The organism is Eubacterium sp. AB3007 (genome assembly GCF_000688015.1).
Taxonomy (GTDB): domain Bacteria; phylum Bacillota; class Clostridia; order Peptostreptococcales; family Anaerovoracaceae; genus Aminicella.
Genome location: NZ_JIAD01000001.1, coordinates 402,523 through 863,895, shown reverse-complemented (window position 1 = coordinate 863,895; position 461,373 = coordinate 402,523). Strand labels below are relative to the sequence as shown.

Here is a 461,373-nt window from a genome sequence, read left to right as displayed (position 1 = left end):
AGGCCGCCGCCAAGGTCTCTATTCTGGCCATGACCATCAATCTGGGGGCCTGTCTGGTTTTCTGGCTGATGTCTCTCAGCCCGGGCATGTGGGGAGAGTTCTATGCAAGCGGTTCTCAGTCGGTGAACGACGCGCTGAACAACACCATCGGCGGTAGCTGGTATGTGGTACTGGGAAGCAGCACGGCCATGGTCTGTGCGGCCATTACCAACTCTTTCATCAACCACACTGTCGCTAGCCACATGACCTCTGACGGATTTGGCGCTTTTGCGGCCAGATCCTATGTCTCCACCGCCATCGGGCAGTTCGTGGACAATTTCGTGTTTGCGATCATCGTGTCCCTGAATTTCTTCGGGTGGACCTGGACGCAGGTGATCATGTGCTCCCTGACAGGGGCGATCATGGAACTACTGTGCGAGGTGATCTTCAGCCCCGTTGGATATAGAGTCAGCAAGGACTGGGAGCGCGAGAAGGTGGGAGAACAGTACATCAGGCACAGAGCGGAAGCAAAGGCTTTGTGCAGAGAGGTCGCATAAGATGCTCGTGCTGATCACAGGCACATCCGGAGGCATCGGAAGAGCGGCGGCAGAGTTTTTTCTGGCGAAAGGGCATCTGGTGCATGGGATGGATATTGCAGACAGCGACCTCAGACACGAGGGTTACGTGCACCACATCGCAGATGTGACGGATCCGGACACTTGGCCGGTGCTTGCCCCAGAGGTGCTGGTGAACTGCGCTGGGGTGCAGAATTCCGGGAATGACATCGAGGTAAACCTGAAGGGAGTTATTCAGGTAACAGAGCGGTATGCGCTGGAGAACGACAGGATCCGGTCGGTGGTAAACGTAGGCTCTGCCAGTGCCCACACTGGCTCCGAGTTTCCGGAGTACGCAGCCAGCAAGGGTGGAATTGCTACCTATACGCGGAACGTGGCGATTCGGTTGGCGCCCCGGGCGATCTGCAACAGTGTGGATCCCGGTGGTGTGATGACTGAACTCAACCGGCATGTCATGGACGATCCTGCGCTTTGGGAACAGATCATGGAACTGACGCCTCTTAAGCGCTGGGCGAGCCCGGAGGAGATCGCTGAGTGGATCTGGTTTGTGGCAGTGCGGAACCGTTTCATGACAGGGCAGAACCTGCTGATCGATGGCGGGGAAGCCGGGGATTTTCATTTCGTTTGGTGAGACTGATCCTTGACAGGAAGGAGAATAAGATGTTCAGAGAATTGAGACGGAAGAAACAGGCATTGCCGGAAGAGGCGTGTATCGAGCTCCTGAAGAACGAGCGTCGTGGCGCTCTGGCGGTCCACGGGGAGGAAGGCTACCCTTATGTGGTGCCGGTGAACTTCTATTACGATGAGGAGGACGGCAAACTGTATTTCCATGGGGCCAAGGCTGGTCATCGTTTGGATGCCATCAGGGAAAACAACAAAATCAGTTTCACCACCTGGGACAAGGGCTATATAGAGGAAGGCGACTGGGCGTACTACGTGAAGAGCGTGGTCATCCGTGGCCGGGCAGAACTGGTGGAGGATGAAAAGATCCAAAGAGCTCAGCTGTATAAACTGGGCATGAAGTACTATCCCACAGAGGAGATGGTTTTGGATACCATTCGCAGTTCCGGGAACCGGGCAGTGATGCTGGTCGTGACCATTGATCATATGAGTGGAAAACTGGTGCATGAGGAATAACAGGGGGCCAATATATATGAGCTGCTGCAGCGGCTCTTTTTTACGTAGTCTTTACATTTCCATCCAATAGGATTTGACATTTCTGTGGCATACTATAGTTGGAGGAAACGAGAATGATCTACTGTGTAGAAGATGACAACAGCATACGGGATCTGATGATCTACGCGCTGAACGCAGCGGATATGGAGGCAGAGGGTTTTCCGGAAGGTGGCACATTCTGGATGGCAATGAAGCAAGAACTTCCGGATCTGATCATCCTGGATATCATGCTTCCGGGGGAGGACGGAATCTCCATCCTGAAAAGACTGAAGGCCTCTCCTGTCACGGTGAGTATCCCTGTGATCCTTGCTACAGCGAGAGGTACAGAGTACGACAAGGTGGTAGGATTGGATCTGGGAGCGGATGATTATCTCACAAAGCCCTTTGGGATGATGGAGATGATCGCCAGGATCAAGGCAGTCCTTCGCCGAAGCAGGAGGACCGGCAACAGAACTGTGCTGCAGGCAGGGCCGGTGGTGATAGATACCGGCCGGCATACAGTAAGTGTGCATGGGCGTCATGTTGCACTGACACTGAAGGAATACGATCTGCTCCACATGCTGATCAGAGATCCGGAGCGGGTTTTTTCCAGAGAGCAGATCATGCAGTCCGTATGGGGAGAGGACTTTCTGGGGGAGACCCGGACAGTAGACGTGCATATCGGAACTCTGCGTACCAAGCTTGGAGAGGCTGGCAGCATGATCAAGACGGTGCGCGGTGTCGGATACAAGATGGAGAATGCCTATGAGTGACCGCATATTCCGATCGATCATGGCTGTAGCGATGATCGTGCTCATGGCGTCACTGGTGTTCATTCTGCTGGCCATGACCGATTACTTCTTTGGCAACCAAAGCAAACAGCTGCGGATCGAGTTGGATCTGGCTGCCCGGGGAGTGGAACTCAGCGGAGTCAAATACTTCGAAAGGCTGGATGTGAAGGACTATCGCATCACCTTGATTTCCCGGGATGGGACAGTACTCTATGATAACGAGGCGGAGACCGCCGTCATGGAAAACCACCTGGCTCGTCAGGAGGTGAAGGATGCTCTGGAGAAGGGATATGGAGAGAGTAGCCGGTATTCCAGCACTCTGGCCATGAAACAGCGCTATGTAGCCAGGAGACTGCAGGATGGCTCTGTGCTTCGCCTTTCCTGTGCCCAGCCCACGATGTGGGCATTGCTTCTGGGATTCGCCCAGCCGATCTGCTTTGTGATCCTGTTGGCCCTGATCCTGTCCCTGTTGCTTGCTTTGCGCCTCTCGGGCCGCATTGGAAAGAGCATCAACCTCATCGACCCAGACCATCCTGAGGCATACATTGGGAAGGAAGAATATAAAGAAATCGAGCCGCTTCTGCGGAGGATGGACGCGCAGCAGGTGCAGATCCGCCATGACCAGGAGGAACTGCAGAAGACAGCGCAACTGCGGCAGGAGTTTACCGCCAACGTTTCCCATGAATTGAAGACACCCCTCCATGCCATCTCTGGCTATGCGGAGATCCTGGAGGCGGGGCTGGTCCGGGACGAGGACGTACGTCCCTTTGCCGGAAAGATTCGGGAGGAATCCCTGCGATTGACCAGACTGGTAGAAGATATCATGGACGTGACGGAATTGGATGAAGGCGCGGAGAACATGAGCTGGGAGAGCGTGGATCTCTACAGGGTCGCGGAGAATGTGATCGACTCACTGCAGAGCCAGGCAGAGGGGGCCGGGGTGGCGCTGCTTCTGAAGGGGTCGTCGGTGCGGATTTTCGGGATCCCGCAGGTGCTCCACAGCATGCTGTACAACCTCTGCGACAATGCCATCAAGTACAACCGACGGGGTGGCAGAGTGGAAGTCACTGTGACGGGGGACGACACAGAAGTCCTTCTGCAGGTGAGGGATACGGGCATCGGTATTCCGGCGCAGGAACGTGACGCGATCTTTGAAAGGTTCTATCGTGTGGACAAGAGCCATTCCAAATCGGTGGGAGGAACTGGTCTGGGTCTGGCGATTGTCAAACACGGGGCGATGATCCACCACGCCAGGGTGGAAGTGGATTCGGCACCGGGGGAAGGGACGGACTTCCGACTCCGGTTTGCGAAATAGAATTGAAAGGATATTGTTATGGAAACGTCAAACTACATCTCATTGTTAGGCGGTGTCGCCATGTTTCTCTTTGGCATGTCGGTGATGGGCGATTCGCTTAAGAAAGTAGCCGGCAGCAAAATGGAGATGATCCTGTATAAGCTATCCGGGAACACCATCAAGGGAATTCTGCTTGGGACAGGGGTCACGGCAGTGATCCAGTCCTCCTCGGCAACATCGGTCATGGTAGTTGGCTTTGTCAACTCTGGAATGATGAAAGTGAAGCAGGCCATCGGTGTCGTGCTCGGTGCCATCCTGGGTACCAGTATCACCGGTTGGATCCTGTGTCTCAACAGCCTTGGCGGTGCCAGTGCCAGCATTGCCAAATATCTCAGCACGGAGATCCTGACCGGGGTTGTAGCTCTTTTCGGCATCATTCTCTGGATGTTCGCCAAAAAACAGTCCCATAAGAACATTGGAGGGATCATGCTGGGATTCGCAGTGCTGATGTATGGCATGAGCATGATGTCCGGCTCTATCGAACCCTTACGAGAGGACGAAAGATTTATCCACTTGTTGATGAATTTCTCCAACCCTGTTCTGGGGGTCCTTGCAGGCCTTGCTATCACGGCAGTGATCCAGAGTGCCAGTGCAGCCGTTGGTATATTACAGGCACTGGCCATGACAGGGGCCATTGAGTTCGAAGTCGCGTTTCCAATAATAATGGGAATCGGTATCGGCGCTTCCGTGCCGGTGATGCTCAGTGCGCTGGGGGCCAGCACCAACGGTAAGCGAACAGCCTTTGTATACCTGGTCATTGACATTTTGGGAGCGGTGATCTGCGGCATCCTGTTCTATACCGCAAACGCCATCATCGGGTTCACTTTCATGGACATGACCATGACGATGGTGCTGGTGGCGCTGACCAATTCTCTGTATCGACTGGCCGTAGTGATCCTGCTCACCCCGTGCATCGGCATGCTGGAGAAGATCGTCTGCAGGCTCTTCCCTGAAGGAGAGGAAGCTGCCGCCGAGCAGGCAGACATGGACCGACTGGAATCTCGTTTTCTGGACCATCCGGCGCTGGCAATCGAGCAGAGTCGAGAGGTGATCTCTTCGATGGCGCACAAAGCACTGGAGAGTGTGGAAGGTGCGATCCACGTGAGGCGTGCCTACAACAGAGAGCAGGTGCAGAGGGTATTTGAACTGGAGAGCAAGTTGGACCGCTACGAGGATAAGCTGGGGGCCTACCTGTTCAAGATCACTTCAAATGAATTGGCAGGTGCTCAGACCCGGGAGGTCAACGAGTATCTGCGTGTGTTATCCGATTTTGAGAGGATCTCGGATCATGCAAGAAACGTGGGCGAGGTGGCCGAGGAGATCGAACAGAAGAAACTGCACTTCTCTGAATCGGCGGAGAAGGAGCTGCGAATGCTTGAGTCGGCAGTGAACGAGATCACCCAGATCACTATCCGGGCGTTTGTTGAAAAAGATCTGGAGCTGGCACTTCATGTGGAACCGTTGGAGCAGGTCATCGATGACCTCTGCGACGAAGTGAAGGCGCGTCACATTGAGAGAGTGGGAAGGCAAGCGTGTACCCTGGATAATGGATTTGTGTTCAACGACCTTCTGACGGACTACGAGCGTATCTCCGATCACTGTAGTAACGTGGCCGAAGGTGTGCTGGACTCCAAGGAAGAAGAACTGTTGTCCCACGAATACCATAAGCAGATCAAGGATAAGCAGAGTACAGCATTTCGGGGGATGCTCGAAGAGTATAGAGAGCGATTTGCCGTATAATGTGTCAAAAAGAACCGTCCCCATTGACACATTTTTTGGAAAATCCCATTGACAAAGTCGGCGGAACGTGTTTTAATAACAATCAATGTACATACTCATTAAATGCGATGACGGAGATATGCCGTGACAGACGCTTACAGAGAGCCGGCGGGTGGTGCGAGCCGGTAACGGAGGTCACAACAGGCAGTCTGCCTCCCGAGCAGGTCCTGCGAACGCCGTGCGGCAAGTAGTGGTACCCGGCTGGCCCCGTGACAGGCTATGGGCTTAGAGGAGCCCGAGAGATGCTTCTCCCGGTATAGGATCGAGGAGAGGAATCAGGGTGGTACCGCGGAATGAATTTCGTCCCTGAAACTGCTATGCGTGGTTTCAGGGTTTTTTTATACCCCGATGAAACCAGAAAGGAAAAGGAGTTGAAGAAATGATGAGGAACATTTTTCTCAGTGATGTCACGATGAAACAGCCCGTGGATGCAGGTGGATTTCCCTTGTCCTTCCGGGAGAAGCTGGAACTGGCCAAGCAGCTGGACAGGGTAGGTGTACAGGTGATCGAGACGACCCCGATCGTAAATCGCCGCACAGACAGTCTTCTGGTGAAATCGCTGGCCACCGCCATCCGTGACAGCGTGCTGGCATTGCCTTTGTCCCTCACCGAGGAGGATACAGTAGAGACGACCTGGAGTGCCCTTAAGGGAGCCGTCAAGCCAAGGCTGCAGGTGGCGGTACCGGTGAGCACCGTTCAGATGGAATATATATGTCGGATGAAACCTGCGGCAGTCATTGAGAAGATCAGTTCCCTGGTGCGGGAAGCAAAAGCCGTTTGCAGCGAGGTGGAGTTTGTGGCAGAGGATGCCGGACGGAGTGAGCCTGAGTTCCTGAAGCAGGCCGTGGACACCGCTGTGGAAGCAGGCGTTGACATCGTCACTCTGTGCGATACGGCCGGGAATCTGCTGCCGGAGGAATTCCATACTACTATCAAGGCAGCCAGAGCGGCATTGCCGGAGCAGGTACGACTGGGCGTTATGATCTCCAACGAGCTGTCTCTGGCACACGCTTGTGCCGTCTCCGCCATTCTGGCCGGCGCTGACGAGGTGAAGACCGCAGCCTGTGGTGATTTCACCGCGCTGCTGGAGGATCTGGTATCCATCCTGAAGGTGCGAGGAAGCGAGTACGGGGTAGCCTGCGATGTGAAGGACACCGAGCTGCGCAGGACCGTAGGACAGATCCGTCGCATGTGCGAGACAGAGAGAGGGACAGGGTCCACGTACGATTCTGAGATCCACGATGATTCCGGTGCCGTCCTCACCATCCACGATGACATGACTGCGGTCATGAAGGTAGTGGCGGAAATCGGCTACGACCTGAGTGAAGAAGATTCCGTCAAGGTGTACGAGGCTTTCACCAGAATTGCTTCCAAGAAGGACTCTGTTGGCATCAAAGAACTGGATGCCATCGTGGCCTCTGCGGCGCTGCAGGTTCCACCAACTTATAAGGTCCAGAGCTATGTGATCAACTCTGGTAACAAGATCATGGCTACCAGCCACATGCGCGTAGAGAAAGATGGACAGATCCTCGATGGTCTGGCAGCAGGAGACGGTCCTGTGGACGCATCCTTCCTGGCCATCGAGAAGATCGTAGGTTGCCATTACGAGCTGGACGATTTCCAGATCCAGGCGGTCACAGAGGGGAGAGAGGCCATGGGAGAGACCGTGGTTCGACTCCGGAGTGCCAACGGCAAAGTCTATTCCGGGAGGGGGATCTCCACCGATATCATCGGATCCTCTATCCGCGCTTATATCAGTGCGGTGAACAAAATCGTCTATGAGGAGGGTAGAGAATGAAACTTTCTTTTTCAACAAGGGGCTGGCCAGAATTGAGCTGGTCGGAGATAATAAACGATGCAGCGATCATGGGGTTCGATGGCGTGGAGATCTACCACGTTTCTGAAGCACAGGATCTGACAGACCGTGGAGGTCCCTTCCATACCTATGCGGTACAGTCCACCTATAGAGAATTGCGGGAGAAGGGGCTGACCATCGCCTGCTTTGACAGCTCCATAGACATCGCCTGTGCAGGGGAGGCAGACATGGAGGTTTTGCGCGCACAGATGCGTCTGGCGGCAGATCTCCGTGCTCCCTATGTGGCAGTGTGGGCGTCTGGGGAAGACGCGGAAAGCGCTGAGGGGACGCTGGCCGCACTGATTCCACTGGCAGAGGAACTGGGGGTCACCGTCCTGATCAAGACCTGCGGCATGTACGCTTCCACAGAACGGCTGCGTGATCTGTTGGACAGATTTGCCTGCGATCAGATCGCTGTTCTCTGGGATGTCCACCATCCCTATCGTGACTGCGGGGAGAGTCCCGCACAGACCATCACCAATCTGGGCGCTTACGTCAAACACGTACACATGCGGGATAGTTTTGGGCCGGATGCGTTCGAACTGATCGGAGAGGGCGACTTCCCGGTGGGAGAGGTTATGGATGCGCTGGAAAGCGTGGACTATGCAGGCTTTGTGTCGCTGGAATGGAAGCCTCAGTGGCTCCCTGAACTGACGGACAGAGAGATCATCCTGCCGCATTTTGTCAACTTTATGCAGCAGTTCCGGCGGTCCCGTTCCAGACAGAATGGCCTGTACTACAATCACGATGGTACAGGGAGATATATATGGAAGAAGGACGAACTGATCGATCTGACCTTCCCCCAGGTGCTGGACGCCCTGGCCAGGGAGTTCCCGGATCAGTACTGCTTCAAATATACGACGTTGAATTATACTAGGACGTATGAACAGTTCCGGGAGGACGTGGACCGGTTCGCCAGAGCGCTGGTGTCCATGGGAGTACGCCCCGGCTACAAAGTCACCGTGTGGTGCACCAACATACCGGCCTGGTACATCGCTTTCTGGGCTTGCTGCCGTATCGGTGCCGTGCTGGTGACCATGAACACTTCCTACAAGATCCACGAGGCGGAGTATCTGCTTCGGCAGTCCGATACCCACACCCTGATCATGATCGACCGGGTGCTGGATAGTGACTACGCGCAGATCATCAACGAGCTCTGCCCGGAGATCGCAGGGAGCAAACCGGGAGCACCGCTGCACTGCAAGCGTCTGCCCTTCCTGCGCAACGTGATCACCTGTGGGTTCCGGCAGGATGGCTGCCTGACCTTTGAGGAGACTATGGAAAGGGCGGAGATGGTTCCCAAGGAGGAAACCGCCAGACTGGCCGCTCAGGTACAGCCGGACGATGTCTGTAACATGCAGTACACCTCTGGCACCACCGGGTTCCCCAAGGGTGTCATGCTCACCCATTACAACGTGGTGAACAACGGCAAGTGCATCGGGGACAGAATGGGACTGTCCACGGCAGACAGGATGATGATCCAGGTGCCGATGTTCCACTGCTTCGGTATGGTGCTCTCCATGACCAGCTCCGTCACTCATGGGGCGACCATGTGTCCCATGCCCTACTTCTCGGCCAAGTCATCCTTGGCCTGCATCAACCAGGAGAAGATCACCTGCTTCAATGGCGTGCCTACCATGTTCATCGCCATGTTCAACCATCCGAACTACCGGAAAACGGACTTTTCCTATATGCGTACAGGCATCATGGCTGGAGCGGGATGCCCGCCAGAGCTGATGAAACGGGCGGCACAGCCGGATGAGATGAACATGACCGGCATCGTCAGTGTTTACGGACAGACAGAGACCGCTCCTGGCAACACCATGTCAGCCTGGACAGACCCGCTGGACGTACGGACAGAAACCGTGGGCTACGACTTTCCTCATGTACGCTGCAAGATCATCGATCCGGAAACAGGGGAGGAGGTCCCTGCCGGCGTAAACGGAGAATTCTGTGCCAAGGGCTACAACCAGATGAAGGGTTACTACAAGATGCCTGAAGCGACAAGAGAGACCATTGATGCGGATGGATGGCTCCATTCCGGAGACCTGGCTTGTAAGGACGAGAACGGCAACTACAGGATTACCGGTCGTCTGAAGGATATGATCATCCGTGGTGGCGAGAATCTTTACCCAAAGGAGATCGAGGAGTTTATCTACACACATCCTTCTGTTCAAGATGTACAGGTAATCGGTGTGCCTGATAAGAAATACGGAGAAGAGGCCATGGCCTGCATCATTCTGAAAGAAGGAGAATCTGTTGTAGAGAAAGAAATGCACGATTTCATTGCCGGAAGGCTTGCAAGACACAAAGTTCCGCGGTATATTAAATTCGTGGACTCTTTTCCGATGAATGCGGCGGGGAAGGTCCTGAAGTACAAGATGCGTGAGGACGCAGCGAAAGAACTGGGACTAGAGATCTGACGATAGGAGACAAGCAGAATGTCTGATAACAACAAGAAGAAAATCGTGACAATGGACGGCAATGAGGCAGCTGCCCATGTTGCATATGACTTTACAGAAATCGCGGCGATCTATCCGATCACACCTTCTTCCCCCATGGCGGAGCACACAGATGTGTGGTCCGCCCTGGGACGGAAGAACATGTTCGGACAGACAGTGACCCTGCAGGAGATGCAGAGTGAAGCGGGTGCCATCGGGGCGGTGCACGGTGCACTGCAGTCGGGAGCTCTTGCCACCACCTACACATCCAGTCAGGGATTGATGCTGATGATCCCTGTGCTTCACCGGATCGCAGGCGAGCGCCTGCCTGCGGTGATGCATGTAGCCGCCCGTACAGTGGGGACCCACGGCATGAGCATTTTTGGGGACCACAGTGATGTGATGGATTGCCGTGCCTGCGGGTTCACCATGTTCTCCACAGGCACCGTGCAGGAGGTCATGGATCTGGCGGCGGTGGCACACCTCACTGCCATCGAGAGCCACATTCCGTTCATGCATTTCTTCGACGGATTCCGCACCAGTCACGAACTTGCTACGGTGGAGGAGATCGATCGCAGCGCGCTGGTGAACATGATCGACAAAGCCAGCCTGGATGAGTTCAAGAGGAAGGCTCTGAACCCGGAGCATCCCGTGCTCCGCAATACTGTACAGAACCCGGATGTGTATTTCCAGATCCGGGAATCCAATAATCTGGCCTACGACAGGGTGCCGGAGATCGTAGAGAAATATCTGGACAAGATCAGTGCCCTGACAGGACGGGAATACAAGTTGTTCAATTACTATGGCCATCCGGAAGCGACCGATATCGTCATCGCCATGGGTTCCGTCAGTGGTGTCGCACAGTTGGCGGTGGATCATCTGAACAGCCAGGGGCAGAAGGTAGGCTTTGTGCAGGTACACCTGTACCGGCCTTTCTCTGCAGAGAAGCTGATGGAAGCCATCCCCGAGACAGTCGAGCGCATCGCTGTGCTGGACCGCACCAAGGAGATGGGTGCTGCCGGAGAGCCTCTGTATCAGGATGTTTGCACAGCCATGGTGAAGACCGGACGGCACTTCCGGGTGATCGGCGGCCGCTATGGCCTGTCTTCCAAGGATACTGATCCAGATCAGATCCTGGCCGTGTTCCGAAATCTGGCCAGTGAACATCCGGTGGATGGATTCACCATTGGAATCATTGACGATGTGACCCATCTGTCTCTGGAGGCACCACACGTGTCCGGCGTATCCGGCGGCAAGAACTTCCGCTGTAAGTTCTGGGGCCTGGGAGGCGATGGGACCGTAGGAGCCAACAAGAACACTGTGCACATCCTGGCGGAGTCCGCGGGGATGTATGCGCAGGCGTATTTTGAGTACGATGCCAAGAAATCCTTTGGTGTCACCAAGTCTCACCTTCGTTTCTCCAGAGAGCCGGTACGGGGCAGTTATTATGTCAAGCGGGCGGAATTCGTGGCCTGTCATAACCAGAGCTACCTGCGTCAGTATGATATGGTAAGTGAGCTCAAGGAAAACGGGATCTTTCTCCTGAACTGCCAGTGGAAGCCGGAGGAACTGGATGCCCATCTTCCTAATGATGTCAAGCGGTATCTGGCGCGGAAACACATTCGGTTCTACACCATCGATGCCACCGAGATCGCTATGAGGCTGGGACTGGGCAGCCATACCAACACGGTGCTCCAGGCGGCATTCTTTGCGGTGACCGGCCTAATCCCTGCAGAAGAGGCGCTGGAACGCATGAAAGAAGCGGCGAGGAAAACCTATTTTGCCAAGGGCGATGAGGTGGTGAACCGGAACATCGCAGCGATCGATGCCGGCGCAAAAGAAATCACAAAGGTAGAGGTGCCGGAGGCCTGGGCTGAACTGCCAGACACTCCCAACGTGGCGGTAGAGATTCTCAACGAAGCCCTGAATGAACCGGTGGAGGGAGCACCTGGAAGTGAGCTCCCGAATGTCGTACGGAAGATCCTGTACCCGGTGAATGCCCAGAAGGGGGATGACCTGCCGGTCAGTTCCTTTAAGGGATACCACCATGGGAACATTGATATGGGTCTGACCGCTTTTGAAAAACGAGGGATTGCCATCACCGTTCCCAAGTGGGATGCTGCCAAGTGTGTCCAGTGCAACCGCTGCTCCCTGGTATGCCCCCATGCGGCTCTTCGTCCATATCTGCTGAACGATGAGGAGAAGGCCATGGCTCCGGAAGGGATCGAGACGATCCCGGCCAATGGGGCGGCTAAGGGTCTCCATTATACATTGTCCGTTTCGCACTTCGACTGCACCAGTTGTGGAAGTTGCGTAGAGTGCTGTCCTACCAAGGTGCTGGAGATGGTACCTGTGGAGTTGACTCCGGAGAACCGGGAGCGTTGGGATTACCTGTTGAAGACCTCCGATAAAGGAGATCTGTTCAAGCGGTGGTCTGTTAAGGGAAGCCAGTTCAAACAGCCATTGGTGGAGTTCAGTGCGGCCTGTGCGGGGTGTGGAGAGACCCCCTACGCCAAGCTTATGACCCAGCTTTTCGGCGAGCGAGTGTACTGGGCTAACGGCACCGGATGTTCCCAGGCATGGGGCGCATCTATGCCGGGAATTCCCTATACCACCAACGGCCGGGGGTTCGGCCCGGCTTGGACCAACTCCTTGTTCGAGAACAACGCAGAACTCTGCCTTGGAATGTTCTTGTCGGTCAGACAGCAGAGAGAAGCCGTTCGCAGCAAGGTTGAGGCATTGAGCCGGAACGCAGAGGGCGCTTTGCAGTCTGCCTGCGAGATGTATCTGGCATCCTACGACGATTTTGATGCTTCCAGAAAGACAGCAGACGTGCTCTGTGAACTGCTGGAGCATGCGGATACGGAAGAGGCCAGGGAGATCCTGAAGCATCGGGATCAGCTGGCCAAGAAAACGTTCTGGATGTATGGCGGAGATGGCTGGGCCTATGATATCGGCTTCGGCGGATTGGCCCATGTGATCGCAAGCGGAGAGAACGTGAACGTGTTCGTAATCGATACTGAGGTCTACTCCAATACCGGCGGCCAAAGCAGCAAGGCCACGCCTATCGGTGCGGTGGCCCAGTTCGCTGCCAGTGGCAAGCGCAGCAAGAAAATGGATCTGGGTGGGATCATGATGAGCTACGGCAATGTTTATGTCGCTCAGGTGGCCATGGGGGCGGATAACAATCAGCTGATCAAGGCCCTGAAGGAAGCAGAGGAATACGATGGCCCCAGTGTGATTGTCGCTTATACCCCCTGCACCTCTCACGGGATCCGGTGCGGCATGAACAAAGTCCAGGAAGAGATGAAACGTGCCGTGGAATCCGGTTACTGGCTCCTGTACCGTTATGATCCCCGTAAGGAGCATCCGTTCCAGCTGGACAGCAAGGCACCGGCCATGCCTTACGAGGAGTTCCTGGACGGAGAGACCAGATACAGCGCTCTGAAGCGTACCTTCCCGGAGAACGCAAAGGAACTGTTCGCCCAGGGCAGCGAGGATGCTGAGAAGCGCTATGCCTATTATAAGCATATGGAAGAGACCAGATAGTTATTAACCATATGCAAAAAATATCATATATGCTATAATATATGTATTTTAAATAACACCTTTATGGTGTTATTTTTTTATTGTGGGAGGAAAACGATGGAACTGAGAACTCTACAATACTTTGTGACCGTGGCGGAGGAACTGAACATCACACGTGCTGCGGAAAAACTTCATATGAGTCAACCACCCCTCAGCGCACAGATCAAGAAGCTGGAGGAAGAACTTGAAACAACACTGTTTCTTCGGGGAAGGAGGCAGCTCACTCTTACAGATGCCGGGCAACTCATGTACAGGCGTGCGAAGGAGATCCTTCGTCTCGCGGACCAGACAATGGAAGAGATCTATGCCATGGGGCAGGGAATGCGAGGCACCATCGCCATCGGCCTGGTGGAAGGAATGGCTCCTGACATAGCGGCAGAGTGGTTCGCCAGGTTCATGAAGCAGTATCCCAATGTGCGATTTCGGATCCTGGACGGGAGCACCGATGATCTGCTGGAGAAACTGCGGGGTGGGCTCATCAGTCTGGCGGTGATCACTGCTCCCTGTGACAACTCTCTGTTACACAGCTTTCCGGTAGGGGAGGAGAAGATGGCGGTGCTGATGAACCGGACACATTCCCTGGCTGGAAAGGAAGGGGAAATCGAGATCGCTGATCTGGTGGGGGAAAAACTCATCGTGCCCAGCCGAAGCGCATTGATCGAGACGATCCGTCGGTGGTTTCGGGCAGAGGGAGCAGAACCAGAGATCGTCTGTGAGATGGACAGCTATCTGGATGCGGCAGCGTTGGCCGGCAGGAACGTGGGGGTCAGCCTCTATCCCAGGACAGCCTATATCCCCAACAATTCCCTGGTTTTCCGGGAGATCGCAGGGGAGGACAGGAAGATGGAGTATCTGTTCGTCTGGCGGAAGGGGCACCAGTTGCCCACCGCAGAAGAGCGGTTCATAGACTTTGTGAGAGCGTGCGTGACCGATTCCGACACGCAGGAGAAAGAGTAAGGAGGACAGAGCATGACAAGAGCAATCGTAGGGGCCTGTTGGGGTGACGAAGGAAAAGGAAAGATCACGGATGTACTGGCGGCGGATTCCGATATCGTGGTGCGTTATCAGGGTGGGAGCAACGCCGGCCACACCATCCGAAACAAATACGGCAAGTTTGCGCTTCACATGCTTCCGTCGGGGGTGTTCTACCAGCATATCACCAACGTACTGGGGAACGGAGTGGCGTTGAACATCCCCTTTCTGGTGAAGGAATTGAAGGCACTGGAGACAAGCGGTGTGCCGACACCGAGACTTCTCGTATCCGACAGGGCCCAGGTGGTGATGCCTTATCACATCCTGTTCGATGAGTACGAGGAGGAGCGACTGGGTGGTCATTCCTTCGGCTCCACCAAGTCGGGGATCGCCCCGATGTATTCCGACAAGTATGCTAAGATCGGGATTCAGGTACAGGAGCTTTTTGACGAGGCGCATCTGACAGAGAAGGTGGAGAACATCTGTGCCCAGAAAAACGTGTTGCTTGAGCATCTGTACGAGAAGCCGCTCCTGGTGTCTTCGGAGATCCTGGAAACCTGCAGGCAGTACCGGGAGATGGTCCGGCCTTACGTTGCTCACACCGCTGACTATCTGCATCAGGCTGTGAAGGAGGGGAAGGAGATCCTTCTGGAGGGGCAACTGGGCGCGCTTAAGGATACGGACCACGGAATTTACCCGATGGTTACCAGTTCCTCCACGCTGGCAGGATTTGGCGCAGTAGGAGCCGGTATCCCGCCCTATGAGATCAGTGATGTGGTGGCAGTGGTGAAGGCCTACTCCAGCGCTGTGGGAGCAGGCCCCTTTGTATCAGAGCTCTTTGGCGAAGAGGCGGAGCGGCTACGGGAGCACGGTGGTGATGGAGGTGAATATGGGGCGACCACAGGACGTCCCAGGCGAGTTGGATGGTTCGATGCGGTGGCCAGTCGTTACGGCTGTAGGATCCAGGGAGCCAAAGAGGCTGTGCTCACCGTGGTGGATGCCCTGGGCTATCTAGAGGAGATCGGCATCTGCGTAGGCTACGAACTGGATGGAAAGAAGATCGATTACTTCCCGGATACCGTCAGCTGCTATCGGGCAAAACCGATCGTGAAGTATATGCCCGGATGGCGTTGTGATATTCAGGGAATCCGTCACTTCCATGAGCTGCCGAAAGAGGCCAGAGATTATATCGATGAGGTGGAGCGCCTGATCGGCTGTCCGGTGACTATGATCTCCAACGGGCCTGGACGGGAAGACATGATATACAGGTCGGAGCACAGATAATAAAGAAGGGAGCATCATATGGCAGAGAACAGGATTCTGATCATTGATTTTGGTGGACAGTATGACCAGCTCATCGCCCGCCGGGTGCGGGAGTGCAGTGTGTACTCGGAAATCTGGGATTACAGTGATGTGGATATGGCACGCATTGCAGGGTTTGCCCCCAAAGGGATCATCTTTACGGGTGGTCCCCAGAGCGCGTATCGATCAGAGGCGCCTTCTGTGGATGATGGTCTCTTTGGGCTGGGGATCCCAATACTGGGGATCTGCTACGGAGCCCAGTATATGGCGCATCGGCTGGGAGGACACATCTCCTCAGCACCTACCAGCGAATACGGGCGGACTGAGGTTCGCGTCACGGACAGGTCTGGCGTTCTGCAGCCAGCGGAGGAGGTGAATATTTGCTGGATGAGCCATACAGATTACATCAGCCAGCCACCGGATGGATTTCGGATAACAGCTCTGACAGAGCATTGCCCGGTGGCAGCGATGGAGGATCAGAAGAGGGGATTCTACGCTCTACAGTTCCACCCGGAGGTGAATCATACAGTGCACGGAGCAGACTTCATCCGGCGCTTTGTGTTGGACATCTGTGACTGTGAACAGGATTGGAAGATGGATTCCTTTGGGGACCGGAAGATTCGGGAGATTCGGGAAAAGGTGGGGGAGGGAAAGGTGCTTCTGGCTTTGTCCGGGGGCGTGGATTCCTCCGTGGTAGCAGCGCTGCTTGCAAAAGCTATCGGACCGCAGCTCACTTGTGTTTTCGTGGACCACGGTCTGCTTCGGAAGGACGAAGCAGCGCAGGTTGCGTCCGTGTTCGGAGAGCAAGGAGACTTCGATATCCGGTTTCGGAAGATCGATGTGGCGCAGCGATTCTACGGTAAGCTGGCCGGCGTAACAGAGCCCGAGAAGAAGCGGAAGATCATCGGCGAGGAATTCATCCGTGTGTTTGAGGAAACCGCAAAGGAGATCGGGAAGGTGGACTATCTGGCCCAGGGAACCATCTATCCGGACATCATAGAGAGTGGCCGTGGCAAATCAGCGGTGATCAAGTCGCACCACAACGTGGGAGGACTTCCGGATCACGTGGATTTTCGTGAGATCATCGAACCACTGCGGATGCTGTTCAAGGACGAGGTGCGGCAGCTCGGCAGAGAACTGGGGCTGCCGGATTCTCTGGTGAACCGGCAGCCCTTCCCAGGCCCCGGGCTTGGGATCCGGATCATCGGCGAGGTGACGGAGGAGAAGGTACATATGGTGCAGGAGGCAGATGCCATTTTCCGAGAGGAAGTGGCCAAGGCGGGGCTGGCCGGTTCTATCAGTCAATACTATGCTGCCCTCACCAACATACGGACGGTAGGGGTCATGGGCGACTTTCGGACCTACGATTACGCTGTGGCGCTCCGGGCCGTGGAAACCTCCGATTTCATGACTGCTGAAGCCTCCCGTATTCCCTGGGAGATATTGGAACGAGTCATGAACAGGATCGTAGGAGAGGTGGATCACGTTAACCGGGTGTTCTACGACCTGACCAGCAAACCGCCGGGAACGGTGGAGATGGAATAGTTGTAACAGGAAGGAGGGTGTGATGGAGAAGAAATATGTTTTCGTGACAGGTGGTGTCGTGTCGGGGCTTGGAAAAGGGATCACGGCTGCTTCACTGGGAAGACTCCTGAAAGCCAGGGGACTAAAGGTGACAGCGCAGAAATTGGATCCTTACATCAATGTGGACCCGGGAACCATGAGCCCATTCCAGCACGGTGAGGTGTACGTCACTGAGGATGGAGCGGAGACAGATTTGGATCTGGGGCATTATGAGCGGTTCATCGACGAAGACCTGAATAAATACTCCAACCTGACTTCCGGCAGAGTCTACTGGAACGTGCTGAACAAGGAGAGGAGGGGCGAGTACCTGGGATCCACTGTGCAGGTCATTCCGCATATTACCAATGAGATCAAGGAGTTCATCTACGGCGTAGGTAAACGGTCTGACGCGGATGTGATCATCACCGAGATCGGAGGCACCATCGGCGATATCGAGTCGCAGCCATTTCTGGAAGCGGTGCGGCAGGTCTCTCTGGAGGTTGGGAGGGGGAACAGCCTGTTTATCCATGTGACCCTCGTACCATTTCTTAGCGGTTCCAATGAACACAAGACGAAACCCACTCAGCATTCCGTGAAGGAACTACAGGGCATGGGGATCAATCCTGACATCATCGTGCTGCGATGCGACAATCCTCTGGAGGAAGAGGTCTTTCGGAAGATCTCTCTCTTCTGCAATGTCAGAGAAGATTGTGTTATCGAGAACCGCACGTTGCCAAACCTGTACGAAGCACCACTGATGCTTGAGAAGAAAGGTTTCTCCGGTGTGGTCTGCAGAGAGCTGGGGATCGACGCCCCCTTGCCGGATCTTGCGGCTTGGGCGGCGATGACAAAAAAGATCCGGGACTGCAGTGGTCATGTCCGGATCGGGTTGGTGGGGAAGTACACAGGGCTCCATGACGCCTATCTGTCAGTGATCGAAGCCTTACATCACGCCGGGAGCCGTCATGGCGTACATATTGATCTGAAGTGGATCGACTCAGAAGGACTGAGACCGAAGAATCTGGAGTTGGAGCTTGGCAATGTGGATGGCATTCTGGTCCCCGGCGGTTTCGGAGACCGGGGCGTGGAAGGCATGATCCTGGCAGCGGGATACGCAAGAGAAAAGGGGATCCCGTACCTTGGTCTCTGCTTGGGCATGCAGGTGGCGGTCATCGAGTTTGCCCGTAGCCAGGCGGGACTGACGGATGCGGGTTCCGGTGAGTTTGATGAGCGGTGCCCCCACAAGGTCATCGATTTCATCCCGGGACAAAGCCAGGATATCGACAAAGGCGGTACCCTCAGGTTGGGGGCATACCCATGTATCCTTCAGGAGGGGACCAGAATAGCGGCGTGCTACGGGTGTACAAGGATCAGCGAACGTCACAGGCATCGCTACGAGTTTAATAATGCTTACAGGGAGACCCTGCGACAGGCAGGATTGGTTCTCAGCGGTCGATCTCCGGATGATCGCCTCATCGAGACGGTGGAGATCGAGAAGCACCCCTTCTATGTAGGTGTCCAGTTCCACCCGGAATTCAAGAGTCGGCCTGACCGGCCCCATCCGCTGTTCGATGGGTTCATTGGCGCGGCTTTGGGATTATGAGATCGCCGTTGTATCTCTGCAGGTTTTCTGTTGCCTCATTAGGTCCACAAAGTCCATCAGATACATCAGGTCAATCAGATACATCAGGTCAATCAGATCCATCAAACCCGTTGGCTTTCCGTCATATACATGTTAATAGCGATTTGACGGAAAAAAAGCACGATCATTCGAAGAAAAACGATGAAGGATTTACGTTGATCTGTAAAAAAATACTATTTTTTTAAAATCCTGGAGCACAAAGTCGGTCAATATCGTAAGAATATCTTAATCCGACAGGTAGTGAAGCAGAAAAAACCATCCAGAAGGGCATTTGTGACATGTCGGATTCCGTTGCATCGAACTGAACAGTCATTCTGACGGAATCCGGCCAAAGAAGAAAAAGAGTAGCTGGCTTAAAACGGACAGAGAATCGACTACTCAGTACTGAACTGCCAGCGGATTTTATGCAAAATAGAAATACTGGTACGCAAGGGCTTTATGATTAAGCCGATGCGTACCAGTATATGCACGTCAACTCCTATTTGGTTTCGCTGTTGTGCGGGTTAGGTATGTATCCATTTGCTTCGCAAATGGGGTTAGATCTGCGCCGTAGGCCGCGAGCCAATCACGCTTCGCTGATGCTCGCGTTCTTGGGCGTCCCTGGCGGGGGACCTACCATCCATTTGCTTCGCAAATGGGGTTAGGTCTGCGCCGTAGGCCGCGAGCCAATCACGCTTCGCTGATGCTCGCGTTCTTGGGCGTCCCTGGCGGGGGACCTACCATCCATTTGCTTCGCAAATGGGGTTAGGTCTGCGCCGTAGGCCGCGAGCCAATCACGCTTCGCTGACGCTCGCGTTCTTGGGCGTCCCTGGCGGGGGACCTACCATCCATTTGCTTCGCAAATGGGGTTAGGTCTCCCTATACAATACCCTGCAGCATCATTGCCTTGGCAACTCTCTCGAATCCAGCGATGTTGGCGCCCTTCACCAGGTCATAGCCCAGGCCGTACTTCTCACAAGCTTCAGCAGCCAGCTTGTGGATGTTGACCATGATGCTTTCGAGCTGTGCGTAGACATCATCCTCGGACCAGATCAGGTGCTCAGCGTTCTGTGCCATCTCCAGGCAGGAGCAGGCAACGCCGCCAGCGTTAGCAGCTTTGGCAGGTCCAACGACTACGCCGTTCTCCTGCAGGTACTCAACAGCCTCGTTAGTGGTCGGCATGTTAGCGCCTTCGCAGTAGAACTTGGCACCGTTCTCAACGATGTGCTTGGCATCTTCCATACCAACCTCGTTCTGAGTAGCACACGGAATATACAGGTCAGCCTTTACTTCCCAAGGCTTCTTGCCGGCTACGAACTTGGATTCCGGGAACTTGTCAGCATAAGGTGCGACGATGTTCTTTCCGGAAGCTCTCAGCTCCAGCATGTAATCTTCCTTCTCGCCCTTGACGCCATCCTCGTCCAGGATATATCCATCCGGTCCGGAGATCGCGATGACCTTAGCGCCAAGCTGGTTCAGCTTCTGAACGGTTCCCCATGCAACGTTACCGAATCCGGAAACGACACAGGTCTTGCCTGCCAGCTCCTCACCGCAGTGTTTCAGCATCTCTCTTGCGAAGAAGACGATACCATAGCCGGTAGCTTCAGTTCTTCCGGCCAGTCCACCGTTGTCGGTGCCCTTACCGGTCAGAGTACCGGTGTAGCAGTTCGCCAGTTTCTTGTACTGACCGAACATGTAACCGATCTCTCTTCCGCCAACGCCCAGGTCTCCAGCCGGTACGTCAGTGTCAGGACCGATGTGTCTAAACAGCTCGGACATGAATGCCTGGCAGAATCTCATGACTTCTGCATCGGACTTACCGTTCGGATCAAAGTCAGCACCTCCCTTGCCGCCGCCGATGGGCAGTCCGGTCAGGGAGTTCTTGAAGATCTGCTCAAAACCAAGGAACTTCAGGATTCCGGGATAGACGTTCGGTGCGAACCGGAGGCCGCCCTTGTAGGGACCCAGTGCGCTGTTGAACTCGAATCTGTATCCGGTGTTGACCTGAACCTTACCGTTGTCGTCAACCCAGGGTACTCTGAACTGGATGCCTCTCTCAGGCTCAACCAGTCTCTCGACCAGTCCTGCTTCCACATACTCAGGATGTGCTTCCAGAACCGGCTCGATGGACAGCAGAACCTCTTCAACTGTCTGCAGGAACTCTGGCTCATGCGGATACTTCGCCTTGGTAGCATCAATGTACTTCTGTACTAAATTTCCCATTTCGATCTCCTCTTTTCTCTTAAAATTTAGTTTCAAAATGTTGATACAATTACCACAATTCAAATATAACACTTTGGCTTTTTTTCGTCAATATATTCAGATTATGAAATTCCTTAATGGTTGCTATTACATTCTATTTGTAGTATACTGAAACAAGCGGTTTTGTGCCCCAGCAACAGGGGGAGGAGGTGGGACCGATGGACAACTATATGGACAAGGACCTTCAGTTGGAACAGTCCTACGGCAAGATCCTGGAATTGCTCGAGGAGAAGCAATACTTCCGTGCCCGAGATGAACTTCTGAAGTACAACGAGGCAGACATCGCGGAGATGTTGGAGGATGTGAAGGATGACGCGGATATGGATATGACGGTCATCCTCTTTCGCTTGCTCCCGAAAGCGATCTCGGCAGAGGTGTTCTCCTACCTGCCTTCTGATGACCAGGTGGACATCATCAGTGCCATCACGGAGAAGGAGATCACATTCATAATCCAGGAACTGGATTTCGATGACAAGATCGACATCCTGGAGGAACTGCCTGCCAACGTGGTAGACATGATCCTGGAGAAGACACCTAAGAACGAACGGCGTCAGATCAACGCTTTTCTGAATTATCCGGAGGATACGGCAGGAAGCCTGATGACTCCGGAATACGTCAGCCTCAAGAAAGACTGGACCGTGGGGCGCGCGTTGGAGCATATCAAGGAAGTAGGTATGGACGCAGAGACCATCTACACCTGTTACGTGCGAGACAGCGGTCGCAAGCTCCTGGGTATCGTGTCCCTGAGCACCATGGTGATCTCAGACAATGAGACCAGGATCAAGGACATCATGCATACGGACTACATCTACGAGCAGGTGGACGACGATCAGGAAGAGGTCTCCGAGGACTTCAAGAAATACGGCTATCTGGCCATCCCTGTGGTGGACAAGGAGCACAGACTGGTGGGTATCATCACCGTCGACGATATTCTGGATGTCATGGAGGATGAGGCCACAGAGGATATCGAGCGTATGAACGGTGTCATCGATTTTGATTCCTCCGATAAGGAATATCTGGATATTTCCGTTTTCCAGCATGCTATCAACCGGCTTCCGTGGCTGTTGATACTGATGGTAGCCTACTATTTTACAGGGCAGATCGTCAGCGGGTTCGAGGCATCTTTGTCCAAGGTCATTGAGCTGGTGGCCTTCATGCCTATGCTGATGGGTACCGGCGGAAACACCGGCTCTCAGGCGGCAACGCTGATCATTCGTGGTCTGGCTACCGGTGAGGTCGACACAGACGACGCATTGAAGATCCTCTGGAAAGAGCTTCGGATCGGGGTCGTGATTGGCATCGTACTCAGTGGCTTCAACTATCTGCGGATCTATTTCATTGACGGCATCCACGATACAGGCATCGCTATGACGGTCTGTGTCTCCATGATATTTATCGTTATTTTTGCAAAGATTCTGGGCAGTATGGTGCCACTCATCGTCAAGAAGATCCATCTGGATCCGGCACTGATCGCCAATCCTGCGATCTCCTCTGTGTCTGATGCGGTGGCGCTGAGCATCTATTTCGCTATGGCCATGGCGTTTCTGCCATTGTAGGAGGCCATGGACCAGATCAGGGAGATTGATAATGGAAGAAATAACGAGAGAATTCGTACAGAGCAAGATACAGAAGAGAAGCCCGTACATCCACAAGGGAAACTGTGGGAGAGTACTTATCGTGGCCGGTGGGGCCGGCATGACGGGGGCTGCTGTACTGGCTGCACGGGCAGCATTGCGATCCGGCAGCGGACTCGTTTATGTGTGCACGCCCAAGAGTAATTTTCCGGTGGTCCAGATACTGGCACCGGAAGCTATCTGTGTGGATTGGTCCAAAGTCAGCAGCCGATTCGCTTCTTTGGAGGAGGACTGGTCCTATGATGCCATCGCTTTCGGCCCCGGTATGGGAACAGGGGGGGCCACCCGGCGTATGCTGAAGGAGATCCTCCTGAGTTACGATGGACCTTTGGTGTTGGATGCGGATGGACTGAATACGTTAGCCGGAGACAACGATCTGGCAGGCTTTGTGCAGGGATTCAACGGACGTGTAGTGCTGACGCCTCACGTAGGGGAAGCCAGGCGCCTTTTGGCAGCGCTTGGAGATGAGGAGACAGCCAGCAGGGAGGATATGGTCCGGGTGCTGTCAGAGGGATATGGAGCTATCGCTGTGATGAAGGGAGCGCAGACTTTGGTTGCGCAGTCACAGGAAGAGACCGGAATCTGGAGAAATACCACCGGAAACCCTGGAATGGCGACGGCAGGCAGCGGAGACGTGCTTACCGGTGTGATCGCATCACTGGCAGGGCAGGGGCTTTCCCTGTGGGATGCAGCGAGAGCAGGTGTTTGGCTGCATGGAGCGGCAGGAGATCTGGCCGCAGATGACAAGGGCGAATACGGAATGATCGCGGGTGATATCGTAGATCATCTTCCGTACGCAATAAAGAGGCTTTTTTAGTCACGGAAGTGGCAGCAGAAACAGGGAGAAAGCAATGGAAAGAGAGAATCTAAGCTACTACGAGGAACTGGCCGGAAAGGCCAGGGTGGACATCATCAAGGCTGTCTATCATGCGGGGTCTGGTCATCCGGGAGGATCGTTGTCCTGCGCAGACATTTTGACGGCGCTGTATTTCGGGGAGATGAATATTGACCCTGAGCAGCCGGACATGCCTGGGCGGGATAGATTCGTGCTGTCCAAGGGGCACGCAGTTCCGGCGCAGTATGCGGTGCTGGCGGAGAGAGGGTATTACGACGTGGAGGACATGATGAGTTTGCGTAAGCTGGGAAGTCCCTTCCAGGGACACGGCAATATGCACAAAGTCCCGGGCATCGAGATGTCAACAGGATCCCTGGGACAGGGTGTGTCTGTGGCTGTAGGAATGGCGCTTGCTGACAAGCTGGACGGCACCGGCGCCAGAGTATACGCATTGCTGGGCGATGGAGAGATCCAGGAGGGTCTGGTCTGGGAAGCTGCCATGGCTGCCAGCCACTACGGGCTCAGTGATCTGACGGCTATCGTGGACTGGAACGGATTGCAGATCGACGGAAGCAACGACGATGTCATGACCGTTCGTCCCATCGACGAGAAGTTCCGCGCCTTTGGGTGGGACGTTCAGGTCATCGACGGTCATAACTTTAGACAGATCTTCGATGCTCTCGACAAAGCAAGAGAGACGGACAGACCTTCCTGTATCATCGCGAAGACCGTGAAGGGAAAGGGAGTTTCCTTCATGGAAGGAGAAGCAGGGTGGCATGGCAAGGCACCGAGTGAAGAACAGGCCAGGCAGGCAGTAGAAGAGCTGGGAGGTGAATGGTAATGGCAGAGAAGATCGCAACAAGAGCAGCGTACGGAGAGTTCCTGGCAGAAGAAGGCGCCAGAAACCCGAATCTCGTCGTCATGGATGCCGATCTCTCCGGCTCCACTAAGACCAAGGACTTTCAGAAGGTGTTCCCGGATCGCTTCTTCAACGCAGGGATCGCCGAGCAGGATCTGATGGGGATCGCGACAGGCCTTGCGCTTTCCGGCAAGACCGTCTGTGCCTCTACGTTCGCAATGTTTGCTTCCGGAAGAGCCTTTGAGATTATCCGCAATTCCATCGGCTATACCGGTGCCAATGTCAAGGTCTGTGCGACGCATGCGGGAATCACAGTAGGAGAGGATGGTGCCAGCCATCAGACCTTTGAGGATATTGCGTTGATGCGGACCATTCCAGGCATGACCGTAGTTTCTCCGTGCGATGCAGTGAGTGCGAAGATTCTACTGAAACAGGTGGTGGACATGCAGGGCCCCTGTTATGTCCGGCTGGGCAGAGCGGCGGTTCCCGTATTCTACGAAGGGACAGAAGACCTGAAACTGGGAAAAGGCTACGAGCTGCGTACCGGCAACGATGCCGCCATCATCGCCAATGGCATCATGGTGCCTGCCGCCATGGAGGCAGCGGAGACGCTTGCGGCAGAGGGTGTAGATGTGCGTGTCATCGACTTGCACACCATCAAACCGCTGGATGAGGAGATCATTCTGAAGGCTGCTGAGGAGACTGGAGCCTTGGTAACGGCAGAGGAGCATTCAGTGGTGGGCGGTCTTGGCAGCGCAGTGGCAGAACTCACTAGCCAGAAATGTCCGGTGAAGATCGTCATGGTTGGCCAGAAAGATACCTTCGGAGAGTCCGGCAAACCGGATGAGCTCAGGGAGAAATACGGTATGACAGCAGCGGATATCGTGGCTGCAGTCAGGAAGGTGATCAAATAGAAATGGTAGCCGGCCCCTGCATCCTCGGGTGCGGGGGCGCCGTTTTCTTCACGAAAAAATCACAAAGCAAAGACACGGAATCTACCGGTCAAGTGTTCACAAACGAACCAAAAAGTGATATAATCGAAAGAACTATTGTAAAAATTAAAAGATCAAAGGGGTTTGGCATTTTATGATCAAGTTCACCAATGTCACCAAGATGTATGGCAAAAACGTTGGCCTGGAAAATGTCAGCGTTGACATAGAGGATGGAGGTTTTGTTTTTCTCGTAGGTCCCAGTGGAGCAGGAAAGTCCACCTTCATCAAACTCATATTGAAGGAAATCGACGCCGATCAGGGAACTATCCAAGTCGGCGATTTTACGGTGACTGGACTTCCCAGTCGGAAGATCCCGCAGCTTCGCCGAAAGATCGGCATGGTGTTTCAGGATTTCCGTCTCCTTCAGAGGAAGACGGTGTTTGAGAACGTGGCGTTTGCCATGGAAATCATGCACAAGTCCAGGCGGCAGATCCGGCAGAGGGTGCCGCAGGTGCTGGAGCTTGTCGGGATCGGTGATAAGGGGAAACGGTATCCCCAGGAGCTCTCTGCGGGTGAACAGCAGAGAGTAGCGATCGCAAGAGCGATCATCAACAACCCAAAGGTCCTGATCTGCGATGAGCCTACTGGGAACCTGGATCCGGATACGGCCATGGGGATCATGGGGCTGCTGGAGCAGATCAACATGACAGGGACTACCATCGTGATGGTTACCCATGCCAGAGATATAGTCAACCAGATGAACAAGCGTATCATCGCCATCGAGAGTGGACACATCGTTCGGGATGGATACGGCAAGTATGGCTACCCGGATATCAGTGCAGCGAGCGGAGAGGAGGGCATCTATGAGTAGGATCTTCTACAACATCAAGCAGGCCATCCTCCAGATCTTCCGCAATAAGGGTATGTCCGTGGCGGCAGTCTTCGCCATTACGGCGATGATGCTTATCCTGGGAATGTTCTTTATCATCGCGGTGAACGTGAACCTGTTCACGGAGATGATCAAGCAGGATTACGACACGGTGGAAGTCTATCTGTTGGACAGTACAGATGAGAAGAGTGCCCAGACCATCATGGATACGCTGGAGCACATCAACGGTGTCAGCAGTGTGGAATACCGTACCAGAGATGAGGCACTGGCCATCCTGAAACAACGCTGGGGAGAGAGTGGATACCTGCTGGACTCCCTTGGGAAAAACCCGCTTCCCAACTCCATCCTCATCAAGGTCGATAACCTGGGGGCTGCCAATACGGTTAATGACGCGGCAGTGAAACTGGAGGGTGTGGAGAGCACCAAGTACTACAAGGAAACCGTGGACAAACTGACCAAGGTGACGAGCTTCATGTCTGTCACCTCGGTGATCATCATGATCTTCCTGATCGTGGTCTCCGTGGTCGTGGTGTCCAATACCATCAAACTCACAGTAATGAACCGTGCCAAAGAAATCTCCATTATGAAGTACGTGGGGGCGACCAACTGGTTCATCCGAGGACCCTTCCTGGTGGAAGGGATCATCCTTGGAGCTATCGCTTCGGCGGTCTCAGCGGGGATTGTGTATCTTGCCTATAGCCGGGTGGTGGAGGCTATCGGAGAGAAGGTCATGACCATCATATCTTCGCCACTTGTGCCTGCAGGATATCTGTTCACCAATCTGGTGATCATCTTTTTGGCCATCGGTGTAGGGATCGGGGCGACGGGGAGCATCATCTCCATGAGGAAGTTCCTTGACACCTAATCGCCGATTAGACCCATCGGTACGAACACAGAAAGGAGGGAGAATCCAATGAGAAGACAATTATTGATCGTTCTGCTCATCAGCGCATTGGTCGCGGGGCTGACTCCCTGTTCCTTTGGCGCAAGCACCTTGGAAAAAAACAAAAAGAAACTCGAGAAAGTCGAGGAACAGCAGGACGCTGTCTCGCAGGAACTGGAAGGGTACCGCGAGAAGATCGCTGACAGTGAGAAGAGACTCTCCAAACTGGAGGTGTCCATCAAGGATAAGGAAGCACAGATTAAGAAGACAGAGGATGAACTGGGCAGGACCAAGAAAAACATAGAGGAGAGACAGGACGGACTGAACAACCGTCTCCGCACCATGTATAAGAACGGTTCCATCGGTTATCTGGATGTGATCCTGGGATCCAACAATATCGAGGAACTGGTGACCAATGTGGATCTGGTACAGAAGGTATTCACCAATGACCAGAATATCCTGACCAACCTGAAATCCCAGAAGGCTGAGATCCAGAAGAAGGAGCAGGTCTTCACAAAACAGAAAAAAGATCTGGCTGCAGACCGTAGAAAAGAGCGGGGCGTCAAGGAAGAACTGGACAGCACCAAGGATAAACTGGACAAGAAACTCGCAGCCCTCGAGAAGGAAGAGAACGATCTGAGAGAGAAGATCGCGGAGGAAGCTGCCAAGAACGGAGAGGTCATCTACGAGGGGGACAAGTGGGATTTCCCGCTGAAGAGTTCCTATACACTGACTTCCCACTATGGGGAATCCAGAAGTTACGAGAGTCACCCGGGGGTTGACCTTGCGGTTCCCACAGGTACACCGGTATACGCTGCGCAGAGCGGGCTTGTGACCACCGCATCCGTTTATGGAGGTTACGGAAACTGTGTCATGATCTACCATGGAAACGGACTGACATCTGTTTACGGACATAATTCGGTGTTGAAGGTCAGCAAGGGACAGTATGTCAAGCGAGGCACACTAGTGGCGCTGGCCGGATCGACCGGATGGAGTACCGGTTCACATCTGCACTTCGAGGTACGTAACAGTTCCGGCAGCCCCATCAGTCCGGGACCCTATATTGGAGTGAGTTAGAGATAAGATAATGATGAGATTGGAACCGAAAATAATAGAATTGCTTGCACAGAGAGGAATCACTTCGGAGGAGGATCTGGAGGAGTTCCTCTCTTCGCGTCCCCAGAAGACCCATGACCCGTTCCTGCTTTACAATATGAGGGAAGGGGTGGACCTTGTTATGGACGCCATTCGGTCGGGAGACAAGATCTGCATCTACGGAGATTACGATGTAGATGGGATCACCTCCACAGTGATCATGATGGAAGTGCTGTCTCACCTGATCGACCGTGACCGCCTCATGTACTATATCCCATCCAGATTTGAGGAAGGATACGGACTCCACTGCAGTTCCATCGACAGGATCCGGGAAGCAGGGGCAAACACCATTATTACAGTAGACTGTGGGAGTGTCTCTGTGAAAGAGGTCGACTACATTAAGTCTCTGGGGATGAAGGTATTGGTGACAGACCATCATACGGTGGGTGACCAGGTCGCCGATTGCCTGGTCATCAATCCCAAGCAGCCACAGGATACGTATCCCTGTGAACATATCGCAGGCTGTGGGGTAGCCTTCAAGCTGGCACAGGCACTGGTGGCAGAAAACAGTCTGCCCACATCGGTGACCGCCGGACTTCTTGATATGCTGGCCATCGGAACGGTGGCCGACCTGGTACCGCTTGTGGGGGAGAACAGGACCTTCGTCAAATACGGCCTGCGAACTGTCAACGTGGGAAGAAGGGAGAGCCTGTTGCAGTTGATCAACGCGATCTCCCTTCATCCCGGAAAGATCACTGCGGAGAACATCTCTTTTGGGATCGGCCCTCACATTAACGCAGTAGGAAGGATGCAGCACGCGCGGGAAGCAGTGGAACTGTTTCTGACTCACGATCCGGCGGTACGACAGGAGAAGATCCAGCTCCTGATCCGTTGCAACGACCAGCGGAAGCAAGTCCAGGAGGACATCTTTCAGCGATGCATGAGGATGGCAGAGGACGAGTACAGCGAGGATCATTTTCTACTCCTGGTGCCGGAGAATGGGCACGAGGGTGTAGCCGGGAATGTGGCAGGCAAGCTGAAAGAGGCGCTGTATAAGCCGGTGGTGGTGTTTACCAGAGAGGGGGGCGGTATCATCAAGGGATCCGGCAGAAGCATCGATGGGATCAACATCTACGATGAACTGGCAAAGAACAAAGCTTTGTTCCAGGCCTTTGGCGGGCATGCGGCCGCCTGTGGAATTACCATGAGGGAAGAGGATCTGCCGGCACTGCGACAAGCGCTCCGGCGACAGATGGAAATGCTTCTGGAGAAAGATCCGGAGATCTTCGTGGAGAAGAAGAGGGCGGATCTGTCTCTGCGTCCACAGGACATCAGCATGAACATGGCACAACAGCTGGAACTGCTGGAACCCTGTGGCATGGGTAACGAGAAGCCCCTGACCATGGTGACGGGACACGCCCGCTGGCCGCGGAGGATCGGTAAGAATGGCCAGTTCCTTCGATTTCAGATCGCACTGGAGAACGGGAATTCGCTGCCGGCAGTCGCCTTCCGGAATGCGGATGAGATCGAGGAGTTCGCCGATGGAGAGGCCTGTCACTTTCTGGGAAATCTATCGGTCAATGTGTGGAACGGCAGGAGCAGCCTGCAGTTCGTAGCGGAAGAGGCGATAGGATGATACATATCAAAAAAAAGAATTTCATACTGCTGCTCGTGGTTGCCGTGGTGACCACGGTCCTCGCCATGACAGGCGGTTTCCTGCTCTTCTGCAAGGTGCAGAACGTGGGCCTGATCGAGGGGAGCAAGTACAAGCAGATGGTAGAGATCAACAATAAGTATGCCAAGCTTTACGCGATGCAATATAAGATCAATCACGAAGGACTGAAAAAGGTCTCCGAGGAAACGGAGATGGATGCGGTCTACAAAGGGCTGGTGGGCAGCCTGAAGGATCCATACTCCGAGTACTTCACGGCCAGAGAAGCCCAGGAGTTTGACAACTATGTCAACGCGTCTTTCTATGGAATCGGTGTGATGATCGCCGAGGAAGGGGGAGAGGTTCAGATCACCCAGGTGCAGGAAGATGGACCGGCGGATCTGGCTGGGCTTAAGGCAGGCGATGTGATCACCGCCGTCGAAGGCAAACATTACGACACTACCAAGGAAGTAAAGAAAGCTGTGTCCGGGAAATCCGGAACGAAGGTAAAGGTCACCTATCGGCGGAAAGGGAAGGAGAAGACCGTGTCCGTCACCAGAGGAATCGTCAGCGGAATCACCTGCAATGGACTCATGCTGAAGGGGAACATCGCCTACATCAGGATCGACACCTTTGGAGAGAAGACCGGAAAGGAATTCCAGGAGGCCGTCGACAAGCTGAAGAAGGAAGATCCCAAGGGGCTGATCATCGACCTTCGGAACAATCGGGGCGGCTATATGGATCAGGGACTGAAGGTGGCTGACATCCTGCTTCCGGAGTGCACCATCGCCTTCACCAAGGATCGAAACGGCAAGCGCACCAACTATAACTCCGAGGAAGGGGCGCTGCAACTGCCCTGCGTGCTCCTGGTGAACGAAAACACCGCCAGCGCTTCCGAGCTTTTGGCTGCCGCTGTAAAGGACAACGATGCCGGACAGCTGGTGGGGACCACCACTTACGGAAAAGGCGTGGTTCAATCTGAGTATAAGTACAAGGACGGTTCCGCCCTGAAGCTCACCACCGCAGAGTATTTCTCGCCGAAAGGGCACAGGATCAACGGAAAGGGGGTCAAGCCTGATGTCGAGGTCGACTTCCCGGAAGATGCCACCGAGGATCCACAGCTGAAAAAGGCCATGTCTCTCGTTGACGCTCATAGAAAATAGTGATATACTTTAGTGGATGAAAGAGGGAGGCGAAGGTTATGGCATATGATTCCAAGTATCAGAGAGAGGATATTGACGAACTGTTCCAGGCTGTCCTGACCCTGAAGGATGTAGAGGATTGCTACCGTTTCTTCGAGGATATCTGCACGGTGAACGAGATCTATGCGATCGCGCAGAGATTGCAGGTGGCGAAATTACTTTCTCAGAAGAAAACCTATAACGAGATCGAGAAGATCACGGGCGCCTCTACCGCCACCATCAGCAGAATCAACAAGTGCCTGGTGTATGGTGCCGATGGATACAAGCGTGTGCTCGACAGACTGGCTGAGAAGGAGTGAATAGAACGAGGCTGCTGCAGAGATGCGGCAGCCTTTCTTGCTTAAGGAGGATCACGATGGACGTGATTTACATTTACGATGGTGAGTTTGCTACCGGGGATGCCGGTTTTCCCATGATCCGCATGGCGGCAGCCAGGCACTGCCTGGAGCTATCCAGACCTTTTGATCAGGTCGCCGCCAGGATCATTCGGGATGAGAAGGGGAAACCGTACTTTCAGGATGTACCCCTCGAGTTTTCCCTGACCCACAGCGGCAGTCTGTGGATGTGCATGTTTTCCGATGCTCCCTGCGGATTGGATCTGCAGGAGGTGAAACCTTGCGACTGCCAGAAGATCGCGAAGCGTTTCTTTCACGAGGACGAGGCGCAGGCGGTGCGTGACGGTGGTGAGGAGGCATTCTTCAGGATATGGGTCCGCAAGGAAGCCTACTGCAAGATGACTGGAGAAGGGCTGTTCGGTGAGGATATGCCCTCCGTTCTTGCGGACAACGGTATCTGGAAGGGGCGTTCCTATGTGTTTACCGAGATCGATATCTCTGAGGAGATGATGTGTGCTGTGTGTACTGGGGAAGCCCCGGATATTCAGCTGAGGGTATTGGGATGAAAAGTGTGATGGAGGCGGCTGCCGCCAAACTGGCAGCCCGCAATATGACGGTCGAAGAGCTCCGCCGGCACCTTCTGGCCAAGGGCTATCTGGAAGGAGAGGTGGAGGAGGTCCTGCGCCAGTTCCGGGAGGACGGCTATCTGGACGATGCCCGGTACTGCAGGATGTATTTTGAATATGCTCACGCCAGGCACAAAGCCAGGAACAGGATCTTTGCGGAGCTGCGCCAGAAAGGAGTAGACAGTCAGGTGATGGAATTCGCCTACGAGGATTACCTGGCGGAAAAAGGTGTGGAGGTCAGCGAAACCGAAATGGCCAGGCAAGAGGCAGAGAAGATCCTGCGTGCGGCAGGTCTGACCATGGAGGATGAGATCCCGGAGAAGATCCGTGGCCGTGTAGCCAGGAAACTGCACAGCTATGGATACGGGAGCGGTTTGATTTATGAGATTCTGGGAGAGATGAAGTAATGGATTTGACATTGTTAGCAGGCCCGATCATCGGGGCGATCATCGGATACTTTACGAACTACATTGCGGTGAAGATGCTGTTCCGACCTTTCGAGCCAAAGTATATATTTGGTTGCAGGATTCCTTTCACCCCTGGGATGATCCCAGGGAGCCGAAATCGGATCGCGGAATCTATCGGGAGCGCAGTGGGGGACAACCTGTTGACGGAGGATGCCATGGAAACGAACCTCCTGTCCCCGGAAATCAAGGATAAGATCCGCCGCAAGGTGGAGAACACCATCCAGAAGGAGCAAGGAGACCAGCGCCAGGTCCGCGAGGTCATCACCCGCTATCTGATGGAGGATGAGACCCTGGATACCATGCTGGAGCGGGGTGGGGACCTGGCCTCTTCCTATATCACAGAACGTATCACAGAGATGAACCTTGGAGCGGTCGTCGCTTCCCAGGTGCGGAAGGCGATCCACGAGAAACAGGAGCAGTCCTTCTGGGCCAAGTTTATTACCGAGGATGCCATCAACTCCATGGTGGGCAACATCGAGAGACGTGTCAACCAGGGGGTCCGGGAACAGGGCAGTGCCATCATCCAGGTGAAGATTCACCAGGAATTAGACCAGTTCCAGTATAGGACCATGGGGGAACTGTTCACCCTGCTTCAGGAGACCTGTGAGGATCCCGGTGAAATGGTGGTGAACGCCTACGAGGTAGTGATTCGAAAGCGACTGTCTGCGATCCTGCGTACCGTCGATGTCTCCAAGGTCGTCCGGGAGAAACTGGGGGCCATGGATCCAAGAGAACTGGAACGACTGGTCCTGAAGGTGGCCCGGAAGGAGCTGGGAGCCATCGTCAATCTGGGTGCGCTGATCGGCTTTGTGCTGGGATGCCTGAACACACTGATCAATATGTTGGGATAAGCGTTTTCGCCACCTGCTCTTCGATGAGCCGGTGGCCTTTTTCGTTAGGGTGCATACCATCGGCACAAAGCAATTCCCGGTAATCATCCTGTTCCAGGAAAGCGCTTCGGACATCGATGAGCGGGATGTGTTGATCTGCGGCCACCTCGGTCAGGACCTGGCTGTAATTGTCGTGCCAGGTGCCGATGTTGTCCAGGTCACGGTCAAGGAACTCGTAGATGCTTTCCCAGTCCAGATCTCTGGAGACCCATTGGAAGAATCTGGACGAATCCAGAGGAGGCAGTGTCATCAGCACCGGTGTACTGCCTGCCTGGCGTACTGTTTGGATCATGGATGTAATGACGGAGCGAAACCTGTCCAGGCTGACCGTCGCCTTGTGGAGGGCGAAGGGGTTCTCAGAGATCTCCTGCCAGTTCAGGTCGCAGTCGTTCCCTCCGTACTCCAGGAGTGTGTAGTCCGCATCACAGAGCTCCGCGAGATGTCTGTCCAGTGTCTGCTTTCCCCTCAGGCTACTGAAGCCCATGCGTGAGTAATTGCGCAGGTGGATCCCCCGCTTGCGCATCCTTTCTACAAAACTATCCCGGCTGATGGTATAGCGGGATTTTCTTTCGTTGTAGATGATTCCTCTGGCAATAGAATCTCCGAAAACTGTAATATTCATCATCGCAACCTCCTGTAGAGATATAAATTATTCCGTAATATGATATTGAAAATTATATTACGAGGTTTGACGAATGTCAATAAGTAATTGCAATTCTTTTTAGTTGGGTGTATACTTGTCGGGTGGGAGGATATATGAAATCTATGAATAGTATTGATAATCTGAAAGAGAAACTGCAGACGTGCCGGCCGCAGGACTGGTCTGCGATCCCGGATATCGACCTCTACATGGATCAGGTGATCTGCTATATGACCAGACAGCACATCGGGCTGGATCTGGATGACGAGGAGACCCTCACCTCCGCTATGATCAACAACTACATCAAGAGTGGTCTGCTGCCCCGTGCCAACGGAAAGAAATACGACCGCAGGCACATCGGTTATCTAACCGCCATCTGCCTCTTGAAGCAGGTTCTTACGGTGGGAGAGACCGGTACTTTGCTTGCACAGCAGATGGCGCATCAGGATGTGGAGGAATTCTACAGGAACTACACCAGCGTGCTGGACGAGGAGTACAGCAAGGTGGCAGAAGAACTTGCGGGAGAACATACCAGTGAGGAACTGACACAGCAGGCCCTCAGGCTGGCGGTGTCCGGTTACGCACAGACACTGGCCTGCAAGACCATTCTGCGAGAACTCACAGCAGAGAAGGAGGCGCAGGATGGATAAGAAGGAACTGCTTCTGGTGCCAGGAATCGCCTTTGGAAACCACTTGGAGGTAGCCGTTATGGACTACCCCAGAGGGCGGGAAGATGGCACGACCAGGCGTCGCTGCAAGGTCACCCTGGAATATGGTCGGACAGATGTCGACCAGCTGAAAGCACAGGGACATGACTTGTTAGAATCGGCCATGGCTTATTACCGCGATTATCTTTACCAGCTTGTAAAGGTCAATATCTCCAGCGACTGGACCTGTGTGGGCGGGCTGGAGGAGACCATGGCGATCGTACAGGAGCATTTGAAGAAGTATTACTGAAGAACAGGAAAGGAAGTAGAGATGGCAAAAGTAGATATTTTTTCTGGTTTTCTGGGTGCAGGCAAGACAACACTGATCAAGAAACTCATCGAGGAAGCCTACGGGGATGAGAAGATCGTTCTCATCGAGAACGAGTTTGGCGAGATCGGCGTAGACGGTGGATTCCTGAAGGACACCGGCGTCGAGATCAACGAGATGGATGCAGGATGTATCTGCTGTAGTCTGGTCGGGGATTTTGGCCGGGCGCTGAACCAGGTGATCGAGCAGTACGAGCCGGACAGGATCCTCATAGAACCCTCCGGCGTGGGCAAACTCAGCGACGTGATCATCGCTGTCCAGGATTTGCAGAATGACCGGATCCAGTTGAATGGTTTCACCACCGTGGTAGATGCCAAGAAGTGCAAGATGTACATGAAGAACTTTGGAGAATTCTTCAACAATCAGATCGAGCACGCCAGTTCCATCATCCTCAGCCATACTGACGGTATCGCCCAGGAGAAACTGGACAAGTGTGTGGCGCTGCTGCGGGAGCACAATCAGCAGGCCTCTATCGTGACCACCCCCTGGGATCAGCTGACCGGTGCCCAGATTCTGGAGATCATGGAGCAGAAGAAGACCTTGTCGGCAGAACTTGATCATCTGCGGGAGGAAGCCTATGCGGAAGAGGCGGCTCATGCAGCAGAGCATGAGCACGAGCACCATCACGACCATGAGCATGAGCATGACCACCATCACGACCATGACCATGAGCATGATGACCACGAACACCATGACCATGATCACGAAGAGCACGGTCATCATCACCATCATCACGATGGACATCACCACGCAGATGAAGTGTTTGAGGATTTTGGCTGTGAGACCGCGCACAAGTACACCAAAGAACAGATCACGGCAGCCCTTACGGGTCTTTCCAACATCGCGGAAGTGGGCCAGGTACTGCGTGCCAAGGGCATCGTAGAAAACCTGGATGGTGGATGGATCCACTTTGATTACGTACCAGGCGAACCGGAAGTGCGCGAGGGCGCTGCGGCGACCACCGGCATGATCTGCGTGATCGGTGCAGGCATTGACAAGGAACGAATTCAGGAACTGTTCGATCTTGCATAAGAAGGAGACACATTATGGAAATACCAGTATATCTGTTCACCGGCTTTCTGGAGTCCGGGAAAACAAAATTCATTCAGGAGGCGTTGGAGGGCCCGGATTTCAACGCCGGGGAGAGAACGCTGCTGTTGCTTTGTGAAGAAGGGGAAGAGGAGTACGAGCCAGAAAAGTTCTTTGGGAAGAATGTGTTTATCGAGACAGTGGATGAAGAGGAAGATCTTACCACAGAGTTGATGATCAGTCTGCAGAAGAAACACAAGGTAGAAAGAGTCATCGTGGAGTATAACGGCATGTGGGAGTTGGACAATTTCTACCGCTATATGCCGGACGAGTGGTTGACCTATCAGGAGATGATGTTCGCTGATGCCACCACGATCCTTACCTACAACGAGAACATGCGCCAGCTAGTATATGACAAACTGAAGAGCGCGGAACTTGTGGTGTTCAACCGCTGTGACCGGCAGGTGCTGGAGGGTGTGTTCAAGGAAGGTCTATCCACCAAGATGCGCCTTCATAAGCTTGTCCGCGCGGCTAACCGAAAGAGCCAGATCCTGTATGAGTACGGACCGGATGATGTGGAGATGGATGCTATCCCTGATCCGCTCCCCTTTGACATCAACGCGCCGATCATCACCGTGAAGGACGATGATTACGCAGAGTGGTACCGGGATATCAACGAGGGTCAGGATAAGTACGAGGGGAAGAGGATCCATATTCGGGGCAGGCTTGTTAATGGCGGAGATATCCCGATGGATCATTTTGTGTTCGGTCGTCACGTGATGACCTGCTGCGTGGAGGATATCCAGTTCGCCGGTCTGGTGGCTCGGTGGACAGAAGAGGCAGCTGCCTTCGAAAACGGCCAGTGGGTGGAGATTTACGCTGATATCAAGGTAGAGGAGGATCCGGTCTACGCAGAGGAAGGGCCAGGCCCGGTGCTGTACTGCACCGCCGTGAACCCCTGTGAGCCGGCGGTTCCGGAGGTGGCGACATTCTGATGAAACTACTGAATAGACGATTATCTGCTATTATCCTTGTCACCGCACTTCTCATAGGGAGTGTGGCGGCAGGCTTTGTACTTACAAGCGGGGAGGCGTACGCAGCCTCCGGAAAACGAAACGCTGCTATGAGCCTCCTGTCGAAAAACGGGGCGTTCTTTGACTTCCGCAAGGAGGCGGGGCAGAAACTATATGGTTATGACACCCTGCAGGGAGCGTGTGCTGCCGAGGGATTCGGATATCTGACGCTGTATGACCGGAACGTAGAGAAGTGCCGGATCGTGAAGGTGGCGCTTGATTCTCTGGCTGTCACAAAGGTGTCCGCGCCGCTGCCTGTCTATCACGCCAACAACCTGACCTTCAACACCAGAAAGCACCTGGTGGTAGCTACCTGCTGCAGAGTCAAGGACAAGCGGGCAGTCCTGGTGGATCCGAACACCCTGAAAGTAGTGGGGAAGAAGGACATCAAGCTGACCCGGAAGGTCAAACATCTGCCGAAGAAAGAACGAAAGAAATACAAGGGTTTCACGGCGATCGCCTATAACGAGAAGCATGACTGCTATATCGGCAGGCTGCGGGGCAGTGGCAATGCCATACTCTTTGATGGTGACCTGAAACCGGTGCGGTATTTCAAACTGAAGGGGAAACGAAACTCCATGATGAACCAGGGAATGGACAGCGTGGGTGACCGGGTGTACGATGTGCGGAGTTTCAAGGGAAAGCACAAATACAGTGTGGTGACCATCCACACGCTGAACGGGAAATATGTTGGGCAGATCCGGTTTCCCTTTGGGAAGGCTCCCGGCAATGAACTACAGTGCCTCTTCCATGATGGAGGGCAGTTCTATGCGGGGTTCTACCTGACCACCAGTCAGAAGCACGACACGAAAGCGCACCACGTGAAACGGAACAACAAACTGTATCGGGTTCACAACGTGACAGGATGAGAAAGGGCACTGCGCATCGTGACAACATAAAACTGCGCGTTTAACGGCGCGCAGTTGTTCGTCTTTCCTAACCCAATGAAGGATCTCAAATATCTGTCTTACCCACTTGTGAACTAATAAAACCCAGCACTTCTTCTCTTGGGATTTCCAGAGCCGCTGCAAGTTCTCCGAACAACAGGTCTTCCGCGCGTTTCATGTACTTCCGGTCGATCTGGCCAAGATGCCTGTTCTGTTTACTCGCTTCCAAACTCTTATGATGTAGTGACTTGGTCAGGCCGATCAATGCCTCCATATCGTGGGTATCGATCACTGCCTGGTAGTGCTTGGATAATTGCTGGATGCTGTTGCTCTTGTAGATGTCAGCGGCTACGGCAGGGATTCTGTCGATCAGATGCAGTGCTTCCTCTCTCGACATGACTGTTCTCATGTATACCCTGTTACCGTCTACGGGCGCGTAGATCGTCCCGTTCTTGTACAGCGGTCGCAAAACATAATACAGGTCATCATCTTCAACAAAGTCAACTTGCGATATCGCCTCAACCCTGCAGACTCCCGTTCCATCGTAGATGATCAGGTCGTCTACCTTGTACATTATGTCACCTAACTCCTTTCTGTCTAAATCCTACTGCTCCGAAATTAATTATATCACAATACCCTGAAAAAAGAAAGATGAATTGCAAGAATATTATAACAATTTCATTCGTTTCAGGAACATTTGTTATACAGAAAGCGAAGAAACTCTCTTGACAGTATAGTTGATATATCCTTTATTATGTAGGCAGGACAAGAAGGAGTTGTTACAATGAAGCTTAGATTCAGGACCAAGTTATCGTATGGGATAGGAGGGATTGCAGACAATGCCATGTATACCATGGCGGGGACATTCCTGCTTTTTTTTCTGACCTCCGTAGCCGGGATCCGTCCGGCAGCAGCGGGCACCATTGTAGCCGTCGGATCGATCTGGGAGGTGCTCTGTGGTCCGGTGACCGGATTTCTGTCGGACACGACACAGTCGCGGTATGGAAAGCGCAAGCCATTTCTGCTGATCGCGGCGTTTCCGGTAGCCGTTGCCACCAGTCTGCTTTTCACCGCCATCGGGGCTTCCTATGGACTGCGCCTTGTGTATTACCTGGTAATGACGCTGTTATTCTGGCAGGCCTTTGCCACTTTCTTTGTGCCTTACATGACATGGGGATCCGACCTGACGGAGGATTACCACGAGAGGACCGTGCTCCGTTCTTATGCTTATGTGTTCAATCAGGTGGGAATGGCGCTTGGGATGGTGCTCCCTACGGCATTTGTGGACCTGATGATGGAGATGGGGAAATCCAAGGAAGTTTCCTGGACCATGACAGGCGTGTTCGTGGGGGTCTGCAGTGCGGCAGCCCTGCTAATCTGCGCCCTGACCATTCACGAAACAGATGATCCCACTTTCCAGCGGACCAAAGACAGCGGGCCACACTTCAGCTTGCATCAGATCACAGACATGTTCCGTGAATACGGGGAGATCATCCGGCTGCGCCCCATCCAGTTCATCATCGGTGCCAGCCTGCTTTACCTGATCGCCAATACGCTGTTCTCCTCAGACAGGATCTACTTCTTTACATATAACCTGGGACTATCGGCAGGCCAGATATCACTCCTGATGTTGTTGATCACGGTGGCGGGCATTGCCTTGGCACCGGTGGTCGCCTTTCTCTGTGGATTTAGCGACAAGAAATTGGTGCTTATGGCCGGAGTGGGGGGCACTGGTGTATTGCTTTGTGCAGGGCGGTTCCTGGCACCGGAGACCTTTGGGGCGAACTGTGTGATTTGCATCATATACACCATAGGAAACACCTGCTACTGGCAGCTGATGCCCTCTATGATCTACGATGTCTGCGAGGCGGAGGAACTAGCTTCCGGCACAAAGCATTCCGGCCAGGTGATCTCTCTGCAGGCGTTGTCAGAATCCCTGTCTACCGCGGTGGCCTCTCAGATACTTGGGATCATCCTGCAGGTAGCAGGGTTTAGTGAGGGGGCGGCTGCCCAGTCTGCCACATCTCTTACATGGATCAGCCACTGCTATACGCTGCTCCCGGGGATCTGCATGGTGTTGGTCGCGGTGATCATATTCTTCCACCCGATCAACAAAGCCAGTTTTGGCCGAATCCTGGATGCACTGGAACGAAGGAAATGCGGGGAGTCTGTGGATCTTGGCGAGTTTCAGGATGTGTACGGGAAGACCTTTGTGGAGCGGCGCTGATCAACGCACTCGGATACTTACCTTCACAAGATAATTGTAATAGCCTGGTACGGAGAAATCGTCCAGGATCACATCCTCATAGAAAGAATCATCTAGCCAGAGGTGGTTCTTTTTTGCATAGTCCAGGAGAAGGTGACAAAGCTCGCAGATGTTTTCATATCCCTTGTTGTCGTAGACGGCAATATAGCTGCCGCCACTGTCCACGATGGGTTCGGTGCCGGCAGTGGGGGCGACTTCATTGGGGTCAACCAGTGTGTAGAACTTGCTGTAATGGTAGCTGTCCTCGGTGACGCTGTCTACCGGGATAATGGCGCCAATAGCTTTTTGCTCGGTAAGACCAATCTCCCGACAGAAGCGGAAGTGCTTCGCCACGGCCGTTTGTATGCTTCGGGCGTCGTCTTCACCGCTATAGTCGGTGGTGATCAGATATTCGTCGCGAAGCTGTTCAAACACCACCTTGCGAAGGGGAGCATGGATGCCTTCTTCGGTAACCTTGCGCTTGTAGTCGATGTATTCCAGGGTGTGCTCCAGTTTCTTCATCCTGTTTTCCAGTTCTGCCTTCTGGCGGTCCAGCAGGGCCAGGAACCTCTCCGGGGTCGGGGTCTTCAGGTGCTCTCGGATCTCTTTCAGGGGGACGTCAAGTTCTCGGAGCATCAGCAATACCTCGAACGTCTCGATCTGTGTGAAGGCATAATAACGATAACCGTTCTCGGCCCGGTATTCCGGTTGAAAAACGCCGTTCTTGTCGTAGAACTGAAGGGTCTGTTTGCTGACATCGAACAGTGCGCCGAACTCGCCGATAGTGAAATAGTCTTTTTTCTTTTCCATGGTGGTACCTCCGAATCTATATAGTAAGTATATACTGGCTGAGGGTAGTTGCCAAGGGCTTTCGATCATAAGCTTTATTTTCGCTCTTTGGGAAGCTGTCTGCAGGAAATAGAATCTGGCGTATGATACCGGAATATGGTACAATGGAGTTGGATATGATGCGCCTTGTGGCGCTTATCACACTGCATGAGGAGAGACGAACTTGAAGTATTATCAGATCGATATAGAAACAACAGAAGCGGGGATCGAGGCTATCGTGGCCAAGCTGATGGCCGCCGGCATTGAGAACACAGTCGTGGCCGATCCCAAGGATGTGGCAGAACTGATGGAGAAGAAGGAGTCCTATGCCTGGGATTATGTAGACGATGAAGTGGCTGCGCGCATGGAGGAAGCGCCTGTGGTGACCGTATATGCCTATGAGGAGGCAGAGCGGATCGCGGCGGAGGAGGCTGTCGCCACGTTGAAGGAAGAGGCGGCTGCGGGGATCTTTGGCAACGGTGTCGACCTGGGGCCCCTGGAGCCTGTGGTTACGGAGCACGATGACAGTGAGTGGCAGGACAAGTGGAAGGAATATTTCAAGCCCTTCCGTGTGTCCAGGCACATCATCATCAAACCCAGCTGGGAGGAGGTCGAGGCCGGACCACAGGACAGTGTCCTGGAGATTGATCCGGGAATGGCCTTCGGTACAGGTACCCACGAGACTACCTCCATGTGTATTGAGATGATGGAGGATTACCAGAAAGTCGGGGACCGGGTGCTGGACGCAGGCTGTGGCTCTGGCATACTGAGTATTGCTGCCGCCTTTCTGGGCGCGGGGCAGGTACTTGGGGTGGACATCGATCATGATGCTGTAGGCGTCGCTCGGGAGAACATCCGGTTGAACCACGTAGAGGATGTAGCCAGCGCGGATTACGGAGATGTAACGGAGGGAATCGACTACCAGGCGGATCTGGTGGTGGCCAACCTGATGGCAGAACTGCTTTGTCTGGTCACACCGGGGATCTACCGCCATCTGGAACCAGGAGGTACCTATATCTCCTCCGGTATTCTTCTGGAGAAGGAAGAGATGGTCGCCACCGCCATCCGGGAAGCTGGATTCGACCTCTGCGAGATCCGCCGCAAGGGTGAATGGTGCTGCATCGCTGCCAGAAAACCAGAGGGAGCGCAGGCATGAGGATCGCGTTTCACACCTTGGGATGCAAGGTGAATCAATACGAGACAGAAGCTCTGAGGGAGCAGTTTTCTGCAGCTGGCTACCAGTTGGCAGCAGAGGATGAAAGGGCCGATGTGTACGTCATCAACACCTGTACAGTGACTAATCTGGCGGATCGTAAGTCCCGTCAGTTCATAAGACAGGCCCGCAGACGAAACCCGGATGCAGTGATCGCTGTCACCGGCTGCTACGCTCAGACCAAACCGGAGGAGGTGGCAGCTCTGGAAGGTGTGCAGGTCATCTGCGGTACCAGTGAGAAGAGCCGGCTGCTGCATGAGATCGAGCAGGTGCTTGCAGACCGAGAGGTGATCGGCCGTACACATATGGTGGTGGATGACTACGAGGATCTGACGCGATACGAGGACATGGGGCAGATCGTAGCCATGGAATCTCGCAGTCGGGCATTTATCAAGATCCAGGAAGGCTGCGACCGGTTCTGTGCCTATTGCGTCATTCCTTTTGCAAGAGGCAAGGTCAGAAGCCGTGAGGAAGAAGACATCGTCCGGGAATTCCAGGGGCTGTTGGATGCGGGGTTCAAGGAGATCGTACTGACCGGGATCAACACGGCGCTCTACGGACGTGAGAAGGACGGGAAGGGGCAGGAGGGAGACTCTATGGAGCATCTCCTCGCCAGGCTGAACGCGCTTCCCGGGGATTTCAGGATCCGGTTGAGTTCTCTGGAACCCACCGTGGTAGATCAGGCATACGTACGACGGCTTCTGCGGTTCGACAAGCTTTGTCACCACCTGCATCTATCTGTTCAGAGTGGATCGGATCGGATTCTGGCGGCCATGAACCGACGCTATGATAGGGCCGAGTATCTGAAGATCGTGGAGGCACTGCGGGAGGCAGACGAACACTACGGAGTCACCACGGACATCATCGTGGGATTCCCGGGAGAGACGGAAGAGGACTTCCAAGACAGTCTGGACATGATTCGCCAGGCATCCTTCTCCAGAGTCCACGCCTTTCGCTATTCCATGCGGGACGGTACCAGGGCAGCGCGGATGAAGGAGCAGGTCTCCGGTGACCGCAAGTCCCAGCGGGTGACCGCACTGATGGAGGCAGCGGAGGCACAGGCCGAAGCCTTCTGCCGGGCGAGTGCAGGGGAGATCCGCCGGGTGCTTGTGGAGGCTTTCGATGAGGACGGAATGGCCACCGGATACACCGACAACTACCTGAAGGTCTACCTGCCCGGAGAGGAAATGGTGTTCAATGAGTTTTACGAGGTAAGACTTTTGGAGAAATACAAGGACGGCATGCTGGGGGAGCTGGCAGCCGGGAAAGGAGTAAGCATGGCAGATTGTATCTTTTGTAAGATAGGTGCACATGAGATCCCGTCAAACGCGGTATATGAGGACGACAAGATCCTGGCTTTCCATGACCTGGAACCCCAGGCACCGGTCCATGTCCTTGTGATCCCGAAGAAACACATCGGATCTCTGGATGAGGTGACCGAGGAAGATGGCGAACTGATGGCGCACATCATGTTCAAGATCCACGAGATCGCTGCAGAACTTGGTTTGGAAAACGGTTATCGCGTTGTCATCAACAATGGTGAAGACGCTTTCCAGACGGTCAAGCATCTGCACTTCCATATTCTTGGAAAGCGGAAACTGACCTGGCCACCGGGCTGATGTAGACAGACACGGGGGACTGCTTGATGCGGTCCCCTTTTCTACGTTCATCTTGCAATCAGTCGTTTTCTAGTGTACAATATTGCAGTACAATTGAGATATGGAAGATGGGGTGTGGAGAAGAATGAAAGAGAAACTGAACAACTGGAAATTTCTGCTGATCCTGATCGCGGTTGGGATCATAGTGGTGCTGATGTTGTTTGCTTTCCTGGTGGACAAGAGGGAGGCGAAGCTGAGTCTTTCTTCGGACGTTGTCACTCTGACTATCGGGAAAACCTGGGAGGTGCCGGTGGAAGTCGAGGGGAATCAGACAATGCCGGAGCTTTCCTTCTCATCTGAGAATGCGGCCATCGCCAGCGTGGATGAGTCCGGAACAGTCACGGCGCTTCGCGAAGGGGAGACCAAGGTCATCTGCGCAACGGAAGGTGGTCAGAAACTGACCGTCAAGGTCAGCGTAGGAGCAGGAAAGACAGACGGCGAGGTGATCTACCTGACGTATGAGAATGGACCAAGCCGGGATGTAACACCGGCTATACTGGATCTTCTGGAGAAATATGAGGCCAAGGCAACTTTCTTCCCGCTGGGACAGGAGGCAGAGGCATACCAGGATCCCATTGCGCGTGCAGCGGAGGAGGGCCACACGATAGGTGTATACACTTACTCCGATGCATACAGCAAGATCTATGAGAGCGTAGATTCCTACGAGAAGGATTTTGTGCAGACGGAAGAGATCCTGAAGGAGATCACGGGGCAGAAGCCGGAATACTGGCGCTTTCCTGGAGGCTCCATCAACGAGAAACTCAGTGATAAGGACAGAGAGAGCATCCTGAAAAAACTGCATAGGAGAGGCTTCGTGTGCGTGGATTGGAACTGCTATGTGGACGATCTGTCGGCCGAAGAGCATGATGCGAAGACCATGGAGAAAACCGGGATCCGAACCATTGATCAGGTGCTTTCCATGGGACAGACGCCTGTGGTGAGACTCAGCGACAGCGCAAGCGATACGGAAATGATCAAGGTCACCAAAAGACTCCTGAAGCGTTACAAGAAGAAAGGCTATGAATTCAGGGCGCTTTCCTCCTATGAAGGGGAAGATATCACCGTCAGTGAAAAATAGTGCTTGCCTATTGAATGAAAAGATAGTATAATTAGTCTGTTATAGGCTGACAGGCCGTTTACGGCTTAATATTAACAAGTCAGGAGGTGAATCGGAATATGGCACAGGTAATCGTCAGAGAGAACGAGAGCTTGGACAGCGCTCTGAAGAGATTCAAGAGATCATGCGCAAGAGACGGCGTCATGGCTGAAGTCAGAAAGAGAGAGCATTACGAGAAGCCAAGCGTTAAGAGAAAGAAAAAGTCTGAAGCCGCACGCAAAAAGGCTAAGAAATACTAGTCTTTTAGGCCAATTTCATGGAATCGAGGTGAGATGAATGGGCTTAAAAGAAGAATTAATGAACGACTTCAAGCAGTCAATGAAAGCTCACGATGAGGTTGCGAAGAACACGATCAGTCTGGCCCGTGCTGCCATCAAGCAGTACGAGGTAGACAAGAGGGAAGAACTGGATGATGAGGGAATCCTGGTCATCCTGAAGAAGCAGGTCAAGATGAGGAAAGATGCCCTCGCTGATTTTGAGAAAGCCGGAAGGTCCGACCTGGTAGAAGCTTATAACAACGAGATCCGTGTTCTCGAGAAGTACATCCCTGAGCAGATGTCCAAGGAGCAGATCCTGGAGATCGTGAAGGAGACTGCAGAGTCTCTCGGCATCGAGAAGGACCGCAAGAGCATGGGGAAACTCATGGGGCCGGTCATGGGCAAGGTGAAAGGCCTCGCCGATGGAAGCGATGTGAGAGATGTCGTCATGAATTTTCTTTCGGGAGAATAATAGCGGGAGAAGCCACCGGTACGGTGGCTTCTTTTTTCGAGGAGGAGAGTGCGATGCGAAATGAACAGGCAGAGCCTGGCACAAAGCGATCTCTGCTATGTCCGCCGCGGGGGAGAAGGTGCCCCTGGCCACGGAGCCTGGCCGCTTCGGTCATTGGTCTCATCGGAGTACTGGCGGTGAACTTTGCCGCGCTGGTCCTCTCCCTGAAAGTTGGGGCTTTGTTGGGGCTTCAGCCAGGTATGCCGGTGCGTCGTCCGGGGACTGGTGCGCTGTTGCTGTTGACAGAAGGGATGGTCTGTCCGGTGATCGAAGAGATCCTTTTCCGAGGCCTTTGGTTCGGCGGACTGCGTCGCCGCTTTGGTTTCTGGGGATCTGCCCTGTTTCCCAGTCTGGCCTTTGGACTGATTCACGGCCCGGTGACAGCAATGGCTGCCTTTCTGTCGGGCATGCTGCTTTGTGACCTCTATGAGAGGACGGGCAGGCTGATCATGCCCATCGTTGTTCATGTAGCCAACAACCTGCTGGTGCTTTGGCTGCCGGTATCAAGCAAGGGGCTGACAGAGCCCGGAATGCTTCCTCTGGCTGCCCTGGCCCTTCTGGTGACCGCTCTTGTGGTCTATACTTTACATCATATTACGGAGGGATTCTATTGTCTGAACGATTGATCAGAAAGATAAGGATCGATGATTCTGTGGACATGAAGGAAATGTTCGGGAATCTGGATCATAACATAGAGCGGGTGAGAGAGGTGACCGGCACCGAGATCATCCAGCGAGAGGACAATCTCATCCTCATGGAAGGGGAGGTGGATCGTGCCGAGACCATCCTGATGGAGCTTATCAAGGTGGTGTCTTCCGGTGAGAAGATCACCGAGCAGAAGCTGAACTACATCATCTCTCTGGCAGAGGAGGGAGTCTCCTATGCAGAGCAGAATATGAGCAAGGATGTGATCTGTTTCACGACCAGGGGCAAACCGATCCGTCCTAAGACACTGGGGCAGAAACACTATGTGGATGCCATCCGAGAGAAGGATGTGGTGTTCGGTATTGGCCCTGCAGGCACGGGCAAGACTTATATCGCTGTAGCCATGGCCATCAACGCCTTCAAAAACAAGGAGGTTCAGAAGATCGTTCTGGCCCGTCCAGCGGTGGAAGCAGGCGAAAGCCTGGGATTCCTGCCAGGTGATCTGCAGGAGAAGGTAGACCCCTACCTTCGGCCCCTGTATGACGGACTTTATGATATTCTCGGCCGTGAGAATGCCATGCGTCTGAAGGAGAAGGAAGCCATTGAGGTAGTCCCTCTGGCATATATGCGCGGCCGGACCCTGGATGATGCCTTCATCATTCTGGACGAGGCTCAGAATACCACGCAGGAGCAGATGAAAATGTTCCTGACACGTATGGGATTCGGATCCAAGGTGGTGGTCACCGGAGATGTGACACAGATCGACCTTCCCAAGGGAAAGAAGAGTGGGCTTTTGGAGGCGCAGAAGATCCTGAAGAACGTAAAAGGCATCGAGTTTTGCGAGCTGAAGGATGTGGACGTGGTGCGACACGAGATGGTCAAGCGCATTATCCGCGCTTACGATAATTACTATCGCAGAGAGAAGGGAAGAGATAGACGATGAAGCTGTACTATGATGAGGAGAGGCTTCCTGTTACTCCGGAGACCTTGCAGGTCATGGGGAAGGCCGCGGACGGCTGTGTGACCAGGGAAGGGATGGAGGAAACGAAGTTTGCCGTGAGTGTAAGCTTTGTGTCCCTGGAGGAGATCCACCAACTGAACCGCGACTACCGTAGTGTAGACCGCCCTACGGATGTTTTGTCCTTCCCTCAGTACGGGGACCTGGACGAGATCCGGGAGGAGGTCGCATGGTGTGACGAGGAGGCTCCCCTGGAGCTGGGAGATGTGGTCATCTGCCTGGACAAAGCACGGGAGCAGGCGGCTGAATACGGCCACAGCCAGGAAAGAGAGTTGATCTATCTTTTCGTTCACAGCGTGCTCCATCTGCTGGGTTACGACCATATGGAAGAGGAAGAGAAGAGGAGCATGCGCCGCCGGGAGGAGGAGATCATGTCCTGGCTGGGCATTGGGAGAGAATAGATGGATAACAGAGATTTATACAGACTGGCCTTGCGCGCCATGGAGCATGCTTATGCTCCGTATTCCCACTATCAGGTTGGCGCCGCGTTGCTGTCGGAGGATGGCCGGGTGTTCACCGGTGTGAATGTTGAGAACGCCTCCTACGGTGCCACCATCTGCGCGGAGCGCACGGCCTGCGTGAAGGCGGTGTCTGAAGGGGCCCGGTCTTTCACAAAGCTTGCCGTGGTCTGTTCGCAGGGGCGAGCGACCATGTGCGGCATCTGCCGGCAGTTCCTGTCAGAATTTGGCGTAGACCTCACGGTGATCACCGGTGAGGATGAGGAGCACCTGACGGAGACAAAGCTATCTGCGCTGCTGCCAGAGGATTTTCAGTTGAAGAAGTAAGAGGGATAGAATGAAATCAGGATTCATCGGCATCGTGGGCCGGCCCAACGTGGGCAAATCAACACTATTGAACAACATAATGGGGGAGAAGATCGCTATCACATCGGACAAGCCCCAGACCACCCGAAACAGCATCCGCGGAATCTATACCAGAGAGGATGCTCCGGAGAAGGAGGGTGTCCAGATGGTGTTCATCGACACTCCGGGGATCCACAAAGGGCGCAACAAGCTGGGTGTGGCTATGACGGACATGGCCATGAACACGCTTAAGGAAGTGGATATGATCCTGTTTCTCGTGGACGGCCCCATCGACAAGGGGCCAGGAGACAGGTTTATCGCCGAAGCGCTGCAGAAAATCGACACCCCGAAGATCCTGGTGATCAACAAGATGGACACCATGGCGCCGGAGGACTATCTGAAGATCTATCAGCCCTATGAGGAGATGGGGATCTTCAACGACATCTTCGGCACTTCCGCGCTACAGGGCACCAACGTGCCGGAACTGCTGGCGAGGATCGAGGAGAGCCTGGAGGAAGGCCCCATGTACTTTCCGGCGGATATGATCACCGACTACCCGGAGCGATTTCTGGTCAGTGAGGTGATCCGGGAGAAAATGCTCCACTACCTGAACGAGGAGGTGCCCCATGGGGTCGCCGTGGAAATTGAGTCCTACAAGGAAACACCAAAACTCACCCGTATCGGTGCGGTGATCTACTGCGAGCGCAAGTCCCACAAGGGCATCATCATCGGCAAGCAGGGCAAGAAACTCAAGGGGATCGGCAAGGCAGCCCGTCTGGAGCTGGAAGCGCTGCTTGGCACCAAGGTATTCCTGGAACTTTTCGTGAAGGTCAAAGAAAACTGGCGGGATTCCGATTTTGATCTGGCCAACTTCGGGTATAAAGAATAGTGTGTCAAAAAGAACCGTCCCCTTTGACACCCTTTGACACACTGGAGGGAGACATATGCATATCAATACGGAGGGCATTATCTTCCGCCAGACGAAGACCGCTGACGGCCGGAAGATGCTGCTTTTGTTCACAAGGAAATATGGGAAGATCAGCGTAGGTACCAGTCTGGACGGCCGAGGAAAAAAGAAATCCTCTCTGGCGTTGCGCCCGTTTACCTACGGGGAATACCAGATCTTTCAGGGGCGGAATTACTACAACCTGGACAGAGCGGAGACCAGAAAGAGCTGGTACGCCCTTGGGGAGGATCTGGACAAATACATGGCAGCGGCTTTTGTACTGGAACTGACAGAGAAGGTAGTACCGGAGGAAACACCTCAGCCGGCGCTGTTTCAACTTCTCATCGATTATTTGGGAGAGTTATCTGAACGGAAGAAAAGCTACCTGACGTTGGTGCTGGCTTATGAGGTCAGAATGCTGAAAATCCTGGGGTTGTTTCCTTCCATGGATGCCTGTGCCTGTTGCGGAAGCGAAGAAGGGTTAGGAGGGTTCAGTGTTTCGGATGGTGGGATGCTTTGTGCTGATTGTGTTGAAAAAAAGAAACGCGATGAGGAAGATGCGTTGATTTATCATGCAAATTTTGATATAGTAGAAGTAATTAATTACTTTGCCGCAAATCCACTGACCGCATTTCGGAAGCTGGCGCTGGAGGAGAAGGTGGCGAGAGAATTGCAGGGCATCCTGCGCGCCTACCTGGATTGGCATCTCGACGTGGGGGATCTGAAGAGCGAGTCTGTGTTTGCCGGTGGATATTGATCGTATTGTTTCTTCGGAAACGAAGGGAGTCTGTAACCAAGGAGGGATAATATGGAAATCACATTGGAAAAGATCGAACTGGTCAAGGATCGTACAGGTGTAACCTACAAGGAAGCGAAGGATGCACTGGAAGCTGCCGAGGGCAACGTGGTCGATGCGATCATCGCTATTGAGGACTCGGTAGATTCACAGACTTCCTCCAAGAAGATCGGTGCCAAGGGAGAGGCGCTGGTGGATAAGATCAAGGACGTGATCCGGAAGGGCAATGTGTCCAGGATCCAGGTAACCAAGGACGATGAACTCATCCTGAACATTCCGCTGAGTGCAGGTATCGTAGGCGCAGTGGTTGGTCCCTGGGTCATGTTGCTGGGCGTTGTCGCCTCCTTCGGATTCAAATGCCAGGTATCTGTAGTGAAAGATAACGGAGATGTCATCGATATCACCGATAAGGCTGGTAACCTGTATGAGGATGCCAGAGTCAAGGGCGGTGAAGTGGCAGACAAGCTGAAGGAAAAGGCACCTGGCGTCTACGAGTCTTTCGTGGAGAAGGGTGGCGAGGCAGTCAACAAAGCCAAGGACGCAGCCAAGGATGCGGCGGAGAAGATCAAGTCCAAGAATTCTGCTGAGGATCTTTATGACAAGGCGGCAGATATGGTTGACGACGCACTTGATGCTGCAGAAAAAGTGGCAGACAAAGCCATGGACAAGGTCGAGGAAATCAAAGAAGACGTGAAAGAGGCCATCGAGAAAGAAGAAAAATAATAATCAAGGAAAGTTGGTAGACAGTTAATGAGCAAGGAAGACAATAAGACAGTTACAATGGAAAAGATCGTAGCACTGGCGAAGGGCAGAGGGTTTATCTATCCGGGTTCGGAGATCTATGGTGGCCTGGCCAATACCTGGGACTACGGTCCGCTTGGCGTGGAATTCAAGAACAACGTGAAGAAAGCCTGGTGGAAGAAGTTTGTACAGGAGAACAAGTATAACGTGGGATTGGATGCAGCGATCCTGATGAATCCCAGAACATGGGAAGCATCGGGACATGTCGGTGGTTTCTCTGACCCGCTGATCGACTGCAAGCACTGCCATTCCCGTTTCAGAGCGGATCAGCTGATCGAGGGTCACATGAAAGAATCCGGCGGTGAAGAGGTCGTGGTAGATGGATGGACCAACGAGCAGATGGAATCCTATATTGCAGAGAACGGTGTCAAGTGCCCGGACTGCGGCAAGAGCGATTTCACCTCGATCCGCCAGTTCAACCTGATGTTCAAGACCTTCCAGGGCGTCACAGAAGATTCAAAGGCGCAGATCTACCTGCGGCCTGAGACCGCTCAGGGGATCTTTGTGAACTTCAAGAATGTAGCCAGGACCAGCCGCAAGAAGATCCCCTTCGGGATCTGCCAGATCGGCAAGTCCTTCCGTAACGAGATCACGCCGGGGAACTTCACCTTCCGAACCCGTGAATTTGAACAGATGGAATGCGAGTTCTTCTGCAAGCCGGGAACGGATCTGGAGTGGTTCAAGTACTGGAAGGATTACTGTGAAAACTTCCTGCGTTCACTGGGCATGAACATGGAGCATGTGCGCCTGCGGGATCACGATCCTGAGGAGCTGTCCCACTACAGCAACGCCACAACAGATATCGAGTATCTGTTCCCCTTTGGATGGGGCGAACTGTGGGGCATCGCCGATAGAACTGATTTTGACCTGCGCAAGCACTCCGAGTTCTCCGGTGAAGAGCTCACATTCACAGAGGGCGAAGGCAAGGAGAAGGAGACTTACATCCCGTATTGCATCGAACCGTCCCTGGGCGCTGACAGAGTTGCCCTTGCGTTCCTGATCGATGCTTACGAGGAGGAGACAGTGGTGGATGCCAAGGGCAAGGAAGACACCCGTGTCATCATGCACTTCCATCCTGCATTGGCCCCCTTCAAAGCTGCTGTCCTTCCGCTTGCGAAGAAACTGGCGGACAAGGCTGAGCCCATCTATGAGGAACTGGCAAAATACTTTAATGTTGATTACGATGTGACCGGATCAATTGGAAAGAGATACAGAAGAGAAGATGAGATAGGAACTCCTTTCTGCATCTGTGTGGATTTCGACACAGAAACCGACGGATGCGTCACGATCCGCGACCGGGACACCATGGAACAGGTGCGTATACCGGTCGGAGAAGTCAGATCATATATTGAGGAACGCCTTGCGTTCTAGAAAGACTACTATTTTTAGGAGAGTGATGTAACTATGGAGAAACAATTTGTCTACTCGTTCAACGAGGGATCCAAGGATATGAGAGATATCCTTGGCGGAAAGGGTGCCAATCTTGCGGAGATGACCAAGATCGGTCTGCCTGTACCATTCGGGTTTACTGTCAGCACCGAAGCGTGCAAGAAGTACTACGAAGACGGTGGTAAGATCGATCAGGGGATCATTGACGAGATACTTACCAAGCTGGACGAACTGGAAAACGTGATGGGAAAGAAGCTGGGCGATCCGCAGGATCCTCTGCTGGTTTCCGTCCGTTCCGGTGCTCCCATCTCCATGCCGGGTATGATGGACACCGTTCTGAACCTGGGGTTGAACGATGAGACAGTTGTCGCACTGGGCAAGTTGACAGAGAACGAAAGATTCGCGTACGACAGCTACAGGAGATTCCTGCAGATGTTCGGAGATGTCGTTATGGAAGTTCCCATGAAACGCTTCAACGAAATCTTCGACGGCAAGAAGGCCGAGGTCGGAGCCGTTTATGACGTTGATCTGACCACCGAGGATCTGAAATCCATCATCGAGGGCTACAAGGCTCTGTATGTTGAGGTTCTGGGACATGCGTTCCCGCAGGATCCTAAGGAGCAGTTGATGGAGGCTGTGAAGGCCGTATTCCGCTCCTGGGGCAATGACAGAGCGATCCTATACAGAAAGCTCAACGAGATCTCTGACGATCTGGGAACAGCTGTCAACGTCCAGTCAATGGTATTTGGAAACAAGGGCAATGATTCCGGTACAGGTGTTGCCTTCACCAGAAACCCGGCCACTGGCGAGAAGAAACTATATGGTGAGTTCCTGGTCAATGCGCAGGGAGAGGACGTGGTAGCCGGAATCCGCACCCCTAAGAAGATCGACCAGATGGCCGATTCCTTCGCAGATGCTTACGCAGAGTTTGAGAAGATCGCGAACCTGCTGGAGCAGCACTATCACGACATGCAGGACATGGAGTTCACCGTGGAGAACGGCAAGCTGTTCATGCTCCAGACCAGAAACGGAAAGAGAACCGCTGAGGCTGCAGTGAACATTGCTGTGGATATGGTAAACGAGGGCCTGATCGACAAGAAGACCGCGCTCCTGCGTATTGAGCCGGAGTTCGTGGAGCACCTGCTGCATCCCCGCTTCGATGCTGACGAGGAGGCTGCGGCAACCGCTATCGCCAAGGGCCTGAACGCTTCTCCGGGAGCAGGCTGTGGTCGAATCTGCTTCTCTGCAGACGAGGCTGCGGAAGTAGCTGCCAGTGGCGAGAAGGCAGTTCTGGTTCGTACGGAGACTTCGCCGGAGGATCTGGCGGGTATGGTTGCTGCTCAGGGAATCCTGACTCAGCACGGTGGGGCCACCTCTCATGCGGCTGTCGTAGCCCGCGGTATGGGAAAATGCTGCGTGACAGGCTGTGCGGCACTGGATATCGATGAGGAAGCCAAGACGCTGACCATCGGGGACAAGGTCTTCACAGACAAGGATTACATCTCCATCGATGGAAGCACCGGTGAGGTGTTCGAGGGAATGCTGAAGCTGGTACCGGTAGAGATCAGTGGAAACTTCAACACCATTATGAAATGGGCGGACGAGATCCGTACCCTGAAGATCCGTACCAACGCAGATACTCCGAGAGACGCCCAGCAGGCCGTGGAATTCGGCGCAGAGGGAATCGGACTTTGTCGTACAGAGCACATGTTTTTCGACGAGGAGAGGATCCCTGCTATCCGCGAGATGATCGTAGCGGAGGATGAGGAAGCGAGACGTAAGGCACTGGCCAAGTTGCTCCCGTTCCAGAAGAGCGATTTCAAGGGCATGTACAAAGCAATGGGCGAGCGGCCGATGACCGTCCGTCTGCTGGATCCCCCGCTCCATGAGTTCCTCCCCAAGACTCCGGAGGATATGGAACAGCTGTCCAAGTCCAGCGGAATCGCACCGGAGCGCCTGGAAGTGCTGGCAGAGAATCTGAAGGAAGTCAACCCCATGCTGGGACACAGAGGATGCCGTCTGGCCATCACCTATCCAGAGATCGCTGAGATGCAGGTAGAGGCTATTCTGACAGCTGCCATCGAGGTCTGCGAGGAGGAAGGCATCGAGATCGTACCAGAGATCATGATTCCACTGGTCTGCTCCAGAAACGAGCTCCTGAATGTAAAGGAGACTGTGGACAAGACCGCCGAGAGAGTGATGGAAGAGAAGGGTCGCAGGATCACCTACATGGTAGGTACCATGATCGAGATTCCAAGAGCGGCGTTGCGTGCAGACGATATTGCCAAGGCGGCGGAGTTCTTCTCCTTCGGTACCAATGACCTGACTCAGATGACTTTCGGTTTCTCCAGAGACGATACGACCAACATCATCAAGGACTACATCGATCGCGGGATCTGGGATGCAAATCCGTTCCAGACACTGGATCAGAGCGGCGTCGGGCACCTGATCGAGACCGCCGTTACTCTGGGCAAGAAGTCCCGTCCTGGCATCAAGCTGGGTATCTGCGGCGAGCACGGCGGAGACCCGAGATCTATCGAGTTCTGCCACAAGGCAGGCCTGCAGTATGTTTCCTGCTCCCCGTTCCGTGTGCCGGTGGCCAGACTGGCAGCGGCACAGGCTGTGATCAAGGAAGAACAGGCATAAGACAGAATAATAGGAAGGGCCGCTTGCTTCACAAGCGGTCTTTCTTTTGCGAACGAGGAGGCTTTGTGCATGAAATACCTGAATATATTATTGCTGTTTCTTCCCGTCACCATAGCCGGAAATATGATGGGAATGTCTGACCCACTGTTGTTCGTGTGCAGCGCTTTGGCGATCATCCCTCTGGCGGGAATCATGGGGAAGAGTACGGATGTGATCTCTTTCTATGCGGGCCAGAAGATCGGAGGTCTTCTGAATGCCACCTTTGGCAACGCAACGGAGTTGATCATCGCTTTTGTCGCCATGAAAGCCGGTATGTTTGACGTGGTGAAGGCTTCACTGGCAGGCTCGGTCATCGGCAACATTCTGTTGGTGCTGGGGATGTCCATGTTGGCTGGAGGGGTCCGATTCAAGACCCAGCGCTTCAACAAGGCGTCCATCAATATCACCTCCAGTATGCTGTTATTCGCTGTGCTGGGACTGTCGATCCCGGCGATCTTTACCCACACCATGCCAGATGCGAGCCTGACGACCCGATTCGAGGGGCTCAGTGTTATCGTGGCGGTGCTGATGCTCCTGATCTACGTCATGCAGTTCGTGTTTTCTTTTGTGACCCACAGCGACCTCTATGAAGAGACCCTCGAAACGGAAGAGGAGGAGAAACCAGCCATGAGACTGTCGGGAGCGATCGGGCTTCTGGTGATGGCTACCATATGTATCGCCGTCCTGTCAGAGATCTTTGTGGGAACGGTGGAACCAATGGCAGAGAGTGCGGGTCTGTCGGCTACTTTCGTGGGGATCATCCTGGTTCCCATCATCGGCAACGCGGCGGAACATTCCACCGCCATCATTATGGCCATGAAGAACAAGATGAATGCAGCGGTGGAGATTGCGCTGGGTTCCAGTCTCCAGATTATACTGTTCGTGGTTCCGGTGCTGATCCTGCTGAGCCTCTGTTTCCAGCCAATGAGCATCGTGTTCACGCCCTTTGAACTGGTAGCGGTCACTGCTTCTGTCCTCATCGCCAATCGGGTCGCAGCAGATGGGGAATCCAACTGGCTGGAAGGATTACAGTTGGTGGCTACTTATGTTCTCATCGGCACGGCGTTTTTCTTTGTGTAGGCACGATTTGATGATTGGAAAATGTGTCATTGATTAGAACGGAGTTTGCTGATATACTATATCCGTAGGATTGTGTGAATTATCAGTTAATTGAAGTATTGACGAATGGAGGAAGAATATGGCAAGGAAAGTTGGTTTCCCGGCAATCAGGAATTTTGGAAACGACCCCAGGGACTTTATCCCGGATCTTTTTCGGTTCATGGATCGCTATGACTGCGAGTTTTATCTGGAGAAGGGATATGGGGAACGCCTGGGCTATACAGAGGAAGATTACAAGGCGGCCTCCGACAAGGTTCGCTTTGTGAGTCGAGAAGAAGCGTTTGACCAGGAAATCGTCATGATCCTGAAGAATCCAGAGCCGGAAGACCTGGAGATGCTGAGAGATGGCTGTGTGTATTTCTCCATGCTTCACTACGCGACCAGACCCAAGGTCTGTGAGGTGTTGACCCGGAAGAACATCCGGGCCCTTGCCATGGATCATATCGTGGACGACAAGGGGCTTCGGATCTTTGTGGACTACTTCGGAACCGCATTCAACGCATGCAATGCCGGGGTCAATGCCCTGAAAGCAACCTATGACAAGTTCTTCAGCACAGACAGACCGCCGATCAAGGCCCTTGTTATGGGAGTTGGAGGAGTAGGGCAGAACGCTATCCGTTCGCTGGAGATCCTCAGCGACAGAGAGTTCCTGGGGAAGGAAGCCTCGGGGATCCTTCCCATTATCTGTACCAGAACCATCACCGGACATCCGGAGGTATTCCGGGACATTATCAAGGAGTGTTATCTGGTAGTGGATGCCACGCAGCGTAAGGATGAGACACAGTACGTTATGACCAACGAACAGATCGGACTGCTGCCAGAGGAGGCGGTGATAGTAGATATCTGTGCGGACCGGTATGATTTCCTCGTAGATCCACCGCTTGTAAAGGGAATGGAAGGTACCCTTACCGGTAACAACGAGCACTTCCTCATCGGCACAGATGATCCAAGGTATGACGAGATCCCACCGGTGGTGAGCACAAAGCATCGCCGCGTAACGGTCAGTTCCAACGCCTGGCCGGGTATGGACGTGGAGAGGTCCTGTCAGGTATACTACGAACTGATGAAGAACTATGTAGGGTTGATCTTGGAGAAGGGCTATGATAACTTCCACGAGGACAGCGACAGCCTGTTCGAAAGAGGGTTGTGGAGATCAACACTTACACATTTCCGTGCATCTTCCAGATAGAATGTGCAATTCTTTCCTGTCATAATATAAGCGGGAAGTCTGGGCGTTTGTCAGAAGACGGGAGGATGTAAGTTGGAAGTTTTCTATAAAGTAATCAGCCTGTTGGGAGGGCTGGCCCTGTTTCTCTACGGAATGAGGATCATGGGCGATGGACTGAAGAGCAACTCAGGCGGTGCCATGAAAGCCGTACTGACTAAGATCACAAACAAGCCGGCCATGGGGTTTCTTCTTGGGATGCTGGTGACATGCATGATCCAGAGTTCGACCGCCACCATCGTATTGGCGGTGGGGCTGGTCGGTGCGGGGTTCATCACCTTTCGGCAGTCCATCGGGATCGTGCTGGGGGCAAACGTAGGAACCGCCATAACCGCACAGATCATCAGATTGATGGATGTGGATGCGGATTCAGGCAGCCTGTTGTTCCTGTTTAAGTCGGATAATCTGGCACCCATGGCACTGATTCTGGGCATCGTGATGATCATGTTTGTGAAGACCAAGGCCTCGACCTCCATCGGAACGGTGTGTATGGGGTTCGGTATCCTGTTCGTCGGTTTGATGAACATGAGTGCCGCCGTGTCCGAGTTTGGGGATGCCATGAGCAACCTGCTGATGTCCTTTGAGGATAACTATGTGCTGGGATTCCTGTCCGGTGTGTTGGTGACAGGTATCATCCAGAGTTCTTCGGCGGTGGTAGGTATCCTGCAGTCCATCGCCAGTTCTGTCGGAGTTACCTTCTGCGGTGTATTCGCCATCATCATCGGTGTCAACATCGGGGACTGTATCACCACCTACCTGGTCTGCAGGATCGGTGCCAAACCTGAACAGATCAAGACCTGTCTGGTACATATTATCTACAATGTGTTTGCGGCAGCGCTGATCATCGCGGCCATCGCCATCGGTCGGTTCACAGGGCTCATCAGCGATGACCTGTGGAACATGACCATGAACTCCGGTGGTGTCGCCAATATCCACGGATTGTTCCGTCTGATTCCGGCGATCCTGTTGCTGCCTTGTGCAGGACTGTTTGCGAGGATCGCAGAGGCCATCGTGAAGGATACCCCGGTAGACGAGGAGGACTCCGCCATCGAGGAGGCTCTGAGCAAGTTGGATATGCATCTGATCACCAACCCTGGGCTGGCTCTTGGAGAGACCGAGATGCTCGTCGACACTATGGCAGAAGTGGCGCTGCACAACTACCAGGCAGCTATCCAGCAACTCTTCGATTTCGAAGAGAAGCGAGAGGACAGGATCAAGCAACGAGAGGATATGCTGGATCGAATGGCAGATGCGGCCAGCCAGTACATTATTGCCATCTCGCCATATATCACCCTGGATAGGGATCACAATACCTCCAGTTTCCTGCTGAAGGCGGTGGTCAGTTTTGAACGTGCGGGTGATCTGGCGATCAACATTATAGAGACACTGCGGGATTTGCGGGATTCTGGAGTACATTTCTCTGAAGATGCCGCGCGTGAACTGAAGGTGGCTCTTCAGTCTGTCGGCGAAGTACTCCAGATCGCAGCGGAAGCATGCAACCAGAACAGTGTGGAACTGGCCCGGAAGATCGAACCGCTGGAGGAGGTAAACGATGAACTGATCGAGTACCTCCACAGCAATCATGTCAAGCGTATGCTGGCCAACCGGTGCAACGCGTATGTGGGACTGTTCTATCAGAATATCCTGTTGAATCTGGAGCGTGTATCCGATCAGTGTTCCGATCTGGGGGTGGCACTGCTGGCACGGTACGACGATTCCATCCGCGGCGATGAGCATAAGTACATCCATAATCTGCATCACTCTAACACCGTCCAGTTCACCAGTGATTTTGAGGCTTACCACAGCAAGTACTTCGGGATGCTGGACCAGGATGGAGAGAATGCATAGCGGCATATGTATAACGGTATATCAGGAGGCGTTCTTCGCCTCCTTTTTCTTTTCACCGTTCAGTATCGACTGGATCTCATAATAGCCCCATAGGAAGTAAGCGGGAGTATTCAGGTATAGATGGATGTATTGCATGGTCATCATGAACAACTCGTAAGTGAAGCCGGTGTAGGGGAGGGGCCCATCGGTTTCTTCCTCTATATCCAGATCATTGTGGGTGATCTGCGGTCCCAGATTAGTGTACAGCTGCGCTATGCCAGGGTCGATCCGGAGCATCGTCTGGATGCAGGAACGGGCTGCCCGCAGGTTGCCCTCTCTGAAATACAGAACGGATAAGGGTAGAAAACTCAAGGAATCTTCCGTCTCTGCTCCCGCACAGAGGGTCTCGGCCTTCTCGGTTTCCCCCAGAAGGGCGTAGAGGGTCAGCAGGAGGCCTCGTACGTCCAGAGGCGTATCCGCTGCACAAAGCCATAATAGCTCCTCGGCTTCTACGATGGCTCTGCGAAAGATTCCCATGTCATACAGCAGCCAGCAATAGCTGAACCTCAGGCGGACATAGGGCTGTGTTTCAGGGATTTCCCAGTAATGGCCGAAGTGTTTCTGCGCCATATACCCGTGCTCTTCCATCCACAGATCGCCCCTGGCAATCAACGCCTCGTATCTTCGCAGGAGCTTTGCATCATCCTCTGCGGATAGTCCGGCGATGATCCGTTCGGCATCCAGGTTGTTAGGATCCAGATGCCGTGCCCGTTTGGCAAACCAAAGAGCATCCTGCAGGTTCTCCTCGTTCTCTGCCATCTCCAAAAGGGTTTCCGGAGATTCGATTTTCTTCATCTGTGTCATCTGTCTTCTGGTCATCATTGTTTCCTCCTGTTCTCATGACCTTTCGACACCCCTGTTGTCAGTATAGCACAACTTGCGTAAGGGGATATTACGTCTATTTGACGACTGGGTTAAGCCGTCAGACTATTTCCATAAGGGACGGGAAAATTGTTGGAAATTCAACAGTTTTAGGGAGAGACAGGGAGGATTGTGAAGAAATCTTCACAAAGAAGAAGTGGTGACAAAACCAATGAAAAAGGCCATCTCAAATGAGATGGCCTTTGCTGAAGGTGCAGATCTCTACACCGGATAGGCTTTGTTCTTGGCGTCGAAGGTGTCCAGATCGATCTTGTTCTTACGGGCGTTTCTCTTCTTGAAGAAGTCCATGGCTACCTGTGGGAAGAGGGCGTAGGTCAGGACATCCTCATCCTGCTGCTTGTAATCGCCTAGCTCTTTCTCCAGTTTGTCCAGTTCCGGTTCCAGGAGATCGGCCGGACGGCAGGTGATGATATCGTCCTTGTTGATCTTCTGTTCGATGAGCTCCTGGTTCATGGGCATCGGAGTGCTTCCGTACTTGCCCATGAGGATGTCCTTGGTCTCCTTGGAGAGGACCTTGTAGCGTTCCCCCATGAGGACGTTCAGCACCGCTTGGGTGCCCACGATCTGGGAGGAGGGGGTGACCAGGGGTGGCATACCCAGGTCGTTCCTTACGTTCGGGATTTCCCGCAGCACGTCCATGTACTTGTCCTCTGCCTTCTGTTCTTTCAACTGAGAGACCAGGTTGGAGAGCATGCCTCCGGGAACCTGGTAGATCAGGGTCTTGATGTCGGTTCCCAGCGCCTTTGTGCTCATCAGGCCGCTTTCCAGCGCTTTCTCTCGAACAACGCGGAAGTGGTCGGCGATCTGTTCCAGTTTTCGCTGGTCAAGACCGGTGTCGTATTCTGTTCCAGCGAAGGTCTCTACCATGACCTCGGTGGAGGGCTGGCTGGTGCCGCCCGAGAACGGAGAGATAGCGCAGTCGATGATGTCGCATCCCTCCTGGATGGCCACATAGTAGGTGATGGGCGCAACGCCGCTGGTGCAATGGCTGTGCAACTGAATGGGAATGTCGATATTGTCCTTCAGGGCACGGATCATTCTCCGGGCCGCTTCCGGGATCATCAGTCCCGCCATGTCCTTGATGCAAATGGAGTCCGCCCCCATCTCCTGAATCTTTTTGGCCAGGGATACCCAGTATTCCGGGGTATAAGGTTCGCCGATGGTGTAGGACATGGCTACCTGGGCATGGGCACCGTATTTCTTGGTGGCTTCCACAGCGGTGCGGACGTTCCGGGTGTCATTCAGCGCATCGAAGATGCGGATCCGGTCGATACCGTTTTCGATGGATTTCTTGACGAACATATCCACAACATCATCGGAATAGTGTCGGTACCCCAGAATGTTCTGTCCACGCAGGAGCATCTGCAGCTGGGTGTTTGGCATAGCCTTACGGATGGTACGAAGGCGCTCCCAGGGATCCTCGTCCAGGAAGCGGATGCAGGAGTCGAAGGTGGCTCCGCCCCAGCACTCTACGGCCTCGTAGCCCACGCTATCCATGGTCTCGAGGATTGGCAGCATATCTTCGATTGGCATTCTGGTGGCGATCAATGACTGCTGCCCGTCACGGATCACCGTTTCCATAATTCTAACTCGTTTACTCATATAGTATCTCCTTCACTCAAATCTCGCCGTAGGTTGCAGCCAAGCCCGCTGCACTTCGCTTGCGTCCTTGGGCAACCCTGACGTTGGACCTACCAGCCATTTTCTGCGAAAATGGGGTTAGGTCTCAAACCCCGAATATTGCCATGAACACACCGGCTGCGACAGCCGTTCCGATCACGCCGGCTACGTTGGGGCCCATGGCGTGCATCAGCAGGAAGTTGGTCGGATCAGCTTCGGCGCCCACCTTCTGGGAGACGCGGGCTGCCATCGGAACGGCGGAAACGCCGGCAGAACCGATGAGCGGATTGACCTTGCCACCTGTCAGCTTGCACATGAGTTTTCCGAACAGGACGCCTGCTGCGGTACCGAAGGCGAAGGCGAGCAGTCCCAAGACCACGATCTTGATGGTGGTCAGCTTGAGGAAGGCTTCCGCACTGGTGGTAGCCCCGATGGAGGTGCCCAGCATGATGACGACGATGTACATCATGGCGTTGGAGGCGGTCTCCTGCAACTGGCGAACCACGCCGCTCTCACGGAAGAGATTACCCAGCATCAGCATACCGATCAACGGTGCGGTGGAAGGAAGCACGCAGCATACCACGATGCTTACCACGATAGGGAAGAGGATCCTCTCTCTCTTGGAGACCGGACGGAGTTGTTCCATCTTGATCTTCCGTTCCTTCTCCGTCGTCAGGGCTCTCATGATGGGTGGTTGGATGATGGGAACCAGCGACATGTAAGAGTAAGCAGCGACAGCGATAGGGCCGAGCAGGTCTGTCTGGTGTAGCTTGGTGGCCAGAAAGATGGAAGTCGGTCCATCCGCGCCACCGATGATGCCTATGGCCGCCGCAGCAGCTTCATCAAATCCCATGAGCATAGCCATGAAGAAGGCGGCGAACACGCCGAACTGGGCAGCCGCCCCCAGCAGGAAGCTCTTGGGGTTTGCGATCAGGGGACCGAAGTCCGTCAGTGCCCCCACGCCCATGAAGATCAGGGAGGGGAGGATCGCCCACTCGTCTAACTGGTAGAAGAAGTGGAGAAGTCCGCCCTCCTGCATGATGGGCGGGTACAGGTTGACCAGCATCATGCCGAAGGAGATCGGCAAAAGCAATAACGGCTCATATTCTTTGACGATGGCCAGGTACATGAGACCAAGTGCCACCGCCACCATCACCAGATTTCCCCAGGTCAGACTGAAGAAGGCTGTCTGATGGATCAGATTAACGATTGTCTCACTCATAACTACCTGCCTATCTCATATACGCAATGGCCTGACCGGATTCTACGGCCTCGCCCTCCGATACCGCGATGGAATCCAGTACACCATCTTCCGGTGCGACGACGGGGATCTCCATCTTCATGGCTTCCAGAATCGCGATCTGATCTCCGGAGGAAAGGGTATCGCCTTCCTTGGCAACGATTTTCCAGACCTTTCCTGCCGTTCCGCAGGTGACCGGTTTTCCTGTGCCTGCCGGCGCAGCCTTGGGGGCTGGGGTAGAGGCCGCTGCCTGCACCGGTGCAACCTGTGCGGCCGGAGCAGCAGTGCTCTCGCCCTTCTTCTCGATTTCGACTTCGTATTCGATTCCATTTACTCGGACTGTGTATACTTCCATGTTGCTCTCCTTATATTTCTTACTACATATGCATCATCATCTACGTTCTCGCCTTCTGCGGCCTTGCTGGCCCTGATGGCGGCCATGATCACAGCCACAAGCTGTGCGTCGTCCTCTCTGGCAGAAAGTTCTGCTACAGGGGCGGGGGTCTCTACAACCGATTGTCCTGCGGCTTTCACGCCTCCCGTCAATACCCCAAGAAGCCAGATGAAGATGGATATGATAATCAGGATCAGGAATACTGTACCCATACCCAGTATGGTGTCGATTCCCGCGATCTTACATATTTCTCCTATACTCATATGTCACCTCTATCTGCTGTTCACGAAGGTCTCAAAGGCGCCAGCCAGATACTTTCTGGTTTCCTCAGGCTGGATGACTTTGTCGACCAATCCGGATCTGGCAAGCGCGATCGCGCTTGAGTAGGTATCCCTGTACTCAGCGACCTTCTCCTCGCTGTACTCGCCGTAGATCATCTCAGTGGCTTGTTCCGGGTTGATGATGCCTACGTTGGCACCATGCCACATAAACACGTAGTCCGCACCTGTGCCCTTGCTGTTCAGCATGCTGTACGCACTGCCGAATACGTTGCCGGTGATCAGGTTGATCCTGGGGACATCGGTGGTACAGAGGGCCTTCACCATGCGGCTGGCGGCACCGGCCAGATATTTCTCGTTCTCGGTGGTAGTGTGATACCCCTCGGTGTCGATCACCGTCAGAATGGGGATGTTAAACTTGCCTGCGATTTCGATGAGGGCAGCAGCTTTGTCACAGCCCACAGAGGACATACGCTTCTCACCGTTCACCTCGTTGGTGGCGACCACACCGATGGTACTGCCGTTGATGCGGATGAATCCGCACACCATGTCCGGTCCCTTGTCAGGCTGACACTCCAGGAAGTAGTGGTCATCTGCGATCTCTTTCAGGATCTTCCGCGCATCACCGCTACCGGCGGTGAGCCCTGCACAAAGCCGATTAGGGTCATCGGTGATCTGCTCGTTTCGCAGAGGGGAGTATTCCGTGCTGGGTGGCAGAATGTCGATGAGGTGGCGGATGTTCTTCACGATATCCGTCCACTCATACCGACCGTCATCGAAAGCGGAGATGTAATCACCGTCTGCAATGACGTTCTCCAACAAGCGCTCTGGGTTCACGAAGATGTTGCCATGTTCCTTCTCGATGAAAATGAAGTCTGCCATGATCGCGGATACGGACATGCCGCCGCCGCATCGGCCGACCACGCTGATGATCTGAGGGATCTTGCCGGAGGCCTTGGCTTGCATCGCGTAGAGTTTGGAAAACTCGTTCATTCCGTCCAATCCTTCTTCGATGCGGAAGCCCTGACAGTCCAACAGACCGATGATGGGCGCCTGAGATTTCAGGGCGTGCTCGTAGAGACGCCGGATCTTCTTGCCGTGAACCTCACCAAAGGTACCGCCCATGACTTCGCTATCCTGTGAATAGATGTAGACCAGAACACCGAGGATCGTACCATATCCGGTAATGACGCCGTCGGATTCTTCAACGGTACCCGGCTGGTAGAAGTTGGTGTGACGGGCGGCAGCGTGCTCACCGATTTCCATGAAACTTCCCTTGTCCAGGATATCAAGGATCCGCTTGTAGGCTGTGGTTCTCTTACCAATGTTTTTGATTTCCATCAAATCCTCCTTTATGATGTATTCTGTCTTGTTCTCTTCTTCTCTAATGACAGTTGTCGTGGTATTACTCGCCACTTACATAGATTATAGACCTATTCCTTATATTATTCAATCGAATAATTGTTATTGCAGATATTAGGATTTGTAATTTTGGCTATGATGGAAAAAAAAATCCACCGCAATGATTGCGGTGGTTTGGAGTGGTGGTCTGTGCGAGGCTCGAACTCACGACAACCTGGTTGTGACCCAGGTGCTCTCCCAGCTGAGCTAACAGACCCTACCTAAATACTATAGCACATGGGGACGATAGAAGCAAGCATTTTTTGCTCACTGGGAGAAAAATATCAAGCAAATGCGCTGGAAAGGGAACGCGTCCTATGTTAAACTGAACAAAAAGCCAATATCAGCAAGATAAGAAGTGAAGAAACAGGAGGATAGATATGAGTTTATTGGAACTGATGAGAACCAGAAGGAGCATCCGGGAGTTTACAGAGGAACCGATCCCAGAGGAGGTCCTGTTCAAGATAATGGAAGCGGGGGTACTGGCCCCCACCAGCAAGAGCAGAATGCCGTGGGAGATTCGGGTGATCCAGGACCAGTCTCTGTTAAAGACGCTGGCCAAGGCTAAGTGGCACGGGGCCAGGCCGCTGGAGAACTGTACCGCCGCTGTGGCAGTGGTAGCGGACAGCAGTGTGTCCGACGTCTGGATCGAGGACTGCTCTATTGCGATGACCTATATGCACCTCATGGCAGCTACGCAGGGATTGGGGAGTTGTTGGGTGCAGCTTCGCCTGCGCAAAGATGCAGATGGTGGCGATGCCGAGCAAAATGCGCTGGCTGCGCTGGGTTACGATGATCCCTGGCGCCTGGTTGGAATCCTGGCATTGGGGATACCCGGAGAGGAGAAGCCTGGCTATGGAGAGGATGATATCCGAAAGAGGATGGAAAAGAAGATAATTCGATGAATCATATGTTGCATTTCTCTCTTTTTGTGGTATCATAGATACGTGGTTAGGTCCATCTAACCAGGAAGGGGGAGACTGGATATGATATCTACGATTATTATTCTTTGTGCAGCGGCGCTGATCCTGTTTGCATTGTATAGAACGATCCAGAAGTTCAGAGGAAGGGCCAGATCCAGTTGCTGCGGAACGGCGGAGGTGGTGACGGCGAAGAAGGTGGAGGACATGGACGCGTCCCATTACCCGTATAGATACAAGTTGGGTATCGAGGGAATGCACTGCAGCAACTGTGCCAAGTCCGTCGAGAACGTATTGAACAGTATGGACGGCGTGTGGGCCAGGGTGAACTTGGGACGTGGCCAGGCAGAGGTGCTATCCAAGGCCGTTCGAGACGAAGAGGCATTTCTGAAGGAAATGAAAAAGACGTCCTATCGGGTCGTGAGTTTTGAGCAAGCAAACTGATTGTTGATATATATTCAAGATAATGCTATAATTATTCCATTGTGGAGCCTGCCTGCGGGTGAGGCTCCATCGTAATTTCATGGAAAAGCGAGGAGAACAGTATGTGTGGAATCGTAGGATATATTGGAAATAATCAGGCGGCACCGGTGCTTCTTAATGGACTGGCCAAGCTGGAGTACAGAGGGTATGACTCAGCAGGGCTGGCTGTGCGGGACGGTGACAAGCCGGCGGAGGTGGTGAAAGCCACTGGCAAGCTGATCAACCTGTCGGAGATGACTGATGATGGAAAGGCTGTGCCGGGCACCTGCGGCATCGGGCACACCAGGTGGGCGACCCACGGGGTTCCCAGCAGGGTCAATGCCCATCCGCATGTCAGTGGGAACTGCCAGGGCTCTGGTTCCGGTGCAGTGGAGTCGGAGGTCGTGGGAGTGCACAACGGGATCATCGAGAACTATCAGGAATTGACAGAGAAACTACTGCGTCACGGATACAGGTTCTACAGCGAGACCGACACAGAGGTGGTGGTGAAGCTGGTGGATTACTACTACAAAAAATACAAGGTGGGGCCCATCGATGCCATTGCCAAGACTATGGTGCGTGTCCGCGGTTCCTATGCACTGGCGCTCATGTTCAAGGACTATCCGGGAGAGATCTATGTTGCCCGCAAGGACAGCCCCATGATCATAGGGGTCAACGGAGAGGAGAGCTTTGTGGCATCGGACGTGCCTGCGGTGCTCAACTACACCCGAAGCGTTTACTATATTGGCAACCTTGAGATGGGGCGGCTCTCCGCAGGGGAGGCCACCTTCTACGACCTGAATGGAGATGTGATCGAGAAGGAACTGACGGAAATCAAGTGGGATGCGGCAGCGGCGGAGAAGGGTGGCTACGAACACTTCATGATGAAGGAGATCCACGAGCAGCCAAAGGCTATCCGGGATACCATCGCCTCGGTGGTGAAAGACGGGGCCCTGGATCTGGGGAGCATCGGACTTACGGAGGAGGAGATCCGTGCGTTCTCTCAGATTTACATCGTGGCCTGTGGGTCGGCTTATCACGTGGGGATGGCCATGCAGTATGTGCTGGAAGATCTGGTACAGATCCCGGTACGGGTGGAACTGGCCTCTGAGTTTCGCTACCGGCACATGAGGCTGGATCCCAGCGGCTTGGTGATCGTCATCAGCCAGTCCGGCGAAACCGCGGATTCTCTGGCAGCGCTGCGCATGTCCAGGGAGCATGGCCTGATGACGTTGGGCATCGTCAACGTGGTGGGGAGCAGCATCGCCAGGGAGGCGGACAAAGTCTTTTATACCCTGGCTGGACCGGAAATCTCCGTAGCCACCACAAAGGCGTACTCTGCCCAGTTGGTGGCGGGGTATCTGCTGGCCATGGAGTTCGGGAAGGTGCGCGGAACCATAGAAGCAGAGGAACTGAAGGAGATGCTCCGGGAGTTGTCGGAGATTCCGGAGAAGATTGAGCGGATTCTGGAGGAAAAGGAGAGAATCCAGTGGTTCGCATCCAAGCTGGCCAACGACAAGGATGTATTCTTCATCGGTAGAGGATTGGACTACGCCATAAGTCTGGAAGGAAGCCTGAAGATGAAGGAGATCTCTTATGTACACAGTGAAGCCTATGCGGCGGGAGAATTAAAGCATGGTACCATCAGCCTTATCGAGAATGGTACCCTTGTCATCGGGGTATTGACCCAGAACGAACTGTTCGAGAAGACCGTTTCCAATATGGTGGAATGTCAGAGCCGCGGGGCGTATCTGATGGGACTTACTAATTACGGCAATTACAGTGTGGAGGAGACTGCTGATTTCACCGTCTATATTCCCAAGACGGATCAGCATTTTGCACCTTCACTGGCGGTGATCCCACTCCAGCTGCTTGGGTATTACCTGAGTGTAGCCCGGGGTTTGGATGTGGACAAGCCCAGAAACCTTGCCAAGAGTGTGACAGTGGAATGATCGAACGTTTTTTTAAACAAAGGGTTGACAAATCGCCTGGACTGTACTATTGTATTATTAACATAATACAATAGTACAGGAGGGGAGCGTATGGCATGGCAATTTGAAAGCGGTCTGCCGATCTATCGGCAACTGGTAGACAGGATCCGCATGATGATCGCCGGTGGTGAATTCAAGCCAGGGGACAGAATCCCGGCAGTGCGGGAACTGGCATTGGAAGCAGGAGTGAACCCCAACACGATGCAGAAGGCGTTGGCCCAGCTTGAGAAGGATGGCCTGATCTTCTCGCAACGTACAGCCGGCCGTTTTGTCACCCAGGATGGGGAGACATTGCGGGCACTGAGACAGGAACTGGGAAAGGGGTATATCTCTACTATGTTTGAGAATCTTCGGAAGCTGGGACTCAGCGACCAGGAGATCCTGAAGGCGGTGCGGGAGCATGCGGAAGAGAGAGGAGGTGTAGGATGAGCACATTTGAACTGAAACAACTGACCAAGGTGTACGGGGCATTTCCGGCACTGAATAACATAAGCCTGAAGCTGGAGAAAGGTCGTATCGTAGGCTTGCTCGGCCCCAACGGCAGCGGCAAGACCACCATGATCAAGCTGGCCAACGGGCTGCTGCAACCGACTAGCGGGGAGATCCTCGTCGATGGACAGCGACCGGGACCAGCCACCAAAGGAAAGGTGGCGTATCTTCCAGATCGGGATTTCCTCCCCGCGCACATGAGCATCCGCCAGGTGATCGATTTCTACCAGGATTTCTACGGCGATTTTCGGAGGGACCGGGCGGAGCAGATGCTTTCAAACCTGGGGCTTTTTCCTGAGGATCGGATCCGCAAGCTTTCCAAGGGGAACAGGGAGAAGGTGGAACTGATCATGACCATGAGCCGGAATGCCCAGGTCTATCTGTTGGATGAGCCCATTGCCGGGGTGGATCCGGCGACCAGGGATTATATCCTTCATACCATCATTTCCAACTATTCCGAGGAATCGCTGATGGTGATCTCGACCCATCTCATCGCAGATGTGGAGCCGGTGCTGGACGAGATCGTGTTTCTGCGGCAAGGCCAGATCGCGCTTCATGCAGGGGCCGATGATCTGAGAGAACGCACCGGACAGAGCATTGATCAGGCATTTCGGGAGGTGTTCCGTTTTCAGGGAGGTGATGGCTATGTTAGGTAAGCTGCTGAAATACGAGATGAAAGCCATGGGGAGGATCGTGCTCCCGTTTTACGCAGCGTTGATCGGCGTCGCGATCCTGTTTTCCATCTCTCTGGCAATCAATGGATTCGAATTTGACGGGGCCTTATCGGCGATCATGAACACGATCCTGGTCGTAGCGCTGGTGTGCCTGTTCATCGCCAGTGGTGTAGTCTGTCTGGTCCTGATCATCCAGCGTTACTACAGGAACCTGCTGGGAGATGAGGGATATCTGATGTTCTCCCTCCCGGTGAAGACCAGCGAACATATCGCCTGCAAGACCATCTCTGCTATGATATGGAGTACGCTGGGAGTCCTGGCAGGATTGATCGCCGTCTTTGTCCTTCTTCTAGGGGCAGTGGGGCCGGCAGAGGTGATGGAGACGATCACTCATGCCCTTAAGGAATATATGGCCATCGGCATTGGTCACGCAGTGTTGTTTCCTGTAGAGATCCTCGTGCTTATCCTTCTCAATGAGGCGGCGCAATGCGCGCAGATCTTCTCAGCCATCTCCATCGGGCATCTTTGGTCGGAGCACCGGATCCTGGGAGCCATCCTGGCATACATCGGGATCAGCACTGTCAGCAGTGTCCTCGTGACGATCATAGGTCTGGTTCTTCCCTGGGCAGACATTGAACTGTGGATCGAGCGTATGATGAGCGAACTGGGCAGCGCCCACCTGGTGATCTGGGGACTGAACCTGATCAACCTCGCTATCACAGCGATTTTCAGTGCGATCAGTTGGTACATGCTGGATCGGCGACTGAACCTTCAGTAAATAGTGACTGCTCAATAAGTCCCCGCCGGACTTTTTGAGCGAAGATCACTGTGTGATCTTCGCTGCAGCGTTGATTTCATCAACGCTGGCAGTCACTACTTGATGCTTGTGCTCAGCGATTCGGCCGTTTCCGAATCGCTGAGATGCAAGGTTTTTCAATAATTGGTCATAAACCTTGCATCTCGGCAACCGAAAAGGCTTTGCTGAAATTGGAATACAAGCCTTTTCGGTTGCCGAGCACGCATTAATTACCGCTGGTAAAGCCTGTGGAATAGTGTTATAATATGCTTTGCGGCTGATCGCTGCAAAGTATTTACTTTTTTGATTGGAGATGATAGATGTGACACTGATGGAAAGAGTCCCCCATTGCAATGGATGCGGGGCCTGTGCGGTGGTCTGCAAAGAGCATTGTATCAAGATGCAGAGAGCGGAAGACGGGATGATGCGTCCTGTGGTGAATGAGAACGGCTGCAACAAGTGCAACAACTGTGTTCTATACTGTCCGCTGTATAATCCGGTGGAACTACCTGCCTTCGACAACTATTACGAGTACGAGGATGATTTTTACTATAGGAACATGCCTCAGGTGTACCGAGAGACCATGCGAAAGTCCAAGGCAGGCAGTGTGGAGTTCGCAGGTACCCTCTGTCAGATCGCGGGACTGAAGTCCCTGCAAGGAGACCGAATCCGGGAGACAGAGCACATTCTGCCCCTGCACTGTGACCCGGATGATCCCAAGCGTCCTGCGTGCGCGGTCTGTGAGTTTGTGAAACGATAGAACACCAAGCTTTGTGAAAGGAAGGTCCATATGGAAGAGGTGAGAGAAGCCAAGAAAGCGCTTAGGCGGAAGGTCCGCACTATCAACGAGTCACTGACAGGCGGCTACAAGCAGTGGGCCAGTGAACGGATCTGCAGCAAGGTGACGAGCTTGCCAGCCTATCAGGAAGCAGACACTGTGTTCTGCTTTGTGGGGATGGACCCCGAGCCGGACACGCGGGGCATCATTGAGGATGCGCTGACTCATGGTAAGAGGGTATGCGTGCCGCTCTGCATCGATGACCACACCATGGTGGCCAAGGAGATCCAGGATTATGACCAGGATTTGAAGGAAGGGTGGTACGGAATTCTGGAGCCGGCGGCTGAGTTGCCTGAAGTGTCTCGGGAGGAGATCGGCTTCGGGGTGATCCCATGCGTGACCTGCGATCTGGCGGGCAACCGGCTGGGGCACGGAAAGGGCTACTACGACAGATATCTGGAAGGAGTGGAGTTCCCTCAAGCCATGATTTGTTTCCTGAAAGTAACGGTGCCGGAGGGGGAGATTCCGGTGGGACCGTATGACTTGCCGGTGGAGACGGTGATCACGGATGCTTGACAATTTTCTGATCTGCCTGCAGGCAGTGGTGCCCATGTTTATCCTGCTGGCGATCGGTGTTCTGATCCGCCGCAGTCGCATCATCGATGACGCATCCCTGAAGAAGTGCAACAGGATGGTATTTCTGGCCTGTTTCCCTACGATTATTTTTGAAAACCTTTACGGGGCGAAGTTCGGGGATGCATGGAATACCAAGTTGGTGTTATTCGCTCTGGTGGTATTGGCATTGATCATCGCCTTCACGATCCCTCTGGTGATGCAGGTTGAGAAGGAACCGGCCAGCCGGGGAGCCATGATCCAGGCTATCTATCGGAGCAACTTTGTCATCATGGGGCTTCCCATCGTGGCGAATATCTACGGCCGGGGAAATCTGGCGATGACGGCAATGCTCATCGCCATCATCGTACCGTCTTACAACGTGCTGGCGGTGGTGATCCTGGAGACATTTCGAAAGGGACGGATTAACAAAGCCCATATCCTGAAAGGGATCGTGACCAACCCCCTGATCCTGGGCGCGCTTGTGGGACTGCTGTTCGTTATCAACCAGTGGAAGTTGCCGCAGCCTGTAGAAAGTGTCATCGGGGATCTGTCTTCGGCCGCAACCACCATGTCTCTGTTGATCTTGGGAGCATCCTTTAGTTTCCGAAGTGTACAGAAAGGGTGGAGGGATCTGGTCGTCTGCGTACTGGGTCGGTTGGTACTTGTGCCAGGATTGTTTCTGCCGGTGGCGGCACTGGCGGGATTTCGGGACATGGCGTTCCTGTCACTGCTTGCCATGCTGGCCGCTCCTACGGCCATCTCGTCCTACACCATGGCAGAGAGCATGGACAGTGACGGCGAACTGGCAGGCAATTGTGTTATCTTTACTTCGGCCTTCTCCTGCGTGACCCTGGTGGGGTGGCTGTTTGTGTTCAAGAGTTTCGGGGTATTTTGATATTGTTACCAAATGGCGTGTTGCGCCAATAAGAAAGATAGGAATCATAAGGAGGTCAATTATGCCAGATTGTAATCGTGACTGCAACTCCTGTGGTAAGGACTGCAGCGAAAGAGAAGGGGGAATCCCCAAGACACCGTTGAATGCTGATTCACATGTCGGGAAGGTCATCGGCGTCGTCAGCGGAAAGGGAGGCGTCGGCAAGTCCTCTGTCACCTCTATGCTGGCGGTGGCAGCGGCCAGGCAAGGGAAGAAAGTCGCTGTACTGGATGCGGACATCACCGGTCCTTCTATTCCCAAGACCTTTGGGATCAAGAACCATGCCATGGGGAACGGCGAGGTGATCATGCCGGAACTGACCAAGGGAGGCATCAAGGCTATGTCTGTCAACCTGCTTTTGGAGAACGAGACTGAACCGGTGGTTTGGAGAGGACCTATTCTGTCCAACGTGGTACAGCAGTTCTGGGGAGATGTAGTCTGGGGCGATATCGACGTGATGTTCGTAGACATGCCGCCGGGAACCGGTGATGTGGCGCTGACAGTCTATCAGTCCCTGCCCATTGACGGTATCATCATTGTCACTTCTCCGCAGGATCTGGTTTCCATGATCGTCGAGAAAGCAGTAAATATGGCAGAGATGATGAATGTGCCTGTACTGGGGATCGTAGAAAATATGTCCTACTTCCAGTGTCCTGACTGTGGAAACAAGCATTACATTTTCGGAGAGAGCAATCTGGATGAGGTAGCCTCGGCCCGTGGCATCCAGTTGATTACCAGACTGCCCATGGATCCGGCGCTGGCCAGAGCCTGTGACGAAGGTACCATCGAAGACTATGCCAGCGAAGGCATGGAGACCATGGCGAAGGCGCTTCTGTAATGTGTCAGAGGGTGTGTCAAAGGGGACGGTTCTTTTTGACACACTTTAAAGAACGCACAAGAAGAGGGACCCGCAAGGGTCCCTCTTCTTGTGCATTTTGTTTCGGATTGTGTCAAAAAGAACCGTCCCTTCTGACACACCCTCTTATTTGTTCAGCCGGAGCACCTTGGTATAGTGGTGCCACGGAGTATTGAAGTAGGCAGTAGGCGCGATAGAGATCTCTCTGCCAGAGCTGTCTCCAGACTTCCCATCGTAGTTGTCATGAGCACCGGCGTTCAGATACTGCCCAAAACTGTTTTTCTTACCGGTGAAGATCTCAACGTGTGCGCTGGGGTTGATCAGGATATCTCCGCGCTTAAGCTTGGAGGTACTGAGCTTACCCATGTCTTTCCAGCCGTTTTTCTTCAGTGTGTTATAGAGCGTGGTACATCCGCCGCTGGACCTGCAGTACTTCAGCATGGCCGGATCGCCCAACCCGTGGGCCACAGCGGCCGCCACAAAGGAAGCACAGTCATAGTCCTTGGATACCTTGCTGCCATGACAGAAGTAACAGAAGCGATCTAGTCTGCCCCGGGAGGTGTTCATAGAGTAACCAAACCGGTTATCCCTGGCAATCTTCTCTGCCCACACGACCACAGCCTCTGCGTTTCCGGTAACGTTCAAGGTGACCTTGGCTTTGGCTGCTTTGGTATCTGCGAAGTGGCCGCCGGAAGCGGTGATTTTCACAGTGCCGCAGCCCACTGCCTTGACCACACCGTTGCTGGTAACAGTGGCGATGTTCTTGTTGGAGGACTTCCACTTGATGGTACGGTTGGCACCATTAGCAGCCGTTGCTATCAGTGTCATCGTGGCGCCGGATTTCAGGCTTCGTTTCGATGCCCCGGCAATGGTGACCTTGGTGGGGTACATCCTGATTACGTTTACGCGGAAGGATCTTTTCAGGCCATTATGGGCTGTAGCAGTAATGTTGACTGAGCCGATCTTTTTTGCCTGGATCACACCGGCACTGGTGACCGCAGCAATACTGCTGTTGCTCGAGGATAGCGACACAAAGCTGTTTGCCGGGTTGTTAGAAACAACGGAAATGGCTCCGTTGGATCGTTCCGGCACATTGGATGTGAGCGTACGTAGAGTGATGGCCGTCGCGTTGTTATCACCTGCATAGGTGGTGACGCGGGCCAGGTTTCCCCGTACAGTACCATTGTAGGGGATCACCGTAAAGACAACGGGCTTGTTGTTCTTGGCCAGTACCACGGCCTGATGTCCACTGACCCTGGTCAGTTCATGAGCTTGCTGCTTCCAAACATAAGAGGTAGAAGTCTTTTTCTTCTTGACGGTTTTCTCCTTACCATTTACCTTTACCTTGGTTTTGATGGTTTTGGTCTTCACCACCTTGACCTTGGTGTTCCAGGTGCCGTATACGATATAGGTGGTGGCTTTGCCGGAAGGAGACCAGGTCAACTGCACCCGACGGTAATGGCGACGTTTCTTCTTGGCGGGAACTGCCTTCTGTGAGACTTCTGTGTTCACGTAAAGATTAAGAACGCCAGGTTTGGGGACAGTTTTTCTGGCTTTGGATTTCTTGGATGTTTGTTTGGACGTGCTGGATGCAGCACCATAAGACGCCTCGCTGATCGTGGGTACAAAACATATCACGAAGGCGAACGCGAGGATGATGGCAAAGAGTCTCTTTGCTAAATGATGATTACTGTAAACCATTGGATTTCCCTATTCGACGATTGGCAGGTACCCCCTGACAAGCGAGCCGGAATCGTCAGCAATGACAGTAGTAACTTTCCGGAGGAGCAGGGCATCTGAATCAGGATGCCCTGTGCTTCCGATGTAGTAAATCTCTGTCGATCAGCCAATGATCATCTGCCCAATTCCGATGCAAGAATGTGTACAACTTCTGTGAAGTTATAATCGTTTCCCCTGTTCCCAGGCATCGGAGCGAAAACTACGTCACAGTCTTCGGCAGATCATCTGTTCAACGGGTGGTCTATCAACCTCCATAGACTACAGTATGTGATTAGGTAGAGATAATTATACCATAGAAGTCAATAGTGTGGTATAATATATTTTGTGAAAATACATTTTTTTCTTGCCTAATTAGAGAAATTGGTTTACAGTAGAGGACATATGGTAATTATTGCAGCTACCAAGAACAAAAACAAGATACGGGAAATGGAAGCCATCACTTCTCGGTTAGGGATGCACATCGTGCCCCGGGATGAGGCCGGTGTTCCGGAGGTGGAGATCGTAGAGGACGGTACCACCTTCGAGGAAAACTCCCTGAAGAAAGCGATGGAGATCATGAGGCTGTCCGGAGAGGCAGCGATTGCCGACGACTCGGGTTTGGAGGTGGACTATCTGGACGGAGCGCCGGGTGTATGGTCTGCCAGGTTTGCCGGAGAAGACAGTGACGACGAAACCAACAATCAGAAACTCCTAAGACTGATGGATGGTGTTCCAGAAGAGCAGCGGACGGCCAGGTTCGTCTGCGTGATCACCCTGGTCTACCCGGATGGAACGAGTGTCGTTGCAAGGGGAGAGTGTCACGGGCGTATTCTGACCGTGCCACAGGGCGAGAACGGGTTCGGATATGACCCGTTGTTCGTTGCGGATGGAATGGACAAGAGTTTTGCGGAGATCTCGCAGGGAGAGAAGAATCGGATCAGTCACCGCGCCCTTGCACTGAACAAGTTGGATAGCATACTGAAAGGAAATCGATGACACTGGACTATATTAAGGAAAGATTCAGGACGATGCTTCTGTTGGCGATCAAGCAATTTGGAGATCCTTACTACCAGGGGTTTGCCGCACAGATCGCCTTCTACATCATGCTCTCTGTGGTGCCCACGATCGTACTTCTGTCCCAGGTGCTGGGATTTATGGGGATCACCAGCTTGAGTTTTCTGAACGAGCTGATCGACCGGTACATCACGCCTTCGATGGGCGCTACTATCAAGGCGCTGCTTGCCAACGGATCATCGCTGAGTAACAACATCATCATGATCGTTACTGCGATCTGGGCTGCCTCCAGAGCGCAGTTTTCCATGATGCGAATTGCCAACTACACTTATTCGGTGGGGCGTACTACCGGGAATTTCTTTACAGAAAGGCTCCGGTCCCTGCGAACGATGTTCCTCATGATCTTCACCTTGGTGTTCGTCATTGTGATCATTGTGTACGGAAAGGATCTGCTGGTGTTGTTCGCAGGTAAGATGATCGAGTCCTATCGAATCGTGGAAGTGTGGGAGGATCTGAAGTGGCTGATCGCCATGGGGATGTACTTTCTTCTTGTGCTCTCCATGAACTACATCCTTCCGGAGACGAAGATCAACGTCGGAGCCATCATCCCCGGAAGCGTTTTCAGTGCCATTGGTCTGGTAGTGGTGACCATGGTATATTCTACTTACACCAGGTATATCGTTAGTTTCAACGTGATCTACGGCTCACTTTCATCCATTGCAGCTCTCATGTTCTGGTTTTACTTCATGGCGTGGGTGTTGGTGTTGGGTGTGCTTCTGAACCGGGTGGTCAGAGATTCAAAGGGAGAACAACATGAGTGATTACAGAGAAGAGATCGGGAGTGTGCTCTACGATTATGGAAGCGGTCTTTATGTCAACCTCACCAATCGCTGTCCGTGCAGGTGTGATTTCTGTATCCGGAATATGACGGAGGGTTTGGGTACGGCGGATTCTCTTTGGCTGAAAAGGGAACCTACCGTGGATGAGGTTCTGGAGATGTTGGGAGACTGGGATCTTTCAGCGTACGATGAACTTGTATTCTGCGGGTACGGTGAGCCCACAGAGCGGTTGGAAGACCTGCTGGCCATCGCAGCCTATGTAAAGGCCCATACCCATCTGAAGGTTCGGATCAACACCAATGGTCTTGCCGATCTGATCAACGGAAAGGAGACTGCCCCTATGCTGGAGGGGGTAATCGATGCGGTGTCTGTCAGTCTGAATCAGTCTGACGCCCAAAAGTATACAGAGCTTTGTCATCCAACCTTCGGCCCGGATGCCTATAATGCGATGCTTCAGTTTACCAAGGACGTCAAAGCTTACGTTCCCTCGGTGGCCATGTCGGTGGTTGGAGTGATCCCCCGGGCAGATATCGAGAAATGTGCGCAGATGGCACACCGGATCGGAGTGACATTCAGAGTGAGATAGGAGATTATTAATGAAGAGAGTACTGATTATCATCAATCCTAATGCGGGAAGAAAACATGCTAACGCATACTTTGTCAGGATCGCGGATGTTTTCTGCAGAGCGGGCTATGAGGTGGTAGTCGCCACCACAGCACAGCGAGGAGACGGCACTGTCTTTGCCAGAGAGCGTGGCGGAGAGTTCGATTTGGTGGCCTGTATCGGTGGAGATGGCACCTTCAATGAGGTGGTGGAAGGTGTGCTGGAGGCCAATCTGAATATTCCGATCGGCTATATTCCCTCCGGGACTACCAATGATTTCGCTTCCAGCATCGGTATTCCCAAGCGTCTGGTAGAGGCAGCGAAGGATATCGTGGGTGGGGAACCTCTCGATCTGGATATCGGTAGTTTCAACAATCGTTACTTTTCCTATGTGGCTTCCTTCGGGGCATTCACCTCGACATCTTACAGCGTCCCTCAGGATCTGAAGAATCTCCTGGGCCATACCGCCTATATATTAGAAGGAATAAAGGACATTCCATCCATAAAACCTCTGGATCTGACCATACGGGATGTCCAGAATGACAGGATCTACGATGAAAAGTATCTGTTCGGAGCGGTCTGCAACTCCACCTCTATGGGCGGGGTACTCACCCTGAAGGAAGAACTGGTGGACATGAACGATGGAAAATTCGAGGTGCTCCTCATCCGGGCTCCCAGGAACCCCATCGAGCTTGCGCAGATCACCATGGCGCTTACCATGGGAAAGGTGGACTCCTGTCCCATGATGGACTTTTTCAGCAGCAGTGAGGTTGAAGTACAGGCGACGGAGAACATCCCATGGACCCTTGACGGGGAGTACCAGCCTGGTGCAGATCACATCCTCATCAGGAATAACCGAGGTGCAATCCGGCTCATGGTGGCCAAGGGGAACCGCCATTTGCTAGCGAACACAAGACGAGATCGTTGAGTGTATGCGTGAGGCGTAATAAAAATTCAAATCTGAATATTTATTTCTTAAGGAATGTTAAGAATTGAAAAAGCGCATAAGGGTTGAAATTTAAACAAATATGCGCTTTTTTGATTGTGTGGTTTCTGTGAAGAAAAGCGTTTTTTGTTGACTTTGGTGTGTATATAGTATAATATAAATCAGAGAACATTTGGTTAGGTGATCTTTGCGTGAGGGGATGCGGATCACCGTACTGAACAAGGAGAATGTGCATGAGAAAACACCTCGTGAATAAGAAGGGACTGACGCCGAGGAGGCTGTTGCTGATCATGGGCGTTGAGTTGATTGCGCTCGCAGTAGTCCTGTCCTTTGTGATCGGCACCTACACGGCTGCCGATTTCTACGAGATCAGCGTTGGAGGGAAGACCGTAGCCTCTGTGAAGACGGAGGGGAAGGTGAGCAAGACCAGGAAACTCGTTGAGAAGGCTTTTCAGGAAGAGAATGCCAAAAACGTGAAGGTTTCAGTAGATCCGGCCATTCAGTCCAAGAAGGTCTACTACGGAAAACTGGACAAGAAGCCGGCGGTCTCCTCTGCTAAGGAGGCAGCAGAGACTATCCTGGGGAAGGACGGGGAGGAATCCCTGGTCAAGGTGACCACCAACCAGACCGTCAAGCGGAAGAAGGCGGTCAAGTACAAGAAGGTGGTCAAGAAGTCCAAGGAAGCAGCTCTGAACACTGTTGGTGTCGCCCAGAAGGGAGAGAAGGGCACAGAACAGCTTACCGTAGAAGCGACCTCCGTCAACGGTGAGATCGTTGAGTCGGAAGTTGTCGACAGACAGGTAGTGGAGAAACCTGTGGATGAGGTCACCGTCCAGGGAACCAAGGTGGAAGATGGTGCCAAGGGTGACACTAATACGCATCTGGGAGCGACATATAGTAAGGAAGCAGGGCAGCAGGTAGCAGACTACGCCCTGAAGTGGGTAGGCAATCCCTACAAGTGGGGTGGAGTGAGCCTGACCAACGGTGCGGATTGTTCCGGTTTTGTGCTGGCAGTGTATGATCACTTTGGCATTGGACTTCCCCATGACGCGGGAGCGGATCGAGCCTACGGAGTGGATGTCTCTCTGGACGAGGCGCAGCCGGGCGATCTGATCTGCTATTACGGACACATCGGCATTTACATCGGAGATAACAAGCTGGTCCACGCGATGGACGAGTCCCACGGGATCACCGTGTCTACCATCGGGTACAACGGCAAGAGGATTATGACGGTTCGTCGAATACTGGGATAGAAATGATGAAGAGAGCTTCGGCTCTCTTTTTTTTTGCTGGGCTGGGGGGGTTGATACGCAGTTTATGGCAAAATCACCTAGGCTTATGGCAGAGCCATAAGCATAGGTGATTTTGCCATAAGCGGTGTATGAAAAAAGCCGCCGCATCGCTGCGACGGCCTCCGCTTCATCTCTGTTGAGATGCTATCTGGTTATTTGATCACTCTTACGCGGACTGCGCCTTCGATGGCCGGTGCATCTGCAACATCGTCGCTGGTGGAAACCAGTACGTAACCGTAGTCGCCTTTGGAGCCACCGGCTACGCCGCTTACAGTAACGCCGATGTTCTTCACGACAGCGTCTACCGGATTCTCAACGCCCTTGGTCAGGACAGCGATTCTGGTGTCACCCTTGCGTGCACCCAGGCTGGCTGCCGGGAAGTTGACCGAGTTGGTGACGTTTCCGTTCTCGATGTAGTCCATGATCTCGTTCACTGCGATGGTGGCACAATTGTCTTCTGCTTCCGCGGTGGATGCACCCAGGTGTGGCAGGATCACGACGCCATCCTTGCCAACGAGACCATCGGTACCAAAGTCGGTGATGTACTCACTGATCTTGCCGCTCTCCAGTGCTGCCAACAGGTCAGCCTCGTTGACCAGCTTGTCACGGGAGAAGTTCAGAACCACGGCGCCGTCCTTCATCTGGTCGAATACCTCAGCGTTGATCATGCCATTGGTAGCCGGGGAAGCCGGAACGTGGATGGTCACATAGTCTGCGTCCGCCAGCATATCCTTAGGATCTCCGACGACCTTGACGCAAGAGCAAAGGTTGTGCGCGTTCTTCGGGGTGAAGAAGGGGTCATAGCCAACTACGTCCATGCCCAGAGCGGCAGCGGAATTGGACACCATGACACCGATGGCGCCCAGGCCATAAACCGCCAGAGTCTTGCCTTGGATCTCCTTGCCGGCAAACTGTTTCTTTCCTTTTTCGACAGCCTTGCCTACATCGGTGGTCAGGGTCTTTGCCCAGGCCAGTGCGGCAGGAATGTTTCTGGCGGAGAGGAAGAGGCCAGCGATGACCAGTTCCTTGACGGCGTTGGCGTTGGCACCCGGAGTGTTGAAAACGACGATGCCTTGGTCAGCGCACTTGTCAAGCGGAATGTTATTGACACCGGCACCTGCTCTGCCGATAGCATACAGGGACTCGGAAAAGTCCATCTCATGCATATCCTGACTTCTGACCAGAATTCCGTTTGCTGCAGCCAGATCATCAGATACCTGATAGTTGTCTGTGAGGTGAGCAAGACCAACCGGAGAGATCTTGTTCAATGTTGCGATGTTGTACATGATAATCAACCTCCATTCAGTATAGAAACTGTATATTCTTTCGTAAATTATATCACGCAAAATCTTTACTTTCAATACATTGGGTGATATAATAAACTAAAAGATTTGGTATGGACAATATTTTTATTTCTTATACCTAAATCTCAACGAATAATTTGTTTCAATATGTTCAATATTAGTGTAATAGGGGGACAGTATTATGAGCAATAAGTACGACAGAGTGTTTAACTTCTCTGCAGGTCCGTCCGTGCTTCCGCTGGAAGTTCTCGAGAACGTTCAGAAGGATCTTCTGAACTACAAGGGGACCGGACAGTCCGTTATGGAGATGAGCCACCGTTCCGCAGAGTATCAGAAGATCATCGATGAGGCAGAAGCTGATCTGAGAACCTTGCTGAACATTCCGGATGACTACAGCGTACTTTTCCTTCAGGGTGGCGGTACACTGCAGTTCTCGATGGTTCCGATCAATCTCCTCAGAAACTCCAAGAAGGCTGACTACATCGTGACCGGTCAGTGGGCCAAGAAGGCATATAAGGAAGCCTGCAAGTTCGGCGACATCCGTTGCGTTGCCAGTTCTGAAGACAAGACCTTCTCTTACATCCCGAAGGTGAGTAAGGAAGACTTCAGAGAGGATGCAGACTATGTCTACATCTGCTACAACAACACCATCTATGGATCCAAGTTCCCGTACATTCCTGACACAGGAGATATCCCTCTCGTTGCGGATATGTCCTCCTGTATCCTGAGCGAGGAGATCGATTGGTCCAAGTTCGCATGCGTATGGGCTGGCGCTCAGAAGAACGTGGCTCCCGCCGGCGTGACCATCGTAATCATCCGTAAGGACCTGATCGGCCATGCTCCGGAGGGAACACCGGTCTATCTTGACTACAAGATCCACGATGAGAAGGGCTCCATGTACAACACCCCGCCTTGCTTCTCCATCTATGTAGCAGGTGAAGTGTTCAAGTATCTGCTTGCCAACGGTGGTGTCAAGGCCATGCACGAGAAGGACATCCGCAAGGCACAGAAGCTGTACGATGCCATCGATGAGAGCAGCCTGTTCAAGGGCACCGTTGAGAAGGAAGACAGATCTCTCATGAACGTCACCTTTGTCACCGGAGATCCCGATCTCGACAAGGAATTCATCGCGCTGGCCAAGGAGAACGGCCTGATCAATCTGAAGGGACATCGTTCTGTTGGCGGCCTGAGAGCCAGCATCTACAATGCTATGCCTGAAGAGGGCGTAGACGCGCTGATTGACCTGATGAAGAAATTCGAAGCAGAGAAAAAATAACACCAAGGCGCAGACCTTACAGGGGCACAGAGGTGCCCCTGTTTTCTTTTTTCGACGCTGTTGAAATCTCACGATGGATATACTATAATAATATGTTAGATAGTTGAATGGAAAGGAGCGGGCAGCCATTGTATTCTGCACGTATTGAAAGGTTAATCACGATCCTGGTCATCGTGGCTTTGTGCATCGTCATCACGCCAGCACAGTATGTGTCTGGCATCGAGATCCCGGATGCGGCCAGAGCCGGGAAGGAGGCAGGGCCCCAGTTGTTTGCGCGGTCCGCCATCGTCTACTGCGAGAACACGGGAGAGGTGGTGTATTCCAAGGAATCCCGGATCAAGCATCCTCCCTACAGCCTGGCCAAACTGGTCACCGCCATGGTGGTGATTCAAACCACGCCCCTGGACAAGGAAGTGAAAGTCTCGGAGAACGCTGCGTCTCAGACCGGGAAACTTATAGGCCTCAAGAAAGGGGAGAAGATCACGGTGGAGCAACTCCTCTACGGAATGCTTATGGGAGGCGGCAACGATGCGTCTTACGCATTGTCGGAATGTGTCTCCGGCAAGAAGTCCGGTAAGTTCGTCAAGAAGATGAACAAGATGGCAAAGAACCTGGGGTGCGAGCACACCCATTTCAGCGATCCCGCCGGATACAAGTCGGAGGAGACCTATACGACTGCCCGGGATTTTCTGCGAATCCTGAGGGTGGCTCTGACCGATGAGACAATCGAGAAGATCACAGGCACAAAGCAATACGAGATCCCCCGTACCAACAAGAACGGGAGCCGGACACTGACCTCTACTGTTCCGCTTCTGAATGACCCGAAGGCTTACGTCTATGCGGGTATGGATGGATTACACGATCAGGAGCACGCCAGCACGGCTGTGGGGACCCGGAAGGATGGGCTGCGCCTGTTCATCGTCCTTTTGGCAGACAAGGAGCTGCAGAGAGAGGCCGACATCCGTACTCTGGAGGAGTACGCAGAGAAGAATGTACAGGGTATACAGGTCGTTCGTAAGGGCAAGGCGATGGGAAAGGTGAGGATCCGCCACGGAGCCAAGACCAGCCTGTCAGCGTATACGGCCAGAGATGGCTATGCCTATTTGCCGGCAGAGGGATCAGAAGAGCTGATCCGCCACAACCTTAAAATGAAAGAAGTCACCGCTCCGGTGAAAGAAGGAGACGTGCTTGGGTATTACGAGATCTGCATCGGAGATAAGGTCAGCAACCGCGTACCCCTTGTTGCGAAGGAGGCCGTGAAGGTGGGTTGGTTCCCCTCCTATATTGGGATCTCCAACAAGACCACCATCGTCATAATGGTGATCCTGGGTGTTTTGCTGCTGCTTGTTCTCTGGATATTGGTCATGCGTGCCCGGCTGAAGCGCCAGCGCGCCCGCAAGCGGAGAGAGATGATCCGAGAGAAAGCCAGACTGGAGTATCTGGAGGAGGAAGACCACCGGAAAAGAGACTGGAACTTCGGTCGGAAATAGAAAGTGAAAACAATGTTCGATATCAAAGAAAACCTCAAAAAACTCCCGGATTCCCCGGGAGTTTATATGCATAAGGACAGACTGGGACAGGTCATCTATGTGGGGAAGGCGATTTCTCTGCGGAATCGGGTGCGCCAATACTTTCAGACGTCCTATCAGACCAACCCCAAGATCCGGGCGCTGGTGGGGAGCATTGCGGAGTTTGAGTACATCACATGCTCCAGTGAGATGGAAGCCCTGATTCTGGAATGCAATCTCATCAAGAAGTATATGCCTAAGTACAACGTGCTACTGCGGGATGACAAGACCTACCCCTACATTGTGGTCACCACTTCGGAGGAGTACCCCAGGGTTGTGAAGACCAGGCTGCTGAAAAAGGATGGGAACCGGTACTTCGGTCCTTACAGTGATGCAGGGGCGGTGAATGAGATCGTGGATCTGTTCGGGAGCATCTATGCGCTGAAACGCTGCCGGAAGACGAGTTTCCCGGAAGGGTTTCGGCCCTGTCTTCATTATTTTATCGGCGAGTGCCAGGGGATGTGCATTGGAGAGGTGGACAAAGCCCGCTACCGAGAGACCATCGAGGAGATTCTGCAGTACCTGTCCGGCAAGGCAAGGCCGCTCCTGGACAGGCTGAAGGACAGGATGCAGAAGGCGTCGGAGGCCATGGCCTACGAGGAGGCCGCCAAGTGGAGGGATGCCATCAAGGCACTGGAGGCTTTGTCGGAGACGCAGCGTGTGACCATGATCGGGAAGAAGGACATGGACATCGTGCTGCCCTTGCGGACGACCAGCGGGGACCAGATGGTACTCTTCCCGGTGAGGGATGGCAAGTTGAGCGGGCGGGAGACGTTTCCCATCCAGGCGGAGGAGAGCGATCAGACCGAGGATCTGGTGGCGGCCTTCATCAAGCAGTATTACAGCCAGTGGGCCACCGTGCCCCGGGAGATCCTGGTGGACAGGGATCTCCCGGAGCAGGAGCTTTTGGAGGAGTTTCTCAGCAAGGAGGGACACCGGGTTCACATTCACATGCCGCAGAAAGGCGACAAGAAGGCGCTGCTTGACCTGACCAGACAGGATGTGGCGGAGATGACCAAGTCTCTTGCGGAAAGGGCAGAGACCCGTCGGGAACGCCAGCAGGCGGTGCTCAGGGAAATGAACGGACTGTTGTCTATGGTGGGATGCCCCCGTGCTCCCGGACAGGAGAATAGCCCGGTGCGGGTGGAATCCTACGATATCTCCAATACCAACGGAGTGGATTCCGTGGGCGCCATGGTGGTGTTCAGCGGACTGAACAAGGTAAAGAAAGACTACCGGCGATTCCGGATCCGGACCATCGAGGGCGCAGACGATTACGGCAGCCTTCAGGAGGTGCTGTACCGTCGGTACAAACATGCGCTAGCCGGGGATCCGGGCTTTTCTACGTTGCCGGATATCATTATGATGGACGGGGGCCTGGGCCAGGTCCACGCCGCAAAAAAGATTCTGGATGCCATGCGCCTTCCGATTCCCGTGGTGGGGATGGCCAAGGACGATGCTCATCGCACCAGGGCCATCGTGTTTGATGATGGACGGGAGTTGCCTTTGGCGGATCACCAGGTGCTGTTCAGCTATGCGGGGACGATCCAGGAGGAAGTCCATCGATACGCCATTGACTACCACCACAAGTTGCACGGGAAGAATGCCATCCACTCCGTGCTGGATGAGATCCCGGGCGTGGGGCCCAAGCGGCGGAACGAACTCCTGTATCACTTCAAGTCTGTAGAAGGTGTGAAAGCAGCTACGATGGAGGAACTCATGGAGCTTCCCTCGGTCACCAGGCAGGTCGCGGAAAACATCCGGGAGTATTTTAAGTAACCATTGATTATTCCAAAAAGTAATGGTATAGTAGGAGTGTGTCAAAAGGGACGGTTCTTTTTGACACATTATAAAAACAGGAGGAGAACATAATGGCTGATAATAAGTATGAGGAAGTGGAGGTCGTGACTCTGGAGTTTGATGACGATACGACCATGGAGTGCGAGATTCTTGGAATCTTCGACTACAATAACGAGGACTATATCGCATTGATCCCGCATGACGACTCCGACGATGTCTATATCTACGGGTACGAGGAGTATGAGGACGGAAGTTACGAGATCTTGGATATCGTAAACGAGGAATTGTTCGAGAAGGTGGCAAAGGAATTCGATAAGATCATGGCAGAACAGGAAGACTCGGATCAATCGAATCAAAATGTTAACAATAATGTAACTGTTAATGTTAATGTTAATGTGGGTAAATAATATCATAAAAATGAACGACACACCGTAACAACAGTGTGCCGTTCATTTTTTGTATCGTGATGTTTATGTGTCAAAGAGAAACGTCCCCTTTGACACATTTTTATTTCAGGGCACGGCGTAGGAAAGCGATCCCGAGGAAGGGGAACAGGATGGATCCGCAGAGTTTGTAGGTGGCGAATCCGGACTTAAAAAAACTGCTGATCACGACCGCGGTGCAGATGAACAGGAAGATCGCGATCCAGAATTCTTTCTTATATCTCATTTGTCGTACTCCTTTTTTCTGAAATCGAAATATAGTATACCACAGCATTATGCTTTGTGCAAAAAAAACTTATGTTTTCTTGAAATTTCTGCTTGCATTCTTCGGAGAAATGTGTATAATAGTATATGTTGCTGAAAGGCAAGCGGTCTTGGCGGAATTGGCAGACGCGCACGGTTCAGGTCCGTGTGGATTAACATCCATGGGGGTTCGACTCCCTTAGACCGCACCATATAGACGGGTTCTTCGGAATCCGTCTTTTGTTGTTTTTCCGGAAAAGCCATTTTCAAGTTATGGGATTCGTGGTATAATAATTCAGAATACATGTTATTCTGATACTTTATGTAAAACGGAGTGGAAATATGGAAAAGATCATGTCAGTAGATGACTTTTATTATGGGCTGGACAAAATGTTTGCACAGCATGATAATGAGAAAACAGAGAAGTACATGCTGGATGCACTGGAGCAGGCCAAGGGCGATGTGAACATGTCGCTGATCATTGCTATCAGCAACGAACTGGGGGGGTTCTACAGGGCTAAGGGCGATGTGGAGAAGGCTAAGCTCCTCAACGACAGTGTGTTGGCGGCACTGAAGGAGATCGGACAGGAAAACAGCATGAACTACGCGGTTGCGTTGATCAATGCGGGTAATGCCCACAACTCTGCCAGAGAGTATGACAAGGCGCTTCCTATGTACAAGCAGGCAGAGGCCTTGCTGGAGGCTCTGGGACAGGGTCGAGACTATCAGATGGCAGCTCTCTGCAACAACATGAGTGCTGCGTATAGAGAGAGGGAGGATTTTGAGGAAGCGGAGAAGATGGCACGCAAGTCCATCATCATCATTTCTTCCATTCAGGGTAAGCGTCTTGAGCTTGCTACCAGCCTGATCAATCTGGGCGAGGTGCAGACCAGACTAAAGAAATTCGACGAAGCGGAGGAGACGCTGAAGACAGCGGTAGCGATCTATGAGGTCGAGGCTGGCGGTGTGGACATCCATTACGCGGCGGCCATGGCTGCGCTGGGAGCACTGTATTACTACCGCAGAGACTTCGATGCTTCCATCGAGGCATATCAGAAGACACTGAAGTTGATCGAGCGTGATTTCGGTCATACCCCATACTACGAAATGATCCAGAAGAACCTGAAGCAGGTCGAGGAGGAGAGACCTAACTGACACCATTTGCCATGGCAACCTGCGGTGAGGAGGATTTATGAAAGGAATGGAATTAGCCAGAGGCTACTACGAGGAATGTGCCCGTGACCAGATCGCTGCCACGTTCCCTCAGTATGCCGGGCGCATCGCTGTCGGACTGGTGGGTGAAGGCTCAGAGTGCTACGGGTACGATGACAGTTACTCTCAAGACCATGATTTTGGCCCGGGGTTTTGTCTGTGGCTGGACGCGGACACCGCCAAGGCCATCGGCCGCGACCTTCAGAGGCTGTATGATCAGCTCCCGAAGGAGTTCCGGGGATACACTCGCAACGAGACCCCGGAAGGAAAGGGACGTGTGGGCGTGTTCCGCATCGATTACTTCTATCAGAGATACACCAACTGCCCAGGAGCACCGGAGGACAACCTAGCGTGGATGAACGTGCCCGAGAGGTTCCTGTCCATCGCCACCAACGGGCAGGTGTTCAGTGACCCGCAGGGGGCGTTTACAGCCATCAGAAATAAGTTGTTGGGGTTTTACCCCCAGGACGTGCTCCGGAAGAAACTAGCGGCCCGCGCGGCTGTCATGGGACAGGCTGGGCAGTATAATTACCCTCGTTGCATTCAGAGAGGGGACAGGGGAGCCGCCTTCCTTGCTCTCCACGATTTTGTAGAAGCGGGGTTGTCGGCTTTGTACCTGCTGAACCGGAAATACATGCCCTTCTACAAGTGGGCGTTTCGTGGGACAGAACAGCTCGCTACGCTTGGAGCATCAGTCGAGTCCCTGAAGAAGATCGTCGATCCATCTGTCCAGGCCTCCCCTCAGGAGGTGCAGCAACACATCGAGTCGATTTGTGTGGAGGTGGCGGGGGAGCTTAACCGACAGGGCTTTTCCAGCGTGAGTGACACCTTCCTGTCGTCCCACTGCGGGCAGATCATGGCGGGGATCACAGACCCGAGGCTCAGAGGCCTTCATGTAATGGCAGACTGTGACTAGAATGGCGGGAGGAAACTATGAGCATTGTCAGGAATAATACGCCGAAAGATACACTGATCAACGCGATCGTCGACTTGGAATGGAATATGTTCCAGGAGACGCAGAACATCGGTGGTAGAGCTGGATGTCAGGATGACCGTGAGACGTTCTATATCATGCGTTACAGTCAGTTTTCTGTGCTGAACGAGGATACGCTCCAGAGTTACAGAAACGACCTGGAGAGCGCGCGTCAGAGTGGCCGGAATCTGATCACCGAGAAATACGGTTATATGATGGAGTTCACGTCTCCGGAATATTATAAGGAGAAGCTGGAGGGAGTACTGCCGGCTTTGTCTGCGGGGAAGGCGGAGCTGATCGCGCAGATTGTCTCGCTTCAGCTCGCCTACCACAAAGCCTTCGCTGAGAAATACCCCCGCATGGCAGGCGCGGGGCGACCGGAGCAGGACTCCTACGATACCTCTGTACGGACATACAGCATCGGTGAACTGAAGACCTACTCCGAGAAGACATTACAGTTGTTTCTACGAGACGTATGGGGAAACCAGCACATGATCCTGGATATCCAGGAGACCATGGCCGGATTCTACGGATACAACAGCCTGCAGGCCGCGGAGGATGCGCTGGCACGCCGGGGATAGGGCACAGTTTGACATTCATAGATGAGAGGGGGACCATTCTCAGAATGGTCCTTTCTGTAGGAGGACATCGTGAAGGAAAGGAAAAAAGATTACTATTCGATCGGCGACGTGAGCAAAATCTGTAATGTGTCCCGGAAAGCGATGCGGTTTTATGACGAAATCGGGCTGATCAAGCCAGATAAGGTGGGGTCGAACAACTACCGCTACTATTCCAGGGAGGCGCTCCTAAACCTGACTATCCTGAAGTACTACAAGCAGATGGGTTTCAAACTGGAGGAGATGCGTGCGCTGATGGATACGGAGGAGTACCAGGTGATTGAACACGGGTTCCTGGAGAAGATCGGAGAGCTTCGTGAGGAGGCGACGGCGATCCAAGACAAACTGACGTCTGTCAGCGACTGGTACGATCTTCTGCTGGAGGCGCAGACCGTCATCCTAAACAATGCCACCGAGGTTTCGATCAAGTACATCGAGCCGGAGGAGTATGGGTGTATGGAACAGGCGTATAACGCAGATTCCAAAGAGGCCTGCATCAACCTGGATTGGACGGAGCATCTGGACGAGATCAACTGCGAGATCGCTGGCGCGGTGATGATCGTATTCCCTTCATACAAGGAGCGTATGCAGGACACCTGCGAGACCATGCGGATCATGCAGAAGATGATTCGACCGGGCCGAAAGAGTCAGACAATAAGGATGGGGGGGGGAATGTTCCTCTCCTGCTACCACATCGGGCCACACACCACACTGAATCGCACCTATGAGAAGATGATCGACTGGGCGGCGGAGCACAACTATAAGCTGGGTGAAGAGGCCTGGGAAAGATATGTGACGGATTACTGGACCACCAAGAATGAGGAGATGTTCGTGACGGAGATCCGGCTGCAGGTATTCAGATAAGAAAACTAACAAGCAACGAAAAAGCTGCCCATGGTGGGCAGCTTTTGTTTACAATCGTTTGGCTTTAGATGTAGCTGTTGATGACATCGATCATGTCCTGATCAGACTGATAGTACACGACCAGATTGCCGTTATCGTCCATCTCCAGTCTGCTCTCGCCAACAAGGCCATTGGAGCAGGCGGTCTGCAGAGCTTCTTCCATGCCCTTATCCTTGAATGCTTTGAAATTACCGTAGTCCTTTCTGAGTGCATCCTGTACATCGGCACGGCTATATTCCTTGCCGTCAGTGAAGAGCTTCAGAATTGCCATGTTCAGTGGTAACATTGCCATGATTACGCCTCCCTTGTAGCCTTATCCTGAGAAATAGCGAGAATAACGATTCCGATTACCATGACGACAGCGCCAACCCAGCCCTGCCAAGGAATCGCATAACCGTCCCATCCGAAGATCAGTCCGAGTACGATGTAGCACCAGAACGGTCCCCAGAAAGCATACGCGCCGTTACAGCCCATACCCAGAGCAGCACCGCACATGGAAGCTCCCTTGTACCAGAACTTGAAGGAGAAGGATGCGAACATGCCTGCGATGAAGAACATCCAGATGGAGGAGCCATCGGTCAGGCAGGAGAACAGGGTGGAATAGCCACGGCCTGCACCGTTGCCTCCCAGAGCATACATGATCGGAATCAGGATGATGCCGTTGGAAAGTCCGGAGGTCACCTGGCGGATGATGATGGCTACCTCGTAGTCGGCGATGCAGCATGCATAGCCACCTACCGCACCTTCGATACCCCAGCCCAGGGCAGCCAACAAACCTGCGATCATGCCAAGTACTGTCTCGCCATCGAAGTTCAGTCCACCAGTCATGGAGGTGGAGCCGATCAGTACGGCTGCGCAGAAGCAGATGACGATACCGAGGATCATGCCACCGGAGAGTTTCTGCTTGTAGAGGAATCTTCCGATGATAGCACCGATGGCTGCGTTCAGAGCTGCCAGAGGAACCATGATGGAACCTGCAGTCTGCAGTCCCAGTGCGTAGCAGGTGGATGCGAAGGGGCCGCCGATGAGGGCTGCCACGATCAGGATCTTACCTGGCTTGGTCTGTAGCGTGCGCTTGAAGTCACCCAGTCTGCCGATGAATCCACCGTAGATCAGAGACCAGATGGCGGAGCAGATATCGTTGGTGCCTGCGCCCAGCGCTGACAGTCCGTAAGTAATTGTGAATGCTGTCAGTCCAGCGCCCAGTCCGGAACCGCCGTAAAGCCCTTCCCATACACCAGAGGACATGCCGCCCGTCATGAAGGACGTATATCCACCGTAGAGGAATCCTGAGAAGATAGCGATCATGATGCCCTTCTTACGATAGGCCTTGTCACGCGCTTCTTTTGCAGCGATCACGTTTGCGGGTGCGTTTGCTAAGTTGTTCATAAATCTTTCACCTCACATAAACCTTAAGTAGTATTGAAAATAGCTAACGAGGACGCGCAAAACACGCCTTCCTCATATATTTCATTTATTTTACCCTAAGGAAGTGTTGCAGGTCAATATCTTTTTTTTATATGCGATTAAAAAATTGTAAATTTATGAAATATTATGTTGAGAAATCGTTGGAATTCCAATGGATAGATCGTGTCTGCGAGAGGGTATATAAATATTTTATTAGTTATTTTGAAATTTCGTCCAAGTATTCCCCTAAGGGGAAGGTTTGGGGATCGTGAAAGGGTTTTTCAGGAGCACAAAGCTTTGTGCAAAAGAGAGGCGGGAGCACGTTGGAGCACCTTGTAAATTAGAAAATCGGCAATTTTCTGAATTTTCTATGACTCGGTTATAACAATTTTCAGATTTGAATAATATTTTGTTGACATTCCCCTTAGGGAAAACTATAAAATATATATATCTATAAATAGATTAACTATGCACTGAATTAGACTTTGCAGAAAGGAGCGGTTACTATGAGCAGATACTATGGTCAAGAGGCTATCGGGCTTATCGAGACGATTGGTATGGTCCCTGCGCTGGATGCCTGTGACAAGATGTTGAAGGCAGCTGACGTTGAGCTGATCTCGTACGAGAACATTGGATCTACGCTGGTAACGATCATCGTCAAGGGTGATGTTGCTGCCTGTAAGGCTTCTGTTGCAGCTGGCGCAAAAGCGGCGGCTGCCATCGGAACTCTAACAGCGCAGAATGTCATGCCTCGTCCGATTCCGGACATCGGCGACATCGTTTCCTGCCATGACGTTGATTGTTATTAATTGATCAGGAAGGATTGAGAATTATGGGAAATTCAAGACAGGCATTAGGACTAATTGAAACCTTTGGATTGGTTTTTATGCTGGAAGCAGCGGATGCCATGGTGAAGGCTGCTGAGGTCGAGGTGGTTGGCTACGAGAACACCGCATCTGGATATATTTCCATTCTTACCAGAGGGGACGTGGCTGCCTGTAAGTCCGCCGTTGAGGCTGGCATCAAAGCCGTCGAGGCGATCGGAGCAGAGGTTTACAGCTCCTGTGTCATCGCGACACCGCATCCGGACATCCAGAAGATTATCGAGAGATACACGTTAGACAAGTTATTACCGTATTAATAGAATAACTGGAGGGAGTGAAGGGAATGAATTTCATAGATAATGATTTACTCTCCGTCCAGGAAGCACGTATTCTGGCAGAAGACGCACATGAGGTACAGGCTGAGCTGGCCTCCTTCTCTCAGGAGAAGCTGGATACCATTGTTGAGGCTATGGTGGACGCGGTCTATCCGCACATCGATGGGCTGGCGGTGATGTCCAGTGACGAGACCGGGTATGGATACTGGAAAGACAAGTATGCCAAGAACAGATTCGTATGCGACTACCTGAGGAAGAACCTGCGCGGTATGCGTTGTGTAGGTGTGATCGGTGAAGATCAGAAGAGGGGACTGATGGATGTGGGCGTGCCCGTTGGGGTGATTGCCGCTCTGGTGCCCGCGACAAGTCCGGTCTCTACCACTATTTATAACGCGATGATCGCCATCAAGGCCGGTAATCCGATCGTCTTTTCTCCGCATCCTGCGGCGAGAGCGACCATCGGAAAGGCGCTGGATATCATGATCGACGCAGCCGTCGAGGCGGGTCTGCCGGAGGGAGCGCTCGCTTACCTCAACACAGTTGCGGAAAGCGGCACGGTAGAACTGATGAATCACAGGGATGTGTCCCTGATCATGATCACCGGAGTTCCCGGCATGCTGGACAAGGCCTATGAGGCCAGGAAACCTCTGATCTACGGAGGGGCTGGTAACGGTCCGGCATTCATCGAGCGCACGGCAGATATACCCCAGGCAGTCAGAGACATCGTCAGCAGCAAGACCTTCGACAACGGTCTCTTGCCGGCGGCGGAACAGTCCATCGTCGTGGATGGACCTATCGCTGACCAGGTCAGAGCGGAGTTTCGCGCCAATCATGCTTACTTCATGACAAGCGAGGAATCCAAGGCACTTGCGAAGAACATCTTCAATCCTGATGGCTCTGTGAATACAGCCTTGGTGGGAGTCACAGCGGGAACGTTGGCCAGGCGGGCCGGGTTCACCATCCCGGAAGGGACGGTGCTCCTCGTCTCGGAGGAGAAGTTCGCCTCCCAGGAGAATCCATACACCAGAGACAAGCTTGCACCGGTGGTGGCATTCTTTGTGGAAGACGATTGGAAGAACGCCTGTGAGAAGTGCATCGAGCTCCTGATCACAGAGAACCATGGACACACCATGGTCATCCATTCGATGGATGGAGACGTTATTCGTCAGTTTGCATTGCGGAAGCCGGTTGCGAGAGTGTTAGTCAACACCTCGGCAACATTTGGCAGCATGGGAGCATCTACCAACCTGTTCCCGGCCATGACCCTTGGTAGCGGAGCATCCGGCCACGGGATCACAACGGACAACGTATCGCCAATGAATCTGATCTATGTACGCAAAGTCGGGTTCGGAGTGCGTGACATAGATACGCTGGACCGTGAGATCTTTGGAAGGCCTCAGCTCGGTGACAAGCCGGCTATGGAAATGCAGGATCGCCAGACGGCCAAGCAGTTAGAAACATTGCAGGCTATCCTCAGCAGTGCCCTGGAAGGGGAAAACAACTGAGGAACCAAAATTTATTCGGGCGCGAGCCCGAAGGGAAAGAGAGGTAACCCATTGGACATTCGTGATTTTTCAAACAAATTAGCGGAAGCTACCAAGGACATGTCTCCAGAAGAGCGTAACGCGCTGAAGTCAATGTTCGAAAACGTTACAAAGGAAATGGAAGCCAAGGGATCTGCACCTGCTCCTGTTGCAAGCGCAGCACCTGGCACCGACGTACCTGATGGTCCCACACCCAGGATCAAGGCTCTGAAGGACAACTACAGAAAACAGGTACCGTCTATCTCCATGCACCGTGCCAAGATCTTCACAGAAGTCACCAGGGCAAATCCGGGCATGCCAAAGCAGGAGCTGAGAGCGATGGCATTCCGTAAATGCTGCGAGACAGCACCACTGATCATCCAGGATCACGAGCTGATCGTTGGTAATCCGACAGGCGGCCCGCGTGTGGGATCTTTCTCACCTGACCTGGCATGGAAATGGCTGAGAGATGAGCTGGATACCATCGGCGAGAGACCGCAGGATCCGTTCTACATCTCTGAAGAAGATAAGAAATACTGCCGAGAGGTTCTGTTCCCCTTCTGGGAAGGCAAATCTGTCGAGGAGTTCTGCGAGGACCAGTACAAGGAATGCGGCGGCTGGGAACTGTCCGGCGAATCCTACGTATCTGATTGCTCCTATCACGCCATGAGTGGAGGTGGAGACTCCAACCCGGGCTATGACGTCATCCTCATGAAGAAAGGCATGAAGGACATTCAGGATGAGGCAAAGGCACATCTGGCAGAGTTGGATTATGCCAATCCGGATGATCTGGACAAAATCTACTTCTACAAGGGCGTCATCGAGACTACAGAAGGCGTTATGTGCTATTCCCAGAGACTGTCTGACTACGCTGCACAGAAAGCAGCTGCAGAAACAGATCCTGTCAGAAAGGCAGAGCTGATGCAGATCTCCGCAAATTGCGCAAGAGTTCCAAAATATAAGCCGGAGACCTTCTGGGAGGCAATTCAGTCAGTTTGGACAATTGAGGCCCTGCTGCCGGTAGAGGAGAACCAGACCGGTATGTCCATCGGCCGTGTGGACCAGTACATGTATCCATTCTACAAGGCTGACATCGAGTCTGGAAGAATGAACAACTATCAGGCATTTGAACTAGCAAGCTGCATGCTCATCAAGATGTCTGAGATGATGTGGGTCACCAGTGAGGGACAGTCCAAGTTCTTCGCAGGTTATCAGCCCTTCGTCAATATGTGCGTAGGCGGTTTGACAAGAGACGGCAGAGATGCCACGAATGACCTGACCTACCTGCTGATGGACGCTGTCAGACACACCAAGATCTATCAGCCGTCCCTGGCTTGCCGTATCAACAACAAGTCTCCTCAGAAGTATATGGAGAAGATCGTAGATGTAGTCAGAGCCGGAATGGGATTCCCCGCTTGCCACTTCGACGATACACACATCAAGATGATGCTGGCTAAGGGTATCTCCATCGAGGATGCCAGAGACTACTGCCTGATGGGATGTGTAGAGCCGCAGAAGGCAGGAAGACTGTACCAGTGGACATCCACATCCTACACCCAGTGGCCGATCTGCATTGAGCTGGTGCTGAACCACGGTGTTCCTCTCTGGTATGGCAAGCAGGTCACACCGGATCTGGGTCCTTTGGATCAGTACAAGACCTACGAAGAGTTCGACAACGCGGTCAAGGCTACTATCAAGTATGTCACCAAGTGGACTGCTGTCATGACCGTCATCTCCCAGAGAGTGCATAGAGATCTGGCACCTAAGCCGCTGATGTCCATCATGTTCGAAGGCTGCATGGAGAAGGGCAAGGGCGTTGAAGCCGGCGGAGCAATGTACAACTTTGGTCCTGGCGTCGTATGGTCCGGACTGGCTACCTATGCTGACTCCATGGCGGCTATCAAGAAACTGGTATTTGACGATAAGAAATACACACTGGAACAGCTGAATGAGGGTCTGAAAGCTGACTTCGTAGGTTACGAGCAGATGAGAGCTGACTGCCTGGCTGCTCCGAAGTACGGCAACGATGACGACTATGCGGATTACATCTGCGCAGACCTCATCAACTTCACCGAGATGGAGCACAGAAAATACAAGACACTGTACTCGATCATGTCCCACGGCACTCTGTCCATCTCCAACAACACTCCGTTTGGTCAGTTGACAGGCGCATCTGCTAACGGACGTAAGGCATGGACACCGCTGTCCGACGGTATCTCCCCGACACAGGGTGCAGACTACAAGGGACCGACCGCTATCATCAAGTCCGTATCCAAGATGTCCAACGACAACATGAACATCGGCCTGGTACACAACTTCAAGTTGATGCCTGGTATCCTGGATACACCGGAAGGCGAGCAGGGTCTGATCACGCTGCTGAGAACTGCCTGCATGTTTGGTAACGGTGAGATGCAGTTCAACTACGTCAACAACGAGGATATGCTGGCTGCTCAGAAGGATCCTGACAGCTATCGTGACCTGGTGGTACGTGTTGCTGGATACAGTGCATTCTTCACTGAACTGTGCAAGGATGTACAGGATGAGATCATCAGCAGAACCATGCTGACCAAGTTCTAAACAAGGAAATCAGAGTAGACAGGAGTTCATCAACATGAGCAGCAAGAACGGGGATAAGCTTGAGCGTAAAGCGACCATATTCAATATACAAAAGTATAATATGCATGACGGCCCTGGCGTGAGAACGCTGGTCTTCCTGAAAGGTTGCCCCTTGCGCTGCAGGTGGTGCGCGAACCCTGAAGGACTGTTCCGGAAGTTTCAGGTAATGTTCAAGAAGGACGCCTGTGTTGGATGCGGGGCATGCGTTCCAGTATGCCCTCAGGGCATCCACAAGGTTGGCCCGGAGGGACACACCGTGGATCGTGAGAAGGACTGTATCGGCTGCAGAGAGTGCGAGAAGGCCTGCCTCTACAAGGCGCTGGATATCGCCGGTGAGGTGAAGACCATCTCGGAGATCATGGACGTCGTCATGGAAGACAAGATGTTCTATGATGTCTCTGGAGGTGGAATGACCCTTGGGGGAGGGGAATGTACCTCCCAGCCAGAAGCGTGTCTTGCTTTGTTGCAGGCGGCCAAGCAGAATGGCGTCAACACCGCTATCGAGACCTGCGGCTACACCAAGCACGAGACCATGATGAAACTTGCGGACTACGTCGATCTCTTCCTGTTTGACATCAAGCACTTTGACTCCGATCGTCACAGTGAGCACACCGGAGTCAGAAACGAGCTGATCCTTCAGAACCTGTCCGAGCTCCTGAAGAAACGGTACAATGTGAAGATACGGATGCCGCTTCTGAAAGGTCTCAACGACAGCGAAGAGGAAATCGTCAACACCATGGAATTCCTTCTTCCTTTCAAGGAAATGAAGAATTTCAAAGGGATCGACTTGCTCCCCTATCATAAGATGGGAGTAAACAAGTACGGCCAGCTGGATATGGAGTATCAGATCGAAGGCGATCCAAGCCTCTCCGAGGAGGATCTGGACCGCATCGAGAGTTACATCAAACCATATGATTTGCCGGTCGCAGTCATCAGACACTAAAGAAGAGGTTGTACAATGGGAGTACTTGACAACAGAAACAAGCCTGATCTGCAGCGCGTGATCGAGGAATCGGTACCGGGCAAGCAGGTCACCATAGCGCATGTGATTGCCGCTCCCATGACAGACATCTACGAACGTCTCGGGATCGATGAGGCGGGGGCTATCGGCATCCTGACTCTTTCGCCCTACGAGACCGCGATCATTGCAGCTGATATCGCAACCAAGGCTGCAAATGTCGAGATCGGGTTTCTCGACAGATTCACCGGATCTGTGGTTATCTCCGGCGATGTACAGAGCGTGGAGACAGCGCTGAATGCAGTGACGACGACGCTTTGTGATCTGCTGGGTTTCACCACCGTGGAGGTGACAAAGACCTGATGAGCAGAAAGGTAATGGTAATCGGGATCGGAAAATCCGGAAAGACCGCGCTTGTCGATGCGATCAATCAGGTAGAGAGAAAACCGAGAAAAACACAGGATATGATCTTTGGTAAGTACACCATCGATGTTCCAGGGTCTTACCTGGAGAACCCGTGGATGTACAAGCACCTCATATCCGCGGCACAAAACAATGCCGGGCATGTCCTGATCCTGGTGGATCAGAGCAATCCGGTGGAGAAATACTCCCCGGGATTTGCACGCGTATTCCGTTGCCCCGTCACAGGGGTGATCACCAAGTGTGATCAGCATCCGGAAAACGAGGAGACATGCCGGAAACAGTTAATGTCTATAGGAGTTAATGAACCAATTTTCAAGGTCAGCGTCGAAACCGGCGAGGGCATTGAAGAACTGAGGGAATACGTGCTGAAAGACATAATTGAAAGGTCGTAATAGAATGAAATTTATTACAGAAGATGATCTTCGCGACATCTACAGAAAAGACCCCTTTACAAGCTATGAAATCCAGCCGGGCGCCAGACTGACTCCGGGTGCCAGACAATTCCTGCAGGACAGACAGATCAACGTATTTGCAGATGGAACACCGATGCACGTAGGCGATGGTGTCATCGCAGGGAGGGCTCCGGGAATTGGATCTTCCGGACCCGGCAAGCCTGACCTGCTGAAGACGAAGCGCCTGGAGGCGTGCCTGCGGTCAGGCAAGGCATTGTTCCTGCTTACCGCATCGGAGCTTCTGGATCACGACATCTGTTTGGCTCAGGAAGTCCTTCAACTGGGAAAACGTTTCGAAGAGATCAAACCCATGGCATTGGAGAACAAACAGTTCGAACCGATCCCATGCAAGGGTTGCTCAGGAATCAACGGAGACAATTTCTCATGCGATATTGGTGAGTGCTTTGACATTACAGAATTCCACATGCAGACGGAGAAGGGCAAACAGATCCTTCTGTTGCACCGGTTGCGTTGTCAGCTATATGAAGTACAGGTGACTGTCATGGAAGTTCAATGCACCAACAAGGCAGTGACAGAGCGGTTGAATCAACTGATCAACTGTATTTCACAGCTGATATGCAAAGCATTTGGAGGAGGACAATGTCAGAGGCAAGATTAAATTTTCAATACTGCGATGAACTGGTGGCCGAGTTCGAGGAGGTGTGTGAACACCCGATCAAGAGCAAGAAAAAAGAACCAGTTTATTACACCGGGGTCGATCTTGGAACAGCATGCGTCGTTGTGGCGGTGCTGGACGAGGATATGTCACCGGTTGCAGGATGTTATAAGTACGCCGATGTCGTGAGAGATGGAATGGTAGTGGATTACGTCGGAGCGGTCCAGATCGTGCGGGAAATGAAGCAGGAACTGGAACAAAAGCTGGGCGTGGAAGAACTGATCTATGCAGCTGCCGCAATCCCACCGGGCACAGAATCGGTGGATTCCGGTGCTGTAGAGAATGTGTGCCGTGGGGCTGGCTTTACCGTCAGCGCCATGACGGACGAGGCAACCGCTGCCAACGAAGTCCTGGGCATCAAGAACGGTGCGGTCGTGGATATTGGTGGAGGAACCACAGGCATTGCCATCATAGAGGATGGCAAGGTTGTCTATGTGGACGACGAAGCCACCGGAGGAACTCACTTCTCGCTGGTACTGGCGGGATCCTACAAGATGAGTTTTGCGGAAGCGGAACTTTTCAAGAGGAACCCGGAGAACCACAAGGAGATCCTGCCGGTACTCAAGCCGGTCATCGAGAAGGTGGCCTCCATCATCAACGAAAAGATCGCAGGTTACAATGTGGAGGAGATCTCTCTGGTAGGCGGTACCGCCTGCCTGACGGGAATCGAAACGATCATTGAGAAGAGGACTGGAATTTATACGCACAAACCAAAAAATCCAATGTTTGTAACACCGCTTGGTATCGCGCTGAGCTGCAAACAGGAAGAGTATTACGGAAGATGGTAGAAAGGAGGCGGGCATGGAATTCAGAATCATCAAAAATCCAACACAGGGTGCTATCGATATCCTGATGAACCGCAAAGGCTCGCCCAGGTCACAGAAACCGGAACTCTTCGATGCTGTCGGACTTGTCCAAGGCAAGTTGATCGAGATGGTCGTCGCGGCGGATATCGCCGAGAAGTCCAACGGGGTTCAGGTCGAGGACATCCGGGGATCCTGCCCGCAGAATATGATCATGCTGGCGATCTTCGGTGACACGGCAGCAGTAGAGGACGCACTCAGAGCTATCAAGCAGGATGCAGAGGGGAGCAGCGTTTATGCTAACGGCTAAACTAATTGATAATATCTGGGCGACCAGAAAAACCGGACTCCTGAACGGATACAAGCTGATGCTGGTGGAAGTCATCGGCGGAGGCTCCAACGAGGGAGAACGGCTGGTAGCCATAGATACCATAAGCGCCGGTATCGGAGACAGAGTCCTGGTGACGCTGGGATCTTCCGCCAGACGGATGGTGGAAGACGACACCATACCGGTAGATGCCGCCATTGTCGGCATCATTGATGAAGATTGTGAGTTTTAGAAGTCTGGGAGGTAAAACATGGCGCTTCTGGATCAAATCAAAAGTGCAGGCATTATCGGAGCCGGCGGAGCCGGATTCCCGACACATGCCAAACTGACATCAAAGGCAGATTACATGCTGATGAATGGAGCCGAATGTGAACCACTGCTTAGGGTAGACCAGCAGCTGATGGCTATGTATCCCGAGGAGATCATCAAGGGATTTGAGATGGCCGCCAGACTGGTGGAAGCCAAACAGGCGATCATCGGTATCAAAGGAAAGCATGGCAAGGTCATTGAGATCCTGAGAAATACCATCGAGAAACTCGGACTATCCGACTATGTATCCGTTGGGATCCTGCCGGATATCTATCCTGCCGGAGACGAGCAGGTACTGGTATACGAGTTGACGGGACGGATCGTTCCGGAAACGGGAATCCCAATCATGTGTGGCTGTGTTGTTATCAACACAGAAACAGCACTGAACATCTACAAGGCATCCAAGGATCAGCCGGTGACAGAGACATATGTCACTCTGGCAGGAGACATTCCAAGGCGAGTAACCCTTAAGGTACCCGTGGGAACGCCGGTCCTGGAAGTTCTCAGAAAGTCGGGGATCGAAGATTTCTCGGGGTACGGGATTGTAGACGGCGGACCGATGATGGGACCGCTCCTTGCCGACATCAACGGAAACGTGCTCAAGAAAAACAAGGGCTATGTCATCCTGAAGAAGAGCCATCCGCTGATTGCAAAAAAAGAAGTCACCGCTCCGCAGGCGAAGAGGGTGAATCACGCCACCTGTGAGCAGTGTCGTATGTGTACGGATCTTTGTCCGAGAGCACTCATCGGTCATGGTACATCTCCGCACAAAGCCATGCGCTTCATGCTGTATGGTGGAGATGACATGGAAGGGAAGACACTGGGCCAGCTCTGCTGCCAGTGCAACCTGTGTGAGTACTTCTCCTGCCCGGTCAATCTTAAACCAAAGATGGCCAACATGGCACTGAAGGACGAAACCATGAAAGCCGGTGTCCGCTTCCAGAGAGAAGAGGGCAAGGAATATAAGGCTGACAAGAACAGAGCGAGTCGTCTGGTTCCCAGCCATCGGCTGATCGCACGGCTGGGATTGTCCAGGTTCGATGCACCGGCACCGATGACGGACGAGACCGTTGAGCCATCCGAAGTACGCATCATGCTGTCACAGCATGTGGGTGCACCGGCTCAGCCTGTGGTACAGGTTGGTGATCAGGTCACTGTGGGCCAGATGATCGGTAAAATTCCGGAAGATGCTCTGGGAGCCGCCGTGCACGCCAGCATCAACGGACAAGTCGTTGAAGTCACAGATAAGTACATAGCTATTAGGAGGTAGCAGGATGTCGAGAGCGATAGGAATGGTCGAATTCACGAGCATTGCAAGAGGCATATATGTAGCTGACCAGATGGTAAAGATCTCGGAAGTTGAGATCGTCACCTCCGTCAGTACATGCCCGGGCAAGTACATCACCATCGTAACTGGTGACGTTGCGGCGGTACAGTCCTCCGTAGCTTTGGGTGAAGATATGGCTGAAGAGTATTTCGTCGATTCGATAGTCATACCGAACGTAACGGACTCCGTATTCCCGGCGATCACGGGAGCTACGATGCCAGACAGGTTGGAGGCGGTAGGGATCATTGAGTCCTTCTCGCTGGCCTCCTGTATCATCGCAGCCGATGAGATCCTCAAGGCAGCTGAGCTGGAGCCCATCGAGCTCAGGCTGGGGAACGGATTGGGCGGCAAGTCCTACTTCACCTTTACCGGCGAAGTCGGTGCTGTCCAGACCGGAATCAGAACAGGTGAAGCAATTGCAGCGGAAAAGGGGTTATTGGTCAACTCAGAGTACATCCCATCCCCTTCCGATCGATTGATAGAATCACTATTATAAGACGAAAGGAGTGAAAGTTAATGAAAACGTTGATTACTGAGAAGTGTATCAGAGAAATCGTTGAAAAGGGCGAGAAAGTCCTTTGCATCGATGACAATACACTGATCACGCCGGCAGCGAAGGACATCATTCGCGAGAACGGTATCGAGGTAACAACAGGATGCGCAGCAGCAGCTTGTGCTCCGGCACCAGCAACGCCTGCACCGCAGGCAGCACCTGCTCCGGCAGCTGGCGGCGAACTGAACAGCGACATGATCTATCAGGTCCTGAAGGGCCTGGCAGACAGGGGCATGCTGGACAGTTTTGTGAGCAGTCTGACAGGGGCAGCTGCAAGTACACCGTATGTCAAGGAATGTGACAACGGCTTCAAGATCGCCAGAGGAAGCGGCATCAAGATGGAAGTCCTCGACACAGGTGTCCAGGCTGATTACGGCAAGGTACAGTATCAGGAACTGATCGGCGCAGATGATGGTTCGTCCATGAACGCCGGGTTCATGACTGTAGATCATTGCACCTTCGACTGGGATGTAGAACCACAGGAGATCTATTACGTTGTCGAAGGAAACATGACCGTCACAGTGGAAGGCAGACCGCACACCGCATACCCGGGTGACTGCCTGTTCATCCAGAAGGGATCCAAGGTCGTATTCAGCAGCGGAGATACATTCTGTAAGGTATTCTACTGCACATATTAATAATCAGAACGAGTACTGATGAAATCTGAAAAGGAGCATTCATTATGAAAGCAATTGGAATGATTGAAACAAGAGGACTGGTTCCTGCCATCGAGAGTGCCGATGCTATGCTGAAGGCAGCCGAGGTTACTCTGATCGAGAGACGCTTCGTCAAGGGCGGACTCGTTACGATCATCATCGCAGGAGATGTTGCGGCTTGTAAGGCATCCGTAGATGCAGCAGCTTCCGCAGTTCAGAGAATGGGTTGCGAGATCATCTCGACACACGTTATTCCTAGACCGCATTCGACATTGAGCGGACTTATCGTCAACAGGATCCCTGAGGATGGCGAAGAGATCCACCCCGATGACGATGAGGAGTCTCACATATCTAGCCATAGGAAATTAAAGAATTTTGACGGCGATGACGACGAGGATGGAGGGCCGACAGAACCCTTTCGCAGACAACCGAAAGCAGACCCTGTAGAGGAAGTGCCTGTTGCAGAAGAGCCTCAGGAAAAAGCAAAGGAAATAGTAGAAACTCCAGAAACGCCAGCCGAAGACGTCAAAGAAACTATTGATTCTATCGAGATCCCGGAGAATCTGACAAGAGAATTCCTGGATCAGATCGTAAAGGAGAAGGGCCCCGGCGTCGTAAAGGAGATCCTTTCTAAGAAGAGAGTCGTTGATTTGAGAGCACTCGCACGCGAATACAACGGTGAATTCCCAATCGCAGGAAGAGAGATCACGCACGCCAACAAGAACAGTCTCATTGAGCAGTTCGAGGAATTCTTCAAGAAGTAAAACCCATAGCTAACAAGGAGGTACTGCATAATGGAGAACATGGATTATGATCTTCGTTCCATACAGGAAGTAAGAGACCTGGCCAGACTGGGCCAGATCGCTACAGAACAGATCGCAACCTATACACATGAACAGATCGACAAGATCATCCAGAACATGGTGAAGGTTGCTGAGGAGCACGCTTATGAGCTGGCTCAGATGGCAGTTGAGGAGACCGGGTTCGGTAAAGTCGCAGACAAGACCTACAAGAACCACTTCGCATCCACCGTTCTGTACAACTATATCAAAGACATGAACACGACTGGCGTTCTCCGTGAGGACACCGTCAACAAAACAATCGAGATCGCTGAGCCGGTCGGTCTGCTGATGGGAATCGTTCCCTCCACCAACCCGACTTCCACAGCCATCTTCAAGTCCATCATAGCTGTAAAGGCTAGAAACGCCATCGTCTTCTCGCCGCATCCTTCCGCCAAGAAGTGCACCATGAAAGCTGCACAGCTGATGAAGGAAGCTGCAGAGGCAGCAGGCGCTCCGGCAAACACCATCGGTTGCATCACCATGCCCAGCATGCCGGCAACCGACGAGCTGATGCATCATCCTAACGTAAAGATGATCATCGCTACCGGTGGTCCGGGAATGGTCAAGGCGGCATACAGTGCTGGTAAGCCGGCACTGGGTGTAGGCGCAGGAAACTCTCCGGCATACATCGAGAAGACCGCTGACGTTTCCAAGGCAGTGGCAAACATTCTGGCATCCAAGAACTTCGACTATGGTACCATCTGCGCATCCGAGCAGTCCGTCATCGTCGAGGAATGCAACAGAGATCAGGTTATCGCTGAGTTCAAGAAGCAGGGTGGCTACTTCATGAGCGAGGAAGAGACCGCCAAGGTCTGCAAGCTCCTGTTCAAGCCGGGCACCACTTCCATGAGCGCTAAGTTCGTTGGAAGATCCCCGCTGGTTATCGCCAATGCAGCTGGCATCAGCGTTCCTGACAACACCAGAGTCCTGATCGGACCTCAGGGCGGCGTAGGTAAAGAATATCCGCTGTCCTTCGAGAAGCTGACTTCTGTACTCGCTTTCTACTGTGTCAAGGATTGGCACGAGGCATGCGACCTGAGCAAGAAGCTTCTGCAGAACGGTATCGGCCACACCATGAGCATCCATACCAATGACAGAAACATGGTCATGGAATTCTCCGCCAAGCCGGCTTCCAGAATCCTGGTCAATACCGGCGGCAGCATGGGCGGCGTAGGTGCCAGCACAGGACTTGCTCCTTCCTTCACACTGGGTTGCGGAACCTGGGGCGGAAGCTCGGTCTCCGAGAACGTATCCCCGATGCATCTGATCAACGTGAAGAGAGTGGCTTACGGCATCATCGATGCGACACGTCTGGCAGAGCTGGATCCGACCTTCAACCATCCTGAGATCGGTGGAGGAGCACCGGCACCGGCCGCAGCACCCGCTCCGGCTTACATCGGTTACAGCCCGACCTGCGGAGCATGCGCACCGTTCACACCAGTAGGCATCGAGAATGCTCCGTCCCCGCAGCAGCTGCAGGGTGCTTATGAAAGCGCAGCTCCGGTAGCACCGGCTCCGGCCGCAGCTCCGGCAGTGGACGACAAGCCCATCGACACCGCACAGCTGAACGCGATGATCGACTCCATGGTAAAGGCTCTGAAAGGAGAGTAAACGATGGCTAACTACGAAGAACTGATCATGCAGCTTGTACAGGCAGCCAAGGCCAGTGCAGCAACGGGAGCATCCTGCGGATCGGAGGGTCTGACAGATATCCCGGTAGGCGTATCCAACCGCCACCTGCACCTTTCCCAGGCTGATCTGGAAACGCTGTTCGGCGCTGGCTATGAGCTAACAAACATCAAGGATCTTGGACAGCCGGGACAGTTCGCCTGCAAGGAGACCCTGACCGTGGTAGGCCCCAAGGGCGCTATCGAGAAGGTCAGAGTATTGGGTCCGGTCAGAAAGCAGACACAGGTAGAGATCCTATCTGCAGACGGATTCAAACTGGGTGTGAAGGCACCCGTGAGGCAGTCCGGTGACCTGGCTGGTTCTCCGGGCGTGACACTGGTAGGGCCTAAGGGCAGCGTGGTTCTGAAGGAAGGAACCATCGTGGCACTGCGGCACATCCACATGTCTCTGGCAGATGCAGCCAGATTCGGTGTCAAGGACGGCGACATCGTCTCCATGGAATTCGGCGGTGAGCGTGGTGGAATCATGAATAACGTGCTCATCAGAGCCAATGACTCCAGCGCCCTGGAATGCCATGTAGATACAGAGGAAGCCAATGCCTTTGGCATCAGCTCAAAATCTCATTTCAAGCTAATAAAATAGTTGAAAATTTACAGAATTTAGTATATAATCTTTACAAGAATATTTAGGAGGATTTAAAATGGCTAAGTATGATGCATTAGGAATGATCGAAACCAAGGGACTCATCGGATCCATCGAGGCAGCAGATGCTATGGTTAAGGCAGCCAACGTTTACCTGATCGGCAGACAGTTCGTCGGCGGCGGACTGGTAACCGTTATGGTAAGAGGAGACGTAGGCGCTGTCAAGGCTGCTACTGATGCTGGTGCTGCAGCTGCTCAGAGAGTTGGCGAGCTCCTGTCCGTTCACGTAATCCCGAGACCGCACGTTGAGGTCGAGAGCATTCTGCCTTCCCCAGAGAAATAAACCGACAGGCAAGAGTAGAAGTTAATTCAAGCCATTAGCTTATGTGTGGGTGGGAGGTTCCTGCCCACACATGTTTTTTTGAAGGTGATCATATGAGTAAGAAGATTCTGGTTCTGACGGGGAGTCCCCGGCAGGGCGGCAATACAGACATTTTGGCAGAGGCTTTCATCGAGGGTGCCCAGAGAGCCGGCAACCAGGTTTTCCGCTTTGACGCGGGCCGTAAGAACGTCTCAGGGTGTGTTGCATGTGAGACATGCTTCAGCTCCGGGCATCCATGTTCCTATGTGGATGATTTTGAGGAGTACGCGGGTTACCTGAAGGAAGCCGATGTGCTGGCGATCTTCTCGCCGGTCTACTGGTTCTCCTTCCCGGCCCAGCTGAAGGCCACCATCGATAAGATGTACTGCTTCTACAACGGCGCGCAGCCCATCGGCCCCAAGGAGTGCTTCCTGGTCATGGTCGCGGGGGGACCGGATACTTCGATCTTCGACGCAGCCGTTGCCAATTACAACAAGATCGCAGACCTTCTGGCTCTGGACAACAAGGGGCATATCGTCGTTCCAGGCATCCATGATGCGGGCGCAGTGAAGAACACGCCTGCGGTAGATGGAATGAAACGCCTCGGGGAGGCCATCTAGAAAGTATCAGAAAAGGACGATCGTTTTCCATGTGGAAGCACGATCGTCCTTTTTGATGGCAGAAACGGGGGTCTATAGCGGCTTACCGTCCAGCACCGCTTCCACCAGCCCTTCCTGCCCGTCGTAGACCAGCTTGAGTGAGAAGAACTCCTGGCTGCTTTCCATGAGATCCAGGAAGATCTTATCTCCCTCCCAGATGTACAGGTCGCGCAGCTTCTCCTTCTCTACCCAGATCAACTCTCCTTCGTCGCAGTCCTGCAAGGTTCCACTGAACCCAGCAGCCCCATAGAGAAACATGTATTCCGTCAGTCCATCCCCGGAGAGAAAGGTGACGATCCCACGCAGCCGGTAGTCGGTCAACTCGCATCCCGTTTCCTCGCGAAACTCCCGGAGCATGCAGTCCTCCGGGCTCTCATCCGGCTCGAACTTCCCGCCGATGCCGATCCATTTGTCCTTGTTGATGTCGTGTTCTTTCTTGGTGCGGTGGAGCATCAGGTATTTCCCGTCCTGTTCCAGATAGCACAGCGTTGTGAGTATAGCCATAATGTGACTCCTTTCGGCTACCAGTATACTACACGGACGCTTGCCTGTGCAAGAGCGGGAGGATTTCCTTCTTGCCATAACATCCCGGACAGTGTATAATGTTAGAGGTTACTAATTAGAAGCGTTTAATTATAATTAACCTATCTTAACTAAATACTAAAAAGGAGACTGAACGAGATGAAGTACTTAGACAAAGCCGTGTTTGCCGCAGGAGGCGCATTGTTCGTGACCGCTGGAGTCGCTGCCCTGACCAGCAAGTGTGCCAAGAAGATCTACACAGACTGTACCGCTCTGGTACTGCGCGGCAGAGACAAGGTGATGGAGACACAGGCAACCCTGAAAGAAAACTGTCAGGATATCTACGAGGATGCTCAGATCATCAACGAGGAAAAGGCAGCGGAAACTGCAGCGGAGAAGCTGGAAGAGGCGAAGGCCATGGTAGAGGCAGCTGCGGCAGAAGAGAGGGCGAAGAAATGAGGCTAACGGTATTGCACGAGTCCATGCGTCGCATCAGGTACAGGATCCCGGTCACGCGGATGTCCATGGTGGATGCGGACGTACTGGAGTGCTATCTGGGGGCGCTGGGCTTTGTGCGAGAGGCCAGAGTCGACGAGAGGACGCGGTGTGCCACCGTGTTCTTTCGCGAGACAGGGCACAAAGCCGATCTGGCAAAGGCCATGGAAGCGTTCACCTTCGGGGATGCGCGTCTGCGGGAGATGGTACCGGAGAACTCGGGAAGGGCCATGAACCGCAGGTATGAACAACAGTTGGTGATGAAGGCGGCGGGGAAGGTCGTGAGAGACACGTTGTTTCCTTTCCGCTGGAAGCTCCTCTGGAACGCGTACAAGAGTATGAAGTTCCTGCGCATGGGGCTTCGATCTCTATGTCATGGTCATCTGAAGGTTGAGGTCCTGGATGCTGCCGCCATTACAGCATCCATGCTCCGTCGCGATTATTCCACGGCAGGGTCAGTCATGTTCCTGCTTGAGGTCGGAGGACTTCTGGAGGAATGGACACACCGAAAGTCAGTGGCGGACCTTGCCCGGAACATGAGCCTGAAGATCGACAAGGTCTGGAAGGTGCTTCCGGAGGACTCCTCCCAGGGTGGTGCCGAGCAGCGCGTGTTGGTGGGTGTTAACGAGGTGAGGGAAGGCGACCGGATCCTGGTGCACACCGCCGGGATCATTCCTCTGGACGGACGAGTCGTGAAGGGAGAGTGCGCGGTGAACCAGGCCTCTATGACAGGAGAATCTATTCCCGTGGTGAAACGTCCCGGCGGCTATGTCTATGCCGGCACCGTGGTGGAAGAGGGCGAATGTATGATCGAAGTCACCCAGTCGGCCGGCAGCGGCAAGTACGACCAGGTGGTGAAGATGATCGAGGAGTCGGAGAAGCTGAAGTCCCAAACGGAGGAAAGGGCCTTTCATCTGGCGGACAGCCTGGTTCCCTGGTCCCTGGCTGGGACGGTGGTTACCTGGCTACTGACCAGAAATGTTACCAGAGCCATGGCGTTTCTGATGGTGGACTTCTCCTGCGCGCTTAAGCTGTCTATGCCCCTGTCGGTACTGTCCGCATTGCGGGAGGCTGGGAACCAGGACATCACCGTCAAAGGAGGGAAATACCTGGAAGCCATCGCTGAGGCAGATACCATCGTATTCGACAAGACCGGCACACTGACGCACGCCGTGCCCTCCGTAGCAGAGATCATCACTTTCGATGGGGCGGAGGAGCAGGAATGCCTGCGTATCGCTGCCTGTCTGGAAGAGCACTATCCGCATTCTGTAGCCAACGCTGTGGTAAACGAAGCTCTGGACCGGGGCATAACCCACGAGGAGATGCATTCTAATGTCAACTACGTGGTCGCCCACGGGATCGCCAGTACCATCGATGGGAAGAAGGCTATCATCGGCAGCTATCACTTTGTGTTCGAAGACGAGAAGACCGTGGTGCCCAGGGGAGAGAGGAGCAGGTTGAAAGCACTACCGGCGGAGTACAGCCATCTTTATCTGGCGGTCGGTGGAAGGCTGAAGGCGGTCCTCTGCATCTTTGATCCGCTTCGCGAGGAAGCGGCAGTGGTGATCGATCAACTTCACGGGTTGGGGATCAGCAAGGTCTGCATGATGACCGGAGATAACGAGCGCACAGCGGCGGCCATCGCGGAGAAGCTTCAGTTGGATGAGTATCGCGCGGAGGTGCTCCCGGGAGACAAAGCAGCGTTCGTCAAAGAAGAACGCACTGCGGGACGTAAGGTCATCATGATCGGTGACGGGGTCAACGATGCTCCCGCCTTGTCGGAAGCAGATGTTGGGATCGCCATCAGCGATGGTGCCGCCATCGCCCGTGAGATCTCGGACGTTACCATCGCTTCAGGAAGCCTGGAGCAGGTAGTGGTGCTTCGGCGTCTTGCGGAGGCTCTCATGGATCGGATCAACGGCAATTACAGGTTCATCATTTCCTTCAACGGGATCCTGATCCTGCTGGGGACCCTGGGGGTGCTGCAGCCGGCCAGTTCCGCGCTCCTCCATAATGGATCGACGGTGGTCACCGGTCTGGCCAGCATGACCGATCTGCTTCCGTCACCTGTGGAGAGGAAAAGGTCCTGAGGATCATCCGTACGTACGGCATTGCAATCCTTGCGAGAGTATGGTAGACTATTCGGCGAGTGGAGGTATACGATGGAAACAAGAGACTGCATTTTAGGAAGAAGAAGCATCCGTAAGTTTACCGACCAGGTCGTCGTCCGGGAGGAGATCGAGAAGTGTGTGGAGCTGGCCTCCTACACGCCGTCCTGGAAAAATACCCAGGTGACCCGATATATCACCGTGGCAGACCAGGGGCTGAAGGAACAGATTGCGGACAACTGCGTACTTGGTTTTGAGAGCAACGGAAAGATCATTCGCCACTGTCCGGTCCTGATGGTCATGACTTATAAGCACGGGATCTCAGGCTATGAGCGGAACGGAGAACCCACCACCAGCAAGGGGGACAAGTGGGAGGTGTTTGACGCCGGTATGGCGGCACAGACCTTCTGTCTGGCTGCCCACGACATGGGGCTGGGTACCGTCGTTATGGGCATCTTTGATGAGCAGAAGCTGGCAGAAACAGTGCATGTGCCAGAAGGGCAGGTTCCGGCGGCATTGATCGCAGTAGGCCATCCGGCAATCGAGCCCCAGGCACCCAAGCGTAAGAGCGTAGAGGAACTGCTCACCTGGAAGTAGAGAGTCCAGAATCTATCGAACGAGACAGTCCCCCGGACAGGGGGCTGTTTTTCACATGTCAATCATCAAGGAGTATCTGAATGAAGAGAATCGCCCTTCTTCTCCCCATCCTCTCCGGTACCTGCTGGGGGTCAGCGGGGGTGTTTGTCCGTGTCCTGTATGAGGCGGGGTTTGACAATATCACTATCACCTTTTCCAGACTGGTCATCACAGCGCTGCTGCTCATGCTGACGTTGCTGGTCTACGACAGGGGTCTTTTCCGGATCAGGGCAGGGGATCTGCCTTTTCTGGCTATCTGTGGCATCTCCGGGTATGTGTTCATGAATATCTGCTACAACGTAGCCATCAATCTTCTGAGCATGTCCCTGGCATCGATCCTGCTCTGTACAGCACCTGTGTTCGTGATTATCCTGGGCTCGATCCTCTTCCATGAGAAGATCACCCGCATCCGGGTGCTCTGCATGCTGGGAGCGCTGGTGGGGTGTTTCCTCCTCAGCGGCATTTTGGATACAGGAGGTCTGAAATGGAGTGTTTATGGCCTCCTCATGGGCGTAGGGGCCTCCCTGAGTAATGCGGCCTATGTGCTGTCTTCCAACGAACTGGCGGACAAGCGGAAGGTGCATCCACTGACCGTGACTTTCTACACCTGCTCACTGGCTGTGCTCCTGATGATCCCGCTGGCAGATCACCATATGATCCTGCAGTTCGTTGCAGATCGCCCCGGGACAGGGGTGATGTTTATGGTCGCCCATGCGGTGGTGGTCTCGCTGCTCCCTAACCTGTCATATACCGTTTCCATGAAGTATGCGGATGCGGGGGTGGTCTCCATACTGGCCAGTGGTGCAGAGCCTACATCCGCACTGCTGTTCGGGCTTTTTCTGTATGCGGAGATCCCCACCGTGCCTGGGGTTATCGGCATGATCATCGTGGTGGTGTCTATCATCGTCCTGACCAGGTCAGATAGTGATTGCGCTTAGCGTTATTATATGTTACTCTGATAAAAACAGATGAAAATGGACAGGGGGGCAGTAATGGATCTGAAGGAGTTGGTCGATGCATTACACGACTATTACGAGGAGTCGATTTTTGTGACAGATGGGGAAGGCAACATCCTGTTCGCCAACAAGGTCGCAGGCCGTCGTCTTGGAATGCCCTGTGAGGAGCTTCCGGGCAGAAATGTGAAAGACCTGCTAGAGGAAGGCGTCTATGAGAGATCCACTGTAATGGAAGCGATCCGCACCAAAAAACCATTTGTCGGTGCGTTGGGAGGCAACGTGGATATGAAGGTCTATTCCAACAGTGTGCCTATCCTGGACGAAATGGGAAACGTCACCATGGTAGTGACCAGCAATATGACTGCCAAGCGCAATCTGGAGTGGGAACGGATCATCAACGAGGACCGCATAGAGAACACCCGTCTGAAGAGAGAACTGGACTACCATCGTTTACAGGACCAGCGAGTGCTTGTAGCGAACAGTCCTGTCATGAAGAACATCATGACCACCATCGAGGCCATCGCTCCTACTGAGTATAGTGTTGTCATCCTTGGAGAGAGCGGTACCGGCAAGGATATGATCGCCCAGATGATTCATGAAAAATCGGATAGGGCTGAGAACGGGTATATCAGCATCAACTGTGCCGCCATGCCGGAATCTCTGCTGGAGAGCGAACTGTTCGGATACGAGGGTGGTGCGTTTACCGGCGCCATTAAGGGCGGGAAGATCGGGCTCCTGGAGGCGGCCTCAGGCGGAACGCTGTTCCTGGATGAGATTGGGGAGATGTCACTCGCCCTCCAATCCAAGCTCTTGCGTGTTCTCGAGAACAAAGAGATCCGTCGGGTTGGCGGCCTGGAAAACATTCCCGTGGATGTACGGGTGATCTGTGCCACCAACAGCGATCTGGAGGAACTGATCAGAAAGAAGACTTTCCGGGAGGATTTGTATTACCGGCTCAGTGTGTTTACGGTCAAACTCCCTCCGCTGAAAGAGCGAAGGGAAGATATCATCCCCATTGCGGAGATGTTCCTTCAGGAGTTGAATAACAAGTATGGCACCAGCAAGGTGCTGGCGGACCTGACGGTGCATACCATGCAAGAATACAGTTGGCCGGGAAACATCAGGGAACTACGGAATGTTGTGGAGAGGATCTATGTGGTCAGTCCCGGCAATGAATTGTTATTCACGCCAATTCCTACAGCGGAGTATGGCGAATTTGATGCTACAGGGAGACCCCAGGGACTGCAGATCCGGGAGTTCGGCAGTCTGAAAGATTTCATACGATACGCAGAAGCAGAATACATCAAGAAAATCATGAAAGAGTGCGGGGGTTCAGTGAACAAGACTGCTGCCAAGCTGGGTATCCACCGAAGCGTGCTTTACAGAAAACTACATAAATAAATATTTCGCGGAATTATTGGAAAAGCGACATGTCTTTATAATGCATCGTATGATGATGTGAATTAAAGACATGTCGCTTTTTTACAACTTTTCGATTTCGGGCCACCACTTGTGTAATGTTGAAAAATGAACGATTAATTTATTTGGCATGGGAATTGCAAAGATTAAATGTAACATTTAGAAAGGAGTGTATTGAAGCAGTTTATTGAAGGAGAATGTACTATGTTAAGAAGAAAGGAAAAGTGGTGAGGAACCACACAGTGTGATTATGACCAAGAAACAGTCATTGAACGATTTTGGAAAAGCCGGATGGGGGACAATCCTCTATTGTCTGCTCATGTTCTATTTCTATGTTGGGATGATCAACGACGGCACGAATGTATTGGCACCAACTGCTGCAGCTAACATTGGGGTGGAACCTGGTACAGTGATCCAGACCAATGGATACGCTGGAATGCTGGCTGTCCTGGGATTTATCCTGGTAGGACAGATCAACCGAAGGATCGGTCCAAGATACACCTCGGGTATCTTTACCATCATCAGCGGTATCGCTTACGTTATCTGCGGTAATGCAACATCTATAGCTGTGTATTTTGTGGCTATGACTATCTGTGCAACCGGTATGATGTCTGCTGGTTATGTGGCCGGCGGCACTCTGGTAGCTACCTGGTTCCCGAAGAAGAAGGGAATCGTTATGGGATATACCACCATGGGGCACAATCTGGCTTCAGCTTCCTATGTAGCTCTGCTCACCGGGCTGGTTGCCGCCTTTGGAAGTATCAACACCGCATCTATTCCAATTGGCGTGGCTTGTGTGATTCTGGGTGTTGTGGGTCTGATTTCCATGAGAGACACTCCTCAGGAGAGGGGCATGAATCCGGACAATGTCTCCAACGAAGTCTATGAAGCGGAATACCATACCAAGCATGACGATGGTGGTTGGACTACCGCTAAACTTCTGAAGACCAAGGAAACCTGGCTGGTTGCACTTTACACAGGTCTCTTCCAGATCTGTTCCGTCGGTGTCATGCAGCAGCTTGTTACCCGCAATATCCGTGACTTCGGTATGTCTCAGGCTGGAGCACTGACTCTGATGACCGTGGTCGCTCTGGTTGGCGTGTTCGGGTCCTGGCTCATCGGCCTCATTGATACCAAGATCGGCACCAAGAGAACCATGCAGGGATTCGGACTCTGGTATGCGGCGGCACTGGTGATCAACGTACTGGCTGGTGGACAGGTAGGGCCTCTGTTCTATCTCTCCATCTTTATGATTGGCATGGGAATCGGCGGTTCGGCCAATTTCACCACCTCGCTGCCCACCTCCGTGTTTGGACGTCAGGGATTTGACAAAGTTAATTCCGTGGTCTTCCCGATCCAGGGATTCGTCACGGCATGGTGCTTTGTTGTCAACGGTATCGTAACCAACGCCATCGGCAATCTGAGTGTCGCTTACATGATCTTCGCAGGTGGCGCAGTGCTTGTCTCCGTCCTCGTCTCCTTCCTGAACGAGTATAAGTTCAACAAGGACCATGCGGCAGAGCACAAATCAGCATAATCAATCGTATTTAAAGATCTCATATTATCTACATGTAAGGAGGTACAATCATGATCAAGAGAACCTATGAAGAGCTGGAGCCTTATTTTCCGCCAGGGCATTTTGGAGTGACTTGTAAGCGGTATCACGGAAAGGATGAGACCGGAGCAGAGAAGTTCTGGATCGGAATCTCCGAGTTTGAGCCAGCTGGCGGTGCTGACTGGGCATACGAAGACAATCCGCTGGAGAAGGTGTATTTCGTTCTGGAAGGCGAGATGACAGTGACAGACAAGGATGGCAAAGAGTACGTGATCCACGCAGGTGAGAGCATCAGTTTTCCGCCCAACGAGGGACGTGGTCTGGTGAACGCCTCGGACAAGCCGGCGAAAATGCTGGTGATCATCAACTACCCTGAAGCATAGGAAAATGGAGGATTAACAATGGTAAACGTCGAAAAAAGCTTTGTGAACAACATGTTTTCCGTTGAGGGCAAGGTGGCTCTGGTCACCGGTGCTACCGGTGCGCTGGGTTGCGTTCTGTCCAAAGCATATGGATACGCTGGCGCTAAGGTCTTCATGACCGGGCGAAACGCAGAGAAGCTACAGAAACTGCAGGACGAGTTCGAAGCTGAAGGAATCGACTGTGCATACTTCGTAGCTGACCCACAGAAGGAAGAGGACGTAAAGGCTCTGATCGCTGCATGTGTAGAGAAGTACGGCGAGGTAAACATCCTGGCTATCTGCCATGGCTACAACAAGCCGGCTAACATCCTGGATCAGTCCGTTGAGGATTGGCAGTTCATCATGGATGCTGACTGCAAGTCCGTATACATCGTCTGCAAGTATGTTGCAGAGCAGATGGTCGAGCAGGGGAAGGGCGGCAAGATGGTCGTCGTGACCTCTCAGAGATCCAAGCGCGGCATGGCCGGATACACCGGATACTGCACCTCCAAGGGCGGCGCAGACCTGATGGTCTCCTCCATGGCCTGTGACCTGACAGCTAAGTACGGCATCAACGTCAACTCCATCTGCCCGACGGTGTTCCGCAGCGAGCTCACTGAGTGGATGTTCGATCCTGATTCTGAGGTCTACAAGAACTTCCTGAAGAGAGAGCCTATCGGCAGACTGGCTGAGCCCTACGATTTTGTTGGATTCGCTCTGTTCCTGTCCTCTGAGGCAAGTGATTTCATGACCGGCGGTAACTACGACTGTTCCGGCGGCTACCTGACCTGCTAAGTTGACCTAACCCCATTTGCGCAGCAAAACTTTTAAATTGTAAAGGAGAAATTATTATGAGCAAAGTGTATATCGATCTGGCACATCCCTTTGGTGGTGAGATTCCAAGATGGCCATACTTCGACAAACCGGAAATCGACAACGCACATACCATGGCTAAGGGCGGCGTTCTGACCCAGAGAATTAACTGCACCATGCATACTGGAACCCACTGTGACGCCCCAAGACACGTCATGGAGTATGAGTTTGATGGCAGACGTGCTCGTTATACCCATGAGATGCCTGTTGATGCTTACACCGGACAGGCTGTCGTTCTGAAGATCGACATCGAGCCCTGGGGACTGATCACAGACGAGCATCTGGAGGCTGCCTGCAAGGCTTGTGGTGTTGACCCGGCTGAGCTGGAGGGCAAGATCGTGTGCCTGAACACTGGCATGCACAGACTTTTCGACGATTCCAAGGCTTACTATCACTATGCTTGTGGAACAGGCGTTGAGGCTGGTAAGTGGTTTGTAAAGCACGGCGTGAAGTGCGTGGCTATGGACTCTCAGGCTCTGGATCATCCTCTGCACACCGCTATGGGTAACAACGGAATGACCAGAATGAACCTGCTGGGCGCTACCGGCAAGCCGCTGACCGAGGAGTACACAGAGCTGTTTGGCGAAGAAGCTTATGCCAAGTTCGACAAGTTCAAGTACATCGAGATGTTTGGACAGGAGAAGTACGACGAGCTGTATGGTGATCTGGAAGAGATCGGCGTATGGGGCACATGGGAGCCTTGCCACAAGGAGATGCTGGGCCACGGTATCGTAGGTGTAGAGAACCTGGGTGGTGACCTGGACAAGATCATCCCGGGCAGATGGTTCGAGTTCCTGTGCTTCCCTCTGAGATGGTACATGGGAGACGGTTCCATGGCAAGATGCGTTGCTCTGATCGACGAGGAAGACATCGATAAGACCGTTGCCGACAGAACCTACAAGTATGGCGGCACAGGATTCGAAAGCGATGAGCATTCTCCGCTGGAGTACATGCAGAAACTGTTTGCGCGGAACAAGTAAAAAAGGCTTTTGCCGAAAACAATGAAATATTAGTCTGGTTTTAATGTTGCGTTGTTACACTGTAGCAAAAGATATCCGTGAGGTTCAGAAAGGAGGCTGTGATGAAACAGTTTATGAAAAGAAAACTTCTGGGCGGCATGGTGGCAACTATCGCTGCAGTGTTGATAATGTCCTTGTGCATGAGTGGAACTGCGTATGCAGCTGCACCGTCCATCGATGAAGTGGAACTCAAAGGTAAGAAAAAGGTCGAGGTTGACTTCCACGGAGACGTAGAATATAAAAACGTAAAGGTCATCGTAAAGAATCCTGGTGGCAAGAAATACAAGGCTAAGATCGTTAAGAAGGATGACGATGACATCACCTTTGTTCTCCGTAAACACAAGGCAGGCAAGACCTACCGATTCACCATCAAGGGCGTACGGCAGCAGAATACCACCAAGTACGGCAAGGTGAAGGGATCTGTCACCATCCCAAAGAAGAACGGTTACATTGGTAAGAAGGCAGCACTTGCCATCGCCCTCAAGGATGCCGGCCTGAAGAAGGCACAGGTGAGGGATACCCATGTGGAACTGGACTGGGAGAAAGGTGTCCGGGTCTATGAGGTGGAATTTGAAAGTGGAAAATACGAGTATGAGTATGATATACGCGCCACCGATGGAAAGATCCTATCAAAAAATAAAGAACTGGATTAGATATCATAGTTTGCAGAGCAGACCGAATGGTCTGCTCTTTTTTTCTTTGGGAATACGGGCTGTATTTCTTTGTAGAATGGTGGTAGAATAAGTGGCAAAGAGAGGTGTCAGAATATGAGTACCGGGGAAAGGAGCATCGTCATGAAACAAGGCAACACAGTTATCTGTACGAAGCTTGGGGATATTACGAGAGACCTTGGGGTGGATGCCATCGTCAACGCTGCCAACCGTTCACTGCTGGGGGGTGGTGGTGTGGATGGCGCGATCCACCGGGCCGCCGGAAGCCAGCTGCTGGAGGAGTGCCGCACACTGCATGGCTGTGAGACTGGAGAAGCCAAGATCACAGGAGCCTACAGATTGCCCTGTGGCGCAGTGATCCATACGGTGGGGCCCATCTGGCGCGGAGGCGGGCAGGGAGAGCCGGCACTTTTGGCCAACTGCTATCGGAATTCTCTGCGGGTCGCGATGGAGAATGGGATCCGCACAGTGGCATTCCCTTCTATTTCAACGGGGATATACGCCTATCCAGTGGAGCAGGCGGCAGAGATAGCAGTGCGCACGGTAATCGGCTTTGTGCAGGAGAATCCACAGGCGCTGGATGAGGTGATGTGGGTGCTCTTTGATACGCACACCAAGTCCGCTTACGACAAAGCCCTTGCGGCTGAGGAAGGTCATTAGGAAGGGGAGGACATGGATCGATTGCAGGGAAACGAGCGGATCAGAGCACTGATCCGGGAAGGAATCGAACATAACAATGAGGTGATGCTGGAGTCGCTTACACAGGTACTGCAGGAACGGATCGCAGAGAAAGGGCGATGCGTGCTCCCGGTGGAACTTACCGGGGAGAACGATCTGAAGGAAAGTGTGATCCCTATGATTACCGACGAAGAAGGGAGCACGTATATCCCAGTCTTTACAAGCGAGGAGGAATGCAGGAGAGGGGAAGAAACCGGCATGGAGACGATCTCTCTGGAGAGAGTCATCAAGTACACCCTGGCCAGTCCGGAAGTAAACGGAATGGTGATCGACGCATGGGGTCATTCCTGCCAAATGGACAAGCCCTTGCTCTGGCATATCATCGAGAGCAGCGAAGGAGAGCAGGTCGATTATGAGTGGAAGAACTCCATGATCGACAAAGCTATCCACTTCGCCACCGAGTGCCATGCGGGCCAGTTGCGGAAAGGCACGCAGATCCCCTATATCACACATCCCATGGAAGTAATGGGCATTCTCAGCCGAATGCGGGCGGATCCGGATCTTGTGATCGCGGGCCTCCTTCACGATGTGAAGGAGGATGCAGGTGTGACGGAGTATGAACTGGTCAGCGAGTTTGGGTTTGACGTGGCACACCTGGTGATGGCTCACAGCGAGGATAAATCAAAGAGCTGGGAGGAGCGCAAGTCGCGGGCGATCGCGTCTCTGCAGCAGGCCGATTTCCGCACAAAGCTTTTGGTCATGGCGGACAAAGTCTCCAACCTGCGGAGCATGATGTACGACTTTCAATATGAGGGCGCTTCTTTCTGGGACAAGTTCAATGCTCCAAGGGAGCAGCAATCCTGGTATTACAGTGGTGCAGTAAACGCCCTGGCGGAGTTCCGGGATTACGATGAGAGCCGGCCGGTATACTGGGAGATGGTGGATCTTTTCAAGGATCTGTTCGTTAGTTTTTACTATGATGCAGCCAGCAAGCGGATCTTCCAGATGGCTGCCCATGGAGAGGCCTATGTTCTGGATAGCAGCAGCAGTGACTACTACCTTTGGGAGGAGGAGATCCCACAGGGGAGCATCCTCATTGACCGCTACCAGGCGGAGGAGATAGAAGACAGTTGGCGTACCATGTCAGAAACCGGTGGTACCGATAAGTTATCCTGAAAAAAGGGGATGTCTCATATTGAGACATCCCCTTGTGTCTGTCACAGGTGTTCAATGGTAGCCGATGGCCGTTGCTATGACCAGAAGGATGCAGGCAAGGATCGCCCACAGAATCCACAGCTTCCACATGAATTTGAACCATTTCCCGTAAGGGACGTGGCAGATGGCCAGTGCGGCCATGATCTCGCCGCTGGTGGGAGAGATGACATTGGTGAATGCGTCTCCATACTGGAAAGCCAGCACAGCGGTCTGTCTGGTTACCCCCAGAACGTCTGACAGCGGTGCCATGAACGGCATGGTGATCGCTGCCTGCCCGGAACCAGAGGGGACCAGGAAGTTCAGGATGTCCTGCATGACGAACATTCCGACCGCGGCAACGGAGGAGTGCAGTCCACCCAGTGCCTTGCCCATACTGTTGACGATGGTGTCCATGATCTGCGCGTCCGAGAGGATGTTAGTCGCTGCATAACACAGCCCAATGATCAGGCCGGCCCATAGCAGATCCTTGGCACCTTCCACAAAAGCATCTGCCGTCTTCCCAGGTGATAGGCGGCCGATGAGTGCGCAGAGGATGCCCACGATCAGGAAAACCCCTGACATCTCGTCGATATAGAAGCCCAGTTTGATGACAGAGAACGCAGCAAAGACAAATCCCCCGAAGAAGATGGCCAGAATGAGGCCCTGACTCTTCGTCATCCTGGTAATACTTTCTGGATTGAAATCCATCTCCGCCCGATACTTTTTGTCTACTTCAAAATTATAGGCCTGGCTGGGGTCCTTTCTGATCCGGTGGGCATACAGCATCATGTAGATAATGGTCGCTATTACCAGAACTGCCCAACTAACAACACGGAATCCAATACCTGAGAACATGGGGAGTCCGGAGATCGTCTGTGCGACACCGACGGAGAACGCTTGTGTCATGCCGCCTGCATACCCTACAGCAGAGGCGCAGAACAGGAGCGCAACGGATAAAATGGAATCAAATCCACAGGCCATGCAGACCATATACATCAGTGGAAGAAAGGCCAGGTATTCTTCGCAACAGGCTGCTGTGGCAGAGATCAGAGAAAAGATGATCAGGCAGATGGGGACGAGGATGATCTCCTTGCCTGCCGTTGCTTTGATCATGTTGCTGATCCCTGCATGTAGAGCACCGGTGGCTTCCACTATCTTGAACACGCCACCAAGGATCAGAAGAAAGAAAATAATATAGGCGGCATCCTGCAGGCCCTTGGTGAAGGATACGAGAACATCGAAGGGGGCAATCGGCTTGTTATCCACATGGTGATAGGAACCCTGTACGATCCCTTCGTACTCGGTACCTTCGATCGGTACCCGGTCGAACTGTCCGGCCGGTACGACATAGGTGGCGATGGCGGCCAGGATAATGATGAAGGCCAGGATGATCATTGGATTGATGGTTTTGACCTCGTGCATCTCCTGAAGCGCAGCGCCTTCTTTTGGTTTCTTGAATATAGGCATAAACTCCTCCTGCCATGTAAGTAAAAAATTGACTTAATGGGAGTATTATAGCATTGGGTGTATTTTTATGCAATAACCGGGTAAAAATACAGATATACCTGGCCGGTGGTGTGATAGGACCGATTTTCAATTTCATATAATGGGGAAGTGAACAGCAGAAAACATCTTTTTGTTGAAAGAGGTATAATTTGCATATATAATGATTATATATGAATTGAAATAATTTACGTCAGATTCGCTTGTAGGGAATGAAAGGGATCATCATGCCGAATAGATCAAGAAGACTACTACCTGTGTTGGTCATGATCACAATGATCGTGACAGCCTTTTTCGTCGTGTTACCGGAGGAGGTAACTGCCGCCTCTGGATTGCCGAAAGTGGCTTCTTTGAGAGCCAATGTCAGGCAGACGGCCGTGACCATTTCATGGAAAAAACTGAATAAAAAACAACTGAAAAAGGTCAAAGGGATCGCAATCTACAGGAACGGTTCTTTCATAAGAAATGTTGGTAAGAAGACAGGCTCGTATACAGATACTGGTCTCAAGGCCGGAACCAGTTATTCTTATTCAGTAAAGACTTATAAGAAAACAAAGAAAAAAGAATGGTTCAATAAGAAGACTCAGAAGTGGCAGAAGAAAAAGCCTGCAAAAGGATTCAGAGGAAAGTCCAGAAAAATAATTAAATACAGCGCTGCAGCGAACGTTTATATCACAACGACCAAAGGTGGAACGCAGTCGCCTGTCAATAAGCCCGAAAAACAACATACTACCATAGATAGAAAACAGCAGACGATCAATTATTATGGCGACAAAACCCTCAAGGTTGGACAGAAGTATAAACTAGGGGCCAGCGCTTCCAGCGGTCTTCCACTTACATATATTTCGGAGGATCCTGGTATTGCCAGCGTAGACAGCACAGGCCTTGTGACTGCCAATGGATATGGGACAACCAGTATACATGTCAGACAAGAGGGCAACGCTGCTTACTCTCCGGCAGAAAGGATTGCTACGATCAGAGTGGACTCGGCGAGAGTGACCATTCGGTTTGATGGGAATGGAGGCACAGGGTCCATGACTGACCAGACGCTTTCCCATGGATCTGGTACGCTTGATGCAAACCAGTTTACACGTGATGGCTTTTCCTTTAAGGGGTGGAGCCAGGATTCGAATTCTTCTTCTCCAAGCTATTTTGATAAGGGGGCCTTTGCGCTGTACGAAGCGACAAGTACAACTGTTACACTCTATGCGGTTTGGGAAAAAGAGGCTGAAGATATAGTTATCAGAGATCCGTTTGCGGTTAACTATGAGTATAAAAACGGAAATGTCTGCATCATCGATTCTGGGATGGGAGAGGTCGCCGTTCCTATGGTTATTCCTCCACATGTTGCCAATATTACCTGGAAAAAGAGCAATGCAGGATTGGCTGTTGGTCTGGATACTGTTTCCTTTACAACGGCTGATAGGGGGAGAAGACTTACCCTTAAAGCAGAGAAGGCTCTGAGTAACAAAGGCACATTGGGGCAGGTCAAATTTACTGGCACACTTGAAATGGAACCTGGATATAAGTACTATGATGAAAGTAAAATGACACAATCATTTATTGTGACTAACACAGTATATCCGATGATGGGGTCGGTCAGTGCCCCGGTATATGACTACGAAGTGTTCAACAGAGGCGTTGCTGATGATTCCTCCAGATCATTGAGTGTGTTCAGTGAGCTGCCTCCGAACGCCACAGTCAATATCGATATCGCAAGATGGAACGGGGATCGCGATAACGTTGGTCTGAGAGTCAATTCTGACTTTGATCTGAAGACACCGGAAGCAGACTGCAATAGTATTCTATTGATGGAAAAGCATTGGGGGAAAATCTTTCTGATTCAGGCCGGGAAATTCAAACTTCATTCTGACCGTTATGATAAAGATATATGGTTCAACCTTTCCGGCAAAGGCGATTATATGCTTGGCTATCATAATCATCTGAAGGATGTAGCCGCGCAATGCAAGGACAGCAACGAAATAATGATCGTCAGAAACTGCATAAAATACATATATACTCACTATTACTACAGTAGATCCGGCAATTATTATGACAATGGCTGCGGTGACTGTGGAGCGGCTGCCACCTTCATGGAGCGCGTGCTGAGATACAGTGGAATTGAGGCATATGTACGAGGCGCAAAAGAAGTAAGTGGTCAGCCTAATGAACATGTCAATAACGCGGTCATTCTCAGCGATGGCTCGAAGTATGTGGCGGATGGGACTCCCAGCGACCATGTCTATACAGAAGAAGAAGCTGAGTACTGGCTTCAGGATGAACCAGGCGAAACATTGCAGGATGCCAGAAACGGCTGCCGCATATGCAGGTGGGAGGCTTATAATGCTCGTTATGGCGATAGTCTGGAGTTCTATTGATGACTCTGTCTTTTGATTCAGTTTACCATCAAGGGATTGATCAAAACGAGCCCCTCGGAAGGGCGGGATGAACCGACTTTCCGAGGGGCTCAACGTATGCGCGGTGAATCTCCACGCCTGTTTAGTGAGCATTCAAAAAAGCCACAAGAGACGGGATATACCCATCTCCTGTGGCTTATGGTGGAGCATAGGGGGATCGAACCCCTGACCTCCAGATTGCGAACCTGGCGCTCTCCCAGCTGAGCTAATGCCCCAAAACACTGGCTCATTATACCACTTTGCTTACAAAAAAGCAAGTGCTTTATGACGAAAATCGCTGAGTTGTGGAGTCGGCAACCCACATCTATGGCAGTGGGGGATATCTGGCGCTCATTATAAATATTCGCCGCGTCCATACCGTGTTTCTTTTGCACACTATTGAAATGGATATTTCACGCTGTCAAGGTCCATATTATCCACTCGGTGAGACACTCTGTCAATTCGTGATCATAATACGGTTGATTTGCCCCCCCGTATGAACCCTGTGAGTTCCGTTCAGCATTTTTGCATTCTATCTTTCCTTTGCTTTGCTTTGAACGCTCCCACCACTTAATACACTGACGCGTATTTGAAGTGGGGGATTCCTGCTTCATCGAGAACTGCAGGTTCCCTTGGGAACTCCGTCTTACACTCTCTCCACAGGCGTTACTTCCCGTGCGACCCACGGTACGATATTTCGTCCCAGAGGCTCTATGCCGCCAGGATCTCCTTCCCTTTCTTCAGTATATTGATCGCTGCATTCACATCTCTGTCATGCAGCGCTCCACACACCGGGCACTTCCATCTCCTGACCGAAAGATCCTTGACCCCCGTGTTTCTCTTTCCACAGCACGAACATTGCTGGCTTGACGGGAATGTCCGCGGTACATTCACCAGTACCCCGCCATGATCTGCCAGCTTGTATTCCAGCATCCGGTAGAACTCCCCCCACGACGCGTCTCCGATGGACCTGGCGAGCCTGTGGTTTTTCATCATCCCTTTTACATTCAGATCCTCTACGCAGACGACTTGGTTCTCGTTCGCCAGCCGACAGGTCTCCTTATGCAAATAGTCTCTTCTGATGTCTGCTACCTTCTCCTGTTCTCTCGCAAGTTTCTTCCTTGCCTTCTCCCGGTTCTTCGATCCTCTCTTCTTTCTCGACAGCTTCTTCGCAAGTCTTGCGATCTTCTTCTCGTGCTTCTTCTGTGTCCTTGGGTTCGGAACGCTCTTCCCGGATGAATCAGTATACAGGACCGTCAGCCCAGCATCCAGCCCCGTTTCTCCTCCTTTGTTCGGAAGCACTTCTGCCTCCTCCTCTACCTGCAGCGTGATGTAATACCTCCCGCTGGCTGTCATGGATACCGTGGCCGACAGGATCCTTCCGTCAAAGACTCTAGTATTTCGGATCTTAACTTCTCCCGCTTTCGGTACCCGGATCCGGTCTCCTCCGATCCGGATGCTGCCATTTACATTCATCGTTCGGTAACTCTGAGCATGCCGTTTGCTTTTGAACTTCGGATACCCTCCTCGCTTCTGAAAGAAGTTCTCATATGCTTGTTCCAGGTGTCTCAGGGCTTGCTGCAGCGCGATGCTGTCAGCTTCTTTCAGCCATGGTGCCTCCTTTTTCAGGTGATGGGACAGATCTCTGCTTTCTTCTGTGTATTTCAGCGTGTCATGACACTCCTCCCAAAGCGTTTTCTTCTGTTCAAGATAGTAGTTATATACAAAACGACAGGCCCCAAAGGTCCGTGCGAAGAACGCCTGCTGTTTCCGGTCTGGATATGCGCGATACCGGTATCCTCTGATACGCTTCATGATACACCTCCGAACGTATGTTCTTATTGTATCATATGTCATCCTTTTATGCAATATCGAAACAAGAAGTTCCTGGCATTTTACTCAGAAATGGCTCTCCTGCAGAGCGACACTCGAGGGTATAGCCGTATAGCATTCTTTGGCCCATACCGAACGATTCATCCCTCCACTTGCAGAAGTGGGGGTTTTCTCGTTAAGCTTTGAGATAAAAAAATGACAGAGATTCCTGTTTTTCTCGGGAATTTGCAACCACTCATGCGCTCCTTTCTGGGATACAGGTGCATCAGGGGGCTGAAAAAACATACACTTTTATGTATGGCTTGGAAAAGTGGGTATTTCATCACTAAATCGCGCAAAATATCCATGACGCCCTCACGCGCCATCTACGACCCGTCCATGCGCACCCACGACCCATCCACGACCCACATCCGCAACTGCACAGGAAGAAAAACATCCGGAAATGGAGGAGAATATGGCGCAGAAACGCGAATTGTGGTAGAATTACTCTGTATTAAATTTAGGAGGGAAACGATGACAAGAAGGAAAACGATCCGAGGAAGATATATTGGAGTTTTGGTGATGCTTGTAGCGATGTTGCTTATGACAGCCTGCAGCGGTGTTGCATACACCAGAGAAGGGGCCGTTACCCTAAGGGATGGGGAGAACAGCAGTCATCCTGTGCAGATCGCGGAGATCCACAAGGCCAAAAAGTCCACCACTGTATATATTCGAGGGACTTCTGGCTTTAGCGTATGCGATTATAAAATGGGAAAGCACGGGTATGCTTGGAAGATCCATATCGGGCTCGACATGGTGGATGCGTCCGGAAACAGAGTGGAGGCCGACGATGTTAACCCCTACATGACCGGAAAGGGTAGTGGCAACGCAGTGAGCTTCAAGTTCAAAGGGAAGAATGAGTATACCGCTTTGCGGATTTATTTGGACGGGTATCAGGAGGAAGGTGTTGAAGTGCCCATTGATGAGCTGGAACTGCCGGACGAACTGAAAATGTCCAAGATTGTGGGCAAGTTGGAATAGGGGTACCTATGAGAATAAACGTAACATGAAGGCTAAGACTATAACAAAGGAGTAACAAGATGGTGAACCAAGTCTATCCGAAACTGGAAGTCAACCTGAGCTATTTGAGAGAAAACGCCCAGAACGTGATCAGTCGCTGTGCGGAGAAGGGGATCGATGTAGCAGGTGTCGTGAAGGGCACCACAGGATTTCCCCGCTGTGCGGAACAGTTCGTTGCAGCGGGTGCCAAGTGGATCGCCAGCTCCCGGCTGGAGCAGATCGAGGATCTGATCAATGCGGGAATCACACTGCCGACATTGATGCTCCGCGTGTCTATGCTCAGCGAGGTGCCTGAGGTGATCCGGCTTTGTGATTGGAGTCTGCAGAGTGAGATGACCGTAATCCAGGCACTGAATGAAGAAGCCGGAAAGCAAGGGAAGACCCATCACATCATCCTGATGGCGGACATGGGTGATCTGCGGGAAGGCTTCTGGGACAAGGACGAGATGATCCGCGCTGCGATGACCATCGACAAGGAAATGGAGTACATCGATCTGGCGGGCATTGGTACCAATGTTGGGTGCTACGGCTCGATTCTCCCTACCGTGGAGAAACTGGAGGAACTGGTGGCATTGGCAGAGCGTATGGAAGAAGCGCTGGGAAGGAAACTGGACTACATCTCTGGCGGCGCTACCAGCACGGTCATGCGGGTGCTGGATGGCAATGTGCCGGAGCGGATCAACCACCTGCGCATCGGTGAGGCGATCCTGTTGTCGGTGGATCTGCCTCTCTATTATGGTTATGACATGCCTTACATGCACCGGGATGTCTACACACTGAAGGCAGAGGTGCTGGAGGTGAAGGACAAGCCCAGCCACCCGGTGGGAGAGATCGGTGTAGACGCGTTTGGTCAGAAGCAGGTATATGAGGATCGTGGAATCCGAAAGCGTGCATTGCTGGGCTTCGGCAAAGTGGACTACGGCAGCATCGAGGAGATCTTCCCGAGAGACAAGGGGGTCGAGGTTTTGGGTGCGTCCAGTGACCATACCATCCTGGACGTGGAAGATGCAGAGAGGGAGTACAAGCCAGGTGATGTCATCGCTTTCGACATCAACTACGCCTCTCTGGTATATGTAACCAATTGCCGGAATGTGAATGTAGAGTTTATCGACTAATGAAATACGTGCTGCTTTTCTGGGGCCTGATGGCGATCGCCTATTACGTGGCCACGAAAACAAAAAAATATTACGACGGAACAGCATTGGCAGAAAAACTTTTGGTGGCCGTGGTGGTGGTCCTGGTGTTTATCATGGGGATGCGCATGGGATCGGATCAGCAAGTCGTCGACAGTATCGGAGATATCGGAGTGCTCTCTGTGCTCATAAGCGTTGTCTTGTGGGTCGGAACATTTTTGGCCATCTGGATCACCCGAAAGGTGATCCGCATGGACCGGTACGGCCAACGGCTGAATGCTACGCCAGTCATGGAAGTGGCAGGCGACGAGATATCGGAAACGGCGGAATCGCCGGCAGAGGGATCGACCGATCTCATGACGGTCCTGATCCTGGCAGGGACGCTGGTGGGTGTTCTCATCGGTTGCTTCTATATCCGTACGCATTTTACCGTAGCAGAACTGGACCTGTTCGACGGGATATCCTCCGATGCAATGATGGGAGTGCTCTGTCTGCTGGTACTGGTGATCGGCTATGGGGTTGGATTGGAAGGAAAGATATTCCGTGAGTTTCGGAAAGCAGGATTGGGAATCCTGCTTTTTCCGGCAGTGATCATCGCGGCTACAGGTATTCTGGCCCTTGGGATGGGGCTGGCGCTCCCTCAGATCACGGTGAGGGAGTCTCTGGCTATCAGCTTCGGGTATGGCTGGTACAGCTTTGCACCGGGGATCATCACGGCGGCGGGGCACAGCGTGGCGGGTGCCATCTCCTTTCTTCACAACGTGATCAGGGAACTGGTAGGGATCGTCATCATGCCTATGGTGGCCAGGAAGATCGGATACATCGAGTGTGTCAGCGTACCGGGGATCGCCTGCATGGATGTGGGACTTCCCATCATAGTGAAATCCACACGCACCGAGATGATCGTCTACGCGTTTGCGGTAGGCCTTGTGGAGGAGCTGGTGACCACGGTGGTGATCCCCATGGTGATCGCCTGACCGTCAAGGCTTTGTGTAAAAGAAAGGACATACATGAGAAAATTCAAAGGCAGTGCGGGCTACGTAGCCTCTGACGAACTGAAGAACGCTGTGAATGTGGCCATGGCGCTGGAGAAACCGCTGCTGATCAAGGGAGAGCCGGGCACCGGAAAGACCATGCTTGCACAGTCTATTGCGCAGTCGCTGGATATGCCACTGATAGTCTGGGGAATCAAGTCCACTACCAAGGCCCAGGAGGGGCTTTATGTGTATGATACCGTCCAGCGCCTCTATGACAGTCAGTTCGGAGAGGGCGACGTGTCGGATATCAAGCGTTACATCAAGCTAGGAAAACTGGGCGAGGCGTTCACTTCGCAGGAGCAGGTGGTGCTCCTCATCGATGAGATCGACAAAGCCGATCTGGAATTCCCTAACGATCTTCTGTGGGAACTTGACCGGATGGAGTTCTACATCAATGAGACCAGAGAGACGATCCGCACCATTCACCGGCCGGTGGTGATCATCACTTCCAATGCGGAGAAGGAACTGCCGGATGCGTTCTTGCGCCGGTGCATTTTCCACTATATCGAGTTCCCCAGCGAGGACAAGATGCGGGAGATCATCCGGGTGCATTACGGAGATGTGGACAAGAAACTTGTCAAGAACGCTATGAAAGCCTTCTACGATATACGGGAGATGCGGGACATTCAGAAAAAGCCCAGCACCTCGGAACTTCTGGACTGGATTCAGGCGCTGCAGATCGCCGGTTGTGACGCGAGCAGCATCGCTGAGGAGGTGCCGTACATCGGTGTGCTTCTAAAAAAGAACCAGGATATCGACACTGTGAGCGCGGACCGGCGTTACAGGAGATAGCCATGTTTATCAATTTCTTCCATATGCTTAGGCTGCATGGGTTGGACGTGTCGTTGGACGAATGGCTGACGTTGATGGAAGCCTTGGACCAGGGCATGGCAGAGAACTCACTGATGGAGTTTTACTATCTCTGCCGGAATATCCTGATCAAGTCTGAGACGGAATACGACAAATTCGATCAGGCATTTGCAGCTTTCTTTCAGGGGATCGAGTCGGTGGATGACATCCCGGAAGAACTTTGGAACTGGCTGTCGGAAGGGGAGCGGGAGCGTCTTCTCGAGGATATGCCGGACTGGGCGAAGGCATACGATCTGGATACGCTTCGCCAGATGTTCCGGGAGCGTCTGGCAGAACAGACAGAGAAGCACGATGGCGGCAACTACTGGGTGGGTACGGGAGGAACCTCGCCCTTTGGCCACGGTGGATACAACCCGGCAGGTGTACGGGTTGGCGGATACAGCCGGCATCAGAGCGCGATTCAGGTGGCAGGGGAGAGGAACTTTCGTGATTTCCGGCAGGACAACGAGCTGGACACCCGTCAATTCCAGATGGCGTTTCGAAAGCTTCGTCAGTTCTCCACCCGCGTGGATACGGCGAAAACAGAGCTGGACATCGACCAGACCATCGATGCGACCTGTGAGAACGCAGGGATGTTGAAACTGGTCTACGAGAAGCCCCGGAAGAACACGGTGAAGCTCCTCCTTCTGATGGATTCTGACGGATCCATGAGAAGTTACAGCAAGCTCTGCAGCCAACTGTTTCAGGCGGTGCATCAGAGCACCCATCTGAAGGATCTGAAGTCTTACTATTTTCACAACTGCATCTATGACTTTCTCTATACAGATCCTTATATCGTAGACGGTCGGTGGATTGAGACCAACTGGGTGTTCCAGAACCTGGACGCTGACTACAAGGTCATCATCGTGGGAGATGCGGCCATGTCCCACTACGAGTTGATGGCAAGAGGCGGGAACCTCAACTGGTATGCGTGGAATCAGGATCCGGGTATCCAGTGGCTGGAGCGGTTTGCACGTCACTACCGGAAGGTGATCTGGCTGAATCCGATCAAGGAAGCACGCTGGGACAGGGCATGGGGATCTTACACCATCGCCATGATCCGAAACGTGTTTCCCATGTACGAGTTGACACTGAACGGTATCGATCAGGGGATCCAGAAGCTTCTGTCTAACTGAAAGGAAATGCCATGAAAAAGAAAAAAGGACTTCTTCTTCTCCTTCTCATAAGCCTTGCACTCACTATGTCGGCCTGCTTGTTCCATGGGGCAGTGAGTACCCCGGACAGCGACCCGGGCAATAAAACGGCAGTGGAGGATACGACCTCTTCCGAGGTCACAGAGGAGGGGGCGTACACCACCAAAGACGAGGTGGCGATATATATCCATACGTACCACAAGCTTCCCCACAACTACATCACTCAGAACGAGGCGATGGATCGGGGCTGGAAACGATCGGAGTGTCCCGCAGACTACGGTTTCATGATCGGTGGCCGAAGGTTTGGTAACCGGGAGGGGCACCTGCCAAAGAACCGGTATTATGAATGTGATGTGGATTACGATGGCCACGCCAGAGGCGTCAAGCGCCTGGTCTACACAGAGAATGGAATCGTCTACTATACAGGCGATCACTATAACAGTTTTGAACAGCTTTACTGAGGAGAGTGACAAATGGAAGAGATACTGATCATCAGGGAAGAGGATTTCTGGGAGAAGGAAGAAGCTCTGCAGCACATCGCGGAGGCGCTGTTCTTTCCGGCAGATTACGGAATGAACCTTGACGCTCTGTATGACTGTCTTTGTGATCTGGGTGAGGACACAAATCTCGCTCTGGTGCCGGCTGAGCCTACCGAAGACTGGTTCGAAGATCTCATGGATACAGTTGTGGATGCGTCCACAGAAAACGAACATATACACCTGTTTCAGAAGTGGGACCGCGACTGATGAACAAAGCCAACCGTTTGTTGGTAACAGATTTCAAAAGGGCTGTCTCAGACGGTATATATCGCCGTTTGAGACAGCCCTTTGGTTTGGCATTACTTGCCCTTCTTGTCCTTCAGAAGGGGCTTGATCAGCTTGTAGTACTCGCTGGAACGCTGATTGTCCTGGCTCGGGAACTCTCGCATCAGGGCGTTGTTGATGCCCTGTTTGGTCTTGTATTTGAGGATGATGGCCGCGATCTTGCGGGCCACCTCCTGGTCGTGGATCACGTCAAATACCTGGTGCTGGAGCTGATTCTTCAGTTCCTCAGCGCGTCGGCCGCTGAGATCCTGCACCAACTCCACCGAAACACTGCGCTCCTTCCAGAAACGGCAGACACTGCCGAAACCCTTATCCTGGCTTACAATATAGAAGTACTGCCGGTGGCCGAGGCCCTTGCAGATCAGATAACCAAGCCAGGTGGAGAGTTGGAAGTCCAGTGCGTTTCGGCTGCCTACACCCACGTCCACGAAATGGAAGTGTGCCTTGGCGGCGCTGATGCGGTCGTGCATCTTGAATGTCAGGGTGTTGGCGTTTTCACTGTAGAACAGGTAGACCGTATCCTCTGCGGTCAGTTCCTCGATTCCTTCCAGGCCGGCGCCCTTGGTGTTCTCATAGTCGATCAGATATGTGCTCATAGAATTATTACCTCATAAGAATAGAAAGTGGGCGCCCGGCGTTCTGCGGGCGCCCTACAATATGCTCGTGTCAGCTGAAATAACGGAATACGCCTTTCACCTTGCCCTGGATGCTCACATCACGGACGATGATAGGGCTCATGGTGTCATTCTCCGGCTGAAGGCGTATATGATCCTTCTCTCTGTAGAAGGTCTTCACCGTGGCCTCGCTCTCAAATCCGTCGATCATGGCCACCACGATGTCACCGTTGCTGGCGGTGTTCTGCTGCTCAACCAGGATCAGATCTCCGTCCATGATGCCAACGTTGATCATGGATTCTCCCTTGACCCGGAGCATGAAGCAGTTGCCGGCGGCATACTGAGCGGGAATAGGGAAGGTGCCCTCCAGATTCTCCTCGGCGGTGATGGGGGAGCCTGCGGCTACACGACCCACCAGGGGAACATCCACGATATCCTCCCGCTCTGCCGGGGGAAGCGAGGCATCCGCGGTCTCCGGCTCATCTCCCTCCTGAGGTACCAGCATCAGCGCCCGTGGTTTGGCCGGGTCCTTCTTCAGATACCCGTCTCGGACCAGATTGGCAATGGCCTTGTGAGCGGTGGAGGTGGACTTGATGTCCAGAGCGTTGCAGATCTCCCGGACAGTAGGGGGATAGCCCTTGGTCTTGATTTCGGATTTCATAAAAGCAAGGATCTTCTGTTCTCTTTCCTTGGTGGATTTCATGATTACCTCCCAAATGTTCTGTCTTCACATCTGTTGCGGCCTCTGACATCCCCTGAACCGCAACAAAACAGGTGCTTCTTACACGGTCTGATTATATCATATCAGAAACGGAAAGTAAACACCTGTTCGGAAAAATATCGTATATTTAGAGGGTCTGCGAGATCAAGCCTTTTCGCTACCTTTGTCCAGGAAGATAGCGACCAGGACACAGAGCAGCAGAAGGAACTGATAATACAGGAACGGCATGATGGCAACGCTGGTGATCCCCGCCAGGCTGGCAGCGATCAGGAGCTGCGCACCATAGGGGATCAGTCCCTGGAATACACAGGAGAAGGTGTCCATCAGAGAAGCGGTCCGCTTGGGTTCGATTCCAAATTCCTCCGCGATGTCCTTGGCGATAGGCGCAGACATAACGATGGCTACGGTGTTGTTGGCGGTGGCGATGTCCATCAGACCAGTCAGCAGGCCGATGCCCAGCATACCGCCCTTGCGGCTGTTAAAGGCTTTCTTGATGGTCTGCAGGATGAACTCAAACCCGCCGTATTCCTTCATGAGGGCGCCCATGGAGGCCACCAGGATGGTGACGATCATGGTCTCGAACATGCCGCTGGTACCTGCGCCCATTGCACTGAAGGCAGAAGGCACGGTAAGAGTACCGGTGGCCAGCCCTGCGATGAAGCTGAGAATGGTGCCGCAACCAAGTACGATGAACACGTTGATGCCGCACAGGGAGGCAATGAGTACCGCGAAGTAGGGCAGTGCCTGGATCACGTTGTAGTCAAAGTGTTCGATGGCAGCCGGTTCTGCGGACAAAGCCTTCACGATCAGGATCCCCAGGGTGATGGCGGCAGCAGGCAGGGCGATCTTGAAGTTCACCCGGAACTTGTCCTTCATCTCACAGCCCTGGGTCTTGGTGGCAGCGATGGTGGTGTCGGAAATAAAAGAAAGATTATCCCCGAACATAGCGCCGCCGACCACTGTGGCCACGCAGAAGGGCAGGTTCAGATGGGCGCTGCTCGCCACGGCAGCCGCGATCGGGACCAGTACCGAGATGGTGCCCACGCTGGTTCCCATGGCCATGGAGATCAGGCAGGCGATGAGGAACAGGCAGGGGATGGCGAAGTTCGCCGGAATGACGTCCAGAAGCATGTAGGCGGTAGAATCCGCACCACCGGATGCCTTGGCGACACCGCTGAACATGCCGGCCATCAGGAAGATGAACAGCATGATGGTGATGTTGTCGTCGCCGATGCCCTTGGCGCAGGCGTGGATCTTCTGATCAAAACTGAGCTCTCTGTTCTGCAGAAAGGCCACGATCAGGGCGATCACGAAGGATACCACGACACTCATGATGTAGAATCCCATCATCTTGTTACCATCATCATCCATCTGCGGGCTGATGTATTCGTAATAAATGCCGCTGCCCAGATACAGGATCAAAAAGATAAGGATCGGGAGCAGGGCCTTGGCTCTTGGTGTTTTGTTCATAGCAACTCCTCCATAATACAAAAATGCTATCGATAATTATAGCACAGAAACAACGCCAAGAGCAAGAGGATAAAGGGAAAGTTGGATTTACAAAAGAAAAAGGAAATGCTATACTGATAAACGGTATCATGACTGTTGAGAGGTGAGTATGGATTTACTGATTGCTTTTTTGTTATTTTTGGCGGTAATGATCGCCGCCATCCTCAAGGGCTTCACTATGACCATCGCGCTCCTGGTAGGTCTTGTGGGGTTTACGCTGGTAGGTATGCGCCGCGGATACTCACTGAAGGAGCTGTGTCGGATGGGCTCGGTAGGGGCGAAGGACTCCATCATCGTCATCGAGGTCATGGCGATCATCGGCCTTATCACCGCCGTCTGGCGTGTGTCCGGCACCATCACCATCTTCATATATTATGGTATCAAGTTCATCACGCCGTCCCTGTTTCTTCTGATCGCCTTTCTGTTGAGCTGTCTGCTCAGTTACGCCATCGGCACCTCCTTCGGTGTGGCCGGTACAGTAGGCGTCATCTTCATGGCGCTTGCCCGAAGCGGGGGCGTGGATCCGATCCTGACTGCAGGGGTGCTGATGTCAGGAGTGTACTTTGGGGACCGGGGTTCTCCGATCTCCTCCAGTGCCAATATGGTGGCAGGGATCACCGGCACCAGGATCTTTGATAACGTGAAGATCATGATGAAGACAGGGCTGGTTCCACTGCTCCTCTGTACCGTGGTCTATGCCATTCTGTCATTTAGCCATCCCATCAGCCATGTGGATCCGGAACTGGTGAGGACGTTTGAGGAGACCTTCCATCTCTCTCTGTGGGCGTTTCTGCCGGCAGTGATGCTGCTCATCCTTCCTTTGTTCCATGTAGACGTCATGATCTGCATGGGGCTGAGCGTGGTCAGCGGGATCGGGGTGGCGGTCCTTGTCCAGAAGATGCCTCTCATGGAAGTGCTGAAGGTCTGCCTGATGGGGTATCATCCCACTTCGGCGGGACTGGCAGCCATTCTGGCCGGGGGCGGTCTGATCTCTATGGTGGAGATCATCATCATCCTTCTGATCTCTTGCACCTACTCGGGGATCTTCAATGGAACGGGGATGCTGCTCTCTTTGCAGAACAGATTGGACAAAGCCTGCAGCCGCATAGGCAGATTCGCTGTCATGGTGATCATCAGCCTGGTGTCCGCAGCCATGTTCTGCAACCAGACCATCGCCACACTGATGTGCAACGATCTGATGGAAAGATCCTACGAGAAAGACGGAGGGAGCAAGGAGGAGTTGGCCATAGATATGGAGAACTCGGTGATCCTCATTGCATGCTTTGTGCCCTGGGCCATCGGATGCACGGTGCCGCTGTCTTTCTTCAACGTGGATGCACGGTGCATGGTCTTTGCTTTCTTTATGTATGTTACGCCGATCTGGTATCTGTTTGCCAAGAGGAGATGGTACCCGGACGGCAAGAAAAAAACGCTGCCAGCGTAATGTTGGCAGCGTTTTGCTATTTCCTGATGTAAAGCTTGGTGTAAGTCGTGTCGATGGCTTCTGCAGTAGCACTGGCATAGGATTCCTTGTGCTTGTCGAAGAACTTGTTGTCCTCCCGGTCGTTGATATAACCATACATGATCAGCACAGAGGGCATGTTGGAATACTTGTTCTCCGGGTAATCCTCCTTGGGACTCTGGTCGGTGCCCCGATGCACGCCGTTGTTGAAGGAGATCCCCTCCTGCTGAAGTGCCTTCAGGATCCGCTTGCCGAGCTTGCGATCCCGCTTGCGGTTCTCTGTAGAAATATATGCGTCAAAGCCCTGACCGTTCGGCCCCTTGCTTCTGTGGAGGGAGACCATGATCCCGGCGCTGACCTCGTTGGCGAGTCGGGCACGTTCCTTTCCGGAAAGGGAAGTGTCCCTGGTCCTGGACATCACGACCTTGTAGCCTCTGTTCTCCAACTCCTGCCGGACCAGAAGTCCAAGTGCCAGCGTGTCGTACTTCTCCGCGCGGCGCTTGTGGGTGTACCCGGCATCGTAGCCGCCGTGCCCCGGATCCAGGAAGATGATTCCCTTCACGTCCTCACTGGTGGGGTAGAGGTCGGCTGCCAGGGTGTCCGTCATGAAGAACTGCTGGATGCAGGTGGCGACACCGAACACGAGCAGGCACAAAACAAATAAAAGAATGCCCACACGCGTGGTGACACGCCGAATCATACGCTGTTTTCGCTTGCGTCTGCGGATGATGTCGGCAATTTGGGCATCGCTTAACTCAGTTGTGTATTCTCTTGCACGCATCTCTAACTCCGATTCCTGGCGATCCCTCGCCAAATACCCCTCATGAAGTCGGAAGACCCGACCGATCCCTCTCAGGCTGACCTTAAATATTCCCCTGATTATAGTCAACCTATGTTAATTATATCTTAGAATCGGCGCCGCGTCAATCGTTTAATGCGTGCCTGGAAGGGGAGTTCAATATGAAAACAGGTCCCTGTTGAAAGGGACCTGCAGGATTCCGTTATTCCTCTTCGTAATCGTTGGTGAGCTTTGCTTTGTCCAAGATGTAGAAGGCAAGCCCCAGCACGATACCGACGATGGTGGCCAGGCACATACCCTTCAGTTCTACATTGCCGATCTTGATGAAGGCGCCGGAGAGGCCGGTGATAAAGACCACAGAGGTCAGGGCCAGGTTCCGTGGCCGGGAGTAGTCGATCCTGGAGTCCACCATCAGGCGTATGCCGGAGGCAGCGATCATACCGTAAAGCAGGAAGCTGACGCCGCCCATGACAGGTGCGGGGATGGTCTGGATCAGTCCGGATGCCTTGCCGATGAAGGACAGGAAGATGGAGAACACAGCTGCGCCACCGATGACCCATACGGAATAGACCTTGGTGATGGCCATGACGCCGATGTTCTCGCCGTAGGTCGTTGTCGGAACGGATCCACATAGCCCGGAGAGGGTGGTGGAAATGCCGTCGGACAGCAGGGTGCGGTGAAGTCCCGGATCCTTCAGGAGGTCGCGTCCCACGATCTCCGAGGTGACCACCTGGTGCCCGATGTGTTCACTGATGACCACCAGTGAAGCCGGTACGATGATCAGGATCGCATCCAGACTGAACTTGGGGGCGCAGAAGTTGGGAAGCGCGAACAGAGATGCTTCGGTGACCTTGCTGAAGTCCACGATGCCCATGAACAGTGCAACCACATAGCCCACGATGATGGCGATCAGGATGGCGATGGCGGCAGCAAAACCTCTGAACAGAATCTGTCCTAACACGGCCATGACCAGGGTGATCAGGAAGACGATGACGAACTTGGGGTCGATCTTGGTGTAGGTGTCGCTCAGGACGATCCCGCCGTTCTGGGCGGCACTGCCAGCCAGTTCCAGGCCGATCAGCGCTACGATCGGTCCCATGGCGGCGGGGGGCAGGAGCAGATCGATCCACTCAATACCCACAAAGTATATCAGGACCGCCACTGCGCTGAAGATCAGGCCGGTAATCACAAATCCGCCCAGAGCGTATTCATACCCCATCTTGTCAATGACAAGGAGGGCTGGCGCGATGAATGCGAAACTGGACCCCAGGTAGGCAGGGGAGGTCCCCTTGGTGACCAGGATGAAGATCAGCGTGCCGATGCCGTTCATCAGAAGAGCAATGGAAGGGCTGATCCCCAGGATGTAGGGCACCAGTACCGAGGCGCTGAACATAGCGAAGGTGTGCTGGATGCTGAGAGGGATCCCTTTTCCGAGGGGTACCTTCTCGTTGACCTGAATGATTCTGGAATTACTCATGACTATCTCCTTCAGTACTTATACATTATGATGATTGTTTTGATTGCATTCTTTAGTATTATACTACAAAGCCGAAAAATCGCAATGAGAAATCTATTATTCCGGTCTGTAGTTTCTTAAATTTAGATTAAAATATATAAAATCCCTTTTTTTTCAAAAAGTTTTATGCTATAGTAGGCATAAGGTATTGATTATTTGATACGATTTGCACTTTGGCTGAACTATGAACTACAGGGGATTTTTTAAAGGAGTTTTTAGTATGAGAAGAGGAAGTGTGCTTACAATCGTAGTTTTTTTGTGCTTTTCTTTAGCCGCTATGCCGATTTTTGCAGCGACCGGCACCACCAAGCCTGCACCGACTGTTGTCAAGAAAGTCGGGAAGGTCAAGAAAGTCAGAGTCGCGGCCAAGTCTTATAATTATATCAAGCTGTCCTGGAAACTTAAGAAGAACGCGACAGGCTATCAGGTCTATCGTTCTGCAGGCAACCAGAATGGGTTCAAGTTGGTGAAGACCATCACCAAGAGAAACAAACACACCTGGAAAAACAAGAAACTTAAGGACAACGCTGTCTACTATTATAAGGTGAAGGCCATCAACTCGGCCAAGTTCTCCGCGGTCGTTTCTGCGAGGACAGACAAGGCGACATTTGAGGAATCGAAGCCTACCGTGAACGTGTCCACCTACAGAGATGGGACCATTATCAGCTGGTCCAGACTGAAGGATGTGGACGGCTACCGGGTGTACAGAGCCTACGAGAACGGGAAATACACCAACATCAAGCAGGTGAACGCAAACACCACTACATACTTTGATAACACGGCTGCATCTGGTCGCAAGTGTTACTACAAGGTACGGGGATACAAGGGGCTGATCTTCAAGGATTTCACCGCCTATTCCACTCGTGAGAGCATTACGACGATCCCCAGAGTATTTCTGGCGTGCGGGCACGGGACCGATATCGTCGGACACTGGGATTCAGGTTGCACCTACAAGAACATGTCAGAGGCGGGCCTGATGCTCCCTATCACCAAGTCCTTCGTCAACTACATGCGGAAATCCGGTGTCTATGTTTACACGGATGCCGACGCCAATAATAACAAGAACATGATCGCTTGTGTCCGTGAGGCAAACAAGCATAAGATCAGCGCGTACATCAGTGTGCACTGTGATTATAAGAAGGCGCCGACAGGTACGCTGCCTTTGTACAAGACCGCCAAAGACAAGGTGCTGGCTACCAAGCTGAACGAAGGCGTACGCTCTCAGGTCAGCATTGCGACCAGAGGACTCAGCAAGAGATCTGATCTCTATGAGTTGAACATGCCTAAGACGACAGCCTGCATCTTCGAGACAGGCAGCATCAAACACGACAATCTCATTTTCCGTCAGAAATACAACCTCTACGGAAGAGGTCTTGCGATGGGACTTTGCAATTACCTGGGTGTTCCCTTCGCCGGATGATTCGATAGCAGAATAGGAGAGCCACAGAAGGCTGCTGCAGAGATGCGGCAGCCTTTTTTCTGAATTGCCTGTGGAGATCATGGCAGACCTGTGAAATAATGTCGACTTGCGGTAGAAAAAAAAATAAGATGATGGTAGAATAAGAAGAACGCTTGGAGGGTATATAATGACAAAGAAAGCATTGATCGCCATGAGTGGCGGGGTGGATTCCAGTGTAGCCGCCTATATCATACGAGAACAGGGCTACGAATGTATGGGGGCGACCATGCGGCTCTTTGATAACGAGGATGCCGGGCTCACCACAGAGAAATCCTGCTGCAGTCTGGACGACAGTCAGGATGCCTGGAGAGTCGCCAGAGACCTGGGGTTTCCCCACTACACGCTGAACTTCAAGGACGTTTTTCGCCGCTGTGTCATCGACCGTTTCGTCCGGGCCTACGAACATGGGGACACACCCAATCCCTGCATCGACTGCAACCGGTTTCTGAAGTTCCAGGCCCTCTACGAACGGGGTCAGGCGCTGGGCTGTCAGTACATCGTCACGGGGCATTATGCCCGGATCGAAGAGGTGGAGGGCCGCTACCGGCTGAAGAAGGCGCTGGATCCCGCCAAGGATCAGAGCTATGTGCTGTACACTCTCACCCAGGCGCAGTTGGCGCACACCCTGTTTCCTCTGGGAGGTCTGCAGAAGTCCGAGGTCAGAAAGATCGCAGAAGAACAGGGTTTTGTGAACGCACAGAAGAAGGAAAGTCAGGACATATGCTTTGTGCCGGATGGGAAATACGCAGAGGCGATCCGCCGTTTCACGGGGAAGGAATACCCTTGCGGACCTTTTGTGGACCGGGAGGGACATGTCCTGGGAGAACACAAGGGCATCATATGCTACACCATCGGTCAGCGGAAGGGATTGGGGCTGGCGCTGCCGGCGCCGGCCTACGTACTGGAGAAGGACGTTGCCGGAAACAGGGTGATCCTGGGTCCCAACGAGGCTCTCTTTGGCAGGGATGTCGTCGCAGGGGATGTGAACTGGATCGCCTGGGACGAGCCGCCGAAGGAATTCCGGGCCTGTGCCCGGATCCGCTACAACCAGAAGGAACAGCCGGCCACGGTATGGCCTACGGAAGAGGGGTTCCGACTACAGTTCGACGAACCGCAGCGGGCGGTGACACCGGGGCAGGCAGTGGTGCTATACGATGGAGAGGACGTGCTGGGAGGCGGCACGATCATATAGGAGTAAAGGGATGAAGAGACTGGCAATCGGGATCCTCGCCCATGTGGATGCAGGTAAGACGACCCTGTCGGAGGCCATGCTGTATCATACAGGTGAGATCAGGCGGATGGGGAGGGTGGACCACGGGGATGCCTTTCTGGACACAGATCAGATTGAGAAGAGCAGAGGGATCACCATCTTTTCCAAGCAGGCCATGCTGGAGTTTCCAGATATGTCAGTGGCGCTGCTGGATACCCCGGGGCACGTGGACTTCTCTGCGGAGATGGAGCGTACGCTGTCCGTGCTGGATTACGCGGTGCTTGTGATCAGCGCCAGCGACGGGGTGCAGAGCCATACAGAGACGCTTTGGAAGCTGCTGCGAAGGTATCAGATCCCGACGTTTCTGTTCGTAAATAAGATGGATCTGGCTATCCATAAGCGAGGGGAGATCCTGAAGAGGATCGAGGCCAGGCTTCCCGGCGGATTCTGCGATTTCGGTGAAACTGATGAAGAATCCTTCTGGGAAGCAGTGAGCCTGCACAGTGAGAGGTTGACTGAACAGCTGCTGGAACGGGGACATCTTTCTGACGAGGACATCGCAGGTGCGGTAGCTGCCCGAGAGGTGGTGCCGGTGTACTTCGGTGCGGCGTTGAAGGATCAGGGCGTTGAGGCTCTTCTGGAGGGGCTGCGGAGATACACAAAGCCTTGCTCCCAGATGCAGGCGTTCGGCGCCAGGGTGTTCAAGATCTCCCGGGATGACCGTGGAGAACGTTTGGTGTTCGTGAAACTCACAGGGGGAACACTGGCAGTGAAAGACGAGATTGGGGAAGAGAAGATCAACCAGATCCGGATCTATTCCGGATTGAAATACAAGACGGTCGAGGAGGCAGAGGCCGGTATGGTCTGCGCGCTCACCGGGCTGACCGCCGTGTCCTGCGGGGACGGGCTGGGTGCAGAGGTGGATGCACCTCCTGAGGTGCTCGAGCCGTACATGACCTACCGTGTGCTTCTTCCGGAGGAGATCGCAGCACACCGGGCGCTGGAGAATTTCCGTCAGCTTTCCGAGGAAGATCCCAAGCTCCATGTCCGTTGGAACGAGGCAGGAGGCTGTATCGAACTGCAGCTGATGGGAAGAGTCCAGCTGGAGATCCTGAGCCGTATCGTGCAGGAACGGTTCGGGTATTCGGTAGCCTTTGGGGAGGGGCGGATCCTGTATAAGGAGACGCTGGATCCTGCGGCTGGAACGGTGGAAGGGATCGGTCATTTTGAACCGCTGAAGCATTATGCGGAGGTGCACCTGCTCCTCACGCCGGGAGAACGGGATTCGGGTCTGGTGTTCTCCACCTGTGTCAGCGAAGACGATCTGGACCGGAACTGGCAGCGACTGATCCTGACCCACCTGGAAGAACGGGAGCACCCAGGTGTTTTGACCGGGGCGCCTATTACAGATATGAAGATTACGCTGGCATCCGGCCGGGCCCACAAGAAACATACCGAAGGCGGAGATTTCCGCCAGGCCACCTATAGAGCGATCCGGTGCGGTCTCATGCGAGGGCAGAATATTCTACTGGAACCCTGGTTCGCTTTCCGGATCGAGGTTCCCTCGGAGCAGGTGGGCCGGGTGATGGCGGATGTCCAGAAAATGAAGGGAACTTTCCAGACTCCGGAGACATTGGGGGAATCCACGTTGCTACTTGGACGGGCACCGGCATCAGAACTGATGGATTACCCGGTTGAGATCGCGTCCTTTACGGGAGGGCGTGGACACATCTCTTTCCAGATGGATGGCTATGACCGCTGTCACAACGAAGAAGAAGTACTGGCAGAAACCGGCTATGATCCTCAGCGGGATATCGAAAACCCGGCGGACTCTGTGTTCTGTGATCACGGAAGTGGAGATCTGGTGAGCTGGAAAGAGATTGAGGAATACATGCATCTGCCCCTTGCGCTTTCAGAGCGGGGCGAATACGATCCTTCTGAGGATTCCAGCCTGAAGAATCGAGCCACCCGTTACGTGGAGGAGATGGTCAGTGATGCAGAGCTCATGAAAATCTTCGAAAGGACCTATGGCCCTGTGCGATCCGGCTTGGAGTCGGGCAGGAAGAAGCGGACCAATCCGGGCCGGCAAGGCTTTGTTCCACCGAGAGACTGGACCGCTCCCAGGCGAAAGAACGCCCCTAAGAGCGGCCGGACTTTTGTACTCATCGACGGATACAATCTGATTCACGCATGGGAAGAGCTGGACGACCTGTCCCAGAGGGATTTTGGGGCAGCCCGGGATAAACTGGTGGACATCCTGTGCAACTATCGGGGGTTCACAGAGTACGAGGTGATCGTAGTGTTCGACGCCTATAAGGTCAAAGGCGGTGTGGGCTCTCAGGAGCGGATCCGAAACGTGGACGTGGTCTACACCCGGGAGGCAGAGACGGCGGACATGTACATAGAAAAGGTGACCCACGAGATCGCCAGGAAGCACGATGTGCGGGTGGTGACCTCCGATGGACTGGAGCAGTTGATCATCCTGGGACACGGGGCGCTGAGAATCTCCTCAAGGGAGTTCATAGAAGAAGTCCACCGCATCGAGGACGCGATCCGAGAATGTGTCAAAAGGGACGGTTCTTTTTGACACATTTTGACACACAGTGATAGGAGGAAGACTTATGCAAACAGACAACACATGGCAGAAATACACAGAAGAACAGGTTGAGGCCTGCAACGCATTCTGTGCGGGCTATATCGATTTCCTGTCGAAGGGGAAGACCGAGCGGGAGTGCGTGCGGCTGATCAAGGCAGATATCGAGGCGGCCGGCTATCGTCCGCTGACAGAGTACATCGATACAGGGAGAAAACTTGTGCCTGGTGACAAGGTCTATGCCGTCAATATGCACAAAGCCCTGGTCATGTTCCACATCGGCCAGGACCCGATGGAACAAGGTATGAACATTCTGGGGGCCCACATAGATTCGCCGAGAATGGATGTGAAACAGAATCCACTCTATGAGGATGGTGGATTCGCGATGCTGGATACTCATTACTATGGAGGCATCAAGAAATACCAGTGGGTGGCGCTGCCTCTTGCTCTACACGGAGTGGTCATCACCAAAGAAGGCAAGACTATCGACATCTGTATCGGGGAAGACCCGTCAGATCCCGTGTTCTTCGTATCAGACCTGCTGATCCATCTGGCGCAGGAGCAGATGGCCAAGAAGGCGACAGAGGTGATCACCGGCGAGGCGCTGGACATCATCGTGGGCAACCGGCCCCTGAAGGTGGAGAAGAAAGACGAGAAGGATAAGACAGAAGAGAAGAAAGATCCGGTGAAGCAGGCAGTGCTGGAGATCCTGAAGAGAGATCACGGCGTGGAAGAGGAAGACTTTGTGTCTGCGGAGCTGGAGGTGGTGCCGGCGGGTCCGGCCAGAGAGGCGGGACTGGATCGGAGCATGATCCTCTCCTACGGGCAGGATGATCGCGTCTGTGCCTATACCTCCTACCAGGCCATGCTGGAGGTTCCGGAAGTGAAGAGGACCGCCTGCTGCATCCTGGTAGACAAGGAAGAGATCGGCAGTGTGGGGGCAACCGGCATGGAGTCTCGGTTCTTTGAAAACACAGTGGCAGAGGTACTGTCGCTGACAGGGGAATACAGTGAGCTTCGGCTGAAGCGTTGCCTGGCCAACTGCACCATGCTCAGCTCAGACGTGAGCAGTGCCTTTGATCCGACCTACGCCGCCAGCTTCGACAAGAAAAACGTAGCTATGCTGGGGAACGGTATGGTGTTCAACAAGTTTACGGGAGCACGTGGGAAGAGCGGTTCCAACGATGCTAACGCCGAGTATCTGGCACACCTGCGCCGGATCTTTGCGGAAGAGGATGTGAATTTCCAGACGGCAGAGCTGGGCCGGGTGGATCTGGGAGGAGGCGGCACCATCGCCTACATTCTGGCGCTGTATGGTATGAACGTCATCGACAGCGGCGTGGCAGTGCTGAATATGCATGCCCCCTGGGAAGCCACCAGCAAAGCAGACGTCTATGAGACCAAGCGGGGCTATGTCGCCTTCCTGAACAGGGCGGAGAGGATCGGGTTATGATACAGGAGATCGCCCCCAAAGTTCTGGATAATACTTACCGTCCCATGCATCCAGAGGCAGAGGACCCTGTGCTCTGCTATGACGGGGAAGCTGTGGCAGTCCGCAGAGACGGGATGGAGCATCTGACATTTCCGATGCGGAGAGAGTTTTCGGCGTCAGATACGCATTTTCGCTATCTGTTCTCCATCGATGAGGACCACTACTACCTGTATGATGGAGAGAAGCCAGAAGGAATGCCCCAGGAGCTGGTCAGGATGCTTCGGCAGAGAGAAGACAGGGACAAGTGCATGGCGGCAGCTACCGGATTCCATCTCTATAGCTGGTACCGGGATCACAAGTTCTGCGGTCGTTGCGGCGCGCCGCTGGTCCACGATGAGAGAATGCGTATGCTCCGGTGTCCTTCCTGCGGGATGGAGCACTATCCGGTGATTGCGCCAGCCATCATCGTTGCAGTCTATGATAGAGACCGGCTGCTTCTGACCAAGTACACCGGACGTGCATACAAACTTTACGCACTGATCGCCGGGTTCACAGAGATCGGGGAGACCCCTGAAGAAACAGTGAAACGAGAGGTGCTGGAAGAAGTAGGATTGACGGTGGATCATATCCGCTACTGGGGCAGCCAGCCCTGGGGTGTGGATCAGAACCTGCTTCTGGGCTACACTGCTCAGCTGGCCGGGCCGGACCGGGTGCGCATCGACGAGGAAGAACTGGCTGTGGCAGAATGGTTCCGCCGTGAAGAAATACCCATTGGAGATGACTACATCAGTCTCACCAGAGCCATGGTGGAGTCGTTCAAGAAAGGAGAATTCTGATGTATGATGTTTTGATCGTAGGCGCAGGACCGGCGGGAATGTCGGCCGCAATCTACGTACAGAGAGCAGGCAAGTCCTCCATCGTTCTGGATGAGAAAGGATACGGAGGACAGATCGTTAATACGAGAGAGGTGGAGAACTATCCGGGCGTGAAGAGCGTATCCGGCCCTGAGTTCGCCCGGGGGTTGTTCGAACAGGCATCCTCGCTGGGCGCCACCATCAGAGTGGAGAAGGTGACAGGGATCCAGCCCCAGGAGGACGGGACTTTCGATGTGATCAGCGGATCTGAGACCAGAAACGTGAAGGCGGTGATCCTGGCTACTGGTGTCAAGAATCGCAAGATGAACGTGGATGGAGAAACACGGCTGACCGGATCCGGGGTGTCCTTCTGCGCCACCTGTGACGGAAACTTCTTCCGAGGTCAGCAGGTAGCCGTGGTGGGCGGCGGCGATACCGCTCTGGAGGATGCAGAGACGCTGGCTGGCCTCTGCGAGAAAGTGTACCTGGTCCATCGCAGAGATCAGTTCCGCGGCAGCGCCACCACAGTAGAGCGTCTGAAGAAGATGGAGAACGTAGAGTTCGTGTTGTCGACGCTGCCGGTGCGCATCGAAGGGGAATCCGTGGTTGAAGGACTGCGGGTGCAGAACCAGGTGACCGGTGCTTACACAGTGCTCCCGGTCAGCGGTGTATTCGTTGCGGTGGGGCAGGACCCCGACAACAAAGCCTTCGCGGCGCTTCTGGACCTGGACAAAGCCGGCTACATCGTGGGCAGTGAGGATTGCAGGACTTCCAAGCCGGGAATCTTTGTGGCAGGCGACTGCCGCACCAAGAAGGTACGTCAGCTCACCACCGCGGCAGCAGATGGCGCGGTAGCAGCACTGGCCGCAGTGGAGTACGTCAACGAACACCAATAAGGAAAAAGATATACCATCCGTGGCCGGAGTATGATATAATGAATCTGCTAGGTATTGAAAAGTAATGGAGAGAGACTATGGAACCAAAATATAAGCGAGTTCTCCTGAAAATCAGTGGAGAGGCATTGGCAGGAGAAAGCGGCAGAGGAATCGCTGAGGAGATGACCAACAACGTAGCCGAGCAGATCAAGAAACTTGTAGATCTGGGCGTTGAGGTGGCGGTCGTTGTCGGGGGAGGCAACTTCTGGAGAGGAAGAAGCAGCCAGGATATGAACCGGGAGACGGCAGACTACATCGGCATGCTGGCCACGGTCATGAATTCTCTGGCTCTGCAGGATGCGCTGCTGGCTCATGATGTACCGGCGAGAGTGCAGACCTCCATCGAGATGAGGGAGATCGCAGAACCGTACATCTGGAGAAGGGCCCTGAAGGAACTCAGCAGAGGGGAAGTAGTCATATTCGGAGGAGGCATCGGGGAACCTCATTTCTCCACCGATACGGCGGCTGCACTCAGAGCGGTGAACATCGCGGCAGACATGATCCTGCTTGCGAAGAACATCGACGCGGTGTACTCTGATGATCCCAAGACCAACCCGGACGCTGTCCGGTACGAGCAGCTTACCACCAAGGAGGTGGTAGAGAAGGAACTGAAGGTCATGGATCTGACGGCAGCTACCATCTGTATGGAGAACAACATGACGATACAGGTGTTTGGCCTGGCCGAGGAAGACAGCATGTTGCGTGCTGTCTGTGGAGAGAAGATTGGAACTTTGATCAAATAGCAAATTGCAGGAGGTAACACAATGAGCCATTCCACCAAAAGCATCGACGAGAGAATCGACAGGACCAAGGCAGTCCTGAAAGAGAATCTGAATACAGTCAGAGCCGGCAGAGCCAATCCGGCGCTCCTGGATAAGGTCATGGTCGACTACTACGGGACACCGACCCCGCTGAAGAACCTGACCAATATTTCCGTTCCTGATCCGCGTCAGCTGCTGATCACCCCCTTCGATCCCAAATCTCTGGGAGATATCGAGAGAGCCATCAATGCAGCGAACGTGGGGATCACACCCAGCAATGACGGGAAGAACATCCGTCTGGTCATCCCTCAGCTGACAGAGGAGAGACGTAAGGAACTTACCAAGTCCACCAAGAAGATGGGAGAGGAGGCCAAGGTGGCCGTCCGGAACCTCAGAAGAGAGGCGAATGACAGTCTGAAGAAACAGCAGAAGGCGGGCGAGATCACCGAGGATGACCTGAAGGAAGACCTGGACGAGATCCAGAAGAAGGTCGACCAGGCAGTCAAGGACATCGATGAGATGATCGCAGATAAGGATAAGGAGATCATGGAAGTTTAACGCACATCAGAACAAAACCTGCAGGACGGGTTTTGTTCTTGCGTATGGAGAGAAAATGCTGGATTTAGACAGAATGCCCACACATGTAGCCATCATAATGGATGGAAATGGCAGATGGGCCAAACAACACGGCGTCCCAAGGCTGGCCGGTCACAACGCCGGCATGGAGGCCATGAAAGAGATCGTCAGGCGTGCTTCGGATCTTGGGATCAGGTATCTGACGGTATACGCCTTTTCTACAGAGAACTGGAAGCGAAGCCAGGAGGAAGTCTCCGGGATATTCAAGCTCCTGGTGAAGTTCGTCAAGCTGGATCTGGACGAACTGGACGAGAAAAACGTCAAGGTCATGACCCTGGGAGACTACAGTGTGATCCCTTCGGCCGCCCGCAAGAGCCTGGAGAAAACATTGGCCCAGACGGCAAACAACACCGGACTGCAGTTTAACATTGCGATCAACTATGGAGGACGTGACGAGATCACAAGGGCGGTGAACCGCATCGCAGAAGAGATACGTACAGGCAGCCTGGAAGGGGAGATCGATGAGGAGACCATAAGTCGTTATCTGTATACCGGAGACGAGTGTGGGAATGTGCCGGATCCGGATCTGATCATCCGCACCAGCGGAGAAGAACGGCTTTCCAACTTCTTGCTATGGCAGTGCGCTTACTCTGAGTTTGTGTTTACAGATAAGCTCTGGCCAGACTTCACACCGGAGGTGTTCGAGGAGATGATCCAAATCTATCAGAATCGTGACAGGCGATATGGAGGGAGAAAGTAACATGAAGACAAGAATCATATCCGGGATCTGTATGGTCCCCCTTCTGGCAGTGGTGTATTTCGGCGGCTATCTGCTTGCGGCGCTCTGCATATTGATCGGGTTCATGGGAGTGAAGGAGTTCTACAACGGCTTCAATGCCATGAAAGTGCAACCTTCCTTTCCAGTGGCAGTGGGCTCGCTGTTTCTGCTTTACCTGATCCATGGACTGTGGCCGGGAGAACCGGTCTTGCTGGCGGGCTGGCTGGTACTTTCCGTGATGGCAGGGTCCCTGGTGATGTTCGACGTAGAGCATCACACCCCCATGGATGCCATGGCCACCATCGTCGGCATCGTATATATCATCTTCTTCTCGTACCACGTGGTGTTGGTGGACGGTACCGGAGAATACCGGATCATGATCTGGCTGGTACTGCTTTGTGCGTTCGGATCAGATATATTCGCCTATTTCTCAGGCGTGTTCCTGGGAAAGCACAAGATGTGTCCGCACCTGAGTCCCAAGAAGACCTGGGAGGGTGCTGTGGGCGGCGTGCTTGGAAGCGCCCTGGTCTGCGGATTGTTCGGATACTTTCTCTGCCCGCAGTACCTGGTCCACTGTATCATCATCGGGGTCATCGGTTCTCCGATCTCCATGTGCGGTGACCTGACCGCCTCCGCCTACAAGCGGAAGATGGGGATCAAGGACTACGGGAACCTCATTCCGGGACACGGCGGGATCATGGATCGGTTTGACAGTGTTCTGTTCACCGGACCGTTTGTTTACTACTATATCGCTATCGTGATGCAGCATTTTCAGCTGGGATAGACAGGAAGCAACATGAAGAAGATTACTATTCTGGGAAGCACCGGTTCCATTGGAACGCAGGCGCTTTCCGTCATTAGAGACAACCCTGCACGGTTTGTGGCCGTAGGAATGACCTGTGGCCGTAATATTGAGCTTTTCCGGCAGCAGCTGGCAGAGTTTCGGCCCCGTTATGCGGCGTGTCTTCGGAAGGAAGACTGCGAACGGCTGGCCTGGGAGTTCCCCGGGGTGGCTTTCTTCTATGGGGAAGAGGGAATCGATCACGTTGCCACAGAGGACTGTGATGTGCTACTGAATTCCCTGATGGGTATGCGTGGACTGGTGCCAACCTACAAGGCTATCCGTGCCGGGCATGACATCGCCCTAGCCAACAAGGAGACCCTGGTGGCCGGCGGCAGTGTGGTCATGAAGGCCGTCCGGGAGGAGGGCGTGCAAATGCTCCCCGTGGATTCCGAACACAGCGCGATCTTCCAGTGTCTCATGGGGAACCAGGGTAAGAAGATCCGAAGGATCCTGCTCACCGCGTCCGGTGGGCCTTTCCGGGGCTGGTCCAGGAAACAGCTGGAGAGCGTGACCCCGGAGATGGCGCTGAAACACCCCAATTGGAGCATGGGGCAGAAGATCACTATCGACTCTGCCACCATGATGAACAAAGGATTGGAGATGATCGAGGCCAGATGGCTGTTCGATGTAGATATCGATGATATTCAGGTACTGGTACATCCCCAGAGCGTGATGCACTCCGGGGTGGAGTTCTGCGATTCGTCGATTCTTGCCCAGCTGGGCGTTCCGGATATGCGTGTTCCCATCGAGGTGGCGCTGGCGTATCCGGACAGGCTGGAGACTGGTTATGAGAGTCTGGACTTCTTTGGAAAGGCAGCAAGTCTCACCTTCCAGAAACCCGACATGGATGTGTTTCGGTGTATGGGTCTGGCAATCGAGGCCTCCAGAGAAGGAGGCAGCTATCCAGTGGTCATGAACGCGGCCAATGAGATCCTGGTGCAGGCCTTTTTGGACAAGCGGATCGGGTTTACCCAGATCGCGGAGGGAATCCGTCAGATGATGGAGTCCCACGACAAGGTGGAGGATCCGGATCTTGAGACCATCGTTGCCATCGACCGAGAGACCAGAGAAAAGACAGAGAGGATATTGCTATGAAGACAGCGATACTTGCGATCCTGTTGTTTGCCTTGATGATCTTTCCCCACGAGCTGGGGCATTTTCTTGCGGCGAGATTGCTGGGAGTCAGAGTCAACGAGTTTGCCTTTGGGATGGGTCCGGCAATCTGGAAAAAACAAGGCCGGGAGACACTGTATTCCATTAGGATCCTTCCCATCGGCGGTTACAATGCCCTGGAGGGGGAGGATGGCGACTCAGAGGATGACCGTGCATTCTGCAACAAGCCATGGTGGGCGCGCATCATCATTCTGGTGTCCGGTGCGGCAATGAACGTGCTCATCGCGTATCTGGCACTGACGGTGATGTTGGGGATCCTGGGGTTCGCCAGTCTTCAGGTGCAGGAGGTGGTGCCGGAAAGTCCGGCAGCCATCGCCGGGATGCAGCCGGGAGATACCATCGTGGCCATCGATGGACAGCGTACTCGTGATGTGGACGATGTGGCAGAGGTCATCGTCAGGGGGAAGCCCATGACCGTGACCGTTGAACGGGAGGGGAAGAATCAAGACCTTACCGTGACTCCCGAAAAACAAGACCAAGGTTACAAGATCGGTATCACCTGGGGAAGAGAAAGAAGTGTTCTGAAGTCACTTGGCTACGGTGCCATCGCCACGAAGAATCTGGGCGGGATGATGATCGATGCATTCCATCAGTTGTTTACCGGCGGAGTGAAGGCGGACGATGTAGCAGGTCCTGTGGGGATGGTGTCGCTGGTGCATCAGACAGAGTCCAGGGGATTAACCTCCTTCCTGATGCTGCTGGCACTCATCAGCTGGAACCTGGCCATTCTAAACCTGCTTCCGTTTCCAGCCCTGGATGGAGGTCGCATCGTATTCGTCATCATACGGCAGATCACAGGAGAAAAGATCACAGACCGGCAAGAGGCTATGGTGCATGCAGCGGGAATGATTCTGTTGCTGCTTCTGGTGGTGCTGGTCACCTGGAATGACATCAGCAGGCTGCTGCAATGATCAATCCGGGCAGCGTAGCAAGAGGAGTAAGACGATGAGTAAACAGGTAATGATCAGAGATATTCCCATCGGCGGTGGGGCACCGGTGGCAATCCAGTCCATGACCAATGCGGATTCCAGAGACGAGAAAGGGATCACCGAACAGATCGCCAGGCTGCAGGATGCCGGGTGTGATATCGTCCGGCTGGCGGTACCGGATCAGGAAGGTCTGGAGGTGTTCCGCCGCGTGCGGCAGCATACAGATATGCCCATGGTGGCAGACATTCATTTTGATTATCGCCTGGCCATCGGCGCTATGGAAGCCGGTGCGGACAAGATACGTATCAACCCTGGCAACATCGGCTCCGATGAGCGTGTATGTGCTGTGGTCGATGCGGCAAGAGAACGGCAGATCCCCATCCGCGTCGGTGTCAATTCCGGTTCTCTTGAGAAGGATATCCTGGAGAAAAACGGTGGTGTCACTGCGGAGGGACTGGCAGAGAGTGCCCTTCGGAATGTAAGACGCATCGAGGATATGGGCTACGACAATCTGGTGATCTCCATCAAGTCATCAGATGTGGCCATGACCTATCAGGCGCACAGGCTGGCCGCCCAGAACACAGAGCATCCCTTTCATATCGGGATCACGGAAGCCGGTACAGTCCGCCGGGGGAAACTGAAATCCGCTGCAGGGCTGGGCGCATTGCTGCTGGCTGGCATCGGCGATACCATTCGTGTGTCCCTGACCGCAGATCCGGTAGAGGAGATCTATGCGGCCAGAGAGATTCTGGAAGTGATCGGAATGAGAGAACCCAGGTACGATCTGGTGTCCTGTCCCACCTGCGGGCGCACACGGATCGATCTCGCGGCTCTGGCAGAAGATGTGGATCGGCGGCTTGCTGCTATGACCGACCTTCCACCAGGACTGAAGGTCGCAGTCATGGGATGCGTGGTAAACGGCCCCGGCGAGGGAGCATCTGCTGACTTCGGCTGCTGCGGCGGCGACGGCAAGGGGATGATCATCGCCAGAGGGGAAGTCATCAAGACAGTGAAGGAAGAGGATCTTGCAGAAGAGCTGATCCGGACGATTAGAAACGCATGAACAAAGTATTTGTTGACAATATAGATTGGAAGAGAGTCGGAAAAGGACCGGATGATCTTCAGTGTGAGATCCTGGATGCGATCCTTAGCGAGCATACCGGACTCCTGGAACTGAAGGTCAGCCTGGATTTTGTGTTGCCGCAAGAGGCAGAGGAGCAGATCGCGGACAGGATCTCTGTGGAAATCCCCGGCGTCAGCCGCGTGCGTATGCATTTCGTTAGAGAGGATTTGGCCATAGAGGAAACGATTGCAGTGGCTCTGGAAACAGAACGGGTGCTGCGACGCCACAACGGCTACTACTTTGGCCGGATCGATCCCGGGAAGGTCGTCGTAGAAGGGGAGCAGGTCACCATCTTCACAGTGGGGCAGACCATGAGTGAGACTCTGAACCATAGTGCGGCCAGGTTTGTGGACGAGGGGCTATCCGGACTCCTTAAGCGGCCTATCCGTGTCATGTTCCGCAATGACGCGGAGCAGTATGATCTGGTCGAGAAGGAGCTGGAGAACCGGATCATCGCTGAACAGGCGGCGGCACCCAAGCCTGCAGCGGGAGATGCTCCGAAGCCCAGGTCAAGCGCACCTGCCGGGAAACCGGTGGGCACACCCAAGCGAAACAGGCGGCGACGGGGCGGTCTGGGGAACAAGGTGACCGGGAACTCGGTGCCCTTGGCTTCGTTGTCCCCGGAAAGCGGTGATGTGGTGGTTGAGGGGATGATCTTCCACCGAGAGGAGAAACCGATCCGAGACGATCGGCTGGTGGTCTCTCTTGTCATTACGGACAAAGCCACCTCCGCTCGGCTCAAGTTCTTCATCGAGAATGAAAAATGGGCGGAGATCGGAGATACATATAAGGAAGGTACTTATGTGGCTGCAGAGGGCACCACAGAACTGAATCGATTTGACAACCTACTGGATGTGATGATTCGTAACATCGAGGTGCGACAGGCACCCCGGCGGGAAGATCACTACCAGGGAATACACAGGGTGGAACTGCATGCCCACACCATCATGAGCGACATGGATGGAATGAACGATCCGGCACAGATGGTGAACACAGCGGCAGACTGGGGACAGCCGGCGGTTGCCATCACGGACCACGGTGTCGTTCAGAGTTTTCCGGACGCATTCGGAGCGGGGCAGAAGCGCGGCATCAAGGTCATCCTTGGCATGGAAGGATATGTGTTCGAAGACAGGGACCGCATCCAGGAGGACGGAAGCATCGACTACAAGGGAACCCGAAAGGATCCGGTCAAGACCAATCACATCATCCTTCTGGCGGCCAGCCAGGAGGGGTTGAAGAACCTGTACAAGCTGGTCTCCATCTCGCATCTCCACTATTTCTATCGCAGGCCCAGACTTCCCAAGTCGGTGATCCGACAGTACCGGGAGGGGATCATCATCGGATCGGCCTGTGAAGCTGGCGAGGTATACAGGGCAGTACGGGAGAATCGGCCGCAAGAGGAAATCGATGAGATCGCCTCCTTCTATGACTATCTGGAGATCCAGCCGTTGATCAACAACCGGTTCATGATCGAGAATGAGCGGTACCCGGAGGTAAACTCCTGGGACGACCTGCGGGAACTTAACCGCAGGATCATTGCTCTGGCAGACCGGTTGGGGAAACCGGTGGTGGCTACCACAGACGCCCATTATAACGAGCCGGAGTCCGCGATCTTCCGCAACATCATCATGATGGGAAAGGGGTTCAAGGACGCGGAAAACGGAGAAGGCCTCTATCTGCGTACCACCGAGGAAATGATGGAGGAGTTCGCCTATCTAGGAGAGGAAGACGCCTACCGGGTGGTAGTGGAAAATCCCAACAAGATTGCGGACATGATCGACGATGTCAGGCCGGTTCCCAAGGAGAAGTGTCCTCCCAAGATCGAAGGGGCCGAGGAGACGCTGCGAGTCACCTGTATGGAAAGGGCACATGAGATCTACGGGGATCCTTTGCCGGAGATCATACAGACAAGGCTGGATACAGAGCTGAATGCGATCATCAGCAATGGCTACGCGGTGATGTACGTGTCGGCCCAGATGCTGGTGCGCAAGTCCAATGAGGATGGGTACCTGGTGGGATCGCGAGGTTCCGTGGGATCCTCCTTTGCGGCCACCATGGCAGGGATCACGGAGGTAAACCCCCTGGATCCGCATTATATCTGTCCCAACTGCAAGCACCTGGAGTGGGGGGATATGAACCTCTATGACTGCGGCATCGATATGCCGGAGAAGGCGTGTCCCCATTGCGGCACCATGATGCACCGGGATGGGTTCACCATTCCCTTTGCCACCTTCCTGGGTTTCGAGGGGAACAAGGAACCGGATATCGACCTGAACTTTGCGGGTGAGTATCAGGCCAGAGCCCATAAGTATGTGGGGGTCATCTTCGGCGAGAAGAACGTTTACAAGGCAGGTACCGTGTCCGCAATTCAGGAGAAAACGGCGAAAGGCTTTGTGCGGAAATTCGCCGAGGAGACAGGACGGAGCATCAACGAGTTCGAACTGAAGCGGCTGGCCATCGGATGCACCGGTGTCAAACGGACAACGGGCCAGCATCCGGGGGGCATCGTCATCGTACCGGACGACAGGGAGATATACGAGTTCTGTCCCATCCAGCGCCCGGCTAACGATACATCTTCGGACATTATCACCACCCATTTCGACTATCACAAGATCGACTCCAACCTGCTGAAACTGGATATCCTGGGGCACAACATCCCCTCCATGATCCGTCATCTGCAGGACATGACCGGGGTGGATCCCATGGAACTGGATCTGTCGGATCGGACGGTACTGTCCATATTCAATGGTACAGAGGCACTGAAGATCCAGGATCCGGACTACCAGTTCACCCATGGAAGCTACGGGATTCCGGAGTTTGGAACATCCTTTGTGCGGGGGATGTTGGACGATGTCAAACCGGACAAGTTCGCTGATCTGGTGCGTATGTCAGGCTTCTCTCACGGGACAGCCGTATGGCTTGGAAATGCTCAGGACTACATCCGGGAGGGCGTGGCCACCATGCGCGAGGTCATCTCCACCCGTGATGATATCATGAACTATCTGATCTTGAAGGGTCTGGAGAACGAGAAGGCTTTCCAGATCATGGAGGATGTCCGAAAGAAGAATCGAGTCCTGAAGGAAGAGGACAAAGAACTCATGCGGGAGCATGACGTACCCCAATGGTACATCGACTCCTGCGGGAAGATCGAGTACATGTTCCCCCGGGCGCATGCGGTGGCTTACGTGATGATGTCTTTTCGTCTGGCCTGGTACAAAGTCTACTACCCGGCGGAATTTTATGCGGCGACCTTCACCAATGCGGCGGATGATTTCGATGTGGCTACCATCCTGGCCGGCTCTGCGGCCATACTCAGCAAACTGGAGGAATACAGTCATCTGGAGAAGAACGAGCGTAAGAAGAAAGAAGGACAGATCACGGTGTTGGAACTTGTATATGAGATGTACGCCCGTGGATTCACCTTCCGGGATGCCGAGCTGGGTCTGTCGGATGCACTGAGATTCAAGGTGGTCGATGGACAGCTCGTGCTGCCCTATGTGGCTTTTCCTGGAGTGGGAGCATCCGCGGCAGAAGCACTGGCAGATGCCTATGCGGAGAAACCCTTTGGGACCGTGGAGGAAGCCAGGAACCGTTCCAAGGTATCCAAGTCTGTGATCGAGACATTGCGGGAGCACGGTGTGTTCGACGGCATGCCAGAGACCGATCAGTTGACCTTTGCGATCTGAAGCCAGATCTGAGGCTGGCGCCCAAAGGTTTTCCTTGACAGTTTGCCGGATATATGGTAAAGTAATCTATGGAATCGTTAATACAAGGTGCAGAAGAGTGGGCAAACCCCACTCTTTCAGTTTTGTATGGAGGCAGAATGGCAAAGACACAGAAGAACAACATCCGTGATCTGGTCGGCAGAATCCTCACATCTTTCCTGGAGGAGCACGGACTGGAGCTCTATCATACAGAGTTCCGGAAGGAAGGCAAGGACTGGTACCTGCGCGTGTTTATCGACAGGACGGACGAAGAGTATGTAAGTACAGATGACTGTGAGGCGGTCTCTCGATTCCTCTCAGAGGAACTGGACCGGGAGGATCCGATCCAGCAGAACTACTATCTGGAAGTCAGTTCGCCGGGCATGGACAGACCGCTCCTGACGCAGGAGCATTTTGATCGGTATGCCGGCGAGATCGTAGACCTGAAGCTCTACAAGGCCAGAGACGGGCAGAAGGAGTTCCAGGGTAAGCTGATCGGACGGACGGATGGTGTGATCACCATCGAGACAGAGGATGGGCAGACAGTTGCATGCGGAGAGGACGAGACCGCAGGGGTTCGTCTTGCAGTGATTTTTTAGGGGAGGTAATAGCCAGATGAATAAAGAGTTTATCGAAGCGCTCAATGAACTCGAAAAAGAAAAAAGAATCTCCAAAGATCTTCTTCTTGACACCATTGAGAACGCGCTGGTATCCGCGTACAGGAAGAACTACGGGACATCGCAGAATGTTCGTGTAGTCATCAATCCGGACACAGGGGATGTCGCCGTTCTGATGCGGAAGGATATCGTGGAGGAAGTGGAAGACGAGATGACACAGATGTCCCTGGATGAAGCCATGGAGATCGATCCCCGTTATGAGATCGGGGATGCCATCGAATTCGCGGTGGAGCCGAGAGATTTCGGCCGGATCGCTGCTACCACAGCCAAACAGGTGGTGGTGCAGAGACTGAGAGAGACCGAGCGAAAGATGATCTACGACGAGTACGTGGACAGACAGGGGGAGATCGTCACCGGTGTGGTACAGAGAAGAAGCAACAACACTCTCTTCGTCAACATCGGCAGAACGGAGGGGATTCTCTCCGCCGGTGAGCAGGTTCCGGGCGAGCATTTCCGTGTTGGGGACAGACTGAAGGTATATATCATGGACGTGAAGGAAGCCACCAAGGGTCCGCAGGTCTTTCTCTCCAGATCCCATCCGGGACTGGTGGAGAGACTGTTTGAACTGGAAGTACCAGAGATCCAGGACGGGATCGTGGAGATCCGCGGTGTGTCCAGAGAGGCTGGTTCCAGAACCAAGATGGCCGTATGGTCCAACGATGAGAACGTGGATCCGGTGGGAGCATGCGTCGGTTCCAGAGGTGCCCGCGTACAGAATGTGGTGGACGAGCTCAGCGGAGAGAAGATCGATATCATTTTCTGGAGCGATGATCCTGAGGAACTGATTTGCAACGTACTAAGCCCTTCCGATGTGGAAGACGTGGTGATCGAGGATGAGGAAGCCCGTATTGCCACCGCCATCGTGCCGGATGATCAGCTGTCGCTGGCCATCGGAAAGCAGGGACAGAACGTACGCCTGGCGGCCAGAGTCAGTGGCTGGAAGATCGACATCAAGAGTCATACGCAGTACTACTCCGAGTATGAGGAGGATGAGATCATGGACGTGCCGGAGGAAATCACCGAGGAACCGGAGGAGGCTGTAGGTGAGCCGGAGGAAGAATAACGGAAAACCGCCGATGCGTCGGTGCATCGGGTGCATGGAATCAAAACCAAAACAAGAGATGATTCGCATCGCCTGGTTCCAGGAGAAGCTGTCTGTTGACCGGACCGGCAAGGCGAACGGGAGAGGCGTGTATCTCTGCGATGACCGTGCCTGTATCGAACAGGCGCGCCGGAAGAAGGCTTTGTCCAGAAGCTTCCGGACCAACTTCAGCGCGGAGGAGACGGATCCGATCTTTGAGGAGTTGTTGCATGATAAGTGATAAGCTGTTTGGATATCTGGGCTTTGCAGCGAAGGCCCGCAAGCTGAGCGCCGGATATAATACATGTCTTATGCTTGTAGAGAAGAGAAAGGTCAGACTTCTGATCATCGCGGAGGACACCGCCGAAGGATCGATCGAGAAGATGACACGGAAATGTGAGGCGGGGCAAGTCGACTATCGCATTTTCGGGACACGAGAGGAACTTTCCAGGATCACAGGACGGCAGGGGAACAACATCTTCGCTGTCACAGATGCAGGCTTTGCCCGAGTGATCCGTAGCGAGATAGACAAGATACAAGCGGAAGGAGAGGTGTTTAATGACAAAAAAGGTATATGAACTTGCGAAAGAGATGGGGATCGCGAGTAAGGACCTGATCGCAAAGGCCGCTGAAAATGGGATCGAACTGAAGAGCCATATGAGCAATGTCACGGCAGACGTGGAAGCAAAGCTCAGGGGAAACGGGGAGAAGAAAGCGACCACCAAGACGACGGCTACCGGCAAGAAGATTCCGGTAGGTAAGCCGATCGTGGATGAGGCTTTTCTCGCCAACAAGAAGAAACCTCCGGTGGGTAAGCCCGTAGTCGATGAGGCGATGCTTGCCAGGCGCCAGAAGGAGAGGACCGAGGACGATGCGGAGAGAACGGTCACAAAGCAGGCTCCTGCTGACAAGCCCGTAGAGAAGGCATCTGCTACGAAAGCCGAACCGAAGAAAACGGAGCGTACGCCAGTAGAGAAACCTGCCTCCAAGGCCATCGAAAAGACTGACGCGAAGCCGACACCAAAGAAAGAAGAAAAGAAACCGCAGATGGAAGAGAAGAAGCCTGCTGTGAAGACCCATACGGAGACCGGTGCAGGGAAGAAAGAAGACAGGAAGCCTGCCGGCTCCCGTATCAAGAGAGCCGGTGCCGATGCACCGCGTCCTCAGGGCCCGCGGATCATTCGGAAGGCCGGAGAGATCGACAATACGCGCAAGAACAGCACCACAGGCAAGAATGCTGACGACAAGCGGAGCAGGACCAGTTCCAGAAACGAGCACAGAAACGAGCGCCGCAGTGGCGGACGTCCCTCTGCTGGAACCAATGCGCAGAACAAGAGCGGCGGCAGAAGAAAGCCGGCGGTCAACGAGAACAGAGGCAGCAACCGCGTGCCGAAGGCAGCGCCTGCCGGAGGAACCTCCGGTGGCAAGAACCGTTCCGAGAGACGTGGAAACAACAACCACAGACATGATGACAGGAACAAGTTCGCCAAGTTCGATCGCAAGTCGCTGGAGAAGAAGGAACGCAAGAAGTACAACAAGCCGAAGGACGTAGAGCCGGAGATCGAAGAAGAAGTACTGCCAGAGGGCACCATCAAGATCAACGTTCCGATCACGGTGGCTGGTTTCTGTGAGCAGGCAGAGGTCTCTACCTCCAAGGTCATCATGACCCTGATGAAGCTGGGCGTTATGGCCAACATCAACCAGAACATCGACGAGGACACACTGATGGTCCTGGCCGAGGAACTGGGACTGGAGGTCGTGATCGGCAAGGTAGAGGAAGAGATCATCGAGGAAGGGATCGAGCATTTCGAGGACAGAGAGAAGGATCTGAAGGACAGATCCCCGATCATCACTGTCATGGGCCACGTTGACCACGGTAAGACATCTCTGTTGGATGCTATCCGCAACACCAACGTAACCTCTTCTGAGTCCGGAGGAATCACGCAGCACATCGGTGCATCCGAGGTCAGCATCAACGGACAGAAGATCGTCTTCCTGGACACTCCGGGACACGAGGCCTTCACCGCCATGCGTGCCAGAGGTGCCCACATTACAGATATCGCCGTACTGGTTGTCGCTGCCGATGACAGCGTCAAGCCGCAGACCATCGAATCCATCAGCCATGCCAAGGCAGCCGGCGTGCCGATCATCGTCGCCATCAACAAGATGGACAAGCCCGGAGCCAATCCGGATATGGTCAAGAAAGATCTGGCCGATCAGGGTGTCCTGGTGGAGGACTGGGGCGGAGACGTCATCAGTGTTCCCGTATCTGCCAAGACCGGCGAGGGAATCACCAACCTGCTGGAGATGATTCTGCTGCAGGCAGAGATGATGGAATTGAAGGCAAACCCCAACCGGCTTGCCCACGGTTCTGTGATCGAGGCCAGACTGGACAAAGCCAAGGGGCCTGTGGCCTCCCTGTTGATCCTGAACGGTACTCTGCAGGCTGGCCAAAGCATCGTTGCCGGTACATGTTCCGGAAGAATCCGTCGCATGACAGACGACAAGGGTAACGTGCTGAAGAAAGCCGGTCCGGCCACAGCGGTAGAAATCCTGGGACTGACAGACGTTCCTCAGGCGGGTGATGAGTTCGACGCCGTCAGGGACGATAAGACGGCCAGAGAGATCGCCGAAAACAGAAAAGAAAAGCTCCGCGAAGAGGTCCTGGCCAAGAATTCCAGCATGACCCTGGATAAGCTCTTCAGCCAGATCCAGGAGGGAGAGACCAAGGAACTGAACCTGGTCATCAAGGCCGATGTACAGGGCTCTGTTGGCGCCATGATTTCCTCTCTGGAGAAACTGAACAACGACGAGGTCAAGGTGAATGTGGTCCACTCCGGCGTAGGTACCGTATCCGAATCCGATATCATGCTGGCAGAGACTTCCGATGCCGTCATCATCGGGTTCAATGTCAGACCGTCCACCGCGATCGCGTCCATGGCAGAGCAGCACGGTGTGGAACTGCGTCTGTACCGTGTCATCTACGATGTGATCAATGATGTGGAAGCCGCCATGAAGGGCATGCTTGATCCGGAATTCAAGGAAGAAGTTCTCGGAAAGGCAGAGGTCAGAAATACCTTCAAGGTGCCGGGCGTGGGTATCGTTGCCGGTGCCTACATCACCGAGGGCAAGGTGGCCAGAAACAAGGAGATCCGTCTGGTCAGAGACGGGATCGTTGTCCACGAGGGCAAGATCTCATCCCTGAAGCGCTTCAAGGACGATGCCAAAGAAGTCAACCAGGGCTACGAGTGTGGTATCGGCATCGAGGATTATAACGATATCAAGGAAGGTGACATCATCGAGTGCTTCACCATGGTGGAAATCGAACGTAATTAGAAAGGAAGCCAATGGGAAAAGGATATAGACAGGGGCGTCTGGGAGAGGAGATCAAGAAGATCCTGAGCCAGATGCTCCTCAAGGAACTCAAGGATCCTCGCCTGGAAGGCATGATCAGCATCACGGATGTGGATGTGACGGGGGACAACAGCTATGCCACCTGTTACATCACCATCCTGGATCTCGCCGGTGACGAGGACAGGAAAGCACAGAAGGAGAAGGACGTACTGGAAGGATTGAAGAGCGCAGAAGGAAAGATCCGCCACAAGATCGGAAGGGAGATCAAGCTGCGCCACGTGCCAGAGCTGCTGTTCAAGATCGATCGATCTATGGAATACGGCAGACATATGGACGAAGTATTGAAAGGTCTGAATATTCATGACGAAGAAGAATGATAATTTTCAGACAGTCGCCGGAGTCCTGAAAGAGGCCTCCAGCGTGTTGCTCTATCCCCATATAAGTCCGGACGGGGATGCCATTGGCTCAACTGTAGCGATGGCAAGGGTCCTCAGACAGCTCGGCAAGACCTGCTATGTGGTGACAGAGGACGAGATTCCGGAGAACCTGCAGTTTCTGGACCATGGATACACGATGCCCATCGGAGAGGTCTCAGATGTCCCGACGGTGTCCATGTGCATCGACTGTGGTGAGGACGGAAGGTATCCAAAGCGGGCAAATTGGTTCCACCAGGCCCCCATCAGTATCTGTGTGGACCATCATCCCACTACAGAGCCGGTGTTTGACTACAACATCATCGATCCTTCTGCCGCTGCTGCGGCAGAGCTGATCTACCATCTTATCCGCGCACTGGATCACCCCATCGATCGGGAGACGGCAGAGGCACTGTATACAGGGATCAACACGGATACCGGCAGGTTCCAGTACTCCAATACGACAGCCCAGACCCACAGGATCGCTGCGGATCTGATCGACTGTGGTGTGGATGTGAATCGCATGAACGTAGAACTCTATGAGTCGCAGCGTCCTGAGAGAATGCGCATAGAAGCACAGGTCATGAACAACATGAAACTGTCTGCAGATGGGAAGTTCGCAATGGCGTATGTGACACGGGCCATGATGGAGGAGAACGATGTGCGTTCGGGCGATACGGATGCAGTGGTGGCCAATTTGCGCAGCATCCGCGGTGTGGAAGTTGCCGCATTCTTCAAGGAAAAAGCCGATGATGAGATCAAACTCAGTCTTCGGGCGAAAGGAAACTGCGATGTGGCAGCCATCGCAATGGCCTTCGGGGGCGGAGGGCACAGGAAAGCTTCTGGAGCCACTCTTACTATGAGTCTCCAGGAGGCGATAGATGCGGTAACCGAGAAGGTACTTAAGAGTATTGCAGATGAGGAATAACCAGAAAACAGAAATCACTACGGCCTCCCGTGACCAATGGCTGCGGGAGCATGGCGGTATCATCAACGTAAACAAGCCTGCGGGTCTCACCTCCCACGATGTGGTAGGGAGGTTACGCAGGCTCCTGTCCGTCAGGAAGGTGGGACACACAGGAACCTTGGATCCAATGGCGACGGGCGTGCTCCCTATCTGCGTAGGGAGGGCTACCCGCATCATGGAGTATCTGGATATGGATCGCAAGACCTATCGGTGTACAATGCGGCTGGGGCGGACGTACGACACCCAAGACGTGACCGGCACGGTGCTCAGTGAGGCAGAGGAATCCCGAATCGACCTGATCAGAGAAGAGGACGTCAGAAAGGCCTTTTCGGTTTTTCAGGGGGTGATCTGGCAACTGCCTCCCATGTATTCTGCCCGTAAGGTGGATGGGCGCAAGCTTTACGAGTATGCGCGCAATGGACAGGGGGACCAGATCCTGGAGAAAGTAAAACCCAGGCAGATCTATATCTGGGATCTGACGATCGATGATTTGTCTCTGGGGAAGGGCTATGACAGCGAGATCGTCTTCTCGGTAACATGCTCCAAGGGAACCTATATCCGCACTATCTGTCAGGAAGCAGGGGAGAGGCTTGGAGTCGGTGGAGCCATGGCCAGTCTGGTGAGAAACGGCACAGGCGGCTTTGTGCTGGAAGAAGCAGTGGATCTTGCGCAACTGGAGGAGATGTCACCGGAAGAGATCTGTGCCATCATGAAGGCCCCTGAGGAGGCACTGACCGCCTTCGGAAGGGTGCATTTGAGCGGACCTTTGGATATCCGGCGGATCACGACCGGGCTACCGGTGTGGACAAAGCATATTCAGATCGTTGAGGAGCCGGCATTCAAGACAGAAGTGTTCCCGCTTCCCATCAGAGAGGAGTTTCGGCGGACATATCTGGCGTATGCGGTACCAGAGGATGTATTCCTGGGTATCGTCACCATGGATGAGGACGGCGAAAACATACGGGCAGATAAGATATTTGCGGACGGGACGGGGCTCCTGGCCGGAAGAGAAGGAGATAGAAAGTGAGAGTTTTTGCGAATCTTGAGGACATAACAGGCATCGAACCAACAGCAGTTGCGCTTGGGAATTTCGACGGAGTACACCTTGGCCATCAGAAACTGATCAGCGAGATGGTGGAGCACGCACGGGAGCACGGGCTGAAAGCTGCTGTGTTCACCTTCTCCAACCATCCGAAGGACCTGCTCCCAAAGACCAGAAAGGTCAAGTGCATCCTGTATAAGAACGAGAAAGCGGAGATCATCGAGTCCCTGGGGGTGGACTACATGTTCGAGGTGCCTTTCACCAAGGCAATCATGAACATGGATCCGGTGGCATTCATAGAGAAGATCCTGCTGACCAGGTTCAACATGAAAGCGGCTTTCTGTGGTTTCAACTACCGGTTCGGTTACGAAGCGGCAGGTAATCCGGATGTGCTGCGGAACATCGGAATGGATCGAGGTTTTGACGTGTTTGAGCTTCCTCCTTTCAAGATCAATGACAACGTAGTCAGCTCCTCGCTGATCCGGACACTGATTGCTTCCGGGCAGGTGGAGAAGTGCATGACTTACATGGGACGCCACTATGAGATCGGCGGAGAGGTGGTGGTTGGAAACCGCCTGGGCCGCAAACTTGGGTTTCCTACTTCCAATCTGGTAATCGACACCAATATGGTGACACCGCCCAACGGCGTGTACGTGACGTACGTGACCTATGATGGCAAGCGCTATCCGAGCGTCACAAACGTCGGGAACAAGCCGACCATCGGCAAGTACAACAAGAACGTCGAGACTCACATCTTCAACTTTGACAAAGAACTCTATGGGAAGAATATTATCGTCGAGTTCCTAAAGAAGACCCGGGACGAGGTGAAGTTCGATGATGTCCAGGAACTGGCCGATCAGATCGTGCGGGACTGCAAGGAGGCAAAGGCATTCCATGAGGCGCTGGCCGCAGAAAAGGAGTAACTACCAAAAAGAAATTATAATTTTGATAAAATGCCCCTTGACATTGCGGTTGGAGTTTGGTAATATAAGTCTTGCAGTGATTAATTCAACTGTGTGTGGCGGTGTAGCTTAGTTGGCTAGAGCGTCCGGTTCATACCCGGAAGGTCGGTGGTTCGACTCCACTCGCCGCTACCATATGTGGGCGCTTAGCTCAGCTGGGAGAGCATCTGCCTTACAAGCAGGGGGTCACAGGTTCGAGCCCTGTAGCGCCCACCACATATGGCCAAGTAGTTCAGTTGGTTAGAATGCCAGCCTGTCACGCTGGAGGTCACGGGTTCGAGCCCCGTCTTGGTCGCCAATTTTTTAAAAAACTCGGACCATTTCCCTTTACAAGGGTAAGGGGAAGTGGTAAAATATCAACACATGGTGGGTATAGTCAAGGGGTTTAAGACACAGGATTGTGATTCCTGCATGCGTGGGTTCGAATCCCACTACCCACCCCATTACGTTGGGGTATCGCCAAGTGGTAAGGCAATGGATTCTGATTCCATCATGCGCAGGTTCGAATCCTGCTACCCTAGCCAATTAACTGAGATGTGACTTCGGTCGCATCTCAGTATTCACGAAAGTGGCGACATAGCCAAGTGGTAAGGCAGAGGTCTGCAAAACCTTTATTCCCCGGTTCAAATCCGGGTGTCGCCTCCAGTAAACCGTTGGGATCATAGGGTTCCAGCGGTTTTTCTTAATTCGACAGGAGGGATATAATGGATCAGAACGAGAAGCGTTTCTTTGAGATACTCGATGAGCTGAACATCAGGGAGTACGAGGTGCACGAGCATGTGGCGTTGTTCTCGGCGAAACAGGAGGAAGCGCAGGACTGCATGTTCCCGGGACTCAACGTGAAGAATCTGTTGATGAAGGACAAGAAGACAGGGCGCTACTATATGATCATTCTGGATGATATGCGCCGGATGGAGGCCAAACACTTCAAGGAGGTAACGGGGTGGACCAAGACCCGGTTCGCAAACGAGGAGGAGATGTGGGACCTGCTGAAGCTGAAGCCTGGTTCCGTGACACCCTATGCGCTCTTCAACGACGTGGACAAGCAGATCACCGTGGTGCTCGGTAATGAGATCGTGACGGCAGGGGAAGACACCAATATCAACTTCCATCCTTGCCGAAACACGGCCACCATCAGCATCCGCAAGAAGGACGTGATGCGGATCCTGGCGTATCTGGGGAACGAGATCATTTTAGAAGAGGAGACAGAGGAATAAGGACAATTCGCCCGCTGCTGGTACGGCGGGTTTTATATTGGTAAAAATGTGATATAATCATCTTGTGAGCACGTTGTTATAAACCGATATTGAGCTGATCAAATAAAAAACTCGCCGAAGCGAGTGATCCACACACTGTGGAGTCCGCAAAGCGGACGATTTGAATAAATTTTTATTTGAACTGGGGGTAATTTTGAATGGTAATTAGGCGGATGAACCGGTTCGATGTGTGGAGGCGGCGTTTGAGAGTGGTGCGATTCTGATTAGGGCGTCAAATGTGTGTTACTCAGAAAAAACAGGATATTTGTATTATTATACAGAAAAATGGTTGGCTGGAAGACCTGTCGACTGGCGCCTGTGGATGGTGAGTGCGGATTTACAGCGTTTTATCCACGTAGGGCTTTGTGGATGACGCACATGGAGGTTAGAACAGGGCGAAGTGGGAGGATATGAAGCGGTGAAGGAAGGAAATTGCGACGGAATGTGGAAAAATGTCCCTTACAGAAGGCGGCGGGGGTAATATTTGTTTCTGATTTTTGTGGTATGAAAATAGATGACTATACAAAATGGATAAAATGGCTGAATTGCAGTTGTTTTATCCAGAATGATAGAAGAGCTAGCTGCACCAATGCAGAGTTGGTGGGGAAATTGGGGCGATCTACAACGTTTTATCCACCGAGGGATTGAGGCTCTGTAGAATCTTGAATAAGTAGTAAACCGCTCGGGGGTACCATTCACATCATGTGGGTTGATCAGTTTTCTCTTTGGCGTATTATAGTATCTCTCCGTCGGAGCAGTATCGTAAGGACATTCGTACTTGATCTTCCGGCCCTGTGCTTTGGTAGAATGGACACCTTCTGGCGGGCCTCCTTCCAGGCAGTAGTCCGTACCCTGTCCAAGGCTTCCCCCTCAGGGCTACATACAACGGGTCAATGCTGCTGTCTTCTTCTGGATAGAACTCGCTGTTACAGGCGTTGGTCCATTTGGTCCCATCCTCAGAAGCGCCTGCTGCAGGCGCGTAACACGTCAAGCGTCTGAAAAACACCTTGTCGATAGTTTGGCAATCTGCTACAATGTTCATGAAGGAGAGTGGCCTCCGTTTTCGTAGTCGTTTGGCGGCGCATGGATGGGGACCGGGTTTTCGAGAGGACCTGATTATGATTGATTATGACATCAGAGTAAGAGTTGCGACGACGCAGATGGAGCCGGTTTGGTATAATGCCCATGAAACCATCACAAAGATGATCCAGATGATCCGTGAGGCAGCTTCTAACGGAGCGCAGCTGGTTGCTTTTGGAGAGTGTATGATCCCGGGGTACATGTATCATGTCTGGACGGAGAGGATGTGGGACGGCCATTCCAAATACGATCTCCTCCTCATGCAGAATTCCCTTGAGCTGGATGGGCCGGAGATGCGTCGTCTGATGCAGGCCGCAAAAGATAACAGCATTTATGTCGTCACCGGGTATATTGAACGCGATGGCGGCAGTCGTTACATGAGCGAAGTGGTGATTAGCGATGAAGGCAGGATTCTGATGAATCGCCGAAAGCTGAAGCCGACAGATGCGGAACGGTGTGTCTGTGGAGATGGAACAGGCGCGGATCTGAAGGTCGTGAAGACGCCCTTAGGCATTATAGGTACCACAGAGTGTTGGGAACATGTGCAGCCGCTGATCACGTACGCAATGAGTTCTATGCATGAGCAGATTCACATTGCAGCCTGGCCGGGGAATCGTTTCAATTCTCTGTATTACCTTACCCAGGCGTATGGAAATGTGATCGATTTTTCCAGGGTATACGCCATGCAGACGCAGACCTTTGTACTGATGGCCATGCCTCTGGTGGGGCAGGATTGTCTGGACTATTTCTGCGGCAACGATCCTGATAAACTGAAGGTCATGAGTAAAGGAGGAGGGTTGGCACAGATCATCAGCCCTTCGGGAGATTTCCTTTGCCAGTGGTTGCCAGATGATCAGGACGGCATTGTTTACGCCGACATTGACCTGAATGAGATTCTTCAGGCGAAGGCCATGGTCGATCCGGTTGGACAATACTCCAGACCAGATATCTTCTGTCTTCACATCAACAAAGGTGATAACCCCCATACAGTAGTTACCGGAAATCCTTCCGCTGATCTGGCTGTAGAGAGAGCAAATCACGCATTTGAAAACGACAATGGAAATCCTGTGGAGCGTGAGGGGCAGGTAGGGCAGAGCGATCTGCTGAAGGTATCCCCTGGTCAGTGGAACCATAAATAATACCAGCCTGTGGGGAACTGCATTCCTGATAAAACAAGCTGCAGTATAAAACAAGCTGCAGTGAACAACACCAAAAACGGAAGGGAGCCTTCCGTTTTTTTCGTGGTACGCCCGGCGAACGCGCATTCCTTGTGTGCAGGCCTTTGCATGAGACTGCCTACGCTGCTTTGTTTAAGGGGAGACGTATCTTCTCGCTGTTAAGCACCTTTGTGGTAGCATCAAGCGCCAGGCTGCAGATCACGGTGTAGATCATGCCGTATACGAAGGACCAGACATCGTGGAATACAGGGATGGACAGGGCCACAACAGAGCTGTCGATTATTCCAACCAGAAGGCCAAAGGACAGATTTGGCTTTTTTTGTTTGACGGCGACTATGATGAAGTCTGTACCGCCTGTGGAGGATCCTTCGTTGAACAGAAGGGAGTAGCCGATGCCTGAGGTGATGCCGGCCAGTACTGATGCTATAAGGCGGCTTCCATAAAATACCGGGAAGTAGCAGATCACATAGTCGATCATAAAAGAGCAGATCAGCATGGTCTTGATCGATATCAGAAAGAACTTCTTTCCGAGCATGCGGTATGTGAACAATATGATGGGTATGTTGATCAGGATCGTCGCGAGTCCGATCGGAAGGTCGAAGAATGGTACGTCGGAGGATTCATTTTCCTGATAAGGCGAAGTATACAAAGCACATTATCGCGGTGACGTTGTTCTCGGCAGTTTACTGGCTGTCGGTGACGGCGTTTACGGTTATAGAGAGCAAGGCTACAGCGTATCCGGGAAATGTGTTCATGGTTGCAGGGTTGCTCTTCGGGCTGCTCGTCATTCTCTACGACTTCACATTAAGGCGCAGGATCACATTCAGGAATATCGTTATCAACAAGCCGAGGATAGCGGTGTACACGGCGGTGGCGGTATCAGGCTTTGTGTTTATACAGCAGGATACATGGTATACCCAGAGCTATATCAACTCCGTTCCCGTTGTTGCGCATAACACCCATAAGATAGAGTATAACGACGATACAGGAGTTTACACCATTACCAAGTCCACCGACGATTTCAAGATCTTCATCTGACGGATATCCATATCGGCGGAAGTCTGTACTCCTACCGCAAGGACCTGAAAGCGCTGAAGGCCTGCTTTGCGGAAATCGAGCATACACATCCCGACCTGGTCGTGGTGACAGGGGATCTGTGTTTTCCGCTCGGTATCATGTCAATGTCGTTGAACAACACCGCACCTGTGGGACAGTTTGCGGCATTTATGCGTAACACAGGTATTCCGTGGGCCTTCACCTACGGCAACCACGACCCAGAATCGCTGGCTTCCGGCAATAAGAGGGAACTGGACGAGATCTACAAGTCGCTGTCGTTCAAAACATCCGCCAATCTGCTCTACCCTTACATCCAGCCAGATATTATGGGCAGAAATAATCAGCTTATCGAGATACGTAATTCTGACGGCAGCGACAAGGTGAAATACTTCTACGGAGAAAACCCCGGCGATCACGGCGGCATCACCAATGATCTTGTGTGCTGTTCCGACTACCCCAGCAAAATGTTTGACAGAGCCCTGCAATGCCGGGCATTGAAAAGGAAACGAAACAGCGTGGTGCGGAACTGAAAACCATACACGCAGACAATTCGTGGGAGTCTGAGCAGATACCGCTGGAGTCAATTGATCCGACGAATTGATGGGCAGAGGGGGAATCCTGTGGTCTGCTGAGAATGATTAAAGGAGTGTCCGGTCAGATTCGAGATCTGATGGGACACTCCTTTGTCAGTGATGGCTATTTCTCAAGTTTCGCTTCCAGTTCAGCGACTCTGGCTTCTAGTTCGGCTACTCTCTCTTCTGCGGATTTCTCCGGCAGCATGCTCCCGGTCTCCATGGCCCGGATGTGCCAGGAGAAGGCCTCAGAGAGGATGTGCGGGGTCTGTAACTTGCTTTCCTTGCAGGCTCTCTGGAAGTAATCCATCAGCATAGGCTTGTAGTCCGGATGGGCACAGTTCTCGATGATGGCCATGGCCCGCTGCTTGGGGGTCAGGCCGCGGAGATCTGCGTAGCCCTGCTCGGTGACCACCACCTGTACATCGTGCTCCGTGTGATCCACATGGGAGCAGAAGGGGACGACAGAACTGATCTTGCCACCCTTGGCGGTGGACACGGTGGAGAAGATGGTGATCCCGCCGTTTCTGGAGAAGTCACCGGAACCGCCGATTCCGTTCATCATGCCGCTGCCGTTGACATGGGTGGAGTTGACGTTTCCATAGATGTCGAACTCCAGGGCGGTGTTCATGGAGATCACGCCCAGGCGGCGAATGACCTCCGGGTTGTTGCTGATGTCCTCCGGACGGAAGATCAGCTTACCCTTGTACAGGTCGCATTCCTTGTCGAACTTCTCCTTCATCTCAGGAGAAGGGGTGATGGCGGTGGTGGAGGCGCAGACGGCCTTGCCGGACTTGACCAGCTCCAGCATGGAGTCCTGAACGACCTCTGTGTAGCAGGTCAGATCGTGGAAATCGGAGTCCAGCAGTCCGTAGAGGACGGCATTGGCCACGCTTCCGACGCCGGACTGGATGGGGAGCAGGGTGTCTGTGAGGCGGCCTGCTTCCACCTCGCCTTCCAGGAACCGGATGATGTTGTTCGCGATCTTCTGCGAGTTCTCGTCAGGGGCGGACAGAGGACGGAGCTTGTCCTGGATGTCCGTGATGACGATGGCACAGATCTTGTCCCAGCCGCATTCCATGTAGGGTTTGCCGATGAGATCGGCGGGGTTGGTGATGCCGATTGGCTTGCGGTGCGGCGGGTTGTCCAGCACGATGCAGTCGTGCATGCCTTCCAGACCCATGGGCTGCAGCGTGTTCAGTTCCACGATGACCTTCTTGGCGTTCTTGATGAATACCGGGGTATTTCCAACGGAGGTAGTGGGAACGATGGAGCCGTCCTCGTTGATCGCAAGTGCTTCCACGATGGCGATGTCGATGTCCGGCATGATCCCGTAATTGACATACTGAGCGGACTGAGACAGATGCATGTCCACGTAATCGCAGGTGCCGTTGTTGACAGCGGTGCGGAAGGCTTTGTCTGTCATGTAGGGCATGCGGTAGCGGAGCACGCCGGCTTCTGTGAGCTCGGTGTCGATCTCCGGACCGAGCGAGGCGCCGGAATAGATGTCGACCTTCAGTGTCTCGCCGTTTCTGCCGCGCTCTGCCAGTGCGTGGGGGACGGCCTTGGGGTAGCCGGAGGCGGTGAAGCCGCTGACGCCCAGCACCATGTTGTCCTCGATCATGGCGGCGGCGTCTTCCGCGCTCATGATCAGATCATATCCTCTGTCACTTCTGAGTCTTTCTTTGACTTTTGCATCCACTTGCATGATGATTCCTCCTATCAATAGCGTTCTTGATCGTAATTCAATTCCATGATAACACCAATGCAGGAAGGGAACAACATGATTTTTTGTATAAAAAAAAGTAGCTGTATACCGAATGAATCTCGAAGAGATCCCTTGTACAACAGCCACCATAGATATGTCATGTAATGACGATGTCATTACCCCAATGGTGTCGTGTCTGGTTCGATTTCCTGTTCTTCCAATACGCGCTCGTATTCGGCAAAAATCGCTTCTTTGATTCGGTTACGTGTCTCTGATGTGAGCGGGTGGGCGATATCTCTGAAATCTCCCTCTCCCATTTTGCGACTAGGCATCGCAATAAACGGGCCACTCTGACCTTCGATTATTTTGATATCGTGTACCACGAACTCATCATCAAAAGTAACTGAAACAATTGCTTTCATCTTGCCTTCGGAAGTGACTTTACGAACCCTTACGTCTGTAATGTTCATAGCAGCCCACCTTTCTGGCCATATTCTGTTTTGTCTATTATACACAATCGGAACCCATTGTGCAAGGAAAATCGATATCTTTTTTGACTAAATGTTTAAAAAGATGATCGAAATCGGAACGAATAATGTTTATTCGTACCGGATTTTGAAATTATAAAATAAAAATCGCAATTTGTAAAGCATTTTATGAAAGGTTATGGTATACTAAAGTGTCATGAGAATGAGGGGTAATGTTATATGATGGATTTAAAGAAATATAAGAACGTACATTGCATTGGTATCGGAGGCATCGGTCTCTCTGGAATCGCGGAGATCCTGCTGTCCAGGGGATACCGCGTGACAGGCTCAGACATGAAAGCTTCGGATATCACTGAGAAGCTGGAGCGCATGGGCGCGACGGTCTATATTGGGCACAAAGCCTCCAACGTGGAGGAAGCGGAACTGATCATCTATTCCGCCGCCATCGCAGAGGAGAACCCGGAGATCATCCGGGCGAGGGAGAAGGGGATTCCCCTCGCTTCCAGGGCGCAGGTGCTGGGAGAACTCATGGAGGAGTACGGGGCCGGCATTGCCATCAGCGGCACGCACGGCAAGACCACGACCACATCCATGGTCTCTCTGGTACTGGATGCTGCGGAACTGGATCCTACCATCCTGGTAGGCGGCAATCTGGCAGAGATCGGCGGCAACGCCAGGATCGGCGGTTCGGATTACTTTGTGACTGAAGCCTGTGAATACAGAGACAGTTTCCTGGAACTCAGACCGGATATCGAGGTCATCCTGAACATCGACTCCGATCATCTGGACTATTTCAAGGATCTCGACCATATCGTACAGTCTTTCCGCAGATTTGCGGAGGACGTGCACGAAGGAGGGAAGATCATCGCCTACGATTCCAACCCCTTTGTCAGCGAAGTCATTCGCGGCAGGGATAACGTCATCACCTATGGCTACAACCAATCCTGTACCTATCAGATAAGCGGGATCCGATTCGAGACAGACGGCATGCCTTCCTTTGATGTCCTTTACAGGGAGGCAGGTTCTCAGGAAGAGCCGAAGAATCTGGGGCACGTCAAACTGAATGTTCCGGGAGAGCACAACGTTCTGAATGCGGCGGCGGCCTTTGCCTGCTGTCACGTGCTGGGGGTAGAGGCAGAGCTAATCTGCAGGGAACTCAGCAAGTATAGCGGAACACAGCGGCGATTCGATACGGTAGGCGTCACGGATAACCACGTGAAGATCGTGGACGATTACGCCCATCATCCAACGGAGATCAAGGCTACCCTGTCAGCTGCCCAGAAGCTGCCCCACGAGACGCTGTGGTGCGTGTTCCAGCCCCATACCTACACTCGGACACTGGCGCTGTTTGATGAGTTTGCGGAGGCCTTTGAACAGGCAGATGTGCTCATTCTGGCAGATATCTACGCAGCCAGAGAGAAGGATATATACAACATCAATTCGGAGAAGCTGGCAGAGAAGATCCGCGCAGCCCATCCGCAGAAACCGGTCTACTATATGGGTGATTTCCGGGAGATCGCAGAGTTTGTCAATCGAGAAGCCGGAGATGGAGATCTGGTCATCACCATGGGTGCGGGTGACGTGTTCAAGGTTGGCAGGATGATCCTCGGACAGGAATAGATCATCGACACGCAAGGCATCGCTCTATAACATGGAGGTAGCTATGAGAAACGGAGTTTTTACAGATTATAAGGTGTTTGCCGGAAACTCGCACAGAGAACTGGCTGAGGAGATCACATCGATCATGGGCAAGCAGCTTGGGAAAGCCACTGTTAACAAGTTCAGCGACGGAGAAGTTTCTGTGAATATCTGGGAATCGGTCAGAGGCGTCGACGTATACATCATTCAGTCGACCTGTGAGCCGGTCAATGACAACCTGATGGAACTCTTGATTATGATCGATGCCGTGAAACGCGCTTCGGCAGGCAGGATCAATGCGGTCATTCCTTACTACGGATACGCCAGGCAGGACAGAAAGGCCAAGGCAAGAGATGCCATCACAGCCAAACTGGTCGCTAATCTGCTGATGGCGGCAGGTGCAGACAGAGTTCTGACGATGGATCTCCATGCCAATCAGATCCAGGGATTCTTCGATATCCCAGTGGATCATCTGATCGGTATGCCTATCATCGCCCACTATTTCATGAAAAAGAACATGGAAGACGTGGTGATCGTTTCTCCGGATCACGGAAGTGTTCCGAGGGCCAGAAACATGGCAGAATACTTCAACTGTCCCATCGCCATCGTGGATAAGCGTCGACCGGAGCCAAACAAGAGCGAGATCATGAACATCATCGGAGATATTGAAGGAAAGAACTGTATCATCCTGGATGACATGATTGACACAGCCGGGACCATCACCAACGCCGCCAACGCCATCAAGGATCTGGGTGCGAAGGCCGTCTATGCAGGCGCCACCCACGCGGTTCTCTCGGGACCTGCTGTAGAGAGGATCGAGAAGTCTGCTATTGAGGAGCTGGTCCTGCTTAACACCATTCCTCTCCCGGAGGAGAAGAAACTCGATAAGTTTACTACCTTGTCCGTAGCTCCGCTGTTTGCGGAGGCGATGACGAGAGTCTTCACCAACGGATCTGTAAGCAAGTTATTTGAGTAAGCAAAGGAATATGAGCAATCTATTTATCATCGTCGGCCTGGGTAACCCAGGCCGTAAATATGAGAATACAAGACACAACCTGGGGTTTATCACCATCGATCAGCTGGCGGAGGATCTGGACATACGGGTTAGCCGCCTGAAATTCAAGTCCCTGCTTGGGGAGGGGCGGATCGGCACCCGGAAGGTACTTCTGGTGAAGCCCCAGACCTATATGAACCTGTCCGGCGATGCGGTGCGGCAGATCATGGATTTCTACAAGGTGCCAGTCGAGAATCTTCTGGTGATCTATGACGATTTTGATCTGGAGGTTGGGGCTATCCGCATGCGGAAGTTTGGATCCGCCGGTACACACAACGGCATGCGGGATATCGTTCGGAAACTCAATTCCGATCGCTTTCCCAGGATTCGTATCGGCATGGGCACAGGCAACAAGGAAGAGCTGATCAGTTTTGTCACAGGCGGATTCCAGAAATCCGAGGTGCCGATTCTGGAGCAGGCGGTGCGCACGGCGGTGGATGCGACGAAATGCTTTGTGACAGACGGCCCAGACAAGGCCATGAATCTTTACAACACCAAGAAGAAACGCAAACAAAAGAAGGAGAAAGACCAGGAGACTCCAGCCTCTGAAGCGGCAGCGCAGAGGGAAGAGTCTTCGGGGGATGATCATAGAGAGTGATGAAAAAAGGGGTGACAGGGATCTCGGGTGTATCGGAGAGCAGGAGCGCTTTCCAGATCGCCGAGATCATCGAACAACAGAAAGGAAAGAGTCTGATCATCGTGCCGAACGAGCCGCGGGCAAGGAGGCTGGCGGATGATCTCTCTTTTTTTACTGGGAGGACTATTCATGTGATCCCGGAGGATGACCAGGTGTTCCTGCGCTACGAGGCCAGGAACCGGGACCAGATGCTCCGAAGGATCAGCGCCATGAAAGCTCTGGCATCAGAGGAGGACTGCATCGTGGTGGCGCCGGTCACCTCCGCCGTCAAGAGGACCGTTCCCTATGCGGTCTTTGCCGGGAAAGAGATACACATCCGGCTGGGGGAAGAGCACTTCCTTTTGGATATCCGAAACACCTTGGTAGAACTGGGATACGAACGGGTCCCTATGGTAGAGGCGAAGGGGGAGTTCAGCATCCGGGGAGGCATCGTGGATATCTTTGTGCCGGATATGGACGAACCCTGCCGGATCGAGTTCTTTGACACAGAGGTGGATTCCATCCGTACCTTCCACCTGGATACGCAGCGATCCCTCCATGCGCTGAAAGAGATCGTCATCGGTCCGGCGGGCCAGATGCCTCTGGATGACCGGCTCTTCGAAGAGGCGGCGAAACGGATCCGCAAGGCATACACTGCCCAGGCCACCAGGCTCCTGAAGAAGGACGCAGACCCGGAGGTGGTGCATACGCTGGAGGCGCGGCGCGACGAGCTGTGTGAGTACATCGAGAACAAAGCAAACCTCCAGATCCTGGAGAACTACATTCAATATTTTTACGATAAACCAGACCACCTATGGAACTACCTGGGGCAAGGGACAGTCTACGTGGATGATCCCGCCAGAGTCATGGAGACGCTGGAAGCGCGCGCCAAGGAAATGAACGACGATTTCCAGGTGATGCTTGAGCGGGGGGAGCTGATCCCTCAGGATCACGAGAGGATCCCCGGTCGGGAGGACCTGCAGAAGGCCTATGCGCACAGACCACTGGTGTTGCTTTCGCCATTTCCGAGGCAGATCAAGGGGATTGAAAAGTACGACGATCTTCTGAGTGTCCGTAGTTCACAGATGATGAGTTTCCGTGGTCACATGGAGCTGCTGGAACAGGAACTCACCGCCTATATAAACAAAGGATATGACATTACCCTGACCGTGAGCAGCCAGGAGCGGAAGAGTAACCTGGTAGAGTTTGTGGACCGGATGAGAGGCCTCTCCCATGTGACCTTCCGATTTGGAAGCCTGAGCCAGGGGTTCGTGTTCCAGGACAGGAAACTCTGCTATATCAGTGATAACGATATTTTCTCTGAGAAGAAGACGCGTCGCAAGAAGGTACAGAAAAGCAACCTGGGTCAGACCATCGACAGTTTTACGGATCTGAAGACCGGAGACTACGTGGTGCATGAGAGCTACGGGATCGGCCGGTTCGAGGGGATCCAGCGGCCTGATGTCAAGGGCATCACCAGCGACTACCTGAAGATCCGGTATGCCGGAAGTGACGTGCTCTATGTACCGGTAGAGAAGTTCGCCGTTGTCCAGAAATACATCGGGGCAGACGGAACGATTCCAAAACTGAATCGGCTGTCCGGTTCAGAGTGGAAGGCTACCAAGGCCAAGGCCCGACGCGCCATCGCAGATATGACAGAGGAGCTGGTGGCCTTGTATGCAGCCAGAGAGGCAGAACCCGGCTACGCCTTTGGAGAGGATACTGTCTGGCAGAAGGATTTTGAGGACAGTTTCCCTTATGAGGAGACAGGAGATCAGCTGCGTTGCATAGAGGAAATCAAGGCGGATATGGAAAAACCCCGCCCCATGGACAGACTCCTGTGTGGGGACGTGGGGTTCGGAAAGACGGAGGTGGCGGCCAGAGCCATCTTCAAGTGCATTTCAGAAGGAAGGCAGGCGGCGATCCTGGTGCCGACCACGGTGCTGGCCAATCAGCATTTCTATACCCTACGGGATCGGTTCAGCGATTTCCCCTTCCATGTGGAGATGCTGTCTCGCTTTCGGACGGGGAAACAGGAGAAGGAGATCATTGAAGGACTGGCCAGCGGCGAGGTGGATCTGATCATAGGGACACATCGAATCCTGTCGAAGGATGTGGTGTTCAAGGATCTTGGGTTGCTGGTGATCGATGAAGAGCATCGGTTCGGTGTCAAGCACAAGGAAGCCATCAAGCAGCTCCGAAAGAGCGTGGATGTGCTGACGCTGTCAGCAACCCCCATCCCCAGAACGCTGAATATGTCTCTGACAGGGATCAAGGACATGAGTCTGATCGAGGAACCTCCAGAGGAGCGGTATCCGGTGCAAACCTACGTGATGGAAGAGGATGATCGAGTCATCCGTGAGGCCATCAGCCGGGAATTGGACCGGGACGGACAGTGCTTTGTGATCTACAATCGAGTCAACGGCATAAGCAAAGTAGCAGAGCATATCCGGCAGCTGGTGCCGGAAGCCAGGGTGGCGACGGGACACGGAAGAATGAGCGAGCAGGCGTTGGAAGACGTGATGCTGAGTTTTGTGGATCACGAGATCGACGTACTGGTGGCGACCACCATAGTGGAGTCGGGCATCGATATTCCCAACGCCAACACCCTCATCGTCGTAGATGCGGATCGTTACGGCCTGGCACAGCTCTACCAGATCCGCGGCCGGGTGGGACGTTCCAACCGGATCGCTTATGCCTACCTGATGTACAGGCGGGAGAAAGTCTTGTCTGAGGTGGCAGAGAAACGACTCCGGGCCATTCGAGAGTTTACGGAGTTTGGATCGGGGTTCAAGGTGGCCATGCGGGATCTGGAGATCAGGGGCGCCGGCAATCTTCTGGGAGGAGAGCAGTCCGGGCATATTATGGACATCGGCTACGAGCTCTACTGCAAACTTGTAGATGAGGCGGTCAGACGTCTGAAAGGAGAGCTGCCGCCCATGGATCCGGAGGAGGAGAAGCCTGACATCTCCATTGAGCTGAAGGTCAGAGCTGGCATCCCCGATTACTATATAGAGAACGAATCGCAGAAGCTTTCCATGTATCGCAAGATCTCACGGATCCGTCGGGAAGCGGATGCAGAGGAGGTGTTGGACGAGCTCATCGACAGGTTCGGAGACATCCCCAAGGAAACCGAAGATCTGATCCGCATTTCGCAGATCCGGGCATTGGCAGAGGATCTGGGAGTGTTAAGGATCTATGAGCAGGGAAACCGCATCCTGTTCACATTTGGAGAGAACAACGGCCTGACGCCGCTGGCTGTAGTAAAGCTGGGCGATGCTTTCGGCGGACGGGCGTTTTTCCACGGCGGTGTGGAACCTTTCATCAGGATTCCATTGATCCCAAGGCAGAGGATCACTGATTCACTTAAGATGCTCAGCATAATGGAGGAAGCACATGTTATTTCAGAGAATCACCATTCTTGACGAGAACCTGGATCTGCAGGAGAACATGTTCGTAGGAACAAAAGATGACCGTATTGAGTATATTGGAAACACTATGCCGACGAATGCGGCGGACTACGGCGAAGGCTATGATGGGCGGGGCAGATTGCTCATGCCCGGGTTCTACAACGCCCATGCTCACTCGCCCATGGCACTGATGCGTGGGTATGGAGAGAACCTCTCCCTTGATGCGTGGCTTAACACCAGGATCTTTCCTTTTGAAGATAAACTGGATGGGAACGCAGTCTACTGGGGAACCATGCTTTGTCTGGCGGAGTCCCTGCGCAGCGGAATCGTATCCAGTTCGGACATGTATTACTTTGTGACAGATATGGCACGGGCCGTGAAAGTCAGCGGTGCCAAGGCCAATATCTCCCGGTCCATCGTAAGTTTCGACGATACACCCTTCGAGCAGATGCCATCAGTCCTGGAGATGAACCATGCCCTGCGCGCGATTCACGGGCAGGCGGATGGCAGGATCCTGCTGGATGCCAGCCTTCATGCGGAGTACACCAACACGGAGCGCGTGACCCGGGAAGTGGCCGCATGGGCGAAGGAGAATGGCCTGCGCATGCATATCCATGTTTCTGAAACAAAGAAAGAACATCAGGAATGCCAGGGACGCCACCAGGGACGGACACCGGTGCAGTATCTTTCGGACTGTGGTGTGTTCGATGTGCCGTCCATCGCAGCGCATTGCGTATGGATCGAGGGAGAAGACTACGACATCCTGAGGGAGAAGGGCGTTACGGTGGCAACCAATCCCTGCTCCAACATGAAACTGGCCAGTGGTATGGCCAACACTCCGGAGATTCTGCGGCGGGGGATCCGCCTGGCCATCGGGACGGACAGCGTTGCCTCCAACAACAGCCTGAACTTTCCGGAGGAGATGAAGATCATGGCTCTTGCCGGGAAGGTCATGTCGGCAGACCCTACGGTGATCACCCCAAAGGAAGTACTCTATGCGGCCACCAGAGCAGGTGCGCTAGCCCAGGGCAGAGAGGACTGCGGTCTTATGAAACAGGGCTACAAAGCCGACCTGATCGCACTGGATATCAGCGGAATCAATATGCATCCGATCCACTCTATGGCGACCAATCTGGTCTATTCGACAGATGTCAGTAATGTGGTGATGACCATGGTGGACGGAAAGGTCCTTTACAAAGACGGGGATTATGTTACAATCGATAAAGAACGCGTCATCGCGGAAACAGAGAAGGCAACGGCGGGGATCCTCGCCAGGCTTTGACGATAGAGGGGGGAGTGCATGCAGGTAGAGAAGGGGAGAACATTTCTGAAGGGGACGGCCATTCTGGCCGGCGCCGGCGTACTCATGAAGGTGCTGGGAGCGGTGTTCCGCATACCGCTGACCAATTGGCTTGGTGCCCAGGGCATGAGTTATTACGGAATCGCCTATGCCATCTACGGGCTGCTGGTGGTGATCGGTACCGCCGGTGTCCCAGTGGCGGTATCCAAGATGGTCTCTGAGAACATCGCGCAGGAGCGGTATCGCAATGTGGATCAGGTGTTCAAGGCGGCGCTGATGATTATGACGATCATTGGAGGCGTCAGTTTTGTGGTCTGCTTCTTCGGAGCGGACTATATCGCTGTGCTCTGCAAGATTCCAAAGGCATCGCTGGCCATCCGGGCCATGGCGCCTGCCTTGTTCCTGGTGCCTTTCTTCTCGGCATTCCGGGGATATTTCAACGGGCATCAGAACATGGCGCCTACGGCGTTCTCCGAGATCGTGGAACAGTTGGTACGCTGCGGGACCGGACTGGTCCTCGCCTATACCTTCTTCAAAGCAGGGGATCTGGTAAAGGCAGCAGCCGGGGCTTCCGGTGGAGCCTCCGCAGGGGCAGTAGGCGGTCTTCTGGTGATCTTCCTGATCTTCCTTGCCAACCGCAAGGTTTTCCGGCGACAGGCGGAAGAACACGATCAGACAACGGAGGATCTTCGCACACTGGCGAAGAAACTTCTGTGGATCGCCGTTCCTATCGTGATCGGCTGTGAGATAATGCCCATCATGACGCTCATAGACACGGGCATCATCACCAGAGTACTCCAGAACACCGGGTGGACACCGGAGGAGTCGGAGTACATGTACGGCCTGTTTAGCGGATTTTGCAACGCCCTCATCGCCTTTCCACAGATCTTTACCCAAGCGGTGGCTGTCAGCATCGTACCGGCGGTGTCTTCCCGCTATAAGGTGAAGGATATGCAGGGGGTCCATGATACCATCCGGCTTGGGTACCGGACAACGATGATCATGGCCTTTCCGTGCGCCTTTGGGATCTTTGTCATCGCGACACCGATCCTCAGACTGCTCTATTTCAACCAGTGGGAGTCCTGTGCGGATGCTACGCCGACCTTGATGGTCATGGCCATCAGCATCATCTTTCTGGCTACTATGCAGACGTCGACCAGTGTCCTGCAGTCAGTGGGGAAGCAATATATCCCGGTGAGGAATCTGGCCATCGGCTGTATCGGCAAGGTTGTTGTTACCTATATTCTGGTTGGAATCCACAGCATCAACATCATGGGAGCGGCATTTGGCACCATGTTTGCCTATTCCTTCGCCATGCTGCTGAATGCTTATTGTGTCAAGAAATACACAGGACTAACCTACAGTTTTACCATGACTTACCTGCGTCCAGGTATTGCCGCGGCTGGCATGGCTGTGGTGACCTGGCTGGTCTACCACGGTCTGTTCACTGTTCTGTCTGCGCATCACGGCCAGGTGGGAGCCAATATGCTGGCGACCGTGATCGCTATCCTGGCAGCGATGGTGGTCTATGTGATACTGATCTTCGCGGTGAAAGCGATCCACTATGATGAATTGGATCAGCTCCCCGGAGGAGGAATGCTGAAGAAGGTAATAGGAAAAGTATGGAAGCACTGAAGAACGACATAATGATCGATGAGACACTTTATGAGGCGGCTCCGGACGAGATCGAGGCCACCAGGCGCCTGTTTCAGATCGTTCGGATCCTGAGAAGGCTTTGTCCATGGGACAGCGTACAGACCCATGACTCGTTGCGTATCTGCATGCTGGAGGAAGCATACGAAGCGGTGGATGCGGTGATCAACCAGGATATGGATAACTATCGGGAGGAACTTGGAGATGTGATGCTGCAGGTGGTCCTGAATGGGATCATCGCTGAGGAGTCCGGCAGTTTCAATCTGACTCAGGTGATCAACGATGAGTGCGAGAAGATGATCCGTCGGCACCCGCATATTTTCGGGGACGCAGCCCACAAAGATATTGACAAAATCCTTGAAAAATGGGAAAATATAAAAGGCAATGAACACGGAGAATCCAGTGTTTCTCAGCGGCTTGCCTCCGTGCCGAAGGCGCTTCCGGCGCTGATGCGTGCAGGCAAGGTGCTGACCAAGGTGCAACGTGCGGATCTGGTTCCGGAGAATTTCATGGAGGCCGAATGCGGAGCCTATGAACCGAGGGAACAGGTCGCTGCGAGGTTGTGTATCGTTTCCTCAGGTCTTAAGCAGTCCCTGCAGCAGGGAAGGGATGATCTGGAGGAAATCATAGGTGAACTGCTTTTTCTGGTTGCAGATGCCGCCAGGCTTGCAGGGATCGATCCGGAGGCTGCTCTGAACGCCAGAACCCAGAGGTATGTAGACCACTTCACAGAGTTGGAGCAGACAGGGAGAGATAACAAGTAATTGACCATAGGGAGGTTGAAGATGAACAAGGCTGAACTAGTAGCAATCGTAGCAGAGAAATCCAATCTTACCAAGAGAAGTGCAGAGGTGGCGGTGAACGCTTTCCTCTCAACGATCGAGGAATCTCTTGTAAAGGGGGAGAAGGTACAGCTCATCGGATTTGGGACGTTTGAGACCAGGGATCGGAAGGAACGGCAGGGGCGTAACCCGCGTAAGCCGGAGGAAACCATTCGGATCCCCGCATCCAAAGCGCCAGTTTTCAAGGCAGGCAAGCCGCTTAAGGATGCAGTGAATAAGTAAGCAGGCAGTAGGGACGGCTCCGGTCGTCCCTGTGGTTTTTGTGCGCGGGCTGCAGTGCGGCGACGCGTGCGAGGGGAGGCAATGGATTGAGAATCGACAAGTATCTGAAGAACGCCAGGATCATCAAACGACGGACGGTAGCCAAGGATGCCTGTGATCAGGGACGGGTGAGCGTGAATGACAAGCCGGCGAAGGCCGGGTCTGACGTAGAGCCGGGAGATGTGATCCACGTGGAGTTTGGGAATGGCTCCATCACCGTAAAGGTGCTCATGACCGCTGAGTCAGTCCGAAAGGAAAACGCGGCGGATATGTATGAGGTGTTGGAGTAGTCCATATCCGGACAGGAAATGGAAAAGTTCACCATACGATCACTTGACATCGCCTGAAAACAAGGCTAATATGGAATCGTATAACGGTCAGGAGGTTATAATAATGAGGAAATATATCGCTGAATTTATAGGAACATTTGTATTGGTCGCCTTTGGCTGTGGCTCTGCTGTGGCAGCCAATTCGATCTTTATCAGTATGGGGTCGCCACTGCCCATCGCGTTTACGACACTGTTGATCGCATTCGCATTCGGACTGACTATCGTAGCAATGGCTTACTCCATTGGAAACATTTCCGGATGCCACATCAACCCGGCAGTCAGTCTCGGTATGCTGATCACGGGACGCATGGAAGTGAAGGACTTTGTCGGCTACCTGGTGGGACAGTTCCTGGGCGCTGTGGCCGCGGCTTTGTTCCTGATGGTGGTCTTCGACGGAAGAGACGCCCTTGGGGCCAACGGGTACGGTTCATCGAGTGCTGTGGGCATCAGCATGATGGGAGCCATCGGACTGGAAATCGTCATGACTTTCGTGTTCGTTCTGGTGGTGCTGGGTGTGACCGCCAAGAAGGAATACGCACCAGTGGCAGGACTGGTCATCGGACTGTCGCTGACGTTGATCCATATCTTTGGAATCCCCTTCACAGGGACTTCGGTCAACCCGGCCAGATCCTTCGGTCCGGCTGTCGTTTCCGGAGGAGACGCTCTGGTGCAGCTGCCGGTGTTCATCATCGCGCCGCTGATCGGAGGAGCGCTTGCGGCTGTCGTGTTCCGGCTTCTGTTTACAGAGGAAGAGGGAGATACCGCAGAGCACTCCATCATCGATGGACTCACTGCGAAGTTCACGGCAGGCGTGAAAGCAACCGAGGAACTGCTTGACGATGCGGGAGACGAGTTCGAGGAGACCTATGACTCTATGGTCAGCGACGAGACAGGGCTGGAAGGCGTTTCCAAGGTGCTGGACGAGGCAGGCGACGAGTTTGAAGAGACATTTGAGTCCATGCGCCAGGAACGTTCAGAGAGAGTTGAGGAAGAGACGGGAGAGGTATCGGCGGCGGAGATTCCTGCCGAGGAAGCACCTGTGGAAGAAGAGGCTGTGGCGGAAGAATCTGTGGAAGCGGACTCGGAGGAAGTGGAATCTGAGGAAGAACCCGGCGAGGAGGATACCGAGGAAGCGTCGGAGATCTCCGATGGAAAAGAATTCGATGAGACGTATGAGCTCATGAAGGAGAATCGCAACAAGAAGAAATCCGAGAAGGTGCATGAGGAAACTCCTGTCGAGGAGCCAGAGACACCGGCGGAGGAGGCTTCTGCTGAAGAAGCGGAGGCACCTGCTGAGGAAGCGGAGGCATCTGCTGAGGAAGCGGAGGCATCTGCTGAGGAAGAGGTTTCTGCGGAAGAACCGGAGACACCTGCAGAAGAGGAAACTCCCCTGAAGGAGGAACCGGCAGAAGAAGAGGCTCAAGAAGAATCCTCTGAAGATTCCACTGATGAGAATCCGGAAGGAAACTCCGATGAGCCTGCTGCAGAGGATGTAGAAGAGGAAGAATCTGCTGAGGAAGAGAAAGAAGCAGCGGAGGAAGAGCCTGCGGAATCCGTAGAGGAGCCTGAGGAGGAGGAAAAGACTGAGAAGAAACAGCCCGCCAGCCACCGCAGCAAGAAACGCAAGAAAAAGAATCCAAAGCACCAGAAATAACTTACCGGTTGACAGGTACCATTCTGTGACATATAATGAATGGAGTTTAATATTTCGGACAGTGACGGAACCAGTAGTCCTGTGTAACAACCTTACAGCGAGGGTGCAGATGGTGAGAGGCACCCGGTGAAGCAGAGTACGAATATCACTCCCGAGTCCGACACTTTAATGAGAGGCCCCTTGATAGAGGAAGGCAACTAGGGTGGTACCGCGGTTTGAGAAGATCGTCCCTAATCGGCATGCGCCGGCTAGGGACTTTTTATGTTCTGGCCCGGCCAATACAGTATTACAATCTGGAGGTTTATTGAATGTTTGAGAAGTTATCCGACAAGCCTGTAGCAGAAGTACAGAACGAGCAGGTAGAGAGGTGGAATCAGGAGGATCTCCTGGGCCGCTGCGTCAAGGCGAGAGAGGGACACCCGCAGTTCGTGTTCTTCGAAGGACCACCGACTGCCAACGGCAAACCGGGCATCCACCACATGATGGCCAGGACACTGAAGGATTCCATCAACCGCTACAAGACCATGAAAGGATTCCAGGTCAAGCGCAAGGGTGGCTGGGATACTCACGGGTTGCCGGTAGAGATCGAAGTAGAGAAGCAGCTTGGCTTCGATGGTAAGCAGGATATCGAGGCTTATGGTATCAAGGAATTTAACGAGAAATGCAGAGAATCTGTGTTCACCTACACCGACATGTGGAAGGACATGAGTGACCGCATGGCGTACATGGCAGACATGGATAATCCCTATATCACACTGGACAATGACTACATCGAGTCTGTCTGGTGGATCATCAACAAGTTCTTCAAGGAAGGCATGATCTACGAGGGTCATAAGATCCTGCCGTACTGCCCCCGTTGCGGAACCGGTCTGGCTTCTCACGAGGTGGCACAGGGCTACAAGGACGTGAAGGTCAACACCCTGGTGGTCAAGTTCAAGCTCACCGGCAAGGAGAACGAGTACTTCCTGGCCTGGACCACCACCCCCTGGACACTGCTGTCCAACACCGTGGTCACCGTCGGCCCGGAGTTTGATTACGTTCGCGTCCAGATGAAGGAAGGCGACGAGGCCGGCAACATCTTCTATGTGGCCAAGGCGCTGGCAGACAAAGTCCTGGGCGAGGGCACGTATGAGATCCTGTCCGAGATGAAGGGCAAGGACATGGAGTACATGGAGTACGAGCAGCTGATGCCCATCGTGAAGGCGGACAAGAAGGCCTTCTACGTCACCTGTATGGACTATGTCTCTATCGAGGATGGTACCGGTATCGTTCATACCGCTCCGGCCTTCGGTGAGGACGACTACCAATGCGGCCGTAAGTACGACCTGCCCATGCTGCAGCCGGTAGACGAGAAGGGATGCTTCACAGAGGGGCCCTGGCAGGGACACTTTGTTATGGAAGAGGGCCTGGACGTGGAGATCATCAAGTACCTGGCCAAGGATAACAAGATCTTCAAGAGAGAGAAGATCTCCCATAACTATCCGCACTGCTGGCGCTGTGATACACCGCTGGTCTACTATGCAAGTCCGTCCTGGTACATCGAGATGAGCAAGCTGAAGGATCAGCTGGTGGCCAACAACAACACTGTCAACTGGTTCCCGCCCTTCGTCGGCGAGAAGCGTTTCGGCAATTGGCTGGCCGAGGTGAAAGACTGGGCCATCTCCCGTTCTCGTTACTGGGGTACACCGATCCCGGTGTGGAAGTGCGAATGCGGCCATCTGGAGTCTGTGGGCTCCCGTCAGGAACTGGTGGACAAGGCCATCGAGGAGATCGACACATCCATCGAGCTGCACCGCCCGTACGTAGACGATGTACACCTGAAGTGCCCGGTGTGCGGCAAGCCCATGACCAGAATTGAGGAGGTTATGGACTGCTGGTTCGACTCCGGTTCCATGCCTTTCGCTCAGTGGCACTGGCCCTTTGAGCACAAAGACGATTTCGACGAGCTCTTCCCGGCAGATTTCATCTGTGAAGGAATCGACCAGACCAGAGGCTGGTTCTACTCCCTGATGGCCATTTCTACCTTTGTGGCCGGAAAAGCACCATATAAAAACGTGCTGGTCAACGACCTGATCCTGGACAAGGACGGAAAGAAAATGTCCAAGCACGTTGGCAACACCGTCAACCCCTTCGATATGCTGGATAAGTACGGCGCAGACGCCACCAGATGGTACCTGCTGAGCGTATCACCGGCCTGGTCGCCTACCAAATTCGATGAGGACGGCCTGAAGGACGTGGTGAGTAAGTTCTTCGGAACCCTGAAGAACGTGTACAGCTTCTTCGTGCTGTACGCCAATATGGACGAGATCGATGCTGCCAACCTGGACGTACGCTACGAGGATCGTCCGGAACTGGATCGCTGGATCCTCTCCAAGTACAACCGTACCGTCAAGGAGGTCACCGAGTACATGGACTCCTTCGATCATATGAAGACCGTCAGAGCGATCTCCGACTTTGTGACCGAGGATCTGTCCAACTGGTACATCCGTCGTGCCCGCCGTCGTTTCTACAGCGAAGGCATGACCGCGGACAAGAAGAGCGTCTACGCCACTACCTATGAGATTCTGGAGGGGATCTCCCGCCTGATCGCACCGGTGGCGCCATTCCTCTCTGATGAGATGTACCGCAAGCTCACCGGTGAATACACGGTTCACGTGGCTGATTATCCGGTCAGCAACGAAGCCCTGATCGATGAGACTGTCGAGAAGAGAATGGATCTCGTGAGAACGCTCTGCAACCTGGGACGCGGCATCCGCGAGAAGGAGAGCCTGAAGGTCCGCCAGCCGCTGGCAGAGATCCTGGTGGACGGCAGTTATGAAGCGCTGATCGGCGACATGACACCGCTGATCATGGAAGAATTGAACGTGAAGAACGTAAAATTCGCAAAGGAACTGGACACCTACATGAACTTCTCGCTGAAGCCGAATTTCAAGGTAGCGGGTCCAGTGCTGGGCAAGAACATCAAGGCTTTTGGCGGTGCTCTGGCCAAGGAAGATGCCAAGGAATTCATCGGCAGGCTTGAGTCTGAAGAAGGCGCTGTTCTGGAACTGAATGGAGAGGACATAAAGATCACGCCTGATATGGTGGATGTACGCATCGATGCCAAGGAAGGGTTTGCTGTGGCCATGGAGAACAATGTATTCGCCATCCTGGACACCACCCTCAACGAGGATCTGGTAGACGAAGGCCTGGCACGTGAGATCATCTCCAAGATTCAGCAGATGCGTAAGCAGATGCAGCTTGAGATGATGGACAACATCACCATCTCTCTCGGCGCAGACGAGGACGTGCAGAAGGCAGTGGAGAAGCACGCCGACTACATCAAGTCTGAGACGCTGGCACTGTCCATCGAGAAAGCCGAGGATCTCAAGACTGTGAACATCAACGGACACAAGACCGGTCTTGGTATTAAAAAAATGTGTTAGCAGGAAGGTTCATTTTAAGAGATTTACAGCCTGGGTATTTGCCCGGGCTGTTATAATAAGAAAAGGAGGACAGAATGATCAAACTACGGGATCTGACATTGGAGGAACTGAAACAATATATGATCGAGCTGGGTCAGCCCCCGTTCAGAGCAAAACAGATCTATGACTGGTTATATAAAGGTGTAACGGAGTTTTCGGCGATGGGAAACATTCCGATCGATCTGCGAGAGAAACTGGCTGAAACTTGCCAGATCGATCCTCTGCAGGTGCTCCGGGAGCAGAAGTCCAATGTGGATGGTACCCGAAAGTTTCTGTTTGGCCTCCCTGATGGGAATGCAGTGGAAAGCGTGTACATGGAATATAAATACGGGGCCAGTGTATGCGTCTCCTCGCAGGCAGGCTGCCGGATGGGATGCGCGTTCTGTGCTTCCGGAATCGATGGGCTGGTCAGGAACCTGACCGCTGGAGAGATGCTTTCGCAGGTACTTGACATCCAAAGGGAGACCGGAAAGCCTATCAGCCATGTGGTGGTGATGGGGACCGGAGAACCCTTTGATAACTATGAGCAGCTGGTGAAGTTCATCCGCCTGTTGCATGCTCCTGAAGGATATGGCATGAGCATGAGGAATATTACCGTATCCACCTGCGGTCTTGTTCCCTGTATCCGCCGTTTTGGAAAGGATCTGCCTCAGGTGAACCTGGCGATTTCTCTACATGCTCCCACCAATGCGCTGCGTTCGGAACTCATGCCCATCAACCGAAAGTACGGACTGTCCATGCTCCTTCCGGCAGTGAGGGACTATGCGCAGGAGACTGGACGACGGGTCACCTTTGAATATGCTCTGATCCACGGAGTGAATGACACCGTGGAAGTGATCGGACAGTTGATCCAATTGATCCGGGGTATGCTCTGTCATGTGAACCTGATTCCACTGAACGAGGTGAACGAGACTGGATTTGGGACCGTGGGACGAGCGAAAGCCCGGGAAATCGCCACACGCCTTGAGGATGCCGGTATCCCTTGTACTGTTAGAAGGCAGCTGGGGGCGGATATCGATGGTGCGTGCGGGCAGCTGCGACTTGCTGCCCGGAAGTCATTGTAAGGAGGTTTATTATGAGGAAATTATCACTTGCGGGACAGATATTTATTGCACTGGCACTGGCAATCATAGTGGGGCTATTCATTCAGGACTATGCAGAATTCGCTAACACTTACATCAAACCCTTTGGTACGATCTTTCTTAACCTGATCAAATTTATTGTCGGGCCCATCGTTTTGTTCTCTATCATGGCAGGGGTGGTCTCCATGAAGGATATCCGGAAGGTGGGCGCCATTGGTGGAACGACCGTTCTCTATTATATGTGCACTACGGCGTTCGCCACAGCAATCGGACTTTTTATTGCAAATTTGTTCAAGGGATTCTTTCCGGTGCTCTCCACATCAGATCTGACATATGAGGCAGCGGAGAAAACATCTTTCATGGATACAATCGTCAATATTTTTCCGGCAAACTTTCTGGCGCCTATCTATGAAGCAAACATGCTCCAGGTAATCGTTATGGCACTTGTGCTGGGTTTTGCCGTCAGTTTGGTAGGAGATAGCGCGGAACGTCTCTCCGATGGTGTCAACCGGCTGAACGAACTTTTCATGAAAGCCATGGAGATGATTCTGAAGCTTTCGCCGTTCGGCGTGTTCTGCCTGCTTTGTCCGGTGGTAGCCGAGAGCGGCACAGTGATTATCGGCTCCCTGGCTATGGTGCTGGCTGCAGCCTACATTGCTTATGTGTCCCATGCGGTGATCGTTTATTCCTTGGCGGTAGGCACGATGGGGAAAATGAGCCCCGTACGGTTTTTCAAAGACATGATCCCGGCGATCCTGTTCGCTTTTTCCAGTGCATCCTCCGTGGGGACACTGCCTATCAACATGGAGTGTACAGAGAAGATGGGAGCGCCTAAAGAAGTCTCCTCTTTCGTGCTTCCTCTGGGGGCAACCATCAATATGGATGGAACCGCTATTTATCAGGGGATCTGTGCGGTATTCATTGCATCCTGCTATGACATCCATCTGACTTTTGCCCAGATGCTGACCATCGTCCTCACGGCGACGCTGGCCTCTATCGGAACAGCGGGTGTTCCGGGAGCCGGTATGGTCATGCTGGCACTGGTGCTCCAGTCCGTAGGCCTTCCGGTGGAAGGAATCGCTCTGGTGGCAGGTGTGGACCGCATATTTGACATGGGGCGTACCACAGTCAATATCACCGGGGACGCCTCTTGCGTCATGGTGGTATCCAATCTGCTGAAGAAGAAACTTGCTTCCTGGTCTGCGGAAGCAAAGGAAGCGGAAGAGTAAAGGAGTTGGCTGAGATGAAGATACTACATGTAACGATCCAGACGAGTAAGTTTGAAGAAGAGTTGGCGTTCTACCAGGAACATGTAGGGCTTACCCTGCAGCGAGATCTGAGGCCGCAGGGTAAGGATCTGGTGTTCCTGGCAGGTGGTGAAGGAGAGACCTGTATCGAGATCATCCGGGACCCTGAAGCAGGGGATGCCGGAAACCCACATTTGTCTGTCGGATTTCTGACCGAGGATGTATCAAAGAAGAGAGAGGCATTGATTGCGGCGGGATTTCAGGCGACACCCATGATCAGCCCCATGCCGGATGTGAAGTTTTTCTTTGTTCAGGATCCGGCAGGTGTAAGGGTACAGTTCATGTAGAGTAGAGCTCCCTACCGATCCGGTCGATCAGTTCCTCAGCCCGGTGGAAAGACTGCCAATAGAGGATGAATCCGTGCATCATGCCTTCCATCCGGGTGAGGCTTACCTCGCATCCGGCTTCGGAAAGGCGGCGGGCGAATGCTTCGCTATCGTCCCGCAGGGGGTCAAACTCTGCAGTGATCACGTGAGCAGGGGGCATTCCTGTCAGATCAGAGGCTTTTCCGGGGAAGAGTCGTGGGTCGTCCATGTCCGTTCCTTCCGGTGCGTAGAGGGCGAGCATTAGAGCCATGGCATCCAGAGGGAGCACAAAGCCTCCGCCCCCGAAGCGGCGGCCAGAGGGCGATTTCGCCACGTCCAGACAGCCGAAGGCCCCGTAAAACAGAATAAGATGGGAGATTGAAGGAGCCTTTCCTTCCTTCCCAAGGTAAGCCAGAGCGGCACTGATGTTGGCGCCAGAGCTGTCGCCGCCCGCCAGGAGACGATCCGGATCGCCTCCGAACCGGGCGGCGTTTTCGTGGGTCCATTCGGCAGCGCACACGGCATCTTCGATGCAGGCAGGGAAAGGATACTCCGGCGCCAGCCGGTAGTCTACAGATATCACGATGGCCTGACAGGCATCTGCCAGTTTGCCGCAGAGGGGATCGTGGTCCGCCACGGAGCCCATGACCCAGCCGCCGCCGTGAAAGTAAAGGAGCACCGGTGCAGGAGTCAGGGAAGAGGATATGGCTTCCGGCACATAGATGCGAACACGCAAGGGGGCTGCGTGTTCCCGGGGGATCTGCACATCGATCTTCTGATGGACCTCGTAGGGGAATGTGTTCCTGGCATGGCGCATCTCTTCGTCTTCCCTCAGCCAGGGAATGTCTGCCTCCGTTAAGGAGGCGGCAAAGCCGGCTCCCTCCAGAGCCGGCTTATAGAATTCATATACTTCTGGGTCGAATTTCTCTTTCTTCATGGTTTTCTATTCCTTAGAAACAGTTCTTCAGTACGTCCGGATCCGGATCCTTCTTGTTCAGCATGCCAACGGCAAAGTAGGCGATCCCGCCCACCGCTAGTCCCAGAACGATCTCATGGATCCCGAAGGGGGCGATCTTGTTCAGATTGAAGAACACGAAGGTGGCGACACCGCAGAGGATGGAAGCGATGCAGCAGGCAGCGTTTCCGCGTTTCCAGTACAGTCCGCCAATCAGTGGCCAGAAGAAGGTGGCTTCCAGTCCGCCCATGGCGAAGAGGTTGATCCACACCAGGACTGAGGGTGGATTCATGGCCAGGAGGAAGACGATCAGGCCGAGCGCGATGGTCAGGGCGAAGCTTCCGTACTTCATCTTCTTCTCTGTGCTTTCCGCGATTTCCATATCCTCGTTGACATCGGCTCTCACGGCATCCACCACGTTCTTCTTGGCGATGAATGTCACATAAAGGTTCTTCAGCAATGTGGCAGAGGCCAGGATCAACAGGGAATCCACGGTGGACATGACGGCGGCCAGAGGCGCAGCCAGGAACAGGCCCGCTGCCCATGGTGGCATGTATTTGTTGACAACATAGGGGATGACGGAGTCTGTGTTCGCCAGCTGTTCTTCTCCGACCAGGGGAAGTGCCAGCGTACCGGCGAAGTGCATGCCGATCATGAGGATGCCGACGACGACTGTCCCCCAGAGCATGGCTTTGTGTAGGGATTCTGTATCTTTGAAGCCCATGCTTCTGACGGCGGTCTGTGGAAGTCCCAGCACACCCACTCCAACCAGCACCCAGAAGGAGATCAGGTAACCCGGGCGAAGTGCCGGAATCTCAGTACCGTATTCGCCCTTGCCCATCAGATCCCATCCGGGGTTATTGGCGTTGTTGAAGTCAATGATGTTCTCCATACCACCGCCTGCGCGGATCACAAAGAACAGCAGCAGGAAGGTTCCGCAGGCCATGATGAAGCCCTGGATCGTATCGGTGATAACCACAGCCTTGAAACCGCCGATGGAGGTATAGATGATGACGATGGCAGAGAACAGGATCAGCGCACTGATGTAGGAGAGTCCGGTGACGGACTGGATCAGCGTAGCGCCACCCTTGAACTGCGCGATCATCTGGGTGATGAAGAACACCACCAGCATCAGGCTGCATAGGATGGTGACAGCGGGGGACTTGTATCTCGCGTTCAGGTAGTCGGAGATGGTCACCGCCTTGATGCGGCGGGATATGATTCCCAGCTTCTTGCCGATGACGCCCAGAGTCAGGAAAGCAGTCCCGATCTGGATGGCGGCCACCCAGGACTGGGTGAGGCCCCAGCTTGCGGCCAGTCCCGGACCTCCAAGAAAGGAGCTGGCACTGGTGTAGGTGGCGATCAATGTCATGGCCAGAACTATGCCTCCCATGCCACGGCTGCCCATGAAGTAATTCTGCAGGAAACCGCTGTCAGCGTTCTGCTTGGCGGACTGATGACTCATCCAGACACCGATGATGGCGTTTGCGGCCATGTAGATGATCAGGATAGCCAGGATCGTGATCTGATTGCTGTTCATCAGCGGGTCTCCTTTCTGTCTTCTTCATCCTCCAGGCTGAAGTTCATGAATACTCGTTTCAGCAGGAAGAGGACGCCGATCGTAGCGATGACGAACACACCAGGGGTGCTGAGGATCCACCAGAGAGGCAGACCCAAGACAAGGATTCCTGAGCCGGACAGCAGATAGGCGGTCCCTACATGCCACAGAAAACAGATCACAAACAGAAAAACCGTTGCCTTTGCTTCCTTACGGATCTGTTGATTCTTTTCTTCTCTTGTCAATTCTTAACTCCTTTCTCAATTACATTCCAAGATTCTCACTGTAAGTACAGGCGGCAGGCAGCCCGTAAGCAGGCACTGCTGTGCGAGCGGCATCCCGGATGGCTTCCGTTACACATTCGGTGGCCAGTCCTGCTGCCGTGTCGAAGTTCAGATCCTGCTCTCCTGTGGTCATGACGAAGACAGTATCGCCGTCGGCGGAGGTGTGGACAGGTTTAATGGCGCGGGCATAGCCGTCATGGGCGATGGAAGCCAGTTTGGTACACTGTGCCTTGGTAAGCTTGCAGTTGGTGATGATGCAGGTGATGGTGGTGTTACCCTTGAAGCCGCCGCCTATTCCTGCCAGATCGGTGAGCATGGTCTCGGCGGTGGAGCACAAAGCCTGGCCGCCCTCTGTGGTCATCCCGGCTAGCAGGCTGTCATCCGCACCGATGATATCTCCCAGCGCGTTCACGGCGGATATCGCACCGACCTGAAGATCACCGATCTGAAGCGCGTACTGGCCCTGTCCGGTTTTCATAGAGGTGGCGGGGCCTTTGTATTTCCCGACGGAAGCACCGGTGCCAGCGCCGTGATTACCGGTTTGGAAATGTCCGGCAAAGGCGTTTTCGGCGGCCAGACGTCCCATTGCTTTGTCAGGGTAGACGCCTTGTTCTCCGAGGTGGATATCGAACAGAGACGCGCCGCAAACGATGGGGACGATGCCATAGCCGGTGTCGAAGCCTATCTTATGTTCGGCCAGGTAGTCCATCACACCACAGCCCGCCTCCAGGCCAAAGGCACTGCCGCCGGACAGGCAGACCGCGTGGATCTTCTGGACCATGTTCTCCGGCTTCAGGAGATCTGTCTCCCGGGTAGCGGGAGCACCGCCGCGAACATCAACCCCTGCGGTTGCGCCATCTTCACAGAGGATCGCGGTGACACCAGTGGCCCCTTCTGTGCTTTCCGCTGTTCCCAGCCGGAAACCACGAATCTCTTGGATGGAGATACGTTCTATGCGTTTGTTCATTGTGGTACTCCTTCTGTCATCATACGGTTAACAAATGAATTATAGCATTCTGTTTTCTGTTGGACAAGAGATTTCCGTAGAAGAGTACTACGAAAAAATATTTTGAGGGAAAAGGATAAAATGATTGAACGAAAAGTCCCGTTAGTGTATAATAATATCAACAATTATTGATAATTAGGGAGGCAGTGACTATGGTAAAATTACTGATTGGACATAAAGGAGCAGGAAAGACCAAGCAGATGATCGCGCTTGCGAATGATCAGGTGGAGCACAGTGACGGAAGCATCATCTTCATCAACAAGAACGCGAGACTCATGTACGATTTGAAGTATCGGATCAGAGTGGTCTGCATGGAGGATTTTGAGCACGTGACGAATAGCGATGAGTACATCGGCTTCCTTTATGGAATCATCAGTTCAGATCATGATATCGAGACGATCTATATCGACAGTATCCTGAAGCACGCTGACTTCTCATTGGGAGATCTGCCCGAGTTCCTGGGAAGACTGCACAACATCTCCAAGAACTATGGCATGGATTTTGTTGTCAGCTTGTCTGCAGACAAGGAAGAGATGATCGGCGTAGACTTCTCTGACTACGAGGTCCTCAACTGACAGTACTAACGGAATGATCAGGGTTGCTGTGTATGCGTGGTTTTACCGGTCATACACAGCAGCCTGTTGTTTTTTTGCAGGAGTTTACTATGTTTACACTGGAAGAAGTCCGACGCACCTATGCGGATCACGAGCCCGGTGCCATCGGCAGATACCGCTATTATAGCGTTTTGGTCCCCTTCGTAGAAAAGGACGGACAACTCCATCTCATGTACGAAGTGCGCGCCTACGATCTCGCGGCCGATCCGGGGGAAATCTGTTTCCCCGGAGGACATATGGAGCGAGGGGAGACCTCGGCTGAAACGGCACTGCGGGAATGCGAGGAAGAGACAGGGATACCTGCAAGCCGGATCGAACTCATCGGACAGGGGAACACCCTGTATGGCTATGCGAATTACTCTCTCTATACCCATATCGGCGTCATTCAATTCGAGGATTATCAGAAGAGTAATCCCCAGGAGAGTGAGGTGGCCGAATTGTTTCTGGTGCCGCTGTCTGAGATCATGGCGGCGGATCACAAGCACTACGAGGAGAAGGTGGTGGCCCAACTGGCAGAGGATTTTCCCTACGAACACGTGGGTATAGATGAGAACTACAAGTGGCGGTACGGCCGATGGATCATTCCGGTGTTCGATGCGGGCGGCAAGGTGATCTGGGGGCTGACCGCCAGGATCACAGAGGATGTACTGGGAACTATGATGCAGTACAGAGACCGGCACGGGGAGTAACCGCATGTTTTTACCGATTTCAAAACAAGATATGAAAGAGCGGGGATGGGCGCAGGTGGATTTTGTCTTGGTGACAGGGGATGCCTATGTGGATCACCATTCCTTTGGAACCGCCATCCTCAGCCGTCTGTTGGAACGGTTTGGTTATCGGGTGGCGATCCTGGCGCAGCCTTCGTATACCTCGCCAGAAGACTTTTGCAGGTTTGGCCGGCCCCGGCTGGGATTCCTCATCAACGGCGGCGTCGTCGATTCCATGGTGAACAACTATTCGGTCTTCAAACACCGCCGCAAGGTAGACGAGTACTCCCCCGGCGGCAAGGCAGGCAGACGCCCGAATCGGGCTGTGATCGTTTATGCCAATCGTGCCAGAGAAGCTTATAAGGGGGTCCCGATCATCATCGGCGGTCTGGAGGCCAGCCTGCGCCGCATGGGGCACTATGATTACTGGGATGACAAGGTCAGGCGTTCCATCCTGTTGGACGCCCGGGCGGATCTTCTCATTTATGGTATGGGGGAGCGTGCCTTGCTCCAGGTGGCAGAGGCGCTAGACAGCGGGATCGAGGTGAAGGACATCACGTGGATCCCGGGAACATGCTACCATGCTCCGGCGTATGACCTGGATGACCGGACTCGCGTGCTCCCATCCTTCGAAGAGATCAGTCTCTCCAGAGAAGCCTACGCCCGTAGTTTTGCTATGCAGTTTCGGGAGAATGATCCAATCAACGGTCTTCGGCTGGTGGAGCCCTACGGTACACAAAGCTTTGTGATCCAGAACCCTCCGCAGCCACCGCTGGAGCGGCAGGAACTGGACGATCTATATGCGCTTCCTTTCGAGAACGAGGTGCATCCGGTATACGAAAAGCAAGGGGGGATCCCGGCCTTTCGTGAGGTGAAATTCAGCATCGTCAGCAACCGGGGGTGTTTCGGTGACTGCAGCTTCTGCGCGTTGACCTACCACCAGGGGCGTCAGGTCCGAAGCCGCAGCAAGGAGAGCATCGTGGAGGAGGCAGTGAAACTCACGGGGAAACCAGATTTCAAGGGCTATATCCACGATGTGGGCGGGCCTACTGCCAACTTCCGCCATCCCGCTTGCCAGCAGCAACTGAAGCATGGAGTCTGCAAACATAAGCAGTGTCTGTGGCCGAAACCCTGCCGGAACATGCAGATCGACCACAGTGACTACATGGATGTTCTTCGGGCGGTCCGCCATGTGCCGGGAGTGAAGAAGGTGTTTATTCGCTCTGGCATTCGTTATGACTATCTTATGGCGGACAAGGATCATCGTTTTCTGAAAGAACTATGTGCGCACCATGTCAGCGGCACGCTGAAGGTGGCGCCGGAGCACGCATCCGATCGTGTCCTGGATTACATGGGGAAACCCGGTATCGACGTGTTCAATCGGTTCGCAGAGGCGTACAGGAAGGAGAATGAGCGGCTGGGAAAGAAGCAGTATCTGATTCCTTATCTGATCAGTTCCCACCCCGGTAGCACGTTGGAGGATGCGGTGGAGTTGGCGCTATTTTTGAAGGAATATGGCTTTGTGCCGGATCAGGTGCAGGATTTCTATCCTACGCCGGGCACGCTGGCCACTGCCATGTATCACACTGGGCTTGATCCAAGGACAATGGAGCCTGTGTATGTGGCGAAGGATCTGAAAGAGAAGCAGTATCAGCGGGCACTGATCCACTATCATAAACCGGAGAACCACCGCCTGGTACAGGAGGCGCTGACGGCAGTGGGACGGGAGGACCTGATACCGGTGCTGCTGGGAGGACACCACACGGGGCATGGGAAAGATCGGCACAGACAGAAGTTGGAATCCCGGAAACACAGAGGGCAGAATCGCCGGAGAAAGAGACCATGAGCATCATCAATCAACTACCACATATCCTGGAGGAAGCAAGGGGACGGAATCAGCACATCCCGCCAGGGGTGTTTCACCTGACTGAGGTGTGGGGACCAGAAGAGAATCCGGCACATCGCGTTTTCCGTGGGGACAATCTTAGCCTGATGAAGTCCATGAGTGAGGACAGGGAGACAGCCGGAAGGGTACAGATGATCTACATCGACCCACCGTTTTTTACACGGTCTGACTACGATGCGGTGGTAGAGGCAGGGGGGTATAGGATGCGCCATCCAGCCTATCGGGATACCTGGACGACGGGTCTGTCGGAATATCTGACCAGACTGGCACAGGGACTGCTTCTGATGCGGGATATGCTGACCCCGGACGGTCTGCTGTGGATCCACCTGGACTGGCATGCTTCTCACTATGCCAGAGTGCTGATGGATGAGATATTTGGGGCAGAGAATTTTGTGAACGAGATCATCTGGGAATACAAGTCTGGCGGGAGCACGCGCAGACGATTTGCCAGGAAGCATGACAATCTGATGGTTTACAGCAAGGGAAAAACCTACAAGTTTCACCCATTGAAGGAGAAGTCCTATAACCGGGGGCTGAAGCCCTATCGCTTCAAAGGTGTGGAGGAATTCTGCGATGAGGTGGGCTGGTATACGATGGTCAACATGAAGGATGTCTGGCAGTTGGATATGGTTGGACGTACGTCCTCCGAAAGGACAGGCTATGCCACTCAGAAGCCGGAGAAACTGCTTGCGAGGATCCTGCAGTGTTGCACAGATCCGGGGGATCTGGTGGCGGATCTCTTCTGCGGCAGCGGTACGCTGGGGGCGGTAGCAGCAAGGCAGGGACGCAGGTCACTGCAATGCGATACACAGAGACTGGCGGTGGAGATATCGCGGGCACGCATCCAGGCGGAAGAGGGAAGTGTGCAGGTATATGATGACGGAAAGCGAGAGGAAGCACCCCCGTCTTTCCATGCGAGTTTCCAGGTAAACGAAGAGCTCGGACTGCGGGAGATCGTCCTGGTGGAAGTAGGGGGTATTCGGGCACCGGAGGGACTTGACCTCAAGTCTGCCGAGAAGATGGCAAGGGCGGTCGCGGAGGATCCGCTTGTGATGATCACGGAATGGAGTGTGGACCCGAACTACGATGGGAAAGTGTTCCGGCCGGTCTATGTGATGCGGCAGGGGAAGGAAGGTTTGCCTCTTCGTTGTCGATTGACTGCCGCTTCCGGACACACCGTGATCAAAGTGGTAGATGTCATGGGGCGCGCAGAGTATTTTGGGGTGTAGAGGATATGAAAGAACATCTGGTAAGACGGTATATCACGTTTCTTGCAGGCCTGTTCTTTGTGTCCCTGGGAATCGCGATGACTACCAGGTCTGCGCTGGGCACCTCTCCGATCTCGGCCATTCCGTATACACTTTCGTTGATCCTTCCCGGGCTGACCATGGGAAATTGGACGATCCTGTTCAATTATCTTCTGGTGGTGGGCCAGCTCCTCATCCTCAGACGATCGATTCACAAGATAGAGATCATTCTACAATTGGGACTGACGTTGGTGTTCGGGTACTGTGTGGATTTCTGTCTATGGATCCTGACGAAAGGGCTGCCGGTGTTGCCGGAGACGTATTCGTCACAGATCGCAATGTTGTTGGCAGGTTGCGTCGTGCTGGCTTTTGGGGTGTACCTGGAGGTGCTGGGAGATGTGGTCATGCTCCCCGGCGATGCTTTTGTGGCAGCGGTTGCCAGAGTGACCGGCCGCGAGTTTGGCTCCATCCGTATGGCTACGGACATCAGTTTCACCCTTATTGCAGGGGTGCTTTCCTGGGTATTTCTGGACGGTCTGGTGGGCGTCCGGGAGGGGACGGTCATCGCTGCGATTCTGGTGGGAAACATCGTGAAGGTATACAGGCGATGGTGCACACCGGAAAATATATGGGAGCATCGGGATGCCTTGATCGCTGTGCTGGCAGTGGTGGTTTTCTATGGGATCCTCTTCTCTCTGCACATCACCTGTCCCATCAAGGCGGTGACAGGGATCTCTTGCCCAGGCTGTGGCATGACCAGAGCGTGGCTGTCCCTTCTGCATCTGGATCCCGCGGCGGCATGGCAGTTCCATCCACTGTTCCTGTTGCCGGCTTTGTGGCTCGGTGCGTTTCTGATGCGAGGTCGCTATCCTGTGGTCTACAAAGCCTGTACAGCGGTGGCCATTATGTTGCTGTTGGTAGTTTATGTGGTCAGGATGATGGATCCGGCTGACCAGATCGTGGTATTTGCGCCATGGGAGGGGGGATTTCTGCGGGCCGTTCGGGCGGTCTGGGGCAGCCTGTAGTTCTTTGGACACAAGGGGAGTATGTTCGTGGTGGCCATTTCAGCGATACGTAGTGGCCACTTCACCTCTGCAAGCGATGAATCACAGTTCCGCACGCAAAGAAAAAGAGACCCAATCATTGGATCTCTATAAATTGCCGGATAGAACTACATTCCCAGGCCCAGGCCGAAGGTGTCCTTTACTCGCTTCATCACCACCTCGGCGATGGCGCCTGCGCGTTCAGCGCCGTCCTTCAGATCCCGAATCAGCTGCTCAGAGTGGCGAATCTCCTCGTAGCGCGCCTGGATGGGGGCCAGAGATTCCTGGACAACGCCTACCAGATCCTTCTTGAAGTCACCGTAACCCTTGCCGCGGTAACTGGTCTCGATATCCGCCATGGACTCACCGGAGAGGACACTGTAGATGGTCATCAGGTTGCTGACTCCTGGCTTGTTTTCCACATCGAACCGGATCTCGCCATCGGAGTCTGTGGTGGCTTTCATGATGGATTTCTTGATCTTGTTCGGCTGATCTAGCAGAGAGATGGTGCTGTGGATGTTGGTGGCCGACTTGCTCATCTTCTGGGTGGGGTCATCCAGCGCCATGATCCTGGCGCCGGCTTTCATGAACCGGCCTTCCGGTACCACAAAGGTCTCTTTGATGGTGTTGTTCACGCGAGTTGCGATGTCCCTGCAGAGTTCGATATGCTGCTTCTGGTCATTACCGACAGGGACGATGTCTGTGTCATACAGAAGGATGTCCGCTGCCATCAGCACCGGATAGCAGAACAGACCGGTGGGGGAGGATTCCTTCCCGTGGCTCTTGGACTTGAACTGGGTCATTCTGGACAGCTCACCGGTGTAAGAGTTGCAGGTAAGGATCCAGTTCAGCTCTGCGTGACCAGGCACGTCCGACTGGACGAAGATGATGGATTTCCTGGGGTCGATCCCGACCGCCATGTAGAGAGAAGCCAGATCCAGAACGTGCTCCCGCAGAGCCTTGGGATCCTGGGGGACGGTGATGGCGTGCATGTCCACGATACAGTAGATGCACTCGTGATCCTCCTGCAGTTCGACGAACTGGCGGATAGCACCCAGATAGTTGCCCAGATGCAGATTGCCGGAGGGCTGGACTCCGGAGAATACTCTTGGTTTAGTCTTGTTTGTCTTGATCATATATATACCTGTTCCTTGTTCTAAAGTTTACGGAAAACAGTATACACCAGATGGGGCAAAATAGCAAGGGACGGCGGTTGCGCAAAGCCTGATTTTCTGCTACACTTTAGAAAACAAAATTGAGCGCAGAAAGGCGGTATATAACAATGTCAGATAATACGATGATCGTAAACGATAGCCCTCGCATGCCGATGATCGGCGATCCGGCACCGGCCTTCCGGGCTATGACCACCATGGGAAAGGTCAACTTTCCGGAAGATTATAAAGGCAGCTGGGTGGTGCTGTTCTCTCATCCGGCGGATTTCACTCCGGTGTGTACTACAGAGTTCATCGAGTTCACCCGCATGACAGAGGAGTTCGCTGCGGTCAATACAAAGCTCATAGGCCTGTCAATCGATTCTCTCCATTCCCATCTTGCCTGGGCCAAGAGCATCGAGGGAATCGACTGGGACGGAAAGGGCAAGGTGAAACTCACATTCCCTATCATCGCTGACATCAGCATGGAGGTTGCCAGGAAGTATGGAATGTTGCAGACTGTGGCCAAGACACAGACTGTTCGGGCCGTGTTCGTGATCGATCCGGAGGGGATCATCCGTGGAATCCTCTACTACCCAATGTCAACAGGGAGAAATATTCCGGAGATCTTAAGAATGGTGAAGTCCCTGCAGTTCCATGATGAGAACGATGTATCCACGCCAGTGAACTGGCAGCCTGGGACTCCTGCTGTGATGGGAGCGCCGCTGACACTTGCGGAAGCGGAAGCTCGTATGGATGGTAGTGACGCGTCTCTGGTACCGGTAGACTGGTACCTGACCCTAAAGAAGTAAACCCCTGTCAAAAGAGCGAGGTATCTTTCTACCTCGCTTTTTCTATGTTCCAGTAACTCCGTGTGAACATCAATACTACGGTGTACATTTCCAGACGTCCGGCCAGCATCAGGACACACAGGACAAGCTTGCCAGGGTCAGAGATGATGGCGAAATTGTGATTGGTGAGTTGGCCAAAAGCAGTGCCGTTGGTGGTGAAACAGGCTGCTACAACGGAGCAGGTGGTTTCCATATCCAGATTCTCCAGCCCCATAATAAGGAACCCAGACACCAGAATGGCGAAGTACAAGAGAAGGAACATGGCCATGGAGGAGGCCAGTGCCGCCGATACCGGCTTTCCCTGCAGCATGATGGGCTTGATTGCCTGGGGATGGATCCGTTTATAAACTCCGCGGATGATTAGTTTCAGGAATACGATGAGACGGATCATCTTCAGTCCACCGCTGGTGGAGAAACCACATCCGCCCACGAGCATCAGGATCAGCAGAAGGATCTTGGCGAAGGTGGGCCACTTGCTGAGATCTACGATGGTGAACCCTGTGGTGGTCGCAAAGGCGATGGCCTGGACCAGGCTGTCCCCGACGCAATGGAAGACATCTGTATAGTTTCCTGCTGTGAACAAGGCCGAAGCGATGAGCATGGCCGTAACACCGACAAAGAAATAGTAATTCCTGGTCTCGTAGTGATTGACTGCAGCATGGAATTTGCGGTGGTAGAACAGGTAGAACACCATGAAACTGCTTCCTCCCAGGAGGGAGAACAGGGTCACGATCAGTTTCACATAAGGAGTGACATGAAAGTTTGTCTGGGCGGCCGTCATATCGATCATCCCGGAGGTGCTGATGGAGGAGAGGGCGTTGATCAGTGAGTGATACACCCCGATTCCACTGGGCAGGAGCAGGAGAAAGGCCACTACGGTCAGCACCACATACACCCGGTAGGAGATCCTGGCAGTGTCCCCGAACCGCGCGGTGAGCTTGTCGATCTCCGGTCCGGGCATTTCGGCCGCCGCCATCTTCTGTCCGCCGATCCCCAACCGGGGGAATATGGAGATCGTCAGAAGGATGATCCCCATCCCACCAAGCCATCCAGTGATGACCTTCCAGAGGACCAGTGACTTTGGCATAGCTTCCAGTCCTAGACATGTGCATCCGGTGGTCGTCCATCCTGCGCAGGACTCAAAGAAACAGGCGATGAAGGAATAGTTCTCGGAAGCAAGCAGATAAGGCATGGCTCCGACCAGGATTACAAAAAGCCAGCTGAGAAGCACGATCAGATAGCCTTCCCTGGTCTGTAGGGACTTGTTCGTCTTGGGCAGGACGCGGCGCATGGTCTCACCGAAACTGATGCATACCACCATGGTACAGAAAAAAGAAGTGGCCGAAGTCAGTTCCCTGTAGTAGCATGCAAAAAGAAAGGGAATGATCATGGCGATCCCCTCGAATAGAAGGATGACAGATACGACTTTGAATATCAGTCTTCTGTTAAAATGCATAGCCTTTCCTTTCTCTTATGCACAAAGCATATCGGCTGATCGGTCATGCTTTGTCTGGATTCCAGTAATGCTTGGAAAAGAGCATGATCACAGTGAATAGTTCCAATCTGCCGGCGATCATCAGCACGGAAAACACCATCTTGGAAAACCAACTGAAGGCGCTGAAGTTCATGCCATGTCCGGACAGTCCGAAAAACAGGCCGTTGTTGTTGATACAGGACAGTGTGGCTGAGAATGTCGTCATGATATCGAAGTTGTCGATGGAGATCAACAGACTTCCCACGAACACCGTCAGAATATACAGAAACATATGGTTGGTGATGTTGGTGGCCGTCTCCTGAGAAAGCTCGGCTTTGTTCAGCGTCAGAACGGATACCCGGTTGGGATGGACCTTCAGCAGGAGACCTCGCCGAATGAACTTGACAGACACAATGATCCTGTGCAGCTTGGGGCCGCCTCCCAGAGAAGCGGAGCATGCACCTGTCATCATCAGTGCCAGAAGGATCATCCTGGAAAAGGTGGGCCAGTTGTTGAAGTTTGTGAGGTACTGCCCTGTGGTGGACAGGATGGATGTCACCTGGAAGGCAGCATCCATGACCGCCTGGGCGATGCCATGGTGGTGCAGCCTGAGATAGTCTCCCTGTATGGTCAGGTCGGCCGCGACCAGACCGGTGGCCAGAAGGATAACTGCAAAATACACCCGCAGTTCCGTGCTGCGGAAGGTCTGCCGCAGGCCTCTGCGGAAGATGGAGCGAAGTACGTTGATGTTGGCCCCTGTGATCACCATAGCGATGATGACGATAAAGTGTAGGATAGGATCCTGAAAATGTGCCAGCCCGTTGTTATAGGAGGAAAATCCTCCGGTACCGGCCAGGCTCAAGGCGTGAATAAACGCATCGTAGACACTCATTCCCCGAAACAGAAACAACAGGACCAGGACTACTGTCAGGGTGATATACACGGAGAACAGGTAGTAGAAGGGGGCTTTGTTTTTTACTCCGCCTGTCTGATAACTGATGACGGGAGTCTCGCGGCGGGAGATCTTCTGATCGCCGTAGCCGGTAAAGTCCCTCAGAAACGCGGTAAACAGGATGATGCCGGAACCTCCCATGAACACTGTGCAAGAGCGCCACATCAGCACGGATCTGGGGGTGGACTCCACGTCGTTGATCAGGGTAGCACCGGTGGTTGTGAACCCGGAGCATGACTCAAAGAACGCATCCAGTACATTTGGGATCGCGCCGGAGACGAACAGAGGTATGCTGCCAACGACAGAAGCCAGCACCCAGCACAGGGTGATGATGAGAAATCCGTCACGGGTCTTCAGTCTGCGTTTATTCGGGGATACTCTGGAGCGAAGCCAGAGACCTGCGAGTAAACAGACCAACATCGTGCAGAAGAAACTGACGCCGGGTCGTATTTCGTTATAATAGATGGAAACAGCCACAGAGGGGAGCATGTAGATCGCGGTGGCGATCAGCACAGTGCCCAACATCCCTGCAGCGTGATCCTTGTTGAATACCGACATGAGGTCCTCCTGATGGATATCAACTGTTCTTGGATTTCATGAGTTTCTCGAGTTCGCCAAGGCCGGACAGGAGACTGAATATACTTACCCTGTCGTTGATTTCGATCACCGTGTCACCGCCTGGTATGATTACGTCCCGACCACGGTGGATGGCCGCGATCAGCACATCCTTTGGCAGATCCAGGTCCTTGATAGGAACCCCGATCATGTTCATTCTGGAGTTGGCGACGATCTCCATGATCTCCGCCTGTCCCTGGATCAGAACAGAGGAGAGGATCCGCTTGGATCCCTGGATATAGCGAAGAATGGTGCTGGTGGTGATGGCCAGCGGGTTAAGTACCATATCTACTCCCATCCGTTCTACAAGATCCTTATAACTCTCGTGGCTGACCTTGGAGATCACGTCGTCGATGCCGTGATTCTTGGCTGTCAGGGCCAGCAGAAGGTTCTCCTCGTCATACCCTGTACAGGTGACCACTGCGTCCATATCGTCCAGATTCTCTTCTTCCAGAAGGTTGATATCTGTACCATCTGAATGGAGTACCATAACGTGGTCCAGATGGGTGGAAAGATACCTGCATCTGTCAAGATCCTTCTCCACCAGCTTCACCGTGGCACCGAAATCTGAAAGCTTATCCGCCAGATAGAATCCTGTCTTTCCTCCGCCGATGATCATGACCTTTCGAATGTTGGTGTACTTTCCCTTCTCGTGGGTCTTCTTGTGAAGCGCCTGAATGCGCTCTTTCTCGCCGATGACGTACACAAAGTCTCCCTCCTGGACCATATCTTCGCCATGGGGGACGATGACCTTGCCGTTGTGAGAGAGGGCTGCGATCAGTACATCAGGGATGACATCGCTGATCTCCGGCATGGTCAATCCCACCAGGGAGGGGAAGCGCCTTGTTGGAAACTCTGTCATGGCGATGCTTCCGCTGGTGAAGATGCCGTTGCTGAGGGTATACTTCTCCATCAGATACTTGTAGATCTCCACAGTGATGGACATATCGGGGTTGACGATGTGGTCGATGTCCATGGACTCCTTGATGAAGTCGAACTGGTTCATGTGCTCCGGTTCACGGACTCTGGCGATGACATGGCGGCAGCCGAGCTTCTTGGCGAAGGAGGAGACCAGGATGTTGGTCTCGTCACTGTCCGTACAGGCCAGCAGATATTCAAATGTCTCTATGTTGATGCTTTTCAGAACGGAGATCTGCCGGGCGTCCTCGTTGATGGTCATCACGTCCAGTTTCTGTGAGATCCTGGAAAGCTTCTCAGCATTCGTATCGATGATCGTGATCGCATAATCACCGCTGATCAGGGCATTCGCTACGCGAAGGCCCAGCTTACCGGCGCCAATGATAACTACGTTCATATCAAACCTCTTACTTTCTTTGAATAAATCTTTGATTATTTTAGCCCTGTTACTATATTTTTGCAAGAGGTTTTGATAGAATAGAGTATAGTGAGCATAAGAGAAGGAGGATTATATGAGAACTGGCAAGGGCATCAAGATGGTTGCGCTGGATCTGGACGGAACCGCGCTGACCTCCGACAGACACTTCTCCCCGCGCACCAAAGAGGCCTTTCGGAAGGCCATGGAACAGGGCGTCCACATTGTGATCTCCACCGGGCGGGTCTGGCATTCGCTGCCGGAGGAGATGTTTGATATCGTCGGACTGGAGTATGTGATCACCTCCAATGGAGCAACCGTTACGGAACTGGCCACCGGAGAGCATATCTACGAGAATCGTCTGGAACCTACAGCGGTTGATCAGGTACTTTCTGTCATAGAGGACAAGTTTGGCAACGACGGATTCTCCGTGGATGCTTTTGTGGATGGAAAGGCATATATGGAAGAGAGAGAATACCGGGACATGGAACGGAATGGGTCGGATTACCGAACCCAGGATTATGTCCTTTCCACCAGGAACCCCGTGAACGGGCTTCTGGACTTCATGCGAGCCCACCGGGATAAGATGGAGAACATCAGCCTGATCTTCCGCCATAAGGCGGATCAGGACGCCATGTTCAAGAGACTGGAGGAGATCCATAACATTACACTTGTTTCTTCGTTTTCCAACAATTTTGAGATTGGCGGGCCCACCACCAGCAAGGCCGATGCACTGGTCATGCTGATGCGGCGCCTTGGTATAGGCAGATCTGAACTGATGGCCTGTGGCGACAGCATCAACGATCTGGCCATGATTCGTCTGGCGGAAGTGGGGGTCGCCATGGGGAATGCGGTGATGGGCATCAAGTCAGCGGCCAACTACATCACGGATACCAACGACGAGGATGGTGTAGCCAAGGCGATCGAGAAATTTGTTCTATATTAGGCTTGACATGGTATGGTAAAGATTATATTTTAGTACCAGGGGCGTCGGCAACATAGGGATAGGAAAGGAATCACCTATGGTCGACAGAAAATTATTGGGAGCGGGAGGTGAACACCTGGCTGTACAGATTTTATACAGCAGGGGGTTCTCTATTCTCGAGAAGAACTATCACTGCCGTTTTGGGGAGATCGATGTGATCTGTTCCAGAGCGGGAGTGATTTATTTTGTGGAAGTAAAGACCAGGATGGATAGCAGGCTGGGCCTTCCCAGGGAAGCGGTGAACAGAGAGAAGCAGGCAAGGATCCGGCGCTGTGCGCAGTGGTATTTGAGCCATACCGGACAGAGAGAGACCAACTGCCAGTTCATGGTAGTGGAGGTTACGGTAGACATCATTGAGGACGCTTTTTGAGAGGGGGGATAAGCATGTTATCGAAGATCAATACTGCGGCGCTGCAGGGGATCGAAGCGATTCCTATCGTGGTAGAGACGGATGTTACCAAGGGAATGCCGCACTTCACCATCGTGGGTCTGGCGGATGCAGGTGTGAAGGAATCAAAGGAAAGGATTCGGGCTGCCATTCGGTCCTCAGGGTTGGAATATCCCCTGGGCCGGCTCACCGTCAATATGTCGCCCGCGGACTTTCGGAAGAGGGGAACGATACTGGATCTTCCTATGGCGATGGGAATTCTGGCCGCCTCTGGTCAGCTGGTGCCGGAGGAGCTGGCGGAGTACGCGTTTGTAGGGGAACTTTCTCTGGACGGGGGGATCCGCCGGGTCAACGGTGTGCTTCCTGCGCTGATGGCTATGCGGGAGTGTGGGATCCGGCGCGTGGTGGTCCCGGAAGAGAACAGAAGAGAGGCCTCTTTGTTGAAGGACCTGCAGATCTATGCAGCAAGGGATCTCCTGTCTGTGGTAAGGCACTGTGGCACAGGTCCACGTCTTCCTAAGGTGGATCCTATAGAGGTGAGGGATCAGGGATGCACCAGCACAGATACGCTTCTGGATTTCGCAGAGGTCAGAGGCTGTGAACAGGCGAAGCGTGCTATCATGGTGGCGGTAGCCGGAAATCACGGTATCCTCATGTATGGAAGTCCCTCCACAGGCAAGAGCATGCTGGCAGAAAGGATCCCTGGGATCATGCCTGCAATGACCTATGAGGAGATCATGGAGGTAACAAGGATCTATTCTGCGGCAGGTTTGTTGAGCGACAGTCTTCCCTACATCGATCAGCGTCCCTTTCGTATGCCGTATCACGGGATCACAAGGACGGCACTGATCGGTGGAGGGGGGTACCCAAAACCGGGAGAGATTACTCTGGCGAACCGAGGTGTGCTGTTTCTGGATGAGTTCTGCGAGTTTGACCGGGGGACTATCGATCTCCTGCGGCAGCCTTTGGAAACCAGGGAGATTGAGATCACAAGGATGGCTGACAGTTTCACCTATCCGGCGGACTTCCTTCTGGTGGCGGCCACCAACCCATGTAAATGCGGATATTATGGTGATCCGGAACATGAATGTGTCTGCACAGAGACAGAGGTGCGACGCTATCAGTCCAGGATCTCCGGCCCGATCATGGATAGGATCGACATACACCTGTGGCTCAAGCCTGTGGGATACGAGGCGTTGACCAGGGGAGAGAACACCTCTACGGCAGAAATGAGAGAGATGGTCATACAGGCCAGAAGAATGCAGGAGAAAAGATTTAGAGATGAAGAGATCCGGGTAAACAGTCAGATGTCTCCACGTCAGTGCGGCCGCTATATACGATTGGACAAGGAGTGCAGTTCCTTTCTGCAGCAGGCGTATCGGACACTGGGACTGAATCCGCGTACCCTCCTGAAGGTACAGAAGGTGGCCAGAACCATTGCGGATCTGGATGGAGCAGAGGACATCGCCTTCGGTCATCTTGCGGAAGCCATCGGTTTTCGGGATAACAGGGAGGGACACCATGAGTGAGATGATCAGAATTGGCGATCCGCAGTACCCGATTTCGCTTCTTCCATTTGACAATAAGCCGGAACAGTTATATTATAGCGGAGAATTGTCTCTTCTGGAGAGCAGGTGTATCGCAATCTGCGGAAGCCGAAAATGTACACCATACGGGGTGGAGATCACGAAGCGCATCGCCTCTGCCGCAGCCAGGGCAGGGTTAACGGTGGTCAGCGGCATGGCCAGAGGGATCGATGCAGTCGCCCATCGGAGCGCACTTTCGATCGGTGGCAAGACCATCGCTGTTCTGGGATGTGGGGTGGATGTCTGCTACCCCAGGAGCAACAGACCGCTGTACAGGGAGATCCTGGAGAAGGGGCTGATTCTCTCTGAATATCCGGATGGGGTACCACCGGTCCAGTGGCAGTTCCCGCAGAGAAATCGTATCATCAGCGGCATTAGCGAGGCAGTGGTGATTACAGAAGCAAGCGGCAGGTCCGGGGCGTTGATCACTGCGGAACATGCACTGGAGCAGAACAAGGAGGTCTATGCTGTCCCCGGAAGCATACTCAGCGAAAACAGTATGGGATGTAATAAGCTGATCCAGGAGGGGGCGATCCTGCTCACAGATCCAGGGCAAGTGCTCCGGGACATGAGTCTGGATCCGGTGAATGTGGAAACTGTCCTACCTTTGCTGGGAGAGGACGAGAAGACCGTCTACGGGATCGTCGCCCGATATGGGTCGGTCACCATGAACCGACTGTATGCGGAAACCCTGTTGGCACCGCAGATGGTGAACGGACTGGTCACGCTCCTGGAGATCAAGGGACTGGTCGTCACATCCATGGACGAAGTGTACATTAGTAAAATAGATGTTGACACAACGTCTGAATTGTGGAAAAATTATAACGAATAACTGTAATAGAGGTAAATTATGGCAACTACGAAAAAGAAACTGGTGATCGTCGAGTCGCCATCCAAGGCAAAGACCATCGGCAGGTATCTCGGTTCAACATATAAGGTCGTGGCATCTGTGGGGCATGTCAGGGATCTTCCCAAGAGTAAACTTGGCATTGATATCGGAAACGATTTCGAACCTGACTATATTTCCATCCGCGGGAAGGGCGACATCATCAAGGAACTCAAGAAGGAAGCCAAGAAGGCATCCCGTGTCTACCTGGCAACCGACCCGGACCGGGAAGGCGAGGCCATTTCCTGGCATCTTGCCTTTCTTCTGGGAATTGATCCCCAGGAGGAGTGCCGGATCGAATTCAATGAGATCACAAAAGCCAAGATCAAGGAAGCAATCAAGCACCCCCGCAAGATCGACCAGGAGTTGGTGGATGCGCAACAGGCGAGACGTGTACTGGACAGACTGGTGGGATACCAGATCAGTCCACTTCTCTGGCGGAAAATCCGCCGAGGATTGTCTGCAGGCAGAGTGCAGTCGGCGGCTCTGAAGATCATCTGTGACAGGGAGAGGGAGATCCAGAGTTTTGTGCCAGAAGAGTACTGGAACATATCCGCAGATTTTACCAAGGAACGGAAAACTTTCAACGCCAAGCTCATCGGCAAGGAAGGGGAGAAACTCAGGATTCCTGATCAGGCGAGCTGTGAGAGGGTTCTCGATGACCTTGCGAAAGGCGAATACGTTGTGAAGAGTGTGACCGAGAAGCCACGCTCCAAACGGCCATATGCGCCATTCACCACAAGCAGTCTGCAGCAGGAGGCCTCCTCCAGGCTGAATTTCAATACCCGTAAGACCATGCGGGTAGCCCAGCAACTATACGAGGGGCTGGATCTGGGTCGGAAAGGCGGCACCACCGGTCTGATCACCTACCTGAGAACGGATTCGGTACGCGTTTCTGCGGAGGCCAGAGCCGCAGCAGAAACCTATATCACAGAGAATTACGGGAAGGAGTACCACGCAAACAACGTGTTCTCCAACCGGAAGAAAGAGATCCAGGATGCCCACGAGGCGATCCGTCCGGCGAATATAGAGCTGGTTCCGGAGATGATCGAGGACAAGCTGGACCGCGACCAGTTCCGGCTTTACAAGCTTATCTGGACCAGATTTATGGCCAGCCAGATGGCGCCGGCCAAGTACGATAGTATGCAGGTCGAGATCGGAAATGGCGCTTATGATCTGCGGGCGACCGGACGAAAACTCCTCTTTCCAGGCTACCAGATGGTCTACAAGTACAGTAATGACAAGGACAAGGACACCGTGCTCCCACCGCTTGAGGCAGGAGAGACTCTCGTTCTGAAGGAACTGAAGCACGAACAGAATTTCACCACTCCGCCGCCGCGTTTCACCGAGGCCAGTCTGGTGAAGGAACTTGAGGAGAAGAACATCGGCAGACCGAGTACCTACGCACCGATCGTTGGTACACTGACGGATCGCAAGTATGTTAAGAAAGAAAAGAAATCACTGGTTCCAACGGATCTGGGATTTACGGTGACAGAACTCATGGAGAAGTACTTCCGCAACATCGTGGATGTGGATTTCACGGCCAGGATGGAGGACCAGCTGGATGAGGTGGAATTCAATGGGATCGAGTGGAAGTCGATCATCCGTGATTTCTACGGTCCCTTCGAGAAGGAACTGAAGAAAGCAGACGAAGACATCGAGAAGATCGTTGTGGAGGACCGGCCTGCAGGCAAGAACTGCCCTGTATGCGGCAAGCCCATGGTGATCAAGAGCGGACGTTTTGGAGAATTCATCGCCTGCAGCGGCTATCCGGAGTGTAAGACCACAGAGCCCATTGTGAAGAGCATCGGGGTGAAGTGTCCGGATTGCGGCAAGGATATCGTAGAGAAACGCAGTCGCCGGGGCAAGTTATTCTATGGGTGCAGCGGGTATCCCGATTGCACAAAGGTATATTGGAATAAGCCGGTAGACAGGAAGTGTCCAAAATGCGGGGAGTATCTCACGGAGAGAAGGACCCGCAGCGGCATCACCCTTGTCTGTGGGAATGCAGAGTGTAACTATAAAGAAAGAACAACACAGGACGACTGATAGAGGTAGATAAGGAGGAGAATACCAATGATTCAACTGCATGCGACCACCATCTGTGCGGTTCGCCGCGGACCTGAGGACGTTGCCATCGGTGGCGACGGACAGGTGACGATGGGAGAGACTGCCATCATGAAGAATGGGGCGGTCAAGGTCAAGAAGATATTCAAAGGGAAGGTGTTGACAGGCTTTGCCGGGTCTGTAGCTGATGCCTTCTCGTTGACAGAGAAGTTCGAGAAGAAACTGGAGGAGCACGGTGGCAACCTGAAGCGGGCCGCTGTGGACCTTGCGCAGCTCTGGCGATCCGATCAGGGTATGCGTAGTCTGGAAGCGCTGATGATCGTTGTAGACAGGGATGAGATGCTGATCATCTCCGGAAACGGCGAGGTGATTGCTCCGGATCAGGATTTTGTCGCCATCGGAAGCGGCGGCAATTATGCCTATTCCGCTGCGAATGCTTTGTTCAACCACACGGATATGGCAGCGGAGGACATCGTCAGGGAATCCCTGCGCATTGCCTCGTCGATCTGCGTGTACACCAACGACCACATCACTGTGGAGAAACTGGGAGGTGAGCAGGATGCCTAAGATTCAGAGTATGACGCCGAAGGAGATCGTCGCAGAACTGGACAAGTACATCATCGGCCAGGACGAGGCCAAGAAATCCGTCGCCATCGCCCTGCGTAACAGATACAGAAGAAGCCTGTTGCCGGAGGAGATGCGGGAGGAGATTACCCCGAAGAACATCCTCATGATGGGACCTACCGGTTGTGGTAAAACAGAGATCGCAAGGAGACTTGCCAAACTCATGAAAGCTCCTTTTGTGAAGGTCGAGGCTACGAAGTTCACGGAAGTGGGTTATGTGGGACGTGACGTGGATTCTATGATCCGTGATCTGGCAGAGGCATCCATCCGTATCACCAAGGCAGAGAAACTAAAGGAGAAGTATGACATCGCAGATCGCATGGCAGAGGACAAGATCGTCGAGGCCATGATTCCGGGGAAGCACAAGCAGAAGCCGACCCAGAAGCCGGTGGGGAATATCTTTGATTCCATTCTGAATTCCGGTGGGTACCCCAGTCAGAAGCAGCTCTACGAGCAGGAACAGGCCAGAAAACAGGAGGAAGCGGCAAACACTCCGGAATCCACTGATGTGGAGATGGCCAGAGACCAGGTGCGCGACCAGCTTCGGAAGGGACTTCTGGAGGATCAGTTCGTGGAAATTGAGGTCGAAGAAGCTCCCAGAGGCAATCAGCTGGATATGAGTGAACAGGGGATGAGCATTGCCATCGGAAACATCTTTGGGGACATGATGCCCAAGAAAACTCGCAGGAAGAACATGCGAGTGAAGGACGCGCGGAAGATCTTGCGGGAGCAGGAGGCTCAGAACCTGTTGGATATGGATCAGGTGACGGACGAGGCGGTGGAGAACGCGGAACAGAACGGAATCATCTTTATCGATGAGATTGACAAGATCGCTTCAGGAAGTCGGTATACCTCCGGCGCAGATGTGTCCAGAGAGGGCGTGCAGCGGGACATCCTTCCCATCGTGGAAGGCAGCGTGGTGAACACCAAGTACGGTCCACTGAAGACGGATCACATTCTGTTCATCGGGGCAGGAGCGTTCCATACGGCTAAACCGACAGATCTGATCCCTGAGTTACAGGGACGCTTCCCTATCCGGGTGGAACTAGAGAATCTCGACAAGGACGCTTTTGTGAAGATCCTGACGGTGCCGGAGAATGCCATCACCAAACAACATAAGGCGCTCCTATCCACCGAGGGACTGGATCTGGAATTCACAGAGGATGCCATCGATGAGATCGCGGAGATGTCTTTCCTGATGAATGAACAGACGGAGAATATCGGTGCCAGAAGGCTCCATACCATCCTGGAAATGCTGTTGGAGGATATTTCCTTCGAGATCCCGGAAGGAGAGGATGGAAAGATCGTCATAGACCGGGACTTTGTACGAGACAAGTTTGAAGATACGATCCGCAGAGATGACGTGGATAAGTATATTCTATAGCAAAGAAAGAAGGTTTTCATGAGCAAGAAAATATTAGAAAGGATCAGAAGGCTGAATCTCACTTTGTCGGAGAGCACGACTGGGTTGGTATCTTTCGACGAGCTTTGTGTGATTATCAGCGAGATGCTGGAATCGAATGTCTACATTCTCAGCAAGTCCGGAAAGCTTCTGGCAGCGAAGTACAGCCCCGGCGAGGAAGCCCCGTTGGAACTGGACGATAACGGGAAGGTGAGACTGCCGAGTCTGTACAACGATCGTTTCCTGGAAATGAGAGAGACCAGGGCCAACCTGATCTACGACAGTATCAAGGAAGTCTACGGCGACAACTACGAACTTGCCAGCAAATACCATGTGATCGTGCCGATCATCTTCGGTGGAAAACGCATGGCAACGCTGCTGCTGGCACGTCCGGACCATGCCTACGATGATGAGGACATCGCCATCTGTGAATACGGTGCTACTGTCATTGGCCTGGAAGTGGCCAAAGGGAAGACACTGGAGGAGGAAGCAGACAGCCGGGAACGGAACGCTGTCAGCATGGCGCTGGAGACGCTTTCCTTCTCGGAGCTGGATGCGGTCACCAAGATCTTTGCGGAACTGGAAGGGGACGAGGGGCTGCTGGTGGCCAGCAAGATCGCCGACAAGTCCGGCATCACCCGTTCCGTGATCGTCAATGCGCTGCGTAAGCTGGAAAGTGCCGGAGTGATCGAGTCGAGGTCCCTTGGCATGAAAGGCACACGGATCAAGATCACCAACGAATTTCTGCGCGGTGAGATCAACAAGATCGACATCTGATGATCGGGTAGAGTAGAGAATGCTGCGTTTTTCAGAGGACAATCAGGTACTGGAAGAAGAGCGTCCAAGAGCGATCCTGGTAGGGCTCGCTCTTTCTGAGGACATCACTTATTCCATGGAGGAGCTCCGGGGGTTAGCCGGGGCTGCTTGTGTTGAAGTGATCGGCGAGACTATCCAGTCACTTCCCAGGCCCAATACGGCTACGCTGATCGGAAAGGGCAAGGTAGAGGAGATCACAGAACTGGTCGACAGTATGGAAGCCGATCTGGTGATCTTCAACGACGAGTTGACAGGTATGCAGCTGCGGAACCTGGAGGAAGCCTTCGGGGTCAAGGTAATTGACCGAACGATCCTGATCCTGGATATATTTGCTGCCAGAGCAGAGACTGCCGAAGGCAAACTACAGGTGGAGCTGGCACAGCTTGCATATCGGATGCCCAGACTCACCGGCATGGGGAAGGCTTTGTCCCGGCTGGGCGGCGGCATCGGAACCCGCGGCCCGGGAGAGAAGAAACTGGAGACAGACCGTCGGCATATCGAACGAAGGATGGATGATATCCGCGCAGAACTGGCCAAGGTCAAGAAAAACCGTCGGGTGCAGCGCTCCAGGCGTACGCGCTCCGGGATCCCCGTGGTTGCCCTGGTAGGGTACACCAATTCCGGGAAATCCGCTCTGATGAACCGCTTCCTTTCCCAGGTAGACAAGGAAGAAAAGACAGTACGAGAGAAGGACATGCTCTTTGCCACGCTGGATACACAGCAGAGGAGCATCCGTCCTGATGCAAACCACGAGTTCATTCTGGTGGATACGGTCGGTTTTGTGAGCCGGTTGCCTCACTCGCTGGTGGACGCATTCAAGGCAACGCTGGAGGAAGTCACCGAGGCGGACCTGCTGCTCCACGTAGTGGATGCTTCTTTTCAGGATAATGACATGCAGATCGCGGTTACCAACAAGGTCCTTGGAGAGATCGGCGCAGGCGGCAAGGAGAAGGTGATGGTCTTCAACAAGATCGACATCGCCCCGCAGATGCAGGTGCCATCCCCCGGCACCACCAATTGCTTTGTGTCTGCCAGGACCGGGGAGGGAATGGACGAACTGCTGGCGGTGATCATCGACCGGGTCTTTGCGACCAGTGTCTGCTCTTACCTGATTCCCTATGACAAAGGGAGTGTGGTAGCGTACCTGAACGAGAAAGCCCGGGTACTGGATACCGAGTACCGGGCGGAGGGAACGTTTCTCAAGGCAGAAGTGTCGGGAGAGGATCAGGGAAGGCTGAAGGAATACGAGGTAGAGGAATGAGACGATACAGCACGGTAACGGGGCCGGGGGAGGCGGAACAGACTATCGAACGATCCCGGTTCATCACCCATGTCCGACCTGTGGAGACGAGAGAAGAGGCAGATCTGTTTTTTGAGGAGATTCGCAAGACCTACCGCGATGCCACCCACAATGTGCCTGCGCTGGTGCTGGGCGACAAAGCCCAGATCCAGTGGGCCAGTGATGATGGAGAACCCCAGGGAACTTCCGGGGCTCCCATGGTCCAGTATCTGGCGGCAGAAGGACTGACCAATGTTGCCCTGATGGTGACCCGTTATTTTGGCGGGATCAAACTAGGGACGGGGGGCCTTGTGAGAGCCTATACCAGCAGCGCCAAAATCGGCGTTCTCGCCGCCGGAATTGGTGATGTTGAGGAAATGGCCGTTTTCTCATTCAAAATCGATTACAAAGCCTTTAACAAGGTTCAGAGCCATGTGTTTGGTGCGGGGACGAGTGGAGCAGATGTGAGGATCGAGAATATCCAGTATACGGATGTAGTCTGTTTCGATCTTGTCTGTGACCCTGATGATGCAAAGGCCATCAGAGAAGAACTGGACGGAGTGACGGCAGGGGCTGTACAGCTAATGGGAGAGTGTAGGCGCGATGTGCTGGTACCAAGAATAGAATAGGGCATTTTAACGACTATATGACAACGAACCGAAAATTTTTCAAAAAAGTTTTCAAAAAGCCGTTGACAAAACGCAGTTTTTACTGTATAGTTACTAACTGTGCCGAGAAAATGACAAACATGGCGCAGACATATGGCCAAGTAGTTCAGTTGGTTAGAATGCCAGCCTGTCACGCTGGAGGTCACGAGTTCGAGCCTCGTCTTGGTCGCCAACCCGCTGGCGTGGCTCAACGGTAGAGCAGCTGATTTGTAATCAGCAGGTTGGGGGTTCGATTCCCTCCGCCAGCTCCATGACAATTGAATAGTTGGAGTAGAGTCTGATACTCTACATTATCCAATAATATCGAGGGATGCCCGAGTGGCTAAAGGGGGCGGACTGTAAATCCGTTGGCTACGCCTACGATGGTTCGAATCCATCTCCCTCGACCAAATATGCGGAAGTGGCTCAGGGGTAGAGCATCGCCTTGCCAAGGCGAGGGTCGCGAGTTCGAATCTCGTCTTCCGCTCCATTTTATGCGGATGTAGTTCAATGGTAGAACCTCAGCCTTCCAAGCTGATGGCGTGAGTTCGATTCTCATCATCCGCTCCACGAGTGTGGGCTCGTAGCTCAGCTGGATAGAGCAACGGCCTTCTAAGCCGTGTGTCCAGAGTTCGAATCTCTGCGGGCTCACCAATTTTTTTCAACATTGGATAGTGGGGTATAGCCAAGTGGTAAGGCAAGGGACTTTGACTCCCTTATGCGTAGGTTCGATCCCTGCTACCCCAGCCAAATCTGACCCATTAGCTCAGGTGGCAGAGCACTTGACTTTTAATCAAGGTGTCCGGAGTTCGAATCTCCGATGGGTCACCATTTTTTTACGAATCACCGCTATCATGGAGAGGTGTCCGAGTGGTTGATGGTGCCGGTCTTGAAAACCGGTGTTCGTAAGAACCGTGGGTTCGAATCCCACCCTCTCCGCCACATAGGGATTCGGAAACAACGCCATGGGATCTGTACGGAGAAGTACTCAAGTGGCTGAAGAGGACGGTTTGCTAAACCGTTAGGGTTCGTTTAGGGCCGCGCGAGTTCGAATCTCGCCTTCTCCGCCATATTTAGGGGTATAGCTCAGTTGGTAGAGCAGCGGTCTCCAAAACCGCGTGTCGAGGGTTCGAATCCTTCTGCCCCTGCCATTTGTCAATTTGTAGGCCAGGGTGCTGGGAATACCGGGGTGTAGCGCAGTTTGGTAGCGCAACTGGTTTGGGACCAGTGGGTCGCGGGTTCAAATCCTGCCACCCCGACCATAGTGCAATGTGGGCCACTAGCTCAGTTGGTCAGAGCATCCGGCTCATAACCGGCAGGTCCCGGGTTCAAGTCCCTGGTGGCCCACCAATTTCATACGTATGTGCTCAGATAGCTCAGTAGGTAGAGCAGGGGACTGAAAATCCCCGTGTCCTTGGTTCAATTCCGAGTCTGAGCACCATTTAGAAGCGGCGGCTGCTGTAATGTATATTCGGCAGCCGCTGACTTTTTTTGTGTAAACAGTCAGAAAGAGATCGCGCCTTGACAAAACATCCACAGAGTTATATAGTAGGGATGTAAAATATTATCGAAGCTGGGGGAGCTTTCGCTGAGAATCTCCGCGATTATGCGGAGAGACCCTTATGACCTGATGCAGATAATTCTGCCGTAGGGAAGCTATAAGTTTTTTGATGATGAAGCATCGCACCCCCTCCTGTCAGAAAGGAGTTTTTTTTATGGAAGCAAGTGTTGCGATTCAGGTATTGCCGGAGGCACCTAATGACGATGAGCTTTGTCGCATCGTAGATGAGGTCATCGATTACATCGCTGCCCAAGGGTATACCTACTACGTAGGTCCATTTGAAACTACCATCGAGGGACCGTATGATGAGCTGATGGATATTGTGAAAGAATGTCAGAAGATCGCCATCAAGGCAGGAACACCCTCGGTAGCCTCTTATGTCAAGATCAGCTATAAGCCAGAAGGCGAGGTACTTTCCATTGAAAAGAAGATCGGCAAGTATCACGAGTAAGGTCTACCCGCTTTTGTCGGTGGCCGCATTGCTGCTCCTGTGGCAGTGTCTGTCTGTCCTTCAGATAGTTCCGTCTTATATGCTGCCATCTCCCGCGCAGACGGTGGACGCTTTTGTGGGCGACTTTCCGCTGCTGATGTCCCATCTGAAGGTGACATTGCTGGAGACACTTATCGGCACACTGGTGGGAGTTGGCCTGGGATATTGCTCTGCCTGTCTTATGGATCGGTGGGACTGGGCCTACAAAGCCTTCTATCCTTTGGTGGTATTGACCCAGACCATTCCGGCGGTGGCCATCGCACCTCTGCTGGTGCTATGGTTTGGTTACAACATGATGCCGAAGGTGGTGCTGATCGTTCTGATCACCTTTTTCCCGATTGCGGTGGGGGTGTTGGATGGATTCCGTTCCGCAGACGGAGATGCCATTAACCTGATGCGGTCAATGGGTGCCAGCCGCTGGCAGATCTTCCGACATGTGAAGTTTCCGGAAGCGTTGCCGCACTTCTTCTCAGGGCTGCGGATCACTGTGGCCTATGCTGTGGTAGGGGCAGTGCTGGCGGAATGGCTCGGCGGGTTTGCCGGCCTCGGTGTCTATATGACCCGGGTAAAGAAATCATTTGCTTATGACAAGATGTTCGCTGTCATCTTCCTGATCTCCATCATCAGTCTGCTTCTTATTCTGCTGGTGAACGTGCTGCAGAAGCGCTGTATGCCATGGGAGCAAGTGGATGAGACGAATGAATAAGAAAGGATAACACAGATGAGTAAAAGAATAATCGCTGTCGTGCTCTCTACACTGCTGGTCAGTCTGGCCCTTGTCGGCTGCAGCAGTTCCGGAGACGCCGGAGACAGCGGAGACCAGAAAACAAAAAAGAAAATCAGTTTTGTGCTTGACTGGACACCCAACACCAACCACACCGGTGTCTACGTGGCGAAGGAACTGGGCTACTTCGATGAGGCCGGTCTGGATGTGGAGATCGTACAGCCGCCTGATGACGGTGCGGAGGCCATGGTCGGATCCGGCAAGGCACAGTTCGGCGTATCTTTCCAGGATTATCTTCCTCCCGCATTCCAGGGGGACAAGAAATCCATTCCGGTCACTGCCGTGGCTGCTGTGATTCAGCACAACACCTCCGGGATCATGTCCGCTAAGGGTGGAGGCATCACCTCTCCGAAGGGCATGGAAGGCAAGAAATACGCCACCTGGCAGTTGCCCATCGAGCAGGCTACCATCAGGCAGTGCATGGAAAACGAAGGCGCTGATTTCAGCAAGCTGAAGATGATCCCTGAGACCATCGATGATGAGGTGGCTGCGCTGAAGGCGAAACAGGTGGACTGCATCTGGGTCTACTATGCCTGGGCCGGGATCAACGCCCAGGTGAAGGATTTCCCGGTCGACTATTTTGCTTTTCGCGATATCGACAAAGCCTTCGACTACTACTCTCCGGTTATCATCGCCAACGATGACTTCCTGGCGAAGGATCCGGAAGCCGCCAAGGCTTTCATGGCAGCGGTCAGCAAGGGCTACACCTATGCGATTGAAAACCCGGACAAGGCTGCGGATATCCTTCTGAAGGCGAACCCGGAACTGGATAAGGACCTGGTGAAGGCAAGTCAGAAGTGGCTGGCGGACCAGTATCAGGCGGAAGCCTCCCAGTGGGGAGTGTTCGATGCGGATCGCTGGAATCGTTTCTACAGATGGCTGAACGAGAACAAACTGGCAGAGAAGGAGATCCCGGAGAATGTGGGATTCACCAATGACTATCTGCCGGCAGAGTGAGTATCATGAAGCACACACTTGAGACCAGGAATATAACCATGCGGTTTGGCCAGGAGGAGATCATCCGTGACGTATCGATCTATGTGGATCAGGGAGAATTGATCAGCCTTCTGGGGGTATCGGGAAGCGGTAAGACCACACTGTTCAACTGCATTTCCGGGATCTACAAACCGACGGAAGGACACGTGTTTCTGGATGGGGAGGATATCACAGGGACGTCCGGGAAGATCAGTTATATGCTTCAAAAAGACCTGCTGTTCCCCTACAAGACCATCGAAGACAATGTGGCGCTGCCGCTGATCATCCGAGGGATACCCAGGAAAGAAGCCCGGGAAATGGCGGGGAAGCATTTCGAAGAGTTCGGTCTTGCCGGAACACAAAAGAAGTATCCGAGACAGCTTTCCGGAGGTATGCGGCAGCGGGCAGCCCTGCTCAGAACGTATATGTTCTCCGATCACATGGCACTGTTGGATGAACCGTTCTCGGCTCTGGATACAATCACCAAAGGGAAGATGCAGCGGTGGTATCTGGACGTCATGGAGAAGATTCAACTCACATCGATCTTTGTCACCCATGACATCAACGAGGCGATCCTGCTTTCGGATCGCGTCTATGTGATGACTGGGAAGCCCGGGGAGATCCGTTCCGAGATCAGGATACGGACCCCCAGAGCACAGAGGCAGGGGTTCGACCTCAAGGAAGAGTTCCTGGAATATAAGAGACAAATAACAAACCTGCTTGATCAGTGATCAGGCAGGTTTTTCTGAAGACAAAATATGAGGTTATTCATCGGAACGCAGTTCAGTGTCCAGTTCTGTATACGCTTTCTGGAAGTAGGCATGGATCTGGGCATCGAAGGAAAGGAGCCTGGCGATCTGTGGGCTTGTCAGGGGGATGCCGGAGATCGCATTGGCGATCACCACGCATGCATAGCCAGGAGTACGGAAGCTACGCTTGTGCTTCAGTTCACTGGCATCGATATTTTCCAGGATCTTGTAGATGCGGGAGAGGAGGGTGTTCCGGTCGATTTCCTCCCAGTCCGTCCACACCGCATCATTCAGAGAGTCATAGAAGATGTCGGACATACAGTCAGTCTCATACCTGGCATAATCGAGTGCTTCCGCTGAATTCCTGGAATCGTTTATATATTTGCTGAGATAGATCTTATAATCGTCCATGTTGTTCCAGACGATATCCTTCGATTTCTGAATGGCAAGTTTTCTGTCTGTCATGACAATATCCTTCCTGTTCAAATATGTCTAAAGTAGAGTATAGCACAAGTGGAGGCCCTTGTAAATGTGCCGTTTGTCTGCTATAATCAACATAACTATGGGAGGGAATATGGCACAGTTATACTACAGATACAGTACTATGAACGCAGGCAAGTCCATCGAATTGATCAAGGTGGCTTATAATTACGAAGAGCGAGGGAAACGGGTAATGACCCTGGTTCCCTCTGTTGATGACCGTTACGGCGTGGGACTGGTGACCTCCAGGATCGGACTCCAAAGACAGGCGACGTTGGTGAACGAGGACACCAATATCCTGGAGATGTTCATGGAGAGGAACCGAGAAGCACCGGTAGATTGCGTCCTGATAGACGAATGCCAGTTTCTGAAGAAGCATCATGTGGAGGAACTGGTAGAGATCGTGGACAGTTTTGAGGTGCCGGTGCTGGCCTATGGGCTGAAGAACGACTTTCGGAATGAACTGTTCGAGGGATCCTACTACATGCTGGTATACGCAGACAAGATCGAGGAGATCAAGACCATCTGTTGGTGTGGGAGCAAGGCCACTATGGTCGCAAGGACCATCGGCGGGAACATCGTGAAACAAGGTGAGCAGATCGTCATCGGAGGAAATGAGATGTACGTTTCTCTATGCCGAAAACACTACAACGATGGCAGAATTGGTCCGGTGAAGGATCCGGATAGGAGGTAAGTATGATCAGGAGAGAGGATACCGTATTCGTTGCTGTAGATTTTCAGGAACGCCTGATGCCTGTTATGAGTGAGCGGGAACGCCTGGAAGACAAGGTTTGCCGCCTTGCTGCCGGCATGAAAGCCCTGGGGATCCCCCACATTGTCACGCAGCAGTACACCAGAGGCATCGGAGAGACGATCCCTTCCGTGGCAGAGGCCATCGGGGAATTTACTTACGTGGAGAAGACCAGCTTCAGCTGTATGCAGAACCAGGAGTTCGCCCGGATCCTGCAGGAGACAGGCCGTAAGACAGCAGTGGTCTGCGGCATTGAGGCACACATCTGTGTGATGCAGACGGTGCTTGAGATGCTGGAGCAGGGATACCAGGTCTACGTACCTGTGGATTGCCTTTCCTCCAGATCCGATGTCGACTACATGTGGGCGGCAGAGAGAATGGAGAGAGCCGGAGCGGTGGTGACCACCTATGAGGCGATCCTGTACGAACTGCTTGGGGATTCCAAAGCTCCGGAATTCAAGGCGATCTCTGCTATCGTGAAATAAGCGCCCCCTGGTAAGTGCCGCGGCGACGTAGTTCCGCAGTGATGCCGTTCAGGATCGATCGTTTACGATAGCTCCACTCCGGGGCGATAAGATCTCTGCGCGGTGTGTCTCCGGTAAGACGGTGGACGACCATCTCCGGAGGAAGGATCTCCAGGATATCACATACCAGCGATATATACTCCTCCATGGAGGAGAAGGGGACGTAATCCGGCATCTGTTCAGCCAGACGGGCACCGCGCACAACGTTCAGCAGGTGGAGTTTGATGCCCCATGCACCGCTGCGGGCCACATGGGAGGCGGAGGTCATCATGTCCTCGCGTGTCTCGCCGGGAAGGCCAAGGATCAGATGAGTCACGGTCCGAATGCCTCTGGCACGCAGAGCGACCATGGCGTCGTCGTATATAGAAAGAGGGTAACCGCGGTCGATTAGGATCGCGGTTTTGTCGTTTGCGGTCTGCAGGCCGAGTTCCACCCAGAGAAAGTGAGACCGGGCGATCTCCGCCAAAAGATCCAGCACATCCTCAGGCAGGCAGTCTGGTCGGGTGGCGATGGCAAGTCCCTCGATCCCGGGAGTGCACAAAGCCTTTTCGTACTTCTCCCGCAGTTCCTCTACCGGGGCATAGGTGTTGGTGTGATTCTGGAAGTAGGCCAGATGCCCTGCCGTCGGCCATTTCTCTGACAGGAGTGCCAGCTGCTCTTCTATGGTGGAGGCGAAATCTCCGCCTGCATTGCTGCCGCAGAAGAGGCATCCGCCTGTACCCAGAGTGCCGTCCCGGTTGGGGCAGGTGAACCCACCATCCAAAGAGAGTTTGACGACTTTGTGACCGAAATGATCGCGAAGATAACGCCCGATCATGTTGATGCGGAGGGTTTCGCCGGTATCTGTGAGAAGAGAGTCTTTGGTTGTCTTATTTTTGTAGTTTCTCATGTTTTTCTCGCCTTTATTTTCAACTGTTAATGTGCTATAATAATATGTCGAAATTTGTAAAAAATCAAGTCGTGAGGGAAACATGAAAGAAAAGAGAAACACCTTGCAGCCAGGCTGTGACTGCAACCGATTCAGGACCGGACAGGATATGTTTTTCGATAATCCCGGAGATACCGTCAGTAAGCCGCGGTTGCTGTTGCACAGCTGCTGCGGACCCTGTAGTTCTGCAGTCATTGAGAGACTGTATCCGGATTTTGATCTTACCGTGTTCTTCTACAATCCGTGTATCACGAATCGGGAGGAATACGAGCGTCGGAAGGCGGCCCAGATCCAGTTGATCAATGCCATGAACCTGGAAATCTGTCCGGGAGGAAATACCATCAATTTTGTGGAAGGGGACTATGAGCCGGAGGCATATCTTTCGATTGTGAAGGGGCTGGAAGGGGCGCCGGAGGGCGGCGAGCGATGCACTCTCTGCTTTGAGATGCGGCTTGCCAAGACTGCAGCCTATGCCAGCGCATCCGGTTATCCGCTCTACGCTACTACGTTGACGGTGAGCCCTCACAAGAACTATGCTCTGATCACAGAGATCGGGAAGCGTTACGCTGCGGAGTACGGTATCGAGTATCTGGACCGGGACTTCAAGAAGAAAGCCGGATTCCAGCGCAGCGTGCAGTTGTCGAAGCAATATGGCCTGTACAGACAGGACTACTGCGGATGTGATTTTTCAAAAAGAGACTGATAACACTTGCCGGTAGAACCGGTATCCAGATAGACAAAGGAGGATAACATATGTCTGAACTGATCAAACCCGAAGGGTATAAGTCATTGCTCAGTCCGATGGAGACCCAGCGCGCTATCAAGAAGATCAAGGACTATTTTCAGTCCGAACTGGCGTACGGACTGCAGCTTCGCAGAGTGTCTGCGCCGCTGTTCGTCATTCCGGAATCAGGACTGAACGACAACCTGAACGGTGTGGAGAGAAGGGTGCATTTCACGCTGAAGGACATGGATGAGCAGAACGTGGAGATCGTCCAGTCGCTGGCCAAGTGGAAACGTTATGCGCTTGGCAAGTATGGCATCACCCCAGGCCATGGAATCTACACGGATATGAATGCGATCCGCAGGGATGAGGAACTGGACAACCTGCACTCTGTTTACGTGGACCAGTGGGACTGGGAGAAGGTCATCACCAAGGAGCAACGGAACACGGAGTATCTTCATGAGGTGGTCATTACCATTTACAATGCAGTAAAGAACCTGGGCGATTATGTCAACCGGCTGTACAGAGAGATACAGACAGAGATCCCGAACGAGATATTCTTCATCACATCTCAGGAGCTGGAGGATCTTTATCCCAACAAGACTCCAAAGGAGAGAGAGGATCTGATCTGCAAGACGCATGGCGCTGTTTTCCTGGAGAAGATTGGTGACAAACTGAAGTCCGGGGAACCTCATGATGGAAGATCCCCGGATTACGATGACTGGGAACTGAACGGCGACATCCTTTTGTGGAACGATGTGCTCGACCGTGCCTTCGAGATCTCCTCCATGGGTATCCGCGTGGATGCGGACGCCATGGACAGACAACTGCGGAAGGCGGGCTGTGAGGACAGAAGACAGATGCCCTATCACCAGGCGGTGCTGAACGACGAACTTCCTTACTCTATTGGTGGGGGAATCGGACAGTCCAGGCTATGTATGTACTTCCTCAGGAAGGCGCACATCGGTGAGGTACAAGCATCCATCTGGCCGGAGAGAATGGTGGAAGAAAGCCGAAGAAACGGCATCTTCCTTCTGTAAAGGAGAACGATGTATTACTATGATCTGATCGTGGAGAATAAGAGCCGGCATACGGACGAACTTTACACTTACGGCGCGGAGGAGAAGTTGACCACAGGGTCTGTGGTCAGTGTCCATTTTGGAAAGGGCAAGACCCCCAAGCGTGGATTCGTAGTCAGAGAAAACCCGGCGCCCTCCTTCGATCTGACCAGGATCAAGCCTATCCTTGCGGTGGACGAGGGGCTGTGTCTCACAGAAGAGATGATCGATACCTGCCTCTGGATGCGTCAGCGGTATGGGATACGGTATATGGATGGGATCCAGTGCTTTGTGCCAAAGGGTAAACCGCCGAAACCGGGCAAGGAGAAACGACCCTACCGAAATGTGAAGGCGGAGAATCAGGAGATTCGGCAGCTGACCGGAGAGCAGGAACAAGCCCTTCGGCAGATCCTTCCTCCGATCAGGGAGAGACGACAGGAGAGTTTTCTGATCCACGGAGTCACCGGCAGTGGGAAGACAGAGGTCTATATGCAGGCCATCGCGGAGGTGTTGGCACAAGGTCGCAGTGCGATCATGCTGGTGCCCGAGATCGCCCTCACCAAACAGATCATAGAACGGTTTGCCGGACGGTTCGGGATGGACAATATCGCGGTCCTTCATTCCAAACTGACTCAGCGGGAGCGGTTTGACGAATGGATGCGGATCCGAAAAGGAGAGGCCAGGGTGGTGATCGGTGCCAGGATCGGTGTGTTTGCGCCAACAAAGGAACTGGGGCTGATCATCATGGATGAGGAGCACGAGTCCACCTACAAGTCCGATCAAACCCCGAAATACGAGACCGTAGATATCGCCTACAAGCGTGCCATGACTCATCGGTGCGTGCTCCTGCTGGGAAGCGCAACACCATCGGTGGTATCCTATCGTAGGGCAGAAGAGGGCATCTACCGGTTGATCGAGATGAAGGAAAGATACAATGCGGTGGCTCTCCCGTCAGTGGAAATGGTAGACATGAAGGAGGAACTTAAGTCTGGCAACCGGACCCTCTTCAGCCAAATGCTGCAGCAGGAGATTCGGGACACGCTGCGGGATGGGTCCCAGGTGATACTTTTCCTGAACAGGCGTGGGTATTCAACCTATGTGTCCTGTATGGACTGTGGGCAGCCGGCAAAGTGCCCTGAGTGTGGGATCTCTCTGGTGTATCATAAACGCAGCAATGCGCTGGTCTGCCACTACTGCGGAAAGAAATTCCCGCCGCCGGCGGTGTGTCCTTCCTGTGGCAGTGACCGCATCAGATACTTTGGTATGGGGACGGAGCAGATCGAGGAATTGACAGGATCGCTGTTCCCGGAGGCGGTAGTCCAGAGACTGGATCTGGATACTGCCACCAGCACCAGAGCAGTAGAGAAGATCCTCACCGGTGTAGCAAAGGGAGAGACGGACATCCTCATCGGTACCCAACTGGTCGCCAAGGGTCTGGACTTTCGAAACGTTGGGCTGGTGGGCGTCATGTCGGCTGATGTCAGTCTGAATATCCCGGACTACAGAGCGGCGGAAAGGACCTTCCAGCTGGTGACCCAGGTGGCCGGACGGGCAGGCAGAGGGGATGCGAGAGGACGAGTCATCGTACAGACCAGTACCCCGGATAATTTCGCACTGATTGCGGCGGCAAGCCATGATTATGATGCGTTCTACAGACAGGAGATCGCCATCCGACAGTTTATGGGATATCCTCCGGAGACGGATCTGATCGTGGCAGAGTTTACGGCGGACACAGAGGAGGAGGCCAGACAGAGCGCAGAGGTATGCCGTGGCTTTCTTATCAGGGAGAAACTGCCGGGAGCCGATACGATCTTTCAGCCCAGAGAGTCCACCTCTTTTAAGGGAAAAGACAGTGTGCGGTGGCATATCCTGATCAAGGCGCCGCGGGGCACCAGAAACAAGTATATCCATTATCTTCGTTATTTTGCAGACGATCTGCTCGTGCAGGGAAGCGGATGCAATCTGACGATAGACGTTAATCCATATAGTAGTTTGTAACGGAGGAAAGAATGGCAATCAGACACGTTGTGACGGAAGGGGATCCTATCCTCAGAAAGAAATGCAGAGAAGTCAAGGAAGTGAACGACCACATCAGAGAACTGATGGGGGATATGCTGGATACGATGCGGCACGATCTGGGTGTCGGGATCGCCGGCCCGCAGGTGGGGGTAATGCGTCGCCTGTTCGTGGCTGAGCCGGAACCAGATCGTGTATATTACATGATCAATCCGGTGATCCTGGAGTCGGAAGGGTCTGTCACAGATCAGGAGGGGTGCCTGAGTGTGCCCGGGCTGGTGGGAACTGTGGAAAGACCTGAGAAAATCAAAATGAAAGCCCTGGATCTGGAGGGGCAGGTGCAGGAGTACGAGTTCGAGGGATTCGATGCCCGCGTCATGTGCCATGAGTACGACCATCTGGAAGGGATCCTGTACACCGACAAGGCGACGGATATCCATGAGCCGATGGAGGAGATGCCAGAAGAAGGAGACGAACAGGAAGCATGAAGATCGTGTTTATGGGAACCCCGGATTTTGCCGTTCCGGTACTTGAGAAACTGGTGGAGAAGGGACATGAGCTGGGTTATGCAGTGACCCAGCCGGACCGGGCCAGAAGCAGAAACAAAGTAACGTTCTCTCCTGTGAAGGAAGCAGCTCTTCAGCTTGGCATTCAGGTCCTGCAGCCGGAGAAACTCTCGGCAGATGCGGATTGCCTGCAGGCGATCCGAGCGTATTCACCGGATGCCATCGTGGTAGTGGCATATGGACAGATCCTGAAGAAAGACCTGTTGGAACTTCCCAGGTATGGTTGTTTCAATGTCCACGGATCACTGCTCCCTCGCTGGAGGGGGGCTGCACCCATGCAGCATGCTATCCTGGCCGGTGATGAGAAGACAGGTGTCACTATCATGCGGATGGAGGAAGGGCTGGATACGGGCGATATGATCGCCAAGGCGGAGACCATCATCGGGGACAAGAATTTCGAAAGTATCCACGATGAACTGGCCGCAATGGGAGCCGACCTTATGACTGAGGCTCTTGAGAGCATCGAGAGAGGAAAGGCGGATTTTGTGCCCCAGAATGATCAGGACGCGACCTATGCCCATAAGATCAGCAAGCAGGACGGCAAAATCGACTTCGGTGCCGGAGCGGAGGCGGTCCTGAGAAAGATCCGCGCGTTTGATCCATGGCCGGGCGCCTTCTGTGAAATGGAAGGAAAGACAGTGAAGCTCTGGGATGGATTTGTGACCGGTGACTCTACAGAGGCGGTGGACGGAACCATCCTTTCCGTGGACAAAGCCTCGTTTTCTGTGGCTGCAGGCGGCAGTGTACTGGCAATCACACAACTGCAGATGCCAGGTAAGAAAAGAGTGAAGACGGCTGACTTTCTACGTGGCCATTCACTGGCGGCGGGCATGGTGCTTTCATAGTTTACACTTGTCATATGCCTGTTTCATGGTAGAATAGAAATATCGAATAGGAGGAAACTATGTTTTACGGATATGGACTTGATCCTACGATCATTATTCTGATACCGGCCCTGTTGATCAGCATGTATGCACAGGGAAAGGTACAGAGCACTTTTCGGAGATTTTCCAATGTCAGGAATCAGACAGGTCTCACCGGTGCCCAGGCGGCCAGACGTATGTTGGATGTGAACGGTCTGCAGGACGTGCAGATCAACGCGATCGCGGGCAGTCTGACTGATCATTACGATCCCAGGAATCGGACACTGAATCTGTCAGAGCCTGTTTATAACGTGCCTTCCGTGGCCGCTGTCAGTGTGGCCTGTCACGAGGCGGGACATGCGTTGCAGCATGCCAGAGGTTATGTGCCCCTTACCTTTCGGAATACCATCGTGCCGGTGGTGAATTTTGCTTCCAGGATCTCCTGGATCATGATCGTGATCGGGATCATGCTTTTGTTTGCAGGGCGCGGTGGCGGCAGCCCCATGGGAGGAATGATCCTGGATATCGGTATCATCGCGTTTATCGTGGTGATCGTGTTCCACCTGGTCACATTGCCGGTAGAATTTAATGCAAGCCGTCGGGCGCTGCAGCAGATGGAATCAATCGGGCTCGTGATGCAGGAGGATATGGTGGGATCTCGAAAGGTCCTGCGCGCTGCTGCGTTCACCTATGTGGCAGCCGCCCTTATGGCTATCGCCAACCTGCTGAGGATCCTGGCCATCGTGGGGTTTAACAGAGAATGAGCAAGACGGATGTCAACCGAAGCACGGCGTACTACGCGTTACTTCGGATCACAAGAGACCAGGCCTATGCCAACCTGGAACTGAATAACCAGATCGACCGAAACAGACCGGACGCTCCGGCTTTCGTCCGAGAACTGGTCTATACGGTGCTCCGGAACAGGAATTATCTGGATTTTCTTCTGGCTCAGATGGTGAGCCGAGGGTTTCAAAAACTGCGTCCACAGCCGCTGACTCTTTTGAGGATGGGGCTGGCACAGATTCTGTATATGGACAGTGTGCCAGACCATGCCGCTGTCAACGAAACTGTACGACTGGCACGGAAGCACTGTGTCCACCAGGCGGGGATGATCAACGGGGTGCTTCGGACCTATCTGAGGCAGGCGGATACGCTGAGAAAGCCGGACTCTATCAGGGATATGGAGGAACGGTTATCGATTTGCTACAGTGTGGATCGATCTATTGCGGCGCTGTGGATCGATCAATATGGTCCCCAGAAGGCAGAGTCGATGATGCAGGCATGTCACCGGTTACCGCCCCTTACTGTGCGTGTGAATACGACCCGTATAGAACCAGCCGAACTCTCAGAACGGCTCGCCGCACAGCATATACAGGCGGCAGCCAAGGCTTTGTCGCCGAGGCTTCTGGAGCTTTCGGGCAGAGATATCCTGGACAGCACGGAATACAGAGAAGGGCTGTTCTCGCCTCAGGGAACAGGATCTCTTATGGCGATAGATGCGTTGGGAGCATCACCGGGAGATACACTGATCGATGTATGCGCCGCACCAGGCGGAAAGAGTCTGGCTGCAGCGGAAAGCATGGGAAACAAGGGCAGGATCCTGGCTATGGATCTGTATGAGAATAAACTTCGCGAGATACAGCGTCAGTCTGGCAGGCTGGGGCTGTCCATCATAGAGACCGTTGTCCACGATGGAACGAAGGCGATCGAGGCGTTTGCCGGTACTGCCGACAAGGTGATATGCGACGTTCCCTGCAGCGGGCTGGGGGTGCTCAGAAAGAAACCGGAGATCCGTTACAGAGCAGTAGAGAATCAAGGGCGTGCCCTGGCAGAGAAACAACTGGCCATCCTGGAGGCAGCGTCGACCTACCTGAAGCCCGGAGGGACGTTGCTTTATAGCACCTGTACGGTCAATCGAGTGGAGAATCAGGAGGTTACGAAAGCGTTCCTGAAGGAGCATTCTTCTTTTAGGGTGCTCAGGGAGGAACAGCTTCTTCCCGATGAGGAACCGGAGGATGGATTCTATTATTGCACGATGAGATTAGAGTAAGAGCGGAAAGGAGAATCGCGTTTATATGGAGGTTGGATTCAAGACCGACAGAGGGAGAGTGCGAAGCAACAACGAGGATGCATGCTATGTGATGCCACGTGACAAGGTCTTTGTTGTCGCCGACGGAGTAGGTGGCAGCAAGTCTGGAGAGATCGCAAGCAGAACCTGTGTCAATGGCATTGTAGGCTATGTGCGGGACCATCCATTGTCAGAAATGAAGACGCAGCATGATATCCGCGAATACTTCAATCGCTGTATCAAGGACGTCAACTTCACTGTACTGGAGAGCTCCCAGAGATACGAGGAAAACAGGGGGATGGCGACAACGGTGGTGGTCTCCTATGTTCATAACAATATGCTTCATATTGTCAACGTCGGGGATAGCCGTTGTTACGTTTACAGACAGGGAGAACTGACACAGATCACGGAAGACCACACCTATGTGAACAGCCTGGTCAAGGCTGGTGTGATCACCAGAAAGCAGGCTCGAAAACACGAGAACAAGAACATGATCACCAGGGCGATCGGCGCAGAGTACCGGGTAGAAGCGGACCAGTTCGTCACCCCGGTGAGTAAGGGGGATATAGTACTGATGTGCACAGACGGACTCTACGATGAGCTGTCCAGTGAGGAAATCAGTGCAAAACTAGGGGAAGAGATCTCCATGAGCGACATGTGCTGTGATCTGATCGACATGGCAAATGAGCATGGAGGAAATGATAACATCACGGTTATCTGTTTGAAGGTTACGGAGGATGACGCAGATGAGTAATAAGCTATTAATGGGAAGATACGAACTGATCCAGAAAATCGGCGAAGGAGGAATGGCGGTCGTATACAAGTCCAGAGACAGACTTCTTAACCGATACGTTGCCATCAAGATCCTGCGTCCGGAATACACCAAGGACGCGCAGTTCGTGGACAGTTTCCGAAAGGAATCACAGGCTGCTGCCGGTCTGCAGCATCCGAACATCGTCAGTGTGTACGATGTCGGCAGGGAGGGGAACATTCACTTTATCGTCATGGAACTGGTGGATGGAAAACCCCTGAGCACCATCATCAAGGAACGGGCTCCCATGGATTACAAGACCTGCATCGATCTTACGAAGCAGGTGGCCTCGGCGTTGTCTCTCGCCCATAGGAACAACATCATACACAGGGATATCAAGCCGCATAACATTATGATCACCAGCGATGGCACAGCCAAACTGGGAGATTTCGGTATCGCGAAGGCGGTCAGTGATTCGACGCTGACAGAGACCAGCAAAATCATCGGTTCTGTCCACTATTTCTCACCGGAGCAAGCCCGGGGGGCCTATGTGGATGAACGTTCAGACATCTATTCTCTGGGCATCGTTCTATACGAGATGCTTACTGGAGAAGTTCCCTTCGATGGGGATAATCCCGTTCAGGTGGCTCTTATGCACATCAATGAGGAGATCACTCCGCCGTCTATGCTTGTCAGCGGAATTCCGCCAGCACTGGAGAAGGTGGTCATGAAGGCCACAGACAAGTTTCAGTCCAACCGATATAAGAGTGCGGATGAGATGCTGGAGGAACTTAAGAACGTGGAGTTCGTCACCCACATGGTCGGTGACTCGGTGTTTGCCGGAGAGGATGTAGAAGCGTTCCGCGAGGAAAACCGCAGAAGAGCCATGCAGGCGAAGCAGCGGCCGAAAGAGCCGGAGGAGGACGAGAACTATTATGAGCGTCCGGTCCGCAAACCCAAGAAGAAAAGCAAGAAAAAACGACTTCTCATCATTCTGTTGGTGCTCCTGCTCCTGATTGGTGGAACTGTGGGAGTCCTGTACGCCATGGGATTCCTGGGCAACAAGGTAGAAGTACCTGATGTGACAGGTAAGTCCTATACAGAAGCCCAGGAGCTCCTGGAAAAAGCCGGTCTTGGCATCGAAAAGGGCGAAAGTGTCAACAATGAAGAGATAGAGAAGGGTCTCATCGCTGAGCAAGATCCTACCGGCGGTACCAAGGTCAGAGAGGGAACCAAGGTCGTTGTTAACATCAGCAAGGGCCAGGCACAGAATCCGGTTCCTGATCTCGTAGGAAAGACCTATGATCAGGATACGATCGAGGCTTACCTGCAGTCCAACGGTGGCTTCACCCTTGGGGTTGTCGAGGAAGAAAAGAACGATCATTACGATGTGGGACAGATCATACGCCAGGATCCGGGATCCGGAACGGATGCGGAGGCAGGCACCAGAGTGAACATCTGGGTATGTAGCGGCAAGAAGACCGATCCAGAGGCACAGAAGGTGGAGGTTCCTTCATTGATCGGTCTGGAGCTTAGCGATGCGAAGGCCAGACTGGCAGAAGCCGGACTGAAGGCCGGTGATCTGGAATACGAGGAGAGTAAGATCTACACAGAAGGACTGGTCATGTGGCAGCAGTACGATGCCGGTACCAGGCTGAAAAAGGGAACCAGAGTCAGTATGAAGATCAGCAAGGGCGCACCGGATACCCCGGAACCGGAACCGGATGATGGTGGCTCGGATGTCGAAGTTGAGCCCGATACTGGGAACACTGACACAGGCAATCCAAGTACAGATGAGGGTGGTTCTACGACGGACGGAATGTGATAGTATGAGAGGATTGATCACAAAGGGAATCGGAGGCTTCTATTACGTACGGACAGAGCAGGGTGTTGTTCAAACCAGGGGAAGAGGGATCTTTCGGAACGAGGATATCACACCGACCGTCGGTGACGAAGTGGAGATCAGTCTGCTGGAAGGAGGTGACGGTGTGGTGGAAGAGATCCTTCCCCGAAGGAATCTCTTTGCCAGACCTCCCATCGCCAATGTGGACAGAATCGTGATCGTGTTCGCTGCGACTAGACCCAAACCAAGTTTTGACCTGATCGATCGTTTTCTGATCATGGCAGAATCGAAAGGGGTCGACCCGATCCTGTGTATGAACAAAGTCGATCTGCTCGCAACCTCGCGTTGTGAACAGATGATAGAACGCTACCGGGGAATATATCCCTGTGTCATGACCAGCGGCATTGATGGAAGAGGCCTGGAAGATCTGAAGGCGTTGATCGGTGATCAGACCGTAGCGTTTGCTGGTCCATCCGGAGCAGGGAAATCCACGCTGATCAACCTGCTGGTGCCAGAAGCCTCTATGGAAACATCGGAAATCAGTCGAAAGACCCGGCGGGGAAGACATACCACCAGACATGTGGAGATCCTTCAGATGCCGGATGGCGGCTTGGTGTTCGACACACCCGGGTTCACTTCCTTTGACATACGGGATGTAGATGAGCAGGATCTGTGGCGTTACTATCCGGAGATCGCCGCAATCAGCGGCAACTGTCGATTCGATGACTGCATGCACATCAAGGAGCCTGACTGCGCGGTCAGAAAGGCTGTGGAGGATGGACAGATCCGTCAGGAACGATATGACTCTTACGTAAAAAACTATCAGGAGATCAAGGAGAACAACAGGAGGAATTATGGGTAAGCTTTCACCATCGATTTTGTCAGCGGATTTCTCGAGACTGGGAGAGCAGTCACTGCTTGTAAGCGAAGCCGGAGCGGATTACCTTCATGTAGATGTGATGGATGGACATTTCGTTCCGAACATTTCCTATGGTGCAGTGGTCATGAAGAGCCTGGACAAGTTGGACGTGGCCCCTTATGATGTGCACCTGATGATCGAGAATCCGGATGATTACCTGGGAGACTTTGTGACCGAGAGAACGGAGTTCATCACGGTTCATCAGGAGGCTTGTACGCATCTGGACAGGACCATCGATCACATTCATTCTTATGGAGTGGGGGCAGGCGTGTCCCTGAACCCGGCAACTCCGCTTGTGACGCTGGAGCACGTGCTCAACCAGGTGGATCTGGTGCTGATCATGTCTGTAAATCCTGGGTTTGGAGGACAGTCCCTTATCCCATACACACTGGACAAAGTCCGTAAACTTAAGGAGATCAGAGACGCCAAGGGGTATGAGTTTCAGATCGAGATCGATGGCGGGGTCAAGCCGGACAATGTCCAGTCCGTCGTTGAGAGTGGCGTTGATATCGTCGTAGCCGGGTCGGGCGTATTCGGTGCACCGGACATTGCGGAACGTACACGAGAGATGAAAGGGATGATCGGCTGAGTCTTTTACATTCAAAATAGAGGCTGTTGCGTTTGCAACAGCCTCTTTCTTTTGGCGGCGTTTATCAGTCGCCCTTTGATTTCTTGTGGGAACTTCCGGAGCCTTTCTTGGATTTGGATTTGGCCTTGGGACCCCAGTAATATCCGCCGGTCGAACTATATGTTCCGTCTACGTAATATTCGCCGTAGTTGTAACTGACGTTATCCGGCATTTTCTTATATTTTCCCTTGTTGGCCTTTGGGATCTGATTCATGATATTCCCCCAGAGGGCAGCTGCATAACCGGACATGCTGGTCAGGGAGATGTTCACATCGTTTCCGATCCAAAGAGAAGCGGAGTATTTCGGCGTGAATCCGTCGAACCAGATGTCATACTGGTCACTTGTGGTACCTGTCTTACCACCGGCAGCCACGTTGCTCAGTGCTGCTGCTGTACCGGTACCGCCAGAGACAACGCCCTTCATCATATCTGCCATGATCCAGGCAACGCCCTGATCCAGGACGCGGACCTTCTTGGTCTCCTTGGTCAGGATGGTCTTTCCCTTGCTGTTAGTAACCTTGGTGTAGCAGATCGGTTCTTCCGCACGTTCTCCATTGTTGGGGAAGGTGGTGTATGCGTTTGCCATCTCCAAGGTGGTGACACCCTTGGTCATTCCACCCAGTGCCAGGGCTGCAGCGTTCATATCGTTGGCCTTGGAGGTGTCGGTGACCAGTGTGCTGATCCCGTATTTCTTCACCATATTGGCGGAGTAATCGGTGCCCACCTGCATGTAGATTTTGTAGGCGCAAGTGTTGATGGAGTTTCGGATTGCGGAACGCAGTGTGTTGTATCCGCTGAATCCGCCTCCAGAGTTGCTCGGCCACTGTTTGCTGCCGTTGGTCGTCGCCTCATCGATACAGATGGAGCCGGCGGTGATCCAGTCTCCCCATCCCTTGGTTCCCTGCTTGTCGATATGATAATCCACAAAGGTGTGCTGCTTTCCGGCAGCTGCCTCCTCTGCGCTCTGCTGAAGAGCAGCGGAGTATATAGCCAGTGGCTTGATGGAGGATCCAGGCTGCCGCGGCTCGATGGCTCTGTTATAGAGCATCTTGCCCTTGGTCTTACGGCCGCCGACCATTGCTTTGATGTGGCCGGTCTTGTTTTCGATGATCGTCATGGCTGCCTGTGGCTGCAGAACTCTCTGGTTGACAGTGAAGTGCTTGTTGTCGATGAAGTACTTGCCGTTCTTCTTCTGGCGGAACATGGCCTTTCCTTCCGGACTCTGCACGTATTCCTTGCTGATGACGATATCTCCCTTGTCGTTCTTGCTCTTCGCATTCTGTGGAATGTTGATGTATCCGCCGGAATAGGAGTAGAGCTTGCCGTCAATGAACTTGTACAGACTCGGGAATTCAATACTGTAGTCGGTTTCCCCGTTTACAGTGGTCTCGAAGATGTTCAAACGCTTCCCATGCTTGATGATCAGTCCGCCATCATCGGTAGCCTTGATCTCCTTGCGTTTGAAGGTGAATTTCTTTTTCTTGATGTAGTTGCTGTACTTGTAGAGCATGACAGCCCCATACTTGTTCAGGATGTTCCCCTTGGAATCATAGTTGATGTTCGTCTGAGAGGGGAAGTGATAGTTCTTCTTGAACTCCTTCTGGATGATCTTCTGGGCTTTCTTGTCCATGGTGGTGTGGATCCTGAGACCGCCCTTGTAGACCATGTCCCAGGCCTCATCGTAGGAGATTTCCTTCTCCTCCTGCAAGTCCTTGATGACCTCAGCGATGACGTAGTCGGTGAAGTAGGCGATGTTGGAGTCGTTCATATGATAGTTCGGATCCAGCATCTTCTTCAACGGCGTGTTCATAGCGCTGTCATACTCTTCCTGTGTGATATATCCCTGTTCCTTCATCAGTGCCAGACACGTATCGCGTCGATTCTTTCCGGCATCGTTCATAACGTACACTCCGGTATTATCCTTGTGCAGGATAGTATTCGGGTCCGGCCTGGCATCTTTGTCCATAAGTACGACCAGTGCGTAATCTGTGGGAGCCTGCGGCATGGATGCCAGTGCAGCACACTGGGGAAGGGTAAGATCTTTTGCATGCTTATTGAAGTATGCCTGAGAAGCTGACTCGACACCCCAGCTGCCGAATCCCAGGTTGATAGTGTTCAGGTATGCCTCCAGGATTTTCTTCTTGCTCAGGTTGCGCTCCAGCTTGACGGTATACCAGGCCTCAACGATCTTACGCCTCATGGAGTGCTCTTCCATCTGATCCTTCAGATATACGTTCCTCGCTAACTGCTGCGTAATGGTACTGGTACCACTTACCTGACCTCCGGATGTCAGCTTGTTCTTGATGGCGCCCATGATACGGATAAAGTTGAATCCGTGATGATCCCAGAAGGTCTTGTCTTCCAGGGCTACAAAGGCGTCGATCAGGTTCTGTGGAAGCTGGTCATAACTGATGTTGGTACGGTTCTCCTCAGAGTAGATGGTGTCGACCTTCTTGCCCTTATCGGAGTAGATCACGGTACTCTCTGTCAGCTTGTTGTAGAGTTCGCTGGTATCGATCTTGGGGGCAGTGCTGATGCACCAGGCAGCGTATGTGCCAGCGGCCAACACAGCCAGGACTCCTGCGATGATGAATGCAAGCAGGATCCGCAACCAGATGCGGCGTTTCTTCTTGGGTTTCTTGGTTTTTTTCTTCTTGGTTGAGGCCGCCTTGGCCGCCGCTGGTTTGGCAGCCGCTTTCTGCTGGGCCGGTTTGGCTGCCGCTTTTGGCTGAGCCGGTTTAGCTGCCGGTTTGGCTGCCGCTTTCTGCTGGGCCGGTTTAGCCGCTGGTTTGGCAGCCGCTTTCTGCTGAGCCGGTTTAGCTGCCGGTTTGGCTGCCGCTTTCTGCTGGGCCGGTTTAGCCGCTGGTTTGGTAGCCGCTTTTGGCTGAGCTGGTTTGGCAGCCGTTTTCTGCTGAGCCGGTTTAGCTGCCGGTTTGGCAGCGTTATTGGTAGAAGCGGTAGTCTGCTTGGAAACAGGTTTGTTATTATTCTCGTTGCTCATATGATATCCTTTTCAAAAGTCAATTCATAAACCTACATAAAATAATTCATACTATTATACCACAATCGATGGACAAAGTTAAGTAAAATCTGTATAATAAACGTACTTAATAGGGGGCCGAAGAAGGGATTCGGTCATGAGAAGAGAATTGTTTGCCTGCGTTATCAGTATGCTCAGCGGGGTCATTTTGAGCCATGTGGTACGGCTTCTGGCTCCGGCAGTAGGCCTTACAGCCTTGCTCGGCCTGCGTCTCGGGTGGAAGGTGCAGCCGCATCGTAAGCTGGCTATGTTGATCGTCGTGTCGTTTCTATGCGGCACGTTTTTATTTTATGGGGAAAGTCTGTATTTTTCCATAGGAGAGCGAATCGACAGCCAGCGTTCCCATACCCTACAACTAAAGATCGAGCAGGTGGAAAGAGTGGAGAAGGAACAATACAGACTGACCTGCCGCATCGAATCCATCGATGGCAGACAACTGGCACGCCTTTTGCCTCAGCGTGTCCTGGTCTCCTGCTTTCGCTATATACAGGACCCATGGGGACTTTGTGGACGGAGGATCCTGACCAGTGGCGCGCTGGCTCCGCCGGAAAGCTCAGGCAATCCACGCACCTTTGACTATAGTCTTTACCTGAAGAGCAAGGGGATCAGCCACGTGACCACCATGCAGGAGTACACCCTCTGCGATGGCGCTCAGAATCCTTTGGCACTTCTGAAGACGAATATACTTCGGGGAAGAGACAGGTTTCTTCTATCGCTTCCCTGCAAGGAAACGGAGCGGGCTCTTTTGTCTGGAATACTGTTTGGAGATACGCAGTCTCTGGAGGAAGAGACCTATGAACAGTTTCGAAGCAATGGCACTGCTCACGTCCTGGCTGTCAGCGGGCTGCACATCGGTATCCTGTACGCAGCCTGGAGACGTCTGTTCGGGAAGAAACAGAGCAAGGGGGCCCTGTTTCTTCTTCTGGCTTTTCTGTGCTTTTATGGCACTATTACGCTGTGGTCGGTCTCCGTCACAAGGGCCATATTGTTGATCCTGTTGATTGTGTACGCGGAGAGGACAGACCGGCGCTACGATCTTCTCACATCGCTGTCTGCAGTGGCACTTCTGGTGGTTCTGCGGAATCCCTTTGCGGTGTTTGGATCCTCGTTCCAGATGTCCTTCCTGGCGGTGTGTGCCATGGCCTTTTTCGGCCCGTTTCTTCTGCGTAAGATGCCCCTGTGGGTCCCGGATTCGGTTGCTGGGATCCTTGCGATTCAGATGGGGATGATCCCTTATACAGCCTATGTGTTCAATTATGTACCCCTGCTCGCGATCCTGTGCAATCTGCCAGTGGTGTACCTGTTATCTCTTATCGTGCCGATGGGACTTGCTGCCATGGTCTTGTGCCTCATCACGGGAACTTCAGGTGTGCTGGGAATGGTTCTGGTATCACTTGCGACGATGCTGCGGGATGTGAACGGGTGGTTTTCTATGTTGGGACGCTTTGCTGCGGATGTACAAAGTCCACCGTTCTGGTTTCTATTGGGGATTTACTGTATCATGTTTTTTGTCACCTCTGAAGAGTTCGTGATCCTGAAGGGAAGAGGGCAGAAGGAGGCGCTGCGGAGATGGGGGAGCCTTCTTCTGGCAGGGTGTGCACTGTTTTTTGCCTGTGGGGGAACCCCCATGGACAAGGCTTCCCTGATCTTTGTGGACGTAGGGCAGGGAGACTGTCTGCACATCCGTGCCGGGCACTCGGTGGATCTTCTCATCGACGGCGGCGGAAAGGAAGATTATAATGTGGGAAAGAAGATTCTGAAACCGTATCTTCTGAAAAACGGGGCAGGGGATGTGGATCTGGCCATGGCGACCCATCTACATACGGATCATTACAAGGGGTTACAGGAGCTTTGTGCCTGCTTCAGGGTGAAGCGCCTGCTGATCTCCGGAGAGGCAGGCGATGTGATCCGGGTGTCGGAAAGGTGCCGCATCGAGTTGCTCTGGCCTGAGGAGCGGAATTCAGACACGGAGGATGAGAATGTGAACAGCCTTATCTTTCGGGTGGAGATCGACGGGGTCTCCGTGTTGGTCACTGGGGATCTGACAGAGGAGGGAGAGCAGGCCATGCTGGATCGATATCGGGGCACGGACAAGTTGGACTGCGACATTCTGAACCCTTTTTTCGAGTTATGATACGAAATATCGAGAACGTATCGTGGTCGTAGTGAAACTATCTATGTCAAAGTAAATGAAGTGCTCAGTACGCTGTAAGGTTAATCTACTGATAGAAAACCCTCTGAGAGGACCCTATTGCCATTCTCAGAGGGTTTTAAGTACGTTATTGATGTTTGCCTCGTTTGTGCTCTTGAAGAGCTTTAAACAAGTCTTATTTTAGAAAGCAAAATTATCGATTCTTTGGACTTTATGAACCTGATCGGAGTCTATTTTATGCTTGCCACTTTATCGTTTATTGTTGCGTGTGTTTCAGCAAAAGCATATAATGGGGTTATAAACTTTGTTCAACCGCAGAAGATATGGAATCAGCTACAATTCGAATTGTTGAGAAAGAAGAGTACTTGGAAGAAAGAGGGTGAGAAGCAGCTGATTGGGATTTTTTGAAGAACATGTATTCTGGCCGCAAGAAGATGATGAACAGGGAGAAAGGATCGAACTGATCCAAAGGCCTAAGGAAAGAGGTATCATGATGATACTATCCAAGAAACAAATGACTGAAGAGGACATCAAACTTCGATATATCACTCCAGCCATTACTGCCAAGTGGCCGTTAAATCAGATCACGATGGAGACGAAGATCCGTTGATTAAAGCCTCATTTTAGAATATAATGTTATATGGCTTTTTATGCCAAAAATTAAGAAAGGAATCGCCACAATGGATAGCTATTTACGGATTGACGACGACGGAAAAATTATTGATTTCATCACGGGCACTGCATTAGAAAACCGCCCAGAAGAAAGAGTACGTCAGAAATTTATAAAAATCTTAATGGAGGAATACGGCTACAATAAAAATCAAATGGCACGGGAAGTCGGGATATTTTACGGCTGTAGTGAAATGTCAGACAGTGACGGCAACCCCGTTCGTGCTGATATTGTCGTATATGAAAATGCAATTGCTTGTCGTGGTAGGGATCAGGGGAAAATACTTTTTATTGTTGAATGCAAAGCGCCTAATCACACAGAAGGCTATAAGCAATTAGTATCATATATTTATAACACAAGCGCGTCAGGCGGCGTTTGGTATAATGGTGACGGCAGCGAGTTTGAAGTGGCTTATTTTCGTCGGTTGCACGAACCAGATAATAAACTTATCGAATGGCCGGGCTTACCGCGAAAAAATGAACAATGGGATATTTTCGGGCGCCGCAAAAAGTCTGAATTAAAACCTATTAAAGATGTGAAAGCGCTTTTCCATTTATGCCACAATAAATTACATGCGCGCGGGTCTGAAGAAGATGATTTAACTATGGAAATGGTTAGAATCATTTTAGCAAAAGCCCGTGATGAAGAACGCGAAGGCGAAACACCGCAATTCTATTGTACACCGGAAGAATACAATTCCGAAACAGGAAGAACAATAACAGACAGAATCAACAGTCTTTTTGATGAGGTTAAAATCGACAATAACGAAATATTCACTTCGGAAGAACGTATAATGATAGGCGAACGCGCCTTAAAAGACGTTGTAACAGTCCTTCAAGATTTTCAGTTATTACAAGATTCAACCGATAGCGTTGAATGGGATTTAATGGGCGCAGCGTATGAAGAATACACCGCAACATATTTGAAACGGCAAGCCGGACAGTTCTTCACAAATAGGCTTGTTATAAATTTCATGGTTCAAATGCTTGCACCCACGCCGGACGATATTATATTAGATCCCGCCGGGGGCAGCGGTGGATTTTTGACGGGTTCCTTGCGTTATGTCCGTGAAAGAATACTTTCAAGCACAGCAACCGATATTGTAAAAAGGCGCCGTCTTGACAGTTTCAAAAATAGAATGTTCATGGTAGAAACAAGCAAGAGACTTGTAAAAGTTGCGCGCACTGCTATGATACTAAACGGCGACGGCTATACAGGAATGACACAGGGCGACAGTTTAGGCGCCTATTCAAACTTTGCCGAACGAATTGTTTCTATGTGCAAGCGTGGCACCCCCTCTATTATTCTAACTAATCCGCCTTTTGCGGGTGTTGGTGAAGGAAAGATTTCTGACAAGCGCACGCTCGAACGTTTCGATGTTGGCAAAAAATGGGCATACATAGATGGTGATTATCAAAAAACTGACGAATTATGCAGCGATGGCGTACCGCCTGAAATGCTGTTCGTTGAACGTTGTATTGATTGGCTAAAGCCCGGCGGAAAATTAGGAATTGTTCTTCCTAAAGGTTTTTTAGATACAAATACATATCAACCAGCCCGCGCCTATATGTTGAAAAATTGCCGTCTATTGGCTGTTTTGAATATGCATAAGAACACTTTTCAACCCTATACAGGGGTTAGAACGTGTCTTGTCTTTGTTCAAAAATTTTCAGAAAACGACAGCTATGATACAATAAGCGACTATCCTGTATTCATGGCAATTTCAAATAAAATTGGTCAGGATTCAGAAGGTGTTCCGATTTATCAATACGATGATAGTGGCGAAAAGACGGAAAAAATAGATCAGGATTTAGATTTGATACTGTCAAAATATCAATCTTTCACTGAAAGCGATCTTTCTAATTCTGAATACTGTTTCTCTATCATGCGCAGCGACATTGAAAATGATTACAGATTCAACCCGCAGGCATTCATGCCCAGCTTAAATGAAACGCTGCGTGCGGTTGCAAACATAGATAATATTGACGGTTGGAGCGTTACCACAATAGGACAACTGGTTCCTGATATTCAGATTTTCAAAGGTCCACGGTTGCGCACGGATAATATAAACGTTTCGGGGCCGAACGACGGAGCGCAAGTCGAACCGTACTTCACACCCTCTGCTATCCTGCAAGAAAAGGCCGACAGTGTTAAATACCTTGATTTATCGCGTGCAACAAAAAAGCAATTGCATGATTTTGCAATCGTCAGGTTAAAACGAGGTGATATTGTGATCACTCGTTCCGGTTCAATCGGCCGGGCGTCAATGATTACACAGCAATTTGACAAAGTTATTGCAAGCGATGATTTAATTAGGGTCAGGATTAACGACGAGTATTTGCGGCATTATGTTTATTGTTATTTACAGTGCAAGGAAGCAGTAGATCAAATGATGCGCAACGAATACGGTTCTATTCAGCAGCATTTAGAACCCGCGCATGTCAGCAACCTTTTGATTCCTGTTCCGGACGATATGGCGTTGCTTCAGCCTATAATTGACGCGTCAAAAGCGGCATTTACAAGCAAAGAAGAATCATATAATTCCCTTCAACAGGGAATCGGTGCTGTTCGTTCATTGATGGATACCGTCAAATAAATAGGACAGGCACCACAAAGCACCCGCCCTTCTGTGACAGGGTGTAAATTTGCTGCAAATAAATTTGGTCTACACATAGAGCATGATCTATTTGGTAGCTTGAGTTGTTTCACCCCCGTTTGAATATTAAGCTTTGGTAACTGCAATCATGGAGAAAACGGAAATACTCACGGAGCAGAAAGAGGAAGAATTTATTAAAGAGAGGGTTATATAAATGTCTAAATTGGGAATAGAACAAAAAACAGTAAAGCAATTATTGGGGGATAATAAGGCTGATTTCCTGATCCCGGATTATCAGAGACCTTATGCCTGGGAAGAAAAAGAGTGTAGAACTCTTTGGGACGATATTTTTGCATTTGCATTTCCAGAAAATGATTGTGATAAATTCGACCGTCATAACGATGAGTATTTCCTTGGTCCTATCGTAACATTTATAAACGAGGACAATAAACAAGAGGTAATCGATGGCCAGCAAAGGCTGACTACACTTATGTTATTGCTGCGTGCTTTCTATGAACGGTACAGCAATATGAAGGATCAACTGTCGGAAACGACACGTAAGAATATCGAGCAGTGCATCTGGAAGACCGATGAATTCGACAACCCTGATAAGAATGAGCTGAAGATCGACTCTGAAGTCGCGACAGACAAGGACAAGCAGGAGTTCCTGGACATCCTTAAAACAGGTGTTGCAGGTGATCAACAAAAGAGCAAGTACGCTGACAACTATAGATTCTTCCAGGAGAAGATCAATAAGTTCCTGGAAGAGTATCCCAGCTATTTCGCACACCTTCCGATCCGCATCTTGAATAACTGTATTCTTCTTCCGATCGAAGCAGAATCTCAGGATACGGCGCTCAGAATCTTCTCGACACTGAATGATAGAGGCAAGCCGCTTTCCGACTCAGATATTTTTAAGGCCCAGTTCTATAAGTTCTATAGCGGCATGGGAAGAAAAGATGAGTTTATCGAACGGTGGAAAAAGCTCGAGGAGGATTGTGAGAAGATCTATCATCCTATTGTGGGAACGCCGATGGATGAAGCGTTCACAAAATATATGTACTACGAGCGTGCAAAGCAGGGTAATAAATCATCGACAACAGAGGCTCTGCGTAAATTCTATGAGAGAAATTCATATGCACTGCTAAAATGCGAAGAGACATTCGAGAATATTATCGATCTTACGGCCTTCTGGACAGATGTTGAAAATCAGAATGTGGATCGGTTCTCAGATCGGATCCTGCGGAGGCTTTTCGTATTGAACTACGCACCAAACGGAATGTGGACATATTTCCTGTCGGTATATTATCTTACAAATCGTGACGCCGAAGGAAACCTCGATGAAGATAAGTTCTATGATTTCTTGAATAAGATGACGGCATTCATCTGGGCGTATGCAGTAACGAACCCTGGCGTGAATGCACTGCGTACTCCAGTTTATGCGGAGATGGTTAATATCGTGAATGGTGATCCGGTTGAGTTTAAGGGCTTCAAATTCGATATGCAGCCAGTCACGAATGCCTTTAACAATTATGTGTTCAGCAATAATCGTGCGATCACAAAGTCGATGATTACATGGTGGGCATTTAATGATCCAGATCAAGAACTGCTGTCACTTGAGACCAAGTATGAAATCGAACATATTTTTGCAAAGAAGCGGCAAGAGAATGAAAACTCCCTGGCGAATCCAAGAAATCTGGAAGCCCTGGGTAATAAGGCGTTGCTTGAGAAAAAGATCAATATTCGAGCATCCGATTACAAATTCCAGGATAAAGTAAAATATTATACGGGTTTTGAGAATTCTAGAAAGCAATGGAAGGACGGTACAAAGATCAAAGAGCTGCAGGATATGGCGAAGAACTGTAGTGATTTCGATGAGACCGACATTGTGCAGAGAACAACAAAAATCATCTTTGATTTTACTGCCTTTATGAAAGATAATGGGTTGATCGTTGAATAAAGAGAGGTTTTGGAGAGATCATAGGATGTCGCCAAATATGTTGTTATTCTGAAGAGTGTAATAGGATTACTAATTTTAACGAAAGGGCTTTTGGTATGAAAGAATATGATATGACTCTTGAGTTTCCAGTAACAATTGGCCTCAGCAATGGGAATGGAGGGGACGTCTCGGTGAAGATTGATATCTCCGAGGAAGAGTTTGATCTACTCGTTGATACTTATAACGTAGATGATGATATAAATGACAACGAGGATCTTGATGACCTTTGTAAAAGAATAGTTACGGCAGCAATCGATAATTATGAGTGGGAATACGGAAGTAATGAAGAAGATGCGGAAAACGCACATTATTTCATTTCATTTCCGAAAGAAGTAATAGAAGAAGTAGATTCGCTCGATGAGGCCGAAGATGAACGATGTCTCAAAGACATAGATGATATAACAGAAGATGAGCTAATAGATGTTGACGCCTTGGTTCATGCCTTTGAAGTGTATTTAATAGAAAATAGAGGATACTCAAAGGGTGAGGCAGAAATTGCTGCATCAGATATGCGAGATCCATATAATGCCCCATACATTTATCAGGAGTATGAAGGGGATCTTCATTTTGATGCTGTTAAATATCAGGTCAGATATTGCAAAACTAATTTCATGATGTGTGGTTTATTCGAGCTCGCAGATTTGGAACCCTTTGAGTTCTATATGTTGATTGATACAACTTCTATGCCTGATGAAACAGTTGGCTCGTATACGCGTGCTCCAAAGAAATACTATCTTTAAAGCGGGTGATTCACCATGAAGATATATGTCAGCGTTACAGATTATGATTGGTTTGCTTTGTTGAAAGATCAGAGCTGTAATGAAGTCGATTTCTAGCCCCGAGGCGTTGGTAAAAGCAACAGAGCGATCAGTGATAATGAACTGTTTTTCTTCAAGCTTTCAGCGCCTCGTAACTATGTCGTTGGAAGAGTGAAGCCTGTGGGAGATCTTGCAGGCTATTATTTATTGGAATCAACTGATTATTCTACACTGCATCTAACGTATTGAAAATGAGGGTTGGTGGAAAACCATCCGGGGTACCACGACGATAGATTGACGATACCGGAGAGCTGCTTCACCTTTTTCTATGCGCTAAAGGTTGACTGTGTTACGCAGATATGATATAATTACGCCAGATAGCGTAAAACGCCGCTGTCGGTCGAAAGGAGAATAATTCAATGAAAGAGCAAAACATGACCTTTGGTCAGTTTATCCGGAAGAAAAGGCTGGATTCGCCTAACGATTTAACGCTACGGGAGGTATCAGAGAAGCTTGGTATCTCTTTGACCATGTATAGCGACATCGAGAAGGACAGACGTACGCCATCGGATAACTTCGATTATGAAGCATTGGCTGACGAATTAGGTCTAGATGCAGCAGAAAAAGCTCTGATGTACGATTTGGCGGCAAGAAGGAAGAGGACGGTGCCTTCTGATATTGAGGACATCATGATGTATTCGGAGTCCGGTAATCTTGCTCGTATGGCTCTTCGTATGACTAACGAGGGTACAGCCAACGAGGATGATTGGAAGACCTTTATACGAGAATTAGAACGAAAGCGAGGTAAAGGTAGTGATTAGATTTAACTGTAAACGTCGGCACAAGGATGGGACACCGATCGTTAGGGATCTTGATGTGATTGTTTTTGCGGAGACAATCCTGGCAGATTATAGACCTGAGCTTCTCGAGTATCCTGGTAGGATCGATGGACTTCACTTTATCGAAAAGTATCTGAAAGCCAACCTCGATTTTCAGGACATCTTCTACGAGGAAGATGAGAGCCCGATTGCGGGGGCTACCGTATTTAATGATGAAGGTGTTCGTGTCTTTGACCGGGAGGGTCAGTGTGTCAAGGAGATAGCCGTAGAGGCTGACACTGTGATCATTGACAACTCCACCTTGAAAGCAGGGAGAGAAGGGTTTGCACTCTTCACAGAGTTGCACGAGGCTGGTCACTTCCTGATGCATCCGGAGGTGTACAAGAGGGACCCGTACCAGTTGTCTTTTTTCGATTATGGGCATGGTTTTGCCGCAAGAAGCGTGGTCATGTGCAAAAGATCATCCATGACACACCAGGGACGGTTAACAACCCAGGAGGACTTCAGGGAACATCAAGCTAATGTGTTCGCAGCAGCGCTGGAGATGCCGCGGAATGCATTCCGCAAGGAAACAATTCGCCTTATCAAGGAATACGACATCGGAAGGAATCTCAATACGGTCATGGTCATGCCTGATGACTTCGACTTTGATTTCGAACTTGGATGTGGGGATATCATAAGGAGAGTGTCTGATGCTTTCGGAGCATCACGTAGTGCAACGGAGATACAGATGAAAAGACTGGGATTACTTATGACGGAGGATCAGTACGTAAACAGACACAATATACTGATTGATAGAGCCTTCTAATACTTTATAATACGGTAGCCTGCTGCTATAACAGGTGGCAGGCTGTTTTTTTTATCGGCGATTACGCAAAATGGCGTAAAAGCAGAAAAAGGAGGAGCGTTCATGAGGGGTAAATATAACAAGCATCTCGTTTGCCCGTGGTGCGGTAAGGGCGAGACACTGGTTGACGGAACGGCGAAGCTTACAATATCGGTTCAATGCTCAAAATGCAGGAAGGTGTATATCGGAGATCTATACACACTAAAAACGGAAAGAAGCACGGCCCAGAAGAGATTGGGTCGAAGGAAATAAGTCTTACTGACTGACCGCCGGGGCAATAGCCACCATTATGGCCGGAGTAGGGTTGTGTTTGCGCAATCTATACTCCGGCCTTTTGTGTTCTGAACATCGAGATGGCGTCTTTGTAGAGAGGCGCGATCTGGGTGCTCAAGCACTCGAAGTAACAATCTAAATCTCATTTAGTCCGAGTGGCCATCAGGACGATGGGACGCATAAGGAAACTTAGACCGCTGCAGAAAGGCAGCGATAGAAGTGGAGATGCTCTCACCGTTTATTTCCTGTGCCATTTTTCGGATGTCAGGCCTGTGATCATCTTCCTCGCGGGTTTTTCTTGTGTCCCACCGTCCTTGGTCCCGGACGGAAAGGACACGCTATGAAGATTCAATTACGTTATGACACCACATTCCAGACCATCGTACTAGACGCAGAGGAGGCAAGAGGGCTTTGGCTGTCGATCGGCCCTGAGACAGACGAAGAGATGACTGAGGAAGAGTTTGAGAAACGTGTACAAGCGGCAGTTGATGAGGAGTTCAACAAACCGGAGTACAACAACTGGCACAAGTTTAATCGTCATAGGGGCTACAGCAAGGACACGCCAGGTAGGGACGATACTGATGAGGAAATGGATTTCTCGGAGCCTCTAATGGACGAGGTACGGGATCGATGCATCTTCCTGAAGGACGAGATCGATCGTGAGAGAAACATGGCGTATGAAGCGGACTGCCAATGGATCAGGGAAACTCTGGCGAAGAAACCTGACTGGGCGGACATGTTCATCGCTATCCGTCTGGATGACGAAAGCATCAAGAGCTATGCTGCCAGGACTGGAATGAGCGAGAACTCTGTCAGCCAGAAGCTCAAACGTGCTGCAAGAAAACTGAAAGAAAACTGGGATAAACGTCAGATTTGATCTGTTGATCTGATCAACGAAGAGAGCGAAAGGCCCCTCGAGGCGTCCAACCTATTATGTGTAGGACTGCCCGAGGGGCTTCAGGCCGCTCGGATCCTAAAGTGGCATATTATCACGTTCTCTAAGTTTCAGCGATTCTCTGTATTGTTCAGCATCTGCAACCTTATTGAATTCGACCAGCTTGTTATGATTTTCCTTTACGACTTTCTCGATTTCATCAAGACTAACTTTAAAGAATTCCTTCCTGTTATTCATCATGTTCACTTTTCGGTCCGCAAATGCCCTATGAAGTGCTGTTTCTAAGGCCGGAGCATCATCAGAAAAAATCATCGCATGGACATCGAACCTGAATGGAACGGATGCATCTCCGAGTTCATCTACTCGGTCTTGGGGATCAAGTCTACGAGTCATTCCGATTTTGTAAATCCCCTCGCCGAATGATCCGATATTAGAAATGACATATACATAGCCGGCTTTTTTGTTAGCCTCTCTGTAATCGATATCTTTTAAGTTGGTGTCGATCTTATCGAGAGTTTCATCAATTTCCTGGAGCTTCTGAAGAATCGCAGGCTTTTCTTGATCACTCGCTGTTTCTAGTTGTTTGAGCAATTGCTCTTTTGCATTTGTGTAGTGCTTCTGCTCCTTCTTAATACTCTTTCTTTTCTCCTCGATTTCTTTCTGTAATCTAGCAAGCTCACGTTCTTCTTCTCGGGCGGCTCTCATGGCCTCCTTTTCCTCTTGTTTAATCGTGTTGTACTCATGAACAAGGAACAGCTCATCAATTTTTAAATTTAGATATTCATCTGTTACAGATATCTGATTTCTGGCATTCAATTTATCAAGCGCATCCGCACACTTATGGATACGATCAAGAATTCGATCGATGTTGTTAAACTTTGCCTTTGATATCAGTACATCACATTCGTTATTAAATGCACGTAAGTACATTTTCATATTATCATTGTTCATTGCCGTTCCTTTGGATCTACTTCCATCCAGAGTCCAGGAATTAGAATAATTCAGTGCGCGCTTATTTTTTATCAGTGCTTTTTGGTGTGCCCGATTCTCTTTAATCCGTTCTTTGTATTCATCGGAGTTCATGCACTTATACTTAGGTTCATACAGGCCAAAATCCATCATTTCGATCTCCAAATCTAAATCAGAAATAATAGATCTCTTTGTTTTTATTTCTTCTCCCAAAACATCAATAGTATGGCGTGTGTCCTCAAGTTCTTTATTAACGCCAGCAAGAATCGCCCTTTGCTGTACAATCTCTGTCTTTATTCCAAAAAGGTCTTTTCCTCCAAGACTCTCAAGCTGCTGAGATAGCTTTGCATTTTCTGCCTCTAATTGTCCGATTCTTTCAAGTTCCTTTTTATTAAAGAGTCCCATATCCTCATAGCTCCTTTAGTTATGAATATCAACTATAAGGACATTATAACACAAATATTATTCTCGGACACAACGACATAAGAAAAAGAGCCGGGAAAGCAAAAAAACGTGGATAAGCGTCAGATTTAACCCTCTGCCAAGGCTACCTCACAAAGGGGTAGTCTTAACTATTTTCAGAGGAGGTGGAAGATATGGCAAATAACAAAAGAACATACCGCCCGCTTGTGTACATCTGCAGTCCGCTGTCTGGTGATGTGGAGGGCAACATGGAGAAGGTGCGCCGGTACTGCAGGTTCGCACTGGAGCAGGGAATGATCCCGCTGGCACCGCAGCTTATGTATCCGCAGTTCATGGATGATCGGGATCTGGAGGAACGAAATCTTGCCATCTACATGGATATGGTACTCATGGGCAAATGCCGAGAGCTCTGGGTCTTTGGGGAAGTTATCTCGGAGGGTATGCGTATAGAGATCACAAGAGCGAAGAAGCGCAGGCAGCCGATCAGGTACTTCAATGAGCAGTGTCAGGAGGTGATGGTTTGAGGGAACTAAGGATTGCCTACGGAAAGAAGAGTAACGCGAAAGTCTGGAAGAACGCTACTATCACCTGGGATGCGCTGTGTGAGAAGCTGAGGACAACGATTAAAACGAATGAAACGGCAGAAGAGTACCGAAGCATGAGACGGGCGGAGAAGGATGCGGTCAAGGATAAAGGTGGGTTTGTAGGGGGCTACCTCAGGGACGGTCGCAGGCTTTCGCAGAACGTGGAGTGCAGGTCGTTTCTCACGCTGGATGCAGATGAGGCAGAGCCCTGCTTCCTAGAGCATTTTGCGGAGCATTGCAAGCACGCGGCGGCGATCTACACCACTCATGGGAGCACGCCGCAAGATCCTCGAGTCCGGATCATCGTCCCGTTCGAAAAGGACATCTCTCCGGACTGTTATGTCGCGGTGGCAAGATACTATGCTGCAGAGTGGGGGATCGACCAGTTTGATGATTGTTCCTTTCGCGTCAATCAGCTGATGTTCTGGCCGACCACGCCTGCTGATGTGGAGTATGTCTGTAAAGTCATTCCCGGGCCGTTCCTGAACGCGATGGAGTACCTGGAGCAGCACCCGAACTGGAGGGACTGCTCCATGCTCCCGGCATCAAGTAGGGAGCAGGCGGTGCGCGTGTCGGACGGCAGGAAGCAGGAGGATCCTCTTTCAAAGGATGGGACGGTCGGTGCTTTCTGCCGGACGTACACGATCCAGGAGACTATCAGAAAGTTCCTGGGAAGTGTCTATGCAGAGTCTACGGTAGAAGGCCGCTACGACTATATTCCTGGTGAGGGGAGCGCGGGAGTGGTCGTCTATGATGACAAATATTGCTACTCCCACCATGCTACCGATCCTGCTGGGGGAAGACTTCTGAATGCCTTTGATCTTGTTAGGGTGCACAGATTCGGGGAAGAGGATGAAAAGACTTCTTTCCTGAAGATGTGCGGTCTTGCGGAAAGCGATGAGCTGGTCTGCGAAACGATCCAGCAGGAAAAGCTCGCAGAGGCGCAGAAGGAGTTCGAGTCTTTCACTGAATCCGGGGAAGAGCCGATACCGTTTGGGAAATACAGCATTGAGGCATTTCCGGTAGATGCGCTACCACTGGACATCGCAGATTACATCTGTGCTGTAGCGGAAAGCACCCAGACTCCTGTAGACATGGCGGGAACTGCCGTCCTGTCCCTCATATCGGTGTGTATTCAGGGGAAATACGTCGTTCAGGGGAAGCCTGACTGGATCGAGCCGCTTAACACGTTCACGAACATCATAGCAAGTCCGTCAGAGAGAAAATCTGCTGTGCTGCATGCGATCGTCTCCCCAGCAGATGACTATGAGGTTCAATTTAACCAGCGCCATGCCGGAGAAGTGGAGAGCAGCAAAATGCAAAAGCGTATCCTGGAACGTCGGCAAAAGTCCGTAGAAGACATGGTGGCAAAGGGAAAAGCACAGCCGGATGAGATAAGGAAGATCGCTGATGAAATCGCGGCCTATAAGGTCAGGAAGCCTCTTCGGCTCTATGTGGACGATATTACGACAGAAAAACTGGTATCCGTCATGGCATCCAATGATGGACGTGCAGCGCTCATATCAAGCGAGGGCGGCATCTTTGACACGCTTGCCGGTATCTATACACGGAATGTCAATATCGACGTCATGCTGAAAGGTTACTCCGGAGACACCATAAGGATGGACCGTATCGGCCGGGAAAGTGAAAGCATCATGCATCCTGCGCTCACCATCCTGCTGATGACGCAGCCGAAGGTGGTCTCGGATGTCCTGAGCAACAAGACATTTCGGGGGCGGGGATTGACAGCGCGTTTCCTCTATTGCCTGCCGACTTCTACGGTCGGCGAGCGGAAGTTCCAGAGTAGGTCGGTATCTGAGCAGATTTACCGCAGATATGAGAGCAAGATCATCAATATGCTGGAGGAAGAGTACCCTGCGGAACCTGAGGTCATCGCTCTATCTACGAGCGCATCGACACTTTTGACAGCCTTTGCGGAGGAGCTCGAGCCGAAGCTGAAAAAGGATTATACCGAGATATCTGATTGGGCCGGAAAGCTTGTGGGAAACACGCTCCGGATCGCAGGACTGCTATGCAGAGCTAGTGTTTACCGGTCGGAGGATTTCCTGCGGGACCATGAGTATCTGGTCGTGGATGAAAAGACGATGTCGAATGCGATCAGGCTCGGGCGATACTTCCTGAGCCATGCCCTGGCCGTATACGATGTGGTTCCTGAGTCGGCCATGTATAAGCAGGCAGACCTCATCCTGCAGAAAATAAGGGAAAAAGGGATGAAGGAGTTCGATCGCAGGAAAGCAATGAGAGCATGTCGCACCTTCAAGACTGCGGCAGAGATCCAACCCATCCTGGATTTCCTCGACGATTATGGTTACATCATTCGGCAGCCGGAAAAGACATATACGGCAGGCAGACCACCACTCCCGAAATATGTTACCCACCCGTCCGTTTTGTCCGAATAGTACAGGTGATATGGTATAAATTCGGGACTGCACAACCGTTGGGAACAGTGGATTTCAGGGTTTTGTCACATTGTCACACATCCCTATATATAAACAAAATAAAGTATATATTTATTTATATTAATTTGTATATATAACTTTATATATCTATAGGGTAGTGACAATAGGACAATACTCTTGAACGCCCATGGGACAAGGCTTTTCGTGTCTGAGAGAGTTGTGTTTTGCATTGGACTGGCAAGACAAAAGGAGGAGAACACAGATGAGCGCTTTACGCGAAAGAGATATTGAGAAGAAACTGGTGCGAGAGGTCAGGGCTGCCGACGGTCTTGCTCTCAAGTTCATCAGCCCCGGATGTAGCGGAGTGCCGGACAGGATCGTGCTGCTGCCTGGAGGAAGGATGTGCTTTGCAGAGCTCAAGGCACCAGGGAGGAAGATGCGGCCTCTGCAGATGCGGAGAAAGGAAATGCTGGAGGCACTTGGATTTCAGGTCTTCTGTATCGACAGCATGGAAGGCATAACGGACATGATGAAGGAGGTGATGCCGAGTGAAGTTCAAACCACATGATTATCAGAAGTATGCGACCGAGTTTATTAAGACCCATCCGCAGTCAGCGATTCTCCTGGATATGGGTCTTGGCAAGACCAGCATCACGTTGACAGCGCTTTCGGATCTTCTCTTTGACAGCTTCGAAATCAGGAAGGTGCTTGTCATCGCGCCGGTCCGCGTGGCGAAGTTCTCCTGGCCGGATGAGATCGTGAAATGGGATCATCTGCAGCACTTGACCTATGCTGTTGCTGTGGGGACGCCGGCACAGAGACTATCTGCCCTCAGAGCCTGCGCGGACATCACCATCGTCAACCGGGAAAACGTCTGCTGGCTGGTGGAGGACAGCGGGGTAGCGTTCGACTATGACTGCATTGTGATTGATGAGCTGAGCAGTTTTAAGAATCACCAGGCTAAACGCTTCAAGGCCCTGCTGAAGGTACGCCCAAAGGTGAAACGTGTCATCGCGTTAACCGGCACACCTGCGTCAAACGGTCTGATGGATCTTTGGGCAGAGTTCAGGCTGATCGATCTTGGGGAGAGGCTTGGAAGATATATCACCAGATACCGGGAAGCGTACTTCAGGCCGGACAAGACCAATGGCATGATCGTGTATTCCTACAAGCCTCTTCCAGGAGCTGAGGAAGCCATCTACAAGCGTATCAGTGACATCACGATCAGCATGCGCGCAGAAGATCATATTTCCATGCCTGAGCGTATTTTGACCACATGCCTGGTCAACTTATCGGAGGAGGAGGAAAAACGCTATAAGAGGCTGAAAAACGATCTTTTGCTGACTCTTCCGGAAGGGGAGATCACAGCGGCAAGTGCTGCGGCCCTCACATCTAAGCTCTCTCAGCTGGCAAACGGAGCGATCTACACAGACGACGGCAGCGTGCTCCCGGTGCACGACAGGAAATTGGATGCACTGGAGGACATCATTGAGGCGGCAGGCGGAAAGCCTATCCTGGTATGCTACTGGTTTAGGCATGACCGCATAAGGATCGAGAAACGTCTTGCCAAGATCCACGTGAAGTATGCGGGACTTGAGCAGGATGCCGGGATGCGAGAATGGAATGCGGGAAAGCTACCGGTCGGCCTGATACATCCTGCATCTGCCGGACACGGGCTGAACCTGCAAAGCGGCGGGAGCACGATCGTGTGGTTTGGGAGCACGTGGTCGCTGGAACTCTACCAGCAAACCAACGCACGTCTCTGGCGACAAGGTCAGAGGGCGAGAACCGTGGTGATCATGCACATCGTGGCAAAGGGGACCGTCGACGAGAGGATCCTGAAGGTGCTTGAGAAAAAAGACGATACGCAGTCGGCGCTGATCGAAGCAGTGAAGGCAGAGATTGGGGATGTTAGGGAGGTGATACAATGACAGCAAAAGAATATTTGAACCAGGCGTTCATAGCAGACGTTGCCATCAACAGCAAGCTGGAACATCTTGAAAGACTCAACGCGCTGGCGGAAAAGGCAACGACAACATTCAGCTTAGTCCCTTTCACTGGAACCCCTGACCCGCATCGAAGGGAAGACATCATAGCAAAGATCGTGGATCTGGAAAATCGGATCAATGCGGAGATGTCGCAGCTACTTGATCTAAAGGCGGAGATCATGACTGTTGTTTCTGAGGTTGAAAATCCAGAGCAGAGGATAGTCTTGGAGAAGAGATACCTGGAATTTAAGAAGTGGGAGGTGATTGCTTCTGAGATGCACCGGAGCCTTCGCTCTGTTTACCGGCTTCATGGGGAAGCGCTAAAAAAAGTTCGAATTTTTTAAAGTTGGCAGTCTCTGGCACTACCATGCATGCTGTTTCTGTGATATAGTTATACTAAGAAAAATACCCCGGAGGACTAACAATCCTTCCGGGGTTTTGTCATGAATGGAGAGAACGATGGATTACGATAACGTGAATCGTCCGGCGCATTATACGGACGGCTCGATTGAGGTCATAGACTTCATTGAGGATAAGAAACTGGGGTACCACCTCGGCAATGCTGTGAAATACATCAGCCGGGCTGGAAAGAAAGATCCAGAAAAGACGGCAGAGGACCTCCGGAAAGCTGTGTGGTATCTGAATCGTTACATCGAGAAGCTGGAGGATAGCTAATGCCATACAAACCAAAGCATCCGTGTGCGTACCCAGGCTGCCCAGAGCTTGTGGAAGCAGGCCAAAGGTTCTGCCGGGAGCACGCGAAGGAAGAAGCAAAGACCTACGAGAAGTACGGACGAGACAAATCTGTACGCCGTAGGTACGGGAGAGCGTGGACACGTATCCGCGCACGGTACGTGAAGGAGCATCCCTTCTGTGAGGAGTGCTTCAAACGAGGCGTGCTTGTTCCGGTTGAAGAAGTCCACCACATTATTCCGCTGGCAGAAGGTGGGTCACATGATCCGGACAATCTGATATCCCTGTGCAAGTCGTGTCACTCCCGCATCCATGCGAAGCGGGGTGACCGATGGGGAAATAAAAAAGGGACCACAGATTAAATGCAGTCCCCTTGTGGCGTTAGCTTAATTCAGCAAAGTCCATCGCCTCTTCGAGGGAAAGGTCAAAGCGAGCACCAGCGACAGCGATGTTGTAGTAAGGATCTACAATCATGAAACCAAGCTGGTTATCGAGTGACCAGTTCTTTGCACGGGACTTACGCAGCTGATAGCCCTGCCTGTACAGGTGTCTTCTAAGACGTTGTTCGATTGACTTGTTATTCATACGTGACGCTCCTTTCAGTAACGAAGTAATAGCTTCCTTACCGAGCCTCACCAAACCATGCCATACCAAGCCATGCAAAGCCTTACCCTGTACAGACATTATAGTCCGAAGATTGAAAACTGACAATTATTTTTGACGGGAGGGGCGGTAGAAATCTCTGGAGGCAGGGCCTTCCGGGAACGGTGCCGGCCCTCCGTGTGTGCAAAAGGCGAAATCAAAAGGGTATTTAAGGGAGGCGGCGAAAAAGATGCCAACAAAATCGAATAATACGGGCGGCCGGGGAGGTAAAAGACCCGGTGCTGGCCGTAAAAAGAAGGCCGCCAGTGAGAAGGCGGCAAACGGAAACCCGGGAGGAAGGCCGATTCAGGTCCTAGATATCCCGGATATGGAAGGCGTGGAGATGCCAAAGCCACATGATTTTCTATCTGCAGATCAGAGGGATGGAAATCCGCTGCAGGCAAAGGAAATCTATGAAGACACATGGGAGTGGCTGAAGAAGCTCGGGTGCGCCGGAATGATCTCACCGCAGATGATTGAACGATATGCCATGTGCTCTGCCCGGTGGATTCAGTGTGAGGAGATTACCAATAAGCTGGGGTTCCTCAGTAAGCATCCGACCACACAGAAACCGATTCCATCGCCATTTGTGAACATCGGGATCAACTATATGAATCAGGCGAACCGGCTCTGGAACGAGATCTTTCAGATCGTCAAGGAAAACTGCAGCACGGACTTTACCGGTCCGAACCCGCAGGACGATCTGATGGAGCGCTTGCTGCGCTCAAGGGAGTAACAAAGAGAATCGTCTGAATTAGTAGGTCCCTTTGTAAATGCAGATTTGGATGATCCTTACTTAGCAAGAAATGTAATACGAACATACACTTCATGTGGATTATGTGATATAATCAATTTGTAATGTATTGGATTGAAGAAAGAGAGGCAAACTATGAAGAAGAGGAATCCGTTACTTGTTGGACTTCTTATTATTGCAGTTTTTTGTTTATGTGGCTGCGCAAAGAAGTGTGAGAACTGCGGCAAAGAAATAGAAAAAGATAAGGAAATAGAAATCGAAGGAAACTACTATGGGGCAGAGTGCGTCGAGTATTGCGCTGAGTGTAAAAGTCCTGCAGTGAAGGGTAGTGGTGCGTTCCTCACATACAAAGGTGCTCGATACTGCAAAGACTGTTTTGCTAAAAAGGCATACCCGGTCGTATTAGAAGATAATAAACACCTGAGTGTGTCAATAACTGGATATAATGATGAAGATGGAATGATTACGGTAGTGATCAAAAATAAGAGTAAAGATGAAATATCGTCGTATCAGCAGGGAGAGTCTGCTGTCATGGATGGTGGCACAAAATGCATTGCTGAAACAGATGGTACACACAGCTTTGCCTATTTAACGGTACCTGCAAAAGAAGAATTGACAGCATTTTGTTCATTCAGGAAAAGCGCAGAAGAATTTGATAAGATAATAAAATTATCAGAGGGGCATACCTTTGAGTTCGGTATGACGGCATACAACAGTGATACCAGTGCGAAAAAATATTGGGATACGACCTATAAGGTCAAACTGACACCAGATATGTTCGGATACGTAGCAAAATAAAACAGAATTGTACATCTTACAAAGCGCCTTTGGTTAAGCCAGAGGCGTTTTTATATGCAACAAAGAGAGGTGGCTATGAATACAACAAAGAAGATGGAGCTTGTCGATATCGGCAAGCTTGTTCCATATGTGAATAATGCTAGAACGCACTCGCCGGAGCAGATAATGAAACTCAGAGCCTCTCTCCGGGAGTTTGGATTCATCAATCCCGTCATCATTGACAATGGATACAATGTGCTGGCAGGCCACGGGAGGATCGCTGCTGCTAAGGAAGAGGGGATCAAGAAAGTTCCTTGCGTCTTTGCAGAACATCTGACCGAGGCACAGAGAAAGGCCTATATCCTAGCTGACAACCGTATGGCGATGGATGCCGGATGGGACGAGGAACTTCTCCGGGCAGAGATAGAGGCACTGGAGGAAATGGACTATGATCCGATGCTCACCGGGTTCGATGAAAAGGAACTGGCTGATCTGTTTGGTGCCGGAGATGATGATGATGTCGAGGATGATGATTTTGATCTTAATGCTGCCTTGGAAAAGGCAACTTTTGTAGAGCGCGGCGATATCTGGACGGTCGGGCGCCACCGCCTCATGTGCGGTGATGCTACGAGCAGTGAGGACGTTGATGCTCTGATGGACGGGAAGACAGCAAATCTGATCCTCACAGACCCCCCTTATGGCGTATCGTTTAAAAGCAGCTCTGGGCTCACTATTCAAAACGATAGCATCAAGGGGAGTGAGTTTTACCAATTCCTTCTCGGAGCATTTGAAAATATGCGGGAGCATCTTGAAAAAGGTGGGAGCATGTATTGTTTCCACGCTGATACAGAAGGACTTACTTTCCGGCAGGCGTTTATCGATGCTGGTTTTCATTTGGCCGGGGTTTGCATCTGGGTGAAGAATTCCCTGGTGCTGGGCCGGTCCGACTACCAGTGGCAGCACGAGCCGGTGCTGTACGGGTTCCTGAAAGATGGAAAGCATAGGTGGTATTCCGACAGGAAGCAGACAACAATTTGGAATTTCGACAAGCCGAAGAGAAATGCGGATCATCCAACCAGCAAGCCACTGGATTTGTTAGCGTATCCGATCAAGAATTCCACGCAGGAGAATGCGATCGTGATGGATACCTTTGGCGGCAGTGGATCCACCATGATGGCGTGCGAGGCCATGAACCGCATCTGTCATATGATGGAGCTGGACGAGAAGTACGCATCGGTCATCCTTCGCCGGTATGTCGAGGATACAGGTGATTCAGAAAATGTCTGGTGCGAGAGAAACGGCCAGAGAGTCATGTTTGTTGATGTGGTGAAAAAGGTACGCGAAACAGATTAAAAAGGACTTGCTATTCCTCCAATTGTACGGCTATATATGTACGAACGCCATATGTACAGAGGACGATTGGAGGGAAAATGAGAGCAGAAGACATGTTTAAGAAGTACAAGGAAATGTGTAAACAGTTGTCAATGACGGCCTATGAAATATCACATTTCACGGGAATTAGCCAGGAGGATGTAATCGACGTACTTAATTTTGCCCATAATGACGACGGGATAAAAAGTAAAAATTCAATATCGCGTAGAACGGAGACAATCGCGCTCATATCTGAAGAAGTCGTGGGAAAAGAAAATAAGAGATGGCTTAATTTCTTACTTGACCGATACAAAAAGCTGGATGACGAGATCTGCTTTTTCGAATACTGTATCCGGCAAATGGGGGAAAAGAAAGCAGATATCCTCTTTGAAATGCTTGATGGTGAACTGACATGGAACCAAATCGCTGATCAGTATGATGTCTCCAGATCTCTTCTCGGTGTATATAGAAAACAGGCTATCAAAGAAATCAACCGATGCTACGAAATGCGGGAAGAGCAGAAAGCATTGTATTGGGCTGAAATAGATAAGTCAGAAAGTGAAAATTAGTACTTGCTATTTATGGCGTTTAGAGTGATGTATATAACACACCGAAACGAAAGGAGAAACGATCATGAAAGCAAGATGCACATTACCAAACAGAAAAGACCTGGTGACAGCCCTGGAAAAGCACCTGGGTGTAAAGGAAGAATACAAGGGAGCACCAACCTTCGACTACGTGATAGGCCCTTACCGGATCAACAGGGAAGGGATCTTAGAAGCGGAAGATGAGGAAGTGGACGAGGGCCTTCTTAGAGAGCTCATCGCAAAGGGGGCTATCGAGGATGTGTTTACAGATCCAGAGAGCATTGAAATCAGTATTCCGATTGCAAACCATAATGGGAAAAGCCTGATGAACATTGTCTTCCGGATCCATTCCAAAGATGAGCTTCTTTCCAAGATCTGCGGGAGAAAGGGAGCCTTCAAAATCTCGCAGACTTTTATCGCTGAACTCGATGCCCTGCGGCCAAAGTGGACAGATGAGTTCATGGAGATCCTGGAAAGCTGCGGCGGCAACGAGATCAATTCAGGAATTGTCTTTACCAAAGAGAAGGTGATCTTCACGGGATTCCAAGCCACGGACAAGCCCGGCGTTGTTGATGCATATATGAGACTCGTCGAGCTGATCAGCAGGGAAGCGGTAGCAAAGAAAAGGATCCGGCCAGAGAGGATCGGGCTCCCGGAAAACGAGAAATACGCATTCAGAAACTGGCTGGTGACAGCGGGGATGAATGGAGAAGAGTATAAGGCGGCAAGGGCCATCTTACTTCGAAATCTTTCTGGAAATACTGCTTTTCGAACCAAGAAGCAGGCAGATGCCCAGAAAACGAAATGGGAAAAGATCAGACGCGAAAGGAGGGAGCAGGAATGTTCGGAGTTTCACGTACTGTAGTCGAAAAGTTGAAAGAAGATTACCCGGCCGGGACAAGGATTGCACTTGAGAGGATGGAAGATCCACAAGCTCCTCCGGTAGGAACAGAAGGTACCGTGACTGGTGTTGACGACATCGGGAGCATCATGGTGAACTGGGATAACGGGAGCACGCTGAATGTGATCTATGGAGAGGACATGGTTCGGAAAATCTGCCCAATCTGTGGTAAGTCACTGACGGAGCATCCGGCACTTTCCAGACGGGATAACAAGACATTGATCTGTCCTAACTGCGGGACCAGGGAGGCGCTTGCAGACTATGGGATTGACATCCATGACCAGGAAGAAATCCTTGCTGCGATTAACCGGTTGTCAGACAAATAGTATCGAATAAAGAACAATCTATCTGCGAAATATGACTTGCTATTATGTGCTTTTAGAGCGAATATACACACAAGCCAAAGAACACATACCCAAGGAGGAGAGCAAAATGATGAACACATATTTCGCAGAGATGGAGAGAATCGGAAAAGAGTACGAAGAGGAAAAGGCAAAGTGGGAACAGGAAAAGAAAGACATCCTCAAGGAAAAGGGCTGGGACAGCGAAGAGTACAAAGCCTGGAAGGAAAGCAACAAGGAGATCGAATTCCCCTTCACAGGAGGTCAGATGAAGGCCTACAGAGCCTGCAGACACAGCGAGGAACAAGGCCTCGAAAACGTGATCATGGACGACTTCCTTTGGGACAAAGAGGTTACGGATTTCGCAGACACCCTCAGAGCAGCGGGGATCGAGAGATTCATTTACACCAACCAGTCCACAGCGGTGATGGAGAACATCCACGGGCTGATCGCAAACGGCTGCAAGATGGAAGGCCCGGTCACCTTCGAGAAAGACAGCTGGATGGGGAAGGAAACCATCCTGGGCCTGGCCTTCACAACCAGATAAGAAAACAGCAGGACAAGGGCTGAAGGGCTCTTGTTCTCGTATAGCATGACTGAGATCGGACGAACTGTAAGGGGTGGCCATGACAACAAAAAAGAATGAACTGGTCACCAGCATCAGCTACGACCAGTCTGAAATAATCAAAAATATATTAAGGCTCCACGTGCCTGGGAAGAAGATCGATTGTGATCCAACCTACAGCAAGGGAGCTTTTTATAATGGCACCAAAATTGAAATTTGATATTGCTCCTCAGACAGAGGGTGTGATCTGGGCAGATGCCCGGCATCTTCCGCTGAAAAACTGTAGCATTTCCTGCATGATGCTTGATCCGCCTTTTCTTGCGACAAAGGGTAAAAGTCTGAGTGATGGACAAGGAAACAAGATCAACCGAAGGTTTGGGGTGTTCCCAGATGAGAAGAGTTTGCATCGGTTTTACTCTGCCATAATCCTGGAGGCATACAGGGTGCTGAAAGAAAATGGTGTTCTGATTTTCAAGTGCCAGGATAAGGTCAGCAGCGGCAAACAATATATGTCGCATGTGTTCGTAATGGACAGGGCAGTAGAAACGGGGTTCTATCCAAAAGACTTGTTTGTACTTTTGGCAAGGAACCGGATCATTGCAGATTGGCAAGCAGCAAACCAGAAGCATGCACGAAAATACCACTGCTATTTCTGGGTGTTCCAGAAAACTGACAGGCGTGTTGAATATGTCTGATGACGAGAAAATTGTATTGAATAAAAGTCGAGAAGTGTGAATAATAATACTTGATATATCCTCCGAAAAGAGCGAATATGTGTACAACAAAAGCAAAGCGCACATTCAAAACCGAGGAGGACAAGACCATGACAAACGCATACCCGATGAGAAACAAGCTGAACCTGATCGAAAGCAACACCGCAATCACCAGAGAAGAGTTCGAGCAGAACTTCAGCAAGACCACAGAGAAGATCACCTTCACCTTCAACGGGTGGGACGGCAAGAGCTACGACGGCGAGAGCAGGACGGCAAGAGTGATCAGAACAAACATCACAGGCTACGAGAACGTGAGATTCATCAAGGTCGGAAAGGCGCTTTGCTACATCGACGAAGACAGCAGCATCGTAGAGAAAGCCACAGGCGAGAGCCACCCGGAAGCAGAGTGGCTGGTAGATGTCCAGAGGGCATAGGAGGATAAATGGTGGCAAGCAGTGTTTGAATTAATCGATTGAATGAGTTGCGGTCTGTAGGAACATTCCTGTAGGTTTTACTATGATAATCGAATATTGGGATCGCTGGATAATATTGACAGGGGGGGGGAAGTGATATATTAAAAAAAAAGTGTCCAGGGAGGAGATCCTTTAATGAAGAATATAATAAAAAATGTTTTAATCTGTGTCTGTCTGATATTTGTATTGACAGCTTGTGGAAATAATGCAGAACAAAACACAGAAGCAGATATACCTGGAACCTGGTCTGGAATGGAAATCGGGTATTATAGTAACACTGGTAATGAATATGTCGCGTACGAAAAACTTGTTCTAGATGAAGACGGGACTTGGTATTGTATCTCGGAGCTTGATGACGGTAGAACGCTTGGCTCTGAATATGGTAGGTGGTCAGTAGATGGCAACACGATAGCTTTTGAAACATATGAGCCTAACTATCCCAATATTGGACCACCTGAAGAGATGGAGATTGATTATAAAAACATGAAAATTAAGAATGGGGACGATTCATATCGTAAAGGAGAAAGAAAGAGTAATGAGTGATTCGATTGGAACAAAAGAATTCGCTGAAATCTGGGGATGTAAACAGGCAACTGTAGCAAAATGGTGTCGCGAGGATAAAATAGAAGGTGCAAACCAAGATGCAAAAGGAAGTCCGTGGCATATCCCAAAAGACGCAAAGCCTCCAAAGGGGTACGTTGATAGAAGGAAATAGCACAATCTGAAAAGAGACAGGGGAACTGGTTGTTATTTCTATTGTGGGAAATGACAAGGCAAGAATGAAGGCTTCAGGGCCTTTTTTCTTTGCCCGGATTGTCTCTGATAAAAGACAATAAATGTGCTCGAAATGACTTGATATTTCCTCCGATTAGAGCGAATATACACATACCAAAAGACAAGGAGGAAAAAGCGATGAGAATCACCATGAAGACCCTGAAGGAACTCGACAGAAAGATCGAAGAAGAGAAGAAGGACATCAAGAGAAAGACCTTCTTGATCGCCACCAGAAACAGATACAGCAAGCAGCTTGGGGTAAAATCACCTTACGAAAACTGGTTTGCAAGATAATAAGGAGGGACAAGACGATGAAGATGAATGACAGAGCAAGGGAACTTAGGCTGCCAAACCCGGCCACACCGGAAGACCTTGAGATGAGATTCAGCGGGATGGACGGCAAGGTACTGACCTACGGAGACAAGATCCTCCTTACAGGATACTTCTACCAAGGAGGGGGAAAAGCAAGCCACTTCGGAGCGGTCTACGAATTCCTTACGGAAGACACAAGCTGCGAAGGCATGATTGGGATCAGGGAGATCAGCGAAGGATACTTTGAGGATGACGGCCACGCGATCGCCTGGGCGATTGGACAGGCCTCATAACAAAATGAACAACGAAAACAGCATGGGCCTTGACAGGCTCCTTTTTAAATATAGGCATTGAGGGCGGAGATAGATGGTGAGAAAATTAGAAAACTACACACCGACTGGGTTCATGGCAGAAACCTCATACTATGACAAATATTCTGCTGACTTTGCAGTGGCATTCATCGAACAGCTCCGCCATACGAAGGGCGAGTGGTATGACAAACCATTCGAACTCATCGATTGGCAGGAGAAGATCATCCGTGATGTGTTCGGAACGCTTAAGGAGGACGGCTATCGCCAGTTTACGACAGCGTATGTTGAGATTCCAAAGAAGATGGGAAAGAGTGAGCTCGCAGCGGCGGTGGCACTGTATCTTACGTGTGCGGATGGTGAGCAGCGGGCAGAGGTATATTCCTGCGCCGCCGATGTGAACCAGGCGAAGATCGTATTCGACGTTGCAGTCGATATGGTGATGCTGTGTAAGTCCCTACGGAACCGGGTGACGATTCAGAAGTCCACCAGGACGATCATATATAACCCGACCAACAGCAAGTACAAGGTACTGTCTGCGGATGTGGCCAACAAGCACGGCTTCAACACAAGCGGGGTCATATTTGACGAGCTGCATACCCAGCCCAACAGGAAGTTGTATGACGTCATGACCAAGGGCAGCGGCGACAGCAGAAGACAGCCGCTGTTCTTCCTGATCACGACTGCCGGGACCGATACCAACAGCATATGCTATGAGGTGCATCAAAAGGCAAAGGATATTCTGGAGGGACGGAAGCATGACCCGACTTTCTATCCTGTCATTTACGGCGCAGAGAAGGATGAGGACTGGTCGGACCCGGAGGTCTGGAAAAAGGCGAATCCTTCCCTAGGTATCACAGTCGGGATAGATAAGGTGAAGGCGGCCTATGAATCGGCCAGGGAGGATCCCGGCGAGGAGAACGCTTTCCGGCAACTGCGGCTGAACCAGTGGGTCTCATCTGCGGTTCGCTGGATGCCGTCTGAGGCATGGAAGAAATGCTCATTCCCTGTTCGGGAAGAGGAACTCTATGGCCGTGTGTGCTACGGAGGGCTTGACCTGTCGTCCACAACGGATATCACTGCCTTCGTGCTCGTGTTCCCGCCGCTTGATGAGGAGGACAGATACATGGTGCTCCCGTATTTCTGGATCCCGGAGGATTCCCTTGACTTACGTGTCCGGCGTGATCATGTGCCATATGACAAGTGGCAGAAACAGGGTCTGCTGATGACCACCGAAGGCAACGTCATACACTATGGATTCATTGAGAAGTTTATCGAGCGCCTTGGTGAAAAGTTCAATATCCGTGAAATAGCCTTTGACCGATGGGGAGCTGTGCAGATGGTGCAGAACCTGGAGGGAATGGGGTTCACGGTTGTTCCCTTTGGCCAGGGCTTTGCTTCCATGTCACCGCCGACAAAGGAATTGATGAAACTAACCTTGGAAAAGAGGCTCGCGCATGGTGGCAATCCTGCTCTTGCATGGATGGTCGATAACATATACATCAGAACAGATCCCGCCGGGAACATCAAGGCTGATAAGTCTAAGTCCACCGAGAAAATCGATGGGGCGATTGCCATGATTATGGGCCTTGACCGTGCGATTCGGTGTGGAAATGACACCTCAGAATCCGTCTACGACAGCCGGGGTCTATTCGTTATTTGATTTGTATGTGAGAGCAAAAATAGTGGCACATATCCTTCTGATGCTGTATACTGGTGATAGAACATAATTCCAAAGAAATACGGTGATTAGGAGGGAACATGAAAAAGATATTTCTGCTATTTGCTATTTTAACTCTGACCCTTTCAGCTGGTGTATTTCTTTCTGGCTGCGGACCATCTGAAGAAGAGCAAGCAGCGATCGATGCATTTAATGCGGAAGTGACGAGGATCCAAGACCAAATCGATCAAAGAGATAAGGCTGTCGAAGAGGCTCAGACACTACTGAAGGACGAACGACCGCCACTGTACGAAGACGATCAGATACCACTTGAAGATGCAGTGAAAGAGGCCAAAGCAATCTCTTTTGAAGCACCTGATGTTCCAAAAGAACTTGAGGAAATCAATTCCGCGACAGAAGAACTCAAGGGAATCGATTACGAAGAACCGATTAAAAAAGTCGAGGATGCTACCGTTGCACTGGATATCAGTAAAAGAAAATGTGAACTAGTGACGGCTCCCGACGAGAAGTACGTTATCAAATGTCTGGAGAAAGTCAAAGATATCAAAAAGGTGGCTGCAGTCACGGAGGACAATGACCCAAATGGGATGCTCGGAAAGCAAGGCGGCTATACCGCGCAGATCTACTTCTCAAGTCCTATGGTAAAAGATCCGTATGATTTGTATACTGGAAAGCCGATAAAAGACGGGACAGACGGAGGCGGAAGCATCGAAGTCTATTCGACAAATGATGAGGCCAAAACGAGAGAAGAGTATCTTGCAGGGTTTGACAGTACTGGAGGGCTGTCATCGGGATCACATATAGTAGTTGGTACCTGCCTTGTCAGAACGTCTTCCGAATTAAAGGCATCCCAGCAGAAGAAGCTTCAGAATGAGATCATTGACGCACTGACTGAACTTGAGGGGTAGTTGAGGATACACGTCTTCACAGAACAATCGTTATTATCAAAAGCACTTCCTTGGAGGTGCTTTTTTTTCAAAGATAAAAAAGGCCACTTACATAAAAACTGCAATTTCTAAGGTAAAAATGACAAAATACGACATTTCGCCAACTTTGAACTTGCCATGCTACTGCCGTCACGGTATACTTTCCGCACAAAATATTGATTAGGTAGAAGGTATATTTTGAAAGGAGAGTACGGTCATGTTGACACAGGAACGAATCGAAGAAGCATTGCATCTTGCGATGCTCAAGTATGCAAAGGAGAATAACGGTGCAGATGGGTGGAGACGAGAAGATCTCGAGGATGAGATAGCAAGTGCGGGTGGAGAAGAAATCGATCTTCTTCATGCCATGCAACTAGGCATGGAGCTCTGCGAGCCTAATGGTATAAGACCCTTTCGGCTAACCCCTAACGCAGAAGGAAGAGATGCACTATCGTATGTAGAGGATGTCGAAAAAAGCTTATCTGTCATTGCGACAAATGCGGATGCTATTGAGGCGATTGCGTTAGAAACAGCAGCCGATGTTCCGGAATCGAAGGCCCGATTTTTATTTGCGATCCATGCGCTTGCTAAAGAGCTCATGGAATATGAGATGTGGGCCGAAGAGGACCTGGTAGAAATCAGGCGGCAACTAAAGAACAAACAATCATAGAGAAAGTGGAGCATCTCTTCGGAGGTGCTTTTCTAATGGGAGGATTTATGGGTATCATATCTGAGTTTTTCAAATCTAGGGATAAGCCGCAGAACAGGACAAATGGCAGTGCATATAGCTTCCTGTTCGGGTCAAGCACATCTGGAAAGCGCGTGAATGAGCAGACAGCCATGCAGATGACCGCCGTCCACGCTTGCGTAAGAGTGATTTCAGAGGCAATGGCAAGTCTGCCGCTTCACCTATATCAATATAACGATTCAGGGGGAAAGGAAAAGGCGGTAGGTCACCCGCTATATTTCCTGCTTCACGACGAGCCTAACCCGGAGATGACGAGTTTTGTGTTCCGGGAGACGATGCTTACGTGCCTCCTTCTGTGGGGGAACTCCTACTCCCAGGTGATACGTAACGGGAAGGGAGATGTGGTTGCATTGTACCCGCTGATGCCAAATCGGATGAATGTGGACAGGGACGAGAAGGGCAAACTCTACTACGAATATATGATGAACGACACCGATGCGCCGACCATGAAAAGGACGACGGTCAAACTTGATCCAGAGGATGTTCTTCACATACCCGCTATGTCCTATGACGGCCTCGTTGGGTATTCGCCCATCGCGATGGCAAGAAATGCGATCGGCTTAGCGATAGCAACAGAAGAGTACGGCAGCAGGTTCTTCCAGAACGGAGCATCCCCAAGTGGGGTGCTGGAGCATCCGGGTGTACTGAAAGATCCGGGCAGAATCCGTGAGAGCTGGACACAGACTTTTGGAGGAAGCGACAACGCCGGAAAGGTGGCCGTTTTGGAGGAAGGTATGAAATATTCTCCAATTTCTATCCCGCCTGATCAAGCGCAGTTTCTTGAGACCAGGAAGTTTCAGATCGAGGAGATCGCACGTATCTTCCGTGTCCCGCAGCACATGATCGGGAGCATGGAGCATTCCACGTTCTCCAACATAGAGCAGCAGAGTCTTGAGTTTGTGAAGTACACTCTGGATCCTTGGGTAGCAAGGCTGGAAAGCAGTATGAACCGAAGGCTTCTTAGACCAGAGGAGAAGGGGGAGTACTTCATCAAGTTTAATTTGGACGGGCTACTTCGAGGCGATTACGCGAGCAGGATGCAGGGGTATGCAACGGCAAGGCAAAACGGCTGGATGTCCGCAAACGATATACGTGAATTAGAGAATTTAGATCGCATCTCTGAAGAAGAGGGTGGCGATCTATATCTTATTAACGGGAGCATGACCAAGCTGAAAGACGCTGGCATATTTTCGGGAAAGGAGGAGAAGAAGGATGAAGAAGTTCTGGAACTGGAAGACGATACGAAATGAGGAAGAAGGGCCTGTTGAGCGCGTACTTGAATTCTACGGAACCATCGCAGAGGAGTCGTGGTTTGACGACGATATTACCCCGGCGATGTTCAAGAACGAGCTTTTCTCTGGGGAAGGCCCGGTCACCATATGGATCAGTTCACCTGGCGGAGACTGCTTTGCAGCAAGCCAGATCTACGCCATGCTGATGGACTATAAAGGGCCGATCACGGTGAAGATCGATGGCATCGCGGCTTCGGCAGCATCGGTGATTGCAATGGCAGGGACAGATGTACTGATGGCACCTACCGCTATGATGATGATCCATAACCCGGCGACTATTGCGATGGGGGATCATAAGGACATGGAAAAGGCCATCGACATGCTCGGAGAGGTCAAGGATGCGATCATCAACGCCTACGAGATCAAGACCAGCCAGCCAAGGAAGACACTGTCCAAAATGATGGACGAGGAGACCTGGATGAACGCGAGGAAAGCGGTCGAGCTTGGGTTTGCGGATGGGCTGATTGAGGACAGTAAGACCTCCCCGGCAGAGGATGCGTACGCCTTTTCCGCCCATGCAGCAGAAACCGTGCTCATGAACAAACTGGCTGAGAAAACAAAACCAATCGAAGATGTTAAAACCGGACGCTCTGTGGATGACCTCAGGGCGTCTCTATATAAGAAGCTGCTTTAAGAAAAGGAGGATTACTACAATGACTATTGTTGAGATGAGAGAAAAAAGAGCGAAGCTGTGGAACACTATGGAGGGCTTCCTCGATACCCACAGAAACGACATGGGCGTGCTGTCCGCAGAGGACGATGCGACCTACGCCCGCATGGAAGATGATCTTGATGCCATGACCAACGAGATCAAGCGCATGGAGAGAAGGGAAGCGCGCGAGGCAGAGATGAATAAGCCGGTCAATGATCCTATCCGGATGAAGCCGGAGCAGGCAGGAGGTAGCCCTAAGAAGACCGGCAGAGCCTCGGATGAGTACAAGGAGGATTTCGACAGCCACCTGCATGGCAGGCCCCTTGTTCATAACGTCCTTTCCACTACGCCGGACGCCGATGGCGGGTACCTGGTCCCGGAGGACTTCGAGAGACAGATCCTGATGGAACTGGAGGAAGAGAACGTCATGAGAAAGCTCTGCAAGGTGATCACCACACAGCACGAGAGAAAGATCCCGGTGGCGGTCGGGCACTCTGTGGCGCAGTGGACACTTGAGAACGCTCCCTACCAGGAGAGCAATCCTACCTTCGGTCAGAAGCAGATCGATGCCTACAAACTGACCGACCTTGCCAGGGTATCCAATGAGCTTCTTCAGGATGCGGTGTTCGACATCCAGGAGTATCTCATGAAGGAGTTCGCAAGAGCCTTCGGTATCGCTGAGGAGGAAGCCTTCTGCGTGGGTACGGGTGTGAACCAGCCGACCGGTCTTTTCACCGCAAACGGCGCAGATGTGGGTATCACTGCAAGTGGCTCTACTGGTATTACCGCAGATGAAATGATCTCCCTGGTGTACTCCCTGAAAAGCCCGTACAGAAGAAATGCAAAGTTCCTGATGCATGACCAGACCATTTCTCTGCTGAGAAAGCTGAAGGATGGTAACGGTGCCTACTTGTGGCAGCCCTCTGTCCAGGCTGGAGAGCCGGATCGTCTTCTGGGATACGAGCTCTACACTTCTCCGTATGTGCCGACCGTAGAAGCAGGAGCTCTTGCTATCGCCTTTGGTGATTTCAAGAACTACTGGATCGGGGACAGACAGGGAAGAACGGTCCAGCGCCTGAACGAGCTCTATGCGACCAACGGCCAGATCGGTTACATCTCCGCAGAGCGTGTAGATGGAAAGATGATCATGCCGGAGGGCGTGAAGCTCCTGAAGATGAAATAGGAGGTTAGAGATGAGTGAATATAACGCGAAGAACTATACCGAGCAGGGCGGCGAGGTGACTCATATCGGCGGTGTGCTTGAGTTTGAGGAGGGAGCTAAGGTATCTGGCTTCCCCGGTGCTGAAAACCAGCCTGCCAGCACTGCCGGACAAGTGGCTGCCCTGAAAAACGACTTCAATGATCTGCTCGTTAAACTGAAGAATGCTGGGGTAATGAAACCAGATTCCTGGAATCTCGCTGTAAGATTGGCGCCTTCTCTTACCGATCAGGTGGCCGCTGCCAATAACGGAAAGGCCGCCGTATCCATTGCAGATGACGTGATCATTGTCACAGTGGACGTGGATTCCCTGGAGGAATCGGAGAGCTCTGCACCAGGCCAGGGGACCCATAAGTGGATCGGTCTTGGCATTGGGACCGGGCTTTCCTCGGTGGCACTGGCTAAGTTCAAAGGATCTTCACTGAGCGAAGAAGATGCAGCTGAGGCTGCCAGCGTTGGCCTTGACCAGCCTGGCGAGTTTGTGCTTTACATCCGGGCGGAGGAAGTGGCAGAGCAGCCCTACATCTTCACCCTGAATGCAGATGGCTATGCAGAGAAGGAAATCACAATCAAGGTGGAGGCCCCAGCAGAGTAGAAGCAAGTTAGGAGGCACTGATGATTACACTTGAGGAAATGAAGCAGTATCTTCGTATCGACTTTGGCGATGATGATGCACTGATCAGTGGTCTCATCGCCGGAGCCGAAAGGCTGTGCATGGATGTAGCGAGGGTTGAAACGGAAGAAGAACTGTTTGCGATGCCAAATGGTAAGGTTGCCGTTCTCTATGCAGCTAGCTATATGTATGAGCACCGGGAGGATGCAGACTATCATCAGATGGCACTCATGCTTCGGTCGCTTCTTTTTGCAAAGCACGAGGGAGGTTTCTGATGGAGATCGCATTACTGAACGAGCGTGTCACGTTCCAGATCTATGAGGTCGTGACGGACCGGATCGGAAACCACACAAATACCTGGGTAGACTATTACACCTGCTATGCGACCATATCCGGTGAGAATGGATCGGAAAGTCACGAGGCAGGGCAGACCGTCGAGCATCCTGATATGTATGTGACGATCCGCTGGTGCACAGCGGCTGCAAGGATCACTGAAAGCGGCTTCCGGATCCTATTTCATGGAGAGACCTACGATATCATAGGAATCGACCATTTCTCGTACAAGAAGAAGGCGCTAAAGTTCCGGTGCAAGAAGGTGAAACGGTAATGGGTAAGAAGGTATCAATTGATGGGCTTGCAGATGCTGTGATGGAGGAATTGACTGAGTATGCGGATCTTGTGGATTCCGACATGCGAAAGGCTGTCACCAAAGCGGGACAGACCGTTCGTAAGGAAATCATGGCGGGAGCACCGAGTAGGACGGGAGCATATGCAAAGAGCTGGTCAACGAAAAAGACCAGGCAAAGTACGCACTCTCTTGAAGTCACGGTGTATTCCAGGAACCGGTATCAGCTTGCGCACCTATTGGAGCATGGCCATGCAAAGCGGGGAGGGGGCAGAACAAGAGCATTCTCCCACATCGCACCTGCCGAGGAGCACGGCATCCAGCAGCTCGAGAGGGATATTATGAGGAGTATCAGAGATGGATAAACTGCTTGAGATCATGAGAGAAATAGAGCTTCCTTCTGCCTACGATCATTTTGCGGAAGGGGAGTCACCGGATCCGCCTTTTGTTTGCTACCTGATCCCAGGGAGTGATCACTTTGCTGCTGACGGTCAGGTGTTCTTCAAGATCGAGCAAGTTCACCTTGAGCTCTACACGGATAAGAAGGATCCGGACATAGAACGTATTGTGGAAGCCGTGCTTGACCAGCACGGTATCTATTACGACAGGACTGAGGTGTGGATCGAATCCGAGAAGCTCTACGAAGTCCTGTACTATTTTGAATTGGAGGGAGACAATGAGTAACAAAGTAAAATACAACTTGAAAAACGTCCACGCTGCTGTCCTGACAGAGACAGTAGAAAATGGTGTGACATCTTTCAGCTACGGGACTCCAAAGGCGATCCCGGGTGCGGTTTCCATTGCCCTTGATGCAGAAGGGGAGTCATCTCCGTTTTATGCAGATGGCATCGTGTACTTCCGTTCTGTGACGAACAACGGATACAGCGGAGACCTTGAGATAGCACTGATCCCGGAGTGGTTCCGGACAGACATCCTGGGCGAGGAGAAAGATAGTAAGGGTGTGCTGATTGAAAAGAGCACTGGCGTGGAGAACACGAAGTTCGCTTTGCTCTTTGAGTTTGACGGAGATGATAAAGCGATCCGGCACGTCATGTACAAGTGTACATGCTCCCGTCCGTCTCTGGAATCTGAGACCAAGGAAGATACCATCGAGCCTGGTACGGAGAAGCTGTCCATCACAGCAGACCCGCGTTCAGATGGTCTTGTGAAAGCTCGTACTGGGGATGATGTGGATTCTACCACCTATCAGAACTGGTACCAGGCAGTGTATGTATCCCAAGCGACGCAGAATGGCGAAGAAGAGGAGGAAGTAAGCAATGGTTGAGAAAGTTATCAAAATCAGCGGTACTGACGTAAAGTTCCGTTCTTCAGCTACGATCCCACGTCTTTACCGGATCAAGTTCAAGAGAGACATTTTCAAAGACCTCTCGAAGCTGGAGAAGGCATATAGCAAGAAGAATGATCAGGATGAAGACCTTGAGATCGATGATCTTGAGATCTTTGAGAACGTGGCCTATATCATGGCCTTCCATGCGGATCCTTCTATCCCGAAGACCATCGACGAGTGGCTGGATCAGTTCGATATGTTCTCCATCTACCAGGTGCTCCCGGAGATCCTGACTCTCTGGGGGGAGAACTTGATCACGGACATTGAAGCAAAAAAAGGATTAGCAGAAGTGAGCGGGATATGACCACGCCACTGTTCCTTCTGCGCTGTATGGAAATTGGGATATCGGTATCAGACCTTGATCTTCTGACCGTAGGTCTGGTACTCGATATCTGGACAGAGAAAACAAATGACGGCGTGAAATATGCTCGTATAGCTGATCAAAGGGATTTCGATAAGTTCTAATTTGTGATAAAATAAAATAACATAATGTTTGTTTGGAAGTATTAGGGGGCTTATTATGGTACCAAATCTGGTGGACATTGTTGAACAATTAAAGATGCAAGGAAAGATGTTTTTCCTTGAAGGTGCGACTGAGCAACAGATAGAGGCTTTTGAGAGGCAACATGAGATTAGTTTTCCAGAACAGTATAAAGAATGGCTGAAGTTTTCGGATGGAGGAGAATGCTTTTTGCCGGCAGGAATACAATTATACGGTGTAGCACACAAACCTTTGATTGATGTGAATGACAACGATAGGCCAAATGATGATTATATTGTGATTGGCAGACTGGCCTCAGGCGATCCTATCCTCTGGAGAACAAGAATGGATAGAATCGTCATTTTTAATCACGAAGACGAGAGGATTGAACCAGATGAGGTCTACACGAACTTCTTCTCCTTCGTTAATGATTTGCATTCATTGCTAGGGATCGGAGGGTGAAGCATGTCAAAAAGAACCTCCGAAGCAAATAAGGCAATTGCTAACGCGTGGATCACGGAACAGCAATTAGTGAAGGATGGAAAAGGGACTCGAGACTGGACGCAAGAACAACAAAAAGATATTCTGGATAGAGGTAAAGCGTATGATGATAATGGGAAAGCTTTTGAAGGACACCATATGATGAGTGCAGAAAAGTATCCCGAGTATCAAGGCGAGTCTAAAAACATACAGTTCCTCTCAAGAGCAGAACATCTTGGTGCGCATAACGGATCTTTTCGAAACCCAACGAATGGTTATTTTGATCCATTCACGGGAGATACTGCAGAGTTTAATTCCGGTTCCTTTGAACCGTGTCCTGTTATCGTACTTAGTATGCCATTAAATAATCCCACGATCAGCATCGAACAACAGCGCTCACCCCATGATGCATATTTTGAACGCAATCCTACAGATCAAAGGCGTGGAATAACTGCACGATTATCAAGAACAGCAGGAAATACAATTAACTTTATTTCAAACCATAAAGCAGAAATATTAATTGGGGTGAAAGCGGCGCATCGAATTGCACGGACTATTGGTAAGAAATCTAGGCCAAGCAACAAGAGTGGAAATGACTCGGGATCATCAGAGTTGTTTAATAAAGGCATTGATATAGCATCAAACAAACGAAAATCGCCAATAAAACACACTGTTAAAAAACATAGGCAGCGATACAATAATATATGGAAAGATAAGGGTCCTTACGATCGCGGGTCTAATTGAATTATCAAAGCATCTCTTCGGAGGTGCTTTTTTGATGTCATTTTTAAGGAGGTGAAGGCCTGTGGCAAGCAGGATAAAGGGAATCACAGTTGAGATCGGTGGCGATACCACAGGTCTTGATAAGGCACTTAAGAACGTCAATAGCTCCATCCGGACTACCCAGAGCAGTCTCAGAGATGTGAACCGGCTCCTGAAGCTAGATCCGAAAAACACCACACTCCTTGCCCAGAAGCAGAAGCTCCTGAAACAGTCCATTGGCTCGACGAAAGATAAACTGGAAGCACTGAAGCAGGCGCAGGTCCAGGCCAAGCAGCAGCTTGAGAATGGAGAGCTTGGACAGGACAAGTATGATGCACTCCAGCGTGAGATCGTGGAGACAGAGAATGAGCTAAAACGGCTTGAGGCTGAGGCTAAGACCTGTGAGAGCAAGCTTGCAAAGATGGCAGCAGTCGGAGACAAGATGCAGAAGGTGGGGGATGGAATGACCTCCGCCGGAAAGAGTATTATGCCCGTCTCTGCTGCTGTCGCTGGCCTTGGAGCAGTCTCGGTTAAGACAGCTGCAGACTTTGATTCTGCCATGAGTAAGGTTTCTGCGGTCTCTGGTGCCACCGGGGACGACTTCGATAAGCTCCGGGATAAGGCAAGGGAGATGGGAGCCAAGACGAAGTTCTCCGCGACGGAAGCAGCTGAAGCTATGAACTACATGGCGATGGCAGGCTGGAAGACAGAAGACATGCTATCTGGCGTGGAAGGGATCATGAACCTTGCTGCTGCATCCGGAGAGGACCTTGCAACCACCTCTGATATCGTGACGGACGCCCTGACCGCCTTTGGCCTTTCCGCCAAGGACTCAGGGCATTTTGCTGACATCCTGGCAGCTGCATCCTCTAATGCAAACACCAATGTCAGCATGATGGGGGAGACCTTTAAGTACGCCGCGCCTGTTGCGGGAGCACTTGGCTTTTCTGCAGAAGATACCGCCCAGGCTATCGGCCTTATGGCAAACGCCGGAATCAAGTCCTCTCAGGCGGGAACGTCCCTTCGTACTATCATGACCGCCATGTCAAAGGACTTCACGATTAGCGGGAAGAAGATCGGGGATGTGACCATAGCCACCACCAACGCGGATGGGAGCATGCGTAGCCTTACAGATATCCTGGCTGATACAAGGGAGGCTTTCTCTGGACTTACCGAGTCCGAACAGGCAGCTACCGCAAAAACCCTGGCAGGAAAGAATGCCATGTCCGGATTCCTCGCGCTCATGAACGCCTCTCCGAAGGATATCGATAAGCTTCAGGGAGCACTTGAAAACTGCGACGGAGCATCCGAGAAGATGGCAGAGACCATGCAGGATAACCTGATGGGACAGCTCACCATCTTAAAATCTCAGCTGCAGGAACTTGCTATCTCTTTTGGTGACGCTCTGATGCCAGCGATCCGAGCTATCGTATCTGCCTTGCAGGGATTCATTAACCATCTCAACCAAATGAGTGAAGGGACGAGACGTGTGATCCTTGCCTTTGGACTTGTGATCGCAGCACTTGGACCTTTCCTTGTAATCCTTGGGACAATCATTTCAAAGGTCGGCGTTGCCATATCTGGTTTTGCAATGCTGGCGGGAAAGATCGCTGCCTTTTCTGCAAAGGTGGGAGGTATGAGCGGCCTTATGGCTAAGGTGGGAGCAGCTATCGGTGGCATCTCACTGCCCATTGTGGCTATCGTAGCTGTGATCGCAGTTCTAGTCGCTACCTTCATGCACCTGTGGAAGACCAACGAGAAGTTCCGCAATACTATGATCTCCATCTGGAAAAGCATCAAGGCGACAGTGGGGAAGTTCATCGCAGATGTTAAGGCGCGGCTGGATGAGCTAGGCCCCAGCTTTATGAAGATCACATCGGTTTTAAAGAAGGTCTGGAACGCTTTCTGTAAGATCTTAGCCCCGCTATTTGAGGGAGCCTTTCGACAAGTAGCGATCATTCTAAAAACAGTACTCAATGCGATCGTTGGACTCCTTGATATTTTCATCGGTCTTTTTACCGGAGATTGGAAAAAGGTCTGGCAGGGGGTCCAGGAAATCGTCTCTGCGGTGTGGAACGGCATCCAGGCAATCTTCAAGAACTATCTGACGACTATAAGAAAGGTCATCGGGGTGTTCCTCTCCTGGGTCGGTGCAAACTGGCGATCCATCTGGAACAGCATCAAGAGCTTTACTGCAGGCCTATGGAATACCATGAAGGGCCTAGCAAGTTCTGTCTGGAGCGCGATCAAAAACGCCGTGCTTACGCCTATCCGGGCGATCAAAACGACGGCATCTTCCCTCTGGTCAAGTATTTGCTCTGCGGCATCGCGTGCCTGGAATAGGATCAAGTCTGCTATGATTAGCCCGATCGAGTCTGCCAAAGATAAGATCGGAAGTATCCTTAGGAGGCTCAAAGGGATGTTCCCACTTTCTGTGGGTAGGATCTTTTCGAACATCAAGCTGCCGCACATTAATATCAGCGGCGGAAAAGCGCCCTGGGGAATCGGCGGGAAAGGTACCAAACCTACTATCGGAATCGACTGGTATAAGACGGGGGCGATCTTTGAGAGGCCTTCTGTCATCGGTGTCGGTGAAGCAGGGGCGGAGGCAGTCGTGCCGATTGACACCCTGTGGGAAAAACTTGACCGGATCGCTGAGATGAATACCGGTGCAACCGTTACCAACTATATCACCATCTCTGGTGCGGAGAATCCTGAGGACTTTGCGAATCGCCTTGTCCGGCAGATGCAGCTTAAAATGAGGACGGTGTAACTATGGGAACAAAGAAACCAACAGGCCTTTCCATTGCACGGTCAGGAGGAACGCTGACACTGTCCTGGAAGGCTGGAGATAAATACAATAAAGGGCAGGAGTTCGAGAGCAAGACAAGCCAGCAGAAGTCATGGGGCGGGACTGTTAAGCTTGGAGATGATGTCAGGAAGAGAAACTATGGACTTGGACTTTCCTCCTACTATCCGGCGACGTCAAAGTATCTCACCTCAGTGGGCCTGCGCGTCCGGGGGAAGAAAAAGAAGACCTGGAGCGCATGGGCAGATAAAACGTACAGCATCGCAAAGCCTAATGCGCCATCTGTTTCTGCAGCACCGGACGGAACCAACGTAAATGTCTGTGTGTTCTCCTGGAGCGTTGCTACTTCAGATTCGGATAATAAGATCTATGTCAATGCGGAGTATCAGACAATGCTGGTGGCGGACTGCAGCGTGACGGATGGGTCAAAGCTCTCCTGGAAAAGCAGCAGCAAAAGATGGGCAACAGGAACGATCAACGCATCGTCCTATTCCCATACGATCACAGAGGATACCTCTGATATCGCTACGGGCTCCCACACCAGGTGGTTTCGGGTACGCGCGAGGGGTCCTGCTGGGGCCAGCGACTGGCGCTATGCAAAAAGGGTGTATGCTGCTCCCAACCAGGCGGTGATCACATCAGCAAGCGCAACAAAGAACTCAGCAGGAGGTTTCCAGATCTACGTTGCCTGGTCCAATGCTTCGAATGCGGCTAATCCAACAGATTCGATGGTGGTGCAGTATGCAAAGGCGGTTCCTGATCCTGGGATGGTATGTCCAGGATCTGCGTCATGGACAGATATTGCAACGTCTGTACGGTACGATTCCACGAACGCCATTTCAGCCTCTGTGGATGGAACACTGGAAGAGGATCACTGCATTTTTGTCAGGATCAATACGGTGCACCTAGATAAGACCGTCTACGGGGTGCCGGTATCTGCCATGATCGGAAATCTGAAAGCACCAGAGATCGAAAACGTGGAGTCTGATAATGCAACGCACCGGGCGACGATTACCGTATCGCATCAGTCAGAAGTGGCAGACTCCTTTGTGGTTGTCCTATACCGTGCATCTTCAAATCCGGGGCAGGCTGCAGTAGTAGGAATTATCCCGCATGGGAGCACGAGCACTACTGTGCAGTGTCCGGACTGGTCAAACGAGGAGTCCTATTCCTTCGGGATTTATGCGGCGGTTGGATCATACGAAGAAGTAGAGCGCACAGATCAAGTATCAAGCTATACCGTGACCGCAAAAATGAGATCTCTTGGCGAAGTGTGGTCTGGCGGAACTGTACCTAAAGCACCTGCCAATGTTACAGCCACATCAACCTCTATCCCAGGCACCATCCGCGTTTCCTGGGACTGGTCCTGGAAAGAGGCGACGCTTGCAGTTTTATCCTGGGCAGATCATGAGGACGCCTGGGAATCAACTAATGAGCCTGAGGAGTACACCGTAGGAAACGTCCATGCCAGCGAGTGGAATATCTCTGATCTTGAAACAGGGGTGCGGTGGTATATCCGGGTGAGGCTAGGGATCGGATCTGGGGACAATGTCACCTACGGACCTTGGAGTGCGCCGGTTGTCATCGACCTTTCCTCGGCACCTGCGATCCCGTCTCTGATGCTGTCAGCTGGTGTGATCCCAGCAGATGGGAGCATCACGGCATATTGGTCCTACGTGACGACCGATGGAACTGGGCAGGCGTATGCAGAAATATGTGAAGCAGCTATTGATGGGGAAGGAATCACCTACGGGGATATTGTGGCAAGCACACAGACAGCGCAGCATATTACCATAAGTGCAGAGGAAGCTGGATGGGAGCATGGGGAAACGCATCTTCTTTGCGTAAGGGTGGTATCTGGATCCGGCAAGGTCTCAGACTCCTGGAGTGATCCAGTGCCTATCATCATCGCAGAGCCACTTACCTGCGAGATCGTATCAACCAGTCTTGTTTCGCAGACGATCACAGTAGACGGAGAAGATAGATCTGTGCTATCTCTTAGATCCATGCCGCTTCAGGTCGAGGCACGCGGTGCGGGGACTGGCGGGACTACTACAGTGTGGATCGAGAGGGCAGAGGACTACCATGTAGACCGACCAGATGAGACGGAATACACCGGCTATGAAGGGGAGAGCATCGTGCTCATCTCCCGGTATGGCGAAGCTCCCGTTTACATTGCAAAGGAAGACCTCATAGGGGCTCTTGACGATGGAGCAAGGTATCGGGTAGTGGCAACCGTGCAAGATGGCCTTGGCCAGAGCGCCTCTGACAGTATCGAGTTTGAAGTGCACTGGCAGCACCAGGCTGTAATGCCAGAGGCGAGTGTTACCTACGAAGATGACGCAGCCCTGATCACTCTCGTGGAACCAGAAGGAACAGGGGCGGGTGATACCTGTGACATCTACCGGCTTTCATCTGACAAGCCAGAGCTGATCGTCCAAGGCGCGGCCTTTGGGACAACCTACGTAGATCCTTATCCTGCCATCGGTGAGTTCGGTGGCCACAGGGTTGTTTTCCGGACAGCAGATGGCGACTATATCACCGATGAGAATGATCTCGCATTTCTAGATCTTGGGATTGAGGATGGTGATACTCTCCATCTCCCATATGGGATCATCGACTACGACGGGGAGCAGATCGAAATCCTCTACGATGTCACGCAGTCAAACACTTGGGAGAAGGACTTCAAAGAGACAGCCTACCTTGGGGGCGCTGTGCAAGGGGATTGGAATAAATCAGTCTCCATGAAATCATCGATCAGTCTTTCTGCGGTAACTGTAAGGGATCAGATGATGCTAAAGGCTATGCGCCGTCTTGCGGCATACCCCGGCATCTGTCATATCAGAACACTGGATGGTGCGAGCTTTTCCTGTGACATCCAGGTGTCAGAAAACAGAAGTTATGGCCAGAACAAGCATAAGGCAGAGTTTACGTTATCAGTAACCAGAGTGGATCCGGAGGAACTTGATGGACAGACCTATGAGGCATGGAGGGAGTAATGGACTGGAGCAAAGGCTTTACATCGACATACTACGCATACGTGGTAAACCCTATCTCCTGGAAGGAAACTGAGAGGTTTCAGATCACGGGAGGATCTATCGTACACGAAAACGATGCCTTGCGCGAATCTGCGGATATCTCCTGTAAGGGGTATGAACTGGGAAAAGAGCAGTGGATCAGGATATACCTTGATGCAAGGCAGAAGGGAAGCGCAGCTCATGTTCCTTTGTTCACTGGGCTTGCCTGTTCTCCCTCACGGGATATTGACGGCCTATATATCACAAATACTCTGCAGTGCTACTCGGTGTTTAAGCCCGCCCAGGACGTACTCCTTATGCGCGGCTACTATATCCCTGCGGGAATGAATGGAGCAGAGGCGGTTAAGGACCTTCTTTCCGTTATCCCGGCACCTGTCATCATCGAAGGAGCATCGCCTAGCGTTACCACTTCGATCATTGCAGAAGACGGAGAGACCAGGCTATCTATGGCAGATAAGGTGCTGCAGGCACTTGGCTGGCGGCTTCGGATCACAGGAAGCGGGACTGTTATCATCTGTGAAAAAGCAAAGACTTCTTCCTGTTTCTTTGATGCCGTATCCCATGACAGCATTGAGCCTCAAGTATCAATGGAGCACGACTGGTACACATGTCCGAATGTCTTTCGAGCCGTGCAGGATGATCTTTCAGCGGTCGCAAGAGACGACTCTCCGGATAGCCCTCTTTCCACAGTATCAAGAGGTAGAGAGGTATGGGCGGAAGAGATCTCCTGTGACTTTAACTCCGGCGAGAGCATCAGCGAGTACGCGCGAAGGAGACTTAGGGAGCTTCAGTCTGTGTATGTGACAGCCTCATATGAGAGGCGTTTTCAGCCGGATGTATTTGTTGGTGATCTTGTGCGGCTTAAGTATCCCAAGCAGGGTCTTGATGGGATATATGAGGTTACTGCTCAGACGATGGAGCTTGGACATGGTTGCCGAACAAGCGAGGAGGTGAAGATGACATGAGCAGAAATCCAGGAAGCCAGCTTGTAGATATCATCACTTCCGCAGGGAAGAAGGGGACCTCCGCCTATGATACTCAGGCAGAAGTGACCAGGGTAGAAGGTAACACTGTATGGGTGCATATCCCCGGCGGTGTGGAGGAAACCCCCGTCAGGATGACCATGAACGCATCCCCTGGTGAGATCGTCCAGGTAAGAGTATCAGGTGGGAGAGCATGGCTGACTGGAAACGTATCCTCGCCGCCGACAGACAACACGGAGGCTTTTAAAGCGCGGGAAGATGCTGCGCAGGCACAGGCAAAAGCGGAGGCTTCCGAGAAAGAGGCAAAGCGTGCGCAGGATGCAGCAGACAGCGCTGAAAAAGCTGCGGGCAGGGCCTGGGAAAAGGCTGGAGAAGCAGAGCAGGCAGCAGCAGAAGCGGGTGAGTCTGCAGAAGAAGCCAAGGTCTCTGCAAGGACAGCAAACCGTGCTGCAAATGGTGCTCTTACGCAGCTTTCCATCGTAGAGGATGTGGTAGGAACACTAACCTGGATCTCGGAGCACGGTAGTTACGCACTATCCGAAGATACAGAGGTTGTTCCCGGCAAATACTACTTTTCAAGAGTGGGTGATACATACAACATTATCGTAAACCCTTCTGGTGACCCTTCATCGGAGGGGTATTTTGAATTATCTGTTATCGACGAAGCGGTATCAAACTACGTATCCACCCATCTTGCCCTTACAAATGCTGGCCTTTGGGTTGTTAACGACGGGAATTCATATAAGATCCTGCTTGCTGGCGACGGCATGAAGGTCTATGACGCGGAAGGAAATCTGGTAGCGACCTTTGGAGAATCGATCAGCTTCTCTTCGACAAGGCCACAGTATATCGGCGGGGACGATGCCTATATCATCTTCTATGACAGCAATAACGATGGGATCCCGGATGCAATCAACATCGGCGGTTCAAGAGTGACGATCGGGGGGAACAAGAAGCTGTCAGACCTTCTCACCACTCTTGATATCTCCACACGGCAGACAAGCTCAGGGGCTGAGATCACCGTAGGCGATAAAACTGTCACACTGAAAGATGGTGAGGATGCGACTGTTCTTCGAATCGATTCCTCACGCGGGACCGTGTTTAAGAACAGCCAGGTCTCGACGGTCCTTTCGGTGACCATCTATTCCGGAGAGGACAGGATCACAAATAGCACGGATCTTCGTGTGAAGTTTGGTTCCAGTGCCCATCTTCAGTGGTACTGGCAGAGACTTGATGATACAGACTTTGGAATCATCGTGGCGAGCGATCACAAATTATCACAAGACGGCTTTGCGCTGACACTTACGCCAGCTGAAGTAGATACAAAAGTTACATTCAGATGTGAACTCATAACATAAGGAGAAATATCATGGCTATCAAAACATCAGATCAAATCACCATTGCTGACCTTACCGATGCGTATTCCATCATGCTTTCGATGGATGCGATTTCGCTAAATGGCGGGACCTCATCTCTTGGGACATCCCAGAGCGTAACCGTAAACGTTGCCTGCTTTCGAGGGGAGGATCAGCTCACGCCCACCGTAGGAACCCCTACCTGTCCAACTAATGTTACCGCCTCTGTGGGAAGTGCTGCAAACAGCCTGGTCCCGGTGACCATCACCTTTGCAGCGGCGCTTGCGGCATCTGGCAAGGTGGTGATTCCTGTCAGCATCGGAGATATCAGCATCAACAAGGAATTCACCTTTGCCATCGCCTTCAAAGGGCAGACGGGAGGGACTGGTGCTACGGGAAGGGGGATATCTTCTCAGACAACGCAGTATGCAAAGTCTTCAAGCGGCACCACCACGCCGACCTCAGGATGGCAGGACTCCGTGCCTTCTGTTGGAGCAGGGGAGTACCTGTGGACGAAGGTGACCACAAACTATACCAGCGGCGATCCGACCTATTCCTATTCGGTAGCTCGGACAGGCACCAACGGAACCTCAGTCACGGTATCCACCACAAGCGTAAAGTACTGTAAGTCGAGCTCCGGCACAACGGCCCCGGCGGATTCTTCCTTTACCTCGGATACTCCGGTTGCCACATCCGTGGGTGAGTACCTCTGGACCAAGACTGTGGTCACATATTCTGATGGGAAGTCCACCAAAGCCTATGCGGTTGCTGCTCACGGTGCGACCGGTCCCCAGGGGCCGCAGGGGAATCAGGGACCCCAAGGAAACGCTGGAGCAGATGCGATCACGATGGCGATCACTACATCAAACGGGAATATCTTCAAGAATAGCTCCGGGAGCACGGTGCTAACTGCTCATGTGTACAAGGCAGGCGCAGAGGTGACAGGATCCTCTCTGACCGCCCTTGGGACGATCAAGTGGTACAAGGATGGCGGGAGCACAGCTGTTGGCACAGGTGCCACACTGACCGTTAATGCAAGCTCTGTGACGAATAAGGCGGTGTACGAGGCAAGACTGGAGGCGTAGTATGGCGATCAAGGCGAGTGCGTCGATCACAGTATCGATAGAACGGGATATCCAGGGCACTTGGCGCTTCTATATGATCGCATCCTCGACCACGACGCCATCAAAACCTACTGATGCGCAGGGAGTTGCATTTGTTTCCTCAGGTACGATTCCAAGTGGCTGGGCAAAAGTCGAGCCGTCCTATGATGGCACTTCGACAAACAGCCTATATCTTGTTGATCTAACAGCCTTTACAGACAGCGGAGTATTCTGGTCTGAAGTATCAAAAAGCAGTTCCTATGAAGCGGCAAAGGAAGCCTGGAATAAAGCTGCTGTAGCTCAAGATACTGCTGATCATAAGGCAAACCCGGAAGATATCCCCACCGATGTTTCCGATATTGGGAATAGCCTTCATTACGCAACCGAGAACTATGTAGACAATGGAGTAGACGGTGCACTGCAGGCAGCAGGTGGGGTTCAAAATAATTTGGATCAATATAAGGGAGAGGTTCAGGGTGAACTTGGCGTAGTTGATAATCGACTCGACAGCCACGATGACAGATTAGATGAACACGATAAAATCGCGCAGCAGCTTGTTATCGATACAGGGGATGCTTCTCAGGGGATTCCGCCTTCAATCAAGATGTGGGCTGGACAATCCTCTGGTGAACCAAACACCTATCTGAAGATCGTTCCATCAAAGCTTGCGTTTGTTGTCGATGGTATTGAGACCGCCTATTCATCCGCAGATGTTTTCTCAGCTCCGTCCCTGATGACAACCAATATTATGATGCGATCAACAAATGCTTCCGGTGATCCTGTGGGAGAGCTTGGGTGGGTCATGCGCTCGGATGGACATTTGTCGCTCAAGGTATTGTAAGGAGGAAATAATATGGCTGAAAAAGTAGGTACAAGCGTCCATGGTGTTTCTCCGGTAATCAAGTATACGACTTCATCGACAAATACCTCCTACACCATCACAGCAACTTTCTGGAAACGGCAAACAGATACGTATGATGCTTACGGTGGATCACAAAGTGCTAAGCTCACCGGTTCCCACGGAACTGTATATGGTGACGTAGACGTTGCAAAAGAGTATGCATATGGCAGTGGTTATACTGATTCAAGACTCATCGCACAGTATACAAAAACATATACGAAAACGACCAGTACGCAGTCCTATTCTGTAACCTGGGCGCTTGTAAACTTTGAGGTATTCCACGGAACAAGTGATTGGGAGAACTGTAATACATCAGTATCACTGTCTATCACGATACCTGCTCTTGCAACCTATTCGGTCGCATATAACGCGAATAATGGTTCTGGAGCACCTGGGAGCCAAACAAAGACATATGGAACAGCACTGACCTTATCCTCCACAGTTCCAACCAGAACGGGATATACTTTTAAAGAATGGAATACCACATCCAATGGAACTGGCACAAGCTATAGTCCAGGAGGAAGTTACACCGCAAATGCGGCTGTCACCTTATATGCAATATGGATCCCGAATACCTATGAGGTTCTGTTTAACGCTAATGGAGGTACTGGTGCTCCCGGTACACAAATCAAGACGCAAGATCAGACGATTATACTATCCAATGCTATCCCGCTGCTTTCAGATTGTGATTTTGTGTCCTGGAATACGGCATCGAATGGGTCAGGGACAAACTACAGTCCAGGCGGAAGCTATACAGCCAATACCGGGGCTACCTTATATGCTATATGGACAGGAAAATATACATCGCCAACACTAAGCAATCTAAAGGCGGTGCGGTATAACACAAGCACATCTTCAGATGATCCTGGGTCAGGGACTGCACTGCGGCTAGCGTTCAACTGGACAAAAGGCAGGTTGTATAACAGAAATACGAGCGCATATGAAGACGTGCTCCCAACTATTACAATGAGTTATGTGGAGCACGGGTCATCTGCGACACCGCAAACGATATCTGTCTCAAATTCAAATCTTAACGTCAATCAGATCATCAGCAGCGTAACATTTGATCTGAACAAAAGGTACGATATCTCTGTCACACTTGCCGTGTCAGGAAGATCTTCGATCGTAGCCAGCACTTTTCTTTCGAATAGTTTCTTTCCAATCGACATTTCCCCGGAGGGAAAGTGCATCGGGTTTGGGGTTCCTGCAGAAGAGAATACGGAATCAAGTCATCCAAACGGGCTCTTCAAGATCGGGATGGACGTATCTCTGAGAGATAAAGCAGGAACATTTCAGTCTATGTTCGACCTCGTATATCCGGTCGGATCGTATTATGACACGAGTAATGCAAGTTTTGATCCGCGAGTATCGTGGCCTGGAACATGGGAAAAGATTGAGGATGGTCGAGTTCTAATCGCTCGCGATTCTTCCCATACTGTAGACGGAGGTGGTGAGACTAAGTCTTATACGCCAGCTGGCACGGTAGGGAATCATACTCTGACAACGGCTGAGATTCCTGCTCATACGCACGGGTTCACGACTGGTGATGCTGGGAAGCATAAGCACACTCTTGGAGATTACAAATATGGAGCGAACTACTGCGCCTCCGGAGGAAGATCCGGAATGGGTAAGAACAGTGATGCGAACACAACCGTCAATACTAGCGAGGTGGCGGCACATCATCATACCGGTACGACTAATTCAAACACAGGAGGAGGCGGTGCCCATAATCACGGATTCACAGGAACCGCGGCAAGCATTAACGTCATGCAGCCCTATACGCCGGTATACCGGTGGCATAGGACCGCGTAGGAAGGTGGACGAACGTGACCACAATCATATTAAACACCGGGATCACGGCTGCCGTCAGCTTTATAATTGGCGGCGTGCTGTCTTGGATCTGCGCATGGGCAAGGCACCGGTGTAAGCAGCGGAAGAAAGAAAAGTCCTTGCTCGAGGATCTTGGCACTGGGATGATGTACCTTCTGAAACAGGATATTATCGACCGATGTGACAAGATGCTCGATCAGCAGAAGATCGATCTTGATGAGTGGGATGATCTACGGGCAGAAAACGAGATCTACCTGCGTCTCCACGGAAACGGGGATGCAAAGGAACGGATGAAACTCGTGAAGGAGAAGGTAAAGAAGCAGGAGCTGAACGGCTGAGTCCGCAAGGCTCCTTTTTAATTGGAGGTGAAGACCATGAACAAAGTATGGATTAAATGCGCGGCGATCCGTGCGGTAAAGACAATGGCCCAGGGCATGACCACCCTGATTGGAACAAACATGGTCAGCATCACGGAACTCCCCTGGCAGGAGATCATCGGGTGCACGATCACAATGGGAGTGCTGTCCATTTTGACGTCTCTTGCCGGGCTCCCCGAGGTGGAGATGCCGAATGAACTGACAACTGATGAAGTTATTGATGACGGAGGTGAGGAAGATGAAGTGGAATAAGGAAACGGATCTGTTCGTGCTGATCTGCGGACATGGGACATCCATCGACGGCTCCTGGGATCCTGGCTGCACCTATGGGAAGTACAGTGAGGCAGCGCTGATGCTGAAGATCACAAAGGAGGCGGCCAGGTATCTCAGAGGATCTGGTATCAAAGTCCTTACCGATGCGGACAAGGGGAACAATCGGAATATGATCAGCTGCGTGAAGTGGGCGAACTCCAAGGGAGCTGATTTCTATCTGTCTATCCACTGCGACTACAAGGCTGCTAGTTCGGGTGTATATCCTCTCTACGTATCATCTGCTGGGAAGAAAGCTGCTAAGGCCATCGGTAAACCCCTTGCAAAAGAGATGAAGATGAAGTATAAAGGAGTGGCAAAGCGTCCGGATCTCTACGAGTTGACTCAGACAAACATGCCTGCGGTGCTGCTTGAGACCGGTGCTATTAAGGCTGATCTTGATAAACTGAAGGATTATAGGAAATACGGCAAGGCACTGGCAAAGGCGATCTGCGGGTATCTTGATATCGAGTTCACGGGAAAGAAGGTGTAGGAAGTGGAGCTTAGAAAGCATATCGGAAGAAAGCTGAAGCACTTTCGCGTGCTGGAAGGCACATGTTACCACAAGGGTTACTACTTCCTCATCTTCGGGAATATGAAGAAGGGGACTTCCAGGATTGTAAAACTCAAGGCAGGTAAAGAGAAGGAGGTCATCAAGGTATCTAAGACTCTCCACATCGGCCATGGGAATGACTGCTGCGTTCGGGACGGAGTATTACTTGTCACCCATTCGGGAAAGAGCAACGCCATCCACCGGATCGATGCGAAGACCCTGGAGAAGATGCCAGACGCCATCGTGACTGGATGTTCCGGCGGCTTCAACGCGATCTGCTGCTTTGGAAAGGGGTATCTGGTCAAGAAGATGGCCAGCAAGAAAGTCTACGTTCTTGATGATAAGTTCCGGAAGAAAGGTGTCATCCGGCTTTCCAAGACCTACAAACTTGGGCAGGGGATGGCTTACCACGACGGTAAGATCTACAGGGCATTCTCCCAGGGACAGAGCCATGAGAATTATGTTTGTGTCTACGACAGTAAAGGAAAGCTGATCAAGAAGCACCACTACGACCACGTTTGCGAGATCGAGGATGTGATGATCGTCGGCGGACAGATAAAGGTCTCGATCTACCGGAAGGTCAAGAAGAAAGGGAAGACGAAGTCCAGGGCGTATATCAGGAAGTTGAAGTAAAGCAAACCCTCGTATCTCAGATTATCTCGGGTGCGGGGGTGTTTTTTTATTGCCGGTTAGTTTTCGGTAGCGTATAATAGTTTTGAAATAAAAAAATAGGAGACATACAAAGATGGCTGGAAATGATATTATTGCTACTACGGAATTATATATAGAACCCGTTGAGGATCAGAACGAGATAAAAGACAGGAAGGAAATTCTTTTAGCTGATCTTCCAGCAATTGGAGTAGGATTTGAACCGGTGAAGACAGCCATCCAGACTGTGTTTAGTAGCGGTGAAGCAACGAGCGGTTTATACAGGGTTACTATTCCTAATGGGGGTCAGTTGGCCTCCTTTAAGGATGGGAGCGGTTATCTTGGAACGGTATTGAAAGAGAACGGAGCCGTGGGAGGAGGACAAGCACGTTTGAATCCCGTTGTCTTTGACCCGACAATGTTCTGTATGGCACTCACGCTGATGAACATCCAAAGGAAAATGAATAGCATTCAGAAATCCCTGGATGCTATGATGACGTATTTTGATATCAAACAAAAGACAGAGCTTCAGGGTAGCCTGATTTTCCTATCCGATATTCTTTGTCATTTTCAGTACAATTGGAACAATGATCAATATAAGAGTAATAGCCATCTAAAAGCTATGGATATAAGACAACAAGCGGAACAAGGCATTCTTTTTGCAAAAGAGAAGATCAATGATAATATTCAAGGCCGTCTGTTCGACGACGAGTGGTTGCTTCATGGCGACCAGGAGGTTAAAAAAGAAGTAAAAAAAATCAATACACTTTTCGAAGAATACAGACTTGCAGTCTACCTTTTCAGCATGGCTTCATACGTAGAACTTCTTCTGTTGGGGAATACAGATGCTGACTACCTGAAAGACGTGTCCGATAAAATTAAGGAATATAGTTATGAGTATAGAAATCTATATACAAAAGCCTACGATAAAATGGAAAAAGTATTGAACAGATCGATTGATGGAACTATAGTGAAAGGATTGGCAAGCGCTGGATTGGGTGCAGGGAAGGTCGTATCAAAAGTGCCGCTTATGAATAGAACCCCCATCAATAAGTATATTCAATTCGCTGGGAAAAGCCTCAAAGATACGCGTGTAAAAAAGGATACTCACACTCTAACAAATTTCAAAAAGCTACAAGACAGCCATGCGACATTGTATATTGATAGCATCAATCAAATTAAATATGTCTATAATGAGCAACTAGTGGTATTGTTCGATCGTGAGAAGGTGTATCTGCCAAATGTATAGAACATGTAGTAATGGGACATATGAAGGAGCATAAGAAATGGGATATTATCAAAAAGACCAACACAGGAATTATGTTTGATCTGAAGGCAGGGAACAGCGAGATCATCGCTACAGGCGAAGGATACAAGGCTAAGAGAGGTTGCCTGAACAGTATCGAGAGTATCCAGAAGTACGATGATTCTGAGGTTGTTGAGGCAGAGTGATGAGGATAAATAGAAGAGTTCTAAACATTATTGTTTCGGTTCTGTTAACATGTACATTAGTATTTTCGGGATTAATCTTCTGCGGTTGTAGTAATCAGGGGAGTTCTTCTTCTGATGATAACACTTCTTCTGAAGAGTACGATGACGAGGAAGAAGAAGCTGAAGACGAGGAGGATGAATTTGATTCTGAAGTTCAATCTGAATACCCCGTAGTATCCTATGATGAGGTTGGTGATTATATAGATCAGACCGTCAATCTATATATTGAAGATTATTGGTGGTCATATCGTGATGACATAGAGGGATCTCCACTCTTCATCAACGTCGGAGCAGATTACCCAGATCCTGATCGTGTTCAGGTAATTATCTGGGGGGAAGATTTACCCAAATTCGACAAATGTGCTCAAGAAATGGGTTTTGAGAACTTTGAAGGAATGCTTGAAGCGGGTCTTAATGGTGGCTATTTCACTGGCACACTTGAAGTGTATAATGATGTAGCGCAAATGACACTTACCGACATTGATCAAATGCCGCCTGATCCTTTATAAAGAATCCCATATTTATGGTCTGTAGGAAAAATCCTGCAGGCCTTTATTTTTTTGCAATAAAACGTCAGATATCATCACCTCCCGTGGCTACCAGGTAGAGGGCAACAACTACAGCACCTCGGAAAGGAGGAATAAACGTGGAACACAAAGTCATGATCAGTGTTTCAGAAAAGCCACAGTCTGATGGCGTATTCGCTTGCCGGAATGTCACCATCCGGGAGAGGCTCCTGCGATATCTCTTTGGGGATAGACGCAAGGTTACTATCCTGGTACCCGGTGACAGTGTGGGAGAGATCGCCATCTGTAAGTCAGAGAGAGGAGGTGACCAGTATGGAGAAGGCCAAGATCATGCTTGATGCGGCAAGGCTGATGTCTGCTGCGGCGGAGGATCTGAAGGAGTGCTCGAAAAGACTGGAGCTGTTATGCGGCGAGCTGACAGACGGATCATCTGAGCAGGTGTCAGAAAAAGAAGCAGCACCAAAGTACACGCTGGAACAGGTGAGAGGAGTACTCGCGGACAAGAGTCGAGCAGGTCATACTGCAGAGATCAGGGAGATGCTGAAGCGCTACGGTGCAGATAAGCTGAGTGCGGTAGACCCGAAGCATTACCCAGCGATCATGAAAGAAGCGGAGGGGATGTCCGATGAGTAATCATGCAATTCTCTCTGCTTCCGGATCCCACCGGTGGCTTCACTGCTTACCATCGGCTAGGCTGGAGCTTGAGTTCGAGGATACCACCTCGGAGGCAGCCAGGGAAGGCACTGCGGCACATGCGCTGTGTGAGCACAAGTTGAAGCGTGCACTGCGTATGAGGAGTAAACGGCCGACTTCGGACTATGACTCCGATGAGATGGAAGAGTGTACCGATGCCTATGTGGACTTCATCATGGAACAGCTAGAAATCGCAAAGCAGGTATGCAGTGACCCAATAGTTCTCATCGAGCAGCACCTGGACTTTTCTTGTTACGTCCCAGACGGGTTTGGCACCGGAGACTGCATCATTATCGCAGATGACCGGCTCCACATCATCGACTTCAAGTACGGTATGGGAGTACTGGTCGAAGCAGAGAACAATCCGCAGATGAAACTGTACGCCATAGGTGCGCTTGAGATCTACGATGCTCTATACGACATCAATAAGGTGTCCATGACTATCTTTCAGCCAAGGCGGGAGCACGTGAGCACCTGGACGATCTCCGTAACAGAACTCAGGGACTGGGCGGATAACGAGCTGAAGCCCAAGGCGGAAATGGCCTTTGCCGGAGAGGGAGAATACACTCCTGGCGAATGGTGTACCTTCTGTAGAGCAGCAGTCCGGTGCAGAGCAAGAGCAGAGGAGAAGCTAAAGATCGCCCAGATGGAATTCAGAAAGCCGCCTCTTCTGACAGATACGGAGATCGAGGAGATCCTTGCCATCATCCCGGATCTGACCAAGTGGGCGAACGAGATCACAGCCTATGCCACCGAAACCGCAGTAAACCACGGAAAGGAATGGGCTGGCTATAAGGTGGTCGCAGGAAGATCCGTCAGGAAGTACCGGGATGAGGAAGCAGTGGCAGAGGCAGCGAAGCAGGCTGGATATAAGGACATCTACCAGAAGTCACTGATCACGCTCACTGACATGGAGAAGCTGATGGGCAAGGATAAGTTTAAGGAGATACTTGGTGATCTTGTCTACAAGCCGCCAGGGAAACCAACGCTGGTACCTGTTACGGATAAGAGGCCAGCGATCAATACAACAAACGCTAAATCAGAATTCAATGAAATAACGGAGGACAAGTAAAATGGCTAAAGTGAAAAACAGAACAAAGGTTATTACAGGAATTAACACAAGACTTTCCTATTTCAATGGCTGGGAGCCGGTTTCCATTAACGGCAGTGCGGAGAAATACTCTACATCGGTGCTGATCAGAAAGGATGATACCGATACAGTGGAAGCGATCAACCGGGCCATTGACGCGGCCATCGAGGAAGGGATTGCGAAGTTCGGTGGGAAGAAGCCGAACAAGGCTGCGATCAAGCTGCCCTTAAGAGACGGGGACATCGAAAGGGATGATGAGGCATACAAAGGCCACTGGTTCATCAATGCCAATTCCAAGACCCCGCCGCAGATCGTCGACAGGAACGTGAAGCCGATCCTGGACCGTTCAGAAGTCTACAGCGGCTGCTACGCGAGAGTGTCCCTGAATTTTTACGCTTTCAACAGCAATGGAAATAAGGGGATCGCCTGCGGTCTCGGGAACATCCAGAAAGTCAGAGATGGAGAGCCGCTCGGAGGCAAGTCCACCGCAGCAGACGATTTTGCCACTCTGGAAGATGAGGATTTCCTGGCGTAGGAGGTGCAACATGACTCAATTCGAACACAGGATGCTTCTTATCTGCTTTGGAACTTGTTCTGGGCTTTTACTTGGGATGGTGCTCATCACGGTAGACAATAAAGTCCACAAGTTCAAAGCACGGAGGAAGAATGGGAAGTGACTGTAAACTGAATATAAGGATTCTGGGCGGCAGGGAATGCTCTCTGCTGCCTTATTTATAGGAGGCCGGAATGAGAAACATAAGTATTGATGTCGAGACGTATTCTTCCCGCAGCCTTCAAAAGTGCGGGGTGTATAAATACGCAGAAAGCCCAGACTTTGAGATCATGCTCTTTGGGTATAGCGTGGACTTTGGTCCGCTACGGGTGGTTGACCTTATCCAGGGAGAACAGGTCCCGGAAGCAGTGCTTGATGCCCTGGTAGACCCTGCGGTCACCAAATGGGCTTTCAATGCTCAGTTTGAAAGGATCTGTCTGTCCGTGTTCCTTGGATTGCCACAAGGGAAATACCTTGATCCAAAGTCCTGGAAGTGCAGTATGATCTGGTCTGCGTACATGGGATTACCGCTCTCACTTGAGGGAGTAGGAGTGATCCTTGGTCTGGAAAAGCAGAAGCTGGCAGAGGGGAAGGATCTGATCCGTTATTTCTGCGCTCCGTGCAAGCCTACAAAAACGAATGGTGGCAGGATTCGGAACCTGCCGGAGCATGCTCCCGATAAGTGGGAAATGTTCAAATCCTACAACATCCGCGACGTGGAAGTGGAGGTTCAGATCCAGAAGAGGTTAGCGAAGTTCCCTGTTCCTGATGGAGTGTGGGATGAGTATCATCTGGATCAGGAGATCAATGACAGAGGGATACGTGTGGACATGCCATTGGTCCAGGAAGCGATAAAGATCGATGAGATGGTGCGTGAGAGGCTGACAGAGGCCATACAGGAGATCGCCGGGATAGAGAATCCGAACAGCGTGGTGCAGATGAAGGGCTGGCTGGCGGATAATGGACTTGAAACAGACACACTTGGGAAGAAAGCAGTAGCAGGGCTTATCCACGAGACGGAAGGGGCGGTGTCGAAAGTATTATCACTTCGTCTACAGCTGGCAAAGTCATCGGTGAAAAAGTATCAGGCGATGGTGAATGCTGCCTGCAAGGACAATCGGTGTCACGGAATGTTCCAGTTCTATGGAGCGAACAGGACAGGGCGCTTCTCAGGACGGCTGGTGCAATTGCAAAACCTCCCGCAAAACCATATATCCGATCTTGCTGAGGCCAGAGCTCTTGTCAGGGATGGAGCCATCGATGCCTTGGAACTACTCTATGACGATATCCCGGACACCTTATCGCAGCTGATCAGAACAGCCTTTATTCCAGTAGACGGTATGAGGTTTTATGTAGCTGACTTCTCTGCGATCGAAGCACGCGTCATTGCCTGGTTTGCCGGGGAGGATTGGCGCTCGGATGTGTTCAGGTCAGGCGGTGATATCTACTGCGCATCGGCCAGTCAGATGTTTAAGGTGCCGGTTGAGAAGCATGGCGTGAATGGTCATCTCCGGCAGAAGGGGAAGATAGCAGAACTCGCGCTCGGTTACGGCGGGAGCACGGGAGCACTGAAGGCGATGGGCGCACTCGAGATGGGTCTATCGGAAGAAGAACTGCAGCCTCTTGTGGATGCCTGGCGGAAGTCAAACCCTAACATAGTCCGATTCTGGTGGGACATTGACCGGGCCGTGAAGGAAGTGGTCAAGCAGAAGGGTACACGGACAGTACGTGGGATCAAGTTCTTCTGGCAAAGCGGCATGCTCTTCATCACGCTTCCATCCGGCCGGAACCTTGCCTACGTGAAGCCGCGCATCGGGGAGAATCGATTCGGAGGCGTGTCCGTTACCTATGAGGGCGTCGGGAGCACGAAGAAGTGGGAACGTATCGAGAGCTATGGTCCGAAATTTGTGGAGAACATCGTGCAGGCCACAGCTAGAGACATCCTTATGTATGCGATGAAAACGCTGAGGAACTGCAGCATCGTAGCTCATGTGCATGATGAGATCATCATCGAAGCGGACCCTTCTATGAGCCTCGAGGCTGTCTGTGAGCAGATGGGCAGGGTACCAACATGGGCGGAAGGACTGGTTCTCCGGGCCGATGGATACACCTGTGATTTCTATATGAAAGACTAATGAAACGTCAGATTTCACCTCTTGCCAAGGCTACCTGGTAGGAGGTGTTTTTTATGGGCACGAATTACAACATCCCATTTCTTGTCACAATGGATTATGCATTTCAGATGCTCCAGGACGGCATTTTGACAGTCGATGAATACAAGAGGTTCTTTTGTGAAATGAGCCAAAAATATAAATGCGAAGACGTCCGAATTTTGTATCAAAGTAAGCTTGATATATATATCGATCAGAGCGTTAATGGTGATACGAAAGGAGCGATGAAGAATGCAAATAACTAAGCTTTTGCTAAAAAAGAAAGAAGTATCGAGGCGTAAAGTTGCGGCCTATGCTCGTGTATCGAAAGATTCCGATATGCTCTTGCATTCGCTTGCCAACCAGGTTTCATACTATTCAGAGCTGATCAACTCGAACCCGGAATGGGAATTTGCCGGCATCTACGTTGACGAGGGGATTTCAGGGACAAAACTGAAAAATAGAGATGGCTTCTTGCGTATGATGGAGGATGCCCGCAGGGGGAAGGTCGATCTGATAATTACGAAGTCCGTTTCACGTTTTGCTAGAAACACGGTTGACTTGCTTCAAAGCATCCGAGACTTTCAGGAACTGAACGTTGAGGTCAGATTCGAGAAGGATGGGATCAGCACATTTGATGGCGAAGGGGAGTTGATGCTATCACTTATAGCATCATTTGCACAAGCTGAAGCTGAATCCATTTCAGAAAATGTGAAGTGGGGTAAGCGGAAACAAATGCAGGAAGGAATCTATCATCATTCTTCGCGGTGCTACGGGTATGAATGGCAGGGTGACAACTTTGTGATCGTGCCAGAAGAAGCGAAGGTGGTGCGCTATATATTTGAATCCTACATAGCCGGAATGTCACCGAAGCATATTGCGGAGAGCATCAAAGCGACAACTACAACCGGAGCACCGTTTTCACGGATCGCGGTAAAGGACATACTGAAGAATCAAATCTACACCGGCGACAGAGTGCTCCAGAAGTTTTACTCACCAAAGGTTAGGAAGAAGACCAGAAATTACGGAGAACTTCCACAATACGTTCTGGAAGGTGTCCACGAAGGTATCGTATCGCATGAGATATTTGATCAGGTCCAGGAGATCATGCGGGAGCGAGCAGAGAAGACTCCAAAGAAAACATTCACCTGTTTTACGGGGAAAGTGAAATGCGGGCACTGCGGTAGGTCCTGTTGCCGCCGCACCATTCGTGGTAAACGCATTTGGAAATGTCAGGGGAATGAAATAAGCAAGGTCTGTGATGCAAGGTACATCGGCGAAGATGAGCTCCGGAGCATCACTTTTACTATACTTGACGATGAGGATGACTTTGTCCGCAAAGTGGACCGCATTGATCTGTACAACGATCATGTAGCATTCATTATGGCTGAGGGAAAAACGATTAAACGAACCAGGAAGACAGGGAGGAGGCACCAAAAGAATGCAGGGAAATAAAGTAGTAACGGTGATCCCGCAGAAGAAAAAGGTCAAGAAAGATACACATGGCCAGGATACCAAAAAGCGAAGGGTCGCGGGATACGCCAGAGTATCAACTGATCTTGAACAGCAGCAGAACTCGTACCAGACACAGCTCGAGTATTACAAGACTTACATCAACAGCAGACCAGACTGGGAATTCGCAGGTATGTATTCAGACGAAGGCATCACCGGCACCAGCACCAAGCGGCGTGACGGATTTAATCATATGATTGAGGACGCGCTGGCCGGCAAAATCGACTTGATTGTAACGAAATCAGTATCTAGGTTTGCCAGAAATACGGTTGACTCGCTATCGACGGTCAGAAAGTTGAAGGACGCCGGTGTCGAAGTGTACTTTGAGAAGGAGAATATCTATACGCTTGATCAGAAGGGGGAGCTGCTCATCACAATTATGTCGTCCCTGGCTCAGGAAGAAAGCAGATCAATATCTGAAAATACAACCTGGGGCCAGCGAAAGAGAATGGCAGACGGACATGGCTGTATTGGCTTCTCACACTTCCTGGGATACGACAGAGGCCCAGATGGAGAGTTTGTGATCAATGAAGAGCAGGCCAAGATCGTAAAGCGGATCTATAATGAATACCTCGATGGCAAGAACACATCACAGATAGCTCGAGATTTGTCCAACGATGGAATTAAGACCGTGACCGGAAAGGACAGATGGCATCCGACAACAATTATCTCAATTCTCAAGAATGAGAAATATATCGGAGACTGCCTGATGCAGAAGTTCTACGTTGAGGATTTCCTGACAAAGAAGATGGTCAGAAACCAGGGTGAGCTTCAGCAGTACTACGTGAAAGGTCATCATGAGCCCATTATTTCGGAAGAGGTATATAACGCGGTTCAGCGGAAGATGAAGGCCATCCAGAAGAAGAAACATCAGTCTGGAGCGAGGGATTTCTCATCTATGGTCATCTGTGGAGACTGCGGATCGTACTACGGATCAAAAGTATGGCACTCGAATGACAAGTACAAGAAGATCGTCTACCGCTGCAATAAGAAATACAATGGCGACAAGTGTAACACACCAGCGGTCGATGAGGATCGATTGAGAGAAGTGTTTATCGAAGCCATCAATAAGCTTCTCGAAAACAAAGGCGAGATCGTAAGCAATATGGAAAGGGCCCTGGCTATTAAGAACGAGACGAATTACGAGGAGATAATCCGGAGGGCAGTCGTAGAGCTTGATAAAGCGGAGGCAGCATTCCGGGCGTTGATCGACCGGCAAAAGGTGACGCCTATCGCCTTCGAAGAATACGAGAAGAAGATCAGGACGGCCGGAAAGAGATACGATAAGGCAAAAGAAGAATATGACCGACTTCTGGAAGAAAGCCAAAACCGGACCAGGAGCATCTACGAGATAGAGCAGTTTATAAAGAGTCTGGTGGAGCAGAACGAGGTTATTGTCAACTACGACTACGGACTAATGAAACGAACAGTGAAACAGATTACGATATCTAACAACAGTGGGGCGATTTTCGAATTCTATGATGGTTCAGAAATAGCAGTGGATAAGGTGAGATAGGTATGATAGAATAATACGAAGAACACAATTATTATTGAGGATAGTATGGGATTCAAAGATGAAATCAAATCGCTCTCACAAACAGTCATAGCTATGCAGGAAAATGAAGAGCGCGAATATATTACCGACGATGAAGCGATAGCTGCAATCAATGTTTTAAATTTTGCGAAATACAATAAAGTGCCAGATATATTTTTGGGTTGTGCCGCATATAATCTGCTCAATGTATATGTTAAACAGAAAACAAGTGGCCTATCATGTAGTTTTCACCGTTTTATTCGTGAAATAATAAAAGGAATTGAAGATGTAAATCAACCGAAAACCATTAGACTTGCATTTGATACAAGTGAAAACCTAAACCTATTGATAATAAATTTTTGGGATTTTCAATTTAGTTTTCAGAGTATGAGATTGACAGATCAAATCAAAAATCTTTTATCAAATAGATTATTGACTTGGGATGGCATTAGGAAGCAAAAATGTGCTGGAACAATATTCAGATTTGCGTTAGATAATTCCTGGATTTCAAATACAACACTTGGCGGAGAGGATCTACGCGCTTTCATTGAAAGAGAGATATCTATTTATTATGAAGATGGCTATTCTGTTAAGGATGGAAGATTTGTCAAGGTAAAAGAATTACAGCCCGCAAAAGATGAGCTTGATGAGCACTTGAAAAACTATATTAGAAGCAAACTATATTCTTGTCAAGATAGGCCAGTGATAATTTCGGGTATCTTCCGAAAAGCATGGGAAAAGCATGTTACATTCACATCGGTAAAACCCTTTATTCCAAATACAAGGGTAATAACCATATGTGATCATATCAATCTATTTAGAAAAGATGTTGAAAGATCAATAGATATCAACTCACTGCAATTTGGAGAAAGGTATTACATTATCGGTTACTGTAGACCGTATAAACGAGTTGACAGGATGGGAGTTCAGTTGGCTGTCGAAGAAGGTTTTTGTCCAATTTTTAGGATGAAAGATTACTCCATGATGCCTGTAGACATAAAGAGTAGATGCCATAGGTTTAGCATAGAAGAATATCTTAGCATTAAACAGCAAGAACTGAAACTATAACACAAAGTGCAACAAGTCTTTTCGTGCAGCAGGAGCAGAAACTCCTGCTTTTGTTTTGACACGATTTCGTATCAAAATAACGATATGAGGAAGGTGGCCCATCATGGTAGCAAATACTCCAGTACCTCAGCGTTTCTGGAAGCTGTCTCGCCGAGAATCGCGGTGATTAGTGTGGGTCGTAACACCTATGGCCATCCGACCCCGGAGGCTTTGGCACGGCTTCGGGAATGCGGCGCTGCTGTGTATCGGACAGATACGATGGGGGCGGTGGGGATCATTACCCGCGGCGGGATGCTGAAGGTGTGCAAGACCAAAGACACCAGAAAGATCCGGAATGGCAGTGCATGGAAAGAAGTGCATGGTGAATCGGGAATAGAATGATGGCGCCGCCATTATAGAAAGCGATGACTGGCGGTAACAAACTGACAGTTTTCGGAATTGTTACTGGCTGGAAAGACTAGGCTGTAGTGGCGGCGCCACTACCAATGGAGCCACTATCAATGAGGCCGCTACCATTTTAGTGGAAAATATGCTATCATAGTAGAAGTCCGGAGCCTGATGCGCGGACAGGGAGATTGCACTATGGCATATCGTAAGAACACACCTCCCGGTTCCCGGGAGTTCATGAAAAATTTACAGAATAACACCCCTGGCAGCGTCATCGTGCTGTACGGGGTGGAGGAATATCTGATCCGGTGGGCAGTGGATCTTCTGAAGGAGAAGTATATTTCACCGGCAACGGAGGTCATGGATTTCCAGGTGCTTGATGGCAACGCCTGCGATCCTGCGGCGATCATCGGGGCAGCGGAGACCTTCTCCATGCTTTCCGAGAAGCGGGTAGTCTGGGTCCGGGATTTCCGACCTCTGAAAAGCCCCGGTAATATGGCCGGCTACGGGGAGGACGGCATCGAACGTCTGACGAAATATATGGAGAATCCCAATGACGGCGCCATTCTGGTTCTCTCCAATGAGGAACTCGACGGGACGCGGAAACTGGCCAAGGCGGCCAGGAAATACGGCAAGGTCTACGAGATGGGAACGGTGTCCGAGCGGGAACTGGTAGGATTCGCCGCCAAGCGCTTTCGGGAACTTGGGGTCACAGTCAGTAAACAACAGATGCGTGAGATCATCACCGCCACCGGTTATCTGAACAAGGAAAGTGAATACAGGCTGTATGACTTTGTGCACGACATCGAGAAGTTGGCGGCGCTGGCTGAGGAAGGGACGCTTCGATCGGAGGACATCGCGGGGGCAGTGAACGGGGACAAGGAGACCTTCCTGTTCGATCTGATCGATGGCATCAGCGAGAATAACAAGACCAGAGCGTTGGAACTTCTCTACAACCGTATGAGCGATGATCCATACGGCGGGATCCCGTTGGTCGCTGCGATCATCTCCCAAATGGAGCTCATGTACTGCGTGAAGGAGTTTGCGGGCAGTATGGACGGCCCTTCCACGGCTCCAACCATCAGCAAGCGGATGGGAATCCACGAGTTCAGGGTGAAGAAGGCGATGCGCTACAGCAGCCGCTACTCATTGAGCAAGCTCAGGGCGATGCTTCAGGCGGGCTACAAAGCTTACGCGGACATGGTGACAGGGCTTCTGGAACCACGGCTTGCTTTGGAAATGTTTATCGCACAGATATGATTGAACCGAATTCGATAGAGGTTATTTTTGGCGATTCAAAATCGGTTCGCTAAATTGCCGCACAAATAATCACCATCGCATATGCGGTGGTGGATTGATTTTGTCAGGTATTTTCTGTATAATAAGTAGAGTATTTGAAAATCATGCAACAGGAGGAATCATAAATGAGTGAAAAGAATTGTTGCGGCGCTGGTACAGATGCGTTCAAGGAACTTGACGCAGTACTGGATCAGTACGCTAAGGTGCCTGGCAGCCTGATCACGATCTTGCAGAAGGCGCAGGACATCTACGGCTATCTTTCCGTAGAGACCATCAATCGTATTTCACAGGCGACGGGGATCAAACCTGCCAAGATCTACGGTGTGGCCACGTTCTATGCACAGTTCAGACTGCAGCCTGTCGGCAAGTATCTGATCATGCTCTGCAAGGGAACGGCCTGCCATGTAAACAGTGCGGACAGGATCGAGGAAGCTATCACCGAACATCTCGGGATCAACGACAATGAGACCACTGAGGATGGATTGTTCACTCTGAACAACGTAGCATGTCTCGGATGCTGCTCACTGGCTCCGGTCATGATGGTCAGAAGCAGCGAGGGTGACGAGACCTACGGGAACCTCACCAAGGACAAGGTCAAGCAGATCCTGACTGAGATCGCAGAGAGAGCATAGGGGGTGCATGCATGAAAGTAGTAATCGGACAGGGCAGCTGCGGGATCGCGACCGGTGCCAAGAAGACGGAAGCAGAGTTCAGGCAGCAGCTTGAGAAACAGGGAGTTCAGGCAGAACTCACCATCACCGGATGTGTAGGTACCTGCTATCTTGAACCTATCGTCGATGTATATGAAGACAATGGCGACATGACCAGATATGTGAAGGTCCAGCCAGACAGAGTCGAGAAGATCGTGGCGGAGCATCTGAAGGATGGGAAACCGGTAGAAGAGTACATCCTCACCGATGAGGACAAGGAATTCCTGGAGAAGCAGGAGAGAGTTGTTCTGCGTCATTGTGGCGTGATCAATCCGGAGATCATCGATGAGTATATCGCTGTTGGCGGCTACGAGGCATCCAGAAAGGTCCTCACTTCCATGACTCAGGACGATGTCATCGACATCATCAAGGTCTCCAACCTGAGAGGACGTGGAGGCGCGGGATTCCCCACCTGGTTCAAGTGGAACGCTGCCAAGGCAAACCCGGGCAAGGAGAAATACATCGTATGTAACGCGGACGAGGGCGATCCGGGTGCGTTCATGGATCGTTCCGTACTGGAGGGCGATCCTCATTCCGTGCTGGAGGGCATGATCATCGGTGGCTTTGCCATGGGCGCTACCGAGGGCATCATCTACTGCCGTGCGGAGTATCCACTTGCAATCAAGAGACTGGAGATCGCGATGGCCCAGGCCAGAGAGAAAGGGTTCCTGGGAGACAACATCTTCGGAACCGGGCGTCATTTCGACATCCGTATCAAGGCCGGCGCCGGCGCATTCGTCTGCGGTGAGGAGACCGCACTGATCGCCTCCCTGGAGGGCGAGAGAGGTATGCCAAGACTGAAGCCGCCATTCCCGGCAGCCAAGGGTTACTGGCAGCAGCCGACCAACATCAACAACGTAGAGACCTATGCCAACGTGGCGTGGATCATCGAGAACGGCGGCGAGGCATTCGCCAAGCTGGGACACGCACCTTCCACCGGTACCAAAGTATTTGCTCTGGCCGGTAAGATCAAGAAGGGTGGTCTGGTCGAGGTTCCCATGGGCCTGAAGGTAAAGGACGTCATCTACGGCATCGGCGGCGGCATCAAGAACGACAGAGAGTTCAAGGCCGTGCAGATGGGTGGTCCGTCCGGTGGATGTATCCCGGCAGACCTGGCAGATACCCCGGTCACCTATGAGGATATCGTCAAGACCGGCGCTATCGTTGGTTCCGGTGGTATGATCGTCATGGATGAGGATACCTGCATGGTGGATATGGCCAGATACTTCCTGGACTTCACCAAGAAGGAATCCTGCGGTAAGTGCAATTACTGCCGTATCGGTACCATGAGAATGCTGGAGATCCTGGAGCGCATCACCAAGGGCGAGGGCCAGGACGGAGATATTGAGAAACTCGAGGAACTGGCCAAGAAGATCAAGGACGGCGCCATGTGCGGTCTGGGCCAGACAGCTCCGAACCCGGTACTCTCTACGATCCGTTACTTCAGAAACGAGTACGAGGACCATATTTACAATCACAAGTGTACCGCCAGATCCTGTAAGGCGCTCATCAAGTTCGATATTACCGACGCATGTAAGGGCTGTACGCTTTGTGCACGCAACTGCCCGGTCGGCGCCATCAGCGGTGAGGTCAAGGGTATCCACAGCATCGACCAGAGCCTGTGCATCAAGTGCGGCAAGTGCGAGGAGCATTGTAAGTTCGGTGCGATCGTAAGAGAATAGGGAGGAAGCATCATAATGAAGAAATACAGAATGAATATCGATGGCAAGGAAGTATTCGGCCTTCCCGGACAGACGATCCTGGAGGTCGCGCAGGATAACGATATCTTCATCCCGACTCTTTGCTACGATGAGAGAACAAAGATCTATGGCGCTTGCGGCATCTGCGTCGTAGAGGTGGAAGGGAACCCCAAACTCTGCAAGGCATGTGCTACCGACATTGCGCCGGGCATGGTCGTCAAGACCAGTACCGAGAGAGTCCTGGAATCCCGCAAGACCAACCTGGAGTTGCTGGTGTCCAACCACAACGGCGATTGCAAGGGTCCGTGCTCCCTGGCTTGTCCGGCGGGCACCGACTGTCAGGGCTACGTTGGCCTCATCGCCAACGGCGAGTACGAGAAGGCCAACGAGCTGATCAAGGATAAGATTCCACTTCCTGCAGCGATCGGCCGTGTATGTCCGCATCCTTGTGAGGATGACTGCAGAAGAGCACTGATCGACGAGCCCATCAGCATCATGGCTCTGAAGAGATTTGCTGCGGATACCGATCTGGATGCCGAGGAGCAGTATGTACCGGAAATCGAAGAAGATACCGGTAAGTCCGTCGCCATCATCGGCGGTGGTCCAATGGGCCTGTCGGCTGCCTATTTCCTGCGCCAGATGGGACACGATGTGACCATCTTTGACGCGATGCCGAAACTGGGTGGTATGCTCCGCTACGGAATCCCTGAGTATAGATTGCCGAAGGAAGTGCTGGACGAGGAGATCGCACTTATCGAGTCCATGGGCGTTGAGATGGTTCCCAACACCAAGGTGGGCGAGGATATGCCGTTCGAGACCATCCGCAATGATTTTGACGCTGTCTTGCTGGGTATCGGCGCATGGGTATCCACCGGCGTTGGATGCCCGGGTGAGGACGCAGATGGCGTCATCGGCGGTATCGACTTCCTCCGGAAGGTCGTTCGCAACGAGCCCATCGACTTCGGTGAGAAGGTAGCTATCGTCGGCGGCGGAAACACCGCGATGGATGCTTGCAGAACCGCTGTCAGACTGGGCGCCAAGGAAGTCTACAACATCTACAGAAGAACCAAGGACGAGATGCCGGCAGATATGCTGGAGATCGAGGAAGCGGAAGAAGAGGGCGTTATCTTCAAGAACCTGACCAATCCGCTGGAGATCCTTACCGACGAGAATGGCCATGTGAACCAGGTCAAACTGCAGTGCATGGAACTGGGTGAGCCGGACGAGTCCGGTCGTCGTCGTCCTGTACCAATCGAAGGAAAGACCGAGACCATCGATATCGACACTATGATCCTGGCCATCGGACAGGCGGTAGACGCCAGTTTCTTCGATGTGGATAAGACCAGAAAGAACGCGATCGCTTACGATCCGGAGACCTTCATGACCAGCATGCCCGGTGTGTTCGCCGGTGGTGACTGCGGAAATGACAAGATTTCCATTGCCATCGAGGCCATCGCAGATGCTCGCAAGGCATCTCAGGTCATCGATTCCTACCTGAACGGGGAGACCATCAAGTATCAGAAGCCGTTCTTTGTGGAGAGAGACGATGTGACCGAGAAGACCTTCGAGGACAGAGAGAGACTGTGCCGTGAGAAGGCCGACCAGCTGAATGCTGCGCAGAGAAAGGACAACTTCTCCGAGGTCGTATTTGACGGGCTGACAGAAGAGCAGGCTATCGCTGAGGCGAACAGATGTCTAGAATGCGGATGCCACGACTACTATGAGTGTAAGCTCATCGAGCTGGCAAATCAGTATGGCGTCAAGGAAGATCGCTTCAAGGGTGAGAAGAACCTGTCCGAATTTGAGGATAACCATCCGTTTATCGTCAGAGATCCGGATAAGTGCATCCTGTGCGGGCTTTGTGTCAGAGTCTGTGATGAGGTCATGGGCGTTGGTGCGCTGGGCCTGGTGCAGAGAGGCTTCGATACTGTGGTCATGCCGAACATGGGCAAGCCGCTGGCTGAGTCTGGCTGCGAATCCTGTGGTCAGTGCGTAGCATGCTGCCCGACCGGAGCACTGCAGGAGAGACAGACCGTTCAGAAAGAAGTGCCGGTGGATACCGATGTGGCATACACTACATGCTCCTTCTGCTCCGTTGGATGCTCTCTGGAGCTGGAATCCTGCGGCGACATGCTGATCAAGGCCAATCCGGACAGAGATGGTGTCGTGAATGCCGGAATCTGCTGCGGAAAGGGCAAGTGGGGCTTTGATACTTCCGTCCTGGAAGGAAAGCTGACGGATCCTCTCATCAAGGAAGGAGACGAGTTCAGACCAACTGATTATCATGAAGCCTTTGTCATGATGGCCAAGAAACTGGAGGCCGTGAAGGTAAGACACGGTGCGTCCAGCATCGCGATGGCTATCTCCGACAGATACACCAACGAGGAAGCCTATTCCTTCAAGAAACTGGCTGAGCTGATTGGAGCCAGAACATTCACCTTCAACAAGAGAGCAAGTGGTGTGACTGAGGTCTTGGGACTGGGTCATGAGGCTTCCCCGAACACCATCGACGAGCTCCTCTCCACCAAGTTCATTCTGGTGCCGGGCTTCATCAAGAAGAACAACCCGGTGATCTGGAACAAGATCAAGCAGTCTGCTGAGGCTGGTGCCAAGGTGGTCGTACTGAACACAGACAAGGCGAATGACGCTTGGGATTTCGCTGAGGTGATCGATGTAGATAACACTACCACATTCCTGAAGAGAATCGCCAAGGCGCTGATCGAGATGGGTAAGACAAGCGACATCGAGGGATTTGATGCTCTCAAGGCGTCTGTCGAGAACGAAGAACTCTGTGAGACCTGCAAGTCTGTTGCAGAGCAGTATGCCAATGCCAAGAAGGCTATGATCGTCTTCCAGCAGAACGTTCTGTCTGTTGAGGCAGCCAGACTGATCGCTGACATCGCGCTGCTGTCCGGACATATTGGATCGCCGCGTGACGGTATCCTGGAGGTCAAGCCGAAAAACAACTCCCAGGGTCTGGTGGACATGGGTATTACCGCTGGCGTAGAAGCACTGGACGGCATCAAGGGACTGCTGATCTTCGGTGAGGATCCGAAGGATGTGGATCTCTCCGGACTGGAGTTCCTGGGTGTCTCCGACATCTACCTCACAGAGACCGCCCAGAAGGCAGACGTGGTGATCCCGGGTACCGGTTTCGCCAGCACCGACGGAACCTACACCAATACCGAGCGCAGGCTTCTGGATGTGGAAGCGGCTATCGACGAGGATGTGGACTTCTGCAACTGGGAGATCGCTGCCGAGCTGGCACACGTCTTTGAGGTCGAGTTCCCGTTCGAGGAAGAGTGGGATATCTCCGAAGAGATGAACGACACCGTTCCGATGTACAAGTACGCCGAGACGGAGGAGGTTCTGGGTGGTGTCATGGTACCGTTCGAGCCGAAGTTCGCTGCAGCAGAGGATGCTCCTCTGGTGGATGAGCTGGCTTGTACCGATGCGCTGATGAACATCATGGACGAGAGACTTCCGGAAGTCGTAAGATAAGTAATCTGCACAAAGCAAGTTTAACAGAAAGGGATCGCTGCATTACGCAACGATCCCTTTTTAACGCCCTTTGTCCGGACGGGGGCGTTTTGATTATTTGCTGGCCGCGATCAGTTCGCGGGCATTCTGCCGGGCAGTATCGGTGACACTCTCACCAGCCATAAGACGGGCGATCTCATCCACCGTTTCATCGTGGGTGAGATGGAGTACCTGAGTGAAGGTTTCCGTGTCTGTGGTGGATTTGTCGATCTTGTAGTTGTCGTCGCCACAGGCCGCGATCTGTGGGAGATGGGTGATGCAGATGATCTGATGCTCTCTGGAGATCTCACGGAGTTTACTTCCTACCACTGAGGCAGTCATGCCGCTGATCCCTGTGTCGATCTCATCGAATATCATGGTAGGCATGGCGTCGTGCTCCGCGGTGATGTTCTTGATGGCAAGCATGATCCTGGAGATCTCACCACCAGAGGCAACTCTGGTCAGGGGCTTCATGGGTTCTCCGCGATTGGTGGATAGGTAGATCTCACACTGATCGGCACCCAGTTCCGTGATGGAAGGGGCAGGGGAGAGCCGCAACTCGAGTTTTGCGTCCTTGAAGTTCAGATCGTGGAGTTCCTTCTCGATGGCGCTGGCAAGCTGCCGGGCACTGGCGGCGCGAACCTCTGTCAGCCTGGCCGCGCAGTCCATCAGGGAAGCACGGAGTTTTGCCGTTTCCTCCTCGAGGGCAGTGCGCCTTTCATCAAAAATATCGATGGACAGAAGTTGCTCCTCAATGGTGCTCCCGTATTCTATGATTTCTTCGATGGTGCTCCCATATTTCTTTTTTAGGTCTTCGATGGTGTTCAGGCGGGCGATAGCACTGTCCAGTTCTTCCTGGGAAAAGGCCGATCCATCCCGAATATCCCGCAGCAACTCTGCGGCATCCTGAAGGTCATACAGGGCGCTTTCCAGTCGTTCGTGGGCTTCTGTCAGTGTCTCCGTAAGACCGGCGACCTGGCCAAGGGTCTGGGAAGCATATCCCAGTGCACCGAGAACAGAGGGGTCTTCGCCATCCAGGGCACTGTAGGCATTCTCTACGGCGCTGAAGATCTTCTCGCTGTTCTCAAGCACCGTGATACGTTCCTCCAGGGCCTCGTCCTCTCGTTCGGTAAGGGCGGCGCGCTGGATCTCCTCTGCCTGGAATTTAAGGAAGTCTGCTTTCCGGGCATTCTCTGCCTGGGTCTTCAACAGGTTACGAAGACTTTCTCTCTTGTCCTTATAGGCGTTATAGGCCTCCAGGAAGGCGGATCGGCAGGGGCTGATCTCCTCGCTCCTGTATTGATCCACAATGCGGAGATGCTGCAGAGGATCCAGAAGCAGCTGATTGTCGTATTGTCCGTGGATATCCGCCAGCCTGTGAGCGATCTCGTTGATCTCGCCCAGTGTTACCAGTTGTCCGTTCAGACGACAGAGATTCTTTCCGTTAGCTGAGATCTCTCGGGTGATCACGTATTCCTTTCCGTCGAGTTCCGCCTGGAGCTGGATGATGGCGCGTTCTTTTCCATGGCGCACAAAAGAAGAGTCTGCGCGGCTCCCTAGAGCGAGACTGATCGCCTGGATCACGATGGATTTTCCGGCGCCAGTCTCACCTGTGACAATGTTGAGCCCATTGGCAAACTCTATCTCTGTGTTCTCAATAACTGCAAAATCTTGAATAAGTATGTGCTGTAGCATATTCTCTTTCTATCTGTCGGATTTCTTCATGATCAGCATGTTGTTGAATGTGGACAGGATCTCCTGTACATTCTCCTCGCTGTCAACCACCAGAAGCAGAGTGTTATCACCTGCAACGCTGCCCACCACATGAGGAAGGTTCACGCTGTCGATAGCTTCTCCGGCGGCAGCGCCGCAACCCGAAAGCGTTTTGATCACGATCAGGTTTTGTGCAGAAGCAAAGGAAATGACCGTCTCGCGGAAAATGCGGATGAACCGATCAGAGATCGGTGAGTCCTGCCTGGTGCTGACCGCATATTTGTATTTTCCTGTATCTGAAAGGACCTTGATCAGCTGTAGTTCCTTGATGTCACGGGATATTGTGGCCTGAGTCACATCAAACCCTTCTTCCTTAAGCAGTCTGGACAGTTTCTCCTGTGTCTCAACCTCGTTGTTTGCAATGATGTCCAGTATTTTGTTCTGTCTTGAATAACGCATTGGATCCCCCTTCTCAGAGCAAGAAAGTTCATTAATATAAACATATAATAACACAAACATCAGAAAATTCAACCTAATTTACTGAGTTTATACATAAAAAAGTTCAATTGATGAAAAGTGGAATGTGTTGACAATTGCCCATACAGCCAGTAGAATAGAACATATGGTCGAGTACCAGATTATGAATAAACGGGGTATAGAATGAGAATATTAGGGATAGACCCGGGATATGCCATCATGGGATGGTCGATCCTGGACATGAAAGGAAATCGATTTGAAGCGGTGGACTATGGATCTATTACCACCGATGCCGGTGTACCTATGCCGCTGAGATTGCAGCATCTGTACAGTGAGCTCTGCGCGATCATCGAGAAGTACCGGCCGGAGGAGGCGGCGATCGAGGAGTTGTTCTTCAACAACAACGCCAAAACCGTCATACATGTTGGTGAGGCCAGAGGGATCGCTGTATTGGCGTGTGCCAACGGCGGCCTTGCGATCAGCGAGTACACGCCGCTGCAGATCAAGCAGGCGCTGGTAGGGTATGGACGTGCAGATAAGAAGCAGGTACAGAACATGGTGAAGACCATCCTGCATCTTGATGCGGTGCCCAAGCCGGACGACACCGCGGATGCGGTGGCTGCTGCCATCTGTCATGGGCACAGTGCCGGACGGAGGCAGCGTACTATACGCAGCGGGATATAGAGTGTGTCAAAGGGGACGGTTCTTTTTGACACACACAGAAAGGAAATAACAATATGATCAGAACATTGCGTGGAGCATTTCATCCCCAGGCGGATGGGACGGCAGTGATCGAGACAGTAGCCGGGATCGGGTTTCTGGTGAATCTCCCTGCTAACTCTACATTATATAAGAAGTACGAGGGTGAGGAGGTCACAGCTTACACCCTGATGATCGTCAAGGAAGACGACATGAGTCTCTACGGTTTTGAGAACCGGGATGAACTTGCTTTGTTCAAGCTGCTGATCTCTGTCAACGGTGTCGGTCCCAAGGCGGGGATGGCCATTATGAGCATCCTGCCGGAACAGGAATTGCGCAGAGCCATCGGTACGGGAGATGCCAAGACCATCGCTCAGGCCAACGGAGTCGGGAAGAAGACCGCTGAGCGAGTGATCCTGGAGCTGAAGGACAAGGTAGGCGATTTCAGTGACGCAGAAGGCTTTGAGATGCCTGGCGGTGTACCGATGCCCAGCGATGACCGTATCGAGGCAATTAACGCCCTGATGGGGCTGGGGTACGGAAAATCCGAAGCGGAGACTGCTGTGAGCAAGGTTAAGGACGAGGGACTTTCCGTGGAAGACTATATCAGACGGGCACTAAAGGAGTTTTAGGGTATGGATGAAAGAATCACACAGACGAGTGCAGATCCTTTTGAGGCGAAGCAGGAGATCACGCTCAGACCGCAGCACCTCACGGATTTTATCGGTCAGAGTGATGCCAAGGATAATCTGAAGATCTTTATCGAGGCGGCCAAGAAACGTGGTGAGCCTCTGGATCATGTGCTTTTCTATGGCCCCCCGGGACTGGGGAAGACCACATTCGCCGGGATCATCGCTAACGAACTAGAGGTTGATATCAAGATCACCTCCGGGCCAGCCATCGGCAGAGCTGGAGACCTGGCAGCGATCCTGACCAACCTGAACGACAACGACGTGCTTTTTATCGATGAGATCCATCGTCTCAATCGCTCCGTAGAGGAAGTACTGTACTCTGCCATGGAGGACTATGCCCTGGATATCGTCATCGGAAAGGGGCCCTCTGCCAGATCTATCCGACTGGACATCGCCCGTTTCACATTGATCGGTGCCACTACCAGGTCGGGAAGCCTGTCGGCTCCACTGCGTGATCGATTCGGCGTTATCTGTAAGTTTGAAATGTATAAGGAAAAAGAACTCTCCCAGATCATCGAACGGTCTGCTGGCCTTATGGGGGTGCGCGTGGATCCTGAAGCAACCGCCTTGATGGCCAGGTGCTCGCGAGGCACTCCACGTGTGGCCAATCGACTCCTGAAACGGATTCGGGACTTCTCCCAGGTGATGGGGGACGGTTATATCGATGAGGAAATCACCAGGAAGAGCCTGAAAGCACTAGGGGTGGATGACCTTGGACTAGAGAAACTGGATAGGGATATCCTGATGACCATTATCCAGCGATTCAACGGCGGACCGGTGGGCATCGATACGATCGCCGCTTCCATCGGAGAAGAGAGGATCACTCTGGAGGATGCCCATGAGCCTTATCTGATTCAATCCGGCCTTCTGTATCGAACCCAGAAGGGACGTATGGTCTCCAGATTGGGCTATGCTCATATGGGAATCCCATATCCCTTTGGAGACGAGGAGGATAACAGCGAAGATAACGACGACCAGCTCACCTTGCTATAGGATCGACAGGAGAGAAATATGCATATTGACGATTTTGATTACACGCTCCCGGAGGAACTGATCGCGCAGACACCACTCGCACAGCGGGATGGTTGTCGGCTGATGGTTCTCGACAGGAAGACCGGGAGCATAGCACACCGGCACTTTCACGACGTGCTGGAATACCTCAGGCCAGGGGACTGTCTGGTCCTCAATGATTCCCGCGTCATCCCGGCGCGGCTGTTTGGCGTCAAGGAACAGACGGGAGCACGGGTGGAATTCCTTCTGAGCAAGCGGATCGAAGGTGATGTCTGGGAGTCGCTGGTGCGCCCGGGAAGGCGTCTGAAACCCGGAGACCGGGTAAGTTTCGGCGATGGTGCCCTGCAGGCAGAGATCGTGGGTTATGGAGAAGACGGTACCAGACAGGTGCGTTTCGAATACGAGGGTATCTTCATGGAACGCCTGGCGGAGTTAGGCAGAATGCCCCTTCCACCCTATATCGAGCGGGAGAGTACAGAAGAAGATAAGGATATGTACCAAACCGTCTATAGCCGGATCGATGGGTCCGTGGCGGCGCCCACCGCTGGTCTCCATTTTACGGAAGAACTGCTGGAAGCATGTCGCCAGAAAGGCGTACGCCTTGCCTATGTGACCTTGCACGTGGGGATCGGCACCTTCCGGCCTGTGAAGTGCGAACAGGTGGAGGAGCACCATATGCACTTCGAGGAGTATTCCATCGATCCCGAGAACGCACGGCTGATCAACGATACCATCGATGCAGGCGGTAGGATCCTCTGCGTCGGCACCACTTCTACACGCACGGTGGAAAGTGCGGCATTTAACGACAAAGCATCCGCTCATTGGCATGTGACCGAGGGGCATGGGAATACCGATATATTCATCTACCCGGGGTACGAATTCCGGATCCTGGACGGGCTGATCACCAATTTCCATCTTCCCAAGTCCACACTGATCATGTTGATATCTGCGCTGTATGATCGGGAGCACATCCTGAAAGCATACGAGGAGGCGGTGAAAGAACGTTACAGGTTTTTCTCTTATGGCGATGCCATGATGATCCTGTAGCAATGGACAGGGGTTATATATTATGGCAGGTAAGGAACGGATTCGCTATTTTGATGTGATCAAGGGGATCGGCATCCTGATGATCATGTACGGGCACATCACGCTGTTGCCCAATCCATTCGACCTTTGGATGTCTTCGTTCAAGGTGTCGTTGTTCTTTCTGGTGTCCGGAATGCTGGCGTACCACACCGGCTCTGTGGACAGGGCGGACCTGTCAGCCTATGCCCGTAAGAACTTCCAGAGCATCATGGTCCCGTATTTTGCCTTTGGCGCATTGGGAATCCTTTTCAAGACGGCCTGTGCCGCCATGCGCCACCACACCGCCTGGTATGTACTGGAGCAGTTCCGCAGTCTGAGCATGGATCTTATCTTTCTGAGAGGCTACAATAGCATCTGGTTTCTGCCAGTGCTGTTCATCGGCATGATGGTGTTCTATCTGCTCAGAAAAGGCCCAAGGTGGCTGCGTTTTGGATACCTGATCGCTGGTGTGTTCGCCATTCAAGGAGCCAAGGCGCTGAATCGTTTCTTCACGGCAGCCTTTTCCGACGGGGGGCTCCTGTCAGAGATCCTGATCCGCCTGGTATACGCCACCGGCAAAGGTCTCATGGCCGCCTGGTTTATCCAGATGGGGTTCTATCTGTTCCGCTATTACCAGAAACTGAAAGACAACCGAGTCAAGATCATCGGTGGGATCGTGCTGACCCTGCTCAACCTCTGGATGTCTCAATTCGCCATCCACGTGGACATCGACATGATGATCGAGGGTAGGATCCCGGCACTGTTCTATTTGGGCGGCATCATGGGCACCATGGGGCTGCTGATGCTGGTGGATGTGTTGAGCCAGCGGTTCCAGATGAACGGGCTCTGCTATCTGGGAGTCAACAGCCTGACGATCATGGCTACTCACACGGTGTTCGGATTCCGCAGGATCGCCTATCGCGGCTGGTCCTATGTAGGGTGGATTCCACAGGTGGCCAACGTGGAGTACGTGCTGGAGTGCTTTGGGGTTTTGGCCGTGCTGGTATTGATGGAGTATGGTGTTGTCGAACTGGTGAACCGCCACTTCCCGGTTCTGAATGGGTATCGCAGCCAGAAGGCGGCGAGGTAAGTGGCACAAAGCTTTGTGCGATAGAAGGAGAGAGTATGCAACACGCAGTAACTTACGAACTTTTACATACAGATAAGAAGACAGGGGCCCGCCGCGGCGTGATCCATACGCCACACGGGGATATTCAGACGCCGGTGTTCATGCCGGTGGGTACCCAGGCGGCTGTGAAAGCCATGCGCCCGGAACAGGTGAAGGAGATGGGGGCTGAGATCATTCTGGCCAACACCTATCATCTGTATCTGCGGCCGGGTCACGAGATCGTGAAAGAGGCTGGCGGGCTCCATCGGTTCATGAACTGGGATCGTCCTATCCTGACGGACAGCGGCGGGTTCCAGGTTTTTTCCCTTGGAAAGCTTCGGAAGATCACAGAGGAGGGCGTTCGGTTTCAGAGCCACATCGATGGTTCCCGGCACATCCTGACACCGGAGAAGGCAATGGAGATCCAGGAGGCACTGGGGTCGGATATCATCATGGCCTTTGACGAGTGCGCGCCGTGGACATCGGACCGGGCGTATATTGAGGATTCCATGGCCAGAACCACCCGCTGGCTGGCCAGATGCAAAGAAGCACATAAGGATATTGAGAAGCAGTCCCTGTTCGGTATTATGCAGGGCGGAATGTTCAAGGATCTCAGGAAACAGAGCGCAGAGGATATGATCGCCATGGACCTGCCAGGGTATGCTATTGGCGGACTGTCGGTGGGAGAGCCGAAGGACGTCTACGTTGACATGCTGGCCTATTCGGCGCCTCTGCTGCCGGCGAACAAGCCTCGATACCTCATGGGGGTAGGCACGCCGGACTACCTGTTCGAAGCAGTGGAGCACGGCATAGACATGTGCGACTGTGTGGAACCCACCCGCATCGCCCGTCACGGTATGGCCACCACCTCGGAGGGGAGGCTGAACATCAAGAACGCCAGGTTCGAACGTGATTTTGGTCCGCTGGATCCGGAATGTGACTGCTACACCTGCCGGAACTACAGCCGGGCCTACCTGCGCCACGTGTTCAAGGCAGGGGAGTTTATGAGCCCCATGCTGCTGTCCAACCACAACCTGGCCTTCCTGCTGAATATGATGGCGGGCATTCGCAAAGCCATCGAGGAAGATCGCTTTCTGGAATTCAAACAGGATTTCTACAATAAGTACTACGGAAATGGTGGAAGAAAATGATCGTGTATTTCAGCGGTACCGGGAACAGCCGCTTCGTAGCCGAAAAGATCGCCGAGCAGGCCGGACACGGACTCTTTGACGCAGCTCTGGGCATGCGGGAGGAAGAAGGAAAGATGTTTCCGGAGGACGATTGTTTTGTGTTCGTATGCCCGGTCTACGTGTCGGCCCCTGTACTGCCTTTCCTGGAATTTATCAAACGCTCGGCGTTCCCGGAGGGTAGCCGGGCGTATTTTGTCATGACCTGTGCCGGCGGCATGGGAGCATCCCCGATCTACTGTCAGCGGATGGCGGAGGAGAAGGGGCTTCGGTATATGGGGACGGCCAGTGTGCGGATGCCCCAGAACTACGTCCCCTTCTTTCGTATGCTCCCGGAAGAAGAGACCAGAGAACGGATCCGGGATGCGCTTCCTGTGATCTCCCGGATCTCAGAAAACATTCTACAGTCAAAGAGACTTCCGGCTGCGAAGATACGCAGCTGGGAGAAGGCAGCCACCGGAGCGATCCTGCGTCTATATTACCGCAGGTTCATGTCTCCAAAACCGTTTCGTTCTACAGAAAGCTGTATTCACTGCGGGCGGTGTGAAAGGGTCTGTCCCATGGGTAACATCCGTCTTAAGGAGGGAAGACCGGCATGGGGCAAACGCTGTATCCACTGTATGGCCTGTATCAATCTCTGCTCGGCAGAAGCAGTCGAGTACGGGAGATGGACCAGGGGGAAACTACGTTTCCACGGGCCGGAGCATTATATCCACAGATAAGGAAACCTGCATATGCAGGATGAGGTATTTAGAATGGAAGAGAAGAGAATGGAGATCTGTGAACTGGCTGGAGTCTGCGGCGGCTGTCTGCATCAGGGGACACCATATGAGGAACAGCTTGCTGCCAAGGAGCGGGAGGTCCATGCTTTGTTCGAGAAGGCCGGGATCACCCCGGTGAAGTTCGATACAATAGAAGGCTGCCCATCGCCGTACCGCTACCGGAACAAGATGGAATACACCTTCGGTGACCTGGTGAAGGACGGGCCGCTGGAGCTTGGCATGCATAAGAAGAGGCAGTTCATGTCCGTGGTTACGGTGGATCACTGCCAGCTGGTGCCGGAGGACTTCAACCGGGTGCTCCGCTACACGCTGGATTTCTGCCTGGAGCATGCCTATCCCAAATACAACAAGAAATCCCATCAGGGGCTACTGCGCAACCTGGTGGTACGCTGTGGCGTGCGCACCGGAGAACTTCTGGTGAACATCGTCACCGCATCACCGGTGTGCGGCGTGACGTTCGATGCGGAAGGCTGGTGCCAGGGGCTCTCAGCTTTGAACCTGGACGGACGCATCGCCGGCGTGCTCCACACGGAGTTTGACGGCCTGGCGGACAAAGTCGGGTGCGACAGACTCCACATCGTTTTTGGGCAGGACTACTATATGGAGCATCTGCTGGATCTGGATTTTAAGGTGAACGAGTTCTCCTTCTTCCAGACCAACGTGGAGGCAGTGGAGCGGCTGTACAGCGAGGCGGTGGCTCTCATCGATGAGATAGAGGGGAAGACGGTCTACGACCTCTACTGTGGCACAGGTACCATCAGCCAGGTCATGGCACGGCGGGCCAAGCAGGTCATCGGTGTGGAACTGGTGCAGGACAGCGTAGATGCCGCCATCGACAACGCGGCTCTCAACGGGCTGTCTAACTGTCGCTTCCTCTGCGGGGACGTGTATAAGGTGCTGGACAAAGCCGGGAGCACGGAGGAGACAGAACTGCCTGCTCCGGATGTGATCGTGGTAGATCCGCCCCGGGTGGGCATGAGCAGGGAGGCCGTGGATAAGATCGCCGGCTACGGTGTGCCTCAGATCGTCTACGTGTCCTGCAACCCCAAGACCCTGGTCCAGAACCTGGCCCAGTTCCAGGAACTGGGCTACGAGACCGTCTACGCCAAGCCGTATGACAATTTTCCGATGACGAAGCATGTGGAGTGCGTAGTATTGATGTCACGTGCTGATAGGTAAGACGCGCTGAAAGGCTTGAAAACAAGCGGTTTATGAAATTAGCGCCTATCGAGTCGGCCACTCAGGAAGCTCAAAAAACGCTCGACGGGAACTTATCTACAGCTCATTTTGCCGCAGGGTTGAGTAGGCCATTTAGATGTCAGGGGTTGAGTGTGCCATTTAGATGTCAGAAACGGTAGGGTTGAGTGGGCTGTTTAGATGTCGAGGGTTGAGACGGTTGTTTAGATGTCAGGATGTTTTGGAGGAATGAAAAATGGCTTTTGATTATAAGAAGGAATATAAGGATTTTTACATGCCGAAGAACAAGCCGTCTATCGTAACGGTACCGAGCATGAACTATATTGCTGTTCGTGGACATGGCGACCCAAATCAGGAAGACGGCGAATATAAGCGGGCAATCGGTCTGTTGTATGGCATTGCCTTTACGATCAAGATGAGTAAAAAAGGAGATCATCAGATCAAGGGATATTTCGATTATGTTGTACCGCCGCTTGAGGGCTTCTGGTGGCAGGAAGGTGTAGACGGAGTCGACTATGCACACAAAGAAGACTTCAGATGGATCTCTGTGATCCGCCTGCCGGACTTTGTTACAAGAGCAGACTTCGACTGGGCTATAGAAGAGGCAACAAAGAAAAAGAAACAGGATTTCTCAAAGGTGGAATTTCTTACTTGTGATGAGGGACTGTGCGTCCAGTGCATGCATATAGGATCCTATGATGATGAGCCTGCTACTGTTCAAATGATGCATGAATACATAGAGGAGCAGGGTTATGATCTTAATATCACGGATCAGCGCTTACACCATGAAATCTATCTGAGTGATGCAAGAAAAGTCGCTCCGGAAAAGTTGAAAACTGTGATTCGTCTTCCAATAAAGGAGCGAGAAGAATGAGACTGAAAAATGTACTGATCGTCGTTAAGGACATCGAGAGATCCAGACAGTTTTACCATGATCTGTTCGGTCTTGGGTTGGTTCTTGATAATGACGGGAATATGATCCTGACGGAAGGGTTGGTGCTGCAGGAAGAAAAATACTGGAAAGAGTTTCTTGGGAGAGATATCATTCCGGAGAATAATTCCTGCGAGCTCTATTTTGAGGAACGAGACATAGAAGGCTTTGTGGAAAGGCTTGAAAAGTATTATCCGGATGTGAAATACGTCAATCAGCTGATGACGCACAGCTGGGGACAAAAGGTTATACGTTTCTATGATCCAGACGGAAATCTGATAGAAGTAGGGACACCGGTTTAACATGGCAAATATCATCACCGGAATCAGAATAGTGCTAAGCATTGCTTTGATGTTCTGTCCAGCATTATCGCCATCATTTTATGCACTGTATATAGTTGCCGGATTCTCAGATATGATCGATGGTGCTGTTGCAAGAAAAACAGGTACCGTCAGTGAGTTCGGCTCAAGGCTTGATACAGGTGCAGATATTGTATTCGTAGCGGTATGCCTGATTAAACTGCTGCCTGTATTACATATACCGGTCTGGCTTTATATATGGATTGCTATCATTGCCATGATTAAGGTGATGAATATTGCAGTAAGATTCTTCAGCAAGAAAGAGTTCATATCTGTTCATTCCGTAATGAATAAGGTGACTGGAGGGATGCTGTTCGTTTTACCGCTGACACTGGCATTCATAGATCTTAGATACAGTGCCGCAATCGTATGCGTGGTTGCGACTATAGCGGCGATTCAGGAAGGGTATTTGGTCAATCGTAATGTGATGGAATGAACGAATGATCTTTGTAGGAGAAATGGAATGGCATCAAGTAAAGATTATCTGGAATACATATTAGATCAGCTTTCAGGGCTGGATGACATATCCTATCGTGCGATGATGGGGGAGTTCATTATCTACTTTCGGGGCAAGGTTGTTGGCGGTGTTTATGATGACCGTTTTCTTGTTAAGCCTACAAAATCTGCATTGACCATGATGCCAAATGCAGACATGGAAGTACCGTATGAAGGTGCCAAGGAGATGATCCTTGTTGATGATGTGGAAAACAGGGAATTCCTGGGAGAATTGCTTGAGGCGATGTATAAGGAACTTCCTGCTCCAAAGAAAAAGAAGTGAGCGTATGAAAGCAAGAGAACTTATAGGCTATCTGATGGGGCTGATCCTGTTTGTGATACTGATTCCGCTGATAATGTGGAAGTTTTCGGGAGAAGTGCATCCGAATGCAGCGCGGTTGATTTGCTTAGGAGTAATGGCAGCCATCGGGATGGGACTTAGTATATGGTCCATCATTTATATGAAAAATGTGGGCGAGGGAAATCCGATGGATGCTTTCAATCATGAGGTAGCACCGCGCACGGTCAACCTGATGACGGATGGCCCGTACAGAATATGCCGGAATCCTATGTTATTAGGCGTGTTCATATATTATGCTGGCGTTATCATTTTTCTGGGAACATGGCAATCCGCCGCAGTATTTGCAGCCTACTTTGCGATCATGATGATCCAGGTCAAACGAGAAGAAGAGCGCCTTAAACAGGACTTTGGTGAAGCATACGAAGAATACTGCAGAAAAACAAGCAAGCTGATACCACATATTTGGTAAGTAACGGAATAATGACTATATTGAGGTACGGAAACACCAATACATTTTTTATTGAAGGCAATGACGGAGGCCTGCTTGTAGATACCGATTATGCCGGGACTTTACCTGCGTTCTATAAGGCGCTGAAACAAAACGGTATCAAGGTTAACAACATAAAATATGTACTGGCGACGCATTATCATCCGGATCATATGGGGCTTATCAGTGATCTGATGAAACAGGGTGCCATGCTAATTCTGATAGATGTTCAAAGAGACTATGTGCATTTCTCAGACAGTATTTTTGCAAGAGACAGGCTTCCGTATACACCAATCGATGAGAGCCTGGGAACTGTCATCTCATGTTCTGAAAGCAGGGAGTTCCTGTTACGGGCGGGCATTTCCGGTGAGATAATCCACACGCATAGTCATAGTGAAGACAGCGTTTCACTGATCATGGATGACGGTGATTGTTTTGTCGGAGATCTTGAGCCTTTCGAGTATATAGAAGTATATGAAGAGAATGAAAAACTGAAAAGCGACTGGGAGCATATATTGTCCTTCCAACCTAAACGGGTCTTCTATTCACATAGACCTGAAAGGGTATTGGATTGACAAATCGGGATTTATGGAAGAAATAATGAGTAGTGGTTATGAAATAGCAAAAGAAAAAGATATAAGGGAATTGTTTGATCTGCAGCTGAGAGCATTCGAGAGTGAAGCTGAAATGATAGGCAGCAGGAATGTGCCCGCTCTGATGGAGTCCCTCGAAGAAAACCGGGCGGATTTCAGGAACTGGACGGTGCTTGTAAAGCGCAATGATGAGGGCAGGATCATCGGGGCCGTGAGGTTCAGAGAAGAAAGCGATCATATCGAGATCGGCCGCGTCATGGTTGCACAGGAATACAGGAACCGCGGTGTTGCGATCGGTCTGATGACTGCAGTCGAAGAACTTACGCAGGCAAAAACATTCGAACTGTACACCTGCACTAAAAGCTATATCAATATAAACCTGTATGAGAAGCTCGGTTACCGAATATACAAGGAAGAGCAGGGGGACAGAGATCTGTCATTTGCATATATGAGAAAAACTATTGGCTAGATTGACAACTTCCATTTTGCAGGGAGGATTACGTGAAAATAGAAAAAGATGAAATAACAATCCGAGATTTTACGGAAACAGATCTTCCACTCATGTTTAAATGGTTGACAGATAAGAGAGTGCTGGAGTATTACGAAGGTCGTGACGTCAGGTTTACGATGGATACTTTGTCTGCACATTTTTTGGAAGAAATTCCAGATGGATTCAGAATGATCATCGAGTATAAGAAATCCCCCATCGGATATGCACAGGCCTATCAATTGAGTGGTGAATTGTTCGATGAATATGACTATCCTGACGATGGACATATAGTGTTTGCTATGGATCAGTTTATAGGTGAGTCGAAATACTGGAGTAAGGGAATAGGCTCATCTTTTTTGAAAATGATGGCTTCTCATCTGAAAGATAATATGGCTGCGGAACGAGTTCTTCTTGACCCGCACCAAGATAATAAAAGGGCTATAAGGGCATACGAGAAAGCCGGGTTTAAAATCATTAAATCACTTCCAAAACATGAGATGTTTGAGGGAGAAAAAGTAGATTGCTGGCTGATGGAATTAGCACTGTAGATTCCAGTTTGCAGAGATGCCGCTGGTAAGAGAGGTATGCCATGATACTTGAAACGAAAAGATTGATCCTCCGACCGTGGGAAGAAAGCGATGCGGAGAATTTATTTAAATATGCAAGTCATCCTGATGTGGGACCAATCGCAGGATGGGCGGTTCATACAAGTGTAGAGAATAGCCGTGAAATAATCCGGAGGGTTCTTTCAGCGCCGGAGACCTATGCTGTAGTATTAAAAGAATCAGGCCAGCCTGTTGGCAGCATTGGACTTATGCTTGGGAAAGCCAGCAATATTGGCCTTCCTGATTCAGAAGGTGAAATCGGCTACTGGATCGGAGTTCCGTATTGGGGACGAGGGCTGATACCGGAAGCAGTCAGGGAATTGATGCGCTACGGTTTTGAAAACCTGAAACTTAATAAAATATGGTGTGGTTACTTTGATGGGAATGAAAGGTCAAAGCGTGTTCAGGAGAAGTGCGGTTTTCATTATCATCATACGGCCTATAATGTGCCCTGTGCCATAGAGGGCGTTCTCCGAACGGAACATATAACATGCCTTTCCAAAGAGGAATGGCAGTCTGTCAGATAACTTCCAGTTTATAAAGACAGACCAAAGCTCCTCACTACCAATCACGGCGTAAGTAAGTAAGATAGGAAATCTTTGATTTCCGTAATCGAACTTATACACAGTAGTGGGGAGCTCTTATTATGCCTCGACGTCGATTGTGATCTCGGACTTGAAGTCGACGGTGAAGTGATCCTCGAAGACAGTGGTCTTGGCGATGTGCCTTGGGACCATCGATTGGTTCATGATAACGTTGCAGCGATTGTGCAACGATAAAAATAACGTTGCATAATCGTTGCAACGATGATATGATGTTTGTACCAGAATGCCGAAGGAGGTATCACAATGAAAGAAAGCCGAACTCTTGAATTCAAGCAGGATGTCACAAATTCTTTTCTGAAGACAGTCAGTGCGTTTGCAAACTTCGGAACAGGGACTATCTTGTTCGGCGTTGATGACTCTGGAAAAACTGTTGGGGTTTCAGATCCGGACAAAGTCCGATTAGACATTGAGAATCGCGTCAATGACAGCATCAGACCAAAACCAGAGTATTCGATAAGTGTGAATCGAAAAACAAATGTAATATCCTTGGATGTTCAAGAGGGAAAGTACAAACCATATCTTTACAAGGGTAAAGCATATCGGAGAAGTGATACTGCAACATTAGAAGTAGATCAGGTGGAGTTGAGAAGACTGACTTTGGAGGGGGAGAATCTTTATTATGAAGGGCTCCCTTGTGGAACGGACAAGTTGACTTTCAACTACTTCGAATCAAAACTTGATGAAAAGCTGGAGATAAAGATCTTGACCGAAGATATCCTACGAACATTTGGCTTAATAAATGATGATAAGAGTTACAATAATGCTGCTGCCATTTTCGCTGACAGCAATCAGTTCTGCGGCATGGATATAGCCAGATTTGGTGATTCAATCAGTGAAATACAGGACAGAGAGATGATATCCGGAGCCTCGATTCTAAAGCAGTATGATGGTGCGGTTATATTGTTCAAACGCTATTATCAATATGAAACTATACAAGGCATTGAGAGAAAAACCGTCGACAGAATACCGGAGGAGGCATTTCGCGAAGCAATAGCAAATGCTCTTGTCCATAGGACCTGGGATATAAACTCGCATGTCAGAGTAGCTATGTTTCCAGATAGAATTGAGATATCATCACCAGGAGGGCTTCCAAAAGGTATAACTGAAGAAGAATACCTGAAAGGATCTATCTCCAATCTGCGGAATCCTATTATCGGAAACGTTTTTTTCAGGTTACATTATATTGAAATGTTTGGAACAGGAATCAGACGTATCAAAGATGTGTATTCAAATGCTCCAATCAAGCCGGATTTCGTTATCACAGATAATTCAATAAGTGTCATTCTTCCGTGTACCGACAGGAAAATGGAAGTTTCTGCAGATGGGGGAAAGGTGCTGGAAGTTCTGAACACAGGAACAGTTTTATCCAGCAGAGAAATAGCCGATGGACTAGGATGGAGCAAGGATAAAGCGATTCGAGTGTTAAACACACTTCTGTCCGCAGGATATATTCAAAGGATTGGGAATGGCCCCGGAACAAAGTATGTAAAACGTTGACAAGTTTCCGATGACATATGTGATAATCTGACATCGAAATGGACGTATCGAGCCATGTGGAGTGCGTAGTATTGATGTCTAAAGCAAGCACATAAGAGGCGCTGAAAGGCTTGAAAACAAGCGGTTTATGAAATTAGCGCCTATCGAGTCGGCCACTCAGGAAGCTCAAAAAACGCTCGACGGGAACTTATCTACAGCTCATTTTGCCGCAGGGTTGAGTAGGGCGTTTAGATGTCATAGGGTTGAGTGTGCCATTTAGATGTCAGAAACGGTAGGGTTGAGTGGGCTGTTTAGATGTCGAGGGTTGAGACGGTTGTTTAGATGTCAGGATGTTTTGGAGGAATGAAAAATGGCTTTTGATTATAAGAAGGAATATAAGGAATTTTACATGCCGAAGAACAAGCCGTCTATCGTGACGGTACCAAGCATGAACTATATTGCCGTTCGCGGACATGGCGACCCGAATCAGGAAGACGGCGAGTACAAACAGGCGATAGGTCTTCTGTATGGTCTTGCTTTCACGATCAAGATGAGTAAGAAGGGTGATCATCAGATTGATGGATATTTTGATTATGTAGTGCCGCCTTTGGAGGGATTCTGGTGGCAGAATGGAGTAATCGGTGTCGATTATACCAATAAGGATTCTTTTCAGTGGATCTCCGTCATCCGTCTGCCGGATTTTGTGACGAAAGAAGATTTTGAATGGGCAGTCACAGAAGCTGCTGCAAAGAAGAAGCAGGACTTTTCAAAGGTTGAGTTTTTTACTTATGATGAAGGGCTTTGCGTACAGTGTATGCATATCGGATTCTACGATGATGAGCCTGCCACGGTACAACTGATGCATGATTTCATGGAACAGAAAGGGTATGAATTAGATATTACCGATAAACGCCTGCATCATGAGATTTATCTGAGCGATGCCAGAAAAACAGCGCCGGAGAAGCTGAGGACGGTGATCCGGCATCCGATAAAAGTGAAGGGGAGATGATCATATGGAGTACATCAGAGTTACAAAGGAAAATCTGGGAAAGGAGCATATCTGCTGCGCCATTTCCAACAATAAGGATGTTCAGGTGTCATCGAAGAAGGTGTGGCTGTCCGATAGGTTTGATGAGGGACTTGTCTTTCTGAAAAGCGTGGAGCGCGGAAAGTGCTTTATAGAATATATTCCGGCTGAGAACGCGTGGGTTCCGATCAAGGCTGACGGTTATATGTATATCGATTGCCTGTGGGTGTCCGGGTCCTTCAAAGGTCATGGCTATTCTACTGACTTGCTGAATGCCTGTATTGATGACAGTATAGAAAAAGGAAGGAAGGGACTGTGTATTCTGGCTGCGTCTAAGAAGAAGCCTTTCCTTGCTGATCCCAAATTCCTGAAATATAAAGGGTTTACTGTGTGTGATGAGGCGGATAATGGCATCCAGTTGTGGTACCTGCCTTTTGTGACGGATGCAGACAAGCCCCATTTTCGGGAATGTGCAAAGCATCCTCACATAGAAGAAAAAGGATATGTGCTGTATTACACCAGCCAGTGTCCGTTCAATGCGAAATATGTTCCGGTTTTGGAGCAGACAGCCAAAGAGAATGCCATACCATTCCATGCGATTCATATCAAAAGCAGAGAAGAAGCGCAGAATGCTCCGACGCCGATCACAAATTATGCGCTGTTCCATGACGGGGAATATATTACGAATGAGCAGATGAACGAAAAAAAGTTCCTGAAACTTGTGAATGCATAGGAGACTCACATGGCATCAACAAAAGAATACCTGGACTTTATCCTTGAACAGCTATCGGATCTTGATGAAATTAGTTTTAGGGCGATGATGGGAGAATATATCATCTACTATCGCGGCAAGGTGGTCGGCGGCATATATGATGACCGCTTTCTCATCAAGCCTGTGAAATCAGCAGTCGCCATGATGCCGGACGCAGAGATGGAACTGCCATATGAAGGGGCGAAAGAAATGCTCCTCGTGGACGATGTGGAGAACAGGGAGTTTTTATACGAGTTGCTGGAAATGATGTATGATGAGCTGCCTGTTCCGAAAAAGAGATAGACAAATCGGGATTTGTGGGGGGTGAAGTGTAACGATGATAGAAATTTTGAAAAACAGGTTTGAGCAGAATATGACGAGGCATCCTGATCTTAAGTGGGAAGATGTGGCTGCTCGGCTGAAAGAGGCTCCAGAGGCGCTGAAAGTGCTGAGAAGTATGGAGGAAAGCGGCGGTGAGCCGGATATTATCGGCATCGACAGGGCAAGCGGGAAGCTGATTTTCTGTGATTGTTCTGTGGAAACTCCATCAGGGAGGAGAAGTCTCTGCTATGATGATGAAGCCTTGAAAAAGCGAAAAAAGAATCCGCCTATAGGGAGTGCAGTGAATCAGGCTAAGAAGATGGGGGTGTCACTGCTAACAGAAGAGCTTTATAGAAGATTGCAGGAGCTTGCTCCGGTCGATCAGAAAACATCATCCTGGATAGCCACTCCAGACGACATCCGCAAGCTGGGTGGAGCTTTGTTCTGCGAGCGTCGTTACAATACTGTTTTTACGTTTCATAACGGTGCTGATTCGTATTATTCTGTGCGTGGATGGCGAGGTTATATAACTGTCTGATAAAATAAACGCAGGTGAAAAATGGATCAGTAAAACAGCCATCCGAAATACATCATTTTAGGATGCGTGAGTCAGTTCACTGTTATGCCGCTTCTCGCCTTCGGACTCGGGACTTTGTTCGGATTAGACACTGCACTGCTCGCCGGGGTCATCCTGGTAGGGGCATGCCCTGGAGGAACAGCAAGCAACGTCATAACGTATCTTTCAGGAGGGGACGTCGCTCTCTCAGTCGGTATGACTTCTGTAAACACGGTGCTCGCGCCTTGTCTTTACCCTGGCAATAACTTACCTGTTCCTGCATAAGAGCGTGGAAGTAGACGCCGTGAGCATGTTTGTTTCAATAATACAGGTGGTGATAATACCGGTCATGATCGGGAGCTGTTCTGGCCAACATATACGGTATTCTTGCATCAGATGTTTTGTAAAAGAATAGCGACAAATTCCAGCTTGTCGGGATGACGCAAAATCGTGATTTGTGGAGTAGAACATGGATAAAAAAAGGGCTTTGTCTGGCGCCATAACATTTATAACCCTGATGGGAATCGTAAGTCTGTTTTCGGACATGACTCATGAAGGCGCCAGAAGCATATTGGGCGAATATCTGAACCTCGCAGGGGCATCCGCTGCAACCATCGGATTTGTGTCCGGTATAGGAGAATTGTGCGGGTATTCACTAAGGCTCATATCCGGATTTATAGCAGATAAAACGAAGAAATACTGGACATTTGTTATCACAGGCTATGTAATACAGGTTCTGGCAATTCCTGCACTGGCACTCGTACCTGAACATGGCTGGATTTGGGCCTGCGGTCTTGTGATCCTGGAGCGTATCGGAAAAGCGATAAAAAAGCCTGCCAAAAACACATTGGTAAGCTTTGCGGCAAGCGAGATCGGAACCGGAAAAGGCTTTGCCTATCAGGAGTTTCTGGATCAGCTTGGCGCGTTTCTCGGACCGGTACTGCTTTTTGTAACAGCTCTTGTAAAAGGTACAGACGACCTTTTTACAACATATAGGATCTCTTTTGCGGTACTGCTTGTTCCTGCAATGATCACCATAGCTCTTGTTTTGACAGCAAAGATAAGATACCCTGATCCGGAGATCTTTGAAAAGCAGGAAGATAAACCGGCAAGCTTTGAATTCAGGAAGTCATTTGTTCTGTTCATGGCGGCCATCTGCTTTTTTGCTTTTGGCTTTGCAGACTTCACCCTGATCACACTTCATTCGGCTAATACCGGAGCATTTAATGAATCCATGCTCAGCCTGCTATATGCTGGGGCAATGGCTGTGGATGCCTTTGCTGCACTATTCTTTGGCTGGCTTTATGATAAGGTCGGGCTGAAGGCTCTGATCATTTCCACACTGTGCAGCACATTCTTCTCATGTTTTGTTTTTATGACTGGAAATGCCTGGTTGATCGGAGCTGGGATAATTCTGTGGGGGATTGGAATGGGTGCGCAGGAAAGTATTATGAAAGCAGCTGTCAGCGGAATCGTCCCACGTTCCATGCGAAGCACCGGTTTCGGAATATTTGAGACAGGATTTGGTATTGCGTGGTTTCTGGGCAGTTGGCTTCTCGGTGCCCTGTATGATTTGAATCCTGTGTATCTTGTCACTGTGTCTGTGGTATCACAGTTTCTGGCGATTGCATTTTATGCTTTATGCCTCCGGTGCAATAAGACAGAGTGCTAACAATTCCAGTTTGTCGGTGGACAATTTCCCTGTTACTGATAGGGTCACTTTGATAACTTCCCAATGACGGGCATGGCGTTTTTATGAATGTCAACCAGAAAGTGATCCACGTGCTCGTTTGATTTTGAGCCACCTGTGCTCATTTGAAAGTGAGCCATTTAAACCCCGGCTTTTGAATGGTCAAGCCGATAAGAGTTCCCGTTCATGTCGAGTACATATGACTTGAACGTAAGGCGGTCTACCAACGCTGCTACAAGCCCTGTGTTTTCAAAGAGTGTTGTCCACTCTGAAAAAGCAAGATTCGTAGTGACAATGGTACTGCCAAGCTCACTTCTGTCAGCAATAACTTTAAACAGCAGTTCTGACTGAAAACGGTCAAAACTTACATACCCCATTTCATCGATGATCAGAAGGTCGACTTTCTGGATCTTCTTTTCTAGTTTGCCCAAAGCGTAGTTGTCTTTGGCTTCTGACAGCTCAGTTGAAAGGGATGCAGCATTTTTAAACAAGACACTTTTCCCATTGGCACATGCCTTGAGCCCGATGCCGATAGCCATATGGGTCTTGCCCCTCCCGGGATTGCCGATCATGACGAGATTTTTCTTCTCATCAATGAACCTGCAGCTGGCAAGTTCACTGAGAAACAAGTCGGATATTTTACCGTCATATCGGGAAAGATCCAGTTCATCGATCGTCTTTGTATATGGGAATCTGGCCTGTTTCAATCTTTTGCGATTGTTGTTTTCCTGGCGTTGTTCCCGTTCGGCATACATCAATTCCAGGAGAAGTTCACCGAAGGAACTGCCAGGACCTGCATGCTCCTGGATCTTGCGATATCTTGCAAATGTCGGCACTTTAAGTTGTTTAGAAAGCAGTTTGATCTGTTCATCTAATGCGTCGATCATTTCAGTTCACCTCCTTTCCGATGCTGAGAGCATCATATTCATGGAGGTCAACACTCCGGACGAGCACGGGATCGGATATGTCATTGCTTTCAGCATGACTGTTAGCCATGAATTCCAGCAGATCGATGACATTGTCACGACCTTTCTCGGATCGCAACTGATCCAGGACTTCGGGAGGAATGTTCTGCTTCACCGGAGCCGCATCGAATATCGCACGCGGTCGTTGCTTTAGCAGCGGCAGGTAATCACTCAGGTGATATGATGACTGTTCCTTGCCTGTAAGTCTTGCATGTGTAGAGATCAATTCGCCATTGCAATAGATCTCGATCGTTTCCGGGTATCCTTTGATGCTGACCGGATGTCCTACATATCTGACCGGAACAGAGTAGGTGTTCGTTTTGAAACGTACTGTAGAAAATGCATTCACACGCGAAGAGACGCATTTCGCAGTTTCAAATACATATTGCGGCAGGTCATGCAGAAGGACCTGTTCTTCCCGGAACAGTTCGCCTACAGAGGCATGTCTGCCACGAATGGTGTGATCTTCATATCGAAGACACCGTGCCAGGAGCAGTTGGGTCAATTCGCCGATGGACTTTACCCTTGGTACAGGGACGCATATATTGCGGCGTGCCCATCCGACGAGGCCTTCTACAAGGCCCTTTTCGTGCCCTTCTGCAGGATTACAGAACACGGCATCGAACCCGTAGTGTGAGCTGAGCATGGAGTATCCATCCTGCAATTTGGCTTGTTTGCCGAAGCCATCTTTTACAGCAACTTTTCCGTTATCGAAGATGACTCTCGACGTCGAGCCGCCAAACACATGGAAGGTCTTTACAAACGCGTCCAGGAAACTTTCTTCATTCTGTTTTCTGTATGCGAGCACGACAGGACGACAACTGTAGCATAGCCGTGCGCAGAACAGGTTGACCACAGTTCTTACATCATCCAGGTAAACTGTTGCCGTACCCCAGTCGACCTGCATGGCATCGGCAGGATCAAACTGGAGCGGTATGAATGCTTTTGGCATCTTACCGCGTATATCACGGACTGCGCGTCTGACCGTGGATTCCCCGCCCCGGAATCCTTTCTCCTCGACGAGACGGTCGTATATCTTTCGGGCTGTGTGCTTCTGTTTCTTTAATCCTTCTGCTCGGTCTTCCTCAAGGCATGAGCAGATGAAGGAAAGAACGTCCTCTGTAAGGACAGAAGCCTTACGCTCTGGAGTTTTACGCTCCCATGGGACCTTTTCTCCCTCACAATACTTTTTAACCGTATTGCGAGAGATCCCCATGGATCTGGCGATGCTTCGTTGGCTCTCGCCATCGAGGAACCGCTGTCGGATCTGTTTGTAATCGCTCATTGAAATCACCACCTGTATCACCTCCGAACCTGATATCAGGTTCAGAGTATTACGAAAGTGGCTCACTTTCAAGCGAGCATTATGTCTAAAAGTGGCTCACTTTTAGATTAGCATTTATAGCGTTTTTGACATTCATAATGTACACTCTTGCCACGTTGAGACGGTAGTATTGATGTCACGCGTTAAAGACTGACCGCCGAAAAAGTGCCGTATTTCCTGGCTTTTCGGGCATCAGGGCATCAGTGCCGGGGAGACGGTTTGACCGCAAAAATCGCTCTGTCAGAACATATCAACCGCTTCTGTCAGAGGGTTGAGTAGGCCATTTAGATGTCATCGGGTTGAGTGGCCGGTTTGGATGTTTTTGACATAGGGTTGAGTTAGTGATTTGGATAATGGCGGGTTGTGGCTGCGATTTAGATGTCAGCGCGACAACTCGGGATTTGGAGCTGAGGAACATGAACAATCGCACCCTTATAGAAAAATGTGCAGAACGCTACGACAGTTTCTACTTGTATGATGAGAAAGGAATTCTGGAAGCTCTTTCGAAATTGAAGCGGTGTTTTCCGGATGTTTCGTTCTTGTATTCCATCAAATGTAACTCCAATCCCCATGTGTTGAACTGTATTTTCGGTCAGGGACTTGGCGCAGATGCCGCCAGCTTGGGCGAGGTTCTTCTGGCAAGTGAAGCGGGACTGACCAGAAATCAGATATACTATTCTGCCCCCGGGAAAACTGCAAAGGAGATCGAAGGCGCTTCCACAAAAGCCACTTTGATTGCAGACAGTCTGGATGAGGTTGCTCGAATCCAACAGGTTGCTGCACGCACAGGAGGGGTATTCAGAGTTGGCCTTCGCATCAATCCGGATTTTACCTTTGATAACAGCCATGGGCTTCCCTCAAAGTTTGGCATAGACGAAGAACAGGCCGTCCGTTTTCTTCAGAAGTACAACTATGAAAATGTTGAAATCAATGGGATTCATGTTCACCTGAAAAGCCAGGAATTGAATCCTGACAATTTAGCCGCGTATTATGATAAAATGTTTGGACTTGCTAAACGGTTTTATGATATCTGCGGCGGGCTTGAATATGTTAACATGGGATCCGGGATCGGCGTCCCCTATGCAGAATCGGACACTCCGCTGGATCTTCCTTATTTGGGGAAGTTCGTCCAAGAACATATTCGGAAATTCCGGGAAATTTGTCCCGGTACAAGGGTAATCATTGAGCTTGGCCGTTTTGCCGTCTGTAAGCATGGTGTCTATGTGACAAAAGTGCTGGATCGCAAAGAATCCTACGGAAAAACATTTGTGATCCTAAAGAATACCATGAACGGTTTTCTGCGGCCATCGTTGGCCAAGCTGGTTGAACGATACACACTGGGACTCTCGCAAACTTCTGTCGAACCGCTGTTTACCTGCGCGAATGCTTTCCAGTTTCTTCCTTTAACAGAACACAAGGAGGTTGAGACCGTTACACTGGTTGGGAATCTCTGTACTGCTGCTGATGTAATAGCGGAAAACGTTGTTCTGCCGCATCTCGAATGCGGAGATTGCGTTGTCATCACAAATGCAGGCGGCTATGCCGCAGTCTTATCGCCCATGCAGTTTTCCTCGCAGGATCGGCCTGTTGAAATCTTCATGACGCAAGATGGAGAGCTAATAACATGAATTCGACATATTCCAGTTTGCAGGGATGTGTCGGTAGACAATTTCGGTCATAGCAAAAATCTTGGACAAATTCGGTCATAGCACCGACATCAATTTCATAGTCTCCAGGCATGTGGAGTGCGTAGTATTGATGTCACGGGTTAAGGATTGACTGCCGAAATAGTGCCGTATTTCCGGGCTTTCCTGGCATCAGGCCGTCCGCGGCAGTGGGCGGATTTGACCTTAAAAATCGCTCTGTCAGAACATATCAATCGCTCCGGTCGGAGGGTTGAGTAGGCCATTTAGATGTCAGAGGGTTGAGTGGCCGGTTTAGATGTTTTTGCGGTAGGGTTGAGTTAGTGATTTGGATAACAGCGGGTTGTGGCTGTGATTTGGATGTCGGGGGTTGAGACGGCTATTTAGATGTCAGGGCAGAGAGGAGCGTTGCTATGGGATCTGTGTATGTTGCTCACTCGCGCAGCTCGAAAAACACTCCCCGGAAACTTATCTACGGCTCATTTTGACGGAGGGTCGAGTGCGCTGTTTGGATATCAGAGCATTGCTGTATATTTGGATGATGAAAACGCAGTGGTTCGAATGTTTGTGATTTTGGATCGAAGAGTGGGTAAATGTACTCTTGTAAAACTCGCATCAAATATAGACTCTCAACCAGAGTGGCTACAATAATTCTAACGGCTTAGAGTTGATGTCGAGGGAATTTAAAATATGAGGTCAAATAAGGACGAATGAGTAGAAAATCGATCGTACTGAGCCTTCTTATGGTTCTGGTGCTAACCGCGCTTGCAGCATGCAGTTCGGGAAAGGGAAAGCCGCTCGAATCCGGCGACATAACAAAAGAAAACGTATCGCAGGTGTGCGAAATCCTAAATGAGGCAGGTCTCTCCAATGTGGATGTGTTTGAGAAATGGGTTAAGGACTCGGCATCTGGTGCGTCCGAGAAAGCTTCGGACATGTCTGGCTTTACCGATGCCGACTGCCGTATGACAGTCATGCTTCTTGCAGGTGAACTGATCAAATACGACAGCGTTGAGGAAGACTACAATGGCACTTACCTGATGTTCGATATGGATGCGATAGAGAATAAAGACGAGTACAGCATACTGAAGGAAAAGAAACAGCTGTTTACTACCATGTTTGGCGAAATGGCAATCTCGAAGAATAGGTTTGCCGAAACCCTACCCGAAAACTGGAGTAAACATGGAATAAATGTGGAAAGCGATAAATGCTCCGTCATCAGCATCCTGTTTAAGGCTTATGAGGAGGAGGCAGCATTCGTTGGACATACCGGTATTCTGATTGATTGCAGGAATATCGAATCTGTCGATAGCAACTATTTGTTCGTGGAGAAGATCGCTTTCGGCGATCCATTCAAAATCACACTCTTCAAAGATGAGAACGATCTGATAGAGATGCTTTCCGAGAGACCGGACTACACATCAGAAGAGGGCGACCCTGCGCCGGTTGTATATAAGAATGGGGAGAGTATAGGAGAACTGAAACGATGAGAAAAATGATTGCATTATTGCTTACCGTTATATGTGTTGTTATGTTAGCTGGATGTTGCGCGAAGTCTTCGTCTGAAGTAACAATAGATTACGGCAATTCATCAATATACTCAAAAGAAGATATGGATTCTGCAATTCAGATGATAAAAAAAGAATTTGATACTTGGGATGGCTGCGAACTGCATAGCATCACCTATGGTACGGATGAGGAATGCAATGATGAAAACATAAAGTGGATGAATGAGCTGGAAAAAGCAAATGATGCAAAGGAATCATTCGCGCAGTGTATTATGTTTAAGAGCAATTTCCATTCACCAAAAGAAGGCGGTGGTGCTTGGGATGCAGATGAAGAGTATACGGATTGGCAATGGTGGCTGGCACGTTCTGACGGTGGTCAGTGGAAGCTGATGACGTGGGGATATTAACGAATGAATAGAAGAATCCTTATATTAACAATGATTTGCATTCTGACAGTTTTGGCTGGATGCGGAAAGAAAGCTGAGCCGATAGATTTGCCATCCAATGAGGCTGTCATAAGTATAGAGGTCATTACGCTCGACGGAGCTAAAGCCGATATTACAGAAGCCAATCAGATTGAGACAGTCATGACTGCTTTAAGCGCAGCTGAACCGACTCGGTTGGAATCCGTAAATGACCAGCCTACGAATGTTGACGCCTACGGAACCATCAGCATCAATACCGTTGGTGAATCAACAGTGGTTTACTACTACGATAAAGATAGTAAACACTATATCGAACAACCGTACAGGGGAATTTATGAGATGGAAGATTATTTAGAAGAGACTCTGCTTCAAGAGTAAGTGAGGTGTCGAAATGTCTATGAAGGCAGTTAAGATCATTGATGCGATCTGCATTGTAATATTCGTGCTCATGGGCGTGTATATATTTGTTTTGCCTAATGCAACACAGGATTTGCTGTTGCCTGTCTTTACAATCATTAATCCCTATAAGACCGGAGCGTGGATCATGGGAATCGGATTTCTTGTCACCTGTCTATGGGGAAAAGGAAGGGCAGGCTTGGTTTTAGGTATAGTGTTGCTGGTGTGTTATCTGATTACGGCGTTTGTATCACTGGTAGGATTGATGGTGGTGACAACCGGGCTTGACCTTCTGTGGTATTTGCATCCTATTCCTATTGTAATTGGATGCATTGTGGCAATTTGCAGGAAGACAAGAGGACAATCATCATAATCAATGTAGGAGAGAATAGTATGTCATCAAGTAAAGATTATCTGGAATACATATTAGATCAGCTTTCAGGGCTGGATGACATATCCTATCGTGCCATGATGGGGGAATACATCATCTACTACTGCGGCAAGGTGGTCGGAGGTATATATGATGACCGCTTTCTGGTGAAACCTGTGAAGGCTGCGGTGACCATGATGCCAGATGCAGAGTTGGAGCTTCCGTATGAAGGAGCGAAAGAAATGCTGCTTGTAGACGATGTAGAAAACAGGGAGTTCCTGCGAGAGCTACTGGAAGCGATGTATGAAGAACTGCCTGCTCCGAAGAAGAGAAAGAAGTAAGACATACCAAAGCTCCTCACTACCAATCAAGGCGGTGGGGAGCTCTTATTATGCCTCGATGTCGATTGGAGACGGGGATGCGGACAAAAACCTGGACACATATGAGGGCTCTGAAAGGAGTCATTGATGTATTCAGAAGAGCAGAGAGTTAAGGCACTACGTATGTATCATCGGATAGGATCCGTTACAGATACAGTGCGCCGACTCGGTTATCCAAGCAGAGAACAGTTGCATAACTGGATTCGCAACGAAGGGAAACCAAGAGTAAAACGAAAGAAACCCAATTGTAAAAACACCATCGAGCATCCCCGAAACCCTCCGGCGGAGTTTAAGCTGGAAGTATTTCGTCGTTGTTTTGAGAAGGGAGATAGTGTAAAATTAGTATCAGAGGAAATTGGATACAGCCGATCCAGATCAGCACGCTCAAGAACGGATCACTATATAATGCTGACCAGGGCATTGTTCCTGATTTTACCATCAGCAAGTACGATACTTTCTACGACCGTGAAAAACTGGTAGACTTCATCCACCAGCTTCCTTGATCGAAGAAAAAACAGGTCTTATATTCAAAAGGAGAACATATGACATTTCACTATGCAGGTAAGTACAGCGGCAATCCGGATGATATTCCTTGTCTGGAGCATGAACCGGGAGCAGTGCAGTTCAAGGAAGCTAAGGATCCAAAACAGCTCAGCGGTATAATGTCCATAATTTCAGTCGCAATAATATTCTTTTTCTTCATTCTGGCGTGCATAAGAGCCCGAGATGTTGTCTTCAGCTATGCAGGAGTCTTTCTGTATCTTCTGACGATCATTCCCCATGAGTTCCTGCACGCTATATGCTTTAAAGATGATGTGTATATGTTTCATGATCTGAAGCATGGGATGCTGTTCATGGCGGGGCCGGAGAGGATGAGCAAAGGTCATTTCATATTCAAATGCTTACTCCCGAGTATAGTGCTTGGGTTTATCCCGTTCATCATTTTCTGGATCAATCCGAAACTCACTGTGCTGGCAACACTGGGCATGCTTGGCATAGCGACTGCTGCAGGAGATTTCTATAATGTGCGTAATGCATTGCGCCAGGTGCCGAAAGGAGGCCGGATATACCAGCACAAATACGATACATTCTGGTATATGCCTGAGAAATAAAAAAACCTGGCTCGATCGTATCCGTTTACCTGATCGGGCTGGACTATATAAGTATTATGGAGGATAAAAAATGATTTTTGCAGCACTTGCACAGTTCGCTGTGTGTTTTCTCATTCTGGCCTGGGTACTCAGGAAAAAGACCGGAGAACCTTATTCCAGGAAAGCGGTCATCAAGTTCGTATTATTCGGCGCACTGGGTGTGATCCTGTGGTTCTGCCTGTCACAGGTACTGCCTATTAAGGAAGACACATTCTTTGGCATGAACCCGATCGTCAGCGGCTTTCTGACGGCCCTGATCACTGCCTCTCTGACCGAAGAGATCATCAAATACATCGTGTTCCGTCTTGCAATAAGGAAGAACAGGGAAGTTGTCTGCTGGCTGGATGTGATCATAGCAGCGATCGCTGTTGGTATCGGATTCACTCTTCTGGAGGATATGACTTATCTGTTCGACGGTGCCGGAACTATTATCCGGGCGATCCTGCCGGGTCATATCCTGTTCCAGGGGATCATGGGATATTATTACGGCAAAGCCCGTGTCACTGGACAGTCCAAGTATCACGTATTGTCACTGCTAGTACCTATTCTGGTTCACACAGTGTTCGACATGTTTATCATAGGCCTCATGTCGGTCGTCGGCAGCACTAAAGATCTAGTAGGCATAACTGCGGACCAGCTAGCAAATCTGCCATACTACAACTATCTTATCCCGATGGCGATCGGTGCCATTGTGGCTATGATAGGAACCCTCATCGCACTGATCCTGTTCCTCAGGAAAGTCGGTGCATGGAGCAGGAACGGCGACAAACAGGAGCTTGCCGGGGAGAGACGGAAAGAGAATCATTCCATGTGTTAAGGAATAAGTACGATGTTTCAGTTTGGAGAAAGACACCCGGTCTTGTTTGAGATCGTTCTGGTCATTGCGGCATTCCTTGCCGCCGGGGTTTTTTCGCTGGTGGGTGCGATTTTCAATGTGCACCCCGCGCTGAGTTCCTCGGTCGGCAGGGTTCTGATCGGCGCGGCGCTGATTGTGATTTATAATAGAGCGTTTACACGCGACCGGCCTTTTAAGAACCTTCCAGCGGTCATTCCGGCGCTGCTGTTTGCCGCGTGGAATCTCTTTTACAATTTCAGTTCCGGGATGGTGTTCGGAGGAAGAAATTTCGTAATCGAGGCTTTGGTCACTGCGTCGGCGCCGGCCATCTTTGAGGAAGTCCTTTTCCGGGGCATTCTGATCTATAACCTGAAGAAAAAGGGAACCGGTGCGCTTCCATGCTTGTTCATTTCCGCTGCTTTGTTCGCCGCAGCGCACCTGACCAATCTGGTCGGCCTCGATGTCGTCAGCGTTTCAGTACAGATGGCATACTCTTTTGTGGTCGGCATGGTTTTCGCTGCCGTTTATCTCAAGAACAACAGCATCCTGCAGGTCATTGTCGCCCACTTCCTGATCGATTTTACAAACAGCCTGTTCGTTGAGCAGCTCGCCTCGTCATCCGCGCCACAGTTGATCCTCTTTGGTGTTCTGCTGGTTGCGGAAGCGCTTTATGCCCTGTGGCTGACCAAAGCAAAGAAGATTTCAGGCCGCTAATTTCCAGTTTGTAGAAGTGTTCGGCCGAAGAGAAACAGTAGATTTTTTCGGTTGAACGCGCTCTGGTTGGTTAATTCGCTTGTACTGTGGACATTCATAATGGCGTCTCGGGGCATGTGGAGACGGTAGCACTGATGGCATATGCTGACAGGTAAGAGGTGCTGAAAGGCTTGAAAATAAGTGGTTTTTTGTTGTATTTGGGATAGCAAATGAAGTAAAAGATAGAGAAAAGATGATGATTGTTGATAATGTGGAGGAAGCATGACAAAGCATAGCAATATCAAAATAGGGTATAAAGAAACAATGAGCGTAATGACAAAATCCAATGGGCCTCTTGGCGGGTATGCGGTAAACCCTTATATTGGATGTACGCATGGTTGCAAGTATTGTTACGCGTCATTCATGAAACGGTTTACAGGTCATACAGAAGAATGGGGAACATTTCTGGATGTAAAAGAATGGCCGGAAATAAAGAAACCAGAGAAATATGCTGGACAAAAAGTGATCATAGGTACAGTTACTGACGGTTATCTTCCACAGGAAAAAATCTATGAAAGAACAAGAGCAATACTTGAGCAACTAAAAGACAGCGGTGCGGATATACTGATTTGTACGAAGTCTGACCTTGTGCTTCGCGATTTGGAGCTGCTAAAGGAAATCAATAAGAAAAACAGGCTGACTGTATCCTGGTCGGTGAATACTTTGGACGAGTGCTTCTGTGAAGACATGGATGATGCTGTCAGTATTGAGAGAAGGCTTGCAGCGATGAAGCAGGTTTATGATGCAGGAATCCGCACAGTGTGCTTTATTTCACCAGTATTCCCTGGATTAACAGATATAGAAGCAATATTTGAACGAGCGAAGGATCAATGTGATTTAATATGGCTTGAGAATCTTAATCTTAGAGGCGGATTTAAGAAAGTAATCATGGACTATATTGCGGAAAAGCATCCGGAGCTTTTTCCGTTGTATCAGGAAATATATACTAAAAAGGACCGTAGCTATTTTGAAGAACTTGAAAAAAAAGCAGAAAACTTGGCTCAAAAATATGGCTGCAGATTTGTAGACAATGAAACCCCGTATGAGAGAGTTCCAAAGGGTCAGCCAACGATCGTCGACTACTTCTATCACGAAGAAGTGCGCGGTACCAAAAACACTGGGAAAAGAAACAAATAAATTCCGGTTGAAAGGGTCTTCTATGATAATATCAATCATAGGAGACTCTTTATGTCTAAGATAAAAGGATATGCATGACTTGAAAGAATATGACAGGGGCTTTCCCCTGTCATATGTTGCATTCAAAGACTGTCGCTGCTGTTGTTTGCTTGTATCATTCATTATCAGGCAGGTTTATGGTAAATGTCTTGGTGTTGGTTTCATCTACAACGCCGGAGATTTCACCACCTTTGATCTGAAAGGTGTTATGGACATCTGTGATCGCTTGTGAAGGGACCGTAATATCGAAATATTCTTCCTCGCCATCATTTCCCTCCAAGGTGATCCTGGCAACTTCCTTGTTTCCTCTCAGTACAATAATATCTTGCCCGAATGACTTATTGATCACGCCAGTGACAACGATATCTTTAGGGGAATCGGCAAAAAACTGATACTCATCTAACTCGACTCTTGCTTTGACCGCGTTCTCCGGAACCGTTTCCTCGGATTGCTCTTCTTCATAAGTAGTATCAGAGCTTTCATCATCACTTGCGGCCGGAGATCCACATCCCGCCAACGGAACAAGTAATAACATAATCATCAAAAGTATTGAAAACAGCTTCTTCGTAATCATTTGGATCGATCCTTTCTTTTCATACAGTTACCGACGGATAATTGAATATAGTATACCATCTGCTGGTTTATGTTTCAATATAAAATCATTTCGTATGAATAAATATTATATTATATTTGTAGATATTGACAAGTCGCCAAAATTGTACTAATATATAAAAAATCTTTTATCTAAACCGTTGACGCGGAGATAACGGCAATGATGCCTTTACAGAGAGCCTGCGATGCTGAGAATCAGGCAAGAAACAAGTTGTCAAATGGACCGCTGAGGGCGCAGTCAAAGACACATTTCTGTGTTGAGTATTCTGCGACGTTGCAGGCAGACGTTATTTGCCGGGGATATGATGGTATCCTGCTAAGCGCACGAGGGGACTCGTGAATCAAGGTGGCACCGCGGATCATGTAGAATTCGTCCTTGACAGATCGTATTTCTGTCAGGGACTTTTTTGTGCTCATCTGACAGGAAACACCATAGAGTTTCAGGAGGTAAGAATTATGAACATTTCACCGGCACTCAGCGATGTGGAAAAGATCGCAGCCACAGGGAAATACGATGTGCTTCCGGTCAGTTGTGAGATACTGTCAGATTTCATCACACCCATTGAGGCGATCAGAATCCTGAAGAATGTATCCAAACACAGCTATATGCTGGAATCCGCTCAGGCAGACGAAACATGGGGGAGGTATACGTTTCTCGGGTTTGATCCAAAGATGGAGATCACCTGTATCGGCGGCACTATGAACGGGATTCTGGAAGCCGGCAAAATGAAATACGTCACAGGTGACCCATCGGATTATATACGAGGCGTGCTATCTGCATACAGAAGCCCGCGGTTTGAGGATCTCCCACCTTTTACAGGAGGGCTGGTAGGATACTTTTCGTTCGATTACCTCGGCTACAGCGAGCCAAGTGCAATCACGGAGACGAAAGACAGTGAGCACTTCCGGGATGTGGACCTCATGCTGTTTGACAAGGTAATTGTATTCGATCATATCCGCCAGAAGATCATCCTGATCGTGAACATGGCGCTTGATGATCCGGATACCAACTACCGAAAAGCCGCCTGGGAACTTAAGCAGCTGATGGATCTACTGAGGAGTGGAGAGAAGAAGATGGAGCCAGGAGGGAGGATCCTCGGCGAAGTCACACCTCTGTTTAGCAAGGAGGAATTTTGCTGCATGGTGGAAAAGGCAAAGGGTTACATCAGGGAGGGCGATATCTTTCAGATCGTTCTTTCCAATCGATTGAGTGCTCCCTTTGAAGGGAGTCTGTTGAACACCTATCGAGTATTGCGGACCATCAACCCGTCACCGTATATGTTTTACTTCTCGGGGACGGATGTTGAGGTCGCGGGGGCATCCCCTGAGACGCTGGTTAAACTGGACAAAGGTGTGCTTCACACCTTCCCGCTGGCAGGGACAAGGAAGCGGGGCAGGACAGAGGAGGAAGACGATGCCCTGGAAGCCGAGCTGCTCGCTGACGAGAAGGAACTGGCCGAACACAACATGCTGGTAGATCTGGGCAGAAATGATCTGGGGAAGATCAGCAGGTTCGGTACAGTAGAGGTGGAAAAGCTACGGTCCATCGAACGATACTCTCATGTGATGCACATTGGCTCGACGGTACGAGGGGAGATTCGGGATGACAAGGACGCACTGGATGCCATAGAGGCGGTCCTTCCGGCAGGCACTCTGTCCGGTGCTCCCAAAATCAGAGCGTGCCAGCTCATCGGAGAACTGGAAAACAATAAGAGGGGAATTTACGGTGGTGCCATTGGATATATCGACTTTACGGGCAATATGGATACCTGCATCGCCATCCGCATCGCCTATAAGAAAAACGGAAAGGTGTTTGTGAGAAGCGGTGCGGGCATCGTGGCGGATTCTGTCCCTGAGAAGGAGTACGAAGAGTGCCTGAACAAAGCCAGATCTTCCCTCAAGGCATTGGAACTTGCACAGGAGGAGGAATTATGATTTTGCTAATCGATAATTATGATAGTTTTTCCTATAATCTCTATCAGATGATCGGAGCGTGTGATCCAGAGATCCGGGTCATCCGCAATGATGAAATGTCGGTAGAACAGATCAGGGAACTCAGACCGGAGCACATTGTTTTGTCCCCTGGCCCCGGGCGACCCGAGGATGCAGGCATTCTCATGGAGGTTGTGAGAGAGATCCACGAAATTCCGATCCTTGGTGTCTGCCTCGGCCATCAGGCGATCTGTGCTGCTTATGGCGCCAGGATCACTTATGCGAATAAATTGATGCACGGCAAGCAATCCAAGGTGCGGCTGGACGAGGGATGTCCCTTGTTCAGGGGCTGTCCGGAAACGACGGAGGTCGCCCGTTACCATTCACTGGTCGTCGAGCCCGGTACGATTCCAGTACAGCTTAGAATCACAGCGGAGACAAAGGACCATGAGATCATGGCTGTACAACATAGAGACTATCCTATATACGGGGTACAATTTCATCCGGAGTCCATTATGACACCAGATGGGGAGAAGATGCTGAATAATTTCATAAAGGAGATATAATACATGATTAAAGATGCCATTGTAAAGATCGTAAGTAAAGAAGACCTTACCTATGAGGAGGCATATACGGTGATGAACGAGATCATGAGCGGTGAGACAACTGCTACGCAGAACGCTGCTTTTCTGGCGGCACTCTCCACCAAAAGTGCCAGAGCCGAGACCACCGATGAGATCGCAGGATGTGCTGCGGCGATGAGAGCCCACGCTACCAGGGTCGATACGGGGATGGAAGTCTTTGAGATCGTTGGGACCGGCGGTGACAACGCACATAGTTTCAATATTTCCACGACCTCGGCACTGGTGGCTGCCGCTGCGGGGATGAAGGTTGCCAAGCATGGAAATCGTGCAGCATCCTCCCTGTGCGGCACAGCAGATTGTCTGGAGGCACTCGGCGTCAATATTCAACAAAGTCCGGCAAGGTGTCTACAGCTTCTGGAGGAAGTTGGGATGTGCTTTTTCTTCGCACAGAAATACCACACCTCCATGAAATATGTGGGGTCGATCCGTAAAGAACTGGGATTCCGTACCGTGTTTAACATTCTCGGGCCCCTCACCAATCCGGGAACCCCCTCTATGCAGCTTCTGGGGGTGTATGACGATTATCTTGTAGAGCCTCTTGCCCAGGTTCTGATCAATCTGGGGATTCGGCGAGGCATGGTCGTATACGGGCAGGATAAACTGGATGAGATCTCCATGAGTGCCCCCACCACGATCTGTGAGATCCGGGATGGCTGGTACAAGTCCTCCGTGATCAAGCCGGAAGACTTTGGGTTTGTTCGTTGTACAAGGGAGGATCTTAGAGGCGGCACACCAGATGAGAATGCCAGAATCACGCTCGCCATACTGAACGGCGAGAAGGGCGCTAAGAGAAACGCGGTCCTGATGAATGCAGGGGCGGCACTCTATATCGGCGGCAAAGCGGAAAGCATCGCAGACGGTATAGAGCTCGCCGCGGAAATCATTGATTCTGGGAGAGCGATCGAGACACTGCAAAGACTCATTGAGATAAGCAATCGTCCGGAGGCAGAGGCATGACGATACTAGAACAGTTGGCTGCATACGCGCATATTCGCGTGAAGGAAGCAAAGCAGAGGCGACCGCTTGCTGAAATCAAACTACAGGCGATGAAAACAGAGAAAGGCGACTTTGCTTTTGAGAAGGCGCTTAAGGGCCAGGACCTCTCGTTTATATGCGAGTGTAAGAAGGCATCGCCCTCCAGGGGCCTGATCGCCCCGGATTATCCGTATCTAAAGATTGCCAGAGAGTACGAAGAAGCCGGAGCAGATTGCATTTCTGTGCTGACGGAACCAAGATGGTTTCTGGGAAGCGAAGAGCATCTGAAAGAGATCGCCTCAGAAGTATCCGTACCTTGTCTGCGAAAAGACTTCACTGTGGATGAATATATGATCTACGAGGCGAAGTTGCTGGGTGCTTCGGCGGTGCTTCTGATCTGTTCTCTGTTGAGTGAAGGACAGATCAGGGAATATATCAACCTCTGTGATGTACTGGGACTCTCAGCGCTGGTGGAAGCCCATGATGAGGCGGAGGTGTCTATGGCACTTGGAGCGGGCGCAAGGCTGATCGGGGTCAACAACCGCAATCTGCGTGATTTCTCGGTGGATACAGACAATAGCCTGAGGCTGCGGGCACAGATCCCTGATGATGTGCTGTTTGTGTCGGAAAGCGGTGTGAAAGAAGCAGCGGACATCGCCAGGCTGCGCGAGATCGGAGTGGATGCTGTTTTGGTCGGAGAGACGCTAATGCGGGCCAAGGATAAGAGAGCCAGACTCGCAGAACTGCGAGGTGGGGTATGACCAGGACAAAGCTTTGTGGACTTTGGCAAATAAGGGATATTGTCGCGGCAAACGAGGTGTCGCCGGACTTTGTAGGCTTTGTGTTCGCTCAGGGGAGCACCCGCTATGTGTCACCGGAGCACGCATCGGCGCTCAGAAAGTTGCTTTCGCCAGGCATCAAGGCAGTGGGCGTGTTTGTGGATGAGAGTCCGGAGATGGTTGCCGCGCTGCTGAACCAGGGGATCATCGATTTGGCCCAGCTTCATGGGCATGAGGATGAGGCGTATATCGATGCTCTTCGGAACATCACGGACAAGCCTTTGATAAAGGCAGTTCGTGTGCGTACCGCAGAGGACATCGAAGAAGCGAACCAAAGCACCGCAGATCACGTTCTGCTCGACTCTGGCACAGGGACAGGCAGGGCGTTTGACTGGAGCTTTCTCAAACATATGACCAGACCATATTTCCTGGCCGGTGGTCTGACACCGGATAATGTAGCGGCGGCGGTGCGCAGGTTACGGCCTTTTGCGGTGGATGTCAGTTCCGGTATAGAAACTGAGGGGAAGAAGGACAAAGCAAAAATGACAGCCTTTCAGGCAGCAGTTCAGGAGGTGAACGATCGATGACGAACCCAAGGGGGCGTTTTGGGCCTCACGGAGGACAGTATATTCCGGAGACCCTTATGAACGCGGTGATCGAATTGGAGGAAGCTTATGAGCATTACAGATCAGATACCACATTTAACAGCGAGCTAACGACGCTGCTCAACGAGTATGCAGGAAGACCGTCGCGGCTTTACTTTGCAGGCAGAATGACGAGTGACCTGGGAGGCGCAAAGATCTATCTGAAACGCGAGGATCTCAATCATACAGGGGCACACAAGATCAACAATGTTCTGGGGCAGGCACTGCTTGCAAAAAAGATGGGGAAGACCCGCCTGATCGCGGAGACCGGCGCTGGACAGCACGGCGTTGCAACCGCCACCGCTGCAGCGCTGATGGGGCTTTCGTGCGTAGTTTTTATGGGGGAGGAGGACACCGTCCGTCAGGCGCTGAATGTATACCGCATGAGGCTGCTTGGTGCAGAGGTGATTCCTGTCAAGACAGGTACATCAACGCTGAAAGACGCTGTATCGGAAGCCATGCGAGAATGGACATCCCGTATCCACGACACGCACTACTGCCTCGGATCGGTGATGGGGCCTCACCCGTTCCCTGCCATGGTTCGCGATTTTCAGGCGGTGATTTCTCGAGAAACCAGATCACAGATCCTGCAGAAGGAGGGCAGACTGCCGGATGCGGTCATTGCCTGTGTGGGGGGTGGGTCCAACGCCATAGGCAGTTTCTATCACTTTCTCGATGACCAGGATGTACGTTTGATCGGATGCGAGGCAGCCGGCAGAGGCATCGATACACCGGACACGGCAGCCACCATCGCCACAGGAAGAGAAGGGATCTTTCATGGAATGAAATCCTACTTCTGTCAGGACGAATACGGACAGATCGCGCCTGTCTATTCCATTTCTGCGGGATTGGATTATCCTGGTATCGGCCCGGAGCACGCTTATCTGCATGATACCGGAAGAGCGGATTACGTTCCTGTGACGGATGAAGAAGCGGTGCAGGCTTTTGAATATCTGGCAAGGACAGAAGGAATCATCCCGGCCATCGAATCGGCACATGCCGTGGCTTACGCCTTGAAGATCGCGCCCTCCATGAGCAAGGAGGAAATCGTCGTGGTCACACTTTCCGGAAGAGGCGACAAGGACTGCGCCGCCATCGCCCGGTACAGAGGGGAGGATATTCATGAGTAACATTGGACGAGCTTTTCAGAATGGGAAAGCATTCATTCCCTTTATCACCTGCGGTGATCCTGACCTGGAAACGACAGCTTCCGTCGTCCGTGCAGTTGTGGACAGTGGCGCAGATCTGATTGAACTCGGCATCCCGTTCTCGGATCCCACGGCAGAGGGGCCTGTCATCCAGGCCGCCAATCAAAGAGCATTGGAAGGCGGTGTAACGACCGATCGGATCTTTGATCTCGTTCGGGATCTGAAACGTGATATCAGTACACCCATGGTCTTCATGACCTATGCCAATGTGGTGTTTTCCTACGGTGCGGACAGATTTCTCGCGAGCTGTCGGGAGATCGGGGTAGACGGGATCATCCTTCCTGACCTGCCTTATGAAGAGAAGGAAGAGTTCCTGCCCTTCTGTAACCGATATGGAGTGGATCTGATCTCACTCATCGCCCCCACCTCAGATAATCGCATCGCAAGGATCGCAAAAGAGGCAGAAGGGTTTATCTACATCGTGTCCAGCCTTGGTGTGACCGGGACGAGGAAAGAGATCACTACCGATCTGGATTCCATCACAAAAGTTGTAAGAGAAAATGCAAAGGTGCCCTGTGCCATCGGATTTGGCATTTCCACTCCTGTCCAGGCGAAGAAAATGTCAGAAATAGCGGATGGGGCGATCGTGGGTTCGGCAATCATCAAACTGATCGAACGATATGGAAGAGCGGCACCTGCATATGTGGGTGCTTATGTGAAAACCATGAAAGATGCGATTCGATAGAGATAGGGAGCTCCGCATTTGTGGAGGGGCTGTATTTTAAATTGACTTTTTTGACTAACTATGATAGTCTCATGTTAATAGATTATTATGTAAGACTTTAGGAAAGGGACCGGATATGGATAACTTCAAAATCAAATCCAATCTGTTTTTTGGGCGGGACTCACTTTGTGCATTAGACGAAATCCACGACGAGAACGTGCTCATCGTGTGTGATGCGTTCATCAAGAAATCTGGAATGTTGGATAATATTACCTGCCATCTGACCAACTGTACCATCAGCGTTTTCGATGAGGTAGTACCTGATCCTCCCATCGAGGTGGTATCTGCCGGGATCCAGTGCCTGATGCAGTGTAAGGCCAGCATTCTGATCGCTGTGGGCGGTGGCTCTGCTATCGATGCTTGCAAGGCGATCCGCTATCTGGCAGAGCAGAAAGAACTTGCCAACATCAAGCGCTGTTATGCGATTCCAACCACCAGCGGAACCGGTTCAGAGGTGACGCAGTTCTCTGTGATCTCTAACAAGCAGGAAGGGGTTAAATACCCGTTGATCGATGAGGCGCTACAGCCTACTGTCGCCATCCTCGATCCGGAACTTGTCAAGTCTATGCCGCCCAGTATCACTGCAGACACCGGAATGGATGCGCTGACCCATGCACTGGAGGCTTATGTATCCAATGATTCCAATGACTTCACCGATGCGTTGGCAGAGAAGTCCATCACACTGTTGATGCGTTTCCTTCCCTACGCCTACGCCCATGGGGATGATATGGAGGCACGCGAGAAGGTACATAACGCATCCTGCCTGGCTGGAATGGCATTCAGCATGGTGGGATTGGGTATCAACCACAGCGTAGCGCATGCCATCGGTGCCAAGTTCCACATTCCGCACGGCAGAGCCAATGCCATCGTTCTGCAGCATTCCATCGAGTTTAACGCTCATCTGGACAGCGGTATGGAGACGGTGACCGCCAGAAAGTACCAGAGAATCTCCAAGCTCATAGGTTTGCCGTATTCCAGTGTCCCGCTTGCAGTGAGCAGTCTCTGCAGCAAGGTACGCGATCTGAACAGGCTGTTCGGAATTCCAGCGACCCTGGAAGGGATGGATATATGCACGGAAGAGGTGGAGAAACTTCGTCACGAGATGGCAAAGGCTGCACTGGCCGATCCTTGTACCAAGACCAATCCAAGGCAGCCGGGTATTGAAGATCTGGAATTGATCATCGACCGGGTGAAAGGGAAATAGACACAGAAACCGAATGAAAACGACCCGCAGGAGACGAAATCTTCTGCGGGTCGTTTTTTGCGGAAAGAAAAGAGCGGCGACCAATCGTGATCACCGCTGTGGTCGGAGAGACAGGATTTGAACCTGCGGCCACCTGACCCCCAGTCAGGTGCGCTACCAAACTGCGCCACTCCCCGCTATCTGTCCGAGAGTTATTATAGTACAATTAAGAGGATTTTGCAAGCCCTGATTGTTGAAAAAAATAGATATCTGTATTATAATATATTTCAGTATTTAATCTAGTAGACAACAATGCGAAAGGACGAAGGTGAGTTCATCTTGCATTATACGGGCTAGTTGATATATAATGTCTATAATACATATGAGCGAAAGGAAACAATAATGCAAGACAGAAATGACCACAGCGAGCAGGTAAGAATCGTACAGGAAACAGTGGCAGGCAAAGAGATCACTTTAGCTCATATCATCGGTGGTCCGGCTCCCATTGTATATACCAAGTTAGGACTGAATCCGAACATCGACTACAGCACATCCGCCATAGGGATCATGAACATGACACCCATGGAGTCGGTAGTCATTGCTTCTGACATCTCAGTGAAGAGCGGAGAGGTCTATCTGGGTTTTGCGGACAGATTCTCAGGAACATTGATCATCACGGGAGAGATCTCCGCGGTAACAAACGCCATCCACGAGGTGGTATCCTATTTCCGCGATACCTTAGGATATGTATCCTGTCCGATCACCAAACGGTAATTTTCGTTTGGGAGGTGACAGGAAATGGCAGAACGTAATTCTATCAATCAGGTGCTGAACGAGATATATGGAAAGGCAATCGAAAGAGCGGGGGGTACTGGCCAGATCCGCTCTGTTCAGGTGTCTACACCCGGGAAGGAGATCACCTTCGCCCATATCATTGGATCGCCGGACTACACGGTATTCAGCAACCTGGGGTTGGATATCGGATTCCATGCTGGTGCGCACCCGTCGGGATCCCTTGGAATCCTGAGTATCACTCCTCCGGAGAACGCCATCATCGCAGCAGATATCGCAGTGAAGGCGGGGAATGTGGACGTGGGATTCATGGATCGTTTCTCAGGCACACTGATTATAACGGGGGTACGTTCCTCCGTTGATCAGGCCATGTATGAGAACCTGGAGTTCTTCCGAGATGTCTTTGGATACAGAGTATGTGAGATCTCTACGCAGTGAGGTAATTATGGCACTTTGTCCGTCAGAATTGAACCAAATGGAATATGAGCAGTCCAAGCGGACAGCCCAGGAGGCCACGATCAACGGAAAGCCTATCCAGAAACTCTATCTGGCGGGCAGAAGCGAGGCCGGAAAGACAACGCTGATCCAGGCTCTGAAGGATCAGGATATCAATTACGATAAGACGCAATATGTCAACACCTGGGATATCTTTATAGATACGCCGGGAGAATACTATGAGTCTAAATATCAGAAATCTTCCGTCGCACTCTGTTGCTTTTCTTTTGAAAGTGATATCGTGGGGATCCTGTGCGGGGCTGATGAACCCTTCAGTATTCTCGGTTATGGCCTTCCAACAGCTATCAACCGTCCGTTGATTGGAGTAATCACCAAGGTAGACGCAGAGAAGGCGAACGTCCCGATGGCCAGACAGTGGTTGGAAAATGCCGGTGTTTACAGGATTTTTGAGGTGGATTCTGTAACAGGAAGGGGCGTGGAAGAGCTACGGGATTTCCTGTTGCAGCCTGCACCTGACCCGGTTCCGCTGGATCGCGCTATGCGCTTGCAACAGAAGGGGCTGCAGGAGTGGGAGAGCGAAACAAACTGAATATAACGAGTATGCGAACACATCGCTTACAAACAGTCCTCCGCAATATTGCGGAGGTTTTTTATGGGACAAAAAAGGAGCCACAGCAGATTTCTGCTGTGGCTCCTTGCAGTTACTTGATCAACCGAAGGCCTTGATCCGGAAGATGTAAGAAGTTCTTCTGAGCTGTCTCAGACTGTTCTGATTGGCCTTGGTGACTTTCTTGGTCTTGAATACCCATTTGCCGTGTTTCTTTACCTTGTCCAGCTTGACAGTGCTGCCTACCGGCATCTTGTCCCACCACTTCTTGTAGCAGGCACCGTACATCTGGTCACCGATAAAGAAGATGTTCTCCAACTCTGCCTTGCCCAGCACGCCATCGAACTTCAGATTGAAGTGGGTGATATAGGTGCCGTGCCAGTCGAATACGGTAACATAATTGTTCTTCTGGTTGGACTGGTAGTTACTCTGTACGCGGAAGAAGAATTCCGGCGTGGCCTGCATATTCTGGTTGGTGATCTCTACACGTTCATGGATACGCATGTAGCGAATGACCTTGAAGTTTTTGTCCAGAACGATCATGGAATGAGATTCCTTTTTCTTCAGAAGGTATTGCTTCTTCACATTGTCGTAATGAATCTCGTTGTAACAGTTCAGGTTCCTGATCGCCTTGTGGCCGTGAGGTCCAGCGATGTGATAGGGAACCTTGATGTAGTTTCTGCCCTCGTACTTCATGGTATTCGGGTTCATACGAGCCACATACCGCTTGTTGAAGTAGGAGTAGGTGATATAGAGCTTCTTGGTGTCACTGTTATAGGTGATGTCATTGCCATGACAACCCTGTACCGGCGCCGATACCTTTACCACCTTGAAGTTGTTGGTAGTATCCATCTTGATGACCTTGATGGAGTTGGCATATCTGTTTTCTACGTTCATATAGGCGTACTTGCCATCGTAGGTGATTCCCTGAGTGGTATCCCATCCCCACATCTTCTGTCCAGCCATGGACAGCATCTCTTTCACGTCCCTTGAGTTCTGGTGTTTGGAGGACTCGTTCTTGAACTGGTCCTTCACGATGAACTCGACGTTTGTGTAGAAGTTCTTGTAGGTGTATCCATTCAGCCAGGGCAGACCGTAGTGATAACGGCCATCGAACTTCTTGTAGGGCATGACTCGAACGTACTTGTAGCCGCCATTGCCGGTGCTGAAGTTCGGGATGACCAGGCTGTTTCTGCCCTTCGGTACCATGTAGACCTGCGAACCAATGAAGATGTTGTTCTTGGAGACCTCGACACGCATGCCGTCCGCCTTGCTGTTGGTTCTCCAGGAGACGGTCTTACCGGATTGGGAGCAGACCGGCTTGGTAAGGAAGTAGGTGCTCATGATCCCGGTGTTGTCCTTGGGATTGATGGCAGGTTTCTTCTTGGTTTTCTTGGTGTAAGCAATGACCTTGTACTGATAAAAGCCGCCATTGCGTACGTGCTTGTCACGGTAGGAAAGGTAACTGTATCCCTTCACCTTCTTGACATATTTCCACTTGCCGGTGGTGCCGGCCTTCTTGTAGATGATATATCCCTTGGCGCCACCAACGGAATACCAGACAATGTAGGTTCCTGTGGAAGTACTTCTGCCTTCACACTGGTAGACAGTAGCATGTTTGAATCCGCGTGGCAGGGAGGTCTTGACCTTGTTGATCCCGCTGGGTCTCACCATGACGGAATAAGGCCGGTCGATGTCGAACACGCTGTTGTTGAAAGCACCACCTGAGACGGATGCCTTTGCTTCCAGCTTATTGTCGCTGTTCGCTGTGACGGTGATGGTCACGGTGCGGACCTTGGTGTCGTTCCTGGTGAAGAACTTACTGTACAGGTCTGCGCTGTTGTTTTTCAGTGTCTCCGTTACGGTGTACTTGTATTCGCCCGGCTTGTCAAATGTCAGATCACCGAAGTCGACCACCTTCTCGACTGTTGGACTCTTATATGTGTTTGCCAGAGATACATTGACAGTTTTCTTCTGTCCCGGAGCTCCTCCCTGGGGAGTGAGTGTGAAAACGTAGTTGATGTTCTTCCCCCAGGTCAGTGTCTTAGAATTGTCCTTGTTGGAGGAGATGAGCTTCGCCTTCAGTGCCAGAGACTTGGTGGAGAAGGTGAGCTTCTCATAAGTAACTGGGGCCGGTGCACGGAGCGCCTGTGCCGATGCAGGCTCTTCCGAAGCATTCTGCTCGTTCTCGACATTGGCATCGATCTCTTGCTGACCTTCGTCGTTTTTTGTCGCATCTGCGTTCTGATCCGGGTTCTCGACCGGATCAGCACCGGTATTCTCATCCTCAGAACTCTGACTCTGTGTCTGTTGATCTTCTGGTGCACCCTGGTCGCTGCCCAGCGGAGTATCCGCAAACACAGACGTAAACGACAGGGTGAACGCGACGAGGAGGATCAGAATGGACGTAAAAAACTTTCTCTTCAAAATTTACCTCTTTTCGTCTTCTTTCTACAACTTACATACCCTCAAATTGTACCATAAATAAGTGATACTTGCAATTGAAAGTTTCCTCATGATATGATACTATTATTTCATTAGAATGAGATGAAAGGAACGGAATACCGTTATAAGGGGAAGGGGGAATTACCTATGAAGTATAAGTGGATGGTATTCAGTCTTTGTACGCTGGCGATTCTGGTGTTGGCCAGTGCCTGCCAGGAACTCAGCGAGTCTGAGAAAGAGAAGGAAGAACTTTGACCCGGAAGAGACGGGTCCGAAAGAGAGACAGGAGACTGGCTAGCGCGATCGTTATACTTGCAATGATTGCGATCGCATGTCTCTTTGTCTTTTGTATTTTTCGTTTTGCGTTGGGGGAATATGAGGGGCTCGGTGAGAAGATGTCCGTATCTGCATCTCCATACAGCGAGGATGGGTTTTATGAGGAGAACGGAAATCTGCTATATGAGGACAGTCGCTACACCTCGGAAGCGGGCGTTGATGTTTCCGTTTATCAAGGAAAGATCAACTGGAAGAAAGTGCGTAAGCAGGGCATCTCTTTCGCCATGATCCGAGTGGGGTATCGAGCTACGGATTCCGGACGTATTCAGGAGGACAGTCGTTTCGCGGAGAACCTGAAGAACGCGAAGGCAGCCGGTCTCAAGGTAGGCGTATATTTCTTCTCCCAGGCAAACTCCGTAGAAGAGGCGGTGGAAGAAGCCAGATATGTAGTACGTAAGATCCGCGGGAAGGAAGTCAGCATGCCGGTTGCCTTTGATATGGAGGAGACGTCCGGAAGCAGGATCGGAAACCTCACCCGAAAGCAGAAGACCGAGATCGCTGATGCCTTCTGTACAACCATTCAGTCTCACGGTTATGTACCGATGGTATACGGCAATCCGCGGTGGCTGTTGACCGACATCAATCTCGGCTATCTGACCAGATATCCGGTTTGGCTGGCCCATTACACCGACAAGACATCTTATCCCTTCGTTTTCAGCATGTGGCAATACTCCAATAAGGCGAAAGTGAAAGGGATCTCCCGCAAGACGGACATGAACATATACTTTGTCAGAAAGCAATAGAGCTGCGATGACCGCAGCTCTATGTTTATCATTCGACCTCTTTCAGCGAGGACATATAATCCAGGATTGTTTCCGTGCATTCCTTGACGATGTTGTCGCTGACAGTGATGCTCAGAAGGTCCTGGCTTTTCGTGAGGGACTGCACATAGCCCGTGCAGGTGGGCGCCACAGAACGATCGTAGTGTAGGCTCTTGCCGGAGATCTTATCGTAAGATTTCTTGATGGCTTTTGTAAAATCAGAGTCTTCCACGCCGTTCCACAGAGGAAGGGCATGGATCGTTTCGAATCCGGCTCCCGACAGATTTGCCAGGGTCATTTCTCCGTTGTCGATCTCCTTGAGGACAGTCTCATCCAGGCTGTAGGCGGAGGATATGATCCTGATGGTTTTCTTCTCGGTGCTGATCCCGGTTATGCTGCATATAGAGAGAAGGTTACCTTCGTCATCTCTGTAATACTCCCCATTCAGCAGCGTGTACATGAAACTGACCAGCCTGTGTGTCGTATCTGCGTTGTAGACTTTCTTTGGGAGGTCAGTCTTCTGATAGGTGAGGGCGGAGTCCGGATAGTCCTTGCTATACTTCTCCGTCCATTTTTCCTGTAGATCGCCCATCTTCTCCAGGAAGGCTGCCTCGTCATTAGCATCGATGGTGATGGTCATGGAAGCGGAGGGCGCATAGAGGGACTGGTCGATCCCGCTGTGAAAGGAAGCCAGTTCAAACGAGTCCTTGCGATTATTGATCCATGTCAGTATATTTTCCAGTTCGCTGATAGGATTGACTGCCTGATCCACCCTTGCATCCGGAAAATAGGTGGGAAGGCCTGTGATCTGGATCTGATAGGCTGCAGTCAGCTGCGGATCGGCGCGCTTTCCCTTCAACTGGAAACGATAAGTCGATCCTGCTGCAGAGGAAGTGGCGAAGACGCCCTTGGGACCGGGATTCAGCGTCAGGATCCCGGCATTATCCGGAAGCAGATTCTGATCCAGTGAGGACAAAGCCTTGTATCGATCGCCCTCAGAGGGCGTGTAGATCACTGTGAGTCTTCCTGCATCTTCAGTATTCTTGATCAGATACAGGGACATGGCGATTGGCGGGATGCACTGCTGGTACTGTCTGTAGTCACAGGGACAGAGAAGTACAGTGGGGGCACACTGGCCATATCCTTCAGAAGCTCCCCGTGTGAAGATCAAGTTACCAGCCTTGTCCAGATAGTGGTCGATCTTCTTGGCTTCTGCCCAGTCAGAGAGATATTTCAGTATGGCCTGGTTGGATTGCATGGAATCCGAGGAATCCAGAAGATCGGTGGTATAAGCATCTATTTTGGTCGAGATCTTGTCGCTGTTATTTTCCTTTGGAGGCTCTGGTTCTTTTCCGGCAGCGCAGGATGTAAAGAGCACAAGTAGTAGCAGCAGACATAGCGTGAGTGTTAACTTGATGGATTTTTTCGGGTACATTTTCAATAACTCCTTTAAATCTGCGTCGAAATACTATATAATGATAGCATAAAATGAATGGATAGTGTAAAGGTTTTGTGATTTTTTTAAGCAGGTGGTATGATGTTGGAAACAAGGAATCTTATTCTGAGGGAATCGGTGTTCGATGATTGTGTCCTGTTCGCAGAGTGGGAGAAGAGAGCCGATGTACAGGAGTTCTTTACGATGAACGAGGACAGAGATTACGAGGAGATCGTACGGAACTTCATCAACTATTCCCAGGATCCTACCAAGGAGCTCTTCACAATCACGATCAAACCGAGCGGTACACCCATCGGGAGGATCTACCTGTCCCGAATCGATCATGAGGAAGACTCCATGGACATCACCAGAATCTATATAGCGGATACTGAACAGCGTAACAAGGGATATGGAGAGGAAGCGTTGCGTTGCATACTGGAGTATGCGTTCATCAATCATCACATGGAGCGTGTGACTATCGATTACTTCACACGTAACATGCCGGCCAGACACCTGTACCATAAGATCGGATTTACAGACGAGGGCACCATGCGTCACGCCGGCAAGAAGAACGGAAAGTACTATGACCTCTGTCTCATGTCCATGCTCAGATCCGAGTATTACGAAAAAAATCGTGTCAGATAGGAGGAATCTGAAAAAAAGACTTGTGCTGTGAGGGGAATGTGTGTTATAATCACATCCGTGTGGTAAAACACGCATTTTACTATGGAATCAAAGAGATTTACGATATACGATGGGAGGTGCAGGAAATGTCAAGAAAATGTGAGATTTGCGGGAAGGGACAGGTTTCCGGAAACAACGTATCCCACTCCATGAGACACACGAGAAGAAAGTGGAACGCAAATATCCAGATCGTCAGAATCGACGACAACGGGACTGTCAGAAGGGCCAAAGTTTGCACACAGTGCCTGAGATCCGGCAAAGTCAACCGTGCCGTCTAATCGCTGATCGTGAGGATCCTGTCATGCTGCAAGGCATGGCAGTTTTTGTTTTACGACAGAGAAAGGATTTCCTATGATCATTACGAAAGAAACCGACTATGGTACCATCAGTGTCTCCAACGTGGTCTTTGCCAGTCTGATCACTGACTGCATCCGTGATGGAGAATTGACCAACAGCCTATGGCCTTCCACAGATAAGGGGAAACAAGTGGACAAGAACAGCTGGAATGCCGTGTCGGATACCGCCAAGCTGATCGATGTGGACTACATCGATGGGATGCGTATCTCTCTGGAGTTCAGTGTCATCATTCGGTTCGGTCTTTCTATTCGCAGGGTCACCAAGCGACTGGCGGATGACATCAGGAGTGCCGCTGAGGAATCACTGGGGCTGGATGTGGCCAGGATCACGATCAATATCGCCGGTGTCCGTTCGCGGAAGGATGCCAGAAGAAACACGAAGGTGGTGTTCGATTATGTATCTGACTGATCCCGTCACCATCCTGAAAGGGGTCGGCCCCAAGAAGGCGGAAGCACTGCGTCAGCACGGTATTGAAACTCTGGAAGATCTAGCTCAGTTTTTTCCGAAAGATTACGAGGACAGACGGAAAATCACACCACTGACGCAAGTGCGACCTGGCCGGGCATTTCTCGTCAAAGGTACTGTGGTCTCTCGCAGATACAGTGGAAATCCCTACCACCGAAAGACGCCTCTTTCTCTGTTACTTCAGGACGAGTCCGGCATGATCGAGATCGTTTACTTCAATGGTCGATATCTGGCTGGCGCATTTCAGATTGATCAGGAGTTCCTGTTTTATGGGAACGTGACCGAGAACAGAGGACGGCTTCAGATGATTCATCCGGAAAGCTGTCGGGAGGGGAGTGAGGAGGATGTACGTGGTGTGCTCCCGGTCTATTCTGCCATCAAGGGAATCTCACAGAAAGAGATGCGTAGATTTCAACGAAGCGCAGCGGAACTGACAGCCCGGATCCCAGAGTGGTTACCCGAGCATATTGTTCAGAGTTATAGGTTGGCGAGTCCAGCCTACGCCCTGTCCAATATTCATTTCCCGGAGGACAGGCACCATCTTCTGGTCAGTCGGTTCCGTCTGATCTTTGATGAACTACTGACTTTACAAACAGGGTTGCTTTATATGAAACAGGGTATCCGGGAGGATCACAGCGGTGTTCGCATCGAAGTTGGCAAGGCAGAGGATTTCCTTCGCAGGTTGCCCTTTTCCCTCACCGAAGGACAGCGCCGTGTATGGGGCGAGATCGCCTCAGATCTTTCCTCTGAACAGGCGATGAACCGTCTGGTGCAGGGGGATGTGGGATCCGGCAAGACGGTCATCGCTGAGATCGCTATGTACTGTGCGGCATGCAGTGGTTATCAATCCGCCATGATGGCGCCCACGGAGATCCTGGCTAAACAGCACTATAAGAATCTTCAGAAAGCCTTCGAGGGGTTTGATCTTTCGGTGGATCTTCTGTGTGGGAGCATGGCTGCTTCTGAGAAACAGGAGGTGCTCGGGCGCCTGGCTGATGGGAGCACGGATATTCTGGTGGGCACGCATGCGGTGATCCAGCCCGGTGTCACGTTTTCCGGACTCGGTTTGGTCGTGACCGATGAACAGCATCGTTTCGGCGTTGAGCAGCGTCACAGGCTCAGCGGAAAGGGTGAGAACCCAAACGTCATGGTCATGACTGCCACACCTATTCCCAGGACATTGGCTGTCATCCTGTATGGAGAACTGGATATTTCCGTGATCGATACAATGCCTGCAGGACGGAAACCGATTCGAACCCTTGCTTTTAATATGAAGGAAATGAAACGCGTTCTGAAAGGAATGACGCAGGAGATAGAAAAAGGACATCAGGTTTATGTGGTCGCCCCCTTGATCGAGGAATCAGAGGCTATGGATGCTTTGTCTGCAGAGGAGATTTACGAAAAGATGTGCAAACACTTCCCGAACCGCCGGGTAGCGTTGATCCACGGCAGATTGCCTCAGCAGGAGAAGGATGCCCTGATGGAATCGTTCCATGACGGCAATATCGATATCCTGGTGGCCACTGTGGTGATCGAGATCGGCATCGATGTGGCCAATGCTACTATGATGGTGATCATGAATTGTGAACGATTCGGCCTGGCCCAGATGCATCAGCTCAGAGGGCGAGTAGGGCGTGGTGATGCCCAGTCCTATTGCTGTCTGGTGATGGGAAACGAGTCGGAGGTCGCTTCCAAGAGAATGGAGATCATGGTACACAGCGGAGATGGCTTCCGCATCGCCGAGGAGGATCTGCGGCTTCGCGGTCCGGGAGAGATCTTCGGCACCAGGCAGCATGGGTTGCCGGAGATGCATATCGGTGATATCGTAAGACATGGTGATGTTCTTGAAAAGGCGAAACAGGCAGCGGCGGACATCCTCTCAGAAGACGCCGCTCTTCAGGGGGCAGACTTTGCGGAACTGAGACGGAGAGTGGAGCGTATGTTTGGAGAGGATATCAAACTTGAACTATAGCAAAGGAGTAAGTACGTGAGAGTCATAACAGGTGAGTATAAGGGAAGGAAACTGGAAACGCCGGTGGGACGAGACATCCGGCCTACTTCTGACAAGGTGAAGGAGTCGATCTTCAATATTCTGATGAACGACACCTGGGGCAGGGTTTTCTGTGATCTGTTCTGTGGTACGGGAGGATTGGGGATCGAGGCTCTCTCCAGGGGCGCAAGCAAATGCTATTTTTGTGATTCTTCCCGGGACAGCATTCGTCTCACCAGGCAGAATATCGCCCATTGCGGTGCTGACGAGAAGTCGGTGGTCTTCCAGAGTGACTACAGCAGGGCACTGAAAAGGATCCGCGAGAAGGTGGATGTATTCCTTCTGGATCCACCTTACCATGATGGGATCTATGTGGACTGTATCACGCAGATACAGGCTCTTGATTTATTGGCAGATGACGGTATAATATTAGCAGAGCATGACGCCCGCAGCGCACTCCCTGAAGAGATCGGGGAACTGGAGAGGGTCAGGGTCTTCCGCTATGGGAAGACTTCGCTGAGTATGTACAGACGAAAAGAGGAGCAGGCAGCAGAATGAAACACAGAGCATTGTACACAGGCTCGTTCGATCCTATGACTAACGGCCATCTGGATATTATCACCAGATCATCCAGGATGTTTGACGAGCTGGTGGTAGGCGTGATCGTCAACCCATCCAAGAAGGCTTTGTTCACCAAGGAAGAGCGGGTCCGTATGATCCAGGATGTAGTGAAAGACCTGAGAAACGTGACAGTCGACAGCTTTGAGGGGCTCCTGGCGGACTATGTTAACGCGGGAAATTTCGATGCGGTGGTCAGAGGTCTCAGAGCGACCACGGATTTTGAGTACGAGATCCAGATGGCGCAGATGAACGCCAGACTCTTTGACAAGGGAATCGAGTCTGTATTTCTCATGACCAGCCCGGAATATTCGTTTATCAGCTCCAGTATGATAAAGGAAGTGATCTCTCTTGGCGGTTGTGCCGATGGGTTGGTTCCAGAGACGATCATGGAGAACATAAAATCAAAATACAGATAAATGGAGGAGCATTATGACAGTAATCGATTTGTTAGAAGAGATTGAAGAGATCGTAGAAACTTCATCCAAGGTACCGATGACAAACAAGATCATGGTGGACGGAAACGAATTGCTTGAAATCGTGAAGGAGATCCGTTCCAGCATGCCGGACGATGTGCAGCAGGCCAAGTGGATCAACGACGAGAAGAGCCGGATCCTCAGTGAAGCGAAGGAAGAGTACGAGAAGATCATCGTGGAGGCTCGGAAACAGGCAGACTATCTGGTGGATGAGCACGATATCACCAAGAGAGCACGGAAGAGAGCTGAGGAAATCAAGGCAGAAGCGCTTGACTATGCCAAAGTACTCAAGATGAAAACTTACGACTATCTCGACAAGACGCTCTACGATATGCAGTCCAAGTTCGATGAACTCAACGGAAGCTATCTGACTAATTTGTTCGAATATATGTCCAAGTCCTTCGTCAGCATGAGCGATGTGCTGCAGAAAAACCGTGACGAACTGAAGGATATGGCCGAAAGAACGGAGCATGACGAGTAATTCTGCACACAAAGCGATGGGAATCGTCGCCGAATACAACCCTTTCCATCAGGGGCATCGCTTCCTGATCGAGGAGAGCCGCCGGGCATTGGGCGTCGACATCTGTGTGAGCGTCATGAGCGGGCCTTTCAGTCAGCGGGGTTACCCCTGTCTCTACGACAAGTGGACCCGTGCAGAAGCCGCTGTCCGTGGCGGGGTGGATCTTGTGGTGGAACTTCCTGTGATCTACGCGACGGGAAATGCGGAGGTGTTTGCGAAAGGCGCAGTGTCAGTGCTGGAGGGGTTCGGAGGCATCGACTATCTTGTCTTTGGAAGTGAATGCGGAGATCTGGAAAGTCTTCGCCGCACAAAGCAATTTCTGAGCGACCACGATGACGAGATCAATCAGATGGCAGCCCGTCTGCAGCGAAAGGGAGAGTCCTTTCCGAAAGCAAGAGAGCATGCCTGTACGGCGATAGATCCTGCATTTGATAGCAGTCTTCTACGAGAACCTAACAACATTCTGGCGCTATCCTACATGAAATGGACAGACAGGATGGAACCTTTCACGATCAAACGCACAGGGGAGGGCTATCATGAGACCGGAAGCGTTCTTCGGGAGCAGGTGTTTCAGCGGGAACCGAATCGTCTTCGGCGAATGGAAACCGCTTATTTCGATCTGGTCCGCCTCTGTCTTCTCCGCATGTCTGAGGAGGAACTCAGCTGTATCGCTGGGGCAGAAGGGGGACTGGGTAACAAACTCCGAAAGGAACTGATTCATGCTGCCGATCTGGAAGATCTGATCGAGCGAACCAAGTCAAAGGTATACACCAGGACGAGGGTTTCAAGGTTACTGAACCATGTGCTTCTGGGGATCACAAATAGATTGACAGAGAACGCCGCCCCCTATATCCGGATACTGGGGTTCAACCGTCGCGGAGCCTCCTTCCTGAAATCCTGTATCCAAAGGGAACTGGTGAGCCTCCCAGTGCTAACCAATCCCAAAAAAGCAAAAGAAAAAGACCCCACACTTCTGCCGTGGATAGAGAAAGATATCCTGGCAACGCAGCTCTACGCACTTATAACAGAGCAGGATCTGTACAGGAATCACGACTTTGTTCATAGCCCGATCATAGTAGAAGAAGAACCGACCAAATAATCGCCGGAAATCGTCCGATAACCGGAAAAAATGGTTGACATTTTCAGTTTCAAAGTATATACTACAATAGTTGACGTAAAAAAACATCCATTTATATAAACGAGGAGGTGTAGACATGGCAGTTCCAAAGAGGAAAACTTCTAAAGCCAGAAGGGATAAGAGAAAATCCGCTAACATGAAGATGACCGCTCCTGGGCTTTCGATTTGTCCGCAGTGTCATCAGCCAAAACTTCCACACAGAGTATGCCCGAATTGCAACTACTATGATGGAAGCAATGTGATGAGAGAGAACGCATAGCAGGATCATTCCGGAGCTGTTGCATATATGCAGCAGCTCCTTTTCTTTGGGCGCACACATGGTTCCCACCTTGCCCAAACACCGGTTCCATGGTATAATACTACATTGGAGTGATATGCAAGGCTCCAACTATACCATGGAGGTTTTACACATGAAGATATTAGATCGTAAATTACGAGTGGGAATCCTTGGCGGTACCGGAATGGTAGGTCAGAGGTTTATAACTTTGCTCGCAGGACATCCCTGGTTCCAGGTGACCACTATTGCTGCCAGTGAGCGCAGCAGAGGTCAGAGATATGAGGATGCTGTCGCCGGAAGATGGAAGATGGACGCAGAGATCCCACAGGATGTCCGTGATATAATCGTACGAGATATTCAGAATATCGACGAAGTGGCCAGAGAGGTAGACTTTGTGTTCTGCGCTGTAGACATGCCGAAGGAGGAAATCCGCGCCATCGAGGAGGCATACGCCAGAACAGAGACGCCCGTTGTTTCCAATAACAGCGCTCATAGATGGACTGAAGATGTCCCCATGGTGATTCCGGAGATCAACCCGGAGCATTTTGAGATCATCAAGTACCAGCGCAGAAGACTGGGAACCAGCCGCGGGTTCATCGCCGTCAAGCCAAACTGCTCGATCCAGGGATATGTACCTGCCCTGGCTGCGTGGAAGGAATTCGAACCGACCGAGGTAAACGTCTGTACCTATCAGGCGATCTCCGGGGCCGGAAAGACCTTTGAGACCTGGCCGGAGATGGTTGGAAACGTCATCCCCTTTATTTCCGGCGAGGAAGAGAAGAGTGAGAAGGAACCACTGAAGATCTTTGGACACATTGAGAATGAACATATCCTCCCGGCGGAGAATCCGGTTATCTCGGCGCAGTGTGTGCGGATCCCTGTGTTGGATGGACATACCGCAGCCTGCAGCATCAACTTCGCCAAGCCTGTGACCAAGGAAGAACTCATTCAGAAACTCAGGGATTATAAGGGTTTCCCTCAAGAGGCCGATCTTCCCAGTGCTCCCAAGCAGTTCATACGGTATTTCGAAGAAGATGACCGCCCGCAGGTAACCGCAGATGTGGACTATGAGCGGGGATTTGGTGTGACCATGGGAAGACTCAGAGAAGACAATCTTTATGATTTCAAATTCATCGGACTGGCACATAACACTGTTCGCGGAGCGGCCGGTGGTGGTATTCTGATGGCGGAGACACTGGTAGAGATGGGATATATCCAGTCGAAATAATTATAGCAGGGAAAGGAAGCATACAATTGACATATACGAATGCGATCATTCTGGGAATCGTGCAGGGACTTGCTGAGTTCCTGCCTATCAGTAGCAGTGGGCATCTGGCCCTGCTGCAGCACTTCTTCCATGTGGAAGCAGATAAAGTCTTGATGTTTACCGTGCTTCTGCACATCGGTACATTGTTATCTGTGTTTATCATGTATTGGAGGGATATCTGGGAACTCATAAAGGAATTCTTCATTACTATTGCGGACCTGGTCAGGGGACGTGGACTCAGACTGCAGGAACGCCCGGTCCGTAAATTAGGTGTGATGATCATCGTCGCCACCATCCCAACGGCCCTGATGGGGTTCCTGTTGAATGACTTTTTTGAGAGTCTGAACAGCATTCTGTGGGCCATCGGAATTGGTTGGATCTTCACAGGATTTATTCTTTACTTTTCAGAGAAGCTGGGAAGGGCGAATCGAGATCTGAAACATATGAACTTCAGAAACGCGATCTTCATCGGCATCATGCAGGGAATAGCCATATGCCCTGGCGTTTCCAGATCTGGCTCCACTATGGTGGGCGGATTGGTCACCGGCTTCAAAAGAGAATTCGCTGTCAAGTTCGCCTTCCTGATCTCGATTCCAAGCATCCTGGGCGCAGCCGTCCTGGAGGTACCGGAGGCAATGAAAGCAACTACGGAGGGACTGGCGGCAGGGCCGCTTATCGTTGGGATGATCGTCTCTGCAGTCTGCGGAATTCTGGCCATCAAGCTGATGATAAAGGTAGTCATAGCGCAGAAACTGAAATATTTTTCGTGTTATGTATGGGTACTTGGAGCGCTGACGGTGGGGTACGGCCTCTATCTTCAGTTCCATCCATGATACTGCAGGGGTAAAGGGAAAGAGTATGGCAAAAGGGAAGAATAAAAAGAAAAAAAAATCAACAGCGGCATCCGGAAAGACCCGAAATACCGCCAAACAAAAGAAAGAAGAGAGTGTAACTCCGGATATCGCTTCTCGTCCTTTTTCAGAGGCGATCTGGGGACTGGTGCACATCGCTTTAGGGGCGTTTATTTTCGCTGCCGTCCAGTTTCACGCAGCCGGTACCTTTGGGAATTCCCTTGGAGATTTTTTTAAAGGGATTCTTGGCGTGATCGGCCTGGTTTTGCCTTGGTATCTGATCCTGTTGGGGATCCTGATGATACTCCGAAAAACTGCGCCATTCAACTGGAAGTACCTTGTTGCTGGGTTGATCATGTTGTTAATGCTCTGTCTTCTTAATTCCGGCAGATTCATTGACAGTAACAATCTGGTTATGGATGTGGGCCGTTTCTACACCGAAGGCATCGCCCTGAAAGGGGGCGGCGTACTGGGAATGGCAGTCGGTACCTTCCTTGTCAAGTGGATCGGCATGGCGGGGCTATATATTCTGTCGCTTCTTATCTCTCTCATTTGCATCCTGCTGATCTTCAACACATCTTTGTCCAGAGCCATTGCAGTGATGGGCCAGAAGAAAAAAGAACAGCAAGAGAGACGCGCAGAACTCGTAAGACAGAAGGCCATGGAGCGGTTGGAAGCCGAGAAACTTCGAGAGGAGCGAGAGAAGAACATGCTCTCACAGATCCTGGATGAACCGGTGGCGCCTACCTTAGAGAAGCCTGCGGAGAAGCTAAGAAAGTTCAGAAAATCAGAGGGAACAGAAAAACGATCTGTACCGCCTGAACCGGTGGTCGAGGAGCCAACTCAGCTCGAGATCGAACAATACGAAGAAAACAAGATCTCCGCGAAAGACATCGCCAAAGGCGCAGCCAAGATCGGAAAAGACCTGGGTCTGTCTGATGGCAAAGCTCCACTTACCAAGTCATCCGACAAAGCCGGAGCTCCCGAGTATCACAAGCCACCCCTTGATCTGTTGAACAAGCCGGTTCGCCCCAAGAACGACGAGAGCAGCCAGCAGCTGAAGGAGAAAGCGATTCTTCTGGAGGATACCATGCGCAGTTTCAATGTGGACGCGCATGTGGTACGTGTGAGTCGTGGACCGGCAGTTACACGTTACGAGATCCAGCCGGAGGCGGGTGTCAAGGTGAGTAAGATCACGTCGCTTGCCAACGATATCGCGTTGAACCTCAGGGCCAAGAGTATCCGCATTGAAGCGCCGATTCCGGGAAAAGCAGCGGTAGGTATCGAGGTTGAAAACGATAATATTAATATGGTCACTCTTAGCGAGATCATCGGATCAGAAGAGTTCAAACAGGCAAAATCCAAGATCACCTTTGCGGTAGGAAAGGATATCGCCGGAAAACCCATCGTCGCAGATCTGAAAAGTATGCCGCATATGCTGATAGCAGGGTCAACCGGATCAGGAAAGAGTGTCTGTATCAACAGCATTATCACCAGCATTCTTTATAAGGCGGATCCGGATGAAGTGAAATTGGTCCTGGTCGATCCCAAGGTGGTCGAACTAGGTCATTATAATGGAATACCGCATCTACTGATCCCGGTGGTCACCGATCCGTCCAAGGCTGCGGCAGCCCTCAGTTGGGCTGTGGTGGAAATGACCAACCGATACAAGATGTTCGCTACCGAGAATGCCAGAGACCTGGCTTCGTATAACCGCAAAATGGTGCAGGAGGATCGTGAGGACGAGGTGATGCCGCAGATCGTCATCATCATCGATGAGCTGGCAGATCTGATGATGGCAGCGCCAAGCCAGGTCGAGGAATCCATCTGCAGACTGGCGCAGATGGCACGTGCTGCAGGTATGCATCTGATCGTAGCCACACAGAGACCATCTGTTGACATCATCACAGGCGTTATCAAGGCGAATATACCCTCCAGGATCGCATTCGCTGTTTCTTCTCAGGTAGACTCAAGGACTATCCTGGATATGTCCGGGGCGGAGCACCTCGTAGGTAAGGGAGACATGCTTTTCAATCCGCTGGGCACCGGAAAACCTATACGCGTACAGGGAACCTTCATCTCCGATGAGGAGGTGGAGAAGGTCATCGATTACGTGCGTTCACAGGTTGAGGAAACGAAATACGCAGAAGAAGTAATTGACACCATCAGCAACGGAGTCACTCAGGCAGAGGACAGCGCAGGTGATGCGGACGAGCTACTTCCGGAAGCCATCGAGCTGGTGGTCATGCAGGGACAGGCATCGGTCTCCATGCTGCAGCGCAGGTTCCGTATCGGCTATAACCGTGCTGCCCGGATCGTTGATCAGATGGAGGCTCGCGGTATTGTTGGACCACAGGACGGATCCAAACCGCGAAACGTGCTGATGACCGAAGAAGAATATTATCAAACAAAAGAGGAAACCAATGAAAGTTCACTTTGATACACTGGGGTGTCCCAAGAATTTCGATGATTCCCAAGTGGCCATGGCCAGACTGGAGGCAGCCGGACACAGTATTGTCTCCAGCCCCGAGGCGTCGGACGTTATTGTCGTCAATACCTGCGGATTCATCGAAGATGCCAAGAAAGAATCCATCGAAGAGATCTTCCACATGTCGGAATACAAGCAAGCCGGCAAGAAACTCATCGTCTCTGGTTGTCTGGTTCAGCGTTATGCGGATGAACTCTTCGAAAATATGCCGGAGGTCGACGGATTTATCGGGGTCAACGATTACGACAAGCTTCCGGAGCTTCTTGACAGCTTGTCCAAGGATACGGCGCAGCGCTTCAAACAGAGAGGCGGTTGTGACCTGACGGGCATCGAAGATGTGATGCGGAAGATTCCAGAGAATCCTTATAGCGCCTATCTGCGTATCGCAGAAGGATGTAATAATCGCTGCGCTTACTGTGTCATCCCTCAGATCCGGGGTCCATACAGAAGCCGGCCCATGGAAAACATCCTGGAGGAGGCCAGAAAACTGGCGGATGCGGGATGCAAGGAATTGATCCTCATCGCGCAGGATGTCACTTGCTATGGTATGGATGTCCATGGGAAATCTACTCTTCCGCAGCTGCTCACAAGGCTTTGTGCAATCGAAGGGATACGGTGGATTCGCCTCATGTATTGCTACGAGGATCGGATCACGGACGAACTGATCGAGACCATGGCGCGGGAAGAGAAGATCTGCCATTACATCGACATCCCATTGCAACACTGCAGTGACACTATGCTCAGACGAATGAACCGTCGATCGACATCGGAATCTATCCGCCAGACTCTTAGGAAATTACGGGAGGCCATGCCGGATATCCATATCCGCACGACACTGATCGTCGGATTTCCGGGCGAGACAGAGGAAGAGTTCAGTGAACTGCTGGATCTGGTGGAAGAGCAGAAGTTCGCAAGACTTGGGGCCTTTACTTATTCGCTGGAAGAAGGGACACCGGCCGCAGAAATGGAGAATCAGATTCCGGAGGAAGAGAAACAAGCCAGGCTGGATGCAGTCATGCTTCGCCAGATGGATATCTCACTGGCGAACAACCAACAGAAGATCGGTCAGGTCCTGGAGGTACTGATCGACGAACAGGACGAGGATGGCGCGTATATCGGACGTACTCGATATGACGCTCCTGAGATCGATAACACCGTGATATTCACATCAGAGAAAAAGCATCACACAGGAGACATCGTACAGGTCAGAGTGCTAGACGCGTTCGATTATGACCTGGAAGGCAGGGAGGAAGTATTATGAATCTACCTAACAAACTTACAGTAGGGCGGATCATCGCCGTTCCATTCTTTATCGCTGCTTATCTGACCCAAATGTATCTGGTAGCATTCGTGCTCTTCATTGCTGCTTCGCTGACAGATATGCTGGACGGGAAGATCGCAAGGAAGTACAACCTGGTCACCAATTTTGGGAAGATCATGGACCCGCTGGCGGACAAGATCCTGGTCTATTCCGCCTTCTGCCTCATGGTCGGGGATGGTCTGGTACCGTCCTGGATGCTCATCGTGATCCTCGCCAGAGAATTCACCATCGCAGGGATCCGACAGGTATCCGCCGCAGAGGGTATCGTCATCGCGGCTGCCATGAGCGGAAAGATCAAGACTGTCCTTCAGATGATTGCTGTGCCCGCTCTCCTGCTGGCGCAGGCCATCCAGGATCCTTATCCTGTGGCTTATCCGATCATCGCGTTGATCGCGGAAGTATTTCTGTATGCTTCCATCGCCATGACGATCTATTCCGGCATTGAATACATCGTAAAAAACAAGAACGTGTTCAAGAACTAGGGGAACGACATGAAAAGTGCTTTAATCAGCGTGGGCACAGAGATCCTCTTCGGGGAGATCGTCAACACCAACGTTGTCTATCTTTCGCAGGAATTGAATGCGCTTGGGATCGATGTGCTCTATCACTATACGGTTGGAGACAATGACAGCAGGCTCAGGGAGATCCTTGAGCTTGCTCTTTCTGATTGTGATCTGGTGCTGACCACCGGTGGACTCGGTCCCACAGAGGATGATATGACCAAGGAAACAGTTGCGTCGGTGATGGGGGATTATCTCGAGGAGCACAAAGCCTCCCGCCAGGCACTGGAAGATCATGCAAAAGAACTGAACCATCCTATGACGGAAAACAACTACAAGCAGGCTATGATGCCTCGGCGGGCTATCGTGTTCGATAATGACGCGGGAACGGCGCCGGGGTTTGCGCTTGAGAAGGATGGAAAGCATGTGGTCTGTATGCCGGGACCACCCCGGGAAATGAAACGCATGTATCAGAGAAAAGTCCGTCCATTTCTGGAGAAGTTCTCAGAAGATGTGATCTATACCCGTACGGTACGGCTGTTTGGAAAGGGCGAATCTTCTTTGGAAACCGAATTGCTGGATCTTATCGATGGACAGGAAGATCCTACCATCGCCACCTACGCCAAGGAAGGGGAATGTTCTGTTCGGGTCGCCTCCAAAAGACCAACAAGGGAAGAAGCGCAGCAGGCGGCGGATGACATGGTCGTCCAGATCCTGCAACGAGTTGGCGATCATGTGTTTAGTACGCAGAATGAAGAACTCTGTGACGTTGTAGGAAAACTGCTTTTGGACAAGGGGCTACATATCTCCTGCGCAGAATCCGCCACTGCCGGTATGTTCGCAAGTGAACTGGCAGGCGTGCCTGGTATTTCGGATGCGCTGCACTGCGGGTATGTCACCTATACAGAGGAGGCCAAACGCAATGTTTTGGGCGTTAAGGAGGAAACGCTAAAGCAGTGTAGTGTCTATAGTGCTGAGGTTGCAGCGGAAATGGCAGAGGGCGTTTTCAGACTCACCGGAGATGATGTGTGCATTGCCATCACAGGTATTGCAGGCCCGGGATCGCCGGTGCCTTCTCTGGTTCCTGGAAGCGCGTTTATCGGCCTTCATTATAAAGGGAAAACTATCACCAGGTTCCACAAGGGGCGCAATGTGAACCGGAACTGGAATCGTCATTACATGGTTCTGGCTATGCTGGATCTGGTACGACGTACGGTCCAGAACGACGATTGACAGTATATGGTAAAAATGATATAATGCGCGTACCATTTACAAACATTCGAAAACCTCTTGACAGATCTGCAGATTGATGTAGAATAGAAACAGAACAAATGTTCTTTTGGAGGGAAATATGGCTAAACAAGATAACAACAACGCAAGATTCAAGGCTCTGGAGGATACCCTCTCCAGGATCCATAAGCAGTACGGAAGCGGGGCGATCATGCGCCTTGGCGATGCCTCTGCGAACATGAACATCGACACCATTTCCACTGGTTCGCTCAGTCTGGACATGGCCACCGGTGTAGGCGGTGTTCCGAGGGGAAGGGTCGTGGAGATCTACGGACCAGAATCCTCCGGTAAGACTACACTGACCCTGCACATCGTGGCAGAGGCGCAGAAAGCCGGTGGAATCGCCGCATTCATCGATGCAGAGCATGCTCTGGATCCAGTCTACGCACGGAACCTTGGTGTCAACATAGACGATCTCCTGGTATCCCAGCCGGACACCGGAGAACAGGCCCTGGAAATCTGTGATATGCTGGCCAGCAGTGGCTCCGTGGACGTGATCGTGATCGATTCTGTGGCTGCACTCGTTCCGAAAGCAGAGATCCAGGGGGAGATGGGCGATTCTCATGTAGGACTTCAAGCGAGACTGATGTCCCAGGCATTGCGTAAACTTACCGGTACTGTTAACAAGACCAACACCTGTGTGATCTTCATCAATCAGCTCCGTGAGAAGGTTGGTGTCATGTTTGGCAATCCTGAGGTTACCACAGGAGGCCGCGCACTCAAGTTCTACTCCTCCATGCGGATGGATGTGCGCAGGATCGAGACCATCAAGCAGGGAGATCAGATGCTCGGGAACCGCACCCGTGTCAAGATCGTGAAGAACAAGGTAGCCCCTCCGTTCAAGAAGGCAGAGTTCGACATCATGTACGGAAAGGGGATCTCCCTGTCCGGGGATGTGCTGGACTGCGCGGTCGAGGCGGGCATCGTCAAGAAGTCCGGTTCCTGGTTCAGCTACGAGGGAGACCGTATCGGACAGGGACGAGAGAACGTGAAGACCTATATGGAAGAGAATCCCGCCTTCCTGGAGGAGATTCGAAGCAAGGTCATGGCCAAGCTCTTTGAGTCCGAGGAAGATGATGAGAAGAATGCGCCGGAGATCTCGGAAGAGTCCCCTCTTGCGGTGGACGAGGATGGCGTGATCATCGAGTGATCAGAGATTTTTTTCGGATTTTCTTACGCTTTTGTTTGACATCTAGATGGATTTGTGTTATGATAACCGAGTTAGACCGCTCGGGAAGGGTCTTTTTAAGTGCGTTTGATTACAGCGCCACCCGAAAAGGCGAGACTGGTTAGAGGAGGTATTAGAACACAATGTATGCAGTAATTGAAACAGGCGGTAAGCAGTACCGCGTAGAGAACGGTGATGTTCTGACAGTTGAGAAGCTGGGGATCGAGGCAGGAGAGAAGGTTGCATTCGACAAGGTCCTCGTGATCGGTGATGAGAACGGTGTCCGCATCGGTAAACCTTATCTTGAGGGTGAGACCGTAGAGGCAGAAGTCGTTGAGAACGGCAAGGGCAAGAAGATCGTCATCTTCAAGTACAAGAACAAGAAGGATTACAGAAAGAAGCAGGGACACAGACAGCCGTACACTATGGTCGAGATCAAGAGCATCGGCGGCGTTGCTGCTCAGAAGAAGGCAGAGGAACCTGCTGCAGAGGCAAAGGCTGAAGCAGAAGCTCCCCATAAGGAGAAGAAGGTTTCCGCATCCATGAAGAAAGACGAGCTCATCGCTTACGCGAAGGAGCACGGAATCGAGATCGATGAGAAGGCTACCAAGGCTGTGATCATCGAGACCATTGAGAACGCAGAAGCATAAGATTAGGGAGGTATATGATCCATGGCAAGTAAAAAGGGAGTAGGAAGCTCTAAGAACGGTCGTGAGTCCGAATCGAAACGTTTAGGCGTCAAGGTTGGTGACGGTCAGTTCGTAACAGCTGGCAGCATTCTGATGAGACAGAGAGGAACCAAGCTCCATCCTGGTAACAATGTTGGCATCGGTGGCGATGACACACTGTTCGCGAAGATCGATGGCGCTGTCAAGTTCGAAAGAAAAGACAAGACCAGAAAGCAGGTCAGCGTTTATCCTAAGGAAGCATAAGAGACTTGAGGCCCCTATCACAGGTAGGGGCTTATTTTTTTAAGTTGAGGGAATCATGTTTGTAGATAGAGCAACCATCAATATCATAAGCGGGAAGGGCGGCAATGGCTGTGTTTCCTTCCGAAGAGAGCCCTTTGTACCAGAGGGTGGTCCTGACGGTGGTGACGGCGGCAAGGGCGGCGATGTTGTGATTATGGCCGACAAGAACCTCCGCACCCTGATGGACTTCAAGTATAAGCGGAAATACCAGGCCGAGAATGGTCAGGATGGCATGCGCAAGAAACGCTACGGTAAGTCTGGTCAGGACCTGGTGATCAAGGTTCCTATGGGAACGGTGGTAATCGATGAGGCAACTGGCCTGGTCATGATGGATCTGACCGAGGATGGACAGAGTTTTGTTGCGGCCAAGGGTGGTCGTGGAGGCAAGGGAAACGTACACTTCAAGAACTCCGTCAGGCAGGCTCCGAATTTTGCGGAAGCAGGGACAGCAGCCAAGGAACGCACTGTGATACTTGAACTGAAGTCCATTGCCGACGTGGGCCTGGTTGGCTTTCCCAACGTGGGGAAATCCAGCCTTCTTTCCGTGGCAACAAGCGCCAGTCCGAAGATTGCGGACTATCACTTTACTACCATTGATCCAAATCTTGGTGTGGTGAACATTCACGATACCAGTTTCATTATGGCGGACATAGCCGGTATCATCGAAGGCGCACATATGGGACTGGGTCTTGGTCTGCGTTTTCTGAAGCACATAGAGCGTACCAAGGTACTGATCCACGTGGTGGACGTGTCTGGGAGCGAGGGACGCGATCCCATCGAAGATTTCGAGAAGATCAACAGCGAGCTTCTTCAGTACAGCAAGTCTGTGGCGGATAAGCCCATGCTGGTCTGTGCGAACAAGATCGATCTTACCGACGAGGAGGATCCGGAGTATCTGCGTTTCAAGGAATATGTAGAAAGGAAGGGGTACCAGGTGTTCCCAGTATCTGCCCCCATCAACTATGGCGTGCAGGCACTCCTGGATGCGGCTCTGGCAGAGCTCCAGCGTGTTCTCAGAGAACCACAACCTGAACCAGAGATCGAATATTTTGATTTTGAAACAGATGATGTGGACCCAGAGTACCGGACGGTCAACGTGGATACAGACGAGGATGGTTTTGTGGTCACCGGAAAACAACTGCGCAAGATCTTCGATTCCACCAATTTCAATGACTTCGGCTCTTTGCGTTACCTCTACAAGTATATAGAGAAGAGTGGCGCCATCGACCGAATGAAGGAAATGGGATTGGACGAAGGAGATACCATCAAGGTCTTTGACTACGAGTTCGAGTACTATGACGAGTTCTAGTCCGAATGCAAAGTCCTGAGACGGAGAAGAGAGAATGACCAAGAGACTCACTACAGAAGATTGTAATCATTATTTTGAAAAATATAAGACGCCGCCACATATCATTGCCCACTGTAAGGCAGTGAGCGATACGGCAGTGACCATCGGAAGCGAACTCGTAAAGCACGGAGTTTCTCTGGATACAGAACTCCTGCGAAACGCCGGACTTATCCACGATGTACTCCGCATGGAGAAGAATCACGACGTTGCGGCAGCAGAAATGCTGGAGAAAGACGGGTACCCCTACGAGGCGGAGGTGATCCGTCATCATATGACAAAGCACTATGCGCCTGTTAACGAACTGACCGAATCCGATATCCTCTGCCTGGCAGACAGGGTCGTAAGAGAAGACGAGTACGTCGGCATTGACAGACGGATCGATTACCTGATCTATAAGGGCGGATATGATCCAGTCAAGGCAGAACGACTCGAGGAGGCGAAGATCGCCAGTTCCCTTTGGATCGAGCAGCTAGAGGAGATCATGGGACGTTCTCTGGACAGCTTGTTCCCTCCATCGCTGGACAGCCTTCTTAAACAAGTGGAGAAACCAGCTCGCTACATTGGCGGAGAATTGAACGTGGTCCGAAAAGATCCCCATGATGTGGACGTGCGGTTTGCCTTCGCGTTTCCGGATCTATACGAGATCGGTATGTCCTATATGGGATTGCAGATCCTGTACCATATCGTGAACCAGCAGCCGAATCTGGCACTGGAGAGGGTGTTTGCACCGGCGCAGGATATGGAAGAGTTGATGCGGAAGACAGGCTTTCCACTGTTCACCCTTGAGACCAAGACTCCGGTTCGAGATATGGATGTGCTGGGATTCACGCTACAGTACGAGATGTCCTTCACCAATATCATCAATATGTTGGATCTTGCAGGCCTGCCGCTTCTGTCAAAGGACAGAGGAGAGGAGGATCCTCTGGTCATCGCCGGCGGTCCTTGTGCCTTCAATCCGGAACCTCTGGCTGACTTTATAGATGCCTTTCTTATTGGTGATGGAGAGGAATCTTTGCCGGCGCTATTGAACCTGATCGGAGACGGACGGAAACGTGGGCTCACCAGAGAAGCGATCCTTCGGGAAGCCGTTCAGATCGAAGGTGTCTACGTTCCTTCCTTCTACGAACCTCAATACGGAGAGGATGCGATCCTGACCGGTTATCATAAGACATGGGCAGGCGCCCCTGATGTAGTTCGGAAGGCTATGGTTCATGATCTGGATCGGGTTGATTACCCCACGAAGACACTGGTGCCGCTCATCGAGGTGGTCCACGATCGGGCAGTTCTGGAAACCTTCCGTGGATGTACCAGAGGATGTCGTTTCTGTCAGGCTGGGATGATCTATCGCCCGGTGCGGGAAAGAAGCAAAGAAAACCTTCTGCAGTTGGCAAAGGAGCAAATCAGACAGACCGGACACGATGAGATGTCCATCCTGTCTTTGTCCACCAGTGATTATTCGGATTTTGAGGGGTTGGCCACCGAACTGATGGGATATTGCACGGCAAACAACGTTTCCCTGTCATTACCATCCCTGCGGTTGGACAACTTCTCTTTCCGGGTTTTGTCAGAGATCCAGAAATACAAGAAATCCGGCCTGACATTTGCACCAGAAGCCGGCACCCAGCGCCTGAGGGATGTGATCAACAAGGGCATCACCGAAGAAGATATCTACAGCGCTGTGGAGCAGGCAATCGAACTGGGATGGAGGCAGGTGAAACTGTACTTCATGATTGGTCTTCCCGGGGAAACCGACCAGGATCTGGATGGAATTGCGGAGATTGCCCGCAATATAGTCGCTCTTCACAAGAAATCCGGACGCGGAGGGCGATTCAACGTGAATGTCAGCATCTCCAATTTTGTGCCCAAGGCGCATACCCCCTTCCAGTGGGTAGCACAGGATTCCACAGAGGAATTTACCCGAAAGCACAACTATCTGACCGAGAAACTGAAGATCAAGAATGTCAGTTTCAACTATCACGATGATGCAGTCAGCACCTGCGAGGCCATATTTGCGCGGGGAGACAGACGGCTGTCACAGCTGCTTCTTGCTGCTCATGAAGCTGGCTGCCGATTTGATGGATGGAGCGAGTTCTTTGACCGGGATACGTGGGCCAGACTGTTGGAAGAGTTTCCAGTGGATCACAGGATCTATACGGAACGAGAGAGATCCTACGACGAGTATCTGCCCTGGCAGCACATCGACTGTCGGGTCAGCAGAGAATACCTTATGAAAGAGAATGAAAAGGCCCGGGAGGCGGCCACCACACACGACTGCCGGGAGGGATGCACCGGATGCGGAGTCAACAGATACACCGTATGCACCCAGGGAGGAAGCCATGTTTAGATATGTGATCGTTTTTTCCAAGACCGGACTCGTGCGGTACATCTCTCATCTGGATATGCTGCGACTGTTCAAGCGTGCATTCCGAAGAGCGGGGATCGACCTTGCCTATAGCCAGGGGTTCAACCCTCATCCCAAGATGAGTTTCGCACAGCCACTTTCTCTGGGGTACGATGCAGAGGGGGAATACCTGGAATTTGAGACGGGGGAACCCGTCAGCAAGACAAGACTTTTGGAAAGACTTCCGGAGCATCTTCCCGAGGGGATCAGCATCACTGCCTGCGGAACGATCCCAAAGGGACAGAAGAGCCTGGCTGCCAAGGTCTACGCTGCAGAATACGAGGTGGTCTATCCTGCCTCCTGGCACGCCTGGGACTTCCCTGCTGCTACAGATGCGTTTATGACCCAGGAAGAGATCCTGGCCGAAAAGCGACAGAAGAAATCAAAGAAACTTAAGACGGTGAATATTCGTCCCGGGATCCGATCTATGGAGGCTATCCGTACAGAACGCAACCGCCTCTGTCTGCGGATGTGCCTGGACTGTGGAAATGAGTCCAATGTGAGCCCCGAGCTTGTGATTCCTGCTTACGCTTCGTTTGCAGACATACACTGTAAGCGTCATGAGATTGAAGTCTGCCGCAAAAAACTGATTTTGCCACTTGACTTCCCCATAGAATGGATGTAAAATGACCCCACCTTGCAGAAGGGGGCGAGAGATGAAACACATTAGGAGAGCACTTCGGCAGTTTCAACCAGACCGAAAGACATTTGAAATAATCGCTGTGACCATGGTAATGGTCACAGCGGTTTTGTTTTATGGATTCAAAGGGGATAGTCAGACAATTACCATAGGGGAGGAGTCCCCTGCGCACGGAACATCTACAGGGAGAGAAACGTCTTCTGCCTCGCAAGATCTACTCTATGTGGATGTGGATGGCGAGGTGGAGCATCCCGGCGTTTACAGGCTTGTTCCCGGTGCCCGGGTGTTCGAGGCGGTGGACAAAGCCGGAGGCCTGAAAACCCACGCAGACACCTCTCAGCTGAATCTGGCAGAGAAGCTGAAGGATGGGGAGAAGATCACCGTACCGTCAAAAGCAGAGAAACGAGAGGGAAGTACAGAAAACTTGTCCGATGCTGGCGCTGGTGCAGGACAGGTTTTGTCTGGTGCAGAGAAGATCAATATCAACAGGGCAACAGGGGAGGAACTGCAGAAGATCAAAGGAATCGGCCCTGCTACTGCCCAGAAGATCATCGATTACAGGAATTCGAATGGTCGCTTTCATAATACGGAAGAGCTGAAGAACGTAAACGGGATCGGTGACAAAACCTATGAGAAAATGAAGGAATACATCGATGTTTGACTTCCGTTGTTGTATCTGGTAAAATGATATATTGTAGTATCGAAAAGAAAGAGAGGATGATCACTTGATCACGAAAGAGAAAATCGACCGGATCAACGAACTGGCCCGGAAGAAGAAAACGGTTGGCCTCACTGAGGAAGAACTGCTGGAACAAGGGTTGCTGAGAGAGGAATACATAGATTCCTTGAAGGCAAACCTGCGAGCACAGCTTGAAAATATCGAATTTGTAGACGACAACAAGAAGAGTTGATGGAGGAGCATACGATGGAAAAACTTGGCCTAAATGAAATCAGAAAACTGTTCAGAGAGTTTTATGTCAGCAAGGGACACTATGCAGCACCCAGCGCCTCACTGATCCCAAAGAACGACAAGTCTCTTCTGATCATCAACTCCGGTATGGCGCCTCTGAAACCATATTTCTCCGGGCAGGAGACACCGCCATCCAAGAGAATGACCACCTGCCAGAAGTGCATCCGCACCGGTGATATCGACAACGTCGGGCTCACCTCTCGTCATGGAACATTCTTCGAGATGCTTGGTAATTTCTCTTTCGGTGACTATTTTAAGAAAGAGTCCCTGACCTGGGGAATGGAGTTCGTGCTGGACGTGCTGAAGATGCCAATTGACAAGATCTGGGTCACCGTCTATAAGGATGACGATCAGGCTTATGAGATTTGGAAGAGCCTGGGGATTCCGGAAGAGCATATCGTCCGCCTGGGCAAGGAAGATAATTTCTGGGAGATCGGACTTGGCCCATGTGGCCCGGACTCGGAGATGTTCTTTGATCGGGGACCGGAATACGGCTCCCCTGATGACGACTTTGTGCAGGGGTGCGAACACGACCGCTACATCGAGTTCTGGAACCATGTGTTCACACAGTTCTCCAAGGAGGAGGACGGCACCTATACAGATCTGGCGCATCCCAATATCGATACCGGGATGGGGCTGGAGAGACTGGCCTGCATCATGCAGGGGGTGGATTCCATCTTTGATATTGACACCATTCGACATATTCTGGACAGCGTGTCCTCTCTCTGCGGCAAAGCCTATGAGGATGGGGATGAGAAGGCGGATGTTTCCATGCGGATCATCACGGACCATCTCCGTTCCATGGTCTTCATGATCGCCGATGGAATCGTTCCTTCCAACGAAGGAAGGGGCTATGTGCTTCGCCGGCTGATCCGCCGCGCTGCCAGACACGGGAAGATGCTCGGGATCGACGGCGCCTTCCTGGCCGACCTGGCAGACAAGGTCATCGAAGTCTCAGGAGACGCCTATCCGGAGATCGTCGAGAAACAGGACTACATCAAGAAGATCATCTCCGTAGAAGAGAAACAGTTTGCGGCGACCCTCGGCCAGGGGGAGGCCATCATTGGCGAGTACCTGGAAGAAATGAAAAAAGCCGGGGTCACGCAGCTTTCCGGCGACAAAGCCTTCAAGCTCTATGACACCTACGGGTTCCCTCTTGAACTGACGGAGGAGATCCTGGCCGAGCACGAATTCAGCGCAGATAGAGACGGGTTTGACACCGCAATGGCGGCACAGAAGAAAAAATCCAGAGAAGGCAGACAGGATACCAGCGAGGTTGCCTGGGAGGAGAACTGGACCCCGGAAGATGTGCCGGAGACCGTATTCACCGGCTATGATCATTACGAAGACGATGCGACCCTGCTGTTCCTCTCCGGCGAATCCAGAGATGCAGAGCAGGCCTTGGAAGGGGAGGATGTGATCCTCTATCTGGACAAGACCCCCTTCTATGCAGAGAGCGGCGGACAGGTTTCCGATAAAGGAATTATGACTACCGAAGACGGCGAGGTGGAGATCTTTGCGGTCGAGAAGACCAGGGGCGTGTTCGCACACAAGGGTCGTGTCACCAGAGGGGCTATCAACAAGGGAGACAGTATCCACTGCGCGATTGATCGGATCCGGCGCAACAAGACCGCCCGAAATCACACGGCGACCCACCTACTGCAGCAGGCTCTGCGAGATGTGCTGGGCAATCATGTGGAACAGGCAGGTTCGTTGAATAATGACAAGGAACTTCGTTTCGACTTTAACCACTACGAGGCCATGAAACCAGAGGAGATCGCCAGGGTAGAGGAGATCGTCAACGAAAAGATCTGCTCCTTCCTTCCTGTGACCACCGTGGAGACTACCATCGATGAGGCACAGAAGATGGGTGCGATGGCGTTGTTCGGAGAGAAATACGGCGATGTGGTCCGCGTAGTCAGTTGCGGCGACTGGAGCGTGGAACTCTGCGGAGGCACCCATGTCTCGAACATCGGCCAGATCGGCGCCTTCAAGATCGCCAGCGAGTCTGGAGTGGCTTCCGGCGTACGTCGTATCGTTGCGCTGACCGGTACCGGTATCCTGGAGGCTGCCCATGCGGCAGAATCGGTCATTGCAGATGTCGCAGAGACCATGAAATCAAAACCCCATCTCATCCAGGGCAAGGCAACTTCTCTCATGGAAGACCTGAAGGCCGCCCGCAAGGAGCTGGAGGAGTTCAAGAAAGAAGCTATGGGTTCCGAGTTGGATGACATGATCAGCAGCGCCAAAGCCTTTGGCGAGGTGAATCTCATCACCAGAGAGTTCGAAGATTATAATATCGGAGATCTGCGCGGGTTGTCAGATGACATCAAGGCTAGGTGCAAGTCAACCATGATGGTGTTCGCTACGGTCAATGGAGGCAAGGTGACCATGCTGGTCTCTCTGACAGATGATCTGACCGAGAAGGGCCTGCACGCCGGCAAAATGATCAAACAGATTGCCGCCTGTGTAGGTGGCGGCGGCGGCGGAAAAGCGGACATGGCACAGGCCGGAGGCAAAAATCCGGCTGGAATTTCTGACGCATTTAAGGTTGCAGAAGAACTCTTATCATGATAGAATAGAAGGGAAGTTATATCAACCGAAGAGTCGTTATCACTATGGACAGGAGGTAGTAACATATGGAGAAGAAAACGATCATGTTTGACGCAAGCAAGACGCAGCAGAGAACTACCAGAGAGGTCCTTGATATTGTATACGATGCGCTGGAAGAGAGAGGGTACAACGGCATCGATCAGATGGTGGGCTACATCCTTTCCGGAGATCCGTCATATATTACGAGTCACAACAATGCAAGGCTGATGATCAGCCGGATCGACAGGGATGACCTCCTGGAGGAGGTTCTCCGGGAGTATCTCAAGAAATAGTGGTAGAATCTGGGCAGGTCTTTTGACCTGCCCTTATTATGTTTTGGGAACTATTTTTTTAGTATAAAGAGGTAAAATGAAAAGAAAAATCGGACTTGATGTCGGCGACAAGACCATTGGTATCGCTGTGAGTGACCCCCTGGGCATCACTGCGCAAGGGATTACCACGTTAGAGAGAGTAGGCATCAGAAAGGACGCAGGGAAAGTGCTGGATATGGTGAAGGAATACGATTGCGACACCATTGTCATGGGACTTCCTCTTAGTATGAGCGGAGAAGACAGTGAACAGACGCAGAAGGTGCGTGATTTCCGCACAATGTTAGAAAACAAGATGCGCAGCACTGGAATGAAAGGAATCGATGTACAGTGGCAGGATGAACGTCTGACTACGGTACAGGCGGAGCGCATTCTGATCGCGGCAGATGTGAGCCGCAAGAAACGAAAACAGGTGATAGACAAGCAGGCGGCAGTTGTCATCCTGCAGACTTATCTGGATGGAATTGGTATGTAGACTACACAGAAGAACTGGAGGTAACAGAATGAAAAAAATCGGCATTATCATGGGAAGTGACAGCGATCTGCCGGTGGTAGAGAAGGCTATCGAAACGTTGGAAGATCTGGACATTCCCTACGAAGTACATGTGTATTCCGCACACAGGACACCGGCCATCGCCAACGACTTTTCCAGAAACGCACGGAAAAACGGTTTTGCTGCCATTATTGCAGCTGCTGGTAAGGCAGCGCATCTGGCTGGTGCCATAGCCGCGAATACCACACTGCCTGTGATCGGAATTCCCATCAAGTCCAGTACACTAGACGGGGTGGATGCACTGCTTTCTACCGTACAGATGCCCAGTGGCATCCCTGTTGCGACGGTTGCCATCGATGGGGCCAAGAACGCCGCTCTGCTGGCGGCTCAGATCATCGCTGTTGAGGATGAAGATCTGGCCGAGAAACTGCAGTCCAGAAGAGAGGACGCGACAGCCAGTGTCCTGAAGAAAAACGCCGCTATTGAGAAGAAATACAACAGATAGAGAGGGGAACATGAGTAAGAGTTTCAGCGAAAGTTACAAGAATGCCGGAGTGGATATCACCGCTGGCTACAAGTCCGTAGAACTCATGAAAGAACACATCAAGAAGACAATGTCCTTCGGTGACACCTCCGACCTGGGTGGATTTGGGGGACTCTTTGGTCTGGACATGACAGGGCTTAAGGAACCGGTACTGGTCAGTGGGACTGATGGAGTAGGCACCAAGCTCAAGCTTGCGTTTCTCATGGACAAACATGACACCGTAGGCATAGACTGTGTGGCCATGTGTGTCAACGACATCCTGTGCGTAGGCGCCAAGCCGCTGTTCTTTCTGGATTACATCGCTTGTGGAAAGAACTATCCGGAGAAGATCGCTCAGATCGTCAGTGGCGTGGCAGAAGGCTGTGTCCAGTCCCGCAGTGCGCTGATTGGCGGCGAAACAGCAGAGATGCCTGGCTTCTACCCAGAAGACGAATATGATCTGGCCGGGTTTGCAGTGGGTGTGGTGGACAAATCAAGGGTTCTTGACAAAACCCGTATTCGGCCTGGAGACAAAGTCCTTGCATTGCCGAGTTCGGGGGTGCATTCCAATGGTTTTTCCCTCGTGCGGAAGGTCTTTGATGTCGAAAACACCGATCTCTCAAAGACTTATCCTGAACTGGACGGGAAATCCCTTGGCGAAACGCTCCTGACTCCCACCAAGATCTATGTAAAACCAATGCTTGCGCTTCTGGACTCAGTGGATGTCAAGTCTGTAGCACACATCACCGGCGGCGGCTTCTACGAAAATATCCCCAGATCACTGCCGGAAGGCATCAGTGTGAGAATAAACCGCAGTGATGTGCGCGTGCTCCCGATCTTCGATTTGATCGCAAAGGAAGGGGAGGTGCCAGAGCACGATATGTTCAACACCTATAACATGGGCGTAGGAATGACCGTCATCGTTGCTCCGGAAGAGGCTGACAAGGCTTTGTCCGTGCTCCGGAAGAACGGCGAAGATGCTTACATTCTCGGAGAAACCATCGCATCCGATGAGGGAGTTGTCCTATGTCAGTAGAAAAAACCAGAATCTGCGTGCTCGTTTCTGGCGGAGGCACCAACCTGCAGGCACTGCTTGACGCACAGAAGGCAGGGCGCATCACAAGCGGAAAGATCGTGCTGGTAGGGAGCAATAACCCTGAAGCCTATGCGCTGACAAGAGCGGCGGAGCACGGGGTGGACAGTTTTGTGTTCACAGAAGAGGCTGCGCTTCTGGACAAACTCGCCGAAGAAGAGATTGACATGATCGTGCTTGCGGGATTTCTGAAGATCCTTTCTCCGAATGTGATCCGTGCCTATGAAGGACGCATCATCAATATCCACCCGGCGTTGATCCCTTCCTTCTGTGGTAAAGGATGCTACGGGCTGCATGTTCACGAGAAAGCACTGGAGTATGGCGTCAAGGTGACGGGTGCTACCGTACACTTCGTCAATGAGATCCCTGACGGAGGACAGATCATCGCCCAGAAAGCTGTGGATGTTTTGCCGGAAGATACCCCGGAGACCCTGCAGAAACGGGTCATGGAACAGGCCGAGTGGATCCTGCTTCCGGAGGCAACGGAAGCAGTGGCCGCGGAGATCAGGAAAGGAAAGAATTAAATGAACGTATATGAGAGAAAGAGCCTGAAAGAGCGGATTGCGGGAAACCCCTATGTTGGCCGTGGCATCGTCATCGGACGCAGTAAGGATGGGAGCAAGGCAGCCTGTGCCTACTTTATCATGGGACGTTCCGCCAACAGTCGCAACCGGGTGTTCCTGGAACAGGGGGACGACCTGATGATCCGTCCTTATGACGAAAGCAAAGTAGAGGATCCGTCGCTGATCATCTACTACCCAATTCGGGTAGCAGGGGATATGACCATTGTCACCAACGGGGATCAGACAGACACTATCTACGATCATATGGTAACGGAGAACGAGAGTTTTGCGGATGCTCTTAGGACGAGGGAGTTTGAACCGGATGGACCCAATTGGACTCCCAGAATCAGCGGACTCATCGATCTGTCTGATGATATGACTTATAAGATGTCTATTCTGAAGAGTCAGGATGCGGAGGGGACCGCCTGCACGAGACAATTCTTTGAATATGTAGGACAGCCTGGTCTTGGACACTTCCTGCATACCTATGTGACGGATGGAGAGCCTATCCCGACCTTTGTAGGCGAACCGGAGAGGGTAGAGATCCCTGATGACATCGACGAACTGAAGGATATGATCTGGGAGAATCTGGACCAGAATAACCGGATCTCCCTGTATGTGAGATATATTGACCTGAAGACGGGAACGACCGAAAACAGACTGATCAACAGAAATGGAGGAGCAGAATGAAGGAACTGGAACTGAAGTACGGATGCAATCCCAACCAGAAACCCGCCAAAATCTATATGGAGGATGGCAGTGACCTTCCAATCCAGGTATTGAACGGCAGACCGGGTTATATTAACTTTCTGGATGCCTTCAACAGCTGGCAGCTTGTACATGAGATCCGCCAGAGCCTCGGAATACCTGCCGCTGCTTCCTTCAAACACGTGAGCCCCACATCAGCGGCAGTTGCCGTACCCATGAGCGATGCTCTGAAGAAAGCCTGTTTTGTGGATGATATCGAGGGACTGGACGAATCGCCAGTGGCGACCGCCTATGCGAGAGCAAGAGGGACCGACAGGATGTCCTCCTTCGGCGACTGGGCAGCGCTTTCGGACGTATGCGATGAGACCACTGCTGCAATCCTGAAACGCGAGGTGTCCGACGGCATCATCGCTCCTGGGTACACGGACAAAGCCCTGGAGATCCTGAAAGGGAAGAAGAAGGGCGCCTATAACATCATCCAGGTGGATCCGGACTACGTGCCGGCGAAACAGGAAAAGAAACAGGTCTTTGGGGTGACCTTTGAGCAGGGACACAACGATTACACCATCGGGAAAAACGATTTCGACAATATAGTGACCGAAAACAAAACTCTGTCCGAAGAGGCCAAAAGAGACATGGTCGTTGCGCTGATCACTCTCAAGTATACTCAGTCCAACTCCGTATGCTACGTGAAGGACGGGCAAGCGATCGGGGTAGGGGCTGGGCAGCAGTCCAGGATCCATTGTACCAGACTTGCCGGAGACAAGGCAGACCACTGGATGCTCAGACAGTCGGAACGGGTGCTGAACCTTCCGTTCCGTGAAGATATCGCCAGGGCCACCAGAGATAACACCATCGATATCTACCTTGGCGAAGACTACGAGGATGTACTGGCGGACGGTATCTGGGAAACGCTCTTCACAGAGAAGCCGGCTCCCTTCACGAGGGATGACCAAAGGGCATACCTGGCAGACATCTCCGGAGTGACCCTTGGCAGCGATGCCTTCTTCCCCTTTGGAGACAACATCGAACGAGCCGCCAAGAGTGGTGTCAGTTATGTGGTTCAGCCGGGCGGTTCTATCAGGGACCAGAACGTTATCGACACCTGCAACAAGTACGATATGGTCATGGCCTTCACAGGTCTCAGGCTGTTCCATCACTAAAACCAAGGAGGTAGATCATTTGAATATCATGGTCATAGGTGGCGGCGGAAGAGAGCACGCCATTATCAAGAAAATCAAAGAGAATCCCAAGGCAGAGACCATCTACGCGCTGCCCGGAAACGGTGGTATGGAGGATGATTGTATCTGCACAGGTGTTGGCGCAGAAGATCTGCCTGCTATCGTGGAGTTTGCCAAGACTCATGCTATCGATTTTGCGGTAGTCGCCCCGGATGATCCGCTGGTCATGGGCTGCGTTGATCTGCTGGAGGCGGAAGGTATCCCCTGCTTTGGACCAAATAAGGAAGCCGCCATCATCGAGGGCAGCAAGGCCTTCTCCAAGGAGCTCATGAAAGCATATGGTATCCCAACGGCAGCCTATGAGACCTTCACCGAGATGGAAGAAGCCCTGGACTACGTACAGGAATGTAAAATCCCAGTGGTCATAAAAGCAGACGGTCTTGCGAAGGGGAAGGGCGTGACCATCGCCCAGACAAGGGAAGAGGCAGTGAAAGCCGTGAATTCCATGATGGAAGATAAAATTTTTGGGGATAGCGGAAGCTGCGTTGTCATCGAAGAATATCTGGAAGGCCCTGAGGTGTCCGTTCTGGCTTTCACCGATGGCAACACACTGGTCCCAATGGTATCCTCTATGGACCATAAGCGGGCTTATGATGGTGATCAGGGTCCAAATACCGGCGGGATGGGCACAGTCGCCCCGAACCCTTACTATACAGAAGCGGTGGCAGAGCAGTGTGCAGAAGAGATATTCCTGCCAACCATGATCGCCATGAATAAAGAAGGACGCACCTTCAAGGGCTGCCTATATTTCGGCCTTATGATCACCGCTGATGGCCCCAAGGTCATCGAGTACAATTGCCGATTTGGGGATCCGGAGACGCAGGTGGTGCTCCCGCTGCTTACCTCAGATCTTCTGGATATCATGCTCCATGTCTCGGAAGGGACGCTGGCAGAAGCCGAGGTGACATTCTCAGACCAGGCCGCCTGCTGTGTGGTGCTGGCCTCCAAGGGATACCCTGGTTCTTACGAGAAGGGATGCCCTTTGGAGATTCCAGAGGATCTTGCCCACGTGTTCATCGCCGGCGCCAGGAAAGGCGAGCAGGGCCAGCTTCTGTCCAATGGCGGCCGTTGCATAGGCGTCACTGAATGCGCAGATACCCTGGCAGAGGCCATCGACAAAGCCTACACTTCCGTGAAGCGGATCGGCTTCGAAAACGGCTTCTATAGAAACGATATCGGTCAGAGAGCACTGAAAGCACTGGAGGCATAGGGATGGTATACAGAATATACGTTGAAAAGAAAAAAGACTTTGCAGGAGAAGCGCAGGCGCTGTCCAGCGAGCTTTGTGCTCTGTTTGGACTGCCCATCGAAGATCTTCGCATCATCAACCGCTACGACGTAGAGGGCATCGACGAGGAACTTTTCCGTAGTGTGGTCAGCACTGTCTTCTCTGAGCCACAGGTGGATGACACATTCGAAGAACTGGTGATTCCGGACAATACCAGCGTGTTTGCGGTGGAGTATCTCCCCGGACAGTTCGACCAGCGGGCCAATTCCGCTTCAGAGTGTATCCAGCTGATCTCCAAGGGAGAACGACCAGAGGTAAGATCAGCCAAGGTATATCTACTGAAAGGGGATCTGGGCCAGGCAGAGATTGACACGATCAAGAAATACGTCATCAATCCGGTGGAAGCCAGAGAGGCGTCTCTGGACACCTTCGATACGCTGAAGATGACCTATGATATCCCTACAGAAGTGGAGGTCGTAGAAGGGTTCAACTCCATGGATGAGAAGGCGCTGGAGGAATTTTTGGATGCCAGGGGACTCGCCATGGACCTGGCTGATCTGAAATTCTGCCAGGAGTACTTCCGGGGAGAAGACAGGGAGCCCACCATCACAGAGATCAAGGTAATCGACACCTACTGGTCCGATCACTGCCGGCATACCACTTTCAACACTACCATCGACAGCGTTAAGTTCCACGACCCGGAGATCCAGACAGCCTATGAGGATTACATCTCCACAAGAAAGGAACTTGGTCGCACCAAACCCGTCAATCTGATGGATATGGGTACGTTGGCCGCCAAGTACCTACGCAAGGAAGGAAAACTGGACAAGCTGGATGAGTCCGAGGAGATCAATGCCTGCACCGTCAAGATGGATGTGAATGTGGACGGAAAGACCGAGGAGTGGCTTCTCCTGTTCAAGAACGAGACCCACAATCACCCCACAGAGATCGAACCTTTTGGTGGAGCTGCTACCTGTATCGGCGGCGCGATCCGCGATCCTCTGTCTGGCAGAAGTTACGTCTACAGCGCCATGCGTGTAACCGGTGCGGCAGACCCACTGACACCGCTGTCTGAGACGCTGGAAGGCAAACTCCCACAGCGCAAGATTGTTACCACCGCAGCAGACGGATACAGTTCCTATGGCAATCAGATTGGACTGGCGACAGGGCAGGTGGACGAGGTCTATCACCCGGGCTATGTTGCCAAGCGCATGGAGGTAGGCGCTGTCATCGCGGCGGCCCCTGCTGAGAACGTGGTCAGAGAACGGCCGGAAGCTGGCGATATCGTCATTCTGCTGGGTGGAAAGACCGGAAGAGATGGATGTGGTGGTGCTACCGGCGCTTCCAAGAAGCACACCCTGGAATCTCTAGAGACCTGCGGAGCAGAGGTACAGAAAGGAAATGCTCCCGAAGAGCGTAAGCTACAGAGACTATTCCGTAACGAAGAAGCCTCCCGTATGATCAAACGTTGTAATGATTTTGGCGCAGGCGGCGTATCTGTTGCCATCGGCGAACTGGCCGATGGACTGGACATAGATCTGAACGCAGTTCCAAAGAAATACGAAGGACTTGATGGCACTGAACTTGCTATCTCTGAATCCCAGGAGAGAATGGCTGTCGTGGTCGCCGAGAAGGACGCAGAACGCTTCTGCGAGCTTGCCCGTATGGAAAACCTGGAAGCCACCAGAGTAGCTGTCGTAGTGGCAGAGCCGTATCTGAAGGAATCCTGGAACGGCAAGGCTATCGTCAACATTTCCCGCGCCTTCCTGGACACCAACGGTGCGGAAAAGCATATTGATGTAGAGATTCCGATGCACGACGATTTCGCCAAGGCAGGGACAGGGGACTTCCGCAAGGATTATATGGAAATGGCTGCCGACCTGAACGTCTGCTCCAAGCGAGGATTGTCCGAGGAGTTCGACTCCACCATTGGGGCCGGCACGGTCATGATGCCGTTCGGAGGTAAATTCCAACGCACTCCCAGTCAGGCGATGGTCAACCTGATTTCTGTCGAAAAGAAGCACACCGACACCTGTTCCTTCATGTCCTGGGGCTTCAATCCGGATATATCCAGTGCCAGCCCTTATCACGGAGCTTATCTGGCTGTGGTCGAATCCGCCTCCAAACTGGTGGCGGCAGGCGCTTCCTTCAAGGAAGTCTACCTGAGTTTTCAGGAGTATTTTGAAAAGCCTGGTACCGGTGCTACCAGATGGGGGAAGCCCATGGCAGCAGTACTGGGTGCATTCAAGGCACAGAAGGATCTGGGGATCGCTGCTATCGGAGGCAAAGATTCCATGAGCGGCACCTTCGAGGATATCGATGTACCTCCTACTTTGATCTCCTTCGCCGTCACCACAGACAAGGTCAGCAAGGTCATCACCCCCGAATTCAAGGGAGTAGACCATAATGTTATTATGATGATTCCTGAGTACGATGAGAATGGAATCCCCACCGGCGAATCGCTGGTGACGTTGTTTGATATCATGGACCAGCTGAACGAGGCAGGTGTGGTTGAGGCTGCCTATACACCGACATTCGGCGGCGTGGCCGAAGCCATCCTTAAGATGTCTATGGGCAATGGGATCGGTTTCCGGTATGCTGACAGCATCGATGAAAAGAGGCTCTTTGGTTACCACTATGGTGCATTTATCCTGGAGGTGGCAAAAGGCACAAAACTAGAAGGAGAAAACATCATCGAACTGGGAACTACAATCTCACGCTCTTCGATCATGTTGAAGGATATTGAAATCCCCATGGAAGACCTTATGGAAGCTTACGAGAACAAGTTGGAGCCAGTTTATAAGTGTAACATCCAACCGACAGACAGAAAACTGGAGACCTTCACCTTCGAAGCTGACAGCCGTCCGCACGCGAGCTATACGATTGAGAGACCTCGTGTACTGATTCCGGTGTTCCCTGGTACCAACTGCGAATATGACTCCGCAAAGGCGTTCGCAGATGCTGGTGCGGAGACAGATATCTTTGTTATCAACAACCTGACACCATCTGCTGTTGCAGAGTCTGTCAGCCAGTTTGCCGAAAAGATCGCTCAGTCTCAGATCATCTTTATTCCGGGAGGTTTCTCCGGAGGAGATGAACCTGATGGATCCGGAAAGTTTATCACCGCCTTCTTCCGCAATCCGGAGATCAAGGAAGCCGTGACCGAATTCCTGGACAAGAGAGAAGGTCTGATGATCGGAATCTGCAACGGTTTCCAGGCCCTGGTCAAGCTTGGATTGGTTCCCTATGGCAAGATCGTAGATACCGACGAGAACAGTGCGACTTTGACCTTCAATGAGATCCGCCGGCATCAGTCAAAGATCGTCCGTGTGCGTGTGGCTTCCAACAAGTCACCTTGGATGGCCGGAACCAAACCCGGGGAGATCTACAGTGTTCCTATCTCCCACGGGGAAGGACGATTCATCGCGCCGGAATCCCTTATCCGACAGTTGGCGGAGAACGGCCAGATCCTGACCCAGTACGTGGACCTGGATGGTCATGTCACCAATGCGATCCAGTATAACCCCAACGGCAGCTATTACGCTATCGAAGGCATCACTTCCCCGGATGGCAGAGTTTTGGGCAAGATGGGCCATGCGGAAAGAACGGGCAAGGATCTCTATAAGAACGTGCCGGGAGATTACGATATGCATCTCTTCCGTTCCGCAGTTGCGTTCTTTCGTTAGATAGTTGTCCTGTTAGAGTTGCGAAAAGCGACTTTGTTGTCCAGCAACAAAATAATACAAAAAAATTGTTTCATATCCTTGAAAAACTACACCCTAAGTGGTACTATGGGTGTAGTTTTTCAGAAAGGAAGAGTAATTAATGGGAAGATATTATCAACAGGAGATCGAGACAGCCTCCCGTGATCAGATCACGACCTGGCAAAATGAGAGACTTGTCAGCCAGGTCCGAAATGTGTACGAGAATGTAGAGTACTACAGAAACAAGATGAAAGAAAAGGGCGTAGAACCTGGTGACATCAAGGGGATCGAAGATCTCTGGAAACTTCCATTCCTCACCAAGGACGACCTCAGAGAGGCGTATCCCTATGGACTGATGGCAAGATCTCTTTCAGATTGTGTACGGATCCACTCCACAAGTGGGACAACCGGCAGACGTGTGGTCGCCTTCTACACACAACATGACCTGGATCTGTGGGAAGACTGTTGTGCCAGAGCCCTGGTCGCTGCTGGAGGAACAGCACAGGATGTGGTCCACGTTTCCTACGGATACGGACTCTTTACCGGAGGCGCCGGACTTGACGGCGGCAGCCACAAACTGGGTTCTCTTACGCTTCCCATGTCCTCCGGAAATACAGATCGCCAGATCCAGTTCCTGACCGATCTGAAGACCACGATCCTCTGCTGTACACCATCCTATGCGGCCTATCTGGCAGAGACCATCACAGAACGGGGGCTGAAAGATCAGATCAGCCTGAAGGCAGGAATCTTCGGTGCAGAAGCCTGGAGCGAGAACATGCGCCACGATATCGAAGAAAAACTCGGTATCAAAGCCTATGATATCTACGGACTGACAGAGATCTCAGGTCCCGGTGTCGCTTTCGAATGTGAGGAACAGACAGGGATGCACATCAACGAAGACCACTTCATTGCAGAGATCATTGATCCGGATACAGGAAAGGTCCTGGGTCCCGGAGAGAAAGGGGAGTTGGTATTTACCAGCATCACCAAGGAGGCGTTTCCTCTTCTCCGCTATCGCACCAAAGACATCACGATTCTGTCAAACAATCCCTGCTCCTGTGGCAGAACCTTCGTAAAGATGAGAAAGCCAATGGGCAGAAGCGACGACATGCTCATCGTCAAGGGCGTCAACGTATTCCCAAGCCAGATCGAGACCGTCCTGATGAGAGAAGGCTATCCGGCAAACTATGTGATTATTGTCACCAGAGAGAACAACAGCGACAAGCTGGAACTGCAGGTAGAGATGACAAACGAGATGTTCTCCGACTCCATGAAGGAGATGGAACACCGTCAGAAGAGCCTGGTAGGTGCCCTGAAATCCATGTTGGGGATCTATGTCAACGTCAAACTCGTTGCGCCTAAGACCATCCAGAGGAGCGAAGGAAAGGCGCAGCGTATTATCGACAAGCGAAACCTATAGAGAGAGGAGAGGGATCATGACCATCAAACAACTTTCCGTATTTCTTGAGAACAGGCCAGGGGCCCTGTTGGAGTTTACCAGACTCCTCAGACAGCATGATATCAACATGAGAGCCCTCTGTCTGGCAGAGGTGGCAGAATACGGCGTCATTCGAGTCATCGTAGATGACACCTATGAGCTGATGAACGTGTTGAAGAACGAGGGGTATGTGTTCCAGACCACACCGGTCCTGGCCGTCACCATTGAAGACAAACCCGGCGCCCTCGTTCATATCCTGGAGGCGTTGGAAGCTTCCGACATCAACGTGGAATACGCCTATGCCTTTACTGCACAGAAGGTGGGGGAAGCGTACATCATCCTTCGCGTCGCGGATCCTGACAAGGCAGGAAAGGTTCTGAACTATGCAGGCATCCGACTTCTTTCCACAGAAGACCTTGCAAAATTATAGAATCAGCCACTTGACACAACACTGCAGTCATGCTATCATAGTCGTGCAGAACTATGCCTGAAAGGAGCGATCACAGGATCGCTCCTTTTCTTGTTTTTGTTGTAATTCCAACATTTCTTTTCGCGGAGAACCGGCGACGGACTCCGCTTTTTTCATTTTTACGACTTAGTAAGGGGATTTTTGGAGAGATCATGAAAGGAGAGAACATGGTAGTAAGGAAGAGGGCTATACTGATCCTCGCGCTGCTTCTTGTTTTGTGCTTCGGTGTAGAACAAGTACAGGCCGCAGCTGGCCCTGTCTGGGGGAAGGACGTGACTGACAGGAAACTAAACAGTCGTAACGGAACCCCTTATGGGATAGGAAGGGGAGAACTGGTCTGCACCACATACTGTGGATGGGCAGTACACAAGTATTATGGCATTAAGAAATACCCGTCAGGAGGCTTTGTGCGAACCCATAACGCCTGGATGTCTGCCCATGCCCGAAAGGTATGCAATATACGAAGTCCATCGGAATACGCCAGGAAACAGAAGAAGATCCAGGCTGGCGATATCGTCTGCTTCAACACGGGACGAAATTTCAGAGGCGTGTGGATGCACATCGCCATCGTGGGTGGTGACAGGCGAACGCTTCATCATGCTGTGAACAGTGGGGTTTCCTACCGGTATACACTCTATGGATGGCTGAGCTATCTGGACCAGGCAAAGTCATGCAAGATCTACCGTTTGACAAAGGGAGAAGGTGTTAACGGTGATCCCATCCACAATTATCCGCCAGAAAAGATCCGAGGAAAGAAAGTCCATGTCCGTTATCTGAGATCTGGAGATGCACGACTAAACGTGCGTTCTTTGGTGGTGCAGAAGGCATTTCGGAAATACCGAACCACCCAAGGGGCGTGTAGTGATGGAAGGTATCTCTATATGTCGTTTGTCAAGAAAGGTGCACGGTTTCAGTTTGCCAGGATCATCAAGTTTGATATGGAAGGTCGACATATCCTACGAGTTTCCAGGAGACTTCCTCTCGGTCACGCAAATGACATGACTTATCTGCCGGACAGAAAACAAATCCTGGTGACTCATTCTTCGGTAGGAACCAGGAAACGACTGTTCATTCATATTATCTCACCGGAAACTCTGGAGTGCATAGGAAAGGTGCGGATACGTCTTCCGAGAAAGGTGTCCGGCGCTACCGGGAAACAACTTAGGTCCATCCGCGCATTCAGTTCTATCGCCTTTGATCCCTATACCGACCGGATCTATCTGAAGGTACGGAACCAGAGAGCTTATCTTAGGCTGGACCGAGATTACAGGGTGCGCAGTTATTTTCGCACGGAGAAGAAATACCGTCAGTTGACGACACAGACGATCACGTTTGACGAGAAACATCTGGTTAGGGCACAAAGCCGGGGCCAGTCCAACTCGGACAATGTGATCTCTTTTTTTACTCGAAAGGGACGCTATGTGAAGTCCATTCGTCCCATTCTGAAAGGGGAGCTCGAGGGCCTTTTTTACCACGGTGATCGCCTGTATGCGACGATTCACAGAAAAAGGATGGTCAACGGTCGCCTGATCGTCAGGACAAACATCGTAGAAATCAGAATGTAACTAAATACAAGGAGATATGTAAACAATGAATAGAAACTTTGCCAGGAAATCTCGCGCGCCACCCTGCGGCTCGGATATTCCACACTCATTACAGACACAAAGGGGGAAATCATGAACGATCGTCAGCTACAGAGATTGCTTCTTGGTCTCACACTTTTCATTGCTGTTCTGTTACTCCCGCTTCAGGTATTTGGGGATACAGGACTGGAGGAATCCAGGGACAATGAATTGCAGGAGGGCATTCTCATACCGATGAAATACGATTACATAGCCGATACAACCAAATGCGAGGAGCATGCTCCGGTCTACAGGCTCAACGGAGCAGAGGATCTCTCCGCAGACCCGGAGACTCTTCTTTTTGATCTGCCTTCCGGAGACCAGGAGGTTGTGCTTAACATAGAGAATCTGTATGTATATAAGACCGAAGATCTGAATATGCAGTCTCCAATTCTCTGTGATTACCGTTTGGCAGTGAAGCGCCTGGATCCGAAGGAAGAAACAGAAGTGCGGATCCTCATCCACAGAAAACCTCTGCCGACTATCCATGTGTCAGGAAACGCCGGGGTTTCTCTTAGTTATGGTCTATATCAGGCAGGAGCCAGCTTTCACACACCGCTCATGGCAGAAGTCACGGAAGACTTCAGGCCACCGGAGCAGACAACGGCTCCAGAAACAGAACCGAAACAAGGGAATGGAACGAACGTGGAGGATGGAACAGTATCCGATTCTTCTGCGGAAGAACCAGCGCCATCTGGGGAGCGAGAGAAACACGAAGTTTCTGCCGCGACCGAACCAAAAACAGTGCAGGAAATAATTGAACCGCCTAAGAACACAGAGCCGATAGAGCGACCGGTTCAGAAGCCGACTGTTCAACATCAGGATAAGGCTGTACTTCGGACAAGTTCCACAACGATCACAAAGCCGCTCAATCATGTCAAACTCACGGAAAAACTCACGTCTGGCAACGCGAAGATCGAGCAGGACTCCATTCGGGTCAGACACAACGGAGCCGACGTCACAGAGAATTGCCTTATTCATATGACAGAGGATGGATTTCAGGTCGATACGCAGATGAACACGAACAGAGGGGACCAATTCGTTACCACGTACAAAGCCATCCCCACTGATGACAACGCCCTCACCAGCGTCTCCGATATCGATGCAGAGGAGGAAGGAGACGAGGAGAAGTCCTCATCAGGACTCGTATCCCCACCTCATAAGGGGCATGCATCCGCCAACGATCATCAAGACCCGAAGCACAAAGCGATGGTCGGTATACCGTTCTCGATGGCAATTGCTATATCTATAATGCTCAGAAAACTGAAAGAAAAATGGGGAGGAAAACTATGCATACGAAAAATCTTAAACTTTGGACTCTGATGCTGGCCGTTCTGTTGGTGGTTACGATGACCGCAGGGATCGTGCTCCCTGCCTACGGCACATCTGAGAAGACTCCAGAGATGAAGGAAAGAACTGAAGAGCCGGAGCCAGGGGCAGAACTGACAGGGAATAACTCTGCGGTATATCAGAAGCCTCATTCCAGATTGCCCATCGCAGATCAATTTTTTAACGGACAGTACATCTCTGGGCATTTTAACAGAAAATATGTAAAGGATGTTGACCTGGACGCCTTTGCAAGCCCGCTGACCTATGCCCGCTCCAATGCAGCGTATACCAGGGAAGAGGGGGGAGACCTCGAGGAAGGGCCCGGGCACAGCAACGTGATCGCAGGCATGCACTATTACACGTTGATCTATGATGTAGATCCGACCAGCGACTACTGCGTTGCACTGCCGGATGTAAACCTTGGAAACGATGCTTTGTCCCCATATGCAGTGGATGTCGTGTACAACAACAATGCTAATGAAACACTGGAGGACGTCTATTTTGACAGGAAAACCTCAATCCTTTATATCGCGAGAAAGTACTTCCAGCGTCCAAAATCAGAACAACCGCTGTTCGACAAGTCCTCCACTGTGGCGATCCAGACATCCTACAAAATGCCCGCTCATACAAGAGACAACGGGGACCCAGATTATAGCAAAACTGTTCCTGTTCTCGTTTTCAACAACGATGAGAGCAGCCGGGGGTACGACTATCGGGATGTGCTTGTCAACAACATGCTGGATGTCACCACACTGCTTCCGCCTGTTGTGAAGGATCCAGCCAGATTCACCAAAGACGACTTTGTCATCACGTTGAACGGAACCTACGCTCCATTGGACGACGGACAATTCTCTTATGATCAGGATACCGGCGCCATTCGCATTGCGGAATCTGCGTCTGTACTCTCGGGAATCACGATCATGTTGAAGCAGAAGAGTGTCCTTGGATGGGTGAAGTCGAAAGGAACTAACGTACTGGAGGATATGTATACCTATGCGGCAGATACCATTCTCCACGATGACATGAAATCCCTCAAGACAGCTTCCGGAAAGAACATTTATATCGCTGATGAAGACGGTGACATCTATGATCAAATGTATCTTGGCTGGCGAGGGTCATACAGGAGTAAGGATGTGTCCGGCAGCTCTATGAAGTATAACGTACACACGGATGAACTGATCGATGCCTGCGGCGGACAGAACAGTTTCATGGCAAATTCAATGAAATATCTCCATGCAGCTTCCAGCAAATCAGCGGGATGGGCGATCCTTTCTTATGCGATTGGCAACGATGCGACCAAACACGCCACTTCCGCGGGCTCCACTGGTATAAATAAGGACACAAAGCTTGAAATACCCGAAAAAGACGGAAAGGGAGATCCCTTGCGCAAATACGGGGGTGTGGATGGATCGAGGACACTATATGACTGGATGGGATACTACAGGACACACCTTCTCTCGTACTCTTCCACCAGGCAAGAAAACGCTGCCGGTGAACACTACCAGCGCCAGTTCGTTAACAGCGACGACAAGCGCAATGGTGCGATCACCTTTGCCTTTCAATTTCCTGAGCATATCGACGGGGAGCCGAGCCTGGTCGACAGTGATGCTACTTTAGCCAACAAGGGAGCCGGTATAGACAGTACAAGGAAGGTGTCCCTGGATATCCGTACAGACGAGATCGATCAGGATAAGACAAATCTTTGGCTTGCCGGCTGGTGTCGGCATATGGATGATGGGAAGACGAAAGATGACGGTGACACCGTATACGTTTCCTGCATAGGAAAAGGGACAGATGGTACCGGACGCTATGTCGTATTGGCCTGGTCTTCCGCGGGCGCTTATTCAAAATACGAACAGACGGGTGGCGCCGTCTACAAGCTTTATGTGGAGGATAGCTGTGGGAAGTGTGAACTATCCAAGGTGACCGAAGTAGCTCATGGAAAGAATGGAGAGTCCACTCCTGAGAAAGGTGCCTCCTTTCGTGTGTGGAACACCAGGTATGCCAGCTTCAATGAGGCTGCTTCCCACGGAAGCAAGTATGCGCAGACACTGACCCAAAGCGGAGATAAGGTCATTTCCGGTGATCTCATAAAAGGCTCCTACAGGATAGAGCAGACCAGTGCAGGCAGTGATGCCGGCGTTGCAAGGCTGATGACGCCTTTTACATTCCAGATCGAACAAGGGAAGACCGTGCATCTCAGCGACAATGGGAGCACCGGGCCCATTGTCAACAAACGATACCGAATCCGATTGGAACTACAGAAAAGATCTGACGACAGGGTGTTGAAGCACTTCTCGAATGACACACTTCGAAGTGATCAGATCACCTTTGAGATCGCTTCCGTGGATAGTCGGGAGCACGGAACTGCCAAAGGATTCAGCCAGACACTGACTACAGATACGGAGGGGACAGCGGTGCTCGAAGATATCCCTGCCGGCTACTACAGGATCACGGAGACAAAACCGGCGCCAGGCTACTATCTTCCAAAGGAAAAGGCCTCTATTACGCTGCAGGTCGGGATCGATGGAACGGTCCGAAAAACAGAAGAGATGGGAGAGGATGCATATGCGATCACAGAGATACAGGATGCCAGGCCATCCAGTGATCCAAAGAAATCTTACCGGATCACGATTTCCAGGAACAACACGCCGCAAAACACAGTCCTTAGTCTCACCAAGCACCGCACATTCAAAAACGAAGCCGGTTTGGTCGAGCAGCAACCCCAGAAGGATGTTGAGTTTAACCTCTATGCACGGGGGAACATCAGCGCCTTCGATGGGCACAGTGACCATGTGTATTATAAGGATGGTACACTGATCCAGGGCACAAAGATCGATCCTAACACCGGGGAAAGGACTTACTATGTAGATGGAAAACCGACATCGGAAGAATGCTATCGAATCATAACGGACGAAACCGGCAACTGGAGTTCAGAAAACACGGACTGGAAGGTCTACCCTCTGACCGGGAAGGAGGCTTACTATGAAATGCAGGAGGCGTTCATATGGGAGCACGGTGATCATGTCTCCTTCAGCGAAGAGGAGAAGAACCATCTGAAAGAACTCTGGACCAGGAACCTTGGCCGTTCTCCTTCAGATAAATTGAATGGGGCAGGGGAGCTCTGTTTTGAGCAGATGCTCAATCACGGGTTGGATATCACCCACCTCAACGTCTCGGAGGAAACGGGGAATTCTGTGCAGAAATATCGGCTCTCCTCAGCAGGCTATCTGATCGATGATCCGATGCTCCGAAATTTTCTCATGGAAAGGATACTCCGCCATATCAAGAAGGGTGAGAATGTGATCAAAAGTGACGTACCCGTTGGAACGATCGCTAGAGATGTTCGAGTCCTGAGTCCGTCAGAGGCAGCAGATATAAGCAGAGTAAAAGACACGTTCCAAGTAACGCCCTTCGATGCTTCCTCCTTAACGTCGGAGCATGTCTCTGCTTTCGTCAATGACCAGGTACCGACATTGCAGACAGACGCCAGATCCAAGAATGGTAATGAGATTCCGGAGAAGGGCAGAGTCTCCATCACAGATACTCTAAATTACAGCAACCTGATCCCGGGAGCCACCTATACGATCAAGGGTGCCCTGTACGACAAAGGAACCGGGCGTTTGCTGGAAAAAGAAGGCGCCCCATACCAGGTGGTCCGCACATTTACACCATTGCGTCGAACAGGAAAAGAAAAGGTTACCTTTACTGTAGATGCAGCTAAGGTCAAGGGGGATCTTGTAGCGTTCGAAGAGATGTTTCTCGAAGGTGCATTGATGGTATCCCATACAGATTCGGAATCTGCGGCGCAGACTGTAAAGAAAAAGATTGTGAGTGCACCGAAGCCCAGCCAAAAGAACTCCAACAGATCGTCAAAGAAAGGAACCGCGATCTATTCTCCACAAACAGGAGACAACGGCCATTTTGGCATTTACCTTGTCATACTTGCAGTTTCGAGTACACTTCTCTTAACCATGTTGCTGGTTTATTATATCAGGAACAGACACCGCCCGCATCCTAGAGGTAGAGGTCTCTAAAATATCGCCAAGGCCAGTTGACTGAAGCGATAAAATTGTGTATTATATAAGTTAGGATAATGCAAATTATTCTGACAATTATACCAACCACAAAGGAGATCGACATCTCTGAACGAGAGAAAGAGAGGCGCTATGAAAGTACTCGTCATTAACTGCGGAAGTTCTTCGATTAAATATCAGTTGTTAGATATGGAAACAGAAGCACTGCTCCTGAAAGGACTGGTGGAGAGAATCGGTATTGAGGGATCCATTCTGACCCAGAAGAGACCGGAAGCAGACGGAAGCGAGACCAAGTTTGTGATCGAGACACCCATGAAAGACCACAAGGATGCCATCCAGCACGTGATGGATGCTATCGTGGATCCTGATAAGGGAGCTATCAAGTCACTGGACGAGATCAACGCAATTGGACACCGTGTGGTACATGCCGGTGAGAAATACGCCAATTCTGTCCTGATCAGTGATTCTGTTATTAAGGCGCTGCAGGATTGTATCGAACTGGCACCACTTCACAATCCACCAAACCTGGATGGTATTGAGGCCTGCAGATCGCTGATGCCTGGCGTTCCTATGGTCGCTGTATTCGACACTGCGTTCCATCAGACCATGCGTCCGGAAGTGTATCTGTATGCGATCCCATATGAGTTCTATGAGAAGTACGGCATCCGTAAGTATGGATTCCACGGAACCTCCCATAAATACATGGCTGCGGAGGTTGCCGAGATGATGAACATCGACGTAAACGATCTGAAGCTCATCACTTGCCACCTCGGAAACGGAGCATCTGTATCCGCTATCAAACACGGCAGATGCATCGACACCTCCATGGGCTATACTCCGCTGGAGGGTCTGGTCATGGGGACCCGTTGCGGAGACCTGGATCCATCCGTCGTGAAGACCATTTGCAACAGAACCGGACTGTCCGACAACGAGGTACTTGACATTCTCAATACCAAGTCCGGCTTACTGGGCGTTTCCGGTCTGTCCAGCGATTTCAGAGACCTGAGAACCGCTGCAGCAGAAGGGCACAAGAGAGCAGAGATCGCTATCCGGATCTTCGCCAGAAGAGTTCGGAACTACATCGGTGCATACATTGCTGAGATGAACGGCGTAGATGCCATCGTATTCTCTGGTGGAATCGGCGAAAACGCTGCAGAGATGCGTAACAGAATCTGCCTGAACATGGGCAATCTGGGTATTAAGATCGATCAGCACCGAAACGAGGAATGTGTCGGCAACACAGCCATGATCTCCACGGACGATTCTCCGGTCAAGGTCATGGTCATTCCAGCCAACGAAGAACTGGTCATCGCAAGAGAAACCGACGAGCTTGTCAGAAAATCAAGAGTGTAATCAAAACCAAACACAATCATCAGAAAGAGGGGAGCACATCGAAGAGAACAGATCGTGTTCTCCTCTTATCTATAAACAGACACAACTATTCCTAAAATCATAATTTTGGGAATAGTTAGTATTAAAACCACGAAAAACAGGCCCTCTATTTTCGTTTCTAAGCGTTTTTCTGCTACCTGGTCGACCTGTGGGTCGTCCGCTTACAAGGTCTATTTATTCCATTTAACTATTCCCAAAAGAATCGCTATGGGTATTCTTTTATATCAGGCCCAATGTGCAAAGATCCGCTCCCAACGTACTGTTGGAACCGGATCTTCACATTAATCTCTAATCACCAATACAATTCATATGGGATCAATCATAAACTGGGATCTTGAGATGCTCCCCAGTCGTGATTACACAATCATCGAGTCCGTTGATCTCCTGGATGTCATACACAACTCGCCGGATATCCTGACCATCTGTACAGGATTCCGCTATCGACCAGATCGAATCACCAGATGCCACTGTAACAGTCCTGTAAGAACAACTTGCCTGATCAGCGCTATCTGCCACGGTCATTCCAAGCAAGGTTGCTGTTAGATATGCAAGCAACAGGATCATGACTACCAGAAATGTGATAAACCTGAAATGTGACTTGATTCTATATTTCTTCATATCTTCAACACCCCCAAACATCTGTTCGTAAGTGTATGATAGCAGAATATCTGTTCTTTGTCAATCCCCTATTTGAACATTTGTTCTCAATTTTAAAAACTATCCGACAAACGTTCGTCATTCGGATAGTTTCTTGTAAGCACGATCCACAAGCGACCGCAGCTTCTCACGAAATATCAGGCATAAAATAAGAATCACGACTACCACAACGCCGACCACTACCATCCCGGTGTAGTTCTCCTGTATGAACATATGACCGAACAGAAGGCTTCCACACATACCGGGAATGCGTCCGACGGTGGAAAGCAGCAGGAACGCCTTGTATTTCATCTCGGATACACCGGCAACGTAGCAGACCAGATCCTTGGGCAGGCCAGGAATCAGATAGATCAGGAACACGATCACGTACGCTCGTTCGCTGTTTAGCCGTTCCACGTAGTGTTGCACGCGTTCCTCCCCAAACAGAAGGTGCATAGCATCCCGTCCCAGAAACCTGGCCAGATAATAAGTGACGGTTGCACCAATGGCCGCACCGGCGATGGAAATCAGCAGTCCAGGCAGAAATCCGAATACCGCTCCGGCGGCGAATTGGAATACCTGGCCCGGGAGCACGCTGATAACGATCTGGACAGTCTGGGCCAACATGTAGATGAATACACTCCAGATTCCGTAGCCGCGAAGTTTCCGGACGATCTCTTCGTAATTCCGGAACTCTGAGATCAGATCCCGTTGGAAAAAGTAGACATATAGAGGGACAATTACGATGATAGCAGTCAGTAGGACCAACTTGAGAATGGAGATCCATTTTCGCCATCGTTCCCTCCCCTTCTCTTTCCTTTTCATTATAAACACCCTGCCCTACGCAGATGCTCCAGAGACATGATCACACCCAGTCGGCTGTGATCATAGGTCAGGCCACCCTGAAAATACACGATGTAAGGAGGGCGGATCGGACCATCTGCCGAAAGTTCTATCGAGGAGCCCTGAACAAAGGCGCCCGCAGCCATGACGACCTTGTCCTCATAGCCCGGCATATCCCATGGCTCCGGTGCCACAAAGCTCTCCACCGGTGCTGCCGCCTGAATCCCGCGGCAGAAGGCGACCACGGCATCTTCAGAACCCAGTTCCACCGCCTGAATGATATCACTGCGGGTATCCAGAGGTCCGGGACAGGTTCTGTATCCCAGTTCGTCGTACACATGTCCGCAGAGCAATGCTCCCTTGACCGCCCCGTTGACCACAGAAGGTGCCAGGAACATACCCTGGAGCACAGCTCTCGTCTGTCCGAAGGTCAGTCCACACTCGCCGCCGATTCCAGGGCAGGTCATTCGATAGGAGACCTGTTCGATCAGATCAGCGCGTCCCGCCACATAACCGCCGGACAGTGCCAGGCCGCCACCTGGATTTTTGATGAGCGAACCTGCCATCACATCAACCCCTACATCCGTAGGCTCCTTCGTATCAAGAAACTCGCCGTAGCAATTATCCACCATACATATAATAGAAGGATCGATCTCGTGTACGAACGCTGCCCATTCCTGGATCTGCGGAATGGTGACGGCACGCCTCCAGGCATATCCGGTGGAACGCTGGACGCAGACCATGCGGGTTTTGTCTGAGATGACAGCGCCCAGAGCATCTAGATCGATATTCCCATCTGGCAACAGCTCTACTTCCTTGTAAGAGATCCCGTAGTCCTTAAGAGAACCCTTGTTCTCTCCTCGTATGCCGATCACTTCCTCCAGCGTATCGTAAGGGCCGCCCGTACAGTAGATCATCTCATCTCCAGGCCGGAGAATCCCAAGGAGGGTCACCGCCAGTGCGTGAGTGCCATTGACGATGGTAGGTCGTACAAGCGCTGCTTCTGTACCAAAGATCTCAGCGTAGATTCGCTCCGTTTCCTCACGTCCGGCATCGTCATAGCCATAGCCGGTATTCCATCCGAAATGCATATCTGCCAAACGGTGTTCCTGAAAAGCCCTGATCACCTTGTATTGGTTGATCTGCCGGATCCTGTCGTGGTCTTGGAACCGGGCAGCCAGTGTGCTTTCTGCACGTTCTACATGCTCCAGCACGGTTTTGTCTACGCCGAAAGCCTCCTGTATATAATCAAATGTTTCCATTCCGCTCACTCTCCTTGTTGTCTATATAAATTTTATGTCTATTCATCCTTCTTGTTTGGAAGTGATTCGATTCGCTCCGTTTCCCACTCCATATCATTGACCAAGTTCCGCTTGACGTTTGCTTTGTGCCTGGCGTAGAGCTGGGTGGTGGTCACCTGCTCGTGATCGAGGAGGGCCGCCACATCGTAGATGGAATTTCCACGTCCTATCAGACTGGTCGCAGCGGTAGCACGCAGTTTGTGGGGGCTGTAACCTGCGCCTCGGGAAGTTTTCAGTGCGATAGAGGTGTATTTCTTCACCAGCTCCCGTATCTGTCGCTGGGTCATGCGTTTTCCCTGAAGAGAGAGGAACAGCGCATCACGGTTTTCCTCCAGGAGTTCTTCTTCCGTGCGACGTTCGTTGTTGATGTAGTCATGGATCACCATGGTGACGGACTCGTTCATGGGCATGATTGATTCCTTGCCCCGTTTCCGATAGATCTTGAACTCTCCTCGGCTGAAGTTGAAGGAGGAGATATTTAGCTGTTGTAGTTCAGAAAGCCGAAGCCCGTAGGTGAGAAACAGGATGAGGATCGCCTTGTCCCGTTTCTTGGTTTTCTCCCAGTAGGATCGTTCGTGAGGGGTAAGCCCCTGTCCGGTGGATACAGCATCCAGCATCACCATCACCTCGTCGTCCTGAAGGGCTTTGATTTCTCGCTCCTCCACCTTCTGTACACGGATAGGATCGAACCCGTCGGTGATGTTTTTGTCCAAGAGGCCGTCCCTGTAGAGTTGCTTAAACATGACAGACAGAGAGGATTTCTTGCGTGCCAGTGTCTTGTTATGGTTCTCATAGACCGTGATGGAATCCTCTGTCTCCACGGTATACTGCCGGCAGTGGTCAATGAACATATTCACATCCACCGCCTGGACCTGCGCCAATTCAGTCAGTTTGATTTCCTTGGTCTCATTTGCCTCCGTAAGCGCCGTCTCTCGGATCAGATACTGCATGAAAAACCGTATGTCCTGCAGATAGGCGAGACGAGTCATAGGGAGCACATTTCCTTTCAGGTAGGCGAAAAAACCCCGCAGGAACCGTGGCAGTTCCTCCTCGATTCTCTTGCATTTCTCTGTGATCTCATGCTCCCGTGCTACCACGTTGTCCGGCTTGTCGCTCTTGTTGTGTATCTTTATTTTCTTAGTGCTTCCTCCAGCCATCGAATCATCTCCCCAATACTCTCTTCCTCATCTCTGTATTCTGAAATGTTGAGCCATTTCATATCCGCATATCGTTTGAACCAGGTGAGCTGGCGTTTGGCCAGATGTCTGGTGTTCCGCTTGATCAGACGTACTGCTTCCTCCAGATCGTAATTTCCCTCCAGGTATCCGATGATCTCCTTGTATCCGATCCCTTTCATGGAGATATCTTTCTCTGTAAGACCGCTCGCCAGCAATCCCTGAACCTCTTCCAGAAGGCCTTTCTCCATCAGCACATCCACACGCTGGTTGATGCGGTCATAGAGTTCCTCGCGATCTCTGGTGAGACAAAGCAATATCGACCGCCGATCTGTGCGGCGCACCGGTTCCGTAGCGAAATCCTTCACCGGATTCCCCAGCATCGCTGCTTCGCAGGCGCGGACCACCTTCTTGATATTGTTGGGGTGGATACGTTTCGCCGCCTCAGGATCCAGGACACAAAGCCTTCTGTGCAGTGCTTCCGCCCCCTCCTGTTTAGCAAGATCATAAAACTCCTGGCGCAGTGCAGGGTCACCGGGCGGAGCACTGAAATCCATCTTATAGAGGAGTGCATTCAGGTAGAGACCAGTACCGCCGGCCACGATGGGAATCTTTCCTCGATCCCAGATGCCTGTCAACGCCTCTTCCGCAAGAGCAGCATATCGGGCTACGGAGAATTCCTCTGCAGGATCGATCAGGTCAACCAGATGATGCGGTACCTGCGCACGTTCTTCTGGCGTAGGTTTGGCACTTCCGATATCCATATACTTATATAGTTGCATGGAGTCGCAGGAGAGGACCTCCCCGTCCAGTGCTCGGGCTGCCCGAATAGCGTATTCAGTTTTTCCTACTGCGGTAGGCCCGCAAATCGCAATCAGGGTCTTCGTTTCCATAGCCAGTGTCATTGTATCCTCTTGAACATCTTCTCAATCTCGTATTCCGAGAAACGTACGATCGTCGGCCTTCCGTGGGGACAGGAGAAGGGATTGCGACATTCAGCCAGCTGTGCCATCAGATCGGTCATCTCACGCATGGATAAAACATCATGTGCTTTCACGGATCGCTTACAGGATGTAGTGATCAACTTGCTGATCACTACAGTGTTCTGAAGATCGTCCTTCTCTCGGATCCTGTCCACAAAGTCCTTGGCGAAGTCTTCGGCCTCAGTGATCTCCATGAAATACGGGATCTCCTTGATAATGTAGGAGCCAGGTCCGAACTCTTCGATGTGATATCCCATATCCCTCAAAGAATCCAGCCAGTCATAACTGTCTTCGCGAACTTCCAGGGGAACATCCAGCAACAATGGAGTCAGTATGGTCTGGCTAGGTTTGTCATCCGCCAGATATTCTCCCACCAGCTGTTCGTAAAACACCCGCTCCTGAGCGGCATGCTGGTCGATCAGATAGAACGCTTTCTCATCTGTAGCTGTAATATACGTGTGAAAAATGTTCCCTGTTACCTGAAGCGCGTTGATATCAAAGGGGATATTGGCAGGTGGCTGGATGGTGATTTGTGGCTTCTCCGGCCGCTGTGGCCCCTGAGCAGGCAGAGATATCTTCGCCGATTCTTCTGTCACCGTTTCTGCCTTTGCTTCTTCTTGCTCCTGCCTCATAGTTGACAATATTGATTTTATATCTACTTGTTCAGTTTTCTCGGGTCGGAAGTCTTTGTGGACAGCGACGACTCTCGATGGCGATTCGGCCACCTTGGACGTGCCTCCCTCAGGCCGGACCGCATAATCCCTGCGGGTGTCTGTCGCTTCGACGATAGCCTGATCGCTGGCCAGAGCCTGTTGGATAGCAGATGCTATATGCGCTGTCATCGCCTGTTCGTCATGAAAACGGATTTCCTTCTTGTTGGGGTGGATATTTACGTCGATGGTATTCGGTGCAATAGAGATAAACAGGAAGATCACAGGATAGCGCCCTTCGAACAGACGCTCCCGGTAGCCCCGGGTGATCCCCTTGTCTATGACCTTGCTCCGCACGATGCGCCCATTGACAAAACAGGTCTGGTCCCGCCGGGTGGTTCTGGATAGAGATGGGCGGGAAATGCACCCTTCTATGTGCACCCCATCTCCCTCGTATTCCACATCTACAAGTTGGCTGTATTCCTTTTGCTGATAGACGGACAAGATGGTATTTCGTAGATTGCCATCTCCCCGGCTGCTGAAGACGAGCTTCCCGTTGTTCATAAGCTGGAACCGAATGCCAGTATAGGCGATGGCCATCTGGCTCATGAACTCGATGATGGGGCTGCTTTCGGCATGATCTGTCTTCAGGAATTCTCTGCGTGCCGGCGTATTATAGAACAGGTCTGTCACGATGAAAGTGGTCCCTTCCGGACAGCCCACCTGGGCGTGTTCGATGATCTCTCCCCCGTGCAACGTCAGCCTGGTACCCATGCGGGCCTCTGCTGTCTTGGTGATCAGCGACACTCTGGAAACCGCAGCAATGCTCGCCAACGCTTCTCCCCGAAAGCCAAGACTGGTAATAGAGGACAGATCGTCCACCTTCTCGATCTTGCTGGTCGCGTGGCGCAGAAAGGCAGTCTCCGTCTCTTCATCCGGGATACCCCGACCGTTATCCGTTACCCGTAGAAAGGTCTTGCCGCCATTTCGGATCTCGCAGGTGATGACATCCGCGCCTGCATCCACCGCGTTTTCGATCAGCTCCTTCACCACGGAATACGGCCGCTCTATGACCTCACCTGCCGCAATCTTATCAGCTACATTCTTGGATAGTACTTTAATCATCTAACATTTCCTTCAGATCTTCCAATATGGCTATGGCTTTGGAGGGAGTTACCTCCATCAGGTCCAGTTTTCTCAGCTGCTCCAGCACAGGATTCGGCCCTTCCGCAAAGAAAGAGATCTGCTGGACATCCTCTTCCTTTCTGGCGAACGCCTGTTCTACCCGACTGCCTCGCCCTTCGTTCTCAAGTTGGGTCAGTTTGTTCTCCGCATTGGAGAGAAGCTGCTCCGGAACTCCTGCCAGTCTGGCCACGTGTACACCGTAGCTTCTGCTGGCAGAACCGGGAACGATCTTGTGAAGGAATACGATGTTCCCTCCTGATTCCGAAACATCCACGTTCAGATTCACCACCCCGCGAAGGCTCTCCTCCAGAGCTGTCATTTCATGATAATGGGTGGCGAACAAGGTGCGGATCCTGTTTTTCTCGTTACAGAGATACTCCACTGTCGACCAGGCGATGGAAAGACCGTCGTAGGTGCTGGTCCCCCGTCCGATCTCATCCAGGATCACCAGGCTGCGAGGCCCTGCATTCCGCAGTATATAGGCGAGTTCGCTCATTTCCACGAAGAAGGTAGACTGCCCCTGCGCCAGGTTGTCCGAGGCTCCGATTCGGGTGAATATCCGGTCACAGACACCGATTCTGGCACTCTCGCAAGGCACAAAGCATCCTGCCTGCGCCATCAGCACGATCAACGCTGTCTGGCGCATATAGGTGGATTTGCCAGCCATATTAGGACCGGTGATGATCAACATGGATTGCTTTTCTTCGTCCATATAGGTATCGTTGGCGACGAACATCCCCTGCTCCGTTGTCTGCTCAATCACAGGGTGACGACCACTGCGAATCTCCAGTTTCAGGCTGTCATCTACAACGGGCTTTGTGTAACCGAGTCTGCCACTGACAGTGGCATAAGCACAGAGCACATCCAGAGCGGCAATTGCCGCCGAAGTCTCCTGGATCTCACGGATATGGGTGCCGATCTCCTTTCGCAGCTCTGTGAACAGATCGTATTCCAGCTTGTTGATCTTGGTCTCTGCATTCAGGACCAGGCTTTCCTTCTCTTTCAGTTCCGGGGTAATGAACCGCTCGCCGCCAACCAGAGTCTGTTTGCGGACATACTCCTCCGGTGCCATGTCCAGATTGGAACGACTGATCTCAATATAATATCCAAAGACCTTGTTGTAGCCCACCTTCAGGTGCTGGATCCCGGTGCGTTCTTTCTCGCTGTTCTCCAGTCCTGCGATCCACTGCTTGGCGTCCTTGATAGAATCTTTCAGGTCATCCAGTTCTGCAGAACAGCCGTTACGGATCAGCCCGCCTTCCTTGACTGTATATGGGGGTTCTTCCACGATCATATCCTGGATGCGGTCATGCACCGGGGAAAGATCGGCGATCTGCGCGGCCAGCTGCTGAAGCAATGGTGCGCCGGTGTTCGCAAGATCGCTGCGGAGATCCGGCAGATACCCTGTGGAATTTCGCAGGGCGATCATATCCTTACCATTGGCGTTTCCAGAAGCGATCCGTCCTGCCAGTCGTTCAAAATCGTAGATATGCTTCAGGGCTTCCACCAGATTATTGAGCAAAAGCGGATCTTCCACAAGCGTCTCCACAGCTGTAAGTCGTTGGTTGATCTCCGCCGCATCGTTCAGTGGTTCCCGCAGCCACTGGCGCATTTTCCTCCCGCCCATGGCGGTGGAAGTCTTGTCAAGTACCCAGAGGAGCGATCCCCGGGTCGTTTTATCATACAATGTCTCTGTCAGCTCCAGATTACGGATGGTAGCCTTGTCCAGAGTCATATGGTTTCCAATCTCATAATAACGGCAGTTGGTCAACTGCTCCAGGTTCTGCTTCTGTGTCTCAAAAAGATAGGACAACAGCACACCGATGGTAAGAATGGCAAGTTCTCTGCCTTCCAGTCCCAGAGCTGTGAGGGATACATCTCCGAATTGAGCTCTGATAGCGTCTGTGGCCGCTTTTTTTGAATAATAGGGGTCAGGCATCGTATGAACGAACGCACCTGTCAGATCGTCTATAGTCCCTTCTCCCTGAGCATCCTCCAGTTGTTGATTGATCAGCACCTCTCTGGCGTCGATGCGGACCAGTTGATTGATCAGGTCCTCGAACAGATTGGCGCCGTAGTCCTTCTCTGTCACATAAAGTTCTCCTGTGGAGATATCGCAGTACGCCAGTGCCATGCCTTCCTTGGACAAGAATGCTGAGGCAAGATAGTTGTTTTCGTTTTCCCGGAGCATGGCACCTGAGGTCACGGTGCCCGGTGTGACGACCTGAACTACACCGCGCTTGACCATACCCTTCGTTTCTGCGGGATCCTCGAGTTGTTCGCAGATGGCGACCTTATAGCCCATCCGCACAAGTTTCTCAATATAAGAATCTGCGGCATGAAACGGGACCCCGCACATCGGGGCCCGTTCTTCCATGCCGCAGCTTTTTCCTGTCAAGGTGAGCTCAAGCAGGCGTGATACCAGCTTGGCGTCCTCAAAGAACATCTCGTAGAAATCCCCCAGCCGAAAGAACAGGATACTGTCATCATAGTCAGCCTTGATGCTCTTATATTGCTCCATCATAGGGGATAATTTCATGTGGTTGTAATTCCTTTACTTTCCGAGTTTCTTGTTGTAGGCTTCCAGACCAAGTCTGATCAGCTCAACACCTCTTCTCATGTCTTCCTGTTTGAGCACGTAGGCAATACGGATCTCGTTCTTGCCCTTGCCCGGGGTGGCATAGAAGCCCTCAGCAGGTGCGAACATGACGGATTCACCGTTGTCCTCGAACTCTTCCAGCAGGAACATCAGGAAGTCCTCGATATCATCGACAGGCAGAGAGCATGTCATATAGAAAGCACCTGCCGGGACGGTAGCGGAGAACCCCGGGATCTTGTTCAGTTCCTCGACAACTGCATCTCTTCTTCCGCAGTACTCAGCCTTGACCTCATCGTAATAGGAATCAGGCAGTCTGAAGAGAGCTGCAGAACCGATCTGATCGACGGTAGATACGCACAGTCTTCCCTGCGCGATCTTCATCATGCCCGCCATGAATTCCTTGTTCTTGGAGATCGCAAGGCCGATTCTGGCACCGCAGGCGGAGAATCTCTTGGACACGGAGTCCACGATGATGACTCTGTCTGCATACTCCTTCAGCTGTCCGAAGGAAGCCGGTGTTCTGCCATCATATACGAACTCTCTGTATACTTCGTCTGCAATGATCATCAGGTCATGTTTCTCAGCCAGCTCGCAGATGCCTCTCATCTCGTCCAGAGTCAGCACGTTTCCTGTGGGGTTGCCAGGCTCCAGGCAGCAGATCGCCTTGGTCTTCGGGGTAATGCATGCCTCGATATTAGCTGGATCAGAATAAGAATAACCATCCTCGGCCACTGTCGGAATCGGCTTGACAACGCCGCCTGCCATCAGAGCAAAGGTGGAGTAATTGGTGTAATATGGTTCCGGAATGAGCACCTCGTCGCCCTCGTCCAGGATGGTGATGAAGGACATGCTCAGAGCTTCGGATCCTCCATTGGTGACGATGATATCAGCCGGTGTGAGGTCGATGTCGTACTTCTTGTAGTAATCGATGACCGCACTGATGAGTTCAGGTCTGCCACCGGACTCTGCATAAGCGATGACCTTCTCATCGAAGTTCCTGATGGCGTCCATGAAGCATTCCGGTGTCTCCACATCCGGCTGGCCGATGTTCAGGTGATAGATCTTCTTCCCTGCCTTCTCGGCTGCGATAGCGATCGGATTGAACTTTCTGATTGGCGAAAACTGCATCGCGTTTACTCTCTTTGAAATGTTCATTGCTCTCTTTCTCCTTTACATTAAACATTACTTAAGCTCGCTATGCGAGTGTTGAACCACGTTATGTGCTTCATCTAAATTATAACGCAAATCTTTCTTTTTGCCAATATGTAATAAGTACTCAATGTTTCCTTTTGCACCTGTGACGGGTGAGTAGGTCAGGCCGTAGATCCCAAACCCGTTCTCCTCTGCGTACCCGCAGACCCTGCGGATCACTTCCTCATGAACAGCAGGATCCCGCACGATACCGTTCTTCCCCACCTGATCTCTGCCAGCCTCGAACTGAGGCTTAACAAGGCAGACGATTTCTCCGTCCTCTGCCAGGACCTGTGCGGCCACTGGGAAGATCAGGCGCAGCGAAATGAACGATACATCGATGCTGATGAAGTTGATGGGTTCCTGGATCTGTGTCGTATCCAGATACCGTACGTTGCATTTTTCGATATTGACCACCCGGGGATCCGTCCTGAGCTTCCAGGCCAGCTGCCCATAGCCTACATCGATGGCATAGACCTTGCGAGCACCGTTCTGCAGCATACAGTCGGTAAAACCGCCTGTGGATGCGCCGATGTCCATGCATACTCGATCATGAAGATCAAGCGAAAAGGAGGTCATGGATTTTTCCAGTTTCAGGCCGCCACGGCTGACGTAGGGACACTGGTCTCCTTTTACGGTGATCTCTGCATCCACATCGATCTTGGTGCCGGCCTTGTCGCTGATCTGTCCATCCACATAGACCAGGCCGGCCATAATGGATGTTTTGGCTTTTTCACGAGAGGGAAAAAAGCCCTTCTGAACCAGAAGCACGTCAAGCCTTTCCTTCAATTTCCTCACATATCCTTTCTGTAATCGACACGCTGTCCAACCCGTACTGAGCAAACAATTCCCCTACCGATCCATGTTCGATGAACCGATCTGGCCATCCAAATGAGAGAACCCGTATCCCTTCCGGAACAGCAGCGCCAAGTGCGCTGCCAAATCCTCCGCAGAGAACGCCATCCTCAAGCGTGACGATGGTATGACAGGTTGGTTCCAACACACTCAGATCCAGCGGTTTCACCGTCCGTACATCCACGAGCCCACAGGTGATTCCCTTTTCCTTTAGGAGATTGGTCACTTTCCGCCCCGTCTCCAGCATGTTTCCGACCGCAAACACATCCACTTCTCCTGCTTCCTCTAACCTGCGGGAGCTTCCGTCGAACAGGGCTTTGTGTCCCTCCTGACAGCGGCAGTCACCTCTCGGATAGCGGATGGCGCAGGGACCGTCCAGCGTGAACGCGTACCGCAGCATCGCCGCAAGCTCATCCCCGCCGGAGGGGGCAAGCACCCGCATATTTGGCATGGAAGAGAGATAGCTGATATCAAAAAGCCCGTGATGTGTCTCCCCATCCGCACCAACGATGCCTGCACGATCAACAGCAAGCACACAAGGCAGATTCTGAAGACATACATCCTCCAGAATCTGGTCATAAGCGCGTTGCAGAAAGGAGGAGTATATGGCACAGATAGGATGCATACCTCCCTTGGCCAGACCCGCAGCAAACGTCACTGCATGTGCCTCCGCGATCCCCACGTCAAAGAATCGTTCCGGAAACGCCTCGTCGAACGCTCCCAACCCTGTGGCACTTTCCATCGCTGCAGAAATGGCGACGATGTCCTTACGGTCTCTGGCGATCTCTGTCACGGTGCGTCCCATGACCTTGGACCAGGAAGTTCCGCCCTTCTTCAGTGGCTCTCCGGTATCGATATCAAAGGGACCGATGCCATGGAAACGATCCGGGTTCCTTTCTGCGTTCAGATACCCCTTGCCTTTCTTGGTGATCATATGGATGAGCACCGGGCCATCTACGTTCCGACTGTGTTCCAACACGTTGATCACCTCGGAGATGTTGTGCCCATCTACCGGTCCCAGGTAAGTGATGCCGATTTCCTCGAACACCACCCCGCCTCCCATGAGGGCATATTTCAGTTTTCCTTTGGCACCGGACAAACCGTCAGAGATACTGGGACCAAGCCTGGGAATACGATTCAGACCGTTCTTGATGGATCGTTTGGCTTCCAGGTATTTGGAAGAAGTCCTTAGATTGCTCAGATGCTCTGACATACCTCCGATATTCTTAGAGATGGACATGCCGTTATCATTGAGGATCATGATGATCTTTCGCCCAGAAGTGCCGATGTTGTTCAGCGCTTCGTAGGCCATGCCTCCCGTAAGAGACCCGTCGCCGATCACAGCGATGACCTCGTGATCCTCGCCTTTCAGGTCTCTGGCAGTCGCCATGCCCAATGCGGCTGAAAGAGAGGTGCTGGAATGGCCGGTATCATAAGCATCATGGGGACTCTCACAGGCCTTGGGGAATCCGCTCATACCGTGAAACTGCCGAAGATGGTCAAACCCGCCTGCTCGTCCTGTCAGGATCTTGTGGACATAGGATTGGTGTCCCACATCCCATATGATTCGATCCCTGGGACTGTCAAAGACCTTGTGGAGGCCGATAGCGATCTCCACGATCCCCAGATTGGAAGCCAGATGCCCTCCTGTGGCAGAGACCTTCTCCACCAGAAAATCGCGGATGGCATAAGACAGGAGCGTAAGCTGCTTGTCATCCATCGTCTTAAGGTCTTCCGGAAAATGATACCCGGTTAAGTCGTATTTCTTATCATCAGTCATTTCGTTCTTGTCTCCAGTTTCAATACGAGATCCCGGAAGAATTCCGCATTGTCATAGTACTCCTCAATGGCAGATACCGCATTGCTGGTAAGCTGGTGCAGTTTCTCTTCCGCAGCCGCAAGCCCATTAAGGGAAACATATGTTAGCTTGTTGTTCTTCTCATCCTCCCCGGTAGCCTTGCCCATCTCCTCGGCATTTCCTCGCACATCCAGGAGATCATCGGCAATCTGGAAAGCCAGACCAAGATTCTCTGCATAGGCTCGAAAATCTGCAGTGGTCTCCTCATCTGCACCTCCCAGATAGAGACCTGCATCGATGGCCGCCTTGATGAGAGCAGCGGTCTTGTTCAGGTGAATGAACTCCAGCATTTCGTTGGAGCCTTCCTTGCTCTCAGATTCTGTGTCAGCCACCTGCCCGGCTACCATCCCGGTCACACCGGCAGCTTTTGTGATTGCATAGCATGCGTTGATCCGACGCTTGAGCTTCTCGTCGTTGTCAAAGAACATGAACAGATCCTTGTTCATCACCTCGAAGGCGGTATTCAGAAGGCCGTCCCCCGCTAATGTTGCGATATCCTCCCCATACACGATGTGGTTGGAGGGCTGTCCGCGCCGCATGTCATCGTCATCCATACAGGGAAGATCATCATGGATGAGAGAATAGGTGTGGATGTACTCCATGGCACAGGCATATGGAAGCGCCTCGTAGCTGTCCAGGCCGCAAAACTCGCAGGTCGCCATCATGAGCACCGGGCGCAGTCTCTTTCCGCCTGCCATCAAACTGTATCTCATAGAGTCATAGAGAGAACGGCTGAGTGTGTCAATGTTCGGCATATAGTCCAGGATATGTTCGTCGACGATGGCCTTGTATTCGTTGTAATTCTCTCTCATTACAATCACTCCCCCTGTCTTTCTCTGACGGTTTCGATCTTCTGTTCTGTCTTAGAAAGAATGTCACTGCAGATCCTGTAGTACTTCAGTCCCTCCTCATAGCACCGGATAGAATCCTCCAGATTCAACTTGGGAGACTTGATTTCCTCCGCGCTCTTCTGCAGTTCGGCAAGCGCCTGCTCGAAATTCATTTTCTCTTCATTCATCAGAATCACCTCTCTCCGTTCTCTCCATGTATGCATGCCCAGAGGCAAAGATCACCTTATAAGGGACATTAGCTGCGACATCCGCGGCGTCCACCACCACATTTCCGGAGGGATCCTCCACGATCGCGTATCCGTTCTGTAGGATCTTCTGAGGTGCGTTCTCCTCCAGCAAGAGACGAAGTGTCTCGATCTGTGTCCTGGCTTCTCCGATCCTGTGCTGTGCTCTTTCCTCCAAAGAACCCTTCAGATTCTCTATCTTCAGCCGCTGGTACAGCATGGTGTTCTCCAGATTTTGCAGAAGAGTCTCCTTCAACTCCTCGATGGTTCCTCTCAGTTCCTCTGTATCCGGCACAGCCATCTGCGCACCGGCGGTGGGAGTCTCTGCCCGTACATCAGCTACCAGATCGGCGATACTGAAGTCGATCTCGTGGCCTACAGCGGAGATCACAGGAATCCTGGAATCGAAGATCGCTCTGGCCACACACTCCTCGTTGAATGCGCTGAGATCCTCCGCACTGCCGCCGCCGCGGCCGACGATCAGAACATCCACAGGTTCTCTCTGTGCATTGGCCAGACGAATAGCCTCCGCAATTGTCTCGGCAGCCCCTTCCCCCTGCACCATGGAAGGGTATAAGTACACATCTACAAAGTCGTTCTTTCTGGTAATATTCTTCAGGATGTCCCGGATCGCAGCTCCTGTTTCTGCGGTAACCACTCCGACTCGCCTGGGGAATGTAGGAAGCGGTTTCTTATGTGCCTGGTCGAACAGCCCCTCCGCCGCCAGCTTTTTCTTCATCTTCTCGAAGGCCAGGGCCATTGCGCCCTCCCCTTCCAGTTCTATGCTCCGCACGAACAGGGAGTAACTTCCGCCTTGTTTATAGACGCTGATGCTTCCTCCAATGACCAGTGCCATACCGTCTTGAAGGCGGAAATCCATCACCCGAAGGTTATTTCTACTGAGAAAACATCTTACCTGGCTATCCCGGTCCACCAGCGAAAAATAGATATGCCCGCTGCTGTGGTACTTAACACCGGAAGCTTCTCCCCGCACGGTGATGTTGCTCAATAGCGGATCTGTGCCGATCACTCTGGCCAGATAGTCATTCAGTTGTGAGACACTGATGGGTCTGACTGCCATACGCTCTCCCTCCCAGATACGCGATCCCGACGGCGTTATCTCCTGATAACTGAGGATTTCCAAATACGATATCCGGCCAATCCGAAAGCTGCTCCCGGATGAACCGACTGGAGGCAACGCCCCCCGCAAACAGGAATCCTTCTATGGGTTGCTTCTGTTTCAGTTGTATCATCATGGTTTTCATGGAGGCGGCGATCTCCTGAAACAAAGCCAGGATCAGTCCCTCTCTGGAATCCTCCCCTGCAGCGATGACCCTCTGGCAGTGGCTTTCCAGTCCGGATAGGTGAAAATACCCTTCGGTCACCTTGATCCTTGGCAGCTGCACATCGCTGGTCGGAGTAGACAGCGCGATCTGATCCATCTCCTCACCTCCGGGAAACGCCATTCCCATCGCCACGGCAACCCTGTCCAGAAGTTGTCCATAGGAGATGTCACGCGTTCCTCCTATGATAGAATAAGTGGGCCGCGGTCCGCTTTCGTCCACCAACACTGCCTCTGTCGTGCCTCCGGAAAGGTGGAAGGAGACAAAACGGCGCATTTCTTCTGCCGGGCTTCCTGCCCGCACCGCCGCTATATGCCCTTCCTGGTGAGAGAACCGATACATCGGTACATCCAACGTGTCTGCCAACATGGAAGCAGCTGTGATGCCTGCGTTGAATACCGGCATGTATGAGCCTTCCACTGGCCGTGGCTTTGTGGAAGCACTGACACAGCAGACCGCACGGCGCCGTTCGCCCAACTCATCCATCACCTGGCGCACCAGCGCCGGAAGATTGTTGACATGTTGAAAGAGCGCCTCAGACTGCCGCAGCCCCCGTTTCCCCAGCGGCACATCCAGAAGTTTTCGTGCGTTCGCCATAACCATGCCGTCCAGGCTCACCGCTGCCACTGAGGTCCGGTAATTACTCGTATCAAACCCCAGGGCGATCAGATCACTTCTGTCCATGGACCTTAACAAGACTACCCAAGACAGCATTGACAAATCTCGGGGACTGATCGGTGCCGTATTTCTTCACCATTTCAACTGCTTCGTTGATAGACACCGGGACGGGGATGTCCTCTATGAAGAGGATCTCTCCGGTGGCCAGTCGCAGTGTGGCGATATCCGTTTTTGCCATGCGTTCCACCTTCCACTTGATGCTATGCTCACTGATCATACGGTCGATCTCGTCCTTGTGTTCGCAAACAGCCTCGTAGATCGCTCTGCAGTAGGATTCCTGCCCGCCAAGTTTCTCCATCGGCACACTGTCTTCGAAGGACGACTGAAAATCTCCTGCCACATCCAGCTGGTAGAATACTTTCATCATCGTTTCTCTGGCTTCTCTTCTGTTCATGCTTCTCCTTCTTCCTTCATTTCCACACCCTGTACATGGATGTCAACTTTCGCGACCTTATAACCTGTCTTGCTCTCCAGGGCCTGCTTGACTGCACTCTGTATATCCCAGGCCAGATCAGGGATCTCCGTATGGTAAAAGACGTTCAGATTGATGTCAAGCGACAATTCTCCATCATCCTCAGAGATCCGTATGCCGTGGGTCTGTCCGGACATGCCGGAAAGATTCTTAAGCGTATCAGTAAGGGTATCCGCCAGAGAGCTTACTCCCTCGATGGCGCATACAGTATCTCCGGTCAACCGAAGCAGATCCTTGATATCAATGCTCTCGTTCGTGTTTTCACTCATAGTCAGTGACTTTCTCTCCCTCGTTCTTCACCGTTACCGGACTGTTCATCCTCCTCCGGCTCTATGTGCATCTTGATCTTCTCAATACGTCTTTCCTTCACGGACAGGATCGTAAAACTGTATTTTCCGTATTCGATGGTCTGTCTGACATACCCATCTCCTGGGATTTCGCCCAGAATATCTATAATGAACCCACCAATGGTCTCACTGGTGTCTGATTCCAGATCCGTTCCAAGTTCTTCGTTGAGGTCGTCAAGATCTACGTTACCGTCAACCAGATAGTCTCCGGTAGACAGACGCTCGATCACCTCATTCTCTTCATCATACTCGTCGTCGATATCTCCCACGATCTCTTCGACAATGTCTTCCATAGTGACGATCCCACTGAATCCACCGTATTCGTCGATCAGGATGGCGATATGCTGCTTCTCCTGCTGCAATTCGATGAAGAGCGTGTTGATCTTCTTGGTCTCCGGTACAAAGTATGGTTTCCGAAGTATGGAACGTATATCCACCTTGTCAAACCCATCCTGCCAGGCCTTGATCAGGTAATCCTTGATATGAAGGGTACCGATGATGTTGTCGCTGTCTCCCTCACACACAGGCATTCTGGTGTAGCGCATTTCCATCAACTGGTCAATGTATTCCTCTGGCGAATCCTCGATATCGATCATGAACACATCGGTACGAGGCGTCATGATCTCGTAAGCCAGCTCATCGTCAAACTCGAAGATACTGCCAATCATTCTCTTTCCTTCTTCCATGAGGGCGCCGTTCTGCTGCCCTACCTCAAGTATGGACATGATCTCGTCCTCGGAATACTCCTCCTCACTGACGTTAGTCTCCTGTCCAAACAGTTTAAGGAAGATATTGGCAACGAACATCATAGAGCCCGTAAAGGGGCTTAGCAATGTGCCGAGGAACAGCTGTATCCCGGCAAACCGTCTGGCAATAGGAAGCGCATGTTGCCTGGCCAGTTTCCGCGGAAACATCTCTGCCATAGAGATAAGCACAAAAACATATAACAGCACCACGATCCACGGACTCACCGGCAAAGGCATATCAAATATACACAGCAATCCGGTGAACACCAACAGATAGTTAAGAAGCCGGTTGCAATACCGATAGCGCGAAGGCTTCTCCACGAGGATGCGTAGATTCTCGGCGCGTTTGTCCTCCCGGTCTTCCTCGGCCATCTGTCGGACCTTTGTTCTTCCCACGCTTTCCATGGCCGTATTACTCAGGGCGACAATACCGCTGAGTATGATGGTGATGACGATAATGGTGATCTGCCACGATATAGGCAGATTGCCAGGGTCAGCTGACATTATTTCCTCAACTCCTTTTCGGTCTTCTTGCGGAGCATACAGAAAGGACTGACTTTCTGCTCCACTCTGATCTTCAGTTTCTGCTGGGGATGCGGCGCTGCCTCCAAAGGCGCGCCAGTCTCCGCATCGTACATTTCTGTTAATACCTGCGAGAACCCGTCCATATTCGGACCGAACAGCTCGATCTTCTCTCCCAGGACCATCTTATTCCGCTGCTCCACCTCCGCAAGACCGGTAGCAGGGTCGTACCCCGTCACGAGCCCTACAAATGAATAGTCCTTGATGTACTTGCTGGTTTCATAGTTCTGGGAATCTCCAACGGCTTTGCCGTAGTAGAATCCCGTAGTGAATGCCCGATGACTTGCCTTCTCCAGTTCCTGCATCCATTCCTCCCGGAACACATAGCCTTCCGGATCCGCATAAAAGGCATCGATGGCCTGCCGGTAGGCATGGACGATGGTAGCAACATAGTAGATGCTCTTCATCCTGCCTTCGATCTTGGCGCTGCCGATCCCCGCCTGTACCAGATCCGGAATATGCCGAATCATGCACAGATCCTTGGAATTCATGATGTAAGTGCCTCGTTCGTCCTCCTCTACAGGAAAGTACTCTCCGGGCCGCTGCTCTTCCATAAGCGCGTAGCGGTAACGACATGGATGTGCACAGGCTCCGCGGTTAGCGTCCCGGCCTGTCATGTAATTGGACAGAAGACACCGCCCTGAGTAAGAGATGCACATGGCACCGTGCACAAAGCTTTCCAACTCCATCTCCTCCGGTATCTCCGTTCGGATCTTCCGGATCTCTTCCAGTGAGAGTTCCCTGGCCAGCACAAGTCGTCTGACCCCCAGATCGTACCAGAACCTGGCAGTCACGTAGTTGGTCATGTTCGCCTGTGTGGACAAATGGATCTCCGCCTCCGGAATGATCTCCTTCAGAAGGGACATAACTCCGGGATCAGATACCAGAAAAGCATCGATCTTCAGGGAACGGATCTCCTCCAGATATGCCTTCAGCGGAGCGATATCCTCGTTGTGGGCGTAGATGTTCAGGGTGAGATAGCAACGACGTCCCTTCTCGTGAGCGAAGTCGATCCCCTCCCGCATCTCCTCAATGGTCAGATTGCCTGCCCCAGCGCGGAGGCTGAAGGCTTCACCTCCAAAATATACTGCATCCGCGCCATAGAGGATTGCAATTTTCAGTTTTTCAAGGTCGCCGGCCGGAGCCAGCAGTTCGATTTTGTTCATGTGTTCTTATTTCCGTTATCGCAAGACCGTCCCCCACCGGGAGCAGTGTAGTCATCATGTTCTCTTCTGTGAGTACGTAGTCCAGGTACTCCCGCATCTTCCGTACGTTGGTCAGATGTTTTCGTCTGGGATCCGCCGCTTCTGCCACTGTCATGCCGTGAATCAGGATGTTATCTGCCACTATCAGAGCTTCCGAGGCGATCACGGCCAATGCACTGTCCAGAAAACGCCGGTAATGGCTTTTTCCTGCGTCCAGAAACACGAGATCGAACCCGTTGATCCCTTTGTCACGCAGCTTGTCGATCTCCTCCGCACCATCTCCCAAAAGGCTGTGGATCCTGTGATCCAGTCCTGCCGCTTGGATATTAGCTCTGGCGCTCCGGAACACCTGTGGATCCTGCTCGATGGTGTACACCTCTGCCTCCGGACAAGATAGGGCGAAAAACATGGCTGAATAGCCGATGGCTGTCCCTACTTCCAGAATCCTGGAAGGTCTTTTCATCCGAAGGAGCATCCCAAGTACCGACTCCGTATCTCTCATAATGATGGGCACCAGAGCGCGTTCCCCCTGCTGCCGCAAAGACAGGAGCATGGGATGCGGTGGCTGGTAACTGCTCAGAAAAAAATCCCGTATCTCCTTATCTACGATATCCATCAATCCTTCTCCGCGGCATCTCTGGCAGCGTAGTAAGCATCCTTATCCTTCAGGAACTGGTCATAGTCCTTGGAAAATGCCATGGAATCGTCCAGTTTGTCACTGAGGATGAAGTAAAGATACTTCGTGTTCGCAGGATTCAGTGCCGCCTCGATGGAAGCCTTTCCGGGACTGCAAATGGGTCCCGGAGGAAGTCCCGGATTCTTATAAGTGTTGTATTCAGAATCCACCTCGATATCCTCGTAGGTCAGGTCCTTCTTGCGCTCCTTGTCAAAGCTTCGTACATACTGCACGGTGGAATCCATCTGAAGGGGCATATCGATCTTCAGCCGGTTGTAGATCACGCTGGCGACTTTTTCTCTGTCCTTATCCACAGCTGCTTCCTTCTCGATGATGGAGGCCACGATGATGATATCATTCAACGAGTAACCCATCTTCTCGGCTCGTGTCTTCTGGTCATCTCCGATCACCTCCTGGAAACGGTCCAGCATGGCACGGATGATCGTTTCGTTGTCAGCGCCCACCGTCACTGTGTAGGTATCTGGAAACAGAAACCCCTCCAGATAATGCTTGTTCTTCTGGGCCCCTTTCAGGAAACTGTACTCCTTTCGAAACTTGCCATTCTCCAGGGTGTTGATGAATTCCTGTTCCTCTGCGATCTTGTTCTTGGCCAGACGCTCGGCAGTTTCATATTCTGTGAAACCCTCTGGGATGGTGAAGGATGTCGTATTGGTCTTCCCTTCCTTCAGGATCGTAGCGATCTCATCGTTGGTCATGGAAGGAGATAATGCGTATACACCTGCCTGATATAACCCGTCGTATTTCTTGTAGACGGTGAAGAACTTGAACACGGTAGCATCATTCACGATCCCCTTCTCTTCCAGCAGATCGCCGATAGAATCTGTGGTAGATCCAGGTTCCACTTCCACGGTCACTTTCTTGGTAGCATCCGGATCCATGCAGGCGCCACCGAGGCTCTTGGCGTAGATGATCAGACCAAAGGACATGACAAGCATCACGGCAAGAACCAGCATCACGATCCGCGTTTTCAGACCGATGCTGGCAAAGAAGCCGGTATTGTCATTTTCCATCATTCTATTCTGTTTACTCATATAGTTTCTCCAATACTACAAACAGGGGCATAGAAAATGCCCCTGTGTTGAGTTTCCAAACTTTAATTGACAAGGTTCGGGGCCATCTTGTAAAAAAGATGGTATATTACTTGGATCTTCCAAGGTACTCACCGGATCTGGTATCGATCTGGATGCGCTCTCCTGTCTCGATGAAGATAGGCACCTGGATCACGGCACCGGTCTCCACAGTGGCTGCCTTGGTGACGTTGGTGGCGGTATCGCCCTTCACGCCCGGCTCACAGTCAATGACTTCCAGATCAACGAAGTTCGGCGCTTCCACCTGGAACGGGGAACCGTTGTAGAACTTGATGGTAGCCACATCGTTCTCTCTAAGGTATTTCATAGCCTCTTCCACGTCCTCATGACTGATGGGCACCTGTTCGAAGGTTTCCTGATCCATGAAGTAGTACAACTCACCGTCGTTATACAGATACTGCATCTGCTTGGTGTCGATGTGCGCCTTCGGGAACTTGTCACTGGGGTTGAAGGCCTCTTCCTTGATGGCTCCGGTCAGAATGTTCTTATGTTTGGTTCTGACAAAAGCAGCGCCCTTACCCGGCTTGACATGCTGGAAATCGATAACGACATGTGGATCCCCATTCATCTCAAAGGTGATACCTTTTCTGAAATCTCCTGCTGTGATCATATCTCTGTCTCTCTTTCAATTCTGTAATACGTTATATCCTCTAAACATATCTATTGTACCACAATCAGAATGGATTGCCAATACCCATTGCATCTCCGAGGATCTTATAGACATCTGCCATCATGACGGAGAAACGCATCTGCGCCTGCAGATACTGGGCGGCCAGAGGGTCCTTCATGACCACTGCATATAGATCGGACATCTGCTGCTGCATATTCTCTGCCGACATCTCCCCTGTCATTTGTTTTGCCTGAAACTCCATCTGTTTGCGTTCGTAATCCTTGATCATCCCATTCAGATCAGGATTGGCCTCTACCCTCTTCCGGAGTTCATCGAACTGACGGAACTCCTCCGATGCCTTAATGGCTGCGGCGAGACCATGAGCCTGCTCATATACGTTCATAGAATCTCCTTTCTATGCTTCCAAAAATATAGGAAGGATCACCGGGCTTCGCTTGGTCTCACTGAAGATAAACCTGCGCATATCGTCCCGGACATTGCTCTTCAGAGAATTGAAATCCCGGCTTCCGCTGTTCAGGTGGTGCTCGATGGAATTCTGCGCTCTATCCCGTATGCGCTCCACCAGCGCCTCATGCTCCTTCATGTACACAAAACCGCGGCTGACGATTTCCGGTCCGGATAGGAGCAACCCGGCTCTTCTGTCCACGGAAGCGGCGATGATGATAAGGCCGGACTCGGACAATTGTTTCCGGTCCTTCAGAACCACACTTCCGATGTCACCAACGCCCAGTCCATCTACCATGATATCTTCAGCGCTGATGACATGGCTGAACTGGATGGCTTTCTTTCGGTCAAGGGTCAACTGATCGCCGTTCTCCAAAACGAAGATGTTATCTTTCTTCATGCCCAGTTCCATAGCGAGCTGTGCGTGGCGGATCAGGTGTCTGTGTTCACCGTGCACCGGCATAAAGAACCTTGGTTTGATCAGAGAATGGATCAGTTTCAGTTCTTCCTGACAGGCGTGGCCGGATACGTGGATATCCGCAATGTCGTTGTAGATCACCTCCACGTCCTTTTCATACAGACGGTTTACAACATTGGTCACGCTCTTTTCGTTACCGGGTACCGGCGTGGAAGAAAGGATAACCATGTCCCCCTTCTTGAGTTTTACGTTTCGGTGCTCTCCGGAAGCGATTCTGGAGAGTGCGGACATCGGTTCTCCCTGGCTTCCTGTGGTAATGATGACCAGTTCCTTGTCCGGAACACTGTTCGCCTTGTTGAGCTCCACATAGGCATTCTTTGGGAAATGCAGGTACCCTAGCTCGATGGCCAGGTTGACCACATTTTCCATGGATCTGCCCGACACTGTAAACCTCCTGCCGTGCTTGATCGCCAGTTCTATGATCTTTTGGACCCTGTGTACGTTTGAAGAGAAAGTCGCGATGATGATACGCTTCCTGGCATTTTCAAAGATCTTGTCCAGAGTCTCTCCTACCACTTTCTCTGAAGGTGTGAACCCGGGACGGAGCACATTGGTGCTGTCCGCCATCAGAAGATCTACGCCACGCCCTCCGATCTCTGCCAGCTTGCTGAAATCAATAGGTTCTCCATCCACTGGAGTATAGTCGATCTTGAAATCTCCCGTGTGGAAGACTCTGGCTGCCGGTGTCTCGATACAGAGGCAGATCGCATCCGCGATAGAATGTGTGGTTCGGATGGCCTCGACATTAAAGTAGCCCACCTTGAAGGATTCTCCGGCGCTGATCGGCCGCAGATCTCCCTTCAGTCCGTGCTCCTCCAGTTTGTGCTTGATCAGCCCCAGTGGCAGCTTTGTGCCATAGATCGGTGCTTTGATCTTCTTCAGCAGATAGGGCACGCCGCCGATGTGGTCCTCATGTCCATGGGTAATGATGACACCCATGACTTTCTTGGCGTTCTCTACGATATAAGTATAGTCCGGAATCACTACATCGATCCCGTACATCTCGTCTTCAGGGAAAGACATGCCGCAGTCGATGATCAGGATCTGATTCCTGTATTCAAGCGCAGTCATGTTCTTTCCGATTTCGTTCAGTCCCCCGATGGGGAAGATCTTCAGGTTATCGGCCTTTTTCTTGGAGGAAGACTTTTTCTGAGGCGCCTTTTTCTTCTGTGGCGCTGGTGCATGGGTCCTCCTCTCCTGCGCATGCCCCTCAGTCTGCTTGGACATGCCCATGAGGAACGGTGGCTTCTTAGATGAGGTGCGTTTACGCTCCTTCAGCCCCAGTTCCTTCCCCAGCGCGATGGTATCATTCAGGATCAGGCCGGACCCTGTCTCACCGCCTCTGTGTGTTGTTTTCTTTTGCCCTGCGGGTTTGTTTCTCCCCCTCAGAACACCGGAAGAAGGCGCTCTCCTTCTGGGCGCCTTTCCGGAACCATGATTGTTATCTCTCATTCATAAATCCCCTTACTTGACGACAAAGTTTACAAGCTTTCCGGGAACCACGATGGTCTTTACGACATTCTTACCTGCAAGCAGCTCGCCGACCTCCTCACTTCCGGTCACTGCTGCCTCCAGCTCATCCTTTGACAAACCGCTGGGTACGCTGAGTCTTTCCTTCAGTTTCCCATTGATCTGCACGATGATGGTGATCTCATCCTTGACCAGTGCGCTTTCGTCACAGACCGGCCAGGCGACCTTGACCAGGGACTCCTCGTGTCCCAGTGCCTTCCACATCTCCTCGCAGATATGGGGGGTGAAGGGTGCCAGCATCGTCACCAGTTCTGTGATGGCATGCCGCATCAGAGGTACATTGATCTCCTTCTGTTTATTATACCGATACATTTCATTGACCAGTTCCATAATGGCACTGATGGCGGTATTGAAGTTAAAACGTCCACTGATATCGCTCGTAACTCTCTTGATCGTCTCATTCAACTTGTAATTTAACTTTTTGTCTTCGTCACCGCGGATCTGGAACTTCTCTTCGCCAATCGCTCCGTTTGCAGCAACAAAGTCATAAACAAGCCTCCATACGCGACCGAGGAAACGGTAGCTTCCTTCTACGCCGGCATCGCTCCAGTCGAGTTCCTTTTCCGGCGGTGCAGCGAACAGGATGAACAGACGCGCTGTATCTGCTCCATACTTGTCTATAATCTCCTCCGGGCTTACCACGTTACCCAGAGATTTACTCATCTTGTGACCATCCTTGTTGACCATTCCCTGTGTCAACAGGTTGGCAAAGGGCTCTTCATCCCGAACCAGGCCGAGATCATGCAGAGCCATCTGGAAGAAACGGGCATACATCAGGTGCAGGATCGCATGTTCTACACCACCGATGTACTGATCCACGTTCATCCAATAATCAGTCTTCTCCCTGGCAAAGGCTTCCTTCTCGTTCTTTGGATCACAGTAGCGCAGGAAGTACCAGGAAGAATCCAGGAAGGTGTCCATGGTATCCATCTCCCGCTTGGCTTTCTTGCCGCAGCGCGGGCATGTACAATCTGCAAAGGTAGCCGAGGTGGTCAACGGAGACTCTCCCTTTCCGGTAAACTCCACATCAGTGGGCAACAATACCGGCAGGTTCTCTTCTTTCTCAGGCACCCATCCACACTCCTGGCAATAGATCATCGGGATCGGTGTCCCCCAGTATCTCTGACGGGAGATCAGCCAGTCACGAAGTTTGTAGTTGACTTTCTTCTCGCCAATTCCTTCCGATGCCAGCCACTCGATCATCGCCGGAATCGCTTCCCGGTTGTTCATACCGGTAAACTTACCGGAGTTGATCATGGTCCCTTCTGCCGCAAAGGCCTCCTTCAGATCGTTCACATCGATAGAGGGATCCTCGGTATCGACGACCGGGATGATCTCCAGATCGAATTTCTTTGCAAAATCAAAGTCTCGCTGGTCATGAGCAGGAACAGCCATGATAGCTCCTGTTCCATATCCCATGAGAACGTAATCGGAAATGAAAATGGGAACTTCCTTCCCGTTGACGGGGTTGACAGCGTTCTTTCCGATATAGACACCGGTCTTCTCGTTCGTGGTGGAAGTACGCTCGATCTCGTTCATGTGCTGACAGCGATCAATGTATTCCTTTACAGGCTGCTCATATTCCGTTCCCTCTACCAACTGCAGCACATATGGATGCTCCGGTGCCATGACCATATAGGTACACCCGAACAGGGTATCTGCTCTGGTGGTGTAGACTTCCAGTTCCAAATCGGTCTCTGCGATCTGGAAACGGATGTTGGCACCGTGGGACTTGCCGATCCAGTTCTCCTGCATGGTCTTCACCTTGCTCGGCCAGCCCTCCAGCTGATCCAGGTTTGCCAACAGTCTGTCTGCATAATCGGTGATCTTGAAATACCACTGGGAGAGGTTCTTCTTTCCTACAGGGGTGTGGCAGCGCTCGCAGCAACCATCCACAACCTGCTCATTGGCCAGCACAGTCTGGCAGCTCGGGCACCAGTTGACTGGGTTTTCTTTCTTGTAAGCCAGTCCCTTCTTGAAGAACTGGATGAAGATCCACTGCATCCACTTGTAGTACTCCGGGTTACAGGTCTGCACTTCTCGGTTCCAGTCATAAGAGAGGCCAAGCTGCTTCAACTGGGCTTCCATCTCATGGATGTTGTCCCAGGTCCATGTGGACGGTTCAACACCGTGCTTGATTGCGGCATTTTCTGCCGGAAGTCCGAAGGAGTCAAACCCCATGGGATGAAGGACGTTATATCCCTGCATGGTCTTGAATCTTGCCACTACATCGCCGATGGAGTAGTTACGCACATGTCCCATGTGCAGTTTTCCTGAGGGATATGGAAACATTTCCAGAACATAGTATTTCTCCTTATCTGGATTTTCAACTGTCCGGAAACTATCATTCTCCTCCCAGTATTTCTGCCATTTCGCTTCGATTTTCTTAAATTCGTATCTTTCGTCCATCGATCCTTACTCCTCAAATTCAATAAATGTACAGTCTCCCCAGATATTCTCCAGGTTATAACGCTCCCGGAGTTCTGGATTGAATATGTTCACGATCACATCACCGTAATCCATCAGGATCCATCCGGAATTATGCTTTCCTGCGATGCTCTTGGGCGTGATCCCGTTCTCTTCAAATGCGTCCTCTACCGCATCGGACAATGCTCCCACCTGTCGGTCGGAACCGCCGCTGGCGATGATCAGGTAATCCGCAAAGGATGATTTCTCGGCGACATCGATGAGTTTGATGTCAATGCCTTTCTTCTTGCTGAGCGTTGTGGCAGCCAGCAATGCCATTTCTTTATTTTCCATGATCTTTCTTCTCCAATATTCCTCTGAAATAGTCTGCCGCTTTCAGGGTGTCCGGATCGATGTCCGCAGGCCCCATCCCCTGTTCCTCCAGATGACGAATCGTCCCTGTCAGCGATCGGTAGCACCCGAGGTCCAGACTATCTTCCGTGACCCGGCGAAGCTCCTCTACACCGGGATAATCCCTGTTGGGTTCTATGGCATCTGCCAGAAAAACGACCTTCTCAAGGACTGACATACCGGCTCGTCCCGTGGTATGGTAGCTGACAGCGTTCAGGATATCCCTGTCTTCGATCCCGAACAATTCTGGGAGCATCTGTTCCGCCAGTTTCCCGTGAGAGAGATTGGCGTTCCCCAGATACCGGGCTTTGTCCAGGCCGAGTTCTGTGACCATGCGATCCAGCTCCTCTACCGGCACACCGCGGTATATGTCATGGCAGAGCGCAGCGATCTCGGCTTTCGCCTCGTCTGCACCATATCTGCGGGCCAATTCCATCGCTGTATCCCGCACCCCTTCTGTATGTTTACGCCGTTTCTCGGACATATGCGCATCAAGATACTCAATGATAGATGCCGTGTTCATAGATGTAATCCCCCACCTCCTCGGGAACCAGGTGCCGGATGTCTTTTCCTTCATGAATCATTTTTTTGATCTCCGTGGAAGAAACATCCACCAGCTTGTTGTGGAGCACGCGGATCTCCGTCCGGTAGGTGTCCATGAAGTAGCGAATCTTCTCGTCCACCTCAAGCAGATCATACCCAGGCCGCGGCGCCAGCACAAAATCGTATTCCCTGAGCAGGTCCTTTCCCTTGTACCAGTCCTCCAGACTGAGCAGGGAGTCGGCTCCCATTATAAACCATAGGCGTGCTCCCGGATACTGTTTTCCCAGAGCCTTCATGGTCTTGTAGGTATAGGAAACCCTCCTGGCATCTGTCTCGATGGTCGTCACATCCAACTTATCGTAGTGTGCCGCCACGCAGCGCACCATGTTGATCCTATCCGCCTCTGCCGCCATTTTTCGTCCTACCTTGAAAGGACTGACTTTGGCAGGCATCAACAGGATCCGGTCGAACCCGAGTTCATTCAGCGCTGCTTCCGCAATGGAAAGATGCCCCAGATGGAATGGGTCGAAGGTGCCTCCCAATACACCGATGTTATTCATCACAAAGCCCGATGCCAAGTTCCGCCAGCTGTGCTGTATCGACTGCATTCGGCGCATCGCTTACCATGCACTGGGCGTTTTGGTTCTTCGGGAAGGCCATGACTTCTCGGATGCTGGACTCGCCGGCCAGGAGCATGACCATGCGGTCCAGGCCGTAGGCGATACCACCGTGCGGCGGAGTTCCATAGCGGAACGCTTCCAGCAGGAACCCGAATTTCTTCTGACTCTCTTCCTTGGAGATGCCAAGGATATCGAACATCTTGGCCTGAAGCTCGCTATCATGGATACGGATGCTCCCACCGCCCAGTTCTACTCCGTTGAGTACGATGTCGTAGGCGTCTGCCTTGACGGACAGCGGATCGGTATCCAGCATGGGGATATCCTCCTCCTTTGGATGGGTGAATGGATGGTGCATGGCTTTCATGGTGCCATCCTCGTCGTCCATCTCAAACATCGGGAAATCGACCACCCACAGCAAGTTGAACTGTTTGTTGTCCAGCAGTCCCAACAGCCCTGCGATATGTCTGCGCAGGAAACCGAGGCTGTCGAACACGACCTTTGGCTTATCGGCCACGATCAGGATCAGATCCCCCGCCTGGGCATCAAACACCTCTGTGATCTCTGCCAGCTGCTCCGGGGCAAAGAACTTGTTGACGGAGGACTTGTATCCATCCTCTTCCTTACGGATCCAGATCACTCCCTTGGCTCCATACGCCTTGGTCTGCTCCGTCAATTTGTCTATGTCCTTGCGGCTGAACGCCTTGCTGCCGCCGTCGATGCAGATGCCTCTGACATCCCCGCCGTTATCCAGGGCATTGCGGAACACCATGAACTCTGTGTCCTTCACGCAGGGAATCTGGTTCAGACACTTCAATTCAAATCCGAATCTCGTATCCGGTTTGTCGGAACCATAGCGTTCCATGGCCTCGTCCCAGGTCAGCCTTGGAAGAGGCAGCTGGATCTCCACACCCATCACCTCGCGGAAGAGTGTGGCAAGATAACCTTCCTGAATGGCCAGAACGTCATCCACATCCACGAAAGACATCTCCATGTCGATCTGGGTGAACTCAGGCTGTCTGTCTGCCCTCAGGTCTTCATCACGGAAGCACTTGACGATCTGGATATACCGGTCTGTCCCACCTACCATCAGAAGCTGCTTGAACAGCTGAGGCGACTGGGGCAGCGCATAGAACTGCCCGCGGTTCACCCGGCTGGGCACCAGATAGTCTCTGGCCCCTTCCGGGGTGGATCTGACCAGCATCGGCGTCTCCACCTCGGTAAAGCCATTCTGGTCAAAATAGTCACGGGTCACTTTGGCGATCCTGTGACGGAAACTCAGGTTCCTCTGCATCTTCAGTTTCCGAAGGTCGAGATAACGGTATTTAAGACGAAGGTTGTCGTCCACATTATCATCGTCCTTGATGTAGATCGGCGGGGTCTCCGCTTTGGAGTAGATCACCAGCTTCTCCACCAGGATCTCAATGTCTCCGGTCGGCAGATCCGGGTTCTTGGCCGAACGTTCCCTTACCGTGCCAGCCGCACCGATCACGTATTCCCCTCGCAGGGTCTGTGCCAAACTGAACACATCCTCCGGAACCCCCTCGTCGAACGTGAGCTGCACGATCCCTGTCTTATCTCTCAGGTCGGCAAATATGATGCCTCCCTTATCCCGCTGTTTGGCGATCCAGCCGTTCAGCACGACCTTCTCTCCAGCATTCTCTGCTCTCAGAACGCCGCACATGTGCGTCCTTTTTAATAACTGTGCCATACTACCCTCTTCTTCCGTTTATTTTAGCGCCTCAACGATCTCTTTCAGAGGCACTTCTCTCTGCTCGTGCTTGTCCATATCCTTCAGCTGGACAACACCACGCGCCAACTCGTCTTCTCCGATGACAATGGTGTTCTTCGCCTTTAGTCTGGAAGCATACTTAAACTGGCCCTTGACATTCCTCGACAGATCGTCCATCTGCGCGCTAATGCCTTCCTTGTGGAGTTCTCTAAGAAGTTTAAGACCGGCTGCTCTTGCAGCATCACCCATGGTGACGATGAATGCGTTCACCGATTCCGGCTCCGGGATCTCCACACCGTTAGCATCCATCAGCATCAGCAGTCTCTCGATGCCCAGTCCGAATCCAATGCCCGGAATCGGAGGTCCACCCAGTTCCTCACAAAGGTTGTCGTATCTTCCTCCACCACACACGGTTCCCTGTGCGCCGATGTTGTTGGAAACAAACTCAAAAGCGGTCTTGGTGTAATAATCAAGTCCTCTGACAATGCGCGGGTTCACCACGAAATCGATGCCCATGGCAGTCAGGTTCTCCTTCAACTCATCGAAGGCCTTCTGACAATCATCACAGAGGTAATCCAGCATCTCAGGCGCATCCTTGACGATCGCCTGGTCCTCATCGGATTTGCAATCCAGAATACGCATGGGGTTGCGCTCAAATCTGTCCTTGCACGTATCACAGAGCTCATCGTAGTGAGGACGCAGAAAATCCTGAAGCGCCTTCTTGTAGTTGGCACGGCATGTGGGACATCCAACACTGTTGATCTCCAGTGTAGTATCTTTGATCCCCATCTCTTCCAGGAAATCGTGACCGATGCTGATGACATCAGCGTCTGCCAGCATGTTTCCGGACCCAAAGATTTCTACGCCGAACTGATGGAACTCTCTCAATCTTCCGGACTGCGGCTTCTCATAGCGGAAGCAGGGAGTCACGTAGTAGATCTTGGTAGGCTGCACCTCTGCGTAGAGCTTGTGCTCCGTAAATGCCCTCACTGCCGGCGCGGTTCCTTCCGGCTTCAGGGTAAGGCTTCTGCCGCCGTGATCGTTGAAGGTGTACATCTCCTTCTGCACGATGTCTGTGGTGTCTCCAACGCCGCGGTTGATCAGTTCCGTGTGCTCAAAGATCGGTGTTCTGATCTCGCGGAACCCATAACGACTGCAGATGTCGGCGAATTTCTTCTCTACATAGTGCCATCTGTAAACCTGCTCTGGCAATACGTCTTTTGTGCCCTTTGGCGCATTGGTTAACATTGTTTTACCTCCATAGTTTATTTTCTTTACGCTGACACATCTCCTCGATGCGAGCGATATATTCTTGATAATTGGTCACGTTGGGAATCCGCTCCAGGCGGTTGGTCTGCGGATAGTAACGTTTGGTGATACCTCCCGCCCCCAGTGCAATGATGGTCTGGTGCTCATCCATGATCCGCACATTGTAGAGGTTGTCGGTCTCTCCCAGACAATACCCCACGTTCTCATAGTACCCGGCCATGTGCTTCTGTCGGTAGAGATAATAAGGCACAAAGCTTTGTGCGCGGAGCATGTCTCTGGAGACAGCCAGCATCTCCGACACTGTGGACGCTGCCTTGAAATGGTACTCCTGGTCGATGTTTCGCAGCCGCGAAGCTCTTTTCACCGCAAGCGTATGGACCGTCACATTGTTCGCCCCCATAGCCAGTACCCGCTCCAGCGTTTCCCGAAAATCCTCCGGGTTCTCGCCGGGAAGTCCCGCGATCACATCTGCGTTGATTACCTGGAATCCTTTCTGTCCGGCCATTTGAAAGGCACGCTCAATATCCTCTGGCGTATGGGATCTTCCGATGGCATCCAGTGTCTTCTGGTGCATGGACTGAGGATTGATACTGATCCGTGAGACACCGTGATGCCGAAGTACGTCCAGTTTGTCCTCCGTGATCGTATCCGGCCGGCCGGCCTCCACTGTGAATTCTCTGCATGAGTCCACATCCAGGGCTTGCCTCAATTTCTTCAGCAATGAATCAAGCTGCGTAGCCTCCAGAGTTGTGGGTGTTCCTCCACCAATATAGATAGATTCAGGGAACAGTCCGTTCTCCCGCATCCTCTGCCCGGTGTACTCGATCTCCCGGTGAAGCGCCGGAAGATATCGCTGAATCTCCTGAGGAGGCACCTGGTTGGATGCGAAGGAACAGTAGACGCATCGGGTCGGACAAAACGGAATGCCTACATAGATACCAACGGAATTATCCGCCGGTTTACCGAAAACTCGTTTCTGTCTATTATAGACATCGACAATCAGAGAGGCCTTCTCTTCGGAAAGGTAGTAGTCCTCCATGAAAACGCGTTTCGTCTCCTCCGGAGAGTTGCCTCTCTCCATCATCTCTCCCGCCAGTTTCACGGGGCGCACTCCAGTCAGGATGCCCCAGTCCGGTGCAGATCCCTTCCGTGCACGAAGCGTTCGGAAGATCTCTCGCTTGATCTCGTCCTTGTCGGTATGCCCTGCCAGGTTGATGTGAATAGCCTGGTCCTTGCGGAATCCATCCTCCGGCAGAAGTATATATTCTTCCTTGGAATAGAACTCGTCGATGAGTTCCACCAGGATCTGTTTCTTTTCGAAATCGTGAATCTTGATCTTAAGTTTATCTGACAAAAGGATTGTTCTCCTTCTCAAAGCCTATCGTTGTCTGCTCTGTATGGCCGGAAAGTACGATGGTATCGTCCGGTAGCACAAACAGCCGCTTACGAATGGACTCGATGATCTGCGGGAAACTCCCCCCGTAGAAGTCCGTTCTTCCGATTGAACACCGGAACAGTGTATCGCCACTGAAGCAGTATCCATGTGCCAGGATACACATCCCACCGATGGTATGGCCGGGAGTATGGAGGAAAGTAAGTTCCATATCCCCAACCTTGAGATGCTCGTTGTCCCCAACGTATTTATCGATGCTCACCGTAATCTCCCTGCCAAAGAGCTCTCTGGAGGAGTTCAGGTTGGGATCCGTAAACATAGGAGCCTCTGCCGCAAAGCCCACGGTGATCGCATGCGGCGCCACTTCCTTCAGTGCGTCGATGCCTCCGATATGGTCGCCGTGGCCATGGGTCAGCAGGATGTACTGCACGTCTATATGCTCGTCTCTGATCTTGTCATTCAACTGGCGGCTGGGTCCTCCCGGATCCACCACAAAGCCGATGTTGTTGTCATCGTAGGCCAGATAGGTGTTCACCATGATCGGGCCGGTTACGTATCTGTAGATTTTCATCTTGGTTTCCTCTGTCATGATCTGGCGCGGAAGACATGTGTCACGCCCTCAACGTTCCGCAACGTGCGAAGGATCTTCTGCAGCTGCTGAGTACTGTTCAACATGAGTGTCAGGGTGATGAGCATGTCCCCCTTCTTTTCATGGGTGGTATTGACACCTTCGATCATCACGTCCTGATCATCACAGGCTCTTGAGATCGCAGAGAACAGGCCCTTACGATCGTTGCACTGCAGGACGATGTCAGCCGCATAGGACTTGTCCGCGGAAAGATCCTCCCATTCTACTTCAATCAGACGGCTCTTCTCCTGCTCGGGAAGCGCAGTGATGTTGGAGCAGTCCACGCGATGCACAGAAATGCCTCGTCCCTTAGTGATGAATCCGATGATGTCATCGCCAGGTACCGGATTGCAGCACCTGGAGATCCGAATCATCAGGTTGGAAGCCCCCTTCACGATGACGCCGGGATTGTCCTGATTACGGTAACTGGATTTCTTGTCTCTGGAAGCAGAGTGCAGGAATTCTTCTTCCTTTCTCTGCTGTTTTTTCTGTTCTTCCTGTTGTTCGTTGTTGAAGTAATCGATAAGCTGGTTCGCAAACCTGCTCAGCGTAGTTCCGCCCTGGGCGATCTGGGTGTACATCTCGTCCATGTTATTGAACTTGAGTTCCTTGATGGCCGCATTCAGGAACTTGCTCTTGGCTACCTGCTGCGGATCCATGCCTTTCTTCCGGATGTACTTGTCCAGCGCTTCCTTTCCTTTGGCGACATCGTCCCCCTTGTTCTGGCGCTTGAGCCACTGCCGAATCTTGTTCCTGGCGGTTGAACTCTTGGCGATTTTCAGCCAGTCCACGCTGGGTCCGGAAGAATTGGCGGAGGTGACGATCTCAACAATGTCACCATTGTGAAGCGTATGGTCGATGGTGACCATCTTCCCGTTCACCTTGGCCCCTACACAGCGACATCCCACATCCGTGTGGATCTTGAAGGCAAAGTCCAGCGGAGTGGATCCTGCCGGCAAGTCGATGACCTCCCCCCGTGGCGTCAGGACAAACACCTGAGAGGAAAAAAGGTCCATCTTCAGGGTCTCCATGAACTCCCTGGGATCGTTGAGATCCTTCTGCCACTCCAGCGTCTGCCGGAGCCAGGCGAGTTTCATTTCCTCCTTATTCTGTATTCCACTCTGATCGCCTTCCTTGTATTTCCAGTGGGCTGCGATACCGTATTCTGCGATCCGGTGCATCTCGTAGGTCCGGATCTGGATCTCGAAGGGTTCACCGGTATCTCCCAGCACGGTCGTGTGCAGCGACTGGTACATGTTTGGCTTGGGCATTGCGATATAATCCTTGAACCTGCCCGGGATCGGCTTCCACATGGTATGGACCTGTCCCAATACCGCATAGCAGTCGCGAACGTTGTCCACGATGATGCGGATCGCGGTCAGGTCGAAGATCTCATCAAGTTCCTTGTTCTGCAGGACCATCTTCTTGTAGACGCTGTAGAGGTGTTTAGATCTGCCGTAGATGTCGTAGTGCATGCTCATGCTATCCAGCGCATCCCGAATCTCTTCTATGACATCCTCAATGAACCTCTCTCGCTGTTCTTTCTTCTCGGTGACTTCTTTCTTGAGTTTCTCGTAGACCTGAGGTTCCAGATATTGGAGAGAGATATCCTCCAATTCAAACTTGACGGTGTAGATTCCCAGTCGGCTGGCCAGTGGTGCGTAAATATCCAGAGTCTCCTTGGACTTCTCGATGATCTTGGGCGGACTCATAAACTCGATGGTCCGCATGTTGTGCAGCCTGTCTGCCAGTTTGATGATGAGGACCCGGATGTCCTTGGACATAGCCAGGAACATCTTGCGCAGGGTCTCCGCCTGAGCCTCTTCCTTGCTGTCAAATTTCAGGGTCCCCAGTTTGGTGACTCCATCCACCAGGAGCGCTACTTCCTCTCCAAAATCGTCTACGAGCATCTCCCGAGTGTATTCCGTGTCCTCTACGACATCATGCAAAAGCCCCCCCACCAGCGTTTCTTCATCCATCCCCAGTTGGGCAAGGATGACGGCAACGGCTATCGGATGGATCAGATAAGGCTCGCCACTCTTACGCAACTGTCCCTCATGAAGAGATTTCGCCTTATCATACGCCCTTCCGATCAGTGTGGTATCGTACTCCTTATATTGTTGTATCTCTTTCAGAAACTGAGATTTTGTCTTCATTCGGAATACTCCCTGCGATGGTCAATTCTATCTGGTCTTCTTGCCTTTTTTCTTTTTCTTACTCTTGCTTCCACCTGTTCCCTTCTTCTTGGGTTCTTTCTTTGGTGTCTGTTCCTCAGTAGCCTCAGCCTTTGACGGAATCTCATTTCCGTTCTCAAGCGCAGCTTTTCCTTCCTTTGCGTCCTTCAGGAGTCTTGCATCCTCCTGGGTGTTTCTGGCTTTCTTGGCAGCCTTCTTGGACTCGATCCTCTTGCGAGCCTTCTCCTGTTGCTCATACCTGGACAACTCCAGTTTCTTGTTGAACTCATAGTAGAGCGGGCTGCACAGGCAGATGGAGGAATAGGTTCCTACCAGCACACCGACGATCAGTGGAACGACGAAGGCAGCCAGCTGGCTGGAGACCATGATCATCAGCGGAATCGTTGCCACCAGTGTGGTCATGGAGGTCATGACCGAACGATCGATGGTCTGGTTGATACTCTTGTTCAGAAGCTCCATGATTGGCTTCCCTCTGTAAAGCCTGCTGTTCTCTCTGACACGGTCGAACACAACGATGGTATCGTTGATCGAGTATCCAACGACTGTCAGGATCGCTGCAATGAACGGGTTATTCACTGTCATGCCAAAGATGGCGTATACGGAGATCAGTATCAGCACATCGTGCAGGATACCGCCTACCGCTGCTACACCATACCGCCAGGTCTTGAACCGGAGGATGATGTAGATCAGCATGAAGAAGGCAGCGATCAGGATGGATTTCACTGCGTTTGTCTTCAGTTCGTTTCCGATGGTCGGCCCGAACTCCTCGGAAGACATGACCGCGCTGTCATCCAGACCATAGGCCTTCTGGATGGCCTTCTGGACCTCATCCCGTTTATCTGCGTTCAGCGCCTTGGTAGTCTTGATCATGACCTGTTTGTGTTCAGAACCGGAGTAGACGATGTCAGCATCCAGGTCGAAACTCTCGATGGTCTTCTCTACCTGAGAGATAGGCACTTCCTTACCCAGATCCATCTGGATCATGGTTCCGCCGGTGAAGTCGATACCGTAGTTAAATCCCTTCACGCAGAACATGGCGATACCAACGATGATGATCACGCCACTGATAGTGTAGAAGAGCTTCCTCTTCTCGATGAAGTGAAGTTCCTTCTTAATGAGTTTCTTCGGTGTTCCGTCTGCCTTGCATCCGAAGAATCCGAACTTGGCCCGAGGGCTGTCGGCTAACAGACGCACAAAGATCTGCGTGATGACAACAGCTGTAAAGATACTGATGATTACGGAGATCATCAGGGTAACCGCAAATCCCTTGACGGTAGTGGATCCCATCTCATACAGGACAACCGTGGCGATCAGCGTAGTGATCTGCGCATCTAATACAGTGACCAACGCGTTTCTGGAGCCCTGGTCCACCGCCACACGGATAGACCTTCCAAGCCCGATCTCTTCCTTGATTCGGGAGAATATGATGACATTGGCATCAACAGCCATACCGATACCAAGGATGATACCTGCGATACCCGGCAGTGTCAGCACGGCGCCCATACCTGCCATGATCCAGAGAACCAGCATGGTGTACAGAAGCAGAGCGATGTCCGCAAACAGACCCAGCAGGTTGTACATAAGGATCATGAGCAGAAATACCAGCAGCAGTCCGACGCCACCTGCTACGATGCTCTTATCAAGTGCATTGGCACCGATGGACGCGGTCTGCACGGAGGATTCTACCTCCTCCAGAGAAACAGGCAGTGCGCCGCCTCTGATCAGCGCGGCTTCCTCTGTCGCCTGCTCCTTGGAATACCCTCCTGCTCCTGAGGTGATCTCACAGGAGTTTCCGATGATCTGTTGCTTACAGGTAGGCGCGGTCAGCACCTTGTCGTCCAGCCAGATGACCACAGCAGTGGGCTCGACCAGACTACCGTTCTCATCCTGCACAGTAGGAGAGACCTTACCGGACGCTGCGATCTTGGTAGCCTCCGCGAACTTGTCCTGCCCGGCGGTGGTAAACTTGAGGGTGATCTTGTAGCCGCCGTTCTCCGTATCGGTCTCTGCGGCTGCATCCTTGATATCATCACCTGTCAGATACTCCGTCCCATCCGCAAGAGTGAATCGAAGCTTGGCTGTCTCACCGATCCTGTTGATGGCATCCTTGGCGTCCTTGACGCCTGGCATCTCGATGCGGAGACGGTTGTCTCCCTCGATGCTTACGGTCGCCTCAGAGACACCCATGGCGTTGACACGCTTCTCCAGGACCTGCTTGGTCTGTTCCATGGTTTCCTTAAGAGTTGAACCCTTCTGGTTGCCGGTCTGCGCTTCCATGACGACGTACACACCGCCATCGATATCCAGTCCGTATTTCAGGCTGTCCTTCAGGTTATCCACGGGACCGAGCCCCATCACAGACACATACGCACCAAAAGCGATAACCAGAATGATCAAAATGCTAAGTACTTTTGTCAGTTGTGATTTCATAATAACTTACACCTTCCATAAAATATCATACTGCATAATATTCTACTACTTTTTCCCCTGTTTTTCAAGGAATTTACAAAGAAAAACACACATGGCCCATAAACCATGTGTGTCGTCTCGCTGTCGCTTATTTCTCTTCCTCGAACGGATTGGAATCGTCTTTCTTCTCTGCCTTCTCCTCGGTCTCGACCTTCCGCAGTCTCTTCGGTCCGGACTTGCGGTTCTTCACCTCTACCTCAGCATCCTCCTCCAGCGAAGAGTCGATATCTGCACCGCTCTTCTTGCTCTTGGATGTAACGGAAGAGATGGACCACCGCATCACCTCGAACTTGACCTTATCAGCGCCAACCTGCAGGATCAGGGAATCGTCCTTGGTCTTCACGATCTTTCCACAGATCCCGCCGATGGTCACTACCTCATCGCCGACGCGCAGAGAGTTTCTCATCTCATTGATAGACTTCTCCTTCTTCTTCTGCGGTCTGATCAGCATGAAATACATCAGGATGATGAATGCGACCAGGATCAACATCTGCGGAACCAATCCCATAGCTCCATTACTTGCCATCAAAACACTTCCCATGCTCTTAGTCCTCCATTGGTTATTCTCAATATGGTGCCGGCGATGGGGGTCGAACCCATACGGTGTTGCCACCACGGGATTTTGAATCCCGCACGTCTGCCAATTCCATCACGCCGGCGTATCCTATCACCGGGAAACCCCGAAAAAAAAGAAATGGTGCGGCTGACTGGACTCGAACCAGCACGGTTGCCCACACGCCCCTCAAGCGTGCGCGTCTACCAATTCCGCCACAGCCGCATATCATTTCTGAGTGCAGTATGTTTTCCAAAAACGACTGCACTACTACTATAAACAAAAAAGGCGGATTTGTCAAACAGAAAATGGAAATTTAGAGAAATTTTTTGGTTTCGTCAGTTTGATCTCATAGTATCCGCAACCTCGTTCATAACACTCAGCATACCGCCAGTGATGGCATTCAGAAATACGAGTAATTATTCTGATTGTGCCAACAGTTCGTCCAGCTGCGCCAGAAGTTCCGCCATTCCCCTGCTGTTGTCGATCACAACAGCAGAACGACTGCGTTTCTCTTCCTCTGGCATCTGGCTGGCGATCCGTACCAGTACGTCCTCTCGCGTGCAGTGCTCCCGCGCCATGACCCGGTCGATCCTGGTCTCCTGCCTGGCTGTCACGAACCATATCTCGTCGCAGAGTTTCCATGCATCAGTCTCAAAGAGAAGTGGCACGTCCAAAAAGACCGTGCCGGAGGGCTTTGTGCGAAAAGCCTCGGCTCTCTCCGTCACGATCTCCAGCACCCGGTCGGTGATGATCCGTTCCAGCCGTGCTTTCTTCTCAGGATCCGCGAACACGATAGCCGCTGTTTTCCTGCGATCCAAAGCGCCGTCTGGGGTGAGGATCTCTCCCCCAAAGGCCGCTGCCAGTTCTGAGAGCACCGGACTCCCCTTTTCCGTCAGGCTGCGAGAGATGGCATCCGCATCCACCACCTCGTAGCCTCTGTCTCTGATATAGGAAGACACCGTCGACTTACCGGCCCCGATACCTCCTGTGATTCCAATGATCTTCATGTTCAGTCCTTCAGTTCATACCAGGTCGTCCCCTGGTTCATATCACACGTCAACTTCACTGCCAGATCCGCTGCGCTTTCCATGTTGCGGATCAGCAGTTCCTTCACCTGCTCCAGTTCTTCCGGAACGGCGTTGATGATGAGTTCATCGTGGATCTGAAGGATCAGCCGGGAACGCATTCCCCTCTCCTCCAGCTCGTAATAGACCTTGTTCATGGCGATCTTGATGATGTCCGCAGCCGTTCCCTGGATGGGGCTGTTCATTGCAAGGCGCTCTCCCAACTGACGTGTCATGAAATTGGAGGCCTTGATCTCGTTGATGTAGCGCCGCCGGCCGAACACTGTGGTCGTGAATCCATGCTCCCGTGCAAAAGCGATCTGCCCGTCCATATAGGCCTTCACCGCAGGATGCTTGGAAAAGTAGTCCCGGATGTAGCTATCCGCTTCCTTGCGGGTGATATGCAGGTTCTCCGACAGTCCAAAACTGCTCATGCCGTAGATCACGCCAAAATTAACCGCCTTGGCCTTGCTTCTGTCCAGCGAAGTCACCTGGTCGTAAGGGAGACCAAACACTCTGGAAGCAGTCATACGGTGGATGTCATCTCCATGGTTAAAGGCTTCGATCAGGTTCTCGTCACCGGATAGATGAGCCAGGATCCGAAGCTCGATCTGAGAATAGTCGGCACCGATCAGAATCGCCCCTTCATCGCTGGCAAAGGCCTTCCGGAGCTCTCTTCCCTCCTCCGTACGTACAGGGATGTTCTGCAGGTTCGGTTCGGTGCAGCTCAGGCGTCCTGTGGCCGCCACCGTCTGCTGGAAATGGGCGTGGATACGTCCATTCTGGTCAATCAGAGGACGCAGTCCCTCCACATAGGTACTGTAGAGTTTGGTGATGGTCCTGTACTCCAGAATGCGATCGATGATGGGATGCTTATCTGCGATCTTCTTCAGGATATCTGCGCTGGTGCTGTAACCACGCTTGGTCTTCTTGCCGGCGGGCAGTCCAAGCTTCTCAAACAGGATCGGGCCCAGTTGAGTCGGTGAATTGATGTTGAAGGTCTCCCCTGCCAGCTCATAGATATCTTGCTGGATCTGATCGATGTTGGCGGTCAGTTTCCGGCCGATCTCCTCAAGCATGCCCCCGTCCACCCGGATGCCGACATGTTCCATGTCCGCCAGCACACGGATCAGCGGAAACTCGATCTCTCTGCATACGAAATCTGACTCTGCCTGAACAAGCTGCTTCTCCTGCCGGGCTCTCAGCGCGTCAGAGACGACACACCAGTGAAGTCCGTAGTTTGCGTAGGCGCTGTGATCGGTGCCGAACAAAGTCGTCTGCCCTGCGTCCTCGAGAAACTCCTTCTGGGAGGGAATCTCGTGGCGGAGCATGTCCAGTGCCATAACCTTGATATCGTAGCTGGAGCGGGCAGGATCCAGGACATATGCAGCCACCTGGGAATCGAAGGCCGTTGTAAAGGTTCGGATGCCCTCTGCCAGCAACATATAGTAGTCCGCTGCCAGATCGTGTCCCTGCAAGCGGAAGTGTTTCTCGTTCATGAGCTCTGTAATAGGCGCCCTCGTGCTCTCGTTCTCCACCAGGTACCAACAGGTATTCCTGTGGAGAATGGCAATCCCGTCTATCCGTGCTCCCGCCACATGGTCATCGCTTCCGAACACCTTGATAGTGATGGTTTCTCCATCGGACAATTTCCGAAGAGCATCAAGCGCTTCTGCTGTTTCGATGATCTCAACAGAATATGCTCCCATATCCAGTTCGTCTGAAGCAGAATCGATTTCCACGCCATCATGTTTCAGGCGCTTCAGAAAACTGTTGAACTCCAGTCTGGTGTAGATCCCTACCAGGGCCTCATAGTTGGGTTCCTGTACCCGGAAGGAAGCAAGATCCATCTCAAGCGGCACATATCGGTTGATGGTGGCCAGGCGTTTGCTCATAATAGCCAGCTGGATGTTTTCCTCCACCTTCTGACGCAGCTTGGCCGCCTTGATCTGATCGGTACCGGCGACCAGTGCCTCAATGCTGCCGAATTGTTTCAATAGCTTGATCCCTGTCTTCTCCCCAACCCCCGGGATGCCGGGGATATTGTCCGAGGAGTCTCCCATGAGACCCTTCAGGTCGATGAACTGCTCCGGCGTAAGTTCGTAGCGTTCGATCATTTTGCTCCGGTCATACAGATCAAATTCAGAGATTCCCTTACGGGTAATGAGCACCTTGGTGGTATCTGACGTCAACTGCAACGCATCCTTGTCGCCGGTAATGATCAGCGGAGACAGCCCCTCCTCCTCCGCGATCCTGGAAAGGGTACCGATGATGTCGTCCGCCTCAAATCCTTCGATCTCAAGATTGGCGATGTGCATGGCGTCCATGATTTCCTTAACAATGGGAAACTCCATGGCCAGTTCAGGCGGCATCTTCCGTCGACCTGCCTTGTATGCATCGTATTCCTTGTGACGGAAGGTGGGCGCTTTCATATCCCAGGCAACCGCCATGTAGTCCGGACCGTAATCCTCCATGATCTTGTTGATCATGTTCATGAACCCGAAGATCCCCTGGGTGTACACTCCGTCCCTGGTGATCATAGGCCGCTGCATCGCATAGTACGCCCGGTTCAGTAAGCTGTTCCCGTCTATGATAATGATCCGCTTCGCCATGTACTGCCTCTTTTCTATCCGTTAGATAATATAAAAATACCCAAAACACCGTCAGGACTTAATTGACGCCTATCAAATATGATAGGTGGGTACCCTGCTCCCGGCTTCTGACGTCCACTCGATGGAGGCATGCCATCCACGGAGAGATCCAGGTTCCCTTGTTGGTGATGTAGGTTCAATTAAGAGCCCTTAACGCATGTTCCAGGCAATTCTATTGTACAATATCTACGCGGACAGGTCAAGAATACAAAAGGGCAAAACCCGTAGAAATACGGATTTCGCCCTATTGTTCAAAAAACTACTCGACCTCGTCCAGATCAACAGCGCAGTTGGTGTGTACGTTCTGCACGTCGTCGTTGTCCTCAAGGAAAGTGACCAATTTCTTCAGTTTCTTCAGGTCCTTCTCATCAGGGGTGCTCTCCACAGAGGGTACGTATTCCACCTCAGACTCTACGATCTCGAACCCGGCCTTTCTCAATGCATCATCCACAGCAGGATAGTCCGAAGGATCCGTCAGGATCTGGAAGTTGTCCTCGTTGGTGATCATATCTTCTGCACCAGCCTCCAGAGCTGCATCCATGACTGTATCTTCGTCAAGATCACCCTTCTCCAGGATGATGACGCCCTTCCGGTCGAACATATAGGTGACGCATCCCGGAGTTCCCAGATTTCCACCGTGCTTGTCGAACAAAGATCTGACTGCTGATGTCGTACGGTTGGTGTTGTCAGTCAGGCAATCTACGATGATGGCCACACCACCGGCGCCGTATCCCTCAAACTTCAACTCATCATAGGATGCTCCCTCGATCTCACCTGTACCTTTCTTGATGGCACGGGTGATGTTATCGTTCGGCATGCCGATGCTCTTCGCCTTCTCGATGGCGACTCTCAGGCTTGCATTGTATTCCGGATCTCCTCCGTCCTTCGCTGCTACCGTGATCGTCTTCGCGTACTTTGTGAACAAAGCAGCTCTCTTGGAATCCTGTGCTGCCTTCCTACCTGCAATTGTGCCGTGTCTTCCCATGGAGACACCTCCTTCTTATCTAGATTTATTGCTCATATCATTACTCAACTATAGTAGTATACTACAAAACCAAGCTTCTTTCAATACGATTACTGCATGTTCTTATGTGCTGTGGACATCATCAGCTTGATACGGTTCAGCTGATTCACATCGCTGGCGCCTGGATCGTAGTCAATGGCCACGATATTCGCTTTCGGATTCCGTTTCCGTATGGCTTTCATCATGCCCTTTCCGGTCACGTGGTTCGGCAGGCAGGCGAAGGGCTGCAGGCAAACGATATTGTTTACACCACTGTCAATCAACTCTGCCATTTCGCCGGTAAGGAGCCATCCCTCTCCACACTGATTGCCTATGGAGATGATCTCCGACGCCTTGGAGGCCGTATCCCAGATGTGAGCAGGTTCTGTAAAGTGACGGCTTGCGCGCAGTGCCTTTCGCATTGGTTTGCGCAGATGTTCGATCACACGGATGGCGGCCTGGTTGGCGCGCCAGGACACCCAAGACCCAGACAGATGTTCGTAGTTGAATTTTTTGTTTTCCATGCCATAGAGGAAGAAATCGATCAGATCCAGCACCACGGCTTCCCCGCCTTCTGCCTCGATGGTATCCACGATCTGGTTGTTGGCGTTTGGATGGTATTTCACCAGAATCTCTCCCACAACACCTACTCGGGGTTTTTTGTCGGGAATGCGCTCGATGGCATCGAACTCCTGGACGATCCTGGTCACATTTTGTTCGAATACCTTCCGCTTATAGTGGAGCATATTGTCCACGATACGGTCATACCAGCTGTCCATCAGCGCCTGGCTGGCCCCTGCCTCCTTCTCGTATGGTCTGGTGGCGTAGAGAAGACGCATCATCAGGTCTCCGTAGAGACAGCCGATGATCAGACTCATCCCCATTCTCGGTGTGATCTTGAATCCTGGATTCTTCTCCAGTCCAACGATATTGAAGGAGATCACCGGGATCTGTTCCATCCCCAGATCCTTCAGGGCTTTCCGGAGCAGCGCGATATAGTTACTGGCTCGACATCCACCACCGGTCTGCGACATAAATACCGCTGTTTTCTTCAGGTCGTACTCCCCGGACTTCAGTGCGGAGATGATCTGTCCAAGTGTCACGATGGTAGGATAGCAGGCGTCGTTGTTTATGTACTTCAGGCCTTCATCAACGGAGTTGGTATCTACCGGAGGAAGCAACACTGCATTATACCCGCAGGCCTGCATGGCTTCCTTCAGATAGTTGAAGTGGATTGGCGACATCTGCGGAATCAGCAGTGTGTAGTCCTTACGCATCTCTTTGGTGAAGATCTTGCGTTCCTGCGGACTGTTATCGGTGGTCAGTTCCACGTGATTCTTCTGGCGCTCATCCATGGCCGCCTTCAGGGAACGGATCCTGATCCTGGCCGCTCCCAGGTTGGACACCTCATCGATCTTCAGTACAGTGTACATCTTGTTGTTCCGGTTGCAGATCTCCTCCACCTGATCGGTGGTCACCGCATCCAGACCACAGCCAAAGGAGTTCAGCTGTACCAGTTCCACATCGTCTCTGGTTCCGGCAAAAGTGGCTGCTTTATAGAGCCGGGAATGGTAGACCCACTGGTCCAGCACACGGATCGGTCTGGCCAGTTCGACTTTGTGCGCAATGGAGTCCTCTGTTACCACCACGAGGTCGAAGGAATTGATCATCTTGTCGATGCCGTGGTTGATCTCCGGATCCAGGTGGTAGGGACGTCCTGCCAAAACGATCACCTTCTTGTTGTGATCCTCCGCGTACTTCAGCGCATACTCACCTTGTTTTTTAACATCGTTCTTGAAGGTGATCTGCTCTTCTCTCGCCATCTTCACTGCTCGACGGATCTCCTGATAGTCGATGTGATAAGATTCCAGATGCACGGCCAATTCCTTCGCCAGTTTCAGGTCGTTGTCATAAGGCAGGAAGGGATGCAGAAATCGCACGTTCTCCTGGGCCATCAGCTCGTCCATGTTGTTTGCGATGACCTCCGGATAGGTGGCCACGATCGGGCAGTTGTAGTGGTTCGGTGCCTTGGTATCCTCTGCCCGCTCGTAGTTCAGGCTCGGATAGAAGATCATCTTGAATCCATGCTCCACCAGCCACTTGATATGTCCGTGCACAAGTTTGGCCGGATAACAGGCGGTATCGGAGGAAATGGTGTCGATGCCCATGTTGTAGATGGTCTTTGTGCTCTGAGGTGAAAGCTCCACCCGGAATCCCAGCTCCGTAAAGAAGCGGAACCAGAACGGGTAGTTCTCGTACATGTTAAGCACCCTCGGGATAGCAACCACGCCACGGGTAGCTTCTTCTTCAGGAAGAGGCTTGTAATCAAACAGCCGCCCCACCTTGTACTCGTATAGGTTTGGAATCTTGTTCTCGTGAAGATTGCCCCCGGCCCCCTTCTCACATCGGTTTCCAGTGATGTACCTGGTGCCATTGCTGAACTTGTTGATGGTGAGGATGCACTGGTTCTCACAACGTTTGCACCGTCCATTCACATGTTCCACCGAGAAACGTCCCAGATCCTCTCTGGAGAGGATGGAAGATCGTGTTCCCTTCACATAGTGGTTCCGTGCGATCAGCGCGCACCCGTAAGCCCCCATCAGGCCAGCGATATCCGGGCGAACTACTTCCTTCCCTATGATCTGTTCAATGCTCCGGAGCACGGCGTTGTTCATGAAAGTGCCCCCCTGAACGACGATCTTGTTGCCGGTCTCATCGGTGTTCCTGAGCTTGATGACCTTGTACAAAGCATTCTTGATCACGGAATACGAAAGGCCTGCAGAAATGTCACCAATGGTAGCACCTTCCTTCTGCGCCTGCTTGACCTTGGAATTCATGAACACCGTACAGCGTGTACCCAGATCCACAGGGTTTTCCGCAAGCAGTGCCTCCTTAGCAAAAGCTTTTGTGTCCATATTGACCGACTTGGCGTAAGTCTCCAGGAAGGATCCACAGCCCGAGGAACAAGCCTCATTCAGCATGATGTTATAGATGGCGCCATCCTTGATCTTCATACACTTCATATCCTGGCCACCGATGTCCAGAATGAAATCCACACCGGGCAGAAACTCTTCGGCTGCCTTATAGTGCGCCATGGTCTCGATCTCGCCCATGTCCGCCTTGAATGCGGCCTTGATCAGATTCTCACCATATCCGGTGGCACATACGTTCGCTATGTACGCTGTATTCGGCAGCTGATCATAAAGCTCGTATAGCATAGAACGGACTGCCTCGATGGGGTTCCCCTCATTGCTCCTGTAGAACGAATAGAGCAGGTTTTTCTCTTCATCGATCAAAGTCGCTTTGGTAGTGGTAGATCCGGCATCGATCCCCAGGTACACGCGCCCGGTTGCCTTGGAAAGATCTCTACGCTTTATCTTTGCTTTGTCGTGGCGAGCCTTGAAGTCCCTATATTCATGAAGATCGCGGAATAACGGTTCGATATGTTTGGACTCGGACAATTGTTCCTTGTCTGCCTCGTCCATACGTTTCACGATCTCCGCAAGTGTGACCTCTGCCTGCTTCTCTGCCAGCATGGCGGCACCGATGGCCACGAAAAACTTGGAATCCTCCGGAAAAATCACGTCCTCATCCGGTAATTCCAATGTCTCGATAAACCGTTTCCTGAGTTCAGAGAGGAAGGACAGCGGGCCACCCAGGAAGGCCACCTTCCCTTTGATGGGATGGCCGCAGGCCAGTCCGCTGATGGTCTGGTTGACCACCGCCTGGAAAATCGAAGCAGCAAGGTCGGCTTTGTCTGCACCATCGTTGATCAAGGGCTGGATGTCAGTTTTGGCGAATACACCACACCGTGCGGCGATGGGATAGATGACCTTATAGTCCTTCGCCGCCTCATTCAGCCCGGCTGCATCAGTATTCAGCAGGATCGCCATCTGGTCGATAAAGGCGCCGGTCCCTCCTGCACAGGTGCCGTTCATCCGCTGTTCTACAGTCGCCCCGTAAAAGGTGATCTTGGCATCCTCTCCACCCAGTTCGATGGCCACATCAGTTTCAGGAATCAACGCTTCCACAGCCCGGCTGCAGGAAATGACCTCCTGCTCGAACCGGACATCGATGAGTTTGGCTAGAGACAACCCACCGGACCCTGTAATCACAGGGCGCAGACTGATATCGCCCAATTCCTGATACATGTCCTTGATAAGCTCTTCCACCTTTTCAAAGACGTTGGACATGTGCCGTTCGTATCTGGAGTATTGTACTTTGTTTTCATCGTCCAACACCACCAGTTTGACAGTGGTAGAACCGATATCGATTCCCAATTTACTCATAGTATTTCTCCGTTATCCAGTGTTCAAATTATGTCAATTTGTGTCTAAGTGTGTCAAAGGGTAAGTGTGTCAAAGGGGACGGTTCTTTTTGACACATTTTGACACACTATAGATTATTCAGTTCAGTCTTGTACAGATAGGTCAGCATGATGATAGCGTAGATGGTACCGATGATCTCCGCCAGAGGGAAAGAGGCCCAGGAGACCGTCAGCCCGAAGCTGTGATACAACAGATACGCCAGCGGCAAGATCCCCACCAGCTGCCGGAGTAGCGAAGCAAAGAGACTGTACATCCCATGTCCGGTACTCTGAAACAGCGTGGAGCACATGATGCCAAACGCGGCCGGAAGGAAACAGATGCTCATCAACCGGAGCGCCGGAACGCCCAGTCGCAGCATTTCCTCATCTGCGTCAAACATCTTCAGAAGAATCTCCGGTGCTGCCTGGAACAGAATCAAACCGGCACCCATGATCACGAAGGCAGCGATCAGACCTTTTTTGAAGGTCTCCATCAGGCGTTCTTTGTTTCTGGCACCGTAGTTGTAGCCCATGATAGGCATGGCCCCCTGGTTCATACCAAACACCGGCATGAACACAAACATCTGCAGTTTGAAATAAACCCCAAGCACCGCAACCGCAGTGGCAGAAGCAGCGATGATTGCGTTATATCCGAACAACATGATCGAACCGATAGACTGCATCACCATACCAGGAAGCCCGACAGCATAGATGTCACGAACCACCTTCCAGTCACGTTTGTACCCGCGAATTTGGATAGTGACTTCCTGTTTATTGCGGAAGAAGATGAACAGAGCCACCGTCAGCGATACGGCCTGCCCGATGATCGTCGCATACGCGGCCCCCACTACTTCCAGGCGGGGAAGCCCAAACAGACCGAAGATCAGGATCGGATCCAGAGCCACATTGGTCAGCGCACCAGAGATGCTGATGATCATCGGTGCGACCATGTTCCCCGTGGCCTGCAGAACCTTCTCGATCTGCACGTCGATCATGGTGAACACAGAAAGCGTGGTGACGATGCGAAGATACTGCACACCGTATTCCAACACCTGGGCATCACTCGTATACATTTGCATGAAGGGTCGCGCGAACACGGCTCCAAACACTGCCCAAAGTACAAAATTCCAAAATCCGATCCGCAGGCTGGTACTGGCCGCCTGGTTCGCTTCTCGAAAACGTCTGGCTCCCAGTCTCCTGGCGATCAGCGAGTTGACGCCTACCGCACTTCCCACTGACACCGCAACCATCAGCATCTGCACTGGATTTACCAGCGATACTGCAGTCAATGCCTGGGTACTGATTCTGGCCACAAAAATGCTGTCGACAATGTTATAAAGCGCCAAAATCATCATTGAGAGGATAGCCGGCCATGACATTGCCGCCAACAGTCTACCGATCGGCTCCGTGCCCATCTTGTTAGCATCCGGTTCCCGGTTACGGGACAATGCAGGCGACTTCTTCTGTTCTTTTGGTTCTATTATTTCTAATTCCCTTTTCTCTGACAATGAAACACCTTCTATCCTATATAACTGAAAGTGAGCAATAAATAACAGGAGTTCACAGGATCATCGATCCGTAAACTCCATCGTCGTCTGGCAGGTCTGTAAGCCGGGTTCTGTATTAGATGATCATCTATCTAGGCGCAACATCTCTGCGCGCTCATGCGGTCCACCTCTCGGGCGGTGACGGGCCGCCACCATACTGCCCTCCGACCTTGCTCCGGATGGGGTTTACACGGCCGTTCTGTCTCCAGAACGCCGGTGAGCTCTTACCTCACCATTTCACCCTTGCCACGGCATGACCCGTTTCGGCGGTGTGTTTCTGTTGCACTTTCCCTATAGTTACCTACGCCGGACGTTATCACGGCATCCTCGCCCTGTGGAGCCCGGACTTTCCTCATGCTTACGCACGCGATCATCTGGCCTGCCAGACATTCGATTATATCATAGAAACGGATCGATATCAATCCTTGATTGAATCACTTCACAATTAGTTTTGGAAGCCAGCAGATCCGTCATGTTCGCCCCAAAGATTTTCTCCGTACCGTAGTGGCCCGCATCGATCACAGCGATCCCCAGCGCTTTCGCCTCCTGTGCCTGGTGGTATTTCAGATCCCCGGTGATAAAAAGGTCCAACCCCTCTTGGGCTGCCTCGGGGATAAACTCTGCGCCGGCGCCTGTACACCAGCCCACCGTACAGATCGTGGTCGATGGATCTCCTACTACAGCGAGTTTCCTCGGTTCGATCGCAAGACTTCTGCTCAACCCACGCACAAAGTCCTCCAGACTGATCTCAAAGGGAGTCACCCCCTTGCGACACATTGGGTTCCCGCTCTCAAACTTCTCCACCTCGCTGAGACAAAGCAATCTGCCAAGTTCGTCGTTGTTGCCTCCCTCCAAAGAATCAAAAGAGGTGTGACAGGAGTACACGGAAATCCCGCTGCGGATCAGGCGGTACACAAGCCCGCCGACGGAATCATCTGCGCAGATGGAACGAAGTCCGTTAAACAGAAGCGGATGGTGGGTGACGATCATGTCTGCATTCACCTCTTCCGCCTCTCGGATCACTGCCTCCGTCACTTCCAGTGCAACCAGCACCCGGTTCACTTCATCGTATTCCGTATCGATCTGGATACCGCAGTTATCCCACTCCTCCGCCAATTCTGATGGGCAGAGGGTTTCCATCGTTCTATAGAATCTGACTTTGTTCACGTTGTTTCACCTCATCGATCAATCGCTCCAGGCGGCGAATAGCGCGCACAGTGCGCCGCATCGCCTCTTCGTCTATACGCCTAGCCATCTCCATGTGTTCATGATTGCGCTTCTGCTTGGCAAGGGCACGTTGCAGATACTCAGCCGTAAGCGGTCCGGGCATTTGTACAAGCGTATCCGGGAAATCGTACAGTTCCGGTACTTCCTCATAGGCAGGAACTGGCTTGTTTACACAGCCTGGCCTGACCAGAAGGACCTCACAGATACGCGCACGCTCTCGTACCAGGCGTTCTTCTTGGATCTGAAACCCTTGTCTCTGCAGGCGGTATCGAAGTTGTCCGACCTGCGTCCTGGGCTGCAGGATGAACTTCTCAAAAGAAGCAGAGAGCGCCGGATCCTTCTCCAGGATCTCTGCCATCAGCAGGCCGCCCATTCCGGCGATCACCACCGCATCCACCTCCCCGGGAGAAAGCACGGTCAGTCCATCCCCCCAGCGAAGGTCGAACTCGTGGCAGGCATCGTAATCCCTACAGTCCATCAGCGCCTTCTCCAGGGAACCCTTGCTGATGTCTGTCAGGATCACGTGCGGGCAGATTCCCTGCTCAGTCAGATAGATAGGAAGAAACCCATGGTCGGTTCCGATATCCGCCATGGTTTCCCCTTGCTGTATATAGTCCGCCAGTGCCTGCAGTCTGTCACTGAGTTTCATAGGTTACTCCAGGTAATCTCTGAGTTTCTTGCTTCTGCTGGGGTGGCGCAGTTTACGGAGGGCCTTCGCCTCGATCTGCCGGATCCTCTCTCTGGTCACGTCAAACTCCCGACCGACCTCTTCCAGCGTCCTCTGACGGCCGTCCTCCAGGCCAAACCGCAGCTTAAGTACCTTCTGTTCTCTCTCAGTAAGCGTATCCAGCACCTCCAGCAGCTGTTCCTTCAACATGGAGTACGCCGCGGCCTCTGCCGGCTTGGGAACATCATCATCAGGAATGAAGTCCCCCAGATGACTATCCTCTTCCTCGCCGATCGGGGTTTCCAAAGACACAGGCTCCTGGGCGATTTTCTGGATCTCTCTGACCTTGTCTACAGAGATTCCCATCTCCTTGGAGATCTCCTCCGGCGTCGGTTCACGACCGTAGGTCTGCAACAGTTGTCTGGACACCCGGATCAGCTTGTTGATAGTCTCCACCATATGCACTGGGATACGTATAGTCCTGGCCTGGTCAGCGATAGACCTGGTGATCGCCTGCCGGATCCACCAAGTGGCGTAGGTGGAGAATTTGTAGCCCTTTCTGTAGTCAAACTTGTCAACTGCCTTGATCAGCCCCAGGTTTCCCTCCTGGATCAGGTCGAGAAAGAGCATTCCCCTTCCCACATATCGCTTGGCGATGCTGACCACCAGTCGAAGATTTGCCTCACAGAGCTTGTTCTTCGCTTCCTCGTCACCGGCTTCCATTCTCTTAGCCAGCTCAATCTCTTCTTCCGCAGTCAGAAGCTGCACCTTGCCGATCTCTTTCAGATACATACGTACCGGATCATCGACACTGACCCCCTTTGGAACAGTGGCTTCCACATCGATCTCCCCGGTCTTCTTCAGGACGACACCATCGTCCTCTTCGTCTGTACCTTCATCATCCCCATCCAGGATCATTGCAAAATCCTCGGGAGATGAATCTGTGACTAGCTCAACCCCTTTGGAAAGAAGTTCGTCATATACCTCATCGATCAGATTCTTGTCCAGATCATAGGATTCCAACATGTTTGCGATGACAGAATACGTCAGAACGTTATTTGTCTCCTCCGCCTTCTTTCCCAGCTCTTCCACCAGCGTTGCCTTGATTTGATCCGCATTCATCCCTTCGAAATGGAATTGCACGACCTCTTCCTGGTTGTCGCCCTTGGTCTTTTTGTTGGTTGGTTGTTTTGGTTTCTTAGTGCTCATTCGTCCCCCTCGTTTTCTTCGAACAGTAATGTTTTTCTCTTTCTCTGTATGATTTTCAGTCGTTCCATCAGCTCTCTGATGGCTTCCTGGTCTTCTTCCTCATCAGACCGGTCCAGAAGATGGCGGATCTGTCCCTCCTGCCGGACCAACTCCTGCTGCTGCACATCCCGCATACATTTATCAAACGCAACCTTTGGATCAGGATCTATGTTGGTATCCCGTCGGATCTGCATCAATAGCTCCGCGTACTCATCGGCTTCATCGATCAGCGCCTCGTTCCATACGTAGTCCGGTTGATCCTGATATTTCGCTGCCAGAAGAATGACCTTCTGAAGCACCGGTCCAAACCGTCCGAGCATCCCCCGACGGACTTTCTCTCCATAAGAAGGATCCATCATGAGAAGACGGATGATGCTCCGCTCCAGAGGAGAAACCTCTGTCCGCGATTCCTCCTCTTCCGCATCCCTGCGGCGGGTCTGCCTGCGTTCCTTCCGTCCAGAAGCCTGAAGGGACATCTCCTGATCCAATGCTGTCACCGCAATTCCGGTGAGTTCTGCGATCTTGTCCTTGTAGACGCTCTGCTCTACCGGGCTCATGTCGGCGATCATTGCCAGGGCACGCCTTGCGAACTCCGTCTTCTGCTCGTCATCCGTCAAATCGAGGCCGATCTGCGCAGACGCCAGTTTATAGTCACCGTAGGACAAAGCACTGTCCACCAGTTTCAGAAAAGCATCCTTGCCATATTGTTTGATATATTCATCCGGATCCTTTCCGTCTGTTACATGCAGCACCCTCACCCGGATTCCTTGCTTCTTTAGAATTTCGATCCCTCGCAGTGCCGCATTTCGTCCGGCCTGATCGGCATCATAGGACAGGACCACGTCCTTGCAGCAGCGATTGTGGATCAGATGAGCCTGTTGTTCCGTCAGGGCTGTTCCCAGAGAGGCTGCTACGTTACGGATCCCTGCCTGGTAGACGGAAATGACATCCATATACCCTTCTACAAGAATGAGATACCCGGCTTTCCCTGCATCCTGCCGGGAGAAGTTGAGCGCATAGAGATTATCCTTCTTACGGAAAACCTTGCTTTCCGGTGAGTTGAGGTACTTCGGGTTGTCCTCCGGACTGATGGCCCGCCCTCCAAATCCGATGACCCGTCCGCTGATGTCGAAAATAGGAAAGATCACTCGGTTCCGGAACTTGTCATAGTACTTCCCGTTCCGTCCCTTGGAAACCAGACCCAGCTCCTCCATCTTGTCGTCCGGTATCCCCTGCGCGTGAAGGTGTCTGTAGAGACTGTCCCATTCCCGATCTGCATATCCGATCCCGAATCGTTTCAACGTCTGGTCAGAGATCCCTCGGTTCTTCATGTACGGATATCCTGGGTTCTTCACCTCCGTAAAGGATCTGTAGAAGAAGCGGGCAGCCATACGGTTAATCTCGTAATACTCCTTCCGGTTATCGACGGTCCTCGCGACCTCCATCTCGATTCCGTGCTCCTCTGCCAGTTTCTCTACGGCTTCCGGGAAACTCAGGTTTCGGTACCGCATGACGAACTCGATCACGTCCCCCTTGGCACCGCAACCGAAGCAGTGAAAGTGCTGCCGCGACTGTGACACGCTGAAGGACGGTGTTTTCTCATTATGAAAAGGACAAAGTCCCTTGTAGTTGGCCCCTGCCCTTTTCAGCTGTACCACCTGTCCGATCACGTCCACAATGTCCACGCGATCTTTCAGATTATCTATTGATGTCGGTGAATATGATATACTCATACCCTTATTATTCGTAAAAAAACACCGGCTTCCTTCTTTCTGCCGGTATTTTTTGAGATTATTTTTCAGAAAAGCCCTTCCGGGAAGAAGTTCTCCTGGTATATACGCATGGCGTACCGATCTGTCATTCCTGCCACATGGTCCTTGGCCGCAGCCTCAGGGCCTTCTTCTCTGATGATATGTCCCATATCCTTCGGCAGTTCCTCTGGATGACTGGCGAAATACTCGTACAAAGCCGAGATGATGAATTCTGTCTTTTTTACATCGGATGCCTTCTTGACCTTGCTGCTCTTGTAGACGTTCCTGAACATGAAACTCCTGAGCACCGTCAGTTGTTCCATGTGTTCTTCATCCATGGCCACATGTGGTTTTCCGTCACTGTTCTCCACCACATTCTGGACCATATTGCTGATCCGTTCTCCGTGTTCCTTTCCAAACATCCGGATGGGCTGCTCAGGGAGATCCGCCAGGGTCAATACGCCGCTTCGAATAGCATCGTCGATGTCGTGGTTGATATAGGCGATACGGTCACTGATCTTCACGACCTCGCCTTCCGGGGTAGCCGGTTTCAGGGAACCTGTGTGATTTACGATCCCGTCCCGCACCTCGAACGTCAGGTTCATCCCTGGCCTGCCTTTGTGATCCTCCAGAAGATCTACCACACGCAAACTCTGTTCATTGTGGCGAAACCCGCCCGGGTAGATCTGATCCAGCACCATTTCCCCGTTATGGCCGAATGGGGTGTGCCCCAGGTCATGACCAAGGGCGATAGCTTCCACCAGATCCTCATTCAGATTCAGCGTTCTGGCGATGGTCCGGGCCACCTGAGATACCTCCAGAGTGTGGGTCAGTCTGGTTCTGTAATGATCCCCCTCCGGAGCAAGGAATACCTGTGTCTTGTGCATCAGTCTGCGAAAGGCCTTGGAATGGATGATCCTGTCCCGATCCCGTTGGAAGCATGTGCGGAAGTCACAGGGAGCCTCCTCCAGTTGTCGTCCCCTTGTTTCAGAAGCCTTGGTCGCAAAAGGCGACAGCTGCTCCTGTTCTCTCTTTTCCAATTCCTCTCTCATCAACATGTCTATACCCCCGTATGCCCGAAGCCACCATGACCCCGTTCTGTTTCCTCCAATGTATCTGTCAGTTGTATCTCTGCCTGCGTAACCGGACTGATCACCACCTGCGCAATCCTGTCCCCGTCGTGAATCTCAAAAGGCTCCTGGCCCCAGTTGATCAAAGGGACCAGAATCTCCCCCCGGTAGTCCGCGTCCACCGTCCCAATACCATTGACCAAACCGATCCCATAGTGGATAGCCAGACCGCTGCGGGCTCTGACCTGTGCTTCATATCCTTCCGGAACCTGCAGAAAAAGCCCCGTTGGCACCAGTGCTCTGCCCCCCGGTGGAAGGCACATCGGCGCTTCCAGAAACGCCTGGATATCGAATCCGGCGGCACCAGCTGTCTTATACTGCGGCTTGCGGCCGCTCTTGCTGATCACATAAAGTTTCATGGCCTATCACTCCATCATGGAACGTACACGTACTGGTTTACCGGAAACCACGGTAGCTGAATAGGTATCAAAATCTGTGATCAGTTTTTTGATGCGGTCGATGTCATCGATCGTCACGCTGTTGTACCCATCCAGGACTTCCTCCGGCATGTAGACTTTGTTCTTCAGCAGGAAATTCTTTCCGTTGATCATCATCCTCGCCGAAGAACTCTCCTGACTGAACACATAGATGGATTTTATCTGTTCTCTGGAAGAGTCCAGCTCATCCTGGCTGACACTCTCCCTGCCCAATCGGTCGATCTCTTCACGGATTCCCTCGATGGCTTTGCGGATCCTGTCGTGGGCTACGCCAGCGTAGATTTCAAAATACCCTGCATTTCGAAATCCACCGGAAGAAGAAAACACCGAATAAGCCAGTCCTTTCTGCTCACGAATATTCTGGAAGAGGCGGGAACTCATGCTCCCGCCAAGCAGGTTGTTCATAATCTGGAAAGCGTAGCTCCTGTCATCCCCAAGTGGCAATCCTCTGGTACCCAGACAGATGTGGCTCTGCTGGATATCCTTGGTCACAGACCGAAACGACCGCTTATAGGGAGTGCGCGATTCACGGGCAGCCGGCTTGGAATCGCCGAGTGAGAGAAATGCATTCTCAAAATATGCGCATATCTCGTCCTCGTCGAACTTACCTGCTACCGAGACCACAATACTGTCTCTGGTATACTGCTCCCGTACATAGCGTGTGATGACTCCGTGGGTGACCCGATTGAGGGAAGACGGTGTGCCGATAATAGAACGGCCTTCCGGATTGCCGCGGAACACCTGGGACACAAAAGTGTCATGCACCACATCGTCTGGGCTGTCCTTGGTCATCTTGATCTCCTCACAGATCACCTGCCGTTCCCTGTCCATCTCTGCCGGGTCGAAAACAGAGTGTTCCAGCATATCCACAATAACATCTGCCGCCTTCCGGTAGTTCTCTGAGACAGCCTTCACGTAGTAACAGGTGTGTTCTTTGCTGGTGTAAGCGTTGATCTGACCTCCGATCCGATCTATATCCGCAGCGATGGTCCTGGCGTCCCTGGACTCTGTCCCCTTGAACATCATGTGTTCAACAAAATGCGAGATGCCCGCGTTTCGATCCATCTCGTCCACCGCACCGGTTCTCACGAACACACCGATGGCAATTGACTGTACGCCAGGCATCTGCTCCATGACCATTCTAACTCCATTAGAGAGTTTCCTAGTTGTGATCATTCTATTCCTCCTAATTCTTCTCCTCCGGGAACTCGCGAAGTATGCAGCTCACCTCATGCTTCGCATTCTCCAGGAATGCGGCTTTCGGGTGGAACTTGCTCCGTTCCTCGAACCAGTATTCTGCTTCGTAGGCTTTCATGATGCCATCGAAATCAAGCCCTTGATCCCTCAGTGAAAGCACAAAATCTCTTCCCCTTTCCGCACTCTCATGAAACATGTCAAAGTATTGCGGCACAATGTCGTAGGGAATGCACCCGAAATGCGGGCTGATAATCTTCTGAACGCCATAGTTCTTGCACTTACGAGCACTCTGGATGGCATCCCGGTAGCTCTTCAGAATCGATGTATGGATGACGCCCGGCCCTCTCAGAAGCCCTGTGCTCTCGCTTGCGAACATGATGCTGTCCGGTTCCAGCACAAAGGTCAGGGAGCAGTCTGTATGTCCTTTGGTCACGATGACATTGAAGTACTTGTCCCCCAGATTGATCCTGCTGCCATCTGTGACAATCCGATCCACCCGCATCCCCTCTGTCTCAATGGGCTTGCGGGATCCGGTAAAGCTATTCCTTGCTTCCTCCCCCAGATAGCGCATGAGTTTTCTGGCGCCCTCGCTCTTGAACACCATCATCGCCTTGGCGGCACCACACACGATCGCATCAGGCCACTCTTTCAGAACATAGGGCAGTGCCCCAATATGGTCGTAGTGAGTATGAGAAACCAGAATATAATCCACCCTGGTTCTCTGATGGCGGTGAAGTACGGTCTTGATATTGGAGATGGTCCCTTCTGCACAATAGGCCATTCCTGTGTCATAGAGGGCCGTGTACCGGCTGCCGATGACCAGAATGGCCTCGCCGCCCATACCTGCAGTGACCCTGTATGTTCCTTCTGGATAGTCGAATCGATCAAATCCCGGAAAATCCTGGAAGAGCTGGTGATTCTCGTTCATATTCTTATACATGCTGTCTCCTCTTCTCCGGCACAGTTAACTAGTGCAACATTACGGTCAAGTGATCCAGTTCGTAATCCAGCGCTCTGCTGAAATCAAACCGATAGGGATCTTCCCCAAGCGTCTCAGCCCGGGCGTAAGCCAATGCATCGATCACCGGTGTCACATAGGACTCCTCTGTCACTTCATTGGTGCATACCACGTTGTCATCAAACAGGAACCACCTTCTGAACTTAATGATCTCATCCACCAGGTTCATTAGGATCTCGTCCTCTTCCGCCTCATCCAGATCCATATCCAGTTCCATCAGATAACCGCTCATGACGCTTCGGATGTTTTCCATCAGCGTGTAGACCTCTGTTTCCCTGTCTGGTATCCATTCCTGGATGTGGTCATAGTATTGTCCCAAAAGGTCGGAGAACCGGGCTTTGTCCAGATCCTTCAGAAAGGCGTGCAGCTCTTCCTCTGAGATCTCTTCTTCCGTCTCCATCAGTTCCGCCATGTTCTCAAAATAATGAAAATCCTCTGGGGATCGTATCCCCATCAATTCATACAATCTGTCCATATCCCCCTACTTTCTATAAATCCAGATTCTTGAATCGAATGTTCAATTCATCCTGATCCTTCCCCAGTATCCGCTGGATCATGTTGACGAAATTCTCCGACAGGTCGCTGGCGTAGAAGACATTGTCTGCGTTTCTTCTATCCGCAAGAAGATCGTGTTTCTCCAGCTCGATCTGTACAGCAGTCGCCGCCTCCTTGGAAGAACTAACGATGCGAAGCCCCGGGTAGATACGCCGGAGATTCTCTCGTATCAGAGGATAGTGGGTGCATCCGAGCACAAGCGTATCGATCTGGTTATCTTCCACAAAATCATCCAGATAATAATGGATGGTCAGGTCCATGATCTCGTTGTCGATGATCCCCTCCTCGATCAGCGGAACAAAGGCAGGACATTCTCTGGCATATAACTTGTCGAGACGATGGTTCTTCTCCCGGATCTTGCGCTCATACACGCCGCTGCGAACGGTTGCCTTGGTGGCGATGATGCCGATGTGATCCTCTGGCGCACAGCTCTCCGCAATTACCCTTGCGGTTGGAGAAATAGCACTGATGATAGGGATCTTGGGATACGCGCGCCGAAGATCGTCGAGACAGGTCGAACTGATGGTATTGCAGGCAATGACCATCATCTTGACGTCTTTCTTCTTAAGAAACTCACCAATCTGCATGGTGAATTGCCGGATGGTCTCTACGGACTTGGATCCATAGGGAGTCCTTGCTGTATCACCGAAAAATATGATCTGTTCAAGCGGAAGTTTCCGCATGATATAAGGGATGCTTGTAAGACCGCCAATACCGGAGTCAAAAAATCCAATCGGTCTGTTGTCCATCTGTTTTTCCTTTCGTTTTTATGATATACTAAATTATATCATACCATAGGAGGACGTATATGGGAAACAAAAAATTAAAATCACGTACCGAAATCCCTTCTGAACATAAGTGGAACATAGAGAAAATGTACGCCGCAGATGACCTCTGGGAGAAAGACCTTGCCGCTGCCATCACCGGAGCTGAAAACTATGATCGTTTCCGAGGTCATCTGGGGGACAGTGCGTCCATGCTGGCTGACGCTCTGGAGGAATCTGACCGAATCGAACTTCTTCTGGAACGCGTCTTTGTCTATGCCAGAATGAAACAAGACGAAGACAACCGGAACAGCCATCAGCAGGAGATGCTGGGACGCGCCGAGAACGCCATCGCCCGTATCTCCTCCGCCATGAGTTTTGTGCTGCCTGAGATCATTGCGCTGCCTGAGGATCGAATCCTCTCATTTCTGGACAACGAACCACGCCTTCAGATCTACCGCCACATGCTTCTGGATGCCCTGCGCCGGAAGGCTCACGTGCTCCCGGAAGCGCAGGAGAAACTTCTGGCACAGATGAGCGAAGTGCTTGGCGCTACCGGTCAGATCTTCACGATGCTGAATAACGCAGATCTGAAGTTCACAAATGTTCATGACGAGGACGGCGACGAAATCTCTCTGACCCATGGCAACTATATCAACCTGATGCGCTCACAGAACAGAGAAGTTCGTAAGGAAGCCTATACCGCCTGTTATGAGGCATACCGCAGCCTGATCAACACCATCGGCACCAACTACAGTTACAACGTCAAAAGAGACGTTGTGAGCGCCCAGATCCGTCACTATGACTCCGCACGACAGGCTTCACTGGCTTCCGGCAATATCCCGGAGTCTGTATATGATAATCTGATCAGTGCGGTCAACGATACCCTGCCGACTCTGCACGATTACCTCACTCTCCGAAAAAAGATTCT

437 protein-coding genes, 26 tRNA genes, 2 other RNA genes, 2 pseudogenes and 1 riboswitch (2 of these 468 cut by a window edge) are annotated in these 461,373 nt (G+C 51.7%); of the genes and pseudogenes, 365 read left to right on the top strand and 102 right to left on the bottom strand.

What is annotated here, in order from left to right:
- The 13 genes from P156_RS0104340 to P156_RS0104275 form a co-directional block, all read left to right on the top strand.
- A protein-coding gene (locus P156_RS0104340; protein WP_027869083.1) for a VUT family protein crosses the window boundary here: on the top strand, positions 1 to 536 show its 3' portion. The gene continues 217 nt to the left of window position 1, outside the view; only the last 536 of its 753 coding nucleotides appear in the window; the start codon falls outside the window, past its left edge; its stop codon occupies positions 534 to 536.
- Position 537: 1 nt separating this feature from the next.
- Positions 538 to 1,185 (top strand): SDR family NAD(P)-dependent oxidoreductase, encoded by a 648-nt coding sequence (locus P156_RS0104335; protein ID WP_027869082.1) that lies wholly within the window; start codon positions 538 to 540, stop codon positions 1,183 to 1,185.
- A gap of 29 nt (positions 1,186 to 1,214) precedes the next feature.
- Positions 1,215 to 1,691 carry a pyridoxamine 5'-phosphate oxidase family protein gene (locus P156_RS0104330; RefSeq protein WP_027869081.1) on the top strand — a complete coding sequence of 159 codons (477 nt, stop codon included), beginning with the start codon at positions 1,215 to 1,217 and terminating at the stop codon, positions 1,689 to 1,691.
- Between the two features lie 113 nt (positions 1,692 to 1,804).
- Complete coding sequence (locus P156_RS0104325; protein WP_027869080.1) at positions 1,805 to 2,482, top strand: response regulator transcription factor; 678 nt, start codon at positions 1,805 to 1,807, stop codon at positions 2,480 to 2,482.
- Positions 2,475 to 3,815 (top strand): ATP-binding protein, encoded by a 1,341-nt coding sequence (locus tag P156_RS0104320; RefSeq protein ID WP_027869079.1) that lies wholly within the window; start codon positions 2,475 to 2,477, stop codon positions 3,813 to 3,815. The genes P156_RS0104325 and P156_RS0104320 overlap by 8 nt, the downstream gene beginning before the upstream one ends.
- A gap of 18 nt (positions 3,816 to 3,833) precedes the next feature.
- Positions 3,834 to 5,594, top strand: a complete 1,761-nt coding sequence (locus P156_RS11530) for a Na/Pi cotransporter family protein (protein WP_034802876.1) — start codon at positions 3,834 to 3,836, stop codon at positions 5,592 to 5,594.
- A gap of 418 nt (positions 5,595 to 6,012) precedes the next feature.
- Positions 6,013 to 7,431, top strand: coding sequence for an alpha-isopropylmalate synthase regulatory domain-containing protein (locus tag P156_RS0104305; protein WP_027869078.1), 1,419 nt, complete (start codon positions 6,013 to 6,015; stop codon positions 7,429 to 7,431).
- On the top strand, positions 7,428 to 9,911 hold the full coding sequence (locus P156_RS0104300) for an AMP-binding protein (RefSeq protein WP_027869077.1): 2,484 nt from the start codon (positions 7,428 to 7,430) through the stop codon (positions 9,909 to 9,911). The genes P156_RS0104305 and P156_RS0104300 overlap by 4 nt, the downstream gene beginning before the upstream one ends.
- Positions 9,912 to 9,929: 18 nt before the next feature.
- Positions 9,930 to 13,478 carry a pyruvate:ferredoxin (flavodoxin) oxidoreductase gene (gene nifJ / locus P156_RS0104295; protein WP_027869076.1) on the top strand — a complete coding sequence of 1,183 codons (3,549 nt, stop codon included), beginning with the start codon at positions 9,930 to 9,932 and terminating at the stop codon, positions 13,476 to 13,478.
- Between the two features lie 96 nt (positions 13,479 to 13,574).
- Positions 13,575 to 14,474, top strand: a complete 900-nt coding sequence (locus tag P156_RS0104290; RefSeq protein WP_027869075.1) for a LysR family transcriptional regulator — start codon at positions 13,575 to 13,577, stop codon at positions 14,472 to 14,474.
- 12 nt (positions 14,475 to 14,486) lie between these two features.
- The gene (locus P156_RS0104285) at positions 14,487 to 15,773 is read left to right on the top strand and encodes an adenylosuccinate synthase (protein ID WP_027869074.1); all 1,287 of its coding nucleotides are present in this window, start codon (positions 14,487 to 14,489) and stop codon (positions 15,771 to 15,773) included.
- Positions 15,774 to 15,791: 18 nt separating this feature from the next.
- The gene (gene guaA / locus P156_RS0104280) at positions 15,792 to 17,336 is read left to right on the top strand and encodes a glutamine-hydrolyzing GMP synthase (protein WP_027869073.1); all 1,545 of its coding nucleotides are present in this window, start codon (positions 15,792 to 15,794) and stop codon (positions 17,334 to 17,336) included.
- 22 nt (positions 17,337 to 17,358) lie between these two features.
- Positions 17,359 to 18,957: a CTP synthase gene (locus P156_RS0104275; protein ID WP_034802208.1), complete on the top strand. Its 1,599-nt coding sequence runs from the start codon at positions 17,359 to 17,361 to the stop codon at positions 18,955 to 18,957.
- 897 nt (positions 18,958 to 19,854) lie between these two features.
- Here P156_RS0104275 and gdhA read toward each other — a convergent pair.
- Positions 19,855 to 21,198, bottom strand: coding sequence for an NADP-specific glutamate dehydrogenase (gene gdhA, locus P156_RS0104265; protein ID WP_027869071.1), 1,344 nt, complete (start codon positions 21,196 to 21,198; stop codon positions 19,855 to 19,857).
- A gap of 197 nt (positions 21,199 to 21,395) precedes the next feature.
- Between gdhA and mgtE the strand changes: the two genes are divergently transcribed.
- The 13 genes from mgtE to P156_RS0104195 all read left to right on the top strand — a co-directional run bounded on the left by mgtE (position 21,396) and on the right by P156_RS0104195 (position 33,496).
- Positions 21,396 to 22,793 (top strand): magnesium transporter, encoded by a 1,398-nt coding sequence (gene mgtE, locus P156_RS0104260; RefSeq protein ID WP_051600626.1) that lies wholly within the window; start codon positions 21,396 to 21,398, stop codon positions 22,791 to 22,793.
- 31 nt (positions 22,794 to 22,824) lie between these two features.
- Complete coding sequence (locus P156_RS11525) at positions 22,825 to 23,688, top strand: NAD(P)H-hydrate dehydratase (RefSeq protein WP_051600624.1); 864 nt, start codon at positions 22,825 to 22,827, stop codon at positions 23,686 to 23,688.
- 34 nt (positions 23,689 to 23,722) lie between these two features.
- The gene (locus P156_RS0104250; protein ID WP_027869069.1) at positions 23,723 to 24,547 is read left to right on the top strand and encodes a transketolase; all 825 of its coding nucleotides are present in this window, start codon (positions 23,723 to 23,725) and stop codon (positions 24,545 to 24,547) included.
- On the top strand, positions 24,547 to 25,479 hold the full coding sequence (locus tag P156_RS0104245) for a transketolase family protein (protein ID WP_027869068.1): 933 nt from the start codon (positions 24,547 to 24,549) through the stop codon (positions 25,477 to 25,479). The genes P156_RS0104250 and P156_RS0104245 overlap by 1 nt, the downstream gene beginning before the upstream one ends.
- A 172-nt stretch (positions 25,480 to 25,651) precedes the next feature.
- The gene (ftsE, locus tag P156_RS11520; RefSeq protein WP_034802205.1) at positions 25,652 to 26,368 is read left to right on the top strand and encodes a cell division ATP-binding protein FtsE; all 717 of its coding nucleotides are present in this window, start codon (positions 25,652 to 25,654) and stop codon (positions 26,366 to 26,368) included.
- On the top strand, positions 26,361 to 27,251 hold the full coding sequence (gene ftsX / locus P156_RS0104230) for a permease-like cell division protein FtsX (protein ID WP_027869067.1): 891 nt from the start codon (positions 26,361 to 26,363) through the stop codon (positions 27,249 to 27,251). Before ftsE ends, ftsX begins: the two co-directional genes overlap by 8 nt.
- A gap of 48 nt (positions 27,252 to 27,299) precedes the next feature.
- A complete protein-coding gene (locus P156_RS12710) occupies positions 27,300 to 28,346 on the top strand; it encodes a murein hydrolase activator EnvC (protein WP_051600622.1) in 1,047 nt (348 codons plus the stop codon).
- Between the two features lie 10 nt (positions 28,347 to 28,356).
- Positions 28,357 to 30,000 (top strand): single-stranded-DNA-specific exonuclease RecJ, encoded by a 1,644-nt coding sequence (recJ, locus tag P156_RS0104220; protein WP_027869066.1) that lies wholly within the window; start codon positions 28,357 to 28,359, stop codon positions 29,998 to 30,000.
- The gene (locus tag P156_RS11510; protein WP_051600620.1) at positions 29,997 to 31,178 is read left to right on the top strand and encodes a S41 family peptidase; all 1,182 of its coding nucleotides are present in this window, start codon (positions 29,997 to 29,999) and stop codon (positions 31,176 to 31,178) included. Before recJ ends, P156_RS11510 begins: the two co-directional genes overlap by 4 nt.
- A 38-nt stretch (positions 31,179 to 31,216) precedes the next feature.
- The gene (locus P156_RS0104210) at positions 31,217 to 31,516 is read left to right on the top strand and encodes a YerC/YecD family TrpR-related protein (protein WP_027869065.1); all 300 of its coding nucleotides are present in this window, start codon (positions 31,217 to 31,219) and stop codon (positions 31,514 to 31,516) included.
- Positions 31,517 to 31,572: 56 nt separating this feature from the next.
- The gene (locus tag P156_RS12705; protein WP_051600618.1) at positions 31,573 to 32,118 is read left to right on the top strand and encodes a 4'-phosphopantetheinyl transferase superfamily protein; all 546 of its coding nucleotides are present in this window, start codon (positions 31,573 to 31,575) and stop codon (positions 32,116 to 32,118) included.
- Positions 32,115 to 32,585, top strand: coding sequence for a regulatory protein RecX (locus P156_RS0104200; protein ID WP_027869064.1), 471 nt, complete (start codon positions 32,115 to 32,117; stop codon positions 32,583 to 32,585). Before P156_RS12705 ends, P156_RS0104200 begins: the two co-directional genes overlap by 4 nt.
- A complete protein-coding gene (locus tag P156_RS0104195; protein WP_027869063.1) occupies positions 32,585 to 33,496 on the top strand; it encodes a DUF445 domain-containing protein in 912 nt (303 codons plus the stop codon). The genes P156_RS0104200 and P156_RS0104195 overlap by 1 nt, the downstream gene beginning before the upstream one ends.
- Here the strand turns inward: P156_RS0104195 and P156_RS0104190 are convergent.
- Entirely contained in the window at positions 33,480 to 34,160 is a 681-nt protein-coding gene (locus P156_RS0104190) for an SGNH/GDSL hydrolase family protein (protein WP_027869062.1), read from the bottom strand. The genes P156_RS0104195 and P156_RS0104190 overlap by 17 nt on opposite strands.
- A 131-nt stretch (positions 34,161 to 34,291) precedes the next feature.
- On the opposite strand from P156_RS0104190, the gene P156_RS0104185 reads away from it, so the two are divergent.
- From P156_RS0104185 to P156_RS0104165, 5 genes are read left to right on the top strand one after another with little or no spacing between them, the layout of a single operon-like run.
- On the top strand, positions 34,292 to 34,825 hold the full coding sequence (locus P156_RS0104185) for a DUF1836 domain-containing protein (protein ID WP_051600616.1): 534 nt from the start codon (positions 34,292 to 34,294) through the stop codon (positions 34,823 to 34,825).
- Complete coding sequence (locus P156_RS0104180; RefSeq protein ID WP_027869060.1) at positions 34,818 to 35,132, top strand: hypothetical protein; 315 nt, start codon at positions 34,818 to 34,820, stop codon at positions 35,130 to 35,132. The genes P156_RS0104185 and P156_RS0104180 overlap by 8 nt, the downstream gene beginning before the upstream one ends.
- Before the next feature lie 21 nt (positions 35,133 to 35,153).
- Positions 35,154 to 36,242 (top strand): CobW family GTP-binding protein, encoded by a 1,089-nt coding sequence (locus P156_RS0104175; RefSeq protein ID WP_027869059.1) that lies wholly within the window; start codon positions 35,154 to 35,156, stop codon positions 36,240 to 36,242.
- A gap of 14 nt (positions 36,243 to 36,256) precedes the next feature.
- The gene (locus P156_RS0104170) at positions 36,257 to 37,234 is read left to right on the top strand and encodes a GTP-binding protein (protein ID WP_027869058.1); all 978 of its coding nucleotides are present in this window, start codon (positions 36,257 to 36,259) and stop codon (positions 37,232 to 37,234) included.
- Complete coding sequence (locus P156_RS0104165; RefSeq protein ID WP_185752138.1) at positions 37,234 to 38,181, top strand: hypothetical protein; 948 nt, start codon at positions 37,234 to 37,236, stop codon at positions 38,179 to 38,181. Before P156_RS0104170 ends, P156_RS0104165 begins: the two co-directional genes overlap by 1 nt.
- 85 nt (positions 38,182 to 38,266) lie before the next feature.
- On the opposite strand, the gene P156_RS0104160 is transcribed toward P156_RS0104165, so the two are convergent.
- Complete coding sequence (locus tag P156_RS0104160) at positions 38,267 to 38,773, bottom strand: CarD family transcriptional regulator (RefSeq protein ID WP_027869056.1); 507 nt, start codon at positions 38,771 to 38,773, stop codon at positions 38,267 to 38,269.
- Between the two features lie 210 nt (positions 38,774 to 38,983).
- Here P156_RS0104160 and P156_RS0104155 point away from each other — a divergent pair, with 210 nt between their 5' ends.
- Entirely contained in the window at positions 38,984 to 40,426 is a 1,443-nt protein-coding gene (locus P156_RS0104155) for an MFS transporter (protein ID WP_027869055.1), read from the top strand.
- Here P156_RS0104155 and P156_RS0104150 read toward each other — a convergent pair whose 3' ends face one another.
- Complete coding sequence (locus P156_RS0104150) at positions 40,427 to 41,254, bottom strand: MerR family transcriptional regulator (protein ID WP_027869054.1); 828 nt, start codon at positions 41,252 to 41,254, stop codon at positions 40,427 to 40,429.
- Between the two features lie 202 nt (positions 41,255 to 41,456).
- On the opposite strand from P156_RS0104150, the gene prmA reads away from it, so the two are divergent.
- From prmA to P156_RS0104065, 17 genes are all read left to right on the top strand, one after another.
- The gene (gene prmA, locus P156_RS11500) at positions 41,457 to 42,428 is read left to right on the top strand and encodes a 50S ribosomal protein L11 methyltransferase (RefSeq protein WP_051600614.1); all 972 of its coding nucleotides are present in this window, start codon (positions 41,457 to 41,459) and stop codon (positions 42,426 to 42,428) included.
- Positions 42,425 to 44,104: a tRNA (N(6)-L-threonylcarbamoyladenosine(37)-C(2))-methylthiotransferase MtaB gene (gene mtaB, locus P156_RS11495; RefSeq protein WP_051600612.1), complete on the top strand. Its 1,680-nt coding sequence runs from the start codon at positions 42,425 to 42,427 to the stop codon at positions 44,102 to 44,104. The genes prmA and mtaB overlap by 4 nt, the downstream gene beginning before the upstream one ends.
- A gap of 124 nt (positions 44,105 to 44,228) precedes the next feature.
- Entirely contained in the window at positions 44,229 to 45,221 is a 993-nt protein-coding gene (locus P156_RS0104135) for a polysaccharide deacetylase family protein (RefSeq protein ID WP_027869053.1), read from the top strand.
- A gap of 98 nt (positions 45,222 to 45,319) precedes the next feature.
- Complete coding sequence (gene rpsU, locus P156_RS0104130) at positions 45,320 to 45,499, top strand: 30S ribosomal protein S21 (RefSeq protein WP_027869052.1); 180 nt, start codon at positions 45,320 to 45,322, stop codon at positions 45,497 to 45,499.
- A 58-nt stretch (positions 45,500 to 45,557) separates the two neighbouring features.
- Positions 45,558 to 45,989 carry a GatB/YqeY domain-containing protein gene (locus tag P156_RS0104125; RefSeq protein WP_242838695.1) on the top strand — a complete coding sequence of 144 codons (432 nt, stop codon included), beginning with the start codon at positions 45,558 to 45,560 and terminating at the stop codon, positions 45,987 to 45,989.
- A gap of 53 nt (positions 45,990 to 46,042) precedes the next feature.
- Positions 46,043 to 46,654: a CPBP family intramembrane glutamic endopeptidase gene (locus P156_RS12700; protein WP_027869050.1), complete on the top strand. Its 612-nt coding sequence runs from the start codon at positions 46,043 to 46,045 to the stop codon at positions 46,652 to 46,654.
- A 32-nt stretch (positions 46,655 to 46,686) separates the two neighbouring features.
- Positions 46,687 to 47,616 carry a PhoH family protein gene (locus P156_RS0104115; RefSeq protein WP_051600934.1) on the top strand — a complete coding sequence of 310 codons (930 nt, stop codon included), beginning with the start codon at positions 46,687 to 46,689 and terminating at the stop codon, positions 47,614 to 47,616.
- Complete coding sequence (gene ybeY, locus P156_RS0104110) at positions 47,613 to 48,092, top strand: rRNA maturation RNase YbeY (protein WP_027869048.1); 480 nt, start codon at positions 47,613 to 47,615, stop codon at positions 48,090 to 48,092. Before P156_RS0104115 ends, ybeY begins: the two co-directional genes overlap by 4 nt.
- Positions 48,093 to 48,476, top strand: coding sequence for a cytidine deaminase (locus P156_RS0104105; protein ID WP_027869047.1), 384 nt, complete (start codon positions 48,093 to 48,095; stop codon positions 48,474 to 48,476). It abuts the gene before it with no gap.
- 10 nt (positions 48,477 to 48,486) lie between these two features.
- Positions 48,487 to 49,383, top strand: a complete 897-nt coding sequence (era, locus tag P156_RS0104100; RefSeq protein WP_027869046.1) for a GTPase Era — start codon at positions 48,487 to 48,489, stop codon at positions 49,381 to 49,383.
- Positions 49,384 to 49,438: 55 nt separating this feature from the next.
- Positions 49,439 to 50,197, top strand: a complete 759-nt coding sequence (recO, locus tag P156_RS0104095; protein WP_027869045.1) for a DNA repair protein RecO — start codon at positions 49,439 to 49,441, stop codon at positions 50,195 to 50,197.
- Between the two features lie 51 nt (positions 50,198 to 50,248).
- Entirely contained in the window at positions 50,249 to 50,959 is a 711-nt protein-coding gene (locus P156_RS12695) for a DUF4342 domain-containing protein (protein WP_051600610.1), read from the top strand.
- Positions 50,960 to 50,986: 27 nt separating this feature from the next.
- Positions 50,987 to 52,408 (top strand): glycine--tRNA ligase, encoded by a 1,422-nt coding sequence (locus P156_RS0104085; RefSeq protein WP_027869044.1) that lies wholly within the window; start codon positions 50,987 to 50,989, stop codon positions 52,406 to 52,408.
- Between the two features lie 33 nt (positions 52,409 to 52,441).
- Complete coding sequence (gene ppdK / locus P156_RS0104080) at positions 52,442 to 55,072, top strand: pyruvate, phosphate dikinase (RefSeq protein WP_027869043.1); 2,631 nt, start codon at positions 52,442 to 52,444, stop codon at positions 55,070 to 55,072.
- Positions 55,073 to 55,135: 63 nt separating this feature from the next.
- Positions 55,136 to 56,191, top strand: coding sequence for a calcium/proton exchanger (cax, locus tag P156_RS0104075; RefSeq protein ID WP_255344209.1), 1,056 nt, complete (start codon positions 55,136 to 55,138; stop codon positions 56,189 to 56,191).
- A 118-nt stretch (positions 56,192 to 56,309) separates the two neighbouring features.
- Entirely contained in the window at positions 56,310 to 57,419 is a 1,110-nt protein-coding gene (locus P156_RS0104070; RefSeq protein ID WP_027869041.1) for a hypothetical protein, read from the top strand.
- Between the two features lie 72 nt (positions 57,420 to 57,491).
- Positions 57,492 to 59,303, top strand: coding sequence for a Na/Pi cotransporter family protein (locus tag P156_RS0104065; RefSeq protein ID WP_027869040.1), 1,812 nt, complete (start codon positions 57,492 to 57,494; stop codon positions 59,301 to 59,303).
- Positions 59,304 to 59,324: 21 nt separating this feature from the next.
- Here P156_RS0104065 and P156_RS0104060 read toward each other — a convergent pair whose 3' ends face one another.
- From P156_RS0104060 to P156_RS0104030, 7 genes are all read right to left on the bottom strand, one after another.
- A complete protein-coding gene (locus P156_RS0104060; RefSeq protein ID WP_027869039.1) occupies positions 59,325 to 60,164 on the bottom strand; it encodes a hypothetical protein in 840 nt (279 codons plus the stop codon).
- A 261-nt stretch (positions 60,165 to 60,425) separates the two neighbouring features.
- Entirely contained in the window at positions 60,426 to 61,826 is a 1,401-nt protein-coding gene (locus P156_RS0104055) for an oxaloacetate decarboxylase subunit alpha (RefSeq protein WP_027869038.1), read from the bottom strand.
- Positions 61,827 to 61,950: 124 nt separating this feature from the next.
- Complete coding sequence (locus tag P156_RS0104050; RefSeq protein ID WP_027869037.1) at positions 61,951 to 63,066, bottom strand: sodium ion-translocating decarboxylase subunit beta; 1,116 nt, start codon at positions 63,064 to 63,066, stop codon at positions 61,951 to 61,953.
- 10 nt (positions 63,067 to 63,076) lie between these two features.
- Positions 63,077 to 63,439: a biotin/lipoyl-containing protein gene (locus P156_RS0104045; RefSeq protein WP_027869036.1), complete on the bottom strand. Its 363-nt coding sequence runs from the start codon at positions 63,437 to 63,439 to the stop codon at positions 63,077 to 63,079.
- Positions 63,415 to 63,741, bottom strand: coding sequence for an OadG family protein (locus tag P156_RS11480; protein ID WP_051600607.1), 327 nt, complete (start codon positions 63,739 to 63,741; stop codon positions 63,415 to 63,417). Before P156_RS11480 ends, P156_RS0104045 begins: the two co-directional genes overlap by 25 nt.
- Before the next feature lie 9 nt (positions 63,742 to 63,750).
- Positions 63,751 to 65,097, bottom strand: a complete 1,347-nt coding sequence (locus P156_RS11475) for a carboxyl transferase domain-containing protein (protein WP_034802201.1) — start codon at positions 65,095 to 65,097, stop codon at positions 63,751 to 63,753.
- 201 nt (positions 65,098 to 65,298) lie between these two features.
- Positions 65,299 to 65,374: transfer RNA gene (locus P156_RS0104030), tRNA-Val, on the bottom strand.
- A gap of 163 nt (positions 65,375 to 65,537) precedes the next feature.
- On the opposite strand from P156_RS0104030, the gene P156_RS0104025 reads away from it, so the two are divergent.
- The 10 genes from P156_RS0104025 to P156_RS0103980 all read left to right on the top strand — a co-directional run bounded on the left by P156_RS0104025 (position 65,538) and on the right by P156_RS0103980 (position 73,654).
- Positions 65,538 to 66,062, top strand: coding sequence for a nitroreductase family protein (locus P156_RS0104025; RefSeq protein ID WP_027869035.1), 525 nt, complete (start codon positions 65,538 to 65,540; stop codon positions 66,060 to 66,062).
- A gap of 81 nt (positions 66,063 to 66,143) precedes the next feature.
- Positions 66,144 to 66,521 (top strand): heavy-metal-associated domain-containing protein, encoded by a 378-nt coding sequence (locus P156_RS0104020; protein ID WP_027869034.1) that lies wholly within the window; start codon positions 66,144 to 66,146, stop codon positions 66,519 to 66,521.
- Positions 66,522 to 66,622: 101 nt separating this feature from the next.
- Positions 66,623 to 68,491 (top strand): glutamine--fructose-6-phosphate transaminase (isomerizing), encoded by a 1,869-nt coding sequence (gene glmS / locus P156_RS0104015; RefSeq protein ID WP_027869033.1) that lies wholly within the window; start codon positions 66,623 to 66,625, stop codon positions 68,489 to 68,491.
- A 90-nt stretch (positions 68,492 to 68,581) separates the two neighbouring features.
- Positions 68,582 to 68,959: a GntR family transcriptional regulator gene (locus P156_RS0104010; RefSeq protein WP_027869032.1), complete on the top strand. Its 378-nt coding sequence runs from the start codon at positions 68,582 to 68,584 to the stop codon at positions 68,957 to 68,959.
- Positions 68,956 to 69,675 carry an ABC transporter ATP-binding protein gene (locus P156_RS0104005; protein WP_027869031.1) on the top strand — a complete coding sequence of 240 codons (720 nt, stop codon included), beginning with the start codon at positions 68,956 to 68,958 and terminating at the stop codon, positions 69,673 to 69,675. Before P156_RS0104010 ends, P156_RS0104005 begins: the two co-directional genes overlap by 4 nt.
- Positions 69,665 to 70,471, top strand: coding sequence for a hypothetical protein (locus tag P156_RS0104000; RefSeq protein ID WP_027869030.1), 807 nt, complete (start codon positions 69,665 to 69,667; stop codon positions 70,469 to 70,471). Before P156_RS0104005 ends, P156_RS0104000 begins: the two co-directional genes overlap by 11 nt.
- A 349-nt stretch (positions 70,472 to 70,820) precedes the next feature.
- Positions 70,821 to 71,249, top strand: a complete 429-nt coding sequence (locus P156_RS0103995) for an ATP-binding protein (protein ID WP_242838721.1) — start codon at positions 70,821 to 70,823, stop codon at positions 71,247 to 71,249.
- Positions 71,250 to 71,279: 30 nt separating this feature from the next.
- Positions 71,280 to 71,843, top strand: coding sequence for a 5-formyltetrahydrofolate cyclo-ligase (locus P156_RS0103990; RefSeq protein WP_027869028.1), 564 nt, complete (start codon positions 71,280 to 71,282; stop codon positions 71,841 to 71,843).
- Positions 71,836 to 72,777: an AEC family transporter gene (locus P156_RS0103985; protein ID WP_027869027.1), complete on the top strand. Its 942-nt coding sequence runs from the start codon at positions 71,836 to 71,838 to the stop codon at positions 72,775 to 72,777. Before P156_RS0103990 ends, P156_RS0103985 begins: the two co-directional genes overlap by 8 nt.
- A gap of 61 nt (positions 72,778 to 72,838) precedes the next feature.
- Positions 72,839 to 73,654 (top strand): Mrp/NBP35 family ATP-binding protein, encoded by an 816-nt coding sequence (locus P156_RS0103980; RefSeq protein ID WP_027869026.1) that lies wholly within the window; start codon positions 72,839 to 72,841, stop codon positions 73,652 to 73,654.
- Positions 73,655 to 73,798: 144 nt separating this feature from the next.
- On the opposite strand, the gene P156_RS12690 is transcribed toward P156_RS0103980, so the two are convergent.
- A complete protein-coding gene (locus P156_RS12690; protein WP_185752137.1) occupies positions 73,799 to 75,184 on the bottom strand; it encodes an Ig-like domain-containing protein in 1,386 nt (461 codons plus the stop codon).
- Positions 75,185 to 75,793: 609 nt separating this feature from the next.
- Between P156_RS12690 and P156_RS0103970 the strand changes: the two genes are divergently transcribed.
- From P156_RS0103970 to P156_RS13535, 5 genes are all read left to right on the top strand, one after another.
- Positions 75,794 to 76,387: an XTP/dITP diphosphatase gene (locus tag P156_RS0103970; RefSeq protein ID WP_027869025.1), complete on the top strand. Its 594-nt coding sequence runs from the start codon at positions 75,794 to 75,796 to the stop codon at positions 76,385 to 76,387.
- Positions 76,384 to 77,226 carry a YihY/virulence factor BrkB family protein gene (locus tag P156_RS0103965; protein ID WP_027869024.1) on the top strand — a complete coding sequence of 281 codons (843 nt, stop codon included), beginning with the start codon at positions 76,384 to 76,386 and terminating at the stop codon, positions 77,224 to 77,226. The genes P156_RS0103970 and P156_RS0103965 overlap by 4 nt, the downstream gene beginning before the upstream one ends.
- Positions 77,219 to 77,830, top strand: coding sequence for a TIGR04100 family radical SAM protein (locus P156_RS0103960; RefSeq protein ID WP_034802199.1), 612 nt, complete (start codon positions 77,219 to 77,221; stop codon positions 77,828 to 77,830). Before P156_RS0103965 ends, P156_RS0103960 begins: the two co-directional genes overlap by 8 nt.
- Before the next feature lie 10 nt (positions 77,831 to 77,840).
- Positions 77,841 to 78,776, top strand: a complete 936-nt coding sequence (locus P156_RS0103955) for a diacylglycerol kinase family protein (RefSeq protein ID WP_027869022.1) — start codon at positions 77,841 to 77,843, stop codon at positions 78,774 to 78,776.
- A gap of 251 nt (positions 78,777 to 79,027) precedes the next feature.
- Complete coding sequence (locus tag P156_RS13535) at positions 79,028 to 80,047, top strand: C40 family peptidase (protein WP_027869021.1); 1,020 nt, start codon at positions 79,028 to 79,030, stop codon at positions 80,045 to 80,047.
- A 191-nt stretch (positions 80,048 to 80,238) separates the two neighbouring features.
- On the opposite strand, the gene P156_RS0103945 is transcribed toward P156_RS13535, so the two are convergent.
- On the bottom strand, positions 80,239 to 81,372 hold the full coding sequence (locus P156_RS0103945; protein WP_027869020.1) for a 3-phosphoglycerate dehydrogenase: 1,134 nt from the start codon (positions 81,370 to 81,372) through the stop codon (positions 80,239 to 80,241).
- Positions 81,373 to 81,571: 199 nt separating this feature from the next.
- On the opposite strand from P156_RS0103945, the gene serC reads away from it, so the two are divergent.
- The 4 genes from serC to P156_RS11460 all read left to right on the top strand — a co-directional run bounded on the left by serC (position 81,572) and on the right by P156_RS11460 (position 86,441).
- A complete protein-coding gene (serC, locus tag P156_RS0103940) occupies positions 81,572 to 82,666 on the top strand; it encodes a 3-phosphoserine/phosphohydroxythreonine transaminase (RefSeq protein ID WP_027869019.1) in 1,095 nt (364 codons plus the stop codon).
- A gap of 107 nt (positions 82,667 to 82,773) precedes the next feature.
- Positions 82,774 to 84,156 (top strand): D-alanyl-D-alanine carboxypeptidase family protein, encoded by a 1,383-nt coding sequence (locus tag P156_RS0103935; RefSeq protein WP_081818439.1) that lies wholly within the window; start codon positions 82,774 to 82,776, stop codon positions 84,154 to 84,156.
- 12 nt (positions 84,157 to 84,168) lie between these two features.
- Positions 84,169 to 86,013: an excinuclease ABC subunit UvrC gene (gene uvrC / locus P156_RS0103930; RefSeq protein ID WP_027869017.1), complete on the top strand. Its 1,845-nt coding sequence runs from the start codon at positions 84,169 to 84,171 to the stop codon at positions 86,011 to 86,013.
- Positions 86,014 to 86,105: 92 nt separating this feature from the next.
- Positions 86,106 to 86,441, top strand: coding sequence for a DUF1292 domain-containing protein (locus tag P156_RS11460; protein ID WP_081818438.1), 336 nt, complete (start codon positions 86,106 to 86,108; stop codon positions 86,439 to 86,441).
- Between the two features lie 100 nt (positions 86,442 to 86,541).
- On the opposite strand, the gene P156_RS13305 is transcribed toward P156_RS11460, so the two are convergent.
- Positions 86,542 to 86,703 carry a hypothetical protein gene (locus P156_RS13305; protein WP_185752136.1) on the bottom strand — a complete coding sequence of 54 codons (162 nt, stop codon included), beginning with the start codon at positions 86,701 to 86,703 and terminating at the stop codon, positions 86,542 to 86,544.
- 142 nt (positions 86,704 to 86,845) lie between these two features.
- On the opposite strand from P156_RS13305, the gene P156_RS0103915 reads away from it, so the two are divergent.
- From P156_RS0103915 to P156_RS0103895, 5 genes are all read left to right on the top strand, one after another.
- Positions 86,846 to 86,932: transfer RNA gene (locus P156_RS0103915), tRNA-Leu, on the top strand.
- Between the two features lie 130 nt (positions 86,933 to 87,062).
- Complete coding sequence (locus tag P156_RS0103910) at positions 87,063 to 87,875, top strand: tetratricopeptide repeat protein (RefSeq protein ID WP_027869016.1); 813 nt, start codon at positions 87,063 to 87,065, stop codon at positions 87,873 to 87,875.
- Between the two features lie 37 nt (positions 87,876 to 87,912).
- A complete protein-coding gene (locus P156_RS0103905; RefSeq protein ID WP_027869015.1) occupies positions 87,913 to 88,848 on the top strand; it encodes a DUF4037 domain-containing protein in 936 nt (311 codons plus the stop codon).
- A gap of 17 nt (positions 88,849 to 88,865) precedes the next feature.
- Complete coding sequence (locus tag P156_RS0103900) at positions 88,866 to 89,486, top strand: DUF4125 family protein (RefSeq protein WP_051600603.1); 621 nt, start codon at positions 88,866 to 88,868, stop codon at positions 89,484 to 89,486.
- A 69-nt stretch (positions 89,487 to 89,555) separates the two neighbouring features.
- Positions 89,556 to 90,386 carry a MerR family transcriptional regulator gene (locus P156_RS0103895; protein ID WP_027869013.1) on the top strand — a complete coding sequence of 277 codons (831 nt, stop codon included), beginning with the start codon at positions 89,556 to 89,558 and terminating at the stop codon, positions 90,384 to 90,386.
- Between the two features lie 64 nt (positions 90,387 to 90,450).
- On the opposite strand, the gene P156_RS0103890 is transcribed toward P156_RS0103895, so the two are convergent.
- Positions 90,451 to 90,717 carry a hypothetical protein gene (locus P156_RS0103890; RefSeq protein WP_369770395.1) on the bottom strand — a complete coding sequence of 89 codons (267 nt, stop codon included), beginning with the start codon at positions 90,715 to 90,717 and terminating at the stop codon, positions 90,451 to 90,453.
- 2 nt (positions 90,718 to 90,719) lie between these two features.
- Positions 90,720 to 91,814: a hypothetical protein gene (locus P156_RS0103885; RefSeq protein WP_027869011.1), complete on the bottom strand. Its 1,095-nt coding sequence runs from the start codon at positions 91,812 to 91,814 to the stop codon at positions 90,720 to 90,722.
- Positions 91,815 to 92,338: 524 nt separating this feature from the next.
- Between P156_RS0103885 and P156_RS0103880 the strand changes: the two genes are divergently transcribed.
- The 19 genes from P156_RS0103880 to P156_RS0103790 all read left to right on the top strand — a co-directional run bounded on the left by P156_RS0103880 (position 92,339) and on the right by P156_RS0103790 (position 107,709).
- Positions 92,339 to 92,641: a BMC domain-containing protein gene (locus tag P156_RS0103880; RefSeq protein WP_034802196.1), complete on the top strand. Its 303-nt coding sequence runs from the start codon at positions 92,339 to 92,341 to the stop codon at positions 92,639 to 92,641.
- 23 nt (positions 92,642 to 92,664) lie between these two features.
- Positions 92,665 to 92,973, top strand: a complete 309-nt coding sequence (locus P156_RS0103875) for a BMC domain-containing protein (protein ID WP_034802195.1) — start codon at positions 92,665 to 92,667, stop codon at positions 92,971 to 92,973.
- Positions 92,974 to 92,999: 26 nt separating this feature from the next.
- The gene (locus P156_RS11455; RefSeq protein ID WP_051600601.1) at positions 93,000 to 94,496 is read left to right on the top strand and encodes an aldehyde dehydrogenase family protein; all 1,497 of its coding nucleotides are present in this window, start codon (positions 93,000 to 93,002) and stop codon (positions 94,494 to 94,496) included.
- A 51-nt stretch (positions 94,497 to 94,547) separates the two neighbouring features.
- On the top strand, positions 94,548 to 97,091 hold the full coding sequence (gene cutC / locus P156_RS0103865) for a choline trimethylamine-lyase (protein WP_027869008.1): 2,544 nt from the start codon (positions 94,548 to 94,550) through the stop codon (positions 97,089 to 97,091).
- Positions 97,092 to 97,125: 34 nt separating this feature from the next.
- On the top strand, positions 97,126 to 98,073 hold the full coding sequence (gene cutD, locus P156_RS0103860) for a choline TMA-lyase-activating enzyme (RefSeq protein ID WP_027869007.1): 948 nt from the start codon (positions 97,126 to 97,128) through the stop codon (positions 98,071 to 98,073).
- Positions 98,074 to 98,088: 15 nt separating this feature from the next.
- The gene (gene eutS, locus P156_RS0103855; RefSeq protein ID WP_027869006.1) at positions 98,089 to 98,451 is read left to right on the top strand and encodes an ethanolamine utilization microcompartment protein EutS; all 363 of its coding nucleotides are present in this window, start codon (positions 98,089 to 98,091) and stop codon (positions 98,449 to 98,451) included.
- Positions 98,448 to 98,903 carry a EutP/PduV family microcompartment system protein gene (locus tag P156_RS0103850; RefSeq protein ID WP_185752215.1) on the top strand — a complete coding sequence of 152 codons (456 nt, stop codon included), beginning with the start codon at positions 98,448 to 98,450 and terminating at the stop codon, positions 98,901 to 98,903. Before eutS ends, P156_RS0103850 begins: the two co-directional genes overlap by 4 nt.
- Before the next feature lie 4 nt (positions 98,904 to 98,907).
- Entirely contained in the window at positions 98,908 to 99,582 is a 675-nt protein-coding gene (locus P156_RS0103845) for a hypothetical protein (RefSeq protein WP_027869004.1), read from the top strand.
- Complete coding sequence (gene eutJ / locus P156_RS0103840) at positions 99,564 to 100,427, top strand: ethanolamine utilization protein EutJ (RefSeq protein WP_027869003.1); 864 nt, start codon at positions 99,564 to 99,566, stop codon at positions 100,425 to 100,427. Before P156_RS0103845 ends, eutJ begins: the two co-directional genes overlap by 19 nt.
- A gap of 13 nt (positions 100,428 to 100,440) precedes the next feature.
- Positions 100,441 to 100,752 carry a BMC domain-containing protein gene (locus P156_RS0103835; protein WP_027869002.1) on the top strand — a complete coding sequence of 104 codons (312 nt, stop codon included), beginning with the start codon at positions 100,441 to 100,443 and terminating at the stop codon, positions 100,750 to 100,752.
- Entirely contained in the window at positions 100,739 to 101,002 is a 264-nt protein-coding gene (locus tag P156_RS0103830) for a EutN/CcmL family microcompartment protein (protein ID WP_027869001.1), read from the top strand. Before P156_RS0103835 ends, P156_RS0103830 begins: the two co-directional genes overlap by 14 nt.
- Before the next feature lie 18 nt (positions 101,003 to 101,020).
- The gene (locus P156_RS0103825; protein ID WP_027869000.1) at positions 101,021 to 102,349 is read left to right on the top strand and encodes a 4Fe-4S dicluster domain-containing protein; all 1,329 of its coding nucleotides are present in this window, start codon (positions 101,021 to 101,023) and stop codon (positions 102,347 to 102,349) included.
- A gap of 4 nt (positions 102,350 to 102,353) precedes the next feature.
- Positions 102,354 to 102,902 (top strand): BMC domain-containing protein, encoded by a 549-nt coding sequence (locus P156_RS0103820; protein WP_027868999.1) that lies wholly within the window; start codon positions 102,354 to 102,356, stop codon positions 102,900 to 102,902.
- 20 nt (positions 102,903 to 102,922) lie between these two features.
- Entirely contained in the window at positions 102,923 to 103,597 is a 675-nt protein-coding gene (locus P156_RS0103815) for a cupin domain-containing protein (protein ID WP_027868998.1), read from the top strand.
- Between the two features lie 44 nt (positions 103,598 to 103,641).
- Positions 103,642 to 104,379, top strand: coding sequence for a BMC domain-containing protein (locus P156_RS13680; protein ID WP_027868997.1), 738 nt, complete (start codon positions 103,642 to 103,644; stop codon positions 104,377 to 104,379).
- 30 nt (positions 104,380 to 104,409) lie between these two features.
- Positions 104,410 to 106,068, top strand: a complete 1,659-nt coding sequence (locus tag P156_RS0103805) for an acetaldehyde dehydrogenase (acetylating) (protein WP_027868996.1) — start codon at positions 104,410 to 104,412, stop codon at positions 106,066 to 106,068.
- 3 nt (positions 106,069 to 106,071) lie between these two features.
- The gene (locus P156_RS0103800; protein WP_027868995.1) at positions 106,072 to 106,728 is read left to right on the top strand and encodes a phosphate propanoyltransferase; all 657 of its coding nucleotides are present in this window, start codon (positions 106,072 to 106,074) and stop codon (positions 106,726 to 106,728) included.
- Positions 106,729 to 106,786: 58 nt separating this feature from the next.
- Positions 106,787 to 107,071, top strand: a complete 285-nt coding sequence (eutM, locus tag P156_RS0103795; RefSeq protein ID WP_027868994.1) for an ethanolamine utilization microcompartment protein EutM — start codon at positions 106,787 to 106,789, stop codon at positions 107,069 to 107,071.
- Positions 107,072 to 107,163: 92 nt separating this feature from the next.
- Positions 107,164 to 107,709: a flavodoxin family protein gene (locus P156_RS0103790; RefSeq protein ID WP_027868993.1), complete on the top strand. Its 546-nt coding sequence runs from the start codon at positions 107,164 to 107,166 to the stop codon at positions 107,707 to 107,709.
- Between the two features lie 72 nt (positions 107,710 to 107,781).
- Here the strand turns inward: P156_RS0103790 and P156_RS0103785 are convergent, their stop codons facing one another.
- Positions 107,782 to 108,252 carry an 8-oxo-dGTP diphosphatase gene (locus P156_RS0103785; protein WP_027868992.1) on the bottom strand — a complete coding sequence of 157 codons (471 nt, stop codon included), beginning with the start codon at positions 108,250 to 108,252 and terminating at the stop codon, positions 107,782 to 107,784.
- Positions 108,253 to 108,429: 177 nt separating this feature from the next.
- On the opposite strand from P156_RS0103785, the gene P156_RS0103780 reads away from it, so the two are divergent.
- The 12 genes from P156_RS0103780 to P156_RS12675 all read left to right on the top strand — a co-directional run bounded on the left by P156_RS0103780 (position 108,430) and on the right by P156_RS12675 (position 120,257).
- The gene (locus tag P156_RS0103780; protein WP_034802189.1) at positions 108,430 to 108,729 is read left to right on the top strand and encodes a DUF6110 family protein; all 300 of its coding nucleotides are present in this window, start codon (positions 108,430 to 108,432) and stop codon (positions 108,727 to 108,729) included.
- Positions 108,726 to 110,855 (top strand): heavy metal translocating P-type ATPase, encoded by a 2,130-nt coding sequence (locus P156_RS0103775; RefSeq protein WP_027868990.1) that lies wholly within the window; start codon positions 108,726 to 108,728, stop codon positions 110,853 to 110,855. The genes P156_RS0103780 and P156_RS0103775 overlap by 4 nt, the downstream gene beginning before the upstream one ends.
- Positions 110,856 to 110,927: 72 nt before the next feature.
- Entirely contained in the window at positions 110,928 to 111,470 is a 543-nt protein-coding gene (locus tag P156_RS0103770; RefSeq protein ID WP_027868989.1) for a nitroreductase family protein, read from the top strand.
- A gap of 80 nt (positions 111,471 to 111,550) precedes the next feature.
- Positions 111,551 to 112,447: a DMT family transporter gene (locus P156_RS11450; protein ID WP_034802187.1), complete on the top strand. Its 897-nt coding sequence runs from the start codon at positions 111,551 to 111,553 to the stop codon at positions 112,445 to 112,447.
- 30 nt (positions 112,448 to 112,477) lie between these two features.
- Positions 112,478 to 113,866, top strand: coding sequence for a sigma-54-dependent Fis family transcriptional regulator (locus P156_RS0103760; protein ID WP_034802185.1), 1,389 nt, complete (start codon positions 112,478 to 112,480; stop codon positions 113,864 to 113,866).
- Between the two features lie 268 nt (positions 113,867 to 114,134).
- Positions 114,135 to 115,421, top strand: coding sequence for a nitrate/nitrite transporter (locus P156_RS0103755; RefSeq protein WP_027868987.1), 1,287 nt, complete (start codon positions 114,135 to 114,137; stop codon positions 115,419 to 115,421).
- Between the two features lie 50 nt (positions 115,422 to 115,471).
- Positions 115,472 to 115,822 (top strand): cupin domain-containing protein, encoded by a 351-nt coding sequence (locus P156_RS0103750; protein WP_027868986.1) that lies wholly within the window; start codon positions 115,472 to 115,474, stop codon positions 115,820 to 115,822.
- Between the two features lie 18 nt (positions 115,823 to 115,840).
- Positions 115,841 to 116,635, top strand: coding sequence for an SDR family NAD(P)-dependent oxidoreductase (locus P156_RS0103745; protein WP_027868985.1), 795 nt, complete (start codon positions 115,841 to 115,843; stop codon positions 116,633 to 116,635).
- 56 nt (positions 116,636 to 116,691) lie between these two features.
- Complete coding sequence (locus P156_RS0103740) at positions 116,692 to 117,693, top strand: cyclase family protein (RefSeq protein WP_034802183.1); 1,002 nt, start codon at positions 116,692 to 116,694, stop codon at positions 117,691 to 117,693.
- A gap of 101 nt (positions 117,694 to 117,794) precedes the next feature.
- Positions 117,795 to 118,385, top strand: coding sequence for a PepSY domain-containing protein (locus tag P156_RS12680; RefSeq protein WP_027868983.1), 591 nt, complete (start codon positions 117,795 to 117,797; stop codon positions 118,383 to 118,385).
- A 141-nt stretch (positions 118,386 to 118,526) separates the two neighbouring features.
- Positions 118,527 to 119,063: an O-acetyl-ADP-ribose deacetylase gene (locus tag P156_RS0103730; RefSeq protein ID WP_034802836.1), complete on the top strand. Its 537-nt coding sequence runs from the start codon at positions 118,527 to 118,529 to the stop codon at positions 119,061 to 119,063.
- A 12-nt stretch (positions 119,064 to 119,075) separates the two neighbouring features.
- Positions 119,076 to 120,257, top strand: coding sequence for an HD domain-containing protein (locus P156_RS12675; protein ID WP_051600597.1), 1,182 nt, complete (start codon positions 119,076 to 119,078; stop codon positions 120,255 to 120,257).
- Positions 120,258 to 120,308: 51 nt separating this feature from the next.
- Here the strand turns inward: P156_RS12675 and P156_RS0103720 are convergent, their stop codons facing one another.
- Positions 120,309 to 121,742: a YfcC family protein gene (locus P156_RS0103720; protein WP_051600595.1), complete on the bottom strand. Its 1,434-nt coding sequence runs from the start codon at positions 121,740 to 121,742 to the stop codon at positions 120,309 to 120,311.
- A gap of 248 nt (positions 121,743 to 121,990) precedes the next feature.
- Between P156_RS0103720 and P156_RS0103715 the strand changes: the two genes are divergently transcribed.
- Positions 121,991 to 124,156, top strand: a complete 2,166-nt coding sequence (locus tag P156_RS0103715) for an InlB B-repeat-containing protein (protein WP_081818436.1) — start codon at positions 121,991 to 121,993, stop codon at positions 124,154 to 124,156.
- A 178-nt stretch (positions 124,157 to 124,334) separates the two neighbouring features.
- Here P156_RS0103715 and P156_RS0103710 read toward each other — a convergent pair.
- Together P156_RS0103710 and tnpB are read right to left on the bottom strand one after the other, a co-directional pair.
- Positions 124,335 to 124,410, bottom strand: a tRNA-Ala gene (locus tag P156_RS0103710).
- A gap of 475 nt (positions 124,411 to 124,885) precedes the next feature.
- Positions 124,886 to 125,989: an IS200/IS605 family element RNA-guided endonuclease TnpB gene (tnpB, locus tag P156_RS0103705; RefSeq protein ID WP_034802178.1), complete on the bottom strand. Its 1,104-nt coding sequence runs from the start codon at positions 125,987 to 125,989 to the stop codon at positions 124,886 to 124,888.
- A 531-nt stretch (positions 125,990 to 126,520) separates the two neighbouring features.
- On the opposite strand from tnpB, the gene P156_RS0103700 reads away from it, so the two are divergent.
- Genes P156_RS0103700 through P156_RS11435 form a run of 7 tightly spaced genes read left to right on the top strand, consistent with a single transcriptional unit; the run spans position 126,521 to position 131,985 of the window.
- The gene (locus P156_RS0103700; RefSeq protein WP_027868978.1) at positions 126,521 to 127,027 is read left to right on the top strand and encodes a hypothetical protein; all 507 of its coding nucleotides are present in this window, start codon (positions 126,521 to 126,523) and stop codon (positions 127,025 to 127,027) included.
- Between the two features lie 59 nt (positions 127,028 to 127,086).
- The gene (locus P156_RS0103695) at positions 127,087 to 128,181 is read left to right on the top strand and encodes an alanine/ornithine racemase family PLP-dependent enzyme (RefSeq protein WP_027868977.1); all 1,095 of its coding nucleotides are present in this window, start codon (positions 127,087 to 127,089) and stop codon (positions 128,179 to 128,181) included.
- Positions 128,181 to 129,176: a lysine exporter LysO family protein gene (locus P156_RS0103690; protein ID WP_027868976.1), complete on the top strand. Its 996-nt coding sequence runs from the start codon at positions 128,181 to 128,183 to the stop codon at positions 129,174 to 129,176. The genes P156_RS0103695 and P156_RS0103690 overlap by 1 nt, the downstream gene beginning before the upstream one ends.
- A gap of 33 nt (positions 129,177 to 129,209) precedes the next feature.
- Entirely contained in the window at positions 129,210 to 130,028 is an 819-nt protein-coding gene (locus tag P156_RS0103685; RefSeq protein ID WP_027868975.1) for a MoxR family ATPase, read from the top strand.
- A gap of 2 nt (positions 130,029 to 130,030) precedes the next feature.
- Positions 130,031 to 131,221: a VWA domain-containing protein gene (locus P156_RS0103680; RefSeq protein ID WP_027868974.1), complete on the top strand. Its 1,191-nt coding sequence runs from the start codon at positions 130,031 to 130,033 to the stop codon at positions 131,219 to 131,221.
- Positions 131,222 to 131,232: 11 nt separating this feature from the next.
- Entirely contained in the window at positions 131,233 to 131,700 is a 468-nt protein-coding gene (locus P156_RS0103675) for a ribonuclease domain-containing protein (RefSeq protein WP_027868973.1), read from the top strand.
- Between the two features lie 12 nt (positions 131,701 to 131,712).
- A complete protein-coding gene (locus P156_RS11435) occupies positions 131,713 to 131,985 on the top strand; it encodes a barstar family protein (protein ID WP_034802174.1) in 273 nt (90 codons plus the stop codon).
- 92 nt (positions 131,986 to 132,077) lie between these two features.
- On the opposite strand, the gene P156_RS0103665 is transcribed toward P156_RS11435, so the two are convergent.
- The 3 genes from P156_RS0103665 to P156_RS0103655 form a co-directional block, all read right to left on the bottom strand.
- Positions 132,078 to 132,659: a PIN domain-containing protein gene (locus P156_RS0103665; protein ID WP_027868972.1), complete on the bottom strand. Its 582-nt coding sequence runs from the start codon at positions 132,657 to 132,659 to the stop codon at positions 132,078 to 132,080.
- A gap of 70 nt (positions 132,660 to 132,729) precedes the next feature.
- Complete coding sequence (lexA, locus tag P156_RS0103660) at positions 132,730 to 133,380, bottom strand: transcriptional repressor LexA (protein WP_027868971.1); 651 nt, start codon at positions 133,378 to 133,380, stop codon at positions 132,730 to 132,732.
- Between the two features lie 162 nt (positions 133,381 to 133,542).
- A complete protein-coding gene (locus P156_RS0103655) occupies positions 133,543 to 134,868 on the bottom strand; it encodes a Na+/H+ antiporter NhaC family protein (RefSeq protein WP_034802171.1) in 1,326 nt (441 codons plus the stop codon).
- 148 nt (positions 134,869 to 135,016) lie between these two features.
- Between P156_RS0103655 and P156_RS0103650 the strand changes: the two genes are divergently transcribed.
- On the top strand, positions 135,017 to 136,351 hold the full coding sequence (locus P156_RS0103650; RefSeq protein WP_034802168.1) for a Na+/H+ antiporter NhaC family protein: 1,335 nt from the start codon (positions 135,017 to 135,019) through the stop codon (positions 136,349 to 136,351).
- 16 nt (positions 136,352 to 136,367) lie between these two features.
- Here P156_RS0103650 and P156_RS0103645 read toward each other — a convergent pair whose 3' ends face one another.
- The gene (locus P156_RS0103645; protein WP_185752135.1) at positions 136,368 to 137,045 is read right to left on the bottom strand and encodes an N-acetylmuramoyl-L-alanine amidase; all 678 of its coding nucleotides are present in this window, start codon (positions 137,043 to 137,045) and stop codon (positions 136,368 to 136,370) included.
- Between the two features lie 325 nt (positions 137,046 to 137,370).
- Positions 137,371 to 138,645: a uracil permease gene (gene uraA, locus P156_RS0103640; protein ID WP_027868967.1), complete on the bottom strand. Its 1,275-nt coding sequence runs from the start codon at positions 138,643 to 138,645 to the stop codon at positions 137,371 to 137,373.
- 316 nt (positions 138,646 to 138,961) lie between these two features.
- Here uraA and P156_RS0103635 point away from each other — a divergent pair, with 316 nt between their 5' ends.
- From P156_RS0103635 to P156_RS11415, 31 genes are all read left to right on the top strand, one after another.
- Positions 138,962 to 140,104: an N-acetylmuramoyl-L-alanine amidase gene (locus P156_RS0103635; protein ID WP_185752134.1), complete on the top strand. Its 1,143-nt coding sequence runs from the start codon at positions 138,962 to 138,964 to the stop codon at positions 140,102 to 140,104.
- A gap of 166 nt (positions 140,105 to 140,270) precedes the next feature.
- Entirely contained in the window at positions 140,271 to 141,335 is a 1,065-nt protein-coding gene (gene mnmA, locus P156_RS0103630) for a tRNA 2-thiouridine(34) synthase MnmA (protein ID WP_027868965.1), read from the top strand.
- A 10-nt stretch (positions 141,336 to 141,345) separates the two neighbouring features.
- Complete coding sequence (locus P156_RS0103625; RefSeq protein WP_027868964.1) at positions 141,346 to 143,940, top strand: translation factor GTPase family protein; 2,595 nt, start codon at positions 141,346 to 141,348, stop codon at positions 143,938 to 143,940.
- Positions 143,941 to 143,974: 34 nt separating this feature from the next.
- The gene (locus tag P156_RS0103620) at positions 143,975 to 145,399 is read left to right on the top strand and encodes an aminopeptidase (RefSeq protein WP_027868963.1); all 1,425 of its coding nucleotides are present in this window, start codon (positions 143,975 to 143,977) and stop codon (positions 145,397 to 145,399) included.
- Positions 145,396 to 146,214 (top strand): NAD(+) diphosphatase, encoded by an 819-nt coding sequence (gene nudC / locus P156_RS0103615; RefSeq protein ID WP_027868962.1) that lies wholly within the window; start codon positions 145,396 to 145,398, stop codon positions 146,212 to 146,214. Before P156_RS0103620 ends, nudC begins: the two co-directional genes overlap by 4 nt.
- On the top strand, positions 146,214 to 147,128 hold the full coding sequence (locus tag P156_RS0103610; protein ID WP_027868961.1) for an NAD(P)/FAD-dependent oxidoreductase: 915 nt from the start codon (positions 146,214 to 146,216) through the stop codon (positions 147,126 to 147,128). Before nudC ends, P156_RS0103610 begins: the two co-directional genes overlap by 1 nt.
- Before the next feature lie 77 nt (positions 147,129 to 147,205).
- Complete coding sequence (gene pyrH / locus P156_RS0103605; protein WP_027868960.1) at positions 147,206 to 147,910, top strand: UMP kinase; 705 nt, start codon at positions 147,206 to 147,208, stop codon at positions 147,908 to 147,910.
- A gap of 21 nt (positions 147,911 to 147,931) precedes the next feature.
- Complete coding sequence (gene frr, locus P156_RS0103600) at positions 147,932 to 148,486, top strand: ribosome recycling factor (protein WP_027868959.1); 555 nt, start codon at positions 147,932 to 147,934, stop codon at positions 148,484 to 148,486.
- Between the two features lie 55 nt (positions 148,487 to 148,541).
- A complete protein-coding gene (locus P156_RS11430) occupies positions 148,542 to 149,264 on the top strand; it encodes an isoprenyl transferase (RefSeq protein ID WP_034802163.1) in 723 nt (240 codons plus the stop codon).
- Position 149,265: 1 nt separating this feature from the next.
- Positions 149,266 to 150,066 carry a phosphatidate cytidylyltransferase gene (locus P156_RS0103590; protein ID WP_027868958.1) on the top strand — a complete coding sequence of 267 codons (801 nt, stop codon included), beginning with the start codon at positions 149,266 to 149,268 and terminating at the stop codon, positions 150,064 to 150,066.
- Between the two features lie 12 nt (positions 150,067 to 150,078).
- Positions 150,079 to 151,221, top strand: a complete 1,143-nt coding sequence (gene dxr, locus P156_RS0103585; protein ID WP_027868957.1) for a 1-deoxy-D-xylulose-5-phosphate reductoisomerase — start codon at positions 150,079 to 150,081, stop codon at positions 151,219 to 151,221.
- Positions 151,218 to 152,210: an RIP metalloprotease RseP gene (rseP, locus tag P156_RS0103580; RefSeq protein ID WP_027868956.1), complete on the top strand. Its 993-nt coding sequence runs from the start codon at positions 151,218 to 151,220 to the stop codon at positions 152,208 to 152,210. Before dxr ends, rseP begins: the two co-directional genes overlap by 4 nt.
- The gene (gene ispG / locus P156_RS0103575; protein ID WP_081818434.1) at positions 152,185 to 153,291 is read left to right on the top strand and encodes a flavodoxin-dependent (E)-4-hydroxy-3-methylbut-2-enyl-diphosphate synthase; all 1,107 of its coding nucleotides are present in this window, start codon (positions 152,185 to 152,187) and stop codon (positions 153,289 to 153,291) included. Before rseP ends, ispG begins: the two co-directional genes overlap by 26 nt.
- Positions 153,288 to 157,037, top strand: coding sequence for a PolC-type DNA polymerase III (locus P156_RS0103570; protein WP_027868954.1), 3,750 nt, complete (start codon positions 153,288 to 153,290; stop codon positions 157,035 to 157,037). Before ispG ends, P156_RS0103570 begins: the two co-directional genes overlap by 4 nt.
- Before the next feature lie 137 nt (positions 157,038 to 157,174).
- On the top strand, positions 157,175 to 157,654 hold the full coding sequence (rimP, locus tag P156_RS0103565; protein ID WP_027868953.1) for a ribosome maturation factor RimP: 480 nt from the start codon (positions 157,175 to 157,177) through the stop codon (positions 157,652 to 157,654).
- Between the two features lie 16 nt (positions 157,655 to 157,670).
- Positions 157,671 to 158,795: a transcription termination factor NusA gene (gene nusA, locus P156_RS11425; protein WP_051600593.1), complete on the top strand. Its 1,125-nt coding sequence runs from the start codon at positions 157,671 to 157,673 to the stop codon at positions 158,793 to 158,795.
- Positions 158,776 to 159,054 (top strand): RNase P modulator RnpM, encoded by a 279-nt coding sequence (gene rnpM / locus P156_RS0103555; protein ID WP_027868952.1) that lies wholly within the window; start codon positions 158,776 to 158,778, stop codon positions 159,052 to 159,054. The genes nusA and rnpM overlap by 20 nt, the downstream gene beginning before the upstream one ends.
- A complete protein-coding gene (locus tag P156_RS0103550) occupies positions 159,044 to 159,391 on the top strand; it encodes a L7Ae/L30e/S12e/Gadd45 family ribosomal protein (protein WP_027868951.1) in 348 nt (115 codons plus the stop codon). Before rnpM ends, P156_RS0103550 begins: the two co-directional genes overlap by 11 nt.
- A complete protein-coding gene (gene infB / locus P156_RS0103545) occupies positions 159,372 to 162,149 on the top strand; it encodes a translation initiation factor IF-2 (RefSeq protein ID WP_027868950.1) in 2,778 nt (925 codons plus the stop codon). Before P156_RS0103550 ends, infB begins: the two co-directional genes overlap by 20 nt.
- A gap of 11 nt (positions 162,150 to 162,160) precedes the next feature.
- A complete protein-coding gene (rbfA, locus tag P156_RS0103540; RefSeq protein ID WP_027868949.1) occupies positions 162,161 to 162,544 on the top strand; it encodes a 30S ribosome-binding factor RbfA in 384 nt (127 codons plus the stop codon).
- Positions 162,528 to 163,508: a bifunctional oligoribonuclease/PAP phosphatase NrnA gene (locus tag P156_RS0103535; protein WP_027868948.1), complete on the top strand. Its 981-nt coding sequence runs from the start codon at positions 162,528 to 162,530 to the stop codon at positions 163,506 to 163,508. Before rbfA ends, P156_RS0103535 begins: the two co-directional genes overlap by 17 nt.
- Positions 163,498 to 164,574, top strand: coding sequence for a tRNA pseudouridine(55) synthase TruB (truB, locus tag P156_RS12670; protein WP_051600591.1), 1,077 nt, complete (start codon positions 163,498 to 163,500; stop codon positions 164,572 to 164,574). Before P156_RS0103535 ends, truB begins: the two co-directional genes overlap by 11 nt.
- Complete coding sequence (locus tag P156_RS0103525) at positions 164,571 to 165,512, top strand: bifunctional riboflavin kinase/FAD synthetase (protein WP_051600589.1); 942 nt, start codon at positions 164,571 to 164,573, stop codon at positions 165,510 to 165,512. Before truB ends, P156_RS0103525 begins: the two co-directional genes overlap by 4 nt.
- A gap of 97 nt (positions 165,513 to 165,609) precedes the next feature.
- Positions 165,610 to 165,686 (top strand) — tRNA-Met (locus tag P156_RS0103520).
- A gap of 5 nt (positions 165,687 to 165,691) precedes the next feature.
- Positions 165,692 to 165,767: transfer RNA gene (locus P156_RS0103515), tRNA-Val, on the top strand.
- Between the two features lie 5 nt (positions 165,768 to 165,772).
- Positions 165,773 to 165,849 (top strand) — tRNA-Asp (locus tag P156_RS0103510).
- A 68-nt stretch (positions 165,850 to 165,917) separates the two neighbouring features.
- A tRNA-His gene (locus tag P156_RS0103505) sits at positions 165,918 to 165,994 on the top strand.
- Positions 165,995 to 166,000: 6 nt separating this feature from the next.
- Positions 166,001 to 166,075: transfer RNA gene (locus tag P156_RS0103500), tRNA-Gln, on the top strand.
- Positions 166,076 to 166,121: 46 nt separating this feature from the next.
- Positions 166,122 to 166,196, top strand: a tRNA-Cys gene (locus tag P156_RS0103495).
- A 59-nt stretch (positions 166,197 to 166,255) separates the two neighbouring features.
- On the top strand, positions 166,256 to 166,768 hold the full coding sequence (locus P156_RS0103490; protein ID WP_027868946.1) for a YbaK/EbsC family protein: 513 nt from the start codon (positions 166,256 to 166,258) through the stop codon (positions 166,766 to 166,768).
- Between the two features lie 1,157 nt (positions 166,769 to 167,925).
- Entirely contained in the window at positions 167,926 to 169,026 is a 1,101-nt protein-coding gene (locus P156_RS11415) for a carbon-nitrogen hydrolase family protein (protein ID WP_051600587.1), read from the top strand.
- A gap of 157 nt (positions 169,027 to 169,183) precedes the next feature.
- On the opposite strand, the gene P156_RS11410 is transcribed toward P156_RS11415, so the two are convergent.
- On the bottom strand, positions 169,184 to 169,615 hold the full coding sequence (locus P156_RS11410; RefSeq protein ID WP_242838693.1) for a YitT family protein: 432 nt from the start codon (positions 169,613 to 169,615) through the stop codon (positions 169,184 to 169,186).
- 53 nt (positions 169,616 to 169,668) lie between these two features.
- On the opposite strand from P156_RS11410, the gene P156_RS13525 reads away from it, so the two are divergent.
- Both P156_RS13525 and P156_RS13520 read left to right on the top strand, forming a co-directional pair.
- The gene (locus P156_RS13525) at positions 169,669 to 170,103 is read left to right on the top strand and encodes a hypothetical protein (protein ID WP_051600583.1); all 435 of its coding nucleotides are present in this window, start codon (positions 169,669 to 169,671) and stop codon (positions 170,101 to 170,103) included.
- Positions 170,100 to 170,651: a metallophosphoesterase gene (locus P156_RS13520; protein ID WP_081818430.1), complete on the top strand. Its 552-nt coding sequence runs from the start codon at positions 170,100 to 170,102 to the stop codon at positions 170,649 to 170,651. Before P156_RS13525 ends, P156_RS13520 begins: the two co-directional genes overlap by 4 nt.
- A 166-nt stretch (positions 170,652 to 170,817) precedes the next feature.
- Here the strand turns inward: P156_RS13520 and P156_RS11405 are convergent, their stop codons facing one another.
- Both P156_RS11405 and spoVG read right to left on the bottom strand, forming a co-directional pair.
- Positions 170,818 to 172,401 (bottom strand): acetyl-CoA hydrolase/transferase family protein, encoded by a 1,584-nt coding sequence (locus P156_RS11405; protein WP_051600581.1) that lies wholly within the window; start codon positions 172,399 to 172,401, stop codon positions 170,818 to 170,820.
- A gap of 176 nt (positions 172,402 to 172,577) precedes the next feature.
- Positions 172,578 to 172,871, bottom strand: coding sequence for a septation regulator SpoVG (gene spoVG, locus P156_RS0103460; protein WP_027868943.1), 294 nt, complete (start codon positions 172,869 to 172,871; stop codon positions 172,578 to 172,580).
- A gap of 237 nt (positions 172,872 to 173,108) precedes the next feature.
- Here spoVG and murC point away from each other — a divergent pair, with 237 nt between their 5' ends.
- The 14 genes from murC (at position 173,109) to P156_RS0103390 (ending at position 191,786) form a co-directional block, all read left to right on the top strand.
- Entirely contained in the window at positions 173,109 to 174,509 is a 1,401-nt protein-coding gene (gene murC / locus P156_RS0103455; protein WP_051600579.1) for a UDP-N-acetylmuramate--L-alanine ligase, read from the top strand.
- A gap of 43 nt (positions 174,510 to 174,552) precedes the next feature.
- Positions 174,553 to 175,503, top strand: coding sequence for a ribose-phosphate diphosphokinase (locus P156_RS0103450; protein ID WP_027868941.1), 951 nt, complete (start codon positions 174,553 to 174,555; stop codon positions 175,501 to 175,503).
- Between the two features lie 10 nt (positions 175,504 to 175,513).
- Entirely contained in the window at positions 175,514 to 176,179 is a 666-nt protein-coding gene (gene pth / locus P156_RS11400; protein ID WP_081818429.1) for an aminoacyl-tRNA hydrolase, read from the top strand.
- Positions 176,179 to 179,622 (top strand): transcription-repair coupling factor, encoded by a 3,444-nt coding sequence (gene mfd / locus P156_RS11395; RefSeq protein ID WP_051600577.1) that lies wholly within the window; start codon positions 176,179 to 176,181, stop codon positions 179,620 to 179,622. The genes pth and mfd overlap by 1 nt, the downstream gene beginning before the upstream one ends.
- Positions 179,594 to 180,889, top strand: coding sequence for an amidohydrolase (locus P156_RS0103435; RefSeq protein WP_027868940.1), 1,296 nt, complete (start codon positions 179,594 to 179,596; stop codon positions 180,887 to 180,889). Before mfd ends, P156_RS0103435 begins: the two co-directional genes overlap by 29 nt.
- Positions 180,890 to 180,907: 18 nt before the next feature.
- The gene (locus P156_RS0103430; protein WP_027868939.1) at positions 180,908 to 182,542 is read left to right on the top strand and encodes a polysaccharide biosynthesis protein; all 1,635 of its coding nucleotides are present in this window, start codon (positions 180,908 to 180,910) and stop codon (positions 182,540 to 182,542) included.
- On the top strand, positions 182,530 to 183,324 hold the full coding sequence (locus tag P156_RS0103425) for a MazG family protein (RefSeq protein WP_027868938.1): 795 nt from the start codon (positions 182,530 to 182,532) through the stop codon (positions 183,322 to 183,324). The genes P156_RS0103430 and P156_RS0103425 overlap by 13 nt, the downstream gene beginning before the upstream one ends.
- Before the next feature lie 21 nt (positions 183,325 to 183,345).
- On the top strand, positions 183,346 to 183,624 hold the full coding sequence (locus P156_RS0103420; protein ID WP_027868937.1) for an HU family DNA-binding protein: 279 nt from the start codon (positions 183,346 to 183,348) through the stop codon (positions 183,622 to 183,624).
- 86 nt (positions 183,625 to 183,710) lie between these two features.
- A complete protein-coding gene (locus P156_RS0103415; RefSeq protein WP_027868936.1) occupies positions 183,711 to 183,953 on the top strand; it encodes an RNA-binding S4 domain-containing protein in 243 nt (80 codons plus the stop codon).
- 103 nt (positions 183,954 to 184,056) lie between these two features.
- Positions 184,057 to 185,646, top strand: coding sequence for an aquaporin (locus tag P156_RS13715; RefSeq protein WP_081818428.1), 1,590 nt, complete (start codon positions 184,057 to 184,059; stop codon positions 185,644 to 185,646).
- A 308-nt stretch (positions 185,647 to 185,954) separates the two neighbouring features.
- Positions 185,955 to 189,071: an isoleucine--tRNA ligase gene (gene ileS / locus P156_RS0103405; protein ID WP_027868935.1), complete on the top strand. Its 3,117-nt coding sequence runs from the start codon at positions 185,955 to 185,957 to the stop codon at positions 189,069 to 189,071.
- Positions 189,072 to 189,145: 74 nt separating this feature from the next.
- The gene (gene rlmN, locus P156_RS0103400; RefSeq protein WP_027868934.1) at positions 189,146 to 190,174 is read left to right on the top strand and encodes a 23S rRNA (adenine(2503)-C(2))-methyltransferase RlmN; all 1,029 of its coding nucleotides are present in this window, start codon (positions 189,146 to 189,148) and stop codon (positions 190,172 to 190,174) included.
- Positions 190,175 to 190,185: 11 nt separating this feature from the next.
- Complete coding sequence (locus P156_RS0103395) at positions 190,186 to 191,421, top strand: dicarboxylate/amino acid:cation symporter (RefSeq protein ID WP_034802153.1); 1,236 nt, start codon at positions 190,186 to 190,188, stop codon at positions 191,419 to 191,421.
- A 14-nt stretch (positions 191,422 to 191,435) separates the two neighbouring features.
- Complete coding sequence (locus P156_RS0103390) at positions 191,436 to 191,786, top strand: VOC family protein (RefSeq protein ID WP_027868932.1); 351 nt, start codon at positions 191,436 to 191,438, stop codon at positions 191,784 to 191,786.
- Here the strand turns inward: P156_RS0103390 and P156_RS11385 are convergent.
- Genes P156_RS11385 through P156_RS0103370 form a run of 4 tightly spaced genes read right to left on the bottom strand, consistent with a single transcriptional unit; the run spans position 191,779 to position 195,568 of the window.
- Positions 191,779 to 192,741, bottom strand: coding sequence for an alpha/beta hydrolase (locus tag P156_RS11385; RefSeq protein WP_051600575.1), 963 nt, complete (start codon positions 192,739 to 192,741; stop codon positions 191,779 to 191,781). The two genes, P156_RS0103390 and P156_RS11385, sit on opposite strands and share 8 nt — an antisense overlap.
- Positions 192,742 to 192,754: 13 nt before the next feature.
- The gene (gene panF / locus P156_RS0103380) at positions 192,755 to 194,299 is read right to left on the bottom strand and encodes a sodium/pantothenate symporter (RefSeq protein ID WP_027868931.1); all 1,545 of its coding nucleotides are present in this window, start codon (positions 194,297 to 194,299) and stop codon (positions 192,755 to 192,757) included.
- Positions 194,299 to 194,562, bottom strand: a complete 264-nt coding sequence (locus tag P156_RS0103375) for a YhdT family protein (RefSeq protein WP_027868930.1) — start codon at positions 194,560 to 194,562, stop codon at positions 194,299 to 194,301. The genes panF and P156_RS0103375 overlap by 1 nt, the downstream gene beginning before the upstream one ends.
- Before the next feature lie 19 nt (positions 194,563 to 194,581).
- The gene (locus P156_RS0103370) at positions 194,582 to 195,568 is read right to left on the bottom strand and encodes a P1 family peptidase (protein ID WP_242838692.1); all 987 of its coding nucleotides are present in this window, start codon (positions 195,566 to 195,568) and stop codon (positions 194,582 to 194,584) included.
- A gap of 191 nt (positions 195,569 to 195,759) precedes the next feature.
- Here P156_RS0103370 and P156_RS0103365 point away from each other — a divergent pair, with 191 nt between their 5' ends.
- The 5 genes from P156_RS0103365 (at position 195,760) to P156_RS13095 (ending at position 201,106) form a co-directional block, all read left to right on the top strand.
- The gene (locus P156_RS0103365; RefSeq protein ID WP_027868928.1) at positions 195,760 to 196,182 is read left to right on the top strand and encodes a hypothetical protein; all 423 of its coding nucleotides are present in this window, start codon (positions 195,760 to 195,762) and stop codon (positions 196,180 to 196,182) included.
- Between the two features lie 89 nt (positions 196,183 to 196,271).
- Positions 196,272 to 196,910, top strand: a complete 639-nt coding sequence (locus P156_RS11380; RefSeq protein WP_051600572.1) for a CoA pyrophosphatase — start codon at positions 196,272 to 196,274, stop codon at positions 196,908 to 196,910.
- A gap of 4 nt (positions 196,911 to 196,914) precedes the next feature.
- Positions 196,915 to 198,774, top strand: a complete 1,860-nt coding sequence (locus P156_RS0103355) for a YgiQ family radical SAM protein (protein ID WP_027868927.1) — start codon at positions 196,915 to 196,917, stop codon at positions 198,772 to 198,774.
- Positions 198,771 to 200,063, top strand: coding sequence for a site-specific DNA-methyltransferase (locus P156_RS12665; protein ID WP_051600570.1), 1,293 nt, complete (start codon positions 198,771 to 198,773; stop codon positions 200,061 to 200,063). The genes P156_RS0103355 and P156_RS12665 overlap by 4 nt, the downstream gene beginning before the upstream one ends.
- 5 nt (positions 200,064 to 200,068) lie before the next feature.
- Positions 200,069 to 201,106, top strand: a complete 1,038-nt coding sequence (locus P156_RS13095; protein ID WP_081818426.1) for a DUF6198 family protein — start codon at positions 200,069 to 200,071, stop codon at positions 201,104 to 201,106.
- Between the two features lie 146 nt (positions 201,107 to 201,252).
- On the opposite strand, the gene trpS is transcribed toward P156_RS13095, so the two are convergent.
- Positions 201,253 to 202,260: a tryptophan--tRNA ligase gene (trpS, locus tag P156_RS0103340; protein ID WP_027868926.1), complete on the bottom strand. Its 1,008-nt coding sequence runs from the start codon at positions 202,258 to 202,260 to the stop codon at positions 201,253 to 201,255.
- A gap of 146 nt (positions 202,261 to 202,406) precedes the next feature.
- Between trpS and P156_RS0103335 the strand changes: the two genes are divergently transcribed.
- The gene (locus P156_RS0103335) at positions 202,407 to 203,087 is read left to right on the top strand and encodes a peroxiredoxin (RefSeq protein WP_242838690.1); all 681 of its coding nucleotides are present in this window, start codon (positions 202,407 to 202,409) and stop codon (positions 203,085 to 203,087) included.
- 28 nt (positions 203,088 to 203,115) lie between these two features.
- Here the strand turns inward: P156_RS0103335 and P156_RS0103330 are convergent, their stop codons facing one another.
- The 3 genes from P156_RS0103330 to trkA are packed head-to-tail and all read right to left on the bottom strand — an operon-like array spanning position 203,116 to position 207,482.
- Positions 203,116 to 204,582, bottom strand: coding sequence for a TrkH family potassium uptake protein (locus tag P156_RS0103330; RefSeq protein ID WP_027868924.1), 1,467 nt, complete (start codon positions 204,580 to 204,582; stop codon positions 203,116 to 203,118).
- A gap of 43 nt (positions 204,583 to 204,625) precedes the next feature.
- A complete protein-coding gene (locus P156_RS0103325) occupies positions 204,626 to 206,110 on the bottom strand; it encodes a TrkH family potassium uptake protein (protein WP_027868923.1) in 1,485 nt (494 codons plus the stop codon).
- Positions 206,111 to 206,129: 19 nt separating this feature from the next.
- On the bottom strand, positions 206,130 to 207,482 hold the full coding sequence (gene trkA / locus P156_RS0103320; RefSeq protein WP_027868922.1) for a Trk system potassium transporter TrkA: 1,353 nt from the start codon (positions 207,480 to 207,482) through the stop codon (positions 206,130 to 206,132).
- Positions 207,483 to 207,597: 115 nt separating this feature from the next.
- Between trkA and P156_RS0103315 the strand changes: the two genes are divergently transcribed.
- From P156_RS0103315 to P156_RS0103180, 28 genes are all read left to right on the top strand, one after another.
- A complete protein-coding gene (locus tag P156_RS0103315; protein WP_027868921.1) occupies positions 207,598 to 208,446 on the top strand; it encodes a Cof-type HAD-IIB family hydrolase in 849 nt (282 codons plus the stop codon).
- Positions 208,447 to 208,522: 76 nt separating this feature from the next.
- A complete protein-coding gene (locus tag P156_RS0103310; RefSeq protein WP_027868920.1) occupies positions 208,523 to 208,855 on the top strand; it encodes a YraN family protein in 333 nt (110 codons plus the stop codon).
- Between the two features lie 14 nt (positions 208,856 to 208,869).
- Positions 208,870 to 210,402: a YifB family Mg chelatase-like AAA ATPase gene (locus tag P156_RS0103305; protein ID WP_027868919.1), complete on the top strand. Its 1,533-nt coding sequence runs from the start codon at positions 208,870 to 208,872 to the stop codon at positions 210,400 to 210,402.
- A complete protein-coding gene (gene dprA / locus P156_RS11365) occupies positions 210,395 to 211,291 on the top strand; it encodes a DNA-processing protein DprA (RefSeq protein WP_051600568.1) in 897 nt (298 codons plus the stop codon). Before P156_RS0103305 ends, dprA begins: the two co-directional genes overlap by 8 nt.
- Positions 211,292 to 211,309: 18 nt before the next feature.
- Positions 211,310 to 213,394, top strand: coding sequence for a type I DNA topoisomerase (gene topA, locus P156_RS0103295; protein ID WP_034802148.1), 2,085 nt, complete (start codon positions 211,310 to 211,312; stop codon positions 213,392 to 213,394).
- Between the two features lie 27 nt (positions 213,395 to 213,421).
- Positions 213,422 to 213,979 carry an ATP-dependent protease subunit HslV gene (gene hslV / locus P156_RS0103290; RefSeq protein WP_027868917.1) on the top strand — a complete coding sequence of 186 codons (558 nt, stop codon included), beginning with the start codon at positions 213,422 to 213,424 and terminating at the stop codon, positions 213,977 to 213,979.
- Position 213,980: 1 nt separating this feature from the next.
- Complete coding sequence (hslU, locus tag P156_RS0103285) at positions 213,981 to 215,420, top strand: ATP-dependent protease ATPase subunit HslU (protein WP_369770556.1); 1,440 nt, start codon at positions 213,981 to 213,983, stop codon at positions 215,418 to 215,420.
- Positions 215,421 to 215,438: 18 nt separating this feature from the next.
- Entirely contained in the window at positions 215,439 to 216,215 is a 777-nt protein-coding gene (gene codY / locus P156_RS0103280; RefSeq protein WP_027868915.1) for a GTP-sensing pleiotropic transcriptional regulator CodY, read from the top strand.
- Positions 216,216 to 216,234: 19 nt separating this feature from the next.
- Positions 216,235 to 217,515, top strand: coding sequence for a GTPase HflX (hflX, locus tag P156_RS0103275; RefSeq protein WP_051600566.1), 1,281 nt, complete (start codon positions 216,235 to 216,237; stop codon positions 217,513 to 217,515).
- Positions 217,512 to 218,162: a YigZ family protein gene (locus P156_RS11360; protein WP_051600565.1), complete on the top strand. Its 651-nt coding sequence runs from the start codon at positions 217,512 to 217,514 to the stop codon at positions 218,160 to 218,162. Before hflX ends, P156_RS11360 begins: the two co-directional genes overlap by 4 nt.
- 134 nt (positions 218,163 to 218,296) lie before the next feature.
- Positions 218,297 to 218,373: transfer RNA gene (locus tag P156_RS0103265), tRNA-Asp, on the top strand.
- 4 nt (positions 218,374 to 218,377) lie between these two features.
- Positions 218,378 to 218,452 (top strand) — tRNA-Thr (locus P156_RS0103260).
- Positions 218,453 to 218,505: 53 nt separating this feature from the next.
- Positions 218,506 to 218,590: transfer RNA gene (locus P156_RS0103255), tRNA-Tyr, on the top strand.
- A gap of 5 nt (positions 218,591 to 218,595) precedes the next feature.
- Positions 218,596 to 218,670 (top strand) — tRNA-Gly (locus P156_RS0103250).
- A gap of 6 nt (positions 218,671 to 218,676) precedes the next feature.
- A tRNA-Gly gene (locus P156_RS0103245) sits at positions 218,677 to 218,750 on the top strand.
- 7 nt (positions 218,751 to 218,757) lie between these two features.
- A tRNA-Arg gene (locus P156_RS0103240) sits at positions 218,758 to 218,834 on the top strand.
- Between the two features lie 21 nt (positions 218,835 to 218,855).
- A tRNA-Gln gene (locus P156_RS0103235) sits at positions 218,856 to 218,930 on the top strand.
- Positions 218,931 to 218,935: 5 nt separating this feature from the next.
- Positions 218,936 to 219,011, top strand: a tRNA-Lys gene (locus tag P156_RS0103230).
- Positions 219,012 to 219,036: 25 nt separating this feature from the next.
- Positions 219,037 to 219,122: transfer RNA gene (locus tag P156_RS0103225), tRNA-Ser, on the top strand.
- Between the two features lie 36 nt (positions 219,123 to 219,158).
- Positions 219,159 to 219,250, top strand: a tRNA-Ser gene (locus P156_RS0103220).
- A gap of 5 nt (positions 219,251 to 219,255) precedes the next feature.
- Positions 219,256 to 219,331, top strand: a tRNA-Trp gene (locus tag P156_RS0103215).
- Positions 219,332 to 219,365: 34 nt separating this feature from the next.
- Positions 219,366 to 219,442: transfer RNA gene (locus P156_RS0103210), tRNA-Pro, on the top strand.
- A gap of 11 nt (positions 219,443 to 219,453) precedes the next feature.
- A tRNA-Ile gene (locus tag P156_RS0103205) sits at positions 219,454 to 219,530 on the top strand.
- A gap of 15 nt (positions 219,531 to 219,545) precedes the next feature.
- Positions 219,546 to 219,621, top strand: a tRNA-Phe gene (locus P156_RS0103200).
- A 124-nt stretch (positions 219,622 to 219,745) separates the two neighbouring features.
- Positions 219,746 to 219,851: riboswitch (TPP riboswitch) on the top strand.
- Between the two features lie 44 nt (positions 219,852 to 219,895).
- Complete coding sequence (locus P156_RS0103195) at positions 219,896 to 220,192, top strand: thiamine-binding protein (protein WP_027868913.1); 297 nt, start codon at positions 219,896 to 219,898, stop codon at positions 220,190 to 220,192.
- Positions 220,161 to 220,937 (top strand): ABC transporter permease, encoded by a 777-nt coding sequence (locus P156_RS0103190; protein WP_027868912.1) that lies wholly within the window; start codon positions 220,161 to 220,163, stop codon positions 220,935 to 220,937. Before P156_RS0103195 ends, P156_RS0103190 begins: the two co-directional genes overlap by 32 nt.
- A 15-nt stretch (positions 220,938 to 220,952) precedes the next feature.
- The gene (locus P156_RS0103185) at positions 220,953 to 221,972 is read left to right on the top strand and encodes an ABC transporter substrate-binding protein (protein WP_027868911.1); all 1,020 of its coding nucleotides are present in this window, start codon (positions 220,953 to 220,955) and stop codon (positions 221,970 to 221,972) included.
- A 5-nt stretch (positions 221,973 to 221,977) separates the two neighbouring features.
- Positions 221,978 to 222,721 carry an ABC transporter ATP-binding protein gene (locus P156_RS0103180; protein WP_027868910.1) on the top strand — a complete coding sequence of 248 codons (744 nt, stop codon included), beginning with the start codon at positions 221,978 to 221,980 and terminating at the stop codon, positions 222,719 to 222,721.
- Positions 222,722 to 222,754: 33 nt separating this feature from the next.
- Here the strand turns inward: P156_RS0103180 and P156_RS0103175 are convergent, their stop codons facing one another.
- Positions 222,755 to 223,204, bottom strand: coding sequence for a hypothetical protein (locus tag P156_RS0103175; protein ID WP_027868909.1), 450 nt, complete (start codon positions 223,202 to 223,204; stop codon positions 222,755 to 222,757).
- Positions 223,205 to 223,313: 109 nt separating this feature from the next.
- On the opposite strand from P156_RS0103175, the gene P156_RS0103170 reads away from it, so the two are divergent.
- Positions 223,314 to 223,913 (top strand): thymidine kinase, encoded by a 600-nt coding sequence (locus tag P156_RS0103170; protein WP_027868908.1) that lies wholly within the window; start codon positions 223,314 to 223,316, stop codon positions 223,911 to 223,913.
- A 2-nt stretch (positions 223,914 to 223,915) separates the two neighbouring features.
- A complete protein-coding gene (locus P156_RS0103165) occupies positions 223,916 to 224,455 on the top strand; it encodes a hydrolase (protein WP_027868907.1) in 540 nt (179 codons plus the stop codon).
- Here the strand turns inward: P156_RS0103165 and P156_RS0103160 are convergent.
- Complete coding sequence (locus P156_RS0103160) at positions 224,442 to 225,311, bottom strand: TIGR01212 family radical SAM protein (RefSeq protein ID WP_034802782.1); 870 nt, start codon at positions 225,309 to 225,311, stop codon at positions 224,442 to 224,444. The two genes, P156_RS0103165 and P156_RS0103160, sit on opposite strands and share 14 nt — an antisense overlap.
- Positions 225,312 to 225,465: 154 nt before the next feature.
- Between P156_RS0103160 and P156_RS0103155 the strand changes: the two genes are divergently transcribed.
- From P156_RS0103155 to rpe, 11 genes are read left to right on the top strand one after another with little or no spacing between them, the layout of a single operon-like run.
- The gene (locus P156_RS0103155) at positions 225,466 to 226,125 is read left to right on the top strand and encodes an epoxyqueuosine reductase QueH (RefSeq protein WP_242838689.1); all 660 of its coding nucleotides are present in this window, start codon (positions 225,466 to 225,468) and stop codon (positions 226,123 to 226,125) included.
- A 50-nt stretch (positions 226,126 to 226,175) separates the two neighbouring features.
- Positions 226,176 to 227,186: an aspartate--ammonia ligase gene (gene asnA, locus P156_RS0103150; protein ID WP_027868904.1), complete on the top strand. Its 1,011-nt coding sequence runs from the start codon at positions 226,176 to 226,178 to the stop codon at positions 227,184 to 227,186.
- A gap of 9 nt (positions 227,187 to 227,195) precedes the next feature.
- Positions 227,196 to 229,202, top strand: coding sequence for a primosomal protein N' (gene priA / locus P156_RS11355; protein WP_051600563.1), 2,007 nt, complete (start codon positions 227,196 to 227,198; stop codon positions 229,200 to 229,202).
- Between the two features lie 11 nt (positions 229,203 to 229,213).
- Positions 229,214 to 229,708, top strand: coding sequence for a peptide deformylase (gene def, locus P156_RS0103140; RefSeq protein ID WP_027868903.1), 495 nt, complete (start codon positions 229,214 to 229,216; stop codon positions 229,706 to 229,708).
- Positions 229,705 to 230,631 (top strand): methionyl-tRNA formyltransferase, encoded by a 927-nt coding sequence (gene fmt, locus P156_RS0103135; RefSeq protein ID WP_027868902.1) that lies wholly within the window; start codon positions 229,705 to 229,707, stop codon positions 230,629 to 230,631. The genes def and fmt overlap by 4 nt, the downstream gene beginning before the upstream one ends.
- Positions 230,632 to 230,690: 59 nt before the next feature.
- Complete coding sequence (locus P156_RS0103130) at positions 230,691 to 231,413, top strand: zinc metallopeptidase (protein ID WP_027868901.1); 723 nt, start codon at positions 230,691 to 230,693, stop codon at positions 231,411 to 231,413.
- Complete coding sequence (gene rsmB, locus P156_RS0103125; RefSeq protein ID WP_027868900.1) at positions 231,410 to 232,699, top strand: 16S rRNA (cytosine(967)-C(5))-methyltransferase RsmB; 1,290 nt, start codon at positions 231,410 to 231,412, stop codon at positions 232,697 to 232,699. Before P156_RS0103130 ends, rsmB begins: the two co-directional genes overlap by 4 nt.
- Positions 232,700 to 232,724: 25 nt before the next feature.
- Positions 232,725 to 233,471, top strand: a complete 747-nt coding sequence (locus P156_RS0103120; RefSeq protein ID WP_027868899.1) for a Stp1/IreP family PP2C-type Ser/Thr phosphatase — start codon at positions 232,725 to 232,727, stop codon at positions 233,469 to 233,471.
- Complete coding sequence (gene pknB / locus P156_RS11350) at positions 233,464 to 235,293, top strand: Stk1 family PASTA domain-containing Ser/Thr kinase (protein WP_185752133.1); 1,830 nt, start codon at positions 233,464 to 233,466, stop codon at positions 235,291 to 235,293. Before P156_RS0103120 ends, pknB begins: the two co-directional genes overlap by 8 nt.
- 4 nt (positions 235,294 to 235,297) lie before the next feature.
- Positions 235,298 to 236,173, top strand: coding sequence for a ribosome small subunit-dependent GTPase A (gene rsgA, locus P156_RS0103110; RefSeq protein ID WP_027868898.1), 876 nt, complete (start codon positions 235,298 to 235,300; stop codon positions 236,171 to 236,173).
- Positions 236,166 to 236,819: a ribulose-phosphate 3-epimerase gene (gene rpe / locus P156_RS0103105; RefSeq protein ID WP_027868897.1), complete on the top strand. Its 654-nt coding sequence runs from the start codon at positions 236,166 to 236,168 to the stop codon at positions 236,817 to 236,819. The genes rsgA and rpe overlap by 8 nt, the downstream gene beginning before the upstream one ends.
- 64 nt (positions 236,820 to 236,883) lie before the next feature.
- Here rpe and P156_RS12660 read toward each other — a convergent pair whose 3' ends face one another.
- Positions 236,884 to 239,859 (bottom strand): transglycosylase domain-containing protein, encoded by a 2,976-nt coding sequence (locus P156_RS12660; RefSeq protein WP_051600559.1) that lies wholly within the window; start codon positions 239,857 to 239,859, stop codon positions 236,884 to 236,886.
- Positions 239,860 to 239,995: 136 nt separating this feature from the next.
- Between P156_RS12660 and P156_RS0103095 the strand changes: the two genes are divergently transcribed.
- The 7 genes from P156_RS0103095 (at position 239,996) to P156_RS0103050 (ending at position 250,909) form a co-directional block, all read left to right on the top strand.
- Positions 239,996 to 242,032 (top strand): ComEC/Rec2 family competence protein, encoded by a 2,037-nt coding sequence (locus tag P156_RS0103095; RefSeq protein WP_027868896.1) that lies wholly within the window; start codon positions 239,996 to 239,998, stop codon positions 242,030 to 242,032.
- A 698-nt stretch (positions 242,033 to 242,730) separates the two neighbouring features.
- A complete protein-coding gene (locus tag P156_RS0103080) occupies positions 242,731 to 245,316 on the top strand; it encodes an N-6 DNA methylase (protein ID WP_027868894.1) in 2,586 nt (861 codons plus the stop codon).
- Positions 245,317 to 245,530: 214 nt separating this feature from the next.
- The gene (locus tag P156_RS0103075; protein WP_027868893.1) at positions 245,531 to 247,276 is read left to right on the top strand and encodes a DUF262 domain-containing protein; all 1,746 of its coding nucleotides are present in this window, start codon (positions 245,531 to 245,533) and stop codon (positions 247,274 to 247,276) included.
- Between the two features lie 95 nt (positions 247,277 to 247,371).
- Entirely contained in the window at positions 247,372 to 248,055 is a 684-nt protein-coding gene (locus P156_RS0103070; protein WP_027868892.1) for a hypothetical protein, read from the top strand.
- Positions 248,056 to 248,492: 437 nt separating this feature from the next.
- On the top strand, positions 248,493 to 248,894 hold the full coding sequence (locus tag P156_RS0103065; RefSeq protein WP_027868891.1) for a helix-turn-helix domain-containing protein: 402 nt from the start codon (positions 248,493 to 248,495) through the stop codon (positions 248,892 to 248,894).
- Complete coding sequence (locus P156_RS0103060) at positions 248,887 to 249,720, top strand: ImmA/IrrE family metallo-endopeptidase (protein ID WP_027868890.1); 834 nt, start codon at positions 248,887 to 248,889, stop codon at positions 249,718 to 249,720. Before P156_RS0103065 ends, P156_RS0103060 begins: the two co-directional genes overlap by 8 nt.
- A 652-nt stretch (positions 249,721 to 250,372) precedes the next feature.
- Positions 250,373 to 250,909 carry a sigma-70 region 4 domain-containing protein gene (locus P156_RS0103050; RefSeq protein WP_027868888.1) on the top strand — a complete coding sequence of 179 codons (537 nt, stop codon included), beginning with the start codon at positions 250,373 to 250,375 and terminating at the stop codon, positions 250,907 to 250,909.
- 96 nt (positions 250,910 to 251,005) lie between these two features.
- Here the strand turns inward: P156_RS0103050 and P156_RS0103045 are convergent, their stop codons facing one another.
- Positions 251,006 to 252,301, bottom strand: coding sequence for a DUF4041 domain-containing protein (locus tag P156_RS0103045; protein WP_027868887.1), 1,296 nt, complete (start codon positions 252,299 to 252,301; stop codon positions 251,006 to 251,008).
- A gap of 191 nt (positions 252,302 to 252,492) precedes the next feature.
- Here P156_RS0103045 and P156_RS11340 point away from each other — a divergent pair, with 191 nt between their 5' ends.
- The 7 genes from P156_RS11340 to P156_RS0103005 all read left to right on the top strand — a co-directional run bounded on the left by P156_RS11340 (position 252,493) and on the right by P156_RS0103005 (position 258,366).
- Entirely contained in the window at positions 252,493 to 252,843 is a 351-nt protein-coding gene (locus P156_RS11340) for a DUF4406 domain-containing protein (protein ID WP_242838688.1), read from the top strand.
- Positions 252,840 to 255,323, top strand: a complete 2,484-nt coding sequence (locus P156_RS12655) for a YfjI family protein (RefSeq protein WP_051600555.1) — start codon at positions 252,840 to 252,842, stop codon at positions 255,321 to 255,323. Before P156_RS11340 ends, P156_RS12655 begins: the two co-directional genes overlap by 4 nt.
- A gap of 262 nt (positions 255,324 to 255,585) precedes the next feature.
- Positions 255,586 to 255,891 (top strand): VRR-NUC domain-containing protein, encoded by a 306-nt coding sequence (locus P156_RS0103025; protein ID WP_027868886.1) that lies wholly within the window; start codon positions 255,586 to 255,588, stop codon positions 255,889 to 255,891.
- Positions 255,872 to 257,254: a DEAD/DEAH box helicase gene (locus tag P156_RS0103020; RefSeq protein ID WP_027868885.1), complete on the top strand. Its 1,383-nt coding sequence runs from the start codon at positions 255,872 to 255,874 to the stop codon at positions 257,252 to 257,254. The genes P156_RS0103025 and P156_RS0103020 overlap by 20 nt, the downstream gene beginning before the upstream one ends.
- Positions 257,251 to 257,655, top strand: coding sequence for a hypothetical protein (locus tag P156_RS0103015; RefSeq protein ID WP_027868884.1), 405 nt, complete (start codon positions 257,251 to 257,253; stop codon positions 257,653 to 257,655). The genes P156_RS0103020 and P156_RS0103015 overlap by 4 nt, the downstream gene beginning before the upstream one ends.
- 103 nt (positions 257,656 to 257,758) lie before the next feature.
- Positions 257,759 to 257,986, top strand: a complete 228-nt coding sequence (locus P156_RS0103010; protein ID WP_081818421.1) for a DUF3310 domain-containing protein — start codon at positions 257,759 to 257,761, stop codon at positions 257,984 to 257,986.
- Positions 257,986 to 258,366, top strand: coding sequence for an HNH endonuclease (locus P156_RS0103005; protein WP_027868882.1), 381 nt, complete (start codon positions 257,986 to 257,988; stop codon positions 258,364 to 258,366). The genes P156_RS0103010 and P156_RS0103005 overlap by 1 nt, the downstream gene beginning before the upstream one ends.
- A 19-nt stretch (positions 258,367 to 258,385) precedes the next feature.
- On the opposite strand, the gene P156_RS0103000 is transcribed toward P156_RS0103005, so the two are convergent.
- The gene (locus tag P156_RS0103000) at positions 258,386 to 258,589 is read right to left on the bottom strand and encodes a hypothetical protein (RefSeq protein ID WP_034802139.1); all 204 of its coding nucleotides are present in this window, start codon (positions 258,587 to 258,589) and stop codon (positions 258,386 to 258,388) included.
- Positions 258,590 to 258,836: 247 nt separating this feature from the next.
- On the opposite strand from P156_RS0103000, the gene P156_RS0102995 reads away from it, so the two are divergent.
- The 57 genes and pseudogenes from P156_RS0102995 to P156_RS0102710 all read left to right on the top strand — a co-directional run bounded on the left by P156_RS0102995 (position 258,837) and on the right by P156_RS0102710 (position 309,470).
- Positions 258,837 to 259,382, top strand: a complete 546-nt coding sequence (locus P156_RS0102995) for a P27 family phage terminase small subunit (RefSeq protein ID WP_027868880.1) — start codon at positions 258,837 to 258,839, stop codon at positions 259,380 to 259,382.
- Positions 259,383 to 259,535: 153 nt separating this feature from the next.
- A complete protein-coding gene (locus P156_RS0102990) occupies positions 259,536 to 260,198 on the top strand; it encodes an LIM domain-containing protein (protein WP_027868879.1) in 663 nt (220 codons plus the stop codon).
- A 75-nt stretch (positions 260,199 to 260,273) separates the two neighbouring features.
- The gene (locus P156_RS0102985) at positions 260,274 to 261,530 is read left to right on the top strand and encodes a site-specific DNA-methyltransferase (RefSeq protein WP_027868878.1); all 1,257 of its coding nucleotides are present in this window, start codon (positions 260,274 to 260,276) and stop codon (positions 261,528 to 261,530) included.
- 77 nt (positions 261,531 to 261,607) lie between these two features.
- The gene (locus P156_RS0102980; RefSeq protein WP_027868877.1) at positions 261,608 to 262,117 is read left to right on the top strand and encodes a hypothetical protein; all 510 of its coding nucleotides are present in this window, start codon (positions 261,608 to 261,610) and stop codon (positions 262,115 to 262,117) included.
- Between the two features lie 64 nt (positions 262,118 to 262,181).
- Positions 262,182 to 263,000: a hypothetical protein gene (locus P156_RS0102975; RefSeq protein ID WP_027868876.1), complete on the top strand. Its 819-nt coding sequence runs from the start codon at positions 262,182 to 262,184 to the stop codon at positions 262,998 to 263,000.
- Positions 262,976 to 263,191: pseudogene (locus tag P156_RS13510) on the top strand (DUF4314 domain-containing protein); the annotation flags it as partial. The gene P156_RS0102975 and the pseudogene P156_RS13510, both read left to right, overlap by 25 nt.
- Positions 263,192 to 263,468: 277 nt before the next feature.
- A complete protein-coding gene (locus P156_RS0102965; RefSeq protein ID WP_027868875.1) occupies positions 263,469 to 263,924 on the top strand; it encodes a hypothetical protein in 456 nt (151 codons plus the stop codon).
- Between the two features lie 182 nt (positions 263,925 to 264,106).
- The gene (locus P156_RS0102960; protein WP_185752132.1) at positions 264,107 to 264,637 is read left to right on the top strand and encodes a DNA methyltransferase; all 531 of its coding nucleotides are present in this window, start codon (positions 264,107 to 264,109) and stop codon (positions 264,635 to 264,637) included.
- A gap of 128 nt (positions 264,638 to 264,765) precedes the next feature.
- Positions 264,766 to 265,089: a hypothetical protein gene (locus P156_RS0102955; RefSeq protein WP_207638240.1), complete on the top strand. Its 324-nt coding sequence runs from the start codon at positions 264,766 to 264,768 to the stop codon at positions 265,087 to 265,089.
- A gap of 174 nt (positions 265,090 to 265,263) precedes the next feature.
- Positions 265,264 to 265,671 (top strand): hypothetical protein, encoded by a 408-nt coding sequence (locus P156_RS0102950; protein WP_027868872.1) that lies wholly within the window; start codon positions 265,264 to 265,266, stop codon positions 265,669 to 265,671.
- Positions 265,664 to 265,843, top strand: coding sequence for a helix-turn-helix domain-containing protein (locus P156_RS0102945; RefSeq protein ID WP_027868871.1), 180 nt, complete (start codon positions 265,664 to 265,666; stop codon positions 265,841 to 265,843). The genes P156_RS0102950 and P156_RS0102945 overlap by 8 nt, the downstream gene beginning before the upstream one ends.
- A gap of 197 nt (positions 265,844 to 266,040) precedes the next feature.
- Positions 266,041 to 266,196 carry a hypothetical protein gene (locus tag P156_RS13290; protein ID WP_185752131.1) on the top strand — a complete coding sequence of 52 codons (156 nt, stop codon included), beginning with the start codon at positions 266,041 to 266,043 and terminating at the stop codon, positions 266,194 to 266,196.
- Positions 266,197 to 266,213: 17 nt separating this feature from the next.
- Complete coding sequence (locus tag P156_RS0102935) at positions 266,214 to 266,507, top strand: hypothetical protein (protein ID WP_027868870.1); 294 nt, start codon at positions 266,214 to 266,216, stop codon at positions 266,505 to 266,507.
- A gap of 76 nt (positions 266,508 to 266,583) precedes the next feature.
- Positions 266,584 to 268,185, top strand: coding sequence for a terminase large subunit (locus tag P156_RS0102930; protein WP_027868869.1), 1,602 nt, complete (start codon positions 266,584 to 266,586; stop codon positions 268,183 to 268,185).
- A 98-nt stretch (positions 268,186 to 268,283) separates the two neighbouring features.
- The gene (locus tag P156_RS0102925) at positions 268,284 to 269,111 is read left to right on the top strand and encodes a hypothetical protein (protein ID WP_027868868.1); all 828 of its coding nucleotides are present in this window, start codon (positions 268,284 to 268,286) and stop codon (positions 269,109 to 269,111) included.
- 235 nt (positions 269,112 to 269,346) lie between these two features.
- Positions 269,347 to 269,799: a hypothetical protein gene (locus P156_RS0102920; protein ID WP_027868867.1), complete on the top strand. Its 453-nt coding sequence runs from the start codon at positions 269,347 to 269,349 to the stop codon at positions 269,797 to 269,799.
- A gap of 47 nt (positions 269,800 to 269,846) precedes the next feature.
- A complete protein-coding gene (locus P156_RS11325; RefSeq protein WP_034802761.1) occupies positions 269,847 to 271,127 on the top strand; it encodes a phage portal protein in 1,281 nt (426 codons plus the stop codon).
- Positions 271,090 to 271,803: a head maturation protease, ClpP-related gene (locus P156_RS0102910; protein WP_051600553.1), complete on the top strand. Its 714-nt coding sequence runs from the start codon at positions 271,090 to 271,092 to the stop codon at positions 271,801 to 271,803. Before P156_RS11325 ends, P156_RS0102910 begins: the two co-directional genes overlap by 38 nt.
- A 19-nt stretch (positions 271,804 to 271,822) precedes the next feature.
- Positions 271,823 to 273,004 (top strand): phage major capsid protein, encoded by a 1,182-nt coding sequence (locus tag P156_RS0102905; protein ID WP_027868865.1) that lies wholly within the window; start codon positions 271,823 to 271,825, stop codon positions 273,002 to 273,004.
- 10 nt (positions 273,005 to 273,014) lie between these two features.
- A complete protein-coding gene (locus tag P156_RS13710; protein ID WP_369770388.1) occupies positions 273,015 to 273,635 on the top strand; it encodes a hypothetical protein in 621 nt (206 codons plus the stop codon).
- A gap of 20 nt (positions 273,636 to 273,655) precedes the next feature.
- Entirely contained in the window at positions 273,656 to 273,928 is a 273-nt protein-coding gene (locus tag P156_RS0102895; RefSeq protein ID WP_027868864.1) for a head-tail connector protein, read from the top strand.
- Positions 273,928 to 274,260: a phage head closure protein gene (locus tag P156_RS0102890; RefSeq protein WP_027868863.1), complete on the top strand. Its 333-nt coding sequence runs from the start codon at positions 273,928 to 273,930 to the stop codon at positions 274,258 to 274,260. Before P156_RS0102895 ends, P156_RS0102890 begins: the two co-directional genes overlap by 1 nt.
- Positions 274,260 to 274,643, top strand: coding sequence for an HK97 gp10 family phage protein (locus P156_RS0102885; RefSeq protein ID WP_027868862.1), 384 nt, complete (start codon positions 274,260 to 274,262; stop codon positions 274,641 to 274,643). The genes P156_RS0102890 and P156_RS0102885 overlap by 1 nt, the downstream gene beginning before the upstream one ends.
- The gene (locus P156_RS0102880) at positions 274,636 to 274,962 is read left to right on the top strand and encodes a hypothetical protein (RefSeq protein ID WP_027868861.1); all 327 of its coding nucleotides are present in this window, start codon (positions 274,636 to 274,638) and stop codon (positions 274,960 to 274,962) included. The genes P156_RS0102885 and P156_RS0102880 overlap by 8 nt, the downstream gene beginning before the upstream one ends.
- The gene (locus P156_RS0102875) at positions 274,955 to 275,563 is read left to right on the top strand and encodes a major tail protein (protein WP_027868860.1); all 609 of its coding nucleotides are present in this window, start codon (positions 274,955 to 274,957) and stop codon (positions 275,561 to 275,563) included. The genes P156_RS0102880 and P156_RS0102875 overlap by 8 nt, the downstream gene beginning before the upstream one ends.
- Complete coding sequence (locus P156_RS0102870; RefSeq protein ID WP_027868859.1) at positions 275,556 to 275,930, top strand: hypothetical protein; 375 nt, start codon at positions 275,556 to 275,558, stop codon at positions 275,928 to 275,930. The genes P156_RS0102875 and P156_RS0102870 overlap by 8 nt, the downstream gene beginning before the upstream one ends.
- 216 nt (positions 275,931 to 276,146) lie before the next feature.
- Positions 276,147 to 276,569, top strand: coding sequence for an SMI1/KNR4 family protein (locus P156_RS0102860; RefSeq protein ID WP_034802129.1), 423 nt, complete (start codon positions 276,147 to 276,149; stop codon positions 276,567 to 276,569).
- Positions 276,570 to 276,572: 3 nt separating this feature from the next.
- On the top strand, positions 276,573 to 277,331 hold the full coding sequence (locus tag P156_RS0102855; protein WP_027868857.1) for a hypothetical protein: 759 nt from the start codon (positions 276,573 to 276,575) through the stop codon (positions 277,329 to 277,331).
- Positions 277,332 to 277,392: 61 nt separating this feature from the next.
- The gene (locus P156_RS11315; protein WP_051600551.1) at positions 277,393 to 280,122 is read left to right on the top strand and encodes a phage tail tape measure protein; all 2,730 of its coding nucleotides are present in this window, start codon (positions 277,393 to 277,395) and stop codon (positions 280,120 to 280,122) included.
- 2 nt (positions 280,123 to 280,124) lie between these two features.
- Positions 280,125 to 283,157, top strand: coding sequence for a hypothetical protein (locus tag P156_RS0102845; RefSeq protein WP_027868856.1), 3,033 nt, complete (start codon positions 280,125 to 280,127; stop codon positions 283,155 to 283,157).
- A complete protein-coding gene (locus P156_RS0102840; protein WP_027868855.1) occupies positions 283,157 to 284,161 on the top strand; it encodes a hypothetical protein in 1,005 nt (334 codons plus the stop codon). Before P156_RS0102845 ends, P156_RS0102840 begins: the two co-directional genes overlap by 1 nt.
- Positions 284,158 to 285,537, top strand: coding sequence for a hypothetical protein (locus P156_RS12650; protein WP_027868854.1), 1,380 nt, complete (start codon positions 284,158 to 284,160; stop codon positions 285,535 to 285,537). Before P156_RS0102840 ends, P156_RS12650 begins: the two co-directional genes overlap by 4 nt.
- Positions 285,538 to 285,548: 11 nt before the next feature.
- Positions 285,549 to 286,619 (top strand): collagen-like protein, encoded by a 1,071-nt coding sequence (locus P156_RS0102830; protein WP_027868853.1) that lies wholly within the window; start codon positions 285,549 to 285,551, stop codon positions 286,617 to 286,619.
- A gap of 1 nt (position 286,620) precedes the next feature.
- A complete protein-coding gene (locus tag P156_RS0102825) occupies positions 286,621 to 287,478 on the top strand; it encodes a hypothetical protein (protein ID WP_027868852.1) in 858 nt (285 codons plus the stop codon).
- Between the two features lie 12 nt (positions 287,479 to 287,490).
- Complete coding sequence (locus P156_RS0102820; RefSeq protein ID WP_027868851.1) at positions 287,491 to 289,350, top strand: InlB B-repeat-containing protein; 1,860 nt, start codon at positions 287,491 to 287,493, stop codon at positions 289,348 to 289,350.
- Between the two features lie 14 nt (positions 289,351 to 289,364).
- Positions 289,365 to 289,706: an ATP synthase subunit I gene (locus P156_RS0102815; protein ID WP_027868850.1), complete on the top strand. Its 342-nt coding sequence runs from the start codon at positions 289,365 to 289,367 to the stop codon at positions 289,704 to 289,706.
- 36 nt (positions 289,707 to 289,742) lie between these two features.
- Complete coding sequence (locus tag P156_RS11300; protein ID WP_081818419.1) at positions 289,743 to 289,997, top strand: holin; 255 nt, start codon at positions 289,743 to 289,745, stop codon at positions 289,995 to 289,997.
- Entirely contained in the window at positions 289,984 to 290,547 is a 564-nt protein-coding gene (locus P156_RS0102805; RefSeq protein ID WP_027868849.1) for an N-acetylmuramoyl-L-alanine amidase, read from the top strand. Before P156_RS11300 ends, P156_RS0102805 begins: the two co-directional genes overlap by 14 nt.
- Positions 290,548 to 290,550: 3 nt before the next feature.
- On the top strand, positions 290,551 to 291,240 hold the full coding sequence (locus P156_RS0102800; protein ID WP_027868848.1) for a hypothetical protein: 690 nt from the start codon (positions 290,551 to 290,553) through the stop codon (positions 291,238 to 291,240).
- Between the two features lie 112 nt (positions 291,241 to 291,352).
- Positions 291,353 to 292,504: a hypothetical protein gene (locus P156_RS0102795; RefSeq protein WP_027868847.1), complete on the top strand. Its 1,152-nt coding sequence runs from the start codon at positions 291,353 to 291,355 to the stop codon at positions 292,502 to 292,504.
- A gap of 11 nt (positions 292,505 to 292,515) precedes the next feature.
- Positions 292,516 to 292,707 (top strand): YegP family protein, encoded by a 192-nt coding sequence (locus tag P156_RS11295; protein WP_081818417.1) that lies wholly within the window; start codon positions 292,516 to 292,518, stop codon positions 292,705 to 292,707.
- On the top strand, positions 292,707 to 293,255 hold the full coding sequence (locus P156_RS0102785) for a hypothetical protein (RefSeq protein ID WP_027868846.1): 549 nt from the start codon (positions 292,707 to 292,709) through the stop codon (positions 293,253 to 293,255). Before P156_RS11295 ends, P156_RS0102785 begins: the two co-directional genes overlap by 1 nt.
- A gap of 137 nt (positions 293,256 to 293,392) precedes the next feature.
- The gene (locus tag P156_RS0102780; protein ID WP_027868845.1) at positions 293,393 to 293,611 is read left to right on the top strand and encodes a hypothetical protein; all 219 of its coding nucleotides are present in this window, start codon (positions 293,393 to 293,395) and stop codon (positions 293,609 to 293,611) included.
- Positions 293,586 to 293,906, top strand: coding sequence for a hypothetical protein (locus P156_RS13505; protein ID WP_027868844.1), 321 nt, complete (start codon positions 293,586 to 293,588; stop codon positions 293,904 to 293,906). Before P156_RS0102780 ends, P156_RS13505 begins: the two co-directional genes overlap by 26 nt.
- A complete protein-coding gene (locus P156_RS0102770; protein WP_027868843.1) occupies positions 293,899 to 295,038 on the top strand; it encodes a DUF2800 domain-containing protein in 1,140 nt (379 codons plus the stop codon). The genes P156_RS13505 and P156_RS0102770 overlap by 8 nt, the downstream gene beginning before the upstream one ends.
- Before the next feature lies 1 nt (position 295,039).
- Positions 295,040 to 295,591 (top strand): DUF2815 family protein, encoded by a 552-nt coding sequence (locus P156_RS0102765; protein ID WP_027868842.1) that lies wholly within the window; start codon positions 295,040 to 295,042, stop codon positions 295,589 to 295,591.
- A gap of 10 nt (positions 295,592 to 295,601) precedes the next feature.
- Entirely contained in the window at positions 295,602 to 295,733 is a 132-nt protein-coding gene (locus P156_RS13645) for a hypothetical protein (RefSeq protein ID WP_255344208.1), read from the top strand.
- Between the two features lie 70 nt (positions 295,734 to 295,803).
- Positions 295,804 to 297,744, top strand: a complete 1,941-nt coding sequence (locus tag P156_RS0102755) for a DNA polymerase (protein ID WP_027868841.1) — start codon at positions 295,804 to 295,806, stop codon at positions 297,742 to 297,744.
- A gap of 53 nt (positions 297,745 to 297,797) precedes the next feature.
- Positions 297,798 to 298,025 carry an SHOCT domain-containing protein gene (locus P156_RS0102750; protein ID WP_027868840.1) on the top strand — a complete coding sequence of 76 codons (228 nt, stop codon included), beginning with the start codon at positions 297,798 to 297,800 and terminating at the stop codon, positions 298,023 to 298,025.
- Between the two features lie 4 nt (positions 298,026 to 298,029).
- Positions 298,030 to 299,214 carry a recombinase family protein gene (locus P156_RS11290; RefSeq protein WP_185752130.1) on the top strand — a complete coding sequence of 395 codons (1,185 nt, stop codon included), beginning with the start codon at positions 298,030 to 298,032 and terminating at the stop codon, positions 299,212 to 299,214.
- Positions 299,201 to 300,787 carry a recombinase family protein gene (locus P156_RS11285; protein WP_034802119.1) on the top strand — a complete coding sequence of 529 codons (1,587 nt, stop codon included), beginning with the start codon at positions 299,201 to 299,203 and terminating at the stop codon, positions 300,785 to 300,787. Before P156_RS11290 ends, P156_RS11285 begins: the two co-directional genes overlap by 14 nt.
- Positions 300,788 to 300,832: 45 nt before the next feature.
- Positions 300,833 to 301,873 carry a hypothetical protein gene (locus P156_RS0102735; RefSeq protein WP_027868839.1) on the top strand — a complete coding sequence of 347 codons (1,041 nt, stop codon included), beginning with the start codon at positions 300,833 to 300,835 and terminating at the stop codon, positions 301,871 to 301,873.
- Between the two features lie 84 nt (positions 301,874 to 301,957).
- Positions 301,958 to 302,254: a ComEC/Rec2 family competence protein gene (locus tag P156_RS0102730; RefSeq protein ID WP_027868838.1), complete on the top strand. Its 297-nt coding sequence runs from the start codon at positions 301,958 to 301,960 to the stop codon at positions 302,252 to 302,254.
- Between the two features lie 201 nt (positions 302,255 to 302,455).
- Positions 302,456 to 303,520 carry a DNA polymerase III subunit delta gene (gene holA, locus P156_RS0102725; RefSeq protein WP_027868837.1) on the top strand — a complete coding sequence of 355 codons (1,065 nt, stop codon included), beginning with the start codon at positions 302,456 to 302,458 and terminating at the stop codon, positions 303,518 to 303,520.
- A gap of 164 nt (positions 303,521 to 303,684) precedes the next feature.
- Positions 303,685 to 304,191 (top strand): NADH-quinone oxidoreductase subunit NuoE, encoded by a 507-nt coding sequence (gene nuoE, locus P156_RS0102720; protein WP_027868836.1) that lies wholly within the window; start codon positions 303,685 to 303,687, stop codon positions 304,189 to 304,191.
- Positions 304,192 to 304,202: 11 nt separating this feature from the next.
- A complete protein-coding gene (locus P156_RS0102715) occupies positions 304,203 to 305,951 on the top strand; it encodes an NADH-quinone oxidoreductase subunit NuoF (RefSeq protein WP_027868835.1) in 1,749 nt (582 codons plus the stop codon).
- 15 nt (positions 305,952 to 305,966) lie between these two features.
- On the top strand, positions 305,967 to 309,470 hold the full coding sequence (locus P156_RS0102710) for an NAD(P)-binding protein (RefSeq protein WP_027868834.1): 3,504 nt from the start codon (positions 305,967 to 305,969) through the stop codon (positions 309,468 to 309,470).
- 93 nt (positions 309,471 to 309,563) lie between these two features.
- On the opposite strand, the gene recN is transcribed toward P156_RS0102710, so the two are convergent.
- Positions 309,564 to 311,183, bottom strand: a complete 1,620-nt coding sequence (gene recN, locus P156_RS0102705) for a DNA repair protein RecN (protein ID WP_027868833.1) — start codon at positions 311,181 to 311,183, stop codon at positions 309,564 to 309,566.
- Between the two features lie 9 nt (positions 311,184 to 311,192).
- Positions 311,193 to 311,660, bottom strand: coding sequence for an arginine repressor (locus P156_RS0102700; protein WP_027868832.1), 468 nt, complete (start codon positions 311,658 to 311,660; stop codon positions 311,193 to 311,195).
- 201 nt (positions 311,661 to 311,861) lie between these two features.
- Between P156_RS0102700 and ruvC the strand changes: the two genes are divergently transcribed.
- The 24 genes from ruvC (at position 311,862) to P156_RS0102580 (ending at position 330,088) form a co-directional block, all read left to right on the top strand.
- On the top strand, positions 311,862 to 312,362 hold the full coding sequence (gene ruvC / locus P156_RS0102695; protein WP_027868831.1) for a crossover junction endodeoxyribonuclease RuvC: 501 nt from the start codon (positions 311,862 to 311,864) through the stop codon (positions 312,360 to 312,362).
- A 53-nt stretch (positions 312,363 to 312,415) separates the two neighbouring features.
- Positions 312,416 to 313,009: a Holliday junction branch migration protein RuvA gene (gene ruvA, locus P156_RS0102690; protein WP_027868830.1), complete on the top strand. Its 594-nt coding sequence runs from the start codon at positions 312,416 to 312,418 to the stop codon at positions 313,007 to 313,009.
- A 3-nt stretch (positions 313,010 to 313,012) separates the two neighbouring features.
- Entirely contained in the window at positions 313,013 to 314,062 is a 1,050-nt protein-coding gene (ruvB, locus tag P156_RS0102685; RefSeq protein ID WP_027868829.1) for a Holliday junction branch migration DNA helicase RuvB, read from the top strand.
- An 18-nt stretch (positions 314,063 to 314,080) separates the two neighbouring features.
- Positions 314,081 to 315,127 carry a tRNA preQ1(34) S-adenosylmethionine ribosyltransferase-isomerase QueA gene (queA, locus tag P156_RS0102680; RefSeq protein WP_027868828.1) on the top strand — a complete coding sequence of 349 codons (1,047 nt, stop codon included), beginning with the start codon at positions 314,081 to 314,083 and terminating at the stop codon, positions 315,125 to 315,127.
- A 22-nt stretch (positions 315,128 to 315,149) separates the two neighbouring features.
- Positions 315,150 to 316,235, top strand: coding sequence for an acyltransferase family protein (locus P156_RS0102675; protein WP_027868827.1), 1,086 nt, complete (start codon positions 315,150 to 315,152; stop codon positions 316,233 to 316,235).
- A 35-nt stretch (positions 316,236 to 316,270) separates the two neighbouring features.
- Positions 316,271 to 317,404: a tRNA guanosine(34) transglycosylase Tgt gene (gene tgt, locus P156_RS0102670; RefSeq protein WP_027868826.1), complete on the top strand. Its 1,134-nt coding sequence runs from the start codon at positions 316,271 to 316,273 to the stop codon at positions 317,402 to 317,404.
- Positions 317,401 to 318,162 carry an EFR1 family ferrodoxin gene (locus P156_RS0102665; RefSeq protein ID WP_027868825.1) on the top strand — a complete coding sequence of 254 codons (762 nt, stop codon included), beginning with the start codon at positions 317,401 to 317,403 and terminating at the stop codon, positions 318,160 to 318,162. The genes tgt and P156_RS0102665 overlap by 4 nt, the downstream gene beginning before the upstream one ends.
- Before the next feature lie 33 nt (positions 318,163 to 318,195).
- Positions 318,196 to 319,401, top strand: coding sequence for a 23S rRNA (uracil(1939)-C(5))-methyltransferase RlmD (gene rlmD / locus P156_RS11280; RefSeq protein WP_242838687.1), 1,206 nt, complete (start codon positions 318,196 to 318,198; stop codon positions 319,399 to 319,401).
- Positions 319,402 to 319,654: 253 nt separating this feature from the next.
- Positions 319,655 to 320,293 carry a GyrI-like domain-containing protein gene (locus P156_RS0102655; RefSeq protein ID WP_027868824.1) on the top strand — a complete coding sequence of 213 codons (639 nt, stop codon included), beginning with the start codon at positions 319,655 to 319,657 and terminating at the stop codon, positions 320,291 to 320,293.
- The gene (locus P156_RS0102650) at positions 320,290 to 320,652 is read left to right on the top strand and encodes a VOC family protein (RefSeq protein WP_027868823.1); all 363 of its coding nucleotides are present in this window, start codon (positions 320,290 to 320,292) and stop codon (positions 320,650 to 320,652) included. Before P156_RS0102655 ends, P156_RS0102650 begins: the two co-directional genes overlap by 4 nt.
- 1 nt (position 320,653) lies before the next feature.
- Positions 320,654 to 321,145, top strand: a complete 492-nt coding sequence (locus P156_RS0102645) for a CDP-alcohol phosphatidyltransferase family protein (protein WP_027868822.1) — start codon at positions 320,654 to 320,656, stop codon at positions 321,143 to 321,145.
- Positions 321,146 to 321,172: 27 nt separating this feature from the next.
- The gene (locus P156_RS0102640) at positions 321,173 to 321,487 is read left to right on the top strand and encodes a TfoX/Sxy family protein (protein ID WP_027868821.1); all 315 of its coding nucleotides are present in this window, start codon (positions 321,173 to 321,175) and stop codon (positions 321,485 to 321,487) included.
- Between the two features lie 4 nt (positions 321,488 to 321,491).
- The gene (locus P156_RS0102635) at positions 321,492 to 321,974 is read left to right on the top strand and encodes an isoprenylcysteine carboxylmethyltransferase family protein (RefSeq protein WP_027868820.1); all 483 of its coding nucleotides are present in this window, start codon (positions 321,492 to 321,494) and stop codon (positions 321,972 to 321,974) included.
- Positions 321,968 to 322,567, top strand: coding sequence for an MBL fold metallo-hydrolase (locus P156_RS0102630; protein WP_185752129.1), 600 nt, complete (start codon positions 321,968 to 321,970; stop codon positions 322,565 to 322,567). The genes P156_RS0102635 and P156_RS0102630 overlap by 7 nt, the downstream gene beginning before the upstream one ends.
- Positions 322,568 to 322,580: 13 nt before the next feature.
- A complete protein-coding gene (locus P156_RS0102625) occupies positions 322,581 to 323,054 on the top strand; it encodes a GNAT family N-acetyltransferase (RefSeq protein WP_027868818.1) in 474 nt (157 codons plus the stop codon).
- A gap of 32 nt (positions 323,055 to 323,086) precedes the next feature.
- Positions 323,087 to 323,623, top strand: coding sequence for a GNAT family N-acetyltransferase (locus P156_RS0102620; RefSeq protein WP_027868817.1), 537 nt, complete (start codon positions 323,087 to 323,089; stop codon positions 323,621 to 323,623).
- A 41-nt stretch (positions 323,624 to 323,664) separates the two neighbouring features.
- Entirely contained in the window at positions 323,665 to 324,207 is a 543-nt protein-coding gene (locus tag P156_RS0102615; protein WP_027868816.1) for a GNAT family N-acetyltransferase, read from the top strand.
- Between the two features lie 321 nt (positions 324,208 to 324,528).
- Entirely contained in the window at positions 324,529 to 325,782 is a 1,254-nt protein-coding gene (locus P156_RS0102605; protein ID WP_027868815.1) for an ATP-binding protein, read from the top strand.
- Positions 325,783 to 326,131: 349 nt separating this feature from the next.
- Positions 326,132 to 326,770, top strand: coding sequence for a GyrI-like domain-containing protein (locus tag P156_RS0102600; RefSeq protein WP_027868814.1), 639 nt, complete (start codon positions 326,132 to 326,134; stop codon positions 326,768 to 326,770).
- Between the two features lie 4 nt (positions 326,771 to 326,774).
- Positions 326,775 to 327,521 (top strand): N-acetyltransferase, encoded by a 747-nt coding sequence (locus P156_RS0102595; RefSeq protein WP_027868813.1) that lies wholly within the window; start codon positions 326,775 to 326,777, stop codon positions 327,519 to 327,521.
- Between the two features lie 9 nt (positions 327,522 to 327,530).
- Entirely contained in the window at positions 327,531 to 327,842 is a 312-nt protein-coding gene (locus tag P156_RS0102590; RefSeq protein ID WP_027868812.1) for a TfoX/Sxy family protein, read from the top strand.
- A gap of 34 nt (positions 327,843 to 327,876) precedes the next feature.
- Positions 327,877 to 328,398 (top strand): DUF4256 domain-containing protein, encoded by a 522-nt coding sequence (locus tag P156_RS0102585; protein WP_027868811.1) that lies wholly within the window; start codon positions 327,877 to 327,879, stop codon positions 328,396 to 328,398.
- 84 nt (positions 328,399 to 328,482) lie between these two features.
- Complete coding sequence (locus P156_RS13500; RefSeq protein WP_242838718.1) at positions 328,483 to 328,701, top strand: hypothetical protein; 219 nt, start codon at positions 328,483 to 328,485, stop codon at positions 328,699 to 328,701.
- Positions 328,702 to 328,885: 184 nt separating this feature from the next.
- A complete protein-coding gene (locus P156_RS0102580) occupies positions 328,886 to 330,088 on the top strand; it encodes an MFS transporter (protein WP_027868810.1) in 1,203 nt (400 codons plus the stop codon).
- Positions 330,089 to 330,246: 158 nt separating this feature from the next.
- On the opposite strand, the gene istB is transcribed toward P156_RS0102580, so the two are convergent.
- Together istB and istA are read right to left on the bottom strand one after the other, a co-directional pair.
- Positions 330,247 to 330,993 carry an IS21-like element helper ATPase IstB gene (gene istB, locus P156_RS0102575; RefSeq protein ID WP_027868809.1) on the bottom strand — a complete coding sequence of 249 codons (747 nt, stop codon included), beginning with the start codon at positions 330,991 to 330,993 and terminating at the stop codon, positions 330,247 to 330,249.
- A 1-nt stretch (position 330,994) separates the two neighbouring features.
- Positions 330,995 to 332,356: an IS21 family transposase gene (istA, locus tag P156_RS11275; RefSeq protein WP_034802110.1), complete on the bottom strand. Its 1,362-nt coding sequence runs from the start codon at positions 332,354 to 332,356 to the stop codon at positions 330,995 to 330,997.
- Positions 332,357 to 332,811: 455 nt separating this feature from the next.
- Between istA and P156_RS0102565 the strand changes: the two genes are divergently transcribed.
- The 10 genes from P156_RS0102565 to P156_RS0102520 all read left to right on the top strand — a co-directional run bounded on the left by P156_RS0102565 (position 332,812) and on the right by P156_RS0102520 (position 340,993).
- On the top strand, positions 332,812 to 334,023 hold the full coding sequence (locus P156_RS0102565) for a diaminopimelate decarboxylase (RefSeq protein WP_034802107.1): 1,212 nt from the start codon (positions 332,812 to 332,814) through the stop codon (positions 334,021 to 334,023).
- A 725-nt stretch (positions 334,024 to 334,748) separates the two neighbouring features.
- Positions 334,749 to 335,528, top strand: coding sequence for a DUF4300 family protein (locus P156_RS11270; RefSeq protein WP_051600548.1), 780 nt, complete (start codon positions 334,749 to 334,751; stop codon positions 335,526 to 335,528).
- Positions 335,525 to 335,953 (top strand): hypothetical protein, encoded by a 429-nt coding sequence (locus tag P156_RS0102555; RefSeq protein ID WP_027868807.1) that lies wholly within the window; start codon positions 335,525 to 335,527, stop codon positions 335,951 to 335,953. The genes P156_RS11270 and P156_RS0102555 overlap by 4 nt, the downstream gene beginning before the upstream one ends.
- Before the next feature lie 3 nt (positions 335,954 to 335,956).
- Positions 335,957 to 336,349, top strand: coding sequence for a DUF5301 domain-containing protein (locus tag P156_RS0102550; protein WP_027868806.1), 393 nt, complete (start codon positions 335,957 to 335,959; stop codon positions 336,347 to 336,349).
- Positions 336,350 to 336,368: 19 nt separating this feature from the next.
- Positions 336,369 to 336,740, top strand: a complete 372-nt coding sequence (locus P156_RS0102545; RefSeq protein ID WP_185752128.1) for a hypothetical protein — start codon at positions 336,369 to 336,371, stop codon at positions 336,738 to 336,740.
- Positions 336,741 to 336,760: 20 nt separating this feature from the next.
- Positions 336,761 to 337,078: a TfoX/Sxy family protein gene (locus tag P156_RS0102540; RefSeq protein ID WP_027868804.1), complete on the top strand. Its 318-nt coding sequence runs from the start codon at positions 336,761 to 336,763 to the stop codon at positions 337,076 to 337,078.
- Positions 337,079 to 337,659: 581 nt separating this feature from the next.
- Positions 337,660 to 338,229, top strand: coding sequence for a DUF3267 domain-containing protein (locus tag P156_RS0102535; protein ID WP_027868803.1), 570 nt, complete (start codon positions 337,660 to 337,662; stop codon positions 338,227 to 338,229).
- 70 nt (positions 338,230 to 338,299) lie between these two features.
- A complete protein-coding gene (locus tag P156_RS0102530; protein WP_027868802.1) occupies positions 338,300 to 339,085 on the top strand; it encodes a PrsW family glutamic-type intramembrane protease in 786 nt (261 codons plus the stop codon).
- A gap of 42 nt (positions 339,086 to 339,127) precedes the next feature.
- A complete protein-coding gene (locus tag P156_RS0102525; protein WP_185752127.1) occupies positions 339,128 to 339,817 on the top strand; it encodes a CPBP family intramembrane glutamic endopeptidase in 690 nt (229 codons plus the stop codon).
- Positions 339,818 to 340,078: 261 nt separating this feature from the next.
- A complete protein-coding gene (locus tag P156_RS0102520) occupies positions 340,079 to 340,993 on the top strand; it encodes a radical SAM mobile pair protein B (protein ID WP_027868800.1) in 915 nt (304 codons plus the stop codon).
- Positions 340,994 to 341,147: 154 nt separating this feature from the next.
- Here the strand turns inward: P156_RS0102520 and P156_RS0102515 are convergent, their stop codons facing one another.
- Entirely contained in the window at positions 341,148 to 341,606 is a 459-nt protein-coding gene (locus P156_RS0102515) for a hypothetical protein (protein WP_027868799.1), read from the bottom strand.
- A gap of 494 nt (positions 341,607 to 342,100) precedes the next feature.
- Here P156_RS0102515 and trpE point away from each other — a divergent pair, with 494 nt between their 5' ends.
- The 8 genes from trpE (at position 342,101) to P156_RS0102475 (ending at position 349,754) form a co-directional block, all read left to right on the top strand.
- Positions 342,101 to 343,579: an anthranilate synthase component I gene (gene trpE / locus P156_RS0102510; RefSeq protein WP_027868798.1), complete on the top strand. Its 1,479-nt coding sequence runs from the start codon at positions 342,101 to 342,103 to the stop codon at positions 343,577 to 343,579.
- Positions 343,576 to 344,142, top strand: a complete 567-nt coding sequence (locus P156_RS0102505) for an aminodeoxychorismate/anthranilate synthase component II (RefSeq protein ID WP_027868797.1) — start codon at positions 343,576 to 343,578, stop codon at positions 344,140 to 344,142. Before trpE ends, P156_RS0102505 begins: the two co-directional genes overlap by 4 nt.
- A 3-nt stretch (positions 344,143 to 344,145) precedes the next feature.
- Positions 344,146 to 345,177 (top strand): anthranilate phosphoribosyltransferase, encoded by a 1,032-nt coding sequence (gene trpD, locus P156_RS0102500; protein ID WP_027868796.1) that lies wholly within the window; start codon positions 344,146 to 344,148, stop codon positions 345,175 to 345,177.
- On the top strand, positions 345,174 to 345,956 hold the full coding sequence (gene trpC / locus P156_RS0102495; RefSeq protein WP_027868795.1) for an indole-3-glycerol phosphate synthase TrpC: 783 nt from the start codon (positions 345,174 to 345,176) through the stop codon (positions 345,954 to 345,956). Before trpD ends, trpC begins: the two co-directional genes overlap by 4 nt.
- Entirely contained in the window at positions 345,953 to 346,561 is a 609-nt protein-coding gene (locus P156_RS0102490) for a phosphoribosylanthranilate isomerase (RefSeq protein WP_027868794.1), read from the top strand. The genes trpC and P156_RS0102490 overlap by 4 nt, the downstream gene beginning before the upstream one ends.
- On the top strand, positions 346,558 to 347,748 hold the full coding sequence (trpB, locus tag P156_RS0102485; RefSeq protein WP_027868793.1) for a tryptophan synthase subunit beta: 1,191 nt from the start codon (positions 346,558 to 346,560) through the stop codon (positions 347,746 to 347,748). The genes P156_RS0102490 and trpB overlap by 4 nt, the downstream gene beginning before the upstream one ends.
- Entirely contained in the window at positions 347,741 to 348,511 is a 771-nt protein-coding gene (gene trpA, locus P156_RS0102480) for a tryptophan synthase subunit alpha (RefSeq protein WP_027868792.1), read from the top strand. Before trpB ends, trpA begins: the two co-directional genes overlap by 8 nt.
- A gap of 115 nt (positions 348,512 to 348,626) precedes the next feature.
- Positions 348,627 to 349,754 (top strand): 1-propanol dehydrogenase PduQ, encoded by a 1,128-nt coding sequence (locus P156_RS0102475; protein WP_027868791.1) that lies wholly within the window; start codon positions 348,627 to 348,629, stop codon positions 349,752 to 349,754.
- Between the two features lie 99 nt (positions 349,755 to 349,853).
- Here the strand turns inward: P156_RS0102475 and P156_RS0102470 are convergent.
- Positions 349,854 to 349,930: transfer RNA gene (locus P156_RS0102470), tRNA-Pro, on the bottom strand.
- 205 nt (positions 349,931 to 350,135) lie between these two features.
- On the opposite strand from P156_RS0102470, the gene P156_RS0102465 reads away from it, so the two are divergent.
- Genes P156_RS0102465 through P156_RS0102455 form a run of 3 tightly spaced genes read left to right on the top strand, consistent with a single transcriptional unit; the run spans position 350,136 to position 351,570 of the window.
- On the top strand, positions 350,136 to 350,507 hold the full coding sequence (locus P156_RS0102465; RefSeq protein ID WP_027868790.1) for a BMC domain-containing protein: 372 nt from the start codon (positions 350,136 to 350,138) through the stop codon (positions 350,505 to 350,507).
- 24 nt (positions 350,508 to 350,531) lie between these two features.
- A complete protein-coding gene (locus P156_RS0102460) occupies positions 350,532 to 350,963 on the top strand; it encodes a BMC domain-containing protein (protein ID WP_027868789.1) in 432 nt (143 codons plus the stop codon).
- 37 nt (positions 350,964 to 351,000) lie between these two features.
- Positions 351,001 to 351,570, top strand: coding sequence for a EutP/PduV family microcompartment system protein (locus P156_RS0102455; protein WP_369770381.1), 570 nt, complete (start codon positions 351,001 to 351,003; stop codon positions 351,568 to 351,570).
- A 120-nt stretch (positions 351,571 to 351,690) separates the two neighbouring features.
- Here P156_RS0102455 and P156_RS0102450 read toward each other — a convergent pair whose 3' ends face one another.
- A complete protein-coding gene (locus P156_RS0102450; RefSeq protein WP_027868787.1) occupies positions 351,691 to 354,015 on the bottom strand; it encodes a Spy0128 family protein in 2,325 nt (774 codons plus the stop codon).
- Positions 354,016 to 354,284: 269 nt separating this feature from the next.
- Between P156_RS0102450 and P156_RS11265 the strand changes: the two genes are divergently transcribed.
- A complete protein-coding gene (locus P156_RS11265) occupies positions 354,285 to 355,112 on the top strand; it encodes a glycoside hydrolase family 25 protein (RefSeq protein WP_185752126.1) in 828 nt (275 codons plus the stop codon).
- A 28-nt stretch (positions 355,113 to 355,140) separates the two neighbouring features.
- On the opposite strand, the gene P156_RS0102435 is transcribed toward P156_RS11265, so the two are convergent.
- Positions 355,141 to 356,565: a hypothetical protein gene (locus tag P156_RS0102435; protein ID WP_027868786.1), complete on the bottom strand. Its 1,425-nt coding sequence runs from the start codon at positions 356,563 to 356,565 to the stop codon at positions 355,141 to 355,143.
- A gap of 105 nt (positions 356,566 to 356,670) precedes the next feature.
- On the opposite strand from P156_RS0102435, the gene P156_RS0102430 reads away from it, so the two are divergent.
- From P156_RS0102430 to P156_RS0102245, 40 genes and pseudogenes are all read left to right on the top strand, one after another.
- The gene (locus P156_RS0102430; RefSeq protein ID WP_185752125.1) at positions 356,671 to 357,210 is read left to right on the top strand and encodes a GNAT family N-acetyltransferase; all 540 of its coding nucleotides are present in this window, start codon (positions 356,671 to 356,673) and stop codon (positions 357,208 to 357,210) included.
- Positions 357,211 to 357,335: 125 nt separating this feature from the next.
- The gene (rpmB, locus tag P156_RS0102425; RefSeq protein WP_027868784.1) at positions 357,336 to 357,527 is read left to right on the top strand and encodes a 50S ribosomal protein L28; all 192 of its coding nucleotides are present in this window, start codon (positions 357,336 to 357,338) and stop codon (positions 357,525 to 357,527) included.
- Positions 357,528 to 357,600: 73 nt separating this feature from the next.
- Positions 357,601 to 358,014: an Asp23/Gls24 family envelope stress response protein gene (locus tag P156_RS0102420; RefSeq protein WP_027868783.1), complete on the top strand. Its 414-nt coding sequence runs from the start codon at positions 357,601 to 357,603 to the stop codon at positions 358,012 to 358,014.
- On the top strand, positions 358,001 to 360,043 hold the full coding sequence (gene recG, locus P156_RS0102415; protein ID WP_027868782.1) for an ATP-dependent DNA helicase RecG: 2,043 nt from the start codon (positions 358,001 to 358,003) through the stop codon (positions 360,041 to 360,043). The genes P156_RS0102420 and recG overlap by 14 nt, the downstream gene beginning before the upstream one ends.
- 15 nt (positions 360,044 to 360,058) lie before the next feature.
- The gene (gene rsmD / locus P156_RS0102410) at positions 360,059 to 360,619 is read left to right on the top strand and encodes a 16S rRNA (guanine(966)-N(2))-methyltransferase RsmD (RefSeq protein WP_027868781.1); all 561 of its coding nucleotides are present in this window, start codon (positions 360,059 to 360,061) and stop codon (positions 360,617 to 360,619) included.
- Positions 360,616 to 361,098: a pantetheine-phosphate adenylyltransferase gene (gene coaD / locus P156_RS0102405; protein WP_027868780.1), complete on the top strand. Its 483-nt coding sequence runs from the start codon at positions 360,616 to 360,618 to the stop codon at positions 361,096 to 361,098. The genes rsmD and coaD overlap by 4 nt, the downstream gene beginning before the upstream one ends.
- A gap of 13 nt (positions 361,099 to 361,111) precedes the next feature.
- On the top strand, positions 361,112 to 361,636 hold the full coding sequence (locus P156_RS11260) for a hypothetical protein (RefSeq protein ID WP_051600545.1): 525 nt from the start codon (positions 361,112 to 361,114) through the stop codon (positions 361,634 to 361,636).
- The gene (locus P156_RS0102395) at positions 361,626 to 362,774 is read left to right on the top strand and encodes a nucleotidyltransferase family protein (RefSeq protein WP_081818411.1); all 1,149 of its coding nucleotides are present in this window, start codon (positions 361,626 to 361,628) and stop codon (positions 362,772 to 362,774) included. Before P156_RS11260 ends, P156_RS0102395 begins: the two co-directional genes overlap by 11 nt.
- 115 nt (positions 362,775 to 362,889) lie before the next feature.
- Positions 362,890 to 363,072: a 50S ribosomal protein L32 gene (gene rpmF / locus P156_RS13070; protein WP_081818410.1), complete on the top strand. Its 183-nt coding sequence runs from the start codon at positions 362,890 to 362,892 to the stop codon at positions 363,070 to 363,072.
- A 151-nt stretch (positions 363,073 to 363,223) separates the two neighbouring features.
- Positions 363,224 to 364,318 (top strand): aspartate-semialdehyde dehydrogenase, encoded by a 1,095-nt coding sequence (gene asd, locus P156_RS0102390; protein WP_034802101.1) that lies wholly within the window; start codon positions 363,224 to 363,226, stop codon positions 364,316 to 364,318.
- A 26-nt stretch (positions 364,319 to 364,344) separates the two neighbouring features.
- Entirely contained in the window at positions 364,345 to 365,190 is an 846-nt protein-coding gene (gene uppP, locus P156_RS0102385; protein WP_027868777.1) for an undecaprenyl-diphosphatase UppP, read from the top strand.
- A 25-nt stretch (positions 365,191 to 365,215) separates the two neighbouring features.
- Positions 365,216 to 367,648: a DNA translocase FtsK gene (locus P156_RS11255; protein WP_034802099.1), complete on the top strand. Its 2,433-nt coding sequence runs from the start codon at positions 365,216 to 365,218 to the stop codon at positions 367,646 to 367,648.
- Positions 367,632 to 368,957: a 30S ribosomal protein S12 methylthiotransferase RimO gene (rimO, locus tag P156_RS0102375; protein WP_027868776.1), complete on the top strand. Its 1,326-nt coding sequence runs from the start codon at positions 367,632 to 367,634 to the stop codon at positions 368,955 to 368,957. The genes P156_RS11255 and rimO overlap by 17 nt, the downstream gene beginning before the upstream one ends.
- A complete protein-coding gene (pgsA, locus tag P156_RS0102370) occupies positions 368,954 to 369,499 on the top strand; it encodes a CDP-diacylglycerol--glycerol-3-phosphate 3-phosphatidyltransferase (protein ID WP_027868775.1) in 546 nt (181 codons plus the stop codon). The genes rimO and pgsA overlap by 4 nt, the downstream gene beginning before the upstream one ends.
- Before the next feature lie 9 nt (positions 369,500 to 369,508).
- A complete protein-coding gene (locus P156_RS0102365; protein ID WP_027868774.1) occupies positions 369,509 to 370,750 on the top strand; it encodes a competence/damage-inducible protein A in 1,242 nt (413 codons plus the stop codon).
- Positions 370,751 to 370,868: 118 nt separating this feature from the next.
- The gene (gene recA / locus P156_RS0102360) at positions 370,869 to 371,957 is read left to right on the top strand and encodes a recombinase RecA (protein ID WP_027868773.1); all 1,089 of its coding nucleotides are present in this window, start codon (positions 370,869 to 370,871) and stop codon (positions 371,955 to 371,957) included.
- A 161-nt stretch (positions 371,958 to 372,118) separates the two neighbouring features.
- Positions 372,119 to 372,625: a 50S ribosomal protein L21 gene (gene rplU, locus P156_RS13705; RefSeq protein WP_027868772.1), complete on the top strand. Its 507-nt coding sequence runs from the start codon at positions 372,119 to 372,121 to the stop codon at positions 372,623 to 372,625.
- A gap of 21 nt (positions 372,626 to 372,646) precedes the next feature.
- The gene (gene rpmA / locus P156_RS0102350) at positions 372,647 to 372,907 is read left to right on the top strand and encodes a 50S ribosomal protein L27 (protein WP_027868771.1); all 261 of its coding nucleotides are present in this window, start codon (positions 372,647 to 372,649) and stop codon (positions 372,905 to 372,907) included.
- Between the two features lie 55 nt (positions 372,908 to 372,962).
- Positions 372,963 to 374,255: a GTPase ObgE gene (gene obgE / locus P156_RS0102345; RefSeq protein ID WP_027868770.1), complete on the top strand. Its 1,293-nt coding sequence runs from the start codon at positions 372,963 to 372,965 to the stop codon at positions 374,253 to 374,255.
- Between the two features lie 34 nt (positions 374,256 to 374,289).
- Positions 374,290 to 374,622: pseudogene (locus P156_RS13495) on the top strand (HD domain-containing protein); the annotation flags it as partial.
- A 153-nt stretch (positions 374,623 to 374,775) separates the two neighbouring features.
- Positions 374,776 to 376,638 (top strand): TIGR03960 family B12-binding radical SAM protein, encoded by a 1,863-nt coding sequence (locus P156_RS0102340; RefSeq protein WP_051600932.1) that lies wholly within the window; start codon positions 374,776 to 374,778, stop codon positions 376,636 to 376,638.
- On the top strand, positions 376,631 to 377,320 hold the full coding sequence (locus P156_RS11250) for a TIGR03936 family radical SAM-associated protein (protein ID WP_051600543.1): 690 nt from the start codon (positions 376,631 to 376,633) through the stop codon (positions 377,318 to 377,320). Before P156_RS0102340 ends, P156_RS11250 begins: the two co-directional genes overlap by 8 nt.
- A 31-nt stretch (positions 377,321 to 377,351) precedes the next feature.
- The gene (locus P156_RS13065) at positions 377,352 to 377,996 is read left to right on the top strand and encodes a helix-hairpin-helix domain-containing protein (RefSeq protein WP_185752123.1); all 645 of its coding nucleotides are present in this window, start codon (positions 377,352 to 377,354) and stop codon (positions 377,994 to 377,996) included.
- Positions 377,997 to 378,060: 64 nt separating this feature from the next.
- The gene (locus P156_RS0102325; RefSeq protein ID WP_051600539.1) at positions 378,061 to 378,246 is read left to right on the top strand and encodes a DUF896 domain-containing protein; all 186 of its coding nucleotides are present in this window, start codon (positions 378,061 to 378,063) and stop codon (positions 378,244 to 378,246) included.
- A gap of 14 nt (positions 378,247 to 378,260) precedes the next feature.
- Positions 378,261 to 380,879, top strand: coding sequence for an alanine--tRNA ligase (gene alaS / locus P156_RS0102320; protein ID WP_027868767.1), 2,619 nt, complete (start codon positions 378,261 to 378,263; stop codon positions 380,877 to 380,879).
- 65 nt (positions 380,880 to 380,944) lie between these two features.
- Entirely contained in the window at positions 380,945 to 381,190 is a 246-nt protein-coding gene (locus P156_RS0102315) for an IreB family regulatory phosphoprotein (protein WP_185752122.1), read from the top strand.
- Between the two features lie 76 nt (positions 381,191 to 381,266).
- Positions 381,267 to 381,701 carry a Holliday junction resolvase RuvX gene (ruvX, locus tag P156_RS0102310; RefSeq protein WP_027868765.1) on the top strand — a complete coding sequence of 145 codons (435 nt, stop codon included), beginning with the start codon at positions 381,267 to 381,269 and terminating at the stop codon, positions 381,699 to 381,701.
- Positions 381,702 to 381,729: 28 nt separating this feature from the next.
- Complete coding sequence (gene purE, locus P156_RS0102305) at positions 381,730 to 382,224, top strand: 5-(carboxyamino)imidazole ribonucleotide mutase (RefSeq protein WP_027868764.1); 495 nt, start codon at positions 381,730 to 381,732, stop codon at positions 382,222 to 382,224.
- Positions 382,225 to 382,234: 10 nt separating this feature from the next.
- Positions 382,235 to 383,278: a phosphoribosylformylglycinamidine cyclo-ligase gene (purM, locus tag P156_RS0102300; RefSeq protein ID WP_027868763.1), complete on the top strand. Its 1,044-nt coding sequence runs from the start codon at positions 382,235 to 382,237 to the stop codon at positions 383,276 to 383,278.
- Positions 383,269 to 383,859, top strand: coding sequence for a phosphoribosylglycinamide formyltransferase (gene purN / locus P156_RS13445; RefSeq protein ID WP_027868762.1), 591 nt, complete (start codon positions 383,269 to 383,271; stop codon positions 383,857 to 383,859). The genes purM and purN overlap by 10 nt, the downstream gene beginning before the upstream one ends.
- Positions 383,860 to 384,588 (top strand): IMP cyclohydrolase, encoded by a 729-nt coding sequence (locus P156_RS13440; protein ID WP_027868761.1) that lies wholly within the window; start codon positions 383,860 to 383,862, stop codon positions 384,586 to 384,588.
- Positions 384,585 to 385,769 (top strand): phosphoribosylaminoimidazolecarboxamide formyltransferase, encoded by a 1,185-nt coding sequence (locus tag P156_RS0102285; protein WP_027868760.1) that lies wholly within the window; start codon positions 384,585 to 384,587, stop codon positions 385,767 to 385,769. The genes P156_RS13440 and P156_RS0102285 overlap by 4 nt, the downstream gene beginning before the upstream one ends.
- A 28-nt stretch (positions 385,770 to 385,797) precedes the next feature.
- The gene (purD, locus tag P156_RS0102280) at positions 385,798 to 387,057 is read left to right on the top strand and encodes a phosphoribosylamine--glycine ligase (protein ID WP_369770554.1); all 1,260 of its coding nucleotides are present in this window, start codon (positions 385,798 to 385,800) and stop codon (positions 387,055 to 387,057) included.
- A gap of 2 nt (positions 387,058 to 387,059) precedes the next feature.
- Positions 387,060 to 390,761, top strand: a complete 3,702-nt coding sequence (locus P156_RS0102275) for a phosphoribosylformylglycinamidine synthase (RefSeq protein WP_027868758.1) — start codon at positions 387,060 to 387,062, stop codon at positions 390,759 to 390,761.
- 139 nt (positions 390,762 to 390,900) lie between these two features.
- Positions 390,901 to 392,199, top strand: coding sequence for a phenylacetate--CoA ligase family protein (locus P156_RS0102270; RefSeq protein WP_027868757.1), 1,299 nt, complete (start codon positions 390,901 to 390,903; stop codon positions 392,197 to 392,199).
- A gap of 16 nt (positions 392,200 to 392,215) precedes the next feature.
- On the top strand, positions 392,216 to 392,647 hold the full coding sequence (locus P156_RS0102265; protein ID WP_027868756.1) for a hypothetical protein: 432 nt from the start codon (positions 392,216 to 392,218) through the stop codon (positions 392,645 to 392,647).
- A 206-nt stretch (positions 392,648 to 392,853) separates the two neighbouring features.
- The gene (locus P156_RS0102260; RefSeq protein ID WP_185752121.1) at positions 392,854 to 394,251 is read left to right on the top strand and encodes a hypothetical protein; all 1,398 of its coding nucleotides are present in this window, start codon (positions 392,854 to 392,856) and stop codon (positions 394,249 to 394,251) included.
- A gap of 111 nt (positions 394,252 to 394,362) precedes the next feature.
- Entirely contained in the window at positions 394,363 to 395,631 is a 1,269-nt protein-coding gene (locus P156_RS0102255; RefSeq protein ID WP_027868754.1) for a hypothetical protein, read from the top strand.
- Positions 395,598 to 399,674: a VaFE repeat-containing surface-anchored protein gene (locus tag P156_RS0102250; RefSeq protein WP_027868753.1), complete on the top strand. Its 4,077-nt coding sequence runs from the start codon at positions 395,598 to 395,600 to the stop codon at positions 399,672 to 399,674. The genes P156_RS0102255 and P156_RS0102250 overlap by 34 nt, the downstream gene beginning before the upstream one ends.
- Positions 399,675 to 399,806: 132 nt before the next feature.
- On the top strand, positions 399,807 to 401,027 hold the full coding sequence (locus P156_RS0102245) for an acetate/propionate family kinase (RefSeq protein WP_027868752.1): 1,221 nt from the start codon (positions 399,807 to 399,809) through the stop codon (positions 401,025 to 401,027).
- 354 nt (positions 401,028 to 401,381) lie between these two features.
- On the opposite strand, the gene P156_RS12645 is transcribed toward P156_RS0102245, so the two are convergent.
- From P156_RS12645 to murI, 53 genes are all read right to left on the bottom strand, one after another.
- A complete protein-coding gene (locus tag P156_RS12645) occupies positions 401,382 to 401,684 on the bottom strand; it encodes a LysM peptidoglycan-binding domain-containing protein (protein WP_051600537.1) in 303 nt (100 codons plus the stop codon).
- 117 nt (positions 401,685 to 401,801) lie between these two features.
- Positions 401,802 to 402,527, bottom strand: a complete 726-nt coding sequence (locus tag P156_RS0102235) for a TVP38/TMEM64 family protein (RefSeq protein WP_027868751.1) — start codon at positions 402,525 to 402,527, stop codon at positions 401,802 to 401,804.
- On the bottom strand, positions 402,527 to 403,807 hold the full coding sequence (locus P156_RS0102230; RefSeq protein WP_027868750.1) for a methionine gamma-lyase family protein: 1,281 nt from the start codon (positions 403,805 to 403,807) through the stop codon (positions 402,527 to 402,529). The genes P156_RS0102235 and P156_RS0102230 overlap by 1 nt, the downstream gene beginning before the upstream one ends.
- A gap of 38 nt (positions 403,808 to 403,845) precedes the next feature.
- Complete coding sequence (locus tag P156_RS0102225) at positions 403,846 to 405,003, bottom strand: tyrosine-type recombinase/integrase (protein ID WP_027868749.1); 1,158 nt, start codon at positions 405,001 to 405,003, stop codon at positions 403,846 to 403,848.
- Positions 404,976 to 405,926 carry a tRNA (adenosine(37)-N6)-dimethylallyltransferase MiaA gene (gene miaA / locus P156_RS0102220; RefSeq protein WP_242838686.1) on the bottom strand — a complete coding sequence of 317 codons (951 nt, stop codon included), beginning with the start codon at positions 405,924 to 405,926 and terminating at the stop codon, positions 404,976 to 404,978. The genes P156_RS0102225 and miaA overlap by 28 nt, the downstream gene beginning before the upstream one ends.
- Positions 405,923 to 407,779 carry a DNA mismatch repair endonuclease MutL gene (gene mutL / locus P156_RS0102215; protein WP_027868747.1) on the bottom strand — a complete coding sequence of 619 codons (1,857 nt, stop codon included), beginning with the start codon at positions 407,777 to 407,779 and terminating at the stop codon, positions 405,923 to 405,925. Before mutL ends, miaA begins: the two co-directional genes overlap by 4 nt.
- Entirely contained in the window at positions 407,772 to 410,363 is a 2,592-nt protein-coding gene (mutS, locus tag P156_RS0102210) for a DNA mismatch repair protein MutS (protein WP_242838685.1), read from the bottom strand. Before mutS ends, mutL begins: the two co-directional genes overlap by 8 nt.
- Before the next feature lie 30 nt (positions 410,364 to 410,393).
- Entirely contained in the window at positions 410,394 to 411,593 is a 1,200-nt protein-coding gene (locus P156_RS0102205; RefSeq protein WP_027868745.1) for a pyridoxal phosphate-dependent aminotransferase, read from the bottom strand.
- A 27-nt stretch (positions 411,594 to 411,620) separates the two neighbouring features.
- Positions 411,621 to 412,427: a TlyA family RNA methyltransferase gene (locus P156_RS0102200; protein WP_369770376.1), complete on the bottom strand. Its 807-nt coding sequence runs from the start codon at positions 412,425 to 412,427 to the stop codon at positions 411,621 to 411,623.
- Positions 412,402 to 414,264, bottom strand: coding sequence for a 1-deoxy-D-xylulose-5-phosphate synthase (gene dxs / locus P156_RS11235; RefSeq protein WP_051600535.1), 1,863 nt, complete (start codon positions 414,262 to 414,264; stop codon positions 412,402 to 412,404). Before dxs ends, P156_RS0102200 begins: the two co-directional genes overlap by 26 nt.
- On the bottom strand, positions 414,261 to 415,154 hold the full coding sequence (locus P156_RS0102190; RefSeq protein ID WP_027868743.1) for a polyprenyl synthetase family protein: 894 nt from the start codon (positions 415,152 to 415,154) through the stop codon (positions 414,261 to 414,263). Before P156_RS0102190 ends, dxs begins: the two co-directional genes overlap by 4 nt.
- A 5-nt stretch (positions 415,155 to 415,159) precedes the next feature.
- The gene (gene xseB / locus P156_RS11230; RefSeq protein ID WP_034802721.1) at positions 415,160 to 415,360 is read right to left on the bottom strand and encodes an exodeoxyribonuclease VII small subunit; all 201 of its coding nucleotides are present in this window, start codon (positions 415,358 to 415,360) and stop codon (positions 415,160 to 415,162) included.
- On the bottom strand, positions 415,353 to 416,498 hold the full coding sequence (gene xseA, locus P156_RS11225) for an exodeoxyribonuclease VII large subunit (RefSeq protein ID WP_051600533.1): 1,146 nt from the start codon (positions 416,496 to 416,498) through the stop codon (positions 415,353 to 415,355). The genes xseB and xseA overlap by 8 nt, the downstream gene beginning before the upstream one ends.
- Positions 416,461 to 417,444, bottom strand: a complete 984-nt coding sequence (locus P156_RS11220; protein WP_034802094.1) for a hypothetical protein — start codon at positions 417,442 to 417,444, stop codon at positions 416,461 to 416,463. Before P156_RS11220 ends, xseA begins: the two co-directional genes overlap by 38 nt.
- Positions 417,431 to 417,832 carry a transcription antitermination factor NusB gene (gene nusB / locus P156_RS0102170; protein WP_027868742.1) on the bottom strand — a complete coding sequence of 134 codons (402 nt, stop codon included), beginning with the start codon at positions 417,830 to 417,832 and terminating at the stop codon, positions 417,431 to 417,433. The genes P156_RS11220 and nusB overlap by 14 nt, the downstream gene beginning before the upstream one ends.
- On the bottom strand, positions 417,829 to 418,179 hold the full coding sequence (locus P156_RS12640) for an Asp23/Gls24 family envelope stress response protein (protein WP_027868741.1): 351 nt from the start codon (positions 418,177 to 418,179) through the stop codon (positions 417,829 to 417,831). Before P156_RS12640 ends, nusB begins: the two co-directional genes overlap by 4 nt.
- Positions 418,180 to 418,181: 2 nt before the next feature.
- Entirely contained in the window at positions 418,182 to 419,507 is a 1,326-nt protein-coding gene (locus tag P156_RS0102160) for a hemolysin family protein (protein ID WP_027868740.1), read from the bottom strand.
- Positions 419,507 to 420,751, bottom strand: a complete 1,245-nt coding sequence (locus P156_RS0102155) for a U32 family peptidase (RefSeq protein ID WP_027868739.1) — start codon at positions 420,749 to 420,751, stop codon at positions 419,507 to 419,509. The genes P156_RS0102160 and P156_RS0102155 overlap by 1 nt, the downstream gene beginning before the upstream one ends.
- Complete coding sequence (locus P156_RS11210; RefSeq protein WP_051600531.1) at positions 420,711 to 421,406, bottom strand: O-methyltransferase; 696 nt, start codon at positions 421,404 to 421,406, stop codon at positions 420,711 to 420,713. The genes P156_RS0102155 and P156_RS11210 overlap by 41 nt, the downstream gene beginning before the upstream one ends.
- Positions 421,406 to 422,518 (bottom strand): endolytic transglycosylase MltG, encoded by a 1,113-nt coding sequence (gene mltG / locus P156_RS11205; protein ID WP_051600529.1) that lies wholly within the window; start codon positions 422,516 to 422,518, stop codon positions 421,406 to 421,408. The genes P156_RS11210 and mltG overlap by 1 nt, the downstream gene beginning before the upstream one ends.
- Positions 422,519 to 422,624: 106 nt before the next feature.
- Entirely contained in the window at positions 422,625 to 423,185 is a 561-nt protein-coding gene (efp, locus tag P156_RS0102140) for an elongation factor P (protein ID WP_027868738.1), read from the bottom strand.
- 64 nt (positions 423,186 to 423,249) lie between these two features.
- Complete coding sequence (locus P156_RS0102135; RefSeq protein WP_027868737.1) at positions 423,250 to 423,588, bottom strand: YlbF family regulator; 339 nt, start codon at positions 423,586 to 423,588, stop codon at positions 423,250 to 423,252.
- Positions 423,589 to 423,600: 12 nt separating this feature from the next.
- The gene (locus P156_RS0102130; RefSeq protein WP_242838684.1) at positions 423,601 to 425,580 is read right to left on the bottom strand and encodes a ribonuclease J; all 1,980 of its coding nucleotides are present in this window, start codon (positions 425,578 to 425,580) and stop codon (positions 423,601 to 423,603) included.
- 12 nt (positions 425,581 to 425,592) lie between these two features.
- Positions 425,593 to 428,067, bottom strand: a complete 2,475-nt coding sequence (leuS, locus tag P156_RS0102125) for a leucine--tRNA ligase (RefSeq protein WP_027868735.1) — start codon at positions 428,065 to 428,067, stop codon at positions 425,593 to 425,595.
- Between the two features lie 6 nt (positions 428,068 to 428,073).
- A complete protein-coding gene (rsfS, locus tag P156_RS0102120) occupies positions 428,074 to 428,418 on the bottom strand; it encodes a ribosome silencing factor (RefSeq protein WP_027868734.1) in 345 nt (114 codons plus the stop codon).
- The gene (yqeK, locus tag P156_RS0102115) at positions 428,408 to 428,998 is read right to left on the bottom strand and encodes a bis(5'-nucleosyl)-tetraphosphatase (symmetrical) YqeK (protein ID WP_034802091.1); all 591 of its coding nucleotides are present in this window, start codon (positions 428,996 to 428,998) and stop codon (positions 428,408 to 428,410) included. Before yqeK ends, rsfS begins: the two co-directional genes overlap by 11 nt.
- Complete coding sequence (gene nadD / locus P156_RS0102110; RefSeq protein WP_027868732.1) at positions 428,976 to 429,578, bottom strand: nicotinate (nicotinamide) nucleotide adenylyltransferase; 603 nt, start codon at positions 429,576 to 429,578, stop codon at positions 428,976 to 428,978. Before nadD ends, yqeK begins: the two co-directional genes overlap by 23 nt.
- Complete coding sequence (aspS, locus tag P156_RS0102105; RefSeq protein WP_027868731.1) at positions 429,571 to 431,346, bottom strand: aspartate--tRNA ligase; 1,776 nt, start codon at positions 431,344 to 431,346, stop codon at positions 429,571 to 429,573. Before aspS ends, nadD begins: the two co-directional genes overlap by 8 nt.
- An 18-nt stretch (positions 431,347 to 431,364) precedes the next feature.
- Positions 431,365 to 432,615 (bottom strand): histidine--tRNA ligase, encoded by a 1,251-nt coding sequence (gene hisS, locus P156_RS0102100; RefSeq protein ID WP_027868730.1) that lies wholly within the window; start codon positions 432,613 to 432,615, stop codon positions 431,365 to 431,367.
- A gap of 4 nt (positions 432,616 to 432,619) precedes the next feature.
- The gene (hemZ, locus tag P156_RS0102095) at positions 432,620 to 433,990 is read right to left on the bottom strand and encodes a coproporphyrinogen dehydrogenase HemZ (RefSeq protein WP_034802088.1); all 1,371 of its coding nucleotides are present in this window, start codon (positions 433,988 to 433,990) and stop codon (positions 432,620 to 432,622) included.
- Positions 433,980 to 434,600 carry an MBL fold metallo-hydrolase gene (locus P156_RS0102090; RefSeq protein WP_027868728.1) on the bottom strand — a complete coding sequence of 207 codons (621 nt, stop codon included), beginning with the start codon at positions 434,598 to 434,600 and terminating at the stop codon, positions 433,980 to 433,982. The genes hemZ and P156_RS0102090 overlap by 11 nt, the downstream gene beginning before the upstream one ends.
- Before the next feature lie 14 nt (positions 434,601 to 434,614).
- Positions 434,615 to 436,813 (bottom strand): bifunctional (p)ppGpp synthetase/guanosine-3',5'-bis(diphosphate) 3'-pyrophosphohydrolase, encoded by a 2,199-nt coding sequence (locus tag P156_RS0102085; RefSeq protein WP_027868727.1) that lies wholly within the window; start codon positions 436,811 to 436,813, stop codon positions 434,615 to 434,617.
- A 27-nt stretch (positions 436,814 to 436,840) separates the two neighbouring features.
- A complete protein-coding gene (secD, locus tag P156_RS11200; RefSeq protein WP_242838683.1) occupies positions 436,841 to 439,249 on the bottom strand; it encodes a protein translocase subunit SecD in 2,409 nt (802 codons plus the stop codon).
- 160 nt (positions 439,250 to 439,409) lie between these two features.
- Positions 439,410 to 439,847: a preprotein translocase subunit YajC gene (gene yajC / locus P156_RS13055; RefSeq protein WP_242838682.1), complete on the bottom strand. Its 438-nt coding sequence runs from the start codon at positions 439,845 to 439,847 to the stop codon at positions 439,410 to 439,412.
- A gap of 46 nt (positions 439,848 to 439,893) precedes the next feature.
- Positions 439,894 to 439,980, bottom strand: a tRNA-Leu gene (locus P156_RS0102070).
- A 36-nt stretch (positions 439,981 to 440,016) separates the two neighbouring features.
- Positions 440,017 to 440,099: transfer RNA gene (locus P156_RS0102065), tRNA-Leu, on the bottom strand.
- 194 nt (positions 440,100 to 440,293) lie between these two features.
- Entirely contained in the window at positions 440,294 to 440,884 is a 591-nt protein-coding gene (gene coaE, locus P156_RS0102060) for a dephospho-CoA kinase (protein WP_027868726.1), read from the bottom strand.
- A gap of 2 nt (positions 440,885 to 440,886) precedes the next feature.
- Complete coding sequence (gene polA, locus P156_RS0102055) at positions 440,887 to 443,553, bottom strand: DNA polymerase I (RefSeq protein WP_027868725.1); 2,667 nt, start codon at positions 443,551 to 443,553, stop codon at positions 440,887 to 440,889.
- A gap of 33 nt (positions 443,554 to 443,586) precedes the next feature.
- A non-coding RNA gene (gene ssrS / locus P156_RS13050) (6S RNA) lies at positions 443,587 to 443,764 on the bottom strand.
- Between the two features lie 87 nt (positions 443,765 to 443,851).
- Positions 443,852 to 444,577 (bottom strand): YebC/PmpR family DNA-binding transcriptional regulator, encoded by a 726-nt coding sequence (locus P156_RS0102050; protein WP_027868724.1) that lies wholly within the window; start codon positions 444,575 to 444,577, stop codon positions 443,852 to 443,854.
- 89 nt (positions 444,578 to 444,666) lie between these two features.
- Positions 444,667 to 448,884 (bottom strand): 2-hydroxyacyl-CoA dehydratase, encoded by a 4,218-nt coding sequence (locus P156_RS0102045; protein ID WP_027868723.1) that lies wholly within the window; start codon positions 448,882 to 448,884, stop codon positions 444,667 to 444,669.
- A 106-nt stretch (positions 448,885 to 448,990) separates the two neighbouring features.
- The gene (locus P156_RS0102040; protein WP_242838681.1) at positions 448,991 to 450,409 is read right to left on the bottom strand and encodes an MATE family efflux transporter; all 1,419 of its coding nucleotides are present in this window, start codon (positions 450,407 to 450,409) and stop codon (positions 448,991 to 448,993) included.
- Positions 450,410 to 450,492: 83 nt separating this feature from the next.
- An RNA gene (gene rnpB / locus P156_RS13010) (RNase P RNA component class A) lies at positions 450,493 to 450,834 on the bottom strand.
- Positions 450,835 to 450,847: 13 nt separating this feature from the next.
- Positions 450,848 to 451,615, bottom strand: coding sequence for a Nif3-like dinuclear metal center hexameric protein (locus P156_RS11190; protein WP_051600525.1), 768 nt, complete (start codon positions 451,613 to 451,615; stop codon positions 450,848 to 450,850).
- Positions 451,593 to 452,324 (bottom strand): class I SAM-dependent methyltransferase, encoded by a 732-nt coding sequence (locus tag P156_RS12635; protein WP_051600523.1) that lies wholly within the window; start codon positions 452,322 to 452,324, stop codon positions 451,593 to 451,595. The genes P156_RS11190 and P156_RS12635 overlap by 23 nt, the downstream gene beginning before the upstream one ends.
- 3 nt (positions 452,325 to 452,327) lie before the next feature.
- Complete coding sequence (gene rpoD / locus P156_RS0102025) at positions 452,328 to 453,551, bottom strand: RNA polymerase sigma factor RpoD (protein ID WP_081818400.1); 1,224 nt, start codon at positions 453,549 to 453,551, stop codon at positions 452,328 to 452,330.
- Entirely contained in the window at positions 453,548 to 455,323 is a 1,776-nt protein-coding gene (gene dnaG / locus P156_RS12630) for a DNA primase (protein WP_051600521.1), read from the bottom strand. Before dnaG ends, rpoD begins: the two co-directional genes overlap by 4 nt.
- A 65-nt stretch (positions 455,324 to 455,388) precedes the next feature.
- Positions 455,389 to 456,399, bottom strand: a complete 1,011-nt coding sequence (locus P156_RS0102015) for a deoxyguanosinetriphosphate triphosphohydrolase (protein ID WP_027868720.1) — start codon at positions 456,397 to 456,399, stop codon at positions 455,389 to 455,391.
- A gap of 2 nt (positions 456,400 to 456,401) precedes the next feature.
- A complete protein-coding gene (gene dut, locus P156_RS0102010) occupies positions 456,402 to 456,830 on the bottom strand; it encodes a dUTP diphosphatase (protein WP_027868719.1) in 429 nt (142 codons plus the stop codon).
- 6 nt (positions 456,831 to 456,836) lie between these two features.
- Positions 456,837 to 458,084 carry a pitrilysin family protein gene (locus tag P156_RS0102005; protein ID WP_027868718.1) on the bottom strand — a complete coding sequence of 416 codons (1,248 nt, stop codon included), beginning with the start codon at positions 458,082 to 458,084 and terminating at the stop codon, positions 456,837 to 456,839.
- 10 nt (positions 458,085 to 458,094) lie between these two features.
- Positions 458,095 to 459,045 carry an MBL fold metallo-hydrolase gene (locus P156_RS0102000; RefSeq protein ID WP_027868717.1) on the bottom strand — a complete coding sequence of 317 codons (951 nt, stop codon included), beginning with the start codon at positions 459,043 to 459,045 and terminating at the stop codon, positions 458,095 to 458,097.
- 28 nt (positions 459,046 to 459,073) lie between these two features.
- Positions 459,074 to 459,598, bottom strand: a complete 525-nt coding sequence (locus tag P156_RS0101995; protein WP_027868716.1) for a hypothetical protein — start codon at positions 459,596 to 459,598, stop codon at positions 459,074 to 459,076.
- A 13-nt stretch (positions 459,599 to 459,611) separates the two neighbouring features.
- A complete protein-coding gene (gene murI / locus P156_RS0101990; RefSeq protein ID WP_027868715.1) occupies positions 459,612 to 460,427 on the bottom strand; it encodes a glutamate racemase in 816 nt (271 codons plus the stop codon).
- A gap of 59 nt (positions 460,428 to 460,486) precedes the next feature.
- Here murI and pepF point away from each other — a divergent pair, with 59 nt between their 5' ends.
- Positions 460,487 to 461,373, top strand: the start of a protein-coding gene (gene pepF, locus P156_RS0101985) for an oligoendopeptidase F (protein WP_027868714.1). The gene runs 913 nt beyond the window's last position; the window shows 887 of its 1,800 coding nt (coding positions 1–887); the start codon lies at positions 460,487 to 460,489; its stop codon lies off the right edge, out of view.

Excerpts from the sequence above, each read along its gene's own strand:
- P156_RS0104335 (WP_027869082.1), top strand. The coding sequence starts at position 538 with ATGCTCGTGCTGATCACAGGCACATCCGGAGGCATCGGAAGAGCGGCG.
- P156_RS0104330 (WP_027869081.1), top strand. The coding sequence starts at position 1,215 with ATGTTCAGAGAATTGAGACGGAAGAAACAGGCATTGCCGGAAGAGGCG.
- P156_RS0104325 (WP_027869080.1), top strand. The coding sequence starts at position 1,805 with ATGATCTACTGTGTAGAAGATGACAACAGCATACGGGATCTGATGATC.
- P156_RS0104320 (WP_027869079.1), top strand. The coding sequence starts at position 2,475 with ATGAGTGACCGCATATTCCGATCGATCATGGCTGTAGCGATGATCGTG.
- P156_RS11530 (WP_034802876.1), top strand. The coding sequence starts at position 3,834 with ATGGAAACGTCAAACTACATCTCATTGTTAGGCGGTGTCGCCATGTTT.
- P156_RS0104305 (WP_027869078.1), top strand. The coding sequence starts at position 6,013 with ATGATGAGGAACATTTTTCTCAGTGATGTCACGATGAAACAGCCCGTG.
- P156_RS0104300 (WP_027869077.1), top strand. The coding sequence starts at position 7,428 with ATGAAACTTTCTTTTTCAACAAGGGGCTGGCCAGAATTGAGCTGGTCG.
- nifJ (WP_027869076.1), top strand. The coding sequence starts at position 9,930 with ATGTCTGATAACAACAAGAAGAAAATCGTGACAATGGACGGCAATGAG.
- P156_RS0104290 (WP_027869075.1), top strand. The coding sequence starts at position 13,575 with ATGGAACTGAGAACTCTACAATACTTTGTGACCGTGGCGGAGGAACTG.
- P156_RS0104285 (WP_027869074.1), top strand. The coding sequence starts at position 14,487 with ATGACAAGAGCAATCGTAGGGGCCTGTTGGGGTGACGAAGGAAAAGGA.
- guaA (WP_027869073.1), top strand. The coding sequence starts at position 15,792 with ATGGCAGAGAACAGGATTCTGATCATTGATTTTGGTGGACAGTATGAC.
- P156_RS0104275 (WP_034802208.1), top strand. The coding sequence starts at position 17,359 with ATGGAGAAGAAATATGTTTTCGTGACAGGTGGTGTCGTGTCGGGGCTT.
- gdhA (WP_027869071.1), bottom strand. The coding sequence starts at position 21,198 with ATGGGAAATTTAGTACAGAAGTACATTGATGCTACCAAGGCGAAGTAT.
- mgtE (WP_051600626.1), top strand. The coding sequence starts at position 21,396 with ATGGACAACTATATGGACAAGGACCTTCAGTTGGAACAGTCCTACGGC.
- P156_RS11525 (WP_051600624.1), top strand. The coding sequence starts at position 22,825 with ATGGAAGAAATAACGAGAGAATTCGTACAGAGCAAGATACAGAAGAGA.
- P156_RS0104250 (WP_027869069.1), top strand. The coding sequence starts at position 23,723 with ATGGAAAGAGAGAATCTAAGCTACTACGAGGAACTGGCCGGAAAGGCC.
- P156_RS0104245 (WP_027869068.1), top strand. The coding sequence starts at position 24,547 with ATGGCAGAGAAGATCGCAACAAGAGCAGCGTACGGAGAGTTCCTGGCA.
- ftsE (WP_034802205.1), top strand. The coding sequence starts at position 25,652 with ATGATCAAGTTCACCAATGTCACCAAGATGTATGGCAAAAACGTTGGC.
- ftsX (WP_027869067.1), top strand. The coding sequence starts at position 26,361 with ATGAGTAGGATCTTCTACAACATCAAGCAGGCCATCCTCCAGATCTTC.
- P156_RS12710 (WP_051600622.1), top strand. The coding sequence starts at position 27,300 with ATGAGAAGACAATTATTGATCGTTCTGCTCATCAGCGCATTGGTCGCG.
- recJ (WP_027869066.1), top strand. The coding sequence starts at position 28,357 with ATGATGAGATTGGAACCGAAAATAATAGAATTGCTTGCACAGAGAGGA.
- P156_RS11510 (WP_051600620.1), top strand. The coding sequence starts at position 29,997 with ATGATACATATCAAAAAAAAGAATTTCATACTGCTGCTCGTGGTTGCC.
- P156_RS0104210 (WP_027869065.1), top strand. The coding sequence starts at position 31,217 with ATGGCATATGATTCCAAGTATCAGAGAGAGGATATTGACGAACTGTTC.
- P156_RS12705 (WP_051600618.1), top strand. The coding sequence starts at position 31,573 with ATGGACGTGATTTACATTTACGATGGTGAGTTTGCTACCGGGGATGCC.
- P156_RS0104200 (WP_027869064.1), top strand. The coding sequence starts at position 32,115 with ATGAAAAGTGTGATGGAGGCGGCTGCCGCCAAACTGGCAGCCCGCAAT.
- P156_RS0104195 (WP_027869063.1), top strand. The coding sequence starts at position 32,585 with ATGGATTTGACATTGTTAGCAGGCCCGATCATCGGGGCGATCATCGGA.
- P156_RS0104190 (WP_027869062.1), bottom strand. The coding sequence starts at position 34,160 with ATGATGAATATTACAGTTTTCGGAGATTCTATTGCCAGAGGAATCATC.
- P156_RS0104185 (WP_051600616.1), top strand. The coding sequence starts at position 34,292 with ATGAAATCTATGAATAGTATTGATAATCTGAAAGAGAAACTGCAGACG.
- P156_RS0104180 (WP_027869060.1), top strand. The coding sequence starts at position 34,818 with ATGGATAAGAAGGAACTGCTTCTGGTGCCAGGAATCGCCTTTGGAAAC.
- P156_RS0104175 (WP_027869059.1), top strand. The coding sequence starts at position 35,154 with ATGGCAAAAGTAGATATTTTTTCTGGTTTTCTGGGTGCAGGCAAGACA.
- P156_RS0104170 (WP_027869058.1), top strand. The coding sequence starts at position 36,257 with ATGGAAATACCAGTATATCTGTTCACCGGCTTTCTGGAGTCCGGGAAA.
- P156_RS0104165 (WP_185752138.1), top strand. The coding sequence starts at position 37,234 with ATGAAACTACTGAATAGACGATTATCTGCTATTATCCTTGTCACCGCA.
- P156_RS0104160 (WP_027869056.1), bottom strand. The coding sequence starts at position 38,773 with ATGTACAAGGTAGACGACCTGATCATCTACGATGGAACGGGAGTCTGC.
- P156_RS0104155 (WP_027869055.1), top strand. The coding sequence starts at position 38,984 with ATGAAGCTTAGATTCAGGACCAAGTTATCGTATGGGATAGGAGGGATT.
- P156_RS0104150 (WP_027869054.1), bottom strand. The coding sequence starts at position 41,254 with ATGGAAAAGAAAAAAGACTATTTCACTATCGGCGAGTTCGGCGCACTG.
- mtaB (WP_051600612.1), top strand. The coding sequence starts at position 42,425 with ATGAGGATCGCGTTTCACACCTTGGGATGCAAGGTGAATCAATACGAG.
- P156_RS0104135 (WP_027869053.1), top strand. The coding sequence starts at position 44,229 with ATGAAAGAGAAACTGAACAACTGGAAATTTCTGCTGATCCTGATCGCG.
- rpsU (WP_027869052.1), top strand. The coding sequence starts at position 45,320 with ATGGCACAGGTAATCGTCAGAGAGAACGAGAGCTTGGACAGCGCTCTG.
- P156_RS0104125 (WP_242838695.1), top strand. The coding sequence starts at position 45,558 with ATGAACGACTTCAAGCAGTCAATGAAAGCTCACGATGAGGTTGCGAAG.
- P156_RS12700 (WP_027869050.1), top strand. The coding sequence starts at position 46,043 with ATGCGAAATGAACAGGCAGAGCCTGGCACAAAGCGATCTCTGCTATGT.
- P156_RS0104115 (WP_051600934.1), top strand. The coding sequence starts at position 46,687 with ATGAAGGAAATGTTCGGGAATCTGGATCATAACATAGAGCGGGTGAGA.
- ybeY (WP_027869048.1), top strand. The coding sequence starts at position 47,613 with ATGAAGCTGTACTATGATGAGGAGAGGCTTCCTGTTACTCCGGAGACC.
- P156_RS0104105 (WP_027869047.1), top strand. The coding sequence starts at position 48,093 with ATGGATAACAGAGATTTATACAGACTGGCCTTGCGCGCCATGGAGCAT.
- era (WP_027869046.1), top strand. The coding sequence starts at position 48,487 with ATGAAATCAGGATTCATCGGCATCGTGGGCCGGCCCAACGTGGGCAAA.
- recO (WP_027869045.1), top strand. The coding sequence starts at position 49,439 with ATGCATATCAATACGGAGGGCATTATCTTCCGCCAGACGAAGACCGCT.
- P156_RS12695 (WP_051600610.1), top strand. The coding sequence starts at position 50,249 with ATGGAAATCACATTGGAAAAGATCGAACTGGTCAAGGATCGTACAGGT.
- P156_RS0104085 (WP_027869044.1), top strand. The coding sequence starts at position 50,987 with ATGAGCAAGGAAGACAATAAGACAGTTACAATGGAAAAGATCGTAGCA.
- ppdK (WP_027869043.1), top strand. The coding sequence starts at position 52,442 with ATGGAGAAACAATTTGTCTACTCGTTCAACGAGGGATCCAAGGATATG.
- P156_RS0104070 (WP_027869041.1), top strand. The coding sequence starts at position 56,310 with ATGGCAAGGAAAGTTGGTTTCCCGGCAATCAGGAATTTTGGAAACGAC.
- P156_RS0104060 (WP_027869039.1), bottom strand. The coding sequence starts at position 60,164 with ATGATGACCAGAAGACAGATGACACAGATGAAGAAAATCGAATCTCCG.
- P156_RS0104055 (WP_027869038.1), bottom strand. The coding sequence starts at position 61,826 with ATGAGTAAACGAGTTAGAATTATGGAAACGGTGATCCGTGACGGGCAG.
- P156_RS0104050 (WP_027869037.1), bottom strand. The coding sequence starts at position 63,066 with ATGAGTGAGACAATCGTTAATCTGATCCATCAGACAGCCTTCTTCAGT.
- P156_RS0104045 (WP_027869036.1), bottom strand. The coding sequence starts at position 63,439 with ATGGAAGTATACACAGTCCGAGTAAATGGAATCGAATACGAAGTCGAA.
- P156_RS11480 (WP_051600607.1), bottom strand. The coding sequence starts at position 63,741 with ATGAGTATAGGAGAAATATGTAAGATCGCGGGAATCGACACCATACTG.
- P156_RS11475 (WP_034802201.1), bottom strand. The coding sequence starts at position 65,097 with ATGGAAATCAAAAACATTGGTAAGAGAACCACAGCCTACAAGCGGATC.
- P156_RS0104025 (WP_027869035.1), top strand. The coding sequence starts at position 65,538 with ATGAGTTTATTGGAACTGATGAGAACCAGAAGGAGCATCCGGGAGTTT.
- P156_RS0104020 (WP_027869034.1), top strand. The coding sequence starts at position 66,144 with ATGATATCTACGATTATTATTCTTTGTGCAGCGGCGCTGATCCTGTTT.
- glmS (WP_027869033.1), top strand. The coding sequence starts at position 66,623 with ATGTGTGGAATCGTAGGATATATTGGAAATAATCAGGCGGCACCGGTG.
- P156_RS0104010 (WP_027869032.1), top strand. The coding sequence starts at position 68,582 with ATGGCATGGCAATTTGAAAGCGGTCTGCCGATCTATCGGCAACTGGTA.
- P156_RS0104005 (WP_027869031.1), top strand. The coding sequence starts at position 68,956 with ATGAGCACATTTGAACTGAAACAACTGACCAAGGTGTACGGGGCATTT.
- P156_RS0104000 (WP_027869030.1), top strand. The coding sequence starts at position 69,665 with ATGTTAGGTAAGCTGCTGAAATACGAGATGAAAGCCATGGGGAGGATC.
- P156_RS0103995 (WP_242838721.1), top strand. The coding sequence starts at position 70,821 with ATGGAAAGAGTCCCCCATTGCAATGGATGCGGGGCCTGTGCGGTGGTC.
- P156_RS0103990 (WP_027869028.1), top strand. The coding sequence starts at position 71,280 with ATGGAAGAGGTGAGAGAAGCCAAGAAAGCGCTTAGGCGGAAGGTCCGC.
- P156_RS0103985 (WP_027869027.1), top strand. The coding sequence starts at position 71,836 with ATGCTTGACAATTTTCTGATCTGCCTGCAGGCAGTGGTGCCCATGTTT.
- P156_RS0103980 (WP_027869026.1), top strand. The coding sequence starts at position 72,839 with ATGCCAGATTGTAATCGTGACTGCAACTCCTGTGGTAAGGACTGCAGC.
- P156_RS0103970 (WP_027869025.1), top strand. The coding sequence starts at position 75,794 with ATGGTAATTATTGCAGCTACCAAGAACAAAAACAAGATACGGGAAATG.
- P156_RS0103965 (WP_027869024.1), top strand. The coding sequence starts at position 76,384 with ATGACACTGGACTATATTAAGGAAAGATTCAGGACGATGCTTCTGTTG.
- P156_RS0103960 (WP_034802199.1), top strand. The coding sequence starts at position 77,219 with ATGAGTGATTACAGAGAAGAGATCGGGAGTGTGCTCTACGATTATGGA.
- P156_RS0103955 (WP_027869022.1), top strand. The coding sequence starts at position 77,841 with ATGAAGAGAGTACTGATTATCATCAATCCTAATGCGGGAAGAAAACAT.
- P156_RS13535 (WP_027869021.1), top strand. The coding sequence starts at position 79,028 with ATGAGAAAACACCTCGTGAATAAGAAGGGACTGACGCCGAGGAGGCTG.
- P156_RS0103945 (WP_027869020.1), bottom strand. The coding sequence starts at position 81,372 with ATGTACAACATCGCAACATTGAACAAGATCTCTCCGGTTGGTCTTGCT.
- serC (WP_027869019.1), top strand. The coding sequence starts at position 81,572 with ATGAGCAATAAGTACGACAGAGTGTTTAACTTCTCTGCAGGTCCGTCC.
- P156_RS0103935 (WP_081818439.1), top strand. The coding sequence starts at position 82,774 with ATGGAAAGGAGCGGGCAGCCATTGTATTCTGCACGTATTGAAAGGTTA.
- uvrC (WP_027869017.1), top strand. The coding sequence starts at position 84,169 with ATGTTCGATATCAAAGAAAACCTCAAAAAACTCCCGGATTCCCCGGGA.
- P156_RS11460 (WP_081818438.1), top strand. The coding sequence starts at position 86,106 with ATGGCTGATAATAAGTATGAGGAAGTGGAGGTCGTGACTCTGGAGTTT.
- P156_RS13305 (WP_185752136.1), bottom strand. The coding sequence starts at position 86,703 with ATGAGATATAAGAAAGAATTCTGGATCGCGATCTTCCTGTTCATCTGC.
- P156_RS0103910 (WP_027869016.1), top strand. The coding sequence starts at position 87,063 with ATGGAAAAGATCATGTCAGTAGATGACTTTTATTATGGGCTGGACAAA.
- P156_RS0103905 (WP_027869015.1), top strand. The coding sequence starts at position 87,913 with ATGAAAGGAATGGAATTAGCCAGAGGCTACTACGAGGAATGTGCCCGT.
- P156_RS0103900 (WP_051600603.1), top strand. The coding sequence starts at position 88,866 with ATGAGCATTGTCAGGAATAATACGCCGAAAGATACACTGATCAACGCG.
- P156_RS0103890 (WP_369770395.1), bottom strand. The coding sequence starts at position 90,717 with ATGGCAATGTTACCACTGAACATGGCAATTCTGAAGCTCTTCACTGAC.
- P156_RS0103885 (WP_027869011.1), bottom strand. The coding sequence starts at position 91,814 with ATGAACAACTTAGCAAACGCACCCGCAAACGTGATCGCTGCAAAAGAA.
- P156_RS0103880 (WP_034802196.1), top strand. The coding sequence starts at position 92,339 with ATGAGCAGATACTATGGTCAAGAGGCTATCGGGCTTATCGAGACGATT.
- P156_RS0103875 (WP_034802195.1), top strand. The coding sequence starts at position 92,665 with ATGGGAAATTCAAGACAGGCATTAGGACTAATTGAAACCTTTGGATTG.
- P156_RS11455 (WP_051600601.1), top strand. The coding sequence starts at position 93,000 with ATGAATTTCATAGATAATGATTTACTCTCCGTCCAGGAAGCACGTATT.
- cutD (WP_027869007.1), top strand. The coding sequence starts at position 97,126 with ATGAGCAGCAAGAACGGGGATAAGCTTGAGCGTAAAGCGACCATATTC.
- eutS (WP_027869006.1), top strand. The coding sequence starts at position 98,089 with ATGGGAGTACTTGACAACAGAAACAAGCCTGATCTGCAGCGCGTGATC.
- P156_RS0103845 (WP_027869004.1), top strand. The coding sequence starts at position 98,908 with ATGAAATTTATTACAGAAGATGATCTTCGCGACATCTACAGAAAAGAC.
- eutJ (WP_027869003.1), top strand. The coding sequence starts at position 99,564 with ATGTCAGAGGCAAGATTAAATTTTCAATACTGCGATGAACTGGTGGCC.
- P156_RS0103835 (WP_027869002.1), top strand. The coding sequence starts at position 100,441 with ATGGAATTCAGAATCATCAAAAATCCAACACAGGGTGCTATCGATATC.
- P156_RS0103830 (WP_027869001.1), top strand. The coding sequence starts at position 100,739 with ATGCTAACGGCTAAACTAATTGATAATATCTGGGCGACCAGAAAAACC.
- P156_RS0103825 (WP_027869000.1), top strand. The coding sequence starts at position 101,021 with ATGGCGCTTCTGGATCAAATCAAAAGTGCAGGCATTATCGGAGCCGGC.
- P156_RS0103820 (WP_027868999.1), top strand. The coding sequence starts at position 102,354 with ATGTCGAGAGCGATAGGAATGGTCGAATTCACGAGCATTGCAAGAGGC.
- P156_RS0103815 (WP_027868998.1), top strand. The coding sequence starts at position 102,923 with ATGAAAACGTTGATTACTGAGAAGTGTATCAGAGAAATCGTTGAAAAG.
- P156_RS13680 (WP_027868997.1), top strand. The coding sequence starts at position 103,642 with ATGAAAGCAATTGGAATGATTGAAACAAGAGGACTGGTTCCTGCCATC.
- P156_RS0103805 (WP_027868996.1), top strand. The coding sequence starts at position 104,410 with ATGGAGAACATGGATTATGATCTTCGTTCCATACAGGAAGTAAGAGAC.
- P156_RS0103800 (WP_027868995.1), top strand. The coding sequence starts at position 106,072 with ATGGCTAACTACGAAGAACTGATCATGCAGCTTGTACAGGCAGCCAAG.
- eutM (WP_027868994.1), top strand. The coding sequence starts at position 106,787 with ATGGCTAAGTATGATGCATTAGGAATGATCGAAACCAAGGGACTCATC.
- P156_RS0103790 (WP_027868993.1), top strand. The coding sequence starts at position 107,164 with ATGAGTAAGAAGATTCTGGTTCTGACGGGGAGTCCCCGGCAGGGCGGC.
- P156_RS0103785 (WP_027868992.1), bottom strand. The coding sequence starts at position 108,252 with ATGGCTATACTCACAACGCTGTGCTATCTGGAACAGGACGGGAAATAC.
- P156_RS0103780 (WP_034802189.1), top strand. The coding sequence starts at position 108,430 with ATGAAGTACTTAGACAAAGCCGTGTTTGCCGCAGGAGGCGCATTGTTC.
- P156_RS0103775 (WP_027868990.1), top strand. The coding sequence starts at position 108,726 with ATGAGGCTAACGGTATTGCACGAGTCCATGCGTCGCATCAGGTACAGG.
- P156_RS0103770 (WP_027868989.1), top strand. The coding sequence starts at position 110,928 with ATGGAAACAAGAGACTGCATTTTAGGAAGAAGAAGCATCCGTAAGTTT.
- P156_RS11450 (WP_034802187.1), top strand. The coding sequence starts at position 111,551 with ATGAAGAGAATCGCCCTTCTTCTCCCCATCCTCTCCGGTACCTGCTGG.
- P156_RS0103760 (WP_034802185.1), top strand. The coding sequence starts at position 112,478 with ATGAAAATGGACAGGGGGGCAGTAATGGATCTGAAGGAGTTGGTCGAT.
- P156_RS0103755 (WP_027868987.1), top strand. The coding sequence starts at position 114,135 with ATGACCAAGAAACAGTCATTGAACGATTTTGGAAAAGCCGGATGGGGG.
- P156_RS0103750 (WP_027868986.1), top strand. The coding sequence starts at position 115,472 with ATGATCAAGAGAACCTATGAAGAGCTGGAGCCTTATTTTCCGCCAGGG.
- P156_RS0103745 (WP_027868985.1), top strand. The coding sequence starts at position 115,841 with ATGGTAAACGTCGAAAAAAGCTTTGTGAACAACATGTTTTCCGTTGAG.
- P156_RS0103740 (WP_034802183.1), top strand. The coding sequence starts at position 116,692 with ATGAGCAAAGTGTATATCGATCTGGCACATCCCTTTGGTGGTGAGATT.
- P156_RS12680 (WP_027868983.1), top strand. The coding sequence starts at position 117,795 with ATGAAACAGTTTATGAAAAGAAAACTTCTGGGCGGCATGGTGGCAACT.
- P156_RS0103730 (WP_034802836.1), top strand. The coding sequence starts at position 118,527 with ATGAAACAAGGCAACACAGTTATCTGTACGAAGCTTGGGGATATTACG.
- P156_RS12675 (WP_051600597.1), top strand. The coding sequence starts at position 119,076 with ATGGATCGATTGCAGGGAAACGAGCGGATCAGAGCACTGATCCGGGAA.
- P156_RS0103720 (WP_051600595.1), bottom strand. The coding sequence starts at position 121,742 with ATGCCTATATTCAAGAAACCAAAAGAAGGCGCTGCGCTTCAGGAGATG.
- P156_RS0103715 (WP_081818436.1), top strand. The coding sequence starts at position 121,991 with ATGAAAGGGATCATCATGCCGAATAGATCAAGAAGACTACTACCTGTG.
- tnpB (WP_034802178.1), bottom strand. The coding sequence starts at position 125,989 with ATGAAGCGTATCAGAGGATACCGGTATCGCGCATATCCAGACCGGAAA.
- P156_RS0103700 (WP_027868978.1), top strand. The coding sequence starts at position 126,521 with ATGACAAGAAGGAAAACGATCCGAGGAAGATATATTGGAGTTTTGGTG.
- P156_RS0103695 (WP_027868977.1), top strand. The coding sequence starts at position 127,087 with ATGGTGAACCAAGTCTATCCGAAACTGGAAGTCAACCTGAGCTATTTG.
- P156_RS0103690 (WP_027868976.1), top strand. The coding sequence starts at position 128,181 with ATGAAATACGTGCTGCTTTTCTGGGGCCTGATGGCGATCGCCTATTAC.
- P156_RS0103685 (WP_027868975.1), top strand. The coding sequence starts at position 129,210 with ATGAGAAAATTCAAAGGCAGTGCGGGCTACGTAGCCTCTGACGAACTG.
- P156_RS0103680 (WP_027868974.1), top strand. The coding sequence starts at position 130,031 with ATGTTTATCAATTTCTTCCATATGCTTAGGCTGCATGGGTTGGACGTG.
- P156_RS0103675 (WP_027868973.1), top strand. The coding sequence starts at position 131,233 with ATGAAAAAGAAAAAAGGACTTCTTCTTCTCCTTCTCATAAGCCTTGCA.
- P156_RS11435 (WP_034802174.1), top strand. The coding sequence starts at position 131,713 with ATGGAAGAGATACTGATCATCAGGGAAGAGGATTTCTGGGAGAAGGAA.
- P156_RS0103665 (WP_027868972.1), bottom strand. The coding sequence starts at position 132,659 with ATGAGCACATATCTGATCGACTATGAGAACACCAAGGGCGCCGGCCTG.
- lexA (WP_027868971.1), bottom strand. The coding sequence starts at position 133,380 with ATGAAATCCACCAAGGAAAGAGAACAGAAGATCCTTGCTTTTATGAAA.
- P156_RS0103655 (WP_034802171.1), bottom strand. The coding sequence starts at position 134,868 with ATGAACAAAACACCAAGAGCCAAGGCCCTGCTCCCGATCCTTATCTTT.
- P156_RS0103650 (WP_034802168.1), top strand. The coding sequence starts at position 135,017 with ATGGATTTACTGATTGCTTTTTTGTTATTTTTGGCGGTAATGATCGCC.
- uraA (WP_027868967.1), bottom strand. The coding sequence starts at position 138,645 with ATGAGTAATTCCAGAATCATTCAGGTCAACGAGAAGGTACCCCTCGGA.
- P156_RS0103635 (WP_185752134.1), top strand. The coding sequence starts at position 138,962 with ATGCCGATTTTTGCAGCGACCGGCACCACCAAGCCTGCACCGACTGTT.
- mnmA (WP_027868965.1), top strand. The coding sequence starts at position 140,271 with ATGACAAAGAAAGCATTGATCGCCATGAGTGGCGGGGTGGATTCCAGT.
- P156_RS0103625 (WP_027868964.1), top strand. The coding sequence starts at position 141,346 with ATGAAGAGACTGGCAATCGGGATCCTCGCCCATGTGGATGCAGGTAAG.
- P156_RS0103620 (WP_027868963.1), top strand. The coding sequence starts at position 143,975 with ATGCAAACAGACAACACATGGCAGAAATACACAGAAGAACAGGTTGAG.
- nudC (WP_027868962.1), top strand. The coding sequence starts at position 145,396 with ATGATACAGGAGATCGCCCCCAAAGTTCTGGATAATACTTACCGTCCC.
- P156_RS0103610 (WP_027868961.1), top strand. The coding sequence starts at position 146,214 with ATGTATGATGTTTTGATCGTAGGCGCAGGACCGGCGGGAATGTCGGCC.
- pyrH (WP_027868960.1), top strand. The coding sequence starts at position 147,206 with ATGGAACCAAAATATAAGCGAGTTCTCCTGAAAATCAGTGGAGAGGCA.
- frr (WP_027868959.1), top strand. The coding sequence starts at position 147,932 with ATGAGCCATTCCACCAAAAGCATCGACGAGAGAATCGACAGGACCAAG.
- P156_RS11430 (WP_034802163.1), top strand. The coding sequence starts at position 148,542 with ATGCTGGATTTAGACAGAATGCCCACACATGTAGCCATCATAATGGAT.
- P156_RS0103590 (WP_027868958.1), top strand. The coding sequence starts at position 149,266 with ATGAAGACAAGAATCATATCCGGGATCTGTATGGTCCCCCTTCTGGCA.
- dxr (WP_027868957.1), top strand. The coding sequence starts at position 150,079 with ATGAAGAAGATTACTATTCTGGGAAGCACCGGTTCCATTGGAACGCAG.
- rseP (WP_027868956.1), top strand. The coding sequence starts at position 151,218 with ATGAAGACAGCGATACTTGCGATCCTGTTGTTTGCCTTGATGATCTTT.
- ispG (WP_081818434.1), top strand. The coding sequence starts at position 152,185 with ATGACATCAGCAGGCTGCTGCAATGATCAATCCGGGCAGCGTAGCAAG.
- P156_RS0103570 (WP_027868954.1), top strand. The coding sequence starts at position 153,288 with ATGAACAAAGTATTTGTTGACAATATAGATTGGAAGAGAGTCGGAAAA.
- rimP (WP_027868953.1), top strand. The coding sequence starts at position 157,175 with ATGGCAAAGACACAGAAGAACAACATCCGTGATCTGGTCGGCAGAATC.
- nusA (WP_051600593.1), top strand. The coding sequence starts at position 157,671 with ATGAATAAAGAGTTTATCGAAGCGCTCAATGAACTCGAAAAAGAAAAA.
- P156_RS0103550 (WP_027868951.1), top strand. The coding sequence starts at position 159,044 with ATGATAAGTGATAAGCTGTTTGGATATCTGGGCTTTGCAGCGAAGGCC.
- infB (WP_027868950.1), top strand. The coding sequence starts at position 159,372 with ATGACAAAAAAGGTATATGAACTTGCGAAAGAGATGGGGATCGCGAGT.
- rbfA (WP_027868949.1), top strand. The coding sequence starts at position 162,161 with ATGGGAAAAGGATATAGACAGGGGCGTCTGGGAGAGGAGATCAAGAAG.
- P156_RS0103535 (WP_027868948.1), top strand. The coding sequence starts at position 162,528 with ATGACGAAGAAGAATGATAATTTTCAGACAGTCGCCGGAGTCCTGAAA.
- truB (WP_051600591.1), top strand. The coding sequence starts at position 163,498 with ATGAGGAATAACCAGAAAACAGAAATCACTACGGCCTCCCGTGACCAA.
- P156_RS0103490 (WP_027868946.1), top strand. The coding sequence starts at position 166,256 with ATGGATCAGAACGAGAAGCGTTTCTTTGAGATACTCGATGAGCTGAAC.
- P156_RS11415 (WP_051600587.1), top strand. The coding sequence starts at position 167,926 with ATGATTGATTATGACATCAGAGTAAGAGTTGCGACGACGCAGATGGAG.
- P156_RS13525 (WP_051600583.1), top strand. The coding sequence starts at position 169,669 with ATGGTACGTCGGAGGATTCATTTTCCTGATAAGGCGAAGTATACAAAG.
- P156_RS11405 (WP_051600581.1), bottom strand. The coding sequence starts at position 172,401 with ATGCAAGTGGATGCAAAAGTCAAAGAAAGACTCAGAAGTGACAGAGGA.
- spoVG (WP_027868943.1), bottom strand. The coding sequence starts at position 172,871 with ATGAACATTACAGACGTAAGGGTTCGTAAAGTCACTTCCGAAGGCAAG.
- murC (WP_051600579.1), top strand. The coding sequence starts at position 173,109 with ATGATGGATTTAAAGAAATATAAGAACGTACATTGCATTGGTATCGGA.
- P156_RS0103450 (WP_027868941.1), top strand. The coding sequence starts at position 174,553 with ATGAGAAACGGAGTTTTTACAGATTATAAGGTGTTTGCCGGAAACTCG.
- pth (WP_081818429.1), top strand. The coding sequence starts at position 175,514 with ATGAGCAATCTATTTATCATCGTCGGCCTGGGTAACCCAGGCCGTAAA.
- mfd (WP_051600577.1), top strand. The coding sequence starts at position 176,179 with ATGAAAAAAGGGGTGACAGGGATCTCGGGTGTATCGGAGAGCAGGAGC.
- P156_RS0103435 (WP_027868940.1), top strand. The coding sequence starts at position 179,594 with ATGTTATTTCAGAGAATCACCATTCTTGACGAGAACCTGGATCTGCAG.
- P156_RS0103430 (WP_027868939.1), top strand. The coding sequence starts at position 180,908 with ATGCAGGTAGAGAAGGGGAGAACATTTCTGAAGGGGACGGCCATTCTG.
- P156_RS0103425 (WP_027868938.1), top strand. The coding sequence starts at position 182,530 with ATGGAAGCACTGAAGAACGACATAATGATCGATGAGACACTTTATGAG.
- P156_RS0103420 (WP_027868937.1), top strand. The coding sequence starts at position 183,346 with ATGAACAAGGCTGAACTAGTAGCAATCGTAGCAGAGAAATCCAATCTT.
- P156_RS13715 (WP_081818428.1), top strand. The coding sequence starts at position 184,057 with ATGAGGAAATATATCGCTGAATTTATAGGAACATTTGTATTGGTCGCC.
- ileS (WP_027868935.1), top strand. The coding sequence starts at position 185,955 with ATGTTTGAGAAGTTATCCGACAAGCCTGTAGCAGAAGTACAGAACGAG.
- rlmN (WP_027868934.1), top strand. The coding sequence starts at position 189,146 with ATGATCAAACTACGGGATCTGACATTGGAGGAACTGAAACAATATATG.
- P156_RS0103395 (WP_034802153.1), top strand. The coding sequence starts at position 190,186 with ATGAGGAAATTATCACTTGCGGGACAGATATTTATTGCACTGGCACTG.
- P156_RS0103390 (WP_027868932.1), top strand. The coding sequence starts at position 191,436 with ATGAAGATACTACATGTAACGATCCAGACGAGTAAGTTTGAAGAAGAG.
- P156_RS11385 (WP_051600575.1), bottom strand. The coding sequence starts at position 192,741 with ATGAAGAAAGAGAAATTCGACCCAGAAGTATATGAATTCTATAAGCCG.
- panF (WP_027868931.1), bottom strand. The coding sequence starts at position 194,299 with ATGAACAGCAATCAGATCACGATCCTGGCTATCCTGATCATCTACATG.
- P156_RS0103370 (WP_242838692.1), bottom strand. The coding sequence starts at position 195,568 with ATGAACAAACGCATAGAACGTATCTCCATCCAAGAGATTCGTGGTTTC.
- P156_RS0103365 (WP_027868928.1), top strand. The coding sequence starts at position 195,760 with ATGGTAAAATTACTGATTGGACATAAAGGAGCAGGAAAGACCAAGCAG.
- P156_RS11380 (WP_051600572.1), top strand. The coding sequence starts at position 196,272 with ATGTTTACACTGGAAGAAGTCCGACGCACCTATGCGGATCACGAGCCC.
- P156_RS0103355 (WP_027868927.1), top strand. The coding sequence starts at position 196,915 with ATGTTTTTACCGATTTCAAAACAAGATATGAAAGAGCGGGGATGGGCG.
- P156_RS12665 (WP_051600570.1), top strand. The coding sequence starts at position 198,771 with ATGAGCATCATCAATCAACTACCACATATCCTGGAGGAAGCAAGGGGA.
- P156_RS13095 (WP_081818426.1), top strand. The coding sequence starts at position 200,069 with ATGAAAGAACATCTGGTAAGACGGTATATCACGTTTCTTGCAGGCCTG.
- trpS (WP_027868926.1), bottom strand. The coding sequence starts at position 202,260 with ATGATCAAGACAAACAAGACTAAACCAAGAGTATTCTCCGGAGTCCAG.
- P156_RS0103335 (WP_242838690.1), top strand. The coding sequence starts at position 202,407 with ATGTCAGATAATACGATGATCGTAAACGATAGCCCTCGCATGCCGATG.
- P156_RS0103330 (WP_027868924.1), bottom strand. The coding sequence starts at position 204,582 with ATGCATTTTAACAGAAGACTGATATTCAAAGTCGTATCTGTCATCCTT.
- P156_RS0103325 (WP_027868923.1), bottom strand. The coding sequence starts at position 206,110 with ATGTCGGTATTCAACAAGGATCACGCTGCAGGGATGTTGGGCACTGTG.
- trkA (WP_027868922.1), bottom strand. The coding sequence starts at position 207,482 with ATGAACGTAGTTATCATTGGCGCCGGTAAGCTGGGCCTTCGCGTAGCG.
- P156_RS0103315 (WP_027868921.1), top strand. The coding sequence starts at position 207,598 with ATGAGAACTGGCAAGGGCATCAAGATGGTTGCGCTGGATCTGGACGGA.
- P156_RS0103310 (WP_027868920.1), top strand. The coding sequence starts at position 208,523 with ATGGTCGACAGAAAATTATTGGGAGCGGGAGGTGAACACCTGGCTGTA.
- P156_RS0103305 (WP_027868919.1), top strand. The coding sequence starts at position 208,870 with ATGTTATCGAAGATCAATACTGCGGCGCTGCAGGGGATCGAAGCGATT.
- dprA (WP_051600568.1), top strand. The coding sequence starts at position 210,395 with ATGAGTGAGATGATCAGAATTGGCGATCCGCAGTACCCGATTTCGCTT.
- topA (WP_034802148.1), top strand. The coding sequence starts at position 211,310 with ATGGCAACTACGAAAAAGAAACTGGTGATCGTCGAGTCGCCATCCAAG.
- hslV (WP_027868917.1), top strand. The coding sequence starts at position 213,422 with ATGATTCAACTGCATGCGACCACCATCTGTGCGGTTCGCCGCGGACCT.
- codY (WP_027868915.1), top strand. The coding sequence starts at position 215,439 with ATGAGCAAGAAAATATTAGAAAGGATCAGAAGGCTGAATCTCACTTTG.
- hflX (WP_051600566.1), top strand. The coding sequence starts at position 216,235 with ATGCTGCGTTTTTCAGAGGACAATCAGGTACTGGAAGAAGAGCGTCCA.
- P156_RS11360 (WP_051600565.1), top strand. The coding sequence starts at position 217,512 with ATGAGACGATACAGCACGGTAACGGGGCCGGGGGAGGCGGAACAGACT.
- P156_RS0103195 (WP_027868913.1), top strand. The coding sequence starts at position 219,896 with ATGGAAGCAAGTGTTGCGATTCAGGTATTGCCGGAGGCACCTAATGAC.
- P156_RS0103185 (WP_027868911.1), top strand. The coding sequence starts at position 220,953 with ATGAGTAAAAGAATAATCGCTGTCGTGCTCTCTACACTGCTGGTCAGT.
- P156_RS0103180 (WP_027868910.1), top strand. The coding sequence starts at position 221,978 with ATGAAGCACACACTTGAGACCAGGAATATAACCATGCGGTTTGGCCAG.
- P156_RS0103175 (WP_027868909.1), bottom strand. The coding sequence starts at position 223,204 with ATGACAGACAGAAAACTTGCCATTCAGAAATCGAAGGATATCGTCTGG.
- P156_RS0103170 (WP_027868908.1), top strand. The coding sequence starts at position 223,314 with ATGGCACAGTTATACTACAGATACAGTACTATGAACGCAGGCAAGTCC.
- P156_RS0103165 (WP_027868907.1), top strand. The coding sequence starts at position 223,916 with ATGATCAGGAGAGAGGATACCGTATTCGTTGCTGTAGATTTTCAGGAA.
- P156_RS0103160 (WP_034802782.1), bottom strand. The coding sequence starts at position 225,311 with ATGATCGGGCGTTATCTTCGCGATCATTTCGGTCACAAAGTCGTCAAA.
- P156_RS0103155 (WP_242838689.1), top strand. The coding sequence starts at position 225,466 with ATGAAAGAAAAGAGAAACACCTTGCAGCCAGGCTGTGACTGCAACCGA.
- asnA (WP_027868904.1), top strand. The coding sequence starts at position 226,176 with ATGTCTGAACTGATCAAACCCGAAGGGTATAAGTCATTGCTCAGTCCG.
- priA (WP_051600563.1), top strand. The coding sequence starts at position 227,196 with ATGTATTACTATGATCTGATCGTGGAGAATAAGAGCCGGCATACGGAC.
- def (WP_027868903.1), top strand. The coding sequence starts at position 229,214 with ATGGCAATCAGACACGTTGTGACGGAAGGGGATCCTATCCTCAGAAAG.
- fmt (WP_027868902.1), top strand. The coding sequence starts at position 229,705 with ATGAAGATCGTGTTTATGGGAACCCCGGATTTTGCCGTTCCGGTACTT.
- P156_RS0103130 (WP_027868901.1), top strand. The coding sequence starts at position 230,691 with ATGTTTTACGGATATGGACTTGATCCTACGATCATTATTCTGATACCG.
- rsmB (WP_027868900.1), top strand. The coding sequence starts at position 231,410 with ATGAGCAAGACGGATGTCAACCGAAGCACGGCGTACTACGCGTTACTT.
- P156_RS0103120 (WP_027868899.1), top strand. The coding sequence starts at position 232,725 with ATGGAGGTTGGATTCAAGACCGACAGAGGGAGAGTGCGAAGCAACAAC.
- pknB (WP_185752133.1), top strand. The coding sequence starts at position 233,464 with ATGAGTAATAAGCTATTAATGGGAAGATACGAACTGATCCAGAAAATC.
- rsgA (WP_027868898.1), top strand. The coding sequence starts at position 235,298 with ATGAGAGGATTGATCACAAAGGGAATCGGAGGCTTCTATTACGTACGG.
- rpe (WP_027868897.1), top strand. The coding sequence starts at position 236,166 with ATGGGTAAGCTTTCACCATCGATTTTGTCAGCGGATTTCTCGAGACTG.
- P156_RS12660 (WP_051600559.1), bottom strand. The coding sequence starts at position 239,859 with ATGAGCAACGAGAATAATAACAAACCTGTTTCCAAGCAGACTACCGCT.
- P156_RS0103095 (WP_027868896.1), top strand. The coding sequence starts at position 239,996 with ATGAGAAGAGAATTGTTTGCCTGCGTTATCAGTATGCTCAGCGGGGTC.
- P156_RS0103080 (WP_027868894.1), top strand. The coding sequence starts at position 242,731 with ATGGATAGCTATTTACGGATTGACGACGACGGAAAAATTATTGATTTC.
- P156_RS0103075 (WP_027868893.1), top strand. The coding sequence starts at position 245,531 with ATGTCTAAATTGGGAATAGAACAAAAAACAGTAAAGCAATTATTGGGG.
- P156_RS0103070 (WP_027868892.1), top strand. The coding sequence starts at position 247,372 with ATGAAAGAATATGATATGACTCTTGAGTTTCCAGTAACAATTGGCCTC.
- P156_RS0103065 (WP_027868891.1), top strand. The coding sequence starts at position 248,493 with ATGAAAGAGCAAAACATGACCTTTGGTCAGTTTATCCGGAAGAAAAGG.
- P156_RS0103050 (WP_027868888.1), top strand. The coding sequence starts at position 250,373 with ATGAAGATTCAATTACGTTATGACACCACATTCCAGACCATCGTACTA.
- P156_RS0103045 (WP_027868887.1), bottom strand. The coding sequence starts at position 252,301 with ATGGGACTCTTTAATAAAAAGGAACTTGAAAGAATCGGACAATTAGAG.
- P156_RS11340 (WP_242838688.1), top strand. The coding sequence starts at position 252,493 with ATGGCAAATAACAAAAGAACATACCGCCCGCTTGTGTACATCTGCAGT.
- P156_RS0103025 (WP_027868886.1), top strand. The coding sequence starts at position 255,586 with ATGAGCGCTTTACGCGAAAGAGATATTGAGAAGAAACTGGTGCGAGAG.
- P156_RS0103015 (WP_027868884.1), top strand. The coding sequence starts at position 257,251 with ATGACAGCAAAAGAATATTTGAACCAGGCGTTCATAGCAGACGTTGCC.
- P156_RS0103010 (WP_081818421.1), top strand. The coding sequence starts at position 257,759 with ATGGAGAGAACGATGGATTACGATAACGTGAATCGTCCGGCGCATTAT.
- P156_RS0103005 (WP_027868882.1), top strand. The coding sequence starts at position 257,986 with ATGCCATACAAACCAAAGCATCCGTGTGCGTACCCAGGCTGCCCAGAG.
- P156_RS0103000 (WP_034802139.1), bottom strand. The coding sequence starts at position 258,589 with ATGAATAACAAGTCAATCGAACAACGTCTTAGAAGACACCTGTACAGG.
- P156_RS0102995 (WP_027868880.1), top strand. The coding sequence starts at position 258,837 with ATGCCAACAAAATCGAATAATACGGGCGGCCGGGGAGGTAAAAGACCC.
- P156_RS0102990 (WP_027868879.1), top strand. The coding sequence starts at position 259,536 with ATGAAGAAGAGGAATCCGTTACTTGTTGGACTTCTTATTATTGCAGTT.
- P156_RS0102985 (WP_027868878.1), top strand. The coding sequence starts at position 260,274 with ATGAATACAACAAAGAAGATGGAGCTTGTCGATATCGGCAAGCTTGTT.
- P156_RS0102980 (WP_027868877.1), top strand. The coding sequence starts at position 261,608 with ATGAGAGCAGAAGACATGTTTAAGAAGTACAAGGAAATGTGTAAACAG.
- P156_RS0102975 (WP_027868876.1), top strand. The coding sequence starts at position 262,182 with ATGAAAGCAAGATGCACATTACCAAACAGAAAAGACCTGGTGACAGCC.
- P156_RS0102965 (WP_027868875.1), top strand. The coding sequence starts at position 263,469 with ATGATGAACACATATTTCGCAGAGATGGAGAGAATCGGAAAAGAGTAC.
- P156_RS0102955 (WP_207638240.1), top strand. The coding sequence starts at position 264,766 with ATGACAAACGCATACCCGATGAGAAACAAGCTGAACCTGATCGAAAGC.
- P156_RS0102950 (WP_027868872.1), top strand. The coding sequence starts at position 265,264 with ATGAAGAATATAATAAAAAATGTTTTAATCTGTGTCTGTCTGATATTT.
- P156_RS0102945 (WP_027868871.1), top strand. The coding sequence starts at position 265,664 with ATGAGTGATTCGATTGGAACAAAAGAATTCGCTGAAATCTGGGGATGT.
- P156_RS13290 (WP_185752131.1), top strand. The coding sequence starts at position 266,041 with ATGAGAATCACCATGAAGACCCTGAAGGAACTCGACAGAAAGATCGAA.
- P156_RS0102935 (WP_027868870.1), top strand. The coding sequence starts at position 266,214 with ATGAAGATGAATGACAGAGCAAGGGAACTTAGGCTGCCAAACCCGGCC.
- P156_RS0102925 (WP_027868868.1), top strand. The coding sequence starts at position 268,284 with ATGAAAAAGATATTTCTGCTATTTGCTATTTTAACTCTGACCCTTTCA.
- P156_RS0102920 (WP_027868867.1), top strand. The coding sequence starts at position 269,347 with ATGTTGACACAGGAACGAATCGAAGAAGCATTGCATCTTGCGATGCTC.
- P156_RS11325 (WP_034802761.1), top strand. The coding sequence starts at position 269,847 with ATGGGTATCATATCTGAGTTTTTCAAATCTAGGGATAAGCCGCAGAAC.
- P156_RS0102910 (WP_051600553.1), top strand. The coding sequence starts at position 271,090 with ATGAAGAAGTTCTGGAACTGGAAGACGATACGAAATGAGGAAGAAGGG.
- P156_RS0102905 (WP_027868865.1), top strand. The coding sequence starts at position 271,823 with ATGACTATTGTTGAGATGAGAGAAAAAAGAGCGAAGCTGTGGAACACT.
- P156_RS13710 (WP_369770388.1), top strand. The coding sequence starts at position 273,015 with ATGAGTGAATATAACGCGAAGAACTATACCGAGCAGGGCGGCGAGGTG.
- P156_RS0102895 (WP_027868864.1), top strand. The coding sequence starts at position 273,656 with ATGATTACACTTGAGGAAATGAAGCAGTATCTTCGTATCGACTTTGGC.
- P156_RS0102890 (WP_027868863.1), top strand. The coding sequence starts at position 273,928 with ATGGAGATCGCATTACTGAACGAGCGTGTCACGTTCCAGATCTATGAG.
- P156_RS0102885 (WP_027868862.1), top strand. The coding sequence starts at position 274,260 with ATGGGTAAGAAGGTATCAATTGATGGGCTTGCAGATGCTGTGATGGAG.
- P156_RS0102880 (WP_027868861.1), top strand. The coding sequence starts at position 274,636 with ATGGATAAACTGCTTGAGATCATGAGAGAAATAGAGCTTCCTTCTGCC.
- P156_RS0102875 (WP_027868860.1), top strand. The coding sequence starts at position 274,955 with ATGAGTAACAAAGTAAAATACAACTTGAAAAACGTCCACGCTGCTGTC.
- P156_RS0102870 (WP_027868859.1), top strand. The coding sequence starts at position 275,556 with ATGGTTGAGAAAGTTATCAAAATCAGCGGTACTGACGTAAAGTTCCGT.
- P156_RS0102860 (WP_034802129.1), top strand. The coding sequence starts at position 276,147 with ATGGTACCAAATCTGGTGGACATTGTTGAACAATTAAAGATGCAAGGA.
- P156_RS0102855 (WP_027868857.1), top strand. The coding sequence starts at position 276,573 with ATGTCAAAAAGAACCTCCGAAGCAAATAAGGCAATTGCTAACGCGTGG.
- P156_RS0102845 (WP_027868856.1), top strand. The coding sequence starts at position 280,125 with ATGGGAACAAAGAAACCAACAGGCCTTTCCATTGCACGGTCAGGAGGA.
- P156_RS0102840 (WP_027868855.1), top strand. The coding sequence starts at position 283,157 with ATGGACTGGAGCAAAGGCTTTACATCGACATACTACGCATACGTGGTA.
- P156_RS12650 (WP_027868854.1), top strand. The coding sequence starts at position 284,158 with ATGAGCAGAAATCCAGGAAGCCAGCTTGTAGATATCATCACTTCCGCA.
- P156_RS0102830 (WP_027868853.1), top strand. The coding sequence starts at position 285,549 with ATGGCTATCAAAACATCAGATCAAATCACCATTGCTGACCTTACCGAT.
- P156_RS0102825 (WP_027868852.1), top strand. The coding sequence starts at position 286,621 with ATGGCGATCAAGGCGAGTGCGTCGATCACAGTATCGATAGAACGGGAT.
- P156_RS0102820 (WP_027868851.1), top strand. The coding sequence starts at position 287,491 with ATGGCTGAAAAAGTAGGTACAAGCGTCCATGGTGTTTCTCCGGTAATC.
- P156_RS11300 (WP_081818419.1), top strand. The coding sequence starts at position 289,743 with ATGAACAAAGTATGGATTAAATGCGCGGCGATCCGTGCGGTAAAGACA.
- P156_RS0102805 (WP_027868849.1), top strand. The coding sequence starts at position 289,984 with ATGAAGTGGAATAAGGAAACGGATCTGTTCGTGCTGATCTGCGGACAT.
- P156_RS0102795 (WP_027868847.1), top strand. The coding sequence starts at position 291,353 with ATGGCTGGAAATGATATTATTGCTACTACGGAATTATATATAGAACCC.
- P156_RS11295 (WP_081818417.1), top strand. The coding sequence starts at position 292,516 with ATGGGACATATGAAGGAGCATAAGAAATGGGATATTATCAAAAAGACC.
- P156_RS0102785 (WP_027868846.1), top strand. The coding sequence starts at position 292,707 with ATGAGGATAAATAGAAGAGTTCTAAACATTATTGTTTCGGTTCTGTTA.
- P156_RS13505 (WP_027868844.1), top strand. The coding sequence starts at position 293,586 with ATGGAGAAGGCCAAGATCATGCTTGATGCGGCAAGGCTGATGTCTGCT.
- P156_RS0102770 (WP_027868843.1), top strand. The coding sequence starts at position 293,899 with ATGAGTAATCATGCAATTCTCTCTGCTTCCGGATCCCACCGGTGGCTT.
- P156_RS0102765 (WP_027868842.1), top strand. The coding sequence starts at position 295,040 with ATGGCTAAAGTGAAAAACAGAACAAAGGTTATTACAGGAATTAACACA.
- P156_RS13645 (WP_255344208.1), top strand. The coding sequence starts at position 295,602 with ATGACTCAATTCGAACACAGGATGCTTCTTATCTGCTTTGGAACTTGT.
- P156_RS0102755 (WP_027868841.1), top strand. The coding sequence starts at position 295,804 with ATGAGAAACATAAGTATTGATGTCGAGACGTATTCTTCCCGCAGCCTT.
- P156_RS0102750 (WP_027868840.1), top strand. The coding sequence starts at position 297,798 with ATGGGCACGAATTACAACATCCCATTTCTTGTCACAATGGATTATGCA.
- P156_RS11285 (WP_034802119.1), top strand. The coding sequence starts at position 299,201 with ATGCAGGGAAATAAAGTAGTAACGGTGATCCCGCAGAAGAAAAAGGTC.
- P156_RS0102735 (WP_027868839.1), top strand. The coding sequence starts at position 300,833 with ATGGGATTCAAAGATGAAATCAAATCGCTCTCACAAACAGTCATAGCT.
- P156_RS0102730 (WP_027868838.1), top strand. The coding sequence starts at position 301,958 with ATGAGGAAGGTGGCCCATCATGGTAGCAAATACTCCAGTACCTCAGCG.
- holA (WP_027868837.1), top strand. The coding sequence starts at position 302,456 with ATGGCATATCGTAAGAACACACCTCCCGGTTCCCGGGAGTTCATGAAA.
- nuoE (WP_027868836.1), top strand. The coding sequence starts at position 303,685 with ATGAGTGAAAAGAATTGTTGCGGCGCTGGTACAGATGCGTTCAAGGAA.
- P156_RS0102715 (WP_027868835.1), top strand. The coding sequence starts at position 304,203 with ATGAAAGTAGTAATCGGACAGGGCAGCTGCGGGATCGCGACCGGTGCC.
- P156_RS0102710 (WP_027868834.1), top strand. The coding sequence starts at position 305,967 with ATGAAGAAATACAGAATGAATATCGATGGCAAGGAAGTATTCGGCCTT.
- recN (WP_027868833.1), bottom strand. The coding sequence starts at position 311,183 with ATGCTACAGCACATACTTATTCAAGATTTTGCAGTTATTGAGAACACA.
- P156_RS0102700 (WP_027868832.1), bottom strand. The coding sequence starts at position 311,660 with ATGCGTTATTCAAGACAGAACAAAATACTGGACATCATTGCAAACAAC.
- ruvC (WP_027868831.1), top strand. The coding sequence starts at position 311,862 with ATGAGAATATTAGGGATAGACCCGGGATATGCCATCATGGGATGGTCG.
- ruvA (WP_027868830.1), top strand. The coding sequence starts at position 312,416 with ATGATCAGAACATTGCGTGGAGCATTTCATCCCCAGGCGGATGGGACG.
- ruvB (WP_027868829.1), top strand. The coding sequence starts at position 313,013 with ATGGATGAAAGAATCACACAGACGAGTGCAGATCCTTTTGAGGCGAAG.
- queA (WP_027868828.1), top strand. The coding sequence starts at position 314,081 with ATGCATATTGACGATTTTGATTACACGCTCCCGGAGGAACTGATCGCG.
- P156_RS0102675 (WP_027868827.1), top strand. The coding sequence starts at position 315,150 with ATGGCAGGTAAGGAACGGATTCGCTATTTTGATGTGATCAAGGGGATC.
- tgt (WP_027868826.1), top strand. The coding sequence starts at position 316,271 with ATGCAACACGCAGTAACTTACGAACTTTTACATACAGATAAGAAGACA.
- P156_RS0102665 (WP_027868825.1), top strand. The coding sequence starts at position 317,401 with ATGATCGTGTATTTCAGCGGTACCGGGAACAGCCGCTTCGTAGCCGAA.
- rlmD (WP_242838687.1), top strand. The coding sequence starts at position 318,196 with ATGGAAGAGAAGAGAATGGAGATCTGTGAACTGGCTGGAGTCTGCGGC.
- P156_RS0102655 (WP_027868824.1), top strand. The coding sequence starts at position 319,655 with ATGGCTTTTGATTATAAGAAGGAATATAAGGATTTTTACATGCCGAAG.
- P156_RS0102650 (WP_027868823.1), top strand. The coding sequence starts at position 320,290 with ATGAGACTGAAAAATGTACTGATCGTCGTTAAGGACATCGAGAGATCC.
- P156_RS0102645 (WP_027868822.1), top strand. The coding sequence starts at position 320,654 with ATGGCAAATATCATCACCGGAATCAGAATAGTGCTAAGCATTGCTTTG.
- P156_RS0102640 (WP_027868821.1), top strand. The coding sequence starts at position 321,173 with ATGGCATCAAGTAAAGATTATCTGGAATACATATTAGATCAGCTTTCA.
- P156_RS0102635 (WP_027868820.1), top strand. The coding sequence starts at position 321,492 with ATGAAAGCAAGAGAACTTATAGGCTATCTGATGGGGCTGATCCTGTTT.
- P156_RS0102625 (WP_027868818.1), top strand. The coding sequence starts at position 322,581 with ATGGAAGAAATAATGAGTAGTGGTTATGAAATAGCAAAAGAAAAAGAT.
- P156_RS0102615 (WP_027868816.1), top strand. The coding sequence starts at position 323,665 with ATGATACTTGAAACGAAAAGATTGATCCTCCGACCGTGGGAAGAAAGC.
- P156_RS0102605 (WP_027868815.1), top strand. The coding sequence starts at position 324,529 with ATGAAAGAAAGCCGAACTCTTGAATTCAAGCAGGATGTCACAAATTCT.
- P156_RS0102600 (WP_027868814.1), top strand. The coding sequence starts at position 326,132 with ATGGCTTTTGATTATAAGAAGGAATATAAGGAATTTTACATGCCGAAG.
- P156_RS0102595 (WP_027868813.1), top strand. The coding sequence starts at position 326,775 with ATGGAGTACATCAGAGTTACAAAGGAAAATCTGGGAAAGGAGCATATC.
- P156_RS0102590 (WP_027868812.1), top strand. The coding sequence starts at position 327,531 with ATGGCATCAACAAAAGAATACCTGGACTTTATCCTTGAACAGCTATCG.
- P156_RS0102585 (WP_027868811.1), top strand. The coding sequence starts at position 327,877 with ATGATAGAAATTTTGAAAAACAGGTTTGAGCAGAATATGACGAGGCAT.
- P156_RS13500 (WP_242838718.1), top strand. The coding sequence starts at position 328,483 with ATGCCGCTTCTCGCCTTCGGACTCGGGACTTTGTTCGGATTAGACACT.
- P156_RS0102580 (WP_027868810.1), top strand. The coding sequence starts at position 328,886 with ATGGATAAAAAAAGGGCTTTGTCTGGCGCCATAACATTTATAACCCTG.
- istB (WP_027868809.1), bottom strand. The coding sequence starts at position 330,993 with ATGATCGACGCATTAGATGAACAGATCAAACTGCTTTCTAAACAACTT.
- istA (WP_034802110.1), bottom strand. The coding sequence starts at position 332,356 with ATGAGCGATTACAAACAGATCCGACAGCGGTTCCTCGATGGCGAGAGC.
- P156_RS0102565 (WP_034802107.1), top strand. The coding sequence starts at position 332,812 with ATGAACAATCGCACCCTTATAGAAAAATGTGCAGAACGCTACGACAGT.
- P156_RS11270 (WP_051600548.1), top strand. The coding sequence starts at position 334,749 with ATGAGTAGAAAATCGATCGTACTGAGCCTTCTTATGGTTCTGGTGCTA.
- P156_RS0102555 (WP_027868807.1), top strand. The coding sequence starts at position 335,525 with ATGAGAAAAATGATTGCATTATTGCTTACCGTTATATGTGTTGTTATG.
- P156_RS0102550 (WP_027868806.1), top strand. The coding sequence starts at position 335,957 with ATGAATAGAAGAATCCTTATATTAACAATGATTTGCATTCTGACAGTT.
- P156_RS0102545 (WP_185752128.1), top strand. The coding sequence starts at position 336,369 with ATGAAGGCAGTTAAGATCATTGATGCGATCTGCATTGTAATATTCGTG.
- P156_RS0102540 (WP_027868804.1), top strand. The coding sequence starts at position 336,761 with ATGTCATCAAGTAAAGATTATCTGGAATACATATTAGATCAGCTTTCA.
- P156_RS0102535 (WP_027868803.1), top strand. The coding sequence starts at position 337,660 with ATGACATTTCACTATGCAGGTAAGTACAGCGGCAATCCGGATGATATT.
- P156_RS0102530 (WP_027868802.1), top strand. The coding sequence starts at position 338,300 with ATGATTTTTGCAGCACTTGCACAGTTCGCTGTGTGTTTTCTCATTCTG.
- P156_RS0102520 (WP_027868800.1), top strand. The coding sequence starts at position 340,079 with ATGACAAAGCATAGCAATATCAAAATAGGGTATAAAGAAACAATGAGC.
- P156_RS0102515 (WP_027868799.1), bottom strand. The coding sequence starts at position 341,606 with ATGATTACGAAGAAGCTGTTTTCAATACTTTTGATGATTATGTTATTA.
- trpE (WP_027868798.1), top strand. The coding sequence starts at position 342,101 with ATGAACATTTCACCGGCACTCAGCGATGTGGAAAAGATCGCAGCCACA.
- P156_RS0102505 (WP_027868797.1), top strand. The coding sequence starts at position 343,576 with ATGATTTTGCTAATCGATAATTATGATAGTTTTTCCTATAATCTCTAT.
- trpD (WP_027868796.1), top strand. The coding sequence starts at position 344,146 with ATGATTAAAGATGCCATTGTAAAGATCGTAAGTAAAGAAGACCTTACC.
- trpC (WP_027868795.1), top strand. The coding sequence starts at position 345,174 with ATGACGATACTAGAACAGTTGGCTGCATACGCGCATATTCGCGTGAAG.
- P156_RS0102490 (WP_027868794.1), top strand. The coding sequence starts at position 345,953 with ATGACCAGGACAAAGCTTTGTGGACTTTGGCAAATAAGGGATATTGTC.
- trpB (WP_027868793.1), top strand. The coding sequence starts at position 346,558 with ATGACGAACCCAAGGGGGCGTTTTGGGCCTCACGGAGGACAGTATATT.
- trpA (WP_027868792.1), top strand. The coding sequence starts at position 347,741 with ATGAGTAACATTGGACGAGCTTTTCAGAATGGGAAAGCATTCATTCCC.
- P156_RS0102475 (WP_027868791.1), top strand. The coding sequence starts at position 348,627 with ATGGATAACTTCAAAATCAAATCCAATCTGTTTTTTGGGCGGGACTCA.
- P156_RS0102465 (WP_027868790.1), top strand. The coding sequence starts at position 350,136 with ATGCAAGACAGAAATGACCACAGCGAGCAGGTAAGAATCGTACAGGAA.
- P156_RS0102460 (WP_027868789.1), top strand. The coding sequence starts at position 350,532 with ATGGCAGAACGTAATTCTATCAATCAGGTGCTGAACGAGATATATGGA.
- P156_RS0102455 (WP_369770381.1), top strand. The coding sequence starts at position 351,001 with ATGGAATATGAGCAGTCCAAGCGGACAGCCCAGGAGGCCACGATCAAC.
- P156_RS0102435 (WP_027868786.1), bottom strand. The coding sequence starts at position 356,565 with ATGTACCCGAAAAAATCCATCAAGTTAACACTCACGCTATGTCTGCTG.
- rpmB (WP_027868784.1), top strand. The coding sequence starts at position 357,336 with ATGTCAAGAAAATGTGAGATTTGCGGGAAGGGACAGGTTTCCGGAAAC.
- P156_RS0102420 (WP_027868783.1), top strand. The coding sequence starts at position 357,601 with ATGATCATTACGAAAGAAACCGACTATGGTACCATCAGTGTCTCCAAC.
- recG (WP_027868782.1), top strand. The coding sequence starts at position 358,001 with ATGTATCTGACTGATCCCGTCACCATCCTGAAAGGGGTCGGCCCCAAG.
- coaD (WP_027868780.1), top strand. The coding sequence starts at position 360,616 with ATGAAACACAGAGCATTGTACACAGGCTCGTTCGATCCTATGACTAAC.
- P156_RS11260 (WP_051600545.1), top strand. The coding sequence starts at position 361,112 with ATGACAGTAATCGATTTGTTAGAAGAGATTGAAGAGATCGTAGAAACT.
- P156_RS0102395 (WP_081818411.1), top strand. The coding sequence starts at position 361,626 with ATGACGAGTAATTCTGCACACAAAGCGATGGGAATCGTCGCCGAATAC.
- rpmF (WP_081818410.1), top strand. The coding sequence starts at position 362,890 with ATGGCAGTTCCAAAGAGGAAAACTTCTAAAGCCAGAAGGGATAAGAGA.
- asd (WP_034802101.1), top strand. The coding sequence starts at position 363,224 with ATGAAGATATTAGATCGTAAATTACGAGTGGGAATCCTTGGCGGTACC.
- P156_RS11255 (WP_034802099.1), top strand. The coding sequence starts at position 365,216 with ATGGCAAAAGGGAAGAATAAAAAGAAAAAAAAATCAACAGCGGCATCC.
- rimO (WP_027868776.1), top strand. The coding sequence starts at position 367,632 with ATGAAAGTTCACTTTGATACACTGGGGTGTCCCAAGAATTTCGATGAT.
- pgsA (WP_027868775.1), top strand. The coding sequence starts at position 368,954 with ATGAATCTACCTAACAAACTTACAGTAGGGCGGATCATCGCCGTTCCA.
- P156_RS0102365 (WP_027868774.1), top strand. The coding sequence starts at position 369,509 with ATGAAAAGTGCTTTAATCAGCGTGGGCACAGAGATCCTCTTCGGGGAG.
- recA (WP_027868773.1), top strand. The coding sequence starts at position 370,869 with ATGGCTAAACAAGATAACAACAACGCAAGATTCAAGGCTCTGGAGGAT.
- rplU (WP_027868772.1), top strand. The coding sequence starts at position 372,119 with ATGTATGCAGTAATTGAAACAGGCGGTAAGCAGTACCGCGTAGAGAAC.
- rpmA (WP_027868771.1), top strand. The coding sequence starts at position 372,647 with ATGGCAAGTAAAAAGGGAGTAGGAAGCTCTAAGAACGGTCGTGAGTCC.
- obgE (WP_027868770.1), top strand. The coding sequence starts at position 372,963 with ATGTTTGTAGATAGAGCAACCATCAATATCATAAGCGGGAAGGGCGGC.
- P156_RS0102340 (WP_051600932.1), top strand. The coding sequence starts at position 374,776 with ATGGGACGTTCTCTGGACAGCTTGTTCCCTCCATCGCTGGACAGCCTT.
- P156_RS11250 (WP_051600543.1), top strand. The coding sequence starts at position 376,631 with ATGTTTAGATATGTGATCGTTTTTTCCAAGACCGGACTCGTGCGGTAC.
- P156_RS13065 (WP_185752123.1), top strand. The coding sequence starts at position 377,352 with ATGAAACACATTAGGAGAGCACTTCGGCAGTTTCAACCAGACCGAAAG.
- alaS (WP_027868767.1), top strand. The coding sequence starts at position 378,261 with ATGGAAAAACTTGGCCTAAATGAAATCAGAAAACTGTTCAGAGAGTTT.
- P156_RS0102315 (WP_185752122.1), top strand. The coding sequence starts at position 380,945 with ATGGAGAAGAAAACGATCATGTTTGACGCAAGCAAGACGCAGCAGAGA.
- ruvX (WP_027868765.1), top strand. The coding sequence starts at position 381,267 with ATGAAAAGAAAAATCGGACTTGATGTCGGCGACAAGACCATTGGTATC.
- purE (WP_027868764.1), top strand. The coding sequence starts at position 381,730 with ATGAAAAAAATCGGCATTATCATGGGAAGTGACAGCGATCTGCCGGTG.
- purM (WP_027868763.1), top strand. The coding sequence starts at position 382,235 with ATGAGTAAGAGTTTCAGCGAAAGTTACAAGAATGCCGGAGTGGATATC.
- purN (WP_027868762.1), top strand. The coding sequence starts at position 383,269 with ATGTCAGTAGAAAAAACCAGAATCTGCGTGCTCGTTTCTGGCGGAGGC.
- P156_RS13440 (WP_027868761.1), top strand. The coding sequence starts at position 383,860 with ATGAACGTATATGAGAGAAAGAGCCTGAAAGAGCGGATTGCGGGAAAC.
- P156_RS0102285 (WP_027868760.1), top strand. The coding sequence starts at position 384,585 with ATGAAGGAACTGGAACTGAAGTACGGATGCAATCCCAACCAGAAACCC.
- purD (WP_369770554.1), top strand. The coding sequence starts at position 385,798 with ATGGTCATAGGTGGCGGCGGAAGAGAGCACGCCATTATCAAGAAAATC.
- P156_RS0102275 (WP_027868758.1), top strand. The coding sequence starts at position 387,060 with ATGGTATACAGAATATACGTTGAAAAGAAAAAAGACTTTGCAGGAGAA.
- P156_RS0102270 (WP_027868757.1), top strand. The coding sequence starts at position 390,901 with ATGGGAAGATATTATCAACAGGAGATCGAGACAGCCTCCCGTGATCAG.
- P156_RS0102265 (WP_027868756.1), top strand. The coding sequence starts at position 392,216 with ATGACCATCAAACAACTTTCCGTATTTCTTGAGAACAGGCCAGGGGCC.
- P156_RS0102260 (WP_185752121.1), top strand. The coding sequence starts at position 392,854 with ATGGTAGTAAGGAAGAGGGCTATACTGATCCTCGCGCTGCTTCTTGTT.
- P156_RS0102255 (WP_027868754.1), top strand. The coding sequence starts at position 394,363 with ATGAACGATCGTCAGCTACAGAGATTGCTTCTTGGTCTCACACTTTTC.
- P156_RS0102250 (WP_027868753.1), top strand. The coding sequence starts at position 395,598 with ATGCATACGAAAAATCTTAAACTTTGGACTCTGATGCTGGCCGTTCTG.
- P156_RS0102245 (WP_027868752.1), top strand. The coding sequence starts at position 399,807 with ATGAAAGTACTCGTCATTAACTGCGGAAGTTCTTCGATTAAATATCAG.
- P156_RS12645 (WP_051600537.1), bottom strand. The coding sequence starts at position 401,684 with ATGAAGAAATATAGAATCAAGTCACATTTCAGGTTTATCACATTTCTG.
- P156_RS0102235 (WP_027868751.1), bottom strand. The coding sequence starts at position 402,527 with ATGAAAAGGAAAGAGAAGGGGAGGGAACGATGGCGAAAATGGATCTCC.
- P156_RS0102230 (WP_027868750.1), bottom strand. The coding sequence starts at position 403,807 with ATGGAAACATTTGATTATATACAGGAGGCTTTCGGCGTAGACAAAACC.
- P156_RS0102225 (WP_027868749.1), bottom strand. The coding sequence starts at position 405,003 with ATGGCTGGAGGAAGCACTAAGAAAATAAAGATACACAACAAGAGCGAC.
- miaA (WP_242838686.1), bottom strand. The coding sequence starts at position 405,926 with ATGACACTGGCTATGGAAACGAAGACCCTGATTGCGATTTGCGGGCCT.
- mutL (WP_027868747.1), bottom strand. The coding sequence starts at position 407,779 with ATGATTAAAGTACTATCCAAGAATGTAGCTGATAAGATTGCGGCAGGT.
- mutS (WP_242838685.1), bottom strand. The coding sequence starts at position 410,363 with ATGATGGAGCAATATAAGAGCATCAAGGCTGACTATGATGACAGTATC.
- P156_RS0102205 (WP_027868745.1), bottom strand. The coding sequence starts at position 411,593 with ATGAACATTTCAAAGAGAGTAAACGCGATGCAGTTTTCGCCAATCAGA.
- dxs (WP_051600535.1), bottom strand. The coding sequence starts at position 414,264 with ATGACTGATGATAAGAAATACGACTTAACCGGGTATCATTTTCCGGAA.
- P156_RS0102190 (WP_027868743.1), bottom strand. The coding sequence starts at position 415,154 with ATGAGAGAGAATTACAACGAATACAAGGCCATCGTCGACGAACATATC.
- xseB (WP_034802721.1), bottom strand. The coding sequence starts at position 415,360 with ATGAATGAAGAGAAAATGAATTTCGAGCAGGCGCTTGCCGAACTGCAG.
- xseA (WP_051600533.1), bottom strand. The coding sequence starts at position 416,498 with ATGGCAGTCAGACCCATCAGTGTCTCACAACTGAATGACTATCTGGCC.
- P156_RS11220 (WP_034802094.1), bottom strand. The coding sequence starts at position 417,444 with ATGGACAGAAGTGATCTGATCGCCCTGGGGTTTGATACGAGTAATTAC.
- nusB (WP_027868742.1), bottom strand. The coding sequence starts at position 417,832 with ATGAACAGAAGAGAAGCCAGAGAAACGATGATGAAAGTATTCTACCAG.
- P156_RS12640 (WP_027868741.1), bottom strand. The coding sequence starts at position 418,179 with ATGAGTGAAAACACGAACGAGAGCATTGATATCAAGGATCTGCTTCGG.
- P156_RS0102160 (WP_027868740.1), bottom strand. The coding sequence starts at position 419,507 with ATGTCAGCTGACCCTGGCAATCTGCCTATATCGTGGCAGATCACCATT.
- P156_RS0102155 (WP_027868739.1), bottom strand. The coding sequence starts at position 420,751 with ATGAACAAAATCGAACTGCTGGCTCCGGCCGGCGACCTTGAAAAACTG.
- P156_RS11210 (WP_051600531.1), bottom strand. The coding sequence starts at position 421,406 with ATGGATATCGTAGATAAGGAGATACGGGATTTTTTTCTGAGCAGTTAC.
- mltG (WP_051600529.1), bottom strand. The coding sequence starts at position 422,518 with ATGAGTAAACAGAATAGAATGATGGAAAATGACAATACCGGCTTCTTT.
- efp (WP_027868738.1), bottom strand. The coding sequence starts at position 423,185 with ATGATCACAGCAGGAGATTTCAGAAAAGGTATCACCTTTGAGATGAAT.
- P156_RS0102135 (WP_027868737.1), bottom strand. The coding sequence starts at position 423,588 with ATGAACGTATATGAGCAGGCTCATGGTCTCGCCGCAGCCATTAAGGCA.
- P156_RS0102130 (WP_242838684.1), bottom strand. The coding sequence starts at position 425,580 with ATGAGAGATAACAATCATGGTTCCGGAAAGGCGCCCAGAAGGAGAGCG.
- leuS (WP_027868735.1), bottom strand. The coding sequence starts at position 428,067 with ATGGACGAAAGATACGAATTTAAGAAAATCGAAGCGAAATGGCAGAAA.
- rsfS (WP_027868734.1), bottom strand. The coding sequence starts at position 428,418 with ATGGAAAATAAAGAAATGGCATTGCTGGCTGCCACAACGCTCAGCAAG.
- yqeK (WP_034802091.1), bottom strand. The coding sequence starts at position 428,998 with ATGAACACGGCATCTATCATTGAGTATCTTGATGCGCATATGTCCGAG.
- nadD (WP_027868732.1), bottom strand. The coding sequence starts at position 429,578 with ATGAATAACATCGGTGTATTGGGAGGCACCTTCGACCCATTCCATCTG.
- aspS (WP_027868731.1), bottom strand. The coding sequence starts at position 431,346 with ATGGCACAGTTATTAAAAAGGACGCACATGTGCGGCGTTCTGAGAGCA.
- hisS (WP_027868730.1), bottom strand. The coding sequence starts at position 432,615 with ATGTTAACCAATGCGCCAAAGGGCACAAAAGACGTATTGCCAGAGCAG.
- P156_RS0102090 (WP_027868728.1), bottom strand. The coding sequence starts at position 434,600 with ATGAAAATCTACAGATACGTAACCGGCCCGATCATGGTGAACACCTAT.
- P156_RS0102085 (WP_027868727.1), bottom strand. The coding sequence starts at position 436,813 with ATGAAGACAAAATCTCAGTTTCTGAAAGAGATACAACAATATAAGGAG.
- yajC (WP_242838682.1), bottom strand. The coding sequence starts at position 439,847 with ATGGCAAGTAATGGAGCTATGGGATTGGTTCCGCAGATGTTGATCCTG.
- coaE (WP_027868726.1), bottom strand. The coding sequence starts at position 440,884 with ATGAAGATCATTGGAATCACAGGAGGTATCGGGGCCGGTAAGTCGACG.
- polA (WP_027868725.1), bottom strand. The coding sequence starts at position 443,553 with ATGGCGAAGCGGATCATTATCATAGACGGGAACAGCTTACTGAACCGG.
- P156_RS0102050 (WP_027868724.1), bottom strand. The coding sequence starts at position 444,577 with ATGGGAAGACACGGCACAATTGCAGGTAGGAAGGCAGCACAGGATTCC.
- P156_RS0102045 (WP_027868723.1), bottom strand. The coding sequence starts at position 448,884 with ATGAGTAAATTGGGAATCGATATCGGTTCTACCACTGTCAAACTGGTG.
- P156_RS12635 (WP_051600523.1), bottom strand. The coding sequence starts at position 452,324 with ATGAAACTCAGTGACAGACTGCAGGCACTGGCGGACTATATACAGCAA.
- rpoD (WP_081818400.1), bottom strand. The coding sequence starts at position 453,551 with ATGAGCACTAAGAAACCAAAACAACCAACCAACAAAAAGACCAAGGGC.
- dnaG (WP_051600521.1), bottom strand. The coding sequence starts at position 455,323 with ATGAGTATATCATATTCACCGACATCAATAGATAATCTGAAAGATCGC.
- P156_RS0102015 (WP_027868720.1), bottom strand. The coding sequence starts at position 456,399 with ATGTTGATGAGAGAGGAATTGGAAAAGAGAGAACAGGAGCAGCTGTCG.
- dut (WP_027868719.1), bottom strand. The coding sequence starts at position 456,830 with ATGAAACTTTATGTGATCAGCAAGAGCGGCCGCAAGCCGCAGTATAAG.
- P156_RS0102005 (WP_027868718.1), bottom strand. The coding sequence starts at position 458,084 with ATGATCACAACTAGGAAACTCTCTAATGGAGTTAGAATGGTCATGGAG.
- P156_RS0102000 (WP_027868717.1), bottom strand. The coding sequence starts at position 459,045 with ATGTATAAGAATATGAACGAGAATCACCAGCTCTTCCAGGATTTTCCG.
- P156_RS0101995 (WP_027868716.1), bottom strand. The coding sequence starts at position 459,598 with ATGGACAGATTGTATGAATTGATGGGGATACGATCCCCAGAGGATTTT.
- murI (WP_027868715.1), bottom strand. The coding sequence starts at position 460,427 with ATGGACAACAGACCGATTGGATTTTTTGACTCCGGTATTGGCGGTCTT.